We start from the raw sequence: 376990 nt of genomic DNA on the forward strand, positions 1-376990 counted from the left end.
AAGAAATAATCTTTTGCAAGTTTCGAATAGAAAAACTGAACTTTTCCGTCTTTAAGATAAAATCCCATTCCGACGTCTATTTGCTGAGGCGATACGTCTTCTCCTTGAAGAGCCGCCGCTGCGATTACTTGATTGATTATTTTCTTGACTTCTTTATAAGGCACGTATCCGCTGTATTTGTTTAATCCAGCAAAATCCACAAGCTCTTGAGCTCTTTGTCTTAGTGCGAAAAACGTTACGTTTTGATTGATATAATGTATTCCTCTATGCTCTTTCATATAAGGATTCAATACGAAAAGTTTGCCGTTGAACTCTTTTGTCTCGAATCCTTTGAAATGTTTTTTTACATATTCGTTGCCGTTTTTCGGATGAAGCCAAAAACCTTTGTCGTCATATATCACCTCATCACCATTTCCGGCAAAACATCTTTTGACAAAATGCATTTTCACTTTCAAAGGAAACCTGAAAATTACAATATCTCCGTCTTTTGGTCTCGGACCGTCTATTAAGTGCCCGTCTCCTCTAAAATCAGGCAAAATCGGCACTTCTATCCAAGGAATATGAGGAATCGGTACTCCGTATGCAAATTTTTTGGCAAATAACGCATCTCCTGGAAGTAAAGTTTTCTTCATACTTCCGCTCGGAATTACAAACGCTTGAGCCAAGAAAAATATTACAAGTAATACGATTACGATCGTACCGGTCCAAGAGTTGGACCAGTGATAAAGTTTTTTTAACTTTTCTTTCATTTAACCTCTTTTGCGAAATTTTTTGCGGCTTTTACCGTATTTTTTAGAAGCATTGCGATTGTCATAGGTCCCACACCACCGGGTACCGGAGTAATATAAGAAGCTTTTTTACTTACGTTTTCAAAATCCACATCCCCTACGAGTTTGCCGCTTGGAAGTCTGTTTATTCCGATATCTACAACGATAACGCCATCTTTTACCATATCTTCTGTAATTAAGTTAGGCTTCCCAACCCCTACGATTACGATATCGGCTCTTTTAGTATGAGCCGCTAAATCACGAGTTTCGATATGACAAATATCTACCGTCGCCCAAGCATTTACAAGTAGCGCCCACATCGGCTTACCAACGATATTGCTTGCTCCCACGACACATACGTCTTTTCCTACAAGGTCGATATCGTACTCCTTAAAAAGCTCCATAACTCCAAGCGGAGTACAAGGGGCGAAAGTATCTAGTCCTTCGACAAGTCTTCCCATATTATAAGGATGAAACCCGTCAACGTCTTTTTTAGGAGACACTCTTTCTAAGATTTTAGTAGTATCTATATGTTTTGGGAGAGGTAATTGAATCAAAAGTCCGTGAATATTCGGATTTTCGTTAATCATATCGATAGTTGAGAGAAGTTCTTTTTCAGTAATATTCTCAGGAAATTCATGTACGACACTATAAATTCCAACATCCTGACAAGCGTCTCTTTTCATTTTTACATAAACATGGCTTGCCGGGTCGTTTCCGACCAAAATCACCGCAAGTCCGGGAGTTATACCTTTGGCTTTGAGCTCTTCTACTTCACCTCTTAACTCTTCTTTTATCTTATTTGACAGCTTTTTTCCGTCGAGAATTGTCATAATTTTCCCTTTTTGGTAAAATATTTCAGAATTTTAACATAATTGAATAAACTTAAAGTGAAAGTAAATATGAAAAGAATCCTTTTATTTTTGATAATAACTTACGCCTTCTCTCAGGATTGGTTTATTACAAACTACGAATACGGAAAAATGCTATATCACAACCCAAGAGGTATCAGCTGTGCCAAATGTCACGGCGAAAAAGCAAAAGGAAAAATAATAGCCAAATATTACGTAACCAAAAAACACAAAAACGGCACGGTCGAAAAAATCCTAAAAGTAGTCAAAGCCCCGAATATTCAAAACGTAAGCTATGACGAATTAAAAGAAAGACTACTTCACTACAAATATCTCTCGGTAATGCCAAAATACAACTACCTAACAAAAGAAGAGATAGAGGCTTTATATCTCTATATCCACGCACAAAAGGATAAAAAATGATTTTCGAAGATATAAGCGAACTCGAAAAAATAGTAGAAAACAACGACATTCAAAAAGCCCTAAGCCTCATAAAACCTCCCAAAAAATTTCCTCTTGCAAAAACAAAAAAACGCTCGGCTTTAATGGTAAGCGCACATCAAGTCAAACACTTAAACAAAATCGACTCTCTCCCGACAGATATAATCATGCTAAACCTTGAAGACGGAGTCCCGAAAGATAAAAAAGAGATAGCAAGGGTAATGATAGGCGTATTTTTAAGCCATATTGAAAAAATCGATAAAGAGATAGTCATAAGAGTAAACGCGCTTGATGAGGGAGGAAAAAAAGATATCGAATTTTTAGAAAAATTCAACTTCAACGCTTTTAGAATCCCAAAAGTCAGAAGTATAGAAGATATCGACGATGTATTTATGAAAACCGAAAAAGAAATCCACGCCTCAATCGAAACCAAAGAAGCCTTTTTTAACCTAAAAGAGCTAAAACACCCGAAACTTACAACTTTTTATATAGGAATATACGACCTTCTAAACGAACTGAAAATCTCTCATAGCGTGATAGATTTAAATAATCCTTTGATTCATAGAATCTTAAGTGATTTTACTCTAACGGCGAGATATCTGAATATAACCCCGATAGGTTTTGTTTATCAACAATACAAAGACTTGGAAGGGTTTAAAAATTGGTGCTTGCTTCAAAAAAACTTGGGAATGCAAGGTGTGGGATGTATCACCCCGGCCCAATGCCAAATAGCCAATAAAATATTTGACGAAGACTTGGAATTTGCAAAAATGATAGTTAAAAGGTTTGAGAGTGAAGGTCCTTTTACTATCGACGGATTATTCGTCGATGAGCCTATTTATAAAAACTATTTGCAAATGTTAGATAATTCATAAGGTCTTTTTTATTCAAAATATAAAAATAAAAAAAGGAAATAAATTATTTTTTTAAAAATAAATATATATGAGGTATCATTAAAATTTTTCCTTTTAAAGGTCCGTTTAAAATTTTCACTTTACTTTCCACCCACATATCAGCTTGTGCAAAAATACTACCTTTTTTAGTATATTTTTTATTCCACTGTAAAACTACCCCTTTAGTATTGTTAGGAATAAGATATTCACCTTTACCTTTTAAATCTTTTCCACTCGGACAAGGATATGTTGCATAAGCATGAATATATACAATATCTTTTGCAAACAAAAGCGTTGACATTAACATTGTAAATAATAAAAACTTTTTCATCATTTCTCCTTTTTTAATAAAATATTATTAAATTTAAAAATTTTTTGTCAAATACCATAACACAACTGATAAAAAAATAGTTTTTTTAAATTCATAAAAATTTGACAAAAACTTTTTTATGTATTACAATAGACTAAAAGACAACAAAGGACAAAAATGACAACTCTAAGTATTAGAGACTTAGCCAGAAACTCTTCAATTCTTGACAAGTATGATTTCGTAGAAATTGTTGACAAAAGAAAAAACAAATTAAAAGGAGTGTTTATTTCAGCTAAATATGCAAAAGAGTTTGAAGAATTTATTAAAAGAAAAAAAGAAAAAGAAATTAAAGAATTACTACAATTTGCAGGTATTGCAAACGGAGAATTTGAGGATATGACCTCTCAAAAAATAAAAGAAAAAAAGAGAGAAAAATATAATGGATAAAATATTTTTAGATACGAATATTATTATAGACCTGCTTGATTCTAAAAGAAAAAACCACACTAAAGCAAAAAATCTTTTTATAAAATTAATCGAAAACGACTTTGAAGTTTTTATAAGTGAAGATATGATAACGACAATCTATTATATTCTAAAAGGTAATGAAAAAATTTTAGAGTTTTTTGAAAAAATAATAGAAGAATGGAATATCGTAGGATTCGGTAAAGACACTATATTAGAAAGTATAAATTATTGCAAAAAACACAAAACCGACTTGGAAGACGTTTTACAATGTATTTGTGCTAAAAATAACGGATGTGAACTATTTATTACCAATGACAAAAAATTTATAAACTGCGGTATAAAAATTGTAAATTACGATTTTTTTAATCTTTAAAATTTCTCTTTCATATATTACTCCACAAACAATATCATCAAGACAGATACGACAAGAAGTATCGCCATAGAAAAATTAAAAATTTTTGTAGTTTTTTCACTTTTGAATATCTTATTAAAACTTTTACCAAGCACCGCCCATGTAGATATCGCCAATACTATCAAAATATCCGAAATTATTATCGTAATGAATAAAGCCGCTAAAAAATTATCTTTTGGCAAATAGATTGTAACAATAGATAGTGCCGCAATCCAGGATTTAGGATTAATAACTTGAAAAAGCAAGGATTCTTTAAAAGTTATGGGCTTTGCTTCGTTTGTATTTAAGTTCGGCTTTGAAGTTGCGATTTTGTATGCAAGATATAAAAGATAAAAACTACACAAATACTTCATTACTTCAAATGCACTTTGGTATTTTAAAATAAGCTCTTTTATCCCGATACCTACCACAAAAAGCATAATAGAAAATCCGACCACCACCGCCAAAAGATGAGGAATAACTCTTTTAAACCCATAGTTAAACCCGACACTCATAGCAATTACATTATTGGGACCAGGAGAAAAAATAGCAACCGCTAAAAATATTACAAGAGGAATAAACCAAAACATCATTTTTCCTTATTTTTTAATAAACAACATCCCAATACCCATTAATACGAATACTGCTCCCGATATTTTATAAAACCATTCCAAACTTTTTTCATCGAAAAACCAGGCTTTTGCATGTTTGGAAATAAGACCATAAGTCATAAGAGAAACAAAAGAAATAACCATAAAAGTAAACGTCATTATAAAAAATTGCAACACAACCGGATGATTCGTTGATAAAAATAATGGAAAAATTGCCGTAAAAAACAGTATAGGTTTCGGATTCGTAGCGGCTACAAGAAATCCTTTAATGAAAACTTTTTTTGGATTATAATTTCTTATATGCTCATTTGTTTGGCTCAAATGGAATTCTTTATGACCACTTATCATATGTTTTACTCCAAGATAAATAAGATAAATAGCTCCTATAATTTTTAAAATCCAAAAAAACATATCGGATGTTTTAATTAATACTCCAACACCAAACATTGCAACTAACGATAATAAAAATAGCCCCAAAATATTTCCAAGACTTGAAAAGACAACAGCTCTTAAATCATACTTCATTGAATTATTGATTGCAAGTAGAATTGCCGCTCCCGGACTTGTAATAGTCAAAATCGAAATAATTAAATACCCCAAATAATTATGTAAATCCATTTTTCATCCTTTAAAATAATAAAGTTGAAAAATTGTAACAATTTTCTAAAAATAACGTTTAAGAATCATAACACACAATAACATCTTCAACTTATTATGTGAACTTTAGTAACATTAAAATATAAAATGAAATTAATATGTTACATAAGGTAACTTTCTCAAGTTTTTAAACATAATGCACTATTTTTCTTAATTTAACTTCATCCTTCGTAGTCCCTTTTGTATTTTTTTATAACTAAATTTATAATATCAATATTTTCAGGGAATAAAAAAAGAAGATGTGGTTGCATCGATAGCAAAAACTTTAAATAACTACTTGAGTATGTTCGTAACATTTTAACATTTTTTAACATTTTTTTAAGCATTTTATAAGTAAATGGAAGTATAATTTCGTCAGTTTTTCTTTCCTTAAATTTTACTTAAAGGCAAAGTTAATGTTTAGTTTGAATCCACTCTCAATGTTGTTTCTTTTTTTAATACTTCTTGGAGTAATTCCAAATCTTTTTTATATGACGGGATATTTATCTCATATAAAAAGAAAAACTCATTTTTTAATTCATTATTTTACGTTCATATTTTCAATGACAGGTGTCGTACTATCAAATGAAATACTTCCGTTTTTGTTTTTTTGGGAGCTTATGAGCCTTGCAAGCTGGCAGTTAATTTTAACTGAACCTACCGACGAAGCGATAAAAGCCGCAAGATTTTATTTTTTTATGACTCATTTCGGATTTGTATTTATTCTGCTTTTCTTTTTAATGCTCGGGGGAGATTCTTTATTTACAAATTTTGAAACTTTAAAAGAATTAGCGGCTGATTTTAAATACCCAACTTTACTCTTTTTACTTATAACCGTAGGATTTTTAAGCAAAGCCGGAGTCGTGCCGCTGCATGTATGGCTGCCTTACGCCCATCCGGCTGCACCTTCTCCAGTATCTGCTCTCATGAGTGGGATTATGCTAAAGATTGCAATTTATGCGTTTTTGAGATTTCTCTTTATTATTCCAAACTGGCAGATTGAATGGGGAGTGATTATTTTAGCATTAGGAGCTATTTCGAGCCTTGTCGGGGTATTGTATGCCATTGCAAGCCATGACATAAAAGCACTTCTTGCGAATCATTCAATTGAAAATATAGGAATTATCCTTATAGGGATCGGGGTTGGTATGATTTTTACATACCTTAAACTCCCTGCTCTTGCAGCATTTGCGTTTATTGCAGCAGTATATCACACGTTAAATCATATGAGTTTTAAATCTCTTCTTTTTATGAGTGCCGGAAGCGTTTTATATGCCACCCAAACAAAACATATAGAAAGCTACGGAGGACTTATAAAACTTATGCCGATTACCGCGTTTATGTTTTTAATAGCGGCTATTTCAATCTCTGCACTCCCTCCTACAAACGGATTTTTGAGTGAGTGGATGATATTCCAATCAATGCTTAGCTCAAGCGGTATTGACAATCTTGTACTAAAACTCTCTTTTCCTTTTGCGATTTTTGCATTGGCTCTAACCGGTGGACTTGCGATAGCTTGTTTTGTAAAGGCGTTTGGTATTACTTTTTTAGGTCTTGCAAGAAGCGAAAATGCAAAACACGCAAAAGAAGTAAACAAATTAATGCTGACAGGGCAGATTCTTATGGCTGGGGTTGTAATTTCGCTTATGCTTTTTATGCCGTTTTTTATAAAAATTATTAACTATTCTTTACCAATTACAGATATTTATCACAAACTTTTTCAAAATATTTGGGTGATGCACTCACTAAATTCAAACGGAGCGGTTGCTCCTCTTTTAATCTTAGCTGGACTTATAATTGTCGTTTTTGCGATATATGCGTTTTATAAATACCTAAATCCAAAAATTAGAATCTATCACACATGGGCTTGTGGATACAATACAAATGCAAAATCTCAATACTCAGCAACAGGTTTTGCAGGACCTATCAGAAGATTTTTTGAATGGCTTTATCGCCCGGAAGTTCATACTCATACTCAAACGATTTCAGGACATAAAACCAAATTTACGTCATCACTTTATGAAGTACATATAAAACCGCTTTTTGAAAAAAGTTTATACGACAATGTAGTAAAAGGACTGAATTTTCTAAGTTATTTTGTATATAAGCTCTCTCATTTTGAAAGACACAGATATTCAAGCCTTATTTTTATGCTTTTGATATTTGCCCTATTTAGTTTCAGAGTATTTTACAAAGAAATCAGTTGGGGAAATATTGTACTCGAAGTAATTGTAATGTCAATTTTTTATAAATTCTTATTCGGAGAAAACAAATGATAAACTATATCTTGACAATTCTCATTATCTTTTTAATAGCTCCGTTTTTATTAGGGCTTACAAAATCAATAAAAATGTTTTTGCTATTTAAAAAACCAATGAGCCCATTTCAGCCGTATATAGATTTTGCAAAACTTATTCATAAAGAGCTTGTTTACGCAAAAGAATCGAGTCTAATAAGCAGAATTGCCGTATTTATGATTTTAGCTCCTATTGTAGTGGTCGTATTTTTAATGCCACCGGTTTTTCATGGAAGTTTTTACATCTCATTCATCGACGCATTTACCATTACCGGACTTTTATCTCTTTCAACGTTTTTCTTAATGCTTTTAGGGCTTGACAGTGCAAGTGCGTTCGGAGGAATAGGTAGCAGTAGAGAAGCTTTTATTTCGGCACTTGTTGAACCTGCTATGATTTTAACGATTTTCAGCATTTCACTAATCGGACAAAGTATAGGAATCAGTAAAGCCGTTTTGAACCTGAACGACTATTTTGACATAAACCACGCGGCAAGTTTTGTATTAGCAGCTATTAGCTTTTTTATTATCCTGATTGCGGAAAACGGGAGAATTCCTGTTGACAACCCGGAAACTCATCTTGAGCTTACAATGGTGCATGAAGCTATGATTCTTGAGAGTACAGGTGCCGATTTGGCGTTAATCGAAATGGCAAGTGCTCTTAAATTTGCAATTTTCGCAACTCTTTTTGTTAGTCTCTTTTTACCTTTTGGGGTGAATCTATGCTGGTGCCTGGCTGTTACGGTTTTTATTCTTAAACTTATTTTAGTATCGGTTGCAGTGGCTTTAATTGAAGTGAATACGGCAAAACTAAGACTTTTTAAAGTGCCGAATCTTCTTGGAATTGCGATAATTTTCGGATTTTTATCGCTATTTATCTATTATGTGGTGGGAGAGTAAAATGATAAACGTATTAATAGGCTTTTTTATTGCCGTACTTATTGCTTCGCTTTTTACAAACAGACTCTTTAGACTCTATTTTTGGTACGGACTTAATTCTTTGATTTTAGGAAGTATTGCAATAGTAATCGGAAAATACTTAGGAAGTAAAGAACTGGTAATTATGGGAACACTAACAATAGTTATAAAATTTTTGATTATTCCTTTAGTACTTAAAAAAATAACCGTAAGATTTAAAATCAACAGAGACATAACTCCAATTATAAAAATTCAGTATCTAACGATAATAGTCCCTATTGTTTTGGTGTTTACATATTATCTGATTACGCCTGTTTTAAATTCTTTCACAACACATCCGAATTTTGTGGCAATTTCAATAAGCTCGCTTTTTCTTTCACTTCTTTTAATAATGGAACACAAAAAAATGATTGCAAAAATTATGGGCTTTTTATTTATTGAAAACTCTTTGTTTTTACTCGGAATTGTCGCAACAAACGGAATGCCTTCACTTATTGAACTTGGAGTATTTTTTGATTTGATGATGTTTATTTTAATTATCAACCTACTTTTTAAATATCAAGGAGAATAGATGGAATTTCTTTTTGCGCCTCCGTTAATTGTATTTATTTTAAGTTATTTCAAAATAAGCAGAACCCTAATGGCTTTTATCGCTTCAACAATATTTTTCGGAGTAATCTATACGGTTACCCACCCTTTTATAAACGACTATTTTTATATTGATAAACTTGGAAGTTTTGTTCTTGTTGTATCTTCAATAGTAGCCGTTGCGGTTTTTGCTTCAATGATTTCTTTGCCAGATAGAATCAAACTTAATAAAAAATCAATCAAAAGGTTTTACAGATTCTTTGCGGTTTTTTGGATAGGAATAATTATCTCAATCCTTTCAAACAACATGGGGCTTTACTGGGTTGGGCTTGAATTTGCGACTTTATCAACCGTATATATGATAAAAGTAAAAGTTTCAAAAGAAGCGGACATTGAAGCGTGGAGATATCTGATAGTCGGAGCAATCGCAATTTCGCTTATTCTTTTTGGAATAATTTTAATTTACGCAGCGAGTAAAGATGTTTTGGGCGAAAATGCTATGAACTTTTACTCACTAATTAACAACACTCAAAAAATAAACGATTATCTTTTTGAGCTCGGGTTTATATTTGTAATGATAGGGATGTTTATTAAAATGGGCTTTTTTCCGATGAATTTGTGGCTGGCGGATATTGAAAGAGCTTCAGTTTATCAAGTCGGAGCACTCTTTAGCGGTATACTTGAGAGTGCGATAATTTTAGGATTCTTCAGGTTTTCAATGATAGAAAAACATATCAATTATTCCCATTTAATCGGAATCGGATACACTTATATCTTAATAACTCTCTTTTTTGTAAGTTTTTTAATCTACAGGGCGAAAGATTTTGTTCGTCTTTTTTCACTTTCCGGAATTGAACATATGAGTTTAATTGCTCTATTTTGGATAAGCGGAGGATATTTTGCGGCACTTCTTCATTTCGCCGCTCATGCTTTTATGAAACCGGGTCTTTTTATAAGCTCACAGATTTTAGAACAAAACAAAAAATATATATTCAAAGGCACATTGAAAAATCTCAATAAATTTGCCGCTTTTATGATTGGTGCTATGTTTTTAGGGGTGATTTCCCTTCCTCCAAGCCCTATGTTTTTCAGTGAAATATACGGATTTAAAGCGATGATTGACATTGCAAAAGATTCAAATTATTTCTTTTTAATGATTGGAGCCGTTTTTATTCTTTTAATACTCCTTAGCATTATATTTTACAGATTCGTTCATATTTATCAGGATATGCAATACATTGGAGATGAAAAAGAAAAAACAGTTTATAAAAGCGAAATGATTGCGATTCTAATTCTTTTTATTTCAACCGCCTTGCTTTTACTTCCACAAAGTTTTGATTTTATTGAAGGGATTATGAAATGAGATTAATTGCCAGATTTGCACTTGATAAGTTAGATAACTTTGAAATAATTGATGTTTATGACAATAAAATCGAACGCCAAAGCGTAGATAAAAAAAATCCGACAGTTAAATCACTTATGCCAAAATACCCCTCAGCCATTTGGATGGAGAGAAAAATAAGAGATGAGTTCGGAATAGAATTTGAAGGGGCGTTTGACAATAGACCTCTTGTAAAACACGAAAGATTTCCAAAACACATCTATCCTTTAAGAAAAGATTTTAATAAAAAAGAGATTGATTTCACGGTATTCACTCCTTACAAATACGAAGAAATCGAAGGAGATAACGTCTTTGTAGTACCTGTGGGACCAATTCATGCAGGAATTATAGAACCAGGACATTTTCAGTTTTCCCAAGCAGGTGAAGAGATACTTCATCTTGAAGTTAGGCACTATTACAAGTACCGCGGAATTGAAAAAATGGTTGAAAACAAAATTCCTCAAGAAATCAAAAAAATAGTTGAAAGAATCAGCGGAAATGAAAGCATTGCCTATCAAATTGCCTTTATGGATATTTTAGCTCAAGCAAGCGAAAGTGAAATTCCGAATTCCCTTAAACAAAAATATTTTACTCTTCTTGAACTTGAAAGAATTATTCATCACTTAACTGATTTAGGGTTTATACCAAATGACGCGGGATTTGGTGCTGCACTTGCATTTATGAGCAAATTAGCAGAAGATGCAAGAAGAGTTATGGCAAAAATCACGGGACACAGATTCGGATTCGGGGCGATAAAAGAGGAAGTTGAAATTGACTATCAAGAACTTACCAAATTTATAGATTATTTAAAAAAAGAAGTTGAGTTTTTTGAAGACTGGATAAACGTTATTGCAAGTTTATGGGACAGATTTAATACCACAGGGGCTTTAAGCAGACAAAAGGCTGTAAAATATGGAGTTGTGGGTGTGGCGGCGAGAGCCAGCGGAATTGAAATTGATGTGAGAAACAATCTTTTTTATAAAAACTTCGGATATAAAATGCAGCTTGGAAATAAAGGCGAAGTATCGGATAGATTTAGAGTAAGAATAAAAGAAGTTTTAAATTCAATTGAAATGATAAAAAATTTCAAAACCGATAAAAAAGAAAAACTGATACTTAATAACTTTAAAGACGGAGAATATATGAGTTTTGTAGAAAGCTCTATCGGTGAGCTTTTTATGTATATGAAAATTAAAGAAGGTATAGTCGACAGATTTTACGTACGTGACCCGTCACACATAAATTGGCAGGCGTTTCACACTACAATTTACAAAGATATTATTGCCGATTTTCCGCTTATTAATAAAAGTTTTGATTTAAGTTATGCCGGAAACGATTTATAAAGGATAAAAATGCTAAGATTCTGGGAAAAAAGAATTAAAACGGGAATAGTTACCGAAAATTTAGAATTTGACAAAGAACTTGAAGAAATTAAAAAACAGATAAAAAACAAAATCAAAAAACATTTTGCCGGAAGCCTGGCAATAAGAATGGTTGACAGCGGAAGCTGTAACGCATGCGAAGCCGAATGTAACGCTTTAAGCAACCCCTATTATGACTTAGAGAGACTCGGAATACATTTTGTAGCAAGCCCGAGACACGCGGACGTTATGTTTTTAAGCGGTGTAATGACTATGAATATGTACCATCATGCAATAGACTGTTATAACCAGATGCCATCACCTAAATGGGTAATTGCAATAGGAGATTGTGTAAAAGATTTGGGAGTTTTTGAAAAAACATACGCAATAAAAGGAAATGATTTAAACATAGACTATTTTATCCCGGGTTGTCCTCCAAACCCGAAAGATATAATAAAAGGACTTTTGGAATTTTTAAAAACTTTTGAATAAACTAATCCACAAAAAAATTTTTTACAATATCTTCCGGAATTCTCTTCGGTCTTTGGGTTTTAAAATCCACAAAAACCCATTCGCTAAAGCCGTGGGTAATGAGTTTGTCGTTTTTATAGATTTCATATTTTCTGATTACAAGCAGCTTTTTAACCTCATCAATCCATGTTTTCAAAACAAGCTCGTCCCCCTCAAACGCCGGAAGTTTATATTCTATGCAGTGTTTTCTCGCAACCCAGCTGACTCCGTGTGTTTTATAGTATTCAACACCGAAGCCCTCATAGGTGGAGTGTTCCATTGCAATATTTATCATCCATTCGAGATATTTCAGGTTATTAACGTGCCCGTTAAAATCGATATCTTCTTTTGATACGACAATTTTTTTTTCGTAAATTTTAGGTTTCATACCGGCCTCTTTTTTAAATAATTATATTAAATTAAAACCGGTTTTGAAAAATAATACCCTTGCGAATAATCAATTCCAAGCTCACATACTTTTTGAAAAATCTCCTCCGTTTCTACAAATTCCGCAATCGTTTTTATATTGTTTGAATTTGCAAAATCCACAATAGCTTTTACGATACTTTGAGAAAAACTATCGTTTGGTAAATCCCTAATAAGTGTTCCGTCAATTTTTAGAAAATCGGGTTGATATTTTTTGAGCCTGATAAAATTCGAATATCCGGTACCGAAATCGTCAATAGCGATTTTAACGCCTAATGATTTTATTTTTTTAATAAATTCTTCAAGTTCTTGAGAACTTCTTGAATTCGCATCTTCTAATAACTCGAAAGTCACTCTGCTTGCGATATCAGGATTTTCCTGAAGTAATTTATAAATATAATTTCTTGTAGACGCTTTTTCTATATCTATCTCCGAAATATTTATACTTAGCTCTTTTAATTTTTTTAGTTTTTCAAAGCTTATATTCAAAACTTCATACGTAATTCTTGAATAAAAACTTCCTTTTTTTGCAATATCCAAAAATACCGCCGGGACTATATAGTTTCCGTCTTTATGGATTCTCACAAGCGTTTCGTATTTTTCTATTTTTTTAGTTTTATTATTGATTATCGGTTGATATACGCACATAAAAAGTTTTTTATCAAGTGCCTCTTTTATCAAATGCAAAACCTCAAGATTTTGTTTTGAGACTTTTTTCATTTGTTCTTTTAGATTTGTTGCGATTATAAAACTACGATGATCTTTCAATATTTTTCTTATTCCAAGACGCGCGTTTTCATAAGCGTCTTTTCCAATAGCGACACTAATCAAAATAGATATATCATACTCCAACCCTTGAATATTAATAGTAGAGTTATTAATATTTTTTTGATATTCTCTTAATTCTTTAATAACTTTCCCAAAATCGTAATTTTCAAGTTCACCTGCTATTGCAAACTCTCCGTTATCTAAGTAAAAAATTTTTTTAAAACATTTCGGCATACTACTTTTTAATATTTCTTCGAATTTTTTCTCAAGTCTTTCGGTGAATTCCTCACCAAAAAGGCTTCTTAAATTTTCAAAATTTTCAATATAAATTTCAGCCACTAAAGGATTTTGATGAGTATTTATATAATCGAGCAAAAGTCTTCTTGGTTTCATCATATCGTCAATATCATATGCGAGCATAATATACTCTTTTAGCTCGTCATTTTCATAAAAAGGTTTAATAATCGCATTTAGATATTTTATTTCATCTCTTTTCGTAAATACTTTTAAAATTCCGTTAAAAATCACATGTTCTTTTAACGATTCAAAATTAACATTTCCAAAAAATATACTTTCAAAATTTTTATTTTGAATTTCTACGAACTCATATCCCAAAATATTTAAAAGAGCTTGATTAGCATAAGTGATTTTGTGATTTTTGTCTATTTTACAAACAAGTGAAGATTTATCGACTATATCCTGATACTGCTTTAATAACGAATAATATTTTTTTGCATTTGTTTTATTAACATAATCTTTTATAATTTTTTCAAGAACGGAAATAATCTGCTCTAAATCAATAGGTTTCAAAATAAAGCCGTCAACTCCGATTTTTATTGCATCTAAAAAATATTCGGTTTCGTTATAAGCCGTTACGACGATTGTATAAACGTTATCGTCAATTTTTTTTATCTCTCTTAACATATCAAGCCCGTTCATTTTAGGCATATTAATATCAGTAATAACCAAATCGAATTTTTCACTTTTAAATTTTTGAAGTCCTTCTTCTCCGTTTGTCGCCGTTTTCAGGTTTATAAAAAATCTTTTTAACAAGTTCCCTATCGTATTTCGAGCCTCTTCGTTATCTTCTACGAAAAGTACTTTTAACTGTTTCGTTTTTTCGATTATTTTCTCAAAACTCATTTTGCATCCTTACTCAAAACGATCCTAAATACCGCTCCCTCTTCATCATTATATTGCAAAATTTCTCCTCCTAACCTCTGCTCCACAATATTTTTACTCATATACAACCCTAATCCGGTACCGTTTTTTTCATTTTTAGTCGTAAAGTAAGGCTCGAAAATTTTATCTTTATATTTTTCATCAACCCCTCCTCCGTTATCTTTTACCTCAATTATACATTTATCGTCATTTTCAAAAATTTCTATAACGATTTTTGGATTATCAACTTTTCTCTCAATCAATATATCCTCGGCATTTTTTATAAGATTTAAAAGTACTTGTTTTAATTCATTAGGATAAGTTTTTATCTTTTGTTTACATTTTAAATGATTTTTAATTTTTATATTTTTATTTTTTAGAGAAGAAGAAGCTATGTTTAAAACTTCTTGCAATATTTCATCAAAATCCACTTCTCTTTTTTCATTATCTTTTCTATAAAATTTTCTAAAATCATCTATAGTGGAACTCAAATGTTTTATCATTTTTTTTATAGTTTCAAGATTTCTTTTAGTTTTTTGAGGATTATTTTCGTTTAGCATCATATCCATTTCCATATCCGCTACAACCCCACCGATTACGTTTAACGGCTGTCTCCATTGATGAGCAATCATACTAAGAAGTTCACCCATTAAAGCAAGACGAGATTGCATAATGAGCTGTCTGTCTTTTTCTCTACTTTTTTCGACCTCTTCTTTTACTCTGCTCTCCAATGTTTTGTTCAGTTCTTTCAATCTATCCAAAAGTTTTTGCATTTTTTTCTGACGTGAGATATCATAAAATAAGAAAATAGAAAGTATTACTACAGAAAGCAACAACACTGAAATAAATAAAAACAAAGATTTTTTCAAAATTATCAAATTACTATCGATATAAGAAAGAGGTTCCGTAGAGAAATCTATTACGATTAAATAACTGACTTTAGAATCATTATCCAATACAGGATATACATAAGTAGTCCAAACACCTTTGATATCTTGTTTATAATAGATAGGTTTTTTCGTTTTTATCGCTTTTAACCACAAATCTTTTCTAGTCGGTTCAAATCTTTCATTAAAATCAAACCTATCTTTAGGATTAAGGCTCCCATCTCCAATAACTCTAAAAAATTTACCGTCATAATAAGTTAAAAATACGTTTTTAAAATCGCTTGTAATATATGTACTCAAATACAAATCTAACTCGCTTCTTAATTTCGGTTGTTTTTCCAATACTACTTTTATATTTCCATATTTTAGCAAAATATATCTTTCAATGTTTCTTGAAAAACTCTTTACTTCTTTTAATAAGAAATCAAATGTATCTTCCGATATACGTTTTTCTACATTTTTAAAAGTAATCCATATTACCATACTAAACAAAAACATTACAATAATCAAAAACACTAAGAAAAAAACGCTTTTTGACTGTTTTGAATTCATTCTAAAAAGTCCTCAAATTCTTTTGAAATATATAAATGATATTTTTCCAGTTCTTTTTTTCTAAGTCTTAACTGAGGTCTTCCTTTTCTCCAATAAAAAGCGCCTATTGCATTTTTATTGTTTTTAAATTTATAATAATCGAGTAAAAATCTAGGTTTAGTACAATTTTTATCTACATCCCCTATAATTACATCAGCTTTTTTACAGCTTTTCACCACTATCAATACTCTAGAATTGGCATTTTTTATATCCGGATTGTTTGTAAGCACATAAACTACCGGTTTTTGAAAAAGAGTTGAAAATAATTTTTCAAAAAGTTCTATTTTAGCCGATGCGAATAACAACACTACTGAAAAAAACAATAAAATTATTACTTTTTTCAAAACATATACTCCACTGATAAAGTTATGCTTCTCTCAAGCAAAGGCGTAGTTATTACATCTCTTTCTTGTGTATTCATATCTATAGTTAAATAACCGTTTTCATAGCGTTTATTAAGAATATTTTGAGCTTTTAAAGAGATAGAAAAGTTATCGTTAACGTTATATTTAACTCCACCGTTTAAGTCGTAACCTCTTTTCGAAGAATCACCGAATTTTGAATATCTAAACACCAAACTTTCAAATAAATCGAATTTTTTTATTCTATGTGTGTTTAAAAAAATTATTCTTATAATTTTCTTAATAGGAGCGTCTTCCAAAATCATATCGCTTGCATCAATTACAAAATCGTTAATAATATTGTAATTTTTGTGATATCTAACATTAAAAATTTTAAGTTTCATAGGTTCCGGAATACTTTGTAATCCTTCTTTCGTAAATAAAAGATAATTACTATGTTTAGCATACATATAAATACCTTCTATATTACTGCTTGAATTTAATTGTCTTTTATATTTAAAAATAAAAACGTTAGTTTTTTGCGGTTCAATATTTCTACTATCACCTAAAAGAGTAGAAATAAGATATGGAGGAATACCGAATTCATAATGATAGAAAAACAGCTTAAAAACGTCATTTTTATCTAAAAGATACGTATTTCCTATTTTGTATTGTTTTAACTTCCTATCGTTAATATTGTCAGATTCATAAATCGAATACGCTGCTCCTAACGTTAAAATGGCATTTTTCAAATATTGATAATTATTTTCCATAAATGCAGTATAAATATCCTGTCTTTTAACTCCTTCGTAATCGAAATAATAAGAATTTAATTTTATGGTAGGATAATCCATTCTTTTAAATCTAGCACTAACACCGGTTACGAATTTATTTTTCGAAGTTGTTTTTTTATATACGAATTCCGTAGTATGAACTTTACCTATTCCTTTGATTAATACGTCATACAAAGGAATATTAAATTGTAAAGAATAAAAAACCGGGGTAGGACTTTCGGCAAAAACAGATTTATCGTTTGTATAATCCAAAGAGTATTTGAAAGTAAAGTTATCGTTAAATTTATGATCTATACCAAAATGTAAATATTTAGTCCAAACCAACGACTTCTTAATATTTCCGTCTACACTCAATCCTAAAAAAGAGTGCTGTTTATAAAAAATCGTACTTAAAAGATATCTGGTTTTTTCATTATAAACAGACAAAAGATAATGATAAGTAAGAGAATCTCTATTTAAAAGCGTATCTTTATAAGGAATCGTTTTATGTCCGATATAATCTCTGGAAAAATGAGTATAAACGTTATACTTTCCTGAGTTAGCAAAATCCACTACCTGGGAATTACTTTTAAACGTACCGTAACTCGTAGCAATTCTAGTACCTTCATCTCTTTTCGCGTCTTTAGAATAAAGTTTAATAATAATATACGCAGGTTCCGGACTTAATTCATACGTCGGAGACATATAATAAATTTCGATATGATCTATAAAACTCAAATCAATTTTCGAATATAAAAACAAAGCATTATCGTATTTTGCGGTTGTTAGTTCTTGATTATCAAGAAAAATTCTTACACCTACGGTATTATAGGGAATAAAATACGAATTCCACGGGTCGGTTATTCCATATCTGTTTTCTCCATATCCGATAATCGTATGTTTTAATACGTCAGAAAGATATTTTGCTTGCATCATATCAAGCTGATATCTCGTAATTACATAAGAAATCCCCGCACTTTCTTGCATAGTTTTTTTGGATAAATCTTCACTCTTTTCTATTTTATTTAAAAGCATATTCAAATCACCTGCAAATAAAATAGAAAAGAAGAGGAGAAAAGAAAGTAATCTCATCGCCATCCTCTCGCATATAATCCCATAATCGAAGCTTTTGCTATTGCATGTTGCTCTATAGCTTTTGCGATTATTTGAGGATTGGTTTCTCTTTTGACTTTAAAACCTGCAACATTTAAAGCATATACGGTTATAATGTATCTATGTGGAGGCCCCGGAGGCGGACAAGGACCACCGTATCCAATCTCTCCGTAGTCGTTTATAGTCTGATATCCCAAATCAAAATATTCGCTAACCGGACTTCCGGCATTTTCGGGGAATTCGGTCACGTTAGTCGGTATATTTATAACAACCCAATGCCACCATCCGTGACCTGTCGGCGCATCAGGGTCAAACATCGTTATTGCAAATGATTTAGTCTCCTTAGGAGCATCTTTCCATATAAGCGTAGGTGATATATTTTCTCCACCGCACGCCGGATACACGTGTTTAAGTGAAATTTTCTCCTTAAAATCAGGAGAATATAAAGTAAATGCCATACTCATAACTACCCCTCCAATCAATAATAGCAACTTTTTCATCCCCTTCTCCTTTTCTAATCCCATAAATTATAACAAGTTATTATAATTTATTGTCAATTTAAAATTTTTGTGTTATATAAATATCGACACGTAATCACCTTTCTTAACACCCAACCAATAAAGAAACAAATTTTGATAAAATTGCATTAAAAAGGACATTTATGTTAAAGCCTTTGTTGATTGAAATCGGAGTTGAAGAATTACCGGCAATTCCATTATTAAAAGAACTGCCTAATATAGAAAAAAAATGGCTCGCTATTTTAGAAGAATATAATTTAAAAACAAATTTTTCGTTTTATTACACACCAAGAAGACTCGTTCTTTGGCACAGAGAATTTCCTACAAAACAGCCTGATGAAACAAAAGAAATTTGGGGAGCTCCAAAAGCTATAGTAGAAAAAAACCCTAAAGCTTTAGAAGGTTTTGCAAAAAAAGTCGGAATAGACCCGAAAGATGTGGAATACAAAACAAAAGGAAATCAAGAGTTTTTATATTACAAAACAGAAATAAAAGGAAAAGAAGCAAAAGAACTGCTCCCGGAAATGATTACGAAATGGCTAAAAAGCTTAAGTTTCGGGAAAACTATGAAATGGGGAACTTGTCAAGAAGAGTTTATCCGTCCTATTCGCTGGATTGTTTGTATGATGGAAGACGAGGCTATTACTTTTAATTCTTTTTGCGTAACTTCAAGCAACTTTACAATGCCGCATAGAGTTTTTAAAGAGCCTATTTATCTTGATTTTGTCGGGAATTATTTCTGTCAGCTTGATAAAAAAGGTGTAATTTTATATCAAGACGAAAGAAAAAATAAAATACTAAAAGAGATAGAAAATATAGAAAAACAAAACGGCGTTAAAGTTGAAATTGATGAAGATTTGCTCGCCGAAATCGTAGCGATTACAGAATATCCTACCGCACTTCTTGGAAAATTCGACGAAGAGTTTTTAGAACTGCCTCCGGAAGTTATTATTACAAGTATGAAAGAACACCAAAGATACTTCCCGGTTTATAAAGACGGAAAACTCACAAACGCTTTTATCGTAGTTAGCAACGCTTATACGGATGATTTTTCAAAAATCATTAAAGGAAACGAAAAAGTACTTAGAGCAAGACTTAGTGACGCTCTTTTCTTCTGGCACAATGACCTTAAAAACGGCTTAAGTATAGAGGGACTAAAAGATATCGTTTATATGGACGAACTCGGCAGCGTATATGATAAAGTAAAAAGAGAAGAAAAAGTAGCCGAGTTTCTTGCAAAAGAGTTTAATATAGACCAAAATGCCGTAAATCAGGCTGTAAATCTCGCAAAAGCCGACCTATTAACGGAAATGGTTTATGAATTTACGGAACTTCAAGGTATTATGGGATATTATTACGCACTAAAAGCAGGAATTGACGAAAAAATAGCCATGGCTATAAAAGAGCAATATACCGACACCGCTTCAAATGAAATTTCGGCAATCTTAAATATCGCAAGAAATCTTGATACTTTAATGTCGTTATTTAGTATCGGTAAAATCCCAAAAGGTAACAAAGACCCGTTCGGACTCAGACGTGCCGCAAATCATATAATTAAAATTGCAATTGAAAATAATATTCCTCTTGATATTAAAAAAGCTATTCAAAACTTAAAACAAAACTACAAAAATTTCGATACGAACGCTCTTATCGAATTTATTTTTGAAAGACTTTACAAATTCTACAACGTAAACCCGTCGGTAATTAGAGCGGTACTTGCTACGGGTGAGAGTAACTTACTTGAAATCGATAAAAAAATAAAACTTCTAAACGAAGTAGTTGAGAGTGAAGATTTTAAAGAACTTGCAACAACATTTAAAAGGGTAGCCAACATCGTAAAAGATTTTGATTTGAATACGATAAAAGTGGATGAAAGTCTTTTTGAAAAAGATGAAGAAAAAGAGCTTTATAATGAGTTTTTAAAAGTAAAAAATATAAAAAATTTAGAAGAAAAACTCGACTTTTTAATCTCTCTTAAACCTTTAATTGATAAATTTTTCGATAACGTAATGGTAAATGTAGAAGACGAAAAAATCAGACACAACAGAAAAAGTCTCATCGCTTCCATTTACAAAGAATTCTTAGACATCGCCGACATTAAAGAGATAACTATTTAGGAGAGTAGATGAAAATAATAATCAACGGACACGAAAAAGAGATTTCAAAAGGTACTACGATAAAAAAACTTTTAGAAGATTTGAAAGTTTTGGATAAAACTATGGCGGTTGCCGTAAATATGAAAATCGTAAAAAAAGACGACTGGGACAAATACGAATTAAAAGAAAACGATAAAGTCGAAGCTTTAAATTTCGTAGGAGGAGGATAATTTCCTTCTTTTTTAACTTTCCAAAACTCTAACTTTACTTCTATATTCTTTCAAAATTAAAACTATCACAAATTCATTAAAAACACTAATATAAACAAAAAAAAATTAATAATAACCTCAACAAAAAAATAACTTAACAGCCTAAATAATTTTTATAACAACATAAAAATTTAAAAATATAAAAGAACATAATGAAAAAATAACTCCTCTGATTAAACTTTCAGTGTCAGTCACCCATAATAATAAAAAGAAAAAGACGGAAGGTCTTAGTGACCGCATCCGCAGTTTCCACTTCCGCAGTGTCCGCCTTGAGCTTGCGCTCCAACTTGTCCTGTTAAAGTTTCTTCAGGAGTAGCTTCTCTTTTTGTTACGACTTTTACATCAAAAGTCAAATCTTCACCTGCTAACGGGTGATTGTAATCAATCGTAACTTCTTTATCGTTAAAATCTTTTACAGTTACAGCTACCATTTGTCCGTCCGGAGTTTGACCATAAAGAGTCATTCCTTTTTCAAGTTCGATTCCTTCGAATTGATCTCTTGGTAGAGTTTGAATCATATCTTCTCTATATTCTCCGTATGCTTCAGCTGCAGGTACTGTAACAGTTTTTTCTTCTCCAACTTCCATTTTTTCAACTTCTTTTTCAAGACCAGGAATAATTTGACCTTTTCCTGCTACAAATTCAAGAGGAGCTTGTCCTACGTTGCTATCTACAACTTCTCCTTTTGAGTTTTTTACTGTGTATTCAATTCCATATACAGTTGCCATTGTAATCCTTCAATTTTTTTATTATAAGTAATTATTATAACAAATTATTTTAGTTTTTCCAACTCTTTTTTTGCTAAAGCGGCATACTTTGATTTTGGAAAATCGTGAATTAATTTTTGTAATGTAAGCTTTGCAGCTTGATTATTACCCAGTTTTTCGAAAGATATTGCCGTATGATATAATAATCTATCGGTAAATGAAGTTTTTTTAGGATAAAACTCTACACTTTTTTTATAATATCCTAACGCTATATCGTATTGATGTTTATTAAATGCGATTTCTCCCAAATAATACGAACTCGTAGCCGGTAAATATTTTTTAGACAGCGTATATAAAAATAACTCTTTAGCTTTATCAAGTTTTCCGGCATAAAAGTACTCTTTTGCTTTTTTCATTGCTTCTTTAGGAGTAATTTGTTTTTGTTTCAATTCCGTAATTAATACTTTAATGCTGTTTTTTAAACTTTCTATATTTTGATTTTGAATTTGTTGAACTCTTATAATCTCTTTAAGAGTCGTTTGAATTGCCGTTACGTTGTTTTCAAGAGAGGCTACTTTCTGTTTTAAAATTTCTATATCACTTTTCGTTTGATTTACATCTCTTTTTAAGTTTGCTATATCATTTTGAGCCGTATTAACTTCATCAAGTAAAGTATTAAAACCTTGAAGCTTATCATTTAAATTATTTATTGTTTCGTCATAACTTACTAATTTATACGTAATTTTATTGATTGACTTTTCAAGGGAATCGACTCTTGTTTGTAACTTTTGGATATTTTCTTTATTTTGTAAAATAGCTTTTTCTTGAGGAGTTAATAAATTAGCATTTTGAGGTGAGATTTTTACATCAAAAGGATTTACTTCAGCAAGTAAAAATAACGGCAGGAAAAAAAGAAGTTTTTTCATACAATTCCTTTTTTAAGGAATTGTATCTAAATTATGGAAGATATGTAAAATTGTCTCTTCTATTTTTTCTCCAGCACCATTTAGCATGAGCCGTACATACAGGATTTAACTCACCATAACTGATTACAGTAAGTTTTTTAGGATCAACACCAAGTTTGATAAGAGCGTTTTTAACACTGTTCGCTCTTTTTAATCCTAGAGCATAGTTATACTCTTCAGTACCCCACTCGTCACAGTTACCTTCGATTCTAACAGTATAATTGCTTGGATTTTCTTTGATTAATTTTGCAAGTTCTTCAACTTTAGGCCATTGATCAGGTCTGATGTTATATTTATCAAAATCGAAATAAATTACTATACTTGCAAGTTTTTTTGCAAATTGTTGATTATTTTGAGTAACGCTTACATTCATTCCTTGAAGATTTTGTTCTTCAACTTTTGCATTTTCAGTATTTACGCTCTCCGCAGTATTTGCCGCAGTTTGATTTTCAGTCGTTTGTGTTTGAGTTGCAGTTTGGTTTGTTTCAGTTGCGTTTTGAAGTGTAGGTTGCTTACTACATCCAGCAAAGAAAAACGCCAGCGCTACACCACCGATTAATAGTGTTCTTTTCATTTTTTTCTCCTTTTTTTAGTTTACCAATCGAATGATTGTAATATTTTCGGTAATGGATAATAGAAAACTTTGTTTTCATTTAATCGTATTATACCAATTTTACTAGAAAAATTCTCTCTTTTTATAAACATAATCGAACTTCCGTCAACAGAAAAGTTAGGAAACATATTCTGTCCGCCGAAAGTTAATCTTTTTAGAGAATCATCGTTTTTATTAAGTAAAAATAGGTTAAATGTATTCGGCTTAAATGCATTGTCGGTTTCTCTCGTACTCACAACAAGAAAGTTTTTATATGCATCCACTCCTACCTGATTTTTACCGTGATATAATACTCTTGTAATGTTACCGGTACGTAAATCTTTTGAAAATACATACGGCACTCCGTATCTGTCCGATACGAATACTATTTTATCGTCACCCCAAAATTTTCCGTTTACGTCAATACCGGGATAAGAAGTAATTTGCGTCAAATTTTTCGTATTCGGATCAAACATATAAACGTCCGGCTGACCGTTCGGAGCCATGGTTACTAAAAGTTTTCCGTCTTTTACATCGGAAACAATCAACAAACCTTGAGAAGAAAGTATTTTTTCTTTTTTCCCTGTATAAATATTGTATTTGTATAAATCTGCTTTTCTTTGAAGTTTAGTATAATAAATGGTAGTTTGTTTTTCATCCGCCCATTTAGGGAAAATATTAAGTCCTCCGCTAATTAAGCGTCTTTTATACGAAAGAGTATAATCAGATAAATAAATAGCGGACTCTTTCGGCGCTACAAGAATAGAATAGATAACTTTTCTAATCAAAAATTTCGCACTTGGCAAATGAAAATATTCGTTTATATCATATACAGCTTTATGAACCAAAAAAGGGAAAAACGCATAAGTATTCGACTTATAAATTCTTGTTAGAACTACGTTGTTATTTTTTATGTACTTTACAGTTAACGTTTTTTTAGCTTTGTTATATGTAAAATTGAATTTCATATTCGCATTTGTAGCATTCGCGTCGTTATAAGTATATTGGAAATGATCCAAAACTTTCATATCCATATCAAGAATTTTTTTAACTTGAGTAGGACCGATATAATTAATTACAATTTTAGGCTTGTTTTCAAGATATTTCGTAATTACAATCTCTTTTGCGAACAAAAAACTCATAAACGCAAAAAGAGCAATTAATATTTTTTTCATTTGTTTACCTTTGTTTGGAATAATATATTAAGATTAAAATTTTTATCGAAATTCAAACTTTCAATCTTTTTTAACAATTCTTGTTGTTTTGCTTCGTCTAAATTGGACTCTAAAATAACGGCACTCACTTTTCCGTTTTGAGATATTACGTTTATTTTAGCATATTCTCCCGGAATATCAGAAATTTCATACCAAATTTGACCGATTTTATTTATGATTTCGTTTATTTTCTCTTGTTTTATATTGCTATTATTGCTACTTATCGTTACGTCAACGTTAAGGGTTTTAATTTTATTCAAATCTTTTTCTATTCTTTGAAGACCCTTAAACCTACTCATTTCAAGTGTTTTTTTAAAATTGAGCGGCTTAGTTGGTACGTTTGCTTTTACATTTTTAAAAATATCGTTAAAATCTATGTTCCCGCCTTTAGTCATAGCACTTTTACTACCTTTTTTCACTACTTTTTTAGGCGGTTTTTTAACTTCTACTTTTTTTACGGCAGGTTTTTTGATAGTGTTTTTAATAGTACGTTTTTTTGTTTGGATATTGGGTTTATAATTATTAACAATCGCCGTATGTATTAACACCTCTTCTTTTTTTTCTTTTTTCGGTATTAAAACGAAATATAAAAAAGCAAGAATAGCAATATAAATGATAAGAGAAAGGAAAAAAGAGATTATCACCCTCATTTTGTAAGTAGCCCTATTTGCCTAAATCCTGTTTTTACGACACCCGCATATACTTTCATAAACGTATCATATTTGATATCTTTATCCGCTGCGATATACACAAGTGCGTTTTTATTGAAATTGCCGTATTTTAAATTGAAATTTTCAAGAAAATCTTTAAGTTGAAATTGCTCTCCGTTTACTAAAACCGTTCCGTCTTTTTTTATTACGATATTAATAGTAGCTTTTTTTGTTGCCGGAGTCGTTTTGCTTCCTTGCGGTAAATTAACACTTTTTTCCTGATAAGTAGTTACAGTTACAGAAACCATAAGAATTGCCAACAACACAAGCATAATATCTACAAATGGGGTTATGTTTAATTCAGGCTTTCTCATTTGCTTAAATACACATCCCTTTGCATTTTTAAAGTTGCAAGCAAATCTTCAACTTTTTTTGCAAGAATCTGATGAAAAGTATACGCAGGTACGGCTGCTAATATACCAACGGCTGTTGCAATTAAAGCATCAGCAATAGCTGGAGCTATCATATTAATTGTAGTAACACTTTGCATTCCGGCAAAGGCTGTCAAAATTCCTACAACTGTTCCGAACAATCCGATAAACGGAGAAGTCGATGCAACAATACTTAAAAAAGTAAGTCCGTTTGTAGCTTTTTTCTTTGCTGCTTGAATGCACGCATCAAAACTATATTTGTTTATAACAGTCGATTTTTCAATACAAGGTTTCATAGACGAATCGATAGGAAACATATTTGAAGTAAGCAAGGTTTCCAATGCTCTTTCTTCTTTTTTTATCCAAGATGATAAGGAAAAAAATTTATAGAAAAAAACAAAAAAAACGAAAAAAAGATATATTCCGAGCCAACCCAAAACGACGATATTAATCGGGTTAGCTAAGAATTTAGATATTTCTGGCAGCACTTTCTATCTTTGCTTCTACTGTTGCTACAAGAGCATCAGAATCCATAGCGTCTTTAAGAAGCTGTTTAGCTTTTTCGATAGATTTTGCAATCTCGCTCTCGCTTGCACCGCTTACAGGTACCGCACCGTCAACAAGAACGTTAATGTGGTCAGGAGTCACTTCAACATATCCCCAATTAATTGCAATCACTTCTTCTTTACCGTTTTCTTTTTTGATAGTAATCAATCCCGGATTCAGTGTAGTAACCAAAGGAGCGTGACCCTCAAGGACACCGAATTCACCTTCGATGCCCGGGAAAGTCGCTTCTTTGATTTCACCGGTATAAATTCTACCAAGAGGTGTTACGATATCAATTTTCATAGCTTACCTTTAGCCTTTAGCTTGCATTTTTTTAGCTTTTTCAATAGCTTCGTCCAAATCACCTACCATGTAGAATGCATTTTCTGGTAAATCGTCAACTTTACCTTCAAGAATAGCTTCGAAACCTTCGATAGTTTTTTCAAGCTCTACATATCTTCCGTCCGCACCTGTAAATACTTTCGCTACGAAGAACGGTTGAGATAAGAATTTCTCAATTTTTCTCGCTCTTGCAACGATTTGTTTATCTTCTTCGCTAAGTTCGTCCATACCAAGAATTGCAATAATATCTTGTAAGTCTTTATATTTTTGTAATACTTCTTGAACACCTCTTGCAACTCTGTAGTGTCTTTCACCTACGATTTGAGGGTCAAGAATTCTACTTGTTGAATCTAACGGGTCAACCGCAGGGTAAATACCTTTTTCAGCAATTTTTCTGTTAAGAACCGTAGTCGCGTCTAAGTGTGCGAAAACGCTTGCCGGTGCCGGGTCTGTTAAGTCGTCCGCCGGTACGTATACCGCTTGGATTGACGTAATTGAACCTTTTTTAGTAGATGTAATTCTCTCTTGTAATTTACCCATTTCAGTTGCTAATGTTGGTTGATAACCAACCGCACTTGGAATTCTTCCAAGAAGTGCTGACATTTCCGCACCTGCTTGCGCAAATCTGAAGATGTTGTCAATAAACATCAATACGTCTCTGTTTTCAACATCTCTGAAATATTCAGCCATTGTAAGACCTGTCATTGCAACCCTGTTTCTACATCCAGGAGGCTCATTCATTTGTCCGTAGCACAGTGCAACTTTATCAAGAACTCCCGATTCTTTCATTTCATGATAAAGGTCGTTACCTTCCCTTGTTCTTTCACCAACACCTGCAAATACAGAATAACCGCTGTGTTTATATGCAACGTTGTGGATAAGCTCCATAATAATAACCGTTTTACCAACACCTGCACCACCGAATAGACCTGTTTTACCACCTTTCATATAAGGACATAGAAGGTCTACTACTTTGATACCGGTTTCGAAAATTTCCATTTTTGTTGACTGCTCTTCAAATGGTGGCGGATCTCTGTGAATTGACCATCTCGGAACATCAGCAGGAATAGGCTCACCACCGTCGATTACGTCACCTGTTACGTTGAAAATTCTTCCAAGTACAGCTTCACCTACCGGTACGCTGATAGGTTTACCTGTTGCAACAACTTTAGTACCTCTTTTAAGACCGTCAGTTAGGTCCATTGCGATTGTTCTTACGATGTTATCACCGATTTGAGCCGCAACCTCAAGAACAACTTTCATATTTTTACCGTTTGCTTCAAACTCTACAATAAGTGCTTCGTTAATTTCAGGAACTTTATCAGTGTCGAATTCAACATCGATTACAGGTCCTAAAACTTGTATTACTTTACCTTCCATTTTACTCCTTTATGATTTCTTCATTGCTTCCATAGCTGTAACGATTTCGATTAATTCTCTTGTTACGTTTTCTTGTCTTACTTTGTTGAATTGTAATGTTAATTGTTTAACCATTTCTTGTGCGTTGTTTGTCGCTGCATCCATCGCTTGCATTCTCGCACTATGCTCACCAGCAAGTGAATCAAGCAATGTATAATACATTGTATATTCAAGATATTTTTTAACTAAACTTTCTAAAATTGTTTCATAATCGTCAGTTGGTTCAACTTCCAAAAATTCTTGAGAATTTTCTTCAACCACGTCAATCGGTAAAAGTTCGTTAACATGAACTTCTTGTACCAGTTTATTAACGTATCCGTTATGTACTACGATAATATTATCAATTTCTTCATTTACAAAGTCGTTATATGATTTTTCGATAACTTCCGCCGCTTTTTCATAATTCGGCGCAGAGCTTAACCCTTCGATTTGCTCATACATTTCAATACCGGCAAATCTAAAATATTCGATAGCTTTTTTACCGATCACTTTTAGTCTAACTTTTACTTTTTTCTCTTTTAGTTCTTCAATTTTAGCTAATGTAGCTTTTATAGTATTGATATTAAATCCGCCGCAAAGACCTTTGTCGGCAGTTACTACGATTAAATCTACTTTTTCATGTTTTTCGATATGTGCGAACGCTCTTAATGTAATAGAATCTTTAATCGACGTAAGTTTTGCAGAAATCTCTTTCATAACTTCGTCGATTTTTTTAGCGTATTCTCTTGACATTAAAAGAGCTTCTTCAGCACGTTTCAACTTCGCAGTTGAAACGAGCTTCATCGCTCTTGTTGTTTTTTGCGTATTTTTAACGCTGTTTATTTTGTTTTTTAGTTCTTTTAGAGTTGCCATTTTTATTATCCTTCTGGATTAAACTGAGCCTTAAACTCTTCTAATGCTTTTTTAAGTAACTCTTCTGTTTCTTCGTCAATTTTTTTCTTAGTTCTGATATTTTCGAAAATTTGCGGATATTTAGTTTCGATAAACGGATATAAGTCGTCTTCGAATTTTCTAACCGCTTTTACAGGAATATCGTCTAAGTATCCTTTTGTACCTGCGTAAATAATAACTACTTGTTTTTCAACAGGTAACGGTTGATGAGCAGGTTGTTTTAGAACTTCAACAAGTCTTTGTCCTCTTTCAAGTTGTTTTCTACTTGCTTCGTCAAGGTCGCTTGCAAATTGTGCGAACGCTTCAAGTTCTCTATATTGTGCAAGTTCAAGTCTTAGTGTACCCGCTACTTGTTTCATAGCTTTGATTTGAGCTGCACCACCAACCCTTGATACTGAAAGACCTACGTTAATTGCCGGTCTGATACCTTTGTTGAAAAGGTTTGTTTCAAGGAAAATTTGTCCGTCTGTAATTGAAATTACGTTTGTCGGAATATAAGCTGCTACGTCACCACCTTTTGTTTCGATAATTGGTAGAGCCGTTAAACTTCCCGCACCAAGTTCGTCGTTAAGTTTTGCCGCTCTTTCAAGTAATCTACTGTGTAGGTAGAATACGTCACCAGGATATGCTTCTCTTCCCGGAGGTCTTCTTAAAAGAAGTGACATTTCTCTGTATGCATCAGCGTGTTTACTTAAATCATCGTAAACGATAAGAGCGTGTCTTCCGTTATCTCTGAAGTATTCACCCATTGTTACACCGGCATATGGCGCTAAGAATTTAAGTGATGCCGCATCAGCCGCACCTGCGTTTACAACGATTGTATAATCCATTGCTCCGTGTTCTTCAAGAGTTCTTACGATATTCGCAACAGTTGATTGTTTTTGACCTACAGCTACGTAGATACAAATAACGTCTTGACCTTTTTGGTTAAGAATAGTATCGATAGCAACAGTAGTTTTACCTGTTTGTCTATCCCCGATGATAAGCTCTCTTTGCCCTCTACCGATCGGAACAAGCGCGTCGATAGCTTTGATACCTGTTTGAAGCGGCTCATGAACTGATTTTCTCGCCATAATTCCAGGAGCTTTTTCTTCTACGTATCTATATTCAGTAGCTTCGATAGGACCTTTACCGTCAATTGGTTCACCAAGTGCGTTTACAACTCTTCCGATAAGAGCTTCACCTACAGGTACCGAAATTAGTCTTCCGAGTCTTTTTACAGAACTTCCTTCAGTAATTTCAGTCCCTTTACCAAGTACAACCACACCTACGTTATCAGTTTCAAGGTTGAATACAAGACCTTTTTCACCTGTTTCGAATTCAACCATTTCACCAGCCATTGCGTTTGTTAGACCATAAACCTTAGCTATACCGTCTGCTGAATAGATAACTTTTCCAACTTCTTCAACATCTACTTTTAGTTCGAAGTTTTCTATTCTCTCTTTTATAATCGAAGTGATTTCCTGTACCACTTATACTCCTTTCGTTTAGATTGCTTTTAGTATTTTATTAAGTAATTCTTGTTTTACTCTGTCTTCAACGATTGAAACTTCAACATTAAGCACGTCTACAAAAACTTTGATACCGTTTAGTTCGCTCTCCTTTAATTGAAGTTTGATATTCGCACCGAATTTCTCAGATAATTTTTTCTCGATAGCTTTAAGAGTTTCTTCGGAAACTTTCCCTTCCACTCTACCCGCATACGTTTTGAAAAGGTTTGATACTTTTTCATACAAACTTTGATGAATTTCTTTGATTAAATCCATTCTTTTATTTTCAAGCAGAATTCTAATAAAATTTAAGAATTTTTCATTATTGCATTCGGCAATTTCAGATAAAATTTTCACTTTTTCATCTACGCTCAAAAGCGGAGATTTAACAATAAGAATGAACTTTTCATCTTTTGCAACCAACGCAAGTCTTGCGATAGCTTCATATACCTTTACAACTTCGTCTTCGTTTAAGCTTGCCATTAAGGCTTTAGTATATTTTTCAACTACCATTATGCTGCCTTTAATACAAGTTTTGCTGCATCTTCACTTGTGATATGTACTTCTTTGAAGATTTCTTCCATATATTCTTTAACAGCTTCTTGTTTTGTTTTTTTGATTTCGTTTTGTTTGAACTCTTCGAAATGTCTCTCAAGCATAGCGATTTCTTCTTCAAGCTGAGTTTTGATTTTTTTCTCGATAAGCTCAGCTTCTTTTTTCGCAGTTTCAACAATTTCATGAGCCATTTGTTTAGCTTCGTTAACTTGCGCTTTTAAAGCTTCTTTTTTAGCTTTAGATTCTTTTAGTTTTTCTTCTATTTCTTGGAATCTTTTAGCAATTCTCTCTTTTCTTTCAGCAAAAAATCTTTTTGCTTTGTCGCCTACCAAATACCATAAAATAGCTACGAAAATTAAGAAGTTAATAGTTCTTGGAATAATATCTGTATGTCCTCCGCCCATAGCTTCGCTTGCAAAAACGAAACTACTAAGAACCGCACCTAAAAGCATCAGTTTTTTCATGCTGCATTCCTTATTTTGTTTTCGATTAGAGATTTCACTTCTTCTTTATCTTTAAGAAGCTCTTTTAAAATCTCTTCTTTTTGTTTTTTAAGCTCAAGTTTTAAAGATTCTTTCGCATCTTCGATTTCTCTAACTTTTACAGCTTTGATTCTTTCAGCTTCTTCAGTAGCTTTTTTTCTTGCTTCATCAACGATTCTTCTCGCATCGTCTCTTGCAAGCTGAAGAATTGTCTGAATCTCTTCTTCAAGTTCTTTTGTCTCTTCAGTGTTTTTGTTAATCATTTCAAGTTCAGCTTTTAATTTAGCTTCTCTTTCATCCATAAATTTAACTAACGGATCGAAAAGCCACATTTTCAAAAGCACCATCGTAATCAAAAATATACCGGCCTCTATCAGCATTACGCCAAGGTTAAGGTCTAACATCAATGCTCCTTTTTGTGAAATTTTAACATAAAATTAATTTATATTACCTAAAAGTTTTTTTAAATTTTCAAAATCTGTTTCATTTCTTAACTTCAACTTGATATAATCTTTACCTATTTCCGTTTTCAAACCCATTTTTTTCAAATTATAAGCAATTTCGATAAGTTCTTCATTTAATTCTTCGTTGTCGTTTTTTTCTGTTTGATTTTTATTTTTTAATTTTTTGACAAATTTTTCAGTATCTCTTACGTTCCATGAATTCTCTACGATTTTTTTAACTACTTCATTTATCTCTTGTTCATCAAGCCCGCTTAACACTTTTGCGTGTCCGAGGGTGATTTTATTTTGCTTTAGGTTTTCTTTTACGATTTCAGGCATACTTAAGATTCTAAGAATATTAGTAACATAGCTTCTGCTTTTACCGATACTTTTAGCAAGCTCTTCATGAGTAAACCCGTGCTCTTTTATCAAACTTTCAAGAGAATACGCAATTTCCACAGGGTTTAAATCTTCTCTTTGTATATTTTCAATAAGAGCGTATTCCCTTAAATCTTCTTTCGAATAAGGAGCGACAATCGCTTTGATTTTCGTTTTTCCGAGTTTTTTACTTGCTCTAAGTCTTCTCTCACCCGCAACAAGAATATATTTATCATCTTCTTTTATAACGATTACAGGTTGTAAAAGTCCGTGTTTTTTTATAGAACTCGCAAGCTCTTCGATAGACTCCTCACTAAATTCGCGTCTTGGCTGATATGGATTGGGAATAATTTTTTCAATATCTATTTCATTAACTCCGCTTTCTGGAAGCTCTTTTAAATATCCCGCTTCGGCATCTTCCAAAATAGCTCCAAGACCTCTACCAAGTCTTTTCATTCGTTACTCTCCAATATTTTTTTAGCAAGCATCTCATAAGCTACGGCACCTTTGCTTTTTATATCGTAAAGAATTATAGGTTTTCCGAAACTCGGAGCTTCGGCTAAACGTACGTTTCTTGGAATAACTAAGATATTTTCTTTATTATCCTTATCGAAAATAAACATTTTATCTCTAAAAAACCTCCTAAGCTCCGCTAAAACGTGTTTTGAGAGATTGTTTTGAGAAGAATACATAGTAGGAAGAACGCCTTTGATTTTGAGTTTCGGGTTTTTTTCTCTTTTTAGAAGTTTGATAGTATTAAGAAGCTGGCTTAATCCTTCAAGTGCGAAAAATTCCGTCTGAACGGGAATAATTACGCTATCGCTCGCATTTAGGGCATTGATAGTAATAAGCCCTAAAGTAGGAGGAGTGTCGATAATGATGTAGTCATAATCTTTTTTCAGCTCTTTGATTCTCTTTTTTAATATCATCTCTTTATCGTCAAATTCTTCAAACTCCCTCTCAATCCCGACAAGACCGATATTCGAAGGAATAATATCAAGAGTCGGAAGCGTAGTGTTTAAAATTACTTCGTTAATGTTTTTGCTACCTATTAATACGTGATAAAGATTGTATTCGTAATCGTTTTTATAAAAACCTAATGATGAAGTCGCATTTGCCTGCGGATCCGCGTCTATTAACAATACTTTCTTATCGGCTATTGCAAGTGACGCCGCTAAGTTCACCGCAGTAGTGGTCTTTCCAACCCCGCCTTTTTGATTTGCTACCGAAATTATCTCAATCATCGTCTTGAATACACCTTTTTATTATTTTTTATAATGGCACCGTCATCCGATAAATCGCCCTCAATACCGAAAAAATCTTTTGTAAGTTCAAATTCTCTTTTGTATTCGTCGATTATCATTTCCCAAGAAGGCTTAGTTTGTAAAGTCTCGAAATATTCTTTTAGAATTTTATCATTTTTTATTTTTATATCCAAACTCTCAAATTCACCGACGTTTTTTTGAGTATTCAACCCTATACCGCAAACTATATGATTTTCTACAATTTGAGTCAAAACGCCACCGATTTTTTTACTTAAATAGATATCGTTAGGCCATTTTAAAACGGCCTTGCTTCCTAAATTATTGAGTGTTTTTTTAAAAATAAATCCGAAATATATAGAAAGACTCTGAATCGGTACGAAACTAAATTCGTTTTTTAAATAAGCAAAAGAGAAAAAAAGATTTCCCCTCTCCCCTATCCAGCTATTGCCTCTTGTTCCGATTCCTGCGGTTTGATATTCGCTCCACACGCAAACGGGAGGTTTAATAACCGAATTTTTGAGGGCTTTTAAAAGATATTTTTGAGTCGAATCCACCTCTTTTAAATAGATAAATCTCATTGCTCTTCAAATTTTTTCACTTCCACAAAAAGTTTTTTTCCGTCATCGGTTTTTTGAACGATATAATTAATATTTGCCGTAATATTGTAATCTTTGAATTTATAAACCGCCGTTGCCGAACATGTCACTTTTTGAATTTCTTTGTTTTTCGAATCGGTTCTGATATCTTTTAATTCGAAATCTACATTTTTATATTTTTCTTTATAGTTATCTATCATTTTTTTAATTTTAGGATTTTCTCCTGCTGCCGCAAGTCCCATAGTCATCGTTAATTTCGCCATTGCAAAACTCATAGGCGTTACAGGTTTATTATCTTTTTTCAAAACATCATAAGCCATCATATCTATAATCACGTTTCCTTGCGTAGCGTTTTTCACCATCTCTTTTACCTGAGAATCGCTACAACTTACATCATTGTTAAAACAACCGCTAAAAAACAGCGAAGTTCCTAAAATAGCTCCTAAAAATAACTTTTTCATCCTTAATCCTTTAATTTAAAATATTATCACCGGTTTTTAATCTTTTTCCGTTTACGAAATCTACTGCTTTTACCTCTTTTTTTCCGGGTGCTTGTACTTTTAAAAGTTTTATTTTACCTTTTTCGCACCCTACCACCACTCCGTCGTTTATTTCTAAAATTTCACCCGGAGTGTTTGAAGAATCGGTATCTAAAAGAATCATTTCGTTTATTTTGAATTTTTCAGTGAAAATTCCCGGCCACGGCATAAAAGCTCTATATTTTCTATCGATAATTTCGGCACTTTTAAAATCTACAAGTCCGTCTTGTTTTTTTATTTTCGGAGAGTACGTTGCGAAAATATCGTTTTGTTTTAGGGGTTTTATTTTTTTAAAGTTTTCAATCGTATAAATAATTTGTTTTGCCGCAATATCAGCCAGTTCATCAAACAAATCGATACTTGTTTTTCTGTCTACTTCCGTAAAGTCCCAACACAAAATATCTCCGGTATCAAGCCCCTCGTCCATAAGCATAGAAGTAACACCCGTATATTCATCTCCGTTTAAAATAGCACTTTGTATAGGGCTTGCCCCTCGATATTTAGGCAATAAAGAAGCGTGCAGATTAATACAAGGCGCCGTTTGAAGTACGTGTTTCGGAAGCAAAAGTCCATACGCCGCCACTACGATAAAATCTGCATTAAACCTACTCAAATCCTCTTCTTTTAAACTGCTCGGAGTAAAAACCTCAAAGCCTTTTTCAAGTGCATATTTTTTAACGGGGGTAGGAGTTAATACTTTTTTTCTACCTACAGGTTTATCAGGCTGCGTATAAACTCCCGCTATTTCATAATGTCTTGCAAGCTCATCCAAAATTTTAACCGCATAATCGGGACTCCCCATAAAAACCACTCTCATTTTATTCCTTTTTTACTTCACTTTTTTACCAACTCTATTTCTCATCACTTTCCAATCTTTTCCTCATCTTCACCTTATCATCATTTTACAAACTCACAATTTCACTATTTCACAACATTCACCACTTTCACGATTCCCTACTCTCACCGACTCCCTAAACCATCATCCCTTTAATCATAAAGAAAATCATAGCCGCAAGCACCGCCGCAACAGGCACCGTAATAATCCAAGCGGCGATAATTTTTTTGAAAAGGTCTCTTTTTACGTATTTCACTTTTTCTTCTTTTTTAAGTATTTTTTTGAATCTTTTAATACTTTTTTCCAAATCCTCTATAAGCTCGATAAGTTCTACGATTCTTTTATAATCCTCTTTTGATTTGTCCGTTTTTTGTTTTAGGTCTTCAAGTTCGAGTTCGTACGCTTTAAGTTGTTTTTCGAAATTTTTGATTTCTCTATCGATTTCGTCCTCTTTTTGTTCTACAAGTTGCAACCACTCTCTTAAAAACCCTACCCCGAAAATCGCACCGACTGCAATATGAGTAGAGCTTACAGGAAGTCCGAGTTGAGAAGCGATAATAACGGTAATAGCAGCTGCAAGTGCCACACAAAAACCTCTAATAGGGTCTATTTTCGTAATCTCGTCACCTACGGTTTTAATGAGTCTCGGTCCGTAAAGAGCAAGTCCTAACGAAATACCAAGAGCACCAATAGCCATTACCCAAAAAGGAATAGCGGATTTACTTGAAATCCCGCCGTTCATTACCGCATCGGCAATAGCGGCAAGCGGACCTACGGCATTTGCTACGTCATTTGCTCCGTGAGCGAAACTCAGCAAAGCCGCCGCGAAAATCAAAGGTACAGTAAAATATTTATTAATTCCTTCTCTTGTGTTTTTAATCTCTTCTTTTTTAAGTTTAGCAACCATTAAGAAATAAACGATAACGGCTAAAATAAGCCCGAAAATCGAAGCAACTCCGAAAGTAGGTTTTTTAGTATGAGGCAAGAAGCTCAAAACTTCCGTAATATTCACCCAAACGTGCTTTAAGCCTTTCATAGTCAAATACGTAACAAATGCCCACGTCATAATCGAAACGTAAATAGGCACCCATTTTTTAGCCGCACTAACTTTATCTTCTTTGAAAACAATTGTCTTTTTAATCGCATAAAGAAAAGAAGCGGCTATTATTCCGCCTAAAACCGGAGAAATAACCCAAGAAGCGGCAATTTTACCCATAGTAGCCCAATGAACGATACTAAACCCGGCAGCAGCGATTCCTGCTCCCATAACTCCACCGACTATAGAGTGAGTCGTAGAAACGGGAGCTTTGAATACCGTAGCGAGATTGAGCCATAAAGCGGCCGCAAGCAGTGCCGACATCATAGCCCAAATAAACATATTAACATCACCACCGAACGCATTTAAATCGATAATACCTTTTCTAATGGTATTGGTTACGTCCGCACCCGCTATTAAAGCCCCGGCAGCTTCGAAAATAGCGGCGATAATAATAGCACCTGTAAGGCTCAAAGCCCTACTTCCCACCGCCGGTCCTACGTTATTGGCAACATCGTTCGCACCGATATTCATAGCCATATAAGCACCGAAAATTGTAGCAATCACTAAGAAGATGTTATTTGGAACACTTCCCGTTTTTGCGTACGTATAAAGTACGACAACGGCAATAAATAAAAGTCCGATACCGAATCTAACAAAATCGATACCTGCTGATTTTCTTGCTTTCTTTTCAAACTTGGAGATAGTCTGCAGTTCCATAGCGCCCTCTTTTTTAAGAGGAATTTTACAAAAAGAAAAAAAAGAAGTAAATAAGGAGATTTTTTATCCGAACTTCCCTGCGATATAATCGGCGGTATGTTTTTTCTGAGGATTTAGGAATATCTGTTCTGTCGTACCGAATTCCACAAGCTCGCCAAGATACATATAAGCCGTAAAATCACTAACCCTACTTGCTTGTTGCATATTGTGAGTAACGATTACGATTGTAACTTTATCTTTTAATTTCGTTACCAACTCTTCAATCGCAAGTGTGGAGATAGGGTCAAGAGCACTTGTCGGCTCGTCCATCAAAAGCACTTCCGGCTCAACCGCAATAGCTCTTGCAATACATAGTCTTTGCTGCTGTCCTCCGCTAAGTCCTCTTGCGTCGTCTTTTAGTCTGTCTTTCACTTCATTCCATAAAGCCGCACCTTTTAGGGCTTCTTCTACTTTTTCGTCAAGCTCGGCTTTGTTTTTTTTGCCCATAAGTCTAAGTCCGTAGGCGATATTATCGTAAATACTCATAGGAAACGGTGTCGGTTTTTGGAAAATCATACCGACTCTTTGGCGAAGTTTTATCAGTTCGTTTTCTTTTTTGTATTCCAAAATATTTTCCATTTTGCCCGTTTCAAGGTCTTTTAATAATATTTCACCTTCGTATTTATTCCCGGGATACAAATCATGAATCCTATTCAAACTTCTAAGAAGCGTAGATTTACCGCAACCGCTCGGTCCTATAAGAGCCGTAACTTTTTTATAATAAATTGGTAAATTTATATTTTTTAATGATGGTTTTTCAGCCCCTGCATATGTAAAACTGAAATTTTTTATATCCATTACTTTTTCTAAATTCATTTCTTTTTCTCCTTAATTACGAATCTACCGAGTAGGTTTATTATTAAAACGAAAAGAGTCAATAAAAACGCCCCCGCCCACGCAATATCGACAAGGCTTTTATCAGGCATCGTAGCAAGCGTATAAATTGCAACCGTTAAACTCGGAAACTCATGGTTTAGATTCAGAGTAAAATATTCGCTGTTTCCGCTTGTAAATAAAAGAGGTGCGGTCTCTCCGACTATTCTTGCAAAAGCGAGCAAAAGACCCGTCATTATCCCAACTTTTGTCGCTTTTATTACGATATCGAAAATTACTTTGTATTTAGGCGCTCCGATAGCGACACCCGCTTCTCTAAGCTCCTTTGGCACAAGGCCCAACATATCGTCGGTAGTCCTTACTACAATCGGAATCATCATAATAGCAAGCGCAATCGCACCGGCCCACCCGTTCATATGACCTACAGGTGAAACGATAATCGCATAAACAAAAGTACCGATAACGATACTCGGAGCCGACATCATAACATCACTTAAGTTTCTGATAAATTCCGCGTATTTATTCCCGAACGAATATTCCTGAAGATAAATACCCGCAACCATTCCGATAGGCACGCCGATTATCACGGCAATAAACGCCAAAACAAACTGCCCGACAAGCAAGTTTCTAAGCCCGTTATTTACCAAGTCGTTTGTAAAAATATGAAGATTAATAGCACTAATTCCTTTGATAGTGAGCGTAATTAAAATCCAAAAAAGAAAAACAAGCCCCAAAATCGCCGCCAAAGTCGAAAGCAGCAAAACTATCTTATTTATAATCAGTCTCATTTTTTATCCCTTAAAAAGTAAAACTTAGCAAAACTGATAACAATAAAAGAAATCACAAATAAAATAAGCGCCAAATAAAATAGAGCGCTCAAACTCATACCGCTACTTTCGGCGAAGTTGTTTGCAAGTACCACCGGAATAGAGACGGTAGGGTCTGTTAGTTTATGAGGGAAAGTAAATACACCTCCGATAACAAACGCAACCGCCATAGTCTCACCAAGCGCCCTACCAAGAGCCAAAATCATACTTCCGATAATACCTTTTTTCGCATACGGAAAAATTACGTCTTTTATTACTTCGAATTTCGTAGCTCCCATTGCATAAGCCGATTCTTTAAGAACATCCGGAGTCGTTTTCATACTATCGCGTGTTAAAGACGCCATAAAAGGAATAATCATAATCCCAAGCACAAGTCCGGCTACCAAAAGCGAAACGCTACCGCCGCCGAAAATATGAGAAATAAAAGGCCCGAAATAAAAAAGCCCCCACATTCCGTAAATAATACTCGGAATAGCGGCCAAAAGCTCTATAGCGATACCTACGGGTTTGGAAATAAAAGGAGGAGCTATTTCAGATAAAAATATAGCGATTCCCATTGCGATAGGAACGGCGAAAATCATAGCAAGAGCAGTCGAGAGTATCGTACCTACAATCGGTACGAGCCCTCCGTAAATAACTTTTTGTTTTTGAGGTTGAGTATTTTGAGTAGGAGCGGAAATACCCAAATCCTCCTCTTGAACATTTACACCAGCAAGGTCGTCATCTTGGGTATTTACTTTTGTAGTACTCGCAGGAGTAGGAATATCTCCCAAATCGTCTTCTTGTACGTTTACTTTTTGATTTTGCTTAGGAATGTTTACAGTAGGAATATCGTCTTCGTTATCTACGTTTACACCGCCTAAATTTTCAGTTTTTTTAGGGGCTGAAGTCGCTTTTTGAGGAGTAATTACCACATCCCATCTCGGATCGACTAAAAATTTAAGTCCGTATGCTTCAATAGCAGGTTTTGCATATAAAAAAAGTACGACGAATATACTTGTAAGTATTAAAAGAATGGTTGTAGCGCTAAGTGCGGAGAGTCGCTTAAAAAATGCTTCCATTAAAACTGCCCTTTTTTCTTAGAATTATAATAAAAATAAAGAGGTTTTAACCTCTTATTATTTTGCAGGCGCGATACCTTTATCCGCCCAATATTTTCTAACCATATCTTTGATAGATTCAGGTAGAGGTACGTATCCTAATTTTAAAGCCGCTTTGTCTCCGTTAGTATATCCGTAATCGAAAAACGCGGTTACTTTTTTATCGTTTTGAATTTTTTCTTTAGGTACCAAAATAAAAGTCGCCGCAATAATAGGATATCCGTGTTTAGGATATGCGATTACTTTGTAAAAATCAAGTTTCGGATCAAATCCCGCGTATTTGGCACCTTCTGCGAAGTTTTTAGGTGTCGGCGCTACAAATTTTCCGTCAGCCGCTTGAACTTCAGCCATTTTCAGTCCGTTTTTAACGGCATCGGCATAATCTACGTATCCGATTGAATAAGGATTTGTTTTAATAGCCGCACTAACACCGAAGTTTCCTTTACCGGCAATACTTCTACCTTGCGCGTCAGTCGGCCAATTGATAAGTTTTCTCGCTCCGAATTTTTGATTCCACTCAGGAGACATTTTGCTTAGATAATATGTAAAGTTAAAAGTAGTCCCCGATTTGTCGCTTCTATGTACGAAAATAATTTTTTTATGCGGTAATTTAGCTTGAGAATTGTATTTTACGATCATCGGGTTATCCCAATATTTAATAGTCCCAAGAACGATACCTTTAATCGCTTCTTCGCTAAGTTTTAGGTTATTTACACCCGGAATGTTATAAGAAAGCGCAATTCCTCCGATTACAGTCGGGAATTGATAAAGTTGTCCTTTTTTCAAAGTCGCAGGTGATAAAGGCTTGTCACTTCCTCCGAAATCCACATGTCTTAAAGCAACCTCTTTAATCCCCGTACCGCTTCCCGTACCTGTGTAGTTTACTTTGTTTCCTGTTTTTTCATAAAAAGATTTAATCCATTGTTTATATACCGGATAAGGAAAAGTCGCACCAGTACCGTTAATAGTCCATGCAAAAGAGCTCACCGCCGCAAGAGCGATACCCGCAATAAATTTTTTCATATTCTCTCCTTTTGAGTTTTGTTAGTGTAATTGTAGAAAATAAAAATAACAATTCGATAACATCCCGAATCACTCAAAATGTTATAATAAGTTTAAAAAAAGGGTTAAATAATGATTATAGAAAACAAAATTAACGAACTAAACGACAAATATTATTCCTACCTAAGCGCTATTGAAGAATCTCTTCAAAAAAAAGAGTTGACGGATGAGTTTTTCCTTATCGACTTAAAAGAATTTGACAATGAAGTTATTAAAGTTTTGGCTTTGTATCATCCGCAAGGTGAGTTTTTAAGAGAAGTAGTCGCGTTTTTGAAAATATCTTCGTTTCTTGCAAAAATCAAAAAATCAGTAAAAGCTTTTATTAAAAAATACGACTTCAAAAACGAAAAAATCGACGCCCTTTATCAAAATGCCATCTCGGCAATCACCACTTTAAAACTCGCGGCAAAAAGCGATTCTATAGAAGACGCCTACTCTTCAATAATTAGCTATGAAAAAATTGCCGACGAATTATATAAAGAACTCGTACTTGACGTAAAAGAAAAAGAGAATATCGATGAAATCCTAAAAGCCCTAAATATTGCAAAAAAATTAGAAAGAATCAGCGACAGCGTAAAAACGATAGCGAAATATATGCTTTTTGCTAAAGAGGGGATTGATATATAGTGGTAAAATGATGAGTTTGTAAGTCAGTAGATTCGAAAAATTGTAAAATTAAGCAACCAGAAACAATTGCAAATTTCAATGAAAAAAATGCGTTAAAAAAAGCTCACAAGCTCGAAGAGGTCTGTGCTTTTTAGCTTTTTTGAAATGTCCGAAATTCGCTCTCTTGTTGAGGGTGGTTAATTTTTTATATTGTGATATTATGAAGTCGATAATAAAGTGAAGATATGAAAAAGAGTTGATAAAATAAAAAATCATAAAAAAACAAAAGGAAATTAATGTTAATCGCTATTATCGAAGATGAAGAGGATTTGTTAGAGTTGCTTGAATTCAACCTCCAAAAAGAGGGATATGACGTTGTTGGGTTTTTGAATTCCAAAAGAGTAAAAGATTTCATTCAAGAAGAAAATCCCGACCTTTTAATAGTCGATAGAAACCTTCCCTTTGTAGAAGGAACTAAATTCGTAAAAAACCTAAGAGAAGAAGGCTACGACATTCCCGTAATCTTTCTCACCGCAAAAAATAGCGATGAAAATATAATAGAAGGATTCGAAGCCGGAGGAGACGATTATATCACCAAACCTTTTAACATGAAAGAACTCTTGATGAGAGTAAAAGCGGTCCTCAAAAGAAATCATAAATTCGAAAACATAATCTCATATAAAAATATGAAGTTAAACCTCGATACGAAAACTTTAAATATCGAAGACGAAACGATAAGATTAACTCCTGCCGAATTCAATTTATTAAAACTATTTTTCGAAAATCCAAAAAGAATAGTCCCCAAAAGCGAAATAGCCGACGTACTTGAAATAGGCGAAAAAAGCGTAAACGTAGCAATCAATAGACTCAATCACAAAATAAATATTTTAGAAGCCATAAGAGGCGTGGGATATAAGCTGAAATGAAAGAAAAAATTTTAAATTTCATAAAATCAAAACTTTTTTCAAAAGAGCTACAACAACTTGAAAACTTAAAAGAAGAAAACAGAAAATTAAAAAAAGAGCTCAAAAAGCAAAAAATAATGAATTCTTTTAAAGACGAAGTAATCTCGGCTATCTCTCATGAATTTAAAAACCCTATCTCAATCATAAACGGATATATAGAAACTATTTTGGAATCAAACCTACCTCCTCAAACCCAGCAAAAATTCCTAAACAAAATCCAAAAAAACACCACAAGACTATCAGAACTCATAGATAGGCTCTATCTTATTACCAAACTCGAAAATAAAAAATTAAAACCCTCATTTTCAACTTTCAAGCTCGATTTATTAATAAAAGATTTGATTCAAAGCTTTGATGAAGAAAGAATATCACTAAACCTAACACCAACTACGATAACCGCCGATAAAAAACTAATCGAAATAGTCCTTAGCAACCTAATCTCAAACGCATTAAAATACTCTAAAAAAGAAATCACCATAAACTTAAACGAAAAATATTTGGAAGTTATAGATAAAGGTTTGGGAATAGACAAACAAAACATAGAAATGATAAAACAAAAATTTTTTAGAATCGCCAAAAACGATTGGGACAACTCTTTAGGACTCGGTCTTGCTATAGTAGAACATATCCTAAAACTACACCACACTCATTTGGAAATAGAAAGCGAAAAAGGAAAAGGAAGCAAGTTTTATTTCGACATTACTTCATTAAAAGATAAGGAACACCCACAACAATAGCTGTTAATACCAAAAGACCGATAAATATTCCTCCCATAAAAAGCCAAAAGTTAAAAGGTTTTTCTTTATTGTTTTGATTTTCACTCATTACATAACTCCTTTACGTTTCTAAAAGAAGCCTTAAGATATGTCGTATCCTCAGGCGTACATACTATAATATCATCATCATGAGTTACGGCATTAAAAACATCACTTAAAGCATCGACATTCATAGCTTTTATACCATATTTTTCTCTTAAATAAGTAATACTCTCAATATCATTCACACCAAAAACCACATTTTCTTGATTTTTTACCTCATCAACAACCCTATCCATTCTTTCAAACTTCTTATCATCCGCAGTATATACGTAACAATAAATCATCTCTTATCCTTTATATAGTTTATATTTACGAATTCACTTTTTATTGTCTTCTCTTACCTCACCTATTCCTTCTATTCCTCTTCTTTATCAATTTCACAAATTCACAATTTCACAATTTCAACACTCTCACTACTTCCCTTAGTCTCTTTTCCTCATATTTATATACATATGAATAATATCAATCGCCGCAGGCGTTACACCGCTGATTTCGCTTGCGGCAAAAAGTGTAGGCGGTCTGAATTTTTCAAGTTTTTCAACCACCTCGCGTGAGAGTCCCGGAATTCCTCTATATTCGAAATCTTCAGGGATTTTTACGCTTAACATCTCTTTCATTCTATCGATTTGGGCTTTTTGTTTTTCGATATAGTGATGATATCTGCTCTCGATTAATAACTGCTCAAGAGCTTCATCGCTTAAATCTTTAAGTTCAGGAACCAATTTTAGTAATTTTTCTTTATCAAAGGTATGACGACCCACTATTTTTCTAAGTTCCATTTTGCTTTGGATTCTCTCTTCGCCCATTTCTTCAAGTTTTGCGTTTATCTCTTTATTCGGCGTTACGAACGTTTCATTTAGATATTTCATACCTTTTTCGATTTCGTTTTGAAGTTTTTCTATTCTTTTATATGTTTCTTCATCAAGAAGTCCGAGTTCATATCCTTTTGGCCCGAGTCTTAGTATTGCGTTGTCTTCTCTTAGAAGAAGTCTGTATTCGCTTCTGCTCGTAAACATTCTATAAGGCTCGTTAGTACCTTTTGTTACCAAATCATCTATCAACACACCGATATAAGCTTCGTCTCTTCTTAAAATAAGAGGCTCTTTTTCATCAATTTTAAGTGCTGCGTTGATACCTGCCATTATCCCTTGAGCCGCAGCTTCTTCGTATCCGGTAGTTCCGTTTATTTGCCCGGCAAAAAACAGCCCTTCGATTTGTTTCGTTTCAAGGGAATGTTTTAGGTTTGTAGGCTGAATAAAATCATACTCGATAGCATACCCGAATCTGACTATTTTGGCGTTTTCAAGTCCCGGAATCGAATGTATAAAATCTTCTTGAACATCCATCGGCAACGAAGTTGAAAGTCCGTTTAGGTAATATTCGGTCGCTTCGATAGTTTGAGGTTCCACAAAAACGTGGTGTCTCTCTTTATCCGGGAATTTATTGAGTTTATCTTCGATACTCGGACAATATCTCGGTCCAATTCCTTCAATCTGCCCTGTAAATAGAGGCGCTCTATGGAAGTTGCTTTTGATAATGTCGTGTGTCGTTTCATTGGTATATGTAATGTAACAAGGAAGTTGTTTAGGATTGAATTTGCTTTTATCCGTTCTGAAACTAAAAGGTTTAGGGTTTTCATCACCCGGCTGAATTTCCATTTTTGAAAAATCTATAGTCCTTGCGTCAATTCTTGCGGTCGTACCCGTTTTTAATCTCTCAAGTTTAAATCCCAAATCTTCAAGCGATTTTGAAATTTTCTTAGCAGGCAGTTCGTGAAATCTACCTCCTTCAAGTTTCACCGGACCGAAATGCATAAGCCCTCTCATAAACGTACCGGTAGTGAGTATCAACGCTTTACATTGATATTCGTTTAAAAGATTCGTTTTTACTCCGTAAACTTTTCCGTTTTTTACCAAAATTTCATCAACAATCTCTTGAGCGACCGTAAGATTGGGAGTATTTAAAATTTGCGTCCTCATCCAGATTCTGTATCTATCCATATCTATTTGAGCCCTGCTTCCTCTTACAGCCGGACCTCTGTTTTCGTTAAGCACTCTAAACTGAATACCGGCATTATCGGTAGCAAGAGCCATAAGCCCGCCTAAAGCGTCGATTTCTTTTACCAAATGCCCTTTTGCAAGACCCCCGATTGCAGGGTTACAGCTTGCAGCACCGATTTGTTCTACGAGCATTGTTAAAAGTAAGGTTTTTTTACCCATTTTTGCTGCGGCGTTAGCCGCTTCGATTCCGGCGTGTCCTCCGCCGACAACTATAACGTCAAATTGTTTCATCAAGCTCCTTTAACTCTTCTGCGTTTTTAATATATTTTTTTATCTCGTCCATTTTTTCGACTTTTAAGTATTCGTCAAACTCTTTTTGAGTGGTAATATGCACCATATCGTCATCAAAAACGTCAAGTAACAGATTGGTATTACCAACAAGCATTAGATATTTTCTTTTGTTAAATTCAAATAAAACCACTTTATTTTTAGCATCGATAGGCTTTTGTAAAACAACCGCCATTTTCATATCTTTGCTTGGCAGTTTAGGCATTCTTTTTTTCATAAGGTATAGGATTATAGCAAGAATTATTAAAATTGCAAGTCCGATAAAATATGAAGTCAAATCAATGCTTTTATCGGGGTTTTGAGCCATAAGAGCCTGGACTTCGTTTTTTTGAGGCGTAGCGTTTGAGATTCTGAATCTTATTCCGTATCCGTCAGGTGTCAGTGCTACCGAAGTGGTGAATTTCGCTATAGGAAAAATCTTAATTTTCACTCCGTCTTTATAAGGCAAAACCTCAACTTTTTTCAAAAAAGAGTTATCGAAGCTTTTTGAAACGATTTTGGTAGTAAAAATATTACTGAGATAGTATTCGGTATTTGAGAGTTTTATAACTTTTCCGTCGTATTTACTATCAAGAGACAACAAAATATCGACGTTTTTATTATCATGCGGGAAAAAATTGACATTAATCAAGTTCCCGGCATACAAAAAAAGAGCCGTCAAAAATATTATAAGCTTTTTCATCAGTGCTCTTTTGTCAAATAGTAAATTAACGAATTGGCATCAAGCACTTCGTTTAGTCTGATAGCGAGGTTTTTTTCATAAACCATAACTTCCCCTTTCCCTATAATCCTGCCGTTTACATACACTTCCGCACTCTCTCCGGCAGGTTTTTTCAAATCGATCACACTTCCTCTTTGAAGAGACAATATCTCTCTTAAGCTCATCTCCACCCTACCCAAATCGCTCTCAAAAACAACTTCGGTATCAAGCAAGTTCGAATAATCAGGTATCAATTCGTCGATATCTTCGATATCGACAAACTCTTCGTTCTCTTTCATTTATCTCTCCTTCAAGAGGATATAAAAATCTCTCCCGTTTAATTTAAAACAATACATATTGTCGTAATCTATCGATTTATATTCTCCCAAAAATTCAGGAACCGAGATATCGAATTTTATATTTTTATCAAGAGCTTTTACTTTTGAAGCCCCTATTATAAGATTTGCTATTTCGTTTGAGAGGTCATCGACGTCATACTCGGTATCTCCGAAAAAAAGTTCGCTTACCAAATCAAGTTTATCTTTTGGCAAGACAAGATATATATCGTAATTTTCATCACCGCTTATCGAAATCTTGCTGACATAACCTCTTAAATTTTTTTCATTACATTCGGTTAATTGCGCTCCTAAAGAACTCGCAAACTCCTTAGCAGACTCGTTTATAACGTCAAACATCCATTCTCCTTTGATATAATTTTATCAAAAAAGGACTTTTTTTGATAACTGCTATTATTATCGGCATTTTTGTCGGATTCTTTTCAGGTTTTTTAGGAATTGGTGGCGGAACCATACTTGTTCCCGTACTTTTGTTCTTAGGTTTCGGGTTTAAAGAAGCCGTAGGAATAAGCGTAACACAAATGATGATGAGCTCAATTTACGGCAGTTACCTCAACTACAAAAAAGGTCTTTTAAAAATAAAAAACGGACTCTCTCTTGCCGTAGGAGGCGCAATCGGCGCGGCACTTAGCGGTCTTATAGTCAAATATACTTCAAAAGACATTTTAGGAGCCATATTCTTAACTCTCGTATTTATTGCGATAATAAGATTTTTCGTAACTGTAAAAGAACCCCACGACGAACCGCCGATAGACAATAAAAAACTTTTTTTCATCGGTCTTTTCGTAGGAGCCATAGCCATAAGTGTCGGAGTAGGAGGAGCCATACTCATAACTCCGATATTGGTCGGATTTTTAAAATACAAATTAAAAACCACTGTCAGTCTCAGTCTGTTTTTTGTGGTATTCTCTTCGGTTTCAGGATTTATATCCCAAAGCTTAGCGGGGCATATTAACTATTTGGAAGGTTTTTCAATCGGTATTGCAAGTCTGATAGGTACCTATTTCGGTGTTAAGCTCTACCACAAAGTAGATACCAAAATCCACAAAAAAATTCTTCTTGCTTGGTATATATTCATTTTCTTTGCTATGATATACAAACTATATTTTCAAGGAAATTGATGGATTTAAAACTTATTTCGGAGATTTTGATAATCTCTATTATCGCTTTTAGGATTTATATTTTAGAAAGTTTCAACATAAAATCCGCAGCCGATAAACTATTCGCTCTTTATTACATAAAAAACCACTACCCTATTTTGGGATACATAATCCTTTTTTACATTCTTGAAATCATAATCATCCAAATAGCTCTTTTAAAAATAGTCGATATTGTTTTGATAATTATTTTTATGATGGAGCTTTTCTTAATCTACAGACATATTTTCATAGCACTAAAAACCGACGACAGAGACGATTATATCGATATAGTCATAAAACGAATGTTTAAAACCCTAACTTACAGCGAATACCAAGAAATCAAAGGCGAGCTTTATAAACCCCTACCGAAATGGAAACTCTACCTCACGGAAATGATGGTCTTTTTCTTTGCCATATGGTCTATCGAGATGGGATAAGAGCAAAAATTTACAAGATTTAATCTCTCAATTTTTCTACACTTTTATAAAAAAGTTTTCAAAATGAGAAAAAACAATCTTTTATACCATTTTATCGCACTTGTTACAATCATCATTTGGAGCCTGACGTTTATACAGACGAAAATCTTACTAAAATATCTAAGCCCCGAAGAAATTTTATTAGATAGATTTGTCATAGCATGGATAATATTTTTTATTATCTTCCCAAAAATAAAATTCTTTTCATTAAAAGAAGAGCTTATTTTCGTGTTTTTAGGTTTTAGCGGTATTTTCGGATATTATATACTCGAAAACATATCCTTATCACTCACATCCGCAATCAATGTAGGAATAATCGTCACATCAGCCCCGATTTTTACTACAATTTTAAAAATCACAACTCAAAAAACAAACTCTAAAAAAGTTTTATTTTCAATAATCGGCTTCATTTTTGTAATCATCGGTTTATTAATAATGGAAATTAAACATATTTCAAAACCGAATCTCGGAGATATATTAGCAATATTAGGAGCTTTGTTTTTCGGTGCATATTCATTTGTTTTAGGAAAAGTAAATTCCAAAACAAATTCGATATTAATTACAAGAAAAAGCTTTTTTTGGGGTATTGTGTTTTTAATGATTTTTTTATTTTTTAAACATTTCAATTTTAGCGATATAAAAATATACCAAAACGTCGACGTGTGGTTTAATATTTTATTTTTATCGTTTTTTGCCACGGCATTATGTTTTTTTATGTGGAAAAAAGCCGTCTCAAAAATAGAAACAAAAGCAAGCAATTATATTTATCTTGTACCGATTATCAATACTCTTGCCGCAGTTTTTATATTAAACGAAAATATTACCGCTTCCATGTTTATATCGATAATTATTATACTCTCAGGACTTTTTATAAGTCAAAAATTCGGCGTATAGTTTTTATATTCAAAAGGTGTGGCTGCCGTATAACTTTTAAATACTTTATGAAAATGACTCTGGTCGTAAAATCCTACCTCATATGCCACATCAACTATATTTTTTTCTTTTAATAATTTTTTGGCTTTTTCAATTCTCATATTCATAAGAAACTTATGAGGAGAAATACCGAAAGCTTTTTTAAAACTTCTACTGAAATGATACGGACTAAGCTCGCAATGTTGTGATATCTCAAAAAGAGTGATGTTTTTATAAAAATATTTTTCGATATATTTTTTTGCTTTTTTTAGTTTTTCTATTTCAAATGTTTCTTTTTTTCTCTTTTTGTCTAAAAAATTTATAAAAATTTCACTAAAAAACTCTTCAAGCAAAGCTTCTTGTTCTAAATACAAAACATTAGAATCAATAATTTTTTCACATAAAAATATAAATTTAGAATAATACTTTTCACTCTTTATTATTGCACTTTTTATTGGAATAAATTCATTAACTTCAAATATATTTTTTTGTAAATTAAAAAGCCATTGAGTATCGACATACATCATATAATAACTTCTTTTTTGCTTTTTGTAAGGATTACAAGAATGAAGCTCAAAAGGATTAAAAACGACAAGTTCATTTTTATTTAAATGATATTTTTTATTTTCAAAACTCAAAATTGTCGTTCCCTTAATAAGAGCGCCTATCGAAAATTCACAATGAAAATGTTCCTTATACCTTAAATTATTATCTTCACTTTTTCTTATCTCGATATATGATATTTTCTCATCTTTAAAAAAATAATTTTTCATATCTTCCCTTTTCAAAATCATAAACCTCTATCCTTAAACTTTCCTTAAAAATATGGTATAATTCGCGATTAACAAAAATTTATTTTTTATAGTTTACAACAGATTAAATGCACTCAACAAGAGTGCAAATTTCTTTACACTTCAAAAAGCTAAAAAGTGCAGACCACTTCGTTTTAAGTGCACTTTTTTAAACGCTTTTTTCCGTTAAAATTTGCAATTGTTTCGCTTTATTTAATCTGTTGTACATTTTAAATATTAATAAACATAAAAAACAGGAGTGTAAATTGGACAAAATCAAAATCATAGGCGCCAGAGAAAACAATCTAAAAAATATAGATTTAGAAATTCCGAAAAATTCTCTTATAGTTTTTACGGGTTTATCGGGAAGTGGAAAAAGTACGCTCGCTTTTGATACTTTATATGCCGAGGGACAAAGAAGATATATAGAATCTCTAAGCTCATACGCAAGGCAGTTTTTGCAAAAGACGGGAAAACCGGAAGTCGATAAAATAGAAGGACTCACTCCCGCAATCGCAATAGACCAAAAAACCACTTCCAAAAACCCCCGCTCAACCGTAGGGACGGTTACGGAAATATACGATTATCTAAGACTACTTTATGCAAGAATTGGAATCCAGCACTGCCACCTTTGCGGCAAAGAAATCACTCAAATGACTCCTCAGGATATTATCAATGAGGTTTTAAAACTGCCTGAGGGAGCAAAAATAATAATTTACGCTCCTTTAATCAAAGAGAAAAAAGGCGAATTTCACGATTTGCTTGAAAAACTAAGAAAAGAAGGAATAATAAGAGCCTATATCGACGGCGTCATCGTAAGGCTTGATGAAGAAATCGAACTTAAAAAGACAAAAAAACACACAATAAAAGCCGTAATCGATAGAGTAATCGTAAAAGAAGAAAACAAATCCCGTATCGCAGAAGCGGTCGAAAAGGCCCTAAATAAGAGTTTCGGAGAGGTGGAAATAGAGATTTTAAATGCAAAAGATTTGGGACTTGAGAAGGATTTTATCCATTACAGCGAACATATGGCGTGTTTTGATTGTAAGGTGAGTTTTGAAGAGCTCGAACCTCTTGCGTTTTCTTTTAACTCTCCAAAAGGCGCGTGTCCTAAGTGTGACGGGCTTGGAGTGACTTATACTCTTGATATCGAAAAGGTTATAAAAGACAAACCCCTAAATAAAGGTGCAATTCCGCTTGTCTGGGGATTTAATAAAAAATATTATCAGGAATTTTTCAAGGCTCTTTGCCAAGAAATCGGCGTGGATATGAATAAAAGCTTTTATGAGCTTGATGATTATCAAAAGAAAATAATCCTAAACGGCACGGCTTATGAGATAGAGTTTAATTACGGAAAACATAAAATATCAAAAAAATGGCCCGGACTCAGACAAATAGCTCTTGATTTATACAAAGACGAGGATATGAGTGAGATTATGAGCGAGAGTGTGTGTCCCGCGTGTAAGGGATTCAGGCTAAAACCCGAAAGCCTTGCCGTAAAAGTAGCTGGTAAAACTATCGCCGAAATTATCTCTATGCCAATTGATGAAGCTTATAAATTTTTTAGCGATGAAAGTAATTTTTCTCATCTTACGAATCAGCAAAAAAGAATCGCCGAACCTATACTAAAAGAAATCCGCGAAAGACTCTTTTTCTTAGTGGATGTTGGGCTTGGATATCTCACACTCCACAGAGACGCAAGGACGATAAGCGGAGGTGAGAGTCAAAGAATCAGAATAGCAAGCCAGATAGGAAGCGGACTTACGGGTGTGATGTATGTGCTTGACGAGCCGAGTATCGGACTTCACGAAAGAGATACGCTAAAACTGATAAACACCCTCAAAAACCTTAAAAACAAAGGAAACACCGTAATCGTAGTCGAACACGACAGAGAAACGATACTAAACGCCGATTATATCGTAGATATTGGTCCTGGTGCCGGAAAATACGGAGGAGAAGTCGTATTTTCGGGAAACGTTGAAGAGCTTATGAAAAGCGATACCGAAACGGCTAAATATCTAAGATACGAAAAAGATATAAATTATCAAAAAAACCGCCCTCAAAAAGAGTGGATAGAAATCAAAAACGTAAATATCCACAACATCAAAAACCTAAACGTAAAAATTCCTCTAAGAAACCTGGTATGCGTCACGGGTGTGAGCGGCAGCGGAAAAAGTAGCCTTATTTTACAAACCCTGCTTCCGGTAGCGCGCGAAATCCTCAACCACGCGCACAAAATCCAAAAAGTAAAAGGCGTAGAAATCACGGGGCTCAAACAGCTCGATAAAGTGATATATCTCGACCAAAGCCCGATAGGCAGAACTCCTCGCTCAAATCCTGCGACTTATACGGGAGTGTTTGACGATATAAGAGCGCTTTTCGCTTCAACACCTGAAGCCCAGCTTAGAGGCTATACTCCAGGACGTTTTAGCTTTAACGTAAAAGGCGGAAGATGTGAAGTGTGTAAAGGTGAAGGGCAAATAAAAATCGAAATGCACTTTTTACCCGACGTGCTCGTAACGTGCGAAGCGTGCGGAGGAAAAAGATATAACGAACAGACTCTTGAAATCAAATACAAAGGCAAGTCCATAGCCGACGTTTTGGAAATGAGTGTGGATGAAGCGTATGAGTTTTTTGAAAAAATACCGAAAATCAAACAAAAACTCCAAACCCTAAAAGACGTGGGACTCGGATATATCACACTCGGACAAAACGCGGTAACTCTAAGCGGCGGAGAAGCTCAAAGAATCAAGCTTGCAAAAGAGCTAAGCCGTAGAGATACCGGAAACACCCTTTATATTCTTGACGAGCCGACAACGGGACTTCATTTCAAAGATATTGACAACCTCATGAAAGTATTACAACATCTCGTAGATTTAGGCAACAGCGTAATAGTAATAGAACACAATCTCGATTTTATAAAAAACGCCGATTATATCATCGATATGGGACCTGAGGGAGGAAGTGGCGGCGGTAGAGTAATCGCCACGGGAAGCGTTGAAGAGATTATCAAAAAATACAAAGATATAAGTTATACGGCAAAATATTTGGCAAAAGAATTGGAAAGAATAAAATGAAAAAACTGATGATTTTGTTTTTTCTTTTTTTTGTTAATGCAAAAGGGGAAGAAAAAGGATTTTGTTTACTTCTTAAAATCTATGAAAAATGTAATACCAACGCCGTAAAATATCACGTTTTAGGTCAGAAAAAAGCTTGTAATCAAATTGCTTTAAAATACGAACTTTTAGTTAAAGATTTTCTTCAAAAAAAGAATCAACTTCCTTCTTCACAAATAGATGATTTCGCTCAAAATTTAGCAGTTGCGTGTTATGCAGGGTGTATGAATAAAAAAAGAGGTTTTGAAATATTAAAAAAGCAGTGTTTAAAAGAAAGAGGAAAGATTAAAGAGTAAGGTCTAAAATTCTTCCTGTTTTTTCGATAGCTTCTTTTGATGGTTTTCTCTCAGCTCCAAGCTCTTTTAGAACTCTTGCGATAATCAACATCAATGCACCGATATACTCAGGCAATTTCGCTTCAAGTTCCGCGCTAATAGGATATTTTAGCGGTGGAATTTGTTCTAAGAATTGAAGTACGTCTTTAATATCCACTTCTTCTTCAAGCTCTCTAAATTGTCTAAGAGACTCTTCAAAACCTTTTGTAACAGGCATATCAGGTTCCATAATTACGTCTCTTCCGTTGTATCCGGCTTTTTCAACCGCTACAAGCAACATATCGTGAAATTTTTTCTCTACGATATCGATAATTTCATCAGCTTTTGATTTGTCCAAATCTACTCCGGCCGCTTTTCTAAATACGGCTTCAAGTTTTTTGAATCCAACTACTCTTGGCATTCCCGCTCCTTTTTAGTTTTTTGATATTATACAAATTAAGCCGATTATTGTCAAGTTTTTTAAATAAAAACAATAACAAAAAGTGCATAATTATCCGTATGATTTTTTAAATAAGTAACATAAAAAAGAAAAAGGAAAAAAATTAGAAGTTAAATCCGGCTCCGATGTAGAAGCTTGAATCGTAGTTGCTGTTGAAGCTTATATTTCTATATCCTGCGAAAATTTCCGCATTTTCGATAGGTTGTACACCACCTTCGATATAAAGTCTGCTAAATCTGTCCGCATCGTCAAAACTTAACACTTTAGGAGCGAATTCATATTCTCCTCTAACAAAAGTAGGAATTTGCATATTCGGTATAAAACTATTAACTCCTATACCGATAGGAAGTGCGGAATTGTTTTTTGTATGTACGAAATCCATAATCAATGAAAATTTAACGTAATTCAAATCGATTCCGATTAAATTTCCTTCACCTTTTACACCGATTGAATAAAAATTATTTCTATTGTCATTGTCATTATAAAGAAAAGTACCTCTTGCAAAAATATTGTTTTGAGGGTCCACTTTATATTGAGCGTTTACTTCGATAGTATCGTTTGTGATTTTTACATTCGCAAAGTTTTCAGCCATAAGCATCGATGATGCTATCATAGCACCTAATATAAGTTTTTTCATTTTTTAGCCTCCTTAAAGCTACCGTAATTTAAATATTTTTCGAATCTTCTTTGAAGAAGTTCTTCTTTTGAAAGATTTTTTAACTCCTCTATCTGAGCTAAAAAGTATTTTTTAATATTTTCCGCCGTTTTATCATAATCTCTATGAGCACCCTCAAGCGGCTCGTCGATAATATCGTCAATTAATCCGAGCTCTTTTAACTCTTCGGCGGAAATTTTAAGAGCTTTTGTCGCCGTTTCGGATTTAGAATTATCACCCCACAAAATAGCGGCACAGCCCTCAGGTGAAATAACGCTAAATACCGAATATTTAAGCATTGCGAATTTGTCCGCCACACCGATTGCAAGAGCTCCGCCGCTACCGCCTTCACCGATTACAACCGAAACGGTAGGGGTTTTAATTCTTGATAATTCAAGAAGATTTCTCGCAATTGCTTCGCTTTGTCCTCTCTCTTCGGCACCGATACCCGGAAAAGCACCCGGAGTATCCACCAAAAACAAAATAGGCAAATCGAATTTTTCCGCAAGTTTTGCTACTCTTAGAGCTTTTCTGTATCCTTCGGGATGAGGCATACCGAAGTTTCTTTTTAGTTTATCTTTTGTGTTTCTACCCTTCTCTTCTCCGATAACTACGCATTTCTCACCCTCAATCGTACCTATAAAACATACGATAGCTTCATCATCCCTAAATTCTCTATCGCCGTGAAGTTCATATTTTTCGTCCATTATTCTTTCTATTATGTCTATTGCGTGAGGTCTGTCGGGATGACGAGCAAGAAGAAGTTTTTGGTATGGGGTGAGGTTTTTAAAAGTTTTAGTGATTTCTTGTTTTAATTCTTTTTCTAAAGTCTCAACAGCGTGATTGTCGCCTTTGATTTTAGCAACGTCAATTTGCTGTTTTAACTCTTCTATTCTTTTTTCAAAATCAAGTACCGCCAAGATAAACCTTTATTTTACTTTTTTAAATATTACAACTCCGTTTGTACCACCGAAACCGAACGAGTTACTCATAGCAACTTCGATTTCAGCTTCTCTCGCTTTATTCGGAACATAATCCAAATCACATTCCGGATCCGGTTCTTCGTAATTGATTGTCGGTGGTAAGATGTTTTTATTCATAGCCATTAAAGTAATAACCGCTTCGATAGTTCCGGCAGCACCTAAACAATGCCCCGTCGCACCTTTAGTCGAACTTACAGGAGGGCATTTTTCTTTTCCTCCGAAAAGCGTCTTAATAGCCATTGTTTCATAAAGGTCGTTATATTTTGTTGATGTTCCGTGCGCGTTAATATAGTCGATTTTCGGACGTCCGGCCATTTCATAAGCCATTTTCATAGCTCTATAAGCACCTTCTCCTCCAGGAGCCGGAGTAGTGATGTGGTTTGCGTCTCCGCTCTCACCCACACCGATAATTTCTCCGTAAATTTTAGCGCCTCTTGCTACAGCGTCTTCATATTTTTCAAGAATCAAACAAGCACCGCCTTCACCCATAACGAATCCGTCTCTTTTCGCATCAAACGGTCTGCTTGCATGCTTAGGGTCGTCGTTTCTTGTAGATAGAGCTTTCATAGCGGCAAATCCGCCAACTCCCACAGGACAAATACAAGCTTCTCCGGCCACTACCATCATTTTATCAGCCATTCCGGCTTTTAGAGTTTTATATGCTTCCGTGATAGCGTGAGTTCCGGCCGCACAAGCAGTTACGCTTGCAAGGTTAGGACCTTTTAGTCCGTATTCGATAGATACGAATCCGCCTATCATATTTACAAGAGCGCTCGGAATAAAGAAAGGAGAAATTCTTCTCGGACCTCTCGTTTCAACGATTACGCTTGCTTTTTCGATAACAGGAAGTCCCCCGATACCGCTTGCCGCAGAGATACCGAATCTTTCTCCATTATAATCTTCAAGCCCGCTATCGGCCATAGCTTCTTTTGCCGCAGCAAGTGCGAGTTGAATGAATCTGTCAGCTTTTTTTACCTCTTTCGCATCCATAATAGTTTTAGGGTCAAATCCTTTTACTTCTCCAGCGATTTGAGAACCGAACCCTTCAGGATCGAAGTGAGTAATTCTGTCAATCCCCGTCTTACCGGCGATAATATTATCAAAAGCTTCATCTTTATTAAGACCAACCGCATTAATCATCCCGATACCAGTTACAACAATTCTGCTCATTTAATCCCTTTCGTGTGATATGAAGTAGATACCGCTATACCCACTTCATATTACACTGCCAAAAAGGCAGAAAAAAATTATTTTTTATGTTGTTCGATGTAATTTACTACGTCTTGAACAGTTTGGATTTTTTCCGCTTCGCTATCAGGAATTTCGATTTCGAATTTTTCTTCAAGAGCCATAATCATTTCAACAACGTCAAGGCTGTCAGCTCCCAAATCTTCTACGAATTTAGCTTCCGGTTTTACTTCCTCCGGACTTACGTTTAATTGCTCAACGATAACTTCTTTTACTTCATCAAATAGTGCCATAAGGTCTCCTTTTTTTTAATTTTTCAGCATTTTAGCAAAAAATTTTCACTCAGACAAATTTTACATATACATTCCGCCGTTTACTTTAAGCGTTTCTCCCGTAATGTAACTTGCTTCGTCGCTTAAAAGAAAAGCAACCGCATTTGCAACCTCAACAGGATTTGCAAGTCTTTTTAGAGGAATTTTATTTAAAATCTCCTCTTTTACCTTTTCAGGAAGATTTTTTGTCATATCTGTATCGATAAATCCCGGAGTTACGGTATTAAATCTAATATTTCTCGCCGCACCTTCAAGTGCGAAAGTTTTTGTCATAGCGATAACTCCGCCTTTACTCGCAACATAATTCGCCTGACCTACGTTTCCGCTTTCGGCTACTACACTCGCTACGTTTACAACGCTTCCGAATCTTTTTTTACTCATTACTTTCAGTGCCTCTCTACATCCTATAAATGTAGAAGTAAGATTTGCGTCGATTACTTTTTTGAAATCTTCCACACTCATTCTCATAGCAAGTTTGTCGTTTGTAATACCAGCGTTATTTACAAGATAACTAAGCTCTCCGTCGCTATCGATTATAGTTTTTATAGCTTCGACAAACGCTTTTTCATCAGCTACGTCAAAACCGATAACTGCCGCACTCCCGCCTTCGTTTTCGATTTCTTCTTTTAATTTGTCCGCAAGCTCGGCGTTACTTCTGTAATTTATCCAAACTTTTACTCCGTTTTTTGCCAAAACTCTTGCTATTTCGGCTCCGATTCCCCTGCTTGCACCAGTAATTAATGCATTCTTACCGGAAAATGTCATATTAATCTCCTTTTTGTTTTGATAAAATTTTACCTAAAAAAAGGTTTTTGATGTTATATTATTTATACGAGCACTTCGGAATCAATCTATTCCACTATATTTCGGTTAGAGCAATTATATCCTTTTTTATAGCATTTTTGCTAACTCTATATCTTATGCCTAAGTTCATTACTTGGGCAAAAGAAAAAGCCACCCAGCCAATATACGATTTGGCTCCCGAAAATCATCAACAAAAATCAAAAACCCCTACAATGGGCGGAGTCGTTTTCATTTCAAGCGCCATTATCGCCATAATTTTAACGGTCAAGTTTAATTTTTTTACGATAATCTCTCTTCTTAGCGCACTCGGATTTATGCTTATCGGCATAATGGACGATTGGGGCAAAATCAAAGGAAAAAGCAACCAAGCAGGTCTTAGCGCAAAAAGAAAATTCATCCTCCAATGGATTTTGGCATTTTTAATTGCGTTTGCTCTTTATTTTTACGGATTCGATACGAGTCTTTATATTCCTTTTTATAAATATCCGGTTATCGATATGGGAATTTTTGCCGTAGTATTTTGGGCTTTTGTGATTGTGGGAATGAGCAACGCCGTTAATCTTACCGACGGACTTGACGGACTTGCTACGATTCCGAGCGTCTTTTCGTTTTTGACTCTTTCCATATTTTTATATTTCAGCGGAAACGCTATTTTTAGTAGATATTTATATCTGCCTTTTGAACTTGGAGTCGGAGAAGTGGTCGTAATTTCTATGGCTCTTATGGGAGCGCTTTTAGGATTTTTATGGTATAACGCAAATCCGGCTGAAATTTTTATGGGAGATAGCGGAAGTTTGACCTTGGGAGCGTTAATAGGACTATTCGCTATTTTTGCAAAAAGCGAAATTCTTTTGATTTTCATCGGTTTCGTATTTATTATGGAAACGGTTTCGGTTATACTTCAAGTAGGAAGTTACAAAACAAGAGGAAAAAGAATTTTTCTTATGGCGCCGATTCATCACCATTTCGAAGAACTCGGTTGGAGCGAAAACAAAATTACGATAAGATTTTGGATAATCGCTTTAATTACAAATATCATAGCAATTTTAAGCATTAAAATCAGATAAAGGAATAAAATGTACGATTATGAAACACAAAACGAAAAATTAAAAGCCGAAATCAAAATATTTAAAATAAAAGCTTTAAAAGAAAAAATAGTGCTTTTCGGAGTGGTGTTATTGATTTTGGCGGAAGTATTGCTGCTTTTTTCGTTTTTTAAAAAATCTCTTTTCCCTGCAAAACCTATCCGTTCTCCATACGTTGCGGTTATAAATATCGATAAAACCATTACGGTTCCGTATATCGACAAACTCACAAAAAGAATGCAAGCGTTACTAAAAGACAAAAACTGCAAAGAATTTTTATTGATTTTCAACACTCCTGGCGGCAGCCCGAGTGCGAGTGACGAATTTAATGCGTTTTTAAAATGGGTTAACAAAAAGAAAAAAGTAAACGTTTATGTAGAGAGTATGGCCGCAAGCGGCGGATATTACATCATCAGCGCAATCAAACCTATCGTTGCCAATAAAAACGCAGTTGTTGGAAGTATAGGTGTTATTATGCCTCACTTCGTAATTAAAAAACTGGCTGATAAATTGGGAGTTGAAGAAGACTCTCTTACAATCGGAAAATATAAAGAACCTGTATCGTTATTTAGAAAATTTAGTGAAAAAGACAAAGAATACCTAAAATCTCATCTTTTAATGCCTACATATCAAAACTTCCTACAAACGGTTGCAAAAGACAGAAATATCTCTATAGACAAACTAAAACAATACGCGGACGGGAAAATTTATGTAGCGAGTATCGTAAAAGGTATTTTGGTAGATAAAATTTCCACACTTATCGAATACAAAGAGGAGATTAAAAAAAGACTCGGCAAAAACGTAAAATTCATAGATATTCCGCTTGAAAGAAAAAGAGTGCCGTTTTTCAATATAAAATTGACAAGCGACATCGGAAAGTTTCTTGAAAAGATAGCTCAATGAAATCTCTTTTCGGATACGGAATTACGACAAAAGAGATAGCAAAAAGCGGCAATTGGCATATATTCGACGATAACTTTAAAGAAGTGAGTTTTGATAAATACGGAAACAAACTCCTACCCTCTTCCCTTTTCAAACCCGAAAAATCAAAACTCGAAATAACCTCTCCGGGAATCCCGCCAAGTCACGAGCTTATTAAAAAGGCTAAAAATTTAATTAGCGAATTCGATTATTACTATTCGAAAATGCCTTTTAGCATATGGATTACGGGCACAAACGGCAAAACCACTACGACAGAAATGATTCATCATATTCTGCCGCATTCCGATATAGGCGGAAACATCGGTATTCCTCTTGGAAAACTCGATATAAACAAAAAATTTTGGGTTTTGGAAGTAAGTAGTTTTCAGCTTCACTACACCACATTTGCAAAACCGAATATTTTTGTCGTATTACCGCTAAAAGAAGACCATATTTCATGGCACGGAAGTTTTGAAGAGTATGTAAATGCAAAACTTTCCCCTCTTAAAAGAATGAACGAAAGAGATGTGGTGATTATGCCTAAAAAATTCGACAGAGAAACAAAAGCTTATAAAATATTATACGAAAACGAACACGACTTGATTGACAAATTCAACTTCAAAAACCTAAATTTCAAAACTCCTTTTTTGCTTGATGAAGTACTTGCTAAAGTCGTTTTTTATATTCTATTTTTCAAAGAACCGGATTTGAGTGATTTCAAAATCGACCCTCATAAATTGGAAGAATTTAATGACAAAAAAAATAGACTATGGGTGGATGACAGCAAAGCCACAAACGTAGATGCCACACTAAACGCTCTAAAAAGATACGAAGATAAAAAGATACTTTTAATATTAGGAGGCGTAGATAAAGGTCAAAATTTCGAAGAGCTGTTCGAATATATGAAAAGTTTGGATATCAGGCTGTTTATCATAGGTGAAAACACAACTCTTTTTGAAAATTTAGCCAAAAAATATTCAATCGATTACAAAATACCTAAAACTTTAGAAAAAGCGGTTAATGATATCGACAAAATTCACGATCAAAATAGCGTAGCACTTCTTAGTCCTGCGTGCGCAAGTTTTGACCAATTCAACGGATATAAGCATAGAGGCGAAGAATTTAAAAAATTCGTATCGAAATTACCATAAATTAAGGAAACTTTAAGAAACATTGTATATAATTTCACTCGCGCCCAGGTAGCTCAGTCGGTAGAGCAAGGGACTGAAAATCCCTGTGTCGGCGGTTCGATTCCGTCCCTGGGCACCATTTTCAAAGCTCCTTAGTTTAGTCAGACACTTTTTTAAAACAATTTTTCATTTAGCTCACGGGCCTCTTAAAAAGGCCTCTTAGAATCCAAAAATTCCATAAGCTCTACAAATTCCGGTTTTTGAACGTATAGATATTTGTATTTTTCATATGTAGCCCAAACTTTTTTGTAGTTATCTCTTCCGCGTTTTTTGAGCTCCATTGCAACCGCCGCGTTAATAAAACCTCTATAAGCGTTTTTAAAAGGATGATTCGTTTTTCTTATCGTATGCCAATACTCTTCCAATACTTCGTGAGCCTCATAATACTCACCTCTTAGTATCAATTCTTTAAACTCTTCAAAAAGTTTCATATAATTCCTTTAAAAAGGTTTTTTAATGCTGAATATTATTACGGCACTCAAAATAGAAGCCGAACCTATTATTAAAAAATACGACTTAAAAGCCCGAAACGGAATATACCAAAATAAATACATAAATTTAATAATAACGGGCCAAGGAAAAATAAAATCGGCAATAAACACCGCTCTTTTGTTACAAAAATTTCCTCAAAAAACATTAAATATAGGTATAGCAGGCTCTGATGAATTTGATATTAACGAAGGTTTTTTTATTCATAAAATTACGGATACCGATAGCGGATTTGAATATTACCCGGACTTTTTTGAAGAAAATTCAAAAGAAATTTTCACTGTCTCAAAACTTGGAAAATATCACTCTTTAACGGATATGGAAAGCAGCGGTTTTTTTGAGGCTTGTTATAAGTTTTTGAGTGTTGAGAATATTATTTTATACAAGATAGTAAGCGACACCCCAAAAATCAAACCCGATAAAAAACTCATACCCGATTTAATCGAAAATCATTTATTTATTATAGAAAAACTTCTTGATGAAAAAAACGATTTTTTTAAAGATATAGAAGAATTTTTAGAAAAGGCCAATCAAAAAATGAAACTGACAAAAACACAATATGAAGAGCTTAAAAAAATAATCGTTTATTACAAAATAAAACAAAAACCTTTCCCGAAAATTCCTATTTTAAAAAACAAAAAAGAGGTAAGCGAGTTTTTAAACTCTCTTACCAGTTAATAGCTTTTACTTGAGACTTAGAAGCATTAACGTCCGCGCTTGATTGAGCCTTTATAGTTCTATTATTTTCAGGTGCGTAAGTAGAGTTATTGTCTCCAATACCGGCCCAACCGCTAGCAACAATCAAGAAGTTTATTTTATTACATGGATGAGTTAAACAGTTATGATTCGTACTGCTTGGAGCTTGATAAGTCGTCGCTTTAGGATGATACCACATCCAACTTGAAATATCATATTCTCCTCTTACGCTATACGGAAGAGGCTTTGACGTAGTATATTTCAAATCTTCATATCCGGAACTAATAGGACTTAAAGATAATGAAACATTAGGAACGACTGAATTAGTAATATTGATATCTCCTTCCAAACTACTATTATGGAAATTATTAACTTCCCAATTTCCGTTTTTGTAGTACTCGTATTTTACACTGTTATGTATAACACCAGAATAACTGGAAATATCAGGAATCACAATTCTTCCATAAATAAAATTAGCATTAAGATTCACTAAAACATTACCATTAACCGCATCACTATCAAGAGCATTAATTGATGTTAAATTAAACACAAAAGGATTCACAGGCGAAGAATAATCTTTTTTAAAGTTAATTTTCGTATTAATTTGAGCTAATCCGTTACTAAATTTATTTTTAATTACAGTAAATGAAATAGGTAATGTATTTAAAGTATCATGAACGACCGTTTCATTTTCTTCTTTATAAAGTAAATTGAAATTATTTGTTACCGTCGAATGTGATACATTAACTTCAACATTATCGGCATAACATGCTTTTTTATAATTTTGCGTTGTTTGTCCGTCTTTGTTTTTTGCAATAAGAGAAAAACTCAAAACACTCGACATATTCAAATCTCTTGAGATATATGTAAAACCATTTCCTCCGTTATTATATGAAATAGTTGAAATGGCAAAATTATAAGGTATAAAAGTTTTTATTATAGTTGCTGTAGAGATTAAATTTCCTTCAGGATTTAGATTATCATTTGAATCTACATTTGCAAATTCACTACCGTTTACTTCTTTTACACTGATATTCAAATCACCAACTTCACTATATTTTAAAACGACATTAGCAGTACCGTTAATAAATTTTACAGGATTAGTAATAAAAGTAATTACCCCACGATTACATCCGTTACTTGCATTCGTATCATTATAATCAAGCATAGGTGAAACATTTGATAAATTTAGAGTTTCATTATAATCGATACTTGGAACTCCGTTGTTGTCTAAAGCTTTAATTGTAAACGTGTAATTTTCGCCGGCTTTCAATTTTCCACTCGGAGCTGTAATTTGAAAATTCTTAGGTCTTACCGAAAAATTATCTCTACTATATGCATGTTCTCCGAAATGACCGAATAAACACTCTAAACATCTTTGATTTTGTTTAGCTGGATTATTTCCTCCATAACCGGTCGCTTTATTATAATAACTACATTCTCTAGCACAAAAACAATCTGGAATATCCTCACTTGCTGTTCTCATACAATTTTCAGCCTCTTGTCCGTATTTAGCTGCCATCATCTCCCAAATACAACTCATAGTAATGTCGCCACTACCTTCTATTTGAGCTTGACATTCATTCATAGTAGTCCATCTAAAAGCTAGACCGTCTCTATCACCTTTAATATAAGTAATTCTAAACCTTGCGTTTTTAATAGCTTGCGGAACATTAAAACTCAATTCAACCGACTTTCCGTTAAAAACGACAAATGTTGGAGATATACTTTGTTTATGATTTAATTCATCTTCATTAGTAACATTGGCATCAACTACCGACACCATAATAAACCCGTGATAATCGCTTAAAGTCGTATTGTCATCCGAAATATGAATAATATCCACTGTAAAAGGTTTATTTACGATTTTAGTATATAAATTATTTAATGGATCGTTTTCATCAGCAGGATCACTGTTTTGATTAAGTATTGTTTGCAAATTATTTGGCTCTACTGCGTTAAACGTTCCAAACGGAGGAGTATAAACATTAGCAACGGTATTAAATGGTACGCACTTTACAATTTCTTGAGCGTTATCGTCTTCGATTTTAACCCAATCGGTCTCAAATGAAGCTTTAAAATTAAAAACGCCGTCCAAATCAATTTGTGTAGCATTCTCATCTACATTAAATTTCCCTAAAAAATTTACATAAACTTTTGCATTATTATCATCAAAATTACTTGCTACACGCAATAAACCTCCGTTATTTTCATCCGCACCGTCACCTATATTATATTTACTTAAATTAGTATCAGCATAAAATGTAAACAAATCATCATTTGGTTCATCGCTCTGATGAATAAAATCGTTCCAGCCGATATTTTTCATTGATGTAGTATTTTGAACATATTCGAAATAATGGGTACTCATAAATATTTTAACGTCTTTAGCATCTGCAATATCTTCATCTAAAGGGTCTTTTTTCATATTTGAATACCATATTGTGATATTGTATTCTTTTGACGGGTCGATTTGAGCGTTATCTATAAATTGGCCGTTTTGATAAATAATTTTATCTCCATCTCTTATAGTATCAATGTAATAACAAATTCTTGGCTGATACAGTTCTGTAGCAAACGCTATCATTCCCAAAAATATTCCGTCAACCGTAGTATGCACGTTTAAAGTAGCACTATACTCCGAAGCATCAGGATTAGCATCTCTAATTTTAGTCATTGCCACACTTGCATCAAAATTATCAATATCGATTCCGTTATTATTCTCTAACATAGGAATTCTTAAAATATCATCACTTAATACCGAGTCAAATTCGTTATTCGGATCAAAACCAGGAGCATTTTCCGTTAAATTAATATCGTTTATATCGACATAATCTCCTATGTTGCTTTTTTCACCTTCTGCCGAAAAAACAGTCATTTGAGATTCAACGGCACCATTATGAGGTAAAACTAAATGATCTACCGTTATCGAAAGATTAGGAATACTCGAATAGAGATTTTTAAATCCTTTATAAATATTAATGCTTCTTAATTTTGCATTAGGATCTTGAGTGTCTTCGGTATAAATAACAACCAAACTCCATGCCCCGTAATTCCCGAGTTTACTATCTAATCCCTGAGAAGTAACCAAATTAGAAATTTGTATCGGAAGACCCGAAGATTTAATTATTGAAAGTTGAGAGTTTAACATATCCAAATAATTACTATCCAAAACTACGTATGCACCGTATTTTACACCGTTTCTTTTTTCAAAATCATCTAAATGATTCTCTTCATCACCTTTAAAATCTTCACATCCGCTTGTAAGTTTACAAAAATATCTGCTATCACCTTTATAAAAAAGTTCATCCGCTTCTACAATCCTAAAGTTATAATTTCCTATCTTCAATCCCACCAAATTTGCATACATATCTTTTATTTTATCTATATTATTTTCGGGTAAATCGTTTGAGAGATTATAATAAGTCTGATTGATATCCGAATAATAATCGTATATATATTTATGATCATCGCTTTGATTGGTATAATATTTATCATATCCGTCGTCTAAACTTATATTCGATGTATAATTACTGGATAAATATGAATAATTATTAATATGCCCTTGCCAAAAAAGAGCAGCCCAAACTATTTTTTTAGCGTCTGCGGGCAATTTTAAATAAGCAACCGAACCGTATTCCAAACTAATATTTTCGTCATCAATATCCGAAGTAATTAAGTATCTAGCAATATATTTATTATTATAGAAATGAAAATTATCGTCTTTTTTAATAGGACAAATTGTAATAGATTCGTTACTTTCAAGACTTTTACAAAGAGTAACACCTTCAACAGTATTTCCGATTACAGCATAGTTTCCGTAAATATTTCTTGTTTCTTGAGGATTGATTAATCCAAAGTCACTGTAATCATCCGTAAAAACAGTTGCGGAAGATATAATTACACTAAAGATGAATAGTAAAAATTTTTTCATGAGTACCCTTTTTCGATTTAGATAAATTAATCTTCGATTAATATCTTTTTAAAATTATACAAAACCAATGTAAAATTGGTGTCAGATATTAAAATAAACTGAGCTTTTTTATTTTTTAGTGTAACTTTTTATAACAAAAAGAAAAAGAAAAGATTTACCAGTTGATAGATTTTACAACCGATTTTGAAGTATTGTTTTCCGTTTTATTTGTAATTTGCACGGTTTGATTTTTATCAGGAGCATACTTAGAATTATTATCCCCTATTCCGGCCCAACCTCCGTTTACGGCTAAAAAGTCTATTTTATTGCACGGATGAGTTTTACAATTAACATTACTTGAACTCGGATCTTGATAATTTTGAGCTTTTATTTGATACCAAAGCCAACTATTAATGGAATAATGTCCTATTACCCCAAAAGGAGGGTTTTTACCTACAGGTTGATATTTTATTTCCTGATAACCGCCGTTTAACGTACCTAAAGAAATTGAAACATATGGAATTATAGTCTTTGAAATATTAATATCCCCATAAATTGCGCTAGTATGATTTTTATTTATATACCATTTTCCGCTTTTATAATACTCAAAAGATGCATTATTATACAATACACTCGAATATCCCGCAATATTAGGAATATTTATTCTTCCATAGAGATACTGAACCGATTTATTTACCGGTACCTGAGGGCTTAAAACCCAATATAACGGTAAAGGATCGTTTTTATCAATTGCTGTTATCGTAGACAATATTAAATTAAACGGATTATTAGGATTTCGATAATCTTTTTTAAAGTTTATAGAAATATTCGCATCAGCTTCACCGTTTATGAATTTATCTTTTATCAATACTACATCCAAAGGAAGATTGTTATTTTTTTCTTTAATTGAAGAGTTTTCTTCTTTATAAATAAAATTAGAAGCCAAAGGCAATGGCACGTTATGGGTAATGTTTAAATCCACATTATTCGCATAACAATTAGCTTTATAATTTTTTGTTACAGTACCTTGCATATTTAAAGCTTTTATTCTAAAAGTAAGTTTAGCGGACATATTCAAGTCTCTTGAAATATACGTAAAACCGTTAGCACCGTTTTGAAAATTAATATTTACCACACTAAAAGCAAAAGGAATAAACGTAATTACTTTACTTCCTTCCTGAATAAGTACTCCGTTAGGATTAACACTATCACTTTCATCTATTTTTGCATACTCATATCCGTCTTTGAACTCTTTTAAGGTCATATTCAAATCACCGACTTCGTTATATTGCAGTTGCACGAAAGCTACACCGTGGCGAAATTTCGCACTCACAGGATTAACGATACTTAAAATTCCGGGATTACATCCTTTTGATGCATTAGTGTCGTTATATTCCAAACTTGGTGAATGACCTCTTATGGTAATAGTTTCATTATAATCCCATACTGGAATTCTTCTATGAGAATCCATTACCATTCCGGTAAAAGGTGGAATCAATTCAGCAGGTACAGGATTCGGAAGCGGATAACCCACAGCTCTCATTTTTATCATATAAGATTGACCGGCCCTTAATTTAGAATATGTAGCGTTTCCGTCAATAATAAATTGATACGGTCTTACCGCAAAATCATCTCTACTATACACTATGTTGCCCCAATGTCCGAATAAACAAGCCAAACACTGATTATTCGCAACCTCATTTTTTTTATTGCTTAAAGGATTAATTTTATCTACATAAGAACACTCTTGAGCACAAAAACAATTGGGGATTATCTCCCCGTTTTGAGCGCTGCTCAAACACTGCTGAGCTTCATCCCCGTATTCAGCATCCATTACTTTCCAAATACAAGAAAACGTAATATCCTGATTACCTTCTATTTGATTCTTACACTCTTCTTCATTAGTCCATCTAAACGCAAGACCGTCATGAACGTTTATTAAATATCTCATCCTGAATTTTGCTCTTTTTACTCCTATTGGAATTGCAAAAAGTTTAGGATTTCCTACTTCAACTACACTTTTGTTTCTGAAAATCACTTTTCTAAAAGTATTAGGAATATCAGGAGCCGCATTCAGATTATTTGGACTATAATCGTAATCGACTACGCTAATAATCACTACTCCTTTATAATCTTCCAAGGTTTGATTATCATCCGCTAAATGAATAACTTTAAACTTAAAAGGTTTATAAACGATTTGGGTATAAAGTAGATTATCGGTACTTTTCGGATTAGTGGAAACCGTATTTCCGGTTGTTTTTGAAAAATCATCATTTACAACATTAAATGTCCCTGCACTCAAAAACACAAACAAAAAAACAATAATTATCTTTTTCATACTAATCCTTTATCCGAAGTTAAACAATTATATCCATATTAAAAAGTTTATAGAAAGAAAAAGAAGAAAAAATAAAAACTCACTGTTACGTTTAGTCACAGGCACGTATTTTTTATAAAGAATAAAAAAAAATAAGAACTACCAGTTGATAGTTCTTACTTGAGATTTTGAAGCGTTTACATCCGCACTTGATTTAGCTTTTACGGTTCTGTTGTTTTCCGGAGCATATGTTGAATTATTATCCCCTATTCCAGCCCATCCTCCAGCTACCGCTAAAAAGTCTATTTTATTACACGGATGAGTCAAACAATTGAGATTTGTCGCACTCGGATCAAGATAAATTGTAGCTTTTGGATGATACCAAAGCCAACTTGAAATGGCATAATGGGCTTTCACACTATACGGTAAAGGATGAGAAGTTACGTATTTCAAATCTTGATATCCTCCGTTAATAGTACCTGCTAACGCACTTACATTAGGTAAAATAGATTTGGTTACGTTGATATCTCCGAAGGCATTACTAGTATGATTACCGTTTACATACCAGTTTCCGTTTTTATAATACTCGTATTTAACGGTATTATGAATTACATTTGAATAACTAGCGATATTAGGAATTACTATTCTACCGTAAATAAAATTAGCTGTTTGATTTACAACATTGTTTCCGCTAACCCCGTCACTATCCAATACATTCAAATGATTAAGGGTCATAGTAAACGGATTTTCTGGAGAAGAATAGTTTTTTACAAAATTAATATAAGCTTTAACATTGCCGATTCCATCGGCAAATTTTTCTTTTACAGCCGTAAACACGATATTTTGCGTATTGGCAATATTATGAATTCCGGTTTCGTTTTCTTCTTTGTATATTATTTGTTCCGTTACTGGTACGGTAGAATGCGTTACAGTAACACTAAGGTCTTTAGCATAACAGCCGTTTTTATAGTTTTTAGTTAAAACGTTATTTGCATTTTCCGCTTTTACGGTAAAAGAAAGCACACTAGACATATTCAAATCATTTGACATATAAGTAAATCCGTTACCTCCGTCTAAATATGAAGGTGTAGTCAATGAAAAATGATCAGGAATATATGTAACTGTTTTTTGAGCTTCGGTAATATATATACCGTTAGGATTAGCACCGTCTTTTTCATCCACTTTTGCAAATTCATTACCGTTTAGTTCTTTTAACGTCATATTCAAATCACCTACTTCAGAATATGTAAGTTTTACATTAGCTACCCCATCGGTAAATTGAGCCGAATTAATGTCCGCAAGAGATAAAACGCCTCTTTGACATCCTAAAGAAGCTTTCGTATCGTTGTATTCCAATAACGGAGACTTATTTACCAAACTTAATTTTTCATCATAACCTTTAGCCGCATTTCCGTCAGCATCTAAAGCTTCAATAGTAAAAGTATAAACTTTTCCGGCTTTTAATTTCCCTGTAGTATTTGGAGTGATTTTAAATCTATCAGGTCTTACTGAAAAATCATCCCTACTACAAACACTTTCACCATACGCACCGAAAATACATTTTAAGCATTCTTCAGAAGGTACGTCACCTCCGCCTTGCACTCTATTTCTTCTATAATTACACTCTACCGCACAAGGAACGTCACAATATTCACTGTCTTTTAAGTCTCCCGTAGGACAAGAGTTTCCGTATCTGCTTGTAGCAATTTGAGTTAAAAGTCCCCAAACACAGTTATAAGTTTTATCCAAACACGCATTATTGGTATCCTCTACTATGTTTCCGTTTCCATCAGTCAAATACACAATTCTAAATCTGGCTTTTTTTACCGCTTGAGACATATTTATATCATCAATATCCGTGCTTGAGCTGTTGTTAAATAAAATATAATTAGTCCATAATGCTTCATTATTTTTACATTCGTCGTTATCGGTAGGGTCTTTTATAATATCTACTTTTACCAATCCTTTGAATTTTTCCAAGTACTCTTGTGTACTGTCAAGTTTTATAACTTTCATATCAAAAGGTTTAGAAACTATTTTCGTATGAATTTCATTTAAAGTATTATTCACGTCCAAAGGATCAAAATCTCCCGTAAAAGTAGGTTCTACGACGTTAAAACTACCGGCTACCGGAGTATATGAACTTAATCCGTTATCAAAATCTTCACATTTAGGAAGAATATCATCATAAGTATATTCGTTATTACCTATGGTATAAATGTAATTTGTTAAAAAGTTATAGGTAATATTTCCTTCATTTTCTATTTTTGCTTTAAAATGAATAGTTGCTACGTAATTAGGATTAGTCGTAGTAGGTAAAAAGGCATTATTATCATCCCCTAAAATACCTACACTCCACGTTTTATTTTCATCAAAATAATACACTCCTAAATTATCTATGGTTTCTCCATCATCTAAATGTAAAAAACTGCTTGCACCTATATTTTTCACATCGGTAGAATTTTCGACATAAGAAGTTACGTTATCATCAAAAACATTTCTTACAAAAACGTTTTTAGCTATTTCGTTATCCATATTTTTAACATCGAAACTAACCATAATTTCTGAACCTACCGGAACGGTTGAACCTGCATTTAAAAGATTTCCGTTTTCATCGTAAAATTCCAAATTGTCATAACACACTTTCGGTACGTATAAATCTGTAGAGAAAATTATAGTATCAAGCATATAGGCATCACCACCGGATGATGCTTGAATCGTTGTTGATGTTTGAGAGTTTCCGATTATTTGAGGATGATTCGTATCTCCGTCAACCCCTATAGGAAAAGTATCGATATCAATACCCATATTGTTTTGAATATCAGGATTTCTTTGTTCGTTCGTAGTAATTGTAGAGTCGAAAATATCATCTTTCGCATTCGGATAGCTGGTATTGTTTGTCACATCTATCAAATTTCCGTCTTTGTTTGCCACTTTTAAATAATCGTTTCCGAAAACTCCTTTATCCCCTTCGGTAGCAAACACTGAAATATTTGATTTTACATCTCCACTCGGAGGAGTATAAAAACCGCTGATATTAATATTTACTGTATTATCAAATACACTTTTATATCCGGTAAATATAGAAATATTTTTAAACGTTTCGTTTGCATTTTTATATACAACTACCAAACTCCACGCACCGTGAGTACCTAAACCGCGATGCCAACCTTGTACCGCATTAACGTTTGCTACGGTGATATTTATAGGATTTCCGTCAAACGTCATATTATCAAAAAGATTAGTTACGTCTTTATAAGAAATATATCTTATAAACTGACTATCCCAACTTACGTAATCAAAACCTTCAGTATCACTAAATCCTTGCGTGTCTACATTTACATCTACATAATCGCCGTCGTTTATTTTTATTTTTGCTTCTTTTGCTTTTTGAATATCGTCACTATCGTCATAAATAAACCCGGTCCAATAAAGTCTTGCGTATATAATTTTACTTCCTGCCGGAATAGTTAAATCCGAACTTGAAGAATCATATGTAGTATTGTCATTATCAACATCTATATATTTTAAAAAATTAAAGTTGTTTACTTTCAAATCCCCTACGTATGTCCACCAATTATTTACCAATAGATATTCTACTTGACCGTTATTTACATTATATCCCCAATCTCCGTCTAAAGATTGTACCCAACCTTCATAATTATAATTTGTATTTACTTCTAATACCGCATTACCTATAAACTTATAATTTCCGTGAATATTATAAGATTTTGTCAAAGTAAACTCATGCTCCGCTGCGAAACTAAACACCATCAATAATATATACAGTAATAATTTTTTCATTTTTAACCCCTTAGCATTAAGCCTTATTATAATTATACATCATTTTTACATCAATTTAACAATTATAGTATTTGAATTTGACACCAATATGATAAACTTTCTACAAAAAAGGCCAAAAATTATGCTTTGTTATATAGAAAAAAAGGCTCTAAAATATCCTCTAACCAACTATATAATCGGCAAATTCAAACCGAAAATAATAGAAATTTCCCACTATAAAGACGTTTTTAACCGTACACATCAAAATTTCAATTTTCAAAAATCCCAAAATAGGATAATTTTAGCCGTAAAAGAAAATATTTCCTTTTACAAGGGAAGTAAATTTTGTAACAATAGAGGATATGATAATTTTTATTATTCGACTCAAATATTAGGATGTATCTATAATTGCCAATACTGTTATATTGGAGGTATGTATCCTTGCGGATATCCGGTGATTTTCGTAAACGAAGACGATTTTATAAATGAAGCCGAAAAACTAAAAAACGCCTATATTCCAATAAGCTACGAAACCGACCTTTTGGCATTTGAGGGAATATATCCTTTTCATAAAAAATGGATAGAACTTGCAAGAAAAAGAGAAGATTTATTAATCGAAAGCAGAACTAAATCGGCAAACGCTAAAAGACTTCCCGACAATCCTCCTAAAAATTTCCTTTTAGGTTTTTCTCTATCACCAAAAGAGATAAACAGATTCGAATTAAAAGCGCCTCCCCTTGAAAAAAGAGTCGAATCGTTAAAAATCGCAATCCAAAAAGGCTACAATGTAGAAATAGCAATAGACCCCGTAATCAAAACCGACAACTATAAAACAATATATAAAAATTTTATAAAATACCTAAAAAACGAAATCGATTTAAGCAAAATAAATATAGAAATCGGGGCTTTTAGAATGAATAAAGACTTTTTAAAACGTCTAAGAAAAATTCACCTCAGCGAAGTAACTTGGTATCCTTATAAAATAGAAAAAGGCGAGGCGAGATACGAAGACGAAAAAAAGATAATTGAATACATAAAAGGACTTTTATGAAAATAATACTCACAGGTGCAAGCAGCGGAATCGGTGCGGCGATAAAAGAGGAGCTGAAAAACTACGAAATAATAGAAATATGCAGAAATTGCAAACACTCACTAAACCTTGCAAATCCCGGTGAAATAAAAAATCTGAAATTCAACGACGTAATAGGAATTATTCACAATGCCGGCGTCGGATATTTCGGGCAATTTGAGGATATTAAAATAGAAAAAATAGAAGAGATGATAAACGTAAATTTTCTCTCACCTATGATTCTTACGAAAAACCACCTAAAAGAGATCAAAAAAAATAGAGGATTTATAATCAACATCTCATCGACATCCGCAATTCATCCGGCAAAAATGGGTGTTGTTTACGCAGCTACAAAAGCAGCACTTAGACACTTCGGGAATTCACTATTTGAAGAGGTAAGAAAATCGGGGGTAAAAGTTTGCAATATCATTCCCGATTTAACGCTAACAAATTTCCATAACAATACGTTTTTTAAGCCTTCATCCGAAGAAATGGCTCACTTAAAACCCCAAGACATCGCAAAAATCGTAAAAGATATTATCAATTCTCCAAAACATCTCGTTATGCAAGAAATAGTAGTAAAACCGCAGTATTTTAAACTTGAGAAGAATTAAGCCACTCTTTTGCTCTACTTCTTAATTCTTCCGGATTATCACTTGCAAAAAGTTTGATTTTCGACTCTTTTTTCTCTTTAAGAGAAAAATCGTTTTTTAACATTTTTACTATAGCTTGACCCGAATGAATAAGTTTTGCGTTTTTGAAGTGTTTTTTAAAAGATTTTTCCAAAAAAGGATAGTGAGTACATCCTAAAATAATCAAATCTATTTCATCTTTTTTTATATCGTGAAAATATAAATCAAACACCTCATCCACGATTTTTCCCTCAACAATTCCCTCTTCCACAAGCGGTACGAATAGAGGTGTAGCTTTTGGAATTATTTTTTTAAAGCCTTTTTGTTTTAATAGATGCTGGTATTTTTGAGAGTTGATAGTTCTTTTTGTACCGGTTAGGAGAATATTTGCATCTTTTTTTTCGTTTTCTATCGCTTTTACTCCGGCTTCTATAACACCTATTACCGGAAAAGAGGCTTCTTTTTTTAATTCTTCAATAGCAACCGAACTTGCTGAATTGCAAGCTACAATCAAAAAATCAATATCGAAGTTTTTTAAAAATTCCAAAGCTTCAAGAGAGTAGCGAATAATTGTAGATTCGTTTTTGTTGCCGTAAGGCACTCTTGCGGTATCTCCGAAATAGATAATTTCATCAAAAAGCTTAGCGTTTAAAATCTCTCTTGCAACGCTAAGCCCGCCTATTCCGCTGTCAAAAACACCGCACTTCAATTTGTTACTCGTTGATAATACTTAAAAATTCCTGATTATTTTTGGTTTTTAGCATTTTCGAATATAGAAGTTTAAGAGCTTCGATTTCGTCCATTTCGCTTATAATATTTCTAATCGCCCATACTTTTGCAAGCTCTTCAGGGTTTAGAAGCAACTCTTCTTTTCTTGTACCTGATTTTAAAAGGTCGATTGCCGGATAAATTCTTCTATCGGCGATTCTTCTGCTAAGTACCGCTTCCATATTTCCGGTACCTTTGAATTCTTCGAAAATCACTTCGTCCATTTTAGACCCGGTCTCAATTAACGCCGTTGCGATAATAGTTAAACTTCCGCCCTCTTCTATATTTCTTGCGGCACCGAAAAATCTTTTCGGTTTATGTAATGCGTTTGCGTCAACCCCACCGCTTAGGACTTTTCCGCTTGCAGGAGTTACGGTATTGTACGCTCTTGCAAGTCTTGTAATGGAATCAAGAAGAATTACGACGTCTTTACCCATTTCTACCATTCTTTTTGCTTTTTCAATAACAAGTTCGGCAACTCTTACGTGGTTTTGAGCCGGTTTATCAAAAGTCGAGCTGAATACTTCACCCTTTACACTTCTTTGCATATCGGTAACTTCTTCCGGTCTTTCATCCACCAAAAGTACCATAAGTTCCACTTCAGGATGATTTTTTGTAATTCCGTGAGCTATCTCTTTTAAAAATACCGTCTTACCGCTTCTTGGAGGCGCTACGATAAGTCCCCTTTGACCTTTACCGATTGGTGCGAATAAGTCGAGCACTCTTCCGGTTAATTTTGTAGGGTCGTATTCTAATTTTAGTTTTTCTTGCGGATATAGAGGAGTTAAGTTATCAAAAAGCGGTCTTTTTTTCGCTTCTTCAGGCGGAAGATAATTCACCGCTTCTATTTTCAAAAGAGCGTAATATTTTTCTTGGTCTTTCGGAGGTCTTACCTGTCCTGTTACGATATCACCCGTTCTAAGAGCGAATCTTCTGATTTGAGTTTGAGAAACATATACGTCGTTTACCGAGTTTTCGAAGTTTCCACCGATACTTCTTAAAAATCCGTAACCGTCGGGCATAATTTCCAAAATACCGGTAAATAATAGATATCCGCCTTGCTGTACCTGAGCTTTTAAAATTTCAAACATCAAGTCTTGACGTTTATACTCTTGAGGGTTTTCAACACCCAATTTTTTTGCTATTTCTATAAGTTCGTCAGTCGTCATTTGACGAAGTTCTTCGATAGTATAGCCCTCAACCGGAATATGAGTTCTTTGCTTTTTTGACTCTTCTTGAGTCGTAACACTATTTTTTTCTTGATTTTCCATACAAATAGTCCTTCGTAGAATTTTGGGGTATGTGAAGTTTTAATGCGATTTTAATGAATTTATATTTTTTTGTCAAGCTGCGGCCAAATTGCAAGAATGGTATAATTTTATAAAAAAAGGAGCAAATATAAAAAAAGAAATAATCGCCACGACAAACGAAAGAGTCGATAAATTTTTATCAAAAGAGCTTAACGAAAACAGAAACCAAATAGAACAACTTATAAAAAAAGGGCTTGTAAAAGTAAATTCAAAACCTATAAAAAAAGGTGGAGTAAAGTTAAAACAAGGCGATATTATAGAAATAACATTTCCTAAAACCGAAGAAAAAGAGAGCAAAAAAGCCGATTTCGACATACCTATATTGTATGAAGACGAAGATTTGCTGATAATAAACAAACCCCCTGGAGTCGTCGTACACCCGGCTCCGAGCTATAAAGAAGCAACACTTGTGGATTGGCTGAAACAAAAAGGCTACAGCCTCTCGACAATCGCGGGAGACGAGAGATTCGGAATAGTTCATCGAATAGACAAAGAAACAAGCGGAGCGCTCGTAATAGCCAAAAACAACAAAACCCATGAATTCTTAAGCAATCAACTAAAAGATAAAAGTATGGGTCGATACTACCTTATGCTTTTAAACGAACCTCTAAAAGAAGCAAAATGCGTTGAAGCGCCTATTGCCAGAAATCCCAAAAACAGACTGAAAATGGCAATAGTAAACGGAGGAAAAGAAGCCAAAACCTTATTCGTACCGATTCAAGACAACCTTACAGCCGCAAAACTTTTTACCGGTAGAACTCACCAAATAAGAGTCCATTTGACAAAACTCGGTCGTTATATCTTGGGAGATACTACATACGGAAAAAAAGAGCAAAAAATCCCGCGTGTAATGCTACACGCAAGAGAGCTCTATCTCACTCATCCAAACGGCCAAAAACTTAGTATAATAGCACCATTGTTTGATGATTTCAAAACTTTAATACAAGGAATTGACGATGAAAAAATATCTTCTCTTAGCAATATCTTTGCTACTTATGACGGGATGTGCGATAAACAACAAACCGGCGCCTAAATCAAACCCTAACTTACCGACGGTGAAAAATTTCAAAGCATATCCTGATAGAAACGCTATGGCTCTATTTTGGGACCCTGTTAAAAATATGAGCGGATATTATATTCAAAGATATTCACCAAAAACTAAAAAATGGACGCAAATAGCGACGATAAACGACCCTTACAAATCTATCTACGTAGATAAAAAGCTAAAACCGAATACTATTTACAAATACAGAATTGCGACTTTTGATAAAAACCAAGTCCCTTCATTAGCGGTAGAAACGTCTCAAAAAACGCTTCCGCCTTTAAGTGCCGTAATCCCTGTTGAGAGCAAACCTCTTGAAAAAGGGATGATAAAAATAATTTTCAGACCTCATCAAAACGAAAGAGTGGAAGAGTATAAAATCCAAAGATTCAACGACTCAAAAGCAAAATGGGAAACAATTGGTACCTTATCTCCGAGACTAAACGTGGAATTTATCGATAGAGGATTAAAAGACGGAAAAATCTACAAATACAGAATCATAGCGATAAGTTTTGACGGGATTAAATCTTATCCTTCAAAAACTATCGTAGTTTCTACATACCCTAAACCACCTGTGGTTTTGAACCTAAAAGCAAGTGTCGATTTACCTAAAAAAATAAAAATCACTTGGTCGCCGGTACCGAATGCTGTAGCATACAAAATCTACTACTCTACTTCCGCCCAGGGAGCTTTTTCGCTTCTTGCAAAAACTCAAAATACTTACTATATCGACAATATCGGAAAAGACGGAGTTAAAAGATTTTATAAAGTAACAGCCGTATCAAAATACGGCACCGAATCTTTACTTAACGAATCTCCGGTTGTTATGGGAATGACTCTCCCGGCACCAGCAAAACCTATCGTCTCTACAAATATTACGGCAAACCAAGTCGAATTTATTTTTACTTCACCTGATAACAGAGCGGCAAAATATCTGATTATAAAAAAAGAAAAAGAAGGCTTTTTAAAATACAAAACGACAAAATACGTAACTTCAAAAAACAGCTTTATCGACACTATCAATCCTAAAAAAGAGTACGAATACGAAATTTACGAAGTAGATAAATACGGACTTATTTCAAAAAAACCGGCGGTTGTGGAAATAGGAGGATAAATGCCCCATATTGTAATCGATAAAATAAAAAATATCGACTATCCCGTAAAATCGGGAGACGTCGAATTTTTATTTAAAGCCGAGAATCTAATAGGAGTCAAAACTCCAAATGCCAAATTCTTAATTAAAGTTTTACCGAAAGAGAAAGGTTATTTGGTAAAGTACGACAAAATCACAAGACCTCTTATAAGCGATATAAAAAAAGCGTACGAAGAGTTTGTAAAATTAAACGAAGCGAATATTCTTTTTGAAAATATAAAAGGCATAAAAGAGAAACTACCGAATAAAAATCTTCTTGATATCACAAGCGACCTTAGTGATATCGATATCGTAGAGGTGGGATTTGGTAGCGGTAGGCATCTTATTCATCTCGCTAAAGAAAACCCGGATAAAATTATTTTAGGTATTGAAATTCACAAACCTTCAATCGAGCAAGTATTAAAAAGAATAGAACATGAAAAAATAGAAAACATAAGAGTTTTGAATCACGACGCAAGAATAATTCTAAGCAAAATCCAATCAAACAGACTAAGCGCAATCTACGTTCATTTTCCGGTGCCTTGGGATAAAAAACCTCACAGAAGAGTAATGAATAAAGATTTTATAAACGAAAGTATAAGAACTCTAAAAAAAGACGGCTTTTTACATCTAAGAACGGACAGCCCTAAATATTTCAACTACTCTTTAAATCTATTTTTGGATTACGACGAAATAGACATAAGAATCAAAAAAAACAGACCTTACGTAGTCTCAAGCAAATATGAAGACAGATGGAAAAAAATGAATAAGGATATTTTCGATATTTATATGTATAATTTCACGATTTCAGAGCCGCTTGTGGAGAATTTCGACTTTTCTTTCGAAAAAAGACTCGAAAACTTGGATTTTAAGCCAAAAATTTATAATAATTTCGTTATACATATAGAAAAAGTTTTTAAAATTGACGAAACTAAAGAGCTAATAAGAGCTACAATCGGAAATTTCAATCGACCCGAACACATCTACATATTAAACAAAGACAAACCGGAATATTTCAAAATGCCGGCACCTATAAAAGAAAATTACGAAGCTCATTTGGAGTTAAAAAGGTTATTTAATGGCGATAATAGTCGATGCGAATAATTTTTCGATTTTTTACGACAACACACAAATCATAAAACCCTCTTCTTTTAAAATAAACACCGGGGATTTCGTTTTTTTAACGGGAGTTTCGGGAAGCGGGAAGACATCTATCATAAAAGCTCTTTACGGAGAGATAAGACCAAAAGGTTCTCTTAGAATAGGCGAATTTGAGATGAGTAAAATCTCAAAATCCCAACTTGCAACACTCAGACGACATTTAGGAGTCGTTTTTCAAGATTTCAGACTTATCCCGGAATGGACTATCTTAAAAAACGTTATGCTTCCTCTTTTAATAAAAGGCATCGACAAACAAGAAGCCGAAGCATTAGCTCTAAAAGAGCTCAAAAAAGTAAAACTATCCCACAAAGCCGACAAATATCCGGCGGAGCTTAGTGGTGGTGAGCAGCAAAGAGCGGCAATCGCAAGAGCGATTATCCACAGACCCATAATGATTTTAGCGGACGAACCGATTTCCGGGCTTGACGAGTATTCGGCATCGCTTGTTATGGATTTGTTTAAGTTGGCAAACGACAGCGGGATTACTATTTTGGTGGCTTCACACTCTATGCCTCAAGATTTCAGCCGGGAATACAGACAGTTACATATTGAAAAAGGTGAAGTTTATGAACTCTCTTAAAAGTCATATTACGTTAATTTTAGCGCTAATTTCGATACTTTTCAGTATATTTTTATTCAGGGTTTTTTCTGAGATAATGCATCTATATCAAAAAAATATCGTCGATAACTACTCTATCGTTATCGTTTCCACTTCAAAAATAGATAGCGTAAATATTCCGGTTGTAGAAAAGACAATCCCGATAGATACTACAAAACAACTAAAAACACTTCAAAAAAAGTTTAAAAACATAGACTTCACCAAAGTACAACTTCCATATTTTTACAAGCTAAAACTAAAACGACTGCCGTCTCCAAAAGAGCTTAAACATTTAGAAGAGAGACTAAAAGAAAAAGCATACGTTAAAAGAGTACTGACCCACTCTTCTTCACAAACCAAAATTTACAATCTTTTAATGCTTTTAAATATCATAACGAAAACTTTTATGGTGATAATAGGAATTTTAGGATTTTTATTAATCGTAAAACAGCTTGAAGTTTGGAAACTTCTACACAACGAAAGAATGTATATTATGGAGCTTTTCGGAGCGCCGGTTTGGTTTAGAGGAGCTGCGTTATTTAAAATTGCGTTTTTAAATTCTATTTTCGCGTTGATAATTACATACGTTTTAATCTATTTTGTTTCAAACAGCTACTTTTTCAATATGGTTATCAACGAACTGAATATAAGTTTCAATATCGATTATCTAAAAGAGTTCGGTATTTTATTCGTTATAGCGATGGCTATATCGTTAATTTCGTCAATATTGGTGGTGGTTGCTAAAAAATGAGGTGGATTGTAATATTTTTAGCGGTTTTGGTTTTCGGAGCAAGTGTTACGACTACGAAAAAAGAGATAAAAAAAACACAAATCATTATCTCCAAAATGAACGACAAACTTGATAAATTGGCTCGAGAAATAAGAAAAAAACAACAAAGCATAAACTCTTTAAACTCCAAAATCAACTCTTTAAACAAAGAAATAGCAAAACTCCAAGAAACACTAAAAGACGCAAACAAAGTCTTAGGAGAGCTAAACGACTTAAAAAAAGGTTATGTCGAAAAAGAAAATAGAATAAAAAACGAAATAATCGACTTTTTATCTACAAACTACTATCTCGACACACAAGAAGTCGATAACGTAAACGATTTGATATATAACGAAATTTCAAAAAAAATCTTAGAAGCAAACGCGCAAAAAATCGCCAAAATAGTAAAACAGAGCAAAACGATAAACCAAAACATCTCTTCGATTAACAAAAAAATAGACCAGATAATCAAAAAACAACAAGAACTAAAATCAAAAAAAGAAAAACTGCTAAGCCTGTTAAAAGCCAGAAAAAAAGAGATTCAAGCCCTAAACAGACAAAAACTTCTTTATAAAAAACGACTCGAAGCGCTTATAAGAAAACAAAAGAACCTCCAAAACAGATTGGCTCAGTTAAAAATTATCAAAAAAAGAAAAAATAATTATCAGCCGAATTATAAAGTAAAAACGGCAGTATATAGAGGCCAAAAAACGATTCCTCCTCTAAAAGGTAGGGTTATTAAAAAATTCGGAAGTTATATCGACCCGGTATATAAAATCAGAATTTATAACGATTCAATTACGATAAAACCTTATCAAAAAAATGCGGTTGTCAGGGCCATTATGCCAGGCAAAGTCGTATATATAGGCGAAAATAACGATAAAAAAATTATTGTTATTAAACATAGAGGGGATATTTTCAGTATTTACGCAAACCTCGATAAAATCTCTCCGCTTATAAAAAAAGGAAAATACGTAAAAAGAGGACAAATAATCGCAAGAGTTACCGATACTTTGGAATTTGAAGTAACTTACAAAGAAAAACCGATCAATCCTTTAAAAGTGATTTCTCTTAGATAGTTTTTGCAAATTTTGGTAAAATACCATTTTAAAAAGGCGTCTTTATGAAAAGAAAAGAGAATAGGATTTTAATAAAATTTTCAGGTGAAGCACTCGCGGGTGAAAACGGATTCGGGATTGACACTCAGGTTTTAAAATATCTTGCCGACGAAATAAAATCGGTTATCGATGCCGGATATGAAGTGGCGGTGGTTATCGGAGGAGGTAACTTCATCAGAGGCGTAAGCGCTGCAAAAGACGGAATCATCAGAAGAACAAGCGGTGATTATATGGGAATGCTCGCAACGGTAATCAACGCCGTAGCAATGCAAGAAGCATTGGAAAACGAGAATGTTCCCGTTAGAGTTCAAAGCGCAATAAAAATGGAAGAAATTGCCGAAAATTTTATCGTAAGACGTGCGATAAGACACCTCGAAAAAGGAAGAGTCGTAATTTTCGCAGCCGGTACCGGAAATCCGTTTTTTACTACGGATACGGCGGGTGTGCTTAGAGCCAGCGAAATAGGCGCAAGCGCAATTATAAAAGCTACCAAAGTTGACGGAATTTACGACAAAGACCCTGCAAAATACGAAGACGCAAAACTTTTAAAAGAGATTTCATACGACGAAGCTCTAAAAGAAAACATCAAAGTAATGGACGATACGGCTATAGCTCTTGCAAGAGAAAACAAACTGCCGATTATCGTATGTAATATGTTTAAAAAAGGAAATTTACTAAAAATCCTAAAAAAAGACCCTGATGCAAAATACTCAATCGTAAAGGAGAAGTAAATGAGAATTGAACAAGTAAACGCAAAAGCGCTTGAGAGAGTTGATTATGACAGATATCTTTTAGCCCAAGCCGTTGCAAAAAGAGTAAACGAACTTCTAAACGGAGCGAAACCTCTTATAGATTTACCTAAAAAAAATATGCAATTAACTGAAATCGCAACACTTGAAATCGCGGAAGGTTTGATTAAGGTTAAAGAATCTTGAAAAAAGATTTCGAACAACTTTTACAACGAATTCAAAACATAAAAACAACCGAAGAAGCTAAAAAGCTTCTTTTATCTCGCGTAGATACTCCAAAAATCAGAAAAGCCCTCGATTTTGCAATAAAAGCTCACTCAGGTCAAAAAAGAAAAAGTGGCGAAGATTATGTAATTCATCCGATTTTAGTAGCGACGATTACGAGTTATTTCAACGACAGCGAAGATGTAATAATCGCGGCGATTTTACACGACGTCGTAGAAGATACCGAATATACAATCTGGTACATCAAAGACGAATTCGGAAGCGAAGTGGCTAATTTAGTAGAAGGTTTAACAAAAATAGTCGAAATAAGAGGCTCTTCACTTGCACCTTCCACATCAAACGAAAAGCTTGCAAAATCGGCAATGACGTTTAGAAAAATGCTTTTAGCGTCAATCAACGACATAAGAGTACTCGTAATCAAGCTTTGCGACAGACTTCATAATATGATGACGCTTGACGCACTACCTCCTCATAAACAAAAAAGAATAGCGGAAGAAACTCTTGTGGTTTACACCCCGATAGCCCATAGACTCGGGATTGCCACTATCAAAAACATACTTGAAGATTTGGCTTTTAAATATCTTCTTCCCGAAGAATACAAAAAAATAGACGACTATATAAAAAAACACAAAGAAGAGTTTCAATTAAGACTTAACGAATTCATTCAAAAAATCGAAAAACTGCTATTAAAAAACGGCTTTAAAGAAAACGAATTCGAAATAAAAAGCAGAATAAAACATTACTATTCGACATACCTCAAAATGCAAAGAAAAGGTATTTCGATTCAAGAGGTTTTGGACCTTTTAGCGGTTAGAATAATAGTAAAAAAACCTATCGAATGTTATGAAACTTTGGGGCTTGTGCATTTGAATTTCAGACCGTTAATCAGTAGATTTAAAGACTATATTGCAATTCCTAAAGAAAACGGATACCAAACAATACACACCACGGTTTATGACGGAAACTCGATTATAGAAGTACAAATAAGAACCGAAGATATGGATAAAAACGCAGAGTTCGGTATTGCCGCGCATTGGAAATACAAACTAAACACAGCCCTTCCGAATTTGGAGTGGCTAAAAGATATGAAATACGAAGAAGATGTCGAAGATTTCTACGAACTTGCCAAAAACGACCTATTTAGCGAAGATATCGTCGTATATTCTCCTAAATTCGATACCTTCACTCTCCCAAGAGGAGCTACGGCGCTTGATTTTGCATATGCGATTCATACCGACGTAGGAAATAAAGCCGTAGAAGCGTATGTAAATAAAGAAAAAGTATCGTTACTTCATCAATTAAAAACCGGAGATATCGTAAGAATCGTCACGGGAGATAAAAGTATTCCGAGATGTAGTTGGATAAACGCCCTAAAAACCAGCAAAGCCAAATACGAACAAAAAAGACTTTGCCGCCAAAAAGAATTAGAAATAGACAGAAAAGTGGCAATTGCGATTTTAAGTACGATTTTCGATTTGGATAAATTCAAAATAAGAGCGCTTATCAAAGCAAATAATTTATGCGAAAGCGTACCTAAAATAGTCGATGATAAAAATTTCTTAAAAGAAGTCGTCAAAAAAATCTATCAAACTATTAAAAAAAGAAACCTTTTATATTTCAAAAACATAAAATTAAAAGAGTATGTTTTCGGAAACATAAAAATTTTAAGCAACAAGCCGATTCAGGATATAAGTTTTCATTATTGCTGTCATCCTAAATTCGGAGACAAAATAGTAGGGCTTCTTGACAAAAAAGAAGTTGAAATTCATCACAGATTTTGTAATAATGCCGAAAACAAAATCCAAAAAGCAGTTTTCGTCGAGTGGGTTAAAAATGACCAAAACAGATACTTTTTAGTAGTTTCGTTGCCGAATAGAAAAGGTGAACTATCTAAATTCATAAACTTTTTAACGCGTCTTGATATTTTCATCCACTCGATTTCTTTAGGAAAAGAATCAAACAACTGCAAACTCGAAATAGAGTTTGACGATAAAAAAAGAGATTTGATTAAAAACAAAATCTCAAAAGAGTATAGAGTTATAGAATTCATACCAATAAAGGATGCATATAATGGTTAAAGAACTACCAAAACACCCTAACCTAAGTGAAGCGATGGCCGAAATTCAAAGAGGAACAAGCGAAATTATCGGCCTTGAAGAGATAGAAAAATTAGTAAATAAATATTTACATACAGGTGAGAGATTTACTATAAAAGCGGGCTTTGACCCAACTGCTCCAGATTTGCATTTAGGTCACACCGTACTACTTCAAAAATTAAAAACTTTCCAAAAATACGGAGCGAGAGTGCAATTTTTAATCGGTGATTTTACGGCTCAAATAGGAGACCCTACGGGAAAAAGCGCAACTCGTAAAATGCTAACCCCTGAGGAAGTTCAAGAAAACGCAAAAACATATAAAGAACAGGTATTTAAAATTCTCGATAAAGATTTAACCGATGTGGTTTTCAACTCAAAATGGCTAAACGAACTCGGAGCTGCCGGAATCGTAGAGCTTACGACAACTTATACGGTTGCAAGAATGCTTGAAAGAGACGATTTTGAAAAAAGATTCAAAAGCCAAACTCCTATAGCAATCAGCGAATTTATCTATCCTCTACTTCAAGGTTATGATAGCGTAGCGTTAAAAAGCGATATCGAAATAGGAGGAACTGACCAAAAATTTAACCTTTTAATGGGAAGACACCTCCAAAAAGTATATAACGTAGGAAAAGAACAAAGCGTAATTATGATGCCGCTTCTTGTGGGACTTGACGGCGTAAATAAAATGAGTAAATCTCTTGGAAACTATATCGGTATAACGGAAGATCCGAATACTATTTTTGCAAAAGTATTATCTATTTCCGATGAACTTATGTGGGATTGGTATGAGCTTTTGAGTGAAAAATCTCTAAAAGAAATAGAAGAATTGAAACAAAAAGTAAAAGATGGAATGAACCCTAAAATAGCAAAAGAGATGCTTGCAATCGAAATTGTAGATAGATTCCACGGAAAAGGTGCCGGATTAAAAGCAAAAGAACATTTCGATAAAGTGCATAAACAAGGACAAATTCCGGACGATATACAAGAGTTTGAAATTGAACCGATGAACGTAGTAGACGCTCTTGTAACTACGAAATTAGCAAACTCAAAAAGCGAAGCGAGACGTCATATCAAAGGCGGAGCGGTCAGAGTAAACCAAGAAAAAATAAGCGATCAAAACTTAATGTTGGAATCAGGAAAAGAGTATATACTACAAATAGGAAAAAGAAAGTTTGCAAAAGTAAAGGTTAAATAATGAATCCGTTAAAAATAGGAAAACATACGATAAAACACCCTATCATACAAGGTGGTATGGGGCTTGGAATAAGCTGGGACAGACTTGCCGGGAATGTTAGCAAACACGGAGGTTTAGGAGTTATTAGTGCGGTTGGTACGGGATATTACGAAAACAAAAAATACGCTAAAAAGTTAGTTGAAGGCAGACCTCTTAGCGAAAAAGACTTTTATAATAAAGATGCATTATTCAAAATATTTGAAAACGCAAGAAAAATCTGCGGTGATGCGCCTCTTGGAGTAAATATTTTATACGCTATCAACGACTATGGAAGAGTTGTTAGAGACGCTTGTGAAGCGGGAGCCGATATTATTATTACAGGTGCCGGGCTTCCTACGGATATGCCGGAATTTACAAAAGATTTCCCTGATGTGGCGCTCGTGCCTATCGTTTCTACCGATAGAGCGTTTAAAGTTATTGCAAAAAGATGGGAAAAAAGATACAAAAGATTACCTGATGCGGTAATTGTCGAGGGACCTCTAAGCGGAGGACATCAAGGTTTTAAATACGAAGATTGCTTCAAAGAAGAAAATCAGCTTGAAAATTTAATCCCGAAAGTAAGAGAAGAAGTAGATAAGTGGGATAAAAACATCCCGGTTATCGCAGCAGGAGGTATTTGGAATAGAGAAGATATCTTAAAATTCCTATCTCTTGGAGCCCAAGGCGTACAAATGGGTACGAGATTCGCACTGACTTATGAATGTGACGCAAGTGATGAATTTAAACAAACTCTTTTAAACGCAAAAAAAGAAGATATCATCCTTATGAAATCACCGGTAGGATATCCGGCAAGAGGAATAAGAACTCCGCTAATAGAAAAAGTTGAAAAAAGAGAAGGTCCTATTATCAAATGTATCTCAAACTGCGTACAGCCTTGTAACAGAGGTGAAGAAGCAAGAAAAGTCGGATATTGTATCGCAGACAGACTCGCGGACGCATACGAAGGAAACAAAGATTTAGGACTATACTTTAGCGGTGCGTACGCTTATAAAGCCGACAGATTAATGCATGTAGAAGAACTTATAAAAGAGTTAATCGGAGAATGAGAAAAGTAATATTTCTTTTCTTTTTCGTTTTTTTATTTGCTTGTGATACGTCATCGTATAATGCCGCATACAAAGACTACTATACAAACCAACAACGCTATATCGAAAGCCTGCTTGACGGAGATAAACAAAAAGAAATAAAAGCACTAAAAGAGATAATTCAGTGCGGGAAATACCTAAATTTCGATATCAGAGAATACCAAACGAAACTAAATAAACTTTTAAAAAAATATCCTCAAAAAACAAAAAAAACAAAACAATCAAATTCTTCAAACAAAAAAGAAACAAAAAAAACAATCTATTCGAAATATATAAAAATTCATTCCATAAACCCCCTAAGAATCACTATTCCCGATACAAACATAAAAACTTTTACTATAAAAAGAAAAAACGTTTACAAAAAAGTAATAGACATAAAAGACGCCATCACTCCTAAATTTTATAAAAAGAAAATAGGAAATATATTACTCAGAATAGCACAATTCAACAAAAACACCGTAAGAATAGTCTATTCTTCAAACAAACCTTTTAAATTCAAATACGAAGTAAAAAACAAACTTCTTCTAACATATCTAAACCCCGAAAACTCAAAATCAAAACCGAAACTATTCTTACCTACAAAACCTAAAAAAGTAAAAAGAAAAATCATAGTAATAGACCCCGGACACGGCGGAAGAGATGTAGGCGGAGTCGGACTTGGCAACAGATATGAAAAAATAGCAGTACTGAAAATTGCAAAATATCTAAAATACTACCTTCAAAAAGAGGGATACAAAGTCTATATGACCCGCTCAAGAGACGTTTTTATTCCTCTTAAAAAAAGAACTCATTTCGCAAATGAAAAACACGCCGATCTTTTTGTATCGATTCATTGTAATATCGCTCCTAAACACTTAAAATCACCTCATGGAATAGAAACGTACTTTTTATCTCCGACTAGAAACGAAAGAGCGATTCAAGTCGCAAGACTTGAAAATAAAGAGATAAAAGGGTTAAATTATTTAGACCAAAGAGTTATTCTCAATTTCCTTAATCGAGATAGAATAATAGATTCGAATAAACTTGCTATCGACATTCAAAACGGAATGCTTAGAAGTTTAAGAGCGAAGTATTCAGGTGTTAAAGACGGAGGAGTCAGACCGGCTCCGTTTTGGGTACTTGTGGGTACTCAAATGCCGGCTATTCTTATAGAAACCGGATATCTAACCAACCCTATAGAAGCGAAAAGACTTTTTAACAGCGACTATCAAAAAAGACTTGCAAAAGGAATTGCAAAAGGGATTGCGAACTATTTTAAAAAGAACAAATAAATGGCAAGTCTTTTATTCGTCTTTTTATTAGGATATATCTTTAAAAAAATAAAAGGTGACTACTCAAAAGAGATAATCGAAATAATCACCAATATCGTTATGCCTATTTTTATTTTTTATTACATCACAAAATTAGAAATAACCCCAAAACTTCTTATTATTTCCGCTATTACGCTTCTTAGTATATCGCTTGGAATAATGATTTCTCTTATGATTTCTCTGATTTTAAAATTAGACAAACCTTCAACCGGCGCGTTAATGCTCGTAACTTCATTCGGAAGTTCTTCTTTTGTCGGAATACCTATCATAAAAGCCCTATATCCTTCAAAATTTTTAGTTTATATTATATTTTACGGTCAGACAAATTTTCTTTTTTTTCTAATTTTTGGAAGCATAATCATCTCTCTTACATCTCCTAAAAACGATAAAAAAGAGCTGAATTTCATCAAAAAACTATTAAAAACGCCGACTTTTGACGCTTTTTTATTTGCTTTAATACTAAAGCCTTTAAAATTAAATGTAGATTTTTTAAAAATAGTGGCGGACTCTTTAATTTTCCTTGCCATTTTAACAATAGGCATGAGATTTGAATTTAAAAAGCTTTTTAAAAATATAAAAATCGCATTTTTGGTAAATTTTTTAAAAATGTTTCTTATTCCTACTATTGTTTTTTTAATTGTAAAATATTTTTTGGGAATCAATTCCGCACTTAAAATAGCGATAATAGCAAGTGCCATGCCAAGCATGGCTTTAGCGGTTATTTACGGACTTCAAGCAAAACTAAAAGAAGAGATATTAATAAGTGTAATGAGTCTTGGAATTCTTTTGAGTTTTATTTGGATTCCGATATTTACGAAAATAATTTAAAACTCCGTCTCCTTTGTAATAAGCTCAAATTCTTCTTTTTCAAAATTGTAATTATAAACATCACCCGTTTCGATAATATAATACCACCCGATAAGTTTTAATTTTCCGCTATCGACCCTCTCTTTTACAAATGGATATGTAAGCAAATTATCAAGCTGTTTTACTACGTTTAGTTGCTCAACTTCCCACTCTCTTAATTTTTCATCTTCAATATGAATTACCGACTCTTTTACATCATCTATTAACTCGAGCCACTTTTTAACAAGAGGCAGTTTTTCAAGCTTTTCAGGCGGATAAAAGAGTGCTTTTAATCCCCCGCAGTTGCTATGACCGCACACAAGAATATTATCAACTTCGAGGTATTTAACGGCATATTCGAGTATCGAAGCCGTACATTTATAAGTTCCGTCATTTAAATCGTAAGGAGGAATAATATTTGCGATGTTTCTCACTACAAAAAGCTCACCCGGAAGCGTTTTGGTTATAAGATTCGGAACTATCCTGCTATCACTACACCCAACATAAAAAGTATGAGGTTTTTGACCTTCTTTTAACCCTTGAAAAAACTCTTTGTTTTTTTCGAAATCTTCAGTCTTAAAATGAATAACCCCGTGAAATAATTTTTCAGCCATTGTTTAACCTTTCAATCAAATTTTCAACGACGCTAACAATTTTCTCAACACTTTCGATTTTCACTCTTTCATTAACGGAATGAGGATTTTCGATTATCGGACCGATTGAAGCCATAGAAACATTCGGAAACTTATCTTTCAAAACCGCACACTCAAGTCCGGCGTGTATTACTTTATATCTCGTATTCATAAGCTCTCTTAATATTTCCGCCAATTTTGTAATTTCAGGTTTCCAAGCGGGATATTCACCCTCAAACTCTACATTCGGAGCTTTTAATTTCAGGTAATCTTTTACTTCTTGAAGTTTTTCGTTTGAATTTGCTCTTAGAGACAGGATAATTTCATCGTTATTGATAATCGCAAGATTTATAGATTTGCTAACTACGTCAAATTCAAAATCATATTCAAGCACTCCATGAGGTAAAGAGTTTATGAAGTTTATATACCCTTCGTTAAACACTTCCACCTCATCCGCGTAATCGTTTTCATAAAAAACTTTTGCTCTTGCGTTTGCCGCAATAGAGTTTCTTCTCTCTCCTCCAACAAATTCGCTCACAATTTCTATTCTTTCGGCAAGTTCTTTTATTGCATTGGGAATATTTTTATGAATATCCACTCCACTATGACCCCCAGGAAGTCCTTTTATTTCCATTTCGGCAAAAAAACCTCTTTTTTTCACCTTTTTTATAGGATATGCTATTTTTCCGTCAACTCCCCCGGCACAGCCGATATAGATATTTTCATCTTCGCTATCGAGATTAAGCAAATAAGGAGACTCTATTAAAAGGTCCAAATTAAATGCTCCAATCAATCCAATCTCTTCGTCGTTTGTAAATAAAAGCTCCAAATTGTCATATTTTTTCATAAAATAAAGCATCATAGCAACACCCATTCCGTTATCCGCACCCAAAGAAGAATCTTTTGCCCTTAACCATCCGTCTTCTTCTATTATCTCAATATCAGGCGCTTTTCCTACACAAACCATATCGTAATGAGATTGAAGAGCTAAAATCGGAGTATTTTTCTTTGCCAAAATATTCCCGGCACTATCCACCTCGCACCGGTATCCGTAATTTTTAGCAAAATCGATTATAAAATTCTTAAGCTCTTCGGTGTTCCCGCTACAATGAGGAATTTTCGTTATTCTTTTGAAGATTTCAATTACTTCTCTCATGATTTTCCTTTGATATAATTTTAAAAAAGGTTTGAGAGTGAAATACCTATTAGTTATAATACCACTTTTTTTTATAGGTTGTGTAAGCAAACAAGGAATTTCTTTTAAATATTACCCTCAATGTGAAGAAAATTACGATATGTACGGGGTGTATTATAAAAAATGCAAAGAAGACATAAAATTTCACAAAAAAAGAAAACCGCCTTTATGCCTACAATGTAATTAAGGAATGAAATGAATATAAATGAAATATTAAAAGAACGCCAAAAATGGTTTTCGTGGAAAAATATAGCTCCTATTAAGGAAGAACTTGATAAATTGGAAGTAAAAGAGGCTTCTTTTAGCATAAAAGACGCAATAGAAATAAAAACTCAAGAATCTTTAATGCCTCAAATAGAAAAAATTGCAAAAATGTTAAAACCTTGGAGAAAAGGTCCTTTTAAAATAAACGACCTTTTTATAGACAGCGAATGGAGAAGCTATATAAAATGGAATACTCTTATACCTTTTTTAGACCTCGAAAACAAAGACGTTTTGGATGTCGGATGTAACAATGGATATTATATGTTCAGAATGCTTGAGATGAATCCTAAAAGCATTACGGGATTCGACCCGAGCGCCCTTTTTAATCTTCAATTCGATTTTATAAATAAATTCTTAAAAAGCGATATCGAATATAAGCTTTTAGGTGTAGAACATGTGCCGTATTACGAAAAAAAATTCGACGTTATATTTTGTATGGGAGTTTTGTACCATAGAAAAGACCCGATTGATATGCTAAAAGAGCTAAAAGCCGGCTTAAATAGAGGCGGTGAAGTAATTCTTGATACGTTAATGATAGAAGGAAACGAAGAAGTAGCACTCTCTCCGATGAGATACGCAAAAATGAAAAACGTCTATTTTATCCCTACTCTAAAAACTCTTTACAATTGGTGCGAAAGAGCGAAATTCAGCGATATTGAATTTATAGGCAAAAGATATACCACAACAAACGAACAACGTAAAACGGAATGGATTGAAGGTGAAAGTTTGGATAGTTTCTTAAATAAAGAGCAGACAAAAACGATAGAGGGGTACGAACCGCCTCTAAGAGTTTATCTAAAACTTAAAAATTAAGCCGCTTTTACCATATAGTAATATACTAATGCGATAAATGCAAATGTTGTTATAAACCCTGATGCGATAATAATTCCAAAGCTCATTTCTTCTCCTTTTTTATTATATTTAGTAAAATTATACAAAAAAGGACTTAAATGTCAAAACATTTAACCCATACTAAAGATTTAAGCAAAGAGGAGATATTACGAATCTTCTCATATGCAAAAGAGTATCTTGACGAGAAAAAAAGAGATGATTTAAAAGGTAAGCTTATTATTAATATCTTTTTTGAAAACTCTACAAGAACGAGAAGCTCTTTTGAAATAGCCGCTCTTAGACTCTCAGCCGACGTAGTTAATCTTGACGTAGCAAGAAGCTCTACTGCAAAAGGAGAAACTCTTTTTGATACCGCCGCAAATCTTGACGCTATGGGTCCTGATGCGATTGTAGTACGTCATAACCGCGCGGGAGTTCCTAAAATATTATCGAAATACGTCAATTGTTCTATCATAAACGCAGGAGACGGAGCACACCAACACCCGACTCAAGGACTTCTTGATTTATTCACACTTCTTCAAAAATGGGGAAGTTTGGAAGACAAAACTATAGCGATAGTAGGAGATATAAGAAACAGCAGAGTAGCAAACAGCGACATAGAGCTTTTCACAAGATTCGGAGCAAAAGTAATTCTCGTAGGTCCTCCTCAGTTTTTACCAAAAACCCACTTGCCGACAACCCACAACCTAAAAGAAGCCATCGACCAAGCCGACGCTGTAATAAGTCTAAGAACTCAAACGGAAAGACACGCAAACGCAACTTTCGCTTCTCTAAACGATTATGCAACTAACTTCAAAATAACAAAAGACCTTATAAAAGATAAAGATATTATCATAATGCACCCGGGGCCGGTCCACAGAAACATAGACATTGCGGATGAAGTTTTGGAAGATGAAAGATGTCTTGTTTTAACGCAAGTAAAAAACGGCGTGGCCGTTAGAGCCGGAATCTTAAAATATCTAATCGGGTAATGAAGTTTTTTTTAATAGATTTTAACGGAAACATTTTTATCGAAGATATCTCGAAATTAAAGGATATCTATTTTTCTTTTCCCGCTTTAACTCTTAGCGCACCGAAAACTCCTAAAAAAAAGCTTATTTTAAAAAAAGAGCCTATTTCTTTTGAGAGATATCAAAAAGCTTTTAGCGAAGTAATAAGAGAAATAGAAAAAGGAAACACCTATCTTTTAAATTTAACATTCCCTACAAAAATAAAAACCAATTATACTTTGCTTGATATCTACAATCACTCAAAAGCGAAATTCAAACTCTTATTCAAAGACAAATTCGTCTGTTTCTCACCCGAGAGGTTCGTAAAAATACAAAATGACAAAATATACACCTACCCTATGAAAGGTACGATTGACGCTTCTATTCCTGAAGCGAAAACTTTAATTTTAAACAATGAAAAAGAAATGGCCGAACATACGATGGTTGTGGATTTATTAAGAAACGATTTGGGAATAATTGCAAGAGAAGTAAAAGTAAATAAATTTAGATTCATAGATAAAATTAAAGCCGGAGATAAGGAATTACTGCAAGTTAGCAGTGAAATAGAAGCGACTCTTCCTAAAAATTGGCATGAAAATTGGCTTGAGCTTATTTTAAAAATGCTTCCGGCAGGCTCAGTTACGGGTACGCCTAAAAAAAAGACGGTTGAAATAATAAAAAGAGTCGAAAATTACGACAGAGGTTTTTATACCGGAATTTTCGGCATAACTGATGAAAAAACATTCTTAGATAGCGCAGTAATCATAAGATACGTTGAAAAAAATGACGACTTTATTTACAAAAGCGGTGGGGGAATTACTATCGATAGTAACATAAAAAAAGAGTATGAAGAGCTGATAAATAAAGTCTATATTCCGATTTGATTATTGGATAATCACCCTATTTCTTCCGCTTTCTTTAGCTTTATAAAGTCTCTCATCGGCAATTTTTATCATTTCAGCAAGCGTCTCACCCTCATCCGCAATTCCTGCGGAAAATGTAAAATCGTAATCTTTTAGTGCTATTCTTATTTTTGTTACCACTATTAAAGCTTCTTTTTTATTTACATTAGGCATAAAAATCAAAAATTCTTCACCGCCGTACCTAATCGTAATATCCCCTCTTCTAATCGTATTTTTTATAACTTTTACAAACGTTTGAAGAACTTCATCACCGCATTGATGCCCGTAAGTGTCGTTTATCTGTTTGAAAAAGTCGATATCAAGCATTGCAATGCTTTTTGTTTCATATATTTTGAAAAGACCATCAAGTTTCGTTTGAAGATATAGTCTATTGTAAGCTCCCGTTAAAGGGTCGGTCATTACTTCTTTTTTGTATTTTTTAATCGATTCGAACATTTCAAGAAGATTATTGACCCTAACGATAAATTCCTCTTTTTCAAAAGGTTTGGTTATAAAATCGTTCGCACCTTTTTTTAACGCTCTTGAGGAGGTATTGTCATGATTTGAAGAGACGGCTAAAATAGGAAACTCTTCGATAGATTTCTCTTTTCTCACTCTTTTAATTACTTCGATACCGTCAGTTTTCGGCAAATTTATATCCGTAATAAGCAAATCTATATCGTTTTGCTTTAGTTTTTCAAGTCCTTCTTCTCCGTCACTTGCGGTTATAACGTTTATATTAATTCTTTTTAAAATATTCGCCTGAAAATTTCTCATAGCTTTTGAGTCTTCTATAAGTAAAACATTGATATTTTTATTCTTTTGAAGTCTTTTAATAAGACGAGAGAGATATTCGATAGTCGAAGAGTCGTCTTTTTTCAAAAAATCAACAATTTTATCATTAAATTTTTCTTTTATTTCACTACTATCACTCGCCGAAATAATGATTACGCTTTTATTTTTTTCAAGCAAAAAATTTATCTGCTCACCGCTTGCATCCGGAAGATTGAAATCCACAATAAACAAATCGTAATCGTAATTATTTTTTAATTCTTTAAAGGAAGAAATCGTGGAAAATGAAGCGAAAAGTATCTTTTTACTCAAATAATTAATCAAAATTTTAGAATACATTGCGTTATCTTCAACAATAAGAATATTCAACACCCCGCCTTTTTAGAGGGATTATAACAAAAAAAGAGGGAAAGAAAGAAATTAGCAAGAGTAGCTTGTAATAAATTCGTATGGATGCGGTCTTCCCTCAACAGGAATAATTTCTGTTTCGTATTTATAATCGATGTATGTTTTTAGGAAGTTGTCAGTAAATACTCTACTTCCGTCTTTTAAAGTAACTTTTAAGAAGCTGTCTTCTTTTGCAAGCTCGTCTTCTACAGCGTAAATAGCTTCTCTTAGAGTAGCCGGAAGAGTTCTAATTCCTCTTTCTTTAATTTCATCAAGAGTTAATTCGAATAGGTCTTCGTTTAGAGGTTCTCTTGCAGCTTCGTAAATTTCAGCGTTGTTTTTAATACCCCATAGACCAGCAAGAAGCATTACACTGAATGCTAAATAAGGATTAGCCGTACTATCAGGGAATCTGAATTCAGTTCTTACTGATTTTTCACCTGCACCCCAAGGAATTCTACAGCTTGCACTTCTGTTTTTAGCGCTGTAAGCTAAGATATTCGGAGCTTCAAATCCAGGTTGAAGTCTTTTGTAAGAGTTCATACTTGCGTTTGTAAACGCAGCAACTGCGTTAGCGTTTTCAAATACACCAGCGATATATTGAAGAGCAACTTTGCTTAAGTTTGCATATCCGTTTGGATCATAGAACATATTTCTTCCGTCTTTCCAGATAGATTGGTGAGTATGCATTCCGTTTCCGTTATCACCATATAGAGGTTTTGGCATAAACGTAGCTGTTTTTCCGTTTAGATGAGCTACCATTTTTACAACGTATTTTAATTTTTGTACGTTATCAGCAGCTTCTACAAGAGTTCCGAATTTAACACCGATTTCACCTTGACCTTGTGCAACTTCGTGGTGAACTACGAATGTTTGAAGACCTACTTCTTTAAGAACTTTTACCATTTCAGCTCTTAAGTCCATCATGCTATCAACAGGAGGTACCGGGGAATATCCACCTTTTGTTCTTGGTCTGTGTCCGATGTTAAGCTCATCACCGAATTCGGCAATATAATCGTTCCATGCACCTTCAATTGTATCAACTTCATAACATTGAGAGTTGATTTCATCTCTGATTACTACGTTTTCGAATACGAAAAATTCATTTTCAGGTCCGAAGTAAGCAACGTCACCGATTCCTTGCTCAGCCATATATTGAAGTGTTCTTTTTGCGATGCTTCTTGGACATTTTTCATACGGAGTTCCGTCAGTATTGTAAACGTCACAGAAAACTACCATTGTTGGGTCGGCTGTGAAAGGGTCTATAAAGTGAGTACCGATTTCAAAATCAGGTTTTAATACCATATCTGATTCGTTAATTGGTTGCCACGCAGGAATTGAGCTACCATCAAACGGAAGTCCGTTTTCAAGCACTTCTTCGTCAATTGCATCGATATCGTAAGTTACGTGATGCCATACCCCTTTAATATCAGTAAATCTGAAGTCAATAAATTCGATTTCGTTTTCTCTACATTGTTCAAGAAATTCTTTTGCAGTCATTTGCTCTCCTTTTTTAAATTTGCAATAATTATAACTAAGCTAAGATAAAACAAAACTTAAAAATTGTATAAATTTTAATCAGTGGAGGAAAAATGGATTTAATTGAAACGATGCTTGTTACGAATCGTAACATTCAAAATTTCGAGCTGCACATCGACAGAGTCAAAAGAAGCTGCGAATACCTAAAATGGAAATTCGATATACAAGAATGGGAATCGATTAAAGATAAATTTCCATACAACGAATCAATCAGACTTAGAGTTACTTATAACCAAAAAGGAATAAGAGATTTGGAGCTTTTCAAGATTCAAAAAAGAGAATTTAAAACTTTTAAAGTCGTTCAGATCGATTTTGATTATTTTTTAAAGAAAAAAAATAGAAAAAATTTCGAAACCTTAAAAAAAAGATACCCAAAATTCGACGAACTTATTCTTATAAAAAACGAATTGGTTACCGATACTACGATATCGAATCTCGCATTTTTTACGGGAAACGAATGGATTACTCCTAAATTCCCACTGCTAAAAGGAACAAAAAGAGAAGAACTTTTAAAAAAAGGGCTTTTAAAAGAAGAGATTATAAAAAAAAGCGATTTGAAATATTTAAAAAAAATAGCCATGATTAACGCTATTTTGGGCTTTTTTGAAATAGACGAATATGATATAATAAAATAAAAAAGGATAATAATGAATTGGGATTTAACACCGCTTTTCAGCTCTATTAGCGAAGCCGAAGAGTTTTTAAAACAAGCGGAATTTAAGGCTATAGAATTTGAAAAAAAATACAAAAACAGACTCTACACCCTAACTCCCGAAGAGTTTTTAAACGTATTGAAAGAATTCGAAGAAATTTGGGAAAATATTGGAAGAGCATTAACTTATATATACTTAGTTTTCGCAACGGATTCTACAAAAGGAAACTTCTTAGGAAAATTCCAAGAACTCGCTACAAAAGCGGAAGAACACCTCGTTTGGTTCGAACTTGAATTTATCTATTTACCTATCGATAAACAACAAAGATTTATCGACAACGCAGGAGTTTACAAATACTACTTGATTCATCTTCAAGAAGAAGCGCCTTACAGACTAAGCGAAAAAGAAGAAAAAATCTTAATGAAAAAAGATTTGACAAGCTCAAGCGCTTTTTCAAGACTTTTTGACGAAACTCTCAGCAGACTCAGATTTTTCTTCGAAGGTAAAAAATATAGCGAAGAAGAGATTTTAAGCAAACTCTATTCACCGGATAGAAACGTAAGAAAAAAAGCGCAGGTCAGCCTAACTTTAGGACTAAAACCTCATCAAGAACTTTTGGCTTACATTTACAATCAAGTAAAAAAAGATTGGAAAATAGACCATATTGAAATCAGAGGTTACGACTCCCCTGAAGACCCTCGCCATTTATCAAACAGAGTCAGCAAAAAAAGTGTTGATGCGCTTGCAAATAGCGTAAACGAAAACACAACTATAGTAGCTGATTATTACGAAATCAAAAAAAGACTCTTAGGATACGACAAACTCTTCGACTACGACAGATACGCACCTATAAAACTTACGGATAAAACTCCTGAAATTTCGTTTGAAGAAGCAAAAGAGTTAGTATTAAACGCATTTAAAAATTTTTCAAATACGTTTTATGAAATCGCTAAAAAAGCTTTTGATGAAAAATGGATAGACGTATATCCTAAAGAAGGAAAAAGAGGAGGAGCGTTTTCTCACTCCGCAACACCAAAAGCCCACCCTTACGTACTTTTAAACTACACCAACCAAAGAAGAGACGTATTTACGTTAGCTCACGAATTAGGTCACGCAATACATCAATACCTTGCAAGAGAAGTAGGATACCTAAACCAAGACACTCCCCTAACCACAGCCGAGACCGCAAGTATTTTTGCGGAAATGCTTCTGTTTGAAGAGATTAAAAGCTCACTTGATAAAAAAGAGCTCATAGAAACATACGCGGCAAAATTAGAAGACGTATTCGCTACCGTATTCAGACAAATAGTATTTACCAATTTTGAGAGAAAAGTTCATAAATTCGACGAGCTAAAACCTGAAGATTACAATAAAATATGGATGGAAGAAAATCAAAAAATGTTTAAAGACAGCGTAATTTTGACCGAAAACTACAAAATTTGGTGGAGTTATATTCCTCATTTCATACACTCTCCGTTTTATTGTTACTCTTACGCTTACGCGCAGCTTTTAGTATTCACGCTTTATAAACTATATAAAGAAGGCTTTGAAAACTTCGAAGAAAAATATATAGAGTTCCTAAAACAAGGCGGAAGCATACCTCCTAAAAAACAACTAAAAGAGCTTTTCGGCTTAGATATCGAAAATGAAAACTTCTGGGAAAAAGGTATTGCCGTTATTAGAGAAATGCTAAGCGAATTCAAAGGATTATGCGATGATATTTGAAGATTTGGAATTTAGAAACTTAAAAGAAAAACACGCAAAAGAGATATTAAGTTTTCTTTTGCAAAAACAAGAAGAATTCGATATCCTCTGCGCTTACAGAGATATCGACTTTAACCCTTCTCTTCCAAAACACATCTCAAGCCAATTTAAAGACGTAATTATTTTTTCTCTAGCCAATTACACTCTCTCAACCGCTCATTTCGAAGGTGAAAAGTTGGTATTCGAAGCGGGATTCGGGGAAGAGAATTTCGGAAGTGTAGTAAGCGTGCCGATTGAGACCATACTTCAAATCTCTCAAAACGACACGCCTCTTTTTATAAACGTTTCGGCAAGTATTCCAAAACCTAAAGAAGAAAAACCGAAAAACCCTTTTGCTCTCAATCCTCGAAATAAGAAGCTTTTGGATTAAGATTTAATAAAATTCAAAATAGCTTCGATATCTTTCGTTTTTTCTTTATAAACGACATACGTTTTTCTTTTTAGATTCATTCCTTTAATTTTTGCGGCAAAAAGTTTTTTATCTCTAAGCTCTTCTTTGATTACCATTTTAGAAATTATAGAAACGACTTGGTCATTTGCATTCATAACCGTATATTTTAAAGCTGTCGAATTATGCACCAAACTTATAATATTTAAAGTATCACACTCGAATTCTTGCGCTTCAAAAACGTTTTTAATGAATTCTCTTGTAGAAGAGTTCGGCTCACGACAAATCATTTTATAATTTTTCAAATCTTCAAGCTCTATAGTAGACGGAAGCGGCTTATTGGAAAAGACCACAAGCTCGTCTTCTATCCACTCTACGTAATTAAGTCCGTTTTTTTTCTTTTTGGTTACGAAAGCCATATCAATCGCCGAATTTGCAACATCTTCGAACAAAGCGTCGTTGCTTTTGATAATAAGATTGATTTCTTTATTAATGAGGGTTTTATAATATTTTATACATTCAGGCAAATTGTAATTACCTACAGTCGGAGAAGCTCCTATTAAAAACGGAGAATCCAAGTTTTTGAATTTGTCTATTTTATTTTCGAAATCCTCTAAAAATTTTTCAAACTCTTTTGCAATAGTCAAAAAATTTTGCCCGTCTTTTGTGAGAATAACTCCGTTTTTTTTACGTTCAAAAAGCGTAACTCCCAAAAAATTTTCCAAAATTCTTATCTGCTGAGTAACGGCAGGCTGAGAAATCCCCAAAATTTTACTCGCTTTTGAAAACGAAGCTTCTTTATTAATCACCAAAAAAGTATATATTTTATCTAAATACTTTATAACCATTTTCACCCTCAAATATTTTTTATAGTAATTATAACTAAAACTTATAACTTTTTGCAAAATTTTTTTTGTTATAATTAAAATAAAAAGAAGGTAGTATGAAGTTTTTAGACGAATTAAATGATGTCCAAAAAGAAGCCGCAACTCATATCGACGGCGCTCTTTTGATTTTAGCAGGAGCCGGAAGCGGTAAAACAAAAACTATTACGACAAGACTCGCTTATCTTTTATCGTTAGGAATAGACCCGGCAAACACCTTGACACTCACTTTCACCAACAAAGCGGCAAACGAAATGAGAGAGAGGGCTCTTAGTCTGCTCGAAGGGCAAAACATCCCTCACCCTCCTTTACTATCGACGTTTCACAAATTCGGTCTTATGTTTTTAAAACTATACATTCATCTTATAAATAGAGACAACAATTTCGTAATCATCGACAGCGACGACCAAAGAAAAATAATAAAACAAATCTCAAGCGACTTGCCTCCTAATTTTATCTCAAAAGAGATTAGCAAATATAAAAATTCGTTTTTAACTCCTGATGAAGTTTACGCTTTAGCAACGGATAGCGTATATAAAAATTTGGCTCATATTTACGAAAAATACCAAAACTACCTGCTTGAAAACAATCTCGTAGATTTTGACGACCTTTTGTTGCTAACATACAAAATTTTAAACGAAAATGACGACTTGGCGGATGAGATAAGCGACAAATACCAATACATTATGGTCGATGAATATCAAGATACCAACGAAATTCAATTACTGCTTTTAAAAAGATTATGTAAAAATCACAACAACATCTGCGTCGTAGGTGACGATGACCAATCGATATACGGCTTTAGAGGCGCAAACCACAAAAACATACTCGATTTCGAAAAAGACTTCAATGCAAAAGTGATAAAACTTGAAATCAACTACCGCTCGACAAATCAAATACTCAACGCCGCAAACAACCTGATAAGTTTCAACAAAAACAGATACGGCAAAAAATTAATCTCCGCAAGAGGCGACGGAAAAGATATAGAAATTTTGAGAAACTACAACGAAATCGCCGAAGCGGAAATGATAGCCAAAAAAATCAGAGATTTGATAAACCAAGGAGTAGACCCGAAAGAAATCGCAGTACTTTACAGAATAAACGCCCTTTCCCGCTCTATTGAAGACGGACTTAGAAATTACGGCATACCTTACAAGCTCGTCGGCGGTATGAAATTCTACGAAAGAGAAGAGATAAAAGACTTAATTAGCTATTTAAGACTTCTTGTTAATCCTCACGACGATTACTCTTTTAAAAGAGTCGTAAATAAACCCAGAAGAGGAATAGGAAAAGCGACTATCGCAAAAATAGAAGAAGCAAAAGGAGATAAAAGTTTTATCGAATACATAAAAGAAAACGACCTCTCAATTATTAGCAAAAAAGCTGCAAAAACATTAAAAGATTTCGTAAATACTCTTGAACTATTAAGCAAAATGTCATTGGACGAACTGCCTGAAAATTTAGAAGAGATATTCGAACTATCAAAAAGCTACAAAGATGAAGACAAAGCAAGAAATATCGAAGAGTTTTACGGAATGATGAGAGAAAGAAGCGATTTGAATATCAGAGAATTTCTAAACGAGCTTTCATTAGAAACGGACCAAGATAAAATCACTATGGATATGATAAACGTTATGACGATTCACGCAAGCAAAGGTCTTGAATTCGATCATCTTTTCGTTATCGGAATGGAAGAAGGGTTTTTCCCTCTAAACGACGCCGATATCGAAGAAGAAAGACGCCTTGCTTATGTAGCTATCACAAGAGCGAGAAAAGATTTGACTCTTTCATATGTCGAGAGCAGATATATTCACGGGAAAAGAAGTCCCGTTAACAAAAGCAGATTTTTAACTGAAGCCGGATTGATAAAAGGCGAAAGAGTGGAGCTTAAAGAATCAAGCGCAATAAAAACAGGTTCTCTTGTCAAACACAAAGTTTTCGGAACGGGAAGAGTACTTGGTATCAACAAAGCCGGAAATAAAACAAAACTAAAAATAGATTTCGGAGGAAGTGTTAGAGAGATACTTAGCGATTTTGTGGAGAAAGTGTGAAGGAAAGGGGTGAATTAGTGAATTAGTGAAATTGTGAGTTTGTGAAATTGTAAAATTAAGCAACTCGAAACAATTGTAAATTTCAATGAAAAAAAAGCGTTAAAAAAAGCACACAAGCGCGAAGCGGTCCGGGCTTTTTAGCTTTTTTGTAGTGGTCGAAATTTGCTCTTTTGTTGAGGGTGGTTAATTTTAGGATAAATATGGTGGAATGGTGAAAAAGAGGTAGAGATGGGAAAAAGATGAGGAAGATATGTGGTGAAATTGTGATATTGTGAATTCGAAAAATTGTGACAGATAAAGATATACAAAAACAAAAAAGGGAATAGATGCAGGATTGTCAAAACAGGCTTTTTGTAGCGAGAAAGCCGATGTTTATAAGTTCAAACAAATTTTTAAACACTCTAAAGAAAAAATACGGAATTAAAAAAATGGGATTTTCCGGTACCCTTGACCCATTTGCTTGCGGAAATTTGATTATTGCAAGCGGTCAATACACCAAACTTTTCAGATTTTTAGACAAAACTCCGAAAACTTACATAGCAACATTGATGTTGGGAGCTTATTCTCCGAGTCTTGATATAGAAAAAATAGAAACGATTAAAAGCGTAGAAAAAATTGACGAAGAAAAAATAAAAGAGGTTTTAAACTCTTTTTTAGGAAAACAAAAACAACTTCCTCCCAAATACAGCGCAAAAAAAATAAACGGCGTTAGAGCATACAAACTCGACGATGAAAAGGACTTTTTAGATAAAGAAATAGAAATAGAGATTTTTGATATCAAACTTATAAACTATTCTCACCCTTTTATAACATTTCAAGCAAGTGTAAGTGAAGGTACGTTTATAAGAACTTTGGGATATGATATTGCTAAAAAGTTGGGTTTTGAGGGAGCTTTAACTTATCTTGAAAGAACAAAAGAAGGAAAATTTCAATACGAGTGCGAAAAACCATTAAACCCTCTTGAATTTTTAAAAATACCTCAAAATTTTTATTTAAACGACCCTAAAAATTTGATTCTGGGAAAAAAACTTGATATAAAAGATTTCGAAATTCAAAAAAGCGGAATTTATTATGTAAAATATGATAACTATTTTGCTATTATCGAAATCGGGGAGAATGTAAAATATATTTTAAATAGGATTGGGCTATGTTAGTAATAAGCAGAAAAGAAGACCAAAGAATAAAAATCGGAGATGATATAGAAATCGTTATCGTCTCTATTGAAAAAAACCAGGTCAAAATCGGTATCGAAGCACCAAGAGATGTGCAAATCTTAAGAAGCGAATTGATTGATGAGATTAAAAAAGAGAATATTAAAGCAAACAAAGAGATAGATTTGGATAAATTAAAAGATTTTTCAAAGGCTATGAATGAAAATTAAAGCGCATGCGAAGGTGAATATTTTTTTAAAAATCGTCGGTCACGACGGAATGTATCACCTTATAAAATCGAGATTTATGAAAGTAAAAGATTTATATGACGAAATAGAAATAGTAGAAGCCGAAAAATTCAATATAGTAGGAGATATTAACTGCGTACTTAGAGAAAACACCGTTTTTAAAGCTTATGTTGAACTCACAACCGCATATCCGGATATCAAAAAATGGTTCATAGGAAAAGAGATAAGAATCCACAAAAATATCCCTGAAATGGCGGGACTTGGCGGCGGAAGCAGCGACGCTGCAGCTTTTTTGAGACTTGTTAATGAAAAAAGCGGTCTTAATTTGGATACTAAAGAATTAATGGAAATAGGCAAAAAAATAGGAAGCGACGTGCCGTTTTTCATAACCGATGCCGAAGTTGCGGATGTTTACGGCAGAGGTGACATCGTAGAAGTTAGAGACGAAAAAGCACTCGATTTGGAAGTATTCACACCTCCGATAGAGTGTTCTACAAAAGACGTTTATAATGCATATAGAATGAACTTTTTCAATCCTCAAGATACCGATTTTGATAAAAAAGAAACCCTTGAGCTTCTTCAAAACTATAAACCCGCAGAGCTTAACGACCTATTAAAACCGGCTCTTATGCTATATCCGGATTTATATAAATACCAACATTTGGGTTATTTTTCGGGTAGCGGCAGCAGCTTTTTTAATCTAAAAAAATAACCCTACCCCTGATAATCAAAAGCACAACTACTATTTTGATTATAAAAATTTTTCAATTTTTTTATCTCTTTCATTTCTAATGAGAGTTTTCTCTTTTCTTCTTCTAAAATTTTAGTAGCTTCGTTTATAAAATAGATAAGCTCTTTTGCTTCATTTTCACTTGAAAAAGCGGGAGTCATTCTTGATAACTCCTCTAATTTTTTCAAATCTTTATTAATTACGGCTATTTTTATTTCGTTCAGTGTAAATTTTTCCATTTTTTTTCCTTATAATCCCGTCTCTTCTTTCCAAGCTTCGATTAAACCTTTCAAAACCCTAATCACATCATCAATATATTCGGGCTTATTTTCCGCATTCGCTTTTGCAAGAAGTTCAAGCTGATAAGCATACAACCCGTTTAGATAATAAGCTATATCCCCGCCTTTTTCAAAATCGAGCGAATTTATAAGTTCGATAAATATATTCGATACTTTAATAATATACTTCACCTTATCCTCGATATTTCCCTCTTGAATCGCTTTTTTTGCAAAAACCGCAAATCTCAAAGCTCCTTCATAAAGCATTAAAATAAGTTTTTCAGGTTTTTCGATACTATTATTAATTTGATTATAACTATTAAGTGCTTTATTATACGTCATCGGTTATCCTTATTGTTTAGAATTTATTGTTTGTTCTATTGCCATATTCAACGATTGACTCATCGTATTAAATTTATTAATCATCTCATCATATGCGGCAAATTGTTTTGCCATTACTTCATATTTCGTTTCAAGATATTTATTCATGGCATCGATTCTATCTTGATAACTTTTTTCTTCATCTTTTATTTGATTATCAAGAAGAGAAAGATTCGAATTATCTCCCGTAATCGTTCTATCAAAATCGGTTTTTAATTTTGTGAAAATGTCTTCCGAAAAACTTTTCGTTAAATCGGGATTGTTTTGATAAGACTCCCTAAATTTTGTCTCGTCAAAACTTAACATCCCGTTTCTATCCATACTAAAGCCCAAATCCGCAGCACTAAAAAGCGCGTTTTGTTGATATGAATTTCCGTTTCTGTCCGTCGAATCTACCGTATATGAACGAATAGTTCCGAACAAATCGTTACTAAAAATAGAGCTAAGCATTGTAAAATCGCTATCTCCTTGAAAAAGACCCACTGTTTTTTGGTCTTTATCATACGCCGTTAGATTTTGCAAATTCGAAATCATAGCGTTATAATCGGCTACGAATTTTTTCATCGCATCTACGATATCATCCACATTATTTTTTATATCTACTGTCGATTCTCCGGTCGAATTCAGGGTAATTTTTACACCCGTAATCAAATCCTCAACGGTATTACTGCTTCTTTCCACCTCGACTCCGTTATATGTAAATAGCGCGTCTTGAGCGGTTTGAAGTCTGTTTGAGTTGGTAAAGTCGGTATTGTCATTAAAATTAGTAAGCAACCCCGTATCGTCAATAGAAATATCTCCGATTGCTTGTACGTCGAATTCGATTTTTCCCGTATCACTATTAAAGCTTGCATTGACTTTCAAAGAATTTCCGTCACTGTCTTTTAAATCTCCGTTATTTAAAGCACTTATAAAATCACTAACAGTCGTTCCGTCCGCCACACTCATTGAATATTGAGTCCCGTTTACAGTGATTGAAAACGTTTGATCGCTTCCGGAATTATTTACAACATCCGTATCGCTGCTAAACTGAGCGGACGTATAATTCGTAGCGTTAAATCCCAAATCTTCAAGAGCGGAATAATCGAATTGAATATAATTATCTTCTCCGGTTTCGTCCGCTTTTAAGACAAGTTTATAAGGGTTGTCTCCTATTCCGGTATCGATAATACTTGCCGTAACTCCGGCATTCGCATTATTAATCGCGTCTTTTAAATCCTGAAGCGTAGCACCCGCTTGTAAAGTAAACTCCGTCGTCACTCCACCAATTCCGATAGCAAGTTTTACGTCACTTCCCGTATTATTTACAACGCTGTCACTTGAAGCGAATCCGTTTGATTCATATACGTCGTTTTGAGCGAGTTGGTTTACGTTTATCGTAAATTCTTGCGGGGTAACCCCGTCATTCGCATCCACACTAACACTACTTCCGCTAACATCGGTATTGACTTTTGCAAACAAAGTTCCGTCCGCAATATCCAAAATATCGGTTTTAACTTGAGAGCCGATAGTAATAAACTGAGAAAGTGCCGATTCTTTTTTCTTTAACAAATCGAGTTTATCTTCAAGAGGTTTTACCATTATGTCTTTATCGGCGTTTTTTAATTTGTCGATAACATCATAATTCAATACCCCACTTCCTATCCCGAGTGAGCTTAATGTACCTAAATCTGCCATCCCTTATCCTTTCTTATCAAATAACATTCCGACAAGTTCTCTCATTTTTTCCATAAGTTTAAGAGCTTCTTTTGGCGGAAACTCTCTTATTACTTGATCGGATTTTTTATCTACTACTTCAACAACCAGCTCATCAACTTTGTCGTTAAATCTGAACTTCAAATCGGTATTCAAAGGATTCATAGCTTTGTTTAACTCTTCCACTACTTGTTGCAACTCTTTTTGAATCTCTTCTTTTGACTTCTTATCCTGAAGATGTTCGCTCATTTTCTGAACGTGATTAACATCGTTGGTAGGTTTTACTGTCGTATAGTCCATCTTTTTGGCTACTACGTTGATTGAGCTGAAAATATCCATAGTAAATCCTTTTTTTTACTTTATAAAAAATCGGCACTATTCATAAAAAATTTAATTTTTGATAAAATATTAAGCAAAAAGGTAAAAATGAAATTCAAAATTGAGTGTGATTCCCCACTGTTACAATATGCTCTTGAAAAATTTCTTAAAGAATATCTCGACGAAAACGGAGTCGTAATTACCGACAATCCTGAAAAAGACGGAATATTAATAGGAAGAGAAATCACAAAACCTTTTAGTAAAACGACTCTTTTATTACAACTTGAAAAATACGTACCAGTCGTTTCTCAAAAAGAGAGCTTTGAAGAAAAACTCGATAAAATTTTTGAAAATTTCAAAACCGAAATAAAAAACCTTATAAAGGAATACTATGGAGAAAAGTAATATCAAAATTATCGCCGGAAAATATAGAGGTAAAAAACTATATATGAATGACAAAGAAACAACAAGAAGCACCAAACAAATTTTAAAAGAATCTATTTTTAATTCTCTTCAATGGGAAGTTCCGGATTCTACTTGGGTTGAGGTATTCAGCGGAGTCGGTAGTATCGGGCTTGAAGCCATAAGTAGAGGCGCAAAAAAAGCCTACTTTTTAGAAAAAGACCCCGAAGCCGCAAAAGTTTTAAAAAGAAATATCGATTCGTTAAAGCCTGAAGATAGCGAAAAATGCGAAATAATATTAGGAGATAGCTTCGATACTATTTGGGATGTTATCGAAAAACTAAAAAGAGAAAAAGACAAAGCGATATTCTATTTCGACCCTCCTTTTGCAATAAGAGAAGGGTATGAGGATATTTATGACAAAGTCCAAAACTTAATAAAACAACTTCCTAAAATGAACGTAGAAAAAATCCTAATCGAACATCAAAGCGATTACGAGTTTCCGGAATATTTAGGAAAATACAAAAAAACAAAAACTAAAAAATTCGGTAAAAGCGCCGTAACATTTTACGAATAGGATTGATCATGAAAAAGTTTCTTTTAATTATACCGGCTCTTTTTTTAGGCTGTGCCTTAACCCAAAACAATGCTGAAATAGACAAAAAAATAGAACAAACAAAAATAGAAAACAAACTTATAAAAAGATATCAAATCTCATCTGAAGCATTAATTCCTACTGATGACGGATATCTTTTTACTCTGCCACAAGGTGACGGAATAGCTATTTATAAACTAAACAAAAACTACGATTTGGTGCAAAAAAAAGTTTTTCCTCTTTTGCTTGACGTTAAAAAAGTAAAATATAAAAATGGGAAAATATATATTATAGGTTACGATCAAAATAAAAACAAACCGGCTTTTCTTGAAACCGACAAAGATTTAAAATCTTACAAATTAAAACATTTCGCAAACAAATACGATATTCCTAACGACTTTTTAATAGAAAACGGAAAACTTATTGTGCTGTTAAATACCTTTAAAAACCACAATCCCGATATCGAACTTTATATAAATGGAAAAACAATTATTTTCCCGAATCCTGACAGTGAAAACGGTAAATTTTTAATCAAAAAAGACGGCGGTTATTATATTATAGGTTCTATTCAACACCCGGGAGAAGATTTACTGATAATGTTCGTAAAAAACGGTAAAATAATTTGGAGTAAAACATATGACTTCGGAATGGAAGATTCTCCAAGCAGCGTAACCGTAAAAGACGGAAAAATTATAATTGATGTAATTTCTCAAGATTATATGGGTGCTCAAAACGAATTTTTAATAACGATTGACAATAACGGCAAAATCATCAAAATAAAAAAAGGTATCGAATTTAAAGCGCTACCTACAAAGTTTAGGACATGAGCAAAAACAGATTCTATAAAGAAAATTTTTCGGCTTTTATAAAAGAAAATGAAAAATTTTTTAAAACAGTAGAGTCAAAATTTACACACAATTTTTTAGAGTTGCTAAAGAAAAAAAATCCTAACATACCTATTACTTCTCAACTTAAAAACGAAATAGAAAATCTTTATAAAAGCCTCTTTTTGGAGGATTATTCATCTCAAAATTTCAAACTAAACGCTATTTTTATCTTAAAAGAGAGAAACGTAGATATCGAAGATATCCTTAATAAGGTCTTTTTACTTCTTGCAAACGCATTCATCAAATACACCCTAAAAGAAAAAAACGCAATTGCAAAATTAAAAAAACTCACTTCACTATTTGAATTTTATATCGAATATCTGATTTTCCACGTAAACGAAGAGGAGTTTTTCACTTATCATCTGCCAAAAGAGTTGAAAGAATACTATCTAACAAACAAAGTTTTAAATCTTTTTAACGTTTATAAAGGCGTACCTATCACTCATAAAACCACGATTTTAACACTCAACGAAGATAGAGGATATATTGAAGTAGAGGCCAATTCTTATCAAATAATAGCGGCTAAATTCCAAAAAGAAATTTATCTTTTAGAGCCGACTACCAATACGACTTTTAAAGCGTATATCGATTATGTATATCCTCAAAGAAAAGTACTAAAGCTCACAAACATCGAAAAAATCCAAAGAAACACCCCGAAAAGAAACTACATCAGAGTACAACCCTCAACTGACATCAACGTCAAAATCAAAAAACACAAAGATATATTCACAACGAAAATGTATGATATCTCCCTAAAAGGTATGGCGGTTATAAGTGATGAAAAAACGGTGGATATCGGGGATTTCGTAAAACTTGAATTTATTCTTGAAGGATATTTTTTCGAAATGACCGCAGAAGTTCGCTCAATCACCAAACTAAACGACTCTTTTAGATTTCATTTTTATTTCGAACCTACCCCGAGCCAAGAGAGAATTCTTGAAAAATACATAACCAAACGAGAAAAAGAGATAATAAAAGAGCTCCATAAATATTTAAAAGCCGAATTTATTGACGTTTAGAGTAAAACTCTTTTTTAAATTCTTTAAATCTTCCTTCAATTATCGCTTTTCTCGCTTTTTTTACTAAATTCAGATAATAATGAAGATTGTGAATGCTTGCAAGTCTGAAATAAGTAAGTTCTTTTGCTTTAAACAGATGATTCAAATATGCTCTGCTGAAATTTTTACAAGTATAACAATCACATTCCGGGTCTATCGGAGAGTCGTCAAGTTTATATTGTGCATTTTTGATTCTTAATGTCCCAAATGATGTAAACAGATACCCGTTTCTGGCATTTCGCGTTGGCATTACGCAATCAAACATATCAACTCCCCTATCAATCGCCTCGATTATATCCTCAGGCGTACCCACTCCCATTAAATATCTCGGCTTATCCTCAGGCATATAAGGAGTCGTGGCTTCTATCGTATCATACATCAGTTGATTTTCTTCTCCTACACTAAGTCCACCGATTGCAAACCCGTCAAAAGTATGACCCTCATATTCAAGCGATACGAGACTCTCGGCACTTATTTTTCTAAATTCAAAATCCGTCCCTCCTTGAATAATCGCGAAAAGATTATTTTTTTTGCCTTTTTTTACATGATGAACCAAACTTCTATAAGCCCACTGAGTCGTTCTTTCAATAGATTTTTTGATTCTCTCTTTGGTATTCGGTAAAGGAATCAAATCGTCAAGTACCATCATAATATCGCTATTAAGGTTATATTCGATATCGATAACTTTTTCGGGAGAAAAGAAATGTTTAGAGCCGTCGATATGGCTTTTGAACCAAATCCCCTCATCTGTAAATTTGACGTTATTTCCCAAACTAAATGCCTGAAACCCTCCGCTATCGGTCAAAAAGCTTCTTTTATATCCGCTAAATCCGTGAAGCCCTCCAAGTTTTGCAATAACCTCATCACCGGGGCGCAAATATAAATGATACGTATTTCCCAAAATAATAGGAGCGTCTAAAATTTCGGTCATATCTATAGCATCAAGACTTTTTACGGCGGCTGCGGTGCCTACTGGCATAAAAATAGGAGTTTTTATCTCGCTGTGAGCTGTTTTTATCGTACACGCTCTTGCTTTATTATCCACGGCGTCTATTTTAAAGTCCATTTAATACCTTTTTTGTTATAATTCTTGAAATTTTACCAAAAGGGCTGTATTGAATAAAATCTTAATTTTCGCAGGCGCTAAAGAATCACGCCTTTTAATACAAAAAATTTATAATAATCATCTGAATTTAGGAGAATTTCATATAATTTACGACGATGAGGAAATAAAAGAAGGTTTTGACGAAAAAGATAATATATTTTTTTATAAAATCAATTTTTTCGCATACGAACTTTATAAACCTCTTTTATACAAAGATTTTAATAAAATCATTCTTTTCATAAAAAACAAAAATGAAGCCGAATTCGTACTAAAAAAAGTTAAAAACGTCCCTACTCCCATACTTTTCGTAAAATTTTGGCAGGATTTCGAAGTCCCTACCCAAAACAACATAGAAATCATAGACGTCCCGGAAGTAATAACCAATAAAATCATCGACTTTTTACCGGAAGTTCCTCTTTATGCAAGAGATATAGGTCTTGGAAAAGGCGAAATTATGGAGGTGGAGGTTCCTCCTCACTCGCCTTTTATCTACAAACAAGTCAATATTTTCGATAGATACGGCGTAAAAGTTGCGGCAATTTATAGAGACAACGCACTAAAACTGCCGGAAGAAAACACAACTATCCTACCTTATGACAAACTTATTTTGATAGGAAACCCGGAAACTCTAAAAGATATTTTCAATCAAATAAAACAGATAAAAGGTGCTTTTCCGCAACCGTACGGAAGAAATATATATTTGATTTTGGATATGAAAAATATGTCAAAAGAAGATATCTCAAAACTTCTAAAATCGGCCCTTTTCTTACATAGAAAACTAAAAAACAAAAAACTAATCATAAAAATCATCAACCCGACTCCTAAAAGTCACTCTATTTATAAACTCTACAAATTCGACAATATCGACATTACTACAGACTATTTCGAAACGGACTATAAAAAAGTATTGCTTGACGATATCAACAAATTAAGTATCGGTCTTGTCATTACTACAAATCAATTTTTCAAAAAATATTCCGAAGTCTTTTTCCAAATTAAAAAACCTATTTTAAAAGTCGGCGAAGAATCTATCAAAAAATGTGAAAAACTTTATATAATCTTAAATGAAAAATACATTACCAAAATAGCACCGACAATTTTCGATTTATCATATCAACTAGGGCTCAAAGCCGTGTTTTTAAACGCGGACCCGGAAAACGACAACAAACAGATAATAGAATATTTACAAACATTGGCAAAAAGTTTCAATTTCGCTCAAGTAGAATTTGAAAAACAAGAAGAAAACCCTATAACTTACTTGGCAAAAAAAGAAAACATCTGTCTTATAGACACGTTCGCAACAAAACCGAGAAATAAATTTTTACAAATAATTTCACCTAAAATAGAAGATTCGTACATTATGTTAGATAAATTTTCACAATTTTTAATACCCGTAAAGGAAGATAATGAAAGTAACGGTTAATACACCAAATAAAACATACGACATCATAATCGACAAATTGCCGCAAATCACTATCGATTCCAAAGTCGCAATTATCACAAATCCGAAAGTCAGCGGACTTCATATTAATTATCTAACGAACAAACTAAAAGCAAAAGAGCTTCATATAATTACTCTACCTGACGGGGAAGAGTATAAAAATTGGCAAAGCATAGAGTATGCTCTTGATAGACTATTTGATGCTAAGTTTGATAGAAACTCGACTCTTATAGCGTTTGGCGGAGGTGTTATAGGAGATATGACGGGATTTGCGGCAAGCATATTTTTAAGAGGAATAAAATTCATCCAAATCCCAACGACACTTCTTGCTATGGTGGATAGCTCGGTAGGCGGCAAAACCGGTATCAATAACAAATACGGAAAAAATTTAATCGGAAGCTTTTATCAACCCGAAGCCGTTTATATCGACACTCATTTTCTTTCAACACTTGACAAAAGAGAATTCGCAGCGGGAATGGCGGAAATTATAAAAATGGCCGTAATGTTTGACAAAGAGTTTTTCGAAAATATCAAAAAAGGAAACTTAACGCTTGAAGAGATGATTAAAAGAAGTGTGGAGTTAAAAGCCGAAGTCGTAAATCAAGACGAAAAAGAAAAAGGCATAAGAAGCGTACTAAATTACGGACACACTTTCGGGCACGTTATCGAAAACCTGACAAACTATAAAACATATCTCCACGGAGAAGCCGTAGCTATCGGTATGATTATGGCAAACGAGCTTTCACGTGAGCTAGGATTATTAAGCGAAAAAGAAGCAAAAGAGATAAAAGAACTTTTAGAAAAACACAACCTACCTACCGATTTTAAAATAGACGATGTAGATGATTTTTACAATCACTTTTTCTTAGACAAAAAAACGGCGGATAATAAAATCAAATTCATTATCCCCGAAAAAATAGGCCAATATAAAATCGTAAAAGATTTGGACGAAAATTTAGTAAAAAAAGTATTAAAGAAGTTTGAGAGATGAAAAAACTATTTTTAATAGTTTTTTTTATCCTCACACTATTTGCGGCAGATAATAACACTACTGCAGAAACTAACGAAACAAACAAAACAAATACGCTACTTCACTATCAAAAAAATGAAATCATAAAAAGACTTAAACAAAACGAATTTTATATAACATATAAAGATTATCTCGATTATAAAGCCCTTCAAGAAAGAGTAGCATTACTTGAAAAAAAGGCGCGTTACAATAAAAAATACAAAAAAGAGCTTCAAAGATTAAAAACGGAACTAAAACTTCTCAAAAAAAACAACGATATTTACACATCATTAATTAAATTATCAAGTTTGCCAAAACCGCCTGAAATCAACAATCCTTTTGCAATTATCACAGGACTAAATTATGAAAAAGAGATTCAATCGATAGTCGAAAAAAATCAAAAAGAGTATCAAATTTTCAAACAAACCCTTAATGATTTACAACGATTAAAAGAGATAGAGCAAAAACTAAAAATAAAAGATAAAGAACTCGAGCAGATGCTTCAAGATTTTAACGTTATAGACAATATTTACAAAACGAAGTTAAACACCCTCCAAGCGGAAGCGAAAATCAACATTCAAAAAGTCAATTCCCAAATCCAAAGAGAAATAAATAAATTAATCTTTTTGGCAATAACAATCGCAATAAGTTTTATAATTTTTACACTCATAAAACTTGCAGTTAGAAAATACGTAAAAGAAGAATCGGTTTACATTACGAATAAAATACTAAACTTCATAAACTTCACCGTAATTCTTTTAATAATAGCATTCTTTTACATCAACAACGCAACATATCTAATCACAATCTTAGGTTTTGCATCAGCCGGTATCGCAATTGCTATGAAAGACTGGTTTATGAATATTTTCGGCTGGTTCGTTATAATGACCAGCGGAAATTTTAAAGTCGGAGACAGAGTTAAAATATACCTTCAAAACGGACAAGTAAAAATCGTAGGCGATATTATCGATATTTCCTTAAACAGAATCGTAATTCAAGAAGACGTAACTCTTACGACTTATCTTTACAACAGACGTGCCGGAAGAATAGTTTTCGTTCCTAACAACGTAATTTTTACAAACCCTATTTTTAACTATACCCACCACGGTCTCTCAACCGTTTGGGACGGAATTGACATAACTATCACTTTTGATTCCAATCACAAAAAAGCGGTCTATTTAGCAAGAGAAATTGTCAGCAAATATTCAAAAGGATATACCGACATCACAAAAAGAAGACTACAAAAACTAAAATCGGTATATCATATCAAAAACGCAAACGTCGAGCCGAGAATTTATACTTTTATAAGCGAAAACGGAATAACAATCAGCTGCTGGTATCTTAATAACTACGCTACTCTAAATCTAAGAAGTACGATATCGGCGGAAATTATAGACGCTTTCAATAACGCAGAAGATATAAAAATAGCATACCCTACATACAGCATAAAAATGGAAAAGACAAACCATGAAAAATTTGATGAAGCTTAAATATCTTTATAAATTAAAAGAAGCGGGAGTTGAGTATTTCGAAGGTTTCGTAAGCGAAGATAAAAAAGTAGATATGCCAAATGAACTAAAAGAACTTGAAAAAATATGTAAAAATTGCACTCTTTGCGACCTAAGTAAAACAAGAACCAACGTAGTTTTCGGAGAAGGAAACCCTAAAGCAAAACTAATGTTTATCGGTGAAGGACCGGGGGAAATGGAAGATAAAACGGGTCGCCCTTTTGTGGGAAGAGCGGGAAAATTACTTACGAAAATTATTGAAAATGTGTTAGAATTAACAAGAGAAGACGTCTATATCGCAAATATAGTAAAATGCAGACCGCCTAATAACCGAGTACCGAGTATAGAAGAGGCCGAAAGTTGCAAACCGTATCTTTTAAAACAGATAGAGATTATAAATCCGGAAATTTTAGTTTGTCTTGGAAAAACGGCATTTATGTATTTATTAAACGAAAATCTGCCTATTAGCAGAGTTAGAGGACAAATATTCGAATACAAAGGAAGAAAAGTGATACCGACATATCATCCAAGCTTTTTATTAAGAAATCCTTCGGCGAAAAAAGAAGCTTATAAAGACTTTTTACTTATAAAGAGTATGCTATGAAAAAAATAATCGCACTACTATTTACGGCAATTTTAGTATTTGCACAAACTGAAGTTATTGTCGAACCCGATAACGAACAAGTGGAAGTTTTTGACGATAATTTCGTCTCGCAAAAAGTAAGCGTAAACGTAGCGGTTGTGATAGATAAGAAAAAATTTTTCAAATTCATTCCTTCGATTATGAATTCGATAAATTCTTATTTCATATATAAAGCTTCAAACTATCACATAAAACTTTTCGATATCGACGCAAATTTATCTCAAATCACTCAAAACTACAAAGACATCGTTTATATCACTACCGATAAACAAAAAATAGAAGAATTAAAAAATTACGACGCTCATTTTTACGTACCCACTTTCAACGCAAGCGATTTCAAAACGACAAATCAACAACCATTAGAAAACAACGAAACTACGGCAAATCCTTTCGAATATACAGAAGAAGAAAACTCAACAAAACAACTTGATAATGTTGATTTCGGTCTTATAGATTTCAAATCCCAAGTAAATACTTTAGCCCAATATATCGATGATAATTATGCAATCGCAATAAATTCAAAAGGAACGATTCCTCAAAAACTTCTTCAATACGAAAGCGAACTTAATATAATGTTGGATACTTATGATTTCCCTAATATTCCTTATGAGAAATTAAATAATCACTATATTTTTTTCAATACCAGCGCAAGTAAAACGGCTCAAATCTTAGCCCAAATCACATACAAAAACATAGAAACCAAACTCCAACTCGCAACTCAAATAGATTACGACCCTCTGTTAATATCAATCACTCAACCTCAAGACGTCGAAAAACTGATAATCGCAAATTCAATCTTAAATATTCCTATCGATTTGGAAGATACCAATATGAACTTAAACAGCGATATAAGATTTAATTGGCTAAATTACGACATCAGCATACTTCTAAACAAAATTTACAACAAACAGACAAACGACGACGAATATTATATGAACGATTTTCACGTATATATTTTCGATCATCAAATCAACTACAATACAAAACTCTACCAAATTATAAACGGCGCGTTTAAGCCTATTCAATAACCTCCTTTTTCTTTTTTTTTATTTTGGTATAATTCCGCTAAAAAAGGAAGCATATGGCAACTTATGTTATCGGGTTCCCGAGAATCGGCGAACAAAGAGAGCTTAAAAAAGCACTTGAAGCGTATTGGAGCGGTAAAATCAGCCAAGATGAACTAAAACAAACTGCAAGTGACCTCAGAAAAAGACACTGGACTTATCAAAAAAATGCCGGCATCGATATGATTAGCGTTAATGATTTCAGTTTTTATGACAATATGCTTGATATGACCGTTATGTTAAATGCGGTACCTGAAAAATACAAAGATATCGACAATTGTATGGATAGATATTTCGCAATGGCAAGAGGTGATGCGAATCACAAAGCTATGGAAATGACAAAATGGTTTAACACGAACTACCACTATATCGTACCTGAACTCGATATCGATATGGATTTTAAAGCGAATATCGATAAAATCGTTTTGGAATACAATGAGGCAAAAGAACTCGGAATCGAGCCGAAAGTAAATTTAATCGGGCCGATTACATACGTAAAACTTAGCAAAATAGTAAACGGAGACGAAAAAGCAATTATCGAAAAATTGGTACCTGTTTACAAAGAAATCATCGCTAAATTAAAAGAATTAAACCCTAACGTAACTATCCAAATGGACGAACCTTATTTTGTTACGAATCCGACAAAAGAAGACCTTGAACTTCTTGAAAAAGTTTATAATGAACTTGCAAGCGATGCAAATATTTACGTTGCAACATATTTCGAACATTCAAACGAAGCAAACGAAGTACTTGCTAAAACTCCTATTAAAGGTATGTTTTTAGATTTCGTACACGGAAGTGAAAACAGCATTAAAGCGTTAGTTGACGCCGGAAAAGAAGTTGGTATCGGAATCGTAAACGGAAGAAACGTATGGGTTAACGATATCGAAAAATCGGCTGCGTTCGTAAAAGGTCTGACTGAAGCGGTTGAGAGTGACAAAGTACACGTAGGAAGCAGCTGTAGTTTACTTCACGTACCATACACTCTAAAATACGAAACAAAAATGGACGAAGATATTAAATCTTGGATTTCATACGCACTTGAAAAACTTGACGAAATAAGAGTTATCAACAAACTTGTAAAAAATGAAGAGCTTAGCGAATACGACAAAGAAGTACTTGAAGGCAACAAAATCGCAATAGCTACAAGAAAAACTTCAAGCAAAATCCACGACCCGATCGTTCAAGATAGAGTAAGCAACTTAACTGAAAAAGACAAACATAGAAGTATGCCGTTTGAGGAAAGAATCAAACTTCAACACGAAAACCTAAAATACCCTATTTTACCAACGACGACAATCGGAAGTTTCCCACAAACTCCTGAACTTAGAAAATTAAGAAGAGATTTCAAAAACGGGCTTATCAGCGAAGAAGATTACAAAGCTCAAATTAAAGAAATGATTAAAGACCTTGTAAAATTCCAAGAAGAAATCGGTCTTGACGTACTTGTACACGGTGAATTCGAGAGAAACGACATGGTTGAATATTTCGGTGAACAACTAAACGGAGTTGCGTTCTCTCAAAACGGATGGGTTCAAAGTTACGGTAGTAGATGTGTAAAACCACCTCTAATTTACGGAGATGTTTCTAGACCTAAAGATATGACGGTTGAATGGATTACATACGCTCAATCTCTAACAGAAAAACCTATGAAAGGTATGCTAACAGGTCCTGTTACTATGCTTAACTGGTCATTCGTAAGAGACGACCAACCAAAAAGAACGACTGCATATCAAATGGCAATCGCTATTAGAGACGAAGTGGAAGCTCTTGAAGCTGCCGGAATTAAAGTAATCCAAGTTGACGAAGCGGCACTTAGAGAAGGATATCCTCTAAGAAACGAAAAAAGAGCTGAATACGAAGATTGGGCTATTACGAGCTTTAGAATTACAACAAGCAGCGTAAAACCTGAAACTCAAATTCACACTCATATGTGTTATTCTGAATTTAGCGACATTATGGACGCTATTGAAGATATGGACGCTGACGTTATCTCTATTGAAAACGCAAGAAGTGACAACAGCCTGCTTAAAATCTTTAAAGAAAGAGGATACAAAGGCGAAATCGGACCTGGTGTATATGACATCCACAGCCCGAGAATCCCAAGCAAAGAAGAAATCGTAGAGCAAATCGAAGCAATCCTTGAAGTACTTCCGGCTGAAAAAGTTTGGATTAACCCGGATTGCGGTCTTAAAACAAGAAAATGGGAAGAAGTTAAACCAAGTCTTAAAAATATGGTTGACGCAACTATCGAAGTTAGAAAAAAACTTCAATAATCCCCTCTTTTCATCCTTCCTTTTTTGTTACAATATCTTAATCGGATTAAGGGGGAAGGATGAAAAAACTACTTTTATTTTTACTAACAACCTCACTTTTCGCACTTACTACGAATAACACTTTTAGAATCACTTTTCAAAATCTCAAATTCCAAAACGAACATATGGGATTGCTTGAAACGAGTTATCTTTTTGATTTCGGTAATTTTTATACGGGTCTTAGCGTTTATTCGGCAATAACAGGAAAAAGAGGAGGATTTTTCACAGGAGGCGTCAATTTAGGATACAAATATCCGCTTGAAAAAATCACACTTGATAGCGGACTTTTTATAGGTGGAGGCGGTGGCGGACACGCACCTCAAGGTAGCGGTCTTATGCTAAAAATCTACGCCGGAGCACTTTATCCTCTAAATAAAAATTTCAATTTAGTAGCAAATCTCAATCATATTAAATTCAAAGACGGAGAGATAGACTCCACACAGCTCGCTTTAGGGGTTGATTATAATTTTCAAGACGTATATTTTCTAAAACCATTTAACGGCTACGGATATTTTTCAAAAGAGAGGGTCTTTTTTTCTCCTTTCGTACTTGAATATATTCCTTTTGATTCGAAAACCACCGCCCGAACAAAACAAAAACGTTTTTCTTTAATAGGCGCCGAAATTGGAAAATATAAAAACGAAAATACGTTTTATTTTATCTCTACGGGCGGTGCGTTTAGAGGAGAGAGCGACGGATACGCGGAATTTTTATTCGGAATGGGGAAAAAATTTCCTTTTCTAACTTTAAAAGCATCTCTTGGAGCCGGAGGCGGTGGTGAAGTCGATACCAAAGGCGGAGCTATTTATAAAATAGAAGCTCAAAAAAATATCTCTTTTTTAAATATTTCCGCAGGATATATGGGAAGCTTCGGCGGAGTTAAAGCTTATTATTTAAAAGCCGCAATAAATAAAAACTTTAATTTCGCAAGTGTAGGAGAAAAATATTTAAAAATTGAAACGAAAAAATTCAGAATTTCTCTATATAGCGAATCGTATCTGCCATCAAATACGATAAGAAAAGACGACGATTCAAAAAGACTTGACGTTATGAACGTGGATTTGGGATATTTTATCGATGAAAATTATTACGCTTTTATAAACGCGGCAAGCGCATATAACGGAGGAAGCGGAGGATATGCCGTAGGAATGTTCGGAGTAGGATATGAAAAAAACTTTTTTGCAAAAATTGCCGTAGGAGCCGCGGGAGGTGGAAGAGTGGATGTAGGCGGAGGGCTTTTGGCAAAAGCGATTATAGGGTATAAATTTAAAAACTTTTCAATCGGTATCGGCAGAATCAAAGCGTTTGAGGGAAGACTTGATACGACTATTCTTGATATAGGAATCGATTTTGATTTTTATAAAGGAATAGTTGAGTAATCAATATGATATACTTCTAAAAATCTTTCAAGGAGAATTAATGAGAGAATATCTTTTTAGTAGCGAAAGTGTAACGGAAGGTCATCCGGATAAAATGGCGGACCAAATCAGCGACGCGATTTTAGATTATATTATCGAAAGAGACCCTAACGCAAAAGTGGCTTGCGAAACACTTCTTAGTAACGGATATTGTATTATTGCGGGAGAGCTCAAAACCACTACGTACGCTCCAATGCAAGAAATCGCAAGAGAAGTTATTAGAGAAATAGGCTATACCGATGCAAGATACGGATTTGATTATAGAACGGCCGGTGTTTTAAACGGTGTGGGAGAGCAAAGCCCGGATATCAGACAAGGTGTGGAAAGAGGAGAAGAAATCGGAGCTGGAGACCAAGGTATGATGTTCGGATACGCATGTACCGAAACTCCGGAACTTATGCCGCTTCCAATCATGCTTGCTCATAAACTTACAAAAAGACTTGCAGTTGCTAGAAAAGAAGCTATTATTCCGTGGCTAAGACCGGACGGAAAAGCACAAGTGAGCGTAAAATACGTAGACGGAAAACCGGTTAGCGTTGAAAAAGTCGTAGTTTCGACTCAACACGAACCGGATATTAACTATTCGGAAATTAAAGAGGCTGTAATCGAAGAAGTTATAAAAAAAGTAATTCCTGCAAATATGCTTAGCAAAAACGTTGAATATTTCATAAACCCGACAGGAAAATTCGTAATCGGAGGTCCTCAAGGAGATGCCGGACTTACAGGTAGAAAAATTATAGTCGATACGTACGGTGGTGCGGCACCTCACGGCGGAGGAGCGTTTAGTGGAAAAGACCCTACAAAAGTTGATAGAAGCGGAGCATACGCAGCAAGATACGTAGCTAAAAACTTAGTAGCAGCAGGTGTTGCTGAAAAACTAACCGTCCAAATCGCATATGCTATCGGAGTAGTAGAGCCGGTAAGTATTTATATCGATACTCACGGCACCGCGAAAGTTGACGAAACAAAAATAGAAGAAGCAGTTAGAAAAATTTTCAACCTAACACCAAAAGGTATTATCGAAACTCTTGATTTATTAAAACCTATTTATAGAAAAACGGCGGCTTACGGGCATTTCGGTAGAGAAGAGTTCTCTTGGGAAAAACTTGACAAAGTAGAAGAAATAAAAGATTACCTAAACCTAAAATAACCTCCTCTCCCCTCTTTTACGTTTTTATAAAACTCGATACATTACAACTTCACCTTTTTTACAAAATCCCTATTTTCACAAACTCACAAACTTACTATTTCACCCTATTCCTCATCTATTCCTCATCTTTCCCCTATTTTTTTTCTATCCTACAATTTCACAAACTCACTGATTCACAATTTCACCTATTTTACATCCCTATCTCTTCTCCACCCAACTCCTTTTTGCGCTATAATTCGCAAAAAAAGGAGAAGATTATGGATTTTTTCGAAATTGTAAAAACAATCGAAAGCATACAACACCCGGCAATTGCCACAAGTTTAACTAATTTAGGTATTTTGCAAGATGTGGATATCGAAGGAGATACGGTAAAAGCTACATTCGTATGGCCTTTTGCGAATATTCCGATAAAAGAGCAAATTATCAACTCGGTAAAAGCACCACTGAACGCAAAAGGCTTAAAATTAGAATATAACGAAAGAATTATGAATGAAGACGAGAAGCAAAGATTTTTAGAATTAGAAAAGAAATATTGGAGAGGTGGACCTGCCGCTTGCGGAATGTAAAACCGTTGTCACAAATGGAAACATCCATTTTTAAGGAATCAGAGTTTAAGCAAATATTAAGAATTTAATGATATATTTTTAAGTACAATAAATCTAAAAAAAGGAGCTAAAATGGCAGTAAAAATTACTGATACTTGTATTAACTGCGGTGCATGTATTGACGAGTGCCCGGTAGAAGCAATCGTAGACGATAGCGATAACCCAACTGGAGAAGAAATCTACTACGTTTATCCTGATAAATGTGTAGAATGCGTAGATTATGCTGACTGCCCACTATGTGCGGAAGCATGTCCTACTGAGGGATGTATCGTTTGGGATGAGTGCAAAGAAGGTCAACCATGTCATCCAAACAGAGGTGAAGTTGGTGAGCCTGTAATGGACGCGTGCTAATTTCTTCCCTCTTCTTTTTTTCTTCAAATTTTTGTATAATTCCTCTCTAAAAACTCAAGGAGAGTAAATATGGAAAGAACTCTATCAATTATTAAACCTGATGCGGTTGCTAAAAATGTTATTGGTAAAATCATTGACAGATTCGAAAGTAACGGACTTAGAATCGCTGCAATGAAAAAAATTAAACTTACAAAAGAAGACGCGGCTAAATTTTATGAAGTACATAAAGAAAGACCGTTTTTCAACGACCTATGCGAATATATGAGCAGCGGTCCTGTGGTAGTTATGGTACTTGAAGGTGAAAACGCAGTAGCTAAAAACAGAGAACTTATGGGTGCTACCGACCCTAAAGAAGCGGCACCTGGTACAATCAGAGCCGATTTTGCGGAAAGTATCGAAGCAAACGCGGTACACGGAAGCGACAGTCTTGAAAACGCTAAAAAAGAAATCGCATTCTTTTTCGCTGAGAGGGAGATTTTATAATTGAAAGTTGAAAAAACTTTTGAAGGACTTACGCTTAGCGGCGAGTCTGTAAAAGATAGAGATGGAAACTTTACTATTACGGGAAAACTGAGCGGTGAAGTTGAAGTCGAGTGTGTAAAATGTCTAAAACCTTTTAAAAGAAAAATAGACGAAGAAGTTAAATTTAAAGTTGTAAAACCTCCGTATGAGGGGTTTGATAGTGAATACGATATTATAGAACAAGAAAGATACGATATAGAAGAGATTTTAAAAAGCGAAGTCGAATCTATAAAAAACGACTATAATATCTGCCCTGATTGCGAAGAAGAAGAATTTAACAAAGAATTTTAAGGAGAAATTATGGCAGTTCCTAAGAGAAGAAACTCAAAAACAAGAGCGGCAAAAAGAAGAACTCACTATAAAATCAGACTTAGTGCAGTTGTAAAATGTAGTCACTGCGGTGCGTACAAAAGACCGCACAGAGCATGCCCAAGCTGTGGTGAGTATTAATGAGAATAGCAATTGACGCAATGGGAGGGGACTTCGGTCCTCAGCCTATAGTTGAAGGTGTTGTAAAAGCTTTGGAAGAAAAAGATTTTACGGCTTATTTGGTTGGAGATGAAAAACAGATAAAACCTCTCATCCCGAACAAACTACTTGATAAAGTTAGATTTATAAATAGTGAAGATTTTATAAGAATGGATGAGAGTGCTACCGAAGCATTAAAAAGAAAAGAGTCCACTATTTATAAATCTATCGAACTTCTAAGAAACAAAGAAGTCGATGCCGTAGTCTCTGCCGGTCATAGCGGTGCCACAATGAGCTTGGCAACTCTTAGAATCGGGAGAATCAAAGGTATCAGACGTCCGGCTATTATCACTTTTATGCCTACAATAAAAAAACAATACGCATTCTTACTTGACGCCGGCGCAAATGTCGATTGTGACGCTCATAACCTATATCAATTCGGCTTAATGGGTGAAGTTTATGCAAAAGTGGTCTTAAACAAAGACGATGTTAAACTCGGTCTTTTAAGTAACGGAGAAGAAGAGAGCAAAGGTAACACCGTTACTAAAGAAGCGTTTGGAATGTTAAAAGAATCGTTTCCGAATTTCGTAGGAAACGTAGAGGGCGGAGATATTTTCAAAGGCGAAGTAGACGTAATTATTACGGACGGTTTTATCGGTAATATAGTTTTAAAAACAAGCGAAGGCGCCGCTGATGTTATTAGCAAACTCATAAAAGAAGAGATTAAAAATTCAGGACTTTTACAAAAAATCGGGGCTCTTTTATTAAAACCGGTTTTCAAAGGCTTGAAAAAAGCGATAGATTACGCGGAATACGGCGGAGCACCGCTACTTGGTATTAACGGATGTGTTATAATAGCGCACGGGAAAAGTAACAGCAAAGCAATAAAAAACGCGATTTTTCAAGCGATAAGATACGTTGAAAACGACGTAACAAATAGAATAAAAGAGTCTTTAAAGGTTCATTGATGTATGCAAAATTTACCAGCATAGGAGCTTATGTTCCTCCTAAGATTTTAACGAATGAAGATTTGGAAAAAATAGTCGATACGAGTGACGAATGGATTACTAAAAGAACCGGCATCAAAACAAGACACATCGTAGAAAACGAAGTAACGAGCGATTTGGCTTATAAAGCGGCACTTGACGCTTTAAAAAATGCAAAAATGAGTGCCGAAGATATAGATATGATTATTGTAGCCACAATTACTCCGGATTATTTTACAATGCCTTCTACAGCTTGCGTTGTTGCGGACAAATTAGGTATTGCAAGACCTGCGGTTGATATCAGTGCAGCGTGTACCGGATTTATCTACGCTTTAGCTCACGCAAAAGCTTTTATCGAAAGCGGAATGTATAAAAACGTGCTTATCATAGGTGCCGAAACTTTAAGTAAAATCGTAAATTGGAAAGATAGAACAACTTGCGTATTATTCGGAGACGGAGCCGGTGCCGCCATAATCAGCGCTACCGAAAATAAAGAAGAGGCTATTATCGATATCGATATTAATTCCGACGGAAAATATCAAGATTATTTAATAACCCCCGGGCGCGGTGTAAAATACGGATGTGATACGGATAGAATATGGCTTGAGATGAAAGGTAACGAAACTTTCAAAGTTGCGGTAAAAACTCTCTCTCAAAGCGTTAGAGACATCCTAAAAAGAAACAATATGACCAGTGACGATATCGACTGGTTTATTCCTCATCAAGCAAACTACAGAATCATAGACGCAGTTGCAAGAGCCATTAAAATGCCAAGCGAAAAATCGGTTCTCACCGTTCACAAATACGGAAACACTTCAAGTGCTTCGATTCCTATGGCAATTAATGATATGTATAAAGAAGGAAAGCTTAAAAAAGGCGATATTATGCTGCTTGACGCCTTCGGAGGCGGATTTACTTGGGGAAGCGCTTTAGTCCCTTTCAATTAATTTTCTCTCGCACTCCTCTACTGCTAATAAAACACTCATCTCTATTTCCGGTACGTGAGAAAACGCCATTTTAAAAGGAATTTGAAGTTCGTCTATTTCTATTTTTGAGAGTCTATCTTTTATTCTGTTTACCATTTTTACAACTATCTCAAGATTATTAAACGTCAAAATTTTAAACGTATTTTCAACTCTAAAAACAAAATCGATATCCCTAATGGAATTTTGTATCTCTTTTGCAAAGGTTTTTAATACTTTGAGTTTAAAATTATGCCCGTACAAACTCTCCAAAATCGACAAATTTTCAAGTCTTATCATAATAATACCAAGCGGCTTATCAAGTTCGTTGCTTTCTTCTATCATAACTTCGAAATATTTTTGATTATAGACATCCGTAAGAGGGTCTTTTATAGCGATAAAACTAATTTTTAAACTCAATGTCTCAAAACTTACTTCTCCTATTAATTTAAAATCCTCCATTACGGGAGCAAAATCGAGTTTTCTTCTTCTAAGATCGTTATATGCATCGATAATATGCATATCGGCGTTAAGTGTATATATTTCTTTTTTGTTTTGCTGAATATAATCTTTAACTTTCATATCTTTTTTATTTTGTAAAAAAATATCGACTATTTCTACCGGCGTAAATATATATAACGGCTTTTCATCCTGGAGTATATAGAGTCTGGGATTGTTTTTAGTTTGAAAATAAGCAATTACGTCTTCTAATGTTTTTTCAGCTATTTCGGTATATTCTTTAGAATGTACGGGGTCTACGTAATTTTTGATTTTCATAATCAAAACCTTTTTTTATAATATTCTATCACAAAATAAAACTTTATGGTATAATTTCACTTCAAATCCAAAAAGGAGCGGCCATGCCTAAAATGAAAACAAACAGAGGGGCGGCTAAAAGATTTAAAGTTAAAAAAAGCGGAAAAATCAAAAGAGGAAGTGCTTATAGAAGCCACATCCTTACTAAAAAATCTCAAAAGAGAAAAAGAAATCTAAGAGCCCCTAAATACGTAGACCAAACAAACATTAAAGAAGTAAAATTATTACTTTGTATCTAATTTAAGTGTAGAAACGGCAAAGTGAAGCGAAAAAGCTTCCGCGCAAAGCGCTAAGTTGCAAGATGCACGCCAAAATGAAGGAGTAAAACATGAGAGTAAAAACTGGTATTGTTAGAAGAAGAAGACATAAAAAAATATTAAAAATGGCAAAAGGCTTCTACTCAGGTAGAAGAAAACACTTTAGAAAAGCTAAAGAACAAGTTGAAAGAAGTTTAGTATACGCTTTTAGAGACAGAAAACAGAAAAAAAGAGACTTCAGAAAACTTTGGATCGTTAGAATCAACGCTGCATGTAGATTAAACGACATAAGCTATTCAAGATTCATCAACGGTCTTAAAAAAGCGGGTATCGAGCTTGATAGAAAAATCTTAGCCGATCTTGCAATGAACGAACCTGAAGTATTCGCTTCAATCGTAGAAAAAGCAAAAGCGGCTCTATAATTTCGAGCCCTTTCTCTTTTATTAACTCAAATTTCCCTCGGACACTATTTTTCAAGACAAAAAAGAGAAAAATCAAGAGTTAATAAAATCCTCCAATTTTTCTCTTAAAACTCTTTTTAAGACTTTACCCGTAGCGTTTTTAGGAAGATTATCCACGATATATATCTCTTTTGGAAGTTTATAGTTTGCAAGGTGAGATTTTAAAAACTTTCTAAGTTCTCTTACATCCACTTTAACATCCTCTTCAGGCTCTATAAAAGCAATAGGGATTTCACCGTGATTTTCATCTTTTTTACCTACTACCGCACACTCTTTCACACCAGGGAACTTCAAACAAACCTCTTCAATTTCTCTTGGATAAATATTAACTCCCCTACTAATAATCAAATCTTTTTTTCTATCGAGAATATAAATATACCCGTCCTCATCCACTTTTCCGATATCTCCGGTTAAAAGCCAGCCGTTAATAATCGTCTCGGCGGTTGCGTCTTCTCTTTTATAGTAGCCTTTCATAACGTTATCGCCTTTTACGATAATCTCACCGGCTTCTCCTACCGGTACCTCAACCAAATCGTCATTTACTATTTTTACCTCTACTCCGGGTATCGTAGGTCCTACAGAGCCTGGTTTTTGAAGTTCCGGTCTATTTACGGCGACAACCGGAGATGTTTCGCTAAGCCCGTATCCTTCAAGCAAAGGCGCTTTTTTAAATTTGGCTTTGAATCTGTTTAACACCTCTCCCGGCAAAGGAGCGGCACCCGAGATAAAAAACCTCACTTTATTCAGCCAATGAAAATAAAACGGAAGCTTTGCACGACTAAGAGCTGAATAAACATCAGGCACTCCCGTAAAAATTGTCACTCTTTTTAAAAGAGTCTGTTTAATAATATTGCTAAACGGCATAATCGAACGAATAATCACAACGGGCGAAGCCGAGTACATAGGCAAAAGTAAATTAACGGTCATCGTAAAAGAGTGAAACATCGGAAGATATGCAATAAATCTGTCTTTATTGGTAATTTTTACTATTTCATTCACACCTAAAATATTCGAAAAAATATTTTTATACGTAAGCATTGCACCTTTTGGTTTTCCGGTAGTTCCGGAAGTGTAGATAATAACAGCCAAATCTTCGAGTTTAGGAAGTTCGATACTCTCATGAGCTTCATAATTCGCCAAAATTTCGCTAAAAGAGATATTGTTTTCATCAAGGTCTTTATAATCGCCTTCCCAAATTATTTTTTTCACTTTTGTTTTCGAGCGAATCGTTGGAATATTACAGGCAAGTTTCGAAGAAGCGACCATAAGTTCGGCTTCAACGTCATTTACGATAAAAGCAACTTCGTCTTCTTTTAAAAACGTATTGATAGGTACGGGAATCGCTCCTATTTTTTGAGTAGCCAAGTATGCGATTATAAACTCCAAAGAATTGGCGACGTAAATAGGAATTTTATCTTCTTTTTTTACTCCTAAAAGTTCTAAAGTTCTCGCAAAAGTATCGACTTTTTTCTTAACTTCTTCCCAAGTAACTTTTTTATCGTCAATAAAGTAAGCGGGCTTTTTTCTAAATTCTCTTGCGTTTCTTTCCAAAACTTCATAAAAATTATTATACAAATACTTCATTTCCTACCCTCTTTTTATGTTATTATAGCAAATAAAAAGGCTTGATTATGGAGCTTCCTAAAAGCCAACAAGAACTCCTCCAAAATCTTGAAAAACTGATAGAGCAGACATACGAAGCGGAAAAAGAATTTATAGAACTAAAAAATATTCTTAACGGAGTAATAGAGTTTTTGCCTCAAGCTTTATGGGTTGTCGATAAAAGCGGAGAAGTTATCGTCAAAAACTCTAAAGCTGATGAGTTTGACTTTATTCCGCAAAAAGGCGAAATAGAAGTAAACGATAAAGTATTTTTGGTGCAAACTTCCAATATCAAAGACAAAACGATTATAAGCGCTACTGATATTACAGAGCAAAAAAGAAACGAAAGATTAATTGCCATGGGACAAATGGCGGCTCATTTAGCCCACGAAATCAGAAATCCTATAGGTTCCATTTCAATTCTTTTGGCACTACTTAAAAAATCATGCCCTCAAAACGAAATGATAGACGAAATGAAAAGCGCAATATTCAGAATCGAAAGAATTATAAAATCAACTCTTCTCTTTTCAAAAGGAATACGCCTAAACAAAAGAAAATTCTTATTAAGCTCTTTAAAAAAAGAGCTTGAAGAAAATATCAAATACTATTCGCATTCAAAAGAGATAAATTTCGTTTATTTCTTACCCGATATCGAGATAAAAGCCGATTACGATTTGCTTTTATTGGTCTTGCAAAATATGATTATAAATGCGATAGACGCTATAGAAGACGACGAAAAAGAAGAAGGTTTAATAGAAGTTTTATATGAAAAGAACGATAAATATCACATTATAAACATTTACGACAGCGGCAAGGATTTCGAAGATACAAACATCCTTTTCGAACCTTTCAAATCGACAAAAACAAAAGGAAACGGACTCGGACTTGCATTAAGCAAAGAAATAATAACGGCACACGAAGGAAAAATAGAACTTTCAAAAGAAAAAAAAGGATTTAAAATATATTTGCCTATCTAAACCAATGTTTTTTTATAACTTTTCCTCCCTTTATTTCGTCAATTACGATTTTATCCTCTTTTTTAAAAATGTTATAAATGATATCTCCGTTGTCGATAATATATATATTTCCGATTTTCTCATATTTATGATGTTTAATTTTGTCGAAAATTACAGACAAAATATAATCGCTCTTCGGAAAAGAAAAACCATCAAGCGAGTAATTATCGAAAAAATACGCCATTAAAAGCTTTTTTTGAAGATAAATAGTGGAAAAATAGATAGAATTTTTCCGTCCGATATCGGTTTTTTTAAGTTTGTTAGTGATAAAAGGCAAAAGATAGATTTTATCAAGCTTTACACAACTAAACCCTATAAGACTCAAAATATTTTCGTCTTTGTATTTTTGGATATTTTGATAGGTGCAGAGATTATTATACTTTTTTTCAAAAAAGTCTTTGAGAATATCTGCTTTCAAAAAAGAAAAAACGAAAAGAAAAATTAAAAAAAACCTCATCCTTCTCCCTGAGTACTTTTTTGTGAAATTAACACGTCTTCGATTATTTCGTCCAAATCCCCGTCAAGTATGTCATCTACTTTTGAATACGCTTTGTTGCTTCTATTGTCTTTTACTTGCTGATATGGAAACAACACGTAACTTCTAATCTGATGTCCCCAACCCATTTCATCTTTTGGTTTTCCTTCTTCTTCGGCTCTTCTTTTTTCAAGTTCGAGCTCGTAGAGTTTCGATTTTAGCATTTTAAAGGCCATTTCTTTATTTTTGTGCTGTGACCTATCTTGCTGACAGCTAACGACAATACCTGTCGGAACGTGCGTAATTCTAACCGCACTTTCGGTTTTATTTACGTGCTGACCACCGGCTCCGCTTGCACGGAATACGTCGATTCTAATGTCTTTAGGGTCTATTTCGATTTCGATATCATCGTCAATTTCCGGAGAAACTTGCACGCTTGCAAAAGAAGTATGTCTTCTTCCAGCACTATCAAAAGGCGAAACCCTAACAAGTCTGTGAATTCCGTTTTCAACTTTCAAATACCCGTAAGCGTTTTCACCTTTGATTAAAAGAGTCGCGTCTTTAATACCGGCCTCTTCTCCGGCTTGATAATCAAGTACGTCAACTTTCCAACCTCTTCTTTCGGCAAATCTCATATACATTCTATAAAGCATACTCGCCCAATCGTGAGATTCCGTTCCACCGGCACCAGGGTGAATGGTAATAATAGCGTTTTTCTCGTCGTTTTCGTCGCTTAGCATTACTTCTATTTCAAGGTCTCTAATAGCTTTTTCGAGCTCTTTTACGTCGTTAAAAACTTCATTTAAAGTCTCTTCGTCCTCTTCCATACTCGCAAGCTCGTACATATCTTTATTGTCCATTAAAGCCTGTTTGGCCTTTTTATATTTATCAAGTTTTCTTTGGATAATGTTTTTTTCTTTTTGGATTTTCGCACTTTTTTTCGGATCGTTCCAAAAATTAGGGTCGTTTTCCATTTGAGCTATTTCATCAAGTCTTTTTTGAAGCTCTTCAGGTTTTAAAATCGACTCGATATTCGATAATTTGTTCTCCAAATCCTTTATCAACTCGCTATATTCAAAAGCATCCATTAACTACACTCCTTTTAATCTTAAAATAACATTATTGATATAACATATTTTTTATTATAATTCTATCAAAATTTCAAGCGAGAGTTTTAAAGGGCGTATATGGAAATACTCAAATCTCCAAAAGAAGCTGTTAATTTCAGAAATAATTTAAAAGGAAGCGTCGGTTTCGTACCTACGATGGGAGCCTTGCACGAGGGACACCTCTCTTTGATAAAAAAAGCAAGAGAAGAAAACGATAACGTTATAGTCTCTATTTTCGTAAATCCGACTCAATTTTTACCGGGAGAAGATTTCAACAAATATCCAAGAAGACTCGAAGCGGATTTTGAGATATGCAAAAGAGCGGGAGTCGATGCCGTATTTACTCCGAATCCGGAAAATATGTATACCGATGATGAAATTTTAATAAAAGCCCCGAAAATTAAAGGCTACATTTTAGAAGGATTTTTCAGACCGGGACATTTTGACGGAGTTTTGCAAGTAGTAAACAAACTATTCAACATAATACGCCCTACACGCGCATATTTCGGGAAAAAAGACGCCCAACAGCTATATTTAATCAAACAAATGGTAAAAAATTTCTTTTTTAACATCGAAATCGTAGAAGGCGAAACCGTAAGAGAAAAAGACGGACTCGCTCTATCAAGCAGAAATATATATTTGAGCGATGAAGAGAGAAAAAGAGCGCTTAGTATTTCAAAAGCCCTAAAAAGAGCCGCAAAACTCTCTACCAAAACCGATGATATCGAAACAATCAAAAAAGAGATGCTTGACATCTTAGAAGTGGACGAATTACAATATATCGCTTTTGTAGATAGAGATTTCAACTACATTCAAAAAATTCAACCCGGAAACACAATCGTACTCATAGCCGCATACGTCGGAACTACGAGATTAATCGACAATATTTACATTTAAAGGGGTTAAGTGAGACGTATATTAGCATTAATTTTCATAACTACCGCCGTATTCGCGCAAAATCTTATCGATACGTATAGATTCGAAGGTGTGAACTCTTTGATAAAGCAGATTGAAAAAACAATTCAATCAAAAGATTATTGGCTAAAAAGAATAAAAAACGACGACGTCAAATTCGGCTATTTTCAATCTCCACATTTTATTCTTTTTTGTAACAAAAGAGCCAAAACTCTTCAAGTTTTCGCATATAAAGACGGAAAACTAAACGAAGTAGCCATGTTTTCGAATATTATCGTAGGAAAGTTAGGAGATAAGGAAAAAGAGGGAGATTTAAAAACTCCTATCGGCGTTTATACTTTAATAAATAAAATCAAGCCTTCAAACACCTTTTACGGACCGCTTGCTTTCGTAACGTCATATCCGAATCTATTTGATAAAGTTCATCATAAAGACGGATACGGTATATGGATTCACGGAAAACCACTTGACGGAGAGAGAGGAGATGTCAGCAAAGGATGTATAGTTTTAAATAACGACGAAATTTTAAGACTTGACAGATTAATAAATTACAAAAAAACAACTCTTGAAATTACAGAGTATCCTCTTTTTGCGAGAAAAGAAGACGTAGCTCAAATTTTAGCCACTCTTTATAAATGGAGATATGCCTGGAAAAATTCCGATATAAAAAAATATATATCTTTTTATGATAAAGATTTCCAAAGAAGTAACGGAATGAATCTAAAAGAGTTCATAGCTTATAAAAAGAGAGTTTTTAGAAACAAAAGAGGCAAAAAAGTTGAAATTTATTTTAAAAACATCAAAATAGTACCTTACCAAAACATAAAAAATTTACCTATTTACGAAATAACTTTTCATGAAGATTATATATCTCCGGGCTATGAATTCCACGGCTACAAAGAGATATATATGATAAAAAGAGGTGATAAATTTAAAATTTTAATAGAAAAATAATTACATAAATTTAAGTCCTATAAGCATTAAAACAAGACCGAAAAGTATAGGCATTGCAATTTGCAATGCTCCCTCGAATCTCTTATAAAAAAACCAAAAAAGCCATAAAACGAAAAGATTAAACATCGCAAAAAAAACATACTTCCCGAAATAATTCAGCCCTTCATACAAAACATAGTCTATTTTATACATACCGACAGCACCAAGCACCAATCCGACAATAAGCCCTATATATCTCAAAACAGCCCTTTTTTGCGAAATTATACCATTTTTGATAAAATCATAATAAAAAGGAAACTCTTGAAAAAGCTCTATTTGGCTTCTCTTGGATGTGTAAAAAATTTGATAGACAGCGAAGTAATGCTCGGTCGTTTAAAAGATGAATACGAGCTAACTCAAAACCCGAGCGAAGCGGATTTGATAATAGTAAATACCTGCGGGTTTATCAATCCGGCAAAAGAAGAATCTATCGAAACTATCTTAGAACTTGCCAACGAAAAAAAAGAAAACGCAAAACTCGTAGTCACGGGATGTCTTAGCGAGAGATATAAAGATATCCTGCCTCAAGAAATTCCTGAAGTCGATATTTGGAGCGGTGTTGGAGATTTCGGAAATATCGATAAAGTAATAAAATCGAATAAAAAGAAATATTTTTCACCGAAAGTTTATTTAATCCATAATGAAGATAGAGTAATCACCGGAAGTGCGTATCACGCTTATATTAAACTTAGCGAAGGGTGCAATCAAAAATGTGCATTTTGCGCTATTCCTAACTTCAAAGGCAGATTAAATTCCCGTCCTATCGAAGAAATAATAGAAGAGATTAAAAGATTAAAAGCAAAAGGCTACAAAGACTTCTCACTCGCAAGCCAAGACAGCAGCTCGTATCTAAGAGACAAAGGAATAAAAGACGGACTTGAGAGACTTATTGACGAAATAGATAAAATCGAAGGTATTACCGTTCGAATACTATATCTCTACCCGGCAACCACTACAAAAAGATTGATAAGAAAAATTTTTTCATCAAAAAAAGTCCAAAATTATTTTGATATGCCGATTCAACATATCAGCCCTAAAATGCTAAAAATTATGAGAAGACCGGGCAGTGTCGAGAGATTAAAAGAACTTCTTTACGAAATGAGAAAAGAGTTTTCTTTTGTCAGAACTTCCGTGATCGTAGGTCATCCGGGTGAAAGTGAAGAGGATTTTAACGAACTTAAAGAGTTTTTAAAAGAGTACGAATTTGACAGAGTAAACGTTTTTGCTTATTCCGACGAAGAAGATACGCCTGCATTTAAAAGAAAAGACAAAATCCCTCAAGACATAATCGAAAAAAGAGTAAAAGAGATTAGCAAAATAGTCAAAAAAACAACTAAAAAAGCTCTTAAAAAATATGTCGGTAAAATTTGTGAATGCTATATGGACGGATTAACCAAAGATAATCTTTTCTATTCGGTAAGACCGAAACTTTGGGCTCCCGAAGTTGACGGAGACATTTTAGTAAACGAAAGCGAAATAGAAAATTTAAAAGTCGGCGAACTTTATAAAGTAAAAGTGGAAAATTTAGCCGGAGAAGATTTAATTGGAAAAATCATCAAATAATCTTTTGGCATTTTCCGCCGGAGTAGACTCTACAGCCCTATTTTTTTGGCTGCTTGAAAAAAATATTCCCTTTGATATTGCAATCGTAAACTATCACACAAGAAAAACAAGCGACGAAGAAGTAGAATACGCAAAAACGCTCGCAAAAAAATATAATAAAAAAATTTACATAAAAGACTGCTTTTTAGAAAAATTCTCAGAAAACGAAGCAAGAAAATGCAGATATGAATTTTTTGAAGAAATTATGAAAAAACATAATTACGACACTCTCATTTTAGCTCATCAACTAAACGACAGATTCGAATGGTTTTTAATGCAACTCTCAAAAGGAGCGGGCTTAAAAGAGTTAATAGCGATGGAAAAATGGGAGGAGAGAGAATGGTATAGAATATATAGGCCTTTTTATAACGTATCTCGTGATGAAATTTTAACATTCCTAAATGAAAGAGGAATTAAATACTACATAGACGAAACGAATTTCGATAAAAAATACAAAAGAAACTTTTTTCGACACAACTTTTCGGATAAATTTATAAAACTTTATAAAGAGGGAGTTAAAAGAAGTTTTGAGTTTTTAGAAGAAGATAAAAAGCTACTTTTCGATACCGATTGGAAAAGAGAAAAAGATCTTTTTTGGTTTAAAAAATCAAATCCAAAAAGAGATATCAAAAAAATAGATTTAATTTTGAAAAAATTAGGAATATTACCGACAAAAGCCCAAAAAGACGAAATTTTAAAAACCGACTTTAACTGCGTAATACAAGGGAAAATAGCTATCGATTCCAATAATTCACATATTTTTATAGCTCCGTATGTTAAAATTCCTTTATCGAAGGAAAATAAAGAAAAATATAGAAAATTAAAAATTCCGCCTAAAATCAGAGGTTACCTGCAAAAGGAAAATATATGTATTACGTAATATACGGTGACGTACACGGATGTTTGGAAGAGTGGGAAGAGCTTAGAAAACTTATACCTAAAAACTCTTTTGAAATTAGTGTAGGAGATATTTTAGATAAAGGCCCCTATCCCGTAGAAGCATTAAGATACGCAAAAAAAAATAAGATTTTCACCATTATGGGAAACCACGAATATAAACATTTAAGAAAATATTGGGGAAGAAAAGTTATTCTTGATGAAGACCAGCAAAGAGTATATCCTCAACTAAAACAAGAAGATTTCGATTTTATAGAAAGTATGCCTTTTTTTCTAAAACTTAATCACTTAACTATTCTTCACGGAGGCATTACTAACAAAATAAGATTAAACAACCCGCCTTTAAATATAATGACATTGCTACTTTTTTTAAGAGAAGTGGATGAAAACGATAAATTTTTACCCTTAAATCACAACCATCCGAACGCTTCTTTTTGGGCGGATAGATACGACGGACACGAAGGATTTATTGTATACGGACATAATCCTTTTAAAGATGTCAAAAAAAATAAGTTTGCCGCCGGGATCGATACGGCATGCGTTTACGGAAACAAACTGACCGCACTCGTTATTAAAAATACTTTAAAACCTTGGGATTACGAAATTATTCAAGTAAATGCAAAAAAACAATATTCCCCTCTTCATTTTGAAATTCAAAACCCTTGAATAAATAAAAAAAAGTAGATATAATTTCATTCCACATCTGCTGGGCCTGTAGCTCAGCTGGTTAGAGCAACCGGCTCATAACCGGTTGGTCGCAGGTTCGAGTCCTGCCAGGCCCACCAGCTTTTTTTGCCCAGGTAGCTCAGTCGGTAGAGCAAGGGACTGAAAATCCCTGTGTCGGCGGTTCGATTCCGTCCCTGGGCACCATGTAATTTCCGCCTCTAATTCCCCACTTATAATAAAATCTTATAATATAGACTTTTTTAAAAACATTTTGTTATAATGAATTGCTCCTAAATAGTGTCAATAAAGCACTATTAACTTTTTCCTTTTAGCTCCATTTGTTAAAATTCCAACCAAAAAGGATTTTTTTGAAAAAGATAATTGTATTTTTCGGAAAAGGCGGAAGTAATTTTATTAATCTTTTAAAAAATCAGTCAAATTATAAAATAATAGCTGGTATTACAAATAGAAACGACTCCGAAGCTCTAAAATACAAAAATCTACCCCCGATATTAATATCAAACGACAATGATGAAATTTTATCTTTCTTAAAAGAAAAAAATCCGGATTTAATAGTATTGGCCGGATATATGAAAATAGTACCTCCAAAAATTATAAACGCTTTTAAAAAAAAGATTATCAACCTACACCCGAGTATTTTACCCGAGTTTAAGGGTTTGAATGCAGATAAAAAATCTTTTGAAGCCAAAAAAGCGTGTGGAATTACAATTCATTATGCTGATATAGAGCTTGATAGCGGTGATATAATTTTACAATATCATATTAATCCGAATAATTTTAATAATTTCGAAGAGTATCATGAAGCATTAAAAAAAGCCGAGCATAAGTTTTTGCCGGCTGTAGTTGAACTATTTTAGTCTTATTATAGTACCTTGCCCTAAGAAATCGACTACTTCTTTTCCTTCGTTATCTGTTGTAGTCACTACCTTAACATCGATGTTTTTTACGCCGTCCGCTTCAAGGTCTTGAGCTTGCTGTTGAAGGTAAATGATAACCTCTTTCATTCCGTCCGTAGGATAAACATCTTGATATAATCTATCACTCTCTATTCTTACACCTGCATACGCTATTGTAACGCACTCGTGAGGTTCTTGAATTTCTCCGAAACTAAGAATCATATTTTCAATATCTCTTGCCATTTTTTCTCCTTTTTAACAAATTATACCAAAGAAAAAACGGCAAAAAGTGCCAAAACAACAAAAAAAAGAGTTTGAATAATAATTTGAAAATATTTGAGTCAGTCACTTATTTTTGGAGTAAAAATAAAAGAGGAAAAAGAGATTAATCTCTTCTTTCTTTAATTCTTGCTTTTTTACCTGTTTTACCTCTTAGGTAGTAAAGTTTAGCTCTTCTTACTTTACCTTTTCTTACTACCTCGATACCTTTAATACTTTCGCTGTAAAGTGGGAAAATTCTTTCTACACCGATGTTGTTCGCACCGATTTTTCTAACTGTAAAAGTTTTTCCGGCACCTCTACCTTTAATAGCGATTACAACACCTTCGAAATTTTGGATTCTTGATTTTTCACCTTCTTTAATTTCAACTGCAACTCTTACAGTATCCCCAGGTCTGAATTCAGGAATCTCTTTACCTTCTACTTGCTTAGATTCGAATGCTTCAATGTATTTATTAATCATACTGTCTCCTTTGTGCCATTGGCCACTTACGGGCATTCACACTTAATTTTGAAGTGAAATTATATCAAAAAATTTAAAAAGTTAAAACATCAAATCAAATCGGGTCTATGAAATTTTGTTTTTAATAAAGAGGCTATGTTTTTCCACTCGTCTATTTTTTTATGATTTCCGCTTTTTAAAATAGAAGGCACTTCACCTTTTTTGGAGAAATTCGGAGCCTCAAGAAGATTATTTCCAAAACTCTCTCCCTCTAAAGATTCGCTATTACCAAGCACACCTTTTACGTTTCTAAGCACACTGTCTACTATAACCAAAGCCCCAAGTTCTCCGCCTGTTAGCACATAATCACCAATACTCAAAACCTCATCTGCAAAATCTTCGATTAATCTCTCATCAAACCCTTCATATCTTCCGCACACTAAAAAAAGTACTTTTTCATTTGCAAGTCTTATTGCGTCTTTTTGATTATATTTTTTTGCAACGGGTGTTAAAAATATCGTTCTTGCCTGTGGAAATTTGTTTTTATAACTCTCAAGAGCGTATCTTAAAGCATTGTTGTCGATTATCATTCCGGCACCACCGCCGACAAGCTCGGTATCCACTTTTTTATGTCTGTTTTTTGCATAATCTCTAAAATTAACAACTTCAATCTCAAAAAGATTTTTATCAAGTGCTTTTTTTAGTATGGAATCTTGAAAATAAGGAAGTATTAAATTAGGAAAAAGCGAAAAGAAAACTATTTTCATTTTAAAGATTCTAAAATATCGATAGCACCGCTTGCTGTTATTTTTTTATTTTGGATATCCACATCTTTTACGTGACGTTTAAAATCTATCATAAATCTTTTAGGATAGCCTTCTTTTACCAACTCTTCATCAGTATTTATCAGCAAATAATCAACATCGGCTCTTTCAATCTCTTTTACTCTGCCAAGTCTTTTTCCGTCTTCATAAACGTCACACCCTTCAATATCGAACCAAAAATACTCGCCCTCTTTTAGCTTAATATTTTCTCTTGTCTCTTCTTCCGTAGTATATAGCTGTCTATTTGTGATTTTTTTGGCGTCTTCGGGAGTATCTATACCTTTGATTTTAACAAGACCTCTTTTTAGGTCTATTTTTTCAATAGTTAAATCCTCTCTGTCGGATTTAAAAGTACTTCCTGGTTTGAATTGTTCTGGAAAATCTGAAAGAATGTGTATTTTTTGCCAACCTCTTACGCCATGACTTTTGCCAAGTTTCGCAATAGGTATTTTTCTATTCTTCATAGGCCTTTACCGTTATTTTGTAGTTTTTGTCTTCTTTTGCACGACAACCGCTTATCACCATTTTAATGGCACGAACCATCGAACCTTCTTTGCCGATGATTCTGCCTACATCCGCTTTTTTCGCGTATATTACGATTTCGTCGAAATCTTCGTGAGGCACTACCTCGACTTTAATTTTTTCAGGTTCGAAGCTTAAAAGTTTTGCATACTCTTTTACGAAATCAACAACCATTAAGCGTTAGCCGTTCTTTCTTCGTAAATTTTTTTAAGTTTTTCAACTCTTTCGCTCATTTGAGCACCGTTGCTTAGCCAGTAGTTTAATCTTTCCATATCGATTTCAACAGTTTTAGGATCAGTCAAAGGATTGTAATATCCGATTACTTCAATCCATCCACTATCTCTTCTTTTTCTGCTATCCGTTACAACTATTCTGTAAAAAGGTCTTTTTTTTCTACCAAATCTTGCGAGTCTAATTTTAACCACGCGTCTCTCCTTATTTTTTATTTTTATTTTATCCCACCCAAACCGACCCAATTAAAATTTAATTTGGAATTTTAATCAATTATTTAGGAAATTTCAAGCCCTGAGTCATTTTCATCAGCTCATTTATGTCAGGCATTTTCTTTCCTGCGAACTTTTTCGCCATTTTTGCGGCGTTTTGGAACTGTTTGTTAATTCTATTAACTTCTTGCACACTTAACCCTGCACCTCTTGCGATTCTTCTTCTTCTACTCGCACTCTCTTTAATAAGATGAGGATTTTCTCTCTCTTTTTTGGTCATAGAATTTATCATAGCTTTTATTTTTTTAATTTCGGCAGAATTTTCAAGGTCGATATCTCCGAGCTGTTTTAACATATTACCCATACCGGGAATCATGGAAAGAAGATTTTTCATACTTCCTAATTTTTTCATCTGTTCGAGTTGTTTTAAAAAGTCATCGTAGTTAAACTGACCTTTTTTAAGTTTTTTAGTTAATTTTTTCGCTTCTTTTTCGTCGATAACAGCACTCGTTTTTTCAACCAAACTCTCAATATCCCCCGCACCCATAATTCTACTAACGATTCTATCTGGTACGAATACTTCCAAATCGGCAATTTTTTCACCAGTACCTATAAATCTTAGAGGTTTACCTACTTGATGAGCTATACTTAAAGCCACCCCACCTTTACTATCACCGTCGTATTTAGTAAGAATTACCCCCGTAATATCAAGTTTTTCGTCAAATTGTTTTGCCGTATTTAGAGCGTCTTTACCGGTCAAAGAATCGGCAACATAGAAAATTTCATGAGGTTTAACAGCTTCTTTCATTCTTACAAGCTCATCCATAAGCGCATCATCAATTGCCAAACGACCCGCCGTATCGATTAATACCACGTCATAAAATTTCTCTTTTGCAAATTCCACACCTTTTTTTGCCACTTCCACCGGGTCTTTTGCGTTTTCGTCATAATAAATATCAAGTCCGTTTTGTTCGGCAAGTTGTTTTAATTGTTCTACCGCCGCAAGTCTTTGAAGGTCTGCCGCAACCATTAATACTTTTTTCTTTTTAAATGTTTTTAGATAATTAGCAAGTTTTGCGGTCGTAGTGGTTTTACCGCTACCTTGAAGACCTGTCATCATTACGATAGTAGGCGGTTTGCTCGCATAAACAAACCCGTAATTCCCGGGTGCCGTTAAAATATTCGTCAAATGTTTATCAAGAGCTTTTAAAAAATTAGCTTTACCGATACCCTCTTTTTTAGTATCAAGCTCTACGTTTTTCAATAAATCTTTTACAACTTTAAAATGAACGTCCGATTTTAAAAGACTCTTTTTAAGCTCATCCAAAGCTTTTTTTAAAGCTTTTTCGTCATCTTTCATTCTTATTTTATTTATCGCACCTCTAAAGCCGTCACTTATCTTGTCAAACATACATTTACTCCTTTGTGATACTGTGAAACAGTGAGTTTGTGAAATCGTTAAAATTAATTTTTTAGTGATTGTATCATATTAATAATCATTTTTTTGAGACCTTTTATTTTAAAAAGCAATTTTTCAGTCTCAAAAACAAAATTTAACCTTTGCGCAATCAATATTTGAGTTTCAAGTTCACTAAGAGAGCCTAAAGAAATATATAAAAATGTTAATAAATTCTTTTGTTGTTTGTCGAGCAGCACCTTCAGCTATGTTACTCGGTACTGAAACTGCCGCTCTTTTCATTTGAGATGTTAAAGCAAATATTTCATTTTTAGGAAAAGAAGAAGTCATTTTATAAATATCTTCTGCCAAATCCATAGAAATTTTCCATATTTTTAAATCCATATGACTTTTAATCAAATTATTCCTTTTATTACCTTACAATTTCACCATTTTCACTATTTCACCACTTTCACTATTTCACTTCTTCTTTTTCCTCGTATTATCCCTCTGCTCTTGCATTTTAAAGTCTCTCGGTTCAGGTGATTCGAATTCATAATCGAAAATTTTAAATTTATGATGATGAAGCATTACTCTTTTATAAGGTTCTCCGCCGTATTTCTCATCACCTATAATAGGATGATCGATCGCTTTTAAATGAGCTCTGATTTGATGAGTTTTTCCGGTGTGAATAATCGCTTTTATTTTCGATTTCGTTCTAAAAGCCAAAATAGGCTCGATTTCAGTTACTGCATCTTCTCCGTCTGCACTAACTTTTGCAAAAGCTCCGCTTTTGGTTTTTATAACCTTAATAGGTAAATCGATAGTTTCAGGTTCCGCTACTATTCCTTTTACCCAAGCAAGATACTCTTTATAAACGTTTTGTTTTTTAAATTCTTCAATCGCTTTTTTCCTAAAATCTTCGTTTTTCGTCAAAACCAAAATACCGCTTGTTTCTTTATCCAGTCTATGCAAAAGAGGATATTTGAATTTTTTGCTGATTTCCTCACTCGTAATATAAGAAGGTTTGTCAACAACCAAAATATTTTCATCTTCAAAGATTTTTTTAGCTTCGGGAACTTTTTCGATTTTAAATCTCGTATTGACAGGCAAAAGACCTCTTGCAATTTTTATTTTTCTGTCATGAGTATAAACCAAACCTCGATCTATTAAATCTTTTGCCGCTCTGTTTGATATACCTTCTTGCTTAGCAAGTAAGATATACGCTTTTTCTTTCTTCAATTGTTATCCTTTTTTATAAAAATTATATCATATTAAGGTAAATAATAAGTTTTTATTAAAATTTTATGAAATTTGTCATAATTTTTTCTTATATTAAGCAAACTTTAAGTTTTAAAGAGTTATCATACTTTTGATGAATGAATAAAAGTTCATTCACGAGGGAGAGAACATTGAAAACCGAAAGATTTATCTTTATTTTACTATTCTGTTGTTCAGTTAACTTGCATGCTATTTCTCCTTATGTAAAGGGATACAGACTTTACATAAGGTACGTTAAACATATCCCAAAATATGGGATAAAAGCACCCGAACTATTGAAAAAATTACACATTCGTTCATCGCAACAGTTACATCAATTGATTCAAAGCGGTAAAATTGTAGAAGAAGTTGCCAAATTCAATCCAAATGCTGCTAAAGGTATTGAAAAGATTCTCAAAAAAGGTAAAGAAAAAGAGCTGGAAGTCTTCCTAAACGAAGTAATGAAGGGAAGAATTCCACTAGGGTGCAATTAAATTTTTCTTATTTTAAGGAAACTTTAAGGAAAAAAGGACTATAATTGAAGCTTGAAAACAAAAATAAAGGAGTTAGCATGAAATTTGCAAAATTACTATTAGCTGGAGCTATCGCAACTGGACTTACTGTATCAGTAGCAATGGCAGATTACAACGTAGGATTCAAATACTACTCAAAATTCATTAAAAGAAAAGCACACATTAAAGCACCAAAATTCGTACAAGCGCTTGGAGTACAAACTGTTGATCAACTAAAAGCGCTATTCAAAGACAACGGAAAACCTCTAATCGAAAAATTAAAAGCAAAAGGGCTTGACAAAGCTGCAGCTGGTGTAGAAAAAATCATCAAAAAAGGAAAACTTAAAGACCTAGAAGATTTCCTTGTAGGTATTATGGAAGGAAAAATCCCAGCAGGATGTTCATAATATCTTCTCTCCCTCTTTCTTTTTTTTAATCAACAACAAAAAAATAAAACACAAGGAGCTAAAATGAAAAAGTTAATTATCTCTGCATTGGCAGTAGGAGCATTATTCGCACAAACTGACAACGCTTCACTTGAAAAGCAAATTAAAGAATTAAAAGCTAAACTTGCTCAAGTAGAGCAAATGGCTATCCAAAACCAAAAAAAAGTTAATCCTATTGCGGCAAACAATCATATCTATTTCAGCTATGATTTAAGAACAACTTACGATTTCATCGAATATAAAATGAACAAAGCTGCAAATGATGATAAACTTACAAATAACATTTTCACTAACAGAGTAACATTAACAGGTGTTGCAAAACCTGCAGAAAACCTAAAAGCTACATTAAAACTTGAAGCAAACGCAATTTTCGGTATGAATAGCGAGCTTCAATATTCTCAATTCAACAACATTTCATGGGTGGCAAACGAAACACCTGATGATTTAAATATCAGAATTAAACAAGCATTCTTTAACTATCATTTCGGACCTGACAACGGTTTAATGTTTAGTGCGGGTAGAAGACCAGCAACAGGCGGATTCCCTGCAAACTTAAGAAACAACGACGCACCTGCAAGTCCATTGGCACACTTAATTAATATGGAATTCGACGGATTCAGTTTTGAAATTTCAAATACTATTTTCTCAAATATGTCTGATAAATTCAGCGACTGGGGAACATGGTTGAAATTCTGTGCTGGTAGAGGTTATTCTAGCTCAAAAGGAAAATGGCCAGCAGACGGAAGCCCAGCATATTCAAAAGACAACTTAGGAATTACTGATTTCGCAGGATTTATTTTAGTACCTTATGACGACGGTCAATATTCATTATGGATGGAAAACGTTTGGGCATGGAATCTTAAAGGTTACATCGATACAAACGGAGACCACATTCCTGACACAATGAAAGACGTTGGGGATTACTATGGTCTAGACGTAACATTCAGAGCTTACGGAATCGGTGAAGATTTGGGTGATTTCTTCGATAATACTACTGCATTCGTTTCATTCGCACTATCTCAAACAAAACCTTACAGCGGTGAAAGAATGTTAGGTACTACTGACAATAAAGTTGGTACATCATGGTGGATCGGGGCACAAATGCCTGGATTTAAAGAAGTTGACAACTGGGGATTCAACTACGTACACGGAAGCAAATACTGGAGAAGTATGACTTACGGAGAAGATACTCTTATCGGAAGTATCGCAGCAGTTAGAGGTAATGCATATGAAGTTTACTATAATCACCAAATCCAACCTCATTTAACAACTGGATTAAGATTAACTTATGTTGATTATAAATATACAGGAAGCGACGCGTTCTTCGGTGACGCTGGTACACCTGTTGACGTTGACAAAGCTCCGTTCCCTGCTGCTGATAAAGCTTATGACTTAAGAGCTTATATCAGATATAACTTCTAATTATTTCAAGCCTTTTGGCTTGATTTTTAACATTGATTTAATATAATAAACTTGGAAAAACTAAAAAGGAGAGTAGATGTCTGAAATTATTGACTTAAAAAGAAGAAGTTTCCTAAAAGGTTCGGCAGCTGCTGCTGGAGGTGTGGCATTAGCATCTACTTCTTCATTCGCACTTAGTGCTTATGAAGATGCCGAAAATGCAAAACAACTAAAAGAAGATCAAATCAAAAACGCAAAATATACTCCGACTTTCTGTGGTATGTGCGTTAACATGTGTGGTTTCATCGCAAGAAACGTCGATGGAAAAATCACAAAATTAGACCCTAACCCTCTATTTACGAAAAGTAGAAGCTTTGCGTGTGCGAGGGGTAATGCCGGTATCGCAGCCGCATATGACCCTGACAGATTAAAAGCTCCTATGATTAGAGTTGGAAAAAGAGGAGAAGGTAAATTCAAAGAAGTTTCTTGGGAAGAAGCTTACGAATACATTAGACAAAAATTGGTAAAAATTCTTGATGAAGAAAAAGACAACAGAAGTACAATCGCATTCGGTGCGGGTGCGGGTGCTGAAGAGCCGTTATTTGCAACTTTCGCTAACGGTATCGGAAGTAACAACTTCGTAGACCACTTTACAACATGTTTCGCTCCTGCATTCTTAGCAAACAAACTAACTTACGGAAGCTGGGGAAGTGCGGATTTTGAAAAATCAAAATACGTACTAATGCTCGGAGCAAACAGAGCCGAAGCTATCGTTACACCTGATACGCTCGATTTATTCAGAAACACTCATAAAAGAGGTACTAAAATCGTTTATATCGACGTAAGATATACAAACACTGCGGCACAAGCGGATGAATTTATCCCTATCAAACCTGGTACGGATTTAGCTTTAATGCTTGCAATGATTCACGAAACTATTAATAAAGGTTATCACAAAACACCTTATAAAGCAGACTATCTTGCAAAATATGCCGACGGTCTTGCAGAGCTTGAAGACTACTTCACAAACGGTGAAGGAGCAAAATATACACCTGAATGGGCGGCAAAAATCACTGAAATTCCTGCCGATACAATCAGAAGACTTACAAAAGAATTCAGCGACGCAGCGGAAAAATACGAAGGTGCTGCAAACTGTTATAGAAGTAGAAAATCAACATGGTATTATCAAGACTTCGAATTCAGAAGAGCTCAAGCAATCTTCAATGCACTTCACGGATGTGTAAACAGACCTGGGGGAGTATTATTAAATAGAGGTCTTAAAGCTGAAAAATACGAATATGAAGATTTCCCTATTTATGACAATGCAAAACCAAGAATCGACCTTGCTCTTAAACCAAAAGACGCATGGCCTTTAATGAACCCTGGAAAAGGAAGCTGGCAAGTATTCAGAAACACAGTAAGAGATATCAATAAAAAATGGAAAAACGGAGAAAAACTACCTGAAGGTGCATATCCTGTAAGAGGAATGTTTATTTATAGAGAAAACCCTATCCAATCAGTACCGGGTAGAGAAGAAACTGAAAAAATGTTCGATACTATGGACTTAGTGGTAGTTATCGACATTCTACCAAACGATACGGCGATGTATGCGGACGTAATCTTACCTGATACGGTTTATCTTGAAAGAACATCACCTCTAAAATCATTCGGTACTCTTAGAGAACCTATGATCGGTGCAAGATGGGCGACAAGCAAACCTTTATACAAAACAAAACCTCTTTATAACATTTTAAAAGAGCTTAGCGAAAAAATCGAAAAAGATTTAGCCGCAATTACATTCAAATATACTTGGGATGCAGACGATTTAGGAGCAGAACTTCCAAAAGATTTCAATTTGGCTAAATACTTAACTGACGATTTTGAAATTGACGAAGCAAAATTAAAAGCTGATATTAAAGATCCTAAGTTAATTAAAGCAATCTTAGAACATGCAAGTGAAGACGACCTAGATATCGGTTCATTCAAATTAAGTGCGGCATACGAAAAAACTCCTGAAGAATTCAACGAAGAAGTAATGAAAGAACTTTACGGAGACAAAGCTGCTGAAATATTAAAAGAATACGGAGTTTATTGGCCTGGAATCGAAAAAGCTATCGAAGAAGCTATCGACGAACACCTTAAAACGTTCAAAAAAGATTATCCTGGCAAAAATACGGCAATGTACGAACTTTACAAAAAATACTGTACTCTTCCGAAAGACTACTGTATCGTTCCTAAAAAAGGAAAATTCATTAAATTCTCGCTCAAAAACATTGCGGGACAAAAATTCGTTAACCCTATTACAGGTCAAGAAGAACAAGTTACAGATTTACCTGTATGGCGTGACAGTATGTTCGAAGAACCTAAAAACAATCAAGTAAGACTTGTAATCGGAAGACACGGTTACTTTACTCAAAGTTCTCATCCGAACAACTATCTACTACTTGACTTGATGAATTACAACTATATTTGGATTAATCAAGACCTTGCAAACGAAATGGGATTAAAATTCAAAGACGAAGTAGAACTTGTAAATAGACAAGGAAAAACTGTTAGAGGAAAAGTTTATCCTACTAAGAGAATTAGAAAAGACACTATTTTCGTAGCAACTGGACTTGGAAGTCAATCAAAACTATTTACACTTGGATATGACAACGGTATTTCACAAGCTCAAATTGCAGAAGACAGAATCGATCCGTTTATCGGAGCTGCAAGTATGAACGAAACATTTGTAACAATAAGAAAGGTGTAAGCCATGGCAAACTATGCAATAGCACTTGAATATCAAAACTGTATCGACTGTAGAGCATGCGAAGTTGCGTGTAAAGACGAAAACGGAGTAATGCTCGGTGCGGATAAACAAAGAATTTGGGTAGGTGTTGTCGAAGGTGGAAACACACTTGCTGACGTTTTCCTAAACTTTTATCCGAGTCAATGTAACCACTGTGAAGACGCTCCGTGTGTTACGGTATGTCCGACAGGAGCTTCACATTTTGTTGAAGGCGGAATCGTAAAAGTTGATTATGATATGTGTATTATCTGTAAGGGATGTATGGAAGCGTGTCCTTACGATGCAAGATTCGTAGACGAAACAAGACACGCGGTAGATAAATGTACATTCTGTGACGGAAGAATTCAAGAATACGGAACGACTGCATGTAGTGCGACATGTCCTACAAAAGTTAGAACGTTCGGTGACTTGGAAGACGAAAATTCCGATATCGTAAAACTACTTAAAAATAGAAAATTCTTCGTACTTAAAGAAGACGAAGGTACGTTACCTAAACTATTCTATCTCGTACCGGAAGATGAAGAGTTCGCAAGAAGAACTATCGGTGAAGGTATTAAATTCCATACATGGGATGAAATCAAATCAACATATGAAGCAGCTGCTCAGGCTAAAAAACCTGAGTGGAAAAAAGCGTAAGGAGCTACTATGGCTGAATATACTCAATGCTGCGGGCTAAATATTAAAAAAGTTAGCCTTGGAGAACTTTTATTTAATAAAACTATGCTTGTTGCTTATATTCTTTTAGCAATAGGTTTGGTAGGATGGTATGAAGTATTCTATTTAAGATGGGCTCATCATTTCGTTAACAATGCGGACGTAATTGCAGCTGCAGGCGGTAGCAGCGAACATCTTAAGGCGATTGCGGAAGCTTTAAAAGAACAAATTTTTAATTTAAGAGAAGTTGAAGAAGTAAATAAATCAAACCCTTGGGGTGTATTTGTTACTCAATACGTATATCTACTTTACGGTGGTAGTGCACTTATTTTCTTAACTGCGCTTGCAGAACTTTTCCATGCTAAAATAGCTCCGAAAGTTGCAGCGGCACTAATGACTTTCGGTATTGCAATGGTATTTGGCGGATTGACATCAATCTTTACTGACTTAGCAAACCAATTAAACATCTATTGGATGATGATTAACCCTCAACCACAAAGCGGTATGTGGTTAATGTTGCCTCTTTACGGTGTATATATTCCGTTTACATTTATTGAAATTTATTTCTTAATCACAAACAAAAGAGATTTAGCAAGAAAACTTGCAGGTATTTTAGTAATTCTCGGTATTATTATCGACCTAATCGAATTCTATATCCAAGGTCTTTTATTCAACCTTAACACACCAAGACATTTATGGACTGACATTCCGTTGTTATGGTTATATTTCCTTGTAACAGGTGCTCTAACAGGAATTGCAGGAGCAATCGTTTTCGCATTCTTAGGACTTAAAAACAAACCTTACTTCGAAGATATGATTAAAACTGCGGCAACTGCGGGTGTTGTACTTACAGCTCTTGCAGCACTTTACGAAGTAATCAACTTCATGACAGTTGATCCTAAATGGATGAAACTTATCATGAGCGGAAGTCCTATTAGCTGGATGTATTGGGGATGGATCATACTTGGAATCGCTATTCCTTTCGTATTATTCTTAACAAGAAAACCTGGAGCCGTATTATTAGGCGGTATTTCAGCACTAATCGGTACTTTTTTAATGAGACAAGCATTTATTTACGGTGGTAACATCGTTCCGATGACTGACAGATTCGGTATGGGACCTGAAGCTACAGGAATTTACGACTTAGATGCCGTAACACCATGGGCTTATATCGCTCCTCATACTATGGAATGGATGGTTATTATCGGATGTTTAGGACTTGGTATTGCTATTTACTCAATCCTTGATTCTCTATTTGACGTAAGAAACGTAAACGACAACGTAGAACACTAATCCCTTTTGGGATTTTCCCTCTTTTTTTAATTTCTTCAATTTCCCTACATATGATAATCATTTAAAACCAATTTCTTCTTAATGTATATTTAATATTCTCTTATAGATTTTATAACTTTTTTTTAATTTAAGATAAAAATACTCTTTTTATCAAAAATAGAGATATAATTAATTGTACATTAAACGGAAAGGATGAAAATGAAACCAAGAGTGGTTATTTTAGGTGCGGGTATTTCCGGACATACCGCGGCATTAAATCTTAAACGTAAACTTGGAAATAAAGGTGAAGTTATCGTAGTTTCACCAAACTCTAACTATCAATGGGTACCTTCGAATATTTGGGTGGGTACAGGTCATATGAAACCGGAAGATGTTTATTTTCCATTAAAACCCGTATATGACAAAATGAAAATCGACTTCAAACAAGCAAAAGCACTCTCAATACACCCTGAAGGTGACGCGGGAGAAAACAAACCTTACGTAACTATTGAATATGTAAGCGGAACTGATGCGGGGAAAAAAGAAAAAGTTTATTATGATTTTCTTATAAACGCAACAGGTCCTAAACTAAACTTTGAAGCAACTCCGGGGCTCGGTCCTGATGCAAGCGGAACCGTTTCTATTTGTAGCTATAACCATGCCGATCATGCTTGGAGTGAGCTTAGTAAAGTAATAGAAAAAATGAAAAAAGGCCAAAAACAAAAAATAGTTATCGGTCTTGGACACGGAGGAGCTACATGTCAAGGTGCGGCTCTTGAATACACTCTAAACGTAGCGAGTTTAATTAAAGACTTAGGTCTTGAAGATATGGCCGATATCAGATATATTACAAACGAAATGTTTATCGGTGATTTGGGAATGGCCGGTGCGTATGTAAAAAATGCCGGTTATGTAGCTCATACCAAAAATATTATTAGTGCTCTATTTTATGAATACGGAGTTAGATGGCATCACCAATCAAGCGTCTATAAAGTAGAACCCGGCAAAATATACTATGAAACGTATCAAGGCGAAGAGCTTACAATGGATTATGATTTCGCTATGTTAATTCCTCCGTTTAGCGGTGTAGGTATCACTTCCGTAGGACCGAACGGAGAAGATTATACGGATAGATTATTCAAGCCGAATAAATTAATGATTGTCGATGCTGATTATGAAAGTGCCAAAAAACCTTATCACGAATGGAGCGGGGATGATTGGCCTAAAAAGCTCCAAAACCCGACATATCCGAATATTTTCGCAATAGGTATCGCATTTGCGCCTCCACATACGATATCAAAACCTCACACAACACCAAGCGGAAGACCTCTAACACCGGCACCGCCAAGAACAGGTATGCCAAGTGCGGTAATGGGTCACGCTACGGCTATGAATATTGCCGAATGGATTTTGGAAGGAAAACCGAGTTTCAAACATAAAGCGAGTATGGCTGAGATAGCAAGTATTTGTGTAGTGTCAATCGGTTACGGATTTAGAGGAATTGCGGGAAGTATGTCGGTATATCCTACTATTCCCGATTACAACAAATATCCGGATTTCGGAAGAGATATCAACTATACTATCGGTGAAGTCGGAGTAGCCGGACATTGGTTTAAATACTTAATGCACCATCTATTCTTATACAAAGCTAAAGCAAAACCGGGTTGGTGGTTAATTCCAGATTAATATAAAGGAGATAAAATGGATACGAAACAACATAAAATCAAAATTCCTTGGAGTGAGAGAGCTTATACCGATTGGAATTTCGGTATGTACCCTACTCCGTTTGAACAATGGAAAAGAAGATGTATCATTTGGCAATTTTTTAGATTTGTGGTGTTATCACTCAAATTCAAAAAAACTGCGGCAGTAAATGAGTAAATTTGTCTTTTTTTATGTATAATATAGAAAAAAATTAAGGAGATATAATGGCATTAGAAATTACAGCACAAAACTTTGCCGATACGGTAAAAAACGCGAAAGTTGCAGTAGTAGACTTCTGGGCGCCTTGGTGCGGACCTTGTAGAATGATTGCACCTATTATCGAAGAGCTTGCGGAAGAATACAAAGATAAAGGCGTAGTAGTAGGAAAAGTAAACACTGACGAACAACAAGAACTTGCAATGCAATTCGGAATCAGAAGTATTCCTACGGTACTATTCTTTAAAGACGGTCAACTTGCCGATTCAATGATCGGTGCGGCACCTAAAAACTTCTATGAAGAAAAAATTAACGCACTACTTGGAGAATAATAATCTTTAAAAATAAACTTTTCTACACATTCAGCTCCTTTTTCGGGGCATTACTTGTAGCTGCTTTTTTCTTTTATTACAACTACAAATTCTCAACATATAAATTTATTGACTTTAATAAAATAGTCCTTTATGAAAAAACGGACATTTTCGAGCCGAAAAATGATGAGTATTATCTACTTCTTTTCAGTTCGAAAATGTCCGATTTGGAAAAACTAAAAAAAGAGATTCCAAAAGACGCACCGATTTTAGCAGTAGATATTTTTCAGCAAAGAAAAAAAATTCCGGGCGTAATCTATACAACAGCCGGAATAAATACTATAATTAAAATAATACAATACCTGAATATTTATGAAGTACCGGTTGTTGTCAAAATAAAAAGATACAATAAAAAATTATATAAACAAGATTCACCTCTTGAAGTGTTAAAGGATTAAAATGTATGATGTAATCATCATCGGTGGAGGACCTGCGGGACTGACCGCCGGATTATACGCAAGTCGTTTGGGTGCTAAAACATTACTACTTGAAAAACTGACTCCCGGAGGCCAAATTACTCTAAGCAGCGAAATAGAAAACTACCCGGGTGTTTGCGATGTTAAAAGCGGTCTTGAGCTTATGATGTGCTGGCCCGCTCAAGCGCAAAAATTCGGTTGTGAAATAAAAAGCGAAGAAGCCGTTAAAATTCAAAAAGAAAATTCTCACTTTATCGTAAAAACTCCAAAAAACGAATATAAGTCCAAAACCTTAATAATAGCAACAGGTTCTACTCCTAAAAAAGCGGGGTTTGAAGGAGAAATCGAATATACCGGAAAAGGAGTAAGCTATTGTGCGGTTTGCGACGGATTTTTTTATAAAGATAAAATAGTTGCGGTTATAGGAGGAGGTGATACGGCTCTTGAAGAAGCCCTATATCTCAGCAAAATTGCAAAAAAAGTATATCTCATCCACAGACGCGATAAATTCAGAGCCGCTCCCGTTACTCAAAAAAAAATATTCGAAACGGAAAATATCGAAATAATTTTTAACGCAACCGTTAAAAAAGTATTTGGAAATCAGTTTGTAGAAGGTATAATTCTAAACTTAAACGGCGAAGAAAAAGAACTGAAAGTTGACGGAGTTTTTGTATTTGTCGGTATGAAAGTCAATAACGAACTTGTTAAAGATTTGGTAGAGTTAAACGAATGGGGAGAAGTAAAAGTAAATCTTAAAATGGAAACATCCCAAAAAGGCCTTTATGCCGCGGGAGATATTAGAGAAGACAGCGTAAAACAAGTAGTCGCCGCAGCAGGTGACGGAGCGACAGCGGCAATCAACGCATTAAAATATATAGAAAAGGAAGAACTATGAAATACGGAATCGTAGGTGCTACAGGTAGAGTCGGAACGCTTCTTGTAAATATTTTGAAAAACGAAAACGAAAAAATCGGAGCTGTAATGTTCGAAGGCGAACAAACTATAGAATTCCCGAGCGAAACGATTATCACTAACGACGCAAAAACGCTTCTTGAAAATAGCGACGTCGTAATTGATTTTTCAGCTCCGATAGCGACTCAAAAACTTCTTGAAGCGGCACTTGAAAACCCGACACCGCTTGTAATAGCCACAACAGGTCTAAATAATCATCAAAAAAATCTAATGATTGAAGCAAGTAAAAAAATGCCGATTTTATACGCTACGAACATGAGTTTGGGAGTGGCTATTTTAAATAAACTCGTAGCGATGGTAAGCGAAAAACTTAGAGATTTCGATATAGAAATAGTAGAACAACACCACAGATATAAAGTGGACGCGCCAAGCGGTACGGCTTTGACTCTTGCCGAGAGTTGTGCAAAAGCCAGAGGACTTGAGCTTAAAGACGTAATGGTTACGGGCAGAAGCGGACACGTCGGAGCAAGAACAAAAGATGAAATCGGAGTATTTGCCGTAAGAGGCGGTGACGTAGTGGGAAGACATACCGTAGGATTTTACAACGACGGAGAATTCTTAGAGCTAAACCATACGGCTACAAGCAGAGAAACATTCGCAAGAGGAGCTTTAAAAGTAGCGAAATGGATTGTAAATCAAAATCCGGGACTTTATTCAATTAACGACGCATTAGGAATATAAAGGAAAAAATTATGTGTTCAGTAGTAGGAATTTACGGAAACGAAAACGCAAGCAAATTGGCTTTTTATTCTCTTTTTGCAATGCAACACAGAGGTCAAGAAGCGGCCGGTATCAGTAGCAGTGACGGAAGTCATATCCATACGATAAAAGACAGAGGATTGGTAACTCAAATTTTCAAAGAAGAGCATTTTAAAATCCTAAAAGGACATATGGCAATAGGTCATACGAGATATTCGACTGCGGGAGATGATTCCATTCTTGACGCTCAGCCTGTTTTTGCAAGATACGGACTTGGTGAAATTTCGATAGTTCATAACGGAAACTTAGTAAACGCAAGAGAAATAAGAGAAGATTTGATTAAAAGAGGCGCGATTTTCCAATCAAATATGGATACGGAAAACCTTATTCACTTAATAGCCAAAAACTATGAAAAAAACACTCTAAAAGAGAGAATTATCGATGCCGTTAAAAAAATAAAAGGCGCTTTTTCTTTGATTATTCTTAGTAGAAGTAAAATGTTTGCTATAAGAGACCCGTTCGGATTCAGACCGCTATCACTTGGAAAAATCAAATCGGGAGGTTACATAGTAGCCAGCGAAACATGCGCTTTTGAACTTGTAGGCGCTGAATATGTCAGAGACATCAAACCTGGTGAAATGGTAATTTTTGAAAACGACGAAATAAAAAGCGAAATGATTTTCGAACCTACTCCTAAACAATGTATTTTCGAATATATCTACTTTGCAAGACCGGATAGTAACGTTTTTGGCAAAAACGTATATAGCATAAGAAAACAGATGGGAAGAGAGCTTGCAAAAGAGCTTCCGGTAGATGCCGATATGGTAGTACCCGTACCTGATAGCGGTGTTGCTGCTGCGCTCGGATATTCGCAAGAGAGCCAAATTCCGTTTGAAATGGCAATTATGAGAAATCATTATGTTGGAAGAACGTTTATCGAGCCTACTCAAGAGATAAGAGATTTAAAAGTAAAAATGAAACTCTCTCCGATAAAACACAAAATCGAAGGCAAAAAGCTTGTAGTTATCGATGACAGTATCGTAAGAGGTACGACAAGTAGAAGAATTGTAAGAATGCTAAAAGAAGCGGGAGCTAAAGAAGTGCATATGAGAATCGCTTCGCCTGCGACTACAGGACCATGTTACTATGGGGTTGATACTCCTACAAAAGAAGAGCTTATCGCAAGCAAAATGAGCGTTAATGAGATTTGTAAATATATCGAAGCCGACTCTTTAGCTTATCTATCAATTGAGGGAATGGTAAGAGCGGTAAAAGACAAAAAAGAAAACTACTGCTTTGCGTGTTTCGACGGCGAATATCCTATCCTATAATCTGGACTTTTTTTCTCTTTTTTGTTATATTCTCCCCAAAAAGAAGGTGCGATGAAAAGACTTTACACTTTTGGTAAATATTTAAAAAAGAAATTCAAAACGAATGTAAAAAAAGTCCCTATTTCAATACCGGGATTTACTTGTCCTAATATTGACGGGACGGTAGCAAGAGGAGGCTGTGTTTTTTGTGAAAACGAAAGTTTTTCACCCAACTTCACAAAAGAAAAATTTACTCTAAATTTGCAATCTCAAGAAAATCCTCTGCTTGAAAAACAGCTGAAATCTTTAGAATTTCAATTTTTTAACACCGTACCTTCTTTAAAAAAATATTACAACGCAAAAAAATTTATTGTATATTTTCAAAGCTTTACAAACACATACGCACCTTTTGAAACCTTAAAAGCTTTATACGAAAAAGCACTCTCTTTTCCTGATGTAATCGGAATAAGTGTAGGCACAAGAACGGACTCGATAACTGATGAAACATTGGAATATCTTAAAAAACTTAGTGAAAAATACGAAGTTTGGGTTGAATACGGTATCCAAACAAGTAACGACGAAACTCTAAAAAAAATTAATAGAGGACATGATTTTCAAAACGTAGTAGAAACTATCACAAAAACCAAAAAATTGGGACTTAACGTTTGCGGTCATCTTATTTTCGGATTCCCGGGAGAAACACAAAAAGATATGCTAAAAAGCGTAGAAGACTCCATAAAACTCAATATCGATTCGATTAAATTTCATCCTTTATACGTTACGGAAAATACACTTTTAGCTCTTGAATACAAAAAAGGAAACTTCACTCCTATAACTGAAGAAGAGTATATCGATACACTCGTAAAATCTATAAAAATGCTGCCTGAAAATATATCTATCCAAAGAATGACTGCAGGTACCGAGAATCTACTTGCTCCTGAGTGGTGTAAATATAAATCTTCACAAATGAGTCATATTCACAAAGCCTTAAAAAAAGCGGGAATAAGGCTTTAGTTTAAATAACATTTCGGAGCTCTTTTTGCTCTTTTGTAAATTGAATCGATAACTCTTGCGTTATTTATCCTCTTCATAAGCTCAATAGCAACTTTCGGAGTTTTCGGAGTATTACATAACATTGCTCTAAAAGCGTAATATAATGCTCTTCTTGGAGCTTTTTTCGAATAAACTTCAGCTTTTGCAAGAAGCAGATATCCGTAATTGGTATCGCCGTTTTTTACATATCTGAGATTTCCGGTCAATAGATACAATAAATAACTTGCTTTCGGATTGTTAGGCATACTTTTTAAAATTCTCAAAGCTTTTTGTTTTTCGTTTTGTGAAATATAAAATTTCGCAAGTTTGATTTTCGCATTTTTTAATCCGGCATTAATCGCTTCATTATAAAGAGAGACGATTTTATTATTATATTTTCCGTTTACGTTTATTTTTTCATATAAAGCGGCAATATTTAAAATAGCCGGCTTATAGCCTTTGTTTATAGCTTTTTGGTAATACTCTTCAGCTTTTTTAGGGTCAAAATCAACATACCAGCCGTTAGCATACACTCTTGCAAGTACCAAATCCGATTGAAGTGAGTCGTCTTTTTCCAATGCATTTAAAGCTTTTTTATAATCTCCGTCAATATATCTCTCAAGAACAGAAGTATAATATAACGCCTCTCCTTTTTTATCCGCTTCTTTTACAAGAGTATCGAGCCATGTTTTTAATTTATCGTAATTACAATGATTTTTATAGAACTTAGAAATATAAAGCTGTGCTTGTCTGTTTTTCATTTGAGCGTAATAATAATTGATAGTTAAAGCTTTATTTTCGTTTTTTAATACGTCGTTATCATAGTTTGCAATTTTTAAGTCTTCACTCGGAATATAAAAAGGCTTTTTCTCTAAAATACAGGCTTGCTTGTAATAATCTATGCTTTTTGTTTTAGGCGTTAAAATTTCTCTTGAATACAAACTTCCAAGATAATTTAAAGCCAAAATATTGCCTTGATTAGCATAATATTCAAGCACTTTTTTATTGTTTTGTATATCTTTATTTTGAATTGACATTTGATATGCCATTTCCACAATTGCCGGTACGAATTTTTTCTCTACCAAATAACTTAAAAGTTCCAAATCCACCCTGTTTTCAAATCTTTTTTCATATTGATAAAGATGCCAGTCGGCTTGAAGTTTATTGATTTTTTCATACCATTTATAAATTTCTTTAGCTTTTTTATATGAGTTCAGATAAAGATATTTTTCATATATTTTTGCAAGTATCAATTTAGATTCGACGTCATTTTTAGATTTTAAATATGAAACCGCTCCTTTTAAATCAAATCCGCTATAGGTTTCAGGAGTAAGTTCGAAAGTATTATCTTCAATATCAAGCCTTATGAGCTGATATAATGCTTTTTTATTTCCGAGTTTATAAGAAATATCATAAGCTTTTTTTACATTTTTTCTTGTAAACAGGTCGTTATACTTATAAATCGTAAGTTTTTTTACGAAAAAATCTTCCGGAGTATCAAACCCGCAAGTAATACATCCGCTATTTAAAAGTTTTTCTTTTGTAATCATTTCATCATATAGATAGTTACCAAGATAATACGCCGCTCTTTTATCTTTATATGCGACATCTTTTAAAATCTCATAACCTTCTTGTTTTTTTCCATTTTTAATATAAAAAATACCAAGCACAACTCCTGCTTGATAATAGCCTTTATCGTATGCTTTTTGTAATAATTTTTCAGCTCTTTGAGGATTATAAAAAGGTGACTCTTGTAAATAATATTTTCCTAAAATAGTTTGAAGTTTCGGATTGTCGGATTTTTGTGCGTAAGCGTTTAATTTATCCAGATAGGCAACTTTTTCTTTGATATTATCAAGACTCTCGACACAAGTCAGATAATTTTCGAAATCTCTTATTCTGAATTTATCAAAAGATACTTTGTCATACCATTTCAAAGCTTCTTTATAATTTTTTTCTCTAAAATAAGAATCGGCAACATACAAAGCCGCATCATTGTAGCCGTTTTTATATGCTATAAGAGCATATTTCCTCTCTATATAAGGCGGTTTGTTTACTTTATTGAAATAAATTAACCTTGCAACTTTATCGGCTGCGTCAGGAAAACCTCTTTTTGCAAATTTATAATATTCCTCATAAGCTTTTTCATAATTTTTGCTTTTATAGTAATTGCTTGCAATTCTTTTGTCCGCACAGCCGACAAAAAAAATAAGCGATACACCGGCTATTAATCCAAATACTCTCATCTTTTCCCCTATTTCCAATAATATCTATAATTAACAAAAATTCTGTATGCGTTTTTTTCACTCAAATAATTGAAAGCATCTCCGCCTAAGAAATACCCGGCTCCGATTTTTAATTTTTGTTTTTTGGTTGTGTTATATTGATATACCAAGTCGATTTCATTTCCGATATCTTTGCTTTTTCCGTTAGTAGGATAAAAATACTTAGTATTGAATTGAACTTTTTTCTTAACGTCTTGACGATAATTATGCAATGAAGCGATTAGTGCGGCTTTCGGATTAAAGTCATATATTCCGTATAAAGAAATAATATGTAAATTTTCAAGTACAGGATTTAAAACGTTTCCGTAGTATCTAAACGAAAAACTTTTATTTAGATAATCGGAGTTGTTCGTTGCAATATACGGCTGAGTAAAATAGTGACTTCCGCTACCGAAAGCATAACTTGCCGCATATGAAAGTTTTTGTGAATACGGAGCTCTAAAGCCGATATCAAAACCATACCCGTCACTTCTGTTGGTTTTGGTATATTTATTTATTTTACCGCCGCTATATCCAACATTTAGCCAATAAAATAGATTTTTTTCAAATCCGTTTAAGTCCACACCCAAAAACGATAGTTTTCTATTTTTAATATACCCGTCATTAGGTTTTGAATGCTCGTAAATATAATAAAAACCTACGTTTTTTCTGTAATAATATTCATAATTCGTATGTAAAATAAAAAAACTCGAATGTTTTAATTTTGATTTTGGAGAGTTATCATCCGTAATCGTTTCGTTATTTATCCTTGTGGCTGCAATCAACTGATAAGTTAAAAGATTGTTTTCATTAAACACCATTATCTCATCAAGAGGCGCATCATACCACCAAGACCTAAAATCTTTTGTTTTTTTACGACCGATTAAGATATTCGCCATATCGCAATTTAAACAATAACTTCTAATATAAAGTTCATTTATATCTAAATAAGCGTCAAAAGAGACATCTCCACTTGAATTTTTTCTGGAAAGAATAATTCTGTCATCAGTAAAAAATTTCCAATTATTCCAAAAGAATTTTTCATATATAATCCCAAGTTTTATATTTTCACTATCTCCATAAAGCCTTGAAGTGTATTTTTGTCCTTGATATAAGTTACCATATACATCCCAATAAAAAATATAATTTGAAACGGATGGATATTTACATGTAAAAATATTATTATTTTTTTGAGTAGAGCTGTTATTATTTTCTGACGTTACTTTTACTACTTTTAATGATATATTATTTTCATTTTTTAAATAGTCTTTAACTTCAATATGTATAGAACTTAAAACTTTTGTTTTATTTACTTCCCACGAATAATTTTTTTTCGTATTACATCCGCATTCACCTTTGCAATATATAAGCCAATTATTCTTTTTTTTGATAGCAACAGGAGTTATATAACTTGCGGATAATTTATTTTTAGGCTTTACAACTTTTACGAAATGTTCTTTATTTTTAGGATACAAAACAATACCCAAATTAGGATTATAAGGGATAATTAACGGATATTTATAATATTTTTTTACTTTTTTAAGATACTCTTTTGCTGCTTTATAGCTTTTGAACGGTTCTATTTTATATTCCACGAATCTCGTATATTGTTTAACAATTCCGTTTGGAAAACGCTTAATAAATTTTTGAGCCGCTTTTTTATCAAATGTCTTAGTACTAAATGCAATAATAGAATACTCTTTTGCAAAAGCAAAAAGAGAAATGATTAATATTAAAATTACCTTTTTCATCAATTCTCCTGCATTAATTCGTGAATTTGTTTTTTGGAAACTTTGTGAAGTCTATATTCGTTTATTAATTTCAAATATTGATCGATATAAGGATTTAAAACTTTTATCATTTTACTTCTTTCGGTTTGATAATATTGATCTAAACTATCCCTAATCCTTTTTAGTCTAATAGATACAAGCTTGCAATCCGGCGAATCTTTTATTAACTGATTTTCTTTTAATAATTTTCGGTAATACGCTTTTTTAGGTTCATTCGCCTTTGCAAAAATATAATGTATCTTTTTTATAATTTTAGGAGTAAAAATAGTAAAATCCTTCAAAGGTAAACTGCAATATTCAAAATAATCTTTAGCACCCGAATGTTTAAATTTATAATTAAAAATTTTCCAAGCACTCTCGATCTTAGCTTTTTTTCTATCATCAATTTTACAAGCCGAACTGTAAATATCATCAACAACTTTATAATTTTTTAATCTATTTAAAGCAATTTCAAAGGCTTTATTTATATCGTTTTTATCTACAGGCACGACATAAGGAATTTGAGAAATATCAATTTTAGCTCTACTATTTCCAAAAATAATACTTTGAGCGATATAACTTATTGCGTTTATATACTCTTTTTTAGTATTTGCTTTTGATAAAAGAAAATATCCATACGAACTCATATCGTTAGGATATAATTGAGAAATACCTCTAATATATTCTTTTTGAGCCATATACTGATTTTTATATTTTGAAACATATAATTTTCCTAACATTTCAGAAACAAAATCGTTATTACACGAAGCGTCAATAAATATTTTTCTCGCTTCATCAACAACTTTTTTACTCATCCTGATTTCATCAATACTTCTCGCTCTAAAAGGATTTCCTATTCCATATAATTTAAACTTACCGTGATTTTTATCGATTTTAGAGGTAAATATATTTAAATCCCCACCGAAATTCGGATAATATTTATTTCTTAATTCATTATCTTTTAGATAAACAGCGGCATTATTCTTAACTACAATACTATAAAAAATATTATCGATTATTTTGTTATCTTCCACAACAGCCGCAGTTGCTTTATGATAAGGATCCCTAGCAAAATTTCTATAAATCATACCGTCAATATTTTTCGTTAAAACTTCAACTCCGTTTTTTGCATTGTATGCTATATAATTATCAAGAACACTGATTCTTAAAGAGTTTCTGATAATTATTCCGTCTATTTTATTACCGATTAAATAATTTTTATAAACAAGAACATCATCACTTTCTTGTATGGAAACTCCCATATAACCATTAATAGCCGATAGATTATCAAAAATATAATTATAATTTGATAATCTATCTAGCATAATTCCGGCCGAATGGTTATTGAAAGAAAAATTTTGAGCGATAATAGTATGATTTACTTGTCTTGAAATAACAATTCCATGAGCATGTTTTGCTTTAGCGGTAATATTTCTCGCAATAATCAAACCTTCGGAATAATCATGAGGGTCAATATTATAAATCAAATTATCATACATCAAATTTCCAATTATTGCCGTATTTTTGGCTTCGGAACAATAAAATCCCATCATATTATCAACCATTGTATTACCTATGTAATATCCTTTTGGTAATCCTCTTTGATTTAAAAAAGTGAATAAATTGTATTTATTTACGATTAAATCTTTAGGAAAATGTAACAAAGCTATTCCGAAAGTAGCCGAAGTTGAATGAAATCCCAATCCTTTAAAATAGTTATTTATAAAATACGTTTTTGAACCGGTAAGTCCGATAAAATATGGTCTAGGTTTTTGAAGTCCTATTAATAACAACTCTTCTTCAGGTATATGTTCTCTTTTATCGTAATTATTATCTTTTAAATTCCACGTTATAAATTTAGAATTTTTTGCGTAAATATCACCATGATACATGATAAAAACAGGTTTCGGGGTAGTTTCTAAAAGAAGGGTTTTATTATTCACTACCAATTTAGCGGTAGGAGAAATATATAGCGGAACTTTTAAAATATAAGTTTTATCGTCAATCTTTTTTAAGATACTAGGATTATGTATTTTCTGATAAAGATAATCAATTGAATAAACACCGTTATAAAGCACCATTACTTTTGTAGAAAGATTATGCTTTCTATAAAATCTATAAAAATCATACAAGTTTACGGTAGGCATAAAAGTGATTTTCGTAATATCAATAAAATCGATTCCATTACCGTAAAATTTAGTAGGAAAGTTTTTTTCTAATATTTGGGGTTTAAATTTAGAGATTATTTTATTGACATTTTTAGGTTTTACCGTTGAAGTTGTAGGGAAAATTACATATTGGTCTTTAAAAGTTACATTGTGTTCAACAATTTTAGGAGTTACGAAATTAAACTTTAAATGGTGTAGTGTATAATTTGCTTCTTTATATGTTTTGTAACATCCTACATAAGAAAGATTATTATCCCAAACAATTCTATCATCCAATAAATTACATTTAACTTCTCTAAAATTAGGATTATCTCTAAAGTTATACGGATAAACAGGAGTAAAAAGTCCTGTTTGTGTCAATATGGAATAACATTTACCCGCATAAAGCGTTATAACCGCTGTTAATAAAACAAATAACTTTTTAGTCATTCTTTTTCACTTTACATTTGATGATAAAAGCATCTTTATAATATTTTTTTACATTATTTAAAACATAACTTTTTGCTTGTTTATAAGAATCAAACGATTCAATTTTAATCTCATAAATTTTTCCGACCTTTACTACTTTTGCATTGGTAAATTTATTTAAAAACTCTTTTGATTTTCTATCGTTAAACGGTCTAGGAGATGAAGCCGCAATTATGCAATACTTATTTTCATACACAACTTCTTGTGTTTCTTGTTGTGTTTGGGGTTCATTATTAGTTTGTACTTCTGCAACTTCTTTTTCTTTTGTTTCTTCTGTTAGAGTTTTTTCATTATTTGTAGTTTCTTGAACGTTTTTTTCTTTCTGAATCTCATTGTTAATTTCATTTGCGTTATTGTCATCAGCTTTAAAATTTTCTTGAGCCTGTTCGTCTTGATTTTGAGATTCAGTTACTTGCTTTTTTTCAGGCTCACTTGAAGTTTGTTTTTCTTCTTTGATTGAATACCAGTCGTATTTATTTAACAAAGTATCGATAGTAATAACGGCACTTGTACTTATTAAATCCGTAGAAGGTTTGTAATTAATTGGTTTTAAAATTACTTTATCGTAATTTCTTGCCTGGTTATAAATATTTTCAAGCGGTCTTGCGTGTTCTTCTACAACGTTATAAGGAAACTCTATTTTTGAAACTCTTGCATAAAATCTATCACCGTTAGGAAGTTGAACTTTCGCAATATCTCCGATTCTTATTTTCACCAAATCTTTATGTAAAACGTTTGCAACTATATAAATTTCATAATTTTTTTCAAGGACGGCAAAAACAGGCTCACCCACATTTCTGAAATCTCCGTTATGAATCATAATTTTAAAAATCGTTCCGTTAAGAGGTGATTTTACAACTTTCACACCTCCGTACATAATATGAGCATACATCAACACTTCGCTCGTATTTACTTCTTGATTTACTTTAAAATCTTTTGCAAACTCTATATATGAAGGAGATGGTGCTCTAATAATTGTCATATTGGCATCAAAAAATGCGTTTTCACTTTTTACGATATAAATTCTTTGGTACATTACGAAAAGTAAAAATAATATTAAAACTATTACGAAAAACCATAAAAGTAATAAGACCAAAATTGATTTTTTCTTATCGACTTTCGGTTTGGTTTCTTTCTTTTCCATAAAATTAGCACGAGTTACCGCATGGATAATATCATCTTCAGTAACAATATCACCAGCTAAATATGCAGAAATAATTTGGTTTAAAATCGCTATTTGCTGAGGAGTAAGCTCTGTAAATCTTGCTCCGACTACCCCATCAGGTCTTTTAGATACGAATTCCAAATGCAGGTTATCAATAACGGTTTCGAAGTCATCGAATTTAAATATCATTTTTGCAACCACATGTTTTTTATTATAAATTTCATCCGGAAGTCCTATAATTCCCACCCCAGAAACAGACCAATCGTAAACTTTATATTTTTTACCTTCTATTTCTATAGTTGCCGGAATTTTATATCTTGCATGCTGTCTCGTTATTTCCGCTTCATGAACTATCTGTTTTGCTTTATCCGTATATTGTGCCATAACTTTCTCCTATAACCAGTTTAAATATGCCCAAAGATCATCAAAATTGATGTTTTGAACTAAAAAATTAATAATAATAATGAAAAACAACAACTGCAATAAAAGCATGGTATTCGAACTAAACCTTTGATACCATGCAATAAATCTGCTACCTGCCGCAAGTTTCGTTTTTTGTCTGGTCCAAGACTGTTTATATAAATGATTCCAAATATAAATTTTTACAAATGAACCAACTATCTGATTGTAATATAAGAAAAACGGCCAACTCGGTAAAATATCTTTTCTGGAAGTTCGGTAAGCAAATGTCATTAATAATCTACTTAACATTACCCACCAAATATAAGCCGCAAAAATATACGCTCCCCAATGTATCGACCCAAATATCGCTATAAATAATCCATAAGGTGAAGTCCACATTGTAAATCGTTGATCCCAAAGAGCGTACCATGCATACCATCCAAGTATTTTTCTCGGTATTTTAAGAGCCCTTTCGTTTGTCCTATATTGGTTACCAAACCATCTTTGCATAAGCATTATAGAACCGATAAAATAATTTTTATGAGGAATTTCTTCAATCGTATAAACTATTACATCCGGTACATAAAGCATATCCCAACCGTTTTTAATAACATAATACCAACTCGACTTATCATCACCCGTTAAGAACTTAAATCTTCCGAGTCTCCAATGTTCGATATAATCGTTTTGTACAGTATTTACAAACTCTCTATCGGCTACGATATTTGCTCTTATCATAGACATACGACCCGTTAATGTCAAAACTCTATTGGAAAGAGCAAGAGACCCCATTGTAACGTTTCTTTGAGCAAATCTTAACCTATACCATCTTCTGTAAATATTAGTCGCTCTATCTTTTCCGTCAAGTCTTGCGTCTTCATCCGTAGTTAAAGCCCCTAAATTATCGTTTAAGCCGAATAATCTTGCAGATTTTTTAATAACTCCTTCACCTAAAATAGAATCCCCATCAACAACGGCAACTACGGATTTATAAAGATTGACAGGAGCGTTTGCCACTACTCTAAATCCTACCGCAAGACCGTCTCTTTTTCCGGTACCTTTAATTCTTGTGATTACGGGTTTGACCCTCTCAGGCGGATTCATCTCTAAAAATATTTTTCTAACAAGTCTCTCTTCAGACATTTCAACAATAGATGCAATCAGCGTAACATCATATCCGCAATTGATAGCCTCTTGAATAGCAGCTCTGTAAACTTCAACTGAAACACTCGTACCGATTCTAAACGTAGTAATCAAAATAAATACATGTTCCGGATCTATTTCACTTCCTGCCTGTTGTTCCTCTTTTCTTATTCTCTTAAATTTAATCTTTCTATAGATTAAAGAACGAGTAATATTCAAGAAAAACCAAGAATATCTCCAAATCCCCACCAGACCCAAAAAGAAAATTAACTGTCTGGCATAAGGATCGAATTCCTTATAAGGAATAAGAAAACCGAGAATTACGACAACAAGGATATAAATCAGAAAAAAAAGAAACGTTTTCACCCTTTTTTCATCCTTTTCCCCTTATTTTTTAAACTATTCTAAAATAGTTCCCTTGTGATATTCTATCCTCGATTGCTGCTACGTCGATAATAATTTTATCTTTATATTTATCAGCTAATCCTTTAAATCGGTTATCTTTATTTCCAATTACTAAAATTTCTGAGCTATCAATTACTTCTTGGAGATTATCGGTGAGTCTTTCATTGATATGATGAAGTTCGGTTTCTAAAAATTCTTTTGCAGCCCCCTCTTCTCTTGCTTTAACTACATTTTCGTCAAAAATTTTAACAAAATATCCTTTACCAATCAATGTCTCAGTAAGCTCAAGTATCGGAGATTCTCTTAAATCATCGGTTCCGGCTTTAAAACTAAGACCTAAAATACCGACTTTTTTCTTTCTTAAAGGTTTAATAAAATGATTAAAAACTCTTTTAATTTGATATTCGTTACTTTCCATTAAAGAGTTTAAAAGAGGTGTTTTTTCATCAACTTCTTTAGCTTTATAAGTTAAAGCCTTAACATCTTTTGGTAAACAACTACCTCCGAACGCAAATCCCGGAGTTAAATAATAACAAGAAATATTAAGCTTTCTATCGGCACAAAAGATTTTCATCACTTTATGAGAATCAATTCCGAGTCTTGAACAAATCATACCTATTTCGTTACCGAAAGTAACTTTTACGGCATGCCAAGAATTATCAGCATATTTAACCATTTCCGCAGTTTCTATTTCCGTTTTGAAAAGAGGTGCTTCGTTTGTATCTATAAAAGAGTACAACTCTTCCAAAGTATTTGCAGTTTTTTCGTCACTTGCACCGATAACTGTTTTTGGAGGATGATAAAAGTCCCAAATTGCCGTACTTTCTCTTAAAAATTCAGGATTTGAAGCATATCCAAAATCAACACCTACTTTTTTACCTGAATTTTCTTCAATAATCGGAATTACAACACCTTTTCCCGTACCAGGTAAAACGGTGCTTCTCATAACTACGATATGAAAATCTTTTTTATCTTTTAAGACTTCACCTATTGATTTTGCCGCTTCTTTGATATATTTTAAATCGATACTTCCGTTTTCTCTTGAAGGAGTACCTACAGCAATAAAAGTAATATCACTATTTTCGATAGCTTCTTTAAGATTGGTTGTAGCTCTAAGTCTACCTTCTTTTACGTTTTTTTCAATTAAAACGTCAAGGTCTTTTTCCACTATAGGAGATTTTCCTTCGTTAATTAATTCCACTTTCGTTTTATCGATATCCATACCGATAACTTGATGCCCTTCGTTAGCTAACGCTGCGCTACATACGGCACCGACATACCCAAGTCCCACTACTGATATTCTCATGTTAATCCTTTACGGTTAATTTTTTAAATAATACTTTTGCACAACCATCGTCTTGCAAATAGACGCCGGCTTTAAAATAGTTGTAATATTTCCCCCAATAACCGACATCCATATTCACCTTTTCCACACCGTTAACAAAAATCTTCAAGACATTTTTATAAACCGATATTTTAACATCAAAAAACGATTTTGGCATAACTCCCAAATCAATCTTTTGATAGCGACTGAAAATATCGTCCCCCAATCTTATTATCGCCCAAATATGGCTCCTTTTTCCTTTTAGCTTTTTATACCAAACCACTCTTAAAAGAGGTTTGTTTATAGTAGGCATATTTTTTAAAGTACTATCCGCATGTATTTGTAAAAAAGTAAACTCTTTTTTTTCATCAAGCGGAAAAAGTTTAACTTCCGCTTCCATTTCTTTTTTATTTTCAGTGCCTACTTTCCATATGTTTTTAAACCTAAGCTCGCTTCTATTATGATTACCACACATATAAAAAACCATATATTTTCTATCTTGCAGATAAAAATACTTATTTGAATAATCTGCAAAATCCCCGTATTTTCTACTATATAAAGGGTTGAAAGAACTCTTGGGCGCTTGAAGTTTGGAAATTTCAAGGACCGGTTTAAACTTATCCAAAGAATACGGAGAATCGTGAGCTAATAACAACGTTGTAAAAAAGAAAAAAATTACCTTCTTAAATTCTGCCATAATCATCCTCGATTCTTACTATATCGTCTTCACTTAAATATTCACCCACTTGCACTTCGATTATTTCAAGAGGTATTTTGCCCGGATTTGCAAGTCTGTGAATTTCCCCTATCGGAATATAAGTGGATTCGTTCGGTCTTAAAAGAAATGTTTTATCTCCAATAGTAACTTCAGCAATTCCGCTTACTACCACCCAGTGTTCGCTTCTATGAAAATGTTTTTGTAACGAGAGTCTTTTACCCGGATTTACCGTAATAATTTTTACTTTAAAATTCGGTGCGTCTTCTAGATTTATGTATTTACCCCAAGGTCTATAAACCGTTCTTCCGAATTTTACAACTTCGGGATTGATTTTTTTCAAAACTTTTACAATATCTTTTACTTTTTGCCCGTTACCTCTTTTTGTTACTAATAAAGCGGTAGGAGTATCAACTATTATCATATCGTCTATATCGTTTATCGCAATTTGTTTTTTATATCTTCCGAAAACCAAGTTATTTTTAGAATTTAATGCTAATAGTTTTTCATTTTTAGTATTTCCGTTTTCATCTTTTGGTAAAACTTCGTATAAAGCGTCAAAGTCTCCTACGTCTTTCCAATCGATATCCGATTTTACCATTTTAATTTTTTTACTATGTTCCATTACGGCATAATCTATACTCTCGTCTCTAATCTCAAGCATATCCTCTTTTTTAATTCTCATAAAATCGCGTTTTTTAATATGTTTACACGCATTTTTAACCGCTTCATAAATATCCGGAGCATATTTTTTAAGTTCATTCAAATATACTCCCGCTTTAAACATAAACATTCCGCTATTCCAATAATAATTACCTTCTTCAAGATACTTTTTAGCCGTCTTTTCATCCGGCTTTTCTTTAAAAGACTCCACATCACAAATATCGTTATTACAATTTTTTACTTTTATATATCCGTATCCGGTTTTAGGAGCGTTAGGAGTAATACCAAAAGTAATCAAATACCCTTTTTTCGCTTCTTCATATGCTGCTTTAATAGCTTTTTCATAGTGTTCGTCATCTTTTATCAAATGATCCGATGGTGTTACGAACAGAACTTCTTCTTCATCGACACTAAAGGCCGCAAAAGCGATAGAAGCGGCGGTATTTCTTCCTATAGGTTCGATAATAGAGATATAATCTTCAAGCTTAATTTCATCTAATTGATCCAAAGCCATAAAATATTGATTTTCATTTGAAACTAAAACAAATTTATTGCTATATTTTCTATTTCTCTCAACAGTGAGTTGAAAAAGAGATTTTCCATCAAACATTTTTAAAAATTGTTTCGGCAAATTTTCTCTACTTACAGGCCAAAGTCTTGTCCCGCTCCCCCCACACAATATAACATTTGTCATTTTCATCCCCATTTTTTTTATATAATTATAACTCTTTTCGGAATTTAACACAAAATTAATGATACAAAAATGATAATGTTAATAAAAGGTGCCAAATGAATAGATTCAACAAAGACGCTATCACTTGGGACGACTTACCAAGAAGAGTAGAACTTGCAAAAAAAGTAGTACAAAACGTCAAACCTTTTGTCAAAAACAAAAAAGTACTCGAATTCGGTTGCGGTACGGGACTTGTAGGTATCAACATAGCCGATGTTACGAAAGAACTGATAGGAATAGATACTTCTGAGAAAATGGTAGAAAAATTTAACGAAAAAGCAAAAAAATTAAACTTAAACGCAAAAGCTTTTGTTAAAAATATTTTTGAAGAAAATGATAAATATGACGCAATAGTAAGCTCTATGACGATTCATCATATAAAGGATATAAAAAAACTAAGCAAAAAATTATATGAATTAACAAATATCGTTTTTATTGCGGATTTAGTAAAAGAAGACGGAACGTTTCACACAAGAGGAAACGAAGACGTTGAACATTTCGGTTTTTCTATAGATGAGCTAAAGGACTATTTTAGCGAATGGAAAATGGATTATAAAATAATCCATACAATAAAAAAACACAAAGATTTCGACGTATTTTTAATCACTCTTCAAAAAAAGTAACCTTATTTCTTCTATTCTTGGAAATATAAAGGGCATTGTCGGCTAAATTAAAACTTTTTTGCAAATCACCCTCATAATTTGCAAGACCGATAGATACGGAAACTTTAATCCCCTTATACGGTGATAATTCGAGCCTTTTATAAAACTCTTCAACCCATTTATCCAAATCGTCTTTTTTTGCGTTGATAAACAATACTACAAATTCATCTCCGCCAAATCTCCCAATAATATCATCTTTTCTAAGAGAATTTTTTAATATTTTCACAAAATGCCTTAAATATTCATCCCCGAATTCATGCCCGTAAGTATCGTTTATTTTTTTAAAATAATCCAAATCAAAAACTCCTAAAACTCCTTTTTTATCCAAAATTTCCTGCATAAATCCTCTTCTGTTTAAAACATTAGTCAAATAATCGGTTTTCGCCTGTACGTCCAGTTTTTTTTGTTCTTCTAAAACTTTTTTTTCGTATGTTTGCATTTGAGTAATAAAAAACCAGCTGATAGAGGCTACCATTAAATCCGAAATAACATAAGCGACATAATCTTGAAAAGTTATCGGAAAAAATCCTTTTTCGTAAGCTACATACATTAAAACGATAGAATAAATCGCTACTGCAGTTCCTATTTTTTTATCCGCATATAAATATATGAAAGGCAAACTGGCAATAAACCAAAAACTCCGGTATATAACATGATTGTTAAAAAAGAAAATAAGTGTTATCATAAAAATAATACTAAAGGTAAGTATATAAGCAAAAGTTTTATATGTAATTTTTTTCAATTTATAAGAAAAATAAAACAGTAAATCCGTAATAACAAATATTAATTCCACTTTCAAAAGAGGCTTATATATTAAAAAAATTCCGAAATAAGCACCGATAAAATAAAAAATACTAATACACAAAAAAAGAAAAAAAGATATATGAATAGTCTCTTCTCTAAATTTTTCTAATGAAAACATTCTCTTTCTTTATAAATACTCAAGCCAAGTCGGTAAAAACTTTTGTGCCTTTTTAATCGTTGTAGCCGGTCCGTGTCCCGGTAATACTCTTTTATCATAAGGAATTTTTAAAAATTTTTCAATAGATTTTTTCATATCTTCGGCACTCGAATACGGAAAATCGACTCTTCCTATGCTTCCGTCGAAAATAAAATCCCCGCTAAACATTTCATCACCTGTTTCGATAGTGATACTACCGGGAGTATGCCCCGGAAAATGTCTTATTTTAATATCGTAATCCCCTATTTTAATATCACCTTCTTCCAAAAGATAATCGGGCTTGACTTTCGGAGGATTATACCCGAAAGGGTCGTTTTCAAGCATAAAAGCGTCATTTTTATGGATATAAACAGGAATATCGTACATCTCTTTTATCGTTTTATCATCCCACATATGATCGAAATGTCCGTGAGTGTTGATAATAGCCAAAGGCTTATCGACATGCTCCCTTACAAATTCATAAGCTCCAATACCCGGGTCGATAATGATTTTTCTATCTACGATATAACAATTGGTATAAAATTCCCCGCAAGGCTTTACTAAAATTTCCATTTTACTCCTTTTAAACCATTATCGGCACAAGCTAAAGCTTCTTTATGCCACAGCTTTAGAAATAGCTCTTTTTTCTCTTATAACGTTTACTTTTATCTCACCCGGGAAGGTCACTTCTTCTTCAATTCTTTTTGCTATTTCACGACTCAAAAGCACCGCTTCGTCATCGCTTATCAAATCGGCTTCCACAATCACTCTAAGCTCTCTTCCGGCATTAAGCGCATACGCTTTTATCACACCCTCAAAACTCGTAGCAATCTCTTCAAGCTGTTTTACGCGCTTCAAAAACGCTTCCAATACTTCTCTTCTGGCCCCAGGTCTTGCCGCTGATAGTGCATCGGCAGTACATACCGCGGCAGCTTCTATGCTTGTAGGTTCTTCGTGTCCGTGGTGAGCTTTTATTGCGTTTAGTACGGCTTCTGGCTCTCCGTAACGCTTACATATGTCATAACCCAAGCTGACGTGGTCTCCTCCGAAATCGTGAGTTAAAGCTTTTCCGATATCATGCAAGATTCCGGCTCTTTTGGCAAGCAGCTCGTCTCCTCCCATTTCAGCAGCCATAATACCGGCAAGATGAGCGACTTCCAAAGAATGCCCAAGCGCATTTTGTCCGTAACTCGCACGGTATCTGAGTCTTCCTATGAGTTTTACAATCTCAGGATGAATTCCCGCACCGCTTAAGCCCAAATCAATCAAAATCTCTTCACCCTCTTTTGCTATTTTTTCTTCATACTCTTCTTCCACTTTTTTATACACTTCTTCAATTCTCGCCGGATGTATTCTTCCGTCTTCAATCAATCTTTTTATAGTCTCAACGGCAATTTGACGTCTGTAAATATTAAAACTACTAACAGTAATTATTCCGGGAGTCTCGTCAATTATGATATCGCACCCCGTAACCATCTCTAAAGTTTTTATGTTTTTACCCTCTTTTCCGATAATTCTACCTTTCATTTCGTCATCGCCGATAGCCACTACGTTTATCAATCTCTCGCCAGCAAAATCCCCGGCATACCTCGTAGTAGCTTGAGCTATGATAAAGTTGGCTTTTCTTTGCGCTTCGTTTTCGGCTTCTTTTAGCATTTTTCTCGTTAAATGAGCGATTTCTTCTCTTAAAGACTCTTCGGTTTTTTTCAAAATCACCTCTCTTGCCTCTTCTTTCGTAAGCCCTGCGGCATTTTCAAGGATTTTTTGAACTTCATCAAGTTTTTGATTATAGAGCTCTTTTTGTTTTTGTAGTAAAATCTCCTCTTTTTGAAGAGCTTTTTCTTTTTGAGCGATTTCCTCTTTTTTCTCCATTTGAGCTTGAATTAATTTTTCGATTTCGTCTTCTTTTTTCAAAATTTCGTTAAGCTTCGCTTCATACTCTTTTTGAAGTTCTATTTTTTGAAGTTCATAAGAGTTTTTTGCTTCAAGCTCGAGCTCTTTTGCTTTGCTTTTAGCATTTTCCAAAAGCTTATCAGCTTCATACTCTATCGCTTTCGCTTTCGCTTTTGCTTGTTCTACGTATAAATCGTATTTTGCTTTATCCATCTTTTTGGCGATAAAAAACGCCCCGAGAGCGGATAAAGAAGAAACGAGAATAACCCATATTACCGTCATTTTTTCTCCTTATGTTAAAACTTATATATTCATCCGCAGTAATATCGTGCGAATCGGTCACCTTGTGAAAAGAGACACAAGGTCTTAATTGTAAAAAAATTATTTTAGGTTTATAAGGCAGTCTTGCAAAAAACCTATCGTACATACCCTTACCAAAACCGACTCTTTTAAAATCACTATCTATCCCGACGACCGGGACAATCGCCAAGTCGATTTTTTCAAGAGCAGCGTTTTTGTTATGAGGTTCCAAGATTGAGAATTTTTTTTTCTTTAAAGGCAAAGAGTATTTTACCATTTTAAAGCTGTCACCTTCAACTAAAGGTACGAAAATGTTCTTTTTCTCTCTTCTTAATCTCTTAAGGACAAAATAAATGTCCGCTTCATTTTTTAACGGTATAAATAAAAGAATATTTTTATAAGGCTTAGCCGCTTTATATAAAATATCGCCTATTTTTTTAGAATATAAATAGCGATTGTGTTTTGACATATCAAAGCAGACTTTTCTAAACTCGGCCTTTTGGTTTTTCATTTATGTCGCCTTTTGATAAAATTTCACTAAAGGAGTATAATGAAGTATATTTTACCAATTATTTTACTGATACTTTTAACCGGATGTAACAAAAAAGAATCAAACCAAAAAAATAACGAAAACAATCAGTCAAAAATAATACGAACCAAATCCATAATAACAAAAAATAACGAAAAACCCAAAGAAAATCCTATAGTCGTAATTAAATTAAAAGATTTGAATTTGACGTTTAATAACGGAAAATTGGTTTATCCTAATAAAAAAACAGTCATTTTATTCGATGACGGCACTCCGTATTGCACGGAGCAAAAAGACGTATTAAAAAGACTGAAAGTCAAATATATCACGACCGACAACAAATATTTGGAAAATTATTTTAATATCAAACTATATCCGACAATAGTAATTTTAGACAAAAACAAAACTATTAAATACGAAAATTTTACACCGTACGAATTTTTGAAGGAGGCATTTTAATGTTCGGTTTTATTAAAAAAGGACTACAAAAAACAAAAGAGGCTATCCAAACGGTAGTCGGAAGCGAAAAAAAAGAGAAAATTTCAAAAGAACTTTTGGAAGAAGCTCTTCTTGAAGCCGACCTCGATTACGATTTGGTAGAAAAAATCTTAGACAGACTACCTGAGGAAGTCAGCAAAGATAAACTTAAAAAAGAGCTTTTATGGGTATTTGACGTGCCTCCTAACGATATAAAATTCGACGACAAACCTTACGTAATGCTTATTATCGGTGTCAACGGAGCCGGAAAGACTACAACAATCGCAAAATTAGCACATAAATATAAAAGCGAAGGCAAAAGCGTAATATTAGGCGCGGCAGATACGTTTAGAGCCGCGGCAATCGAGCAACTTAGCAAATGGGCCGAAATTTTAGACGTACCTATTATAAAAACAAAACACGGACACGACCCGGCAGCCGTAGCATACGATACTATCTCAAGCGCAAAAGCAAAAGGAATCGACGTAGCTCTTATAGATACCGCCGGAAGGCTTCATAACAAAGTAAATTTACAAAACGAACTTAAAAAAATAGTAAACGTATCAAAAAAAGCTTACGAAAACGCTCCTCACAAAAAAATCCTTATAATAGACGGTACTCAAGGTAGCAGCGCTATTAATCAGGCAAAAGTGTTTAAAGAACTTATCGGTGCGGACGGAGTGATAATCACAAAACTCGACGGAACAGCAAAAGGCGGTAGCGTATTTACTATCGCAAACGATTTGGCTCTTCCTATTTATTATGTAGGAGTGGGAGAAAAACCCGAAGATTTAGTAAAATTCGACAAAGAAGAGTTTGTCGAGGGAATTTTGGAGAGTATTTACGGTGGCTAAGCAAAAAACCGTTTTCGAATGTATCGAGTGCGGATACAAAAGCGCCAAATGGATGGGAAAATGCCCCGCCTGCGGCGCTTGGGACAGCTTTGTCGAAGTTAGCGAATCAAAAACTTCAAAAACCGCAAAAACACCTTCTAAAATCTTAAAATTCGAAGAAATAGAAAAAGACGAAATCGAAAGATTCAGCTCCGGAGATAGCGAGCTTGATTTGGTCTTAGGCGGAGGAATAGTACCCGGAAGTTTGGTATTAATAGGCGGAAGCCCCGGTGTTGGAAAATCGACTCTTATGCTAAAACTCGCAGGAAACATTGACAAAAAAACCCTTTATGTAGCGGGAGAAGAGTCCCCAGGACAAATAAAAATAAGAGCCGAAAGACTTGGAATAAAAAATAAAGACCTCTATTTGATGCCTGAAATTGTAGTTGAAAATATAATAGAAGAGATAAAAAAAGGTTACGAACTTGTCATAATAGATTCAATCCAAACAATCTACTCCCAAAATCTCCAATCGGCTCCCGGAAGCGTATCGCAAGTGAGAGAAGCTACTTTCGAGCTTATGAGAGCGGCAAAAGAAACGAAAACGCCTATTTTTATCATCGGTCATATCACAAAAGAAGGCTCGATAGCAGGTCCGAGAGTACTTGAGCATATGGTCGATACGGTCTTATATTTCGAAGGAGACGCAAGTAAAGAGCTTAGAATACTTAGAAGTTTCAAAAACAGATTCGGCTCAACAAGCGAAATAGGAATTTTCGAAATGACTAAAGAAGGTCTTAAAAGCGCCAAAAATAAAAGCTTCTTTAGCAAAAAAGCGCTTCCTGGAAGTGCGATTACGGTCATTTTAGAAGGAACAAGACCTATCGTCCTTGAAGTCCAAGCACTTGTGAGTGAGAGTTATTCTATTCCAAAAAGAAGCGCAACGGGATTTGATTTGGCAAGACTTAATATGATTTTAGCTTTGCTCGAAAAAAAACTAAATCTTCCTTTTAATCAATACGATGTATTTATAAACGTAACGGGAGGTATCAAAATAAACGAACCGGCCGCGGATTTGGCTATTATCGCAGCGATAGTGAGCTCTTTTAGAAACAGACCAATAAGCAAAGAGACCGTATTTTTAGGAGAAGTCAGCCTTGTAGGAGACATAAGAGAAGTCCCGGGGCTTGATTTGAGATTAAAAGAAGCGGCGAGCTTGGGCTTTAAAAAAGCCATAACTCCGACAAAACCACTTGAAAACCACCTAAAAACCTACGTAGTCACAGAAGTAGAAAAACTTCTTGAATGGATGTAACCAAAGCGACGAAGACCAATACCCCACTAGTGTCATTAACACTTTGTTAACTTTCGCTTAATATAATATAAAAAATAAGGGGGATTAGGATGGTTGGGGTAATTTCAAACAGCTTGATTATCGCTTTGATTTTTAATTTAATAGCTATATTACTAGCAGCATGTGCGTGTATTAACTCCGTAATGATTCTAAATCTTCAAAACAATCCCGAATTGAAAATAGAAGGAATAGTATCGGTTACGATTATATTATTACTTTCATACGCTTCAAATTTAATAGCCGCATATAATTACAAAAAATTTTTCGCAAAACAACAAAAATATAAATATGCAAGCAATTTAATACTTGCCGGTGCATTAATGTCATTGATTCCGGTGGGAGAAGTTTTAATATTGATAGGATGGCTACTTATAGCTATTAATTTAATTATGAGTAAGTGACTTTTTGTTTGTAGTATTCCTCTAAAAGCTCATAACTCTCTTGTACTCTTCTAAATTTTTTTTCATATATTTTTCTGATAAGTTCGGGTTTGTTTCTATGCAAATCGGGATGATATTTTTTTGCAAGCCTTCTATACTCTTTTTTGATATTGTCCCATTCGTATATAGATTCGGCCCCGAAAAGCTCCAATGCATTTCTAATTTTATTAAGATACTCTTTCAAAGACCCCTCGACACTAAAGCTTCTGCTCTTTTTAAACTCTTCTTCATTAACACTAAAAATCACCTTATATCCCATAATCGTATGTTTTGAAATAAGAGCGCTTACAATTTTTTTTGTTTCTTCATTTAAAGAAACGACCATTTTATATTTATCCATATCAAGCAAATCGAAAAGAAAAAGTCCTTTGATATAGTTATAGACTTTTTCGTTAGGATTTGCATAATTTATCTCAAATTCGCCGCTTGAGAGTTTTCTGATTGTAATATACAAAGCTTCTTCATCAAATGTCACTTCGTGTTTTTTAATCTTTACGATTACGTCTTTTTTGAAGTTTAAAATCATCTTTTTATATGTAGCTTCGTCTTTTTTGTGTTTTTTATAAAGATTCGCAAGAGTCTGTACTAAAAGTCGATGATTTTTAACGTTTTCCTTGTCATAAAAAATCTTATAAGTATCCCCTTTTATCTCCAAATCGTTAAAAGAGAGTCTGATAAACTGAATAAAACCTTTTATCTTAAAACGACTATCAAGAACAACTTCGATATTATCATCCACTTTTACTTCAAGAATCTTTTCCATTCTTCCTCATTATTATCATTGTAGCTATAGGGAAAATAAGTTTTTGTTTTTTTATTATTTCATAGTCTTTAAAATTTTCCAAAATCTCCTCTTCTTTTAAAGAATCTATACTCTTCCCAAGCAATTTATATTCCTCTTTCATCCCCACCAAAAATCCGGCGATTATCGGAACCACATTATTCATATACCACAAAATCGGCTTAGCTATCAAAGAATCGCTCTTTACCATCTCCACTATCGCAAAATATCCGCCATCTTTTAGCTGCGAATCGAGATTTTTTATTCCTTTTTTCAAATCGTCAAAATTCCTAAGAGCCATAAATGCGGTTATCAAATCTGCTTTTTCCTCGAGCTTAACGTTTTCGGCGGTATCTTGAATAATAATAATCTCTTTTTTACCTTTTTTCATCTTTATATGAGGTCTCTCTTGAAACACAACTTCGAAGTTTTCTTTTTTATAACCCTCTTTTTCAAATTTTTCGACTATTACTTTTACCATTTCGCTGCTTGGCTCAACCAAATATATTTTATCAAAATCCAAAACCCTTGCCATCTCACCCGTGGCACTCGCTACATCCAAAAGCACCCCGTTTTTTATATGCTTTTTGATTTCTCTTTTAAACATCCATCTCCAAAGCTCCTCAATCCCGAAACTTACTATCTTAGTAGCAAGATCATATTTTTTTGCGAGTTTATCGTATATCTTTATGTCCATCCAATACCTTTAAATATTTACTTTCCAATATCCTCTTGTGCCTCCAACTCTTTCAATTACTCCAAGTTTTTTTAACTTTTCCAAATGTTTTTTAACTGCCGAATCCGCAATATCCAAAATTTCAGCCATTTTTCTATAACTAATTTTTGGATTTTGTTTAATTAAATCGATTATATCCTTTTGTCTATCACTTAAATAGATTTGACCACCTATTGAGCCACCTATTGAGCTACTCTTATAAAACACCCTTTTTCGCTCATTCCTCTTTTTTTGATGTAATAAGGCTTTTCACTTCCACTTGCAATATTTATTTTTATAACTTTCTCACCCTTAAACTCCTCAACTACTATATCAAAAAGACCAAGGATTGAGGGAGAGATATTATGTTTTAATCTATCTTTTATTTTTAACTGAATCTCATCAATATTATTTAATTTATAAGCTTTTTCCTCATCTCTCCCGATATAAATCACTCCTCCTTCACTATTTAAAAAAGCAACAACCTCTTTTTCCAATTCATCTGTAAGTTTTGATTTAAATTCAATCCTACTGTTTTCAGTCATTACTTCTCCCAAACACAATCAAATCGTCTCTTCTTTCTACATGCAATATTTCAAACTCATCTTCACTTTTATAATTTATTCTATCAAAGATTTTGGGAGTTACGATAAAAACTTTCCAATCTACAAAGTTTTTAAGCTTCTTATAAAGCCTTTCACCACCCTCAATCATTATAAACTTATAATCGTTTATTTTTTCAAGGTTATCTTCAATAAAAACTCGTCTTTTAGGGATGCTAAAAAGAGGTATGGTTTTATCAAAGTTTTTCTCTTTGCTGTAGATTAAAACATCGGGAGATTTTCCGTTAACTTTTCTTGCATCAAGCGTTGGTCTATCGATTCTGACAGTATTTCCTCCGATTACCAAAAGCTCTATTTTATCTCTTATCTGATGTACCCACTTTAAAGAACTCTCACTGCTTATATATCCGCCGGTAATTGCGCCGTTGAAACTTTGAGCGAGTTTGAAAAAGATAAATTTATCATTCGTCCATTTTATAAAAGGCTCGATTAAATCGTAACATCTCTTATCATTCAACACATTTACTTCAATTCCAGCGCTTTTTAACATCTCCACCCCACCGCTGTGCTCACTAATTGGGTCAAGCCAGCCGATAGTTACACTTTTGGGTTTTAAGTGTTTCAAAAGATTCGCGCATGAAGGAGTTTTTCCTACGTGAGAGCAAGGCTCAAGAGTAACGAATACGTTTGATTCTCTAAAAAATCCGTTATGGTTTTTTATTAGAAATTCGTGTATTTCATGAGATATAGTTAGAGGAGGAGCATCAAAAAAAGCCTTGTAAGCTTCCCAAAGAGCGTTAACTTCGGCATGAGGCTCCCCGGCTTTTTTGTGAGCTGAAACGAAAAGTCGGTTTTTGACAATTACCGCCGCTCCGACAGCGGGGTTGGGATATGTCAAAAACTGATATCTCCAGGCTTCCTTAATCGCCGCATCAAGAGCAAAATTATTCATCGAACTTATATGTACTCCAATCTACGTATGTTTTTGCTTTTTTTATGTCGTTAAAATTTACTTTTTCTTTTCCTATTTCCGCAACTCCGTCGATGAAACTTTTAAGCTGTCCTTTTAGTTTTTTACCTTCGTTTGTGGTAACTTTTACGTTTTCTCCGATACTTTTTTCAAAATGCTCGGGTTTTGTGAGTTTTCTCTCAACGCCCGGGCTTGAAACTTCAAGAAAATATTTCCCTTCCACCGGGTCTTCAACGTCGAAAATCGGAGAAATAAGGTTGTTAATAGCGGTACAATCGTTTAGATTCACACCGCCAGGTTTCGTTATATATACTCTAAAATATTTATGATCCCCCTCCATTGTCTCTTCGATATCGTAAAGTTCGCACCCGTTATCTTCTACGATATTTTTTATTACGTTTTTTAACTCTTCTCTTGTCATTTTATCTCCTTTAAATATTTTGCGACGGCATCTTCGTCATTGGTATGAGGAAGTACGATATCGGCTCTTTTTTTAACTTCTTCCAAAGCGTTTTTGACGGCTACGGATGTCCCTGCCCATTCGAACATTCCGATATCGTTTATGTTATCCCCAAAAACCGTCACTTTTTCTTTATCTATATCCATTATTTCCTCAAGGTATTTTAGCCCGTGCGCCTTATCGGCTTCTTTGTGAAGAACTGTCAAAAACCAATAAGGCCCGTATGCATCTTCCGTGAGTTTGGTTTCAACGTCAAAATGATTTTTTATAAACTTTTCAATTTCTTCCAAAAACTCTTTTTGTCCTAAATAGACCATTTTAAGATTGTGTTTTAAAGCTCTGAAATTATCGATATTTAATACTCTGCTGTCATTTTTATAATTTTCAAGCAGATGTTTTTGATAAGGATTTAGTTTTTTAGGATACAAAAACTTCTCATCCCCTATTTCGTCAAATCCGACTATTAACGGGTAATCTTTAAAATTTTTATAAACTTCTTCAATAATACTATCACCCGTATTTTTATCTAAAGAGGTGATTTTTAAAATCTCTCCATCAGGCTTTGCAATCATGGCCCCGTCAAGCAAAATCATTGGAAAATCAAGCTTCAAGCCTTTTAATAATCCGATAGAACCCTTATAACTCCTGGCAGTCGCCACGGAGAGTGGATATTTAAACTCATTCCAAACCCGACGGCTAAAATCGCTAATACTCAAATCGCTTTTCAAAAACGTCTTATCAAGGTCTGTAATAAAAATCATTTTTTCTTAATCTTATCGAAAAGCTCTTCCATTTTGTTTTCATGTTCAAGCATATCGTCGAACGTAAATGTCAAATTCGGTACTTTATACCACCCGGTCGCTTTAAGCGCTTGGGATTGAATATAACCTCTTGCCTGTTTTAATTTTTTTAGAGCCGTTTTTTGTTCGCTATCATTAAGATAGCTTTTTTCAAGATATACTTTCGCATCGCTTCCGTCGCGACTACAAACGACGTCAACAACGCTTAGTCCTCTGATTCTTCCGTCTCCCATTTGAGATAAAACTTCAGGAATTATCTCTTTTAGCAAAGACTCTTTTCTTTGGACTTTAATACTTTTACCCATTTAGGTCCTTTTTTATTAAGATTATATCAAATTTTTAAGGAAAGTTTAAGGAAAGAAAAAAGAAGGGTTATTCGAATTTGGCTTTTTCTTCGATTTTTTGATAAGTCTCTAAAATATCTCCGACTTTAACGTCGTTGTAACCCTCTACCATAATACCGCACTCAAAACCTTTTCCGACTTCTTTAACGTCGTCTTTAAAGCGTTTGAGGCTTGCAAGTTTGCTGTCATAAATAACTACGCCGTCTCTAATAACTCTAACGAAATCGCCTCTATGAACCACTCCGTCTTGTACGTAACATCCCGCAACCGTTCCGACTTTAGGTACGTTAAATACATCCCTAACTTCAACTGTTGCCGTTACTTGTTCTTTAATTTTCGGAGTCATAAGACCTGATAATAACTCTTTAACGTCATCAATTAAATCATAAATAATCGAATATGTTCTAATTTCGATACCCTCTTGTTTCGCTTTGTTTTTAGCTTGCGTTGTCGGACGTACGTTGAATCCTAAAATAATTGCATGCGGTTCGCTCGCTTTTGCCAAAATAACGTCGTTTTCGGTAATAGCTCCGACATCGCTGTGAATGATATCCACTTTAACTTCTTCGTTTTTAAGTTTAGCAAGACTACCTTTGATAGCTTCCACACTACCTTGAGTGTCCGCTTTAACGATAACAGGTAGTTTTTTAAGGTTACCCTCAAGAATCATTTTTTGTAAATCTTCAAGAGTCGCTTTTGTTGTTTTTGATTTTTCTCTTCTTTCAAGATACTCTTTCCATTTTTCGGCAGTCTCTTTTGCTATTCTGTCACTCTCAACCGCTACCAACGTATCACCGGCAAACGGCGCTTCGTCAAATCCGGTAATCTCAGCAGGTTCGCCAGGAAGTACTTCTTTTTTCTGTTTTCCGAGGTCGTCGATAATCAATCTAACCCTACCGAACGTCTTACCGCAAACGAAGCTGTCTTGTTTTTTAAGCGTTCCGTTTTTAACTATAACGGTAGCAACAGGACCTTTTCCTTTTTCCACTCTACTTTCGATTACAACAGCTTTTGCCGGGCATTTAGGATTTGCTTTTAGCTCCATCATTTCAGCTTGAAGAAGGATAGTTTCAAGTAAATCGTCAATTCCTTCTCCCGTTTTTGCCGAAACGTTTACGAATTCATACTCTCCACCCCATTCTACAGGCATAATTCCCATTTCCGCAAGTTGAGATTTTACAAGGTCAGGATTTGCTTCAGGCAAGTCTATTTTATTTACCGCTACGATAAACGGCACTCCGGCAGCCTGTGCGTGGGCGATTGCTTCTCTTGTTTGAGGCATAACCCCGTCGTTTGCCGCAACTACGATAATCGCGATATCCGTAACCTGAGCTCCTCTCGCTCTCATTTCAGTAAATGCTTCGTGCCCCGGAGTATCGATAAACGTAATTTTTTTGCCGTCTTTTTCTACCATATATGCACCGATGTGCTGAGTAATCCCTCCGGCTTCTTTTGCTGCGATTCTACTGTTTCTGATTCTATCAAGTAAGCTTGTTTTTCCGTGGTCTACGTGTCCCATAATAGTAACGATAGGCGGTCTTTCGGTGTCGAATTCTTCTTCCGGGCATTGTTCGTCATATTTTTTAACATAATCAAACTCCGCCAACGGATCGTAAATCTCAACAGGTACGTCAAACTCCTCCGCCAACGTTTCGATATACTCTTCACCTAAAAAGTCGTTTTTATCTCTCTCTTCACCAAGCTCTCTTAGCGCTTCGATTACGTCTTCAAGAGGTTTATTAATTGCTTCTGCGAATTCATAAACCCTAACTTCTTTAGGAATTTTAATAACTTCGACCTCTTTTTCTTTTTTCTTTTTCTTTTTCTTCTTTTTAATCGCCGTTTTTGTTATACCGCCCGATTTTTTAGCAGCTTTTTGTTTTTTAAGCTGTTGTTGTTTTTTAGCCTCTTTTTGATTTTCTATTTGAGTTTTAGTTTTTGCTTTTTCTTCAAGCTTTTCTTCGTCTTTCATAGCTATATCGTTAAAATACAAATCCAAAAGCTCAACTTGATTCTCTTCGATAACGTCCATTTCAGCCAAATCTACGTTAATTTCAAGTTCTTTTTCCTCAACATGCTTTTTAGGCGCCGGTTTTTTAGTTTTTTTAGGTTTAGGTTTTTCGCTCTTTTCTTGTTTTTGTTCAGGCTGAGGCTGAGTTTTAGGTTTTTCAGCTTTTGCTTCGACTTTTTCCTCTTTTTTAGGCTCTTCTTTAGGCGCTTTAGGCGCTTTTTGTACTATTTGGATACCTTTTTGAGTCTTTTTCACAAGCTCGTTAAAACTACTTCTTCTTTTTCTTTTAGGTTTTTCTTCAGCTTTTTCCTCTTTTTTAGGCTCTTGTTTTTCAACTTTTTTCTCAGGCTGAGGCTTTGCGTGTTTGTTTTTAATATACTCTTCTATTTTCATCGCATCCATCGGAGAAATTCCGCCTCTGATAGACGCAGGGACACCGATTTCTTTTGCGATTTCGACCACTTCTTTAGATTTTAGACCAAGTTCTTTCGCAACTTCACTTACTTTTAACTTCAAGTAAACTCCTTTAATAATAATTCAATTTGTTTTTCAGCTTTTTCTTTTGAAATTTTACAAAAATATGAAACTTTTTTTGATAATTTTTTATCTTTTATACAATCTTTACACAAATAAAAGCTTCTACCGCTTCCGCTAAAGTTAATAAGTTCTCCGTTTTTACACTGAAGTCTTATTAAATCTTTTTGAGCGAATCTCTTACGACATAAAATACACATTCTAATAGGTATATGTTTTTGTTTAATTGTACACCTTTACACCGACATTGTCAAAGTATAAAATTTTAACATTAAAATCTTTAAAATTGTCTTTTAACGCACTATAAATATTATAAGCGTCGTCTTTATAGGCTAAGTTAAAAAACGTAGAGCCGCTACCGCTAAGAGTGGACATCAAAGCGCCCTCTCTTAGTGCGATTTCTCTTACTCTAAAGAGCTCTGGCATAAGTTTCATTCTGTTTTCTTGATGAATCTTATCTTCCACTATATATTTTAAAATATCGAACTTTTCACTAAAAAACGCCGCCGTTATCATAGCTGTCGATGAAATATTGGTTACGACGTCTTTTAGGGGATAGTGAGATTTTAAAGAATTTCTACTTTTTGCCGTCGATACGGGCTTATTCGGAATTACGACAATAGCCCTTAAATTCGTAGGAATAAATTTTTTTAAGAAATAGACTCTGTTTTTTTTGAGTTTTGCTACACAAAAACCTCCCAGCGTCGCAGGTGTTATATTATCCGGATGAGGCTCGTAGTTTAGTGCTAAATTTATGATTTTATCTTTTTTATAAGGTACTTGAGCCATTTCATAAGCAGCCGTAATTGCCGCAACGATTACGGCCGAGCTACTTCCAAGACCGCGAGACAGCGGAATTTTATTGTTAAACTTAAAAGAAAACTTATCTTCTTTTCCGGTTAAGTTTTTATAAATATCACTAAAAATTTCAACAAAAAAATTTCTTTTTAGGCTTCTTAAATATTCTGCGTTTTCTCCGTAAATCTCTATCGAAGTGATATTTGAAGGTTTGATTTCTATTTCGTTTCTTAAATTTAAAGCAAGTCCTAAAGTATCAAATCCTGGTCCTAAATTCGCACTTGTCGCTGGGACTGTAATAACCATCCATTTCCTTCTACACTGGGCTTAATACGTATAAAGGAGAGACGTCTTGGCTAAAATCGTTCAGATTCAACTCTTTTGGCAAATAAAACTCTCCCTCTTTTACGTTTTTAGTTATTGAAATTATATCGTCTTTTTTTACAAAACAAGAATTACCCACCGCTTTAATAGGAGCGCTATTATTAAAATAAAATCCGTCCGCAGCTAAAAGCTTGATGTTTTTTGCAATTTCAAGAGTTTTAAAAAATACGTAGCTTAGCTTAATAGACATATAACTTCCGGGACCTTTTGCGTAGATTATATGAGAAATTGTATATTTTTTTAGAAGATTATCGAAAATTTCAGGGAGAATGTCGCTTGTCATTCCCTCTTTTTCTATTTTTTCAATCAATTTTCCGTTTTCATAAACCCCAACAAGAAGAGGTTTGGAGATAGGTATGACAACTATATCAACCGAACGCTTTGACAATACTTAGCTCCTCTTCTTTTGAGAATTCCACAATTTCATACGCGTTTTCTTCGAAAACTTTTAGAGTTAATAAATGATTCAAGTGATGTCCGCTTGCAAACGCTTCGTAATTTCCTATGAAATTGTACCCAAGAAGACTCATATCACCGATAGCGTCAAGAATTTTGTGTCTTACGAATTCGTCAGGAAATCTTAAAGAATCGTTTAAGATACCTTTTTCATCAAGCACTATCGCATTCTCAAGACTTCCTCCAAGAGCAAGACCGATACTTCTTAGATATTGTACCTCTTTTAAAAACCCGAACGTTCTTGCTTTCGCAATCTCATCGATATAGTTTTTAGTCGAAAATTTAAAGTTATATTTTTGATTTCCGATTACGGGGTGGTCGAAATTTATCTCAAAATCAAACTCTATTTCGCTTGAGGGCTTCAATACCGCAAATTTATTATTATCTTCGATTTTCACTTCTTTTGTTATTCTCAAAAACTTCTTAGGCGCACTCAGTTCTTTAATTCCGGCTTCTTTTAACATCATCACGAAACTTATAGCACTCCCGTCCATAATAGGAACTTCGTCGTTATCAAGTACGATTCTTAAATTATCTATCCCGAAAGCATAAACAGCACTCATCAAATGCTCTATTGTCGAAACGACGGCACCTTCGTTTCCGAGCACCGTAGCCATTTTAGTATCCACTACGTATTCGGGCTTCAAAGGAATAGTAACTCCCTTATCCGCTCTATAAAAAACAATTCCGCTGTTTTCACTCATCGGTTCGAGTCTAAGTTTTACCGGAACACCTTTATGAAGCCCCATTCCGACAACTTCGACCGGTTTTTTTATAGTTCTTTGTCTCATTCCAAAACCTTTTTAATTTTCTCACTAATAAACGTTAGCCTATCAACTTTTCCGATATCAAGACCTTTAAAAATTATCGTCCCTTTAACGTTTTTCTTGACTATGATATATTCGCCCTCGGCTATTATCAAACCTTCGTTTTCATCATATATTTCTATATTAGCCGAAGTGACGATTTTAGCACCCGCATTGATTCTATTAAGAAACAAGGCGTTTTGAGAGAGTTCGAGCTCTTCTCCGCTTCTTATAATTTTATCATAAATTAACGTTTCGCAGTTTTTAACAACCACCTTTTCTTTTTCGATTACCATAATACTCTCTTTTGATGTTTCCTTCTTAGAAGTAAAACTTTCACCATTCACAATAAAATAACTAAGAAAATTGCGTCTTAAAAGGTCTTCTATCTCTTCGTTTTTCTCTTTTAACATAAAAATATGGTTTTTGATAAGAGGATATTTCGTTTTTATTACCGATTTTAAATTTTCAAAATCCTCTACCTCAAAAACCCTAAGCGTCTTTTGTTTCATTTTATTTAATCATCCTTTTTGCGCCGTTTATTACGTTTAAGATATTCGTTTTAATCCAGTGTGGGTCCATCCATTCAAGTGGTTGTACCGGAATCCCTTGTACATATACCCCGAAATGTAAATGATCCCCGAATACCGCACCTGTCGCACCTGTTCTTGCAATTACCATTCCTCTATGAACCAAATCGCCTTTTTTTACTTTAAATTCGCTCGTATGCCCGTAAAGCGTATATAACCCGAGCCCGTGATAAATAATAAGTGCGTTTCCGTAAATTCCGATATATTCGTTTGCAACAACGCGTCCGTTATTGTTCGCATAAATTTTAGCTCTTTTGATTTTTGCCAAATCCACACCTTTATGAATAGCAAAAGAAATTTGCTCGCCTTTATAGTAATAGTGTCTTTTTTCTCCGAAATCGGCTCTTTTGGCACTTCCAGGTAACGGATTGAATCTTCTTATATAAAAGCTGTTTATTTTCTCTTCATATACTGGTGAAGTGATTTGTGAAATTTTAGCTTCGTTTATTTTTCTAACAGTTTCGTTTACTTTTTTGAATATCTCTACAGGGTCGTTCGGGATACTCATTCCCATTCTCTCAAGCACTCTTTTTGCCACTTGGTTTATAAATTTGTCATTAATTCTTATTTTTACGTCTTTAGGGTTATAAATTCCTCTTGTTCTCCAATAATACGGAATATGCTCTCTTACGATATTGCCCGCATAATCTTCGGCTACCAAAGTGGCATCAAAATTGTTTTCCCAAATAGGCCAAGCTATAAGTGCTACGTAATATCCTTTTTTATAAAAAGGAGTGAGTTTAAATTTATATTTTCCGTCCACTAAGATATAAGCGTCTTTTAGGTTTTTGTCGTTTACTTGCACCACGGCAGCGGCACTTCCGCCTCTTCCGATTGCATAAGAATTATTTACCACTTGCGCATCCGGAGCTACTTTATCCACTTCCAACGTTACCGATTTTTGAGCTTCGTTTCCTGCAAAAAAATGCCATTTAGAAGTATCCACAGCAGTTACAACAAGTCTTATTTCGTTCGCTTTAATGTTTTTAGGAAGTTTGATTTTTAAAGTAACGTTTTTTCCCATATTAGGATTATCGGCACTTGCAATAACTTCGGTATTGTTTCCGTTCATCAATACGACGGTATAAGATTTAATCCCGCTATCGTCTTTCAAATCCACCTCGATAGGATTTTTAAGATTCGTATATCCGTCGGTTTTTATGGTTATTTTAGGAGGATTTTTTTCAAACATAGGCGAAAAATAGACAAATCCGCCAGCTCCTATTATAAGTAGAAGTATCAATATCCAAAGTTTTTTCATTCTTCAACCTTTACTATTTCTTTTAAGTCTTCTTTAAGCATATTTTTTACTTTGTTAAAATCAAATTCGTCTTTTATAGTCGCTCCGGCAGCTCTTATATGTCCGCCGCCTCCGTATTTCACGGCCACTTTACTCACATCGGCGTAGTTTTTGCTTCTAAGAGATATTTTTATTCCGTCGTCGTCTTCTCTTAACATACAGGCAACTTCCACACTCGCAATCGCTCTAACACTATTTACTATCGTATCGGTATCGTCTTTAATAGCGCCCGTAATCTCCATCATCTCTTTCGTTACTTCCACAAAAGCGACTTTGCCCTCACAACAAAGCTCGATAGTATCGTATGCTTTTGCCAAAAGTCTAAGACGAGAGAGCCTATCTCTTTGAAACAACATCTTAGCCACAAAATCCGGTTTTGCTCCGCACTTTACAAGCTCTGCGGCCGTTTGAAACACTTTTTCGTTTACGCTTTCATACTGAAAACTTCCCGTATCGGTTACAAGCGCGGTATAAATGCAAGTAGCGCTATCTTCGTCTATTTCGACTCCGTTTGTTTTTAACATCTCAAAAACGACTTGAGAAGTCGAAGCGGCTTTGGGGTCGATAATATTGATATCTCCGTAATTAGTATTTGATATATGGTGGTCTATATTTATCAAAAAAGGAGGTTTTTCATCAATCCCGAGCCTATCGAAACTCCCGCAATCGAAACTTATCATCAAATCTACATTTTTCGGTAATTTATCCGTAACTTTATCAAAATTAGGCAAAAAATCTAAATATTGAGGCAAAGGCTTTGTTACATTGAAAACTTTTACGTTTTTACCCATTCTTTTCAAAATAGGATATAAACTAAGCGAACTGCCAAGCGCATCGCCGTCAGGATTTATATGTGATACCAAAACTATATTTTTAGCCTCTTTTATCTTTTCCCACGCTTTTTTAAAAAGCTCTTGCATAATTTTCCTTTTTTTTGAATTATAAAATTATAACATTTAAGATAAATTGAAAGTTAAATTCTAAGATTTTTGAAAAATTTAGACCATTCCTTTGGCTCTATATACGTATGCAAGCACTTCGGCAACGGCTTTATAGAGTTTTGGAGGTATGATTTCATCAACATCGACGCTTTTGTAAAGCTCTCTTGCCAAAGGAGGGTTTTCTACAATCATAACGTCGTGTTCTCTTGCGATTTCTTTTATTTTCAAAGCAAGATTATCCACTCCTTTTGCTATTACTCTTGGAGCTTCGTCTTTGGTTTTGTCATACCTTATAGCTACCGCGTAATGAGTCGGGTTTGTAATTACGACATCGGCTTTTGGCACTTCGCTCATCATTCTTTTTTTAGCCATTTCTCTTTGAATCTGTCTGATTTTCGCCTTTACTTCCGGGTTTCCCTCGGTTTGTTTATATTCGTCTTTTATCTCTTGTTTGCTCATTCTCATCGATTTTTTATAGCTGTATTTTTGATACGCAAAATCCAATACCGCAAAAACGAAAAAAACCCCGAGCATCGAAAAAATCAAAATCACGGCTTTATCGGAAAACCACTTTATCTGCTCGAAAAACTCCATAGATTCGACTCTTGGCATATCGTGAATAAAATCGAAAAACAGCCAAAACCCCACCAAAAACGCAATGATACTTTTTAGTATCATCTTTATACCCTCGACCACGGTCTTAGCGCTAAAGAGTCTTTTTAGACCTTTTACGGGATTGATTTTTTCAAATTTAGGAATAAGAGGTTTAGTAGTGAATAAAAACCCGAATTGCCCTACATTTCCGATAATCCCGGCAAGAATTAAAGCTATGAAAACGGGCGCTAAGACTATAAAAATATATTGAGTTGCTTTTAAAATAAGATTAAAAACGACGCTTTTTGTTATCTCCACTCCCACAAAACTTATAAAATACCTATAAAAATCCTCCATATAATAAGTAACGTATTTGATATAAAAAATAATAACTACACTCGCCACCAAAAGAACGACAAAAGCGCTCATTTCCATTGATTTGGCGATATTACCTTCTTTTCGGGCGTCCTCTAATTTTTTGGGGGTGGGTTCTTCCGTTTTTTCCATATCGTCAGCCATCACACCGCCTTAGAGAGATTTTTAAAAAACTTTTCTAACGATTCTCTTATCTCTTTTCTGTTAAAAGCAAGAGGTGATGGGTGATAGCAAACGCCGATTTTCAATTTCCCGATTTCGCTATCGATATTGTAATATCCGCATTTTTGAAGGTTTTTAACGTCTTTTACCAAATAAGAAAAGGCTTTTATAGCGGAATTTCCAAGAAGAAGTATGATTTTGGGTTTTACGATTTCTATCTCTTTTTTTAATAACTCGGCACCGATTTTAAGCTCTTTTGCTTTTGGAGTTCTGTTTTTTTTATCTTGAAACGTTCTAAAAGGAAATGCGTTCGTTATTAAAAAATCCCTTTTTCTATCAAAACCGCTGATAGAAATGAGATAGTTTAAATTTTCTCCAGCTTTACCTACGAAAGGTTGTTTTTGTTTAACTTCATTCTCCCCCGGAGCTTCCCCGATAATCATTATCGGATTATCGTTTTTTTCTTCCAAATAAGGGTCAAAAACATCCGTAAAGTCAATATTTTCATTAAGATGAGCTTTTATAAACTCGGCTCTTGTTTTATAAAACTCTTTTAATCTGTTTTTCCAATCCCCCAAAACAATCCTTATGCTTTAATATTCAAATTAGCACCCGTTCCCGTAGCCGCCGCTACTTGTTGTTCTATTTTCATCGTATTTTCGAAATTTTTTTCCAAAATATCCCCGACGATATTTTTAACGGTGTCTTCCGATTTTTTGATTACGTCGGTTTGAATCGCTACCATCATTGAAGTTGGAGACATATTGTTATCAACTTGCATCGATTATTCCTTTTATTTTTTTTATCGTTCCGTCGATATCTCTGTTTTCAATTATATAATCGGCAAGTTGTCTGTAAATATTATCTCTTTTTGAAAAAAGCTCTTTTGCTTTTTTAATATCCTGAAAAAGAGGTCTTTTTGCAATTTCGTCTTCACTCATTCTTTTTAAAATATCGTCAAAATCAACTTTCAAATATATTACAACTCCGGCTTCTTTAATCTCAGGAATAAATACCGGAAAACCTCCACCTACTGAAATTACGGTATTTTTTACGTTGTTTTTTATCCACTCGAAGCAATAGCGCTCTTTTTTTCTAAAACTCTCCTCACCTTCTTTTTCAAAAATCTCTTTTATACTTCTGTTTTCGAAATATTCGATTAAATTATCCGTATCGATAAAATAAGTATTTAACTCTTTTGCCAAAATTCTACCTATCGTACTTTTTCCGCTTCCCATAAACCCGGTAAGAATTACATTACCAGCACTCAATTTTTACGCCTTCGTCGGTTTTTGTAAGTTTATATTTATAGTTGGTATCGAAATATAAAACGACTCTGTAAAAACTTCCGTGAGAGCCTACAACAACTTTTTTTAAGAATATATTCGAGATATGTTTTTTGATAGTCGGAAAGTCTGATTTTCTTTTGAAATCCAAAATAATTCTAAAAGGTTTTACCAAAAAGAAACTTCTAATAAGCTTGTCTTTGGTTTTTATGAGGATTTTTTTATCTTTTATATAGATTGTCATAAATTTTGAAATTCTGTATTTTTTAAATCCGACCTCTTTGGGATTATGAAGTACGATAATAGGGGAGTGAAAATCGATATCTTTGTTTATCACAACCTCTTTTTGTTTGATATCGCTGTTTAGGTTTTGATAAACAAAGATGATTTTTTTAAGAACTCTTGCGTCGCTTGGCAAATAAACCTTGGCTTTTTTAAAATATTGAGGCTTTACAACCGTTGTGTTTTGAGGCGTAATTACGGGCTCGAAAGGATTCATTCTTGCAAAAAGCAAAACGCCGATTAGTAAAACTAAAAATCTCACTATCCCTCCAATTCTTTAAGTTCGAAATACTCTTTTTGAAGTTTTTCGTTCTCTTTTTTTAGGTTATTAACTCTTTGTTGCAATATTTTTTTTGTGTTTTGCAACTCTATCATTTGAGAAAAAGACCTCTCTCCGAACATCAAATTAATAATGTATATACCCACAAGAATCGAAGCCGCAATAACGATTAAAATTTTAAAATCGAATCTTTTTTTATGAAAAACGTTATCGAAATCTATCATTGATTAACTCCGATGAAAAGGAAAAATCCTTTCATCGATTAAAATAACTCTTTTCCGATATATTCGGCACCCGCAACGCTTCTGTTGATTTGAAGAAGTCTGTTGTATTTAGCCGTTCTCTCACCTCTTGCAGGAGCACCTGTTTTGATTTGTCCTGTATTTAGCGCAACCGCAAAATCGGCAATAAACGCATCTTCGCTCTCACCGCTTCTGTGACTCATTACGCAGTTGTAGTTGTTTCTTTGAGCAAGTCTAACCGTTTGCATAGTCTCCGTTACGGTTCCGATTTGGTTTGGTTTGATTAAAATAGCGTTTGCAACGCCTAAATCGATACCTTTTCTTAAAAGTTTTTTGTTTGTTACGAACAAATCGTCACCCACAAGTTGGATTTTGTCACCAAGTTTTTCAGTTAGAAGTTTCCAACCTTCCCAATCTTCCTCAGCCATCCCGTCTTCAAGAGATACGATAGGGAATTTTTCCACAAGCTCCGCATAAAATTCAACCATCTCTTCTTTGCTTAGAGTTCTGTTTTCTCCTGCAAGTACGTATTTTCCGTCTTTATAAAACTCGCTACTTGCCGCATCAAGTGCTATTGCCACTTGCTCTCCCGGTTTATATCCGGCTTTTTCGATAGCTCTTAAAATATACTCGATAGGTTCTACGTTGTTTTTGAAGTTAGGAGCGAATCCTCCCTCGTCTCCGAGAGCCGTAGGATGTCCGTCGGCTTCAAGTAATTTTTTTAGAGTGTGATAAATTTCCGAAGATGCTCTTAAAGCCAAATCGAAATCGTCAAACCCTACCGGCATAATCATATACTCTTGTAAATCCACGTCGTTATCCGCGTGAGCTCCTCCGTTGATGATATTTAACATAGGAGTAGGAATTACAAGCGCGTTGCTACCTCCTAAATATCTGTAAAGAGGCAGATTCAAACTTCTTGCCGCAGCTCTCGCAACAGCCATAGAAACGCCTAAAATCGCGTTTGCTCCGAGTTTGCTTTTGTTTTCAGTTCCGTCAAGTTCAAGCATAATATTATCGATTTCGGCTTGATCGTAAGGACTTAGACCGATAAGCTCGTTTGCAATAATCGTATTTACGTTTTCGCAAGCTTTCAGTACGCCTTTTCCACCGAATCTGTCGTCTTTGTCTCTAAGTTCAAGCGCTTCGTTCACCCCTGTACTCGCACCGCTTGGTACGATTGCGCTCGCACTGCTTCCGTCACTCAAATAAACAGTCGCTCTAACAGTAGGATTCCCTCTACTATCAAGAACCTCATCAGCAAAAATATTATCAATTACTACCATCTATTCTCCTTTTAAATTTAATTCGTCTTCGTTGTCTTTGTTGTTTTCGATTGCGTCTATCATATGAGAAAGTTCCACACCCAAAGCTTCTTTTATTTTTTGTTCTATCTCTTGAGCAAGTTCAGGATGCTCTTTTAAATAAGCTTTCGCGTTTTCTTTTCCTTGACCGAGTCTTGTAGCGCCATAACTAAACCAGCTACCGCTTTTATCGATAATATCAAGTTTTACTCCGTAATCTAAAAGTTCGCCCTCTCTACTGATTCCTTTTCCGAACATAATGTCGAATTCAGCAATTCTAAACGGAGGTGCGACTTTGTTTTTGACCACTTTTACTTTTACTCTGTTTCCTACTTCTTTGTCGCCTTGTTTTAAAGTTGCGATTCTTCTTACATCAAGTCTTACAGACGAATAGAATTTAAGAGCGTTACCACCCGTAGTAGTTTCAGGGCTTCCGTATCCCATCATTCCGATTTTCATTCTTATTTGGTTGATAAATACCACCGTCGTATTCATTTTATGAATAGCGGCTGTCAGTTTTCTTAGAGCCTGGCTCATAAGTCTTGCTTGCACACCTACTTGCGCATCACCCATATTTCCTTCGATTTCCGCTTTTGGAGTTAAAGCCGCTACCGAGTCGATTACGATAATATCAACGGCACCGCTTCTTGCAAGCGTCTCTACAATCTCAAGAGCTTGTTCTCCGTAATCCGGCTGAGAAACCAAAAGATTATCGATATCAACACCGATATTTCTTGCATAAATAGGGTCAAAAGCATGTTCCGCGTCTATAAACGCAGCAATTCCGCCTTGTTTTTGAGCCTGTGCGATAATAGATAGCGCAAGAGTCGTTTTACCACTACTCTCCGGCCCGTAAATTTCAGTAATTCTTCCTTTTGGAATACCGCCTATTCCAAGAGCCAAATCAAGCCCGAAACTTCCGGTAGGAATAGAAGCGATAGGTTCTATCTCTTTTTCACTTAATTTTACCAAAGAACCTTTACCGAACTGCTTTTCAACCTGTTTTAAAGCAAGTTCGAGTGCTTTTTGCTTTTTTTCGTCCATAAAAATCCTTTATGCATAATATATGCAATTATAACAAAAAAAAGAGGGAGTTATTCAGCGGCTGTGGTTTCTTGGTTGGGGTTGTCAGCGGCGTTTTCTATAAGACATTCCAAAATATCTTCTTTATAGGGATTGTTTTTTAAATGAGCTTTAGCCCACCTTTTTAGCTGTTTCATAGTTTTTGTTTTAGGATCGGGGGTGTGAAATTTTTTGAAAAGCTCTTCGCACGTAAATCCGAAAAGAGAGCACACAAAACACACCGTTATCACTATTTCTCTCATTTTTACCACCTAACGTCGTAAGTTAAATAGATAAGTTTTAAAGCGTCGTTTACTTTATCCGGCTCTCCGTTTGGAGCGTAGTACATTCCGTCGTAGTTATAATTAATATCCGCATACATATACCCGAGCCTAAAGTATTGGTACAAATCGACTTTGTATATCGCATAAAAATCGTGCACGTTTCCTCTGATAGCGAGTTTGTTTATAGGGTCGTAAAGATTTGTCGAAAAACTAAACCAATATTTTGAGCCGTGATTAAACTCATAGCCTATTTTCCAATGCCTAAAATCATATCTCCCGCCAATATGATAAGCGTATCCGTTGTTTTTTAAAAGCTCGACTTCGGTATCGGGCACTCCGTCGTTATTCAAATCGGCAACTCCTTTTTTGCCGTTGCCTTTAGGTATCGCATAAGCAAAAGAGACAAAATAATTCCACCTCGTATCAAACGCTCTTAGATTTTCAAAATAAACCCCGAAATGTTCATAATCCCCTAAATCCTGATTAGCCGTAGCATTTCTGTCATCAAAAGGATTAGTGACAAGATGAGTCGTTTTTACGCCTGTTAGGATAAATAGATTTCTTCCCATTTTTTCGATAGGTAGAGCTCCTTCGAAAAAAACTCCGTAAACGTTTGTGTCTTTAATACCGGGATTCTCAGCCGCCCAGCCGTAAAATGGGTCTTGCCATTCGTATCCTTTCCCGTAAGCAAATCTGAATTTACATTTCGGAATATACGGATTTTTGTATTTGTAAGTAAATACCACCCCGTCAGCCGCGCCGTTGAACAAAAGCGCCGGATAAGTCGCTTTTCTTGGAGTGTCGTATTTTAGGTTCATTCCCGGTCCGTCGCTACTTGGCTGACGACCGATTGTCATAATAAAGTTTTTCGTAATATGAAAATCAACATAAGCCCTTTCTACAAAAAGAGCCGAAGTCCCGTCCGCTCGACCTTGAAGAGCGTCAAGCTGAGATAAATCCTCACCTCTTGAATTTCCCCAAGCCTTACTCATCATAAGCCTACCGGTAAATTTCGTGCGCTCGTTTATTCTCGTTTCCATATTGAGTTTTAATCTCATATCCCATTTATTGGGGTTGCTAAAGTGTTTATTATCATACGTCCCGCTATAAAACCCCCAATTTACTTCCAACTCACCTCCCCACTTAATCCTATTAATGCTCGCTTCAAATTCGTTCTCATCGACTCTTTGAGATAGCGCTTCTATTTTTGCGTTAAATTCCGCTTTTAATTTTTCTATCTGTTTTTGAATATCCTGATTTGAAGCGAATAATAGACTCGCACTTAAAAACAATAAAAGCTTTTTCATTCTTTCTCCTTTAAATTATTGATATCAAAAGGTTTCGAAAAATAATATCCTTGCAAACAATCAACTCCGTATTTTTCTAAACACTCGGCTATTTCGGCATTTTCTACAAACTCGGCAATCGTTTTAAGTTCAAAAATCTTAGCCATACTCACGATAACTTGAATAAGTTTTTTATTGTTTTCGTTTTTCATCATATCTTTAATCAAACTACCGTCAAGCTTTAATATCGTAACGGGCATTTTTCGAATTAAATACGAAATATTGCTATTACCAGAACCGAAATCGTCAATAGCAATCTCAACCCCTACCATCTCTCTTAAAAAAATTAAAAATCCCAATAACTCCTCATCCATAAGCTTTTCATCTTCCAAAAGCTCTATTGTCAATTTTTCACTAACTTTATATTCATCTATCATATCGAGAAGATATTTTTTGAAGCTAACGTTTGAGAGTTCCATAACCGACAAATTGATAGAAAAATTCGAATCGATTTTCGAAAAAACTTCAAAACTTTTTTTAATCATAACTTTTTGCAAATCTACATACAACCCCGCTCTTTTCGCATGTTCTAAGAAAAAAGGAGGATAAATTTTGCCGTTATGCTCAAGCCTTAAAAGTACTTCGTATTTTTTCGTCTCTTTTGTTTTCGCGTCCACTATAGGTTGAACGTAAGGGATGATTTTGTCATCTCTTAGAGCTTGTTTGATTATGTTTTTCCACTCCATATACTCTTTATAATTTTTGACTATTTCCAAATTTTCGTCAAAAATTACGATTTTTCCCATTTTTTTATTTTTTGCATATTTAAGAGCCATATCGGCTTTTTCTATACTCTCTCCTATTCCGGCACTAAGAGAAATTTCAATTTCATGTCCGTCGATTTTAATATTGTTTTTTTCTATATTTCTGATAACTTTTTCAACTATATCGTGTACTACATTACAGTCATCTCCTAAAATACCGTACTCATCGGCAGAAAGTTTATAAACAGGAGTATATTTCGAAATAAATTCTCCAACTTTCATTAATACTTTATCACCGATTTCCATTCCGTAAAAATCATTAATCTCTTTAAAAGAGTCAATATTTAACAATCCTATACATTTATTAGGATTTCGTTTAATGTCATAAAGAAATCTTTCTCTATTTGGAAGATTCGTAAGCTTATCGGTTACGTAGCTTTTAAGTAGTTCTTGAGTTTTTCTTTCGACTTCTTGTTTTAAATTTTTATTTAATAAATCAAGCTTTTTATTTACTTCTTCAAGCTCTTTATTTTTTCTTGAAATCTCTTTTTCATAATCTTCGATTACTCTTTTTAAAAGTTTGTTTTCATATTTAGTAATCAAAAACACAACTACTACAAATAACGTAGAAATAATCAAATATATTTTTAAGATTTCTCTAAGTTCGTTTTTGATTCTCTGTTTTTTTAAATTTATTAAGTTATTAACTTCATCAATATAAATACCCCCGAAAATCGCCCAATTATACGGCTTATAAAGTTTTACGTAAGATATTTTTTTATAAAGTTTGCCGTTTCTTTTAAACCAATAAACAAAATACCCTTCTCCTTTTTTCGTAATAAGCTTCAAATACTCTTTTCTATACTCGATTCCTTTTGCGTCCTTTTTATCATCATTTAGATAAAGCCCTTCCCAATCGGGATTTTTCGGATAAGCTACGAATTTCGCAAACTTTCTCCCACCGTTGAAGTTTTCTATTTTTATAATCGATATATATCCGTTGTTAAAAACGAATTGCATAGTATGTACTAAGTTTATTACTTTTTTTTGAACCATTTTGTCTATATCTTGCTGTGCCAAACCTAAAATGATAGTGTAATGTCGATTATTGATTTTGACTTCTTTTGCAAAGATATAATATTTTTTATTTTTAATGAAAATATCTATTTTCCCTATAGGTTTATAATCAAAAAGCTCTTCGGGCAAATTTCCGTGGTGAAAAATCACTTTGTTATTTTCTCTAACGATTACCTTATAAAAACTATGCTCAAAAATATATCTATTGAAAAACATAGGAAGTTTCTCAAGAGGTATATTTTTAAGAACATCGCTCAAAAACTCTACGTCTTGTTTTAGTCTCTCAAGTTTTTTTTGAGTTTCCGTTTTTGAGATGTAGTTTATGTAGTTAATTAAATTATCCACCTGATTTTTAATCGTCGCTTTTTTAGCATTGATATACTCTTGTTTTGTAAATTCTATATCTCTTTGCAAAGACATATTAAGTACATAATATACACTCGCAAAACTCAAAATAGAAAATACGACAACAACTCCTATTATCGAAAGGTAATTGAGTTTCAATATGCGATTTTTAAGTTTTTCGGTCTTCGCCACTTTTTCATCCTTTCGTATTGACACCGTTTTATAATCGACACTTATTTGAATATCATTAACCTCTTTGGTTATAATTTTTTCCAGGAAAAAAGGAAAAATGAATCAGTAATCACTAAAAATCAAACAACAGGACAAAATTATGAAAGAATATACAATAGCTCACTCTCCCGATGCCGACGATATTTTTATGTACTATGCAATCAAATTCGGCTGGATAGGAGATAAAAAATATAAATTTCAAAATATCGCCGAAGACATTGAAACCCTCAATCAAAAAACATTAAAAAACATCTACGACGTAAGCGCCATAAGTTTCGGGGCTTATCCTTTCTTAAAAGACGAATACGCCCTTTTAAAAACGGCAATAAGTTTCGGATACGGATACGGGCCGAAACTCGTAAAATTAAAAGGTAAAAAACTTAAAAGAAATTTCAAAGTGGCCCTAAGCGGAGAATACACAACAAACGCTCTTATTTTTAAAATCTACTATCCGAATGCAAGAATCGTATATAAAAATTTTCTTGATATCGAAAAAGCTGTGCTTGATGGGGAGGTGGACGCCGGAGTTTTGATTCATGAAAGTATTTTGACTTTCGATGAGAGACTTGAAGTTGAAAAAGAACTATGGGATATTTGGGTGGAGCTTGTAGGCAATAGGCCTCTTCCGCTTGGCGGAATGGCTATTAGACGCTCCATTCCTTTACTTGATGCGATAAATATTGAAGATATCCTGACAAAAGCCGTAGAAGTCGCAAACAAACACAAAAATCTTTTGGCTAAAATGTTAATTGAGAGAAATTTGGTAAGAGTGGATGACAAAACTCTTGATAAATATTTAAGCCTTTATGCAAACGACAAATCGATATCTCTTGATGAAGAACAAATCGAATCTATTAATAAATTGTACGAATTGGGATATAAAGCGGGAATATTACCTTGTATGAAAGATGTAAGAGAATATATGATTCCGAGAGAATATAAAAAAGTAAGAGAAGGTAACTTTTAATTTAAATCTTAAAGTAATAAAAATACCAAATAAAAATATATATATATAAAATTAATAAATAAAGCGAAACAATTGCAAATTTTAATGGAAAAAAAGCGTTAAAAAAAGCACACAAGCTCGAAGAGGTCTGGGCTTTTTAGCTTTTTTGCAATGGCCAAAATTTGCTCTCTTGTTGAGCTTATTTCATTAATTCTTATATTTTATTTATTTTATAATACTTAAAAAAAAGGCAAAAAATGGACTTTCAAGAATGGCTTAAAAAAAACGAACTAAGCCTGAAATGCAAACCAAGAACCCAAAGAGCAAGCTATATAGAGTTTTTCGAAGGAGAGTTCAAAGGCGACAAAATCCCCGAATTCAAAAGAGGAGAAGTATATTTTGCAAAGCTAACGGATAGTGCTAAAACAAGACCTTTTTTAATCTACCAAAACGATTATCTAAATAGAGCCTGTTATGAAGGATTGTATCATACCGTAGTGGTTTTACCTCTTTCGGGACAGATTTTGGGAGGAGATTACAGAGTTTTGATAAAAAAAAGAGACAATATGACAAGAGATAGCGAAATAGTCGCTACCGCAATTGGTATAATATCGACAGGTAAAATTATTTTTTCCAAAGGATTGGTTACGAAACTGACACAAGAAGAACTTCAAAAAGTCGATTCGGCGGTAAAAAAAGTTTTAGGAATGGAAAATGCAATCTGAAATTATAGCTCTTGCCGTTGCGGCGCTTAAATTAGCACTATTGTTATCGCTACCTGCACTGCTTGTCGGTATGATTGTGGGGCTTATAGTATCTATTTTTCAAGCCACTACTCAAATCAACGAAATGACACTGAGTTTCGTGCCGAAAATCATAGCGATTGCGGTTGTATTAATTTTAACCCTTCCTTGGATGATGAACGAAATGATAGATTTTACAAAATACGTTTTTAGTCTTATACCTACTTTTCTTAGATAATTTTATATCTGTCAATCATCGACAAATCTTTTAGTAATTTTTTCAAATTCACCATCCCCTCGTATTCACCCGAAACATTTACATACGGAACGTATTCGGAGCTTATAAGCCCCAAAACCTTAACGATTTCATCGCTTTTATAGTTTTCTCTCCAAACTATCGGATGAGTGTTTAGGACGTTTTTTATTTTTTCGTTTTTGTTTTTTAGTTTCAGTCTTATATCTTTAAAAGAGAGAACGCCTATTAATTTATTGTTTTCATCCACAACGGGCATCGATTTGAAGTTGTTTTTTCTAAAATGTAAAAACGCTTCTTTCACACTCAAGTCGGCTCTTAGAGGCTCGATATAAACAAGATAACTATAAACTTTCATCTTATCAAGAAACCTCAAAACATTAGGATTTTCTATATCGATTCCTTTTTGGATAAGACTTCTTTTAAAATAACCGCCGGGTTCATACTTAGAGACGATAAAAGCGGTTATTGAAGAGGCTATTAAAGACGGTATCAAAAGCTGATACGAATGTGTAAGCTCTATTATAATAATCGTACTTCTAAGTGGCGCTTTCGATATTCCGGCAAGCATAGCCACACTTCCGACAAGTGCCAAGACCCTGGGGTCAGCTCCTAAATGAATAAAAAAGTCACCTATCATATATCCGCCAAAAGCGCCTATAAAAATAGAAGGAGACATAAGACCTCCAAAAAGCCCGCTTCCAAAAGTAATGATTATTGCGATAAGTTTCGTAAAAGTAATAATAAACACCTGATAAAAATCAAAACCGTTTTTAAATAGAGCCGTTATATATTCATACCCTACTCCCCTAATCTCCGGAACCGCCCAAATTAACAATCCCACCAAAAATCCGTTAAAAACGACAATTTTATACCAATAATCCTTAAGAGTTACTCTTAATTTTCTAAAAAACTCAAAAAAATAAAAAACAACGACACTCAAAAGTGCAAATACGACTCCCACAATCGGCACTATATAAAAATAGATATTCGAAAATTCAAGATGAGGTACGAAAAAAGCCGTATAATCTCCCAAAAATTCTCTTGCTATAAGCGTAGCGGTTGCGGTGGAAACGATAAGAGGAATGATAATATACGTATTTATTCTTCCTACAATAATTTCAATAGCAAGTATCACACCCGCAAGCGGAGCGTTAAAAGTCGCAGCAATTGCAGATGAAACGGCAGCCGCAAGGTAAATCGGGATATTAACTTTTGCAACTTTTATTATTTTGATAAAAATCTCACCCAAAAGCCCTCCGAGTTTTGCAATAGGAGCCTCCCTACCCACAGGTAATCCGAATCCGATATTAAGAGAAGTCAAAAACAGAACCAAAAGTCCTTTGATAATAGAAAAATTACCGGCCATTAAAGATATTTTTTTTGCGATATGATCAAGAGTGATATTGGAGGTGTTAATTAAAAGCTTGTTTATTAAAAAATAGGAAAAAAGAAAAATAAAAGGCATCGTAAAAAGATAAAAAACATCATTATGTAAAAAGTTAATATTTACAAACAAAAACTTAAAAAAAGCTATAAGTTTCCTAAATAAAATCGCCGAAAAACCACCGATAATTCCTAAAACTACCGGGATGAAGACGAAATGTAAAAATTCATCCCTTCTCATTATGTCTCTTCACCGAAAAGCTTCTTAGCGAACCTTTGAATATATTTTTTTGACCGAGATACGTAGAATATCCGAAACTCGTCAAATAACTCGTAATAACAGCCGCTGTCATAGGAATAACCACGTCGTCATGACTCATCTCAGTAATCATCACGATAGCCGCAAGAGGTGTTTTTGCCGCAGCAGCAAGCGCCGCACCCATTCCGGCAAGCGTAAAAGTAATGAATTGGTCGTTAAAAAAGTGTCCGAAAATATTACCGACCGCACTTCCCATAATAAGCACCGGCAAAACAAGTCCCCCCGGAATACCGAAAGCCAAAGTAAAACTCGTAATAAAAAACGTCGAAACTATAATCACCACATCATCACTTATAGAAAATGAAAAATTCGCCATTTTAGAAAGTATTTGCATATTCGCAGGAGCGCTTAATACGTCCATATCTTTCGTATAATAATACAAAAATATAATAAAAGGTACCGCTATCAAAGTCCCGATAACGGGTCTCATTTGAGTCTTAAAAGCACGGGAGACTTTTTGAGCGAAATGAAAAAATATCGTATAAAAATAGATAAGAGCGGAAATTGCCAGTCCCATCATAATAATATAAGGAATCGTATCCAAATTCCAAATAGGCTTACCGCTAAGGTCGATAAACGGATGATTTCCTCTAAAAAAAGAAAAAGTAAGATAACTCACAATTGAAGCCACAATCATCGGAATAAAAGGACGATAGTCAAAATCGTACATATTTTCAAGCTCCATAGCAAAAATACTACTTCCAAGCGGAGCTTTCAAAAGTGCCCCGGTAAATGCACCCCCGCCTATAAGTCCGAGCATATTTTTGTATTTTTTGCTAAATCCGTAAACTTTTCCCATCCATTCTCCAAGTGCTACTCCCAAGAAAAAAGAAGGCCCCTCACGACCGGCGATAAAACCGCCCGATAACGTAAAAATAGCGACGATTATTTTATGAAAAATAATTTTAAAAGAGATATACTTTCTTGTCTTTAAATGCAAAATCGAATATCCAATCCCCGGACCCTCGACTTCGGGATATTTTTTGATAACAATACCTACAATTATCGATACTATTACCGGATAAATAAAAAAATAAATTACGTCTTTTGAGAGAAAATTATTGATTTTTATTACCATCAAATCCATAAATGAAGCTATAATACCGGTAGTAATACCGATTGCAATAGCAAAAGGTAGCCACTTCCCTAAGAAAAACACGATAGATAAAACGTCGATTCTCATATTTGATGAGGTAACGATTTCTTTAAAAGAGTTTTTAATATACGATAAAATATTAATGTCGTCTTTTTCGAAAAGAAGTTTTTTTAATTTTTCAATCATAAGTTTTCCTTTTGGAAGTGATAATTTTTTATTATAAATCACAAAACTTAAACTTTTTTTAAGGACGGATATGATAGTCGATTTTTCAAAACTTTCATATATAAAAATAGGACCTAAAATTGAGGTAAAAGCTCTACACGAAGATAATTATGAAAACGAATTCGTAATAGGAAGAGCCACAAACACGCTAATTTCAAACAACCCGCCTAAACTTGCTATTTTGGACGACAGATACAAATTCATAGATATAAAAAACGGATATTTAAAAGTGGGAGCAAAAACACAAAACAGAACGCTTTATAGTTTTTGCAAGAGAAACGACATTAAAGGTTTCGAGTTTTTGGCAAAACTTCCCGGAAGCATAGGCGGTAGTATCAAAATGAATGCGGGAGTCAAAGAGTATGAAATTTCAAACTCTCTTTTGGCTATCAAAACCCTAAAAGGCTGGGTTGAAAAAAAAGATATAAATTTCGATTATAGATATTCGGATATAAACGAGCCTGTTTTCGAAGCAATTTTCGAACTAAAACAAGGGTTTGATTACGAACTTGACGAAAAGTTAAAAATCTTGCGCCAAAATCAACCGTTAGAGCCGAGTTTAGGTAGCGTATTTAAAAATCCAAAAGGCGATTTTGCCGGAAGACTTATAGAAAAAGTAGGTATGAAAGGTATGCAAAAAGGCGGCATAAAAGTAAGTGAAAAACACGCTAATTTTTTTATAAACGTCGGAGGCGGTACGTTTGAAGATATGATGTTTTTGATAAACGAAGCGAAAAAAAGAGTTTTTGAAAGTTTCGGAATAAAATTGGAAGAAGAGATAGTTATTTTGTAGTTTTTTCTATTTTCGAATGAATAAAAGCGGCTATCAAAAGCCCAAGACCAAGCGTACCTGTGATAAGCTCCCCTACATGGAAGAAAATTTTTAAAAGCATAATAACCGCTAAAACTCCGATTGCGTAATGAGCGCCGTGTTCTAAATATTTGTATTCGTCCAAAACGCCTTTTTCGACCATCCAAATCGTAAGACTTCTAACGAACATAGCCCCGACACCAAGACCGATCATAATAAGCCAAATATTCGGAGTAATAGCAAACGCTCCTATTACTCCGTCAAAACTAAAACTCGCATCCAACACTTCAAGATACAAAAGCCCCATAAGACCGCTTTTTACACCCTCGGCACTGAAAGCTTCGTTTACTCCTTTTAAAATTGAATAACTAAGCAGTCCCAAAAAGTAAGCAATAGCAACTTCGTAACTTTTTGCATCGTATGTTACTATTATTCCGATAATCATAGCCACTATTAAAGAGATATTGTTTACTCTTCCGAATTTCTCAGCCGTTCTCTCAAACGGCTTAATCCACCTAACCTCTTTTTCTTCAAACAAAAAGTCACTAAAAACCATCCATAAAAACGCCCCACCGAACGCATAAATCAGTTTTTCGGCGCTAAGCAGTATTTGATGATATTTCTCAGGGTCAAAAAGCGCTATATGAATAGTATCTTGCAAAGAAAGTCCGGCAGCCACCGCTACGATAATCACTGGAAAAACAAGCCTCATACCGAATACCGCAATAATAATTCCCCAAGTTAAAAATCTCTTTTGCCAAACTTCATCCATCGTTTTTAAAATTTTTGCGTTAACAACGGCGTTATCAAACGATAAACTAACCTCCAAAACGGCAAGAATGGCAGTCAGATACACCGCGGCAAAACCGCCTAAAAAATAAGCGGCGACCAATCCCGCTACGGCGATAATAAAAGAGACGTAAAAATATTTCAACTACACTCCTTAAATTTTGAAAAGATTTTCAAGTTTGCTTGTGTCGTTTGATTTTTCTTGCGGCTCTTTAAGCTCGATTTTGTATTTAGTAAGCATACTCGCAAGAGTGATATTCACTCCGTTTTTCCCGATAGCTTTCGCTTTTTCGTTAGGATCTACTTCAACATAAGCAATTCCGTTTTTTTCGTCTATTTTTACGTTTTTAACGATTGCAGGAGACAATGCTCTTGCTACGAAAATTTCAGGTTTGGACGAATATTCGATAACGTCTATATTTTCTCCGTGAAGTTCGTTTGAAATGGCGTTGATTCTAACTCCGTTTTTACCGATAATAGTCCCTATTGGCTCGATTTTAGGATTTAAAGAGCTTACGGCAACTTTACTTCTGACTCCCGGAATTCTCGCACTTCCGTGAATTTTAATAATCCCGTCTCTAACTTCGGGCACGGCGTTTTCTATAAGTTTTTCCAAAAATTTAGGAGCCGTACGGCTAAGTTCTATAGTGATACCTTTTTTATTGTCGAAATGTACATATTTCAACAATGCCTTTAATACGTCTCCGACTTCGAATTTCTCACCTTTAATTCTGTTTCTTCTCGGAAGTACCCCTTTTACGCCCTCAAGTTCAACCCAAGTATTTTCTTCGCTATCCACTTTTACAACTTCGCCGCTTACGATAGTATTAAGTTTAGAAATAAGCTTTCTATATATTTCGTTTTCAAGAAGTCTTGTAATTTCGCGCTCAAACTCTCTTTGAAGAGCCATAGCCCCGCTTCTTCCGAGCTTACTCAAATCAAGCTCGGCTCTTAATTTATCTCCGATTGACGCATTTTCGTCAAATTCTTTTGCTTCGTCCAAATAGAGATATTTCTCAGGCTCTTCAAGAGCTCTGTCGTCGTTTACAACAGTAAAGTTTTGATAAATTTTAAGCTCTCCGTTTTCGTCAAGCTCCACATCCACATCGATATCACCGAGTATTTTTTTGGCGGTTTTGATAATAGAGCGCTTAAACGCCTCTTTTACTTCTTCAAAATCAAGACCCTTTTCGTTAGCCACCATCGACAAAAGATTAAGTACCTTATCCACAATCAATTCCTTTATGCAAAGTTTGTTATAATTTTACACAATTTTTTGATAAAATAATAATAAAAAGGAAGTCTATGAAACTCAAACTTATCGGACCTGATAACGAAATTATCGAAAAGAACTATGAGGAATTCGTAAGTGAAATAAAACCGAACAGCTTTTTTTACTTTCATAAAGATACAAGCTACAAAGATTTAAAAGACCTAATCGACAAGCTTGAAAGCGACGGATATTCAGTATATTTCAGAGAAGTGAAATTCGGGCTTGACGAAGGTGCTTATATGTATGAGCTTCATATCATCTAAGGATTAAGATGAAAAAACTCTACATCGAAACCTTTGGGTGTCAGATGAATGTAAAAGACACCGAACACATTATCGGAGAGCTCTCCGATATCTACACTCCTACCCAAAACCCTAAAGAAGCCGATTTGATAATCATAAACACCTGCTCGGTCAGAGAAAAACCGGTTCAAAAACTATTCTCCGAACTCGGAGCTTTAAAAAAAGAAAATCCCAACGCAAAATTCGGTGTTTGCGGATGTACCGCAAGCCATATGGGTGAAGAGATTATAAAAAGAGCGCCTTATGTCAGCTTTGTTTTGGGAGCGAGAAACGTAAGCAGAATAAAAGAAGCGATAAATAAAGAAAAAGCGGTAATCACCGACATAGACTACGACGACACCACATACGTTTTTAAAAATACCCGCAAAAATCCTTATAAAGATTTCGTAAATATTATGGTCGGGTGCGATAAGAAATGTACTTTTTGTATTGTTCCCAAAACAAGAGGAAAAGAGCTTTCGATTCCTATGGATTTGATTTTAAAACAAGTAGAAGAGCTTGCAAACGACGGAGTAAAAGAGATAACGCTTTTAGGACAAAACGTAAATACTTACGGAAAAAGATTCAGCGTACCTCATCCGAAAGTCGATTTTACGGATTTGCTTAGAGAAGTGAGCAAAATAGACGGGATAGAGAGAATCAGATTCACCTCTCCTCATCCTTTGCACGCGGACGATAAATTTTTAGATGAATTCGCAAACAATCCTAAAATCTGCAAACACATCCATTTCCCTCTTCAAAGCGGAAGCAGCGAAATATTAAAAGCTATGAAAAGAGGATATACTAAAGAGTGGTTTTTAAATAGAGCCGAGATTATAAGACAAATTCCGGATGTTGCGATATCTACGGATATTATCGTAGGATTCCCGGGAGAGAGCGAAGAGGATTTTAAAGATACTTTGGAAGTAGTGGAAAAAGTGAGATTCGAGCAGATTTTTAGTTTTGTCTATTCACCAAGACCTCTAACAGAAGCCGCCGAGTTTCCGAATCAAGTACCAAAAGACATCGCAAAAAAAAGACTTTGGCAGCTTCAAGAGTTACACGCTCAAATCCTTGAAGAGATAAGTAAAGAACAAATAGGCAAAACCTACAAAGTGCTTGTCGAAGAGGTAGGAATGGGCAAGAGCGATAACTTTTTTACGGTAAAACTTGACAAAGACCCTAATTTACTTGGTAAAATAGTCGATGTAAAAATTGAAGAAGCGAACAAACATACTCTAAAAGGGAGAGTGATATAAAAAAAGTACTCTTTGGTATTCTAATAGCCTTTTTGTTAGCGGGAGCCTATTTCGTATTCAATCCCTCATATAGGCTCTCGCTTGAAGCGAGATATTATTTCGAAACGGGCAATTACGAAGAAGCCTATAAACTTGCAAGCGAAGCTTTTACGATAAATCCGTATAACCGAATGGCGTTTACGCTTAAAACCCAATCGAAGATAGCAAAAGAGTGGCAAAGCTTTATTAACGACGCCGATAATTATTTTCAAACAATAGAAAAAATAGCGAATAAACCGGTTGTCACCAAAAAAGACAAATTAAGAATCAAAATGATGCTTGAGATTTTACTTGACGAATACAAAACGTTAAAACCGTCACTTTTACTGCCTCCTAAGCTAAAAAAAGAGGCTAAAGAAAAATATTTAAAGGCAAAGAAGTTATATGAAGAGCTTTTTGAATAAAGAGATAAACAAATTTCTTAAATATGTTAAACAAACAAACTCAAAAGAGACATATAGAACATACGAAAGCGTATTAAAAGAAGCGCTTGAATTTATCGAAATTGAAAACGGAGCTATTGATATAACTCCTTATCGCCTGCATATTGCAAATCTAAGCAAAAAAACGATAGCAAAAAAAGTCTCGGCCCTAAGAAGTTTTTTCGATTTTTTGCAAAGAGAAGGTTTTAAATACAAAATTGTCGGTGACGAACACATAAAAGTCCCTAAAACTCTACCAAAACCCGTAAGCTTAGAACATATAAAAGAGGCTTTGAAAGTTGCCGATATGGATGAGTATTTGGCGATTATGGTCGTCTTTTCTTTAGGGCTTAGAATAAGCGAAGCAGCAAACATAAAACTCAGCGACATAAAAGGCGATTGGATAGAAATAAGAGGAAAAGGAAACAAAACGAGAATCGTCCCGATACACCCTAAACTCAAAGAATTCATCGACAAATACTTAAAAATAAACCCTAAAAAAGAGTATCTTTTCGAAAAAAACGGCAAAAAAATGAGCGATGCCAATCTCAGATATGTTATTCAAAAAGCTTTTAAAAAAATAGGAATACACGTAACACCTCACCAGCTAAGACACTCTTTTGCGACTTATATGCTCGATAAAGGCGCAAGAATCAACGACGTAAGCGAGCTTTTGGGACACGAGTTTATATCAACCACCCAAATTTACACGAAACTCAGTAACTCGCTTAAACTAAAAAATTACTTAAAAGCGCATCCGCTATGTGGTTAGAAAAATTTTTTAAAAAACAATTTATAGCCTTTTATAAAGAGGACGAATATAAAACGATACTTCAAGTTGTCAAAAACAAACAAATCTTATCAACGGAAGAGAAGAGTTTCGAGGATAAAAAAGAGTTTGTCAAATATATAAGAGAAAAAATAGACGACAACCCTCAAACATATATTTCAACCGTACTTCTTACAATCAATCAAGGAGTAATCCCGAGCTGTAGCAAGCAAGTATATTTGGATAAAGACATAGACCCAGATAACGTAAAAATTTTATGTCTTGGAAAGTATTCTTTTTACGTCTCTTTTTATGAGCTTAGAAATCTCGAAAACGAGTACAAATTCGACCTTGACTTCGTATATTCCGTTTTTGCAGTAATAGACGCTATGGCGGATGAGAGAAAAAACAGATTTTATTTATTGGTACTAAAAAACCATTTGGTAATTTTGGGATATGAAAATTTCATACCTATATATAGCGACATAATCGAACTAAATGAAGAAGAACCCGGTGACATTGACGAAGATATAGTAGAAGATATCGACCTTGAAGAGGAACTCATAAGCGATATCGATAGCGTCGAAGAGGAAGAAATCGACGATAGTGAAATCACGAACGAACAAACTTCCAAAGAAGCAGAAATCCTAAATCATTTAAAAAGTGCGATTAAAGAATACTATGATAATTACAGCAGCGATTTTATTGAAAAAATCATAATTTTAGATACAATCGGGATAGATATTACGCTAAATTCATTAATCGAAGACGAGCTTTTGATATCAAGCGAAATTAAACAGATAGATTTTCTAAATTCCATAAACAGGCTGTCAATTGAAAGCGTATAGTTTTACAAGACCCAATAAAAAACCTCTATTTAAAGAGGATACGAAACTTTGGCTGTTGTTAATAGTGATATCTCTATTTTTGTATGTGGCTTTTTCGGCTTTTTTAGCCATAAAAGCCTATTTTTTAAATAAAGACGCCCAAAACTTAAAAAAAGAGATTATCACCCTAAAAGCTGACATAACCAAACTCAATAAACAAAAAGATTTTATTTTCAAACAAAAAGCGCTTTACGAAGATATAAATATAAAAAATCAACTCACAAAACAGCAAATAAAAAACTTACTTGACTTAATCCCGGACCCTATTACTCTTGAGAGATTTTATATAGATAACGACAAACTGATAATCTACGGCATCACACCGACAAAAGACGCTTATAATTTATTAATGTTACCGCCGCTTGAATCGATTTTTGCAAAAACGGTTACGACTTTTTACGAATTGCCAAACGGCTGGTATAGGTTTAAAAGCGAAAACTATCTAAAGAGCGGAAATGAAAAAGATTAAAATACCAAAAATAAAAATCCCGAAAGTCTATATTTACGGCATTGACGTAATAAAAAACTTTGCGTTTTTTACGCTTTATATTATCATCACCCTATTAGCAATCGCCTTTTTAATAGCACCGGCGGTTAAAACATTTAAAAAAGACCAAAAAAAATATTACGCAATAAAATCTCAATACGACGCAACTTTAAATACTTATAACCAAACCCTAAAAGAGTTAAACGCTCTCAAAAAGAAAAATGCCAAAATCTTAAGCGCACTAAGAAGAGACTTCGATACTACGAACTTCAAAAATTTCGCTTCCAAATATATGGATATCAAGGAGATAAAAGAGATAAATCAAAGCGTTTATAAAGAGGACTTTATAAAAACAACCTATATTGCAAAAGCAAAAATCAAATCGCCTAAAAATTTTTACGATTTTATAGACGCTTTGAAAAATTACAAATACGTATTAAGAGTCTATTTTCCTATCAATTTCCAAAAAGACAAAGAGAATATCGACCTGACATTGAAAATCGAACACTTTAAACTAAAGAGCGGTAAATAGCATAGGCACTGCTAAAAGCCCACTGAAAATTATATCCTCCAAGCTCACCCGTTACATCAACCACCTCTCCCGCAAAATAGAGATTTTTTCTAAATTTGCTTTGCATATTCAAATCAAGCTCCTGCGTCAAAACACCGCCTTTTGTCACTTCCGCCCTTTCGAATCCGAAAGTCCCGGCAGGTGCGAATTCGTATGAATTTAAAAGTTTCAGTTTTTCTTTTTCTTCTTTTTTTAAAAATTTCACTCTCTTATCTTCCACACCGACCGCTTTTAAAAACTCTTTTATAAATCTTTTTGGCAAAGGCAATTGAGTGGATATCTGTTTGTTGGGATTTTTAAGATATGAAAAGACCTCTTTATTTAAAAAATCGATCGTTATTTTTCCTCTATCCCACCACAAAGAAGCGTTTAAAATAGCCGGCCCCGTAATGCCTCTATGAGAAAAAAGCACGTTTTGTCTAAAGATTTTTCGGCCGACTTTCACTTTTGCAAAAACGGATATCCCGCTTAAATTCTTAAACCAACTCTCACTCGGCTGTACGGTTAAGCCCACAAGTGCCGGCTTTAAAGGCGTGACGGAGTGAGAAAAGCTTTTTGCAATCTCATATCCTATTCCGCTTGCACCAAGCTTTTTAAAACTAAGCCCGCCGCTTGCCACCACAACGTTTTGAGCTTTAAATACTCCTTTATCGGTTACGACGCTCAAGTCCTCTTTTACTTCCAAAACTTCGGTATTTAAACGGATGTTTTTTACGTTTTTTTTGAAAAAATCAAGCAAAACGTCCGAATTTTTAAAAAAATATTGATTTTCTTTTAAAAGATTCACTTCGAGGTTATTTTTTTTAAGCCAAGAGAGAAGGTCTTTATTTGAAAAGTTTTTTAATATCTCTTTTACGAATTCTTGATTTCCATAATAATTTTTTTCGCTGACGAATTTGTTTGTGATATTACACTTCCCTCCGCCGCTTATTTTTATTTTTGCTCCTATTTGGGAATTATGCTCCAAAATAAGATAATCTTTTTTTAATAACGAAGCCAAAAAAAGCCCGCTTGCACCCGCACCGATTATTATTGTTTTCAATCAAAACCTTTTTGATAAAATTATACAAAAAGGCAAAACGTGAAAAAAAGAATCTACTACAACCACACCGATGCCGGAGGCATAGTGTATCACTCGAACTACATCACTTTTTGCGAACAAGCAAGAAGCGAAATTTTCTTCTCTCACGGCATATATTTTTCACAAACAAGCGGTTATGTAATAAAAGACTTAAAAGCCAAATTCATCAAATCGGCAAAACTCGGAGATATCATCGAAATAAAAACGAAAGTAAAAAAAATAAGAAAAACATCAATCGAGCTCTTGCAAGAAATCTATAAAGATGACGAACTGATTTTTCAGCTTGAAGTGACAGCCGTATATATTCAAGACGGAAAAATCTCAAAAATACCAAAAAAACATTTGGAGATATTAAATGAATACGTTTAATAAAGGAAGAGCGGCCGAATCCAAAGCCGCCGATTTTTTAGAAAGTAAAGGATTTAAAATTATCGAAAAAAACTTTTACTGCAAAGGTGGAGAAATAGATATTATCGCTTTTAAAAACGATACTTTTCATTTTGTGGAAGTAAAAAGCGGCAGGGATTTCGAACCCGTATATAACATTACACCGCAAAAAATAAAAAGAATTACAAAGTGTCTTTTTAGATACGTTCAAAAAAATAAAATAACTTCGGCTTATTGTATTTCAGCAGTGATTATAAAGGAAAATTCAATTGAAATTATTGAAAATTTAACGTTATAAATAAAAAGGAGAAAGGATGAAAAAGGGGGTAGTGAAATTATATGGGAGAAATATTAATTTTACATTAAATTTACAGTAATTTTACATTTTTTTTACATTAATTAAATTTTGCACTTGGAATATCTAAATAGAACCCTTGATAATAATCTATTCCTAATTTTACACATTCATTAAAAATATCTTCGTTTTTTACAAATTCTGCAACCGTCTCTTTTTGAGATTTTTTAGCAAATTCTACTATCGTCTCAACTATCATTTTAGTTTTTTCGTCTTCATCAAGATTTTTAATCAAACTACCGTCTATTTTCAAATAATCGACATCCAAACTCATAATCCTCGCAAAATTACTATATCCGCTTCCGAAATCATCAATCGCTACCTTAACGCCCATAGGTTTTACCATTTTGATAAAGTTTTGCATAATATCGTAATTTTCTATTTCCGATTCCAAAATTTCAAAAGTTACTCTTTTTGCAATATTTTCATCTAAAAAACCTCCTAAAATATATGAAAGAGTTTCATTGTGACTAATATCTTCAATTGATAAATTCAAACTCAAATTCAAATCTTTATGTCTTTGCATTATTTCTTTTACTTTTTTTAAAATTATTAAAGTGATTTGATTGTATTGTCTGTTTTCTCTTGCTATTTGAAGATAAGGAAAAATAGATTTTATCTCTCCGCTTGGAGTTTTTATTCTTGCTAAGACTTCGTATTTTACGATATTTTTATTTTTATCGTATATTCCTTGAAAATAAGGAATGATTTTATTATGTTCTAATGCATATTTCAGCTCATGTGTTTTTTTGATATTCTCTTTTATTTGACAGTTAAGTTCTTTTTCGAAAAATTTAACTTTCTCTTTCAAATCTTTTTTTACGTTTTTCAAAGCCATGTCGGCTTTTTCAAGCAAAGGGTCTTCTTTTGCTATTCCCGCACTTAAAGAAATCGTATAATTAATACCGTTTCCGAGTACATCAATACTATATTCTTCCATAGAATTTATAAATTTTTCGGCAAATTCTCTTAATTTTTTTTCATTATGACAATCACAAAGCACCCCGAAATCATCCGCTCCTAGTCTATACACTTTCGCGCTCGGATTTTCAAGTTTTACATAATCCAAAAGTTCATGTGCCACGAATTTCAATATCTCATCCCCGACATCCACTCCGTAAAAATCGTTAATATGCTTAAATCTATCGATATTAAAAAGCACTAATGCCGGTCTTTGCAGTTTTTTTACATCTTCATTGAATTTGAGCCGGTTATAAAGTTTTGTTAAAGTGTCATGATATAAAAGAAACGTAATTTGCCTGACTTTTATCTCCAATACATAAACGGAATAAACAAGATATGCAATTAAAACCAAAATAAAAATTCCTAAAATATAAGAGAGTATTTCAAAAATCTTTATATCTCTTCCCGTTACATAACTATAATTATTAAAAGCGTCTTTTAAAGCTTTGGTTGTGGGAATATTTAATATTTCATCCAAAAGTTTCTTATATTTTGGAAAATATTTAAAAAATACGTTTAAATTCAAAAGTAAGTTTCTATTAAACTCCTGTTCTTTTTGCGTTAATTTAATATTTGAAAGTTTATTTAAGGTAATATCCTTTAAATAACTCAAATCTATAGCCTGCCTGGCTAAAAAAATCGAAGATATTATTGAAACGGCATTTTTCAAATACTCTTTGTTATTAATATTATTCGGCAATCTGGTAAGAATATTCGATAAAAATATTATCGAATTTTTAAGAGGAAGATTATATCTTTGAAACTCAAAAATAAGCTGCACTTTTTTATCGAAGAGTTCTTCGTATCTTAATAAATCTTCATAAGCTTTAGGAAAATGCCATTTAAAAAAAGGAAAGTTTTTAAAAAACTTAATCTCTTTTTGAATAGTATGAATATCCTGGGAAATTTTATCGTTATTGTAATACATATAAATACTTGATTGAAGCAGATGATAATTAAGCTTATACTCCTCTTTTTGCAACAAATTAAGATGATAAAAAATATTTTTATTCATAACGAAATATCTTTTCAATAAAATATTAGATACAAAAATTACGCTTATAGCGACAAGTCCCGAAAGCATTAAAATTAATACTTTTTTTGAAACTTTATCGAAAATCATTGCATATTCTTTATAATAGCGGGAGTTTCACCCGTTAATGTTTTCAAAAACGCTTCGATATCTTTTATATCCTCGGCCGGTATTTTAACTCCTAAATTCAACACTCCCATTTTTGCAATAGCTTCTTTTAAATTTTTTACACTTCCGTCATGAAAATACGGAGCCGTTAAAGCTATATTTCTTAAAGTGGGGACTTTATAAACATATTTATCATAAGGTATATGAGTAACCTCAAACCTATCTCTACCTCTTGGAATCTTAACATCAACCGTTAAAACTCCCAATTTTTGGAAGCTATTACCGCCTAAATTTCTTCCGTTGTGACAAGTTATACATCCGTAAGATTTAAAAAGAAAATATCCTCTTTTTTCTTGTTCGGTTATAGCGTTTTTATTGCCCCTTAGATATTTATCGAATCTACAATTAGGAGTAATAAGTGCTTTTTCAAATTCGGCAATAGCATCAAAAACCATATCGTAAGTTATATATTCTTTTTTATAAACCAATGAAAAAAGCTTTTTATATTTATTATTTTTATTTAATTTTTCTTCAAGTTTTTTAGGCGTCATTCCCATTTCATCAGGGTCTTCATTTGCCATTTTCGCTTGTTCGAAAAGATTTTTAGCTCGTCCGTTCCAAAACTGCCAGCAGTTAAAAACGGCATTATAAACGGTCGGAGAATTCATAGGCTCATCAACTCTTCCGAAAACTCCGATTGAAAATCTCTTATTATCCGCTCCTCCGTATTTAGGAGAGTGACAACTGGCACAGCTTACTTTATTATCAGCCGATAATATCGGATCGAAAAAAAGCATTTTTCCAAGCAAAGCCTTATCTTCGTTATATTTTACTTTTAAAGGTATAGGACTTATAGGCTCGGCATATAACAAAACAAAACTAAAAAAAACTATTAATCTCTTAAACATTCACATCCTCCAAGCCTCTTTAACTTCACATCAAAATCGGCACTTGGAAAATTAAGTTTAGAAAGCGAGGCTATCGTGCCTTTTCTTATGTTTTCATACGGATGAGTATATAAATTAAACCCGAGTTTATACAACGCGCACCTAACGGGCGTAGCCACAGAATATGTCGTAATCACTCCCTCTTTATTCAAAAGTTTTTTTATATCACTAAAATACTCGTACGTCCAAAGAGATTTATTAACTTTAGGCGAAAAAGCGTCTTGATAAACGATATCTATATTTTTAAGTTTTTTAATATATTCTCTTGCGTCTCCGATAAAAATTTCTATTTTCACTCTCTCATCTTCATAATAATATTTTTCACTTATCGATTTAATAATATGCTTTATCGATTGAAACTCTTTAGGATAATCAAACTCTTTTAACGATTTTATTAAATTTTCATCCATTTCGGGAGAAAAAACGTTAATTTTTTTATCTTTTTGTGTAAGAACGGTAAGAAACGTATTAAACCCGAGCCCGAAACAGATATCCAATATATTGACTTCATCTTTTTTTACGACTTCAAATGCCGGATATATATGTTTATACAAACTCTCGACCACCGCACCCTCACTTGAGTGATAACACTCGTTAAAATGAGGATTTTTTAGGGTCAGAGAGCCGTCTTTCGTTTTTATTTTCGGATAATCAATCATTATTGACCACCTCGCTTAATGCATTAAAAAGCGTTTGTACTTCGCTATCTGCTTTTCTTAAATGTTTTGTAATATTATAACTAATCACCCAAAGCATTTTCGAAGCGATTGTAGGGTGTTTTTCTAACAATTCCACGAAAGAATCGTGAGTAATTTCCAAAATCTCGGTGTCTTCTTTTGTTTTTATAGTCGAAATCACAAGTCCTCTATCAATCAAATTCACTTCCGAAAAAAACTCATCCGCCGGAGCTTTTATAATCTTTACTTCGTAACTTTCATTATAGTTGTTCGTTTTTATTACCCCGACACTTCCGCTAACCAAAATAAAAGCTTTCGAAGAATACTCACCCTCTTTTACGATATATTCGTCTTTTTTGTAAGTTTTGTATTCGAAAAACTCTTTGGCTTTAAAATACTCTTCATCACTCAAAGTTTGAAAAATAGGATGTTCTCTCATAAAAACTCCTCTATCATCAGCTGAATTTCCCGCCCGAAATAGTTATTTTCACCGATTGTAAATTTAAACCTCACAACCTCGTCAAACTCTCCGTCATATCTGAAAATAATACCCGGTAATATATAATCGTCTTGAGACAAAATAAGCTTATAGTGATTATCTTTTAAGTTTTGGATATGCATAATCTTCGCACTCGCTATAAATTTAGGCTTAGGATTTCCCTCACCATACGGCTCGAAGCTTTTTAAAATATCCAAAAGTTCAAAATCAATCTCTCTAAAAGGAAGCTCACCCAAAACGAAATCTTCGATAAAAAAATCATCGTCATCATAAATTTCGATTATCGTATTTAATTTTTCTTTTAGTTTGTAGAAATTTTCCTTTTTTATACTAAGACCGCAAGCGAGCTTATGACCTCCAAATCCCAAAATATCATCACTACAATCGCTAACAAGCTTAAAAATATCGATATTTCCAAGACTTCTTCCGCTACCTTTTAAATGCTCTCCGTTATCACAAAAAACGATAGCGGGCTTTTTGTATTTATGCACAAGCCTGCTTGCGATTATTCCTACGACTCCTTCGTGATAATCTCCGCTAACGACTATGAATTTATCGTTTTCTTCTACTTCGATTGATTCAAGTATCTCTTTTTCGGTCTCTTTTCTTTGATTATTGAGCGAATCAAGCTCCAAAAAGAGCCTGAAAGCTTCCTCTTCGTCTTTTGAAATCAAAAACTTATACGCCAAATTCGCACTATCCATTCTACCTGCCGCATTTAATCTCGGAGCGATTTGAAAAGCGATATCTTCTGCGTTAAATTCTCTATTAAAAAATCTCTTTAACGCTTTGCTAAAAGGTTTTTGGGCTTTGTTTAATCTCTTTAGTCCCATACTAACCAAAAGCCTATTCATATGATTAAGAGGCATAACATCCGCAATAATCGCAATAGCCAAAATATCGACAAACTCTCTTAAGTCTATTTTCAGTTTCATTTCATGTTTCAGTGCCGCACATAAATACCAGGCCACCTCGGCACCGCATATCTCTTTAAAAGGAAAATCGGGAGAGGTTTTAGGATTTACGATAGCTAAGGCATCGGGAAGTTTATAGTTTTTTTCATTTGCCACCATACATTGTCCATTATCCATTTTCAATTGTCCATTGTCCATTATTAAAGGCGTATGGTGGTCCGTGATAATCAAATCGATACCTCTTTTTTTACACTCCTCTGCCGCTTCAAAAGAGCTTATTCCGTTATCAACGGTAATAATCAAATCGGCTTGTATCTCTTCTAAAATATTTAAGCTCAGCCCGTATCCGTGGATAAATCTATTAGGAATAACTATTTCGATAGGATATCCTATTTTTTCAAAAAATAGCTTCACTATAGCGCTACTGCTAACCCCATCAACGTCATAATCACCTACAACAACGATTTTTTCTTGATTTTTTATAGCTTGAGATATTCTTTTTGCGGCTTTTTCAATATCGCTAAGAAGTAAAAAATGAGGAATCGAAAGAGAATCTATCTCTTCTATTCTACTCGATAAAATCTCTTTAATTTTTTGTTTTGTCAGCATTAACAGCTTTTTTGACACTTATAAGCATTTTCAACAAACGACATAATCACTTTATTAGGGCTTTTTAGTTTATTAGTAAATTCAGGGTGGAATTGAACCGCAACAAACCAAGGATGTTCTTTAAGTTCAACCGCTTCTATAAGACCCTCTTTACTTTTTCCGCTGATAATCATTCCGTGTTTTTCCAAATCTTTTTCGTAATTTGAATTCACTTCGTATCTGTGGCGATGTCTTTCTATCACTTTGTCAGTTTTATACGCTTCGTGAAGTTTCGTACCCGGCTTAATCAAACACTCATATCCTCCAAGCCTCATTGTCCCGCCAAGAGGAGATTTGTGCGTACGAATCTGTTTTTGTCCGCTTGCATCGATAAACTCGTCTATCAAATAAACAACCGGCTCGCTCGTATCAGGGTCGAATTCTTGAGAGTTCGCATATTTTAATCCCAATACGTTTCTTGCAAATTCAATCACCGCAAGCTGCATTCCAAGACAGATTCCAAGATACGGGATTTTATTTTCTCTTGCATATTTAATAGCTCTAAGCTTACCTTCCACACCTCTTTCGCCAAATCCTCCGGCTACCAAAATTCCGCTTACTTCTTCGAATTTTTTAGAAACTTCCTCTTCGCTTAATTTTTCAAGCTCTTCGCTATCCACCCACTCGATATTAACTTTCATATCAAGATGAGCGCCGCTGTGAATCAACGCTTCGATAAGGGATTTATAAGATTCTTTAAGTTGAAGATATTTTCCTACGAATGCGATTTTTACCTCTTTTTGAGGAGAGATAATTTTTTTAACCAAATAATTCCACTCGCTCATATCAGGATGAAGTTCACCCAAATCAAGCTGTCTTGATATTGGTTCTAAAATATTTTGATTTAAGAAATTCAAAGGCACCTGATAAACTGTAGGAGCGTCCACGGCTTCGATTACCGCGTCTCTTTCGATATCGCAACTATCCGCAAGTTTTTCTTTTAGAGCTTTTGGCAGAGGTTTTTCGGTTCTGCAAACGAGCATATGAGGAGTGATACCTATTCTTCTAAGCTCTTGAACGCTGTGTTGGGTAGGTTTCGTTTTTAGCTCGCCAGCCGCTTTTATATAAGGAATTAATGTCACGTGAACGAACATTGCGTTTCTTCTGCCGACTTCTTGTTTTAGCTGTCTTACAGCCTCTAAAAACGGAAGCCCTTCGATATCTCCGACAGTACCTCCGAGTTCCACTACTACGATATCTACTTCTTCTCCGACTTCTTTGATTCTTCTTTTAATCTCATCGGTGATATGAGGGATAATTTGTACCGTTTTTCCTAAATAATCACCTCTTCTTTCTTTTTCAATAACGCTTAAATAGACTTGTCCTGTAGTGAAATTGTTTTTTTTGCTTAAGTTTTTATTCAAAAATCTCTCGTAATTTCCTATATCAAGGTCAGTCTCGGCCCCGTCTTCGGTAACGAAAACTTCTCCGTGCTCAAATGGAGACATAGTCCCCGGGTCAACGTTAATATACGGGTCGATTTTTACCATGGAAACCTTAAAACCGCTATGTTGCAAAAGAGTTGCGATAGACGCGGACGTAATACCTTTTCCAAGGGAGCTTAAGACTCCTCCGGTTACAAAAATATATTTAGTCATAAAAGCCCTTTTTAAATGAAATTATATCATTTTAAAAGGCGAATTTCCTCATCGAAATAACTCGGCAGCGAATCGTAAGGATTTGAATCATTATCATCGGTAATATAAAAATAACTACAAGGCCTATTAACAAGCTCCCTCATTACGCTTTCGTTGGCATCATAAACGATAATCGCACTTTGTGACGAATACTCTTCACACACATCACTCGGAGTATCTTTTGCCAAACCTTCATAAGTTACGATAGTATCGGCAATAGAAAAATAAACCGCATTCGTTGAAGTTCCGGGATTAAGTACGATTTTATAATCCCCTTTTGATTTTATATAATCCGCAAGTTCTTGATAATAAGAAAATCTATCAATTGTATTTGAGGCTTCATCTACAAAAAAACCTTTGATTTTCGGATAAAGTTCAAGCCACTTATCCACATCCGCTTCGACATCGCTTAAATTTCTATCTCCCCATTTGGTATAAATGTACCCGATAGGAGTTTTTCCGTAATACAAAAGATTATCGATATCGTTTACATACGCACTATCGACGTTATCTCCAGGTCCGTTTGCGGGATTTATAATTACATATCCTTTGATATCGGCTTTTGCCACTTCATCCCATAAATTGTAATCATAAAAATATTGAGGAACTATAATTTTTTTGGAGTTATCGGTAGTTACGCTAAGATTGCACCCTAAAAAAAGAAAAGCAGTCAAAATAAAAAAATATCTCATCCTTCCCCTTTTTTAACAATAATAGCAAAAAAAGGGAAAGATTAAAATAGTTTTTTAGCTATATCCCCAAGTCCTCCTAATTGCGAAAGAATATCATCTCCATCCGGAGTCATTTTATCAACGACATCAGGAACGACATCTTTTAAAGCATCCGCCGCTTTGTGCTCGTCTACTCCTACGTGAGAAGCAAATTCTTTTAGTTTGTCTTCTCCGAAAAGCTGTTTGATTCCATTCGCATCGATAGATTTATTGCTTCCGCTTCCAACCCAAGAAGAGATAACAGAGCCCAAATCTCCGCCTGAAAAAGAAGATACCAATTTTTGAATATCAAATCCGTTTGAAAATAGAGCGCTGACACCTGCTTTTATCTTATCAGCGTCAACTCCGAGTTTGCTTTGCAAAGCCCCTACTACCATATTGATAATTTGTTCGTTCATTTTTCATCCTTTTTTATTTTTATGACAATTATCCGATATGAAATCAATACGAAAATGACAAACACCCAAATTGAATAAAAAAAATTTTTTTGTTATAATACTCCTCCAAAAATTTCAAGAAAGGTGGTGAGAGCAGTGCCAGGAATCGTAGTACATCCAGGAGAAGATTTCGAATCTGCTTACAGAAAGTTCAAAAGACAAGTTGACAGAAACTTAATCGTAGTTGAAGTTAGAAAAAGAAGATTTTACGAGCCGCCAAGCGAAAGACGTAAAAAAGAAAAAATCGCTACTCGTAAGAAAATCCTTAGAAAACTTTGGATGCTTAGAAGATACGAAAGCAGATTATAATCTGCTTCTCTTCTTTGTTTTTTTATTCCAATATATATCTCGGACACTAAAAACACTCAAAAACTACACGTGCTTTTATTCACTCTAATTTACTAATATTTAATTTTGAGTTACGCTTTTGCTATTTCACTACTTTTATATATCTCTTCTACCGATTTCACCCGCTCTTTTCCATATCTTGCCCGTCTCAACCCTCTTTTTGCCTTATCTCTAAGACTTTTTTCTCTCTTCCCTATCTACACCAACTCACTACTTAACTTATTTCACCCTCCCTATTCTCCATTATCAATTTTCCATTCTCCATTATCATTCACATTTTCCAAACTCCACTCTTGGCATCACTTTTAAGTTTTTATAATCCGTAAACATCCCTTTATTATACATCTCAACCCCGGCTCTTGCTATCATAGCCGCATTATCGGAAGTGAATTTCATTTCAGGATATAAAAGATTAAAATCAAACTTTTTTGAGAGTTTTTCAAACTCACTTCTTAAGACCTTATTCGCACTCGCACCGCCTACAATCGCAAAATTTTTCGGTCTGTATTTTTTAATAGCTCTTTTTGACATAAAAACAAGATGTTCAATCGCTTTTTTTTGAAAAGAGTGAGCAATATCTTCATCTCTGTATTTCCCGCTTTCAATAGCAAGTCTTACGGCGTTTTTGATACCCGAATAGCTAAATTCGATTTTAGGAGAGTTTTTAAGAGGCAAAGGAAGCGAAACAACATCCTCTCCCTCTTTAGCAAGCTCTTCTATAATAGGACCTCCCGGATACCCTAATTTCAGCATTTTTGCTACTTTATCAAAGCTTTCGCCAAAGCTGTCATCAAGAGTAGTTGCGATTTCGCAAACGTCGTCTATTCCGTTAAATTGCAATATTTTCGTATGTCCGCCGCTAACCAAAAGCACCATTAAAGGTTTTATCTCTTCTTTTCCGATAAAAAGCGAATAAATATGCCCTATTAGATGATTAACGCCTATTAACGGCAAATTCAGAGCGATTGAAAGCGCTTTTGCCATCATAACACCCTCTTGAAGTGTAACGCTTAGTCCCGGAGCATTCGTTACGCAAACTGCCTTTAGTTTAGGGAAATACTCTTTTGTTTCGCTTAAAATCTTAGGAAGTGCTTCGGCATGAAGTCTGCTCGCTAGCTCCGGCACTACGCCGCCGTATTTGCTGTGCTGTAATTCTTGGGAGATTTTTTTGTGAAAAAGCAGCTCTTTTGTTTTTATATCCATAACGGCAATACTCGAATCATCGCAACTACTCTCGATAGCAAGTAACATTCGCTTCCTTTTTAACAGAATTTTAACATTTTTTGCGTTATAATATTATCAATTAATAAAAAGGAGCCACTATGAAAATCTTACTTATTGAAGATGATGAAAAACTTCTTGAATCTATCAAAGAGGGTCTAAAAAAATTCGACTTTAGAGTTGATACGGCAACTGACGGCGAAGAAGGGCTATATCTTGCTTCGAACAATCAATACGACGTTTTAATTGTGGATTGGATGATACCGAAAATTAGTGGAATCGATTTGATTAAAAAATTAAGAAAAGACAATATTACGACACCGGCTTTAATTCTTACCGCAAAAGGCGATGTTGAAGACAAAGTGGAAGGTTTAAGCGTTGCGGATGATTATTTGACGAAACCTTTCGATTTTGACGAGCTTGTAGCAAGACTGAAGGCTCTATACAGAAGAAGTCACAATATCAGTGAAAACGTACTTAAAATCGCCGATTTAGAGCTCAATCCGGACACGAAAGAAGTAAAAAGAGCCGGAAAACATATCGATTTAACGGCAAAACAATTCGAGTTATTAAAATATTTGATGATTAACAAAAACAAAATCGTCCCACCAGAAATGATTGCCGAAAATCTTTGGGAACTCGGAGATGAAATTACTTCAAACGTAATTAACGTATATATTTCTCACATCAGAAAAAAAGTAGACAAAGACCACGACAAAAAACTTATCAAAACCATTCGCGGTATGGGCTTTAAAATAAGCGATGAATAATTTAAGAAACGAACTTTTTTATAAATTCGCCCTTACCGTCTTTTTAATTATCGCCTTTTTCGAGGGCGCTTTGATGTTCGCTCTTGTAAAAAGTTTCGATACCCACCTAAAAGACAAATTGGCTCTCGTAGCCGCAGAAATCAACCCCACTCATTTTAACAAAGAAGCGCTTGTCGATATTCAACATAAATACAAAGTATTCCCGCTTTTTGTACGTCTTATAAAACCTATGAATAAACAGCAGCTAAAAAATATCAAATTAGGCTACAAAATCCAAAAAATCAGAATCAACGGCGTAAGAGAAAAAGTACTCTCTTATTCGGTCGAAAAAAACGGATATATCGTCCAAATAGCCACACTCTATTCGACAAACGACGACAGGATAAATATCATCAAAACTATCTCGATTTTAATCAGTTTCGTAATCTATTTAATAATTTTGATGATAGGTTATAAATTTATCGATACAATAGCAAAACAGATTGAAATGAGTTTTGCAAAGCTAAAACGATTCAATTCAAACGTCTCTCACGAACTAAAAACTCCTCTTGCAATTATGAAAAGCGAAATCGAAGTGGCTCTTATGAATAATACCAAAGATTGTGAAAAGACCCTAAAATCAATGCTTCAAGAGATAAATTACATCAACGACATAACGGAAAAACTGCTCTTTTTAACAAAAGAGACCAAAAAAATAAAATTAGAAGATGTGGATTTAGAAGAGCTGATTTTGGAGCTTTTTGAAAAATATGCAGAAAAAATAGAGTTCGAACTCGACTTCGGCGACGAGGAATACGACATAAAAGGCGACAAAACACTTCTTAAAATGGCTCTTAGCAATATAATCGAAAACTCGATTAAATACGGAGCCAACAAAATCGTAATCAAACTCGAAAAAAACAAACACAAAATAATCTTAACGATAAAAGACAACGGAATCGGAATTCCAAAAGAGAAACTTCCTTTTATTTTCGACGAATTTTATAGAGTCGACGAATCTCACAACAAAAAAATAAAAGGTTTCGGTCTTGGACTTAGTATCGTAAAAAACATCCTAACTCTTCATAAAGCGAAAATAAAAGTAAACAGCGACGAAGGAAAAGGAGTAGAGTTTATTATCGAATTCCCTCTAATAACTCATCAAGAGAAGAAGAGCGCTTAAGACATCTATCCACTACGCAAATTTCATAATCTTCTCCCTCTTTCCATAAAATATACGGATAATCAAACTCATAATCAAATAGCGGCTTTTTAGAAGTGATAACATACTCTTTATAAATATCTTTGAGCGCTGCTTTGGTGATACTCGGATAAAAAAGAGGATAGTTGTTTATGTAATATCCTCCGTTTTTTATGATTTCTCTTGCTAAATTAAGATATTCGAAACTATAATTCAAAAGCGCCAAATCATAAAAATCGTTTGCCAAAACTCCAAGCGAACTTGCGTATGAAGAGTCCGAATAGTCCGCTTCTATATTTTTCGCTTCATTCATATACCAAGACTCTTTTTTAAATTTTAAAGATTCTTTTGCCAATTTATTCGCAAAATCAAGATATCTTTTTTCATACGTATGCTCGTACGCATCAATCAAAGCTTTTATAAGATAGGCATAATCTTCCAAAAGAGCCTCTTTTTTGTTTTTTTCTTGTTTATTATATGAATGATAAAGTTTTTTCTCATACATAATTTCAAGGAGTTTATCCAAAGTTTTACGTGCAGTTTTTTGGTATTTTTCATCAAATTCGGACGCTTTAAACAACGCGCTTATCATCATGGCATTCCAAGCCGTTATCTTTTTCGTATCGATAAAAGGGAATTCTCTTTTGCTTCTTATTTTTTTCAAAACTTCAAGCGCTTCTTTGTAGTTATGAGGTTTTTCTCCGTGAATTGTAGGATTGTTTTTTCCGTTGAAGTTTCCGTATTTTTTGATTCCGAAATACTCCATAAGTTCATTTGCATTATCAAATATTTCAAAGGCACTTTTCACCTCATCATAAGTATAGACGAAATATTTCCCCTCAATTCCCTCGCTATCCGCATTGCTCGCACTGAAAAAAAGTCCGTTTTCATCCCTGAATCTCTTTATCATCTCATCCAAACTTCTAAAGGCGACCTCTTTATAAAGAGGATTTTTCGTCAGTTGATACCACCTAAGATACACAATAGGCAAATTTGCGTTGTTATAAAGCATTTTTTCAAAATGAGGCACCTCCCATTTACTATCTACGCTATATCTATAAAAACCTCCCTCGATTTGATCGAAAATCCCGCCTTTTGCCATTTTAGTAAGCGTAATATCAAGTGCTTTTTTTACCTTTTCATCTTTCGTAATCATATAAACGTCTATCATCAAATCAAGAGTACTCTCCATCGGAAACTTAGGCGCTCCCTTAATACCTCCATATGTAAAGTCAAACTCCTCGTCTATCTGTTTTAAGATTTTTGCGATAATGAGTTTGTTAATATCTTCCTTTTTCACTTCGCTTTTTCGGTTTTTATAAAACTCTTCGAAATTATCCGCAATTTCTTTTATTTTTTGAGGATTTTCCCTCCAATCTTTAGCGATTGAAAGAAGTATCTCTTTTAATCCGGGACCAAGTTGCGAATAGTGAGGCGGCAAATATGTCGCGGAATAAAAAGGTTTTTTATCAGGCGTCATAATAATCGTAAGAGGCCACCCGCCCGCTCGCCTATGCATAAGCTGATAGACTTTTTGATAATATTTGTCAATATCGGGCATCTCTTCTCTATCGACCTTAATCGATACGTAATATTTATTCAAAATATCGGCAATTTCTTCGTTTTCAAAGCTTTCTCTTTCCATAACGTGACACCAATGACAAGTAGAATATCCTATGCTTAAAAAAATAAGTTTATTCTCTTTTTTCGCTTTCAAAAACGCCTCTTCCCCCCACGGATACCAATCAACCGGATTATCTTTGTGCTGTAAAAGATACGGGCTGTCGCTGTTTATCAAATGATTTGCCATACTAAAAACTCCTATCAATAAAAAAATTAAAAATCTCATTTTATTCCTTATACCAAAAAAGATAAATTTTGTCTAATTTATGCTATTATATACAAAAAAGGCTGAAAATGAACGCTTTGGAATATCACCTTAGAACAAGACATTTCCCAAACAGATTTGCAAAATCATTAGGATATCTTGATTGGGAAAACCAACCAAGCCCTTATAAAAGCTACTTTGAAGCCGAGCAAATCCCGCTGAAAAAAATAACTCCTCCCAAAAAAACATATGAAAAACTATACCTAAAAAACGAGCCCAATCCCATAAATTTAGAAACAATCGCCTTAATGCTTAGATATTCTTTGGCTATAAACGCACAAAAAGTATACGGTCCCAGCAGCTGGTACGTAAGAGTTAATCCCTCAAGCGGAAATTTGCACCCCGAAGAGACATATATAATTTTTAAAAACGGCGTTTACCATTTCAACGTCAAAAATTTCTCACTCGAACTTTTGGCAAAAAGCGACAAAAATATAATTGAAAACGGATTTTTAATTATCTTAAATTCGATACCGCTTAGAGAATCTTGGAAATACGGCGAAAGAGCTCTTAGATATTGCCTGCTTGACAGCGGTCATGCTATTGCGGCTTTGAGATTTTCTACCAATCTGCTCGGGTGGAATATGAAAAAGGCTCGAATTGAAAAAGAGTATTTTTTATCGAAATTTAATTTTCATCAAAACGAAGAAGAGATATTCGAAGCGGCGTTTTTCGTTTTTGAAGATAAAATACCCGATATCGATTTAAAGATACTGAAAAACCTTGAATTCAAAACCGCTTATTCTCCTCTCTCAAAAGAAAAAGTCAGATGGGAGATTATTTTTGAGAGTGCTAAGAAACTAAAAGACGAAACGAAAAGCGAATTTATAAAAAAAGACATCTCATTTTTACCGAGTGCTTTTGACGCTTATGAGATTATCGATAATAGAAGAAGCGCACTTGGATTCAAACAAAAATACCTCCCAAAAAACGACTTTTTAGATATTTTGGATAAAACCCTTCATAGAAAAATACCACCTTTTGATGTGGAAATTACCGCAAACTTGATAGATTTTCTTATATTCGTAAATAGAGTCGAGGGAATTGAAAGCGGAATTTATTATTTTGATAGAAAAAAAGCAAAACTCTCCTTAATCGAAAAAGGAGATTTTTCTCAAAGCGCAAAATTTATAAACTGCGTGCAGGATTTAGGAAGCGATAGTGCTTTTACAATCAATATGATAGCCCCGATTCCTACAAACGAAAATTATAAGTCGATAATGTTCGAATCGGGCATGATAGGACACATTTTGTATCTCGAAGCGGAAGCAAAAGGTGTTAGGGGTTGCGGTATCGGGTGTTTTTTTGACGACTTGATTACAAAAGAGATATTAAATGATGAAAAGAAAATAGCAACTTACGGATTTAGCGTAGGAGTGCCGTTGATTGACGAGAGGATTATAAAACTATAATCCTCTCAAATGATTAAAAATGAGACAAAGGATGACAAATCAAGGTGTCTGTCACTCTTAATCCAAGGGGTTAAGGTCCCCAGAAACCTGCGGCACAGGATGAGAGGAGGTGCTCTGCTCCCTTCCGGGCCTGAAGCGTTGCCTCCTCCCACCCTTGCACAGGGCTGGGGATAATGGTATTATATCAAAAAAATAACCCAAAAAGGATAAAAGCGATGAAAAAATTGATTTTATTTTTATCTGTTATGTCACTTTTTGCTACGACACCTAAAATTTACCAACAAAAATTAGGTCTTGGTATCGACGTTAATTGGGCTACTTTCAAAAAATACGTAAAACACGAATACTACAAACAAGCCGGTGTATTTAAAAAGCTGGGCTTTCAAACGGTAAGAATAAGATTCACAGACCCCGAAAAATTCAATATGACTCAAAAAGAGTATATAGAGTTTTTGAAAAAATGCGTAAACGAAGCGATAAAAAACAACTTAACTCCCGTACTTACATACGGCTCTAAAACATTAGCCCAACATCCTACCGACAAAAATATTGAAAAAGCCGTAAAATTTTGGAGAGAAATAGCGAAAACTTTCAAACATTATCCGGATATCTTAAGCTACGACCTATACATTGAACCCGGAAAAAACTTTAATAAAAACCCAAAAGCCCTTGTAAAATTTTATAAAAAAGCCATAAAAGCCATAAGAAAAAACGACAAAAACAAAATTATTTTCATTGCACCTATTCATGCATCAAATCCTTATTATTTAGACATATTAAAACCTATAGTAAAAAAACATCCTAAAAATTTAATGATAGAGTGGCACTACTACGCAGCCGGACCTTCTCTTAAAAATAAAAACAAAAAATGGACAACAGGTACACAGGAAGAGAAAGAACTGATAACAAAAAAAGCGACATTTGCCAAAAAATGGTGTGAAAAATATCATCTTTACAGCTGGGTAGGCGCTATTATGCCCGGAGACTACAATAAAGGAGACCATTACTCATACGACGAGCAAAAAAACTTTATGAAAGCTATTATAGATACTCAAAACAGCTTAAAAATTCCTTTTGCAATTAATGCCGACGGACAATTTTACGATTATAAAACTGGCAGTTTAAAAAGAGAAGAAGTTTTGAAGTTTATTATAAACTACTACTATTACACAAAATAAAGAGCTTCAGCTCTTTATTTTAAGATTTGATATCTATCAAGTTCTCTTTGGATAGATTTCATAGCCGATTCTATTTTTCTTATGTATTTTTGAATTCTCTCTTCGTGAAGATGTTTTTTCTCTTCTAATTCGACCTCTTTTTTTACCAAATCGTTCTCTTCAATTACCAAGTTTTGATACTCTTCTTTTAATTTGGCTATTTTAGCTTTTCTCTCTTCAAGCTCTTCAAGCAATCTTTGTCTGTCGCGCTCTAACATCTCTATTTCTCTATCCGTTTCGGCTTCAAGAGTTTTTTGCATTATTCTTTTGAGATGATTTTTGATTTCCCTGATTCTCGCTTCGTTTTGTTTTATCTCTCTTTGAATACTTAAAAGCTCGGTTTCAATTTCTACGAGTCTTTGTTTTACAGGCTCAAGTTGGCTTTCTATTTCTTGAAGTTTTTTTCTCTCTTTTTCGAGCGCTTTTTGTAATTTTCTTACACTTCCTTCAAATTCGGTTACGAATGCTTCCATAATTCCCCTCCTTAAATTTTTCAAAATTATACAACTTTAATTAATTTTTGTCAATATATTTTATATTATTCGGCTCAATTTTGTTTATCTTCTTTTTTTACCCTAATCTCAATAGGAACACTATCTCTAATATGCAAATCTTGTTGAGGGAAAGGAATTTCAATTCCGGCATTATTTAACGCTTTGTATATTACTTTTAAAAATTCGCTTCTTGTACGTCTCGGGCGTCTTGCATAAGCTCCTTTTACCCAAACCATAAGTTCGAAATTAAGACTGCTATCTCCCATTTCTAAAAACACTACTCTTGGAGTAACGTCCAAGGTAGGGTGTTTTTTTATGTAATGGAGTTTTGCGTTTTCAATAGCACCTAATACAACTTTTTCAACCTTATCGATATCACTTCCGTACGCTACGCCAAAAGGTACCCTAAATCTAACCAAATCATCGCCCAACGTCCAGTTAATTACGTTATTTTGAATAAAACTTTGGTTTGGGATAATCAAATTGATATTGTCATTCGTTCTGATAATGGTTGAACGCATTGATATATCGACTACTTCTCCTCTTGTGTTTTCGTCTATTTGGATATAGTCCCCCACTTTTATCGACCTTTCAAACATCAAAATAATACCGCTGACAAAGTTACTTACGATATTTTGAAGACCAAAACCGATACCCACGGATAAAGCACCGGCGATAATCGCAAGTGAGCTTAAATCAAGACCGACTATTTTTAAAGCTATCAAAAACGAAAGCGTAATAATCGTATAATAACCCATATTTGCAAGAAGTGTTGCGGTTGCATGTGAAATTTCATATCTATGTCTTAGAGAATAGACAAATTTTTTATAATATTTTCCGACAAACCAGCCCAATATCAAAACAAGTACGAAAATAAAAAAATTTATAGGGGTAATAGTTCTTTTTCCTACCGTAAAAAGAGGATAATTCAAAATCTGCCAAATCTTATCGAGTGTGAGTTGAAGCTCTTTTTTTGAATTATAAACTAAAAGCTTACTTCCGAACGCAAAACTTTCGAAATCATTTACGACGATATCAACCGCTTTATAAAAAATATCTCCGATATGTTTTGCATCGTTTAGGACGTTATCGTCAAGTTTTAGAGCTTTTTTGTCTTTATTTTTTATAGCTTCAAGCCACAAAACCGTATGATTATCAAATAGATGTTTATAAATTTCTTCTTTTTTTTGAAGGTTTATTTTTATGTAATTTTGAATTTTTTGTATGTTTTTTTCATCTCCTAACAACTGCCATTTTTGAAGGTCTATTTTTAGTTTTTCATACTCCAATTGTTTTTGTTTTAATAATTTGTTCCAATAAGCGATATTTTCATTCGCTTCTTGAATATCGAACTTTATATTTTTCAATTTTTCAAAAAGAGTTTTTTTTATCTTTTTAAGATTTTGGCTTAAATATTCATATTGTTTATTATATATGCCGAGAAGTTTCGAATAATATAGTTTTTGAAGATCCGAGGTCGTGCTGTTTTGTTCTTTTAATAAAGAGATTTTTTCATTCAAATCGTCAATTTTTTTAGGTAAAGTGATAAAATCTTCTTGCATACTTATCAAATCTTTAAAACTTTTTAGATATTGGACTTGATTTTTAGGTGAAAGATTAATTTCGTAAGGTTTGAATTTTAAAGTTTTAATCTTTTTGGCAAGGGCGACGTCAAGCGAATAAGTCGGCGAGTTTTTCGGTATTTTTTCTAAAATTTCATCAACATTTTGAGCGAAAACAAAATTTAACAACACAAAAAAAATTAATAAAAATCTCATTTTTTACCTTTAAAAATCATTTTGTGAATATCAAAAGTCAAAGTAACTAAAAAGCTTACGATTATATATAAAATCCCCGTCGGTACGATTACGTTGTAGTCGTATGTAATTTCAAGCGCCACAACAAGAGCCGTCAAAGGAAGTTTCATATTCACTCCCATAAATAATGCGGCTCCTATTGCGGCAAAATAGAAAGGTTCGATTGTAATATTTGAAAAAAAAGCATTAAACATCTCCGCATATCCATACCCTACAAGCGCACCGATACTCATAAGAGCGATAAATATCCCTCCCACGGCATTTGCATATATAGATACGGCCGTTGCGATAATTCTTAATACTATTATGACAAATATAACACTATACGCCAAATGAAGTTTGTCGTTTATCAAAAAATTAACAAGCTCGTGCCCGCTAAACGCGGCATAAGGAGAGATTAAAAGTATCGTACCTATCACTCCGCCGCCAATAACGGCAAAAATATAATTTTTATATTTTAAAAATCTACTTGTCAAAAATTTATTTAAAAATTCAAGAAGCTTATCTTTTAAAATCAAATAAAAGTAGATAAAAAAAGTTATTACGGGAATAAACAATATCCCGGCAAAAATATTTCTGTATTCTATAAATTTACCGGCCGAATAATTAAAAATCAAAGGCTCCAAAAAATATAATGCCACGCTAAAAGCCGTAACGCTTGAGAGTATCAAATATCCGGCAAAATCCCTTACAAACTCATATGCAATATTCTCTATGGCAAACATTATTCCGGTTATGGGTGATACGAAAATAGCGGCAATCCCGCCGCTTGCTCCGACACTCAAAGAGACTTTCAAAAGTTTTTTGGGAAGTTTGAAAAATTCGTGAAATTTATCCGCGACCATAGCACCGATAGCGGCACTCGGACCTTCGTTTCCGACTGCAAAACCGCTTGAGAGAGATAGTGCCGACGCCACTATTTTATTAAAAAGAGATTTCCACGTAAAAACAAGCCTGTTTTCCTCTACAGCCTGAGCAATTTCGGCCACTCCGTACTCTTTTACGCTCTCATCTTTTGAAATCATATAATTCACTATCAAAATAGAAACGGTCGGTATCAGATACAAATACCACCAAGGCAGATGTTCTATACTCTCAAACGGGTCTCCCCAAAAAAGCAAATATGACAAAAACTTCGTCAAAAGTCCGTAAATAACGATAAAAATCCCGGTTATTATTCCGGTTATTAAAGTAAAAAGAATAAAGGTTAATTTTAAAGATTTATCCATAATGCCTTAACTCCTCCTACCAAAAATAAAAATGCGATAGCTCCAATTATAAGCCCCATAAGTCTCGTAATTATTTTAAGCCCGTTTACTCCTAAAAATTTGGAGATGATATCTGCTTTTCTTAATGTCAAAAACACGATAAAAGAAGACAAAAATATCGCACACAATAAATAAATTTTTTCACTTACTGTTTTTGATTTTTCCGATAAAACGATAATGGTAGTAATGACTCCCGGACCGAAAAGTATAGGAATTGCAAGCGGAATTATAGCAACATCATCCCTATTTTCAGCCGCTTTGTGTTCTTCTTTTGTCGCATTTGTAGGTGCTACTTCTTTACCTTGAATCATATTAAGAGCGATAATCAAAAGTACCACTCCGCCTATCGCTTTTATAGAAGGAATATTTATTCCGAAAAGTTTTAATATATATCCCCCCGCAAACATCGTAACAAGAGAAGCGATAAATACGGTCATCGAAGTTTTTCTCGCAACTTGGGGTATTTCTGAATATTTTACAAGCGAAAGCATAATAGCCGCTGCGGCGATAGGATTTAAAATAGTAATAAGTGAAATGGTATCAAAAAGAATTTCTTTAAACATTGCGGTTGCCTTTTTAGGCAATTATAATAAAAAAAGAGAGGGAAAAAGAAGATTAATAAATGATTTTCGCTACCACTCTTCTGTTTTTAGCTCTTCCCTCAGCAGTGTCATTTGAAGCGATAGGATTTTTAGGTCCGTATCCTGCCCAAGTTAATTGATCAGCAGGTACACCAAGTTTGATTAGCATATCATATACCGCTTTTGCTCTCTTTTCAGAAAGAACAACATTATATTTATAGCTTCCTCTGTTATCAGTATATCCTTGAATTTCCGCTTTTACATCAGGATGATTTTTCAAGAATTCCGCAAATTTTTCAATTTTAGGCATATATTCAGGTTTGATTTTTGCGCTGTTGTTATCGAAATTGATTTCGAAGTTATAGTTAATCGCACATCCGTTTTTATCTACTTTGAATCCTTCAGGAGTGTTAGGACATTTGTCAAGGTAGTTAGGAACACCGTCATGGTCGCTATCAAGCGCACATCCGTTTTTATCTACTTGAACTCCCGCAGGTGTATTAGGGCATTTGTCAAGATAATTAGGAACTCCGTCGTTATCGCTATCGATAGGACATCCGTTTTGATCTACTTTAACTCCGGCAGGTGTTCCAGGACATTTATCTTTTGCATCAGATACACCGTCATGGTCGCTATCGATAATTACTGGTTTTTCAATTTTTACAGGAGCAGGTGCCGGTGCCGCTTTTTCTCCGCCGAATGCGTAAGTAAGTCCACCGATAAATCCGTAATGGTTGTCATTGTTGTGGAAATCTCTAAGACCTCTTGCTTCAACAAAAAGACCAACCGCTTTCGTAAGATTATATTTTGCACCAATTCCTAAATCAGCTACTGCTGCGTTATCATAAGTACCTTTAACCCATTGATAACCACCACCGATAAATGCATACGGAGTTAATTTACAATTTTCAAGATTAAAATAATGCTCTACATTTACTAACGCTCTTGTAAGTGAAGTATCGTTGTCAACTCCTGGAATTTTAATTGAAGTACTTTTTTCAAGCTCAACTCTTAAAATATGATTTTTTGGTAGATATTTTCCAACTCTTAAGTTTAAAAAGTTGTAGTTTTTCATAGTAGTATTAGATACCGCATTTCTACCGAATCCAGCTCCAACTTGATAATCAGCCGCCATTAAAGCCGCTGCTGCAAGTGAAACTCCTAATAAAATTTTTCTCATCAAATCTCCTTGTGATATTTTCATACATTTAATTCAGACTAATATTATATTATTTTGATATGACATAAAGGTGACATTTATTTAAAAGTTTAGAAAATAGACTGAAAGTTTTTAAAAAACCGAAGTTAATATTCTTACTATATATCTCTGACACTTATTTTGAAGAATTGTTTAAATGGCGGAGAGGGCGGGATTCGAACCCGCGGTACCCGAAGTGGGTACAACGCCTTAGCAGGGCGCCGGTTTCAGCCACTCACCCACCTCTCCGTGTGTGGATTGAAATTATAATAAAAAAATAATGTTTTTGCAAGAAAAAATCTTGCTATTTATAAAATTTCATACCAAATCGTATGCTTTATCAAGAAGCTTCGAAAAATCTTTTCCGTAATGCTTATATCCTCTTTTTGCAAACTCAAGCGCTTTTTTAGATTTCAGATTTATAAGAGAAAAAGTCATATATTTTAGTCCCAAATAGTCATTTTTGTCTTTTTTCAAAATCTCAGAAGATATCAATCTCAAATCCTCAAATCTCTTACATTTATTATAAATTCTCGCAAGCAGATACATCGACTCTTTCGTTTTTGAGATATTATATGCAATCGTTGCGTATTTAAGAGAGTTTTTTATATCTCCTTTTAAAGCGTATTTATTGCTTGCGTTAATCGCTCTTTTATAATCTATTTTTTTAACGAAGTCTCTTTTTATTTCCGTTTTTACTGCAAATTCGGCATGTAAAATCGTAGATGAAAAGAGTACGTAAAATATCAAAAACGAAGCTCTCATTTTTTTACCTTTTTTCACATTATAATTACAATATGTTATCACAATATTAACTAAAATTGATATAATTCCAAAAAGGTTGTAGAGGTTAAATGCACTAAGAAGTGCTTTTTACCCCTGCAACCTCCATAAAAGGAGGTTTTTATGTTTATCTTTACTGACAGACTGCTCAAAGAAGAAGATATCCAAATCAGAGAAAACGAAAAACAAATCATCTTCTCTACCGTAAAAAACGAAAAAATTATAGATTGGCTAAAAACACACGGATTTCCAGAAAGTTTCATTGAAGACATCCAAAGCGAAGACCAATCAATCACTTACGAAGAGACTGAAAACTTCAAACTCCTAATCCTAAAATACATTCGTTTCGACGAAGAAGAAAACCTACTTTATGATGACAGTAACGTTGTTGTAATCATTACAAAAAACAAATTTTTCGTTTTAGCAGAAGAAAAAGAGATAATCACCGAACTTGCCAAAAAGTTTGAAAAAAGATATAAAAATCAAGAGTTCGAATACGTTACGTATCTAATAGCCGATATTTTGGTCGACAATACTATTTTGATAGTGGATGTAATAGACGAAGCTTTAGAAGATTTGGAAGATAGTATTTTTCACGAAAACATTGAAGAAGACGAACTCCAAAAAGACATATACTACGCCAGACGTACTTTAAACAGAATTTCAAAAGTCACAATCCAAGAAAAAGACGTAATAAACAAAGCCTACAACAGATTTCCGCCGCTTATAAAGAAAAAATTAAAATACGAATTTATCGATATCAACGAACACTTAAAATACCTAATCAACGAATCAAGAACGTTACTTGACAGAACGGGATACCTATTAAACCTGCATATGGGTATTTTGTCTACGAGAATGAACAAAGCGATGCAACGCTTAGCGGCAATCTCGCTTATCTTCTTACCACTAACTTTCGTGGTCGGTAATTACGGAATGAACTTTAAATATATGCCCGAACTTGATTGGAAATACGGTTATCTTGCCGTTTGGATCATAAATATTACTATTGCCGGCGGTATTTTTTATTGGCTTAAAAAGAAAAAATGGATTTAATTCTTTAATCCTTCTATCTCTTCGTGTTGGACTCTGAGTTTTGAGAAAGTTTGAGAAATCGGTACGAATTCGTCTTTTATTCTATCGATAGCCTCTTTTGAACCGACAAGTAATACTTCATCGCCCTCTAAAATCGAATTAACTACAAATCCCGGAAGCCACTTGCCGTTTCTAAAAACATATATAACGTCCACGTTTTTATATTTTTTGAAATACTCTCCTTCTTGAAGTTTTACTTTTTTGGTAAAGGTTCCGAAAAATATATATTTTCCACCGCCTATTTCGACCTCTTCTCCTCTTTCTAACAAATCGAGCAAATCCTCTCTATCAAGTACCGCTTTTTCAAGGTTTAACATTTTAGAATGACACGTGAGAATTTCTCTGATTTTTTCCACTTGATATATCGGAGAATAGTCTTTGCTTAAAAGTTGCGCTTCATATAAGCTTACGTATTTCGGTTTTAGAGTCTTAATCAAAATATCATGAACGAAAAACGCACTTAAAACTCCAAGAGTTGCGGGAGCTAAAAGAGAATATCCTCCGGTCATCTCCGCAACCATAACGATAGTGGAAAGCGGCGTCCTCGCCGCCGCTCCAAAAACAGCCGCCATACCGATAACGGCAAAAACGGCACTCGATTCTTTAAAAACATACGCCATAAAAGCTCCAAGCATTGCCCCGATAAATAAAGACGGTGCAAACACACCACCGCTTCCGCCGCTTCCTACCGTAAAAGAAAACGCCAAAATTTTAGCAATCAAAAGCGATAATAAAATCACTCCTACCAAATTTCCGTTAATACTCTCTTGAATAAACCCGTATCCTCCTCCTAAAACTTGAGGAAAATAAATAGCTATAAGTCCTACGACAAAAGCACCTAAAGCGGGTTTAAAATGAGGTAAAATAGGAATTTTTCTAAATAAATCCCTAACCCCGTAAAATGTATTTGGCAATATAAAACCGATAATTCCGCTAACCCCACCAAGAATCGCTATTTTAAAATAAGTCGAAATTTGAGTAACTTCTATATCGGGCACACTAAAAATCGGCTGCCACCCGAATAAAAATCCGGTAATAGTATATGCGATAAATGGCCCGAAAAGTATATAAATAAGCTCTCTTGTTTCAAATTCGTTATTCGTATATAAAACTTCTATTGCGAATATTGAAGTACCGAGTGGCGCTTTAAATACCGCACTAAGTCCGCTTGCCATACCGATAAGTACAAAAACCTGTCTTTTTTTGATTCCTACCTTTCTAAAATTTGCATACATAGACCCGATACCGGCACTAAAAAGTGCGGTCGGTCCTTCCCTACCCGCCGCACCACCCGTACCGATAGTAATTGCCGAAGCTAAAATTTTTATAGGCACTACAATCGGTCTTAAATATCCGCCGTTTCTGTGAAACGCCCTAATTACCGTATCGGTTCCGTGACCTTCCGCTTCGGGAGCGAAAATATACACCAAAAGACCGCTTAATAATCCACCTGTCGTAATTACCACCAAAAGCATAAAAGGATTAAGTGTCGTATGATTTGTATAGTTTGAGAGAAGTTTTAGAGTGTCTTGCGGTAAATATCCTACCAGATGACCTAACGCATAAGTGCTTATCAAATGCAAAAGAACGATAAAAATCTCCGCACACGCAGCACCGATAATACCGATTATAAACGTATCGATTAATAAAGAATACTCTTTTTTAATGGCTAAGCCTTTATAAAAATATTAAGTGAATATTAAATGATAACGCAGTAGATGAAGTTTTGTCAAGAATTATAATTATTTTTTATGGAAAGAAAATTGAAGAAAAAAGAGGAATTAAACTCCTGCTTCCTCTCTTCTTTGTAGATAATCCCAATATTCGTCAACTTGTTTTTGCCACTCTTCGATAATCCATTTGTTTTCAGGTTTGAATAAGTGACTAAATCTTCCTTGAGCTCCGAGATACTCTTCGATAGGAAGTTTTTGTTTCGGTCTATAGTTAATTGTAAGTTTATGCCCGTCTTCGATTTCATAAAGAGGGAAAGCACATGTTTCAACTGCCAAATCAGCGATTTCTACAGTATCTTCAGGTTTAAATTTCCACTCGGTCGTACAAGGACTTAGTGCGTTAATAAATGTAGGTCCTACCGTACTGATAGCTTTTGCCGCTTTTGTCGCTAAGTCTTTCCAGTGTTTGCTACCAGGAATTGCAGTTGCAACATACGGACATCCGTGTGCCGCCATAATCATAGTAAGGTCTTTTTTTCTTTGTTTTTCACCGTAACTTACTCTACCTCTTGGAGTCGTAGAAGTGTGAGCACCGATAGGTGTTGCCGAACTTCTTTGTCCTCCCGTATTTGCGTAGTTTTCGTTATCCAAACATACATATAGAAAATCGTGTCCTCTCTCAACAGCACCGGATAGTGATTGGAAACCGATATCGTAAGTACCACCGTCTCCACCGAATGCTACGAATTTAACTCTTCTATCGTCATTATAAAGTCTGTCTTTTCTTGCAAGCGCTTTATGCATAGCTTCCGCCCCGGCAATTGCAGCCGCTGCGTTTTCAAATCCGATATGAATCCAAGAAACGTCCCAAGAAGTATATGGATAAATCGCACTACATACTTCAAGACATCCAGTAGCAGTCGAAATTACCAAATCGTCGTCAGTTGCGTTCACAACTTCTCTTACTATCATAGAGTGAGCACATCCAGGACAAAGTCTGTGCCCACCTTGGAATCTATCAGGAGTACAAGCGAATTCTTTTAAACTACCAATCTTTTTCATAAAAACTCCTTAATTAAATGAAAGTTTCGGACCTCTAAGGTTAATAAATCCTTGTAGAGGCGTAACTCTTTTTCCAGCTTTTGCGTTTTCGTTAGTTTCTTTAATAACTTCTAAAATATGCTCAACAGTAGTATCTCTACCACCAAGTCCGTAAATGTAATTAGTAAGGATTGCACTCTCGCCTTTAGCAGCTAAAGCACCCGCCACTTCGTTATAAAGCGCACCCGTAGTACCCATAGGAGCACTTCTATCAAGCGCAGCTACGGCTTTTACGCCTTTTAGTTTTTCAGCCACTTCGTTGTATGGGAACGGTCTGAATACTCTTGGCATAAGAAGACCTACTTTGATTCCTTCTTCTCTTGCTTTATCCACAGCAAGCATTGCAGTCTCATATGCACTTCCCATTAGTACGAGCGCAACGTCCGCGTCGTCAAGTTTGTATGTTTCTACAAGATTGTATTTTCTTCCGCTTACTTTTTCGAATTCTTTAAATACTTCTTCGATTACAGGGAAACTATCCATTAGCGCTTTGTGTTGGTTTGCTTTGTGTTCGAAATGCCACTCTTCTTCAGTTTGCGCACCGTAAGTTACAGGGTTTTTAGTATCAAGCATTGGGTTTTTAGCTTTGTATTCACCTACGAATTTATATGCGTCTTCGTCTTGAAGAGGCTCTACCACTTGAGCCGTATGAGATACTAAAAATCCGTCTTGGTTAGTTGTTACCGGAAGTCTTACTCTATCGTCTTCACCGATTCTAAAAGCACAAAGAGTTAAATCGTATGCTTCTTGAGGGTTGTTTGCGATAAGATGAATCCATCCTGCATCTCTACCCAAATAAAGGTCGCTGTGGTCTCCATGAATGTTTAGAGGTGACGCAAGCGCTCTGTTTACTACAGTCATAACGATAGGAAGTCTCATACCGCTTGCTTGATAAAGTACCTCTACCATTAACGCATAACCTTGGCTTGACGTTGCAGTAGCAACTCTACCACCAGCCGCAGCAGCACCCACACAAGCACTCATAGCCGAATGCTCTGATTCAACCATTACGAATTCACCGTCAACATATCCGTCCGCTAAAAATTGAGCGTAATTTTGTACGATAGGAGTCGAAGGTGTAATAGGATAAGCAGCCACTACGTCAACTTGCGCTTGTCTTAGCGCATGGGCAGCCGCCATATTTCCGTCCCAAACTTCCTTATTTTTTAATTCATATCTTTCAGCCATGTCTATCCTTTAATCTTTTTTAGGCCATTGTTTTAGTGCCTCTTCGTTATCCACATATTCAGGGAACATTAAAAGAGATTTAATCGGTGTAGGACATACTTCTACACATACACCGCATCCTTTACAAAGGTTGTAGTTAATACCTACGATTTTAGCTTGTTTTTTACCTCTTTTGTTTACGACTTCTTCCACTTGGAAACAACTATCCGGACAAAATACCCAGCAGTAGTCACAGTCGATACAAAGTTCTCTATTAAATACAGGTTTTTCAACTCTCCAATCAGCTACAGTATAGTTGTATGAATGGAATTTGCTTCTTTTTTTGTGCTCAGGGTCTTCGAATGAAGGAAGAACCGCACCGAATTGCACTTTATCCCAAGTTGTTAGCATATCTTTAGGTGTTGCCATAATTTCTCCTTATTTTACTTCTTCATAAGCTCTTTTGATAGCTCTTAAGTTACCTTCGATGATTTTCTTAGGGAATTTTGAAAGAATATCTTCAATAGAAACCAAGAAATCTTCAAACGGAATAATATTACTGATTTTCATAAATGCTCCGAGCATAGGAGTGTTCGGAATCGCTCTTCCGATTTCTTCTTGCGAAATTTTAATCGCGTCAACTACGTAAACTTTTTTTCCTTGAAGATGAGTCGCAACTTTTACCAAATCATCTTTATCAAGGTGAGATGTAACGATAAAAATAGTATCGTCGTTAGTATTATCAACAATCTCTTCTTGGAATACAAGTGACGGGTCGATTACAAGTACATAATCAGGAGCCATCCATTTAGAGTGGTCTAAAATCGGCTGATCGTCAATTTTATCATAAGCAGTCATCGGTGCACCTCTTTTTTCCGCACCGTAAACCGAATATGCTTGAACGTATTTTCCTGTTCTCGCCATTACGTCAGCAAGTGCTTTTGCACCTGTTACCGCACCTTGTCCCGCACGAGAGTGCCATCTAATTTGTAGCATATCAATCCTTTTTTTGTGTATTTTAGCTAAATTCCTCTTAAAGTATTCTTAATATAGCATAAAAAACATCCTAATTTAAAAACTTTAGTCTTAATATCATTTTTTTTTCATAAATGTTACTTTTTGTAATAAAAAATTTCAAAGTTTTTTTCATAAAAAAAGCGACATTTTTATTTCAGAGAGTTATAATTATACGTTTAAAAGGAGGAGAAATGAAGATTTTAATCGGTGGTGCCGGTAAAGTAGGCTATAATTTGGCAAAACTATTATCCAACTCTCACGATGTTACGATAATAGACACAAATCCCTCGGCACTTGAATATATCAACGAAACTTTGGACGTTTTAACTATTCATTCGGACCTTAGAAACATACTAACTTATCAATCGTTAAAAGACGAATACGACTACTACATCGCAGTTACAAACAACGACGAAATAAACCTGCTCTCATCGTTTTTTATCGACGACTATACAAATACCAAATCAAAAATCTCAAGACTAAAAAACACCTCTTATCTACTTGCGAATCTAAACAAAAAATTCAATATCGATTACTTTGTTTATCCGCTAAAATTAACTGCTTCAAACATAGGAAAAATTATCGAATTTCCATACGCAAACAACATAAAAGAACTACCATATGTCGAATACAAACTATACTCGACTTTTAGTGAAAACGACTATCAAGTCTCTCTTTTAAATTCCGAAAATTCTATAATTGTAGGAGTTTATAGAAAAGGAGAGTTTTTATTTTTAGATGAGAGCGATTTTATCTTAGAAGGAGATTTGGTCTATATTTTAGCAACTGAAGAAAAAGCAAAAAAAATTCTAAAAAACCTCTCCCCTTCCACTCCTCAAGAAATAGAAAACGTACTGATTTTCGGAGCGGGAGATATCGGAATAGAAATAGCAAGAACTCTACACGAATTCGGACTGAATATTAAAATTGTCGAAAAAGACGAACAAAAAGCTCAAAAAGCCGCTGATATTTTAGAAGAAGACGTAATGGTAATAAACGCAAGCTATGAAGACGAAAACCTATTTACCAGCGAAAATCTACATCTAAGCGATTTGGCAATTGCGGCGACAAGATTTGACGAAACGAACATTATAAAAGGACTTTTTGCCAAAAAATTAGGGATAAAAAAAGTAATTTGCATAAACAACAACCTCAACTACTATTCAATGATGACCTCACTAAAACTTCCCGCCGTAAGAGGTCCGAAACTTTCCGCCGTTTCTCAGATATTGGAAGAGATAAACAACACCGGAAATATTTACGAAAAATTTTTCTTGGGAATGGAAGGAAAAATATTTATCAAAAAAATCTTCTCAAAAACCAAATTCCAAGCTCCGAAAGAAAAAGCGAAAGTGATAGTAATCAGAGAAGATAAAATTCTTATACCTCAAAATAACGAAGAGATTTTAGAAAACGATATCGTAATCGAATTCAACTTTTCAGGGAATGTGGCATGGATAGAAAAGCTTTAATCAACATTATTAAATTTTTAGCCCTTGTAGGGCTCATAATCGAAGCGATGTTTAGTATGGTGCTGATAACCGCGAAAATTTATAACGAAAAAATAGGATATTTTTTCGAATATTGGCTGGGAAGTATTATATTTTTCGGCTTGATTTTAATACTCTTTAGAAAACACCATATGAAACTAAGCATTAAAGAAGCGATTTTAAGCGTTAATTTAGTGTGGATAATGGGAGGAGTGCTCGGAGCCATACCTCTTATGCTATTAACACACGTAAGCTTTGTAGACGGATTTTTTGAGAGTGTGAGCGGTTTTACGACTACGGGAGCTACTATATATTCCGATATCAGCGACCTTCCAAAAAGCGCTTTAATGCTAAGAAGCGTAATGCATTGGATAGGAGGTATGGGAATTATCGTGCTTAGTATCGGACTTTTATCTTTAATAAACCCTACCGCTTCGCTTGCTCTTTTCAAATCGGAAGCCACAGGTATAACACCTGAAAAAATCACCCCGAAACTCAAACAAACCGCTATGAAATTATGGCAAGTTTATATTTTGATAACTATTTTGGATTTGATTTTATTGAAAATTGAAGGGATGAATTGGTTTGATGCGATAAATCACGCTTTTGCTACCATTTCTACGGGAGGATTCTCAACTAAAAGCGAATCGTTAGGATATTGGATTCACAACCCGTGGATTTTATGGACTACGACGATTTTTATGCTTCTATCGGGTATCAACTTCATAGCTCATATCAAAGCTATGAAAGGAGATTTCAGCGGCTTTAAAAACGAAGAGACAAAATGGTATATCGGACTTTTTTTGGTTTTATCGGTAGCTTTAACATTAGTACACTATTTTCAATCAAACGACACACTCTTTTTCGATGCGACAAACGCATTTTTTACCATAAGCTCCATTTTAACCACTACAGGTTTTGCGACCCTTGATTATTCGCAGTGGGGACAAGCGGCTATCGCTATTATTTTTATGGCGATGCTACTTGGAGGTAACGCCGGAAGTACTGCTGGGGGTCCTAAAATCATCCGTTATATCGTTATGTTTAAAAACCTAAAATTTCAAATTAAAAAATTCCTTTTTCCAAATGCCATTTTTTCGGTAAAAATAGATAAAAAACCTATTAGTATGAATACTATTAACAGCGTAGGGGCGTTTTTTTTCCTATACATAATGACAAATACGATAATAGCTTTATATCTTTATGCAAACGGCTACGATACTATGACCTCAATCAGTGCGGCAATCGCTTGTGTGGGAAATATCGGTCCCGGATTCGGACACGTAGGCCCTGTGGATAATTTCGCGTTTTTTACCGATACTCAAAAAATAGTACTTGCAATAGGAATGATAATAGGAAGACTTGAATTTTTTACGGTTTTAATGCTTCTAAGCAGAGACTTTTGGAAGAAATTTTAGTTTTTTCTTCTCTTTTTTCACTATTTCACAAACTCACAATTTCGCAACTTCCCTAATATACTCCACAGCCTTTAAAACATCAGGTTTAATAATTTCGGCACATTTTTTCATATTTTCTTGACTCTCGTATTTAAATTCCACTCCGACATATTTAATCCCAGCTTCTTTTGCACTTACCATATCAAGACAGGTATCCCCTATCATCCACGCGGCTTCTTTATTGGCATTCATTTGATGTAAAGCTTTTAAGATAGGTTCCGGGTGAGGTTTCGGGTTTTCTACGTGCTCTCTTCCTATCAATACTTCAAAATATTTCATAACTCCGAAATGTTCTAAAAGTTCTTTTGAATAAAGCCCCGTTTTCGTAGTAACGATACCAAGACGCGCAAACTCTTTTGCTTTTAATATGGCTTCTTTCGCATTTGGTAAAAGTATTGTTTTTTGTTTTGAAATTTTGCGATAGTGTTCTTTATAAGCATTTACATAATCCCAAACTCCCTCTTTAATCCCCAAATTTTCAAACATAATATCAAGAGGAAGACCGATTAGTTTTTTTACTTCATCATCACTCGCAGGAGTTTTACCGAATTTTTCAAAAACAACCCTAAAACCTTCAAGAATAGCTTCAGTAGAATCTATAAGCGTCCCGTCCAAATCAAAAAGTATAACTCTCACACCACTTCCTTACATCTTCTTTTATCTCAAAAATCTCTTCAATATCATCTATTTTTATATTTTCAAATCTTTTTACGGCACTTAAAATCAGTTTACTGATATCTAAAAAGCCTATTTTCTCTTTTACAAAAAGCTCAATCGCATATTCGTTTGCGGTATTTACCACAACTCCCAAATCGCTCTTTTTAAGAAGCAAATCTTTAATCTCCCAAACGGGATATTTCTCACAAGTGATTTTTCTAAACTCCAAAGAGCCTATCTCAAGCAAATTTACAGGCTTTAATATTTCCTCTTTCACCTCATCCAAAATAGCAAACGCAATAGGAAGTTTCATATCCGTTCTTGAGATATGAGCGGTAGTGGAGCCGTCTTGCCATTCTATCAGAGCATGAATTACCGATTTGGTCTCAATAAAAGCATCAATATTTGTAGTATTAAAAAGCCACTTAGCTTCCAAAAGCTCAAAAAGCTTATTCACCATAGTGGCCGAATCTATGGTGATTTTAACTCCCATCGACCAATTCGGATGTTTTAAAACGTCTTTTAGCACAGCCTTTTTGATATCTTCTATTTTCCAATCTCTAAGAGCTCCGCCGCTTGCGGTGATAAATAATTTATTAAAATCTTTACTTAATTTTCCGTTTAATAAATACCAAAGCCCGAAATGTTCGCTATCAATAGGAGTAATTTTTGAAGTATCTATAAATTTTCCGGCATTAACCAAAGACTCTTTATTCGCAAGCGCTATTTTTTTACCGCATTTTTGAGCTTGAAGAGTAGGTCTTAGCCCCGCATCTCCCACAAGCGCATTTACTACCAACTCGCTATTTGAATTTTTTATCACTTCAAGAATCGCTTCTTCGCCGTATTTTACATTATGAAAATCAACATTTTTTGCGGTTTCTTTATCTTTTACGACAACGAATTTAGGATTGAATTCTTTAATTTGCTTATTTAAAACTTCATAATTATTTCCGGCTACCAAAGCTTCTATTTCAATCCCGTATCGCCTTGCGATTTCTAAAGTATTAACCCCTATACTCCCCGTACTTCCTAATACGACCATTTCACCTCTTTAATAAAGCACCACAAGCGCCCACATCAAAGGCGCACCGAATAAATATGCATCGATTCTATCAAGCACTCCTCCGTGTCCCGGCAAAATATTTCCGCTATCTTTCACTCCGGCTCTTCTTTTTAAATAACTCTCAAACAAATCCCCAAATACCCCGGCGATACTTACGACAAAAGAGATTAAAAAACTTTTTGGAAAATCAAAAAAAGCAAGCCCTACAATACTTCCCAAAATCGTACCGATTACGACTCCTCCGATTACACCTTCCCAAGACTTATTCGGAGAAGTTTTACAAAAGCCTTGATTAAAAAACTTTTTGGCAAAATTTTTGCCTATAATATACGCAAAAGAATCTGTTGCAGCTATTATCACAATCAGCCAGCCTATCATTCCCATTGTCGTTTTATGATACAAATCAAGCAGCAGCATTAAAGGTAAAAGAGGATAAAAACTTAAAGAAATCAAATTCAAATCTTTTTGATAATAAGCTATATATCCTCCAACTACCAATACCGAAACGACGGCGATAAATACGGGGTTTGAAAATATTGACAAAAACGCCATAATCGCTAAAAAATAAAAAACGTTATCATCCTCGACTTCAAATAATTTTTTTGCTTCCCACATACCGGCAATTGCAATTACGGCTACCAAAAGTCCCGTTAAATAAATATTATTTATAACTCCCACGATCAGCAAAAAAGCAATCAAAACTACACTCGTTATCAATCTTTCTTTCATTCTACGCCCTTAAATCAATATGTTTTTGAGCCTCTTTTTCGACCTCTCTTCTTGAGTCGTCGTCAGGCAAAATCTCTTCGGTTTTTTCAACTTTTTCAATTTCTTCGACTTTTCTCTCTTTCTCGGCACTCAAAATCTTTTGAAATTCTCTGCTTACCACTTCTCTTGCGACACTATCCGCCGCTACCATAGAAGCTACTTGCATATTTTGATTAATCCATGTAATGTTATGTATAAGGCTCATATTCTCACCTTTACGGTGCCGTATTTGCCGTATTCGACGTTGGCACCGTCTTTGATTTTTACAAACTTGCGCTTCGTATAATCAACTTCACCTTCATCTTTTCCGCTAAAAGCCACCGCAAGCTGAGCCGCTTTTTTAATTATATCATCATTTAAGGAAAGTTTGTTGTTTTTTACGATTACGTGAGCTCCGGGATGATTTTTTATATGGAGCCACAAATCGTTCGCGTTCGAGCTTTTTAAAAGCTTAATATTTCCTTTTTCGTTTTTCCCTACCATTATTAAATAATCGTCAAAATAGAATTTCGCTATATTTTCGTCCTCTTTTTTCTCTTTTTTAGGAGGCTCGTACGTTTTTAACTCGCTTAAATTTTGAGCGTTTAAGACTAACTTTTTATAATTTTTCAAAAATTCGAGCTGTTCTTTTAGATATTTTCTTTCTATATGCAGATTTTCGGCTTTTCTCTTTGCTTTTTTGGAGAGTTTATAATAGTAATTTCCTATTTCGTTTATATTTTTTAGCTGAGGAATGGGAATAGTTATTTCGTTCCCCTCAAAATCATAAGTTTTAAGCTCTTTGTCATAAGGTTTAATCATATACAAATTCGCCATAGCTACATCTGCGTATTTTTTGTAAGTTTTAGTTTTTTGCAAAAGCTTATCTTCATCTTCCAATTTTTTTAGTTTGTTTTCTATCTCTTTTATTTTTTTATCGATTTTTTTTAACAAAGACTCTTTTTTCTGATTCAGTCTGTTTTGATATTTTTTCTCAAAAAGCTCTTTTGTATATTTTTCGATATCGTCTATTTCAAAAACTTTTTCTTTTATTTCGATACTCGGCAATTCTTCAAGTTTAATACCCGGCTTTACCACACGGCTTGAAATGTTTTCGCTAATATGTCTTAAAGACTCGATAATTACGTCGTTTTCATCAAGAATTATCGCATTTGTGTATCTTCCCGTAAATTCGAATCTTATTTTTACAATCTCTTCTTTAAAGCGATTTTGATTTTTTGCCGTAATCGTTAAGATTCTCTCTTTTGCCCGAACGTCAATCAATTTTGCTTTTGTAAATTTCTTCTCAAGCACGATATCAAAAGGTGCTTTAAATTTTTTCACCAAAGGATAATCGATATTTATATAAATATCACCACTTCCTTTTGTCAAATCAAAATAGTATTTATCATTGTCAAATTGCAATAAAATAAGATTTTCATCAACTCTTAGCGCTCTTTTTATATATTTGTATTTTTTTAGTCTTTCGGCGATTTTTGCCAAAACAAACGCTTTCATACATGCCTTTCATTTATAAAGTGCAAATTTTTACTTTTCATTTTTCACTTTTAACTATCCGCACCTAAGTCCGTATTTTGCAAGCTCTATAAATTTTCTCAGTTTTCTTTTATCTTTTTTTCCGGGTCTCTCTTCTACCCCGCTGCTGACATCAACCCCGTAAAATCCATATCTTCCCACTTCAAAAACATTCTCTGGCGTAAGCCCTCCGGCTAAGATTATTTTTGAATTGTCTCTATTTTCAAACCACTCAAGAGCAACTCTTTTACCGCTTCCTCCGTATTCGGGAACATAAGCGTCCACTATTTTATAGTTTTCTTCGAATTTATCTATATCGCTTTTTTCTTTTGCTCTGACTACAGGCAGATATTTACAATTCAGTTTACTAAAAAAATCTTCATCCGCGTCAAAATGAATTTGAGCGATATCGGCTTTCAAAAATTCCATAGCTCCGTTAATACTCTCGGCACTCATATTCACAAAAAGTGCCACTTTCGTAACAAAAGGAGGGAGTTTTTCGATTATTTTTTTGGCAACTCCAGCTTCGATAAAGCGGGGAGAAGGTTTATAAAATACAAACCCGAGTGCATCCGCTCCGTAATCACACGCAAGCTTTGCGTCTTCATAATTCGTAATGCCGCAGATTTTCACTCTCATTTAAACCCTTAAACTCTCAATCGCTTTTTTATAATCCCCGCTTTTAAACACATAGCTTCCGGCTACCAAAATATCAGCACCCGCTTCTTTTAAAAGAGGCGCGTTTTTATTATTTACTCCTCCGTCCACTTCGATTAAAAGATTAGGATTTTTCTTTTCGGCAAGCTCTCTTAATTCTTTGATTTTATCAATTACACTCGGTATAAATTTTTGCCCCCCGAATCCCGGATTAACACTCATCAAAAGCACCATATCCACATCGCTAACGATATATTCAAGTAAACAAACCGGAGTAGCCGGATTTAGCACGACAGCCGGTCTTATGCCTTCATTTCTTATTTTTTGAATCACTCTATTGATATGTTTTTCTTCTTCGATATGAAAAGAGATAAATTCAGGATTCAGATGTTTATACATATCCACAAAAAAAGGAATGTTTTCCACCATAAAGTGAATATCAAGAGGTTTCGTAGAAACTTTAGCCACCGCTTCTACAATCATCGGCCCCATTGTCATATTCGGCACGAAATGCCCGTCCATTACATCAACATGTATCAAATCCGCTCCCCCATCACATACCGCTTTTACCTCATCGGCAAGTTTTCCGAAATCCGCACTTAAAATACTCGGTGCTATTTTCATTCTATTCCTTTCACTTGATTTCTTCCGTTTTCTTTAGCTTCATACAAAGCTTTATCAGCCTTTTCAACCGCATTTTGTAAATCACCTCTAAAAGGTGCCTCTCCTATTGAAATAGTAACTTTTATGCCGTTAAAGTCATAATTTTCAACTATTTTTCTAATTTTTTCCGCTACCTTCAAACCGTCTTTATATTTCGTACCTCTTAAAATCAAAACAAACTCTTCCCCGCCCCATCTTCCGAAAACATCGGAATTTCTAATACTGTTTTTTATAAGTTTGGAAATCTCTTTTAAAACATAATCTCCGAATTCATGACCGTAAGTATCGTTAATTTTTTTGAAATGGTCAATATCGAAAAACAATAGAGTACTCTCTACGGATATTTTTTTAGCCTCTTTTATAACTCCTCGTCGGTTCAATATACCCGTAAGTTCATCGGTCATAGAACTTTTTCGATATTTTAGAATAATTAACGCCAAAATTACTAATATTATAATCGAAACGAATATGAAAACAAGCGAATTATTACTGTTTTCTTCTTTTAAAACGCCTCCGATGTATTTATTTACGATTTTACTCTTTTCTTCCGGAGATAAAGAATCTATAGCTTTATTTATTTTTTTAAGCAAATCGGGTCTATCTTTTCTTATCATAATTTGAAGATTAAACTTAAAAGAAGTCTTATGTACAAGGGTTAAATTATAAAGAGATAATTTTTGAATATTCCACAATATAACCGGCAACATATCCACAGCACAGACGTCTTTGCTTTTAGCAGCCAACTCAAGAGCCTCTTTTACGTTTTTAACTTCTATATATTGAAGATTCGGATAGTATTTTTTCATAAGTTTTTCCGCAGTAAAATCCTTACCCACGGCAATTTTTTTAATTTCTCGAAAGCTATTTATATGTGCGTTTGAATTACAAACAATTCCAAGAGGAAAAGAGTAGTAAGGTTTTGAAAAAAGAGCGTATTTTTTTCTATCCTGAGTTTCCGAAGTATTAGGCGTAATATCGGCTTCTTTTTCTTTTATCATCTTTAATACGTCGGGCCAATAATTTACGATTATAAATCTATAATTCAATCCCGCTTTTTTCGCTATAAGTTTAAAAAAATCTACTCCGATTCCGCTAAGCTGATCGTTTACGTAAATATCAAAAGGCGGCCAATTCGGAGTTACCGCTACTCTTAATTTTTCTTCGGCTTCTTTTTGTACATAATAATTTTCAAACAAAACTTTGCTAAATTCGACTTTGCGATCAATATAATACCCTGTCAAAATAAGCGATAAATAAACCGGTTTAAATTTAAAATCGAAAATTTTCTCAAAATGCATATTGATACTTTTGAGATTTGGAATTTCATTTTTGTAAATAATAAGATATTTCGTAAAAACGATACCGTAATTCGGAAGATAAAAATCATAAAAATCCTCATTTTTCGGCTTTTTTTCAACTACAATAGCATCTATTTTTTTTGATTTGAAATCCTCATACGTAGCGTTTACTTCTTTATAATTGCCGTTTACTTTATCAAGTAATATTTTTACCGGTAAATCGACATTTGCTATGGTTTTTATTTTACTTAGCGAATCGATATTACTTAAAATATACTCTTTTTTAACTCCCACGGGAGTTAATATTTTCAAATTATTTTTTAGTATGAAAGGCAGATAATCACTCGAAACCAAAACCAAAGAATTCGTAAAATTTATATCTTTCAGACTCTTATATTTTAAAATTTTAAAATTCTCGGGCAACACTCCTTTATATTTTTCAGGTACGTAAAAATTATACGCATACAAAAAAACGGCAAAAAACAACCATATCAATCGCACTTACAATATCTCCTTTTTAAACAATCATACAGTTCAATTCTTCTGTCTCTAAAAAACGGCCAAATTTTTCTAACTTCCGCAGCCCCTTTTAAATCTATATCGGCTTCTATGATTTCTTCATTACCTCCCGCTTTTGCAATAACTTCGCCTTGAGGTCCGTAAATAAAACTATTTCCCCAAAATTCAATACCGCCGAGCACTTCGCTTTCATCTTTTTCTCGCCCCACTCTATTAACAGCCACAACATAAACTCCGTTTGCCACGGCATGACCTCTTTGGACACTAAGCCAGGCGTTTAGCATTTTTTGTTTTTCTTCAGGGGTGTTTTCTTTTTCGCAAAGCTCGTCAACCCTATTTTCAGGACACATAAGCCACCCTATCGCCGTAGGGTATATTAAAATTTCAGCTCCTTTTAATGCCATAATTCTCGCAGGCTCCGGATACCACTGGTCCCAACACACCAAAACGCCGAGTCTCCCTACACTCGTATCAATCGGCTCTATTTCATCGCCCGGTGTGAAATAAAATTTCTCATAAAATCCGGGGTCGTCGGGAATATGAGTTTTTCTATATTTTCCAGCTATTTCTCCTCTGTCAAAAACAACGGCCGTATTGTAATAGATTCCGTCCATTACTTTTTCAAACAGAGACGTCACAAGTACTATATTTTGCTCTTCACTCACTTTTCTCCAAAATTCGACATCCTCTTTAAAACTTTCGGCATAATCGAAATATTTAGTATCTTCGCATTTACAAAAATATTCGTTTTGATGAAGCTCTTGTAATATAACAAGCTCGCCTTTCGCTTTTTTTATCATCTCTACCGTATGGGCTACGGTATCGGCTTTATTTCCTTTATATTCCTGCTGAATCAAAGATATCTTCATTCAAAGCCTTTTTTGGTGATTATATCACAAAAATGTTATAATTTTTTTAAAAAGGAGTGATATGGCAAACCTGTTAATTATCGGTGCCGGCGGTGTGGGAAGAGTATCTGCATTTAAAGCAGCAAAAAACAAAGATACGTTTAAAAATATAATCCTTGCAAGCCGCACAAAAAGCAAATGCGACGACATTGCAAAAGATATTAAAGAAAAACTCGGAATAGAAATCAAAACATACGCTCTTGACGCAAACAAAGAAGAAAACGTAATAGATTTAATCAAAAAAGAAAATATCGATATCGTTTGTAACGTTGCGCTTCCTTATCAAAATTTGCCTATTATGCACGCATGTATCAAGACGGGTGCTGCATATTTAGATACGGCGTTAGCCGAAACGGAAGATAATCCAGATACTTATTACGACCTACAATGGGCACTTGATGAAGACTTCAAAAAAGCTCATACGATGGCGCTTCTTGGATGCGGATTCGACCCGGGTGTTACTTCGGTAATGGTAAAATACGCGGCCGATTATCTGCTTGACGAACTTGAAGAGATAGAAATTTACGATTGTAATTTCGGAGACCACGGAAGACATTTCGCTACCAATTTCGACCCTGAAATCAACCTAAGAGAGCTGAATTTACCTGGTAAATATTGGGAAAACGGAGAGTGGAAAACTACAAAACCATTTGAGATTCAAGTAAAACACAAATATCCTGAGTGCGGGGAAGCTACAAGCATTCTTATTTGGCACGAAGAGCTCGAGAGTATCGTAAAATTCTTCCCGAATTTGAAAAGTGCGAAATTTTATATGTGCTTTAGCGACAAATACCTATATCACTTCAACGCTTTAAAAAACGTAGGAATGTTCAGTATCGAACCGATAGAAATTTGTGAAGGATGTAAAATATCACCTTTACAATTCCTTGCAAAAGTTCTTCCGGACCCTCAAGATTTAGTCAAAAACTACAAAGGTCAAACAAATATCGGAGTTATCGCAAAAGGTAAAAAAGACGGCAAAAACAAAACCTTTTACATCTACAACATCTGCGACCACGAAAAAGCCATCGAAGAAACAGGTGCTCACTGCGTAAGTTATACGACGGGAGTGCCGGCGATTATCGGCTGTAAACTGATGGCTAAAAAGATTTGGTGGAGCGAGGGAGTTCACAACGTAGAAGAATTCGATGCAAAACCTTTTTTTGAAGAAATGGAAAAACAAGGCCTTCCTATTAAGGTAATCGAGGTTGAATAATGAAAAAATATTACTATTCGTATGAAGAGTTTTTAAAAGATCTTAATACTCTTCAAAACAAAATCAAAGATTACAATCCCGACTGCCTCTTGGCAATCGCCAGAGGAGGTATGACTTTAGGCCATTTTTTGGCCGAGAGAATGGATACAAAAGAGCTATATTCCTTAAATGCATCTTCTTATGAAAACGAAAAAAAAGTTTCAAAACCCAAAATTTTCAATATTCCCGATTTAAGCCATAAAAAAAGAGTACTGTTGCTTGATGACATCAGCGACAGCGGAGAAACTCTTGATGAAGTAATGAAAATTTTAAAAAAGAAATATCCGAACACCCAAATTAAAAGCGCTACGATATTTTATAAAGAAAACACAATCCATAAACCTGATTTCGTACTAAAAAAAGCTGACAAATGGATTGTATTTTTTTGGGATAAAGAAGGACAAGAAATAATTGAAAATTGAGAATGGCAAATGTAAAATTAAAGGAATGTTATGATTAATGTAAAAAACCTAAAATTAGAAGAAAAGTTGCTTTTAATGGAAGAATTGTTAAATTCAATGGAAAAAATAGATTCTCCATCTTGGCATGAAAAAGTTTTACAAAAAAGAAAGGATTTTAATAACAAAAAAACTTACACAATTGAAGAAATAAAAAATGAATTTTCAAATAAAAATATCTGAATATGCAAAAAACGATTTGGAAATAGCATTTGATTTTTATGAAAAACAAGCAACAAACTTAGGAAAAATTTTTTTCGATTATATAATTTCCGAAATAGAACTTTTGAGCTTTTACGGATGTTTACATCAAAAAACATTCGGATATCACAGAATGATTAGTAAAAAATTTCCTTTTGCAATATATTATGATTGTAATAAAGAACAAAAATATATTACAATAGTCGCAATCTTAGATTTAAGACAAAATCCAAAAACAATTGAAAAATACCTAACAAAGGATAGAAAATGAGCAACTTATTAATTATAGGAGCGGGAGGAGTCGGAAGAGTAGCGACTTTCAAAGCGGCAATGAACGATCATATTTTTAAAAACATAGTACTTGCAAGCCGCACGAAAGAAAAGTGCGACGCAATAGCAAAAGACATCAAAGAAAAATTGGGAGTAGAAGTAAAAACGGCAGAAATTGACGCAATGGATGTAGATGCAACCGCAAAACTCATAAAAGATACAAAAAGCGACATCGTACTAAACGTAGCGCTTCCGTATCAAGACTTAGCAATAATGGACGCATGTCTTAAAGCCAAAGCACACTACGTGGATACCGCAAACTACGAACATCCGGATGAGGCGAAATTCGAATATAAAGAACAGTGGGCAAAAGATGAAGACTTTAAAAAAGCGGGCCTTATGGCGCTTCTTGGAAGCGGATTCGACCCGGGAGTAACCAACGTATTTACGGCTTTTGCCGCGCAGGAACTTTTGGATGAAATAGAATATTTGGATATTTTAGACTGTAACGCCGGGGACCACGGATATCCGTTTGCGACAAACTTCAACCCTGAAATCAATATTCGCGAAATCACTCAAAAAGGTAAATATTACGAAAACGGCGAATGGAAAGAGATAGAGCCTATGAGCGTTAAGTTTGATTGGGAGTATCCTAAAGTCGGAAAATTCCCAAGCTATCTTTTATACCACGAAGAGCTTGAAAGTCTGACTAAAAACTTCCCGAGTATCAAAAGAGCGAGATTTTTTATGACGTTTAGCGATAAATATTTATGGCACTTAAGAGCGTTGCAAAACGTAGGAATGACAAGTATAGAGCCTATCGAAGTATGCGAAGGATGTGAAATTTCTCCTATGGAATTTCTAAAAAAAGTACTTCCGGACCCTGCAAGTTTGGGACCGAGAACAAAAGGACAAACTCATATCGGAGTGGTTGTCACGGGATATAAAGACGGCGAGAAAAAAAGATACTACATCTACAACATCTGCGATCATCAATGCGCGTTTAGAGAAGTGGGAGCTCAGTGCGTAAGTTATACGACGGGAGTACCGGCTATGATAGGCGCAAAAATGATAGCGACAAAAACTTGGTTTGAACCTGGCGTTAAAAATATGGAGGAATTTCCTGCGCGTCCGTTTATGTACGCACTCAATAAGCACGGACTTCCTTGGTTTATAGAAGAGCTGCCTACAGAGGGTCTACCTATCGATAATTAAGACCTCTCATCTCTTTTTAGCCTTTTTCACTCAAACTACTTGACATTTATAACTAAAAAGAGTTATAATACCACCGATAAAACTTTTAAGGAGGGTGGGATGTTCGTTACAAACAACATCGACAAAGAAAAACTCAAAGAGTTTAGTACTTTGTCAATTATCACAGGTATCATTATGGCAATTGCGGGGCTTCTTGCTATCGTTAATCCGGTTGCGGGAAGTTTGGCGTTTGTAATTTTCTTAGGTGCGCTTTTCGTAGCAAGCGGTATCGTACAAGCTTACATTACATTTAAAGCACACCAAAAATCATTAGGTGCTTGGTTTAAAGTATTAATGCTTTTAATTACAGGTATTTTACTTTTAATCTGGCCTGGAAGCGGAATTGCAGCGGTTGCTATTTTATTAGCGGCGTATTTCTTTGTAGACAGTTTCGCATCATTCCAAATGGCGCTTGACTTAAAACCTTTAAAAGGTTGGGGACTTGCGGCACTTAACGGTGTGCTAAGCTTTATCTTAGGTATCGTAATGATTATCGGATGGCCGTTTAGTGCGCCTTTTGTAGTAGGTATTATTATCGGTGTGAGCTTTTTAATGGACGGATTCGTATTAATTTATCTCGGAATCCTTGCAAAAAAAGGCGCTCACGACTGATTTTTGCCTTTTGGCCAAAATTTCACAATAGAATAACCCTCGTCTTTATGACGAGGCGCATCTTCATTGAATTCGTAATCTTCAAAATGATCGTTTAAAATAGTCGCTAAATATTTCAATCTATCTTCAATATCCATTTCAGGAAATTCGTCTTTTAAAAACATATACAAATCTTTATCTTGATTTTGACATTTTTCATTTAGTCTTTTTATATTTTCAATGCTTAAATCAAGTTTTTTATATTCCATTCTCCCCTCCTAAAAAATCAACCCTCATATATTTTATCACCGATTTCCTGGTATCTTTTATAATAATATCTTACAAATTCGTCAGCTTTTTTATTTAAAGGATAATAGTTTTTATCTTTATATACGTATTTATCCAAAAACTCTTTCGCATCGGCTTTTTTGACATATGTATCCGCCAAATCGAGATATGTTTTTTTATACCACTCTTTTAGTTTTTCATAATTCGAATAATCAAATTCCAAATTTTTGCCGTTAAATTCCAAAATTCCGCTTTCAAAAAGCCCTGTTAGATGAATCAGCCCCTCGATATAATACGGCAATACCTCATCCACTTCCATCCACGCAATAAGTCCCACCGCTCTTTTGATAGTGTCCTCCAATACGGCTTCTTTTAAACTCTCATCTTCATTCTCAAAAAACGCCATAAGTCCGCCCGTAGTGGCTTTGAACTCCTCTACGTTTTTAAACATTCCGCTTTTATTCATTACACTTTCGCTATTTTCATCCACCCACAAAATATGCCCGAACTCATGCCCTATGGTGGTGATATCGTAAACTTTTATAAATTTTTCCTTATCTTCAAGCTCTTTATAAAATTTATCCATAAATTCTTTACCCAAAATCTCATAACTCAAAGCCATTTTAGGTCTTGCTTTTATATCTCCGTATACCTTATCCACAAAAGCGAATATTTTTTTACCTTTTTCAAGACTCACCTCCTCATCATTGGGCACGACCTGAGCACTAAAAAGCCCGTTAAACTCCGCTCCGTAAAAAGTAGCCGGACTTGAGATATAAATTTGGGTTTTATCTATATTCGAAAGAGCTATATTAAGAAGTCTCTCATCTTTACAATATTTTTTATACATCGCTACGATATTATCTTTTACTTCGCTTTTGATATTAGGATTTTTTATCCTCACATCAAGCTCAAGCGCCACGGCTTTTCTAAACTTATCCTCATAATATTCAAGAGGATGTCCTACTTGAATAGGAGATTTGATATCCATCCAAATCCTATCCACATTCGCCCATTTTTTTACGAGTTCGCTTCTATTTTTTTCAAGAAGAGCCGTTTTTAGGGCATTGAAATACAAAATCCACTGAAGTTTATATTCATCATCCAAACTTTCAAGATTTACGATCAGCTCGTCAATTGCTTTTACGGCCTCTTCTATCTCTTCTTCAAAAACGTCATAATAGCTTTTTGCCACATACGTTCCGTTTTCGCTTCTTACAAGCACCGAGTAACTTCTCTCGGCAATTTCTCCGTTATGAGTATCAAGAAGATTGTTTTGCATTAAAAACGCCATTACTTTGGCTTCGTCTCCCGCAAATTCTAAAGATAAGTTTTCGTTGATATCGTGGATAATATGCTTAACCCAGCTTGGTTGCCATTTGCTAAAAGCAATCCCTATTTTATGCACTCCTCTTAAAATCTCGGCATAAAAAGGTCCGATAAAAGGAGAGATGTCTTCTATTAATTTTTCATGCTCTTTTAGCCAAAAGTTTTTTGTAAGCTCGTACAAATCAAGCTGAATCTCTTTTATATCTTCTTTTGAAAAATTTCCCCTTTTCAAAAGGTTCATAATCGCATCTTCTTTTAGATGAAAAAATCTCTTTTTCAAAGCCAAAAGATTTTCTTCGTTTACTTCAAATCCGAGCGTTCTTAAAATCTCTTCAAATAAAGCTCTTAAATCATCGGGACACTTTTTAAAATAGCTATTTATTCTCTCATCCCTTTGTCTTACCACTTCATATGCAGCTTCTAAAAACATAACAATCCTTCAAAATTTTGGAATATTTTATCAAATCTTACCAGTCGTTCCAGGAGTGTACTTTTTTAACGACTAGAAGTCCGTCTATTCTATTGAGAGCGGAAAACCCGATATCGTAGAGTTCGTTATCGTCAAGGTCGATAGTAGAGATTAGATATCCTCCGTTTCTAAGCGCTCTAAAAAGCGGTTTTATGTCTCTTTTCGTATCGCAAACGATAAAATGATAAAATCTCTTTGCATTTAAATCTTCATCCAAAACATCAACGTTTCTATCTTCATTCGAAACGATATCCTTTAGTTTTTCACTCGTAACGCCTACGTTGATATTCGGCTCATAGCCTATGATTTCGTTTATAAGTTTCGTATTTATGATTTTCATCATTTCGCCTTTAAATAGACCCGTATGAAAATAGTTCTCTAAATAAAAACGCTTCGACTATGTCGTTTATACTCATCTCGGGCGCAGGAGTCATAAGAGGCTCCGCTCCCATTTCCAAAAAGTCAAAAACATACTCTTCTTTCGGAGTTATGAAAAAATGAACCGCTCCTACCAAATCGTCTCTATTATCGACATATTCTATTTTTTCAATTTTGCCGTTATTTACGAATACTTTGGCAAATTTTTCGGCTTCTTTGCTCGGTACGCATATTTCATTTTTTACGGAGATTCCCAAAACGTACATTCTTATCCTTTAAATTCCATTTTCCACATCTTAATTTTCCATTTTCCATTCATCATTATCAATTTTTCATTGTCCATTTTTCACTTAATTTCACCCTCTTTCTATTTCTCCCGGATAATCGGCGATTCCATACGTTAGGTTTCCTACTTTATCAAATCCGAGTTGCGCTTCAAGAGCTCTTTGGAGATACCCGCTTCTGCTTCCTACGTGACAATAGATAATAATTCTTTCATCTTTAAGTTTCATCCATTCGTCAAGGTCGTATTGAACTCTACTGATAGGAAGTAGCTTATCGGTACCTTTTATTCTCATCATTTGATGTTCGAACGGCTCTCTTATGTCTATTAGTTTGAAATTTAAAAGACCTTTTTCTCTGGCTTTTAGTAAAAGCTCGAGCTCATGTCCTAAAATTTGCTCTTTTTGCAAGATTTCTTCAAGCTCGGCAACACTTAAGCCTTCCACTTCTTCGGCGTGTTTTTTAGGATGTTCTTTTTGATAATTAGCCGCATATTCAGGCGTACAGAAAATACCGCAATGACACACTCCCTCATTTGGAATTTCATCTTTTATAGCCTGCGGACACGGACATATTCTATTATCGCTACTTACATATTTTCCGTCTTTTTCCTCTACAGGAAAACAAGGACAAAATCTTTTTCCGTAAAGTACTTTATTGTTCGTCAGACCTTTCAAAACTCTCTCAACTATTTCTTCATCCGGATGAAAAGCCCATCCGAACTGCTCTACTGTCTTATGAGCGAATTTTTCGGTTTTTAAAAACTCTTGCTGAAATTCAGGTGAATTGATATCAACCGTTTTCATTTAACTCCTTTGAAATTTCTTCACATTTATTCGGATTACAGAAAATTCCGCAGTGACAACACCCTTCCGATACTTCAAACTCTATCGCAGGTTTACAAGGGCAGATTCTATCTTCCTTATCTCCCATAGGAATAAAACAAGGACAATATCTTTTTCCGTACATTAATTTATTTCTTGTAAGTCCCATAACGATTGCGTCATAAACTTCTTTGTTAGGATTTAAACACCAACCGAATTGTTTTACTACTTTATCTACGAATTTTTTAGTCTTTTCTTCTTCTTGTTTAAATTCTTCGGAATTCATATCAACGTCAGTTCTTTTTGGCGCAAGCATATCCGCTCCTTTTTTTGACTGATTTTATCAAAAAATAAAAAAAAGTCAAAAAAGGACAAATTTCATCTATTTTGAATAAATACTTTTCATATTGTGTTTAAAATTTATACAATCAATATGATTTCATATCTCAAAAAAAGATTTATAATTTCACAAATCCAAAAAGGAGCTGACAATGAAAAAAATAGAAGCGATTATCAAACCTTTTAAACTTGATGAAGTTAAAGAGGCTCTTGTAGAAGCGGATATTACGGGTATTACCGTAACGGAAGTAAAAGGACACGGAAGACAACACGGACATACGGAATTATACAGAGGTGCCGAATATGTTGTTGATTTTTTGCCTAAAGTGAAACTTGAAATTTTCGTAAATGACGATTTTGTTGAAAAAACCGTTGAAATTATCCTGACTCATGCAAAAACAGGAAAAATCGGTGACGGAAAAATTTTCATCCTGCCTGTTGAAGAAGCAATAAGAATCAGAACGGGCGAAAGGGGAAGAGATGCTGTTTAGATTATTATCACTTTCGGGACTTGCGAGTTTGGCGTTTGCGGGTGAGGCGCCTAAACTCGACAGCGGAAACACATCATGGATGATGATGGCGACCGCTCTTGTAATGTTTATGTCTCCGGCCGGGCTTGCTCTATTCTATGCCGGAATGACAAGAGCGAAAAACACACTTAACACTTATATGATGGTATTCAGTGCTTATGCGCTTGCGACTGTTGTATGGGTGTTTTGGGGATATTCATTAACATTCGGTGACGATATTGCCGGAATAATCGGTAACTTAAAACATATTTTCCTAAACGGAATAAGCTACAACAACCTTGAAAGTAGCGGTTATCCAAGCTACGTATTTATTGCATTCCAAGGTACGTTTGCGGCAATTACAGTTGCGATTGCCAGCGGGTCTATAATTGAGAGAACAAAATTCTCAACTTGGCTTTTGTTCGTGATTTTATGGGTGACATTCGTATATGCTCCGGTAGCTCATATGGTATGGGGCGGCGGATTTTTATATAACGACGGTGCACTTGATTTCGCCGGTGGTACGGTCGTACATATGAACGGAGGTCTTGCGGGGCTTATTGCGGCGTTGATGATAGGAAAAAGAAAAGGTTTCCCAAAAACTCAAATGATGCCGAGCAGTGTTATTCTAACGGCTCTTGGTGCGGCTATTTTATGGTTCGGATGGTTCGGATTTAACGCAGGTAGTGAATTTGCGGCTGATAACATTGCCGGAAGTGCGTTTTTAATGACAAACTTTGCTGCGGCGGCTGCGGCTATGACATGGATTATACTTGATTACATCAAATTCGGTAAACCGACACTTTTAGGTGCGGCAACAGGTGCGGTAGCCGGACTTGTAGCAATTACGCCGGCAGCGGGATTCGTAAACGTCGTGGGTGCTTTAATTATCGGTATCGGAGGAAGCGTTACGGCATTCTTTGGAGTTACAGTGCTTAAAAAAATATTCAAATACGACGATTCGCTTGACGCGTTCGGAGTACACTTCATAGCGGGTCTATGGGGAGCTATCGCGACAGGTTTCTTTGCACTAAAAGATTTGGCGTGGGCGGGAAGTCCGCTTCATGACAAAGGCGATAGACTCGGACAAATCTGGGTACAAGTTGAATCCGTACTCGTAACAATCGTATTCGTAGCGATTATGACTGCAATAGTACTAAAAGTTGCAAGCCTTCTAACAGGAGGTGCAAGAGTAGACGAAGAATCAGAAATAATCGGTCTTGATTCTACAGAACACGGAGAAAAAGGCTTCCACCTTTAATCTCCCCTTTTCTCACCTCTTTAAAACACTTTTCATATACCAACTAAAATCATTTTCCACTTTTTTACAAAAAAAACTTTCAATTTAACTTATTCTCCCATTACAACGATTTCACAAACTCACGATTTCACAAACATTCCCTCTCTTCCTCCTCTTTTCCTTCTCTTTTCCTCTTTTTCAATTAACCGCCCTCAACAAGAGAGCAAATTTTAGCCACTACAAAAAAGCTAAAAAGCACAGACCTCTTCAAGCTTGTGTGCTTTTTTTAACGCTTTTTTTCCATTAAAATTTGCAATTGTCTCGGGTTGTTTAATTTTACAAGTATTCAAATTCACAAACTCATAATTTCACCACTTTCACCAAAATCCCACTTCTCTTTTCCCCATTTTGCTATAATTACAATCAAAAAGGTGATTATGTTTTTAGCAAAATCCGAATATCTTCAAAAAATTAAACGTTTAGCGGATATGGCAAAAGAGCTTAGAGTAAATGTTTATATTTGGGGTGAAAAAGGTGTGGGTAAAACTTTTCTTGCGAAGTATATCGCTCCAAACGCAATCGTTAATCCGAACGCCCCTACTATCAACCCGGTAATAATCGAAAATTTCGACAAAAACCCTGTGCTCGATTTCAAAAACAACTTCTTAATCGCTACAGGCACGGAACCACTAAATAAGGATTTGTTAAAAAGATATTTCACTATGGATATAGAAATAAAACCTCTAAAAGACCACCCGGAAGATATCGAAGAGTTTATCAAACTCTTCACCTCACAAGCAAAAGAAGAATTAAAAATTAATCATGATATAAAAATAGAAAATCCTGATATCAGCGAAAATCTTAACTCCTTAAAAAGACAAATTTACAAAAAATATCTTTTACCTCAAAACAAAGATGAAATTTTGGAGCTTTTGTATAATTATTATCTAAAAAACCACGCAACGTACGAAGAAGAGATAAAAGATTTCGAAAAAACGCTTTTTAAAGCCATGAGAGAAAAATACGGCTCGAAACTCCAAATTTCCGAAAAACTGAAAATAAACAGAGTCACTTTAACAAAAAAAATGAAGGCGCTAAATGTTTGAATTTTGGTGCGAATACGATATCAATCCGCTTATAATTTTCAATCAAAAAGGTCATATCGTCTATTGCAACCAAGAAGCGGAAATTTTTCTAAGTTACGTAAACAAAAAAGAAGTTTTTACTCTTGCAATCAACAACGCTCCCAAAAATCCGGGAATGAAAGTCGAATTTAAAAAAGTCGTTTTTAAGGACTTCGAATTTAACGGCTTTATGGTCGGATATCAAGACGACGAGCATATAGGCATTAGACTTTTTATAAACACAAACACCCACCAAATATCTCTTGAAGAACTTGAAAAAGTCGATTTGGCGATGATTATCAACTTTGCAATCGAATACGTCTCTTTAAGGCAAGATACGAAAATATCTCTTTATTACGACACCTCAATTCCTGAGGTATATTTAAATAAAAAAGCTATTTTAAATTTACTATTCGATATTTTCGAAAATCAAAAAGAGATATTTATAGAAACGAAAATCGAAGTTGGTGAATATATAAAAATTGACAACAAAAAATATCCGATTATCGAAATGATTATAAAATGCGAACCTCAAAAACAGATAAAAAGCCAATTTTTCGAGGTCATAAACAAAGAAGACGGATATATTATAAAATTACCACTTATTAAGGAAGCACATGAAAATAGTAATTCTTGATACCGAAACGACAGGAAACAAAGAAGAAGACAGAATAATACAACTAAGCTATTTGGTACTTAACGAAAACTTGGAAATCGAAGAGATTCACAACGAACTCGTAAAACCGCCTATTCCTATAAAATTCGAAGCTATGGCGGTACATCATATCACAAACGAAATGGTCGAAGACAAACCTAAAATCAAACATACTGAAGCATACAAAAGACTAAAAGAGCTAAACTCTCCCGAAAACTATCTTGTAATTCATAACGCAAAGTTTGATTTGGATATGCTTGCAAAAGAAGGCTTTAATCCGTTTTTTAAACAAATAGATACTTTCAGAATCCTAAAACACCTAATTCCTGAGGGAAAATATTCTCTTCAATACAACCGCTATGCTCTTGGGCTATATAAAAAAGAAAACGAAATATGCGAAACATACGATATCCAAATCAACGCTCACGACGCTCTTGGAGATGTGATTGTGCTCTATTTGCTTTTTGATTATTTAATGAAAAACTATCAAAAAAGCTTTGAAGAGATGGTGGAGCTAACCCAAAAACCGGTACTTTACGATAAATTTTACACCGGCAAATATAAATTCAAAGAGATAAAAGAAATTTTGATAAAAGACCCGGATTATATAGAGTTTTTATTAAATACGGCCGATATCGATATGGATGTGAAATACTCTATAGAACATCACTTGGCAAACTTAGACGTAGAGCCCGAATATCGTTTCGGAGTAGGAAAATATAAGGGTATGTTAATTCAAGACGTAGCGGAAATAGACCCTCAATATCTAAGCTGGGCGTACCATAATATGAAAATGAGTAAGGGAATGAGAAAAAAAATCGGAGAAATATTGGATAGGTTTTAAAATCCGTATCTTTTCATTGCCGCAGCAGCTTCTTTTTTGAGCTCTTTTTCTTTCATAACTCTACGTTTGTCGTGTAGTTTTCTACCTTTTGCTACGGCAATTTCGAGTTTGGCTTTGTTTTTGTTATTAAAATATAATTTCGTAGGCACCAAAGTATATCCTCTCTCGCTCGTATATCCGGCAAGTTTGGCTATTTCGTGTTTGTGAAGAAGAAGTTTTCTCGGTCTTCTTTCGTCATGTCTAAAAGCGCTGTAAGTCGTATCGAGATTACTGATATGTCCTTGAACCCACCAAGCTTCTCCGTCTTTAATTTTTACAAAGCTGTCTTTTAGATTGGCTCTTCCGGCTCTTAAGGCTTTTACTTCACTACCTTTAAGCTCGATTCCCGCTTCGTATTTATCAAAAATATCATAATCATGATACGCTTTTCTGTTTGTTGCTACGACTTTCATTTCTCTCCTTTAAAAAGAGTGCCTTTTGTATGGTTGCCTTTTAGAAACTCTCTAACACTATCCAAATCCCAACCGCTTGTAAGATACATAGGGATACCTCTATCCATTAAAAATTTAGCGGCTTTAAGTTTAGTAACTATTCCGCCGGTTGCAAATTTATCATTCGGATTACACTCTTGATTTAACATATCATCTTCTATTTTAGTGACTATTTTTAGTGGTTTTGCGTCTTTGTTTGTTTTTGGATTGTCCGTATAAAGAGCGTCGATATCGCTTAGAATTATCAACAAATCGGCATCGAAATAGTACGTCACATAAGCACTAAGCTGGTCATTATCTCCAAAAAGTATCTCCTCTACCGATACCGAATCGTTTTCGTTTATAATAGGAATAACTTTATTTTCGAGCAATACGTTTATCATCTTTTTTGCGTTTGCCGTTCTTTTTCTGCTGTCAAAATCGGCAGCCGTCACAAGTACTTGGGCCACCACGTTTCCGTATTTATGAAATCTCTCTTTATACTCTTTCATCAAAAGAGGCTGACCTATAGCGGCTAAAGCTTGTTTGTTTTCAAGGCGGCTTTTATCAAGAGGACATCTCGTATATCCCGCACCCACGGCACCGCTACTGACAAGCATTACTTCGTGTTCTTTATTCAGCTCGCTTAAAAGCTCGACTATTTTATCCATTCTGTCACTGAGTTTGCCGTTTTCGTATAGCGTTGCCGTACCAACTTTAAAAACGATTCTTTTATTCTTCATCTTTTACTCTCTCGACCATATCTGCAAGTGCGAATTTTAAAGCATCAAGATTTATTCTACTTGCCGCACTTATCGGTAAAACGAATGTCTTAGCGTCAAAATAACAAGGATACTCTTTGCTTGCTCCGTATTTCGGCTCCGTAGGATTTATACCCGTTTTTTCAAAAAACTCTTCTATTTTTTCAATATCTACGGCGTCGATTTTATTTAACGCAACGGCATAATTTCTGCTTGCAAGTTTTTCGCTATAGTTTTTAAGCTCTTTTTGCAAAGTTTTTAATTGATATACCGGGTCTCTAAAAGAGGCCATATCTATAACGTAAAGAATGATTTTAGTTCTTTCGATATGTTTTAAAAACTCAAGCCCGAGCCCTTTTCCTTCGTGGGCTCCCTCTATAATTCCGGGAATATCAGCCATTACAAAACTTCTATATTCATCTACTTTTACAACACCAAGTTTTGGCGTAAGAGTCGTAAATTCATAATTTGCAATTTCGGGTCTTGCGTTTGACATAGCCGAAATAAGAGTCGATTTTCCGGCATTCGGAAATCCTACAAGCCCTACATCGGCGATTAACTTAAGCTCCATTACTATCTCAAGCTCTTTACCCTCTTCACCCGGTTGCGCGTATCTTGGTACTTGGCGTCTCGGACCTCTAAAATGCCAATTTCCAAGTCCTCCTTTTCCGCCCTCAAGCAGTACTTTTCTCTCTCCGGGAGTTTTCATATCAAGTAATATTTCACCCGTTTTGGCATCTTTTATAATAGTCCCCGGAGGTACTTTCAAAATCAAATCTTCCCCGTCTGCGCCGTGTTTTTTTCTACCTTCTCCGGGTCTTCCGTTTTTGGCTTTTAATAATCTTTTACCTTTGAAATGAGAAAGCGTGTGGGTGTTATTGTCACATTCTATAATAACGTCACCGCCTTTTCCGCCGTCTCCTCCGTCAGGCCCGCCTTTTGGTACGAATTTTTCTCTTCTGAAGCTTACACAACCCGCTCCGCCTTTACCGGATTTGACCGTAAGCTTTATATTATCAACAAACATTACAAATGCTCCTAAATATTTTTATATAATTTTACCAAAACTTAAAAAAAACTTAAACAAATAAATAAAAGTGGGATTAAAAAAAGAAAAGAGGGGATTAGTCTTTTGTAGGATATACTGAAACTTTTTTTCTATTTTTGTCTTTAATTTCGAATTTTACGTATCCGTCAATTAAAGCGTAAATAGTATGGTCTTTTCCAAGTCCTACGTTGTTACCAGGATGAACTTTTGTTCCTCTTTGTCTGATAATAATGTTTCCAGCTTTTACGAATTCTCCACCGAATTTTTTAACGCCGAGTCTTCTACCAGCTGAGTCTCTGTTATTCTGAGTTGACCCTTGCCCTTTTTTATGTGCCATTTCTACTCCTTAAATTAAGCTACGATTTCTTTAACTCTAACTCTTGTAAGGTCTCTTCTGAAACCTCTTTTTTTCTTAGAGTCTTTTCTTCTTCTTTTTTTGAAGATAATTACTTTTTTTCCTCTTGCATGGTTGATTACTTCAAGAACTACTTTAGCTCCGTCAACAGTCGGAGTACCGATTTTAGTATCATCACCTTTTACAAGTAAAACATCGCTGATTTCAATAGTTGATTTAGGCTCAACGCCTTCAATTCTATCAAGTTCTAAAATATCACCAACATGTACTTTATATTGTTTTCCACCATGTTTAATTACTGCATACATACTTTAACCCTTTTAGTCTGGTTTTAGGATGAAATATTACCAGCGAAACCTTAAAATAAACTTAAATTAAGAATTTTTTAAGTTTATTCGACCACCGCAACACATTCAATTTCTATTTTTGCACCTTTTGGCAATTCTTTAACCGCTACGGTACTTCTTGCCGGCTTATGAGAAAAATACTCTCCGTAAACTTCGTTTACAGCCGCAAAATTATTGATATCGTCTAAGAAAATAGTTGTTTTTACTACGTTTTCTATTTTCGCTCCCGACGCTTCAAGTACCGCTTTTAGGTTTTCGCAAACTTGCTTAGTTTGAGTTTTTACGTCCGCGTCTAAAAACTCACCCTCGGGTGTAAGTGCGATTTGTCCGGAAGTAAAAATCATATTTCCTACTTTGATTGCTTGAGAATAAGGTCCTATCGCTTCAGGAGCTTTTTTTGTGTATATTTTTTGCATTTTTCTCCTTTTTTAGAGTAATTATACCTTGTTTTTGTGCGTCTTCAAGAGCCTCTCTTGCCAAAATTCTTCCTATTTCGATAAGTTCGGGAGCTTTGTGAAACTCATACCATTTAGCAAGATTTTGAGGTATTTTTATTTCGATATCGGGTCTGTATTCGGCACATCTGTATCTAAAAATCACTTCCATCATAAGATTAATCGATTGATTAACGACATCTTCTTTTCCGCTAAATATCTTATTCCAAACCTCTTCGAAAATCGTCTGTTTTTTTCTGATTTCTTTTGGAATGTCATAATTTCTGACAATTGGCTCCGCATTTGCGTTTATCGCAATAATCAAATCACTCATATCGCTCATTACCGGAGCTACGGGCATAAGATTCAAAACCCCTCCGTCAACCAATACGTGCCCGTTAAGTACTACGGGCTCGAAAACTCCGGGAATAGCGCTTGAGGCTTTAACGGCCGTCCATAAATCACCCTTTTGAAACCAAACCTCTTTTTTCTTTGTCAAATCCGTCGCAACTGCGGTAAATTTTACCGGCAAATCTTCAATTTTATAATCCCCCACGAGTTCTTTGATTTTATTGAAAATCTTATCTCCGTCAAGTCTGTTAAATGGAGGTTTTAGAAAGGTAAGAATATCAATAAAATCAAGACTCATCACCCATTCTTTATACTTATCAAGCTTATTGCAAGCCGTAAGCGCTCCTATTAACGACCCCATAGAAGTACCGGATATAGAACTGAATTTTATACCATGAGCTTGGAGCTCTTCTACAACACCGATAAACGTATATCCTCTCGCTCCTCCTCCGCTTAAAACCAAAGAAACGTTCATTATTGTCCTTTTTATAATATATAAACATTATACTAAAAAAAGATTAACAAAATCTGAAGAAATTTAAAGTGTCAAAGAGGAAAATGCGGATATAAAAAAAGAAGAAGGAGCGGGAATTACATCATTCCCATTCCGCCCATTCCTCCCATATCAGGAGCTGCAGGGGCTTTTTCGTCTTTTGGCTCTTCTGTTACAGCCGCTTCAGTTGTTAGAAGCAATCCTGAAACGCTCACTGCGTTTTGAAGAGCGATTCTTTCAACTTTTGTAGGGTCGATGATACCCGCTTCAAACATATTTACGTATTCACCTGTTGCTGCGTTGAATCCTGTATTATCATCAGCTTCTTCTACAGTTAACGCTACAACTCCTGGTTCATATCCCGCGTTGCTTGCGATTTGTTTGATAGGAGCTTTTACAGCTCTTTTGATGATATCGATTCCGATTTGTTCATCAGGGTCTACAGATTCTACTTCCGCTTTTTTAGCAGCTTTCAGAATAGCCGCACCACCACCGATTACGATACCTTCTTCAACAGCCGCTTTAGTTGCGCTTAGAGCGTCGTCAACTCTGTCTTTTTTCTCTTTCATTTCAGTTTCAGTAGCCGCACCTACTTTAATAACAGCTACACCACCGCTAAGTTTTGCAAGTCTTTCTTGTAATTTTTCTCTGTCGTAATCACTTGTTGTTTCTTCAATTTCTTTTTTGATTTGGTTAATTCTCGCTTCAATAGCAGCTTTATCACCTTTTCCGTCTACGATTGTAGTGTTTTCTTTATCAACTACAACTCTTCCTGCTTGTCCGAGGTCTGCTAATGTCGCGCTTTCAAGTGTTCTACCAAGCTCTTCAGAAATCACTTGTCCGCCTGTTAAGATTGCGATATCTTGAAGCATAGCTTTTCTTCTGTCACCAAATCCAGGCGCTTTAACAGCAACTACGTTTAATACTCCTCTTAGTTTGTTAACTACAAGTGTTGCAAGAGCTTCACCTTCTACGTCTTCAGCAATGATTAATAACGGTTTATTTCCGCCTTGTTGTACTAATTGTTCAAGTAACGGTAATAAATCTTTCATGCTGCTGATTTTTTTATCATATAGTAAAATGTATGCGTCATTGTATTCAGCTACCATTTTTTCAGTATCAGTTACGAAGTATGGTGATAGATATCCTCTATCGAATTGCATACCTTCAACCACTTCAAGTTCGTCTTCAAGAGATTTACCTTCTTCTACAGTAATAACTCCGTCTTTTCCTACTTTATCCATTGCTTCAGCGATTAATTCACCGATTTTTCTATCGTTGTTTGCTGAAATTGTCGCAACTTGAGCGATTTGTTCTTTGTTTTCAACAGGTTTGCTCATTTTTTTAAGTTCTTCGATAATAGCTTGAGCCGCTTTATCCATACCTCTTTTTACCGCTATCGGATTTGCACCGGCAGTAATGTATTTTAGACCTTCTTTAAAGATTGCATGTGCTAAAACTGTCGCAGTAGTTGTACCGTCCCCCGCTTCATCAGCAGTTTTGCTCGCAACTTCTTTTACAAGTTGCGCACCCATATTTTCTACAGGATGTTTAAGTTCGATTTCTTTTGCTACGGATACACCGTCTTTTGTAATATGAGGTGCTCCGAAACTTCTTTGAAGTAGAACGTTTCTACCTTTCGGTCCCATTGTAACTCTAACTGCATCGGCAAGTTTTTCAACACCTGCTAATAATTCGTTTCTTGCAACATCACTATATACGATTTCTTTTGCCATGTCTCCCCTCCTTTAATTATTTTTCAATTTTTCCAAGAATATCGTCAGTATTTAATACTAAATATTCTTTTCCGTCGATTGTAATGTCAGTTCCAGCGTATTTTGCGAATACTACGATATCACCTTCATTAATAGGTAGGTTTTCGTCTTCTTCTACTTCTTTTGAAATAGCGATTACTTTTCCTTCAAGAGGTTTTTCTTTCGCGTTATCAGGAATAATGATTCCGCTTGCAGTTTTCGCTTCTTCTTCAAGTCTTTCCACTAATACTCTTAATCCGATTGGTCTAAACATTTCCGCCTCCTTTTAGCAGTTATTTGTTTTAACTGACGAAATTATATAAAAAAGTTATAAAAAAGTCAATAAATATTGCTGATAATATTAAAAATTTTCAGTAAAAATAATTAAAAATATTGAGCTAAAAAGACTAAGAAATAATTAGTTAAACTATAGAAGGCTAAAAAGAGAGGGAATTACCCCATCATTTTTTGAGGAAGCCAAAGCGAAATTTGAGGTACGTATGTTATGAGGATAAGTCCCAATAAAAGTACGAAAAACCAAGGAAGTACCGATTTTACGATTTCTTTTATAGGAAGTCCCGTAATACCGCTTGCTACGAAAAGATTAAGCCCGACAGGCGGAGTTAACATTCCGAGTTCCATATTGATTGTAATAATCACACCGAAATGTATAGGGTCTATTCCTAACATTTTAGCAACAGGTAAAAGCAAAGGCACCATAATCATAATAATTGAGCTTGGTTCCATAAAGTTACCTGCTATTAGCAATATAATATTTACTGCAATTAAAAATTGCACTTTGTCTAAATGCATATTTACAACCGCTTGGGTTAGCATATCCGGGATATTTTCAAGAGTCAAAAAGTAAGCGAACATCGAAGCGTTTGCGATAATAAACAAAATCATAGAAGATGTTTTTGCACTTTCGAAAATCACATCACCCAAATCTTTGAGTTTGATATCTTTATAAATAAAAATAGCAATAAAAAGCGCCCAAATGGCACTGACAGCCGCAGCTTCCGTCGGAGTAAAGATGCCTCCGTAAATTCCTCCGATAATAATAACAATCGTCATCAAAGCCCAAAAAGCTTCTTTAAATTTTATCCATCTCTCTTTCCAAGTTGCCGGTTTTGTGCGTTTAAAGCCGAGTCTTTTAGCTCCGATATATGTCACCGCCATAAGCATAAAACCGATAAGCAATCCCGGAATCACACCTGCCATAAAAAGCTTTCCGATACTTTGTTCGGCAGTAACTCCGTAAATAATCATAACGATACTCGGAGGTATCAAAATACCTAAACTTCCGGCAGTGGTAATTGTACCGATTGCGTAAGTTTTAGGATACCCGGCAGCCGTAATCGCACCAAACATGATAGACCCGATAGCCGCAACGGTTGCAGGAGAGCTTCCGGATACGGCCGCAAAAATAATACTCGCAAAAATAGCCGCAATCGGAAGACCGCCGGGTAAATGTCCTACGAACGCTTTTGCAAATTCGATTATTCTTTTTGCACTGCTACCTTTACTGAGTAGATTTCCGGCCATAATAAACATCGGAATAGCCATTAAAGCGTATTTATCAAGCTGTGAAAAAAGATTGCTCGCAAGGTCGATTACGGCATCGCTTCCTTCAAAAATAAATGCGGTTATAATTGCCGAAAATCCAAGAGAGACACCAACTGGCACACTCAAAAGCAAAAGCAGAAAAAAAATCCCGAAAAGAGTAATTACAATCACTTAACCTCTCCCATATTTTCTCTAACTTCTTCGATTATCATTTCACTCTCGCTCTTTCCTCTTATCTTTTCGGCAGGAGTAGCAATATCTTCTTTCATTTTAAAAATAACCATCAATATTCCAAAAAGCGAACTTAACGGAATAACGATATAAGGTATCCACATAGGAATTCCCAAATCCACACTAACTTCACCGCTCGAATAAACTCCCAAATCAGGGTCAAAAATAAACAAATATCCGAAATATCCGACAATAGCGAGATAAGCGATAATAATCAAATCGACAAGTAAAACGTCAAGTTTGGCAAGTTTATCGGGTAACAAATCAAGAATTAGAGTGACTTTTATATGGCCACCTATCCTAAAAAGATAAGCGGCACCGAAAAATGCGGACCAAATAAATAGATAATTTGTAAGCTCGAAAGCCCAGTCGATTCCTTCATGAAAAACAAATCTCGCAACTACGTTTATAAAAGCCAAAAGAATCCCACCGGCAATTCCGAAAGAGGTGAGGAATATCAAAATTCCTCGAACGATTTTATCGAAAAGGTCGATTAGTTTCATTCTCCTTCTTTAATCACTTCTTCGATTAAGTCTTTTCCGATAGTGTTGTAGAATTTAGGATAAATGCTTCTTAGTTTTTTCTCCCAAACCGCTCTTTGTTCCGGTGTTAGGTAGTCGATTTCAAGTTTTCCTGTTTTTTTAGCGTATTCTTTGATTTTGTTAAGTTGATCGTTGTTAAGCTCTTTTGCCCAAACTCTCTCTTTTGCCGTAGCGTCTTTAATAGCTTGTTTTACTACAGCTTTTAAATCCGCAGGAAGTTTATTCCAGAATTTTTTGCTCATTACAACCATATATCCCAAATATCCGTGATTTGACATTGTCATATATCTTTGAACTTCATAGAATTTTTTTGTGTAGATGTTTGAAATTGTATTTTCTTGTCCGTCAACTACGCCTTGTTGAAGAGCGGAATATACTTCACTAAACGGTAAAACTACAGGAATAGCACCAAGCGCTTTAAATTGTTCGATTAAAACTTTTGAACTCATAACTCTAAATTTTAACCCTTTACAATCACTCGGCTTAATAAGAGGTCTTTTGCTATCGGTAAGTTGCTTAAATCCGTTATCCCAATATGCAAGTGCTACATAACCTTTTTTCGTAACCATATCAAGAAGTTTTTGTCCCACTTTTCCGTCAAGTACTCTGTGAAGATGATCTTCGTTTTTGAATAAAAACGGTAAATCGAAAAGTCCGAGTTGCGGTACAAGTCCCGTAAATTTAGAAAAACTCGGTGCCGCCATTTGAACGGTATTGAATTTCATTTTTCTTAAAATCACCTTATCTTTTCCAAGTTGTGCGTTTGGATACACTTCTACTTTAATTCTTCCGTGAGAAAGCTCTTCCACTCTTTTTGCAAAATAATCTGCAGCTTTACCTTTTGGAGTGTTCGGTGATACAACGTGTGAGAACTTAATCACATATTCAGCCGCAAAACTCATTGAAGCTAAAAGAGCTAAGCTTACCATTCCTTTTAAAAATTTCATTTTCTCTCCTTTTTTTTAATCTTCGTTTAATCTATTATATCAACATTGATATTTAAAATCTCAATTAACCTCAAAAAGTTGTTTTTTTGTTACGAAAAGTAACACAAAAAAGACTTGACATAATTTTAAAAATTTATTATTATTTCACTCCACGAGGTGGGGTAGCTCAGCTGGCTAGAGCGCCGGTCTCATAAGCCGGAGGTCGGGAGTTCAAGTCTCCCCCTCACTACCACTTAAATAAATTCCCTTCAAAAAAAACAAATCCCTGTAAAATTTATGACAAATTGTTGTTAAGTTTATGTAATTTTTTGCCGATTTATAAAATAAAATCGGTGGGAATAAATTTGTTATAATTAAAATTCCCACTCAATAATAAAGGCTGCAAAGAATGAGTAATAATTTCCTTTGCTTATTTAATAATTTTTTAACCAATAAAAAAGAACAAAAATATTTGAAACAAAAAAGAAATACCTTACGCAATGATAGCTATTTAGCAAGAATAGTAGATAGATTTTTTGCAGCCAATACAAAAGAAGAACTAAAAGACTTCTTAGACTCTCAAGTACTTATCAACTTTGAAATCACTTCCGAAATGGAAAACCTCTCTTTAAACGAACTAAAAGAAAAAATAGCCTACGAACTAAACGAAGCGATTTTAAAACTCAGCCACTGATTTTGATATAATTTGAAAAAAGGCTTCGTGTGGTATTAGCTCTCAAATACAGACCCAAACGTTTTGAAGAAATCATCGGACAAGACGCAATAGTCAAAACTCTTACAAACGCACTTGACAAAAACAGACTTGCTCACGCTTATCTTTTCTCAGGCCTAAGAGGTGCGGGAAAAACCACAACCGCAAGGATATTCTCAAAAGCACTACAATGCGAAAAAGGGCCTACTTCCAGCCCTTGCGAAACGTGTGAAAATTGTATTATGGCAAATGAGAACCGCCATATCGATATTATTGAAATGGACGCGGCAAGTAATAGAAAAATCGAAGATATTAGAGAGCTTATCGAACACACCAAATATAAACCGACACTCGGAAAATACAAAATCTTCATAATAGACGAAGTTCATATGCTAACGAACGAAGCCTTTAACGCTCTTTTAAAGACATTAGAAGAGCCGCCTGAATATGTAAAGTTTATTATGGCAACGACAGACCCTCTTAAATTGCCCGCAACAATACTTAGTAGAGTTCAGCATTTTAGATTCAACAAAATCCCGGAAAGTACTATTGAGAGTTATCTTCAAAGAGTATTAACTCAAGAAAACGTAGAATTTGAAGACGAAGCGCTAAGACTAATCGTAAAATCAGCAAAAGGTAGTGTTAGAGATTCTTTAACTCTATTAGACCAAGCTATAGCTTATTGCGGAGGCAAAATCGAGCTTGACAAAGTCGTAGAAATGCTCGGAGTTATCAATCCGGAAATAATCTCGCAAATTTTCAAAGCCATAATAGAAAACGACAAAGAAAAACTAAAAGAAATCATAAAAGAGATAAAAGACTACGATATCGAATCCGTTCTTGATGAAATCATATTATTTTTAAAAGACGCTCTTTTTAACGGAGGCCTGCCTCTTATTACCGTTCAGAGATTTTTTAATATCATAAGCGACTCAAGAGAACTCATAAAATACAACAGCGACAACGAATTTATATTATCGCTGATGTTTTTTAGAATGGTAGAGGCGACAAAACCTCATAAGATTGACGATTTAATTAAAAATTTAGAACAAAAAATAGACATCGACTCTTATAAACCGAAAGATTTGCCAAACATTACAAAACCTGATCCTGAAGAGCTCTTTAAAACACTTATTGCAAAAATTAAAGAAAAAGATTACGACTTGGGACTTTGCTTTGAGACAAGCGTAAAATTTATATCTTTTGAAAACAACGAACTTAAATGGGAAAGCTGTCCGGATATCGAATGTAAAAATATGCTAAGAAGATTTTTTTCACCTGTAATAAGACCTCTAATCAACGAAATTTTCGGTCTAAACGTAAAAATAATTCCTCAAAAATGCCCGGAATCTCCAAAACCTCAGCCGCAACCACAACAACCCCAAACTCAAAAAAAAACAAATTCACCACTTAATGATAAATCCGAACAAGTTATCAGCAAAGTAAGAGAAGTTTTCGGAAGCGACGTAAAAATCACAAAAATCCTACACAAAAGCTAAAATTCCTCTTACTCCGTCCGCAAAAAACAACACCGCAACAAACATTATAAAAAGCCCCGTAAGTATCGAAATTATCCTGATTCCGTGAACACCTAAAAAGCTTATGACTTTTTGAGCATATCTCAAAGTCAAATACATAACGAATACCGAAAACACAAGAGCGATAAAAAGCTCCTCTTTTTGTATCATACTCTTAGCTCTATCCCCAAGAACAAGAAGAGTCGTAAAAACGCCCGGTCCCAAAATAACCGGCACAGCCATCGGAATTATCGAAATATCCTCTTTTTCTTTGGCAAGTTTTTTCTCTTTTTTATTAAGAACAAGCTTGCTTGCTCTTTTGCCGTTTACCATTATCCACCCTACCCAAAACAAAATAGCTCCGCCAATAACTTTTATAGCGCTGATATATAAATTTTCATTGCCGTTTATAAAATCCGAATGCAGATGTGAAAACAAAAAAGAAGAGACAAAAACGATCAAAAACGAAAGTACAAATACGGTAATTGTCGATTTTATAGCAATTTTTCCGACATCGTCGTTTTCGTTTTTAATAGAAAGAAGAACTATCGCGGCTTCCAAAGGATTATAAACTGTTATCAAAATCAATATATCCACAAAAATTTTACTCAACACGTCTAAGCTCCTCTTTTAATTCGAAAACGTCAAAATCATTTGCAACAAATGCATTTCCGTTATAAAATTTTTTTATCTCCTCCAAAATCTCTTCTCCTTCAAACCGAGGAGATATATGTGTGGCTATTAAATTTTTTACTCTAAATTTTTCCGCTGTTTTTGCCAAATTTGCCGCAGTTGTATGGAGATATTTCGTTTCGAGTTTTTCAAACACTTCTTCGGTATAAGTCGCTTCGTGAATTAAAAGGTCGGTATTTTCAAGATACTTTGCCAAAAAATCGGGCTCTGCGTTATCCCCTGCTATTATAATTTTTTTACCTTCTCTAATATCCAAATATTCGCTTGCTATATATTTTTTGCCATCAACTTCAACGTCTTTTCCGTTTTTTATATCCTGATAAAAAATTCCCGGCATCAATCCGTCGTTTTGTAATTTTCGAGCGTTTAGTTTTACTTTTGGTTTTTGAGAAATATAAAAAGCATAACTCGGTACCGAATGTATAAGCGGCAAAACCTTTAAATGAAATTTTTCAAACTCTTCTTCAAAGCCTCCGTAAATTTCGACAAATTCAAGTTTATAGCCCAAATGCTCAAAACTAATATCAACAACACTCTCTACCATCTCCTTAACGCCTTTTGGAGCGTAAATTAACAACGATTCGGTGCAGCCTTCAAGCATTCTTGAAGTAATAAGCCCGAAAAGTCCGTAACAATGGTCTCCGTGTATGTGAGTTATGAATATCGCTTTTAGTTTATAAATAGATAGTCCGGCTTTTAATATCTGATGCTGAGTCCCCTCACCGCAATCAAAAAGATACCAACCGCTTTCATTTTCAAACTCCACGGCCAATGCCGAAACGTTTCTTTTTTTTGTAGGTCTTCCGGCACTCGTTCCTAAAAAAGTAAATTTCAAACGAATTCCTTTTTTCTTATATTCTACCATTTTATAAAATTAAACAACAAATTAAAAAGAGAGAAAAGAGAAAAATTAAGCGTAAGTATCGATAGAGGTTGCGCTGATAACGTTTTGCTGAGTCGTAGGATTTAAAATATCCATAACAGATTGATACAATTGATCATTAGATAAATTCGAAACGTCAAGCTGTTTTAATTGTTCTACAGCGTTTTTCCTATCCGTTTCACTCATACTTTGAAGAGTTTGAGAAACTTCTTGTCTTTGGTCTGGAGAGAGAGCTTTCATAATTTTTCCCATTCCTTTTGGACCTTGACCTTGTCCTTGATGCATTTGTTGAACTTGATTCATATTTTGCATCTGATTCATATGTTGCGCTTGCACTTTCATTTTGACTCCTTTTTAAGGTATTCAGCAAATATCATTCCATAATCTATATCGACATAATTTCATAAAACTTAAAATTTTTGTACTATAATTAAAAAAAAGGCTTTAGCAATGAAAAAAACGCTTTTAGTTTTAGTGCTATCGGTCTTAGCATTTGCGTCAAATAACTTCGTCATCCCGAACTCATTGTATATAAATCAAAAAACAGCGAATAAATACTATAATCTACAAAAAGCTTATTATGAAACCAATACCTTAATCAATCTTACAAAACAATTGAAAAATAATAAAAAATTTCAAAAACTTTCATATTTTTACGAAATAGGCAAAACAGACGTATATACCACCGCTTTGTTAAATAAACTACTTGATTTCTTAAAAGGAGAAAAACCTTATTCGAATACACAATTCAATAACAATCAAAATGAAGCCGGAATAGCGAAAATTTTAAAAGACAATCTTAAAAACTGTTGTTTAAACCTACCTCAAAAAATAAAAACGGACATTCAAAACTCAATAAAAACCTCACAATTTTCACTACTTGCAAATAAAACATCTAAAATGATAAACAGCCTATCAAAACATAATATCAAAGACGTATTAGAAAACTATGTTATGCTTTTTAATCAATACGAAAAAGATATCGATTCTTTAAATATTCCGATTTTAAATGACTATAATCCACCAATCAAACAAAAACTTTTAAAAGAGTACAGAATAGAAGCCAACACAAGTCTAAAAAACATGATAAAGATTTTTAAAAAATTTTTTAATCAAAACCTAAAAGCCTACGAAGAGTAGTTTTTTTTAATTATTTATTTTAACTTCAACTAATTCATCAAATCCTTCATCAATAGTCGGAATATCATAATGTTTGAAATAATAATCAATACTCTCTTTTGAAATTAAAAATCTGTTCCCTCTTTTAGCTCTTAAAATATTTCTTTTTTCAATTACTTCTCGCGGAACAACAAAATAATAGCCGATAATTTTAGAATGAATATTATATTTTTTTGAAACTTCATTTATATGTTTTAAAATTCTATCTCTCGTAGATTTTTTATAATTGGCATTATCCAATATAAAATTTTCTCCTTTTTTAATCAATTCTTCAACTTTTTTTAAGAAAATTTCATCAACTTCCTCGTCAATTTTTTCAAAATATTTATCATTTTCTTTTTCATTTTCAATTTTATATTTTTTAATTAATTCCTGTCTAATATCGTCACTATCCAAATGAATTATATTTTTGTACTTATTTTTCAAGACATTTTCCGCATAATATGATTTCCCACTTGCTGGAATTCCGATTAAAAAATGAATTGTAATTTCTTTCATTTTTTACCTTTTTCAAAAAATTTTAAAAACTCTTTCCCGTCGATATACTCTTTTTCAATCAAATAATCCGCTAATTTTTCTATAATATCCCAATGTTCATCAATAACTTTTTTTACATTTTCTTCAGCCTCTTTCAACCACTCCAAAATTCTTTTTTCAATAGTACTCTCATAATAAGAGGGTAAATTTTTTATATTAATATTTTTGATTTCTTCATCCATTCCATATTCGGTAATAGCTTTAAAAGCTAAAAACGAAGCTTTTTCCAAATCATCACTTGCTCCCGTATCTATACCTTCTTCATTAAATTTTTTAATTTGAGAATATCTTCCTGCCAATAATATTTGAATTTGTTTTTTAATATCTTGCTTTGTTAATTTTTTATACCCATCTTCATCATTAAACGCGACAAATCCCAATGCCTTTTTTCTCGGTACGATAGTTATCTGTTCTATTGCTATTTCAGGCCTTAAAATCTTAGAAACAACTGCATGACCCGCTTCGTGAATTGCCGTAGATTTTAAAGTTTTTTCAATATTCACTTCTATTTTTTCTCCATATTTTAAAGTATTAATAACTTCTATTAATAGTTCTTGCGTTAAAAACTCATATCCTTTTCTTATCATAAGAAGGCCTACTTCCCTTTTTACTTTTTCCAAATCAGAACCGTTCATACCCGTTGTATATACCACCAACATATCCAAGTCAAAATCACCTTGTGTTTTAAAACTCTCTATTATTTTTTTAATAAAAAACTTTCTTGCCTCTTTATCAAGAGATTTTATTTCCACCAATAAATCAATCCTACCGGAACGTAATAATGCAGGGTCTATTTTTTCAGGATAATTTGTAGCGGCAATAATAAAAACGTCATTACTATCCGAAAAGCCGTTTATTTTTGATAATAATTTATTTATCACAATCTCTCTTCCGTCATTTTTCCCTCTATTTCCAATAGCGTCAAACTCATCAATAAACACAATACTCGGAGCATATTCTCTTGCCGTATCAAAAATTTTATCTATTGTTTCAATATTCAATAAATCTGTTCCCGTTGTCGCAATAAACGGCAATCCCGCTTCATTTGCAAGAGCTTTTGCGAGCATAGTTTTCCCGGTTCCCGGAGGTCCGTAAAGCAGCATACCTTTTGGTATTTCAATTCCTTTTTCTTGAACTATTTTTGGATTTTTGAGTAATCTAACGATTTCTTTTAATCTTTTTTTCGCATTTACATGCCCGGCTATATTGTCAAAACTAACTTGTGGTATATCCAAAATAATTCCGTTTTCTCCGAAATCATTAACTCTTTTTACTTTTTCAAAATATATATTAACTATTTTATAAATGAACGTATTGTTCTTCAATTCTATATCTTTTTCTATTCTTAAAGTCAAATTTCTTCTAAACATATATTTAACAATATCATCATTTTCAATTATAGGAACGATGTTTTTTTCATAATAATCTTTTACTTTCTTTGAAATTTCTATTTTTACTTCTTTTTTCTCAGACAAATCAACATAATTCTCAACCACATAGTCACTTATTAAATCAAAAAAACTACTACCGGCTTTTGATTTTAGCCTTCTTACATCAATTCTCGGAGCATAACTTAAGACTATAAAATAATAAATTAATTCATCAATATCTTTAAATTCGATATTATAATTTTCATAAATTTTCTGTTTATAAGATTCAAATGAGTTTTTAACTACTTTTACCAAACTCATAAAATCCAATTTTTTAAACAAAAGCAACTCACCGCTTAACAATCTCGATAAAAAAGGAGGAGTAAAAGATTTTTCCTTTTGAAGTGCTTCGATTATCATATCTTCCGCTCTGTCATAATCATTTTTTACAAGTTCCCAAAAAAACTCCGAATTATAAAGTGCTTTTCCTACATTTGAAGTAAAAATAAGTATCGTTTTTGAAAAATCAACTTCCTGAATTTCCGGATATTTAGGATAATCATCGTCTTCATCAGCTTTTTTACCGTCAAAAGGAACATATTTCCCGTCAATCTTTACCCATCCGCATTTATCCACCATTTTTCCGTTATTAAAAATCGACAAAAGCGTATTTTGTACCACCGGATGAGCTTTTTCTATTTCATCAAACACTATAATCGACTCAGGATTTTTTAAAACGAAATCGGTCAAATATCCGGGTCTTGCTTTAGAATATTTAAAATCGCTACCGTATAATGTAATACCTCCGTCTTCGTGGGTAAACTGCTCCATATTAAACATTTTGAATTTATATCCGTCTATCAATTTCGATAGCACTTCCGCCATATATGTTTTTCCTGTGGCAGGAGGTCCTAAAAAAAGAAAAGTAGCCCTCGGCCCAATATTATTTAAAAGATTATTTTTAAAATTATCCACAATTTTTTCAATTACATGGTCTTGTCCGTATATATATTTGGGAAGCTCTTTTTTAAGTTTTTTAGCAATTTCAATAGGATTCCATATTGAAGAATCTGTTTCGCTGATGTCTTCTATGCTAAAATTATTATCTATCGTTTCTGTTTTTTTACGAAACTCTTCATCATAATTTAGAATATATTCATCTTTTTTATAATATTTTTTATAAACATTAATTAACACCGTCAAAAAATAAAGAGGTAATTCTTCTTTATCATTTGATCCATATTTTTCCAAAACTTCTTTTATAATATCTACAATTGCTTTTATATCTATTTCGCATTTTTTAACAGTTTTTTCTATTAAAACCGCTATATAACTGTCATATTCTTTTGTTTTTAATACACTATACACATCTCTTATTATAGAAACAATCTTTTCTTTATTTCCTCTGTAGCATAACTCATCAATATATTCTTGTGCAAAATTAATCAATTTTTTAAAATTTTCAATTGTAGGTTCTACTAAAAAATCTGTTTCAAGCTCCATTAATTTTATTTCATTTGAAAATTCTTCCATATCAAATTTCCTTATTAATTTTTTTAATATTTTTAAACGTTTATATGTCTTAGTATTATATAACCCTTTTTTCAATAAGAATTTTTTTATTTTTTTTAATTTTATAATTGTCAGTTTAATTTCATCAATATCTCTTTCTTTTGTCAAACCTAAAAAAATTTCCAAAAACAATTTAGTATTTTCATCCAAACTTTTTATATCATTTACCCAAAAATTTAATACCAAATCTTCATATAAACCTAAAAAATAAATATATTTTTCTTTATCGTACTTTTCTTTAAGTTCTTTGTATAAATTTCGAAACTCTAAAACATCATTATTAAAATTATTCATTATCCATATCTCCTAAAAATTCTAAAATTTCCGGATGAATAGAAAGAGATATCTGCTTAATATATTTATCTTTTAAAAAACCGCACAAAACATACCATTCTTTTTTATTTTTCAATTCCGACAGTTCTTTTTTATAAAATCTTGGATTACTAACATACAACAAAACCAATGGATTTTTCTCAATTGCTTTTTTTTCAAAATTTGCACTTTTTAAACTCTCCGGCAAAAATTTATACGAAACAAAACTTTTCCTCACTAACTTCAACGCTACATCTTCATTCAACTCTTTTTCGAATAAAGAATAATCAATGTTTTTTAAATTTTCTCTATTTTGAATATAATTCGGATAAGACGCTTTATTACACTCGTCAATTATTTTATTGATTTCTTCATCTTTACAATAAAATTTAATCCAATTAAGTAAAAACAGAACCTCAACTTCTATAACATAATCGGCATCCGCTCTGAAAAATTTTCTTAAATCCTTAAATAATTTTTTTTCAAATAGTTTTAATTCGTTTTTAAAATTACAATTCCCCTCTTGTACTTTTTTTATGATTGCTTTTGCAATTTCTGCATTTAACAAACATTCTTTTTTTCTTTTATTTTTAAATCCCTTTAACATACTGACAATCAAAAATTGAATCAAATATTCAATTTTCCCTTTTTCAATTGCTTTTGCAACTGTTTTTTCAAACTGACACAACGTTTCACAATTAAAAAACATCTCTTTTGCTATATCATCAAACTCCCTGTGAAAAAACTTAAGATTTCCGTTTTCATCTTCAATCAAAATATCTTTTATATGAAATCTAAGCCTCGCCCATACTGCAGGCGGTATTATCTTTGTCAAATTTTTATGGTGTGTGTTTTGTACTTTTTTCATCAGTTCATCGTCTAAAGATAAAACTTCAAGAAGTTTTTCTTCACTTAACGTATAATCACTCGCAACGATATATCCGAACACTTTCTTAACCAATTCTTCTTTATTATGATGTAATTGATATAAATTCTCAATAAACTCTTTTATCATCTCTTTTTGTGTTGACGGTAAATATCTTTTATTTTTATTTTCTTCTTCTTTTTTGTCTGTCAGTTCATCACTGCTTCTCCAAAACTTAACCTCTTCTTTCGCCATTGTAAGATATAGAGGCTTTCCTGAATCTTCTTTATTTAAAACATATTCGTATTGCTTTTTAGTAAGTGTTCTGTTTTCTTTTTTTAATAATATTTTGAGTAAATCTTTTGCTTCATCTTTTGAAATATCTTGTAATGGAAACTTTTCAAAGTTTTTTAAATTTAATGTTTGTTTATTGTTTAATTTAGAAATTACAAACTGTGCTTTTTTATTTCTTATAGCATCAAAAAATTTATTTATATTACAATTTTTATCAAATTTAATCTGATCAAAAGCATCAATAAAAACAATACTATTATCTTCTACATTTTCAATAAACTTTACAATATCTTCACAAAGAATTGAGTTTTGAGTAGCACCTACAAATACATATTTTACATTTAGTTTATCTTCTTTAGCTTTATTTATGAGATTAGCCATAAAAGCAGACTTTCCCACACCTCCTTCTCCAACTATCAATATATCCTCACCTCTTTTTATTCTCTCATAAACCTCTTTCATCTCTTTATCCCTGCCGATAAAAGATTTACTAAGCAGATGATTTAAAAAATCCTCTTGAAGTTCCTCTTCACTTAACTCATTGAAATCATAATTTTGAACCGATTGTAAAAGTTTGTTTTTTACAAACTCCTTTAATTTAATAAAATATTTCTTTATTTCATCATCATTCAATTTTTCAATAAACTCATTAAAGTTCTCACTTTTTTCTATCAATTCTTCTATTTCATCAACTTTTTTATAAATTTCTACCGAAACCGACGTTTCACAAATATTTTCTTCTTTTAGATTTTCATTTTTTAGATTTTTTTTAATTTCATCTTTAAAGTTTTTTAGTTCAGAAGTATCTTCAACTAACTTTTTATCAGTTATTTCATCTTTATCCTCAAACTCTCTCATAATTGCAAATATATGATTTTGTATATTATCTTTTCCAATATGATTTAAAAAAGTTCTAAATTCCTGATGAGTAGCGGATATAAAATATTTTTCTTTTTTTTCTTCATCCAGATTTAACTTTTTAACTGCTAATTGCAAAAGTTTTTTTATATCATTTTCTACTTTTTCCCAATTTTCCCACTCTTTATAGTTTTTATCAATCACTTCATCTCTTGATTTTAAAATATATGAAGATGGTATTTGGTTATAATCAAGCTCATACCATTTTTCTAATATATCTATATTTTTATTTAACTCTTTTAATTTGTTTATTATTGCTTCAAATTCTTCCTTTTCTATTACTCTTGGAAGAGGTACCCATCCGTATCTATCACCACTTAATAATAAAAAATCGGGGCGAGGTTCTGTTGTAGCCCTCTCTACTTCACCAAGACATATATCCATCGTCCTTTGGTCTATCTGAGCTTCTTGCGGCACTCCCCACCTCAAATCAATAGGGAAAAACTCCACTCCTTTTTTTATAGCCTCTTTTTTTATTTTGGGAAATACAAACTTTTGAAGTAAAGCTCTCTCAAGTCTAAAATCCTCAAATGTCGAACTTACGAATACCCTCCATACCTTTTTCATTCTTTCTCCCGGTTAACATTTTATTTTCAACAATTTCTATACCTAATCTTAAAAGTTTCGATTTATCAATTTTCATCTCTTTTTCAAAGAATTCCATATATTTATCGTTAATGTTAGGTTTTTCAATCTTATCACAAGTAATTGAATTTTTTCTTTCTACTTTTATCCAATATATCAAACTTGGAGTATTGCATAAATTTTTTCTTTTAAATTCAATTATTTGAGAAGTTCCGCCTTCTTTATTAATTTTTTTACCGTCGTAAAGAGCTATTAAAATATTAGAATTACAAGCGACGAACTCCCCTACTTTTTTATATTGTCTATTTTTAAACTTTTCATCGTTCATATCAAAATTTTTACCTTTAATTATATAACTTCCAATCGATTTTTTTAATAACTCTTCAAAATTTTTTTTATTTTCTATAGTCTGAATATAAAAATTTTTTTCAAAAGGCATAGGAACCGCCAAACTCCAATTTAAAGAGTTTTTTTCTTTATATTCTAAAAACTTTTTTGCTATATATTGATCGGCCCCGTCTGCAAGCGGAGATAATAAAAGTACTCTTTTATTTTTTATTCTTTGCTTTAAACAATCAAATAAAATCTCTACCAACTCATCTACAATATCATCTCTTATAAAATCCCTATGTCCCGTAACACCGAGAACAAAATAATTATTCAGATTCATTTTCTTTCGAAACTTTCACAACTTTATATTTTCCTTTTAAATATTCGGGTATATATTCATAAGCATTAAAATCATAACTAAAAGTCTTTTTAACCGAATCATATTTGAAGTTTTTAAAATCAGTCAGACAATGATGTAATTTCAAAGATTTTTTATACTCTTTTTCTTGCTTATCTTTACCTTCAAAATCATCATATTCCCAATTATTTATAAAATGATAAGCCATCCATCTACGATGTTCGGTATTACAAAGTGCGAAATAATCACCGGACTGTAAAAATTCCTCAAATCCTATATTTTCTCGTTTAATTTTTTGAATTATATTTTCATATTTTTCAACTTCATCATTTTCGTCATCTTTTGATATTCCAAATCCTAAAGACAACAGTTTTAAAGGAATATGTTCATATTGAGCGATACTTGATAATCTATTTGATAAAGAAGTAGAATACCAAGCCTTTTTTATATCTTTTTCTTTATCCCAACTACTATGAATTTTCATCGCAATTTCAAACTTTTCATCATCGAGCAAATTTTCAACACTCAAAATCTCTTTTAAATTTCCGAATGTAAAAAAGTTTTTGAAGTGATTTTTGTTTTTATCAATATAGTCACTAAAAGATAATTCATCAAACATTGCAAAAAAGAGATTAGGATATTTAAGGTTTTTTTTCTCCTGATGAACAAAAACTTTTTCAAATAAATCAATAGCAATTTTTAAATTTTTATCTTCATCATCAAATGCAATTATTACATCTATCAAATCATCTTGCAGCCAAAATCTTTTATCTTTTAATAAATCATAAGTTAATTTTTTAGATTGCAAAATTATATGCGGATATTTTTGATTAGAAAAATTAGTTTCATACTTCACTTTTTCTAAAAACTCTTTTTCATTTTCATCAATTAAAAAAAGTTTGATTTTTAAATTATTGGGAAAAACAAAATTAATAAATATTCTTTTAATAATTTCTAAATTCAAATCCGAATTTCCCAATATTGCTATTTTTAATTCACTCTTATCTCCATTTAATCTTGCATATTCATAAGGAACAAGTTTAAAAACATATTTGTCAAATAAATCATCAACTATTTCAGTTTTTAACGAGAAAACTTTAATATTTACCAAAACGTTTTTATTTTCAATTTGTTTTATTTCTTCCATTTTTTCAAAGAAAATCTCTCCGATATCCGAATCATCTATATGAACTATCAGTTTCGTTTCTGTCTTTATATCCTTTAATTTGTCAAGAAGTTTTAATGCCGTATCAATATTAATTCTGTCATTCCCAAGTGCAACTATGATATCGATAGTATTTTCAAAATCAAACAAATTAAGTAATTCTTCATTTATTTCTTTTTTTAGAAACACGTATCCTTTTTCCCAAAATTCATCAAAATTTTTATCTTCTTTATCAACTACAATAATATTTTCCTCTCTATTTGAATCTTTAAAATTCTCTAAAAAATTTTTATTAATCTCCCCAAACCCAAACAGGACAATATTCTTATCTTTCAAACTATTTTTCATTAAAAAAACATCCATTTTATTTCTTAATACCAAAACTATAGTCCCTAAAAAAATTACAATAACTATCAATATAAAAGATACCAAAACTTCCCAATTCACTTTATCAGGAGAATTCAACCCGAAATAACTTAAAGTCGTAGTTATACTCTTAAAAAAATCCCCATAAATCTTATAATTCCCATAAATTCCAAAAATCAAAGCAATACTTAACAAAATTATGCTAAACAATACCTTTTTTCGGTAAAGTTTATTAAACAACAAAAACAATTTTTTCATTTTTTACTCCATTATTATTGGCATAAATTTTTATATTTTTCGTATTTTTTATTAAGATCATAACCGTATTTTTTAAATAAATCCAACATTTTTTTATTATCTTTAAAAGCACAATAATAAATAAATCCGTCATCTCTAATTTTAGCTCCGTGTTTAAATAAAATTTTCATATTTTCATATCTGTGATTTTTAAATGCGTAATGTAAAGGATAGTCAGTTTCATAACCTATTTTTACAACTTGATTAACATAACTTTCGGGAGCTACTTTTAATATTAATTTTAAAAGTTCGGGTGAATCCGCCGAAGCGCTAAATACGATATTAAACCCGAAGTAAGGATTAATATAATGAGTAAAAGCTCCATAATCCAATAATGCTTTTGTTAAAGGGTAATTATCTTTTGCAACCGCAATATAAACCGGTCGCCCTTTAGTATTAGGGTCTGCTCCTTGTTTTAAAAATCTAATAGCTTTTATAGTTTCATTATTTTCCGCAGCCTCTGTTAAAGAATTATTCAAATATTTTTCGTAAATCAATTTATTAGGAATCTTAAAAGGACAATAAACTTGAAGATTTTTCGAAAGTTTATATGCTGTGGGAGGATAAGTTTTTAGATAATAACAAATTAAATATTCCTTCTTCAAATTTTCTATATAATTTTTTAATAAATATACTTGATTACTTTTATAAGCAAGTACTAAAGCAGTATCGTAATCTTCTAATTGTATAGCAAGATTAACCGCTCTTTTACAAACATCTTTTTCTTTAGTTATTCTACATTTCGCTACGTTATCTTGCAAAGTGTTTGTTTTAAATTCATCAAAAAATTTTCCCTTATTAATAAAATAAATCGGGAAAAATTTGTTTTGTAATTTTCTGTTTTTATACTTTACAAGATATTTTAAAATATCTTCGTCACCGTCACTCAAAAGCGTTTCTATAGATTTATCGCTAAATTCATACCCGGATTTGAGACATTCTATAATGTCCTTTTTCTTATTCAATCCTACAATATAAAGTTCATCTCTTTTACAATTCAGCGATGAAGCGAATATAAAAGAAAACAAAAAAATAATAGATAAAATTTTTTTCATTTATCTTTCCTTTAAAAATTCTAAATTAAAAATTACCCCAAAAGCCCCAATCTTTTAATCTTTTATAAATTTTTTCGTCTAAATGCTCTTTTGCATAATTTTCATCTTTTCTGATATCGGTTGCGTGAATGTATTGATTTTTATTCGTAAACTTATCCAGATTAATTACCTCAAACCCTTCATCTTCAAATATTTTGACATAATGAACGCCTTTATACTCTTTGCCCTTAAAAATAAAAGTATCTTTGTCATTTGATTTTATATGAATAAAAAACGTAATTTTTTCTAATTCATCAGTATGTTTTTTAATAATTCGCAATATATCTTCATACCAAATATCCCAATTTTCGTTATCTTCTAAAGGTTCTATAATTACATCATCAAAAATCATCTCAATCAATTCTTTTCTCTTTTCAAAACTCAAAGGATTTTTTTCGTTTTTGACATTAGGAGAACCTATCATTATTATCGGCTTATATCCTTTTTTGATAATACTCCTAACAACATATTCATGCCCCTTATGAAACGGCTGAAAACGCCCTATTATTACTCCATATTTCATATTTACATCCCACATTTATCATATTTTCTTTACTTAATTATCTCTCACATAGATTTACTATAATTATACAAAAAGGCTTTTAAAAGGTTTTGATTTAGAGCCGGTTGATGTATTCACACGATATTAGTAAAAACATCATAAACTTCAGAGGTAGTGGGTCTGTTTTTAAAATCAGGCTCAATCATAAAGTCAATACACTCTGCTAAATGAGTAGGAAGGGTGTTTTTATAAATCTGATTGATAGGTACATATCCTTTTTTATTTAAAATTGCTTCTTCATATCTGCCAGTCTTTATCATTTCATAAAACGGATGAATATTAGTTAAAAGCTTATAAACAATAAGCCCAAAAGTAAAAACATCAGAATGAAAAGATATATTTTCGTATTTTATATGCTCCGGCGAATACCAATAGTTCGTAAGTGCGGGAGCGTTTATATTAAGCCCTTCATCTATACAATGGTCAAAATCAATCAAAATAATTTTGTCTTCTAAAATCAAAAACTGTTCAGGCTTTAAATCAGTATGAATAATCCCGTTTTGATGAATTTCAAAAAGAGGTAAAATCAGCTTTTTTAATAGATTAATCCTGTTTTCTATAGAAGGATTTCGAGATATGTATTTTTTTAAAGTTTTCGCTTTTTCATATTTGCGTGCGATAAAACAATGGTCTTTATACTCAAAAAGTTCGATAATATTTTCCGTATAATTTAAATAATTGATTTTATCATAAATTTTTTTAAGTCTATTTTTGAATTTTGGAAAATTTTTATGTTTTCCAATAGGATAAGTATATTGTTTTAAAAATACTTTTTCATTTGCCAAATATGCATTATTAAAACTTCCAATTCCTAAAAACTTATTAATTACATAGTTTTTCTTCTTACCTTTTACAGCTTCATTAATACCTATTTTAGAACTAATCCCGTCCCAAAACTTCATATATCAAATACTCTCACCATAAACGTTGAAAAGTCTCGTACGTTAAATATATCTTTTTCAACATTATCGTCACTTTCAAATTTCTTAACACTACTTTGAGAAATACTTTTTGCCATAGAATCAAAAAGCTCTTTAAAGTCCAAATTTTTAAAATCTTTTGTCACGATATACATTGAGTTTGGAAGTTCTTTAAATTTTCTATAATAATCGCAATCTTCTCCTATATAAAAAACTTTTATATTCAATTTTTTTAGTTTTTCCAAAAGCCAGTCAAATTTAGCAATTTGTTCGTCACTTTCATATCCGCCGTAAATGTCTTCATTAGTGAAAATCACAATATACCTATGAGCTCCTTCCCTCCAATCCAAATCGGCGGCCAAATCGATTGCCGGAAGAGTAAATTCATTCCATCCCGTATCTTTAGTCTGTACTTCTTTGAAAGATTCCAAAAACTCATCCACATCATCCGTAAAATGCTTAACATATATCGCATCATGCCCGTAAAATACAAATCCGAGCCTACTCTCAACATCTTCTTTCTCAAGCTTATTTACCAAATCTTTAATATGCTTTTTAACTTCATCCTTTACCGGCCCCATGCTTCCCGAATTATCTATAACAAAAACCACATCCGCTTTTCTTTTTATGCTTTCTTCTTGCGGCAACGTAATATTTTCAAAACCCATTTTTTAGCCTTTTTTTGAATTATTATATCATTAATGATAAAGTTTTTAATTTATAAAAGTTTTATTAAATTTAATGTTCGTTTTTTAAATTTGTAATTGCTTTATTTCAACTATTTTTTTATTGTTTTTATCTAAAAAAACAACTTTTTTAATTTTTTTATAATTAGCAAGACTTAATAAGATATCATTTTTATTGACACTTAAAGTATAAACTCTATTGTTAGTATATATTTTAACTTTTAGCGGGAGACTCTTATTTTTTACGCTAAGTCTTAAATACTTTTCATTATTAAAATCAACCTCAATACTTGGCGCCCTAAGCGTCACACCATTAACCTCGGTATCAGTCGATGTTAAAAGTACTTTTATTATCTTATCCATTATTTTATACTTATTGCTCGAACTATCTTTCACTATATTTAAACAGCTATAACTATCTTCGTTTACAGACCTATTTAATACCTCGAATTCTCCACTACCGGCTACATAGCAAATTCTATCTCCGTCATATAATCTAACGACATCACCATTTTTTAATTTATGTATTTGATTGTTAATGCTGATTACTATATTCCCATATGCTCGACCTTCCAGTGAAAAAGACAAAGTCACAAGTAAAGCTAATACAAAAAGCTTTTTCATTTTCTCTCCTTTAATAGTTTTATAAGAAAATCAACAAACTTATAACTTATCAAAAGAACTAAAAAATCTATCCATATTTTAAAATTCAATAAACACATTATCGAAACTAAAAAGAAAAACATACCTATAATAAATGCTTTAGACAAAATAGTGTTCGAAACTTTCATACCAATTTTACAAACTGTATTTTCACATTCGACTTTTTTAAAATCGTTTAACCTTCTAAAAAAACCTAAATTCTCAATACAATTTACAGTAACAACTAACAAAAATACAACCAAAACACTTTTAAACCCAAAAACTTTTAAAAAACCGCCAAAAAAACTAATCGTCTCATAAGCGTTTGCCAATACGTCAACTCCATTAAGTTCTAAAGTTAAAGGAAAAGAAAAAAGCGTATATTTATCGTTATTATGCTGATATGAACTACCTAAAAAAATTATACTATTATTCAAATCTTTATTTTTTCTTGGTAAATCAAAAAAATCCATAACAGAAATTTTAAATAAATTTGACCAATAAGATTTTTGAATCATTCTTCCTTCTTTATTTTCTTTGTAAGCTTTAAATAAAATATTACTTTGATATATAGAGGAATTTAGCTTATTTTTTAAAGTAGTGTTATTATCTTTTTCATATAAAGTTATTATTATATTTTTATATGTTTTACCATCTATTACGTCAAAAGGTTTGTATCTTCTTATATCGCCGTCATTATTTACATACAATTTCGGACTCACAAAAACTATTTTCTTTTCTTTAATATGCTTCTGTATTTTTTCATTTTTAGAGTCTGCTATAAAATTATATGAAGATATACGAGGAAGATAAATTGTATAATTTCTATCTTTCGCTAAAATATTTATTAACTTTTTATCTCCGCGAGACAATCCGTTATTTAAAGGCATGGAACTATAAGAAAAGTCATAATCGATAAATAAAGCCTTTGGCCCAAACCCTACTCTTTTTATTCTATTGTCAAGTCTTTTTATAAAATCGGCAATATATTCTCTTGGAAAAATATAACCATATGTAGGCTCATTATTTTTATTTAAAAGATTTCTAGATTTTAAAAACCTATCATCAAAATGAACTACAAAAACTTTTGGCGTATCCGGATATAAGTCAGGAGTTTTTAATAAAATTAAATTTACCAAATCAAAAGAATAATCAGAATAATTACTTCTTATAAATTCACTTTTTGATAAAAAATTTGTTATTAAAAAATAAATACCAACAATAATAAAAACCTTTAAAAAATTAACCGAACAATGTCTCTTTAGCATATCGATTTATCCTTTAACTTCACTTTTCAAAACAAATAAACGGTGCCCAATATACAGACGATTTATAATCATTAATAAATTTTATTTTAGTATTTCTTAATGCTTCTGAAACATTGTTTGTTTTTAAATACTCTTTATAAAATAACTTCATAAAATTCACCGTTTCATTATCATTTATTTCCCATAAAGTAGAAATGACATTTTTAGCACCCGCAAGTAAAAAAGATTTGTTTAAAGCACTTACATTATCGGTTGATTTTAAGTCTACTACTCCTGTTTCACATGCAGATAATACAACTAAATTGGTATTATCCAAATCAAGTCCTGTAATTTTAAGAGCCGTCACGATTCCTTCTTTAGTTTTATTTGCACCTGAGAGAGCAATACCTGATTTTAACATCGGATTTACTACTTTATCTGAATTGATATAAAATCCATGAGTCGCAATATGTAAAATTGTAGGAGAATTGATACTTAGTAAATTATAAACGTTGGCTTGTTTTTTTAAATATATTTTTTCGTGAAGTTTATTGATATTAAAAATAGCCTGTAATTCTTTCGCTTCTTTTAAAGTTCCTGGTAAAGGAGAAAATTTCATTCCTCTAAATAGATCATTAATTGTAATAATTCCGCTTCCTCTAAATTTCTTACTTCCCACACCTTTATTAAAATCCGGAGCTGCAAAAATTATCGCATTTTTAATCTGTTTATTCACAGATTTGTCAAGTAAAAATTTTGCCGAAGGGACATAGGAAATTTCTTTTTCTTCAATTAAATATTTTTTATTATGAAAATCATATAACTCTCCAAAAGAGATAAGTCTTAAAAGACCATCTGAAAAAATTATAATTTTTTTATATTTCTTAAAAGACATATTTTTATCATTTATTAAAAATCCGAATAAATCATTGTATATTTGATTAGTAATTTTATTTTTTTGTCTAACTATTCTTGCATTATAAGGATTTCTTTTTAATTGTTTAACCAACTTTTGATATATTTTTATTTTTTTATTTAACAAAAATGAGTTTTTTTCATTAAATATTTTCCATCCGAAATTATCTTCATGATCAAAATAAAAAATGTAATATCGTTTGTTCGAATAAATTATATTGACAAAAAGTTCATCATCCTTTAAATTTTTCGCAACATCTTCTCTTCTAACAAACGTAGTTTTATAAGGCTTATAAAACAATATTTGATTGTAAACAACTTTTATTTGATTTTCCAAATCTTTAGTATCTTTATTTTTAATATAATTTTCATTTAATTTTCTTTTTAAATTAAAATAACTTCTTATTAAACTCTTAAGTTCAAAATCATTTGTTTTATAATATAAACTTGCAATATAATCTTCGATTTCAAATAGTGAATTCTTGTAATTCAACGAATAATTTATGGCTTTTTCAAATAAAGCTCCGTTAATATCTTGATAAGTTTTTTTTGCTTCAATTGCAGAATCTATCATATTAGCAATTATGTTTTTGTTTTTTTCAATTAATTTCTTTTGCTCATTTGTACTCAGTCTGATTATATCTTTATTCATCTCTTTTATAGATTTTTCATAAAACTTCAAAGCATCTGCATAATAACCCAATTTTTGAGCCGAAACACCCAACATATAATAATATTCGCCGTTAAAAATGTAATTATTATAATTATTCTTATTTTCTGCCGCATTGATTAAATTACTAAAAGATAACTTGTAATTTCCTTCTTCAAAAAAATATTCACCGAATGAATAATATAAATATGGCTTATAATTAACAGAAAACATATAAAAATCTTGATAATACAATTTATTTCTTTCAATATATTTCAATAAATTTATTAAAAATTCGTCTTTATTAACGACATTTGCTAATTTAAAAAACTCTAAATAACTAAGCAATCCGTAAAAATCTCTTACACAAGCATAATACAAACTATCACTCTTACAATTTTTCAAATAAGAATATTTTTTTTCAATTTTTATTAACTCATTTTTTTTCGCATATTCTAATTCGGTAATTTTTTTATCTATTTGTGAAGGGTTGGTAACTCCCAATAAAGTTAAATTCATTAAATACTGATATGATTTTTTATTTTTAACATATTTATATTTTTTTAATTTATTTATAGGCTCGTCATATTTTGTTTTAACCAATAAAATTTCATCTTTTTTCTTAAGCTCACCAAAACTTTTCCATGTTTTATAATAATCCAGATATGTTTTTATTGCTTTTTTTCTATCATATTCACTATAAATTCTTGCTTTATTAATTAAATAATTTAACTTTGATTTTATCAATTCTTCTTTATATTCATTTACACTTGAAATAGTACTGTAATCTTTATCTCTCGAATGTAAATAACTATAATACGTAAAATTTAAAATGTTTTTATCTAAATCATAAGCTTTTTTTAGATAATAACCAGCTTTTTTATAATCTTTTTTTTCTTTATATAAATAAACAAGACTAAAATACAATTCTAACTTTTTATTTAGCAAATCTAAATATTTTGATTTTTTGTCAATTATTTTATAACTTAATTTCGGATCGGTTCTTACTAATTTTTTCAAATTCGTAACCGGAGAAAATTTATTTATTATAAATACTGCTTTTTTATAATAAAATATACTATCATCCAAATTCGCACTCAAATCTCCCAATTCATAATAATCATATAATAACGGTACACCATCACTATAAAAACTTTTCACATTTAAATTTACACAATAACTACTTTTATTTAAAGAATATCTAACATTTTTACACAAATAATTATCAATATTTAATGATTTTTTTAAATAATAAACTGCTTGATAATCATCGTTTAACAAACTAAATAAATAAGCTAAATTTTTATAATAAAACGCTTTTTCTTTTTTATTAACAATTTTATTTTCAACAGAAACTAAATATTTCAAAACTTTGTCAATATTTTTGTAATCAGTTTTTCTTGATAATCTACAATCCGTAGCGACAAACGGTTTTTTAGCATATTCGTCACATTTTATATATTTCACATATTTTTTTATTATTTTAAACGGCTCATTAATCGAAATTAACTCTTCAACATTTAATGTTCTATATTTTTTATTTATTAGCTGTTCTTGTGAAGTGTTTTTTATAATCTTTGGAGCTACAACCTGAGTAGAATCAGTAACAGCACATCCCGTAAAGACTATAAAAATAAAAGCTCCAACTAAATACACTAATTTATTCATTTCAAGCACCCTTTTAAAATTAAACGATTTTGATAATCCTATCAAACTTTTGTGCCAAAAAAGTGGAAAAACCATATCATATTTAAATTTTCCATAGAAACATAACAACGTTATTAAAAAAGGATTTAGATAAATGAAGAAATTAGTCTGGCGGAGAGGGCGGGACATGTTGACAATACCGAAATTACGCCTTTTTCGACACACTGTCAGTGGAACTGTCAGTAAAAAGTTCCAGGTTTCTGTCAAGCTGCAGGTGTTCGTTATTGATAAATTTGGCGTAAGTCTCAAGGGTTTCCTGAGTGTTTCTGTGTCCGAGTATCTGTGATACGTTGAATATCGGAACGCCTCTTTTAATGGCAAGTGTGGCAAACGTATGTCTTGTGTTATACATCACCCTTTTTTCGATATTACACTTTTGAAGTAAATCATACCAATGAGGATGAAGTTTGTCGGAAGAATAATACCTTTTACCCGTTTTTGTTGTGAAAAGGTTAAACGTTTTATTTTCTTTGGCTTTTTTAATCAGCTCTTCAAGGTAAGGTTTAAGGTTTTGAAATATTGGAACTTTTCTTAAAGAGTTTTTTGTTTTTGGTGTATCGATTTCGCCTTTTCTTATTCTTTTGTTTACGTTAATATACATCTCTTTAAGATTAATATCGCTTATCGTAAGAGCTATAATCTCACCGGGACGCATTCCAGTGTAAAAAGCGATAGCCAAATAACATTTAAACTGACCTTTCGCATTGTTTATTAAGAGCTTAACCTCTTCTTCGTTAAAAGGTTTCATATCTCTTATTTTTTTATGGGAAGGCAGTTTAATGTTTTTAGCGGGATTGATTTGTATATGTTCATACTCTACCGCAATATCTAAAATAGCGATTAATATATTAAGGATATTCCTTAACCTTTTAGACGTTATCTCGTTAAGCCTTTTATCAACCCACTCTTTTATTTCGCCTTTGGTGATTTCGTTTACCTTTTTGTGTTTAAAAAGCGGGAAGAGCTGGTTTACAACAATGTTTTCATATTCATAGTAGCTTTTCAGGTTTTCTTTTTGTCTTAAATATATGGTGGCGTAATATTCAAACTCTTTAGGCTTAACCCTGTTATCCTGAATCTCGCCTAAAAGTATTTTTCTCTCGATTTCGGGAATAACGTATTTTTTAGCGAGCTTAATGTTTTCTTTGGTGTAATCCCTTTTGAGTGATTTTTGAACACACCTGCCGTTTATATAATACTGAATGTATAATTTCCCTTTTCTATTAAACAAACTGACTTTTGGATTTTCTATCATCTCTTACCTCCTATGAGGTAAGTGTCAATCGTAATACAATTATAGCTCATTTAAAATCTCTTTAAAAGGATTTTCCTCTTTACCCGTTATCCATTTTTCCATCTGGGTAACGTTCCATAACGTTTTTTTTATTCCGTAAGGTTCGTAATAATGGATTCCTTTTTTGAAGAGTTTATTCTTGTTTTTAAGAAGAAAGTCTTTGCTTACACCGAGATAGTTTGCCATTTTAGAGGTAGAGTAACAAAAAGGTTTCATAGGCTTATCCTTTTTGTTACTTAATTATAATAAAGAATTTCAAAAAAACTCGAAATTGAAAAAATTTCTAAAAATTTATTAATTTTTTTATTTTTTTCACTAAAACGATTCAAATATAACTTCTTTATTATAATTAATCTCAAAAGGAGTTATCCCATGGATTACAGAAAAATAAAACAATTAATCAACAGACTTGAAAAACTGCAAAAAGAAGAAGCCCTGCTTGAATCTAAAATAAAAAAGATAAAAGAACAGATTAATATTACTCAATCTGAATTAAACAAACTTCTCTCACTTCCAAACAATAACATTCAACAACCTCAAACATCTTCCACAATAAACTAACTTTTCTTTCCAAATTTTTTCTTCTTTTTTCTTGCAACCCATTAAAAAAATTCAAACTCATATAAATAGATTGAAAAGCACGAACGTTTGAGTTTACGAAAACGTGTAGTGCGTACGCACTACGCAATTGTTCGACAAGCTCACAATCGCAAGTGCGTAAAGGAGTTACGCTATGGTTAGAAAATCCTCAATCCATATAGAAAAAGCGAATATCGGTGAATTCTATCACAACAGCAGGGAAAAGAACACAAACAATCCAATATTTAGTAAAGATAATAATTACTGCAATATAAAAGCAAATGAAGCCATGAAGTTATACTTTTCGGAACTTAAAAAAAGAACGGAACTTTATCAAAGAAGAACTGGTAAAAAACTTCATAAAAAAACGATAACCCTTTTCAGTGCGATAATCAACCTTAATGAAAAACACTCAAAAGAAGATTTGGAAAAAGTAGTCAGGTTTATTGAGAAAAGATATAACACAAATGTAATCCAATACTCAATCCACAAAGACGAAGGACACATTGACGAAAACGGAAACAAAATTATAAACTATCACGCTCATATATTCTTTATGGGAATAGACAACGAAGGTGTGAGTGTCAGAAGAAAAATGGACAGAAAAGATTTAATCACCCTTCAGGATGAAATCGCAAAACTCTTAAACATGCCAAGAGGCGTAAACTATACGCAAGAAAAGAAAAAAAGACCAAAAAGACTTAATACCTACGAATACAAAAGAGCCATGAAACTTAAAAACGATGAAGTTTTAAAATTAAAAAAAGAACTTGAAAAAAAAAAAAATTTAAGAAAACAAACTGAAGAGGAAAACAAAAAACTTAAAAAAGATTTATTGCTTAAAGACGCCAAAATCAGAAAACTCGAACTTACCAAAAAAGGATTTGAAAAAAAGAATCAAAGAGTTAAGAGAACAGATGAAAGACTATAATAAACTCCAAGAAGAAAACAAACAATACAAAATTTTCACCAAAGAAGATTATCAAACATTATCCCAAATCAAAAAACTTTTAAAAGTAACGGAGCTTAAAGATATAAATCATATGCTAAACGAATTTGAAAATTCAATCAAAGAGAAAATCCGAAAAAGACAGCTTGAGCTTATCGAGAAACACTCAACCGAAACAAGTATCCTCAATAAAGAAAAAGTTATTAAAACAGATAAGGCTAAAACGATAATCAAATCCACAACATCACCTACAAAAGACTACGGTAAAGAATTTATTGATGCAGTTTTCAGAGTTAAACAACTTCAAAAAGAACTGAAACAAGAAAAAGAAAAAAATCAAATTTTAAAAACAAAAATTAAAGATTTAGAAAATGAAAACGCTAAACTTAAAGTTGAAAGGGATTATGCGGAAATAAAAAAAGATGAAAAGGAAACAACAAAAGAAAATAAAACATATAATAAAAAAAACAAAACAAATTCATTTGCAATTAATACAAATAAGGGTTCATTAGAGTGGTCATAATATCTAATTTGGACAAGCTGTTTGTGTTTTTTTCACCCGTTAGTGTCAAACTTTCATAGTTTTATTGAGAAAGCCATTTTGCTTTTTTAAATCAATTATAGTTTGAATTATTTTTTTTACACATTCATCCGTATTTTTTCTAATATCTTTTTCCCAAAATCTCAAAACTATCCATCCATTTTCCTCCAAGTATGAATTAACTTGTTTATCGCGCAAAATATTCCTTTGAAATTTTTCAATCCAAAATTTTTGATTTGTTTTAGGTATCTTGCCTTCAAGAAAATCTTTTCCGTGCCAGAATTCGCTATCACAAAATATAGCAAGCTTATATTTTTTAATACATATGTCTGGTTTTCCAAAAACATCTTTGCAATTTTTTCTATATCTTACACCTTTTTTCCATAAATTTTTACGAAGAATTAATTCAATTGATGTGTCTTTCGATTTTATTCTTTTCATATTTTCAGATCTGGTCATATTTAACCTTTTTTATTGTAAGTTTTTTAATTATTTAATTATATAATACATTATTTGATACAATTTCAACAAGTTATCATTGATGTCTTAAAAGGAAATAAATGGCGTATGGTTTTATTGATTTGTTTGCGGGAGCAGGCGGATTTGCAGAGGGATTTTATCAAACAAACTTCAAAGCATTAGCACATATAGAAATAGATAAATACGCTTGTCAGACATTAAGAAAGAGAATGGAATTTTATGGTTATTCAAAAGAGGATGTTACCAAAAGAGTTCTGGAAGAAGACATTACAAATCCCGAGATTCATGACAAATTGCAAAAAGTTATAAATGATGATACAGTTGACGTTATTATAGGCGGACCTCCTTGTCAGTCTTTTTCTTCATTAGGCAAAGCCAGAGATAAACATGGTATGAAATGTGACTATAGAAACTATTTATATGAAAACTACATAAAAATTTTAAACTTTTTTAAACCTAAATTTTTTGTTTTTGAAAATGTAACTGGGATATTGTCAACTAAAATAAACGGTAAATATATTATTAAAGACATATTTAAAGACATGAAACAGAATTACAACATACTGGAAAACAAAAAGATTTTAACACTAAATGCAAAAGATTTTGGAATTCCTCAAGAAAGAAAAAGGGTTATAATTATAGGTGTAAGAAAAGACTTAAAAATAAAAGTGGAAAACATATATAAAGATTTAAATAATATTGCAAAACATAAAAAAAACACCACTGTACAAGATGCCATAGCGGATTTACCAAAGCTTAAACCCGGAGAAGGGGAAGAATGTATTGTACATACAATAAAAAAATGGAATCATTATCTTAAACTTATAAGAAAAAAAAAGACTATGAAACTTTGTCATCATGTTGCCAGAAACCATAATGAACTTGATCAGGAAAGATATAAAATAATGGCTAAAGAAAAAATCACATTATTTGAATTATATGAAAAATATCCGCATCTAAAACATGAAAAAAACAGATTGTTTAACAATAGTTATGCTGTTCAATTTTATGACGCACCATCAAAAACAATAATAGCGCACCTCTCAAAAGACGGTAATCAATTTATACATCCGGACTTTACACAATCCAGAACTTTGACGCCCAGGGAAGCTGCAAGACTGCAATCTTTTCCGGATGATTTTGTGTTTCCTTGTTCTATGACCCAACAGTTTAAACAAATTGGAAATGCTGTTCCCCCTTTGTTGGCAAAATATATAGCTATCGTAATAAAAAAATATTTAAGAAAAATAGACAAAGGTTTTTAATGCTGTATGATGATATATTTGTTTTGTCAACGAAGCAAAAAAAATTTTTTATTGAAAAAATTGATTTAATCATAGATATGGTAACGAAGTATATTTACAGAAACCATCCTGACATATTTAAAAATTTTTTAGCATTTGAAATCGAAAAACAAGATAATATCATTGTCGTGTCCAAATTGTTGGAAATGGGAATTATAAAAAACACCCAAGAATTAAAACATTTAAAATTATTATTAAAAAGCAGATACAGTTTGTTACATAAATCTTTATATTATTATGAATGCTTAAATTTAAAGTTTTTAAACAAATTTTCAAATACATATAGGCATGAACTGCAACAAAAAGAAAAAGAAAAAAAATATAATTTGATAGATTTGTTTGCAGGTGCCGGAGGTTTTAGTTTAGGGTTTTTACAAGAAGGGTTTAAAGTCGAACTGGCAAACGACATTGACGACACCGCTTTAGAAACATATAAATTCAATCATCCTGAAATTAGTTCCGACAGAATTATAAAAAAAGACATAAAAGAATTGGTAAATGAGATTAATAATTTTGCGTGTTCTGAAATAGACGTTATTATAGGCGGACCTCCTTGTCAGTCATTCAGCACGGCTAATCAGAGAAGAATTATAGATGACCCCCGTAATGTTTTATACAAGTATTTTGTTGATGTTGTAAACTTGGTCAGACCGAAAATGATTTTAATGGAAAATGTAAGAGGAATGCTTAAAGTGGCCGATCAGGTTGTGCAGGATTTTAAAAAAATAGGATATGACGTGGCATATGATTTGTTTGATGCCACAGATTTTTCAGTTCCCCAAAAAAGAATCAGGTTGTTTTATATAGGAATTGAAAAAAAATTTGCCAAAAAACATTCTATTAAAGTAGAAAACGTTATTAAAGAAATTAACAAAGAATTACAAAAAAATCCAAAATTTGTATTAAAAGATGCCTTGTCAAACATAAAGCCGTTAGAATGCGCTAAAATAAAAAACATGACAGAAAAAGATTGCGAACATTCAGGTAAAAAAGTTGACATAAACACATATGGAACAAATGAATACCTTAATATAATAAACAACCATAAATCAAATATATTTGTGTTTAACCACAAGGCAAGATACACCAATGAAAATGATAGGCAAATATATTCCCTTTTAAAACAAGGTGAAGATTCAACGGCAAAATCAATTCAACATATTATGCCGTATAAACACAGAAACCATATATTTAAAGATAAATATTTCAAATTAGTTGAAAATTTACCTTCAAGAACAATTACCGCTCATTTAAAAATGGACGGGCATTCCCATATTCATCCTACGCAAATCAGAAGCATCACTCCAAGAGAAGCGGCCAGAATACAGTCGTTTCCCGATGATTATTTATTTTTAGGACCGTATTTAAACACATTTATGCAAATAGGAAACGCGGTCCCCCCTCTTATGTCAAGGGTTTTTGCAAGGGTTTATAAAAAATTGTTACATAAAGGAAATTAAAATGCAAGAAATAACAATAGGTGAAAACAATTATACAATCAGGGTTATTGCAAACAGACAGTTATGCGGATGGGCAGGAAGTGATAAATATATCAATGTAACAAATTCAAAAGTTTTTCAAAAATTATGGGAAAAAGCAAAAAATGGAAAAATCACTAAAATTAACGGTTCAGACATAAAAATTGAAAACAAAGGCGGCTCCAGTAAAGTATCTTGTTCAATAATTGATGTTGTAAAAGGGAAAACTTATGAGTCTAAAAGCATTTATTTAACCCTTAGAGAGCAACCAAATAACGAATTAAGGTTTCAGTTGACATCATATGTAAACGATAATAACATAATGCCAAGGGACATAATTGAGATTTTTATCATATTTGATAATCAAAACTGTCACATTAAAATAAAAATAGATTATTTTTTTAAATATATTTTAGAAAAATATCCCAAAAAACCTGAAGAAAACTTATACCGCATATTGATTGATAATTCACCGAATGGCCATGATTATATAAATGAAAACTTTTTAAACAACTTTAATATATCAAAAACTAATGAAAAAGGAAAATTTGGTAACTCGAAAACAGAATTTACTTTATTCGAAGTGCAAGGATGCGGTAAACAATATATAGGTGTTCCTTATGATGGAAAGTTACAGTTACATTGTTTTGATAAACTGGAGGAAATACTATGATTTGGATGGGAAAAAGAAATTATAAAAATCTAGATTTTACAAAATATGAAAATTATGAAAAACTAAAGGAAGGCGACGAAATTTTTATTTACGACGATTTAAACAAAGCCGCTTTTACTGTAATAGAAAAATATGGATTTAACAATAAAAAATTAGACAAAGTCGATAAATTTACGGAAATTGAAACAGATTTGCCCTACACCGTTTTATATAAAACAAAAAACGGAAAAACATTTGTTTCATTGAATGAAAAAGAAGCGGATTTTATTTTAAACATTAAAAGTAAAAACATAGATACTTTTGAAAACAATAAACAGTTGTTAAACTTAACTTCTTTCGGAAATTTGTCTTTCCCCCTAAAAAACATCCTTTTTAAGGGTGTCCCAGGCACAGGGAAGTCAACAACAATTGACAAAATTATAGAAGAGAAACTCGAATTAAAAAAAGGTACTGAAAATTATAAAAACAATGTTCTTAAAATAAACATCCATTCTGCTTCCTCAAATGCTGATTTGATGCAGGGAATTGCCATTACCACAAAAAATGAACAAGTTATTTATAAAGAAAAACAAGGTTTGGTTTTGAATCATATTCAAAATGCTTTATACAATCCTTACGAGCCTTTTGTACTGGTACTTGAAGAGATTCAAGAAAACAGCCTTAATGAACTAATAGGGGATTTGATTTATTTAATAGAACCTTCGAAAAGAGCGAAATTAAAAGATTTAAATGCAGATTTGGCACAAGAATATTCTATCGAAGATTTAATAAAATTTTATGAAAACAATATAGCAGATGGACATTCGTTTCATTCTGTAAAAATTCCGAATTTAGTAAGCGACGGGGAATTTAGAGAAATGATATTTCCTGATAATCTGTATGTTTTTTGCACTTCAAATTATAGGGATGATAAAAAAGTAATTGAAGACAATCTTCTCAGAAGATTTGACGTTATAGAAATCTATCCAAATCCAAATGTTATAAAAGATAAAAAAGTAAAAGAATTTTTTGAAACAATGAATAATGCCATTTTAGAAACATTTAAAGATGAAATACATCCGGACAGATTTTTAATAGGTCATGCTAACTGGATTGATGTAAACGGTTTTTCAAATGAAAAGTTTTACAAAGCGCTTTTAAAAGTGATTGTGGAATTTAAAGAGATTAAAGAAATTGAATTTGAAACACTCAAAAAAATATTTGATAAAACAATAAATAAATTAAATTTAGACAATGAAATATTTAAAGAAGAAAACTGGGAAAATTATAAAACCATAGTTGATTATTTGCAAAATAAAATATATTCATTTTTAAGTAATAACAACAATGAAAAATGAAGTCATTTTTATAAGTGAAAGCGATAAAATAGATGTATTGTTAGATGAATTAGATGGTATAAATCAAAAAAAAATTAAAAAAGAGTTTAATTTCATTTTTGAAAAAGCATCAAATAATTATATCGGATATTTTTTGTTTCAAAACGAGGATATATATTATAAAATATATATCTTGCCTAAAATTATAAGTTCAGATTTACCTGATAATGAAAAAGTAAAAATATTTATAAACTTTTTGATAAAACATTATGAAATAAGCAATAAATATAAAGAATATAATTATAAAAAAAAAGAAACCAATAAAGACTTGGCAACAGTTTTTAAAGATAAAAATCTTGGACAAGTTACAGAAATTGAAGAATTTGTTTTTTATAAATTTTTATCAATTTTAAATGAGATTGAAAAGTTTTTTAAATATTATAAGTCGTTAAAAAAAGAAAAAATACCATATATATCCCAATCTGTTAAATATCAGATTGACTTAATCAAAAATATAAAAGAAATAAACAAAACTAAAATACACCAAATAAAAACAAAATATAAAAAATTTTCAGAAATTGCAAATATAACTTATGCATCTTTAAAGTTATTTAAAAGATTTAAAATAAGTCTTATCAATGATGAAAAATATAAAAATCAATTATTAAAAAAAACTAAAAAATTACAAAATTTTCTGTTAAGAAAGTTCAGAGCCGATGACGGTTATAAATTAACATTAAAAAATTTAACAAGTAACAAAACATATAAAATCTTTAATAAAAAAGAAAATACAAAAAGTTTATATTTTAATATTCTATCTTTATTTGGAATGGAGAATTTTTTGGAAGAAGAAAACAAAAATATCAACTATAATCTTTATTCCGACTCATTATTTATAAGACCTGAGAAATTGTATGAGTTTATAATTTATGATTATTTTAAACATAAATTCAAATATTCTTTAGTAGAAAAAGAGCCCATAAAAAAATATAAGTTAAAAAATAAAAATAAAATAGTAGAAAAAAAATCAAAACCAGATGTAGTAATTACTTTAAACAAGTCTATGTTAATAATAGATGCTAAATGGAAAATCATTGATTCTTTAGAATATATAAATTTTGATGACATTGCTAAACTTCAAAGAGATTGCGAAGTAAGAATGAAGAATAAAAAAATTTACCCTATACTTGTGTATCCAAAACTATACAATAAATTAGATAAAATTGAAATGAAAATTTCTGAAGGGAATACGTTTAATTTTTATGTTTTTGAACTAAATATTATATAAGTATATAAGTTTAAGTTTATATTATTCTCTTTATTTATTAACTGTCAGTTAAATTGTCAGTAAAAATCCGCCAAAAACGACTGACACTTACCTCGTTAATTTTTTAAAGATACCGAAATTACGGAGTTTTTGAAGTAATGGCGGAGAGGGCGGGATTCGAACCCGCGGTGGGCGTTAACCCACACACGCGTTCCAGGCGTGCGCCTTAAACCACTCGGCCACCTCTCCAGGGATTGAAATTATATCATTTTTCTTTCAGTTTATTTATAATTGTCTCAAGAATTATTTCATCATCTTTAGCAGGAGCTTTTATTACTTCTTTTTCTCCGTTTTCATATTGTATAGAAATATTTTGTCCGTAGTTTGAAATAGCTTTTATACCTTTTTGCTGTGCTAAAACTTTTATTTTTATCTTTTCTATGAAGTTTTGAGTAGGTGTATCTATTTTTCCGAATCTATCGACAATCTCTTTTTCGATTTCAAACACTTCTTTTAACGTTTTGGCACGTGAGAGACGTTTATATAAATCAAGTCTTAGTCTGTCTTCGGTAATAATTTTATCGCTAAGATATGCGTTGATATTTAGCTTAACCTCAACTTCGCTCTCTTCTTTTTTCTCACCCAACATCTCTTTTAAGGTATCCTCAAGCATTTTGATATACATCGAATACCCAACCCCTTTAACCTGTCCGGACTGCTCGGCACCTACGATATTTCCTCCGCCTCTAATTTCAAGGTCTTTAAGAGCCAAAACCTGTCCGCTTCCGATAAACGAATTCTCTTCAAGAGCCAAAAGTCTTTTTTTGGCATCTTCGCTTAACTCTTCTTTATCTTTTACCAAAAAGTAAGCATACCCTTCATTTTTACCGCGCCCCACTCTTCCTCTTATTTGATGCAAGTCCGCTATTCCGAATCTATCGGCGTTTTCTACGATTACGGTATTGACATTAGGAATATGAATCCCGCTTTCTACGATAGTAGTCGTCAAAGCCAAATCGTATTTTCCGTTTATAAAATCAACAAGCCCTTTTTCTATCTGACTCGGAGTCATTTTGGCATGAAGAGTTAGGATTCTAAGATTTGGCAACAACTCTTGAAGTTCTTTTTTCTTTTGTTCGATATACGCGATGTTGTTATAGATATAAAAAATCTGACCGCCTCTTCTGATTTCTCTTAAAATCGCTTCTTTAATTAAATTTTCATCCCACTCTTTTACAAACGTTTTGGTCTCTTGTTTGCCTTTTGGAGCGGTTTCGAGAGTTGAGATTGATTTTATCTTGCTAAGAGCCATATTAAGAGTTCTTGGTATAGGCGTCGCACTCATATATAAAGTATGTACGTTTTTAGCGAATTCTTTGAGCGCCTCTTTTTGTTTTACGCCGAATTTGTGCTCTTCGTCTATTATCACAAGCCCTAAATTTTTATATTCCACGTTAAGTCCGGCATGAGTTGAAATTAAGATATCTATTTCGCCTTTTTTTACGCCTTCGATTATCTCTTTTTTCTCTTTGCTTAAAGTAAATCTGTCAAGTTTGGCAATTTTAATTTCAGGATAATCTTTAAATCTCTCTTTAAAGCTTTCGTAGTGCTGATTAACCAAAATGGTAGTAGGTGCAATTACCGCCACCTGATAGCCCGATTTTGCCACTATAAAGCTTGCAACCATCGCAACTTCGGTTTTTCCAAAACCGACATCACCGCTTAGCAGCCTATCCATAACTTTTGACTTGAAATCGCTAATTATCTCTTCAATCGCCTTTTTCTGATCCGGCGTATGAGTAAAAGGTGCTTTTTTTATAAACTCTTCCACTCCTTTAAAATCCAACTTAATAGGCTCTATCACTTCACGCTCGGCGGCAAGTTTTATGATATCCGCTGCAATTGCATAAACTTTTTCTTTTACTTTTGCGAGTTTTTTTGCAAAACTACCTTTTCCGAGTTTATCAAGTGTAGGAATTACACCGCCCGGGGCAATATATCTGTCTATCAAATTAAGGTTTTCGACAGGTAAAAGCAATTTATCGTCATTAGCATATAACACTTCCGCAAATTCTCCTATTTTTCCTAAAACCTCCATTTTTTTAAGCCCCATAAACTTACCGATTCCGTGCTGCTGATGAACTACGAAATCTCCTTTTTTAAGCTCGTCTATCGCAAGAGAGACTTTTCTTTTTTTCTCAAATTCAGGAGGATTTAGAGAAATAACTATTTTGTCATTGCAAGCAAAATTGACATGAGCCGAATTTTTTATCCATTTTACAAGCGGAGCTTTATATTTTACAAATTCAAAAAGGTCGTATTCTTTAAGTAAAATTTCGTTTTTAGCCACTATTTCAAGAGGAGTTTTGCCATCCCAAGGTTTTTGATCAATCAATATTTTTTTATCCTCTATTCTCCACTTGCAATCCTTGCATTCACCTTGAGGAATTATCTTAGCATTCACAACGGCTTCGTTAAACTCTTTATAAAACTCCCTGTATTCTTCTATCTCTTGAGTTATATCGTGAAGCAAAACGAAATCATTTATAAAATCTCTTTCTAAAAACCAAAACCCGAGAGAATAAAAATCTTTATAAAATGTCGCAAACTCGCTTTTTGCTATTTCGTCTTGGATTTTTTCGTACTCCTCTTTATCCAAAGCGGCAATTGCCGGAATAATCTTAAAACTTTCCACTTCTTCGATACTTTTTTGATTCGTCTCGTCAAAAATTCTTATACTTTCCACCTCAACATCAAACAAAGAGACCCTAAAAGGCTTTTCGTAATTAATAGGCCAAATATCGAAAATATCCCCTCTAAAACTCACCTCACCTTTTTCGCTCACGATATCAACAACCTCATATCCCCAAAAAATTAACGTCTCTTTTAGTTCGTTGAGGTTTATTTCATCTCCGAAATTTATATCAATATCCCGATAATATCTTTTTACGGGAAGTTTTTTCATAAGCGTAGCGTAAGGAGAGACGAAATAATAATTTTCGTTGTAATATTTATATAAAGCGTTATTAAGCTCAAATATCTCTTTTCTGAAACTTCTCAAATCATCTCCGAAAACCGCCCTAAAATCAGGAAAAACCACAACGGGTATATCTAAATATTTATATACTTCCGCAATATTCAACGCCTCTTTAATATTAGCCGTTACGATATTGTTTTTATTCTCTTTCAAAAACTCATATACTTTCGCTTGCAATTTACACCTTTAAATTCAAATTTATAAGATATTTAAGATAGACGTTTTTTATTCTTTCAAAAAGAGCTTCGGATTTTTCTTCGTTATAAACGTGAGAAGAGATGTTTCTATCTTCAATCATGTCTAAAATTACCTCTTCATCAGGAATTATATTTGCTTTAAAAGCTTCTTTCACACAAGACCTCGGAGAATAACACTCAATACCATTGTACAATAATATCGCCCTTAAAGCTTTCCATAAAAGTTCCACCGTAAATTCGAATCTCTGAATAACTCCGTCTTTATCAAGTTCGTTTTTTGCCTCTTTTACCCCCTCTTCAAGTCTGCTTAAAGCTTTTTGAAAATTTTCAATCTTTAAAAGAGCTTCGGATTTCGTCATAATTTTTTTCCTTCTTTAATCACTTTTTCTTTAAATTTTTCACTCATTTCATCAAAAAAAACCAAATCCACACTATAAAGTCCCGCAACTTTATCTATTTTTTCTTTTAATTTTCTTTTTTCTCTGAAATCGAGTTTCAAATCCACAGCTATATCGATATCGGAAGTTTTTAAATTATCGCCTCTGGCTCTTGAACCGAAAAGGTAAATAGATTTCGGATTATATTCTTTTATAACTTCGACTATTTTAGAGATTTTTTCCATTTCAAAAACTCCTCGACAACGCTAAAACTCCCGAAAACAAGCATAGGTTTTTTGATTTTCTTAAATTCTTCCACATCAATACCCAATTTTTCGGCCGTTTTTTTTATTTTTTCTTTTTCTTCTATTCTATCGTTTTTTACATCTATCAAATAGAGTTTGTTAATTTTAGGTTTTAAAATCTTCAAAATTTCTTCGTAATCTTTATCGGCGTATGTGTTATATACAAGATTCACTTTTTTAGGCAAAGATTTTACAATCTCCCTTGCCGCAAGAGGATTATGCCCCACATCTATCCACAAATCCTTTTCAATCTCCTCAAATCTTCCGGGAAGTCTTAAATCATTCAAATCCTTAGGACTAAAAGAAATACCTCTTTTTTTCAAATAACTCATCGCAAGCAAGAAATTCGGAAACAAAAATTTAGCAAATTTAAACTCTTTTTTTAACTCTTCTATCTCTTCCATCTCGAAAAAATCGAGATATTTATATATTTTTTTACCCTCATTTATCTTTTTTTGCACCACCCATTCGACATCTTCGTGAATCTGTTTTCCGATAATTGCTTCGTTTTGAATAGAATTGAGTTTTGTTGTGGCAATATCTATGATATTATCACCCAAAAAGCTTTGGTGGTCCAAATCTATAGTCGTCACAAGAGATATCTCTTTTTCAAAAACGTTAGTAGCGTCAAATTCACCGCCAAGACCCGCTTCCATAATCACAAAATCAAGCCCCTCAAAAGAAAGCGCCGCAAGAAAGGTCGTATATTCAAAATAACTAAGCGAATCGATAACGTTTTTAGGAAGTAATTTTTGAAGTTTTTGATGAACTTCCTCTAAAAATTCATCACTGATATTTTCTCCGTTTATCCAGATTCTTTCGTTAAATTTCATAATATGAGGAGAGGTATAATGCCCCACTTTATACCCTCTTTTCAAAAGAGTATGAGCCAAAAACCTACCCGTAGAACCTTTTCCGTTCGTACCTATTATATGAATTACGGGAGGAATTTTGATTTTATTACGAATAAGATTATACGCTTTTGGCATTCTTAAAACGTCAATCTCTTTATAAAAAAGAGGTTTTCTATTCAAAAACTCACTTACACTCATCATCGGCGCAAACTTTATTTCTTCCGCTTCTTTTTGCAAGATATAGTCTCTCATCCGCTTTTTTCAAAAGCTCTTCTTTAGAATTCACCTCTTCTCTGCTTGCCACACCAGCCGAAACGGTTACGGGAATTCTTGTATTTTTATACATAAATTTCGCTTTTTGAACTATATTTCTTAGTTTTTCGGCGAATTTATACGCACCTTCTTTATTTGTGTTCGGCAATATGGCCACAAACTCTTCTCCCCCGAATCTACCTATCAAATCGACATCCCTTGCGTATCTTCTAAACAAAAGACCGAGCGATTTTAGCACCACATCCCCGGCATCGTGTCCGTAGGTGTCGTTGATATTTTTAAAATGATCGATATCGAAAAATACAAGAGAATAATTCGTTCCGTATCTTTTATAGCTGCTCTCTTGCCTGTTTAGCTCTTCCATTACCGCCTTTTTATTGGCAATATTGGTTAAAAAGTCCGTTTTCACTTCTTGGGAGAGTTTTTTTACTTTTTTCTCAAGCATTCTGATTTTAGCTTTTAGGCTTTCAATCTCTTCATCTTCTTTTCTCATCTCTTCTTGAAACTCGTCAAGCTCTTTATCAAGAGAGATAGCAATTCTTAAAAGCTTTTCTTTTATACTTTCAAAATCTTCTCCCTCATGTCTCCAATTTTGAAGTTCAACCCTAATATCTTTAATCTCTTGAGAAGAGTCTCCGGTTTTTTGAAGTACTCTTAATATTTTAATAGACAACCTTTCCGCAATCTGGTCCAAATCTTTTAGTTTTCTTTTCAATTCTTCTTTATCGAGTTTTATTCTTTTGTTCGTCAGAATTCTCAAATCCTCCGCAAAAGCGGGAGTTAATATAATGCTTGAATCTTCTTTTAATTGTCTTTTTAAAGCCGCAATCTCATCATCCATAAAAGGTGCGTAGCTTGGTGTGAGTGTGTAGATTATACTATCCACAAGATGAGATAAATCCGGACCTTCTTCGACTATTTTTATCAATGCTTCTATAACCTCAAGAGCGTCCTCACTCCTAACTCCTGCAATCGCAGCACCTCGTCTAACTATCGAAGCGTCAAATCCGTCCAAAAATTCAATCCACTCGCTTCTTAGCTTCTCCCATTCTTCTTTTTCCATATACGGCTTAATAAAATCCAAATGTTTCATAGCTATTTTTTTTGATTTGACAATAGGAAGCACGGCAATGACGTCAAGCGCTCTTTTTGTATAGATAAAAAGCTGTTCGATATTCTCTTTTTCTTTGCTTACATCTTCTCGATTGAGATAATTTATCAAAAACACGACAAGTTCGTCTAAATTTTTAATATTGTAATTTTTAGCTATCGCTTTATATTTACTATCAAGCTTAGAGAGAAAATAAGAAACTTTATTACAATCTTCTACAATCACTCCGTATTGCTTTGCATATTTACAAAATATTTCTTGATATTCGTCAGGCGTAAATACGTATCCTCTGTTTTTGAAATGATTTAGGGCTTTTTTTGCTATCTCTTTTATTGTCATTGCTCGGCTCCGTCTTTTGTTATTTTTGCAAAAAGTCTATTTAGGGCGTTTATACTCGCTTTTTTATAGGCATCAAGTTTTATCTGGTCGGTCAAGACGCTTTGGGGTGCTACGTTAAAATCGTAAGTTCCCGTAACGGTATAGTTTCTGATTTTTCCGCTCTTATCTTTAAGAGTCACTTTCAAAACCACCTTACTTCTATAAAGAATCGGATATCCGTTTTCGTCATAATCAAGCGGTATTAAAGATGAAGCGCTCGGGTTTACCTCAAGCGTAGTATCACAACCGCTAAAACAGAGATTTTTATCAAAAACCGTATATATCGCGTCTCTTACCGCATCCGTTAAGAAAATAGTTTCTCTTGGATTCTTAGGGTCAATCACTACTTTTGCATTTATATTATCGCCCAAAATCTTATTTTGGTAAAGCGTACTTGGTTTATATCCGCATCCGATAAGAAAAAAAAGAAGAAAAACGGAGAATTTTTTCAAATTTATCCCTTAACTACGATATTTATAATTCTTCCCGGAACAAAAATCTCTTTTACTATCTCTTTACCTTCAATCTGTTTTGCGACCGCTTCTTTTGCGATTTTCAAAACTTCCTCTTTATTCGCATCAGCAGGTACGCTGATTTCGGCTCTTTTTTTACCGTTAACTTGCACAGGGTAGTTGATTTCGTCTTTTTTCAAAGCTTCTTCGTCTATTTTTATAGGCTTGAAGTTTTCTCTGTTAAATAACTCTTCGCTAATTTCGCTTGTAATATGAGGAATAATCGGCTCAAGCACGTTCATCAAAATCCAATACCCTTCCGTATAAATATCTTTGTTGTCGATTTTATTTAGAGCGTTCAGAGCTTCCATGGCACTTGCGATAAGAGTATTAAAAGCAAACGTTTTTTCATACGTATCTTTACTTCTTTTTAGCGTTTCATATACTTTTCTTCTCGCTTCTTTTTCCTCTTTTGTAAGTTTTGAAATATCGATTTGAGGAATTTTATCAGTTTTATAACACTTGCTTGCGTTTTGATATAGTCTGTTTAAGAATCTGTAAGCACCCTCGACTCCGCTATCACTCCATTCGAGTTCTTGTTCAGGAGGCGCGGCAAATAAAATAAATAATCTTGCCGTATCGGCTCCGTATTTTGCGACAATCTCATCAGGGTCTACCACGTTTCCTTTACTTTTACTCATTTTGCTTCCGTCTTTAAGCACCATACCTTGAGTTAGCAATCTTGCAAAAGGCTCATCCACACTCACATACCCGAGGTCTCTTAAAGCTTTTGTGAAAAATCTCGCATAAAGAAGATGTAAAATAGCATGCTCGATTCCACCGATATATTGGTCTACCGGCATCCAATATTTTTCGTCTTCTTTTCTAAACGGCACGTCTTTATATTTATGAAAATCGCTTACATATCTGAATTGATACCAGCTACTTTGAACGAAAGTATCCATAGTATCGGTCTCTCTCTCAGCCTCAGCGCCGCAAACCGGACAAGTCGTTTTTTTCCATGTAGGATGCATTTCAAGCGGATTACCGCTACCCGTAATTTCTACGTCTTCAGGAAGTGTAACAGGTAAGTTTTCTATTTTTTCAGGTACGATTCCGCATTTAGGACATTTAATAAACGGCAAAGGAGCACCCCAATATCTTTGGCGGCTGATTCCCCAATCTCTAAGTCTATAATTCGTCACTTTTTTACCGATACCGAGTTCTTCGAATTTTTTCATTATGGCTTCTTTTGCCTCTTCGCTTCTCATTCCGGTAAATTCACCGCTATTGATTAAAATACCCGGCTCCGTATAAGCTTTAGTTTTATCAAGCTCTCCGTTTTCAGGTTTAATCACCCACTTAATAGGCAGATTGAATTTAGTAGCGAACTCAAAATCTCTCTCATCATGTGCTGGTACCGCCATAACCGCACCGCTTCCATAATCCATAAGTACGAAATTCGCCATCCATACCGGTACTTTTTCACCCGTAAGCGGATGAATAACGTCTATTCCCAAATAAACTCCGTCTTTTTCCATAGCTTGGCGCTCTTTTGGAAGAATAGAGCGTATTTGTCTCACTTTTTTCTCGGTTTCTTCATCAAAAAGTTTATTTTCAAGCATATAATCGATAATCGGATGTTCAGGCGCAAGAGCCGAATATGTAACTCCGTAAATAGTATCAGGACGAGTTGTGAATACTTCATATCCGTCGAATTTTTCATTTAATTTTTTGCGACTTTCGTCTGAAAGGTTAAATTTAAATTTAAGCCCGGTAGATTTTCCAATCCAATTTTTTTGCATTGTAAGTACTTTTTCAGGCCAGCCGTCTTTTATTTTTTCCATATCGTTTAGAAGTTCTTCGGCATATTTCGTAATTTTTATATACCAGCCCGGAAGTTCTTTAATCTCTATAGGATTGTCACATCTCCAACAACATCCGTCGATTACCTGTTCGTTTGCAAGTACGGTATGACAAGTCTCGCACCAATTCACTTTTTGAGTACGTCTCTCTAGCAAGCCGTTTTCATACATTTTTATAATAAACTCTTGCTCCCATCTGGTGTATTCGGGGTCGCTTGTCGCAAATTCGCGTGTTTTTGAAAAAGAAAGTCCCAAGCGGTTAAGCTCTTTTCTCATATAATCGATATTTTCATAAGTCCATTTTTTAGGATGAACGCCGTGTTTAATAGCGGCGTTTTCAGCAGGCATACCGAAACTATCCCAACCAATCGGATGTAAAACGTTGTATCCTTCTTTTCTGTAATATCTCGCAAGAGCATCCCCGATAGTATAGTTTCTCACATGCCCCATATGAATTCTTCCGCTCGGATACGGAAACATAGATAAAATATATTTTTTCGGTAATGTTTTATCTTCTTTTGGCTCGAACGCCTTTTCTTTATCCCACGTATCTTGCCACTTTACTTCAATTTCAGCCGGTTTATATTCTCTCATCAACTCTCCTTTAATCCCACGCGTCTTTTGATTTTGCTATTTCTATAAAACTTAAAATAATCGTTACTATATTCGCTATCAAAGCACCGATTGCCATCGCATAAGCCGCCGGTAAATCGTTTTTAATCTCAAGATAAATAAACGCCGGTATAAGGTGTAAATCCGCAACCAAACTCGCCGCAAAAAGTTCGGCGGCAACGATATTTCTGATACCGATTTTTAAAATAGTCGAAATAAGATTCAAACTCAAAGCTATAAAAAGCGCTACTTTATTGTGATCGTATAAAAACCCCGCAACACTCGTCAAACTCATAAGCTGGAAAAAGACGTATATTACTTTTCCCCAATCCATTTTTACCTCCTTTTAGGCTATACGACACCGCCTTCGTACATTTTTCTCATTTTTTCTTTTTCTCTTTTTCTTTTTTCGATTTCCATAAGTCTTTTTCTATAATCGTCAATTCTAAATCCAAGCCAGATTAAAAGAGGCGAAGCGATGAAAATTGACGAATAAGTACCTACGATTATACCTACGAGCAATGTAAAACTAAACGGCTTGATAATCTCTCCACCGAAAAGATATAAAGTCAATACGACAAAGAAAGTCGTAAGTGAAGTTAAAACCGTTCTGCTAAGAGTTTTGGAAATAGCGTCGTTAATAAGTGTCGCTAAGTCTCTAATGCTCGATTCTCTTACTTGCTCTCTGATTCTATCGAATACGACGATAGTATCGTTTAGAGAATATCCCATAAGAGTCAACACAGCCGCCAACACATCAAGATTCACTTCAATATGAAAAAAGCTCACAGCTCCAAGAGATATGATAGTATCGTGCATCAACGCAAGCACCGAAGCTACGGCAAATCGCCACTCAAATCTAACTGCTACGTATATCAAAATACCCACTATCGCAAATACTAAGGCTTTTAGTCCTTTTTCTTTTAGTTCGTTCCCTACTTTAGCACCAACGATATCGACTCTCCTGATATCGACATTTCCAAGAGGTGAAAGAAGTTTTTTTACTTCCGCTCCGAGAGACTTTTGAACGTCTCCGCTTACTTGGTCCACATTTAAACGAATCAAAATTTCATTAGGTGAGCCGAAAGTCGTAATATTGGCACCTTTAAATTCTTTACTGATAAGTTTTCTAACTTCCGAAATAGGTACCGGTTTATCAAATCTCACCTGTATTTCAATACCGCCTCTAAAATCGATACCCCAGTTAAAACCTTTTGTAAAAATAGAAAAAAGGCTTAAAAATATAAGTATCAGCGATATAGAAACGAACAGGTTTCTTTTGCTCATAAAGTCATAAACTTTGTTTTGTGAAAAAAGTTCCATATTAAGCCTTCATTCCGAAATGTTTTGGTGTGATTTTTTTACCGCTTGCAAGCAGATATTCCCAAATTCCGTGCGTTCCTAAAATTGCCGTTAGCATACTTGCCAAAATACCGATAGCCATAGTAATAGCAAAACCTTTAATCGTTCCGGTACCGTATGCAAAAAGTGCTATTGCGGCAATCAAAGTCGTAATGTTCGCATCCAAAATCGCACTCATAGCGTTTTTATATCCGCCCTCAATCGCCGCTTTTATTGGTTTTCCGGCGCGTATGAGCTCTCTTATACGTTCGTTAATAATTACGTTGGCATCCACGGCCATACCGACGGTTAAAACGATACCCGCCATTCCCGGAAGCGTTAATGTAGCTCCGAAAATCGCCATAATAGCGATAATCAAAAATAGGTTCGTAACAAGCGCGATATCCGCAATAATCCCGGCAAGTCCATAGTACCAAGCCATAAAAATTACTACAATAACAAATCCGCTGATAAGCGCTATCATAGATTGTCTGATACTATCCGCACCAAGACTCGCCCCAACACTTCTTTGTTCCAACAACACTACAGGAGCCGGCAAAGACCCGCTTCTTAGAGCAATAGCAAGTACGTGAGCTTCTTCAGGACTTCCTACGGTAATCTGACCGCTACCTCCACCGATTCTCTCTTGAATAGTAGGAGCCGAATATACTTTGTTATCAACTACTATTGCAAGTCTTTTTCCTACGTTTTTACCCGTAACGTCTCCGAAAATCTGAGCTCCTTGAGAGTTTAACGTAAAGAAAATAGCCGGTTGATTGGTTTTTTGAGTAAATCCTACCGTTGCGTCCGTAATCATACTCCCGTCAAGTACCGGAGGAGTTTTCAAAAGCCACATTCTTTTCGGATTGTTTTTATCTGGCAATAATATATCCCCGTATTTTTTAGCTTCCGCAGGAGTTGTGGCTCTATGTTCTTCATCCACCAAATAAAGCTCCAAATGAGCCGCGGTTGAGATAAGTTTTTTAACGTTTTCTTTCTCTTTTTGAGTCTTAATTCCCGGAAGCTCGACAACTATCTTATCTTTACCTTGTCTTGTAACACTCGGTTCAGCAAGCCCGAACGCGTCAAGTCTGCTTCTGATTGTCTGTACGGCAATTTTAACTGCGTTTTCTTTTGTTCTTTGGATTTCTTGAGGAGTTAAAGAAATCGTATAATAAACGCTTCCGTTTTTAACTTGTTTTTGAACTTTGATACCTTTTATGTTTTTAAGCTCTTCGTCCATTTTTTTCATATCGTCTTTGTCTATAAGCTCGAAAGTGATTTTATCTCCGTGGATTTTGAGGTTATCTATAAAAAGCTCTTTTTTTTGACTGATGTATTTAATTGTAGATGCAATTGTTTTGATTTGGTTTTTTATCGCTTCATCAGTCTTAACACCTAAAACTAAATACATTCCGCCTTGTAAATCAAGACCCAAATTAACACGAGGCTGTTTTCCGATAAAAGAAGGTATCGTAAAAGCTATACCAAAAAGGGTAGCAAGAAGAAAAATTACAAGTCTGTAATTAAGCTTTTTCATCGTCAAGCTTTCTTGCCACCGCCGCTTTATCGATTTTTACTTCAACGTTATCCGCAATTTTAGCTTTGATAAAGTCTTGTTCGTTTTTTACAACTTCAGCAATAATTCCGCCTGTAGTAACGATTTTGTCACCTTTTTTTAGGCTCTCCACCATCTCTTTATGTTTTTTTGCCTGTCTTTGTTGTGGTAAAATAACAAGAAAATAAAAAATGGCAAATAAAATAATAAGAGGTAATAATGATGCAAGTAAACTCGGTTGATTCGCACCAGCTTCCCCAGCAGCGTATAGAAAATTCATGTAAGTCCTTTTTTAAGCGATATTTTAACACAAAATCATTAATTACTGCAATTCTTTTCTCCGCACCCCTATATCTCTCGAGTTTTGGAGAAAATTTCTTTTTGCAATTAATAATCAGCATTATAAGCATTGTAGCAATATATAGTTTTTTGAATATTAAACAAAGCTATTTTCAAACCGGTTTTTTTATAGGAATTTTTTGGTTTTGGTGGGTCGGACTTAGCTTTAGATACTACGATTTGACATGGATGATTCCTATAATAATTTTAGGACTCGGTATCGGTTACGGACTCATATTTTGGGGAATTGACAAAATTTTTAATATTTTTAAGTTTAAAATTTTAAATTTCGAAATTTCTAAAATACTTTGGGGAGTTTTTTTGATTTTCGGATTCGATTATTTAAGACCTTTTACGTTTGATTGGCTAAAACCGGAAGTCCTCCTTGCAAATTCGTTTTTTACTCCATATAAAACAACTCTTGGCTTAATCGTTTTATCGGCGTTTTTTTTCAAAGCAAAACGCCCGGGGTTTATACTTTTGCTTTTAATTGCCCTGATTTTACCCAAACCCTCGTTAACTCTCCCTCCTTTAAAAATAAAACTCGTTACAACTTATGTACCACAAGATAAAAAATGGCTGCCCTCATACATCCCAAAAGAGATAAAAGACAATTTCAAATATATTAACGACGCGATAAAAGAACACTACGACGTAGTGGTTCTGCCTGAATCCGCTTTTCCTCTGTTTTTAAACACAAACGAAAAACTGATGCAAAAACTTATAAACTTATCTCAAAAAATCACAATCATCACGGGAGCGCTTCACCTAAAAAACCAAAAATACTACAACTCCACTTATGTTTTTGAAAATAAAAAAGTAACAATCCTCGACAAACACGTTTTAGTTCCTTTTGGAGAGTATATTCCTCTTCCGTTTTTTCAAGAAGAGATTAATAAAATCTTTTTCAGAGGTGCGAGCGATTACAAAACAAGCTCACATTTCGGAATTTTCACTATCAAAAAGATAAAATTCATAAACGCAATATGTTACGAAGCCACAATTGAAGATTTGTATAAACTAAACCCGAAATATATAATAGCCCTAAGCAATGATGCGTGGTTTATGCCATCAATTCAGCCCGTTTTGCAAAAACTTTTGATAAAAACGTATGCATATAAATTCAAAAAAGTAGTTTTTCACTCTATCAACGGATATCAAAGCTATGTAGTAAAATAGGAGAGAAAAATGAATATTTTCATATCCGCTAACAATACCGACCGGGGAAAAACATATTCGACCTTAAAACTTATAGAAAAATTTAGCAAACTCGGATACAAAGTGGGAGTGATGAAACCGATAGAAACGGGAGTTAAGGATGTACCGCTTGATGGCAAAAAACTATTTGAAAAAGCAAAAGAATATAACCCTAACCTAAAATCTTTAAGTCTTGAAGATATCGTACCTATCAGACACTCTTTACCGGCAGCTCCGTATGTAAGCGGAGAAGTCGATTTTGAAAAAATAAAAAAATCATACGAAAAAATAAAACCTCTATGCGATATTTTGCTAATAGAGGGAGCCGGAGGGATTTTGGTGCCTGTTTGCGAAAACTTTTATATGATGGATTTTTTAAAATTTTTTAACGCAAAGCTTTTTTTGGTAATAGGCAGCAAACTTGGAATGATTAACGACTTTTTATTAAACAAATACTACTTAGAATCAAACAAAATCCCTTTTACTTGGGCTATAAACTTGTTTGACGAAAAAGAGTATTTCGAAATTTCACACCCGTTTTTGAAAATATTCAATCCTCTTTTTATTCAAAAAGATTTGGATAAAATAGCAAAAAAACTTTTAGGAGATTAAATGGAAAATATAGAATTAAAAACCCACCTCAAATTTAATCCGAAATTCGGAAGACTTGTAGAACTTAACGAATCAAGCGCAAAAGTAATTCTCGAAACAACAGAAGATATGGCTGTTGATGAAGAAGGTTTGGTTCACGGAGGATTTACATTCGGTGCTGCCGATTTTTGTGCTATGGCTACGGTAAACGAACCTTACGTAGTTCTTGTAAAAGCGACGAATTGTGAATTTTTAGCTCCCGTAAAAGTCGGAGACACGGTTGAATTCGTCAGTGAAATATTAATGAAAGAAAAAAGAAAAGTCGAAGTTAAAGTCGTAGGGACTTTAAACGAGATTAAAGTATTCGAAGGGATTTTTAGTTGCGTGATTTTGGATAATCACGTACTAAAAAAGAAGAAAAAATAATTATCTTCTTCTGCCTCTGTTATTTCTATGTCTGCCTCTACCTCTGCCTCTTGAATCTCTATTTCTATTTGAAAATTGTTTTTCTCTTTCAAGAAGTCTTTTGGCTTCTTTTAGGCTTTTACCGATTCTCTCTTTTCCGTCCGCTTCTTTTTCAAAAAGCATACTTGCAAATTTTGAAGCGATAGTGAATAAGTCGTATTCGTTTTGAAGCTCTTCTACGATTTCGATCGACTTCGCATTCGGCTCGACTTCGCTTACTTTTTCAATAATTTTTTTAATTTCGCTATTTTTTACGTCACTTAAAGTAGGAATTTCTTTAAGTTCAATTTTAGAAATTTTTTGAATTCTATTAAGCGCTCTAAATTCGTGCGGAGTTACAAGAGATACCGCCATACCTTCTTTTCCTGCTCTTCCCGTTCTTCCGATTCTATGAACGTAGCTTTCCGGGTCAAGCGGCAAATGATAATTAAATACGTGAGTTACGTTATTTACATCAAGACCTCTTGCTGCAACGTCGGTCGCTACCAAAATTTCAAGTCTGTCGTTTTTAAACGCACGAATAACTTCTTCTCTTTTTCTTTGGTCCATATCACCATGAAGCCCTTTTGCTTCAAATCCTGCACCTCTTAGGTATTCCGCTATATCGTCAACGTCTTTTTTAGTTCTACAAAATACAATCGCTTTACTCGGATTTTTGTAATCGATAAGTCTTATAAGAGCATCTTTTCTTTCGTTTTCGTCAATTACGTAAAAATACTCTTTTATGTTTTCGTTTGTTACTTGTTTTCTTGTAATTGTTATAAATTCAGGCTCTTTTAGAATTGTTCTTGCCAAGTTTTTGATAGGCTCAGGCATAGTCGCACTAAAAAGTAATGTTTGTCTATCGCTCGGTACGAATTTAAAAATCTCTTTTATATCATCCAAAAATCCCATATCAAGCATTTCATCCGCTTCATCAAGAATAACATAACTCGGAGCTATGTCTATTTTCCCGCTTTTAAGCAAATCAAGAAGTCTTCCGGGAGTCGCTACTATGAATTCGCTGTTTTGGATGTGTTTGATTTGTCTTGAATAACTGCTTCCTCCATAAACGGTTGCAGTGTGAATTCCTAAATATTTTCCGAATCTGAAAATTTCTTCGCTTACTTGAATAGCAAGTTCACGAGTAGGAGTAATTACAAGTGCTTTTTCTCCTTTTTTCATTTTACTAAGAATAGGAAGGCCGAATGCCGCCGTTTTACCCGTACCCGTTTGAGCTTGAGCCACTACATCTTTTCCTTCCAATACCACGGGAATTGCTTTTTCTTGAATAGGACTCGGTTTTTCAAAACCTATCTCTTCAAGTCTTCTTAAAATCTCTTTTTTTAAATTAAAATCGTTAAATGTCATTTTGTTCCTTATTTTTTATGTTTGATTTTTTAATGGCAGTAGAGTTTATAGTTTAGGTAGGTGTTTTTAAAATACGGAGGATACGGAATAATTGCGGAAAAATTTTTTATCTCTCCTGGATTCAATCCGTCCGTTATAATGTATCTGACGGCTTTTACTACGTTAGGTCTTTGTTTTTTTTCGTCTTTGCTTCCGAAAAGTGAAAGACCTCCGGGTTTGAAAAACGTACCCTTAGTAAAACCGCCGCCTCCCCAGCCGTTATTCACAAGCTTAATCTCAAGCTTACAATAATTAATTTTAAATTTACCTATATTTTTAACTCTACCTTTTAAGACTAACGTCTCGTTGATAAGCACTCTTCTTTGTTCCACATTCAAAAGTTCCGCTTTTTTCGTATATTTTTCAAGAATAACAAGTCCCAAAACGGCTCCGAATGCGGTAACTATAAAAGAAGCAAATATCATACTTAGTAATAACTTCACACTATTTTGTGCCGCTTTTACCGATAGGATAACTAAAAATATAAATAAAATTAAAAAGAAGGCTATGTCGAGCCAATGGAGTATCGTAAAATACGGCAATCTCATTTTTTTCGACTCTTTTTCTCTTCGATGCCGCTAACGCCCTCGCGTCTTTTGAGCTCTTCTAAAATAGCTTCGGGATGTATGTTTTTATATGCCAAAGCGATTAAAGTATGAAATGCCAAATCAGCGGCTTCGTAGATAATCTCTTTTTTATCGTTATCTTTAACTGCAAAACAAAACTCCGCGGCTTCTTCGGCTACTTTTTTGAGGATTGAATTTTCACCTTTGTGGTAAAGCGAAGAAACATATGAAGTCTCAGGATTTGCATTTTTTCTATCAAGCAGTGTATGATACAGCTTATCTACGAAATTATACTCTATTTCTTTCTCTTTGTCCATAGTAACTTCACCGGTTTGCAAATTAGTAAAGAAACAAGACTTTCTTCCCGTATGACAAGCCGGTCCGTTTTGTTTAACTTTTAAAAGAATCGTATCGTTATCGCAATCGACCAAAATCTCTTTTACTTCTTGAGTATGTCCGCTACTCTCACCCTTTTTCCAAAGCTTATTTCTGCTTCTGCTAAAATAGTGGGCATAACCCGTCTTTTGAGTAAGATTCAAAGCTTCTTCGTTCATATAAGCAAGCATCAAAACTTCATTCGTATCAACATCCTGAACTATAACGGGCACAAGCCCGCCGTTTTTTTCGAAATCGACCATTATTGTCCTTTAGATATCGCCTTTTTTTCGTCTTGAACGTTCATCCATAAATTAGGAACCACTCCTCCAGGAGTCAAGAAAATTTTTGCATTCGGATTGTTTTTAAGAGCTTCGTTAAATTTACCTTGAACTTCTATTTGTTTAAGTTTTAAAAGCTCCGTACTTAACGATTTTCCGATAATCATATTCGCTTTTGCCTGAGCGTTCGCTTCGATAAGCATCGCATCGGCTTTACCTTGAGCTTCTATTTTTTTAGCTTCCGCAATACCTCTTGCGATAGCCGCTTTTTTCTCAGCTTCTTGTTTTGCTCTTAATACTTCGTATTTCGCTCTTTCGGCTTCTTGTTTTGCTATTTGCACTCTTTCGATTTGTCTTTTGATGTTTTCAGGCAAGATAATATCTCTTAGCTGAAAACTTTCAAATATAATCGGCTGATTTGGGATTTTCGCAAGTTCTTCTCTTATTTGATTTTCTATTTGCGCTGCAATTTCGTTTCTTTTCATAGGAAGTTCTTCTGCAGGATATTTTCCTATCACGTTTCTAACCACGTCTCTAACTATCGGGTTTATAATCTTATCTTCCCAATTAAGCCCGTATGTTTTTACTACATAAGCAGCTTGTCTCGGGTTTAGTTTGTAGCTTACTGAAAGTTCTACCGTAATAGGAAGACCTCTTGCATCAAGCACGTTAATAGCCGGATATACTTTTATAGTTCCGTATCTATCGGGCATTGTCCCGATTTCCGGGTTTCTTTTGTAGCTTATCATATGCACTTTCGTATCTACAACTATTACTTTTTGCACTACCGGCACGTAAAAATGAAGCCCCGGAAGCAGAGGTTTTTGAGAAAATTTACCGGTTGTGGATAAAATCCCCACTTCACCTTCGTTAATAATCACCCACGGCTTAAAAAGAAAAATAAATAAAAGTAAAACCGCACCTATGATTAATCCCGTACTTCCTCCGTTTTTGATAAATTTAGGAGGCTCGAACTTGGGAGGTTCGAATTTGTTTTGGCTGTTATCGCCGCTGCCTTTCCATCCGTTTAAATCTGCTGGCATATAGTTCCTTTGTTTTTTAAGACATATAATGTCTTATTTTAATTAAATGTATGTTAAATAATGCTTATAGTTTTTATCTCTTCCGTAAACTACGTCAAAATACGCTTCTTGAAGCTCTTTTGTAATCGGACCTCTTTTTCCGTTACCGATAACTCTTCCGTCAACTTCTCTAACAGGCGTAACCTCAGCCGCTGTCCCCGTAAAGAAAGCTTCATCCGCGATATAAACCTCATCTCTTGTAATTCTTCTTCTTTCAATAGGAATATCCATTTCTCTTGCAATTTCAAGAATAGTTGCTTGAGTAATCGACTCTAAAGAGTTGTCATTAGGAGGCGTAATAAGTACTCCGTCTCTTACAATAAAGAAACATTCACCGCTTCCTTCAGCAACAAACCCCTCGTCATCAAGCATAAGCGCTTCTTCATATCCGGCTTCGATAGCTTCATATTTAGCCATTTGAGAGTTTAGATAGTTGGCAACGGCTTTAGCTTTTCCGAAAGTGGATTTTACAGGATTTCTAACAATTGAAGAGATTTTTACTCTAATTCCGTTTTCAAGTCCTTCTTCTCCTAAATAAGCGCCCCACTCCCAAGCAGCAATCGCTACATGCACAGGAGCTCCGATATGATAAAGACCCATTTTTCCGTATCCTAAATAAATTAGAGGTCTTATATAAACGTTTCCTTTAAAATCGTTTTTTCTAAGAAGCTCGATTTGTGCCTCTTCAAGCTCTTCTTGAGAAAAAGGCACGTCGATTTTTACGATTTTTGCCGAATTCAAAAGTCTTTTTGTGTGGTCTTGTAGTCTGAAAATCGCCAGCCCGTCATCCGTTTGATACGCTCTTGTACCTTCGAATACACCGTTTCCGTAATGGAGAGTATGAGTTAAAACGTGAACTTTCGCCTCATCCCAAGGAACAAAGTTTCCGTCCATCCAAATATATTTAGCTTTTTCCATATATTGCCTTTTTTATCAAGAATTTTATCAAAAATTTGATATCATTACTAATAAATGTAAAAAAGCTTCCAAATGCAAGCTTAAAACCAAAGGAGGTAAAATGGGACTCATTCCTGAAAAATTTTTAGAAATATTCGAAAAACTCGGAAAAAAAGAATTAATAGCCAAAAAGCTTATAGGCTCTAACGAATATGAAGGAGAACTCGGAGAAATCATAAACCCTTACACAAAAGAAGTTACGACCAAATATGTCAAATGTAGCGTAGAAGACGCAAAAGAAGCGCTAAATGTCGCAAAAGCGGCATTTGAAAACACAAAAAAATCTCCTCTTTCTCAAAGAATAGCTTGGATTAACGACGTAGCGGATAAACTTGAAGAGAGAAAAGAAGAGTTTGCAAAATTTATCACTCTCGAAGTGGCAAAACCTATCTCTCAAGCAAAAGTGGAAGTCCAAAGATGTATAGAAAACCTAAGAATCTGTGCGGCTGAGGGGTATCATATCTTAGGAGAGACAATCCCGACCGACGCTACGCCAAGCGGAGCAAAAACCACATCTTTTTACAAAAGAGTACCCGCAGGCGTAGTGGTCGCAATCACACCTTTTAACTTTCCTTTGAATCTCGTAGCCCACAAAATCGCTCCGGCTCTTATAGCAGGAAACAGCGTAGTTCTCAAACCTACTCCCGAAGCTCCTTATACGGCATACGCTTTTGCAAAACTTTTTATCGATAGCGAATATGCAATTAAAGACGCTCTAAGCGTAGTTTACGGAGATGCGGACGTGGGAAGCACTCTTGTTACAAGTTCTATCCCAAGAGTTATAAGTTTCACGGGAAGCGTACCTGTTGGTAAAATCATTACTCAAAACGCCGGAATCAAAAAAGTAGCGCTTGAGCTTGGCGGAAATGCGGCAACGTTTGTAGAAAGCACTGCGGATTTGGATTGGGCGGCTCAAAGATGTGCTATCGGAGCTTTTGCAAACAGCGGTCAAGTTTGTATTTCTCTTCAAAGAATCTACGTAGATGAAAAAATATACGACGAGTTCGCCGAAAAATTAGGAAAAGAATCTTCAAAACTAAAAGTAGGAAATCCGTTTGAAGAAGATACGTTTATGGGACCTTTGATTAACGAAGATGCGGCAATCAGAGCTGAAAATTGGATAAAAAGCGCAGTTAAAGAAGGAGCGAGAATTATTGCCGGAGGCAAAAGAGAAGGAAATATCTTAGAACCTACCATTTTAGCCGACGTAACGGACGATATGAAAATCGTATGCGAAGAAGTTTTCGCACCTATTGTAAGTCTTGTAAAAGTAAAATCTTACGAAGAAGCTCTTGAAAAAATGAATAACTCCCCATACGGACTTCAATACTCTATGTTTAGCAACAGAATAGATTTAATGCAAAAAGCTATTGACGATTTCGAAGCTGGAGGAGTAATAATCAACGACATCCCTACTTTAAGATTCGACATCCAGCCTTACGGAGGAGTAAAACTCTCCGGAATAGGTAGAGAGGGACCAAGATACGCAATAGAAGAGATGACGGAAATCAAAACGATTATTATTCGTTAATCTATAGAATTAAAAATCTCTTTGGCTTCCTTTTCTCTTCCGAGTTCTATCATTAATCTTGCTTTTTGAAGCAAAATATTTTTACTTTCGTTTTTAATCCCCTGAGCAATAAGATAAGCTTTGTTTTTATTTCCTAATTTAGCCAAAACAAAAGCGTATCCTATCCTAACTTCAGGTAATTTTAAATCCGATTTTTCAAAATATCTCTTCGCACACTCATAATCTCCCAAATAATAACAAATCCATGCTTTAATTTCGTGTGCCTGCATCGAATTTATCGGATTATATTCAAGTGCGGTTGAAATATATTTATTCGCTTCGGGATATTTTTTTTGATTCATAAGATATTTCGCCAATTCCATATAATAAATAGCTTTTATTTCATTAGGCGAATTTTGAGCTATCTCTTTTGCTTTATTTATTTTACCGAGTCTTATATAAATTTGGATAAGTTTTTCTCTTATTTCAAGGGGAGCGTTTCTTGAATAAAGCATTCTATAGTAATCCAAAGCTTTTTCGTATTTTCCCATTTTATAATATATTTTTCCATATCCTAAATAGATATCTTTCTCGCTATCGGCATACTTTTCCGCTTCTTTTACATCACTTAAAGCTTCTTTAAATTTTCCTTCTTGGGCCAATTTATCAGCTTGAAAAAGATAATACTCTTTCATAATTTCGTTGAATTTTTTATCTTTATATTTTAGATTTTTCAAAATATCGGAAATTTTCACAGCCGAAGTTATGTCTTTATTCGCTAAAGCTAAGTTCCTAAGTCCTTTTAAAGCGTGGATATTATAAGGTTCTTTTTTTACGACTCTTTTATAATAAATATATGCTAAGTCATACTTACCAAGTTTATAAAAAATATCCCCGTTTAAAAGTAATATTTTTATATTATTCGGATAATAATTAAAAAGTTGAAGAGCTATTTTATTAGCTTCTTTATATTTTCCTTCGTCATATAATTTTTTTGCTTTCAAGTATAATTCAAAATGATTAAAAAACGCTAAATTATTATCTTTTATCTTCTCAAGCGTCTTAAAATCTCCTAAATTAAAAAGTGTTTTGGCATATGCAAGCTTTACAGCAGTATTATCGGGTGTATCTTGATAAAGTTTTTTCAATATATCATTGGCTTTTTTATAATTATTTTGATTCATATAAGCAATTGCTTTTGCAAAAAATAAATTGTTATTACTTTTATATTTTTCTGCTTTTTGTAAATATTCCAATGCCATTTCAGGATTTATATTCATATATTCAATGCCTTTTTGGTAATTGTAATAAAAACACGACTTTTCTCTTAAAACGGACAAATCGTTACCTTTGTAAAAATCGCTAAGCTGAGTTAGCATATTACAAACTCTTTTATACTTTTTCTTTTTCATTAGAACGCTTACAGTTACCAAAAAAGCATCTCGTTTATAACTTCTTGAAGATTTAAGCTGATTTGATAATCTTTTTGCCAAATCTATTTTTTCTTCTTTAAAAGATTTTTCCATCAATTTAAACTTATCCTCAGGAGAAAGAGTTTTATTAAAAACTTCTCCCTGAGGTACTTTTGTTTTTTCTTTTTTTTCCACTTTAAGATTAAAATTGCTTTTGATAATTCTTTGAGGAATTAAATCACACTTTCTAATAAAGGCGTTTTTATTTATTTTCTTTGTCTTTTTCAAAATTGTTTGAAGCTCTTTTTCACTCTTTCCTTCACCTACCCTAAGTACAAAATAAGGGCCTATTTTTTCAATTCTACTCAAAGGTAAATTTTTTGTTTCTTCAAATATCTTTAAAAGCCCCTCTGAACGTTTTGCAGACACAACTTGAATACAATAACCGGTTTTCACCACGTTTTTTACGATTCTTTTTTTAGAAATTTCCTTCGAGACATTTTTTGGTTGCAAATTTTTTGCACCCGCTATTTCCGAAGAGATACCTAAGTTGTTTTTAATGTAATATTGAAGTCTTTTTAGTTGCATCTTATCTGGCGATTTCGCACAAACAAATCCGTTTATAGTTTTTTCGCATTTGACCCCGAGGTCATTTAATACTTTGACATCTTTTTCGTTTTTTACAATAAGCTCGTACCCGAATAATAAATTAAAAATAACAAATAAGCTAAAAAGCCCCTTTTTCATTCTCTCCCTTTAAAAAAAACTTTAAATAAGTCCGGCTTCATTCAATATCGGTAATATTTTCTCCCATGCCTCTTCGATTTTTTCTTCAAGCCATGCAAGAGATTTTTTCTCGTTATACCACTCGGTTAAATGTTCTATTACGCTCTCTTTTAATTTATCATCCATATCGGCATTTTTTACTTTTTCGATCGCTTTATTTAATTTTTCCATTTAAAATCCTTTTTTTCCGCATTTCCAACCGCGTTTGTTTTTAAATTCGTCAGGAAAATCAATATCAAAATCCAACCCCTCGATATCTTCCAGCGAATTTACTTTGACAAAAATTATACCACTATCTCTTAGTTTTTTTATTAAATTACTCGGTAAACTTTTGCCAAAAAGCATATCAACGCCAAGAGCATTTAGTTCAAACTCCAAATTAAAACTTTTCCTAACTTCCCCGTCTACTAAAATATCGGCAGGATAATTAGCGACTTCATTATCTTTTACCAAAACGGCGATTTTTTTCATAATTCCTCCAATACGTATTTACTAAATGCAAAACTTGCAGTAAATGCAGGACTTACGGCATTTAGGATATGGATTTGATTGTCGTTTTTTTCCACCAAGAAATCCATAACAAGCTCAAGCGTTTGAGTATTTAGAAGCTGAGCTCTGATTCCCGGTGTCATCGGTTTAAATTCTCCTCTTAGGTTTTTAACGAGCTTTTTGGCTTCGTTTATTAGATTTTGAGGAATATAATATCTCATCTCATACAAAGCCAAATCTCTAAATCCGAACGCATTTGTAAAGAAAAGTTTGGCTTCAAGAGAAATTATCTCCAAAAATTCCCTAAAATCGAATCTCTCAAACCCTACGTAATTCTCCCTCCAAAAAGCGGGAATTGCGGTAGGCCCTATTTTTATAGTATTATCCGCCATAAGAGTAAAATGAACTCCCAAAAACGGATTTTTGATATTCGGTACCGGATATATTTGGGTTTTTATCTTATCTTCTCCCAAATATTTTCTATAAAGCCCTTTAAACGGAAGCATGGTATATTCAAGTCCCACACCGAATTTATGAGCTATCTTATCGGCATACAGCCCCGCCGCGTTTATCAAAAAATCATAGCTTTCGTTAAATTTTTCAAAAGGCATATTAAAAATAAACTTCACATCTTTTTTTTGAAGCTCCTCTTTTAAAACTCTACAAACTTCTCTCGGATTAACGGTTGCGGTATTAGGAGAATAAAGTGCGTATTTGTGAGTTTTTGCATTAGGGTCTATTTTTTCGGCTTCTTCTTGAGTGATTATATAAGCTCCCGCTTCGTTAGCAACACTTCTTTTTGCAAGCTCAAAAAGAGTAGGTATTTCATTTTCGTTTTTAGCGACTACTAATTTTCCCGTTTCATTTACGGGAATATTGTGAGAGTAACAAAACCCTTTCATAAGTTTATTGCCTCTGGCGGTTAATTTCGCTTTTAGCGAATCGCTACTATAATAAAACCCCGCATGCAATACACCGCTGTTTTTTCCGCTTGCGTGAAAAGCCTCGTGAAGCTCTTTGTCTATTATTACTATTTCATCATCCGGATGTTTTTTTCTCCACTCCCAAGCCATCGTCATTCCGATAATTCCGGCACCGACAATTAATACTCTCATCTCCTCTCCTAAAATCCTAAATTTAATATTCTCCAAAGTCTCTCTATTTCGTTATCGTCCAAAAGAAGCGATTTTTTTTCTTTAAAAAGCAAACTTATCTTCTCTTTTTCAAATCCCTCGCTCATAATACACTTCTCATGAGCCGGCAAAAACGCTCTCGCAAGCGCAACTTTCTCATTTACTTTGCTCTCGCACAAAAAACAGACAAAATCGTCATGCAACCTACCCTCTTTTTCTATCATCTTCACATAGCTTTCTATAAAAAGCCTTTTGGGGTCCCTTTCGTGCAAAACGTCGGTTATATCTTTTAGCCAATTAAAATAAAACGGGTCGATTTTACTCACATCTTGAAGATGTTTGTTTAAAAGAGAAACGAAAATTTTATAATGCAGCATTTTATCCAAATCAAACATAAATTTAAACGGCAACTGCACGACGTTTCGAAGTCGTTTTATTGTTGTTTTGGGTGACTCTTCTATAACGAAATCTATTAAATTTCCTACATTGATATATGAATGTCTCGCTCCGTAAAATCTATAGAGAGTATAAACTTCCCTCTCACCCAATATCCTGACAATCAAATCCTCATCTCTAACTCGCACCGTATTTAAGACAAATCCTCTCATTTTAAAATTATAACATCTTTCATCCTACGCAATTACGGAATTTTTCCATATTTTCTTCACTATTTCACTATATCCCTCTTTCTCCTCTCTCAATTTACTCTTTTCGTTATCTCTTCCCTATCTACACCAATTTCACAAACTCACAATTTCACCATTTTCACTATTTTCACCATTTTACCCCTCTCATCCTCTCACCCCAATTCCCCTTTTCCCTCTCAAAAACATTTTATGCTATAATTTGACAATTTATAAAATCGGATTAATAACCTCTTAAAGGAAGAAAATGTCAATGTTAGAGTTTAAAGATAACTGTGGTTTTGGTGTTATTGCGGATATTAAAGGTCGTCCGTCTCACAAAATGGTAAACGACGCGCTAAAAGCGCTTGAGAGAATGATGCACAGAGGTGCAATTGCTGCTGATGGAAAATCAGGGGATGGTAGCGGTCTTTTATTTTCACTTCCGAAAGATTTTTTCAGAAAAGTCGCAAACGAATATAATATCGACTTGCCTGAAAACTTCGGTGTTGGAGTAATATTTTTAAAAGACGAAAAACACAAAGAAATCGTAGAAGAGTACTGCGAAAAAAATGATCTTAAAATTTTACTTTGGAGAGAAGTTCCCGTAAATACCGACGCACTTGGTGAGCTTGCGCTAAAAACTCTTCCGAAAATCTATCACGTATTTATCGTGCCTAATTCTATTATCGCAATTAAAAGATTCGAAGAGCTTTTATATCTGACAAGAAAAGAGATAGAAAACGCAATTGACGATAAAGATTTTTATATTCCTACTTTCAGTTCTAAAAAGATAGCCTACAAAGGCCTTTTAATGCCAAATCATATTAAAGAATTTTATCCTGATTTGGCGGATAGCGATTTCAAAATCAGCTTTGCACTTTTCCACCAAAGATTCTCAACAAACACACTTCCTGAGTGGAGACTTGCTCAGCCGTTTAGATTTATCGCACACAACGGAGAAATCAACTCCGTCCAAGCAAACAGAATCAACGCACTTATAAAAAGCGAATCTATCAAATCGGACGTATTCTCTCAAGAAGAGTTACAAAGACTTCTTCCGATTGTAAGATTTGACGAAAGCGATAGTAGCTCGCTTGATAGAATGATCGAATTTTTAATTATGAACGGAATGGATTTCTTCAAAGCGGTTAGAGCGCTTATTCCTATGCCATGGCAAAACGCTCCGTATATGGATAGCGAACTAAAAGCGTTTTATGAGTATTTTTCAACAAGATTCGAAGCATGGGACGGACCTGCAGCCGTAAGTATCACGGACGGAAGATATATCGGAGTGGTACTTGACAGAAACGGACTAAGACCGGCAAAATACGTAATTACAAAAGAAGGGACTATCCTTATTGCCAGCGAATACGGCGTACTTGATTTGGATGATGAAGTTATCGTAGAAAGAGGTAAACTTCAATCCGGACAAATGATAGGTGTGGATACTAAATTCGGTATCGTTCTTAAAAACAAAGATATCGACGAATACCTAAAATCAAGCAACCCTTATACAAAATGGCTAAACGAACATATGATTTACTTACAAGAATATATCGAAAATCCATATGCAATAGACGAAAAAATAGACGTAAAAGAGCTCACTTACAAACAAAGATACGCAGGTATCACAAAAGAAGTTATCAATACGATGATCAAACCTATGATGGAAGAAGCGAAAGAGCCTACAGGTTCTATGGGAGACGACACTCCGCTTGCGGCGTTTAGCGAGTATCCGTACAGAAGTTTTAACGACTTCTTCAGACAAAAATTCGCACAAGTTACAAACCCGCCAATCGACCCTCTAAGAGAAAAAATCGTTATGTCACTTAATACGGGATTCGGTGAAATTCACAACATCCTTGACGAAGCTCCGGAGCATGCAAAAAGAATCAAAACAACTTCACCGATTCTTACTCAAACAAAACTTGAAGTATTAAAAAGCTTCGGTGACGAAAACTCTCCGAGATTCGAAAGCGACTACAAAAACGCGACATACAGCACTACATTCAAAGAAAACTTAAAAGAATCTCTTGAAAAACTGACTGACAAAATCGTTCAAGACGTTAGAGATAACGGAGTTAGAATTATTTTCCTTGACGATTCGCAAGTGGATAAAGAGCACAAAACCATCCCTATGGCTATGGTTATCGGAAGACTTCACAAAAAACTTCTTGATAACAAACTCCGCCACTTAACAAGTATCGTCGCAATGACGGGCGAAGTGGTAAATCCTCACGACGCGGCGGTAATGGTGGCATACGGTGCGACTGCAATTTATCCTTATCTTTTATTCAAAACGGTATGTGAAATTTGCGATGAAAAAGGCCTTGATAGAGACGACGCTCTATTTAACGTTCACAGCGCCCTAAACAAAGGTCTATTAAAAATTATGTCGAAAATGGGTATTTCTACAATCGCAAGTTATAGAAACTCGGCTCTTATGGATATTATCGGTCTTAGTGAAGAGATTGCGAGCGAATGTTTTATCGGTAGCAAAACTTTACTTCCTGGACTTACATACGAAGATATCGAAGAGAGAGTAAACAAAAGACACCAAGAAGCGTTCAAAGAAGAAAAACTTCCTGCGGGTGGTGTTTATAAATATAGAAAAGGCGAAGAGTATCACGAAATTATCCCTGAAGTGACAAGAGCGTTTGCGAAAATGATAGAAAGCGGCACAAAAGAAGACTACGAAAAATTCAAAAATCTCGTAGAAAACAGACGCCCGACATATATAAGAGACCTTCTTGATATCAAAAGCGACAGAAAACCAATCTCAATTGACGAAGTGGAACCTGCCGAAAACATCCTAAAAAGATTTGTCGGTGCTGCAATGAGTATTGGAGCACTTAGTCCTGAAGCTCATGAAATCATTGCGGAAGCGATGAATCGCTTAGGAGCGAAAAGCAACTCCGGAGAAGGTGGAGAAGACCCTGTAAGAAACGGCACTATCAAACAAAGCAAAATCCGCCAAGTTGCATCAGGAAGATTTGGAGTAACACCTGAATATTTGGTAAACGCCGAAGAGATTCAAATCAAAGTGGCTCAAGGTGCAAAACCGGGAGAAGGTGGTCAGCTTCCTGGATTCAAAGTAACGACGTATATCGCAAAACTAAGACACACGACACCTGGAAAAACACTGATTTCACCACCTCCTCATCACGATATCTATTCAATCGAGGATTTGGCGCAGTTAATTTTCGATTTAAAACAAATCAATCCTAAAGCGCAAATCAGTGTAAAATTGGTCTCAACTGCGGGAGTCGGTACGATTGCTGCCGGTGTTGCAAAAGCATACGCCGACCAAATAGTTATCAGCGGTAGTGAAGGAGGTACGGGAGCTGCAAGTATCACTTCTATCCAACATGCCGGTAACCCTTGGGAAATCGGACTTATCGAAGGTCACAACGCCCTAAAAGAAAACCACTTAAGAGAATACGTGGCACTCGAAACCGACGGTGCTCTTAAAATCGGTAGAGACGTTATGTTCGCCGCACTCTTAGGAGCGGAATACTACGCATTCGGTACAGCTCTTTTGATGGCTGTAAAATGTATCTTCTGTAGAAGCTGTCAGACAAACAAATGTCCTGTAGGAATTACAACTCAAGCGGACGAATATAGAGCCAAATTCAAAGGTAGCGTTGAAAAAGTAATGAACTATATGAAACTGCTTGCCGAAGATGTTAGAGAATGGCTTGCAAAAATGGGATACAAATCACTTGATGAAGTAATCGGTAGAAACGATTTGATTACGACAAAAGATATAGACCTTGCTAAAAAATTCGACTTTTCTATAATTTTCAGACAAGTTGAAGGTCCGAATACGAAACAAAAAGAAAACGAGCCGTTTGACAAAAACGAATTTGAAAAATCTCTATTAAAAGAAGTAATGGAAACTATCAAAAATCCGAACCACAAATCGGTAGTTAAAGCCGAAATTTGCAACCTAAACAGAAGTTTCGGTGCTCTAACAAGCGGTGTTATCGCAAAATACTACGGAGACGCAGGACTTCCTGAAGATAGTATCGTTTATAAATTAGAAGGCGTAGCGGGACAAAGTTTCGGTGTATTTTTAAGCAAAGGTATGACGCTCGAGCTTAAAGGCGTAGCAAACGACTACGTAGGAAAAGGAATGGCCGGAGGTAAAATTATCATCACTCCTAAAAAAGAAGGAGCGGCAGCCGGTAATACGTGTCTATACGGAGCTACAGGTGGTAAACTTTTTGTTGCAGGAGAAGTTGGAGAGAGATTTGCCGTTAGAAATTCAGGAGCTATCGCAATCGTAGAAGGTACGGGAGACCATCCTTGCGAATATATGACAGGCGGTGAAGTAATAATTTTAGGAAAAACGGGAATCAACTTCGGTGCCGGTATGACGGGAGGAGTTGCGTTTGTTTACGATAAAGAACACACTTTTGTAGATAAAATCAACCCTGAACTTATAGAAATCAGAAGAATCGACATCGACGAAAACGAAAAACCTAAAATTTATCTGAAAAAAAGACTTATCGAATACTACAACGCAACAGGCAGCAAAAAAGCCAAATTTATCCTCGATAACTTCAGAAGCGAAGTTAGACACTTCTGGCTCGTAACACCAAAAGACAACCGCCCACCTCTTGACCCTAACGATATGGATTAATCCCCTCTTTTTTCTTTTACTCTTAAATACACCTTTTTTATCTTAATTATTCACAACACGCACTCTTCCTGTAACTTTAAATACACACTTCACGTCTCCATCCGGCGCCGGACACCTAAATATTATGGATATTACCTTGTGTGATTGGTTGGTGTGCGGCATTAAATTTAAGAGTTGGCTCACTTGCACATATTTGTTTCAAAACACCGTGTGTGATTGGGTGCTAAATTAAGCCATCTTTTTTTGTAGCTCTGTTCTCCATTGTGTAAAATCGTTATCAGTTTTATATATTCTGTTATCAGTTTGCAATTTCTTAGACTTATCAATAAGCTTAAATTTAATTGCAATAATTTTTCTTCCTTGTTTTATAGGCTCAAATTCAAAGTCAATATCAGTTTTTTCAAAATCTTTTTGAGATTTCTCTAAAATCTGACGCTTAATATCTTGCCATTTATAACTTCCTGGAACTGATAAAAGCTCTCTCAATTCATCCAAATCTAATTCAACCTCCAAACTTCTTTTTTGTCTTTTTTTCATTTTTAATTCATTTTTCAAAATTTCATAAAGACGAAATGAATATTTTGAAGTTAAAACCATTACGTTTTCTAAACGATATCTTAAATATTTATTTTTTACCGCCATTAAATATTTATGAAACTCATTATCAATTTTTATCCTTAAAATACCATTTTCATACTTTGGAGAATAAAAAATAGTATAAATCACAAACTTTTTTTTATCTCTATCAACAAACTCAATAGTTTTAGTTGCTATTTCTTTTGCAGTTTCATATAACTTTTCAAAATCCCCAAGCTCTTTATCAAATCGTCTTAAATATTCTCTTAATTACATAATATATAAGATACATCTCTCATATATAAAGAAAAAACTTTCTAAACTTTTTCTTCTTTTTTATTATTAGCTTGTTTAAATATTATTTTACTTCCTAAAATTTCCATTCCATTGTAGAATATTTTTTGATTTTTTAAATATATAGTTAAAAAATTAAATTTATGATCCATATAAGAGTATTTCTCTGAATTAAACTTTGATATCCATTTGGGCTCTTTTAATTTAGTTTTAACTACTTTGTTATTAATATTTTCTTCTTCATATATTTCAAATTTGTTATTTCTAAATTTAAAAAATAATTTGATTTTTACATCTTTATTATTTGGAAAAATAATTAAAGTGTTTTCAGATATATTACTAATATCAAAAGTATTACAATAATAATCACAGATACTACTAAATCTTTTTAAGTTATTTAAAATCTGGAACAATGTAAATTCATCAAATTTAGACCATTCATTCTTGAATTTTATATTATTTAATTTATTAGATATTTGTAAAGCTAAACTTAATTTTTGATTATCAGAAATTTTTTCTCCTATCGAAAAATTATTTGTATTAAATATACTAATATATTCTTCTTCTAATAAACGATTAACAATTCTAGACGAAAAATTTGATAAGTCATTTATATCTTCTTCATTTAGAACCAAAGATAAAATTAAAAAATCTATTTCATTTAAACCTTCAAATAACTTCTTTCTACTATTATACTCTAATATATACATATTTTCTAGATATAAATAAAAATCTTTCTTACAACTAAAAAAAGGTTTATTTTCACATTTGTCATTTTTATATTTTTGAAAAGCTGAATATGAAAAAAAATTAAATCTATTTTGTAGATTAGAAATTGTAATTTCCATGTTTTAATCCTTTTTATTAAAATATTACCATAATATATAAATTTTAGTCAATATTTACAATTAAATGTAAATTTAATGCAAATAATACAACTATCTTGACATTTTAAAAAAAATATTTTATAATTTTTTTGTTTATAAAAAACGAAGGAGTTTAAAATGCTTCAATTTACTAGACACGCTTTGATGAGAATGAATCAAAGAGGTATAACAAAAGATATGGTAGAGTTAGCATTAGAGTACGGTTCTTTTGTAAAAGACAAAGTAGTATTAAGTAGAAAAGAACTAAAAAAATTACTTAAAAAGTATCCTTCGTTAAAAAGTCAATTACTGAAGCTTTTTGACTCTAAAGGTTTGGTTGTTGTTTTTGAGGATAATTATATTATTACAGTATATAAACCAAAAAAAGGATTAATTTATGGGTAGAAGAAGATTTAGATGTAAAGAATGTAATGAGTTAATAGATTTTGATGAATTAGTATATTGTGATAAATGTAGAGCTCCATTACATGATTGGTGTGCAAGAGGAATAGATTATCCTGAATTTGATGGACAATATTGTAGCGAATGTGCTATGGAACTTGAAGATGAAATAGAAGATAGCGATGAATATGGATATTCATATAATAGATGTCCGATATGTGGAATTTATTTAATCAGAGAAGAAAATTTAGTATGGTGTCCTAATTGTGGATATGAACCTTATTAATAAATTTAAATTGTAAACACTAATGATAAGGAGAAGACATGGGATGGAATAAAAAACATGAAAGAACAGATAAACAAGGCGGAACTTGGAGAACATATGAAAATGAAAAAGGTGAAAAAATAGTGATAAGAACAAATCCTAATGGTAGTGAGAGTGTATTTAAGGATGGGAAGAAAGTAAACAAACAAAAATAACTTTAGTTATTTTTGTTTATCTTATAATTTATAATTCTTCTTTATCTCCAAAAAGGTGCGTCCATTCAATAAAAAAGCTATTTTTAGCTGTGTTATAACTAATCCCAGCGGTTTTTGCTACTTTGTATGGTGTTATTTCTTCTCCTTGAAGTTTTAATAAATTAACTGCGTTTATAACTTTTTCTTTTGATGCTGCTGCTCTCTTAGCACTTTCTTTTTGTTTCAAAACATCTTGTGTAATTGGTTGGTTTTTAAGAGCGCCTTTTATTTCGTCGATGTGTTCGTGTTTCAAAACATCTTGTGTAATTGGTTGGTTTGACCTTGATTAAGGGGTGTATATGAGTTTTATAGTGTTTCAAAACATCTTGTGTAATTGGTTGGTAAAAGACGGGCAAGAGTTTACGGAGGCTTTTGAAATGTTTCAAAACATCTTGTGTAATTGGTTGGTTTAAAACCAGGCGCTTTTGCCGAGTCTTTAAAAGACGTTTCAAAACATCTTGTGTAATTGGTTGGTCAAACACTGCTTTACTAAAAAGCAGCTTGAAATTTTAGTTTCAAAACATCTTGTGTAATTGGTTGGTACATTAAATTTCGGGCTTTTTAAATTTCCGATACCGCATTTACGGTACGTGCCCAGTGATTTTTAAAATTAACAAAAAACTGTCAAAAATCTTTTTATCTTCCCGATTATAGCGCATTTTTTTATTATTTGCAATATTTACTCACCAGGACAAATTGCTCTTTTTTTGTAAATATTTTATAATTTCCCAAAAAGGCGGTAGATGAAAATAGCCCTTCACGTTCCGTGTTACATAAATGAGCTAAACCCCGAAATTGCCCGAAAAACTCTTTTAATTCTCAGGCATTTCGGATTAAATGTAAGCGTCCCTAAAAACCAGACGTGCTGCGGACAGCCTTTTATTAATTCCGGGCAGCCTACAACCTTGCCCGAGCAATTTAACGAAATCTTTAAAGATTACGAATATATCGTATCTCCAAGCAGCTCGTGCACTTCTACGATTCGCTCTCAAGAACTTGAAGTTAGCAAAAAAATGTACGAATTATGCGAGTTTTTGCACGATATTTTGCAAGTTAGAGACATTGCAAAAAACTACCCGAAAAAAATCGCTCTTCACAACTCCTGCCATTCTATAAGGCATCTGCTTGAAGGCGCACCGAGCGAACTTAATATTCCATATTTCAATAAAGTAAAAAAAGTACTCGGAGGCGAAATAGTTGAGGCAAAAAGAGATGAATGTTGCGGATTCGGGGGTGTTTTTAGCGTAAAAGAAGGGTTTATCAGTTATGTCATGGGAAGAAGTAAGCTTGATGATTTAATTTCAACCGGCGGCGAAGTGATAACGGGAGTGGATTTCAGTTGTCTTATGCACCTAAAAGGTATCGCCGAAAAGGACGGGGATGATATTGAAATAAAACATATCAGCGAAATAATTTACGAATCGATTTTCGGAGAGGAAAAATGAAACACTACGAACTTGCCGTAAAATTTTATAAAGAAAAAGGTCCTCGCCACGACAAATCCTTATGGACTATCAGACAAAAAAGAGATAAAGCGATAAAAGAAGTACCCGAATGGGAGAGCTTGAGAGTTCAAGCAAGTGAGATTAAAGATTATGTAATTGAAAATCTCCAGGATTTAGTGGACGAATTTATCAAAAACGCAAAAAACGCGGGAATTGAAGTGGTTTTTGCCAAAGACGCGCAAGAACACAACCAAACGGTACTGAAATACCTAAAAGAGATAAACGCCAAAAAAGTTGTAAAATCAAAATCGATGCTGACCGAAGAGTGCGGACTTAACGAGTTTTTGGAAAAAAACGGAATTGAAGTTATTGATACCGACCTGGGCGAAAGAATCGTACAACTAAGAGGAGAAAAGCCCTCACACATAGTACTTCCCGCTATCCACACCACAAAAGAAGACGTCGCTGAGATTCTTGGTGAAGAAAACACGGACCCGACATATCTCACTCATAAAATGAGAGAACTTTTAAGAAAAGAATTTCTCTCAGCCGACGCGGGACTTAGCGGGGCGAATTTCTTAGTAGCCGACAAAGGCTGGGCCGTAGTATGCACCAATGAAGGAAACGCAGACCTCGGAGCCGTTTTGCCGCCTCTTCATATTATTAGCGTGGGAGTTGAAAAGTTAGTGCCGAATATGAACGATTTGGGAGTATTTTTAAGAATGCTCGCACGCAACGCCACCGGACAAAAAATAACCACCTACACCTCGATTTTCGGTAAAAAAGAGAACGGAAAAAGAGTTATTGTTTTGGTGGATAACGGAAGATTTGAGAGATTAAACAGCGAATTTAAAGAAACTCTAAAATGCATAAGATGTAGTGCTTGTCTCACTACCTGCCCCGTTTTCAGACGCTCGGGAGGTCATGCGTATCGCTACGTAATTCCTGGACCTATAGGCAGTCTGCTCGCACCTCTTAGCGATAAGGAAAAATATAAAGACTTGCCGTTTGCGTGTACGCTTTGTAGCAGTTGCGAAATGGTATGTCCCGTGAAAATTCCTTTTTCAAAACAGCTTGTAAAAATGAGAGAATATGTCACAAAAGAAAACATCGCTCTTAAATTGGCCGAAAAATCGATGCATCACCCTCAAGCGTTCAAACTATTCAGTACGATTCTAAGATTAACTCCAAAACCGGTATTAAAAACGGCTCTTAAAGAGTGGAGCAGATATAAAGCACTTCCTAAAATTCCTAAAAAAAGATTTATCTCTTTGTAGGATAATTTTCTATAATCTCGGCGTCAATAATATCGTCGTCCTCTTTTTTTCTCGTATAATGAGGCTTGTCGTATTTAGGTTCGGTAGCTTTTCTTTTCATCATAAAAAATAACGCAAGAGCCACAATTACAAAGATTATAAGAAAAAATCCGAAAAACAAAAGCTTAAAAATTCCTCCCACAAATCCGAAAATTCCTTTTAAAAAGCCGCCTTTTGCGACCATTCCCTTAGCGCCCATTCCTTTGGCAAATCCCATACCTTTCATCTCAAATCCTTTATAGTATAATTCAAATAATAATATCAAAAGGTGAAGCATGGATGAATTTGTCAAAAATCTCAAAATCGCAGGCGGAGAGATTTTGGAAGAGATTCCTCAAAACTGGTACGTAACCCGAGCAAAATTCGGCGTAGCCGAAAACGGAGCCGTTTGGGTGGAAGAGTATACAAAAGAGCTTTTTTTAAGCGAAAACGTAGCTATCAAACTCCCTAAAAACGAAATTTATGAAAAAATGACCGATGTTATGGATAAAATTCAAAATCCGGGCGTATTTATTTCGGGTCCGAGTAAAACTGCCGATGTGGAGAGTTTTTTGGTATTCGGAGCACACGGTCCTAAGCGTTTGGGAGTAATATTTATTTAACGGTATTCTATTCTGTTTCTACCTTTTCTTTTCGCTTCATAAAGAGCCTCATCGGCTCTTGCAAGCAAAGAATCCACGCTATCGGTTAAACTCGCAGAGGTAATGCCTATACTCGTAGTTACTTTTATCGGAGTGGAGTTGAAATTAAAAGTATGATTTTCTATTGCGTTTTTTATACGCTCGGCAAGCTTCATAGCTCCGCTAATTTTCGTATTCGGCAAAATCAAAACAAACTCTTCTCCTCCAAACCTACCCAAGATATCGGACTTTCTAATTAATTTTTTGATTATCTTTACAAACTCTTTTAAAATAAAATCCCCCGCTAAATGTCCGTATGTATCGTTTACTTTTTTAAAAAAATCGATATCGAAAATCATTACCGAAAAAGGCTCTTTTTTATACCTGATGTAATTTTCAAGTTGTTTTTTTAAAGCTTCCAAAATCTCTTTTTTATTGTAAGCACCCGTCAAAGAGTCGAAAATAGCGTTTTCGGTAAGTTTTGAGATGTATGAATTGAAACATTTGGAAGAAGAGATAAGATAGGTGTTATCGTCTTCTCTAATTACACAAAATTTTTTATCATCACTTTCTACTTTTCCGCACCTGTTTTTTATCCATTTATCAAAAAAACTTTTAGTAATCGGAAACGAAGAAAAAACTTCACTCTCCCCGAATTTATATTTCTCCATGTAAAATATGCTCCATAGCTTTTTTTGTAGTAGAAAAGGTTTTGATGTCGCCGAGTTTTATATCAAGATGAGTCAAACTTTTAGCAATTGCCGGAGTTATGCCTGTTAAATACGCATTACTTCCCATAAAATGAATAGCGTTATTGAGTTTGATAATTTGTCTTGCGACTTCACTATTCATATCGTGAATCGCTCCGATATCTACAATTACGTGTTCTATTTCTCTTTTGTCGAGTTTTTCCAAAATTTTATCTATTATTTTCAAAACTCTATTCGAATCAAGAGTCCCTACGATCGACAACATCAATACCCCGTCCCAAATCTCCGCAATAGGCGCTTCTCTCTCTTCAAGCTCGTTCATTGCGCTCATTGTGACTTGTTCGTTTTTCTTTAATAAATCGACAATGATTCTTGAAGTTAGCGCCTCAAAAAAGATTGTCAGTTTTTTTATTATATCATATTCAAAAGCTTTTTTTTCTTCAAGTTTTTTCATAATAGGAAATTTCAAATAGCACGTATAAACAGAATTTTTGAAGTTAAAAAATCTATCTTCACCCAAAATTTCGATAATTTTTTCAAGGAATGTTTTCAAAGCCTCTGACTCCGGAGAGTGAATATCCAAATCCTTCTCCACACACTCTTCGAAAAAAGATAAAAAATCTTCATAATATCTCGCTTCTTCATCTCTTTCTTCTTCCGGAAATTCTTCAACCCAATATCTTATTAAATCATCGGCTTCTTTTTCGATTATCTCTTTTAAAATTTCTTTCATTTCATTCTCCTATGATAAGTATTGATTTGTCATCATTGCGCTTAGAAAAAAACAGCACGCTTATAGCAGTCATTTCGTTACTCAGTTCGTTTTTTAAAATTTCTCTTATTACATTATCGTCAATTCCGTCAGTTTTTAAAATAACTTTTGCATTTTCTTTTTCAAAACTAAAACTGCTTGAAGTCGTAAAAACTTCACCGACTATCCCGCTTTTAAAAGAGTATTGTCTAACACCTTCGATATTTTTATAAAAAATTCCTATATTTCCGACTCCGCAGAGATTGACTTTTGAGGGCAAGTTTTCCGCTATACATATTACGCAGCTTCTAAGGGAATTTTTCTTTAAGCTTTTGTGTAAATCCTTAAAAAATTCATCACAAAAAAGTAATGTTACGGGTCTTTTTAGAAAAAAATCTTTTATAAACTGACCGCTTTGCCAGGCTTTTTTGCCATGCCCGCTTACATCCGCAAAAAGATAAAATTTATTCTTTTTAACAATCAAATCCCCCGAATATTTTTCATTGAGATAAGGAATTTGAAAAAAAACTTCCGAATTTTCAATTTTCGGCTTTAACAAAAACACACTGCCCATATCTTCCGAAGAGAAAATCTCAAATTCGTAAGATTCGTTGTTGGATAAACTATAAAGCCCGAGTCCTAAGGAGTTTTTATATGTAGTGTTTCCTTTTTGCACGCACCAGCTCGTATCTTTAATCCCCGGCCCCTCATCAAGCGAAGCCAAAAGAAAACTCTCATCTTGCTCCAAAAGCCAGATTTCACCCCCGTTTGCGTGCTTTATTAGATTGGTACCGAGCTCCATCGTAGCAAAAACGAAAAAATCGACCAACTCTTTTTTTTCTCTTTTTAAAAAATTACTCAAATCTCTTTTTGCATAGATTAAATCCACATCCCTGTTTATTTTGTATCTTTTTACAAGCCTCATTGCTTCTCTTTTTGTTTTTTAAATCGCCAAAAACCCTAAAAACTTAATACTTGCAAAAATAGGATAAATTAAGTATTATAAAGCAAAAAGGACTTTTTAATGGATAAAAAATTCGAAGAAATGAATATAAAAGAAAAAATCGAAGCTATCGAAGAAGTATTGAAAAAAGACATTTTACCTATGCTTGCGTTTGACGGAGGATATGCCGAAGTTGTGGACGTAAGAGACGCTCAAAACGACGAAACTCACGTTTTTATCAGATACGGCGGCGCGTGTGCGGCGTGTAGCAGTGCGGGAGGGGCTACGCTTTTTGCAATAGAAGAGACTCTAAGAAAAAAACTAAATAGCGACAAAATCAGAGTGTTTCCTATCTGATTTAATGGAAAAATAACTCTTAAAGGGATATAATTTTAAAAAAGGTTTTTTTATGAAACTTTTGAGATATCTCTTTTATCTTCTTTTTGTGATAGCGTTTTTTGCGCCTATGATAGCGAATATCTACATCACACAAAACCCTAACGAAACCTTAAAAACGTATTATGTTGTGATTTTTAAATATTTCAATCTCATCTATTATGCCGTTTTGATAATCTTTTTATTTGCGAGTTTTAAATTCAAAGAAGCGGTAATCGGCGGGATTATTTTTATTTTAGGATATTTAGGGTTTATCTATTTTTATAATTTCTATTTTGCAAAAATGGAAGCTCAAAAAAAAGCCGAAGAGCTAAACGCGGTAGTGTTAAGCATGGATAAATTAAAAGATTTCGGAAGCTACAAACTTCTTTACAAAAAAGGTTTTTACGTAGTCGTCAAAAAAGAGAAATACGACCATACAAATCCTTTCGGATATGTTAAAGACCAAAGGCGATAAATGGAAAAAAGACTCAAAATCGCCCTATTTCTCGCTATTGCCATCAATTTCTTTTTTACCCTTCATTTAACGCCGCTTTTTAATTTGGACGAAGGAGCTTTTAGCGAAGCTACGCGTGAGATGTTAAAAAACCACGATTTCATTACTACATACCTCAACGGAGCTTTAAGATTTGACAAACCGATATTAATTTATTGGTTTCAAGCCCTAAGCGTAACGATTTTCGGTCTTAACGAGTTCGCATTAAGACTCCCAAGCGCCCTTGCCGCTACTTTTTGGGCTTTTGGAATTTATTGGTTTGCAAAAAAGATATTTGACGAAAAAATAGGCGTTTTATCAGCATTTTTTATGGTGACCGCTCTTCAAATAGGGCTTATCGCAAAAGCGGCTATTGCCGATGCTCTTTTGAATATGTTTATCGCTTTTTCGATGTTTAGTTTGTATCTCTACATCCAAAACCAAAACAAAAAATACCTCTATTTTACGTTCGCTTTTATAGGTTTCGGGTTTTTAACAAAAGGACCGGTTGCGGTACTTATTCCTCTTGCGACCTTTTTTATCTATTCCTTAATAAAAAAAGACTTCAAATTTTTCCTAAAAACAACGTTCGATTTAAAAGGAATCGTCCTATTTTTAATAATAGCACTTCCGTGGTATATCGCCGAATATACGGCTCAAGGAGATAAGTTTATCAAAGGATTTTTCCTAAAGCACAATATTGATAGATTCGAAACGAGTCTTGAAAAACACAAAGGAAGTCTTTTTTATTATATTCCCGTAATTTTAATAGGGATGCTTCCTTGGACCTCTCTTTTACTAAAATACCTAACCAAACTCAAAAACTACCTAAAAGAACAAAACGACTTCTTTTTATTCGGAAGTATTTGGTTTTTCTTTGTGTTTATTTTCTTTTCGCTATCCGGTACGAAACTCCCTCACTACGTCATCTACGGCTATACACCGGTATTTATTTTTATGGGAGTCGCTTTTAAAGAATTAAAAAGCGAATTTTTATATTCTCTGCCTTTAATACTTTTCGTTTTAGCACTATTAATACTTCCGTCATTCGCTTTGAATCTAACCAAAAACAAAGAAGCCGTAATAGCAATAAAAACGATTATGCCTCTATTTAACATTTGGTATTATATCTCTTTGGGAGCCGTTTTGATTTTGAGTTTATTAAAATTAGGAAAAGAAAACAAAACGATAATCTTAGGTTTTTCAATGGTTTTCATATTGAATTACGTTGGCTGGATTTATGCTCATGCAAGAGCGATTCCTGTAAAACAAGCGGCTATTTTTGCAAAAAAACACAATATCAAAAACGTATATTTAGAAACGAATCTGCCCTCTTTTAGCGTATATTTTGACAAAATAACCCCGAGAAAAAAAGCGAAAAAAGGCGAAGTCGCTCTGATAAAAAGCAAAAACACAAAAGGCTATAAAGTACTATTCAAAAAAGGCCTTGTGGCTTTGGGAGTTAAAGAATGAAAATTTTGATAATAGGAGGAGGCCCTGCGGGAGCCACCGCCGCAAGACTTTTGGCAAAAGAGTTTGACGTTACGCTTATTCAAGATAGAGTCTGGGATAAACCTTGCGGCGGCGGAGTTAAAAAATGGATTTTTGATGAATTTTCACTTGATAACTCACTCATTTTACATCTCCAAGATAGAGTTTTTATGGTCTATAAAAACGAAAAAATAGAAATTCCTCTAAAAGGTGATAATTTAGCTATTGTAAGAAGGCTTGATTTTGACGCTTATTTAAGAAACGAAGCCCAAAAAGAAGGCGCAAAATTAATTTACGGAAAATTCAAAGGAATCGAAAACAAAAAAGCCGTTATCGAGATAAATAAAGAAAAAGTAATTTTTGAATACGATATTTTAATAGGAGCCGACGGAGTTAATTCTAATCTCAGAAAAGCCCTAAACCTCCCGCCTATTCCAAAAACGATCACCCACTACGCAAGAACCGCCGAATACAAAACGAAATACTGCGAGTTTTTTTTCGATAAAGAGCTTGGTGGAGAATATTACGCCTGGGCTTTTCCTCATGGGGATTTAACTCATATCGGAAGTGTTGATAAAAACAGCTTTGATAATTTATGCAAATATCTAAACGTAAAAGTAAAACCCAAAGGCTATTTCATCCCTACATGGCAAGAAGATATAATCATCCAAAAAGAAAACGTCTTTTTCGTAGGAGATGCGGCCGGGCAAGTAATGCCTTTAAGTTTTGAAGGTATCTATTATGCTATAAAATCGGCCGAAATTTTAGCAAACTGCATAAAAAACAACCTAAACTATCAAGAAGAATGGAATAAAAGATTTTTAAAAGACTTCAACCTTATGAAAAAACTTGAGAGCATTAATAAAACATTTTTAAGAGGTTTGGTAGTAAGAGCTCATAAATTAGAATTTGTAAAAAACTTCAGCATTCATTTATGGCTGGGGAAGTGATTTAAACTTCTCAAAACTCTCATCCATAGCTTTTGTAGGCCCGATACTCAAATGCCCGTATTTGATACTAAGCATCCTTGAAGCGTTTTTGTCACCCAAACTATAAAGATAAAGAGCGCTGACAAGCCCCGTTCTATCGGCTCCGGCTTTGCAATGAATCAAAATAGGCTTTTTTGAATTTTTCACTATTGAGATTAATTTTTTCATAGTTTCTATACTTTGAACTTTTTTATCGCTTATTTTAAAATTTATAAGCGTAATATTATGCTCTTTTGCAAATTTACTCTCATACTTATACCACTCCTTATTAGGTTTTGCGCCTCTAAGATTAAGTATCGTTTTGAAATGATATTTTTCATAATATTTCGGAAGATTAAAACTATAAAGCTGATGAGAACGATAAACTCCGGGTGCCACTTCATAAAAGTTTCCGCTATATCTCAAAAATCCTAGCCACCAAACCACAAACACCAAAAAAGCATAAAAAAAAGCGATAAACCACTTAAATATTTTCAATTTTTTCATCTCCTTTAATAAGTTGGTATAATTTTATCAAAAAGGCGTTAAATGAAACTTTCGGTAGTTGTACCGCTTATGAATGAAGAAGACAACATAAAATATTTAATCGAAGAGGTAGACAAAGCCCTAAAAGATTTCGATTACGAACTCATTTTGGTAGATGACGGAAGTACCGACAATACCGTAGAAGAGATAAAAAAACATATGAACGACAAAACCAAACTCGTTATTTTAAACAGAAATTACGGGCAAACTTCCGCAATGGCGGCCGGAATAGAAGTAGCAAGCGGTGATATTATCGTAACGATTGACGGAGACTTGCAAAACGACCCGAGCGACATACCTATGATGATAGAAAAACTAAACGAAGGTTATGACGTAGTTGCGGGAATAAGAGCAAAAAGAAAAGACGAACCTTTTAGAAAATTCTTAAGCAAAATAGCAAATAAAATAATCAGAAAAGTTACGGGAGTGCATATTACGGATTACGGATGTACTCTAAAAGTTTTCAAAAAAGACGTAGCTAAAAACTTACAACTTTACGGCGAACTTCACAGATTCATACCGATTCTTGCCGAAATGTACGGAGCTAAAATCACAGAAGTTCCGGTAAAACATCACGAAAGAAAGTTTGGAAAAAGCAAATACGGATTTAACAGAACGTTTAAAGTTATAAGCGATTTGATGTATCTCGTATTTATGCAAAGATTCGGTCAAAAACCTATGCATTTCTTCGGAACTGTCGGATTTATTATGTTTAGTTTGGGAGTTTTGATAGATTTTTATCTTTTGATTTTAAAACTTTTCGGCCAAAGCATAGGCGGAAGACCTCTTTTGACACTTGGAACGATGCTAATATTAGGCGGTATTCAATTGATTACAACAGGATTTTTGGCTGAAATTATGATAAGAACTTATTATGAAAGCCAAGGCAAAAAACCTTACGTAATAAAAGAAATCGTAACAAAAGATTCTCAAATGAGGGTGGAGAGCTAAATTTTGAAAAAACTTAAACCCTTCATAAAAGCGGCTTTTATTCTTATCGCGTTTATTATTATTTTTCAAAAAATAAATATTCAAGAGCTAAAAAACATCAAAATCACCTCTCCTTTTTATCTTTTTTTGGCGTTTTTATCTTTTAATCTCTCTCAAATAATCTCGGCTCTCAGAGTCCATACATACCTAAAAAACATCAAAGTAACTCCCACTTTTAAAAAACAATTAATGCTCTATTACGTCGGTATGTTTTATAACACGCTGCTTCCCGGAGGCATAGGCGGAGATGCATATAAAGCGTATAAATTCGAAAAATCCTACTCTCAAGGATATAAAAAAATAATCAAAGCACTCTTAATCGATAGAATCTCAGGACTTTTTGCGATTTTCATACTCATTTCAGCGCTTATTTTTTTATCAAGTTTTAAACAATTCGTTATTTTTTCAGCAATTTTATTGATTGTTTCGCCTTTTATTTTGTACTTTTTGCATAAATATTTTTTTGTAGAATTTACAAAAAGCTTTTTGAAAAATCTCTTTTTATCTATTGTCATACAATCCCTCCAAGCTTTGGCATTTTTATTCATACTTTTCGCGCTAAACATCCACTCTCACCTTATCGATTTTATCGTTTTGTTTTTTATCTCTTCAATTATAAGCGTTATTCCGATATCTGTCGGAGGTGTAGGACTTAGAGAGCTTACGTTTTTATACGGGCTTGATATGCTTCATCTAAACGCGACAATCGGAGTGGTCTCTGCGTTTTTATTTTTCGTAATAAGCGTAATATCTTCGGCAATTGGCGCGCTTTTTATAAAAGGAGTCAAAAATGTTTAATACCCCGATTTTTCAGTTTAAAAACGTAAAAGTAAAGCTCGAATACAAAAACCCGGCAGGCTCGATAAAAGACAGACCGGCAATTTTTATGTGTAAAGAAGCATTTTTTAAAGGTTACGATGAAATAGTCGAAGCAACAAGTGGAAATACGGGAATCGCTCTTGCCTTTTATGCAAAAAAATTCAAACTAAAAGCCTCTATTTTTATGCCTGAGAGCTACTCAAAAGAGAGACAAAAACTTCTAAAAGCATACGGAGCTAATCTAATTTTGACAAAAGGAGATATGAAAGACGCAATCATTCAAGCCGAAAATTACGCACAACAAAAAAACGCCTACCTTGCAAATCAGTTCCAAAACCCTCTAAACCCGGCTTCTCAAGAAATCACCGCTCTTGAAATCATCAACCAAACGTCACTTCCGAAACATTTCGTATGTGCGGTAGGAAGTGGCGGCAGTCTTAGCGGAATAGCCAAAATTTTAAAACCTTTGGGAGTTAAAATAGTTGCGGTAGAATCAAAAAATTCACCCGTAATATACAACAAACTAAAAAATAAAAACCTTCCCGTTAAACCTCACAAAATTCAAGGTATAGGTGCAGGATTTATTCCTAAAACGCTTGATTTAAGTTTAATTGACGACGTATTTTTAGTAGATGACGACGAAGCTATAGATTTTATGAAAAAACTTCCTAATTTCGGTATAACCGGAGGTATCTCAACTGCTGCGAATATTTTAGCGGCTTTAAATTTTGAAGATTCTTTAACTCTTGCACCTGACGGGATTGAGAAGTATTTGAGTATTTTGTAGTGGAGCCGGCGAAGGGACTCGAACCCCCGACCTGCTGATTACAAATCAGCTGCTCTAGCCAACTGAGCTACGCCGGCAAGCGCTGGAATTTTATCAAAAGAGTTTTTCTTTTTCAAGATTTTTTATAAAAAATTTAACAAAACTTTTTCAGATATTTTTTATCTTATTTACTCTCCGTTAACTTTTATCTTTTATAATTATTTTGAACCAACCCCCTTTTTCATCCTTTCTCCCTTTTTTCATTTTCATAAATCTAAAAAGTTCCTTAAATATAAAAACACAAAAAATAACTCATAATCAAACAATAAATTTTATGTGATTGTTTACCAAGAAGGTGTCAGAGAGTATTTACTGAGGCTTTAAATGGCTCCGGCGAGAGGACTCGAACCTCTGACCCGACGGTTAACAGCCGTCTGCTCTACCGACTGAGCTACGCCGGAATGTGAATAGAATTATACCAAAAAATTTTTCCTATGCAAGTATTTAGTCCTCAATTTTTAATAAATCTACAAAAATAACCGCTCTACCGATATCTTGCAAATATACTCCTGCCTTAAAATAACTCAAATTTTGCCAATAACTCACATCAAAATTATCTATTTTTTTAATTCCGTTTACTTCAATACTTAAAAATCCGCTCTTCACACTCATATTGACATCAAAAAAATCACTACTCAATGCTCCCAAATCATACCCCGTAGCATCTCCGTTTTCATCGCGAACAAATGCCCAAATATGATTTTTTTCATTCTTATAATCATCATACCAAACCACTCTTACAAGAGGCAAGGAATTATCATGTATTTGCATAAAAGTAAACTCTCTTTTGTTAAATTTAATAATTTTTAGTCTCATATAAAGATATCTACTTTTATCATCACTTACATTCCATTCGTTATAAAATCTAAGCTCGCTTCTTTTAGAATCCAAACTATCTTCGGAAATATCAAATGTCATATATCTGTTTTCCGACAAATAAAAATAGTCATTAGCAAAATTTTTATCAAGAACATAATTATATTCTGAACTCGGAGCTTGAAGTTTGGCCTTTTGTGATAAAAAACTAAATTTTTCCAAAATCAAAGGAGAAGTTTTGCTTTCGGTCTCTGACCCTCCACAACCCAAAATAAAAAGAAAAAGAAAAAAATAAAAAAATCTCATGTTCTGTATTCCGCGTTGATTTTTACATAATCATAGCTCAAATCACATCCGTATCCCGTAAATGCTCCCTCCCCGATTCCAAGGTCAACGTATATTTTGAATTCTCTTCTTTTCATAATTTCATGAGCTTTTCTTTCGGTTTCTTCATCGAAGATTATATTTCCTCTATCGTACACTACGATATTTTCAAAAGCGATTTTTAATCTTTTTTCATCGCACTCGACATTACTTGCACCCACAGTCGAAGCTATTCTTCCCCAATTAGGATCTTCTCCGAAAAGCGCAGTTTTTACAAGAAGTGAAGTCGTAAGGTTTTTAGCAACGATTTTGGCTTCTTCTTTTGATTTTGCTCCCGTAACTACAAACGCAACCGCTTTTGTCGCTCCCTCTCCGTCTTTTACGATATCAAGAGCCAATTTTTGCATTACTTGTTTTAGCGCTTCTTTAAACGCTTCTCTTTCATATCCGCCGTCTCTTGTAGTCATCAAAAACACGCTGTCGTTTGTCGAAGTATCACCATCAACGCTTATAGCGTTAAAAGTTACTTCATTTACTTCTTTTAAAATCTCTTGCATTTCATTTTGAGGAATATTCGCATCTGTAGTTATAAAACAAAGCATTGTAGCCATAGCGGGATTTATCATCCCCGCACCCTTTGCTACACCGCCGATTCTGAACTTCCCGAAATCCCCCTCAACCTCAAAAGCTATCTCTTTTTCAAAACTATCCGTAGTCATAATCGCTTTTGCAAATTTGTTTGAATTTTTTTCGTTAAAATCGAATTTTTCGATTCCTTTTTTTATTTTCTCTTTATCAAGTCTAACTCCGATAACTCCGGTAGAACTCATTATAGGGTTTTTAATCGAAATTTTTTGAGATAAAAATTCAAGTATCTCTTCGATATCTTTTATTCCCTCATCTCCTGTCATAGCGTTTGCGTTTTTTGAATTGGCAAGTATGAAATTCGTAGTTTTAATGCCTCTATTTAATACGTATTTTATAGGAGCCGCTTGGAATTTATTCGTCGTAAAAAGATACGCCACATCAAGCTCTTTATCGCTTCTTATAAATCCCAAATCATATCCGTCTTGTTTAAATCCGGCATTTACTCCGCTCGCGTATATTCCATCAACAGCGCAAACTCCTCCGTCAATCGGCGTTATTCTAAACTTCATCTCACTTCCTTTTAAATAAAATCGAGTTCTTTTGGTTTTTTAGTGCTTCTTATAATTTTTCTGGCTTTTTTCATATCTTTTGCAGTACCGATAACAAGCAAAACGTCTCCGGGTTTAATTACGTCATCACCTTTTGGGATAGGTATGAATTTGCCGCCCTCTTCTTTAATACCAACAACAGTTACGTTAAAAAGCTCTCTTAAATGAGCCTCTTTTAACTTCTTATAAGCAATCCACGACTTTTTACTAACCGTAATCTCTTCTAAATCAAGAGGCGTATCAAGAGAATATACGAACTCTTCCAAAATATTCTTAACATCCGGGTCAACCGTTACGGCCGTCATACGTTTTGCAATAAGTTTTGTAGGTGAGAGAACTTCGTTTGCTCCGAGTCTTTTTAATTTTTCGATATCCTCATCGCTTTGAGCTACCGATAAAATATAATAAGGATGTCTTTTGATATCTTTTTCGTAAAGTCTTACACTACTCACAACGGCAATATTATCAGGGGTATTGTTTGATAGGGTGATTACGCCTTTTGCACTGCTTAAATGCGCTTTTTTAAGTGAAAGAGTCGTATGAGGGTCACCTTTTACGAAATAAGGATATTTATATTTTTTCGCAATCTCTTCCATATCGTCTCTATTGTCTATTACTACAAACGGAATATGAGCCGCTCTAAGCTCTTTTGTTACGTCGATAGTGTATTCGTTGTGATAACAAATAACCATATGACTTTTTAATCTCGCTATTTTATAAAGCATTCTTTTCTCCTTCAAAAGCGCAATCAAACGCCCCTTATTAATAACATCAACCAATACCCCTACCGCATAAGAAAAAACTGCGAATCCGGCAATAATCAAAAATATAGTAAACAATCTTCCAAGAGGAGATATCGGAGCTATCTCACCAAATCCTACGGTTGTAAAAGTAATACCCGTTTGATAAATGGCATCAAGCAAAGAAAAATGATCAATCCATATATATCCGAGCGTACCGAAAAGTTCAATTAAAATAGTTAAAATTATAGGTGTTCTGAAAGGTTTGAGTTCCGACCAAATTTCAGGTGATAAATCGACTTCGGGTTTTGAGGATTTTTCCCAGTGTAGTAAATCGGCTAATTTTTCAAAGAATTTTTGAAGTTTGTTTTTTTTCATATAAACCCCGAAAAAAAGGGGGAGCTTATACAGATTTTTTCAAGCTTTTTAGACAGCTTGTACAGATTTTGATTCTTCTTCTTACCCCGTTAATTTCAATTCTTACTTGTTGAATGTTAGGGTTGAATTTATGTCTTGTTTTTCTGTTTGAGTGGCTCACTCTGTTACCAAATTGAGGACCTTTACCACAGATTTCACATTTTCTTGCCATCATAATGTCCTTTACAATTTTTTGAGTTTGAAATTATATCAAATTTTTTCACAATTCACTTGATTGTTTTTTCCTTAAAACAAGGAAATTAGTGAAGCTCCTCGTTTAGCTTCACTTCTCTTCTACTTCTAAACGCAACCATTTTGCCTTTTGTAGTGTCGAATCTGTAATGGATTCCGTTAAGTCCTGCAAGTTCCAAGCCTTTGAAATACTCTTTGTATTCCGCATTCCACTCAGGATTAACTTCTTTGATTTTTTCGAATTCGTCTTCGCTAATCCAAATTTTAGTACCTTCAAGTACCGCAATTCCGGCATCTACAATACATCCGTCTCCAAGAGGGATTCCAGTTACACTATTCGCACCGAGTAAAGTATTTCTTCCGATAGTAATAGGATTTCCGTTCGTACCGCTAAGCACACCTAAAATAGAAGCTCCTCCACCTACATCGGCACCTTCTTTTACAACCGCACTTGAAGAAATTCTACCCTCAACCATTACAGGACCTTCGGTACCTGCGTTGAAGTTAATATAGCTCGCTCCTGGCATTACGGTAGTTCCAGGTGCAAGTTGAGCTCCGAATCTAACTTTTGAGCTGTCAAGAATTCTGATATTATCATCAGGAATTACATGAGATAGGAATCTTGGGAATTTATCAACGTATTCAACTTCAGGATAAGCGTCTTTTAGTTTTAGCTCGATTTCGTTCGCTCTTAGATAATCAAGCTCAATCGGAACGTTTCCGACCCAAGCACAATTATGAAGAACTCCGAAAGCCCCGTTTAGATTGATACTTCTTAGTGGAACTTTTCTTTGAGATAGAGCGTATAATTTCAAATAAACACTCTCAACGCTTTTCGGATTCGTATCTTCAAAAATAAAACAAATTCTATAATTATCATACTCTTCTTCGTCAAAAATATCTTTTAAAACTTTTAAAACTTGAATATTTTTATGTTTATCTCCCACTGCCTCGGCAACAAGCTCTTCTCCGAAGTAGTTTAGCGCCGTATCTACGAATTCTTTCGTAACCGGTGCCACAAATTCGCTATCCTCAAAATCAACCTCAACACCGGTTTCAATCAAACTTCTTATAAAAACAGCAGCGCTTCCGAAGTTTTCGTTCCAATTAATAACCGGATACGTAGCTTGAAGCACTTTGTCATGATTCAGTTGTCCTAAATCCACTCTTGCAATACCAAAAGCCAAAGGTTTCTTGTATTTATCGATACTTTCTACAAGTTTTTCAAACATCGCCGTCCTTTTTTTCTAAATTATACCAAAATTATCCTATTCAACGGTTACGGATTTAGCCAAGTTTCTTGGCATATCGACATCATTACCCATTCTAATAGCAACTTCCATAGCAAGTAGCTGTGTTACAACCATCATTTCAAAAAATTCCACCATAGGATGAGAGGTATCGTTTATTTTTACGAAATCGTCCGTCATTTCGATATATTCGCTCGAAATCGTAAGCACCGTCGCATCTCTTGCTACGAGCTCTTCGATATTTGATTTCGTCTTCTCAAAAAGAATATTTTTACTAAGAAGCGCAACAACATACAAATCAGGGTCCGCAAGAGCGATAGGTCCGTGTTTCATCTCACCTGCCGGATATCCTTCGGCATGAATATAGCTTATCTCTTTTAGTTTCAAAGCTCCCTCAAGCGCAAGCGGGAAAAATATATCACGTCCGATATAGAAAAATCCGTGTCCGTGAAGATATCTTTTTGATAATCTTTTGATTTTTTCATGCAATGTGGCATCTACTTTAGTAACTTCGATCGCTTCATTGATGATATGATATTCGTTTTTCTTAGCAAGATAGTTACTAAGCATCCACAATGTCATCACTTGAGTTGCAAAAGCTTTTGTCGAAGCCACACCTTTTTCTATTCCGGCTCTAAGCAATATCGTTCTATCCGCTTCTCTAACTATAGAAGAGTTATCGACATTACAAAGCGCAAGAGTTTTTAATCCGGCTTTTTTAGCCATTTTAAGAGTTTCAAGAGTATCCGCCGTCTCACCGCTTTGAGAAATAACTACAAAAAGAGTGTCTTTTGTCAAAAGCGGCTCACGATATCTAAGCTCGCTCGCAACTTCTACGTTCGTTCTTATTTTAGCATCTCTCTCAAGCAGATATTTTCCTACAAGCCCGGCATGATAACTCGTACCGCAAGCGGAAATTATAATATTATTAATTCCTTCGAAAAATTCCCTATCAAGTTCTTCAAAATGAATTCCGTATTCCGTATTTCTTCCTAAAGTATTCTCTTTTAATACGTCATATTGTTCGTATATCTCTTTTTCCATATAAAATCTAAATCCGCTTTTTTTAGCGGACTCTTTATTATTAGGCAAATCTTTAAAACGAGGGGATAATTTTTCATGTCCTTTAAAAATATGAATCTCTTCATCCACCCAACCCCACTCGTCATCTTCCAAATAATGAGCAGTAGTAGCATGACCTATCAAAGGAGCGTCCGACGAAGCGAAATAAATTTTATTCTCGTTTTTTGCAACGATTAAAGGAGAACCTTTTTTTGCAAAAAGAATTTTCTTAGGAAATTTTTCGCTAATCAAAAGAATCGCATAAGCCCCGTCGAGCTTTTCTAAAGTTTTTTGAAAAGCTTCCACCTCATCGCCGTTATAATAATATTCAAAAAGTTTAACAATCACTTCGGTATCGGTTTGAGACAAAAAGTTTACACCTTCTTTTTGCAAAAACTTCTTAATTTCCTGATAGTTTTCAATAATCCCGTTATGTACTACAGCCGAAAATTCTCCTCTATGCGGGTGAGCGTTTATTTCCGTAGGTTTGCCGTGAGTCGCCCATCTTGTATGAGCTATTCCGACACTCGGCTTATTAAGTTTTACTTTGGAAATTTTATCTTCTAAGTTTTTAATTTTACCTACGGCTTTTATAGTTTTTAACTCTCCGTTATCAAGTACTGCAATCCCCGCACTATCATATCCTCTATATTCGAGCTCTTTTAATCCCTCAATCAAATAATCAACAACGTTTTCAATCCCTATACATCCTACGATCCCGCACATCAATTACCCCCAAAATCTTTTTCATAAAAATAGTTAGTAGCTTCAATAAATCCTCTTACACTACCGCAATCAAATCTTCTACCTTTAAATTTATAACCTATTACCATTCCCTCTTTTGCTTGTCTTAAAAGTGCGTCGGTTAGCTGAATTTCACCGCCTTTTCCGGGTTTTGTTTCTCTTAATAAGTCAAAAATATCCGGAGTTAAAATATATCTTCCTATAATAGCCAAATTACTCGGGGCTTTGTCGATATCAGGTTTTTCAACCATATCTTCTATCATCAATATCCCCTCTTCAATCTCCTTTCCGGCTACGATTCCGTATTTGTTAACTTCTTCTTTCGGAACTTCTTCAAGAGCCACGATTGTACATTTGAATTTATTATATAGTTTCACCATTTGTGATAATACGTCACCCTCGCACAAATCATCGGCAAGCACTACCGCAAAAGGATTGTTGCCGATAAGCGGCTCTCCCGTTAATACCGCATGTCCGAGTCCTAACATTTTTCTTTGTCTTACATAAGTAAAAGTACATTTTTCTATCATTTCGTTTACTTCTTGCAATAATCCCTCTTTTGAAGAGCCTTCAATCTGATTTTCAAGCTCCGGATTATGATCCAAATAATCTTCAATCGCTCTTTTGCTTCTTCCTGTCACAAATCCTATTTCAAAAATTCCGGCGTTCATACACTCTTTTATACCGTAATGAATCAAAGGTTTATTTACCACAGGCAACATCTCTTTTGGTACTGACTTAGTAGCGGGCAAGAATCTTGTCCCGTAACCGGCAGCCGGAAATAGTGCTTTTTTTATCATCCTTTCTCCTTTCTCAGTTCACATCTCAGTGCTAAGCTTATTAGTTTTTCCGCTAATTCTTTACTTTTATCCACAACATAAACATTATGATTTTTATAAAACTCTTTTTCTATCTCGTCATCGGTTAAAACTATTACGTTCAAATTCGGGTTAATCGCCAAAATATTCTCGGTTATCAAATGAGTATGTTCTTCATTTAAAGTCGTAATTATAACAGCACTCGCATCCTTAACATTAAGACTCTCAAGAACTCTTTTATTCGCAGCGTTACCGAAAATAACATTATCTCCGTTTTTAAGTCCCTGTTTTACAAGCTCGATTTGTTTATCTATCGCTACATAAGGAATCCCGGCACGAGTTAGTTTTCTCGCTACTCTTTGACCTATTTTGTCATAACCGATCAATATAATATGCCCCGCAACTTCGGCAGGTTTTAATTCGAACTCTTCGAAATTTTGAACTTCTTTGTCAAAAATATCTGCGATTTTATAAATATATCTCAAAATAAACGGAGTCAAAATCATAGAAATAACTACAACAACTACAAGTTTTTGTAACAAATCGCTCTCAACCAAATTATATTTTCCGAGCAGCGCGAAAATAACAAACGCAAATTCCCCGATTTGCGAAAGAATAAACGCAGTTTTAATAGCTATACGATTATGTTTTACGAAAAATTTAAGCATCAAATATATAATCCCGGCTTTCGAGAGCATAAACGCTACCGTCATCAAAAGAATAGAAAAAATATTGTGAATTACGAAATTAATATTCACCATAAGCCCGACAGATACGAAAAAGATACCTAATAATAAATCTCTAAAAGGTACCAGGTCGGCTTCGATTTGGTATTTATATTTCGTCTCACTTAAAATCATACCCGCAAGAAACGCTCCAAGAGAATAACTAAGCCCGAAAAAGTGTGCGATTTCAGCAGCCACAAGCACCACTAAAAGAACGGTAGCCATAAAAATTTCATCCGATTTCGTTTTTGTAGCGTGAGAAATTACAAAAGGCGCTATAAACTTCCCGTAAATATAAATAAAAACACCAAGTGCCGCAAAGCCTCCTAATGTTTTTAAAATAAGCTGGGTTAAATCGGCATCTTTATTTACGATAATCGAAATCGCAATTAATATAGGAATAACCGCAATATCTTGAAAAAGCAAAATCCCAAGAGCGATTCTTCCGTAAGGCTTTGAGATTTCTCTGCTTTCGTTTAATAGTTTTAGTACTATCGCCGTTGAACTTAGCGCAATAGCAGAACCTATAATAAGAGCGATTCTTATATCGATATTAAAAAACCAATAAAAAACAAGTCCGAAAATTCCGCTAACTATTGTCATTTCGGCAAAACCGAACCCGAAAACCTCTTTTTTCATCGATTTGAGTTTCTCAGGAGAAAACTCAAGCCCGATCATAAACATCAAAAACACTATACCAAGCTCAGCTACTACTTCGATAGTATGCTTATCAAGACTAAAAATATTGGAAATGATAATCCCGGTAAATATATATCCGATAATCGGAGGAATTTTAAGTCTTGCAAAAGGGATGTTAAAACTTAATGCGATAAACAAAAGCGCAATAACGATTATCAAAGGACTAACCATTAACAACCTTCACCAAAACATCTCTATCTCTTGGTCCGTCGAACTCAACCAAATAAATTCCTTGCCACTCTCCTAAAACTACAGAACCGTTATCAACGATTAAAGAGAGATTGCTTCTTAAAAACGCAGCTTTTAAGTGAGCTTTTGCGTTTGAGTGATGATACTCCTTATCAGGTACAATCTCAGATAAAGTTTTTAACAAATCTCTTTTTAAAGTAGTATCGCTTTTTTCGAAAATTATAACGCTTGCCGTCGAATGAGGACAAAAAACCACCGCCATTCCGTTTTTTACTCCGCTTTTTATCACAGCTTCTTTAATATCGTTGGTAATGTCTATAACTTCCGATTTATAATTCGTTTTGTATCTAAGCTTTGTCATTTTTCTCCTTTTGTAAAAATTCTTTTAGAAGTTTATATTCTCTTTTGTCGAAATATCTCGTTTTTCCGGTAGGTAGAGCATTTAAACTAACCCATCCGTAAGAGAGTCTTTTCAAATCCAAAACGTCTCTTCCGAAATGTGCGAAAAACCTTCTAAGCTCTCTATTTTTACCCTCACCTATAGCAACTTTTATAGTCGAATATTTTGGTGAATTTTTTATAATCTGATAATTCAAAAACGGCTTTAGCTTAATTTTTTCTTGTGTATTTTTTTCATGAGCGCCTTCGCTTCCGACTTCAACCCCCTCTTGCATTGCCGCTTCCATTTCAGGAGTGATATCTCCTTTTATTCTAAGCTTATAAACACGCGGCAAATCCGAATTCATCAACGCATCGGCAACTTTTGGCGAGTCGGTCAAAATCAAAAGCCCCTCACTCGCAAAATCGAGCCTTCCAACAGGTATGAAATGTTTATATTTTTTCGGCAGCGAATCATAAATGGTTTTTCTGCCTTTAGGGTCTTTTTTCGTAACAAGCTCCCCTCTTGGTTTGTTATAAACGATACAAGTATATTTGGTGCTTTTTTTAACGGGTCTTCCGTTTACGGCTACTTTATCTCCCGTTTGCACGTCGTATGCGGGATTAGTAACTATTTTTCCGTTTACTTTTACTTTTCCTTCGAATATAAGTCTATCAGCTTCTCTTCTTGAATACGTAGTGTGATGACTTATAAATTTATTTAACCTCAACTTTTTATCCTTTCAATTTATTTTATACCCGCTTCTACCAAATGATGAATATGAATAACACCCACAACGTTTCCGTTATTATCAATCACAGGCAAAAACTGAATTTTATTGTCTTCCATAAACGCAAGTGCGTCACTTGCGAGCATCTCTTTATTTATCGTTTTCGGATTAAGAGTCGCAAACTCTATCGCTTTTTTATTCAAATCGAAATTTTCGCTCATCATAGCTCTTCTTAAATCCCCGTCACTAAGAATCGCTTTTACTTTTCCGTTATCCAAAAACAATACGTGTCCGAGTTTACCTTCGGTCATTTTTATAATCGCATCTTTCAAACTCACATCCTCATCCACAACCGGAAACTCTTCTTTCATCAAATCTTTAACTTTTACGAAAAGTTTTTTACCAAGAGAACCGCCCGGATGAAAAGATGCGAAATCTTCTTTTGTAAAATTTCTTTTTTTCATAAGACAAACGGCTAAAGCGTCTCCCATTGCAAGGGTTAAAGTGGTAGAACTCGTAGGCGCCACGTTTAGTGGACACGCCTCTTTATCTACATGAATATTCAATACCACATCCGCATATCTCGCAAGAGTGGAATCCATACGCCCAGTCATCGCTATCAAAGGCACTTCGAATCTCTTAATATGAGGCAAAATCTTTATAAGCTCTTCACTCTCACCGCTATAACTGATAGCAAGCACGCTGTCGTCTTTTGTTATCATCCCCAAATCCCCGTGAAGCGCTTCTGTGGGATGTATAAAAAAGCTCGGAGTTCCCGTACTTGCGAGCGTTGCGGCTATTTTACTTCCGATAAGCCCGGATTTTCCTACACCCGTTACTATTAATTTGCCTTTGGTGTTATAAGCTATCTCCACAGCTTTTTCGATTCCGCTAACGTCAGCTTTTAATAAAGCGTCGGCTTCGATATCAAGAACTTCCCTTGCAATTTTTCTAAAATCCACTTTTAGCCTTTTTAACTAAAATTATACCAAAATTGTTGATACTAAAATGATTTTAAAATGTTACTTTTTTATACACGCTTTGAGATATAAAATTTCAAAATGTAACAATTCGTAAAAATTTATTTTACAATTTCATAAAATCCAACTAAAAGGAAGCACATGAGCTTTATTGAAGAGTATAAAAAACATACTGAAGAAAGAGCGAAACTTGGAATTCCTCCGCTACCTCTAACAGCAAAACAAGCGGCGGAACTTGTAGAACTTCTAAAAATGGTTCCTATTCCTGAAGAAGAATATTTAATGGACCTTTTCTTAAATCATATTAACCCTGGTGTTGACGAAGCGGCATACGTAAAAGCTGCATTTTTAAACGACATCGTTCAAGGAAAAACAAGCTCACCTGCCATTTCTCCTAAAAGAGCGGTACAAATCTTAGGTACTATGCTTGGAGGGTACAACGTAAAACCTCTAATCGACGCACTAAGCCACAAAGACGAAGAAATCGCACAAGAAGCGGCAAATCAACTTAAAAACATCCTACTTGTATATGATGCATTCCATGATGTAGAAGATTTGGCAAAAGCAGGAAACAAATACGCTCAAGAAGTACTTGAAAGCTGGGCGAATGCCGAGTGGTTCACAACAAAACCTAAACTTCCTGAAAGCATTAAAGCGGTAGTATTCAAAGTACCTGGTGAAACAAACACTGACGACCTTTCACCGGCAAGCGAAGCGTTTACAAGAAGCGATATTCCTCTACATGCATTAAGTATGCTAAAAGCAAAAATGCCGAACGCTCTTGAAACTATCGAAGAGCTTAAAAAAACAGGTCATCCTGTAGCGTTCGTAGGTGACGTTGTAGGTACGGGAAGTTCGAGAAAATCTGCGGCAAACTCTGTAATTTGGCATATCGGAGAAGAAATCCCTTACGTTCCTAACAAAAAAAGAGGCGGAATCGTTATCGGTGGCGTTATCGCACCTATTTTCTTCAATACTCTTGAAGACGCGGGAGCACTTCCTATTCAAGCACCGGTAGACAAACTTGAAACGGGAGATATCATCGAAATCAGACCTTATGAAGGTAAAATCCTTAAAAACGGCGAAGTTGTAAGCGAATTCGAACTAAAACCAAATACTCTTCCTGATGAAGTACAAGCAGGCGGTAGGGTTCCTTTAATCATCGGTAAAAACTTAACTAAAAAAGCAAGAGAATCCCTAAAAATGGAACCTGAAACTGATATCTTCATCAGACCTGAACAACCGGCTGACAAAGAAGGCGTAGGATATACGCTCGCTCAAAAAATTATCGGTAAAGCGTGCGGAATGGAAGGTGTAAGACCTGGTATGTACGTCGAGCCGACTGTTGCTACGGTAGGTAGCCAAGATACTACGGGTGCGATGACAAGAGACGAGATTAAAGAACTTGCGGCTCTCGGATTCAACGCGGACCTTGTAATGCAAAGTTTCTGTCATACGGCTGCATATCCGAAACCTGCTGATATCGAGCTACATCACACATTACCTGCGTTTATTACAAGTAGAGGCGGTGTAGCGCTAAGACCTGGAGATGGTGTTATCCACTCTTGGCTAAACAGAATGATTTTACCTGATACTTTAGGAACTGGTGGAGATAGTCATACAAGATTCCCTATCGGTATTTCGTTCCCGGCTGGTTCAGGACTTGTAGCATTTGCGGCAGTTACGGGAAGTATGCCACTAAACGTACCTGAAAGCGTACTTGTAAGATTCAAAGGTGAGCTTCAACCTGGAATCACTCTAAGAGACCTTGTTAATGCAATTCCTTATTTTGCAATCAAACAAGGACTACTTACAGTTGAAAAGAAAAATAAAAAGAACATCTTCAACGGAAGAATCCTTGAAATTGAAGGTGATATTATTAGAAACCTTACTGTAGAACAAGCATTCGAACTTGCAGACGCATCTGCTGAGAGAAGTGCGGCGGCATGTACTGTTGATGTTAGCGAAGAGCAAGTTGCGGAATATCTAAAATCAAACATCAAAATGCTTGAAGCAATGATTGAAGCGGGATATGAAGATAAAAGAACTATTCAAAGAAGAATCGACAAAATGAAAGAATGGCTCGACAATCCTAAACTTCTAAGAAGAGACGAAAACGCAGAATACGCTGCGGTTATCGAAATCGACCTAAACGAAATTACAGAGCCTATCGTTGCGTGTCCTAACGACCCTGATGACGTTGCGACAATCAGCGAAGTATTAGCAGACCCTAACAGACCTCATAAAATTGACGAAGTGTTCCTTGGAAGCTGTATGACAAACATCGGTCACTATAGAGCGGCTGGTGAGATTCTAAAAGGTGAAGGACAAGTGCCTGTAAGACTATGGATTGCACCTCCTACAAAAATGGATAAAGAACAACTAACAGAAGAAGGATACTATGCAATCTTCGGTCAAGCGGGTGCGAGAATCGAGATTCCTGGATGTTCGCTTTGTATGGGTAACCAAGCAAGAGTTGCGGACTATGCAAACGTATTCTCAACTTCTACAAGAAACTTTGATAACAGAATGGGTAAAGGTGCGAAAGTTTACCTTGGAAGTGCGGAACTTGCAGCGGTAACTGCTCTTCTTGGTAGAATCCCTACAAAAGAAGAGTATCTTGAAATTATCGAGAAAAAACTTGCAGGAAAAGAAGACAAAGTTTACAAATACCTATACTTCCATCAAATGCCGGAAGATTACGTGAAAAAAATGCTTTCACTAACTCTTCAATAATCTTCTTTTTCCTTTTTTCTTTTTATCTAAGATAATTATCTCTGACACCTAAAATCAATGTAAAAGAAAAAAATCAAAGCCTTATTACGAAAAAATATTGAATAAGGCCTATAATTCCTCCAAGAACCGCACCTGCGAAGTTTATAAAACCGAAATGTTTCTTCATGAGTACAAAAAGCATATCTTCAAGTCTCTTTTCATCAAAAGAAGCGACTTTTTCTTCTACGATTTTATCTATTTGAGCTTTTAATAAAATTTCCGGAAGCTCGTTTTCCAAAAATTTTTCAATTTCAATAAGCAGTTTCTCTTTTACTCTCTCTTTACTTGCAAATTTATTAAGTTTTATCCCTAAATTAAGCTCGCTAAAGAGTCTTTCTATTTGCTCTTTGCTTATAAAAGACGCAAACATCGGAAATTTAGTTTGAATAAGGTTATCGACAAATTCGGATAAATTTTTCGCAAACTCCTCTTTCGGAATCAAATCGGTAATATCTTTTGATAAAAATTCATCCAACTTTTTATCCAAAAATCTCTCGATTTCACCTTTTACCTCATCGGAAGTTACAATCTTTTTAATTTCCTCTTTGCTTAAAATATAATCCTTTACTATTTCTCCTACTTTTTTAGCTAACGTTCTTTTTTCTCTTGGAATCACACCTTGAGGAAAAATCGTTATTTTCCCGAGTTTAACCGGCTTATAAGGCTTAAAAAGAAGCTTTATGGCAACATAATTCGTAATATATCCTATCGCAGCTCCAATCCCTACGCTTAAAGACAAAACCTCTATATTCATCCGAATATTTCCTTATATTTCTCCTCATCAAATCCTACTATCACATTTCCGTCATCAAGCTCTATTACAGGTCTTTTGATAAGCAGATTTTCACGACAAAGCCACTCTTTTTTACCTTCGTCATCAAGGTTTAATTCTTTTAATTTTAATTGTCTGTATTTAGTACCTCTATTGTTAAATAGCGTATCTATATCCACCTTTTTAAGCCACTCTTCTATCTTATCACATCCTACGGGCTCTTTTTTAAAATCATGAAATTCAAATTCTATTGAGTTATCTTTAAAAAATTTAAGAGCTTTCTTTACGCTACCGCAAGTTTTAATTCCGTAAACTTTCATTCATCCTCCTTTATAGGTTTAAAATTCAAAACTTCCGTCAAATAAAAAAATCCGCCTCTAAGCGCTTTTGCGTCAAGCCCGGCGGCTTTTGCCAACCTCTCGGCTTCTTCCAAATCGCTAATTATTCCTCTTAAATCCATAATACCATATTTTTTGTTTTTATCTAACATCATAAGCTTACTTGCGAAATATTCGTCAAAAGGAATGTTTATGGAATTTGGCAGTCTCCCGTAATATTCGACATCTTCCGGGTCTCTTATGTCAATAATCGTCATCTCTTTTACTTCGTCATAATCCGGAAAAGGATCCTTTTTCGGTTTTACCATTTCACTCTCTTGAGTCTTTTGGTTTTTCTTAAAAAAATCAAACATTTCAATCCTTTAAGGACAATTTTTATCCTTTTTTATTTGGTTATAATTTTATCATAAATGCCGATATAAAAACAAAAAGGCTTATAATGTCAAAAATATTCGAAAAAAACATAACCGCATTATTTGAAAAAGACAAAGATTTAGCCGAGCTGATTTTTGCAAATCCTCCTAAAAACTTCGAAGTCGTTCAACAAGGTGATGACAATATCAACCTAAATATCATAGACCTAAAAAACAAATACCCGATATACGAAACCGACCCGCTTAAAGAGATAGAACAAAAACAAAAAGAGTTCAAAAAGTTCGAAAGATATCCGGTACTTTTTCTATACGGACTTGGAAACGGAATATTTACGAAACTTCTTTTTGCAAATCCGAGTTTAAGAAAAGTATTTGTTTTCGAACCTAACCTCGAAATTTTATATATAGCATTTCATATCGTCGATTTTTCAAATGAAATCTTAAACGACAAAATAAAATTCATACTCCCGCAAACACTAACTTACGCAAAAGCATTAGATATCTTCACCGATAAAGACGTACAACTTTTCGCAAAAACATACGAATTGCAAATTCACTCACCTTATTATGAAAAATTCTTCGCAGAGGATATTGTTAAATTAAACAAACTTTTAATAAGAGCCATAAAACAAACCGTAATAAACTTCGGAAACGATACGATTGATACGTTAATCGGTATAGAACATCATATTAAAAACCTGCCCGAAATGATAAAAAACCCGGCTTTCAAACAAATCGAAAAGAAAAAAAACGCGGAAGTCGCCGTAATAGTCGCAACCGGCCCTTCACTTGCAAAACAACTCCCTATTCTTAAAAAAATCCAAGATTACGTAACGATTATAAGCGTGGACGCTTCACTGCCTATTTTGGCAAGAGAAGGTATAAAACCGGATTTCGTAACTTCACTTGAGAGAGTGGAACTCACCGGAAAGTTTTTCGAAAACACTCCGGCGCAATTCCAAAAAGATATCATTATGCTCCACGCTTCTTTACAACACGAAAGAGTACTTAAAAACTCTCACGGCAAAAAAGTACTTGTTATGAGACCTTTTAGATACACTCACTACTACGGACTTCATAACTACGGATATTTGGGTGTGGGAATGAGCGCGGCAAATATGGCATACGAACTTGCCGTTAAAATGGATTATAAAAAAATAGCTCTTATTGGGCAGGATTTAGCTTATGCGGAGGATGGAAACTCTCACGCAAAAGGGCATGTTTTAGGAGAAAACGAAGTAAAATTTAAAGATAGCGACGAATACGTAACCGCATACGGAGGAGACGGACTTATAAGAACGACAAGAGTTTGGAATATGTTTAGGAATTTTTATGAAAAAGATATCGAACTTGCCAAAAAAAAAGATATCACCACCTATAACTGCACCGAAGGCGGCGCGAGAATAGAAGGGGCGGTGGAAATGCCTTTTAGAGATTTTATAAAACAATACGTAAAAGAAAAAAAGAAAAAACCGATTCGTTTAAGAAAACCTCCTAAAAAATCGATAGAAAAAAACCTGAAAAAAGCCTATGACAAAACTATAAAAATGATAGATTACGGAGAAAAAGTAAAATCAAAAATCGAAAAAACGTTTTTACAAATAGCAAAAGAGTGCGATAAACTTGAAAAAATGACTCCGAGCGAACGTATAGAAAAATCTGATTTTGACAAATTAATAAAACTCACAAAAAAAATAGACAAAATAAAAGATATTTTGGAAACCAAAAAATTTTCTCTTCTTTTTGGTGAAACAATACAGAGTTATCTTGTAAATAAAGAATTGGACCTCGCAAAAATAATGGTAAGACCTTCAAATACCGACAAAGAAAAAAAAGAAAAAATAATCGACTGGCTTTTTGAGCACAAAGAGTGGCTGTTTATGCTCGCAGGAAGCATAAACGCCCAGCTAATAGTCGTAAAAAGAGCCCTGCCCGCACTTGAAAAGGAGATTAAAAAATAATTTTTGAGTTATAATTATAAAAAACGGGGCTTAAAATGTATGATGTTATTATTATCGGAGGAGGCGCTACAGGCAGCGGCATAGCCCTTGACGCCTCTCTTAGAGGATTAAAAGTACTTTTGGTTGAAGCACATGACTTTGCCGAAGGCACAAGCTCAAGAAGCACAAAACTCGCCCACGGAGGAGTGAGATATTTAGAAGCCGCTGTAAAACACCTCGACAAATCCCAATACGCTCTTGTAAAAGAAGGCTTGCTCGAGAGATTCAAGATACTAAAAAACGCACCTCATCTAAGCGGAAAACTATCCCTAATCACACCTTTATATCAATATTTCGAAATTCCTTATATTTATTCGGGGCTCATACTCTACGACCTGCTCTCAGGCAGATATTCTATAGGCAAAAGCAAATTTTTACCACCACAAAAAACTATAAAAGAAGCCCCAAGCGTAAAAAAAGCGAATCTAAAAGGCTCGGTAAAATATTATGACGGCAGATTTAATGACGCAAGAATGGTAATAGCTCTTTTAAAAAGCGCTCAAAAACTCGGAGCCAAATTGAAAAATCATACGGAATTTAAAGAATTTATATTTGAAAACGGAAAAATCACCGGAATAAAAGCATATGATAAAATCAAAAAAGAAACCCTTACTTTTAAAGCAAAATGCGTAATAAACGCCACAGGTCCTTTTAGCGATTTCATAAGAAAAAAAGCCGACCCAGATATTGAGGAAATTATGAGACCAAGCCGCGGAATACATATCGTAATAGAGAAAAAATATTTGCCTACAAATAACGGACTTTTAATCCCAAAAACAGATGACGGAAGAGTCGTTTTCATACTTCCTTACAAAGACAAATGTCTCGTAGGTACCACGGACGTAGAAGCAAAAACGGAAATTCATCCGAAAGTCACCGACGAAGAGATAGAATATCTCCTAAGACAGGTAAATAGATATTTTGATACCGACCTAAAAAAAGAGAATATTTTAAGCTCGTTTGCCGGAATAAGACCTCTTGTAAACAAAAACCCAAACGCCCCTACGGCAAAACTGACAAGAGAGCATATTATCGAAAAACTTCCTTGCAATCTTGTAACGATTACCGGCGGAAAATGGACTACATACAGAAGAATGGCCGAAGAAACGGTCGATTTTATTGTGAAAAATTTCGATTTTCAAAAACCTCTAAAAAAATGCCTGACAAACAACTACCGTGTATTCGGAAGTGAAAATTATGAAAAAACAAAAAAATTAATAGATTTTTCCAATCCGCTTGAAAAACATCTTTTCAGCCTCTACGGAGACCAATGTATAGAAATTATAAATTCGATTCAAAAACCGGATTTTATCAGCGAAAAATATTTTATCACCAAAAAAGAACTACTCTACACCCTAAAAAACGAATGGGTAAAAAAACCTCTCGATTTTATAGTAAGAAGAACCCAAATAGCACTTATCGACAGAAAAGAAGCAAAAAATATGCTTCAAAAAACAACAGAAATTATGGGGGAATTTTTAGGCTGGGACGAAAACGAAATTTATGAAGAGTATACGGAAGCTTTGGAAATTTTAAACGGAGACATTTAATGAACTTTTTTGATAAATTCCCCAAAAAACATATCATCATAGCCCACAGAGGATATCGCTCCAAAATGCCTGAAAACACCATCTTTGCATTCAAAAAAGCTTTAAATCACGCCGATATGTTCGAATGTGACGTTCAATTCACAAAAGATAAAATTCCGATTATCATGCATGATGTTTCGCTTATTAGAACTACAAACGCACAAGAAGTTTTTCCGAACAAAAAATCGTATAACGTAGAAAATTTCACATTTGAAGAAATAAAAAAACTTGACAATATCTCTTGGTTTATTAAACAAAATCCTTATCATCTATCTCAAAAAGAACTTGAAGAGATAAAAAAACTCCACAAAAACTCTATTCCGACTCTAAAAGAAACTCTTGAATTTATAAAAAAATATAATTTCCCGGCAAATCTCGAAATAAAACACTCGTTTTTTTCAAAAATCAAAACCTCTAAAATAATTTGCAAAATGATTTCTGATTTGAAAATCGAAAATCTAATTATTGTTTCATCTTTTAATCACGAATACCTGAAAATTATTAAAAAATTATGTCCTAAACTCCAAACCGCAGCACTTTTTGAGAAAAAACGTAAAAATTTAACGGGATATCTTAAAAGCTTGAAAGTCAGTGCATATCATACGTGGGATAAAATCGTAGATATCGAAACCTCCAAACACCTCCTAAAACATAACATCTACACAAATGTCTATACGGTAAACGATAAAAAAAGAAAAGAATTTCTGTTTTCACATCAAATAAAAGGAATTTTTACAGATTTTGCAGATATTTAAGCCCAAAAGGGCTTGAAGAGATTGACTAAATTATTGTAACAATTTCATTACGTTTTGTTGAACGGCATTTGCTTGACTAAGCGCATAGTTTCCTGATTGAGCTAAAATATTGTATTTTTGGAAGTTTGCAGTTTCAGCCGCAAAGTCTACGTCTCTGATTTGTGATTCTGCAGCTTTTACGTTTACTTGTGTTACTGAGATGTTGTTGATTGTGCTTACCAATTGATTTTGTACGGAACCGATATCCGCTCTAATTTTATCAAGAAGTTTCGCCGCACTATCCGCAATATCCATAACAGCCATCGCACCTTTTAATGTTGTAACCCCAGCACCGATTTCTTGACCGAAATCTGCCACGTTTGAGTTAGCAAAAGCTCCGATTGCACTTGCAATATCAGCTGAAAAGTTACCTTTAATACTTCTTAAGTTTACGGTAGCTTGTGCTTCAGCTGAATTGTTAAACCCGGCTTTTGTGTAATTAGTACCTGAAATAATAATATCCCTTGCATCAAGTCTTGTAAGTGTAAGTCTTCCGTAATTTTCTACATGAGATGTAAGTCCGATATTTCCAGCACCACTTGCGATATTGACATTAATACCTCTACCGTCCAAACTTCTTAAATTCAGATTTCCTCTTTCGTCAATATAAGCTTCAACACCTGTTTGGTCTTTAACGGCATTAATAGCCGCTACAAGTTTACCGTCAGCATCGTTTGCTTGCACTCCAAGTACGTCACCGATTTTTACTCCGTTGATTTCAAGTCCTTTTACGTCTCCTCCGGTAATTGCACTTGAACCTGTCGTTAACACTTGCCATGAAGCTTTAACTCCCGTTTTATCAGAATTTTTATTTATTGTCTCAGCCAAAACACCTATACCTGTACCCGCACTTGTTGAAATTTTTACGCTCTCAAGTTGTACGTCATGTACCCCATCAGGCGCAATAAATTTCAATGCAACATCAGCTGAAGCGGTAATTTTAATACCCGTTTCAAATCTCGTACCACCGATTTTATCGGAACTTGTAGGCCCTATACTCGCTTTTACCGTTTGATTTGAGTACGCTCCGATTTGAAATTCTTTATTAGTAAAACTACCGCTAAGAAGACTCATACCGTTATAAGTAGTAGTACCTGCGATATTATCGAGCTCTTCCATAAGTCTTACAATATCTTCTTGAAGAGCTTTTCTTGTATCACTTGTTTGTCCGTCTTGCGCTGCTTGTGTAGCTTTTACTTTGATTGTGTTTAAGATTTTTACTTGTTCGTCCATCGCTTTATCGGCAATTTGAAAAAGTCCGATAGCATCGTTTGCGTTTCTAATTGCTTGTCCCAAACTCTCCGCCTGGTCTCTTAAAGAGTCCGCGATTTGTAATCCCGAAGCGTCGTCCGCCGCTTTGTTGATTCTAAGACCGGTACTTAATTTTTCAAGTGAACTATTAAGCTTTCTATTGTTAGCAACAGCCGCTGCATGAGCATTAAGTGCCGCTACGTTTGTATTGATTCTGAAACCCATTTGCTTCTCCTTTTAAGATTTTCAAAAAGAAGCAAATAGTGTTCCAAACTAATTTTGCTACATCAAAAAAATTTTATAAAGAAAATAAAAAGGAGGGCAAAAGGAGAGAAAATATTAGAAAAAAAGCCCAAAAGGGCTAAAGAGACCTTGGGTTATTAATTCGATTATTGAAGTAGTCTCATAACGTTTTGTTGTACTGCATTAGCTTGGCTAAGCGCATAACTTCCTGATTGTGCAAGCAAGTTGTATTTTTGGAAGTTTGCAGTTTCAGCCGCAAAGTCTACGTCTCTGATTTGTGATTCTGCAGCTTTTACGTTTACTTGTGTTACTGAAATGTTGTTGATTGTGCTTACCAATTGATTTTGTACGGAACCGATATCCGCTCTAATTTTATCAAGAAGTTTCGCCGCACTATCCGCAATATCCATAACAGCCATCGCACCTTTTAATGTTGTAACCCCAGCACCGATTTCTTGACCGTAATTTGCAACGTTTGAGTTAGCAAAAGCTCCGATTGCACTTGCAATATCAGCTGAAAAGTTACCTTTAATACTTCTTAAGTTTACAGTGGCTTGAGCCTCTGCAGAGTTATTAAATCCTGCATTTGTATAGTTTGTACCTGAAATAATAATATCTCTTGCATCAAGTCTTGTAAGTGTAAGTCTTCCGTAATTTTCTACATGAGATGCAAGTCCGATATTTCCAGCACCACTTGCGATATCAATACTAATACCTCTACCATCCAAACTTCTTAAGTTTAGGTTACCTCTCTCATCTACGAAAGCTTCAACACCTGTTTGGTCTTTAACGGCATTAATAGCCGCTACAAGTTTACCGTCAGCATCGTTTGCTTGTACTCCAAGTACGTCACCGATTTTTACTCCGTTAATTTCAAGACCTTTTACGTCTCCTCCGGCAATTGCAGCAGAACCTGTTTCAAGTACTTGCCACGAAGCTTTAACTCCCGTTTTATCAGAGTTTTTGTTAATAACTTCAGCAAGAACTCCGATACCTGTTCCCGCACCTGTTGAAATTTTTACGCTTTCAAGCTGTACGTCATGAATTCCGTCAACGTTTTTAAATTTAAGTGCGACATCAGCTGAAGCAGTAATAGTAATACCTGTTTCAAATCTTGTGTTACCGATTTTATCTGATGAAGTCGCACCGATACTCGCTTTTACAGTTTGATTTGAGTACGCTCCGATTTGGAACTCTTGATTTGTAAAACTACCACTAAGTAAACTTTTTCCGTTGTAAGTAGTAGTACCTGCAATATTATCAAGCTCTTCCATAAGTCTTGTAATATCTTCTTGAAGAGCTTTTCTTGTATCGCTTGTTTGTCCGTCTTGCGCTGCTTGTGTAGCTTTTACTTTGATTGTGTTTAAGATTTTTACTTGCTCATCCATCGCTTTATCGGCAATTTGCATAACTCCGATAGCATCGTTTGCGTTTCTGATAGCTTGTCCTAAACTCTCCGCCTGGTCTCTTAAAGAGTCCGCAATTTGTAATCCTGATGCGTCGTCCGCCGCTTTGTTAATTCTTAAACCTGTACTCAATTTTTCAAGTGAGTTGTTTAAGTTTCTGTTTGTAATTTGCATTGCAGCATGTGCATTAAGTGCCGCTACGTTTGTGTTAATTCTGAATCCCATAACTAACTCCTTTTAGTTTTTTGTAGCATCCTTGCTACTTCAATACATAAATCGGCAAAAAATAAAAATTTTAAACATTATTTGTAAAATTTACGTAATTTTTTTAAAATATAATTAATATTAATTTAATAAAGTACGATTTTATTTTCAAACCAAGGAGGGGAAAATGAAAATAAAACCTATAAACGAAGAAGTAAGATTTGAAGATGTAAATCCAACAGAAAGACCGGTAGTGTCAAAAACCGATATTAGAGGAATAATTACCTACACCAACTCGATGTTTAGAGCGTTATCAGGTTACGAAAAAGGAGAAATGATAGGCAGACCTCATAATATAGTAAGACATCCTGATATGCCTAAAAAAGTTTTTGAAGAGATGTGGGATACGATTTTAAACGGCAAAAAATGGTCAGGCATTATTAAGAATCTAAGAAAAGACGGAAGATATTATTGGGTAGAAGCATTTATAGAACCAATTTTTGACGAGAACGGAAAAATCATAGGATTTGTATCTGCAAGAAGAAAAGTAAGCGACGAACTAAAAAAAGAATATGAAAAAATTTATCAAAAAATGAGAGAAGAAAATAAATAACTCTTCTCATTGCTATTTCCTAACATTTTTTCATATTGTAAAATATGCTGCTAATTAAAAATTTGAAAAAAATATAAAAGCAGTAAAAATACAAAATAATAAAGAAGAAATATATAAATAAAGTAAACCTAATAAGCATTATAAATGATACCGAACAATTAAAAGTGTGTGCATTAATAGAATATAATAAAAGTTATGAAATAATAAGATAAAAAATAAAACACCAAATAAAAACATAAAGTTAAGGTGAATAATGGTTTGAAAGAGAGATAACACTAAGTGCCAGACTCGTTGGAGTTGTAAGTTATTTAACACTGTAAAGTGTAGCGGGGAGCTACTTTCCCACATCCGTAAGGATGCAGTATCATCACCGCTGTGAGGCTTAACTTCCTGGTTCGGAA

Annotated in this window: 394 protein-coding genes, 8 tRNA genes, 1 other RNA gene, 2 pseudogenes and 1 CRISPR repeat array (1 of these 406 running past the window's edge); of the genes and pseudogenes, 166 read left to right on the forward strand and 239 right to left on the reverse strand. The window is 33.9% G+C overall.

Annotated features, from left to right (window positions below):
• A protein-coding gene (lepB, locus tag EDC58_RS04305; protein WP_123352278.1) for a signal peptidase I crosses the window boundary here: on the reverse strand, positions 1-749 show its 5' portion. The gene continues 217 nt to the left of window position 1, outside the view; 749 of the gene's 966 nt are visible here — the first part of the coding sequence; it begins with the start codon at positions 747-749; its stop codon lies beyond the left edge, outside the window.
• Positions 746-1600: a bifunctional methylenetetrahydrofolate dehydrogenase/methenyltetrahydrofolate cyclohydrolase FolD gene (folD, locus tag EDC58_RS04310; protein WP_123352279.1), complete on the reverse strand. Its 855-nt coding sequence runs from the start codon at positions 1598-1600 to the stop codon at positions 746-748. The genes lepB and folD overlap by 4 nt, the downstream gene beginning before the upstream one ends.
• Before the next feature lie 69 nt (positions 1601-1669).
• On the opposite strand from folD, the gene EDC58_RS04315 reads away from it, so the two are divergent.
• Together EDC58_RS04315 and EDC58_RS04320 are read left to right on the forward strand one after the other, a co-directional pair.
• Positions 1670-2041 carry a c-type cytochrome gene (locus tag EDC58_RS04315; RefSeq protein WP_123352280.1) on the forward strand — a complete coding sequence of 124 codons (372 nt, stop codon included), beginning with the start codon at positions 1670-1672 and terminating at the stop codon, positions 2039-2041.
• Positions 2038-2934: an HpcH/HpaI aldolase/citrate lyase family protein gene (locus EDC58_RS04320; RefSeq protein WP_123352281.1), complete on the forward strand. Its 897-nt coding sequence runs from the start codon at positions 2038-2040 to the stop codon at positions 2932-2934. The genes EDC58_RS04315 and EDC58_RS04320 overlap by 4 nt, the downstream gene beginning before the upstream one ends.
• 43 nt (positions 2935-2977) lie before the next feature.
• On the opposite strand, the gene EDC58_RS04325 is transcribed toward EDC58_RS04320, so the two are convergent.
• Entirely contained in the window at positions 2978-3283 is a 306-nt protein-coding gene (locus EDC58_RS04325; RefSeq protein WP_123352282.1) for a hypothetical protein, read from the reverse strand.
• 156 nt (positions 3284-3439) lie between these two features.
• On the opposite strand from EDC58_RS04325, the gene EDC58_RS04330 reads away from it, so the two are divergent.
• Positions 3440-3709: a hypothetical protein gene (locus tag EDC58_RS04330; protein WP_123352283.1), complete on the forward strand. Its 270-nt coding sequence runs from the start codon at positions 3440-3442 to the stop codon at positions 3707-3709.
• Positions 3702-4103 (forward strand): type II toxin-antitoxin system VapC family toxin, encoded by a 402-nt coding sequence (locus tag EDC58_RS04335; protein WP_123352284.1) that lies wholly within the window; start codon positions 3702-3704, stop codon positions 4101-4103. The genes EDC58_RS04330 and EDC58_RS04335 overlap by 8 nt, the downstream gene beginning before the upstream one ends.
• A gap of 17 nt (positions 4104-4120) precedes the next feature.
• Here EDC58_RS04335 and EDC58_RS04340 read toward each other — a convergent pair whose 3' ends face one another.
• Complete coding sequence (locus EDC58_RS04340) at positions 4121-4711, reverse strand: LysE family translocator (protein ID WP_170151114.1); 591 nt, start codon at positions 4709-4711, stop codon at positions 4121-4123.
• A gap of 9 nt (positions 4712-4720) precedes the next feature.
• The gene (locus EDC58_RS04345) at positions 4721-5350 is read right to left on the reverse strand and encodes a LysE family translocator (protein WP_123352286.1); all 630 of its coding nucleotides are present in this window, start codon (positions 5348-5350) and stop codon (positions 4721-4723) included.
• Positions 5351-5784: 434 nt separating this feature from the next.
• On the opposite strand from EDC58_RS04345, the gene EDC58_RS04350 reads away from it, so the two are divergent.
• The 6 genes from EDC58_RS04350 to EDC58_RS04375 are packed head-to-tail and all read left to right on the forward strand — an operon-like array spanning position 5785 to position 12401.
• Positions 5785-7644, forward strand: coding sequence for a proton-conducting transporter transmembrane domain-containing protein (locus tag EDC58_RS04350; protein WP_123352287.1), 1860 nt, complete (start codon positions 5785-5787; stop codon positions 7642-7644).
• Entirely contained in the window at positions 7641-8561 is a 921-nt protein-coding gene (locus tag EDC58_RS04355) for a respiratory chain complex I subunit 1 family protein (RefSeq protein ID WP_123352288.1), read from the forward strand. Before EDC58_RS04350 ends, EDC58_RS04355 begins: the two co-directional genes overlap by 4 nt.
• 1 nt (position 8562) lies before the next feature.
• Positions 8563-9150 (forward strand): hydrogenase, encoded by a 588-nt coding sequence (locus tag EDC58_RS04360; protein ID WP_123352289.1) that lies wholly within the window; start codon positions 8563-8565, stop codon positions 9148-9150.
• Complete coding sequence (locus EDC58_RS04365; RefSeq protein WP_123352290.1) at positions 9151-10530, forward strand: proton-conducting transporter transmembrane domain-containing protein; 1380 nt, start codon at positions 9151-9153, stop codon at positions 10528-10530.
• Entirely contained in the window at positions 10527-11891 is a 1365-nt protein-coding gene (locus tag EDC58_RS04370; protein WP_123352291.1) for a hydrogenase large subunit, read from the forward strand. The genes EDC58_RS04365 and EDC58_RS04370 overlap by 4 nt, the downstream gene beginning before the upstream one ends.
• Positions 11892-11900: 9 nt before the next feature.
• Complete coding sequence (locus tag EDC58_RS04375) at positions 11901-12401, forward strand: NADH-quinone oxidoreductase subunit B family protein (protein ID WP_123352292.1); 501 nt, start codon at positions 11901-11903, stop codon at positions 12399-12401.
• Between the two features lies 1 nt (position 12402).
• Here EDC58_RS04375 and EDC58_RS04380 read toward each other — a convergent pair whose 3' ends face one another.
• From EDC58_RS04380 to EDC58_RS04405, 6 genes are read right to left on the reverse strand one after another with little or no spacing between them, the layout of a single operon-like run.
• Positions 12403-12807 (reverse strand): acyl-CoA thioesterase, encoded by a 405-nt coding sequence (locus EDC58_RS04380; protein WP_123352293.1) that lies wholly within the window; start codon positions 12805-12807, stop codon positions 12403-12405.
• A gap of 26 nt (positions 12808-12833) precedes the next feature.
• A complete protein-coding gene (locus EDC58_RS04385; protein ID WP_123352294.1) occupies positions 12834-14756 on the reverse strand; it encodes an EAL domain-containing protein in 1923 nt (640 codons plus the stop codon).
• Complete coding sequence (locus tag EDC58_RS04390) at positions 14753-16213, reverse strand: sensor histidine kinase (RefSeq protein ID WP_123352295.1); 1461 nt, start codon at positions 16211-16213, stop codon at positions 14753-14755. Before EDC58_RS04390 ends, EDC58_RS04385 begins: the two co-directional genes overlap by 4 nt.
• On the reverse strand, positions 16210-16596 hold the full coding sequence (locus EDC58_RS04395) for a hypothetical protein (RefSeq protein ID WP_123352296.1): 387 nt from the start codon (positions 16594-16596) through the stop codon (positions 16210-16212). The genes EDC58_RS04390 and EDC58_RS04395 overlap by 4 nt, the downstream gene beginning before the upstream one ends.
• Positions 16593-18458 carry a TonB-dependent receptor gene (locus EDC58_RS04400; RefSeq protein WP_123352297.1) on the reverse strand — a complete coding sequence of 622 codons (1866 nt, stop codon included), beginning with the start codon at positions 18456-18458 and terminating at the stop codon, positions 16593-16595. Before EDC58_RS04400 ends, EDC58_RS04395 begins: the two co-directional genes overlap by 4 nt.
• Entirely contained in the window at positions 18455-18979 is a 525-nt protein-coding gene (locus tag EDC58_RS04405; RefSeq protein WP_123352298.1) for a YbhB/YbcL family Raf kinase inhibitor-like protein, read from the reverse strand. The genes EDC58_RS04400 and EDC58_RS04405 overlap by 4 nt, the downstream gene beginning before the upstream one ends.
• Before the next feature lie 161 nt (positions 18980-19140).
• Between EDC58_RS04405 and glyS the strand changes: the two genes are divergently transcribed.
• Together glyS and thiS are read left to right on the forward strand one after the other, a co-directional pair.
• The gene (gene glyS / locus EDC58_RS04410; RefSeq protein ID WP_123352299.1) at positions 19141-21114 is read left to right on the forward strand and encodes a glycine--tRNA ligase subunit beta; all 1974 of its coding nucleotides are present in this window, start codon (positions 19141-19143) and stop codon (positions 21112-21114) included.
• An 8-nt stretch (positions 21115-21122) separates the two neighbouring features.
• Complete coding sequence (gene thiS, locus EDC58_RS04415; RefSeq protein ID WP_123352300.1) at positions 21123-21323, forward strand: sulfur carrier protein ThiS; 201 nt, start codon at positions 21123-21125, stop codon at positions 21321-21323.
• Positions 21324-21589: 266 nt separating this feature from the next.
• On the opposite strand, the gene EDC58_RS04420 is transcribed toward thiS, so the two are convergent.
• The 24 genes from EDC58_RS04420 to pstS form a co-directional block, all read right to left on the reverse strand.
• On the reverse strand, positions 21590-22090 hold the full coding sequence (locus tag EDC58_RS04420; RefSeq protein WP_123352301.1) for an FKBP-type peptidyl-prolyl cis-trans isomerase: 501 nt from the start codon (positions 22088-22090) through the stop codon (positions 21590-21592).
• 44 nt (positions 22091-22134) lie between these two features.
• Positions 22135-22995: a tetratricopeptide repeat protein gene (locus EDC58_RS04425; RefSeq protein ID WP_123352302.1), complete on the reverse strand. Its 861-nt coding sequence runs from the start codon at positions 22993-22995 to the stop codon at positions 22135-22137.
• A gap of 31 nt (positions 22996-23026) precedes the next feature.
• Complete coding sequence (locus EDC58_RS04430) at positions 23027-23608, reverse strand: OmpA family protein (RefSeq protein ID WP_123352303.1); 582 nt, start codon at positions 23606-23608, stop codon at positions 23027-23029.
• Between the two features lie 20 nt (positions 23609-23628).
• Positions 23629-24801: a Tol-Pal system protein TolB gene (gene tolB / locus EDC58_RS04435; RefSeq protein WP_123352304.1), complete on the reverse strand. Its 1173-nt coding sequence runs from the start codon at positions 24799-24801 to the stop codon at positions 23629-23631.
• Positions 24798-25490: a hypothetical protein gene (locus EDC58_RS04440; RefSeq protein WP_123352305.1), complete on the reverse strand. Its 693-nt coding sequence runs from the start codon at positions 25488-25490 to the stop codon at positions 24798-24800. The genes tolB and EDC58_RS04440 overlap by 4 nt, the downstream gene beginning before the upstream one ends.
• Positions 25487-25864, reverse strand: a complete 378-nt coding sequence (locus tag EDC58_RS04445; RefSeq protein WP_123352306.1) for an ExbD/TolR family protein — start codon at positions 25862-25864, stop codon at positions 25487-25489. The genes EDC58_RS04440 and EDC58_RS04445 overlap by 4 nt, the downstream gene beginning before the upstream one ends.
• On the reverse strand, positions 25861-26409 hold the full coding sequence (locus tag EDC58_RS04450; RefSeq protein ID WP_123352307.1) for a MotA/TolQ/ExbB proton channel family protein: 549 nt from the start codon (positions 26407-26409) through the stop codon (positions 25861-25863). Before EDC58_RS04450 ends, EDC58_RS04445 begins: the two co-directional genes overlap by 4 nt.
• Positions 26390-26770: an ATP synthase F1 subunit epsilon gene (gene atpC / locus EDC58_RS04455; protein WP_123352308.1), complete on the reverse strand. Its 381-nt coding sequence runs from the start codon at positions 26768-26770 to the stop codon at positions 26390-26392. Before atpC ends, EDC58_RS04450 begins: the two co-directional genes overlap by 20 nt.
• A 9-nt stretch (positions 26771-26779) precedes the next feature.
• A complete protein-coding gene (gene atpD / locus EDC58_RS04460) occupies positions 26780-28189 on the reverse strand; it encodes a F0F1 ATP synthase subunit beta (RefSeq protein WP_123352309.1) in 1410 nt (469 codons plus the stop codon).
• Between the two features lie 9 nt (positions 28190-28198).
• On the reverse strand, positions 28199-29080 hold the full coding sequence (gene atpG / locus EDC58_RS04465; protein ID WP_123352310.1) for an ATP synthase F1 subunit gamma: 882 nt from the start codon (positions 29078-29080) through the stop codon (positions 28199-28201).
• Positions 29081-29085: 5 nt separating this feature from the next.
• Entirely contained in the window at positions 29086-30591 is a 1506-nt protein-coding gene (gene atpA / locus EDC58_RS04470; protein WP_123352311.1) for a F0F1 ATP synthase subunit alpha, read from the reverse strand.
• A 15-nt stretch (positions 30592-30606) separates the two neighbouring features.
• Positions 30607-31122: a F0F1 ATP synthase subunit delta gene (locus tag EDC58_RS04475; protein ID WP_123352312.1), complete on the reverse strand. Its 516-nt coding sequence runs from the start codon at positions 31120-31122 to the stop codon at positions 30607-30609.
• Positions 31122-31628 (reverse strand): F0F1 ATP synthase subunit B, encoded by a 507-nt coding sequence (locus EDC58_RS04480; RefSeq protein ID WP_123352313.1) that lies wholly within the window; start codon positions 31626-31628, stop codon positions 31122-31124. The genes EDC58_RS04475 and EDC58_RS04480 overlap by 1 nt, the downstream gene beginning before the upstream one ends.
• The gene (locus EDC58_RS04485; RefSeq protein ID WP_123352314.1) at positions 31625-32050 is read right to left on the reverse strand and encodes a F0F1 ATP synthase subunit B family protein; all 426 of its coding nucleotides are present in this window, start codon (positions 32048-32050) and stop codon (positions 31625-31627) included. The genes EDC58_RS04480 and EDC58_RS04485 overlap by 4 nt, the downstream gene beginning before the upstream one ends.
• A gap of 33 nt (positions 32051-32083) precedes the next feature.
• On the reverse strand, positions 32084-32923 hold the full coding sequence (locus EDC58_RS04490; RefSeq protein ID WP_123352315.1) for a ParB/RepB/Spo0J family partition protein: 840 nt from the start codon (positions 32921-32923) through the stop codon (positions 32084-32086).
• The gene (locus EDC58_RS04495) at positions 32920-33711 is read right to left on the reverse strand and encodes a ParA family protein (protein WP_123352316.1); all 792 of its coding nucleotides are present in this window, start codon (positions 33709-33711) and stop codon (positions 32920-32922) included. Before EDC58_RS04495 ends, EDC58_RS04490 begins: the two co-directional genes overlap by 4 nt.
• Positions 33708-34310, reverse strand: a complete 603-nt coding sequence (locus EDC58_RS04500; RefSeq protein WP_123352317.1) for a biotin--[acetyl-CoA-carboxylase] ligase — start codon at positions 34308-34310, stop codon at positions 33708-33710. The genes EDC58_RS04495 and EDC58_RS04500 overlap by 4 nt, the downstream gene beginning before the upstream one ends.
• Complete coding sequence (locus tag EDC58_RS04505; RefSeq protein ID WP_123352318.1) at positions 34307-34789, reverse strand: hypothetical protein; 483 nt, start codon at positions 34787-34789, stop codon at positions 34307-34309. Before EDC58_RS04505 ends, EDC58_RS04500 begins: the two co-directional genes overlap by 4 nt.
• A 10-nt stretch (positions 34790-34799) precedes the next feature.
• Positions 34800-35684, reverse strand: a complete 885-nt coding sequence (fmt, locus tag EDC58_RS04510) for a methionyl-tRNA formyltransferase (protein ID WP_123352319.1) — start codon at positions 35682-35684, stop codon at positions 34800-34802.
• A 154-nt stretch (positions 35685-35838) separates the two neighbouring features.
• Entirely contained in the window at positions 35839-37458 is a 1620-nt protein-coding gene (locus tag EDC58_RS04515) for an inorganic phosphate transporter (protein WP_123352320.1), read from the reverse strand.
• A 63-nt stretch (positions 37459-37521) separates the two neighbouring features.
• The gene (pstB, locus tag EDC58_RS04520; RefSeq protein ID WP_123352321.1) at positions 37522-38313 is read right to left on the reverse strand and encodes a phosphate ABC transporter ATP-binding protein PstB; all 792 of its coding nucleotides are present in this window, start codon (positions 38311-38313) and stop codon (positions 37522-37524) included.
• Entirely contained in the window at positions 38310-39119 is an 810-nt protein-coding gene (gene pstA / locus EDC58_RS04525) for a phosphate ABC transporter permease PstA (protein ID WP_123352322.1), read from the reverse strand. The genes pstB and pstA overlap by 4 nt, the downstream gene beginning before the upstream one ends.
• A complete protein-coding gene (pstC, locus tag EDC58_RS04530) occupies positions 39116-40219 on the reverse strand; it encodes a phosphate ABC transporter permease subunit PstC (protein WP_123352323.1) in 1104 nt (367 codons plus the stop codon). The genes pstA and pstC overlap by 4 nt, the downstream gene beginning before the upstream one ends.
• Before the next feature lie 57 nt (positions 40220-40276).
• Positions 40277-41281, reverse strand: coding sequence for a phosphate ABC transporter substrate-binding protein PstS (pstS, locus tag EDC58_RS04535; protein WP_123352324.1), 1005 nt, complete (start codon positions 41279-41281; stop codon positions 40277-40279).
• 111 nt (positions 41282-41392) lie between these two features.
• On the opposite strand from pstS, the gene EDC58_RS04540 reads away from it, so the two are divergent.
• From EDC58_RS04540 to EDC58_RS04550, 3 genes are all read left to right on the forward strand, one after another.
• Positions 41393-41947: a PhoU domain-containing protein gene (locus EDC58_RS04540; RefSeq protein ID WP_123352325.1), complete on the forward strand. Its 555-nt coding sequence runs from the start codon at positions 41393-41395 to the stop codon at positions 41945-41947.
• A 275-nt stretch (positions 41948-42222) separates the two neighbouring features.
• Positions 42223-42852 carry a response regulator transcription factor gene (locus EDC58_RS04545; protein WP_123352326.1) on the forward strand — a complete coding sequence of 210 codons (630 nt, stop codon included), beginning with the start codon at positions 42223-42225 and terminating at the stop codon, positions 42850-42852.
• Positions 42849-43628, forward strand: a complete 780-nt coding sequence (locus EDC58_RS04550; RefSeq protein WP_123352327.1) for a sensor histidine kinase — start codon at positions 42849-42851, stop codon at positions 43626-43628. The genes EDC58_RS04545 and EDC58_RS04550 overlap by 4 nt, the downstream gene beginning before the upstream one ends.
• Here EDC58_RS04550 and EDC58_RS04555 read toward each other — a convergent pair.
• The 6 genes from EDC58_RS04555 to EDC58_RS04580 all read right to left on the reverse strand — a co-directional run bounded on the left by EDC58_RS04555 (position 43591) and on the right by EDC58_RS04580 (position 47452).
• Positions 43591-43716, reverse strand: coding sequence for a tRNA uridine 5-carboxymethylaminomethyl modification protein (locus EDC58_RS04555; RefSeq protein WP_123352328.1), 126 nt, complete (start codon positions 43714-43716; stop codon positions 43591-43593). The genes EDC58_RS04550 and EDC58_RS04555 overlap by 38 nt on opposite strands.
• Entirely contained in the window at positions 43709-43993 is a 285-nt protein-coding gene (locus tag EDC58_RS04560; protein WP_123352329.1) for a hypothetical protein, read from the reverse strand. Before EDC58_RS04560 ends, EDC58_RS04555 begins: the two co-directional genes overlap by 8 nt.
• A 138-nt stretch (positions 43994-44131) precedes the next feature.
• Positions 44132-46000 (reverse strand): tRNA uridine-5-carboxymethylaminomethyl(34) synthesis enzyme MnmG, encoded by a 1869-nt coding sequence (gene mnmG, locus EDC58_RS04565; RefSeq protein WP_123352330.1) that lies wholly within the window; start codon positions 45998-46000, stop codon positions 44132-44134.
• Positions 45987-46739, reverse strand: a complete 753-nt coding sequence (locus EDC58_RS04570) for a hypothetical protein (RefSeq protein ID WP_123352331.1) — start codon at positions 46737-46739, stop codon at positions 45987-45989. Before EDC58_RS04570 ends, mnmG begins: the two co-directional genes overlap by 14 nt.
• Positions 46739-47056, reverse strand: coding sequence for a flagellar motor switch protein FliN (gene fliN, locus EDC58_RS04575; protein ID WP_123352332.1), 318 nt, complete (start codon positions 47054-47056; stop codon positions 46739-46741). The genes EDC58_RS04570 and fliN overlap by 1 nt, the downstream gene beginning before the upstream one ends.
• Positions 47057-47452, reverse strand: a complete 396-nt coding sequence (locus EDC58_RS04580) for a hypothetical protein (protein WP_123352333.1) — start codon at positions 47450-47452, stop codon at positions 47057-47059.
• Positions 47453-47493: 41 nt separating this feature from the next.
• On the opposite strand from EDC58_RS04580, the gene EDC58_RS04585 reads away from it, so the two are divergent.
• From EDC58_RS04585 to EDC58_RS04595, 3 genes are all read left to right on the forward strand, one after another.
• Positions 47494-48234, forward strand: coding sequence for a sulfite exporter TauE/SafE family protein (locus tag EDC58_RS04585; protein WP_123352334.1), 741 nt, complete (start codon positions 47494-47496; stop codon positions 48232-48234).
• On the forward strand, positions 48234-48689 hold the full coding sequence (locus EDC58_RS04590; RefSeq protein WP_123352335.1) for an excinuclease ABC subunit A: 456 nt from the start codon (positions 48234-48236) through the stop codon (positions 48687-48689). Before EDC58_RS04585 ends, EDC58_RS04590 begins: the two co-directional genes overlap by 1 nt.
• A gap of 63 nt (positions 48690-48752) precedes the next feature.
• A complete protein-coding gene (locus EDC58_RS04595; protein WP_123352336.1) occupies positions 48753-49622 on the forward strand; it encodes a DMT family transporter in 870 nt (289 codons plus the stop codon).
• Here EDC58_RS04595 and EDC58_RS04600 read toward each other — a convergent pair.
• A complete protein-coding gene (locus EDC58_RS04600) occupies positions 49604-50413 on the reverse strand; it encodes an AraC family transcriptional regulator (RefSeq protein WP_170151116.1) in 810 nt (269 codons plus the stop codon). The two genes, EDC58_RS04595 and EDC58_RS04600, sit on opposite strands and share 19 nt — an antisense overlap.
• Positions 50414-50697: 284 nt before the next feature.
• Between EDC58_RS04600 and uvrA the strand changes: the two genes are divergently transcribed.
• Together uvrA and EDC58_RS04610 are read left to right on the forward strand one after the other, a co-directional pair.
• Entirely contained in the window at positions 50698-53508 is a 2811-nt protein-coding gene (gene uvrA, locus EDC58_RS04605) for an excinuclease ABC subunit UvrA (RefSeq protein ID WP_123352338.1), read from the forward strand.
• On the forward strand, positions 53505-53843 hold the full coding sequence (locus tag EDC58_RS04610; protein ID WP_123352339.1) for a hypothetical protein: 339 nt from the start codon (positions 53505-53507) through the stop codon (positions 53841-53843). The genes uvrA and EDC58_RS04610 overlap by 4 nt, the downstream gene beginning before the upstream one ends.
• Here the strand turns inward: EDC58_RS04610 and EDC58_RS04615 are convergent.
• The 6 genes from EDC58_RS04615 to fabG form a co-directional block, all read right to left on the reverse strand.
• Entirely contained in the window at positions 53833-54282 is a 450-nt protein-coding gene (locus tag EDC58_RS04615; protein ID WP_123352340.1) for a DUF1931 family protein, read from the reverse strand. The genes EDC58_RS04610 and EDC58_RS04615 overlap by 11 nt on opposite strands.
• 142 nt (positions 54283-54424) lie before the next feature.
• Positions 54425-54958: a YfaZ family protein gene (locus EDC58_RS04620; RefSeq protein ID WP_123352341.1), complete on the reverse strand. Its 534-nt coding sequence runs from the start codon at positions 54956-54958 to the stop codon at positions 54425-54427.
• Positions 54955-55899, reverse strand: a complete 945-nt coding sequence (gene accA, locus EDC58_RS04625) for an acetyl-CoA carboxylase carboxyl transferase subunit alpha (protein WP_123352342.1) — start codon at positions 55897-55899, stop codon at positions 54955-54957. Before accA ends, EDC58_RS04620 begins: the two co-directional genes overlap by 4 nt.
• Before the next feature lie 6 nt (positions 55900-55905).
• On the reverse strand, positions 55906-57129 hold the full coding sequence (locus EDC58_RS04630; protein WP_123352343.1) for a beta-ketoacyl-ACP synthase II: 1224 nt from the start codon (positions 57127-57129) through the stop codon (positions 55906-55908).
• Between the two features lie 77 nt (positions 57130-57206).
• The gene (gene acpP, locus EDC58_RS04635; RefSeq protein ID WP_123352344.1) at positions 57207-57440 is read right to left on the reverse strand and encodes an acyl carrier protein; all 234 of its coding nucleotides are present in this window, start codon (positions 57438-57440) and stop codon (positions 57207-57209) included.
• Between the two features lie 60 nt (positions 57441-57500).
• Positions 57501-58244 carry a 3-oxoacyl-ACP reductase FabG gene (fabG, locus tag EDC58_RS04640; RefSeq protein WP_123352345.1) on the reverse strand — a complete coding sequence of 248 codons (744 nt, stop codon included), beginning with the start codon at positions 58242-58244 and terminating at the stop codon, positions 57501-57503.
• A 50-nt stretch (positions 58245-58294) separates the two neighbouring features.
• Between fabG and mraY the strand changes: the two genes are divergently transcribed.
• The 4 genes from mraY (at position 58295) to EDC58_RS04660 (ending at position 61558) form a co-directional block, all read left to right on the forward strand.
• Complete coding sequence (mraY, locus tag EDC58_RS04645) at positions 58295-59350, forward strand: phospho-N-acetylmuramoyl-pentapeptide-transferase (RefSeq protein WP_123352346.1); 1056 nt, start codon at positions 58295-58297, stop codon at positions 59348-59350.
• Between the two features lie 9 nt (positions 59351-59359).
• The gene (gene sppA / locus EDC58_RS04650) at positions 59360-60271 is read left to right on the forward strand and encodes a signal peptide peptidase SppA (protein WP_123352347.1); all 912 of its coding nucleotides are present in this window, start codon (positions 59360-59362) and stop codon (positions 60269-60271) included.
• On the forward strand, positions 60268-61440 hold the full coding sequence (gene murD, locus EDC58_RS04655) for a UDP-N-acetylmuramoyl-L-alanine--D-glutamate ligase (protein WP_123352348.1): 1173 nt from the start codon (positions 60268-60270) through the stop codon (positions 61438-61440). The genes sppA and murD overlap by 4 nt, the downstream gene beginning before the upstream one ends.
• Before the next feature lie 42 nt (positions 61441-61482).
• Positions 61483-61558 (forward strand) — tRNA-Phe (locus EDC58_RS04660).
• A 67-nt stretch (positions 61559-61625) separates the two neighbouring features.
• Here the strand turns inward: EDC58_RS04660 and EDC58_RS04665 are convergent.
• Positions 61626-61910 (reverse strand): DUF309 domain-containing protein, encoded by a 285-nt coding sequence (locus EDC58_RS04665; RefSeq protein WP_123352349.1) that lies wholly within the window; start codon positions 61908-61910, stop codon positions 61626-61628.
• A 25-nt stretch (positions 61911-61935) separates the two neighbouring features.
• Between EDC58_RS04665 and EDC58_RS04670 the strand changes: the two genes are divergently transcribed.
• Entirely contained in the window at positions 61936-62646 is a 711-nt protein-coding gene (locus EDC58_RS04670) for a nucleoside phosphorylase-I family protein (protein WP_123352350.1), read from the forward strand.
• Here the strand turns inward: EDC58_RS04670 and EDC58_RS04675 are convergent.
• From EDC58_RS04675 to EDC58_RS04685, 3 genes are all read right to left on the reverse strand, one after another.
• Positions 62636-66598: a hypothetical protein gene (locus tag EDC58_RS04675; protein WP_123352351.1), complete on the reverse strand. Its 3963-nt coding sequence runs from the start codon at positions 66596-66598 to the stop codon at positions 62636-62638. The genes EDC58_RS04670 and EDC58_RS04675 overlap by 11 nt on opposite strands.
• Before the next feature lie 154 nt (positions 66599-66752).
• Positions 66753-68915 carry a DUF6701 domain-containing protein gene (locus EDC58_RS04680; RefSeq protein WP_123352352.1) on the reverse strand — a complete coding sequence of 721 codons (2163 nt, stop codon included), beginning with the start codon at positions 68913-68915 and terminating at the stop codon, positions 66753-66755.
• A gap of 138 nt (positions 68916-69053) precedes the next feature.
• The gene (locus EDC58_RS04685; RefSeq protein WP_123352353.1) at positions 69054-72698 is read right to left on the reverse strand and encodes a hypothetical protein; all 3645 of its coding nucleotides are present in this window, start codon (positions 72696-72698) and stop codon (positions 69054-69056) included.
• 121 nt (positions 72699-72819) lie between these two features.
• On the opposite strand from EDC58_RS04685, the gene EDC58_RS04690 reads away from it, so the two are divergent.
• Together EDC58_RS04690 and EDC58_RS04695 are read left to right on the forward strand one after the other, a co-directional pair.
• Positions 72820-73728, forward strand: coding sequence for a spore photoproduct lyase family protein (locus EDC58_RS04690; RefSeq protein WP_123352354.1), 909 nt, complete (start codon positions 72820-72822; stop codon positions 73726-73728).
• Complete coding sequence (locus tag EDC58_RS04695) at positions 73725-74360, forward strand: SDR family oxidoreductase (protein ID WP_123352355.1); 636 nt, start codon at positions 73725-73727, stop codon at positions 74358-74360. The genes EDC58_RS04690 and EDC58_RS04695 overlap by 4 nt, the downstream gene beginning before the upstream one ends.
• On the opposite strand, the gene murI is transcribed toward EDC58_RS04695, so the two are convergent.
• Positions 74341-75087, reverse strand: coding sequence for a glutamate racemase (murI, locus tag EDC58_RS04700; protein WP_123352356.1), 747 nt, complete (start codon positions 75085-75087; stop codon positions 74341-74343). The two genes, EDC58_RS04695 and murI, sit on opposite strands and share 20 nt — an antisense overlap.
• A 4-nt stretch (positions 75088-75091) precedes the next feature.
• Positions 75092-76417: a transcription termination factor Rho gene (rho, locus tag EDC58_RS04705; protein WP_123352357.1), complete on the reverse strand. Its 1326-nt coding sequence runs from the start codon at positions 76415-76417 to the stop codon at positions 75092-75094.
• Between the two features lie 88 nt (positions 76418-76505).
• Between rho and EDC58_RS04710 the strand changes: the two genes are divergently transcribed.
• From EDC58_RS04710 to EDC58_RS04770, 13 genes are read left to right on the forward strand one after another with little or no spacing between them, the layout of a single operon-like run.
• On the forward strand, positions 76506-77489 hold the full coding sequence (locus tag EDC58_RS04710; protein WP_235823175.1) for an RluA family pseudouridine synthase: 984 nt from the start codon (positions 76506-76508) through the stop codon (positions 77487-77489).
• The gene (locus tag EDC58_RS04715; protein WP_123352358.1) at positions 77413-78612 is read left to right on the forward strand and encodes a fibronectin type III domain-containing protein; all 1200 of its coding nucleotides are present in this window, start codon (positions 77413-77415) and stop codon (positions 78610-78612) included. Before EDC58_RS04710 ends, EDC58_RS04715 begins: the two co-directional genes overlap by 77 nt.
• Entirely contained in the window at positions 78613-79734 is a 1122-nt protein-coding gene (gene trmB, locus EDC58_RS04720) for a tRNA (guanosine(46)-N7)-methyltransferase TrmB (RefSeq protein ID WP_123352359.1), read from the forward strand.
• Positions 79709-80371, forward strand: a complete 663-nt coding sequence (locus tag EDC58_RS04725) for a cell division ATP-binding protein FtsE (protein WP_123352360.1) — start codon at positions 79709-79711, stop codon at positions 80369-80371. The genes trmB and EDC58_RS04725 overlap by 26 nt, the downstream gene beginning before the upstream one ends.
• Positions 80358-81140, forward strand: coding sequence for a hypothetical protein (locus EDC58_RS04730; RefSeq protein ID WP_123352361.1), 783 nt, complete (start codon positions 80358-80360; stop codon positions 81138-81140). The genes EDC58_RS04725 and EDC58_RS04730 overlap by 14 nt, the downstream gene beginning before the upstream one ends.
• Positions 81137-82237 carry a murein hydrolase activator EnvC family protein gene (locus tag EDC58_RS04735; protein WP_123352362.1) on the forward strand — a complete coding sequence of 367 codons (1101 nt, stop codon included), beginning with the start codon at positions 81137-81139 and terminating at the stop codon, positions 82235-82237. The genes EDC58_RS04730 and EDC58_RS04735 overlap by 4 nt, the downstream gene beginning before the upstream one ends.
• A 44-nt stretch (positions 82238-82281) precedes the next feature.
• On the forward strand, positions 82282-83007 hold the full coding sequence (pyrH, locus tag EDC58_RS04740) for a UMP kinase (protein WP_123352363.1): 726 nt from the start codon (positions 82282-82284) through the stop codon (positions 83005-83007).
• Positions 83008-83211 (forward strand): DNA-directed RNA polymerase subunit omega, encoded by a 204-nt coding sequence (locus EDC58_RS04745; RefSeq protein ID WP_123352364.1) that lies wholly within the window; start codon positions 83008-83010, stop codon positions 83209-83211.
• Positions 83208-85328 carry a RelA/SpoT family protein gene (locus tag EDC58_RS04750; protein WP_123352365.1) on the forward strand — a complete coding sequence of 707 codons (2121 nt, stop codon included), beginning with the start codon at positions 83208-83210 and terminating at the stop codon, positions 85326-85328. Before EDC58_RS04745 ends, EDC58_RS04750 begins: the two co-directional genes overlap by 4 nt.
• On the forward strand, positions 85321-86544 hold the full coding sequence (gene tyrS / locus EDC58_RS04755; RefSeq protein WP_123352366.1) for a tyrosine--tRNA ligase: 1224 nt from the start codon (positions 85321-85323) through the stop codon (positions 86542-86544). Before EDC58_RS04750 ends, tyrS begins: the two co-directional genes overlap by 8 nt.
• Complete coding sequence (locus EDC58_RS04760) at positions 86544-87629, forward strand: nitronate monooxygenase (protein WP_123352367.1); 1086 nt, start codon at positions 86544-86546, stop codon at positions 87627-87629. Before tyrS ends, EDC58_RS04760 begins: the two co-directional genes overlap by 1 nt.
• Positions 87626-88939, forward strand: coding sequence for an N-acetylmuramoyl-L-alanine amidase (locus EDC58_RS04765; protein ID WP_123352368.1), 1314 nt, complete (start codon positions 87626-87628; stop codon positions 88937-88939). Before EDC58_RS04760 ends, EDC58_RS04765 begins: the two co-directional genes overlap by 4 nt.
• Positions 88940-89806: an AEC family transporter gene (locus EDC58_RS04770; RefSeq protein WP_123352369.1), complete on the forward strand. Its 867-nt coding sequence runs from the start codon at positions 88940-88942 to the stop codon at positions 89804-89806.
• Here EDC58_RS04770 and EDC58_RS04775 read toward each other — a convergent pair.
• A complete protein-coding gene (locus EDC58_RS04775) occupies positions 89803-90438 on the reverse strand; it encodes a carbonic anhydrase (RefSeq protein WP_123352370.1) in 636 nt (211 codons plus the stop codon). The genes EDC58_RS04770 and EDC58_RS04775 overlap by 4 nt on opposite strands.
• Entirely contained in the window at positions 90431-91612 is a 1182-nt protein-coding gene (locus EDC58_RS04780) for a M20/M25/M40 family metallo-hydrolase (protein ID WP_123352371.1), read from the reverse strand. Before EDC58_RS04780 ends, EDC58_RS04775 begins: the two co-directional genes overlap by 8 nt.
• A 234-nt stretch (positions 91613-91846) precedes the next feature.
• Here EDC58_RS04780 and cmoB point away from each other — a divergent pair, with 234 nt between their 5' ends.
• From cmoB to EDC58_RS04800, 3 genes are all read left to right on the forward strand, one after another.
• Positions 91847-92728, forward strand: a complete 882-nt coding sequence (gene cmoB / locus EDC58_RS04790; protein ID WP_123352373.1) for a tRNA 5-methoxyuridine(34)/uridine 5-oxyacetic acid(34) synthase CmoB — start codon at positions 91847-91849, stop codon at positions 92726-92728.
• 137 nt (positions 92729-92865) lie between these two features.
• A complete protein-coding gene (locus EDC58_RS04795) occupies positions 92866-93738 on the forward strand; it encodes an aspartate carbamoyltransferase catalytic subunit (RefSeq protein WP_123352374.1) in 873 nt (290 codons plus the stop codon).
• Positions 93738-94640 (forward strand): aminodeoxychorismate synthase component I, encoded by a 903-nt coding sequence (locus EDC58_RS04800; protein WP_123352375.1) that lies wholly within the window; start codon positions 93738-93740, stop codon positions 94638-94640. Before EDC58_RS04795 ends, EDC58_RS04800 begins: the two co-directional genes overlap by 1 nt.
• Here the strand turns inward: EDC58_RS04800 and EDC58_RS04805 are convergent, their stop codons facing one another.
• Positions 94641-95819, reverse strand: coding sequence for a diguanylate cyclase (locus tag EDC58_RS04805; protein WP_123352376.1), 1179 nt, complete (start codon positions 95817-95819; stop codon positions 94641-94643).
• 51 nt (positions 95820-95870) lie between these two features.
• Positions 95871-97337, reverse strand: coding sequence for a type I glutamate--ammonia ligase (gene glnA, locus EDC58_RS04810; RefSeq protein ID WP_123352377.1), 1467 nt, complete (start codon positions 97335-97337; stop codon positions 95871-95873).
• 92 nt (positions 97338-97429) lie between these two features.
• Between glnA and EDC58_RS04815 the strand changes: the two genes are divergently transcribed.
• From EDC58_RS04815 to EDC58_RS04825, 3 genes are read left to right on the forward strand one after another with little or no spacing between them, the layout of a single operon-like run.
• The gene (locus tag EDC58_RS04815; RefSeq protein WP_123352378.1) at positions 97430-98011 is read left to right on the forward strand and encodes an aminotransferase class IV; all 582 of its coding nucleotides are present in this window, start codon (positions 97430-97432) and stop codon (positions 98009-98011) included.
• Between the two features lie 9 nt (positions 98012-98020).
• Positions 98021-99754: a M3 family oligoendopeptidase gene (locus tag EDC58_RS04820; protein WP_420836388.1), complete on the forward strand. Its 1734-nt coding sequence runs from the start codon at positions 98021-98023 to the stop codon at positions 99752-99754.
• On the forward strand, positions 99744-100163 hold the full coding sequence (locus EDC58_RS04825) for a hypothetical protein (protein ID WP_123352380.1): 420 nt from the start codon (positions 99744-99746) through the stop codon (positions 100161-100163). Before EDC58_RS04820 ends, EDC58_RS04825 begins: the two co-directional genes overlap by 11 nt.
• Here EDC58_RS04825 and EDC58_RS04830 read toward each other — a convergent pair.
• The gene (locus tag EDC58_RS04830; RefSeq protein WP_123352381.1) at positions 100160-101029 is read right to left on the reverse strand and encodes a LysR family transcriptional regulator; all 870 of its coding nucleotides are present in this window, start codon (positions 101027-101029) and stop codon (positions 100160-100162) included. The genes EDC58_RS04825 and EDC58_RS04830 overlap by 4 nt on opposite strands.
• 95 nt (positions 101030-101124) lie before the next feature.
• Between EDC58_RS04830 and EDC58_RS04835 the strand changes: the two genes are divergently transcribed.
• The 4 genes from EDC58_RS04835 (at position 101125) to EDC58_RS04850 (ending at position 105227) form a co-directional block, all read left to right on the forward strand.
• Positions 101125-103116 carry an ATP-dependent helicase gene (locus EDC58_RS04835; protein ID WP_123352382.1) on the forward strand — a complete coding sequence of 664 codons (1992 nt, stop codon included), beginning with the start codon at positions 101125-101127 and terminating at the stop codon, positions 103114-103116.
• A gap of 326 nt (positions 103117-103442) precedes the next feature.
• Positions 103443-104270, forward strand: a complete 828-nt coding sequence (locus EDC58_RS04840; RefSeq protein ID WP_123352383.1) for a pseudouridine synthase family protein — start codon at positions 103443-103445, stop codon at positions 104268-104270.
• Positions 104264-104497 (forward strand): carbon storage regulator CsrA, encoded by a 234-nt coding sequence (gene csrA, locus EDC58_RS04845; RefSeq protein WP_123352384.1) that lies wholly within the window; start codon positions 104264-104266, stop codon positions 104495-104497. Before EDC58_RS04840 ends, csrA begins: the two co-directional genes overlap by 7 nt.
• Positions 104487-105227, forward strand: a complete 741-nt coding sequence (locus EDC58_RS04850; RefSeq protein ID WP_123352385.1) for a 4-(cytidine 5'-diphospho)-2-C-methyl-D-erythritol kinase — start codon at positions 104487-104489, stop codon at positions 105225-105227. Before csrA ends, EDC58_RS04850 begins: the two co-directional genes overlap by 11 nt.
• 2 nt (positions 105228-105229) lie before the next feature.
• On the opposite strand, the gene EDC58_RS04855 is transcribed toward EDC58_RS04850, so the two are convergent.
• The 4 genes from EDC58_RS04855 to EDC58_RS04870 are packed head-to-tail and all read right to left on the reverse strand — an operon-like array spanning position 105230 to position 107938.
• Entirely contained in the window at positions 105230-105484 is a 255-nt protein-coding gene (locus EDC58_RS04855; RefSeq protein ID WP_123352386.1) for a hypothetical protein, read from the reverse strand.
• A gap of 9 nt (positions 105485-105493) precedes the next feature.
• Complete coding sequence (gene fliS, locus EDC58_RS04860) at positions 105494-105865, reverse strand: flagellar export chaperone FliS (RefSeq protein ID WP_123352387.1); 372 nt, start codon at positions 105863-105865, stop codon at positions 105494-105496.
• A gap of 9 nt (positions 105866-105874) precedes the next feature.
• The gene (gene fliD, locus EDC58_RS04865) at positions 105875-107581 is read right to left on the reverse strand and encodes a flagellar filament capping protein FliD (protein WP_123352388.1); all 1707 of its coding nucleotides are present in this window, start codon (positions 107579-107581) and stop codon (positions 105875-105877) included.
• Between the two features lie 3 nt (positions 107582-107584).
• Positions 107585-107938: a flagellar protein FlaG gene (locus EDC58_RS04870; protein WP_123352389.1), complete on the reverse strand. Its 354-nt coding sequence runs from the start codon at positions 107936-107938 to the stop codon at positions 107585-107587.
• Positions 107939-108025: 87 nt separating this feature from the next.
• On the opposite strand from EDC58_RS04870, the gene EDC58_RS04875 reads away from it, so the two are divergent.
• The 4 genes from EDC58_RS04875 to EDC58_RS04890 are packed head-to-tail and all read left to right on the forward strand — an operon-like array spanning position 108026 to position 110820.
• Positions 108026-108322 (forward strand): hypothetical protein, encoded by a 297-nt coding sequence (locus EDC58_RS04875; RefSeq protein ID WP_123352390.1) that lies wholly within the window; start codon positions 108026-108028, stop codon positions 108320-108322.
• A complete protein-coding gene (rsmD, locus tag EDC58_RS04880; protein ID WP_123352391.1) occupies positions 108309-108896 on the forward strand; it encodes a 16S rRNA (guanine(966)-N(2))-methyltransferase RsmD in 588 nt (195 codons plus the stop codon). Before EDC58_RS04875 ends, rsmD begins: the two co-directional genes overlap by 14 nt.
• Positions 108897-108904: 8 nt before the next feature.
• Complete coding sequence (locus EDC58_RS04885; protein WP_123352392.1) at positions 108905-109741, forward strand: hypothetical protein; 837 nt, start codon at positions 108905-108907, stop codon at positions 109739-109741.
• A complete protein-coding gene (locus tag EDC58_RS04890) occupies positions 109738-110820 on the forward strand; it encodes a PilZ domain-containing protein (protein WP_123352393.1) in 1083 nt (360 codons plus the stop codon). Before EDC58_RS04885 ends, EDC58_RS04890 begins: the two co-directional genes overlap by 4 nt.
• Here the strand turns inward: EDC58_RS04890 and tgt are convergent.
• On the reverse strand, positions 110807-111925 hold the full coding sequence (gene tgt, locus EDC58_RS04895) for a tRNA guanosine(34) transglycosylase Tgt (protein ID WP_123352394.1): 1119 nt from the start codon (positions 111923-111925) through the stop codon (positions 110807-110809). The genes EDC58_RS04890 and tgt overlap by 14 nt on opposite strands.
• Before the next feature lie 49 nt (positions 111926-111974).
• Between tgt and EDC58_RS04900 the strand changes: the two genes are divergently transcribed.
• The 15 genes from EDC58_RS04900 (at position 111975) to EDC58_RS04970 (ending at position 126391) form a co-directional block, all read left to right on the forward strand.
• On the forward strand, positions 111975-113387 hold the full coding sequence (locus EDC58_RS04900) for a TrkA C-terminal domain-containing protein (protein ID WP_123352395.1): 1413 nt from the start codon (positions 111975-111977) through the stop codon (positions 113385-113387).
• Positions 113371-114396, forward strand: coding sequence for a 3-dehydroquinate synthase (gene aroB, locus EDC58_RS04905; RefSeq protein WP_123352396.1), 1026 nt, complete (start codon positions 113371-113373; stop codon positions 114394-114396). The genes EDC58_RS04900 and aroB overlap by 17 nt, the downstream gene beginning before the upstream one ends.
• Positions 114393-115904, forward strand: coding sequence for a mechanosensitive ion channel family protein (locus tag EDC58_RS04910; RefSeq protein WP_123352397.1), 1512 nt, complete (start codon positions 114393-114395; stop codon positions 115902-115904). Before aroB ends, EDC58_RS04910 begins: the two co-directional genes overlap by 4 nt.
• Positions 115882-116526: a uracil-DNA glycosylase gene (locus tag EDC58_RS04915; protein ID WP_123352398.1), complete on the forward strand. Its 645-nt coding sequence runs from the start codon at positions 115882-115884 to the stop codon at positions 116524-116526. Before EDC58_RS04910 ends, EDC58_RS04915 begins: the two co-directional genes overlap by 23 nt.
• Positions 116523-117593, forward strand: a complete 1071-nt coding sequence (locus EDC58_RS04920) for a hypothetical protein (RefSeq protein ID WP_123352399.1) — start codon at positions 116523-116525, stop codon at positions 117591-117593. The genes EDC58_RS04915 and EDC58_RS04920 overlap by 4 nt, the downstream gene beginning before the upstream one ends.
• Positions 117594-117646: 53 nt before the next feature.
• Positions 117647-119905, forward strand: coding sequence for a 5-methyltetrahydropteroyltriglutamate--homocysteine S-methyltransferase (gene metE / locus EDC58_RS04925; RefSeq protein ID WP_123352400.1), 2259 nt, complete (start codon positions 117647-117649; stop codon positions 119903-119905).
• A gap of 59 nt (positions 119906-119964) precedes the next feature.
• A complete protein-coding gene (locus tag EDC58_RS04930) occupies positions 119965-121323 on the forward strand; it encodes a hypothetical protein (RefSeq protein ID WP_123352401.1) in 1359 nt (452 codons plus the stop codon).
• A gap of 40 nt (positions 121324-121363) precedes the next feature.
• A complete protein-coding gene (gene metK / locus EDC58_RS04935; RefSeq protein WP_123352402.1) occupies positions 121364-122512 on the forward strand; it encodes a methionine adenosyltransferase in 1149 nt (382 codons plus the stop codon).
• Positions 122513-122769: 257 nt separating this feature from the next.
• Complete coding sequence (locus EDC58_RS04940; RefSeq protein WP_123352403.1) at positions 122770-123078, forward strand: iron-sulfur cluster assembly protein; 309 nt, start codon at positions 122770-122772, stop codon at positions 123076-123078.
• Between the two features lie 111 nt (positions 123079-123189).
• Entirely contained in the window at positions 123190-123468 is a 279-nt protein-coding gene (locus tag EDC58_RS04945; RefSeq protein WP_123352404.1) for a 4Fe-4S dicluster domain-containing protein, read from the forward strand.
• A gap of 69 nt (positions 123469-123537) precedes the next feature.
• Complete coding sequence (ndk, locus tag EDC58_RS04950) at positions 123538-123951, forward strand: nucleoside-diphosphate kinase (protein ID WP_123352405.1); 414 nt, start codon at positions 123538-123540, stop codon at positions 123949-123951.
• Entirely contained in the window at positions 123952-124281 is a 330-nt protein-coding gene (locus EDC58_RS04955; RefSeq protein WP_123352406.1) for a YceD family protein, read from the forward strand.
• Between the two features lie 9 nt (positions 124282-124290).
• Positions 124291-124440, forward strand: coding sequence for a 50S ribosomal protein L32 (gene rpmF, locus EDC58_RS04960; RefSeq protein WP_123352407.1), 150 nt, complete (start codon positions 124291-124293; stop codon positions 124438-124440).
• Positions 124440-125426, forward strand: a complete 987-nt coding sequence (plsX, locus tag EDC58_RS04965) for a phosphate acyltransferase PlsX (RefSeq protein ID WP_123352408.1) — start codon at positions 124440-124442, stop codon at positions 125424-125426. The genes rpmF and plsX overlap by 1 nt, the downstream gene beginning before the upstream one ends.
• Positions 125426-126391, forward strand: coding sequence for a beta-ketoacyl-ACP synthase III (locus EDC58_RS04970; RefSeq protein WP_180937084.1), 966 nt, complete (start codon positions 125426-125428; stop codon positions 126389-126391). Before plsX ends, EDC58_RS04970 begins: the two co-directional genes overlap by 1 nt.
• Here the strand turns inward: EDC58_RS04970 and EDC58_RS04975 are convergent.
• Positions 126374-127183 (reverse strand): diguanylate cyclase, encoded by an 810-nt coding sequence (locus tag EDC58_RS04975; protein ID WP_123352410.1) that lies wholly within the window; start codon positions 127181-127183, stop codon positions 126374-126376. The two genes, EDC58_RS04970 and EDC58_RS04975, sit on opposite strands and share 18 nt — an antisense overlap.
• An 83-nt stretch (positions 127184-127266) precedes the next feature.
• Here EDC58_RS04975 and rpmI point away from each other — a divergent pair, with 83 nt between their 5' ends.
• Both rpmI and rplT read left to right on the forward strand, forming a co-directional pair.
• Positions 127267-127461 carry a 50S ribosomal protein L35 gene (gene rpmI, locus EDC58_RS04980; RefSeq protein WP_123352411.1) on the forward strand — a complete coding sequence of 65 codons (195 nt, stop codon included), beginning with the start codon at positions 127267-127269 and terminating at the stop codon, positions 127459-127461.
• 89 nt (positions 127462-127550) lie between these two features.
• Positions 127551-127901 carry a 50S ribosomal protein L20 gene (rplT, locus tag EDC58_RS04985; RefSeq protein ID WP_123352412.1) on the forward strand — a complete coding sequence of 117 codons (351 nt, stop codon included), beginning with the start codon at positions 127551-127553 and terminating at the stop codon, positions 127899-127901.
• Positions 127902-127973: 72 nt separating this feature from the next.
• Here the strand turns inward: rplT and EDC58_RS04990 are convergent, their stop codons facing one another.
• On the reverse strand, positions 127974-129524 hold the full coding sequence (locus EDC58_RS04990; protein WP_123352413.1) for a fatty acid--CoA ligase: 1551 nt from the start codon (positions 129522-129524) through the stop codon (positions 127974-127976).
• 47 nt (positions 129525-129571) lie between these two features.
• On the opposite strand from EDC58_RS04990, the gene EDC58_RS04995 reads away from it, so the two are divergent.
• Positions 129572-130519, forward strand: a complete 948-nt coding sequence (locus EDC58_RS04995) for a sensor histidine kinase (RefSeq protein ID WP_123352414.1) — start codon at positions 129572-129574, stop codon at positions 130517-130519.
• Here EDC58_RS04995 and EDC58_RS05000 read toward each other — a convergent pair.
• Positions 130512-131015 (reverse strand): hypothetical protein, encoded by a 504-nt coding sequence (locus tag EDC58_RS05000; RefSeq protein ID WP_123352415.1) that lies wholly within the window; start codon positions 131013-131015, stop codon positions 130512-130514. The genes EDC58_RS04995 and EDC58_RS05000 overlap by 8 nt on opposite strands.
• Entirely contained in the window at positions 131012-132121 is a 1110-nt protein-coding gene (gene prfB, locus EDC58_RS05005) for a peptide chain release factor 2 (RefSeq protein WP_123352416.1), read from the reverse strand. Before prfB ends, EDC58_RS05000 begins: the two co-directional genes overlap by 4 nt.
• Positions 132122-132220: 99 nt before the next feature.
• Between prfB and panC the strand changes: the two genes are divergently transcribed.
• Both panC and EDC58_RS05015 read left to right on the forward strand, forming a co-directional pair.
• Positions 132221-133039, forward strand: a complete 819-nt coding sequence (gene panC, locus EDC58_RS05010; protein WP_123352417.1) for a pantoate--beta-alanine ligase — start codon at positions 132221-132223, stop codon at positions 133037-133039.
• Between the two features lie 9 nt (positions 133040-133048).
• On the forward strand, positions 133049-134011 hold the full coding sequence (locus tag EDC58_RS05015) for a L,D-transpeptidase family protein (RefSeq protein ID WP_123352418.1): 963 nt from the start codon (positions 133049-133051) through the stop codon (positions 134009-134011).
• Here EDC58_RS05015 and EDC58_RS05020 read toward each other — a convergent pair whose 3' ends face one another.
• Entirely contained in the window at positions 134012-134251 is a 240-nt protein-coding gene (locus tag EDC58_RS05020; RefSeq protein ID WP_123352419.1) for a hypothetical protein, read from the reverse strand.
• A 60-nt stretch (positions 134252-134311) separates the two neighbouring features.
• Here EDC58_RS05020 and rimO point away from each other — a divergent pair, with 60 nt between their 5' ends.
• The 6 genes from rimO to EDC58_RS05050 all read left to right on the forward strand — a co-directional run bounded on the left by rimO (position 134312) and on the right by EDC58_RS05050 (position 138093).
• The gene (gene rimO, locus EDC58_RS05025) at positions 134312-135613 is read left to right on the forward strand and encodes a 30S ribosomal protein S12 methylthiotransferase RimO (protein WP_123352420.1); all 1302 of its coding nucleotides are present in this window, start codon (positions 134312-134314) and stop codon (positions 135611-135613) included.
• Positions 135594-136532, forward strand: coding sequence for a tRNA lysidine(34) synthetase TilS (gene tilS / locus EDC58_RS05030; protein WP_123352421.1), 939 nt, complete (start codon positions 135594-135596; stop codon positions 136530-136532). The genes rimO and tilS overlap by 20 nt, the downstream gene beginning before the upstream one ends.
• Positions 136520-137215, forward strand: a complete 696-nt coding sequence (locus EDC58_RS05035; RefSeq protein ID WP_123352422.1) for a metallophosphoesterase — start codon at positions 136520-136522, stop codon at positions 137213-137215. Before tilS ends, EDC58_RS05035 begins: the two co-directional genes overlap by 13 nt.
• A gap of 42 nt (positions 137216-137257) precedes the next feature.
• Positions 137258-137334, forward strand: a tRNA-Ile gene (locus tag EDC58_RS05040).
• Positions 137335-137343: 9 nt separating this feature from the next.
• Positions 137344-137419: transfer RNA gene (locus EDC58_RS05045), tRNA-Phe, on the forward strand.
• A gap of 164 nt (positions 137420-137583) precedes the next feature.
• Complete coding sequence (locus EDC58_RS05050) at positions 137584-138093, forward strand: formyltransferase family protein (RefSeq protein WP_123352423.1); 510 nt, start codon at positions 137584-137586, stop codon at positions 138091-138093.
• Here EDC58_RS05050 and EDC58_RS05055 read toward each other — a convergent pair.
• The 10 genes from EDC58_RS05055 to EDC58_RS05095 all read right to left on the reverse strand — a co-directional run bounded on the left by EDC58_RS05055 (position 138085) and on the right by EDC58_RS05095 (position 143280).
• Positions 138085-138375 (reverse strand): hypothetical protein, encoded by a 291-nt coding sequence (locus tag EDC58_RS05055; RefSeq protein ID WP_123352424.1) that lies wholly within the window; start codon positions 138373-138375, stop codon positions 138085-138087. The two genes, EDC58_RS05050 and EDC58_RS05055, sit on opposite strands and share 9 nt — an antisense overlap.
• Before the next feature lie 142 nt (positions 138376-138517).
• Positions 138518-138874, reverse strand: a complete 357-nt coding sequence (gene rplS / locus EDC58_RS05060; RefSeq protein WP_123352425.1) for a 50S ribosomal protein L19 — start codon at positions 138872-138874, stop codon at positions 138518-138520.
• A gap of 89 nt (positions 138875-138963) precedes the next feature.
• A complete protein-coding gene (gene trmD, locus EDC58_RS05065) occupies positions 138964-139620 on the reverse strand; it encodes a tRNA (guanosine(37)-N1)-methyltransferase TrmD (protein ID WP_123352426.1) in 657 nt (218 codons plus the stop codon).
• Positions 139617-140141, reverse strand: coding sequence for a ribosome maturation factor RimM (gene rimM, locus EDC58_RS05070; protein WP_123352427.1), 525 nt, complete (start codon positions 140139-140141; stop codon positions 139617-139619). The genes trmD and rimM overlap by 4 nt, the downstream gene beginning before the upstream one ends.
• Entirely contained in the window at positions 140131-140373 is a 243-nt protein-coding gene (locus EDC58_RS05075; protein ID WP_123352428.1) for a KH domain-containing protein, read from the reverse strand. The genes rimM and EDC58_RS05075 overlap by 11 nt, the downstream gene beginning before the upstream one ends.
• Positions 140373-140624, reverse strand: a complete 252-nt coding sequence (gene rpsP / locus EDC58_RS05080) for a 30S ribosomal protein S16 (protein WP_123352429.1) — start codon at positions 140622-140624, stop codon at positions 140373-140375. Before rpsP ends, EDC58_RS05075 begins: the two co-directional genes overlap by 1 nt.
• A gap of 79 nt (positions 140625-140703) precedes the next feature.
• Positions 140704-142053, reverse strand: coding sequence for a signal recognition particle protein (ffh, locus tag EDC58_RS05085; RefSeq protein ID WP_123352430.1), 1350 nt, complete (start codon positions 142051-142053; stop codon positions 140704-140706).
• 53 nt (positions 142054-142106) lie between these two features.
• A complete protein-coding gene (locus EDC58_RS10250; RefSeq protein WP_235823176.1) occupies positions 142107-142298 on the reverse strand; it encodes a four helix bundle protein in 192 nt (63 codons plus the stop codon).
• Entirely contained in the window at positions 142234-142458 is a 225-nt protein-coding gene (locus EDC58_RS10255) for a four helix bundle protein (protein WP_235823177.1), read from the reverse strand. The genes EDC58_RS10250 and EDC58_RS10255 overlap by 65 nt, the downstream gene beginning before the upstream one ends.
• A 60-nt stretch (positions 142459-142518) precedes the next feature.
• Entirely contained in the window at positions 142519-143280 is a 762-nt protein-coding gene (locus tag EDC58_RS05095; protein ID WP_123352431.1) for an RluA family pseudouridine synthase, read from the reverse strand.
• A 170-nt stretch (positions 143281-143450) separates the two neighbouring features.
• On the opposite strand from EDC58_RS05095, the gene EDC58_RS05100 reads away from it, so the two are divergent.
• The 14 genes from EDC58_RS05100 to mnmL all read left to right on the forward strand — a co-directional run bounded on the left by EDC58_RS05100 (position 143451) and on the right by mnmL (position 157076).
• Positions 143451-143792 (forward strand): hypothetical protein, encoded by a 342-nt coding sequence (locus EDC58_RS05100; protein ID WP_123352432.1) that lies wholly within the window; start codon positions 143451-143453, stop codon positions 143790-143792.
• A gap of 44 nt (positions 143793-143836) precedes the next feature.
• The gene (locus EDC58_RS05105; protein WP_235823178.1) at positions 143837-144217 is read left to right on the forward strand and encodes a hypothetical protein; all 381 of its coding nucleotides are present in this window, start codon (positions 143837-143839) and stop codon (positions 144215-144217) included.
• A gap of 63 nt (positions 144218-144280) precedes the next feature.
• Complete coding sequence (locus EDC58_RS05110) at positions 144281-145678, forward strand: DUF3373 family protein (protein WP_123352433.1); 1398 nt, start codon at positions 144281-144283, stop codon at positions 145676-145678.
• A gap of 76 nt (positions 145679-145754) precedes the next feature.
• Positions 145755-148409: a molybdopterin-dependent oxidoreductase gene (locus tag EDC58_RS05115; RefSeq protein WP_123352434.1), complete on the forward strand. Its 2655-nt coding sequence runs from the start codon at positions 145755-145757 to the stop codon at positions 148407-148409.
• Between the two features lie 3 nt (positions 148410-148412).
• Positions 148413-149084, forward strand: a complete 672-nt coding sequence (locus EDC58_RS05120) for a 4Fe-4S dicluster domain-containing protein (protein WP_123352435.1) — start codon at positions 148413-148415, stop codon at positions 149082-149084.
• A 9-nt stretch (positions 149085-149093) separates the two neighbouring features.
• On the forward strand, positions 149094-150395 hold the full coding sequence (nrfD, locus tag EDC58_RS05125) for an NrfD/PsrC family molybdoenzyme membrane anchor subunit (protein ID WP_123352436.1): 1302 nt from the start codon (positions 149094-149096) through the stop codon (positions 150393-150395).
• Positions 150396-150593: 198 nt separating this feature from the next.
• Positions 150594-152060, forward strand: coding sequence for an NAD(P)/FAD-dependent oxidoreductase (locus EDC58_RS05130; protein ID WP_123352437.1), 1467 nt, complete (start codon positions 150594-150596; stop codon positions 152058-152060).
• Between the two features lie 15 nt (positions 152061-152075).
• Positions 152076-152255 carry a hypothetical protein gene (locus EDC58_RS05135; RefSeq protein WP_123352438.1) on the forward strand — a complete coding sequence of 60 codons (180 nt, stop codon included), beginning with the start codon at positions 152076-152078 and terminating at the stop codon, positions 152253-152255.
• A gap of 47 nt (positions 152256-152302) precedes the next feature.
• The gene (gene trxA, locus EDC58_RS05140) at positions 152303-152626 is read left to right on the forward strand and encodes a thioredoxin (RefSeq protein WP_123352439.1); all 324 of its coding nucleotides are present in this window, start codon (positions 152303-152305) and stop codon (positions 152624-152626) included.
• Positions 152627-152832: 206 nt separating this feature from the next.
• The gene (locus EDC58_RS10260) at positions 152833-153063 is read left to right on the forward strand and encodes a hypothetical protein (protein WP_235823179.1); all 231 of its coding nucleotides are present in this window, start codon (positions 152833-152835) and stop codon (positions 153061-153063) included.
• A 1-nt stretch (position 153064) separates the two neighbouring features.
• The gene (gene trxB, locus EDC58_RS05150) at positions 153065-153976 is read left to right on the forward strand and encodes a thioredoxin-disulfide reductase (protein WP_123352441.1); all 912 of its coding nucleotides are present in this window, start codon (positions 153065-153067) and stop codon (positions 153974-153976) included.
• Entirely contained in the window at positions 153973-154734 is a 762-nt protein-coding gene (gene dapB / locus EDC58_RS05155) for a 4-hydroxy-tetrahydrodipicolinate reductase (RefSeq protein WP_123352442.1), read from the forward strand. Before trxB ends, dapB begins: the two co-directional genes overlap by 4 nt.
• Positions 154735-154745: 11 nt before the next feature.
• The gene (gene purF, locus EDC58_RS05160) at positions 154746-156083 is read left to right on the forward strand and encodes an amidophosphoribosyltransferase (RefSeq protein ID WP_123352443.1); all 1338 of its coding nucleotides are present in this window, start codon (positions 154746-154748) and stop codon (positions 156081-156083) included.
• 51 nt (positions 156084-156134) lie between these two features.
• Complete coding sequence (gene mnmL / locus EDC58_RS05165) at positions 156135-157076, forward strand: tRNA modification radical SAM protein MnmL/YtqA (RefSeq protein ID WP_123352444.1); 942 nt, start codon at positions 156135-156137, stop codon at positions 157074-157076.
• On the opposite strand, the gene EDC58_RS05170 is transcribed toward mnmL, so the two are convergent.
• Genes EDC58_RS05170 through EDC58_RS05205 form a run of 8 tightly spaced genes read right to left on the reverse strand, consistent with a single transcriptional unit; the run spans position 157073 to position 170274 of the window.
• Complete coding sequence (locus tag EDC58_RS05170) at positions 157073-159340, reverse strand: tetratricopeptide repeat protein (protein ID WP_123352445.1); 2268 nt, start codon at positions 159338-159340, stop codon at positions 157073-157075. The two genes, mnmL and EDC58_RS05170, sit on opposite strands and share 4 nt — an antisense overlap.
• Before the next feature lie 8 nt (positions 159341-159348).
• A complete protein-coding gene (locus EDC58_RS05175; RefSeq protein ID WP_123352446.1) occupies positions 159349-161109 on the reverse strand; it encodes an alginate export family protein in 1761 nt (586 codons plus the stop codon).
• A complete protein-coding gene (locus EDC58_RS05180; RefSeq protein ID WP_123352447.1) occupies positions 161109-163724 on the reverse strand; it encodes a NosD domain-containing protein in 2616 nt (871 codons plus the stop codon). The genes EDC58_RS05175 and EDC58_RS05180 overlap by 1 nt, the downstream gene beginning before the upstream one ends.
• Positions 163717-165312: a PilZ domain-containing protein gene (locus EDC58_RS05185; protein ID WP_123352448.1), complete on the reverse strand. Its 1596-nt coding sequence runs from the start codon at positions 165310-165312 to the stop codon at positions 163717-163719. The genes EDC58_RS05180 and EDC58_RS05185 overlap by 8 nt, the downstream gene beginning before the upstream one ends.
• Positions 165313-165321: 9 nt before the next feature.
• Positions 165322-166839 carry a glycosyltransferase gene (locus EDC58_RS05190; protein ID WP_123352449.1) on the reverse strand — a complete coding sequence of 506 codons (1518 nt, stop codon included), beginning with the start codon at positions 166837-166839 and terminating at the stop codon, positions 165322-165324.
• 28 nt (positions 166840-166867) lie between these two features.
• The gene (locus tag EDC58_RS05195; protein WP_123352450.1) at positions 166868-168184 is read right to left on the reverse strand and encodes a UDP-glucose dehydrogenase family protein; all 1317 of its coding nucleotides are present in this window, start codon (positions 168182-168184) and stop codon (positions 166868-166870) included.
• 1 nt (position 168185) lies between these two features.
• Positions 168186-168899, reverse strand: a complete 714-nt coding sequence (locus tag EDC58_RS05200; protein ID WP_235823180.1) for a polysaccharide lyase family 7 protein — start codon at positions 168897-168899, stop codon at positions 168186-168188.
• Positions 168886-170274 (reverse strand): mannose-1-phosphate guanylyltransferase/mannose-6-phosphate isomerase, encoded by a 1389-nt coding sequence (locus tag EDC58_RS05205; RefSeq protein ID WP_123352452.1) that lies wholly within the window; start codon positions 170272-170274, stop codon positions 168886-168888. The genes EDC58_RS05200 and EDC58_RS05205 overlap by 14 nt, the downstream gene beginning before the upstream one ends.
• Positions 170275-170369: 95 nt before the next feature.
• Here EDC58_RS05205 and EDC58_RS05210 point away from each other — a divergent pair, with 95 nt between their 5' ends.
• Positions 170370-170936 (forward strand): class I SAM-dependent DNA methyltransferase, encoded by a 567-nt coding sequence (locus tag EDC58_RS05210; RefSeq protein ID WP_123352453.1) that lies wholly within the window; start codon positions 170370-170372, stop codon positions 170934-170936.
• On the opposite strand, the gene EDC58_RS10150 is transcribed toward EDC58_RS05210, so the two are convergent.
• From EDC58_RS10150 to EDC58_RS05230, 4 genes are read right to left on the reverse strand one after another with little or no spacing between them, the layout of a single operon-like run.
• The gene (locus EDC58_RS10150) at positions 170917-171897 is read right to left on the reverse strand and encodes a GGDEF domain-containing protein (protein ID WP_123352454.1); all 981 of its coding nucleotides are present in this window, start codon (positions 171895-171897) and stop codon (positions 170917-170919) included. The two genes, EDC58_RS05210 and EDC58_RS10150, sit on opposite strands and share 20 nt — an antisense overlap.
• A gap of 9 nt (positions 171898-171906) precedes the next feature.
• Positions 171907-172488 (reverse strand): MBL fold metallo-hydrolase, encoded by a 582-nt coding sequence (locus tag EDC58_RS05220; RefSeq protein WP_123352455.1) that lies wholly within the window; start codon positions 172486-172488, stop codon positions 171907-171909.
• Between the two features lie 42 nt (positions 172489-172530).
• The gene (gene rny / locus EDC58_RS05225; RefSeq protein ID WP_123352456.1) at positions 172531-174090 is read right to left on the reverse strand and encodes a ribonuclease Y; all 1560 of its coding nucleotides are present in this window, start codon (positions 174088-174090) and stop codon (positions 172531-172533) included.
• On the reverse strand, positions 174014-174619 hold the full coding sequence (locus EDC58_RS05230) for a 5-formyltetrahydrofolate cyclo-ligase (RefSeq protein WP_123352457.1): 606 nt from the start codon (positions 174617-174619) through the stop codon (positions 174014-174016). The genes rny and EDC58_RS05230 overlap by 77 nt, the downstream gene beginning before the upstream one ends.
• Before the next feature lie 39 nt (positions 174620-174658).
• Between EDC58_RS05230 and EDC58_RS05235 the strand changes: the two genes are divergently transcribed.
• From EDC58_RS05235 to EDC58_RS05250, 4 genes are all read left to right on the forward strand, one after another.
• Complete coding sequence (locus EDC58_RS05235) at positions 174659-175096, forward strand: hypothetical protein (RefSeq protein ID WP_123352458.1); 438 nt, start codon at positions 174659-174661, stop codon at positions 175094-175096.
• Positions 175096-175968: a signal recognition particle-docking protein FtsY gene (gene ftsY, locus EDC58_RS05240; protein WP_123352459.1), complete on the forward strand. Its 873-nt coding sequence runs from the start codon at positions 175096-175098 to the stop codon at positions 175966-175968. Before EDC58_RS05235 ends, ftsY begins: the two co-directional genes overlap by 1 nt.
• Positions 175961-177262, forward strand: a complete 1302-nt coding sequence (gene radA, locus EDC58_RS05245; protein WP_123352670.1) for a DNA repair protein RadA — start codon at positions 175961-175963, stop codon at positions 177260-177262. The genes ftsY and radA overlap by 8 nt, the downstream gene beginning before the upstream one ends.
• An 89-nt stretch (positions 177263-177351) precedes the next feature.
• Positions 177352-177702, forward strand: a complete 351-nt coding sequence (locus EDC58_RS05250; RefSeq protein ID WP_123352460.1) for a hypothetical protein — start codon at positions 177352-177354, stop codon at positions 177700-177702.
• Here the strand turns inward: EDC58_RS05250 and EDC58_RS05255 are convergent.
• From EDC58_RS05255 to EDC58_RS05385, 27 genes and pseudogenes are all read right to left on the reverse strand, one after another.
• Complete coding sequence (locus EDC58_RS05255) at positions 177689-178504, reverse strand: DnaJ domain-containing protein (RefSeq protein WP_123352461.1); 816 nt, start codon at positions 178502-178504, stop codon at positions 177689-177691. The genes EDC58_RS05250 and EDC58_RS05255 overlap by 14 nt on opposite strands.
• The gene (locus EDC58_RS05260) at positions 178488-179219 is read right to left on the reverse strand and encodes a class I SAM-dependent methyltransferase (protein WP_123352462.1); all 732 of its coding nucleotides are present in this window, start codon (positions 179217-179219) and stop codon (positions 178488-178490) included. The genes EDC58_RS05255 and EDC58_RS05260 overlap by 17 nt, the downstream gene beginning before the upstream one ends.
• Positions 179220-179228: 9 nt before the next feature.
• Entirely contained in the window at positions 179229-179465 is a 237-nt protein-coding gene (locus tag EDC58_RS05265; protein ID WP_123352463.1) for a winged helix-turn-helix transcriptional regulator, read from the reverse strand.
• A pseudogene (locus tag EDC58_RS05270) lies at positions 179450-179782 on the reverse strand (AlbA family DNA-binding domain-containing protein); the annotation flags it as partial. The gene EDC58_RS05265 and the pseudogene EDC58_RS05270, both read right to left, overlap by 16 nt.
• Positions 179775-180752 carry a bifunctional diaminohydroxyphosphoribosylaminopyrimidine deaminase/5-amino-6-(5-phosphoribosylamino)uracil reductase RibD gene (gene ribD / locus EDC58_RS05275; protein WP_180937083.1) on the reverse strand — a complete coding sequence of 326 codons (978 nt, stop codon included), beginning with the start codon at positions 180750-180752 and terminating at the stop codon, positions 179775-179777. The pseudogene EDC58_RS05270 and the gene ribD, both read right to left, overlap by 8 nt.
• Positions 180745-181191: a ribosome maturation factor RimP gene (locus tag EDC58_RS05280; protein WP_123352466.1), complete on the reverse strand. Its 447-nt coding sequence runs from the start codon at positions 181189-181191 to the stop codon at positions 180745-180747. Before EDC58_RS05280 ends, ribD begins: the two co-directional genes overlap by 8 nt.
• The gene (locus EDC58_RS05285) at positions 181188-181991 is read right to left on the reverse strand and encodes an HAD hydrolase family protein (RefSeq protein ID WP_123352467.1); all 804 of its coding nucleotides are present in this window, start codon (positions 181989-181991) and stop codon (positions 181188-181190) included. Before EDC58_RS05285 ends, EDC58_RS05280 begins: the two co-directional genes overlap by 4 nt.
• On the reverse strand, positions 181988-182335 hold the full coding sequence (gene rbfA, locus EDC58_RS05290; protein WP_123352468.1) for a 30S ribosome-binding factor RbfA: 348 nt from the start codon (positions 182333-182335) through the stop codon (positions 181988-181990). The genes EDC58_RS05285 and rbfA overlap by 4 nt, the downstream gene beginning before the upstream one ends.
• A 67-nt stretch (positions 182336-182402) precedes the next feature.
• Entirely contained in the window at positions 182403-184901 is a 2499-nt protein-coding gene (gene infB, locus EDC58_RS05295; protein WP_123352469.1) for a translation initiation factor IF-2, read from the reverse strand.
• Entirely contained in the window at positions 184898-185119 is a 222-nt protein-coding gene (locus EDC58_RS05300; RefSeq protein ID WP_123352470.1) for a DUF448 domain-containing protein, read from the reverse strand. The genes infB and EDC58_RS05300 overlap by 4 nt, the downstream gene beginning before the upstream one ends.
• 22 nt (positions 185120-185141) lie before the next feature.
• Entirely contained in the window at positions 185142-186023 is an 882-nt protein-coding gene (gene thrB, locus EDC58_RS05305) for a homoserine kinase (protein ID WP_123352471.1), read from the reverse strand.
• 10 nt (positions 186024-186033) lie between these two features.
• A complete protein-coding gene (locus EDC58_RS05310) occupies positions 186034-186489 on the reverse strand; it encodes a hypothetical protein (RefSeq protein ID WP_123352472.1) in 456 nt (151 codons plus the stop codon).
• Positions 186470-187348: a UDP-3-O-acyl-N-acetylglucosamine deacetylase gene (gene lpxC / locus EDC58_RS05315; RefSeq protein ID WP_123352473.1), complete on the reverse strand. Its 879-nt coding sequence runs from the start codon at positions 187346-187348 to the stop codon at positions 186470-186472. Before lpxC ends, EDC58_RS05310 begins: the two co-directional genes overlap by 20 nt.
• Positions 187345-187875: a septum formation inhibitor gene (locus EDC58_RS05320; RefSeq protein WP_123352474.1), complete on the reverse strand. Its 531-nt coding sequence runs from the start codon at positions 187873-187875 to the stop codon at positions 187345-187347. The genes lpxC and EDC58_RS05320 overlap by 4 nt, the downstream gene beginning before the upstream one ends.
• Position 187876: 1 nt before the next feature.
• On the reverse strand, positions 187877-189214 hold the full coding sequence (locus EDC58_RS05325; RefSeq protein ID WP_123352475.1) for a M23 family metallopeptidase: 1338 nt from the start codon (positions 189212-189214) through the stop codon (positions 187877-187879).
• A complete protein-coding gene (locus EDC58_RS05330; protein ID WP_123352476.1) occupies positions 189211-190173 on the reverse strand; it encodes a DHH family phosphoesterase in 963 nt (320 codons plus the stop codon). The genes EDC58_RS05325 and EDC58_RS05330 overlap by 4 nt, the downstream gene beginning before the upstream one ends.
• A gap of 78 nt (positions 190174-190251) precedes the next feature.
• Positions 190252-191310, reverse strand: a complete 1059-nt coding sequence (gene flhB / locus EDC58_RS05335; RefSeq protein WP_420836387.1) for a flagellar biosynthesis protein FlhB — start codon at positions 191308-191310, stop codon at positions 190252-190254.
• Entirely contained in the window at positions 191307-191903 is a 597-nt protein-coding gene (locus EDC58_RS05340; protein ID WP_123352478.1) for a uracil-DNA glycosylase, read from the reverse strand. The genes flhB and EDC58_RS05340 overlap by 4 nt, the downstream gene beginning before the upstream one ends.
• Before the next feature lie 8 nt (positions 191904-191911).
• Positions 191912-192106, reverse strand: a complete 195-nt coding sequence (locus EDC58_RS05345; RefSeq protein ID WP_123352479.1) for a shikimate kinase — start codon at positions 192104-192106, stop codon at positions 191912-191914.
• Positions 192096-192596, reverse strand: a complete 501-nt coding sequence (locus EDC58_RS05350) for a shikimate kinase (RefSeq protein ID WP_123352480.1) — start codon at positions 192594-192596, stop codon at positions 192096-192098. The genes EDC58_RS05345 and EDC58_RS05350 overlap by 11 nt, the downstream gene beginning before the upstream one ends.
• Positions 192583-193155, reverse strand: coding sequence for an AMIN domain-containing protein (locus tag EDC58_RS05355; RefSeq protein WP_123352481.1), 573 nt, complete (start codon positions 193153-193155; stop codon positions 192583-192585). The genes EDC58_RS05350 and EDC58_RS05355 overlap by 14 nt, the downstream gene beginning before the upstream one ends.
• Entirely contained in the window at positions 193155-193397 is a 243-nt protein-coding gene (locus EDC58_RS05360) for a septum formation initiator family protein (protein ID WP_123352482.1), read from the reverse strand. Before EDC58_RS05360 ends, EDC58_RS05355 begins: the two co-directional genes overlap by 1 nt.
• A 38-nt stretch (positions 193398-193435) precedes the next feature.
• The gene (eno, locus tag EDC58_RS05365; protein ID WP_123352483.1) at positions 193436-194701 is read right to left on the reverse strand and encodes a phosphopyruvate hydratase; all 1266 of its coding nucleotides are present in this window, start codon (positions 194699-194701) and stop codon (positions 193436-193438) included.
• Positions 194702-195763, reverse strand: coding sequence for a recombinase RecA (gene recA / locus EDC58_RS05370; RefSeq protein WP_123352484.1), 1062 nt, complete (start codon positions 195761-195763; stop codon positions 194702-194704).
• 50 nt (positions 195764-195813) lie between these two features.
• A complete protein-coding gene (locus EDC58_RS05375; protein ID WP_123352485.1) occupies positions 195814-196044 on the reverse strand; it encodes a hypothetical protein in 231 nt (76 codons plus the stop codon).
• 2 nt (positions 196045-196046) lie between these two features.
• Positions 196047-197372: a DUF3373 family protein gene (locus tag EDC58_RS05380; protein WP_123352486.1), complete on the reverse strand. Its 1326-nt coding sequence runs from the start codon at positions 197370-197372 to the stop codon at positions 196047-196049.
• A complete protein-coding gene (locus EDC58_RS05385) occupies positions 197369-199729 on the reverse strand; it encodes an EAL domain-containing protein (RefSeq protein ID WP_123352487.1) in 2361 nt (786 codons plus the stop codon). Before EDC58_RS05385 ends, EDC58_RS05380 begins: the two co-directional genes overlap by 4 nt.
• A 139-nt stretch (positions 199730-199868) precedes the next feature.
• On the opposite strand from EDC58_RS05385, the gene EDC58_RS05390 reads away from it, so the two are divergent.
• The 3 genes from EDC58_RS05390 to fliQ all read left to right on the forward strand — a co-directional run bounded on the left by EDC58_RS05390 (position 199869) and on the right by fliQ (position 201695).
• The gene (locus EDC58_RS05390; protein ID WP_180937082.1) at positions 199869-200735 is read left to right on the forward strand and encodes a menaquinone biosynthesis family protein; all 867 of its coding nucleotides are present in this window, start codon (positions 199869-199871) and stop codon (positions 200733-200735) included.
• 236 nt (positions 200736-200971) lie between these two features.
• The gene (locus EDC58_RS05395) at positions 200972-201439 is read left to right on the forward strand and encodes a type II toxin-antitoxin system PemK/MazF family toxin (protein WP_123352489.1); all 468 of its coding nucleotides are present in this window, start codon (positions 200972-200974) and stop codon (positions 201437-201439) included.
• Positions 201429-201695 carry a flagellar biosynthesis protein FliQ gene (fliQ, locus tag EDC58_RS05400; protein WP_123352490.1) on the forward strand — a complete coding sequence of 89 codons (267 nt, stop codon included), beginning with the start codon at positions 201429-201431 and terminating at the stop codon, positions 201693-201695. The genes EDC58_RS05395 and fliQ overlap by 11 nt, the downstream gene beginning before the upstream one ends.
• Here fliQ and EDC58_RS05405 read toward each other — a convergent pair.
• Both EDC58_RS05405 and EDC58_RS05410 read right to left on the reverse strand, forming a co-directional pair.
• Positions 201688-203337 (reverse strand): chloride channel protein, encoded by a 1650-nt coding sequence (locus EDC58_RS05405; protein WP_123352491.1) that lies wholly within the window; start codon positions 203335-203337, stop codon positions 201688-201690. The two genes, fliQ and EDC58_RS05405, sit on opposite strands and share 8 nt — an antisense overlap.
• On the reverse strand, positions 203324-204697 hold the full coding sequence (locus tag EDC58_RS05410) for a chloride channel protein (protein WP_123352492.1): 1374 nt from the start codon (positions 204695-204697) through the stop codon (positions 203324-203326). The genes EDC58_RS05405 and EDC58_RS05410 overlap by 14 nt, the downstream gene beginning before the upstream one ends.
• Before the next feature lie 70 nt (positions 204698-204767).
• Between EDC58_RS05410 and EDC58_RS05415 the strand changes: the two genes are divergently transcribed.
• Positions 204768-205529, forward strand: coding sequence for a UDP-N-acetylmuramate dehydrogenase (locus EDC58_RS05415; protein WP_123352493.1), 762 nt, complete (start codon positions 204768-204770; stop codon positions 205527-205529).
• On the opposite strand, the gene EDC58_RS05420 is transcribed toward EDC58_RS05415, so the two are convergent.
• Entirely contained in the window at positions 205519-206481 is a 963-nt protein-coding gene (locus EDC58_RS05420) for a DUF475 domain-containing protein (RefSeq protein ID WP_123352494.1), read from the reverse strand. The two genes, EDC58_RS05415 and EDC58_RS05420, sit on opposite strands and share 11 nt — an antisense overlap.
• Before the next feature lie 9 nt (positions 206482-206490).
• Positions 206491-207567, reverse strand: a complete 1077-nt coding sequence (nusA, locus tag EDC58_RS05425) for a transcription termination factor NusA (RefSeq protein ID WP_123352495.1) — start codon at positions 207565-207567, stop codon at positions 206491-206493.
• A gap of 74 nt (positions 207568-207641) precedes the next feature.
• On the opposite strand from nusA, the gene EDC58_RS05430 reads away from it, so the two are divergent.
• Genes EDC58_RS05430 through EDC58_RS05460 form a run of 7 tightly spaced genes read left to right on the forward strand, consistent with a single transcriptional unit; the run spans position 207642 to position 212285 of the window.
• A complete protein-coding gene (locus tag EDC58_RS05430; protein WP_123352496.1) occupies positions 207642-207872 on the forward strand; it encodes an HP0268 family nuclease in 231 nt (76 codons plus the stop codon).
• Positions 207873-207874: 2 nt separating this feature from the next.
• Positions 207875-209149: a tRNA (N6-isopentenyl adenosine(37)-C2)-methylthiotransferase MiaB gene (gene miaB / locus EDC58_RS05435; protein ID WP_420836389.1), complete on the forward strand. Its 1275-nt coding sequence runs from the start codon at positions 207875-207877 to the stop codon at positions 209147-209149.
• A gap of 32 nt (positions 209150-209181) precedes the next feature.
• Complete coding sequence (locus EDC58_RS05440) at positions 209182-209592, forward strand: hypothetical protein (protein WP_123352498.1); 411 nt, start codon at positions 209182-209184, stop codon at positions 209590-209592.
• Complete coding sequence (locus EDC58_RS05445; protein WP_123352499.1) at positions 209573-210382, forward strand: tyrosine-type recombinase/integrase; 810 nt, start codon at positions 209573-209575, stop codon at positions 210380-210382. The genes EDC58_RS05440 and EDC58_RS05445 overlap by 20 nt, the downstream gene beginning before the upstream one ends.
• On the forward strand, positions 210373-211227 hold the full coding sequence (locus EDC58_RS05450) for a hypothetical protein (protein WP_123352500.1): 855 nt from the start codon (positions 210373-210375) through the stop codon (positions 211225-211227). The genes EDC58_RS05445 and EDC58_RS05450 overlap by 10 nt, the downstream gene beginning before the upstream one ends.
• Positions 211214-211735: a hypothetical protein gene (locus EDC58_RS05455; RefSeq protein ID WP_123352501.1), complete on the forward strand. Its 522-nt coding sequence runs from the start codon at positions 211214-211216 to the stop codon at positions 211733-211735. Before EDC58_RS05450 ends, EDC58_RS05455 begins: the two co-directional genes overlap by 14 nt.
• Complete coding sequence (locus EDC58_RS05460) at positions 211722-212285, forward strand: hypothetical protein (RefSeq protein ID WP_123352502.1); 564 nt, start codon at positions 211722-211724, stop codon at positions 212283-212285. Before EDC58_RS05455 ends, EDC58_RS05460 begins: the two co-directional genes overlap by 14 nt.
• On the opposite strand, the gene EDC58_RS05465 is transcribed toward EDC58_RS05460, so the two are convergent.
• On the reverse strand, positions 212263-213366 hold the full coding sequence (locus EDC58_RS05465) for a BaiN/RdsA family NAD(P)/FAD-dependent oxidoreductase (RefSeq protein ID WP_123352503.1): 1104 nt from the start codon (positions 213364-213366) through the stop codon (positions 212263-212265). The two genes, EDC58_RS05460 and EDC58_RS05465, sit on opposite strands and share 23 nt — an antisense overlap.
• A 39-nt stretch (positions 213367-213405) precedes the next feature.
• Between EDC58_RS05465 and EDC58_RS05470 the strand changes: the two genes are divergently transcribed.
• The gene (locus tag EDC58_RS05470; protein WP_123352504.1) at positions 213406-213774 is read left to right on the forward strand and encodes an acyl-CoA thioesterase; all 369 of its coding nucleotides are present in this window, start codon (positions 213406-213408) and stop codon (positions 213772-213774) included.
• Positions 213761-214090 (forward strand): YraN family protein, encoded by a 330-nt coding sequence (locus EDC58_RS05475; RefSeq protein ID WP_123352505.1) that lies wholly within the window; start codon positions 213761-213763, stop codon positions 214088-214090. The genes EDC58_RS05470 and EDC58_RS05475 overlap by 14 nt, the downstream gene beginning before the upstream one ends.
• 97 nt (positions 214091-214187) lie before the next feature.
• Here EDC58_RS05475 and EDC58_RS05480 read toward each other — a convergent pair whose 3' ends face one another.
• The 8 genes from EDC58_RS05480 to EDC58_RS05515 are packed head-to-tail and all read right to left on the reverse strand — an operon-like array spanning position 214188 to position 222702.
• A complete protein-coding gene (locus EDC58_RS05480) occupies positions 214188-216233 on the reverse strand; it encodes an EAL domain-containing protein (protein ID WP_123352506.1) in 2046 nt (681 codons plus the stop codon).
• Positions 216230-217159, reverse strand: coding sequence for a cytochrome-c peroxidase (locus tag EDC58_RS05485; protein ID WP_123352507.1), 930 nt, complete (start codon positions 217157-217159; stop codon positions 216230-216232). Before EDC58_RS05485 ends, EDC58_RS05480 begins: the two co-directional genes overlap by 4 nt.
• The gene (locus EDC58_RS05490; RefSeq protein ID WP_123352508.1) at positions 217144-217857 is read right to left on the reverse strand and encodes a tRNA (5-methylaminomethyl-2-thiouridine)(34)-methyltransferase MnmD; all 714 of its coding nucleotides are present in this window, start codon (positions 217855-217857) and stop codon (positions 217144-217146) included. Before EDC58_RS05490 ends, EDC58_RS05485 begins: the two co-directional genes overlap by 16 nt.
• Entirely contained in the window at positions 217850-218314 is a 465-nt protein-coding gene (locus EDC58_RS05495) for a Crp/Fnr family transcriptional regulator (RefSeq protein WP_123352509.1), read from the reverse strand. Before EDC58_RS05495 ends, EDC58_RS05490 begins: the two co-directional genes overlap by 8 nt.
• Positions 218311-219897, reverse strand: coding sequence for a single-stranded-DNA-specific exonuclease RecJ (locus EDC58_RS05500; protein ID WP_123352510.1), 1587 nt, complete (start codon positions 219895-219897; stop codon positions 218311-218313). The genes EDC58_RS05495 and EDC58_RS05500 overlap by 4 nt, the downstream gene beginning before the upstream one ends.
• The gene (locus tag EDC58_RS05505) at positions 219897-221534 is read right to left on the reverse strand and encodes a CTP synthase (RefSeq protein ID WP_123352511.1); all 1638 of its coding nucleotides are present in this window, start codon (positions 221532-221534) and stop codon (positions 219897-219899) included. The genes EDC58_RS05500 and EDC58_RS05505 overlap by 1 nt, the downstream gene beginning before the upstream one ends.
• A 26-nt stretch (positions 221535-221560) precedes the next feature.
• On the reverse strand, positions 221561-222265 hold the full coding sequence (locus EDC58_RS05510) for a spherulation-specific family 4 protein (RefSeq protein ID WP_123352512.1): 705 nt from the start codon (positions 222263-222265) through the stop codon (positions 221561-221563).
• 41 nt (positions 222266-222306) lie between these two features.
• Positions 222307-222702 carry a YidB family protein gene (locus EDC58_RS05515; protein ID WP_123352513.1) on the reverse strand — a complete coding sequence of 132 codons (396 nt, stop codon included), beginning with the start codon at positions 222700-222702 and terminating at the stop codon, positions 222307-222309.
• A 135-nt stretch (positions 222703-222837) separates the two neighbouring features.
• On the opposite strand from EDC58_RS05515, the gene rpsU reads away from it, so the two are divergent.
• Entirely contained in the window at positions 222838-223050 is a 213-nt protein-coding gene (gene rpsU / locus EDC58_RS05520; RefSeq protein ID WP_096258123.1) for a 30S ribosomal protein S21, read from the forward strand.
• Positions 223051-223356: 306 nt separating this feature from the next.
• Here rpsU and tsaD read toward each other — a convergent pair whose 3' ends face one another.
• Positions 223357-224340 carry a tRNA (adenosine(37)-N6)-threonylcarbamoyltransferase complex transferase subunit TsaD gene (tsaD, locus tag EDC58_RS05525; protein ID WP_123352514.1) on the reverse strand — a complete coding sequence of 328 codons (984 nt, stop codon included), beginning with the start codon at positions 224338-224340 and terminating at the stop codon, positions 223357-223359.
• Positions 224341-224411: 71 nt separating this feature from the next.
• Between tsaD and EDC58_RS05530 the strand changes: the two genes are divergently transcribed.
• Both EDC58_RS05530 and EDC58_RS05535 read left to right on the forward strand, forming a co-directional pair.
• Positions 224412-225080, forward strand: coding sequence for a response regulator transcription factor (locus EDC58_RS05530; protein ID WP_123352515.1), 669 nt, complete (start codon positions 224412-224414; stop codon positions 225078-225080).
• Positions 225073-226242, forward strand: a complete 1170-nt coding sequence (locus EDC58_RS05535) for a sensor histidine kinase (protein WP_123352516.1) — start codon at positions 225073-225075, stop codon at positions 226240-226242. Before EDC58_RS05530 ends, EDC58_RS05535 begins: the two co-directional genes overlap by 8 nt.
• On the opposite strand, the gene EDC58_RS05540 is transcribed toward EDC58_RS05535, so the two are convergent.
• A complete protein-coding gene (locus EDC58_RS05540) occupies positions 226196-228109 on the reverse strand; it encodes a thioredoxin domain-containing protein (RefSeq protein ID WP_123352517.1) in 1914 nt (637 codons plus the stop codon). The two genes, EDC58_RS05535 and EDC58_RS05540, sit on opposite strands and share 47 nt — an antisense overlap.
• Before the next feature lie 68 nt (positions 228110-228177).
• Between EDC58_RS05540 and EDC58_RS05545 the strand changes: the two genes are divergently transcribed.
• Entirely contained in the window at positions 228178-229560 is a 1383-nt protein-coding gene (locus EDC58_RS05545; protein ID WP_123352518.1) for a nitroreductase family protein, read from the forward strand.
• 73 nt (positions 229561-229633) lie between these two features.
• Here the strand turns inward: EDC58_RS05545 and ffs are convergent.
• Positions 229634-229731: signal recognition particle sRNA small type (gene ffs / locus EDC58_RS05550), an RNA gene on the reverse strand.
• 44 nt (positions 229732-229775) lie between these two features.
• Here ffs and EDC58_RS05555 point away from each other — a divergent pair.
• Positions 229776-230738 (forward strand): glycoside hydrolase family 5 protein, encoded by a 963-nt coding sequence (locus tag EDC58_RS05555; RefSeq protein ID WP_170151119.1) that lies wholly within the window; start codon positions 229776-229778, stop codon positions 230736-230738.
• Between the two features lie 14 nt (positions 230739-230752).
• Here EDC58_RS05555 and EDC58_RS05560 read toward each other — a convergent pair whose 3' ends face one another.
• The 7 genes from EDC58_RS05560 to EDC58_RS05590 all read right to left on the reverse strand — a co-directional run bounded on the left by EDC58_RS05560 (position 230753) and on the right by EDC58_RS05590 (position 236900).
• Positions 230753-231250 (reverse strand): hypothetical protein, encoded by a 498-nt coding sequence (locus EDC58_RS05560; protein ID WP_123352520.1) that lies wholly within the window; start codon positions 231248-231250, stop codon positions 230753-230755.
• Between the two features lie 74 nt (positions 231251-231324).
• Complete coding sequence (locus tag EDC58_RS05565) at positions 231325-233049, reverse strand: mechanosensitive ion channel domain-containing protein (protein ID WP_123352521.1); 1725 nt, start codon at positions 233047-233049, stop codon at positions 231325-231327.
• The gene (locus tag EDC58_RS05570) at positions 233046-234317 is read right to left on the reverse strand and encodes a chloride channel protein (protein WP_123352522.1); all 1272 of its coding nucleotides are present in this window, start codon (positions 234315-234317) and stop codon (positions 233046-233048) included. Before EDC58_RS05570 ends, EDC58_RS05565 begins: the two co-directional genes overlap by 4 nt.
• Complete coding sequence (locus tag EDC58_RS05575; RefSeq protein WP_123352523.1) at positions 234302-234919, reverse strand: MarC family protein; 618 nt, start codon at positions 234917-234919, stop codon at positions 234302-234304. The genes EDC58_RS05570 and EDC58_RS05575 overlap by 16 nt, the downstream gene beginning before the upstream one ends.
• A 52-nt stretch (positions 234920-234971) precedes the next feature.
• Complete coding sequence (locus EDC58_RS05580) at positions 234972-236117, reverse strand: OmpA family protein (RefSeq protein WP_123352524.1); 1146 nt, start codon at positions 236115-236117, stop codon at positions 234972-234974.
• Between the two features lie 176 nt (positions 236118-236293).
• Positions 236294-236384: transfer RNA gene (locus EDC58_RS05585), tRNA-Ser, on the reverse strand.
• 69 nt (positions 236385-236453) lie between these two features.
• The gene (locus EDC58_RS05590; protein WP_123352525.1) at positions 236454-236900 is read right to left on the reverse strand and encodes a hypothetical protein; all 447 of its coding nucleotides are present in this window, start codon (positions 236898-236900) and stop codon (positions 236454-236456) included.
• A gap of 141 nt (positions 236901-237041) precedes the next feature.
• Between EDC58_RS05590 and EDC58_RS05595 the strand changes: the two genes are divergently transcribed.
• On the forward strand, positions 237042-237974 hold the full coding sequence (locus EDC58_RS05595; protein WP_123352526.1) for a magnesium transporter CorA family protein: 933 nt from the start codon (positions 237042-237044) through the stop codon (positions 237972-237974).
• Here the strand turns inward: EDC58_RS05595 and EDC58_RS05600 are convergent.
• The 5 genes from EDC58_RS05600 to EDC58_RS05620 form a co-directional block, all read right to left on the reverse strand.
• The gene (locus EDC58_RS05600; protein WP_235823181.1) at positions 237971-239596 is read right to left on the reverse strand and encodes a chloride channel protein; all 1626 of its coding nucleotides are present in this window, start codon (positions 239594-239596) and stop codon (positions 237971-237973) included. The genes EDC58_RS05595 and EDC58_RS05600 overlap by 4 nt on opposite strands.
• 198 nt (positions 239597-239794) lie before the next feature.
• Complete coding sequence (locus EDC58_RS05605) at positions 239795-240748, reverse strand: thiamine pyrophosphate-dependent enzyme (protein WP_123352528.1); 954 nt, start codon at positions 240746-240748, stop codon at positions 239795-239797.
• A gap of 9 nt (positions 240749-240757) precedes the next feature.
• Positions 240758-241975, reverse strand: a complete 1218-nt coding sequence (locus EDC58_RS05610; RefSeq protein WP_123352529.1) for a 2-oxoacid:ferredoxin oxidoreductase subunit alpha — start codon at positions 241973-241975, stop codon at positions 240758-240760.
• Between the two features lie 9 nt (positions 241976-241984).
• Positions 241985-242383 (reverse strand): 4Fe-4S dicluster-binding protein, encoded by a 399-nt coding sequence (locus EDC58_RS05615; RefSeq protein WP_123352530.1) that lies wholly within the window; start codon positions 242381-242383, stop codon positions 241985-241987.
• A 9-nt stretch (positions 242384-242392) separates the two neighbouring features.
• On the reverse strand, positions 242393-242950 hold the full coding sequence (locus EDC58_RS05620) for a pyruvate flavodoxin oxidoreductase subunit gamma (RefSeq protein ID WP_123352531.1): 558 nt from the start codon (positions 242948-242950) through the stop codon (positions 242393-242395).
• Between the two features lie 212 nt (positions 242951-243162).
• Between EDC58_RS05620 and EDC58_RS05625 the strand changes: the two genes are divergently transcribed.
• Together EDC58_RS05625 and EDC58_RS05630 are read left to right on the forward strand one after the other, a co-directional pair.
• On the forward strand, positions 243163-244443 hold the full coding sequence (locus tag EDC58_RS05625; RefSeq protein ID WP_123352532.1) for an NAD-binding protein: 1281 nt from the start codon (positions 243163-243165) through the stop codon (positions 244441-244443).
• The gene (locus EDC58_RS05630) at positions 244425-245879 is read left to right on the forward strand and encodes a TrkH family potassium uptake protein (RefSeq protein WP_123352533.1); all 1455 of its coding nucleotides are present in this window, start codon (positions 244425-244427) and stop codon (positions 245877-245879) included. The genes EDC58_RS05625 and EDC58_RS05630 overlap by 19 nt, the downstream gene beginning before the upstream one ends.
• Before the next feature lie 33 nt (positions 245880-245912).
• On the opposite strand, the gene EDC58_RS05635 is transcribed toward EDC58_RS05630, so the two are convergent.
• The 9 genes from EDC58_RS05635 to EDC58_RS05675 are packed head-to-tail and all read right to left on the reverse strand — an operon-like array spanning position 245913 to position 253930.
• Entirely contained in the window at positions 245913-246554 is a 642-nt protein-coding gene (locus tag EDC58_RS05635) for an HAD family hydrolase (protein WP_123352534.1), read from the reverse strand.
• Entirely contained in the window at positions 246535-247620 is a 1086-nt protein-coding gene (gene dxr / locus EDC58_RS05640) for a 1-deoxy-D-xylulose-5-phosphate reductoisomerase (RefSeq protein ID WP_123352535.1), read from the reverse strand. Before dxr ends, EDC58_RS05635 begins: the two co-directional genes overlap by 20 nt.
• 9 nt (positions 247621-247629) lie before the next feature.
• Positions 247630-248370 (reverse strand): phosphatidate cytidylyltransferase, encoded by a 741-nt coding sequence (locus tag EDC58_RS05645; protein ID WP_123352536.1) that lies wholly within the window; start codon positions 248368-248370, stop codon positions 247630-247632.
• A gap of 1 nt (position 248371) precedes the next feature.
• Positions 248372-248614, reverse strand: coding sequence for a hypothetical protein (locus EDC58_RS05650; protein WP_123352537.1), 243 nt, complete (start codon positions 248612-248614; stop codon positions 248372-248374).
• Positions 248611-249906: an NFACT RNA binding domain-containing protein gene (locus tag EDC58_RS05655; RefSeq protein ID WP_123352538.1), complete on the reverse strand. Its 1296-nt coding sequence runs from the start codon at positions 249904-249906 to the stop codon at positions 248611-248613. Before EDC58_RS05655 ends, EDC58_RS05650 begins: the two co-directional genes overlap by 4 nt.
• A gap of 54 nt (positions 249907-249960) precedes the next feature.
• On the reverse strand, positions 249961-250563 hold the full coding sequence (locus EDC58_RS05660) for a phosphoribosylanthranilate isomerase (RefSeq protein ID WP_123352539.1): 603 nt from the start codon (positions 250561-250563) through the stop codon (positions 249961-249963).
• Positions 250564-251205 carry a ribulose-phosphate 3-epimerase gene (gene rpe, locus EDC58_RS05665; protein WP_123352540.1) on the reverse strand — a complete coding sequence of 214 codons (642 nt, stop codon included), beginning with the start codon at positions 251203-251205 and terminating at the stop codon, positions 250564-250566. It abuts the gene before it with no gap.
• Complete coding sequence (locus tag EDC58_RS05670; RefSeq protein WP_136779781.1) at positions 251202-253043, reverse strand: diguanylate cyclase; 1842 nt, start codon at positions 253041-253043, stop codon at positions 251202-251204. The genes rpe and EDC58_RS05670 overlap by 4 nt, the downstream gene beginning before the upstream one ends.
• The gene (locus EDC58_RS05675; protein ID WP_123352542.1) at positions 253034-253930 is read right to left on the reverse strand and encodes a carbon-nitrogen hydrolase; all 897 of its coding nucleotides are present in this window, start codon (positions 253928-253930) and stop codon (positions 253034-253036) included. The genes EDC58_RS05670 and EDC58_RS05675 overlap by 10 nt, the downstream gene beginning before the upstream one ends.
• 61 nt (positions 253931-253991) lie before the next feature.
• Here EDC58_RS05675 and EDC58_RS05680 point away from each other — a divergent pair, with 61 nt between their 5' ends.
• The 6 genes from EDC58_RS05680 (at position 253992) to EDC58_RS05705 (ending at position 258019) form a co-directional block, all read left to right on the forward strand.
• Positions 253992-255185 (forward strand): saccharopine dehydrogenase family protein, encoded by a 1194-nt coding sequence (locus EDC58_RS05680; protein WP_123352543.1) that lies wholly within the window; start codon positions 253992-253994, stop codon positions 255183-255185.
• The gene (locus EDC58_RS05685; protein ID WP_123352544.1) at positions 255185-255646 is read left to right on the forward strand and encodes a phosphoribosyltransferase; all 462 of its coding nucleotides are present in this window, start codon (positions 255185-255187) and stop codon (positions 255644-255646) included. Before EDC58_RS05680 ends, EDC58_RS05685 begins: the two co-directional genes overlap by 1 nt.
• A gap of 30 nt (positions 255647-255676) precedes the next feature.
• Positions 255677-255865 carry an addiction module protein gene (locus EDC58_RS05690; protein ID WP_123352545.1) on the forward strand — a complete coding sequence of 63 codons (189 nt, stop codon included), beginning with the start codon at positions 255677-255679 and terminating at the stop codon, positions 255863-255865.
• Positions 255840-256154 carry a type II toxin-antitoxin system RelE/ParE family toxin gene (locus tag EDC58_RS05695; protein WP_123352546.1) on the forward strand — a complete coding sequence of 105 codons (315 nt, stop codon included), beginning with the start codon at positions 255840-255842 and terminating at the stop codon, positions 256152-256154. The genes EDC58_RS05690 and EDC58_RS05695 overlap by 26 nt, the downstream gene beginning before the upstream one ends.
• On the forward strand, positions 256151-257368 hold the full coding sequence (locus tag EDC58_RS05700; protein WP_123352547.1) for a saccharopine dehydrogenase family protein: 1218 nt from the start codon (positions 256151-256153) through the stop codon (positions 257366-257368). Before EDC58_RS05695 ends, EDC58_RS05700 begins: the two co-directional genes overlap by 4 nt.
• Before the next feature lie 99 nt (positions 257369-257467).
• Positions 257468-258019 (forward strand): HdeD family acid-resistance protein, encoded by a 552-nt coding sequence (locus tag EDC58_RS05705; protein WP_123352548.1) that lies wholly within the window; start codon positions 257468-257470, stop codon positions 258017-258019.
• Here EDC58_RS05705 and EDC58_RS05710 read toward each other — a convergent pair.
• The 6 genes from EDC58_RS05710 to EDC58_RS05735 all read right to left on the reverse strand — a co-directional run bounded on the left by EDC58_RS05710 (position 258010) and on the right by EDC58_RS05735 (position 261884).
• On the reverse strand, positions 258010-258267 hold the full coding sequence (locus EDC58_RS05710) for a hypothetical protein (RefSeq protein WP_123352549.1): 258 nt from the start codon (positions 258265-258267) through the stop codon (positions 258010-258012). The two genes, EDC58_RS05705 and EDC58_RS05710, sit on opposite strands and share 10 nt — an antisense overlap.
• Positions 258268-258284: 17 nt before the next feature.
• Positions 258285-260045 (reverse strand): invasion protein CiaB, encoded by a 1761-nt coding sequence (gene ciaB / locus EDC58_RS05715; RefSeq protein WP_123352550.1) that lies wholly within the window; start codon positions 260043-260045, stop codon positions 258285-258287.
• Positions 260046-260082: 37 nt separating this feature from the next.
• Positions 260083-260424, reverse strand: a complete 342-nt coding sequence (locus EDC58_RS05720; protein ID WP_235823182.1) for a hypothetical protein — start codon at positions 260422-260424, stop codon at positions 260083-260085.
• Positions 260425-260434: 10 nt separating this feature from the next.
• Positions 260435-260728: a hypothetical protein gene (locus EDC58_RS05725; protein WP_123352552.1), complete on the reverse strand. Its 294-nt coding sequence runs from the start codon at positions 260726-260728 to the stop codon at positions 260435-260437.
• A 90-nt stretch (positions 260729-260818) separates the two neighbouring features.
• Positions 260819-261550 carry a ferredoxin-thioredoxin reductase catalytic domain-containing protein gene (locus tag EDC58_RS05730; protein WP_123352553.1) on the reverse strand — a complete coding sequence of 244 codons (732 nt, stop codon included), beginning with the start codon at positions 261548-261550 and terminating at the stop codon, positions 260819-260821.
• Positions 261537-261884, reverse strand: coding sequence for a ferredoxin-thioredoxin reductase catalytic domain-containing protein (locus tag EDC58_RS05735; protein ID WP_123352554.1), 348 nt, complete (start codon positions 261882-261884; stop codon positions 261537-261539). Before EDC58_RS05735 ends, EDC58_RS05730 begins: the two co-directional genes overlap by 14 nt.
• A gap of 175 nt (positions 261885-262059) precedes the next feature.
• Between EDC58_RS05735 and EDC58_RS05740 the strand changes: the two genes are divergently transcribed.
• The 5 genes from EDC58_RS05740 (at position 262060) to EDC58_RS05760 (ending at position 266279) form a co-directional block, all read left to right on the forward strand.
• Positions 262060-262398: a P-II family nitrogen regulator gene (locus EDC58_RS05740; protein ID WP_123352555.1), complete on the forward strand. Its 339-nt coding sequence runs from the start codon at positions 262060-262062 to the stop codon at positions 262396-262398.
• Positions 262388-263677: an ammonium transporter gene (locus EDC58_RS05745; RefSeq protein WP_123352556.1), complete on the forward strand. Its 1290-nt coding sequence runs from the start codon at positions 262388-262390 to the stop codon at positions 263675-263677. The genes EDC58_RS05740 and EDC58_RS05745 overlap by 11 nt, the downstream gene beginning before the upstream one ends.
• Before the next feature lie 416 nt (positions 263678-264093).
• Positions 264094-264762: a DNA-binding transcriptional response regulator gene (locus tag EDC58_RS05750; RefSeq protein WP_123352557.1), complete on the forward strand. Its 669-nt coding sequence runs from the start codon at positions 264094-264096 to the stop codon at positions 264760-264762.
• Positions 264755-265417, forward strand: coding sequence for a hypothetical protein (locus tag EDC58_RS05755; protein ID WP_123352558.1), 663 nt, complete (start codon positions 264755-264757; stop codon positions 265415-265417). Before EDC58_RS05750 ends, EDC58_RS05755 begins: the two co-directional genes overlap by 8 nt.
• A complete protein-coding gene (locus EDC58_RS05760; protein ID WP_123352559.1) occupies positions 265398-266279 on the forward strand; it encodes a 3'-5' exonuclease in 882 nt (293 codons plus the stop codon). The genes EDC58_RS05755 and EDC58_RS05760 overlap by 20 nt, the downstream gene beginning before the upstream one ends.
• Here EDC58_RS05760 and smpB read toward each other — a convergent pair.
• From smpB to EDC58_RS05820, 12 genes are all read right to left on the reverse strand, one after another.
• Complete coding sequence (gene smpB, locus EDC58_RS05765) at positions 266276-266731, reverse strand: SsrA-binding protein SmpB (RefSeq protein WP_123352560.1); 456 nt, start codon at positions 266729-266731, stop codon at positions 266276-266278. The genes EDC58_RS05760 and smpB overlap by 4 nt on opposite strands.
• Positions 266728-267492, reverse strand: coding sequence for a glutamate 5-kinase (gene proB, locus EDC58_RS05770; protein WP_123352561.1), 765 nt, complete (start codon positions 267490-267492; stop codon positions 266728-266730). Before proB ends, smpB begins: the two co-directional genes overlap by 4 nt.
• Positions 267482-268537, reverse strand: coding sequence for a GTPase ObgE (obgE, locus tag EDC58_RS05775; RefSeq protein ID WP_123352562.1), 1056 nt, complete (start codon positions 268535-268537; stop codon positions 267482-267484). The genes proB and obgE overlap by 11 nt, the downstream gene beginning before the upstream one ends.
• A 97-nt stretch (positions 268538-268634) precedes the next feature.
• Positions 268635-268895, reverse strand: coding sequence for a 50S ribosomal protein L27 (rpmA, locus tag EDC58_RS05780; protein ID WP_007474721.1), 261 nt, complete (start codon positions 268893-268895; stop codon positions 268635-268637).
• A 14-nt stretch (positions 268896-268909) separates the two neighbouring features.
• Complete coding sequence (gene rplU, locus EDC58_RS05785) at positions 268910-269221, reverse strand: 50S ribosomal protein L21 (protein ID WP_123352563.1); 312 nt, start codon at positions 269219-269221, stop codon at positions 268910-268912.
• Between the two features lie 83 nt (positions 269222-269304).
• Positions 269305-269676, reverse strand: a complete 372-nt coding sequence (locus EDC58_RS05790; RefSeq protein ID WP_123352564.1) for a RidA family protein — start codon at positions 269674-269676, stop codon at positions 269305-269307.
• Complete coding sequence (locus EDC58_RS05795; protein ID WP_123352565.1) at positions 269645-270520, reverse strand: patatin-like phospholipase family protein; 876 nt, start codon at positions 270518-270520, stop codon at positions 269645-269647. Before EDC58_RS05795 ends, EDC58_RS05790 begins: the two co-directional genes overlap by 32 nt.
• Before the next feature lie 116 nt (positions 270521-270636).
• A complete protein-coding gene (gene groL, locus EDC58_RS05800; protein WP_123352566.1) occupies positions 270637-272274 on the reverse strand; it encodes a chaperonin GroEL in 1638 nt (545 codons plus the stop codon).
• A 16-nt stretch (positions 272275-272290) separates the two neighbouring features.
• Positions 272291-272566, reverse strand: a complete 276-nt coding sequence (gene groES, locus EDC58_RS05805) for a co-chaperone GroES (protein WP_123352567.1) — start codon at positions 272564-272566, stop codon at positions 272291-272293.
• 179 nt (positions 272567-272745) lie between these two features.
• On the reverse strand, positions 272746-274029 hold the full coding sequence (locus EDC58_RS05810) for a TRAP transporter large permease (RefSeq protein ID WP_123352568.1): 1284 nt from the start codon (positions 274027-274029) through the stop codon (positions 272746-272748).
• Entirely contained in the window at positions 274026-274592 is a 567-nt protein-coding gene (locus EDC58_RS05815) for a TRAP transporter small permease (RefSeq protein ID WP_123352569.1), read from the reverse strand. Before EDC58_RS05815 ends, EDC58_RS05810 begins: the two co-directional genes overlap by 4 nt.
• Positions 274589-275578 (reverse strand): TRAP transporter substrate-binding protein, encoded by a 990-nt coding sequence (locus EDC58_RS05820; protein WP_123352570.1) that lies wholly within the window; start codon positions 275576-275578, stop codon positions 274589-274591. Before EDC58_RS05820 ends, EDC58_RS05815 begins: the two co-directional genes overlap by 4 nt.
• 155 nt (positions 275579-275733) lie before the next feature.
• On the opposite strand from EDC58_RS05820, the gene EDC58_RS05825 reads away from it, so the two are divergent.
• The 3 genes from EDC58_RS05825 to EDC58_RS05835 all read left to right on the forward strand — a co-directional run bounded on the left by EDC58_RS05825 (position 275734) and on the right by EDC58_RS05835 (position 277768).
• A tRNA-Met gene (locus tag EDC58_RS05825) sits at positions 275734-275810 on the forward strand.
• 156 nt (positions 275811-275966) lie between these two features.
• Positions 275967-276251 (forward strand): hypothetical protein, encoded by a 285-nt coding sequence (locus tag EDC58_RS05830; protein ID WP_123352571.1) that lies wholly within the window; start codon positions 275967-275969, stop codon positions 276249-276251.
• A gap of 29 nt (positions 276252-276280) precedes the next feature.
• A complete protein-coding gene (locus EDC58_RS05835; RefSeq protein ID WP_123352572.1) occupies positions 276281-277768 on the forward strand; it encodes a DNA polymerase III subunit gamma/tau in 1488 nt (495 codons plus the stop codon).
• Here EDC58_RS05835 and EDC58_RS05840 read toward each other — a convergent pair.
• The 3 genes from EDC58_RS05840 to EDC58_RS05850 all read right to left on the reverse strand — a co-directional run bounded on the left by EDC58_RS05840 (position 277754) and on the right by EDC58_RS05850 (position 279704).
• Complete coding sequence (locus EDC58_RS05840) at positions 277754-278398, reverse strand: MarC family protein (protein ID WP_170151120.1); 645 nt, start codon at positions 278396-278398, stop codon at positions 277754-277756. The two genes, EDC58_RS05835 and EDC58_RS05840, sit on opposite strands and share 15 nt — an antisense overlap.
• A complete protein-coding gene (locus EDC58_RS05845) occupies positions 278391-279314 on the reverse strand; it encodes a ribonuclease Z (RefSeq protein ID WP_123352574.1) in 924 nt (307 codons plus the stop codon). Before EDC58_RS05845 ends, EDC58_RS05840 begins: the two co-directional genes overlap by 8 nt.
• A 75-nt stretch (positions 279315-279389) precedes the next feature.
• Positions 279390-279704, reverse strand: coding sequence for a hypothetical protein (locus EDC58_RS05850; RefSeq protein ID WP_123352575.1), 315 nt, complete (start codon positions 279702-279704; stop codon positions 279390-279392).
• 108 nt (positions 279705-279812) lie between these two features.
• Between EDC58_RS05850 and EDC58_RS05855 the strand changes: the two genes are divergently transcribed.
• Complete coding sequence (locus EDC58_RS05855; protein WP_123352576.1) at positions 279813-280502, forward strand: hypothetical protein; 690 nt, start codon at positions 279813-279815, stop codon at positions 280500-280502.
• A gap of 6 nt (positions 280503-280508) precedes the next feature.
• Here EDC58_RS05855 and EDC58_RS05860 read toward each other — a convergent pair whose 3' ends face one another.
• The 14 genes from EDC58_RS05860 to EDC58_RS05925 form a co-directional block, all read right to left on the reverse strand.
• On the reverse strand, positions 280509-281039 hold the full coding sequence (locus tag EDC58_RS05860; protein WP_123352577.1) for an ATP-binding protein: 531 nt from the start codon (positions 281037-281039) through the stop codon (positions 280509-280511).
• A complete protein-coding gene (locus EDC58_RS05865; RefSeq protein ID WP_123352578.1) occupies positions 281036-284314 on the reverse strand; it encodes an AAA family ATPase in 3279 nt (1092 codons plus the stop codon). Before EDC58_RS05865 ends, EDC58_RS05860 begins: the two co-directional genes overlap by 4 nt.
• The gene (locus tag EDC58_RS05870) at positions 284307-286976 is read right to left on the reverse strand and encodes a DUF4062 domain-containing protein (RefSeq protein ID WP_123352579.1); all 2670 of its coding nucleotides are present in this window, start codon (positions 286974-286976) and stop codon (positions 284307-284309) included. Before EDC58_RS05870 ends, EDC58_RS05865 begins: the two co-directional genes overlap by 8 nt.
• A complete protein-coding gene (locus tag EDC58_RS05875; protein ID WP_123352580.1) occupies positions 286936-287664 on the reverse strand; it encodes a hypothetical protein in 729 nt (242 codons plus the stop codon). The genes EDC58_RS05870 and EDC58_RS05875 overlap by 41 nt, the downstream gene beginning before the upstream one ends.
• On the reverse strand, positions 287651-289471 hold the full coding sequence (locus EDC58_RS05880) for an NAD-binding protein (RefSeq protein ID WP_123352581.1): 1821 nt from the start codon (positions 289469-289471) through the stop codon (positions 287651-287653). The genes EDC58_RS05875 and EDC58_RS05880 overlap by 14 nt, the downstream gene beginning before the upstream one ends.
• A gap of 14 nt (positions 289472-289485) precedes the next feature.
• Entirely contained in the window at positions 289486-290565 is a 1080-nt protein-coding gene (locus EDC58_RS05885) for a hypothetical protein (RefSeq protein ID WP_123352582.1), read from the reverse strand.
• A 25-nt stretch (positions 290566-290590) separates the two neighbouring features.
• Entirely contained in the window at positions 290591-291127 is a 537-nt protein-coding gene (locus EDC58_RS05890; protein WP_170151121.1) for an adenylyltransferase/cytidyltransferase family protein, read from the reverse strand.
• A 113-nt stretch (positions 291128-291240) separates the two neighbouring features.
• On the reverse strand, positions 291241-292068 hold the full coding sequence (locus EDC58_RS05895) for a protein kinase domain-containing protein (RefSeq protein WP_123352584.1): 828 nt from the start codon (positions 292066-292068) through the stop codon (positions 291241-291243).
• Entirely contained in the window at positions 292065-292754 is a 690-nt protein-coding gene (locus EDC58_RS05900; RefSeq protein WP_123352585.1) for a vWA domain-containing protein, read from the reverse strand. The genes EDC58_RS05895 and EDC58_RS05900 overlap by 4 nt, the downstream gene beginning before the upstream one ends.
• An 84-nt stretch (positions 292755-292838) precedes the next feature.
• Positions 292839-293396 (reverse strand): hypothetical protein, encoded by a 558-nt coding sequence (locus tag EDC58_RS05905; RefSeq protein WP_123352586.1) that lies wholly within the window; start codon positions 293394-293396, stop codon positions 292839-292841.
• Positions 293393-294682: a CHASE2 domain-containing protein gene (locus EDC58_RS05910; protein WP_123352587.1), complete on the reverse strand. Its 1290-nt coding sequence runs from the start codon at positions 294680-294682 to the stop codon at positions 293393-293395. The genes EDC58_RS05905 and EDC58_RS05910 overlap by 4 nt, the downstream gene beginning before the upstream one ends.
• A gap of 19 nt (positions 294683-294701) precedes the next feature.
• The gene (locus EDC58_RS05915) at positions 294702-298181 is read right to left on the reverse strand and encodes a CHAT domain-containing protein (protein ID WP_211325231.1); all 3480 of its coding nucleotides are present in this window, start codon (positions 298179-298181) and stop codon (positions 294702-294704) included.
• On the reverse strand, positions 298078-299187 hold the full coding sequence (locus tag EDC58_RS05920) for a tyrosine-type recombinase/integrase (RefSeq protein WP_123352589.1): 1110 nt from the start codon (positions 299185-299187) through the stop codon (positions 298078-298080). The genes EDC58_RS05915 and EDC58_RS05920 overlap by 104 nt, the downstream gene beginning before the upstream one ends.
• 39 nt (positions 299188-299226) lie before the next feature.
• Positions 299227-299442, reverse strand: a complete 216-nt coding sequence (locus tag EDC58_RS05925; RefSeq protein ID WP_123352590.1) for a hypothetical protein — start codon at positions 299440-299442, stop codon at positions 299227-299229.
• A gap of 156 nt (positions 299443-299598) precedes the next feature.
• On the opposite strand from EDC58_RS05925, the gene EDC58_RS05930 reads away from it, so the two are divergent.
• From EDC58_RS05930 to EDC58_RS05940, 3 genes are all read left to right on the forward strand, one after another.
• Positions 299599-299787 carry a hypothetical protein gene (locus tag EDC58_RS05930; protein WP_123352591.1) on the forward strand — a complete coding sequence of 63 codons (189 nt, stop codon included), beginning with the start codon at positions 299599-299601 and terminating at the stop codon, positions 299785-299787.
• A 172-nt stretch (positions 299788-299959) separates the two neighbouring features.
• On the forward strand, positions 299960-300736 hold the full coding sequence (locus EDC58_RS05935) for a plasmid recombination protein (RefSeq protein ID WP_123352592.1): 777 nt from the start codon (positions 299960-299962) through the stop codon (positions 300734-300736).
• Positions 300690-301277, forward strand: coding sequence for a hypothetical protein (locus EDC58_RS05940; RefSeq protein WP_123352593.1), 588 nt, complete (start codon positions 300690-300692; stop codon positions 301275-301277). The genes EDC58_RS05935 and EDC58_RS05940 overlap by 47 nt, the downstream gene beginning before the upstream one ends.
• A gap of 45 nt (positions 301278-301322) precedes the next feature.
• Here EDC58_RS05940 and EDC58_RS05945 read toward each other — a convergent pair whose 3' ends face one another.
• Positions 301323-301754 carry a very short patch repair endonuclease gene (locus EDC58_RS05945; protein WP_123352594.1) on the reverse strand — a complete coding sequence of 144 codons (432 nt, stop codon included), beginning with the start codon at positions 301752-301754 and terminating at the stop codon, positions 301323-301325.
• A 101-nt stretch (positions 301755-301855) separates the two neighbouring features.
• Here EDC58_RS05945 and EDC58_RS05950 point away from each other — a divergent pair, with 101 nt between their 5' ends.
• Genes EDC58_RS05950 through EDC58_RS05970 form a run of 5 tightly spaced genes read left to right on the forward strand, consistent with a single transcriptional unit; the run spans position 301856 to position 307834 of the window.
• Positions 301856-303040 carry a DNA cytosine methyltransferase gene (locus tag EDC58_RS05950; protein ID WP_123352595.1) on the forward strand — a complete coding sequence of 395 codons (1185 nt, stop codon included), beginning with the start codon at positions 301856-301858 and terminating at the stop codon, positions 303038-303040.
• Positions 303040-304539, forward strand: a complete 1500-nt coding sequence (locus EDC58_RS05955; protein WP_123352596.1) for a DNA cytosine methyltransferase — start codon at positions 303040-303042, stop codon at positions 304537-304539. Before EDC58_RS05950 ends, EDC58_RS05955 begins: the two co-directional genes overlap by 1 nt.
• A 1-nt stretch (position 304540) precedes the next feature.
• On the forward strand, positions 304541-305230 hold the full coding sequence (locus tag EDC58_RS05960) for a hypothetical protein (protein WP_123352597.1): 690 nt from the start codon (positions 304541-304543) through the stop codon (positions 305228-305230).
• Positions 305227-306567, forward strand: coding sequence for an AAA family ATPase (locus EDC58_RS05965; protein ID WP_123352598.1), 1341 nt, complete (start codon positions 305227-305229; stop codon positions 306565-306567). Before EDC58_RS05960 ends, EDC58_RS05965 begins: the two co-directional genes overlap by 4 nt.
• Positions 306557-307834: an McrC family protein gene (locus tag EDC58_RS05970; RefSeq protein ID WP_123352599.1), complete on the forward strand. Its 1278-nt coding sequence runs from the start codon at positions 306557-306559 to the stop codon at positions 307832-307834. Before EDC58_RS05965 ends, EDC58_RS05970 begins: the two co-directional genes overlap by 11 nt.
• Before the next feature lie 138 nt (positions 307835-307972).
• Here EDC58_RS05970 and EDC58_RS05975 read toward each other — a convergent pair.
• The 12 genes from EDC58_RS05975 to yajC form a co-directional block, all read right to left on the reverse strand.
• Positions 307973-308062: transfer RNA gene (locus tag EDC58_RS05975), tRNA-Ser, on the reverse strand.
• Positions 308063-308078: 16 nt separating this feature from the next.
• Positions 308079-311027, reverse strand: a complete 2949-nt coding sequence (gene mfd, locus EDC58_RS05980; RefSeq protein WP_123352600.1) for a transcription-repair coupling factor — start codon at positions 311025-311027, stop codon at positions 308079-308081.
• A 1-nt stretch (position 311028) separates the two neighbouring features.
• Entirely contained in the window at positions 311029-311406 is a 378-nt protein-coding gene (locus EDC58_RS05985) for a nucleotidyltransferase substrate binding protein (RefSeq protein ID WP_123352601.1), read from the reverse strand.
• On the reverse strand, positions 311403-311669 hold the full coding sequence (gene mntA, locus EDC58_RS05990; RefSeq protein WP_123352602.1) for a type VII toxin-antitoxin system MntA family adenylyltransferase antitoxin: 267 nt from the start codon (positions 311667-311669) through the stop codon (positions 311403-311405). The genes EDC58_RS05985 and mntA overlap by 4 nt, the downstream gene beginning before the upstream one ends.
• The gene (locus EDC58_RS05995; protein ID WP_235823183.1) at positions 311648-312835 is read right to left on the reverse strand and encodes a bifunctional folylpolyglutamate synthase/dihydrofolate synthase; all 1188 of its coding nucleotides are present in this window, start codon (positions 312833-312835) and stop codon (positions 311648-311650) included. The genes mntA and EDC58_RS05995 overlap by 22 nt, the downstream gene beginning before the upstream one ends.
• The gene (locus tag EDC58_RS06000; protein ID WP_123352603.1) at positions 312768-314306 is read right to left on the reverse strand and encodes a sensor domain-containing diguanylate cyclase; all 1539 of its coding nucleotides are present in this window, start codon (positions 314304-314306) and stop codon (positions 312768-312770) included. Before EDC58_RS06000 ends, EDC58_RS05995 begins: the two co-directional genes overlap by 68 nt.
• Positions 314303-314797, reverse strand: a complete 495-nt coding sequence (locus EDC58_RS06005; RefSeq protein ID WP_235823184.1) for a hypothetical protein — start codon at positions 314795-314797, stop codon at positions 314303-314305. Before EDC58_RS06005 ends, EDC58_RS06000 begins: the two co-directional genes overlap by 4 nt.
• Positions 314798-314799: 2 nt before the next feature.
• A complete protein-coding gene (gene leuS / locus EDC58_RS06010; RefSeq protein WP_123352605.1) occupies positions 314800-317256 on the reverse strand; it encodes a leucine--tRNA ligase in 2457 nt (818 codons plus the stop codon).
• A gap of 10 nt (positions 317257-317266) precedes the next feature.
• Positions 317267-317608: a DUF6394 family protein gene (locus EDC58_RS06015; protein WP_123352606.1), complete on the reverse strand. Its 342-nt coding sequence runs from the start codon at positions 317606-317608 to the stop codon at positions 317267-317269.
• 17 nt (positions 317609-317625) lie between these two features.
• The gene (gene secF, locus EDC58_RS06020) at positions 317626-318597 is read right to left on the reverse strand and encodes a protein translocase subunit SecF (RefSeq protein ID WP_123352607.1); all 972 of its coding nucleotides are present in this window, start codon (positions 318595-318597) and stop codon (positions 317626-317628) included.
• 1 nt (position 318598) lies between these two features.
• Positions 318599-320155, reverse strand: a complete 1557-nt coding sequence (secD, locus tag EDC58_RS06025) for a protein translocase subunit SecD (RefSeq protein ID WP_180937081.1) — start codon at positions 320153-320155, stop codon at positions 318599-318601.
• Positions 320142-320453 carry a preprotein translocase subunit YajC gene (yajC, locus tag EDC58_RS06030; RefSeq protein WP_123352672.1) on the reverse strand — a complete coding sequence of 104 codons (312 nt, stop codon included), beginning with the start codon at positions 320451-320453 and terminating at the stop codon, positions 320142-320144. The genes secD and yajC overlap by 14 nt, the downstream gene beginning before the upstream one ends.
• Here yajC and EDC58_RS06035 point away from each other — a divergent pair.
• The 3 genes from EDC58_RS06035 to EDC58_RS06045 are packed head-to-tail and all read left to right on the forward strand — an operon-like array spanning position 320396 to position 322726.
• Positions 320396-321691 carry an apolipoprotein N-acyltransferase gene (locus EDC58_RS06035; RefSeq protein WP_170151122.1) on the forward strand — a complete coding sequence of 432 codons (1296 nt, stop codon included), beginning with the start codon at positions 320396-320398 and terminating at the stop codon, positions 321689-321691. The genes yajC and EDC58_RS06035 overlap by 58 nt on opposite strands.
• 9 nt (positions 321692-321700) lie before the next feature.
• Positions 321701-322321: a dethiobiotin synthase gene (gene bioD / locus EDC58_RS06040; RefSeq protein WP_123352610.1), complete on the forward strand. Its 621-nt coding sequence runs from the start codon at positions 321701-321703 to the stop codon at positions 322319-322321.
• Entirely contained in the window at positions 322322-322726 is a 405-nt protein-coding gene (locus tag EDC58_RS06045) for a hotdog domain-containing protein (RefSeq protein WP_123352611.1), read from the forward strand.
• On the opposite strand, the gene EDC58_RS06050 is transcribed toward EDC58_RS06045, so the two are convergent.
• From EDC58_RS06050 to EDC58_RS06070, 5 genes are read right to left on the reverse strand one after another with little or no spacing between them, the layout of a single operon-like run.
• Entirely contained in the window at positions 322727-324115 is a 1389-nt protein-coding gene (locus EDC58_RS06050) for a DEAD/DEAH box helicase (RefSeq protein ID WP_123352612.1), read from the reverse strand.
• A gap of 29 nt (positions 324116-324144) precedes the next feature.
• Positions 324145-324702 (reverse strand): DUF2393 family protein, encoded by a 558-nt coding sequence (locus EDC58_RS06055; protein WP_123352613.1) that lies wholly within the window; start codon positions 324700-324702, stop codon positions 324145-324147.
• Complete coding sequence (gene hisIE / locus EDC58_RS06060; RefSeq protein ID WP_123352614.1) at positions 324699-325358, reverse strand: bifunctional phosphoribosyl-AMP cyclohydrolase/phosphoribosyl-ATP diphosphatase HisIE; 660 nt, start codon at positions 325356-325358, stop codon at positions 324699-324701. Before hisIE ends, EDC58_RS06055 begins: the two co-directional genes overlap by 4 nt.
• The gene (locus EDC58_RS06065) at positions 325358-326419 is read right to left on the reverse strand and encodes an SPFH domain-containing protein (RefSeq protein ID WP_123352615.1); all 1062 of its coding nucleotides are present in this window, start codon (positions 326417-326419) and stop codon (positions 325358-325360) included. Before EDC58_RS06065 ends, hisIE begins: the two co-directional genes overlap by 1 nt.
• Positions 326420-326461: 42 nt before the next feature.
• Positions 326462-327376 carry a branched-chain amino acid transaminase gene (locus tag EDC58_RS06070; RefSeq protein ID WP_123352616.1) on the reverse strand — a complete coding sequence of 305 codons (915 nt, stop codon included), beginning with the start codon at positions 327374-327376 and terminating at the stop codon, positions 326462-326464.
• Between the two features lie 100 nt (positions 327377-327476).
• Here EDC58_RS06070 and EDC58_RS06075 point away from each other — a divergent pair, with 100 nt between their 5' ends.
• Positions 327477-328946 carry an aldehyde dehydrogenase family protein gene (locus tag EDC58_RS06075; protein ID WP_123352617.1) on the forward strand — a complete coding sequence of 490 codons (1470 nt, stop codon included), beginning with the start codon at positions 327477-327479 and terminating at the stop codon, positions 328944-328946.
• Here the strand turns inward: EDC58_RS06075 and EDC58_RS06080 are convergent.
• From EDC58_RS06080 to recO, 5 genes are read right to left on the reverse strand one after another with little or no spacing between them, the layout of a single operon-like run.
• On the reverse strand, positions 328943-331084 hold the full coding sequence (locus EDC58_RS06080; RefSeq protein ID WP_123352618.1) for a tetratricopeptide repeat protein: 2142 nt from the start codon (positions 331082-331084) through the stop codon (positions 328943-328945). The genes EDC58_RS06075 and EDC58_RS06080 overlap by 4 nt on opposite strands.
• A gap of 21 nt (positions 331085-331105) precedes the next feature.
• Complete coding sequence (locus EDC58_RS06085) at positions 331106-331294, reverse strand: hypothetical protein (protein WP_123352619.1); 189 nt, start codon at positions 331292-331294, stop codon at positions 331106-331108.
• Complete coding sequence (locus tag EDC58_RS06090) at positions 331295-331594, reverse strand: hypothetical protein (protein ID WP_123352620.1); 300 nt, start codon at positions 331592-331594, stop codon at positions 331295-331297.
• Entirely contained in the window at positions 331591-332727 is a 1137-nt protein-coding gene (locus tag EDC58_RS06095) for an NAD(P)/FAD-dependent oxidoreductase (RefSeq protein ID WP_123352621.1), read from the reverse strand. Before EDC58_RS06095 ends, EDC58_RS06090 begins: the two co-directional genes overlap by 4 nt.
• Positions 332728-332735: 8 nt before the next feature.
• Positions 332736-333353, reverse strand: coding sequence for a recombination protein RecO (recO, locus tag EDC58_RS06100; protein WP_123352622.1), 618 nt, complete (start codon positions 333351-333353; stop codon positions 332736-332738).
• A gap of 283 nt (positions 333354-333636) precedes the next feature.
• Here recO and gltB point away from each other — a divergent pair, with 283 nt between their 5' ends.
• Complete coding sequence (gene gltB / locus EDC58_RS06105) at positions 333637-338016, forward strand: glutamate synthase large subunit (RefSeq protein ID WP_123352623.1); 4380 nt, start codon at positions 333637-333639, stop codon at positions 338014-338016.
• 228 nt (positions 338017-338244) lie between these two features.
• Here gltB and EDC58_RS10385 read toward each other — a convergent pair whose 3' ends face one another.
• The 3 genes and pseudogenes from EDC58_RS10385 to EDC58_RS06115 form a co-directional block, all read right to left on the reverse strand.
• Positions 338245-338553, reverse strand: coding sequence for a hypothetical protein (locus EDC58_RS10385; RefSeq protein WP_338025532.1), 309 nt, complete (start codon positions 338551-338553; stop codon positions 338245-338247).
• Positions 338554-338577: 24 nt separating this feature from the next.
• Positions 338578-338811, reverse strand: a pseudogene (locus tag EDC58_RS10390) (RepB family plasmid replication initiator protein); the annotation flags it as partial.
• A 98-nt stretch (positions 338812-338909) separates the two neighbouring features.
• On the reverse strand, positions 338910-339734 hold the full coding sequence (locus EDC58_RS06115; RefSeq protein WP_123352625.1) for a hypothetical protein: 825 nt from the start codon (positions 339732-339734) through the stop codon (positions 338910-338912).
• A gap of 156 nt (positions 339735-339890) precedes the next feature.
• On the opposite strand from EDC58_RS06115, the gene EDC58_RS06120 reads away from it, so the two are divergent.
• The 5 genes from EDC58_RS06120 (at position 339891) to EDC58_RS06135 (ending at position 343395) form a co-directional block, all read left to right on the forward strand.
• On the forward strand, positions 339891-340157 hold the full coding sequence (locus EDC58_RS06120; protein ID WP_123352626.1) for a DUF4258 domain-containing protein: 267 nt from the start codon (positions 339891-339893) through the stop codon (positions 340155-340157).
• Entirely contained in the window at positions 340150-340440 is a 291-nt protein-coding gene (locus tag EDC58_RS06125) for a hypothetical protein (protein ID WP_123352627.1), read from the forward strand. The genes EDC58_RS06120 and EDC58_RS06125 overlap by 8 nt, the downstream gene beginning before the upstream one ends.
• A 38-nt stretch (positions 340441-340478) precedes the next feature.
• Positions 340479-340634 (forward strand): hypothetical protein, encoded by a 156-nt coding sequence (locus tag EDC58_RS10080; RefSeq protein WP_170151123.1) that lies wholly within the window; start codon positions 340479-340481, stop codon positions 340632-340634.
• 219 nt (positions 340635-340853) lie between these two features.
• A CRISPR array of direct repeats spans positions 340854-341215; the repeat unit is 30 nt; unit sequence GTTTCAAAACATCTTGTGTAATTGGTTGGT.
• 201 nt (positions 341216-341416) lie between these two features.
• A complete protein-coding gene (locus tag EDC58_RS06130) occupies positions 341417-342118 on the forward strand; it encodes a (Fe-S)-binding protein (protein WP_123352628.1) in 702 nt (233 codons plus the stop codon).
• The gene (locus EDC58_RS06135; RefSeq protein ID WP_123352629.1) at positions 342115-343395 is read left to right on the forward strand and encodes a lactate utilization protein B; all 1281 of its coding nucleotides are present in this window, start codon (positions 342115-342117) and stop codon (positions 343393-343395) included. Before EDC58_RS06130 ends, EDC58_RS06135 begins: the two co-directional genes overlap by 4 nt.
• On the opposite strand, the gene EDC58_RS06140 is transcribed toward EDC58_RS06135, so the two are convergent.
• Positions 343382-343660 (reverse strand): hypothetical protein, encoded by a 279-nt coding sequence (locus EDC58_RS06140; protein ID WP_123352630.1) that lies wholly within the window; start codon positions 343658-343660, stop codon positions 343382-343384. The two genes, EDC58_RS06135 and EDC58_RS06140, sit on opposite strands and share 14 nt — an antisense overlap.
• A gap of 49 nt (positions 343661-343709) precedes the next feature.
• Here EDC58_RS06140 and EDC58_RS06145 point away from each other — a divergent pair, with 49 nt between their 5' ends.
• Complete coding sequence (locus EDC58_RS06145) at positions 343710-344036, forward strand: LUD domain-containing protein (RefSeq protein WP_123352631.1); 327 nt, start codon at positions 343710-343712, stop codon at positions 344034-344036.
• On the opposite strand, the gene EDC58_RS06150 is transcribed toward EDC58_RS06145, so the two are convergent.
• The 3 genes from EDC58_RS06150 to EDC58_RS06160 are packed head-to-tail and all read right to left on the reverse strand — an operon-like array spanning position 344033 to position 346440.
• Positions 344033-344725: a GGDEF domain-containing protein gene (locus tag EDC58_RS06150; protein ID WP_123352632.1), complete on the reverse strand. Its 693-nt coding sequence runs from the start codon at positions 344723-344725 to the stop codon at positions 344033-344035. The genes EDC58_RS06145 and EDC58_RS06150 overlap by 4 nt on opposite strands.
• Positions 344712-345497, reverse strand: coding sequence for an STAS domain-containing protein (locus EDC58_RS06155; protein ID WP_123352633.1), 786 nt, complete (start codon positions 345495-345497; stop codon positions 344712-344714). The genes EDC58_RS06150 and EDC58_RS06155 overlap by 14 nt, the downstream gene beginning before the upstream one ends.
• Position 345498: 1 nt before the next feature.
• On the reverse strand, positions 345499-346440 hold the full coding sequence (locus EDC58_RS06160) for a PP2C family protein-serine/threonine phosphatase (protein ID WP_123352634.1): 942 nt from the start codon (positions 346438-346440) through the stop codon (positions 345499-345501).
• Positions 346441-346539: 99 nt separating this feature from the next.
• On the opposite strand from EDC58_RS06160, the gene EDC58_RS06165 reads away from it, so the two are divergent.
• Genes EDC58_RS06165 through EDC58_RS06180 form a run of 4 tightly spaced genes read left to right on the forward strand, consistent with a single transcriptional unit; the run spans position 346540 to position 349770 of the window.
• Positions 346540-346815, forward strand: coding sequence for a NifU family protein (locus EDC58_RS06165; RefSeq protein WP_123352635.1), 276 nt, complete (start codon positions 346540-346542; stop codon positions 346813-346815).
• A 52-nt stretch (positions 346816-346867) separates the two neighbouring features.
• A complete protein-coding gene (locus tag EDC58_RS06170; protein ID WP_123352636.1) occupies positions 346868-347311 on the forward strand; it encodes a hypothetical protein in 444 nt (147 codons plus the stop codon).
• A complete protein-coding gene (locus EDC58_RS06175) occupies positions 347312-348802 on the forward strand; it encodes an ArnT family glycosyltransferase (RefSeq protein WP_123352637.1) in 1491 nt (496 codons plus the stop codon).
• On the forward strand, positions 348799-349770 hold the full coding sequence (locus EDC58_RS06180; protein ID WP_123352638.1) for a geranylgeranyl reductase family protein: 972 nt from the start codon (positions 348799-348801) through the stop codon (positions 349768-349770). Before EDC58_RS06175 ends, EDC58_RS06180 begins: the two co-directional genes overlap by 4 nt.
• Here EDC58_RS06180 and EDC58_RS06185 read toward each other — a convergent pair.
• Positions 349753-350295: a fused DSP-PTPase phosphatase/NAD kinase-like protein gene (locus tag EDC58_RS06185; protein ID WP_123352639.1), complete on the reverse strand. Its 543-nt coding sequence runs from the start codon at positions 350293-350295 to the stop codon at positions 349753-349755. The genes EDC58_RS06180 and EDC58_RS06185 overlap by 18 nt on opposite strands.
• A gap of 42 nt (positions 350296-350337) precedes the next feature.
• On the opposite strand from EDC58_RS06185, the gene EDC58_RS06190 reads away from it, so the two are divergent.
• From EDC58_RS06190 to EDC58_RS06200, 3 genes are read left to right on the forward strand one after another with little or no spacing between them, the layout of a single operon-like run.
• A complete protein-coding gene (locus tag EDC58_RS06190; protein ID WP_123352640.1) occupies positions 350338-351285 on the forward strand; it encodes a glycosyltransferase family 2 protein in 948 nt (315 codons plus the stop codon).
• A gap of 3 nt (positions 351286-351288) precedes the next feature.
• Positions 351289-352122 carry a lysylphosphatidylglycerol synthase transmembrane domain-containing protein gene (locus EDC58_RS06195; RefSeq protein WP_123352641.1) on the forward strand — a complete coding sequence of 278 codons (834 nt, stop codon included), beginning with the start codon at positions 351289-351291 and terminating at the stop codon, positions 352120-352122.
• Positions 352115-352930, forward strand: coding sequence for a cysteine synthase family protein (locus tag EDC58_RS06200; protein ID WP_123352642.1), 816 nt, complete (start codon positions 352115-352117; stop codon positions 352928-352930). The genes EDC58_RS06195 and EDC58_RS06200 overlap by 8 nt, the downstream gene beginning before the upstream one ends.
• Here EDC58_RS06200 and EDC58_RS06205 read toward each other — a convergent pair.
• The 13 genes from EDC58_RS06205 to EDC58_RS06265 form a co-directional block, all read right to left on the reverse strand.
• Positions 352931-353007, reverse strand: a tRNA-Thr gene (locus tag EDC58_RS06205).
• 287 nt (positions 353008-353294) lie between these two features.
• Positions 353295-353370: transfer RNA gene (locus tag EDC58_RS06210), tRNA-Asn, on the reverse strand.
• A 43-nt stretch (positions 353371-353413) separates the two neighbouring features.
• Positions 353414-354091: a polysaccharide lyase family 7 protein gene (locus EDC58_RS06215; protein WP_123352643.1), complete on the reverse strand. Its 678-nt coding sequence runs from the start codon at positions 354089-354091 to the stop codon at positions 353414-353416.
• Positions 354088-355266: a bifunctional glutamate N-acetyltransferase/amino-acid acetyltransferase ArgJ gene (gene argJ, locus EDC58_RS06220; RefSeq protein ID WP_123352644.1), complete on the reverse strand. Its 1179-nt coding sequence runs from the start codon at positions 355264-355266 to the stop codon at positions 354088-354090. The genes EDC58_RS06215 and argJ overlap by 4 nt, the downstream gene beginning before the upstream one ends.
• A gap of 11 nt (positions 355267-355277) precedes the next feature.
• Positions 355278-356423, reverse strand: a complete 1146-nt coding sequence (locus tag EDC58_RS06225; RefSeq protein ID WP_123352645.1) for a potassium channel family protein — start codon at positions 356421-356423, stop codon at positions 355278-355280.
• Between the two features lie 25 nt (positions 356424-356448).
• The gene (rpmB, locus tag EDC58_RS06230; RefSeq protein ID WP_123352646.1) at positions 356449-356634 is read right to left on the reverse strand and encodes a 50S ribosomal protein L28; all 186 of its coding nucleotides are present in this window, start codon (positions 356632-356634) and stop codon (positions 356449-356451) included.
• An 88-nt stretch (positions 356635-356722) separates the two neighbouring features.
• Complete coding sequence (locus tag EDC58_RS06235) at positions 356723-357886, reverse strand: 2,3,4,5-tetrahydropyridine-2,6-carboxylate N-succinyltransferase (RefSeq protein WP_123352647.1); 1164 nt, start codon at positions 357884-357886, stop codon at positions 356723-356725.
• Positions 357887-357922: 36 nt separating this feature from the next.
• Positions 357923-359692 (reverse strand): glutamine--fructose-6-phosphate transaminase (isomerizing), encoded by a 1770-nt coding sequence (gene glmS, locus EDC58_RS06240; protein ID WP_123352648.1) that lies wholly within the window; start codon positions 359690-359692, stop codon positions 357923-357925.
• A complete protein-coding gene (gene galU / locus EDC58_RS06245; RefSeq protein WP_123352649.1) occupies positions 359692-360510 on the reverse strand; it encodes a UTP--glucose-1-phosphate uridylyltransferase GalU in 819 nt (272 codons plus the stop codon). The genes glmS and galU overlap by 1 nt, the downstream gene beginning before the upstream one ends.
• The gene (locus EDC58_RS06250) at positions 360507-362123 is read right to left on the reverse strand and encodes a cation:proton antiporter (protein WP_123352650.1); all 1617 of its coding nucleotides are present in this window, start codon (positions 362121-362123) and stop codon (positions 360507-360509) included. The genes galU and EDC58_RS06250 overlap by 4 nt, the downstream gene beginning before the upstream one ends.
• Positions 362116-362502: a secondary thiamine-phosphate synthase enzyme YjbQ gene (locus EDC58_RS06255; protein WP_123352651.1), complete on the reverse strand. Its 387-nt coding sequence runs from the start codon at positions 362500-362502 to the stop codon at positions 362116-362118. The genes EDC58_RS06250 and EDC58_RS06255 overlap by 8 nt, the downstream gene beginning before the upstream one ends.
• Entirely contained in the window at positions 362489-363250 is a 762-nt protein-coding gene (locus tag EDC58_RS06260; protein WP_123352652.1) for a pseudouridine synthase, read from the reverse strand. The genes EDC58_RS06255 and EDC58_RS06260 overlap by 14 nt, the downstream gene beginning before the upstream one ends.
• A 17-nt stretch (positions 363251-363267) precedes the next feature.
• Entirely contained in the window at positions 363268-364212 is a 945-nt protein-coding gene (locus tag EDC58_RS06265; protein WP_123352653.1) for a KpsF/GutQ family sugar-phosphate isomerase, read from the reverse strand.
• A 159-nt stretch (positions 364213-364371) separates the two neighbouring features.
• Between EDC58_RS06265 and acnB the strand changes: the two genes are divergently transcribed.
• Complete coding sequence (acnB, locus tag EDC58_RS06270) at positions 364372-366966, forward strand: bifunctional aconitate hydratase 2/2-methylisocitrate dehydratase (protein ID WP_123352654.1); 2595 nt, start codon at positions 364372-364374, stop codon at positions 366964-366966.
• Between the two features lie 73 nt (positions 366967-367039).
• Here acnB and EDC58_RS06275 read toward each other — a convergent pair whose 3' ends face one another.
• From EDC58_RS06275 to EDC58_RS06285, 3 genes are read right to left on the reverse strand one after another with little or no spacing between them, the layout of a single operon-like run.
• A complete protein-coding gene (locus EDC58_RS06275; RefSeq protein WP_123352655.1) occupies positions 367040-367759 on the reverse strand; it encodes a DUF445 domain-containing protein in 720 nt (239 codons plus the stop codon).
• Complete coding sequence (locus tag EDC58_RS06280) at positions 367756-368097, reverse strand: arsenate reductase family protein (RefSeq protein ID WP_123352656.1); 342 nt, start codon at positions 368095-368097, stop codon at positions 367756-367758. The genes EDC58_RS06275 and EDC58_RS06280 overlap by 4 nt, the downstream gene beginning before the upstream one ends.
• Complete coding sequence (locus tag EDC58_RS06285; RefSeq protein WP_123352657.1) at positions 368094-368468, reverse strand: rhodanese-like domain-containing protein; 375 nt, start codon at positions 368466-368468, stop codon at positions 368094-368096. Before EDC58_RS06285 ends, EDC58_RS06280 begins: the two co-directional genes overlap by 4 nt.
• An 86-nt stretch (positions 368469-368554) precedes the next feature.
• Between EDC58_RS06285 and EDC58_RS06290 the strand changes: the two genes are divergently transcribed.
• Genes EDC58_RS06290 through EDC58_RS06300 form a run of 3 tightly spaced genes read left to right on the forward strand, consistent with a single transcriptional unit; the run spans position 368555 to position 372833 of the window.
• On the forward strand, positions 368555-370450 hold the full coding sequence (locus tag EDC58_RS06290) for a motility associated factor glycosyltransferase family protein (protein WP_123352658.1): 1896 nt from the start codon (positions 368555-368557) through the stop codon (positions 370448-370450).
• Positions 370451-370485: 35 nt separating this feature from the next.
• Positions 370486-372039 carry a glycerol-3-phosphate dehydrogenase/oxidase gene (locus tag EDC58_RS06295; RefSeq protein ID WP_123352659.1) on the forward strand — a complete coding sequence of 518 codons (1554 nt, stop codon included), beginning with the start codon at positions 370486-370488 and terminating at the stop codon, positions 372037-372039.
• Positions 372039-372833 carry a glycerophosphodiester phosphodiesterase gene (locus EDC58_RS06300; protein ID WP_123352660.1) on the forward strand — a complete coding sequence of 265 codons (795 nt, stop codon included), beginning with the start codon at positions 372039-372041 and terminating at the stop codon, positions 372831-372833. Before EDC58_RS06295 ends, EDC58_RS06300 begins: the two co-directional genes overlap by 1 nt.
• 30 nt (positions 372834-372863) lie before the next feature.
• On the opposite strand, the gene EDC58_RS06305 is transcribed toward EDC58_RS06300, so the two are convergent.
• Together EDC58_RS06305 and EDC58_RS06310 are read right to left on the reverse strand one after the other, a co-directional pair.
• Positions 372864-374348, reverse strand: a complete 1485-nt coding sequence (locus EDC58_RS06305; RefSeq protein ID WP_123352661.1) for a flagellin A — start codon at positions 374346-374348, stop codon at positions 372864-372866.
• Positions 374349-374512: 164 nt separating this feature from the next.
• Positions 374513-375997 carry a flagellin A gene (locus tag EDC58_RS06310; protein ID WP_123352662.1) on the reverse strand — a complete coding sequence of 495 codons (1485 nt, stop codon included), beginning with the start codon at positions 375995-375997 and terminating at the stop codon, positions 374513-374515.
• Between the two features lie 166 nt (positions 375998-376163).
• Here EDC58_RS06310 and EDC58_RS06315 point away from each other — a divergent pair, with 166 nt between their 5' ends.
• Positions 376164-376589: a PAS domain-containing protein gene (locus EDC58_RS06315; RefSeq protein WP_123352663.1), complete on the forward strand. Its 426-nt coding sequence runs from the start codon at positions 376164-376166 to the stop codon at positions 376587-376589.
• Positions 376590-376990: the final 401 nt, after the last annotated feature.

It is taken from the genome of Caminibacter pacificus (assembly GCF_003752135.1).
Taxonomy (GTDB): Bacteria; Campylobacterota; Campylobacteria; order Campylobacterales; family Nautiliaceae; genus Caminibacter; species Caminibacter pacificus.

Bases quoted from the DNA above. Each gene is read 5' to 3' on its own strand.
- folD (WP_123352279.1), bottom strand. From the start codon at position 1,600: ATGACAATTCTCGACGGAAAAAAGCTGTCAAATAAGATAAAAGAAGAG.
- EDC58_RS04315 (WP_123352280.1), top strand. From the start codon at position 1,670: ATGAAAAGAATCCTTTTATTTTTGATAATAACTTACGCCTTCTCTCAG.
- EDC58_RS04320 (WP_123352281.1), top strand. From the start codon at position 2,038: ATGATTTTCGAAGATATAAGCGAACTCGAAAAAATAGTAGAAAACAAC.
- EDC58_RS04325 (WP_123352282.1), bottom strand. From the start codon at position 3,283: ATGAAAAAGTTTTTATTATTTACAATGTTAATGTCAACGCTTTTGTTT.
- EDC58_RS04330 (WP_123352283.1), top strand. From the start codon at position 3,440: ATGACAACTCTAAGTATTAGAGACTTAGCCAGAAACTCTTCAATTCTT.
- EDC58_RS04335 (WP_123352284.1), top strand. From the start codon at position 3,702: ATGGATAAAATATTTTTAGATACGAATATTATTATAGACCTGCTTGAT.
- EDC58_RS04340 (WP_170151114.1), bottom strand. From the start codon at position 4,711: ATGTTTTGGTTTATTCCTCTTGTAATATTTTTAGCGGTTGCTATTTTT.
- EDC58_RS04345 (WP_123352286.1), bottom strand. From the start codon at position 5,350: ATGGATTTACATAATTATTTGGGGTATTTAATTATTTCGATTTTGACT.
- EDC58_RS04350 (WP_123352287.1), top strand. From the start codon at position 5,785: ATGTTTAGTTTGAATCCACTCTCAATGTTGTTTCTTTTTTTAATACTT.
- EDC58_RS04355 (WP_123352288.1), top strand. From the start codon at position 7,641: ATGATAAACTATATCTTGACAATTCTCATTATCTTTTTAATAGCTCCG.
- EDC58_RS04360 (WP_123352289.1), top strand. From the start codon at position 8,563: ATGATAAACGTATTAATAGGCTTTTTTATTGCCGTACTTATTGCTTCG.
- EDC58_RS04365 (WP_123352290.1), top strand. From the start codon at position 9,151: ATGGAATTTCTTTTTGCGCCTCCGTTAATTGTATTTATTTTAAGTTAT.
- EDC58_RS04370 (WP_123352291.1), top strand. From the start codon at position 10,527: ATGAGATTAATTGCCAGATTTGCACTTGATAAGTTAGATAACTTTGAA.
- EDC58_RS04375 (WP_123352292.1), top strand. From the start codon at position 11,901: ATGCTAAGATTCTGGGAAAAAAGAATTAAAACGGGAATAGTTACCGAA.
- EDC58_RS04380 (WP_123352293.1), bottom strand. From the start codon at position 12,807: ATGAAACCTAAAATTTACGAAAAAAAAATTGTCGTATCAAAAGAAGAT.
- EDC58_RS04385 (WP_123352294.1), bottom strand. From the start codon at position 14,756: ATGAGTTTTGAGAAAATAATCGAAAAAACGAAACAGTTAAAAGTACTT.
- EDC58_RS04390 (WP_123352295.1), bottom strand. From the start codon at position 16,213: ATGAATTCAAAACAGTCAAAAAGCGTTTTTTTCTTAGTGTTTTTGATT.
- EDC58_RS04400 (WP_123352297.1), bottom strand. From the start codon at position 18,458: ATGAGATTACTTTCTTTTCTCCTCTTCTTTTCTATTTTATTTGCAGGT.
- EDC58_RS04405 (WP_123352298.1), bottom strand. From the start codon at position 18,979: ATGAAAAAGTTGCTATTATTGATTGGAGGGGTAGTTATGAGTATGGCA.
- glyS (WP_123352299.1), top strand. From the start codon at position 19,141: ATGTTAAAGCCTTTGTTGATTGAAATCGGAGTTGAAGAATTACCGGCA.
- thiS (WP_123352300.1), top strand. From the start codon at position 21,123: ATGAAAATAATAATCAACGGACACGAAAAAGAGATTTCAAAAGGTACT.
- EDC58_RS04420 (WP_123352301.1), bottom strand. From the start codon at position 22,090: ATGGCAACTGTATATGGAATTGAATACACAGTAAAAAACTCAAAAGGA.
- EDC58_RS04425 (WP_123352302.1), bottom strand. From the start codon at position 22,995: ATGAAAAAACTTCTTTTTTTCCTGCCGTTATTTTTACTTGCTGAAGTA.
- EDC58_RS04430 (WP_123352303.1), bottom strand. From the start codon at position 23,608: ATGAAAAGAACACTATTAATCGGTGGTGTAGCGCTGGCGTTTTTCTTT.
- tolB (WP_123352304.1), bottom strand. From the start codon at position 24,801: ATGAAAAAAATATTAATTGCTCTTTTTGCGTTTATGAGTTTTTTGTTC.
- EDC58_RS04440 (WP_123352305.1), bottom strand. From the start codon at position 25,490: ATGAGGGTGATAATCTCTTTTTTCCTTTCTCTTATCATTTATATTGCT.
- EDC58_RS04445 (WP_123352306.1), bottom strand. From the start codon at position 25,864: ATGAGAAAGCCTGAATTAAACATAACCCCATTTGTAGATATTATGCTT.
- atpC (WP_123352308.1), bottom strand. From the start codon at position 26,770: ATGAAAATTGATATCGTAACACCTCTTGGTAGAATTTATACCGGTGAA.
- atpD (WP_123352309.1), bottom strand. From the start codon at position 28,189: ATGGAAGGTAAAGTAATACAAGTTTTAGGACCTGTAATCGATGTTGAA.
- atpG (WP_123352310.1), bottom strand. From the start codon at position 29,080: ATGGCAACTCTAAAAGAACTAAAAAACAAAATAAACAGCGTTAAAAAT.
- EDC58_RS04475 (WP_123352312.1), bottom strand. From the start codon at position 31,122: ATGGTAGTTGAAAAATATACTAAAGCCTTAATGGCAAGCTTAAACGAA.
- EDC58_RS04480 (WP_123352313.1), bottom strand. From the start codon at position 31,628: ATGAAAAAACTGATGCTTTTAGGTGCGGTTCTTAGTAGTTTCGTTTTT.
- EDC58_RS04485 (WP_123352314.1), bottom strand. From the start codon at position 32,050: ATGTTAGACCTTAACCTTGGCGTAATGCTGATAGAGGCCGGTATATTT.
- EDC58_RS04490 (WP_123352315.1), bottom strand. From the start codon at position 32,923: ATGAAAAGACTTGGTAGAGGTCTTGGAGCTATTTTGGAAGATGCCGAA.
- EDC58_RS04495 (WP_123352316.1), bottom strand. From the start codon at position 33,711: ATGATTGAGATAATTTCGGTAGCAAATCAAAAAGGCGGGGTTGGAAAG.
- EDC58_RS04500 (WP_123352317.1), bottom strand. From the start codon at position 34,310: ATGAGATTTATCTATTTAAAAGAGGTGGATTCGACTCAAAAATATCTT.
- EDC58_RS04505 (WP_123352318.1), bottom strand. From the start codon at position 34,789: ATGAAAAAGTTATTTTTAGGAGCTATTTTAGGAACTTCGCTGTTTTTT.
- fmt (WP_123352319.1), bottom strand. From the start codon at position 35,684: ATGAGAGTGGTTTTTATGGGGAGTCCCGATTATGCGGTTAAAATTTTG.
- EDC58_RS04515 (WP_123352320.1), bottom strand. From the start codon at position 37,458: ATGGAACTGCAGACTATCTCCAAGTTTGAAAAGAAAGCAAGAAAATCA.
- pstB (WP_123352321.1), bottom strand. From the start codon at position 38,313: ATGAATTTAGAAAAAGTAATGGATATAAAAAATTTCAGTTTTACATAT.
- pstA (WP_123352322.1), bottom strand. From the start codon at position 39,119: ATGAGACTGATTATAAATAAGATAGTTTTGCTGCTTTCGACTTTGGCG.
- pstC (WP_123352323.1), bottom strand. From the start codon at position 40,219: ATGGAAGCATTTTTTAAGCGACTCTCCGCACTTAGCGCTACAACCATT.
- pstS (WP_123352324.1), bottom strand. From the start codon at position 41,281: ATGAAAAAATTTATTGCGGGTATCGCTCTTGCGGCGGTGAGCTCTTTT.
- EDC58_RS04540 (WP_123352325.1), top strand. From the start codon at position 41,393: ATGATTATAGAAAACAAAATTAACGAACTAAACGACAAATATTATTCC.
- EDC58_RS04545 (WP_123352326.1), top strand. From the start codon at position 42,223: ATGTTAATCGCTATTATCGAAGATGAAGAGGATTTGTTAGAGTTGCTT.
- EDC58_RS04550 (WP_123352327.1), top strand. From the start codon at position 42,849: ATGAAAGAAAAAATTTTAAATTTCATAAAATCAAAACTTTTTTCAAAA.
- EDC58_RS04555 (WP_123352328.1), bottom strand. From the start codon at position 43,716: ATGAGTGAAAATCAAAACAATAAAGAAAAACCTTTTAACTTTTGGCTT.
- EDC58_RS04560 (WP_123352329.1), bottom strand. From the start codon at position 43,993: ATGATTTATTGTTACGTATATACTGCGGATGATAAGAAGTTTGAAAGA.
- mnmG (WP_123352330.1), bottom strand. From the start codon at position 46,000: ATGAAACAATTTGACGTTATAGTTGTCGGCGGAGGACACGCCGGAATC.
- EDC58_RS04570 (WP_123352331.1), bottom strand. From the start codon at position 46,739: ATGAAAAAGCTTATAATATTTTTGACGGCTCTTTTTTTGTATGCCGGG.
- fliN (WP_123352332.1), bottom strand. From the start codon at position 47,056: ATGAAAGAGAACGAAGAGTTTGTCGATATCGAAGATATCGACGAATTG.
- EDC58_RS04580 (WP_123352333.1), bottom strand. From the start codon at position 47,452: ATGTTTGACGTTATAAACGAGTCTGCTAAGGAGTTTGCGAGTTCTTTA.
- EDC58_RS04590 (WP_123352335.1), top strand. From the start codon at position 48,234: ATGGATTTAAAACTTATTTCGGAGATTTTGATAATCTCTATTATCGCT.
- EDC58_RS04595 (WP_123352336.1), top strand. From the start codon at position 48,753: ATGAGAAAAAACAATCTTTTATACCATTTTATCGCACTTGTTACAATC.
- EDC58_RS04600 (WP_170151116.1), bottom strand. From the start codon at position 50,413: ATGAAAAATTATTTTTTTAAAGATGAGAAAATATCATATATCGAGATA.
- EDC58_RS04610 (WP_123352339.1), top strand. From the start codon at position 53,505: ATGAAAAAACTGATGATTTTGTTTTTTCTTTTTTTTGTTAATGCAAAA.
- EDC58_RS04615 (WP_123352340.1), bottom strand. From the start codon at position 54,282: ATGCCAAGAGTAGTTGGATTCAAAAAACTTGAAGCCGTATTTAGAAAA.
- EDC58_RS04620 (WP_123352341.1), bottom strand. From the start codon at position 54,958: ATGAAAAAACTTATATTAGGTGCTATGATAGCATCATCGATGCTTATG.
- EDC58_RS04630 (WP_123352343.1), bottom strand. From the start codon at position 57,129: ATGAGCAGAATTGTTGTAACTGGTATCGGGATGATTAATGCGGTTGGT.
- acpP (WP_123352344.1), bottom strand. From the start codon at position 57,440: ATGGCACTATTTGATGAAGTAAAAGAAGTTATCGTTGAGCAATTAAAC.
- fabG (WP_123352345.1), bottom strand. From the start codon at position 58,244: ATGACATTTTCCGGTAAGAATGCATTAATTACTGGTGCAAGCAGGGGA.
- mraY (WP_123352346.1), top strand. From the start codon at position 58,295: ATGTTATATTATTTATACGAGCACTTCGGAATCAATCTATTCCACTAT.
- sppA (WP_123352347.1), top strand. From the start codon at position 59,360: ATGTACGATTATGAAACACAAAACGAAAAATTAAAAGCCGAAATCAAA.
- murD (WP_123352348.1), top strand. From the start codon at position 60,268: ATGAAATCTCTTTTCGGATACGGAATTACGACAAAAGAGATAGCAAAA.
- EDC58_RS04665 (WP_123352349.1), bottom strand. From the start codon at position 61,910: ATGAAACTTTTTGAAGAGTTTAAAGAATTGATACTAAGAGGTGAGTAT.
- EDC58_RS04670 (WP_123352350.1), top strand. From the start codon at position 61,936: ATGCTGAATATTATTACGGCACTCAAAATAGAAGCCGAACCTATTATT.
- EDC58_RS04675 (WP_123352351.1), bottom strand. From the start codon at position 66,598: ATGAAAAAATTTTTACTATTCATCTTTAGTGTAATTATATCTTCCGCA.
- EDC58_RS04680 (WP_123352352.1), bottom strand. From the start codon at position 68,915: ATGAAAAAGATAATTATTGTTTTTTTGTTTGTGTTTTTGAGTGCAGGG.
- EDC58_RS04685 (WP_123352353.1), bottom strand. From the start codon at position 72,698: ATGAAAAAATTATTACTGTATATATTATTGATGGTGTTTAGTTTCGCA.
- EDC58_RS04690 (WP_123352354.1), top strand. From the start codon at position 72,820: ATGCTTTGTTATATAGAAAAAAAGGCTCTAAAATATCCTCTAACCAAC.
- EDC58_RS04695 (WP_123352355.1), top strand. From the start codon at position 73,725: ATGAAAATAATACTCACAGGTGCAAGCAGCGGAATCGGTGCGGCGATA.
- rho (WP_123352357.1), bottom strand. From the start codon at position 76,417: ATGGAAAATCAAGAAAAAAATAGTGTTACGACTCAAGAAGAGTCAAAA.
- EDC58_RS04715 (WP_123352358.1), top strand. From the start codon at position 77,413: ATGAAAAAATATCTTCTCTTAGCAATATCTTTGCTACTTATGACGGGA.
- trmB (WP_123352359.1), top strand. From the start codon at position 78,613: ATGCCCCATATTGTAATCGATAAAATAAAAAATATCGACTATCCCGTA.
- EDC58_RS04725 (WP_123352360.1), top strand. From the start codon at position 79,709: ATGGCGATAATAGTCGATGCGAATAATTTTTCGATTTTTTACGACAAC.
- EDC58_RS04730 (WP_123352361.1), top strand. From the start codon at position 80,358: ATGAACTCTCTTAAAAGTCATATTACGTTAATTTTAGCGCTAATTTCG.
- EDC58_RS04735 (WP_123352362.1), top strand. From the start codon at position 81,137: ATGAGGTGGATTGTAATATTTTTAGCGGTTTTGGTTTTCGGAGCAAGT.
- pyrH (WP_123352363.1), top strand. From the start codon at position 82,282: ATGAAAAGAAAAGAGAATAGGATTTTAATAAAATTTTCAGGTGAAGCA.
- EDC58_RS04745 (WP_123352364.1), top strand. From the start codon at position 83,008: ATGAGAATTGAACAAGTAAACGCAAAAGCGCTTGAGAGAGTTGATTAT.
- tyrS (WP_123352366.1), top strand. From the start codon at position 85,321: ATGGTTAAAGAACTACCAAAACACCCTAACCTAAGTGAAGCGATGGCC.
- EDC58_RS04760 (WP_123352367.1), top strand. From the start codon at position 86,544: ATGAATCCGTTAAAAATAGGAAAACATACGATAAAACACCCTATCATA.
- EDC58_RS04765 (WP_123352368.1), top strand. From the start codon at position 87,626: ATGAGAAAAGTAATATTTCTTTTCTTTTTCGTTTTTTTATTTGCTTGT.
- EDC58_RS04770 (WP_123352369.1), top strand. From the start codon at position 88,940: ATGGCAAGTCTTTTATTCGTCTTTTTATTAGGATATATCTTTAAAAAA.
- EDC58_RS04775 (WP_123352370.1), bottom strand. From the start codon at position 90,438: ATGGCTGAAAAATTATTTCACGGGGTTATTCATTTTAAGACTGAAGAT.
- EDC58_RS04780 (WP_123352371.1), bottom strand. From the start codon at position 91,612: ATGAGAGAAGTAATTGAAATCTTCAAAAGAATAACGAAAATTCCTCAT.
- cmoB (WP_123352373.1), top strand. From the start codon at position 91,847: ATGAATATAAATGAAATATTAAAAGAACGCCAAAAATGGTTTTCGTGG.
- EDC58_RS04795 (WP_123352374.1), top strand. From the start codon at position 92,866: ATGTCAAAACATTTAACCCATACTAAAGATTTAAGCAAAGAGGAGATA.
- EDC58_RS04800 (WP_123352375.1), top strand. From the start codon at position 93,738: ATGAAGTTTTTTTTAATAGATTTTAACGGAAACATTTTTATCGAAGAT.
- glnA (WP_123352377.1), bottom strand. From the start codon at position 97,337: ATGACTGCAAAAGAATTTCTTGAACAATGTAGAGAAAACGAAATCGAA.
- EDC58_RS04815 (WP_123352378.1), top strand. From the start codon at position 97,430: ATGGATTTAATTGAAACGATGCTTGTTACGAATCGTAACATTCAAAAT.
- EDC58_RS04825 (WP_123352380.1), top strand. From the start codon at position 99,744: ATGATATTTGAAGATTTGGAATTTAGAAACTTAAAAGAAAAACACGCA.
- EDC58_RS04830 (WP_123352381.1), bottom strand. From the start codon at position 101,029: ATGGTTATAAAGTATTTAGATAAAATATATACTTTTTTGGTGATTAAT.
- EDC58_RS04835 (WP_123352382.1), top strand. From the start codon at position 101,125: ATGAAGTTTTTAGACGAATTAAATGATGTCCAAAAAGAAGCCGCAACT.
- EDC58_RS04840 (WP_123352383.1), top strand. From the start codon at position 103,443: ATGCAGGATTGTCAAAACAGGCTTTTTGTAGCGAGAAAGCCGATGTTT.
- csrA (WP_123352384.1), top strand. From the start codon at position 104,264: ATGTTAGTAATAAGCAGAAAAGAAGACCAAAGAATAAAAATCGGAGAT.
- EDC58_RS04850 (WP_123352385.1), top strand. From the start codon at position 104,487: ATGAAAATTAAAGCGCATGCGAAGGTGAATATTTTTTTAAAAATCGTC.
- EDC58_RS04855 (WP_123352386.1), bottom strand. From the start codon at position 105,484: ATGGAAAAATTTACACTGAACGAAATAAAAATAGCCGTAATTAATAAA.
- fliS (WP_123352387.1), bottom strand. From the start codon at position 105,865: ATGACGTATAATAAAGCACTTAATAGTTATAATCAAATTAATAATAGT.
- fliD (WP_123352388.1), bottom strand. From the start codon at position 107,581: ATGGCAGATTTAGGTACATTAAGCTCACTCGGGATAGGAAGTGGGGTA.
- EDC58_RS04870 (WP_123352389.1), bottom strand. From the start codon at position 107,938: ATGGATATTTTCAGCTCAATCAACGTAGTAGCCAAAAAGATGGACTAT.
- EDC58_RS04875 (WP_123352390.1), top strand. From the start codon at position 108,026: ATGAAATTCAAAATTGAGTGTGATTCCCCACTGTTACAATATGCTCTT.
- rsmD (WP_123352391.1), top strand. From the start codon at position 108,309: ATGGAGAAAAGTAATATCAAAATTATCGCCGGAAAATATAGAGGTAAA.
- EDC58_RS04885 (WP_123352392.1), top strand. From the start codon at position 108,905: ATGAAAAAGTTTCTTTTAATTATACCGGCTCTTTTTTTAGGCTGTGCC.
- EDC58_RS04890 (WP_123352393.1), top strand. From the start codon at position 109,738: ATGAGCAAAAACAGATTCTATAAAGAAAATTTTTCGGCTTTTATAAAA.
- tgt (WP_123352394.1), bottom strand. From the start codon at position 111,925: ATGGACTTTAAAATAGACGCCGTGGATAATAAAGCAAGAGCGTGTACG.
- aroB (WP_123352396.1), top strand. From the start codon at position 113,371: ATGAAAGTAACGGTTAATACACCAAATAAAACATACGACATCATAATC.
- EDC58_RS04910 (WP_123352397.1), top strand. From the start codon at position 114,393: ATGAAAAAACTATTTTTAATAGTTTTTTTTATCCTCACACTATTTGCG.
- EDC58_RS04915 (WP_123352398.1), top strand. From the start codon at position 115,882: ATGAAAAATTTGATGAAGCTTAAATATCTTTATAAATTAAAAGAAGCG.
- EDC58_RS04920 (WP_123352399.1), top strand. From the start codon at position 116,523: ATGAAAAAAATAATCGCACTACTATTTACGGCAATTTTAGTATTTGCA.
- metE (WP_123352400.1), top strand. From the start codon at position 117,647: ATGGCAACTTATGTTATCGGGTTCCCGAGAATCGGCGAACAAAGAGAG.
- EDC58_RS04930 (WP_123352401.1), top strand. From the start codon at position 119,965: ATGAAAAAACTACTTTTATTTTTACTAACAACCTCACTTTTCGCACTT.
- metK (WP_123352402.1), top strand. From the start codon at position 121,364: ATGAGAGAATATCTTTTTAGTAGCGAAAGTGTAACGGAAGGTCATCCG.
- EDC58_RS04940 (WP_123352403.1), top strand. From the start codon at position 122,770: ATGGATTTTTTCGAAATTGTAAAAACAATCGAAAGCATACAACACCCG.
- EDC58_RS04945 (WP_123352404.1), top strand. From the start codon at position 123,190: ATGGCAGTAAAAATTACTGATACTTGTATTAACTGCGGTGCATGTATT.
- ndk (WP_123352405.1), top strand. From the start codon at position 123,538: ATGGAAAGAACTCTATCAATTATTAAACCTGATGCGGTTGCTAAAAAT.
- rpmF (WP_123352407.1), top strand. From the start codon at position 124,291: ATGGCAGTTCCTAAGAGAAGAAACTCAAAAACAAGAGCGGCAAAAAGA.
- plsX (WP_123352408.1), top strand. From the start codon at position 124,440: ATGAGAATAGCAATTGACGCAATGGGAGGGGACTTCGGTCCTCAGCCT.
- EDC58_RS04970 (WP_180937084.1), top strand. From the start codon at position 125,426: ATGTATGCAAAATTTACCAGCATAGGAGCTTATGTTCCTCCTAAGATT.
- EDC58_RS04975 (WP_123352410.1), bottom strand. From the start codon at position 127,183: ATGAAAATCAAAAATTACGTAGACCCCGTACATTCTAAAGAATATACC.
- rpmI (WP_123352411.1), top strand. From the start codon at position 127,267: ATGCCTAAAATGAAAACAAACAGAGGGGCGGCTAAAAGATTTAAAGTT.
- rplT (WP_123352412.1), top strand. From the start codon at position 127,551: ATGAGAGTAAAAACTGGTATTGTTAGAAGAAGAAGACATAAAAAAATA.
- EDC58_RS04990 (WP_123352413.1), bottom strand. From the start codon at position 129,524: ATGAAGTATTTGTATAATAATTTTTATGAAGTTTTGGAAAGAAACGCA.
- EDC58_RS04995 (WP_123352414.1), top strand. From the start codon at position 129,572: ATGGAGCTTCCTAAAAGCCAACAAGAACTCCTCCAAAATCTTGAAAAA.
- EDC58_RS05000 (WP_123352415.1), bottom strand. From the start codon at position 131,015: ATGAGGTTTTTTTTAATTTTTCTTTTCGTTTTTTCTTTTTTGAAAGCA.
- prfB (WP_123352416.1), bottom strand. From the start codon at position 132,121: ATGGATGCTTTTGAATATAGCGAGTTGATAAAGGATTTGGAGAACAAA.
- panC (WP_123352417.1), top strand. From the start codon at position 132,221: ATGGAAATACTCAAATCTCCAAAAGAAGCTGTTAATTTCAGAAATAAT.
- EDC58_RS05035 (WP_123352422.1), top strand. From the start codon at position 136,520: ATGTATTACGTAATATACGGTGACGTACACGGATGTTTGGAAGAGTGG.
- EDC58_RS05055 (WP_123352424.1), bottom strand. From the start codon at position 138,375: ATGGCAAGAGATATTGAAAATATGATTCTTAGTTTCGGAGAAATTCAA.
- rplS (WP_123352425.1), bottom strand. From the start codon at position 138,874: ATGATTAATAAATACATTGAAGCATTCGAATCTAAGCAAGTAGAAGGT.
- trmD (WP_123352426.1), bottom strand. From the start codon at position 139,620: ATGAAAATAGTTTTCTTTTCGCTTTTTCCTAATTTAATACTTCCTTAT.
- rimM (WP_123352427.1), bottom strand. From the start codon at position 140,141: ATGAAGAATAGAAAAATACCTATTGCGAAACTTGGCAAAAGTCATGGC.
- EDC58_RS05075 (WP_123352428.1), bottom strand. From the start codon at position 140,373: ATGGTTGTTGATTTCGTAAAAGAGTATGCAAAACTTTTAAGCTTCGAA.
- ffh (WP_123352430.1), bottom strand. From the start codon at position 142,053: ATGTTTGACAAGATAAGTGACGGCTTTAGAGGTGCGATAAATAAAATA.
- EDC58_RS05110 (WP_123352433.1), top strand. From the start codon at position 144,281: ATGAAAAAGTTAATTATCTCTGCATTGGCAGTAGGAGCATTATTCGCA.
- EDC58_RS05115 (WP_123352434.1), top strand. From the start codon at position 145,755: ATGTCTGAAATTATTGACTTAAAAAGAAGAAGTTTCCTAAAAGGTTCG.
- EDC58_RS05120 (WP_123352435.1), top strand. From the start codon at position 148,413: ATGGCAAACTATGCAATAGCACTTGAATATCAAAACTGTATCGACTGT.
- nrfD (WP_123352436.1), top strand. From the start codon at position 149,094: ATGGCTGAATATACTCAATGCTGCGGGCTAAATATTAAAAAAGTTAGC.
- EDC58_RS05130 (WP_123352437.1), top strand. From the start codon at position 150,594: ATGAAACCAAGAGTGGTTATTTTAGGTGCGGGTATTTCCGGACATACC.
- EDC58_RS05135 (WP_123352438.1), top strand. From the start codon at position 152,076: ATGGATACGAAACAACATAAAATCAAAATTCCTTGGAGTGAGAGAGCT.
- trxA (WP_123352439.1), top strand. From the start codon at position 152,303: ATGGCATTAGAAATTACAGCACAAAACTTTGCCGATACGGTAAAAAAC.
- trxB (WP_123352441.1), top strand. From the start codon at position 153,065: ATGTATGATGTAATCATCATCGGTGGAGGACCTGCGGGACTGACCGCC.
- dapB (WP_123352442.1), top strand. From the start codon at position 153,973: ATGAAATACGGAATCGTAGGTGCTACAGGTAGAGTCGGAACGCTTCTT.
- purF (WP_123352443.1), top strand. From the start codon at position 154,746: ATGTGTTCAGTAGTAGGAATTTACGGAAACGAAAACGCAAGCAAATTG.
- mnmL (WP_123352444.1), top strand. From the start codon at position 156,135: ATGAAAAGACTTTACACTTTTGGTAAATATTTAAAAAAGAAATTCAAA.
- EDC58_RS05170 (WP_123352445.1), bottom strand. From the start codon at position 159,340: ATGAGAGTATTTGGATTAATAGCCGGTGTATCGCTTATTTTTTTTGTC.
- EDC58_RS05175 (WP_123352446.1), bottom strand. From the start codon at position 161,109: ATGAAAAAGGTAATTTTAATATTAATCATTTCTCTTTTTGCTTTTGCA.
- EDC58_RS05180 (WP_123352447.1), bottom strand. From the start codon at position 163,724: ATGACTAAAAAGTTATTTGTTTTATTAACAGCGGTTATAACGCTTTAT.
- EDC58_RS05185 (WP_123352448.1), bottom strand. From the start codon at position 165,312: ATGGCACAATATACGGATAAAGCAAAACAGATAGTTCATGAAGCGGAA.
- EDC58_RS05195 (WP_123352450.1), bottom strand. From the start codon at position 168,184: ATGAGAATATCAGTAGTGGGACTTGGGTATGTCGGTGCCGTATGTAGC.
- EDC58_RS05200 (WP_235823180.1), bottom strand. From the start codon at position 168,899: ATGGCAGAATTTAAGAAGGTAATTTTTTTCTTTTTTACAACGTTGTTA.
- EDC58_RS05205 (WP_123352452.1), bottom strand. From the start codon at position 170,274: ATGACAAATGTTATATTGTGTGGGGGGAGCGGGACAAGACTTTGGCCT.
- EDC58_RS05210 (WP_123352453.1), top strand. From the start codon at position 170,370: ATGAATAGATTCAACAAAGACGCTATCACTTGGGACGACTTACCAAGA.
- EDC58_RS10150 (WP_123352454.1), bottom strand. From the start codon at position 171,897: ATGTTTTCATTAGAAAAATTTAGAGAAGAGACTATTCATATATCTTTT.
- EDC58_RS05220 (WP_123352455.1), bottom strand. From the start codon at position 172,488: ATGGAAATTTTAGTAAAGCCTTGCGGGGAATTTTATACCAATTGTTAT.
- rny (WP_123352456.1), bottom strand. From the start codon at position 174,090: ATGACGGTAATATGGGTTATTCTCGTTTCTTCTTTATCCGCTCTCGGG.
- EDC58_RS05230 (WP_123352457.1), bottom strand. From the start codon at position 174,619: ATGAAAAACCAAAAGGCCGAGTTTAGAAAAGTCTGCTTTGATATGTCA.
- EDC58_RS05235 (WP_123352458.1), top strand. From the start codon at position 174,659: ATGAAGTATATTTTACCAATTATTTTACTGATACTTTTAACCGGATGT.
- ftsY (WP_123352459.1), top strand. From the start codon at position 175,096: ATGTTCGGTTTTATTAAAAAAGGACTACAAAAAACAAAAGAGGCTATC.
- EDC58_RS05250 (WP_123352460.1), top strand. From the start codon at position 177,352: ATGGTTGGGGTAATTTCAAACAGCTTGATTATCGCTTTGATTTTTAAT.
- EDC58_RS05255 (WP_123352461.1), bottom strand. From the start codon at position 178,504: ATGGAAAAGATTCTTGAAGTAAAAGTGGATGATAATATCGAAGTTGTT.
- EDC58_RS05260 (WP_123352462.1), bottom strand. From the start codon at position 179,219: ATGGACATAAAGATATACGATAAACTCGCAAAAAAATATGATCTTGCT.
- ribD (WP_180937083.1), bottom strand. From the start codon at position 180,752: ATGAATAATTTTGCTCTTGATGCGGCGATTAAGGAAGCCTGGAGATAT.
- EDC58_RS05280 (WP_123352466.1), bottom strand. From the start codon at position 181,191: ATGACAAGAGAAGAGTTAAAAAACGTAATAAAAAATATCGTAGAAGAT.
- EDC58_RS05285 (WP_123352467.1), bottom strand. From the start codon at position 181,991: ATGATTTTTATTACAGACCTTGATAAGACGTTTTTGAAAAGCGATTTG.
- rbfA (WP_123352468.1), bottom strand. From the start codon at position 182,335: ATGGGTAAAAGTATTAAAGTCCAAAGAAAAGAGTCTTTGCTAAAAGAG.
- EDC58_RS05300 (WP_123352470.1), bottom strand. From the start codon at position 185,119: ATGTGTATTTTATGTCGTAAGAGATTCGCTCAAAAAGATTTAATAAGA.
- thrB (WP_123352471.1), bottom strand. From the start codon at position 186,023: ATGGTTATTACAGTCCCAGCGACAAGTGCGAATTTAGGACCAGGATTT.
- lpxC (WP_123352473.1), bottom strand. From the start codon at position 187,348: ATGAGACAAAGAACTATAAAAAAACCGGTCGAAGTTGTCGGAATGGGG.
- EDC58_RS05320 (WP_123352474.1), bottom strand. From the start codon at position 187,875: ATGAAACAAAAGACGCTTAGGGTTTTTGAGGTAGAGGATTTTGAAAAT.
- EDC58_RS05325 (WP_123352475.1), bottom strand. From the start codon at position 189,214: ATGAAAAAACTTTGGATATTGATACTTCTACTTATAATAGGAGCTGGC.
- EDC58_RS05330 (WP_123352476.1), bottom strand. From the start codon at position 190,173: ATGCAAGAGCTTTTTAAAAAAGCGTGGGAAAAGATAAAAGAGGCTAAA.
- EDC58_RS05345 (WP_123352479.1), bottom strand. From the start codon at position 192,106: ATGCAAGTTGATAACAATATGTCTCCAACTTCAATGATGGTAGCGATT.
- EDC58_RS05360 (WP_123352482.1), bottom strand. From the start codon at position 193,397: ATGATAGATTTCGATAACGTTTTTCATAAAAAAAGATTCGATTTTAAA.
- eno (WP_123352483.1), bottom strand. From the start codon at position 194,701: ATGGTAGTAATTGATAATATTTTTGCTGATGAGGTTCTTGATAGTAGA.
- recA (WP_123352484.1), bottom strand. From the start codon at position 195,763: ATGGACGAAAAAAAGCAAAAAGCACTCGAACTTGCTTTAAAACAGGTT.
- EDC58_RS05375 (WP_123352485.1), bottom strand. From the start codon at position 196,044: ATGAGAGAAATAGTGATAACGGTGTGTTTTGTGTGCTCTCTTTTCGGA.
- EDC58_RS05380 (WP_123352486.1), bottom strand. From the start codon at position 197,372: ATGAAAAAGCTTTTATTGTTTTTAAGTGCGAGTCTATTATTCGCTTCA.
- EDC58_RS05390 (WP_180937082.1), top strand. From the start codon at position 199,869: ATGAAAGAATATACAATAGCTCACTCTCCCGATGCCGACGATATTTTT.
- EDC58_RS05395 (WP_123352489.1), top strand. From the start codon at position 200,972: ATGGACTTTCAAGAATGGCTTAAAAAAAACGAACTAAGCCTGAAATGC.
- fliQ (WP_123352490.1), top strand. From the start codon at position 201,429: ATGCAATCTGAAATTATAGCTCTTGCCGTTGCGGCGCTTAAATTAGCA.
- EDC58_RS05405 (WP_123352491.1), bottom strand. From the start codon at position 203,337: ATGAGAAGGGATGAATTTTTACATTTCGTCTTCATCCCGGTAGTTTTA.
- EDC58_RS05410 (WP_123352492.1), bottom strand. From the start codon at position 204,697: ATGATTGAAAAATTAAAAAAACTTCTTTTCGAAAAAGACGACATTAAT.
- EDC58_RS05415 (WP_123352493.1), top strand. From the start codon at position 204,768: ATGATAGTCGATTTTTCAAAACTTTCATATATAAAAATAGGACCTAAA.
- EDC58_RS05430 (WP_123352496.1), top strand. From the start codon at position 207,642: ATGAAACTCAAACTTATCGGACCTGATAACGAAATTATCGAAAAGAAC.
- EDC58_RS05445 (WP_123352499.1), top strand. From the start codon at position 209,573: ATGAAGAGCTTTTTGAATAAAGAGATAAACAAATTTCTTAAATATGTT.
- EDC58_RS05450 (WP_123352500.1), top strand. From the start codon at position 210,373: ATGTGGTTAGAAAAATTTTTTAAAAAACAATTTATAGCCTTTTATAAA.
- EDC58_RS05460 (WP_123352502.1), top strand. From the start codon at position 211,722: ATGAAAAAGATTAAAATACCAAAAATAAAAATCCCGAAAGTCTATATT.
- EDC58_RS05475 (WP_123352505.1), top strand. From the start codon at position 213,761: ATGAATACGTTTAATAAAGGAAGAGCGGCCGAATCCAAAGCCGCCGAT.
- EDC58_RS05480 (WP_123352506.1), bottom strand. From the start codon at position 216,233: ATGATTTTCGATAAAGTTTCAAAAAAAGTATTAATTTTAATGCTTTCG.
- EDC58_RS05485 (WP_123352507.1), bottom strand. From the start codon at position 217,159: ATGTTTAAGAGATTAATAGTTTTTTTTAGTTTTGTTTTGTTATATGCC.
- EDC58_RS05490 (WP_123352508.1), bottom strand. From the start codon at position 217,857: ATGATTGATTATCCGAAAATAAAAACGAAAGACGGCTCTCTGACCCTA.
- EDC58_RS05495 (WP_123352509.1), bottom strand. From the start codon at position 218,314: ATGAGAGAACATCCTATTTTTCAAACTTTGAGTGATGAAGAGTATTTT.
- EDC58_RS05500 (WP_123352510.1), bottom strand. From the start codon at position 219,897: ATGCTGACAAAACAAAAAATTAAAGAGATTTTATCGAGTAGAATAGAA.
- EDC58_RS05505 (WP_123352511.1), bottom strand. From the start codon at position 221,534: ATGACTAAATATATTTTTGTAACCGGAGGAGTCTTAAGCTCCCTTGGA.
- EDC58_RS05510 (WP_123352512.1), bottom strand. From the start codon at position 222,265: ATGAGATATTTTTTTATTTTGACTGCTTTTCTTTTTTTAGGGTGCAAT.
- EDC58_RS05515 (WP_123352513.1), bottom strand. From the start codon at position 222,702: ATGAACGAACAAATTATCAATATGGTAGTAGGGGCTTTGCAAAGCAAA.
- tsaD (WP_123352514.1), bottom strand. From the start codon at position 224,340: ATGTTACTTGCTATCGAGAGTAGTTGCGATGATTCGAGTATTGCCGTT.
- EDC58_RS05530 (WP_123352515.1), top strand. From the start codon at position 224,412: ATGAAAATCTTACTTATTGAAGATGATGAAAAACTTCTTGAATCTATC.
- EDC58_RS05535 (WP_123352516.1), top strand. From the start codon at position 225,073: ATGAATAATTTAAGAAACGAACTTTTTTATAAATTCGCCCTTACCGTC.
- EDC58_RS05540 (WP_123352517.1), bottom strand. From the start codon at position 228,109: ATGAGATTTTTAATTTTTTTATTGATAGGAGTTTTTAGTATGGCAAAT.
- EDC58_RS05545 (WP_123352518.1), top strand. From the start codon at position 228,178: ATGAACGCTTTGGAATATCACCTTAGAACAAGACATTTCCCAAACAGA.
- EDC58_RS05555 (WP_170151119.1), top strand. From the start codon at position 229,776: ATGAAAAAATTGATTTTATTTTTATCTGTTATGTCACTTTTTGCTACG.
- EDC58_RS05560 (WP_123352520.1), bottom strand. From the start codon at position 231,250: ATGGAAGCATTCGTAACCGAATTTGAAGGAAGTGTAAGAAAATTACAA.
- EDC58_RS05565 (WP_123352521.1), bottom strand. From the start codon at position 233,049: ATGAGATTTTTATTAATTTTTTTTGTGTTGTTAAATTTTGTTTTCGCT.
- EDC58_RS05570 (WP_123352522.1), bottom strand. From the start codon at position 234,317: ATGGATAAATCTTTAAAATTAACCTTTATTCTTTTTACTTTAATAACC.
- EDC58_RS05575 (WP_123352523.1), bottom strand. From the start codon at position 234,919: ATGTTTAAAGAAATTCTTTTTGATACCATTTCACTTATTACTATTTTA.
- EDC58_RS05580 (WP_123352524.1), bottom strand. From the start codon at position 236,117: ATGAGAAAAATTTTATTAGGAGTTTCACTTGCAGCAGCGGCTTTAATG.
- EDC58_RS05590 (WP_123352525.1), bottom strand. From the start codon at position 236,900: ATGAGAGCTTCGTTTTTGATATTTTACGTACTCTTTTCATCTACGATT.
- EDC58_RS05595 (WP_123352526.1), top strand. From the start codon at position 237,042: ATGTTTATCTTTACTGACAGACTGCTCAAAGAAGAAGATATCCAAATC.
- EDC58_RS05605 (WP_123352528.1), bottom strand. From the start codon at position 240,748: ATGAAAAAGATTGGTAGTTTAAAAGAATTCGCTTGTACTCCTGATAGA.
- EDC58_RS05610 (WP_123352529.1), bottom strand. From the start codon at position 241,975: ATGGCTGAAAGATATGAATTAAAAAATAAGGAAGTTTGGGACGGAAAT.
- EDC58_RS05615 (WP_123352530.1), bottom strand. From the start codon at position 242,383: ATGGCAACACCTAAAGATATGCTAACAACTTGGGATAAAGTGCAATTC.
- EDC58_RS05620 (WP_123352531.1), bottom strand. From the start codon at position 242,950: ATGCTACAAATTAGATGGCACTCTCGTGCGGGACAAGGTGCGGTAACA.
- EDC58_RS05625 (WP_123352532.1), top strand. From the start codon at position 243,163: ATGAAGATTTTAATCGGTGGTGCCGGTAAAGTAGGCTATAATTTGGCA.
- EDC58_RS05630 (WP_123352533.1), top strand. From the start codon at position 244,425: ATGGATAGAAAAGCTTTAATCAACATTATTAAATTTTTAGCCCTTGTA.
- dxr (WP_123352535.1), bottom strand. From the start codon at position 247,620: ATGGTCGTATTAGGAAGTACGGGGAGTATAGGGGTTAATACTTTAGAA.
- EDC58_RS05645 (WP_123352536.1), bottom strand. From the start codon at position 248,370: ATGAAAGAAAGATTGATAACGAGTGTAGTTTTGATTGCTTTTTTGCTG.
- EDC58_RS05650 (WP_123352537.1), bottom strand. From the start codon at position 248,614: ATGAGCCTTATACATAACATTACATGGATTAATCAAAATATGCAAGTA.
- EDC58_RS05655 (WP_123352538.1), bottom strand. From the start codon at position 249,906: ATGAAAGCGTTTGTTTTGGCAAAAATCGCCGAAAGACTAAAAAAATAC.
- EDC58_RS05660 (WP_123352539.1), bottom strand. From the start codon at position 250,563: ATGAGAGTGAAAATCTGCGGCATTACGAATTATGAAGACGCAAAGCTT.
- rpe (WP_123352540.1), bottom strand. From the start codon at position 251,205: ATGAAAATAGCACCGAGTATTTTAAGTGCGGATTTCGGAAAACTTGCC.
- EDC58_RS05675 (WP_123352542.1), bottom strand. From the start codon at position 253,930: ATGAAGATATCTTTGATTCAGCAGGAATATAAAGGAAATAAAGCCGAT.
- EDC58_RS05680 (WP_123352543.1), top strand. From the start codon at position 253,992: ATGGCAAACCTGTTAATTATCGGTGCCGGCGGTGTGGGAAGAGTATCT.
- EDC58_RS05685 (WP_123352544.1), top strand. From the start codon at position 255,185: ATGAAAAAATATTACTATTCGTATGAAGAGTTTTTAAAAGATCTTAAT.
- EDC58_RS05690 (WP_123352545.1), top strand. From the start codon at position 255,677: ATGATTAATGTAAAAAACCTAAAATTAGAAGAAAAGTTGCTTTTAATG.
- EDC58_RS05695 (WP_123352546.1), top strand. From the start codon at position 255,840: ATGAATTTTCAAATAAAAATATCTGAATATGCAAAAAACGATTTGGAA.
- EDC58_RS05700 (WP_123352547.1), top strand. From the start codon at position 256,151: ATGAGCAACTTATTAATTATAGGAGCGGGAGGAGTCGGAAGAGTAGCG.
- EDC58_RS05705 (WP_123352548.1), top strand. From the start codon at position 257,468: ATGTTCGTTACAAACAACATCGACAAAGAAAAACTCAAAGAGTTTAGT.
- EDC58_RS05710 (WP_123352549.1), bottom strand. From the start codon at position 258,267: ATGGAATATAAAAAACTTGATTTAAGCATTGAAAATATAAAAAGACTA.
- ciaB (WP_123352550.1), bottom strand. From the start codon at position 260,045: ATGTTTTTAGAAGCTGCATATGAAGTGGTAAGACAAAGGGATGAGAGA.
- EDC58_RS05720 (WP_235823182.1), bottom strand. From the start codon at position 260,424: ATGAAAATCATAAATACGAAACTTATAAACGAAATCATAGGCTATGAG.
- EDC58_RS05725 (WP_123352552.1), bottom strand. From the start codon at position 260,728: ATGTACGTTTTGGGAATCTCCGTAAAAAATGAAATATGCGTACCGAGC.
- EDC58_RS05730 (WP_123352553.1), bottom strand. From the start codon at position 261,550: ATGAAAACGGTTGATATCAATTCACCTGAATTTCAGCAAGAGTTTTTA.
- EDC58_RS05735 (WP_123352554.1), bottom strand. From the start codon at position 261,884: ATGCTTGCGCCAAAAAGAACTGACGTTGATATGAATTCCGAAGAATTT.
- EDC58_RS05740 (WP_123352555.1), top strand. From the start codon at position 262,060: ATGAAAAAAATAGAAGCGATTATCAAACCTTTTAAACTTGATGAAGTT.
- EDC58_RS05745 (WP_123352556.1), top strand. From the start codon at position 262,388: ATGCTGTTTAGATTATTATCACTTTCGGGACTTGCGAGTTTGGCGTTT.
- EDC58_RS05750 (WP_123352557.1), top strand. From the start codon at position 264,094: ATGTTTTTAGCAAAATCCGAATATCTTCAAAAAATTAAACGTTTAGCG.
- EDC58_RS05755 (WP_123352558.1), top strand. From the start codon at position 264,755: ATGTTTGAATTTTGGTGCGAATACGATATCAATCCGCTTATAATTTTC.
- EDC58_RS05760 (WP_123352559.1), top strand. From the start codon at position 265,398: ATGAAAATAGTAATTCTTGATACCGAAACGACAGGAAACAAAGAAGAA.
- smpB (WP_123352560.1), bottom strand. From the start codon at position 266,731: ATGAAAGTCGTAGCAACAAACAGAAAAGCGTATCATGATTATGATATT.
- proB (WP_123352561.1), bottom strand. From the start codon at position 267,492: ATGAAGAATAAAAGAATCGTTTTTAAAGTTGGTACGGCAACGCTATAC.
- obgE (WP_123352562.1), bottom strand. From the start codon at position 268,537: ATGTTTGTTGATAATATAAAGCTTACGGTCAAATCCGGTAAAGGCGGA.
- rpmA (WP_007474721.1), bottom strand. From the start codon at position 268,895: ATGGCACATAAAAAAGGGCAAGGGTCAACTCAGAATAACAGAGACTCA.
- rplU (WP_123352563.1), bottom strand. From the start codon at position 269,221: ATGTATGCAGTAATTAAACATGGTGGAAAACAATATAAAGTACATGTT.
- EDC58_RS05790 (WP_123352564.1), bottom strand. From the start codon at position 269,676: ATGCAAAAAATATACACAAAAAAAGCTCCTGAAGCGATAGGACCTTAT.
- EDC58_RS05795 (WP_123352565.1), bottom strand. From the start codon at position 270,520: ATGAACGTTTCTTTGGTTTTAAGCGGAGGAGGAGCGAGAGGATATACG.
- groL (WP_123352566.1), bottom strand. From the start codon at position 272,274: ATGGCAAAAGAAATCGTATATAGTGATGTTGCAAGAAACGAATTATTA.
- groES (WP_123352567.1), bottom strand. From the start codon at position 272,566: ATGTTTAGACCAATCGGATTAAGAGTATTAGTGGAAAGACTTGAAGAA.
- EDC58_RS05815 (WP_123352569.1), bottom strand. From the start codon at position 274,592: ATGAAACTAATCGACCTTTTCGATAAAATCGTTCGAGGAATTTTGATA.
- EDC58_RS05820 (WP_123352570.1), bottom strand. From the start codon at position 275,578: ATGAAATTTTTAAAAGGAATGGTAAGCTTAGCTCTTTTAGCTTCAATG.
- EDC58_RS05830 (WP_123352571.1), top strand. From the start codon at position 275,967: ATGAGTAATAATTTCCTTTGCTTATTTAATAATTTTTTAACCAATAAA.
- EDC58_RS05850 (WP_123352575.1), bottom strand. From the start codon at position 279,704: ATGAAAGTGCAAGCGCAACATATGAATCAGATGCAAAATATGAATCAA.
- EDC58_RS05855 (WP_123352576.1), top strand. From the start codon at position 279,813: ATGAAAAAAACGCTTTTAGTTTTAGTGCTATCGGTCTTAGCATTTGCG.
- EDC58_RS05860 (WP_123352577.1), bottom strand. From the start codon at position 281,039: ATGAAAGAAATTACAATTCATTTTTTAATCGGAATTCCAGCAAGTGGG.
- EDC58_RS05865 (WP_123352578.1), bottom strand. From the start codon at position 284,314: ATGAATAATTTTAATAATGATGTTTTAGAGTTTCGAAATTTATACAAA.
- EDC58_RS05870 (WP_123352579.1), bottom strand. From the start codon at position 286,976: ATGAAAAAGGTATGGAGGGTATTCGTAAGTTCGACATTTGAGGATTTT.
- EDC58_RS05875 (WP_123352580.1), bottom strand. From the start codon at position 287,664: ATGAATCTGAATAATTATTTTGTTCTCGGTGTTACGGGACATAGGGAT.
- EDC58_RS05880 (WP_123352581.1), bottom strand. From the start codon at position 289,471: ATGAAAAAATTGTTTTTGTTGTTTAATAAACTTTACCGAAAAAAGGTA.
- EDC58_RS05885 (WP_123352582.1), bottom strand. From the start codon at position 290,565: ATGAAAAAAATTTTATCTATTATTTTTTTGTTTTCTTTTATATTCGCT.
- EDC58_RS05890 (WP_170151121.1), bottom strand. From the start codon at position 291,127: ATGAAATATGGAGTAATAATAGGGCGTTTTCAGCCGTTTCATAAGGGG.
- EDC58_RS05895 (WP_123352584.1), bottom strand. From the start codon at position 292,068: ATGAAGTTTTGGGACGGGATTAGTTCTAAAATAGGTATTAATGAAGCT.
- EDC58_RS05900 (WP_123352585.1), bottom strand. From the start codon at position 292,754: ATGGGTTTTGAAAATATTACGTTGCCGCAAGAAGAAAGCATAAAAAGA.
- EDC58_RS05905 (WP_123352586.1), bottom strand. From the start codon at position 293,396: ATGAAAAAGCTTTTTGTATTAGCTTTACTTGTGACTTTGTCTTTTTCA.
- EDC58_RS05910 (WP_123352587.1), bottom strand. From the start codon at position 294,682: ATGCTAAAGAGACATTGTTCGGTTAATTTTTTAAAGGTTTTTATTATT.
- EDC58_RS05920 (WP_123352589.1), bottom strand. From the start codon at position 299,187: ATGATAGAAAATCCAAAAGTCAGTTTGTTTAATAGAAAAGGGAAATTA.
- EDC58_RS05925 (WP_123352590.1), bottom strand. From the start codon at position 299,442: ATGAAACCTTTTTGTTACTCTACCTCTAAAATGGCAAACTATCTCGGT.
- EDC58_RS05930 (WP_123352591.1), top strand. From the start codon at position 299,599: ATGGATTACAGAAAAATAAAACAATTAATCAACAGACTTGAAAAACTG.
- EDC58_RS05935 (WP_123352592.1), top strand. From the start codon at position 299,960: ATGGTTAGAAAATCCTCAATCCATATAGAAAAAGCGAATATCGGTGAA.
- EDC58_RS05945 (WP_123352594.1), bottom strand. From the start codon at position 301,754: ATGACCAGATCTGAAAATATGAAAAGAATAAAATCGAAAGACACATCA.
- EDC58_RS05950 (WP_123352595.1), top strand. From the start codon at position 301,856: ATGGCGTATGGTTTTATTGATTTGTTTGCGGGAGCAGGCGGATTTGCA.
- EDC58_RS05955 (WP_123352596.1), top strand. From the start codon at position 303,040: ATGCTGTATGATGATATATTTGTTTTGTCAACGAAGCAAAAAAAATTT.
- EDC58_RS05960 (WP_123352597.1), top strand. From the start codon at position 304,541: ATGCAAGAAATAACAATAGGTGAAAACAATTATACAATCAGGGTTATT.
- EDC58_RS05965 (WP_123352598.1), top strand. From the start codon at position 305,227: ATGATTTGGATGGGAAAAAGAAATTATAAAAATCTAGATTTTACAAAA.
- EDC58_RS05970 (WP_123352599.1), top strand. From the start codon at position 306,557: ATGAAAAATGAAGTCATTTTTATAAGTGAAAGCGATAAAATAGATGTA.
- EDC58_RS05985 (WP_123352601.1), bottom strand. From the start codon at position 311,406: ATGACGAAATCCGAAGCTCTTTTAAAGATTGAAAATTTTCAAAAAGCT.
- mntA (WP_123352602.1), bottom strand. From the start codon at position 311,669: ATGGAAAAAATCTCTAAAATAGTCGAAGTTATAAAAGAATATAATCCG.
- EDC58_RS05995 (WP_235823183.1), bottom strand. From the start codon at position 312,835: ATGAGAGACTATATCTTGCAAAAAGAAGCGGAAGAAATAAAGTTTGCG.
- EDC58_RS06000 (WP_123352603.1), bottom strand. From the start codon at position 314,306: ATGACAATAAAAGAGATAGCAAAAAAAGCCCTAAATCATTTCAAAAAC.
- leuS (WP_123352605.1), bottom strand. From the start codon at position 317,256: ATGAGAGAATATAAACCGGCTGAAATTGAAGTAAAGTGGCAAGATACG.
- EDC58_RS06015 (WP_123352606.1), bottom strand. From the start codon at position 317,608: ATGGATTGGGGAAAAGTAATATACGTCTTTTTCCAGCTTATGAGTTTG.
- secF (WP_123352607.1), bottom strand. From the start codon at position 318,597: ATGGAACTTTTTTCACAAAACAAAGTTTATGACTTTATGAGCAAAAGA.
- secD (WP_180937081.1), bottom strand. From the start codon at position 320,155: ATGAAAAAGCTTAATTACAGACTTGTAATTTTTCTTCTTGCTACCCTT.
- EDC58_RS06035 (WP_170151122.1), top strand. From the start codon at position 320,396: ATGCAAGTAAACTCGGTTGATTCGCACCAGCTTCCCCAGCAGCGTATA.
- yajC (WP_123352672.1), bottom strand. From the start codon at position 320,453: ATGAATTTTCTATACGCTGCTGGGGAAGCTGGTGCGAATCAACCGAGT.
- bioD (WP_123352610.1), top strand. From the start codon at position 321,701: ATGAATATTTTCATATCCGCTAACAATACCGACCGGGGAAAAACATAT.
- EDC58_RS06045 (WP_123352611.1), top strand. From the start codon at position 322,322: ATGGAAAATATAGAATTAAAAACCCACCTCAAATTTAATCCGAAATTC.
- EDC58_RS06050 (WP_123352612.1), bottom strand. From the start codon at position 324,115: ATGACATTTAACGATTTTAATTTAAAAAAAGAGATTTTAAGAAGACTT.
- EDC58_RS06055 (WP_123352613.1), bottom strand. From the start codon at position 324,702: ATGAGATTGCCGTATTTTACGATACTCCATTGGCTCGACATAGCCTTC.
- hisIE (WP_123352614.1), bottom strand. From the start codon at position 325,358: ATGGTCGATTTCGAAAAAAACGGCGGGCTTGTGCCCGTTATAGTTCAG.
- EDC58_RS06065 (WP_123352615.1), bottom strand. From the start codon at position 326,419: ATGCCAGCAGATTTAAACGGATGGAAAGGCAGCGGCGATAACAGCCAA.
- EDC58_RS06070 (WP_123352616.1), bottom strand. From the start codon at position 327,376: ATGGAAAAAGCTAAATATATTTGGATGGACGGAAACTTTGTTCCTTGG.
- EDC58_RS06075 (WP_123352617.1), top strand. From the start codon at position 327,477: ATGGGACTCATTCCTGAAAAATTTTTAGAAATATTCGAAAAACTCGGA.
- EDC58_RS06080 (WP_123352618.1), bottom strand. From the start codon at position 331,084: ATGAAAAAGGGGCTTTTTAGCTTATTTGTTATTTTTAATTTATTATTC.
- EDC58_RS06085 (WP_123352619.1), bottom strand. From the start codon at position 331,294: ATGGAAAAATTAAATAAAGCGATCGAAAAAGTAAAAAATGCCGATATG.
- EDC58_RS06090 (WP_123352620.1), bottom strand. From the start codon at position 331,594: ATGAAAAAAATCGCCGTTTTGGTAAAAGATAATGAAGTCGCTAATTAT.
- EDC58_RS06095 (WP_123352621.1), bottom strand. From the start codon at position 332,727: ATGAGAGTATTAATTGTCGGTGCCGGAATTATCGGAATGACGATGGCT.
- recO (WP_123352622.1), bottom strand. From the start codon at position 333,353: ATGAGAGGATTTGTCTTAAATACGGTGCGAGTTAGAGATGAGGATTTG.
- gltB (WP_123352623.1), top strand. From the start codon at position 333,637: ATGTCAATGTTAGAGTTTAAAGATAACTGTGGTTTTGGTGTTATTGCG.
- EDC58_RS10385 (WP_338025532.1), bottom strand. From the start codon at position 338,553: ATGAAAAAAAGACAAAAAAGAAGTTTGGAGGTTGAATTAGATTTGGAT.
- EDC58_RS06115 (WP_123352625.1), bottom strand. From the start codon at position 339,734: ATGGAAATTACAATTTCTAATCTACAAAATAGATTTAATTTTTTTTCA.
- EDC58_RS06120 (WP_123352626.1), top strand. From the start codon at position 339,891: ATGCTTCAATTTACTAGACACGCTTTGATGAGAATGAATCAAAGAGGT.
- EDC58_RS06125 (WP_123352627.1), top strand. From the start codon at position 340,150: ATGGGTAGAAGAAGATTTAGATGTAAAGAATGTAATGAGTTAATAGAT.
- EDC58_RS10080 (WP_170151123.1), top strand. From the start codon at position 340,479: ATGGGATGGAATAAAAAACATGAAAGAACAGATAAACAAGGCGGAACT.
- EDC58_RS06130 (WP_123352628.1), top strand. From the start codon at position 341,417: ATGAAAATAGCCCTTCACGTTCCGTGTTACATAAATGAGCTAAACCCC.
- EDC58_RS06135 (WP_123352629.1), top strand. From the start codon at position 342,115: ATGAAACACTACGAACTTGCCGTAAAATTTTATAAAGAAAAAGGTCCT.
- EDC58_RS06140 (WP_123352630.1), bottom strand. From the start codon at position 343,660: ATGAAAGGTATGGGATTTGCCAAAGGAATGGGCGCTAAGGGAATGGTC.
- EDC58_RS06145 (WP_123352631.1), top strand. From the start codon at position 343,710: ATGGATGAATTTGTCAAAAATCTCAAAATCGCAGGCGGAGAGATTTTG.
- EDC58_RS06150 (WP_123352632.1), bottom strand. From the start codon at position 344,725: ATGGAGAAATATAAATTCGGGGAGAGTGAAGTTTTTTCTTCGTTTCCG.
- EDC58_RS06155 (WP_123352633.1), bottom strand. From the start codon at position 345,497: ATGAAAGAAATTTTAAAAGAGATAATCGAAAAAGAAGCCGATGATTTA.
- EDC58_RS06160 (WP_123352634.1), bottom strand. From the start codon at position 346,440: ATGAGGCTTGTAAAAAGATACAAAATAAACAGGGATGTGGATTTAATC.
- EDC58_RS06165 (WP_123352635.1), top strand. From the start codon at position 346,540: ATGGATAAAAAATTCGAAGAAATGAATATAAAAGAAAAAATCGAAGCT.
- EDC58_RS06170 (WP_123352636.1), top strand. From the start codon at position 346,868: ATGAAACTTTTGAGATATCTCTTTTATCTTCTTTTTGTGATAGCGTTT.
- EDC58_RS06175 (WP_123352637.1), top strand. From the start codon at position 347,312: ATGGAAAAAAGACTCAAAATCGCCCTATTTCTCGCTATTGCCATCAAT.
- EDC58_RS06180 (WP_123352638.1), top strand. From the start codon at position 348,799: ATGAAAATTTTGATAATAGGAGGAGGCCCTGCGGGAGCCACCGCCGCA.
- EDC58_RS06185 (WP_123352639.1), bottom strand. From the start codon at position 350,295: ATGAAAAAATTGAAAATATTTAAGTGGTTTATCGCTTTTTTTTATGCT.
- EDC58_RS06190 (WP_123352640.1), top strand. From the start codon at position 350,338: ATGAAACTTTCGGTAGTTGTACCGCTTATGAATGAAGAAGACAACATA.
- EDC58_RS06200 (WP_123352642.1), top strand. From the start codon at position 352,115: ATGTTTAATACCCCGATTTTTCAGTTTAAAAACGTAAAAGTAAAGCTC.
- EDC58_RS06215 (WP_123352643.1), bottom strand. From the start codon at position 354,091: ATGAGATTTTTTTATTTTTTTCTTTTTCTTTTTATTTTGGGTTGTGGA.
- argJ (WP_123352644.1), bottom strand. From the start codon at position 355,266: ATGAAGTTTAGAATAACGCCGATTGACGGAGGAGTTTGCGCTGTTGAT.
- EDC58_RS06225 (WP_123352645.1), bottom strand. From the start codon at position 356,423: ATGAAAAAAAACAAACTTCAAAAATTCTTTGAAAAATTAGCCGATTTA.
- rpmB (WP_123352646.1), bottom strand. From the start codon at position 356,634: ATGGCAAGAAAATGTGAAATCTGTGGTAAAGGTCCTCAATTTGGTAAC.
- EDC58_RS06235 (WP_123352647.1), bottom strand. From the start codon at position 357,886: ATGTTTGAAAAACTTGTAGAAAGTATCGATAAATACAAGAAACCTTTG.
- glmS (WP_123352648.1), bottom strand. From the start codon at position 359,692: ATGTGCGGGATCGTAGGATGTATAGGGATTGAAAACGTTGTTGATTAT.
- galU (WP_123352649.1), bottom strand. From the start codon at position 360,510: ATGATAAAAAAAGCACTATTTCCGGCTGCCGGTTACGGGACAAGATTC.
- EDC58_RS06250 (WP_123352650.1), bottom strand. From the start codon at position 362,123: ATGGTTAGTCCTTTGATAATCGTTATTGCGCTTTTGTTTATCGCATTA.
- EDC58_RS06255 (WP_123352651.1), bottom strand. From the start codon at position 362,502: ATGACAAAGCTTAGATACAAAACGAATTATAAATCGGAAGTTATAGAC.
- acnB (WP_123352654.1), top strand. From the start codon at position 364,372: ATGAGCTTTATTGAAGAGTATAAAAAACATACTGAAGAAAGAGCGAAA.
- EDC58_RS06275 (WP_123352655.1), bottom strand. From the start codon at position 367,759: ATGAATATAGAGGTTTTGTCTTTAAGCGTAGGGATTGGAGCTGCGATA.
- EDC58_RS06280 (WP_123352656.1), bottom strand. From the start codon at position 368,097: ATGAAAGTTTACGGAATTAAAACTTGCGGTAGCGTAAAGAAAGCTCTT.
- EDC58_RS06285 (WP_123352657.1), bottom strand. From the start codon at position 368,468: ATGTTTGATTTTTTTAAGAAAAACCAAAAGACTCAAGAGAGTGAAATG.
- EDC58_RS06290 (WP_123352658.1), top strand. From the start codon at position 368,555: ATGTCAAAAATATTCGAAAAAAACATAACCGCATTATTTGAAAAAGAC.
- EDC58_RS06295 (WP_123352659.1), top strand. From the start codon at position 370,486: ATGTATGATGTTATTATTATCGGAGGAGGCGCTACAGGCAGCGGCATA.
- EDC58_RS06300 (WP_123352660.1), top strand. From the start codon at position 372,039: ATGAACTTTTTTGATAAATTCCCCAAAAAACATATCATCATAGCCCAC.
- EDC58_RS06305 (WP_123352661.1), bottom strand. From the start codon at position 374,348: ATGGGTTTCAGAATCAATACAAACGTAGCGGCACTTAATGCTCATGCA.
- EDC58_RS06310 (WP_123352662.1), bottom strand. From the start codon at position 375,997: ATGGGATTCAGAATTAACACAAACGTAGCGGCACTTAATGCACATGCT.
- EDC58_RS06315 (WP_123352663.1), top strand. From the start codon at position 376,164: ATGAAAATAAAACCTATAAACGAAGAAGTAAGATTTGAAGATGTAAAT.